Genomic DNA, 461,373 nt, shown 5'->3' on the forward strand with positions numbered 1-461,373 from the left:
TTTATAGAAATAAAAAACTCTGAGCTATTATTACTTTAAAGATATAATAGACAACAGAAAGTATTTTCTTTTATATTTTAAATTGATTAATTAGTATTTAAACTCTGCAACCTTAAGAGTGTTTGTAAGAAGTAATAATCACCGTATACGATAGGCTCATCCATTTCATCGCGCTTGGACCAATCGCCAAAACTATGGTTCAAAACAAAAGGTGCTTCTATACTTTCTGGTAATATATAGTTTTTATTTTTTATACTATACACTACTTTTTTACTGTAATTTATATATGCTTCATTTTTTGTATACTTATATAACTCAACTAAACCAGAAGCTACAATTGCTCCGGCTGATACATCTCGAGAAATGTTGGGAATATCTGGATGACTAAAATCCCAATAAGGGATACCATCTTCAGGTAAATTTTTATGATTAATAAAGTAATTGGCTGTTGCTATTGCTCTATCTAAATATGCTTTATCTTTTGTATACCTATACACCATGGTGTAACCGTTTATTGCCCAACCTTGTCCTCTTGCCCAAGCTGAATCATCACTTATGCCCTGATGTGTTACACGGCCTCTAACCTGTCCTGAAATAGTATCATAATCCAATACGTGCCAAGTGCTGCCATCTGGTCTAAAATGATTTTTCAAAGTAGTATTAGCATGATTCACTGCTATGTTATGATAGGTACTATCTCCAGAAATTTTAGTAGCCTCAAACAGTAACTCCAAATTCATCATATTATCAATAATGACTGGAAACTGCCATTTATCCTTATTAAAATCCCAAGAACGAATACTTTTAATATGAGGATTATACCTTGTAATTAATGTATTAGCACTTGTTATAATAATATCTTTGTATGTTTGGTTATCTCCCTCTATATCAAGTCCATTACCAAAACTACAAAAGACCTTGAAGCCCATATCATGAGTTTTTCCATTAAACTTTTCTTTTTCTATAAAAGCAGTCCATTGTTTAGCGCGTTGCTTAAAAGCTTTATTCCCTGTTAGCTTATAGATTTGCCATAGGTTACCAGCAAAAAAACCACTTGTCCAATCTTTAGAAGGGACTTTTTTTATTTGTTTCTTTTCTAGGGAATAACTTCTTGGGAAGGCTGTAGAATCTATGTTATAGCTTAGGAGCTTATTGTATCTCTCGTTCAATAAAGTTTCAATATTTTTTTCACTATCTACTACTTTATTTTTATCCTCAGATTTACATGAAATACACGTAAATCCAAGGATAATAAATAAAAAACTAACTCTAAACATAAAAAACAATGCTTATTATATTAGTATCCAGGGTTTTGCGGCTCTAAGTTAGGGTTTCTTGCAAGCTCATCTGCAGGTAGAGGAAATAAATAATCTTGATTAGGATCAAAATTTGGCTTTTCTCCTTCTAAACCAGATGCATTAAATACTTCAGCTCCCATTCTTCTTCTAGCTATGTCATACCATCTTTTGAATTCAAAAGCAAGTTCCCATTTACGTTCTTCTAAAACCATATCTCTAAAATCATCTTGTGATAATCCTGAAACATCTTCAGGAAAAAGTCCAGAAGTAACACCATTACTATTTCTTGCTCTTGCTCTTACTCTATTTACATACCCTTCTGCTTCTGATGAACCAGGAGATGTCTCATTTAAAGCTTCTGCTGCAATTAGTAATACTTCGGCATAACGCATCATCATGTAGTTGGTTTCTGAACCTCTACCATTCCCTGTAGCGAAATTCCCAATAGATCTTGTGTATTTTGCAATATGAGGTCTATTTACTCCTCTTCCTCTTCCACTTTCTTTGAAGACAGTAAAATCTCTTAATTCCTCTGTTACCACTTCAGTTACTGGATCTGTAATTCTAAAAACACCTGTAGTATCTAAACTAACAGCTTTTCTATAATCACGTCCATCCCATCTGTTATATACTTCTAAAGAAGGAACACCTACAGACCATCCACCTCCAAGACCATACTGTTGATCATCTCTAAGACCTGTTAAAGCTGCTTGGTAGTCTCTACCATCATCTCCATTACTGGCTCCTATAAAATCTAAAACAAATATTGGTTCTTGTGAACTATCGCTTTTCGTAGCATCAAATAAATCTTGAAAATCTGCCTCTAATCCTAACTCATAAACACCTTCGTTATCAATAACACCTTTAGCCTCTGCATAAGCATTTGGATAATCTCCTAAGGTTAAATGAACTAAAGCTAAATAAGAATGAGCAGCAGATTTTGCGGGAATAGATCTTGCAGCTTGTGTATCTGGTAACCAAGTTTTTGCAAACTCTAAATCAGCAATAATATTGGCATACACCTCTGATGCAGGAGTTTTACTTATAGAACCTGCAACATCTACATCTGTAACCACATCGCTTATATAAGGAATATCTCCAAATTGTCTTACCAAATGAAAATACGCAAATGCTCTTGCAAAATAAGCCTGAGCTACAATAGGGTTTTTAATACTTTCATTAGCGTCTACCAATTCAGCCCCTGCAATGGCTTGATTAGCTGCAGCAATCATTTGGTAAACTCTTAGCCAATATCCATCAATCATCCCATTATCATTTGGCACATTGAAAATATCATGTTCAATTCTTCTAGTTGATGTTGTAGGATCACCTATAGCAACCATATCGCCTCTTAACAATAAAGTTAGTGACATCTTTCTGCCCCAAAAATCTTCATGTGTCATGTGGCCAAATGCGGCATTTGCAGCTGTCTGAATATCTTTTGGGGTATTAAAGAATCCGTCGGGAGATAATAATCCTATTGGTTCTTCCTCTAAATCTGAGCACCCTACTATTATTGACATACTAGCCAATAAGAATAAAAATTTATACAATGTTTTCATAATCTTTTTTTTTATTTAGAAACTTAAATTTACACTAAAATTAACAGATTTTAAAGTTGGGTAATTACCAAAATCAAATCCATTCGTTGTATTACTAGCAGAACTATCTTGACCTACTACACCAAAGCTCACTTCAGGATCTAAACCAGAATAGCTAGTAAAGGTTAATAAGTTTTGAGCACTAATAGCAAACCTCATACTACTTATCCCTAATTTATCAATTACCTCAGAAGGAAAATTATAACCTAATGCTATATTTTTTAATCTTAAGTAACTACCATCTTCAACAAAACGAGATGAAATTTGTTTCCCTCTAAGTGTTGCACGAGGTATATTAGTATCCGTATTAGTAGGTGTCCAAGCATTTAACACATCTGTAGTGGCGTTTGAATCTCCATTAAACAATTGTACAGCTGTTAAATTCATGATATCCCCTCCTTGAGAACCTTGAAAAAAGATATTTAAATCAAAATTTTTGTACGTAAAGTTATTTGTGATACCATAAGTAAAATCTGGATTAGGATCACCTATAATTTGTTGATCATCAGTGGTAATATCTCCACTATTATCAAGATCAGCAAACAATTGATCTCCTGCTTGCGCGTTTGGAAGTAAAGCTGTTCCTGCTGGTAAATCTCCTCCTTGATATACTCCTTTATAGTCATATCCCCAAAAAACACCTACTGCTTCGCCTTCTCTTAAGATATGTGTACGAGGTATGTTAAAATAGCCCGGAGAAGCATCTTGGAAAATATCATTACCATTAAGTAAAGTTATAAATTCATTTTTATTAGTTGCCCAATTAAAATCTGTTGTCCAAGTGAAGTTTTCGTTACTTATATTCCTAGTATTCAAGTTAATCTCAAAACCTTTATTATTTACTTCACCAACATTTCTTAAACTAGCTGCGGTTAAAAAACCTAAAAATTGTGGCTGACTAGTATCTTCAATAATTAAATCTTTAGTATCAATATTATAATAATCTAATGATAGTGATACTTTGTTATTGAACAAACCTAAATCTAAACCTATGTTTGTTTGATAAGATGATTCCCATTTCAAATTAGGATTTGCAACTTGACCTGGAGAAACATTTATTACAGTACTTCCATTTATTGGAGTGAAAACTGAGCCAAAACGTGCTAATGATTGGTAAGCCGCAATAGCCTGATTACCTGTAACACCATAACTAGCTCTCAACTTTAAGTTTGAAATTTTGTCATGATCTTTTAAGAAATTTTCATTTGATAATTTCCACCCAATTGCTCCTGATGGGAAAATTGCATATTTTTCATTTTCAGCAAAATTTGATGCTCCGTCACGTCTCACTGTAGCTGTTAATAAGAATCTATCGTCAAAATCATAATTTAATCTTCCAAATTGAGACTGAATCTCAGTTTCTGAAAAAGACGATGTAGGTATTAATTGTACCGCACCAGACTGTAAATTAAAAAATGAGAAAGAATCTGAAGTAAAGCCTGTTGCTCCAGCTGAAAATCTTTCAGTAGCTGTTTTTTGATATGAGTACCCTGCTAATGCTGTAAGCTTGCCTTTACCAATTTCTTTGGTATATGTTAAATAGTTCTCACTTAAAATTGTTGTTCTCTTATAGTTTTCTATTGTTGCTCTTCCTCCCGTACCATCTCCAGCTGTAATTACTAACGTAGATGGCCTAAACACACCAGCTGTACCGTTTTCAGTACTATAACCAAAGGTTGTTTTAAAATCTAAACCATCTATTATATCATAATTAGCGTATAAATTAGCTCTATAATTATCAACTTTAGTTTCATTTACACCTTCTGTAGCTACTGCAAAAGGATTATCAACATTATCCCCTACAGAGTTAATTGTATTTATTTCATTTGCGTCTTGTATAGGTTGATCTGGTGCAAATCTGAAAGTTAGAGAAACAACATCATCTCCACCTCCATTGGCCGTTTCACCTGTTGATTGTGTTGGCACACCATCTTTATTACCTCGACTACCAAACAAATTAACACCCAATTTTAATTTATCAGTCACCTGAGCTTCAAGATTAGACAAAAAAGTTAATCGTTCAAATTCTGAATTAATAATTACACCATCTTGCTTAAAATAATTTGCTGAGGCATAAAAATTGACCTTATCCGTACCACCTGAGAATGAAAACTGATGGTTTTGAGTACTACCTGTTCTATATAAAAGATCTTGCCAATCAGTATTTGCAGATCCCTGAGGGTATGTAGCGTTAGGATTGAAAGGGTCAGAGGTATTTACCGCTATAGTAGTTTGATATGCAGCAAATTGATCTGCATTCAATAAGTCTAGTTCATTTGACGTATTTTGCACAGAATAGTTAGTATTAAGTTCAACTTTTAATGCACCACTTCTACCTTTTTTTGTAGTTACCAATACAACACCATTTGATCCTCTAGAACCATATATAGCAGTAGCAGAAGCATCTTTCAAAATTTCCATGGATTGTATATCATTTGGCTGCGGAAAAGTAGCTCCAACAAAACCATCAACAACTATTAAAGGAGCACTGCTAGCTTCGATAGACGTATTACCCCTAATTCGAATATTTATGGGAGCACCTGGCTCACCACCATTATTAGATTGAACAACAACACCTGCCGCTCGACCTTGAAGTGCTTGTGCTGCATCTAGCACAGGGAAAGCTGTAAGTTCATCAGACTTTACAGAAGACACAGCCCCTGTTAAATCACTTTTCTTTCTTGCACCATATCCTACAACAACAACTTCATCTAAAGCTGCCAAATCCTCCTCTAGAGTTATATCGAGCCTGTTAGAACTACCCACTTTGGCTTCTTTGCTAGTATAGCCTAAATAGCTAAATACTAGCACTACATCATCACCAGTAACGCTAAGAGAATAATTACCATCAAAATCTGTTGATGTACCTATTGAGGTTCCTTTAACTACAACATTAACCCCAGGTAGTGATGCACCATCTGCCTGTGAGGTTACAGTTCCTTGCACGGTTTTTTGTTGTGCACTAACATTTAGTACAAAACACAAACTTAATAACAGCAAGAATGTCTTTTTCAATTGCTTAGTTTTCTTCATTAGTTTAATTTTAAGTTAATCTTAGTTTAAATAGTTATAAGACCGAATACATCTATAGATTAAAGAGAAGGTATTCATGCCTGTATTATTGAATTTTGCTTATTCAGCATTATATTTTTTAAAAACTGGTTCACCAGTTTGGTTTACCAAATATACATAAATATTTAAAACATCAAAATGAAAGATGAATTTCTTCTAAATTTCTATGCTATAGATACTTGTTTTTATTATGCTTTTTTAAAAAGATTACTTATTATCATTTTTTTCAATTAGCGTTAACAAGTTAATGTCAAGTGAAATATATAATCATAAGGCTACATATAACAATTACTAACATTAGGATGATTTCTAAATATTTAGATTTTGATTTGATTTTTTTCATTATCTAAAACTAGAATAATTAGAACTTGTAGAAGTACAAAATGAGGAGTAAAAAAGTACAAGTAACTGAAAATCAATTGTTTATTTCGAATAAAACTTATTCAGTAAATTTAGAAGCATATTTAGAAGGTGTTTCCCCAAACTTTTTCTGAAAAGATTTACTGAAATATTTAGGGTCTTTATACCCTACTTTATAACTTATTTGAGATATATTAATTTTTCCCTGCTCTAACAGTTGAGCAGCCCGTTTCATTTTAAAATGTAAAATAAACTCATTTGGTGTAAAATTAGACCATGCTTTTATTTTGGTGAATAACATGGTTCTGCTAACACCTAACTCTGAACAAAAATAGGCAATATCAAAGTCTACATTATCTAAATTTTCATTAACAATTTTTAATGCTTTCTTATATAACTTTTCATCGTAAGAGGATACTAAAATATCCTCTGGTTTTAAACCATCATTAGACGTAAACTTTTCCCTTAACTTTTCTCTGGTTAGCAGCAAATTTTTCACCTTTAGTTTAAACTCATTTATATTAAAAGGTTTACTTATGTAATCATCAGCTCCTCGCTCTAAACCATCAATTTTATAAATTAAAGATGATCTTGATGTTAATAGTATAATTGGAATATGACTTGTTTTTAATTCTCCTTTAACTGCTGAACAAAGCTCAGTACCTGTCATCTCAGGCATAATAACATCACTAACTATTAAATCTGGATCTTCTTTCTTAGCCTTTTTTAATGCTACTTTTCCATTCTCTGCTTCAAGAACTTTATAATCGTTTTTTAAAAGATCCTTTATAAACTTTCTTAGGTCCTTGTTATCTTCAACCAATAAAACAGAAGCCTTTGTAGTTTTATTAACTAATTGAAGATCATCATCTATAATAGGAGTGTTTTCTTCTAATTGCTTTACATATTGAGAAAGATCATCACTAAACTTAAAATCTTTTAAAATTTCTGAATCATCCAAATGCCCATTACCCAACAATAATGTAACTGAAAAAATAGAACCTTGTTTATTATTATCTCTTACAGCTATTTCACCCTTATGTAATTCAACTATATTTTTTGCAATAGATAAACCAATACCTGTACCTTTATTATAACCCTTATCTGGCTTATTATTAGCAGCTACTTCAAAAAATCGGTCAAATATTTTTGTCTGATATTCCTTTGCTACACCTACACCAGAATCCTCTACATGAATTTTAATATCTTCTTGAGATTTTTCAACCCTAACGATAATATCACCTCCTTCTGGTGTATAACGAAATGCATTAGAAATTAGGTTATAAAATACTCGTTCAAGTTTATTACGATCGTAGTAGACTAAAATTTCATCTGCTTCAGATATGAACTCAAACTTATAATCTCCATTCTTGGCATATTCTGTAAAAGACAAGAAAATTTCTCTTAGGAATTTAATAATATTTCCTTCGGCTGCTTGGAGTTTATAGAGGTTACTTTCAAATTTCCTAAAATCCATCAATCGGTTTATCAAATGCAATAAATGACTTGCATTATTTTCGATCACCATAAGTTTTTTGTACATTTTACTACTACCTCTATAATCTTCTAGAATTTGATTTAGAGGTCCTAATATTAAGGCTAATGGTGTCCTAAATTCATGAGATATATTAGTAAAAAACTCTAGTTTGTTTTTATTAGCTTGCTTTGTCCTCTCTGTTTCAATATATTCTAATTGTAAGTCATGCTTTAGTTTTGTTCTTGACTTTAAAATCTTAAGAAGAAAATAGAGTGCTATCAAAATCAAAAGACCATAAAGTGTAAAAGCCCACCAAGTTCTCCATGGTGCAGGTGCCACATCTATAGATAATTTTGTAGCAGTAGTATTCCAAATGTTATCGTTATTGGCACCTTTTACCTCAAAAATATAATTACCAGGGTTTTGAATGGTATATGAAGCCAAATTATTAGTTGTTAAATTCCAATCTTTTTCTAAGCCTTTTAATCTGTACTTATATTTATTATTACTAGAATTTATAAAATTTGGGATAGAAAACGCAATACTAAAATTTCCTTGGGTATGTGATAAGCTAATAGATTCTGTATACGCTAGTTCTTCTTTAAAGCCGTCACTTTCCATGTCACTTTCACGAATAATAAAGTCAGTTAAAATAACCTGTGGTACATACTTATTTGTGGTTATTTTTTTTGGATTAAAATAAGTTACACCTTGTGGTCCTCCAAAATAGAACTGGTTTTGATGTGTTTTAAAACTAGCGTTGTTATTAAACTCATTACTTATTAAACCATCTGTTTGATTATATAGTTGTACTTTTTCATTCTTATAGTTATAATGTATTACTCCTTGATTTGTACTTATCCATAAATGATTTTTATATTCTTCAAGAACACTGTGAACAGCAGATATCTTCGTATTATTTAACTCTAAATTAATTGACTTAAATTTACTACCATCATACTTAAAGAGCCCTTTAGATTTAGTACCAACCCATAAATTTTTCAAGCTATCTTCATAAACACATAAAATATCATCACCATACTGAAGTTTTTCATCATAAAAAAAAGTAGATACTTTTTCGTCTTTATTAATCTTATTTAAACCTTTTTCAGTACCAACCCAAACATTATGTTTTGAATCGATACATATTGATCTAATTAAATTACTTGATATGGCATTAGCGTCATCAAAATCATAAAATCTTTTAAACTCTTTATTTTTAATGTTATATCTAAATATACCTTGACCAAATGAGCCTATCCAAACATTATTGAATGTATCATTTTTTATCGCATATACACCCGTATCTTCTAAATATTCTTTTAACTTTATAGGTATGCTTTTAGACTTAAACTTATTAGCATTCAAGTCATATACATCAAAGCCATTTTTAAAAGTTCCTATCCAAAGTTCACTTCCAATAATTTTAAGGGATTTTATGTTATTATCAGATAAATTAGAGTTGTTTTTAGAAATATATTTATACTTGTTCGCTCTTTGGTTCCATACATTTACACCTCCACCTTCAGTGCCAAAAAACATATCATTTTTATACTTTTCAATTGAACTAACTACGGTATAATTTAAACCTTTTCCGATTTGGTTTTGAGTGATATTACTAAAATTAGCATTAGTTTCATCCCAAATATTAACACCTCCGTAATATGTTCCTACCCAAACAGATCCTTTTTTATCTTTAAAGAGACATTTTACTGAATTTTTACTAAGCGAATTCTGTCTATCAATATCTGAATTTAAAGTTGTTATAGTCTTATCAGTATTAATAATCTTTAAACCATTATATGAACCTACCCATAAATTTTCATTATCATCAAAAAGTAATTGTCTTACATTATTAGTATTGAACGTGTTTAAATCTAAAAAATTAGTAAAATCTTCTTGTTCAAGATTGTAACTCAACACACTTTTATTTCGTGTTGCAACCAATAAATTTTCACCTAGGCCTTTAACTAAATCTTGGACAAAAAAAGTTTCACTTCCTTCTAATAGTTCAAAATTTAGCGTCTCTCTTAACCTTCCAACCTTATAAATTCCTGCTCCTGTTCCTACAAATATTTCACTATCAGAAATCTTTAAAATGGACATAACCTGTTTAGCTATTGGCTTACCAACAGTATTCAAATAATTATTAAATTTATTAGTTGTTTTGTTAAAAATGGCCAAACCTCCAGAAGTGCCTGCCCATACCTCTCCATTTGAAAATGTCTTTACTGTCCAAATTGTATTATTTACTAATGAAGTGTTTTTTTGAGTGTGAAAATAGCGTGTAAATTTATCAGTTTTTGGATTATACTTATTTAATCCATTATAAGTACCTATCCACAAAAAACCTTCTTCATCTTCTTCAATAGATAAGATATCGTTATTACTTATTGATTTAGAATCATCTTCTTTATTTCTGTAAATGGTAAATTTTGTTCCATCATATTTATTTAATCCATCTCGTGTTCCTATCCAGATTTGACCTAACTTATCTTGATGAATAGCAATTACAGCACTTTGAGAAAGTCCATCTAATGTTGTTAAATGAGAAAAGTTATAAGATGGTGTTTGACTAAAACAAACAGCACACAAGGAAAGATAAAGCAAGAGGGAGAAGCACCTAGACATTGAACAAAAATATGTTTTACAATCTAGTAAATATAAATAACAATACTTAGTTTACTACTCTCTGCACTAAAAAGATCATAATATACTTTTATAAAACAAGTTTTCTTCTTCTATATCAAAAACCATAAAATCGTGCTGTTATGCCTTGAATTATTGACTCTTTAATCCTCTCTTGACCAGATTTAGTATTAAACCATTTAGTATTATAGAAAGTCTTCTCTTCCTAATACTTTAGATATACACCTCCAGATTCACTTGTTCTGGTGGCTATTTTTCCATTAAATTTATTCATAACCTATTATAAACAAAAGCACAGTTAACTACATTATCTACAGATATTTCTAAAATGCTTGATGCATTATTCTTAAATCTATAAATCAAAAAGTCTTGGTAACCACATAGATATCTCTGGAATGTAAGTAATTAGAAATAGAACAATAACCATAATAAGCAAAAACGGAAGTAAAGGTTTGACGACCTGAGATACAGAAACTTTGGCTATACCACTACCCACAAAAAGGATAGTCCCAACTGGTGGTGTACATAAACCAATACATAAATTAAGTACTAACACAATACCAAAATGCACTGGATCCATGCCTAAAGCCACCACTACTGGCAAGAAAATAGGTGTAAATATTAATACTGCCGGTGTCATATCCATAAACGTTCCTATAATTAGCAATGTTAAATTAATCACTAAGAAAATAGCGAACTTACTGCTGAATTGTTCTAATAAAAAGTTACTCATTAATTCAGGAATACTTTCAAAAGAAAACAGCCAACTCATAGCCATAGATGTACAAATTAAAAACATAACAACCGCAGTTGTTTTAGCACTATTAAGTAATATGTTAGGAAAATTTTTAATAGTAACATCTCTGTATATTAATGCAAGTATAGCAGCATACAATACTGCAATTACTGAGGCCTCTGTAGCTGTAAAAATACCAGCAACAATTCCACCTACAACAATAACAAGCATTAATAGACTAAAAAATGCTTTTCTAAAATGATTCCATACTTCTTTTAAAGTAGCACGTTGTCCTCTTACAAATCTTCTTCTGATGGCTACAAAAACAATGTATCCTATAAGAGCCAAACCTAACAATATTCCGGGTAAATACCCTGCAATAAACAAAGCAGCTACAGATGCTGTGCCTCCACTAGCCAATGCATATACTATTAAAATATTACTTGGAGGGATTAACAACCCTGTTGTCGAAGATGTAATATTTACAGAAGCACTAAATTCCCTTGGGTAACCTTCTTCTTCCATTCTATCAGTCATAATACTCCCAATAGCAGATGTTGCTGCAATAGCACTTCCTGATATTGCTCCAAATAACATAGACGCTAAAACATTTACATATGCTAAACCGCCAGGTAAACTAGCCACTAAAGATTTTGCAAAGTTTATGAGCCTATTTGCTATACCTCCTTGTTTCATAATTTCACCTGCTAAAACAAAAAACGGAATAGCTAAAAGAGCAAAACTATCAATACCAGTAGTCATACGTTGTGCTATTGTTGTTAGCCCTGGTAACCTATCAATATTTAACAACAAACTTAATGTTGTAGAAATACCAATACTGTATGCCACTGGCACTTTAAGTAACAATAAAACAAAAAAACTAGCGAATAAAACGATAATACTTATGACTTCTATACTCATAATTAATCTGTTATTTGATTTTTAGAAATTTGTGACATGTGAATAATTGAAAACCACATGATTAAAAGCCCACTTATTGGTAAAATAGCGTATATATAACCTAAAGGTATACGCAGCGTTCCTGATAGTTGCCCCAAGTGTAATGTTGTATATACTAAATTAAAACCTCCAACAACCATTACGATTAATGCAAATAGAAAAATAAATATTTCAATAAGAATAGATACTTTCTTTTTTGTTTTGTCAGAAAATTTTCTGTAGAGAAAATCCATAGAAAGATGCTCTCGCTTAGCATTTAAATAAGCAGCCCCAAGAATAGACATCCAGATTAGCGAAAACCTAGCTAACTCTTCCGTCCATGAAAATGACGCTTTCAATACGTATCTAGAAAATACTTGGAATAACACATCAAAAACCAGAAGTGTGAATATGATAATTAAGAATACCTCCATAAACTTAACTACTTTACTAAAAATAGAATTAGATGTACTCATAATATTAATTAGATTTTATGTCTTTAACTAATTGGATAAGCTCTGGGTGATCTTTCTTAAATTCCTCTAAAACTGATTTAGATTGATCTGCAAACAGTGATTTTTCAGGAATTATAATTTCTACACCAGCTTCTTTGGCAATTTTCATACTTTCATCAACAGAAGATTTCCAAAATTGTTTTTGTGCTTGCGCAGATTCATTGGCAGCTTCTTGCACCCAAGTCTTTTCTTGATCTGATAATTTTTCCCATTGTTTTGTACCAATAAGCAAAACGTCTGGTACAGAAGAGTGTTCATCTAAAGTGTAATACTTACTTATTTCGTAATGATTAGAAGACACAAACGATGGTGGGTTGTTTTCAGCCCCATCAACAACACCTTGTTGAATAGCTGTATATAATTCGCCATAAGCCATTGGTGTAGCTGCTCCTCCTAAAGAATTCACCATATTAATGGCCATTTGATTGTTCATTACTCTAATCTTCAAGCCTTTCAAATCTTCAGGTGTTCTTACTGCTTTATTAGAAGTATAAAAGCTTCTACTACCAGCATCATAATAACACAAACCGCGAAGCCAAAACTTTTCCCCTTTTTCTAATATAGATTTACCAACAGGTCCTTCTAAAATATCAAACATATGAGCCTTATCTCTAAATAAATAAGGAATTCCAAGTACGTGATATTCTGGCACAAAGTTAGACAAGGTGGCCGCACTTACTTTGGTTATTGCCACACTACCTATTTGTAATAGTTCAAGTACCTCTCGCTCTGAACCTAATTGGGCATCAGGAAATATTTTAATAGTTAAATCGCCATTAGATTTTTGGTTTAATATCTTTTGAAATTCTACTATCCCCTTGTGTACAGGGTGTGTTTGTGGTAAAGTATGGGCTAAGTACAATACTTTTTCATCAGCATTTTGTTTACATGCAAATAAACTTATGCATAACATTATCAACAATAGTTTATTCTTCATACTAATTTTAGTTTAAAATTTATTGGTTTTAACAGGTTCAAAACAAATATACCAAAATGGCATTGTCAGTTGTCTCACCTTAATTTTTACTTAAATTTAAAATAGTTTTTGGCATTATAATAACAAATATCCTGAACCATTTTACCTAATAATTTTATATCATTAGGCAACAATCCTTGTTTTACATCCTCTCCAATAATGTTGCACAAAATGCGTCTAAAATATTCATGTCTTGTAAATGATAAGAAACTTCTACTATCTGTTAACATACCCACAAAACGACTTAGAAGCCCCATGTTGGACAAACAGTTTATTTGTTTTTCCATACCATCTTTTTGATCTAAAAACCACCAACCAGAACCCCATTGCATTTTTCCTGGAACTCCTCCTTCACTATAATTTCCCATCATAGTTGCAAACACTTCGTTTTGCGATGGGTTTAAATTATAAGAAATTGTTTTTGCTAATTGATTTGTTCCATCTAGTCTGTTAAAGAGTTTAGACATAGCTTTAGCTGCTGGAAAATCTCCTATAGAATCTACTCCAGCATCTAAACCTACTTGGTTTAACAACCTATCATTGTTATTTCTTATAGCTCCTACATGAAACTGTTGCACCCATCCTTTATCGTGATACATTTTACATAATTTATCTAAGATACAAGATGCATAAATACTAACGTCTTTATTAGATATTTCATCACCTAACAAACGTTTCTTAAAAATAATATCAGCCGCCTCCTCTGTATAATCAGCAGCATATATTTCTTCCATTCCATAATCAGATAAACGACAACCTGCAGCATCAAAATAGTCAATTCTACTTTCTATAGCTTTTAATAAATCGCTGAGAGACTCAATAGAAAAACCAACACAACTAGATAATTTATTAATATATGTGTTAAAGTTTTCTTTTTTTATAAATAACAATGCATCTGGTCTAAACGTTGGAAAAACCTTAGTAAAGAACTCTTTCTCTGATATTTCTTTGTGATACTTTAAATCATCAATCGGATCATCTGTTGTACAGATGACTTCAACCTTCATATCTTCTAAAAGTTGAGCAGGTGTTTTATTTTCTAGAACTGTATTTGCCTTCTTGTAAATATCTTCTGCAGTATTAGGGCTAAGTAAATCATCTATCCCGAAATAGCGCTTTAATTCCAAATGTGTCCAATGATACAAAGGGTTTCTTAAAGTATATGGCACGGTTTCAGCCCACTTTAAAAACTTTTCTTTTTTTGCAGTTGCAGAGCCTGTAATAAAAATTTCCTCTATACCATTAGCCCGCATAGCTCTCCATTTGTAATGGTCTCCGTCTAACCAAGCATCTGTAATGTTTTTTATAGGTAAATTCTCAGCAATTTTTTGTGGTGATAAATGATTATGATAATCTAGAATGGGTAAATCCTTTGCAAAATTATGATATAACTTTTCAGCAATATCAGATTGTAAGATGAAGTTAGTTGTTATAAAATTGGCTGTTTCCATGTATTACTTTAATTGAAGATAACCTCTAATGGGTTATTTACTTTTTTGGTAAATGTTTCTAGATAATTATTCCACGACTCTTTAGATATAAATTCATTTGCTTTTTTCCATCCAAATCCCGCATAATATATCACTTTCCCCTCATTTACTTTAATATTAGCGTATAGATTACTCCAATCTTTGGCAGAAGTATCAAACAATTTACTAGATATCATGTTATTGTTTGGTACTACAATTGCTGTTCCCAATTCTGAATCATCATGTGGTTCCCAGTAAGATATATATCCAGCATCTTTATTTTGTGTATCAACACCATCTTTCTCATGCAATGTTAAACCAACTTGCACACGGTCAGTTCCTAATATTTCAACCTCAAATCTTGATAAATTACTACCATAATCTAAAGAAATATATTTTGTTTCGGAAATAGCATTACCATCAGCATCCCAATCGGCATATTCTAACATAAAACTCGTTCTTAAAGGGCCTGTAGTAATAGTTTTCCATTTTGTAAAATTCCTAGACACATAATATGTGGTGTCTATTTGTACAGCTATTCCTCCAACACCTCTACTAACACCTACGTGAAAATTATCTAATCCATCTCCAATGTCTTGATGATACGCTCCTTTTTTCTCATCATTCCTTTTGTACCATTTGTTTATAATTGGAGTTTCTACGCGTTTTAACCATGCATCAATACCACTTGATAATGTTCCGCCTTTCACATTATCTTCTACCATTTTTTGGGCTACAGGACCAAAAGTTCTGAATGCTACTTTATTATTTTCCCAAGCATAATCGTCAGTCCTTTCTGGAACAAACCTAGAATAACAGTATTCTATTAGCTCTGGCTTTTCATCAGCATTTACTTTAGAAAGTTTGTATTGCGCTTCAGAATTTGCTTCTATTTTAGGTTGAAACAATAACATATCAGCATTTCCATCTTGATTTGAATCTACTACTTGAGATACCAAAACTTTATTTGTCTTAATATCTATGACACCAATATCTTCAATACTCATTCCCTCTGATAAAAGGACATCAGTTACACTAATCTCAACAGTTTCAAAACTCCTTGGTATATCCAAAGTGTTTTTTACAGTAATAATTTGTTTTGCTTCGTTCTCACAATTAAAAAACACAAAAAGAAGAATAAATAAAGCAGGTATTGATATTGTTTTCATTTTATTCTTCGTTTGATGGTTTACCTATAGTGGCCAAAATACCGCCATCTACATAAAGTATATGACCGTTTACAAAATCACTAGCTTTTGATGATAAGAATATTGCAGCTCCTGCTAAATCATCAGGATCACCCCACTTAGCAGCAGGTGTTCTATTTACAATGAAATCATTAAATGGATGTCCTTCAACTCTGATTGGAGCTGTTTGTGAGGTAGCAAAATACCCTGGACCAATACCATTTATTTGAATATTGTGTTTTGCCCATTCAGTCGCCATGTTTTGGGTAAGCATTTTGAGCCCGCCTTTGGCTGCAGCATAAGCACCAACACTATTACGACCTAACTCACTCATCATAGAGCAAATGTTAATTACCTTTCCTTCTTTTCTATCAATCATACCCTTTACAACATGCTTAGATACGATAAAAGGGCTTACCAAATCTATGTCTATTACTTGTTTAAAGTCTTCAACCTCCATTTCAATAAGCGGAGTTCGTTTTATGATTCCTGCGTTATTAATCAAAATATCTATTTGCCCAATTTCTTGCTCAATTTTAGAAATAGCTGCAATAACCTGAGCTTCATCAGCTACATTAAACTTATAACCAACAGCATTTATACCTTCGCTTTTATATTCAGCTACGGCTTTATCTATTTTTTCTTGAGACGAGTTACCATTTACAATAATAGTAGCTCCAGCAAGACCTAAACCTCTAGCCATAGCCATACCTAAACCATGTGTACTACCAGTAACTAAAGCATTTTTACCTTTTATATCGAATAATGAAATACTCATAATTTATCTTAGTTCATTTATTTTAGCGACATCCATATCTCCATAATCTAAATTCTCACCTGCCATACCCCAGATAAAAGTATAATTAGATGTACCTGAACCAGAGTGAATAGACCATGGTGGAGAAATTACTGCTTGATGATTTTGCATCCAAATATGCCTTGTTTCTTGCGGTTCTCCCATAAAATGACAAACTGACTGTCCTTCCATAATATCAAGATAATAATACACCTCCATTCTACGATCGTGAACATGCGCTGGCATTGTATTCCATACACTACCTGTTTTAAGTTCCGTCATACCCATTTGAAGTTGACATGTATCCACAATACCTCCAATAATTTGTTGGTTTACCGTACGATGATTTGCCGTTTCTAAAGAGCCTAATTCAATTTTATTAGCATCTGCTTTACTTACTTTTTTCGTTGGAAATGTTTTATGTGCTGGTGCAGAATTTATATAAAACTTAGCTGGATTACTTTTATCTAAGCTTTTAAAAATAACATTTTCTATACCTCTTCCAATGTAGAGCGCATCTTTTAAGGTAAGTTCAAATATCTCCCCATCCACCTCAACTGTTCCATCTCCACCAACATTGATGATCCCCATTTCTCTTCTTTCCAAGAAATATGAAGCCTTTAATGGATCAATAGTTTCTAATGTAATTGGTGCATCAACAGGAACTGCAGATCCTGCAACATATCTATCATAATGCGTATATACCAAAACTAATTGATCCTCTGTCATTAAATTATCAATTAAAAATTCATCTCTTAATTCTTTTGTATCGTAAGCTTTAACTGCTTTAGGACTACTTGCGTAACGTGTTTCGTAATGTGTTTTCATTTGAAAAAATGTGTTTTGATATTATATAGTATGTTTTAAACCGTATTCTAGACCTCTCAATTCAGCTAAACCACGTAATCTTCCAATTCCTGAATACCCAGGGTTGGTTTTTTTATTCAAATCGTCAAGCATTTGGTGTCCATGATCGGGCCTAACTGGAATAGCAAAATCAGTATATCCTGCTTCTTGTCGTCTCTTTTCTTCAATTAGTATTTCTTTTACAACACTGTACATATCTACATCTCCGTCCAAGTGATTGGCTTCATAGAAATTGCCTACTTCATCCCGCTTTGTACTTCTTAAGTGTAAAAAGTGTGCTCTATCAGCAAATCGTTTGAAAATATTTACCAAATCATTATCTGCTCTTACACCTAATGAGCCAGTACAGAATGTAATACCATTAGCTCTATCTGGAACATTTTCAAATAGATAAGCATAATCTTCTTCTGTACTAACAACTCTTGGTAATCCTAAAATAGGGTAAGGTGGATCATCAGGGTGAATACACATTAATACTCCATTTTTAGATGCCACAGGAATAATTTCCTTTAAAAAAGACACTAAATTCTCTCTTAATGCTTGAGCATCTATATCTTTGTATGTATCTAGTATAGTTTGAAATTGCTCTAAAGTATATCCTTCTTCAGCCCCTGGTAAACCAGCAATGATATTGTTAACCAATTTTGTTTTACCATTATCTGATAAGCTGTCAACATAGGCTTTGGCAGCCTTTTGTTGTGCATCTGAATATGCATTTTCAGCTCCTGGACGTTTGAGCAAAAACAACTCAAAAGCAGCAAATGCAATTACATCAAAACGCAATGCTCTAGAACCATCTTCTACTTTAAAACCTAGATCAGTTCGTGTCCAATCTAGAACTGGCATAAAATTATAACAAACTATATTTATATCACATTTTGCTAAATTCTCGATGCTTTTTTTGTAGCGATCTACATAGATTTCAAATTGTCCTGAACGTGTTTTTATATTCTCATGAACTGGGATACTTTCAACTACATTCCAATTTAAACCTTCGCTTTCTATAGCAGACTTTCTCTTTTGAATTTCATCCACAGTCCATACCTCTCCATTTGGAATATGGTGCAATGCAGAAACAACACCTGTTGCACCTGCTTGTTTTATATCTGATAAAGATACGGGATCATTTGGTCCGTACCATCTCCATGTCTGTTCCATTTTATATTATTTCTTTTTTTGTGAATTCTTGCATTAATTTCGTAACCAATCTACCGTCTTCAACTGGACAAGGGTTACTTCGTTTTCCTAGAAAATAATTAACTGTTTCATGAATCATGGGGAACTGTATATTTTCTGGATTTTTAAATTCGAAAGTTTTATTTATTTTAGTTGAATTAAGTATGAGTTTTTCCTTGTAAAAGGAAATCTCAATCGTTCCATTTTCCCCATAAATAACACAACGATCTTCTTCTAAATCATAGGGAATAGCAAAAGACCACATACCGCGGAATTGAATATTATTTTTAAAGCTTATTATTCCATTAACCGTATCATCAACATTATTTATTTTTGACTGATTTACTGAAATGCCTTTTGCAATATCATAATCTCCAAAAAAATAATACATCAAATCTATTTGATGAGGAGCTATATCGTGAAAATACCCACCTCCAGATATTTCTTTATCCAATCTCCAAGTGGCTTTATCATTAAAATCATAAGGCTGCAAAAACCTCAAGTCTACAAATTTTATATCACCTATAGTATTGCTATTTATTAATTCTTTAACCTTAACATACATTGGCAAAAACCTACGATAATGTGCAACTACTAACTTTTGAGTACTCTTATGAACAGCATCCCGTAATATTACTGCCTCTTCATCATTAATAGCCATTGGCTTTTCAATGTATACATTTTTACCTGCATCTAAAGCTTTTAATGCATATTCTAAATGTGTAGATGGTGGTGTTGCTATATATATAGCATTAATATCTGGATTAGCTAGAAGTTCATCTGCATCATTATACCATAATGGTACATTATGACGTTTAGCAAAATCCTCAGCTAAGTCCCCATTACGCCGCATAACAGCAAGCAATTTAGAATTATCGCATTTTTGAAATGCAGGACCACTTTTAACCTCAACTACATCCCCACATCCAATAACTCCCCAAGTAACTGAATCGTTAATCACTATCTTTAAGATTTTAAATTAAACGCCACTGTATGCACTAAAACCTCCATCAATAGGAATAACAACACCTGTTACAAATGAAGCACCTTCACTACACAACCATAATGTTGTACCCACTAAATCTTCAGGCTCTCCAAATTTACCCATAGGTGTTTGGTCTATTATCTGGTTTCCTCGCTCTGTTAAGCTTCCATCTGCATTTGTTAACAAGGCTCTATTTTGCTCTGTTAAGAAAAAACCAGGAGCCAAAGCATTTACTCTAATATTAACTTTTGAAAAGTGTACAGAAAGCCATTGAGTAAAATTTGAAACAGCAGCTTTTGCACCACTGTAAGCTGGTATTTTAGTTAAAGGTGTAAAGGCATTCATAGAAGAAATATTCAAAATGCTACACCCTATTCTCCCCACCATATCTTCAGCAAAAATTTGAGTTGGCAAAAGTGTCCCTATAAAATTTAAATTAAATACAAATTGTATCCCTTTTGGATCTAAATCAAAAAAAGTTTTAAACCCTTCAGTGGTATTCTTTAAATCTTCTAATTGTAAAAAGGGATTCGTAGTTGTTCCCAGAGGGTGGTTTCCTCCAGCACCGTTAATTAAGATATCACATTTACCAAAAGACTTATTAACCTCCTCTTTTGCGGCAATTAATGAATCTTTTTCTAATACATTTGCTTCAACTCCTATGGCTGTCCCTCCTGCTTTGTTTATCTTTTCTGCAGCTTCCAAAGCCGCCTCTTTGTTTAAATCTAACAAAGCTATACGATTGCCTTGTTTTGATAGTGCCTCTGCCAGTGTACTACATAGCACACCTCCTGCACCAGTAACTACTATTGTTTTACTCATTTAAGTTTGTTTGTTGTTTGTTATTCAATTGACTAATCAATGCTAAATTAGACTTTTTTAAGCTACGATTCTAAATTCAAAAAAGTTATTATTTCATAAAAATAAGCTTGTAAATTGTTATTCCCATGAAGTAAACAACTAATTGTACTATATCACCCCTAAATTTGTACATTTTAAGGAATAGTAAAGAAATAAACATTCAAAAGTGCCTTAGAACAAATATAACCAACAAGGTAATTTGCGCCGTCCTGCTCCATCCTGCTCTATCCTGAAAAAGAATATGTTTTTAAAAAGTCAGTCTTTAGAGCGAATCTCTTAAGATTAAGTCAGTTATCAGATAAGACTTTACTGGATTTTTAGAAGTAATAAACTCCGCAACTTTAGCCCCAAACTCTTTAAAATCAATTGAAATTACTGAAATACCCTTATAAGTAAATCGCTTTAAAGGCGTATCATTATAAGACAATATTCCTACATCCCTACCTAACTCATAATCTATATCATTACATTGCCGCAAAAGCTCATAAAGTACACGGTCATTCACACAAATATAAGCTGTACTTTTCTTTACAATTAGCGATTTTGAATCATCACATATTGAATAGTCAAAATGATTTTTAACACAAAATCTTTTAAAATACTCAACGCTTTCATAAGGATGATGTGTAAACTCTGGATATACAAAACTTAATTCTTTATATTTTCTAAATAAGTGTGAAGCTTTTTCTAAACACGAATAAAAAGCTTTCCCAAAATCCTGAAAAACATAGTTACCCTTTTCACTTAAATTAGCTTTCCAATCTATCAACAAAAGTTTTTCTGAATCAATTTTTGACAAACTCTCAATAACTTCCTGATCATCAAAACCCATTACAATATACTTATAATACTTTCCGCTATCAACATTTAACATGGTCTTGAAGTTTTTTATGTTGTAATGATGAAATTGCAAGTCAACAATTACATCATCAGGCATATAACTCATAAAAGAATGATAAAAAACTTCCTTGTAGGCTTTAAAAGTACTTATTAGAAGCAAAACTTTTTTTCTACTTTCACTTATATAATACCCTTTATTCGGAGTTGCTTTTATATACCCTTGTTTTTTTAATAATGTATAGGCTTTAAAAACAGTATCTCTAGAAATATTATATTCTTTACTAAATTCATTTATGGAAGGGATACTATCTCCAGAACTAAAAGTATTTATCTCAATAGATTCTTTAAAGGCATTAACCACCTTCATGTATTTCGGAATGTTATTCCCGTTGATATTTTTTAGAACAATTCTCTGATCAACCATTTTGGAAAACTCAATATATTTATCATTAGAACCTAGATTATAGTCATAGAAAACAAACATCTAGTGCTTCAAAGAAATTATAAAAAATAGAATTGTCTATCCTGTACTTTCTGAACAATCAGAAAAACACTTGTTCATTAATAAACTTCAAGAAAGCTTAAGTAATTAGCTTACGCTGTTATTTCAGAATATAAAATCATTCTTTAAACCCCATCAAAAAAAGGAGAAATAAAAATAAGCTTAAAATTTTATTTTTTAATGTTAGTAGATATTATAAGTAGATTAGCAAACATCTTCTTCTGTTTAAATGAAGCCCTACATAATACTATTGAAAATAGAGCTTTGGTTTAAAAAAATCTTCAGATTTTCTTAACAAAAAAACTGAAGCTTAGATTTCGTCGGGATGACAGGATTTGAACCTGCGACCACACGGCCCCCAGCCGTGTACGCTAACCGGACTGCGCCACATCCCGTTTTTAAAACAGTTTCCAAAGAAAACATATTTTTAAATAATTACAAAACAAAAAAGCCAAAGCTGTTAGCTTTGGCTTTCAAATATTTAACCGTCCTCCTATTTAGTAAGACATGTTTTGTTTAATTATATGTTGATGTAGATACTTCAAACGTTGCATCTTTAGCTGCTAAATATCGCTCTGCATCAAGTGCTGCCATACAGCCTGTTCCTGCAGCAGTTACTGCTTGTCTGTATACATGATCTGCAGCATCACCGGACACAAAAACACCATCAATATTTGTTTTAGAACTCCCTGGAACATTGATAATGTAACCTGTTTCATCTAAATCTAAATAATCTTTAAAAATATCAGTATTTGGTTTATGACCGATAGCTACAAAAAAACCTGTGGCAGGAATATCGTGCTTTTCTTTAGTTTTATTATTAAACACACGAACGCCGTTTACCACTTGTCCATCACCTAAAACCTCATCAGTTTCAGTATTGAATAGTATCTCTATGTTTTCAGTATTTCTTACTCTGGCTTCCATAATTTTAGAAGCTCTAAACTCATCACGCCTTACCAACATAGTTACCTTTTTACATAACTTTGATAAATAGTGAGCCTCCTCACAAGCTGAATCGCCTGCTCCCACTATAACCACTTCTTGATTTCTATAAAAGAAACCATCACAAACAGCACAAGCTGAGACACCGCCTCCCAATTTTAAATATTTCTGTTCAGAATCTAAACCTAAATATTTTGCAGAAGCCCCTGTTGAAATAATTATAGTATCTGCATGAATTTCTTTTTCATCATTCACCCAAACTTTATGTACATCACCTGAGAAATCTACCTTGGTAATCCATCCATTACGCACGTCGGTATCAAAACGTTCCGCTTGCGCTTGTAGCTGCATCATCATTTCTGGACCTGTTACACCTTCTGGGTATCCAGGGAAATTTTCAACATCATTGGTAGTTGTCAATTGCCCACCTGGTTGCGACCCTTGATACAATACTGGGTTCATATTTGCCCTTGCCGCGTAAATTGCTGCCGTATAACCCGCGGGTCCAGAGCCTATTATTAAACATTTTAATCTTTCTATATCTTCTGCCATGATCTTATCAATTTAGTAGAACAAAAGTAGAATTTTTGGTGTAAACCTTACACATAAGTTATTAACAGTTGTCTATAACATAATATCTAAAAACTATACCTCATTAAAATCCTATTCAAACATTTATTGTTATTTCATAAGCACTATCTTTAGCCTAAATTTGAAACTTATGAAAATAGTAGTTTTAGACGGCCATACATTAAACCCAGGAGATTTAAACTGGGATATGTTAAAAACCTTTGGAGATGTTACCGTTTTTGATAGAACAGCTTACAAAGATGTTGACATTATTAAAAATATTGGTGATGCCGAAATTATTTTCACAAACAAAACACCCATCAATAAAAGTGTTTTACAAAGTGCAACTGCATTAAAATATATAGGCGTTTTAGCAACTGGCTATAATGTTGTAGATATAGAAACCGCTAAATTAAATGGCGTTACGGTAACTAATGTCCCAGACTATAGTTCGCAATCTGTTGCGCAATTCACAATGGCATTAATTTTAGAATTATGTCACCACATAGGCCATCATAATCTTTCTGTACAGCAAGGCGATTGGGTTAAAAGCAAAGACTTTTCATTTTGGAATTACCCATTAATTGAATTAGCTGGAAAAACGCTTGGTCTTATTGGATTTGGTAAAATTGGTAAAGCCACAGCAAAATTAGCCGAAGCCTTCGGTATGAAAATATTAGTATTTAATAGAACAAAGTATTCTGAATTTGAAAATGAAAATTTAAGATTCACAACGTTAGATGATGTTTTACAAAATTCAGATTTTATAAGCTTACATTGCCCTTTAACTTCAGAAACAAAAGGTATTATAAATGCAGATTCAATTAAAAAAATGAAAGATACTGCGTTTTTAATCAATACATCCAGAGGACCTTTAGTAAATGAGTTAGATTTGGCTAATGCACTAAATAATAATAAAATTTCTGGAGCTGCTATTGATGTAATTTCAGCAGAACCAATGCAAGCAGAAAACCCTTTATTGGGAGCAAAAAACTGCATAATAACACCGCATATTGCCTGGGCACCAAAAGAAGCACGCCAACGATTAATGGATACAACTATTGAAAATCTTAACGCATTTTTAAAAGGCAACCCACAAAATGTTGTAAACTAAAAAAGACTTTTCATAAAAATGAAAAGTCTTTTAGTCGGGGTGGCAGGATTCGAACCTGCGACCTCCGCGTCCCAAACGCGGCGCGATAACCGGGCTACGCTACACCCCGAAATAGTTATCTAAGCGGATGCAAATATACTCCTTTAAACCAGTTTTTAAAGTATTTTTCTAAGAAAAATTTAGTTTTTCAAATTTTTACATGTTTTAGTAAACTTCTAATTTCGGCTAGTGAAAAAAAACAATGTCTTTGCTTAGTATTTAGCAGCATTAGTCTAACCTTTTATTGATGATTTAAGTATTACAAACGATAGCATTAATTACTAAAACACTTCTAAAGCTCAAAAGCCTGCATTACTAAATAAAAAGTATAATTAATTCTATAAATGGCTTTATAACTACCAAAAAGTTGCTAATTCAAAAAAATAGTCTCAATCCACACCTTATCATTTTACATTTACTAAATTTGTTTTTAGGAGAAACAAACCCAAAACACTATGTTAGTAATCGGAATTGCAGGAGGCACAGGATGCGGTAAAACTACTGTGGTAAATCAGCTTTTAAAAGAGCTTCCCGAAGGTGAAGTAAGTGTTATATCTCAAGATTCATATTACAAGGACACCTCGCATTTAAGCTATGATGAACGAGTAAAAATTAATTTTGATCACCCAAGGAGTATCGATTTTGATTTACTGGCAGTACACCTTAAAGCATTAAAAAGTAACGAACCTATACACCAACCCGTATACTCCTTCGTTAAACATAATAGAACTGGTGATACCATTTTAACGCATCCTAGAAAGGTAATGATTGTAGAAGGTATTTTAATACTTACCAACCCTGAACTTCGGGATATGTTTGATATTAAAATTTTTGTACATGCGGATAGCGACGAGCGTTTGATTAGACGATTGAAGCGTGATATTTCAGAACGTGGTAGGGATTTAGATGAAGTATTAACGCGTTATAAAACCACCTTAAAACCAATGCATGATCAGTTTATAGAACCCATGAAAGAGTATGCAGATATTATTATACCAAACAACCATTATAACACGGTAGCCATTGATATTGTGCGCACCATCATTAATGAGAAATTATAATATGGCATTACCAAAAAACAAATACTTAAAACCCTTTAAAAATATTTTTATTCTAATTTTAGCTGTATTTGCTATTTGGATGTTGTTTTTTGATGCCAATTCTTGGTTAATTCATCATGAGCTTAATACTGAAATTGAAGATTTAGAAAATGAAAAAGAGTATTACAAGAAAGAAATTGAAAAAGACAAAAAAGATCTTAAAAAGCTAAGCACAAAGGAAGGTTTAGAAAAATTTGCTAGAGAAGAATATTACATGAAGCGCGAAAATGAAGAAATTTATATTATTGAATATGAAGATAGTTTAAAAACAAAAAACAATGAGTAACAAATTGTTTGAGGACTTTGATTCTGTATCTGCGAAACAATGGAAACAAAAAATACAGTTCGATTTAAAAGGTGCTAATTACAACGATACTTTAATTTGGAAAACCAATGAAGGTATTAATGTTAAACCCTTTTATCATGCAGATGATTTTGAATCACTAAATAATATTTCTAACACTAAATCAACGCAATGGAAAATCTGTCAAGATATTTTTGTTGCTGATGTTAAAAAATCTAACCTCAAGGCTATTGATATTGTTGAAAGAGGAGCTGAAAGTATCATTTTCATTATCCCTTCAGGTACTATTTCTATTAAAGATTTAACAAAAAATCTCAATATTGAAAACACGCTTTTTTATTTTGAATTACAATTTCTTTCAGAAGAATATATAAATAAAATTTTTACTGAAATCTCTAAAGCAATAGTATTTACGGATGTCATTAATCATCTTTCAAAATCAGGAAACTGGTTTAATAATTTCAATGATGATCTTACTTTATTTAGATCCATTGTTAAAAAAACCTCATCATTTAGCATAGACTCAAGCTTATATCAAAATGCTGGTGCTAATATGGTGCAACAATTGGCTTACACCTTAGCGCATGCTAACGAATACTTAAACACATTAGAACCAGAAGAAGTTAATTTACCAACTTTAAAAGTTACATTTAAAGTTTCAATAGGTACAAACTACTTTTTTGAAATTGCAAAATTACGCGCCTTACGATACTTATGGAAAACACTAGCTACAGAATACAAAATAAATCCAAATTGCCATATTATTGCAAAGCCCACTAAACGCAATAAAACTCTTTATGATTATAATACAAATATGCTCAGAACGACAAGTGAATGTATGAGTGCCGTATTGGGTGGCGCTAATACCATTTGCAATTTAGCTTATGATGCTGTATACCATAAAACTAATGAATTTGGAGAGCGTATTGCTAGAAACCAGTTGTTAATTTTGAAGCACGAAAGTTATTTCAACATGGTTAACAACCCAACTGATGGTTCTTATTACATAGAAAGCATTACAAATCAACTCTCTGAAAAAGCCTTAGAATTATTTAAAAACATTGAAAATAATGGCGGGTTTTTAAAGCAATTAAAAGCAGGTACTATCCAAAGAAAAATTAAAGAAAGTGCCTCAATTGAAAGAAGACAATTTGAAAATGGTGAAGAAATTTTATTAGGAACTAACAAATACCCAAACCCTAACGATAAAATGAAGCATGAATTAGAAATTTATCCATTCATAAAAACAAACCCTAGAAAAACATTAATTGAACCTATAATAGAACAAAGATTATCAGAACATTTAGAACAAAAACGATTAAAAAATGAAAATTAAAATGAATTTAAAACTTACCAGCATCGTATTTTTATTAATTTTTACTGTATTTAGTTGTAAAAAAGAGTCTCATTTTTCAGATTATAAATACACCGACAAACCAGTAGCCTTTACTTGTGAAGGTATAAATAGCAAATTACTCAACGAAGCGCTTTACAGTTTTGAGGATGATATCACTAAACATTACAAAGGAAAAAGTCAAAATTATCGATTAGACCAAGCTTACTCTCAAATTATAAGAAACTCAGTATTTGGAAGATTAAAATTAGAAGATATGGTTTCGAAACATACTGTAAGTATTTTTGAAGCTTTAAAAAATGAAAATGATTTATGGGATGCAAACAATACAAAAAGTCATTTAAACTACAACGGAACCGCAATGAACTGTATTTCAAATGGAATAAAAGATAAGTCCTTAAAAACCACACTTGGCGCCCTATTATCAACCAATAGTATGAGTCCAAAACTATTTGGAGCACCTTTAACTACAAAATACAGATATGCACTAAACGATAAAAATTTAGCCATGTACATTGCTTTAGATTTGTATTATGCCAAAATGTTTGATGTCGATTTTAGTAAAGTGAATTTTAACAAACCTGAGCAAAAAGTAGATTTTAATAAATTACCCCCTAAACAAATGGAAGATCCTCATGCTGGACACAACCACTAGAGCTTAATGATAAAAATCAAAATATATTTTTATACGAGTATCATACTACTGAGTTTAACTTCATGTTTAAACTCAGTAGCCTCTGAGGTTAAAAATTGGATTGAGATAAGTAACATTGAAGATATTAAGGGGCATTATCATTTTTTGAGCGATGATGGTATAAAAATTTTTTTACCACAAAGTTTTAAAAAATACTCTTCTGTCGGTTACCAACAATTATTAGATTCTTTGGCTACAAAAAAGAATTACGATTTAGAAATTAAACGCTTACATGTCCTCAGAGAAATGGAAGGGAATTTTTATATCTTTTTTGATGAAGAGACACGCTCAACTTATACTATAAACACATTACCTTACACACCCCTATACAGGGGAGATGCGCAATATATTTTAGGAATAATCTCCATGAATCATAAGAAAATTGCCAGTAAAACTGATTTGGAATTCACTAAAATAACTGCAAAATATAATTCTAATAAAACCACTCAAATCTTTAAAGCTATTCACAGAATTGATGACACTAAAAAGAGTCTTTCAACTTACAATTCTTCTTATATACTAACATCCAATAAAAAAACAGTTTTTTTACAATTGCACACTGGTTTTGATGTTGATTTTGATCCTTTTCTTCAAAAAATGATTTTATAATGAAAAGAAAAAATCTTCAACATATCAAACTCAAATCAGGAGGTAAAAACTCGAAACTAAAGACTTCGAATTTTAAAACTGCTGAAGGTATTGATATTAAGTCTACCTATTCAAAAGAGGATATTGAAGATTTAGAGCACCTTAATTTTGTTGCAGGCATTACACCTAATCTTCGCGGTCCATATAGCACCATGTATGTGCAAAGACCTTGGACTATTCGTCAGTACGCGGGTTTTTCTACTGCTGAAGAAAGTAATGCTTTTTACAGAAGAAACTTAGCCGCAGGACAAAAAGGATTATCTGTAGCTTTTGATTTAGCCACACATAGAGGTTATGATTCAGACCACGAACGGGTGGTTGGGGATGTTGGTAAAGCTGGTGTAGCTATTGATTCTGTTGAAGACATGAAAATACTCTTTGACCAGATTCCACTAGATAAAATGTCTGTTTCCATGACTATGAATGGTGCCGTTTTACCAATAATGGCTTTTTATATTGTAGCTGCTCAAGAACAAGACGTAAAACCTGAACAACTAGCTGGAACCATTCAAAATGATATATTAAAGGAATTTATGGTTAGAAACACATATATCTATCCGCCTAAACCTTCAATGAAAATCATTTCTGATATTTTTGAGTATACCAGTAAAAACATGCCAAAATTTAATAGCATAAGTATTTCAGGGTATCACATGCAAGAAGCAGGCGCAACTTGTGATATTGAACTTGCATACACCCTTGCAAATGGCTTAGAGTATATTAGAAAAGGTTTAGCTACTGGAATGGATATTGACACCTTTGCGCCTCGCTTATCTTTTTTCTGGGCTATTGGCATGAATCATTTTATGGAAATTGCTAAAATGCGAGCTGCAAGAATGCTCTGGGCAAAAATTGTTAAACAATTCAACCCGAAAAATAAAAAATCCTTATCATTAAGAACACATTGCCAAACATCTGGTTGGAGTTTAACAGAACAAGACCCTTTTAATAATGTAGCTAGAACAACTATTGAAGCCGCGGCAGCAGCATTTGGTGGCACTCAAAGCTTACACACTAACGCTTTAGATGAAGCCATAGCTTTACCTACTGATTTTTCAGCTAGAATTGCAAGAAATACTCAAATTTTTCTGCAAGAAGAAACTAAAATCACAAAAACGGTTGACCCTTGGGCTGGAAGTTTCTATGTTGAAAAGTTAACACATGACATCGCTGAAAAAGCATGGTCTTTAATTGAAGAAGTTGAAGACTTAGGAGGTATGACAAAAGCTATAGAAGCGGGTATCCCAAAGATAAGAATTGAAGAGGCAGCAGCTAGAAAACAAGCCCGAATCGATTCTGGTCAAGATATTATAGTTGGCGTAAATAAATATAGGCTTGAAGAAGAAGCCCCTATTACCACTTTAGAAGTTGATAACCAAACTGTTAAAAACGCTCAAATAGAACGATTAAAAAAAATAAAATCTGAAAGAAATCCCGAAAAAGTAAACTCAGCATTGTTAAAATTAACTAAGGCTGCCCGAACAGGACAAGAAAATTTATTAGCTTTAGCAGTTGAAGCTGCTCGCCAACGTGCTACACTCGGAGAAATAAGTGACGCATTGGAAGCAGAATTTGGAAGACATAAAGCACAAATTAAATCATTTTCGGGCGTGTACAGCAAAGAAATAAAAGACGATAAATCCTTTAAAAGAGCTCAAAAATTAGCTGATATTTTTGCAGATCAAGATGGTAGGCGCCCTCGTATTATGATTGCTAAAATGGGACAAGATGGCCATGACCGAGGAGCAAAAGTTGTTGCAACAGGTTATGCAGATGTTGGCTTTGATGTTGATATTGGTCCACTTTTTCAAACCCCACAAGAAGCCGCTAAACAAGCGGTTGAAAATGATGTTCATATTTTAGGCGTATCCTCTTTAGCTGCAGGTCATAAAACACTAGTCCCCCAAGTTATTGAAGCACTAAAATCTTATAGACGTGATGATATTATAGTTATTGTTGGTGGTGTAATCCCAAAACAAGACTACCAATATTTATTTGATGCTGGTGCCATAGCAGTTTTTGGACCTGGAACAAAAATAAGTGATGCAGCCATTAAAATTTTAGAAATTTTGATTGATGAGGAATAAAAATTTTAAGCCCTATAGTTAAATGGATAACACAACAATTATAGGTATAACTAGCTTTATAATAGTCGTACTATTTTCACTTTTCTCAGCATTTCTTTTAAGTGTTAAAACTACAAAAAAACTTAGTAATCAATTACTTGCAGGTTTCTTAATTATTACTACTGTAGACATTAGCGTATTCTTTTATCACAATTTTATTGAGTTACCTCCTATTCTTGAAATGTTTAGGATTCAGATTTCTTCATTCAAAGACCCTTTGCTATTTCTATACATATTATCTGTAATTTATTCAGATTTTAAATTAAAACCTAAACACGCTGTACATTTAATTCCTTGGATAATTAACATCATTATTTTACTTCCTAATTTTTTTCTTGCATCAAAAGAAACACAAATTGGATTTATATCCAACTTCCATCTAACCAAAGAATCCTATTATATTTCAATGATTGGAAGAATTATCGAAGTTATTTATATTGTAGCAGAACTCTATTACCTCTTAAGATATCGAAAACTATTGTTAGAAAATTACACAAGTAAAGATGCTTTTTATAATTACCATTGGGTAAAACAACTCATCATTTTTATTCTTATAGGACAATTATTAACGTTTATAAAAGCTATAGTTAGAGATTCAGGAGAATTTGATATGGCTTTTGTAAACATTTTCAGAATTATCTTGCTTTTATTTGGTTTATTCTTTAGTTTTTGGTTAGTATTCAAAGCACTTTTATCCCCCAAATTATTTAGAGGCATTGCTGTTAACCTTCGCCTCTCCAAAGAAATAGTAAAAGATGGTAATAAAGAAAATGATAATCTAATAAAAAATATAAAAACTTTTATGAATGAAAAGGAGCCTTTTTTAGATCCTTCATTAACTGTAAAAAGTCTTTCAGAGAAAATTAATATTCCTCATCGCGAATTATCTGTCTTGATTAATCAAGAACTCGGGCAACACTTTTTCGATTTTGTAAATGGATATCGCGTTGAAAAAGCCAAATCTATTTTTAAAAATAATACCGAAACTAAGCTAACAGTTCTTGAAGTATTATATGAAGTTGGTTTTAATTCAAAATCCTCATTCAATACTGCCTTTAAAAAACACACAGGACAAACACCTACCGCCTTCCGAAAATCCCAATAAACACAGGGCTTTGTAAAAAGTCGAACGTTTCATTAAACAAAGTCGAACGCATTTATATTTCAAAAATGCGTTCGACTTTTAACAATCGGTCGTGTACTACTCATTACTGGATGATATTTGCTTCAAATAAAACAAGTATCAATCTAAAAACAAAAACACACGATGAAACGTTTAACCATATTAACACTGTTACTACTTCCTACATTACTCATTTCTCAAATTAATATAAAAGGAAAAATAATTGATCATTCTCAATCCATAGCATGGGCCAATGTAGTTTTAACTAGATTAAACGGTGACATTGTTACTGGAGGTATTTCAGATGACGATGGGAATTTCAATTTACAAACTGATTCTGGAATTTATAATTTAACTATAAGCTTTATGGGGTATTCTAATTTTGTAAAAGAAATAAAGCTTACTGAAAACTTAGACTTAGGAACTATTGTTCTTAAAGCTGATAACACACTTGATGAAATTGTGATTACACAAAAAAAGAAACTCATCGAACAAAAACCAGATCGTTTAGTTTTTAATGTTGAAAATAGCGTAACAGCCATTGGAGGAGACGCTCTTGACGCTTTGAGTATTGCTCCTGGTTTGAGCGTACAAAACAACAGTATTAGTTTATTAGGACGAGGGGAGTCTAGAGTAATGATTAACGGACGTTTATTACAACTTTCGGCCGAGGATTTATCTAGCTATTTAAGTGCTATTGCAGCTAGCGATATTAAAAAAATTGAAGTTATCACTTCTCCTCCTGCAAAATATGAAGCTGCTGGTAATGGCGGGTTAATTAATATTATTTTAAAGAAAGGTAAACTAAACTCTTGGAAAAACTCATCATCAATTATAAGCAATATTAATACTTATAACTTTATTTCATTAAGAAATAGTTTTTTGTATAACAAAAATAAACTAAGCCTGTCTTTAAATTTAAATGGCACAAAAGGAAACTCAAGAAACACAGAAGATTTCCAAGTATTTTATCCAAGTAGCAACTGGGACATTGATATTGACAGTAAAGATGGTGAAGACAACCTTTCTGCTCAAATGTTGCTAGATTATAATATTAGTAAAAAAACAACAATTGGTATTCAATATTTGGGGAATTCTAAAAGCCCTAATATGATTGATAAAAGTACCTCACGAATAGTTAACACTTCAAATACTTTAGACTCGCTTCTGATTAATAATGGAAACAACCAATCTAAAGTTAATAGCCATTTGATTAATTTACACTCAAATAGTAAATTAGACTCTTTAGGAACAAATATTTCTTTTGATTTGGATTATTTTTCTTATGACTCAGATCAAGACAGAGGGTTTATAACAAATAGTTTTCTACCTAGTCGAGAATTTCAAGGAATCAATGCTGCTGCAAATACTTTTTCAAATCAAAAAATAGAAAACTATAGTATTAAAACAGATATAGAACAACCGTTAGAGTTTGTTAATTTATCCTATGGAATAAAATTAAGTACCATTAAAAACAATAGCGATATTAGGTTTTTTAACACTATTTCAGGGAATCCTGTTCTAGACACCAACATCTCTAATACATTTAAGTACGAAGAAAACATTCAGGCTTTTTACATAAATGGATCCAAAAAAATAAATGAAAAATGGGATATTCAATTAGGTTTACGATTTGAAAACACGAAAACAAAAGGGGTTTCTGTTCAGTTAAATGAAACGAATACCAACTCGTATTCCAAACTATTCCCTTCTTTTTATGCTAGTTATAACAAGGATGAAAACAATAGCTTTTCTTTAAGCTATGGCAAACGAGTTGAAAGACCTAGATTTAGAGACTTAAACCCTTTTAGATCTGTTATAAGCAGTAACACATTCAGCGTTGGAAATCCTTTTTTAAGACCCTCATTTATTGATAATTTTGATTTTAAATACACCTACAAGAACAATTTCACAACCAATGCTTTTTTAAACATAAGAGATGATGGCTCTAGTATAATTTTTACATCAGATGTTGAAACAAGCACACAAATTGCAACACGCGCAAACTTCTTTAAACAATATAACTTTGGGATAACACAAAGCTTATTATTTAATAAAATATCTTGGTTAGAAAGCCAGAATAGCGTTACGCTTTTGGGTTCTAAAACCAATTTTACCGAAAATATTGGAGCAACACCACAAAATGGATTTATGATTAATGCAAACTCTAGTAATAAGATTAATTTAAATAAAACAACTAAACTACAACTGGATGCCTATTACAGCTCACCGTTTAAAACTGGATTATTTAGTGTAGGTGAAATGCATAGTATTGATTTAGGGATTAGCAAACAATTCTTGAATAAACAACTACAAGTAGCCGTCTTGGTTAAAGATATTTTTAACAGGTCTAGCTTGAATAATTTTGAATCTACAGTAAACAGCGTAAAACAAGTTTATGCACAAAATGATAATAACAGATTTATAAGATTATCGGCAAGTTATAGCTTTGGAAATAAGAAAGTAAACGAAAAACTCAGAAACTTTGGAAACGAAGAAGAAATTAGAAGATCAAATTAATATATTAATTATAAAAAAATAGTCATGAAAAAAACACACCTAATAACCATTATCATGTTCTCTGCAACAACAATGTTTGCACAAAATATATCAAAAAAAATAGATTCAATCTTAAACAACCTTCATGAAGAACATCCTAACACAGGAATAAGCTTAGGCTTATACTATAAAGACCAAGTGATTTACAGTAATATAGGAACTATCAACAGAACTGATAACCAGAAAATTGACGAGAATACTGTTTTTGAAATTGCTTCAATAACAAAAGCAATTACAGGTAATTTAATTGCGCAAGCCATCAAAGACAAAAAATTTAATAGCAACAGTTATATTGACAATTATTTACCTCCCTTTTTTGAGTTAAACACAAATATCAAAAATAAAATCAAAATTTCAGACTTGGCATCGCATCAATCAGGTTTACCAGATATTGATTTTAGGAAATTAATAGCATTAAATCCTCAACAACCTGTTAGCGTTATAAACAAAGACTCTGTAGCAAATCTTATAAACAATTGTGACACATTAATAGACTATGGAAAATATCGTTATTCTACAATTGGTTTTATTCTACTAGGCCAAATATTAGAACAAGCTTACGGAGAAAGCTATGAATTTATTTTAACAGAAAAAATTATCAAACCCATCCAAATGAAACGCACCTTTACGAGAAATTTTGATGTAGAAAATGTGACCTCTGGATTTAATTTGGATGGTGGTGCTCAAGAGCTTTTTAAATGGAACATCACTGCTCCTGCTGGATTAATTAAATCAAGTTCTGCTGATATGATTAGCTATTTAAAACATCTTCTATACGATGATTCAAATAGGTCTGCTACTTCAATAACTGAACAACGTTTTTATAAAGATGATAAGATAGAAATTGGTTTGGGTTTAAATATTATCCAAATAGGAGATGAAACTATTTTTGCCAAAACAGGTGATACACTTGGGCAAACTTCAGTAATTGCATACAATCAAGCTAAAAAATGGGGATTAGTCATTCTTATTAATGAAAGTAATTCTAAATTAAGAAATAATATTTTCAATACTATTTATGAACAAATTTTGAATTAATACTAGCAAAACCCAAATATCTTATCTTGATTATTACTAATCATTTAAGATTCCAATCTTGTTAACAAGTTCCACTTTTATTCCACATAAATAATTGTATTTTTGTTACTCATTAAACCAAATCATCTAATGGGTAAAATCATTGCAATTGCTAATCAAAAAGGGGGTGTAGGTAAAACAACTACCTCAGTAAATTTAGCAGCTTCGCTGGGCGTTCTAGAAAAAAAAGTATTACTTATAGATGCTGACCCTCAAGCAAATGCAACTTCTGGAATTGGAATTGATGTAGAATCTGTTGACATAGGAACCTACCAACTTTTAGAACACTCGAACGAAGCTAAAGAAGCTATAATAAAAACAGAAACACCAAATCTGGATATTATACCAGCACATATTGATCTGGTAGCCATTGAAATAGAACTTGTTGATAAAGACGAACGAGAATACATGCTTAAAAAAGCACTCGCGGATATCAAAGACGATTATGACTATATTTTAATTGACTGCGCACCATCTCTAGGTCTACTCACGTTAAACGCTTTAACAGCTTCAGATGCCGTAATCATACCAATTCAATGTGAATACTTTGCCCTTGAAGGACTTGGAAAACTTTTAAACACCATAAAAAGTGTTCAAAAAATACACAATGCTGAATTGGATATTGAAGGCTTATTACTTACCATGTATGATTCGCGTTTACGCTTATCCAATCAAGTAGTTGAAGAAGTACAAAAACACTTCAACGATATGGTATTTAAAACTATCATTCAGCGTAATGTAAGACTCAGTGAAGCACCTAGTTACGGAGAAAGTATAATTAATTACGATGCTAGTAGTAAAGGTGCTAACAATTACTTAAGTTTGGCAAAAGAAATTATCAATAAAAACGCTTAAATTATGGCTAAGGCAACAAAAAAACAGGCTTTAGGTAGAGGTTTATCGGCACTTTTAAAAGATCCCAGTAACGATATCCAATCGGTTCAAGACAAAAATGCTGATAAAGTTATTGGTAATATTATTGAATTGGATATTGATTTTATTGAAGTTAACCCATTTCAACCCCGCACAAATTTTAGCGAAGAATCTTTACGAGAATTAGCCTCATCTATTAAAGAATTAGGCATCATACAGCCTATAACAGTTAGAAAATTAGGTTTAAATAAATATCAGTTAGTTTCTGGAGAACGTCGTTTTAGAGCTTCAAAATCTTTGAACTTAGAAACAATTCCAGCTTATGTTAGAATTGCTAACGATCAGGAATCTTTAGAAATGGCTTTGGTTGAAAATATTCAACGCCAAGATTTAGACCCAATTGAAATTGCATTATCATACCAGCGTTTAATTGACGAGATAAACTTAACGCAAGAGCAAATGAGTGAACGCGTAGGCAAAAAACGTTCTACCATCGCAAACTACTTGCGCTTATTGAAATTAGACCCTATCATCCAAACAGGTATGCGAGATGGTTTTATTTCTATGGGGCACGGTCGTGCTTTAATAGCTATTGAAAACCAAAGCGCACAGCTTGATATTTACGAAAAAATACTATCTGATAAGCTTTCTGTAAGAGAAACTGAAAATATTATTCGCGATTTCAACACAACCGGTAGCTCTGAATCAACTTCAAAAAAATCAGAAGACAACGAGATTCCAAAATTTGTTAAAAAGGGAATTACTGCGTTTTCTGAATACTTTGGACATAAAATTGACGTTAAAGTCTCTAAAAACGGGAAAGGTAAAATCACGATTCCTTTTCATTCAGAAGAAGACTTTAATCGTATTAAAAAATTAGTTCAAGGTGATTCCAAATAAACTCCTTTTTACAGGAATACTAACATGCTTACTTTGTTTCTCTTCATTTACACAAAACAAGAAGAAAAAACAAAAGAAAGAACTTCCTAAGGAAGTTGTTATAGATTCTATCGTTAAACCTAGCAAACCAATAAACCCGCTTTCACCAGCTAAAGCAGCATTTTATTCGGCTATCCTTCCAGGATTGGGGCAAGCATATAATAAAAAGTACTGGAAAATACCTATTGTATACGGAGCTATTGGTACTGGTGTTTACTTTTACATTAACAATAACAAAGAGTACAACAGATTCAGAGATGCATATAAACGTAGACTTGCTGGTTTTAACGACGATGAATTTTCTTTAGATTCTCAAGGCAATCCATTAACAACACCACGAGTATCCACCGAACGACTAGAAGATGCACAAAAATTCTATCGAAGAAACAAAGAAATTTCTTTATTAGTAACCATTGGTTTATATGCCCTAAATATTATTGATGCCAATGTTGATGCGCATTTATTACAATATAATGTTGATGAAAATCTATCTTTGTCTCCACATTACGAACTAAACCAGATAGACGCCTCAAGTAACTTGGGACTAACTTTAAATTTTAAATTTTAACCCAATTTAGGGTATAAACATACAATACTTTATATATGAATATAGCTTTACTCGGATATGGAAAAATGGGAAAAACCATAGAGCAAATTGCCATAAAACGTGGACATAATATTGTTTTAAAGGTTGATAAAGACGATAACGACTATGATATTACGAAAGCTGATGTAGCTATAGATTTTAGTATACCAAACGTTGCTTTTAATAACATTTCTAATTGTATTAACAACAATGTACCTGTAATATCTGGAACTACAGGTTGGTTGGATAAATATGATGATGCTGTTACTTTATGTAAAGAAAAAAAAGGAGCATTTATCTATGCTTCTAATTATAGTTTAGGTGTGAATATCTTTTTTGAGTTGAATAAAACTTTAGCTAAAATGATGAGTGCCTTAAAGCAATATAATGTTTCTATGGAAGAGATTCATCATACTCAAAAACTAGATGCTCCAAGCGGAACAGCGATTTCATTAGCAAATGGCGTTATTGAACAGCACGAAGGTTATGATAATTGGAAACTTGATGAAAATGGTGAAAGCACTATTCCAATAACCGCTAAACGTATTGAGGATGTACCTGGCACGCACACCGTTGCCTACGAAAGCGAGGTAGACACCATAAACATTGAGCATATTGCGCATACCAGACAAGGTTTTGCATTAGGTGCAGTTGTAGCGGCAGAATGGATTGCAGGAAAAACAGGTGTATTTACCATGAATGATGTGTTAAATATTGGTTAATTTACAATAAAAGTGTAACAACTAACAACGAGTTGTTACTAACATAAAATAAAAATTTTGAGATTATGACTTGGACACAATGGTTAATTTTCATTTTGATAATTCAAGTAATTCATGGTTTAGGAACCTGGAAATTATACATTAAAGCTGGCAAACAAGCTTGGGAAGCTTTTGTTCCTGTGTACAACGGCATTATTTTAATGAAAATTATAAACCGTCCTTGGTGGTGGATTATTTTATTATTCTTACCTATTGTAAACCTTATTATGTTTCCAGTGGTTTGGGTTGAAACTGCCAGAAGTTTTGGCAAAAACACATCCGTTGACACCTTTTTAGCTGTTATAACATTAGGTTTTTACAACTACTACCTCAATTATGTTGCCGATGTAAACTATATTGAAAATAGAAGTTTACAACCAAATTCATCTGGTGGCGATTGGTTAAGTTCTATTTTGTTTGCTATTGTTGCAGCAACTATAGTACACACCTACTTTATGCAACCGTTTACTATCCCATCCTCTTCGCTAGAAAAATCATTGCTAGTTGGAGATTTCCTGTTTGTTAGTAAATTTCATTATGGCGCGAGAGTTCCAATGACTACCGTAGGCGCACCTATGGTACATGACACTATCCCTGGATTAAATAAAAAGTCTTATTTATTTAATGATGATTTTGAAACACGAAAAACATCTTGGAAAAACAAACTACAACTGCCTTATTTACGTATTCCTGGGTTTGAAAAAATTGATAGAAATGAGATTGTCGTTTTCAATCAGCCTGCAGATACCCTAAGGGATATGAACGAGTTTAAACCCGACAGAAACTATTACAAGCCTATAGATAAGAAAACCAATCTTGTAAAACGTTGTGTTGGTGTTGCAGGAGATTCGCTTGAAGTTAGAAATGGTTATGTTTATATAAATGGAAAAAAGAACGAATTACCAGACAGAGCTCATTTACAGTTTAGTTATTTAGTACAACCAAAAACCAATCAATTCAATCCTAAATTCGTAAAAGATCGATATGATATTACTGATGGTTTTGGAATAATGAATGCTCAAAACACATATTATTTTTCAGCAATTTCAGATGAAGCTCTAGCAAAATTCAAAAATCATCCTAATGTTGCTAGCATTACACCCAACAAACGAGAAAAAGGACTAAGAGATCCAGATATATTTCCGCATGATCCAAATTACAATTGGAATGTTGATTTTTTCGGCCCCATTTATATTCCTGAAGAAGGAAAAACAATTGATATTAATTTAGACGTTTTACCACTTTATAAACGTGTAATTACTGAATACGAAGGCAACACATTACAAGTTAAGGGCAACCAAATCTTAATTAATGGAGAGCTAGCAAACACCTATACATTCAAGCAAAACTACTATTGGATGATGGGTGACAACCGCCACAACTCAATTGATGCCAGACGTTGGGGATTTGTGCCTTTTAATCATGTTATTGGAAAACCTGTATTTATTTGGATGAGTTGGGATGGCTTAAAAAACCCACGTTGGGAACGTTTCTTTACAACAGTAAGTGGCAAAGGAAAAGCCACCTCTTATCTTATACCATTTTTAGTATTGTTATTTGGATGGATAGGATTTAACAAATTTAGAAAACGTAAAAAAGCCAGTAACTAGACTTAATATTTTTTTGCTTAAATTTCTTTTTAAAGACTAAGCATATTTTATGGGCATTAAAGGGCTTTTATTTTTAGTATTTATACCATTATTTTCTTTCTCACAGAAAGAGAACACACTTAATAAAAACTTTGTTTTAGGCCGTATTAGCTATAAAGAGCATCCCGCTTTTATACAAGTAGCTTCAATTCATAGTAACAAATCCATTTATCTAGATAAGGAAGTATATCAAGCCTTTAAAAGAATGTATGAACAGGCAAAAATAGAGCACATTTCTCTTAAAATTATTTCTGGAACGCGGAATTTTGATGAACAAAAAGCCATATGGGAACGTAAATGGAAAACATACAAGCATCTAAAACCCATAGATAGAGCAAAAAAAATATTAGAGTACAGTTCGATGCCATCGTCTTCAAGACATCACTGGGGAACTGATATTGATATAAATAGTTTAAACAATACTTATTTTGAAAAAGGTACAGGTAAATTGGAATACAATTGGTTAGTTAACAATGCTCATAAGTTTGGTTTCTATCAAGTTTACACCAATAAGACTAATGGAAGAACCGGTTATAATTTAGAATGTTGGCATTGGTCTTATCTGCCTTTAGCAAATACATACCTTAATTTTTATAAACAACACATAACGTATTTAGATATAAAAGGTTTTAGTGGCTCCCATCTTGCTGAATCATTACATATTATCTCTGATTATGTTTGTGGTATTTCAAAACAAGCCAAAACATTCATTAACAATTAGCTTATGGGAATGGTAATTCATCCAACATATTTTCCAAATATTGCACATTATATTGCCATAGCAAATGCTAATGAAGTGGTTTTTGAAATGGAAGATAATTTCTTAAAACAAACCTACAGAAACCGAACCTACATTTTGGCAGCAAATGGAAAACTAAGTTTAAATATTCCAGTTATTCATTCGCAAAAAAATCGTCAGAAATATAAAGAAGTTAGAATCTTTAATGAAGAGAAATGGCAAAATCAGCATTGGAAATCTTTACTTTCAGCGTATAGAACCTCTCCTTTTTTTGAGTATTATCAAGATGAACTTCAACCTGTATTCCATCAAAAGGCAAATTTTTTGTTAGATTTTAATTTGAAATGTTTTGAAGTGCTTTGTGATTGTTTACAATTAGAATGCAATACTTCAAAAACGAAGACCTTTCAAAAAAATATTGAAAACAAAGTTGATTTACGGTATTTAGTCAATGCCAAAAAGGAAGCACCTTTTGCGTTTGAAAGTTATACACAAGTATTTAGTAATAAACATGGTTTTATTCCTAATTTAAGCATACTAGATTTACTTTTTAACGAAGGGCCTAATGCTTTAAATTATTTAGAATCTCATAGTATTAAATCGTAATAATGTTTCAATCATTCATCCATTATGGGAGTCATTTTTTATTACCTCTTCTAATTGCGTTATTGTTTTATAAATCGAATTGGAAATACGCTTATCTTATCATGATAGCTGGTATGCTAATTGATTTAGACCATCTACTAGCAACACCTGTTTTTGATCCTAGCAGATGCAGTATTGGTTTTCACCCGTTACACTCATCTTTCTTTATTTTGTTTTATTTCTTTTTGTGCTTTCCTAAAAAGTCGCGGTTGGTTGGATTAGGGTTAGTAATCCATATTATTTCAGATGCATTGGACTGTGCTCTGATGTAATCCCTAATATTAAACTCTTTTATTTCAATTTAAGCTAAGCGTAGTCATTATTGGATAATGGTCAGAATAATGCTGATTATAGGCCTTAAAACCATTCACATCAAAGCCTTTATCAGCCAATATAAAATCAATACGAACTGGGAAGAATTTAAAATCGTAAGTGCGCCCAAAACCATTACCAGCTTCCTTAAACGTATCATTTAAGTCACCTTTTATCTTCCTGTAAACATAAGAGAATGCTGTGTTGTTAAAATCGCCACAAATAACCATTTTATAATCACATTGGGTTTTATGCATTAAAAAAAGCTCTGTTTGAAATTGCTGCATTTTAAACGCTGTACCTATACGTTTAAATAAACGTTCTGACTCTTTGGTGTCAAGGTTTTCAACTTTTGGGTCAATACGCAAAGACTCCAAATGGATATTATAAAACCTAATCGTATCTTCACCCTTTACAACATCGGCATAAATAGCATTATTTCCAGTATCAGGAAACTCAACAGACCCAGAATTCACAATAGGATATTGAGAAAAAATAGCTTGCCCATATCGTGTTTTCGTTCCAGATAACTTTTCAAACTTATATTTAAAGAAAGACAAATCGATATTTTTATGCGGGTGATATTCTTGCAAACTCAACACGTCTGGTGATTCATTTTTAATAAAATCAACCATTTTTTTTTCTATCCCTTTTTCGGGAATCCATTCGTACAAATTAAATAACCTAACGTTATAATTCATTACCTTAAAGTTGCCGGAAGCATTAACATGCTTAGAAGATGAAAATTTATATAATGATCCGAATGAAAAATACCCAATAGCAAGAACCACAAGTGATAAAATAAATTGCTTTTTAAGCTTTACTAACCAGTATAAAAAGAAAAGTACATTAACTAAGATAAGTAATGCAACACCCAAACTTAAAACAGATAGTATTGCAAACGTTTTTGGAGGTAAAAAAGGAAGGATGAAAGATAATAATAAGAGAACAGCTAATATTCTATTGACTAACCATAATAATTTATCAATAAACTTTAGTTTCTTCATGGTATTACTTTCCAGCTCTAAATAAGAATTCTTTTTCTTCTGAAGTTAAACTATCATAACCACTTTTACTGATTTTATCTAGGATAACATCAATTTTCTTCTGGTTATTAAACTCATTAAAATCAGCTTTAGTATAGCCACCTACTTTACTTTTATTTTTATGTACCGTTTTTAAAGGTACTTTTTTTGATGCTTTAAATAAGCTCGCAATACTATCCATAAATTTTTCAAAACCTTTACCAATATCTTTTCCTTTGGTGAGTTGTTTTGCGTAAAAATAACCTAAGAAAGCGCCTCCTAAATGCGCTAGATTTCCACCCGCATTACCCGTTTCTTGGTTACTAATACCAGTAAAAACTCCTAAAACATCCAATACCACAATAGCAGCACCAATGTACCAGAGTTTGATGTTAAATGTAAAAAAACGCATCTCTTGATTTGGCATGTAAGCACAAAGAAAAATCAATAATGCTCTTACTGCTGCCGATGCACCAAGTAGCTTTGAATACCCACCAAAAACACTAGGAAACAGAGTATAGCATAACATAAATAGCAAACCGCCAGATATAGCTCCCAAAAAATAAACATTTAATGCCATTTTGGTACTAAATAAATTTAAAAACATACGCCCTAAAAAATAGAGCCATAGCATATTAAATAGAAGGTGAAAAAAGTCGTAATGTAGAAAAGCATAGGATATAATGGTCCACGGTTTTAAGATAAACTTAGAAAAATCACTAGGTAATTCAAACCAAGTAAAATTCATTCTTAAAATTAAAGCGAGCAAAAAAATCACTAAATTAATGGCTATTATCTTTTCAAGCACATTAAGGTTAGAGAGCTTCTTTTTTATATCCTGATTAAGCGTTGTCATTTAATACCAACGGTTTTGGTTAAACTGATTTTTCTTCCAGTACCACATGATTAAGAAACCTGTAACAGCACCACCTACGTGTGCCATGTATGCTGTATTACTTGGGCTAAAAAAGGATTGTCCTGTTAAACCCGAGATTAAATCTAAAATTATAATTCCTGGGATAAAATATTTGGCTTTGATAGGAATTGGCAAAAAAATCATCATCAATTCAGCATTTGGATTCATCATTCCAAAAGCTGCCATAACCCCCATAATACAACCTGAAGCTCCAACCATGGAAGCATTGTAAGCTGGAAATATGTCTTTTAACAGAGCTACCTGAGATTGGGTAACACCAGCACTTACTTCATTTGTAGTAAGCATTTGTTTAATACTCTGAGACGATAATCCTGACTCTAATAAGGTATTATAATCTGGAAGGTATTGAAAATAGTAAAATCCAACTTGAAGTAAAACAGCTCCCAAACCAGCAGAAATGTATAAAAACAAAAAGCGCTTTGAGCCAAGAACTTGCTCCACTGGTGTACCAAACATCCAGAGTGCAAACATATTAAAGAAAATATGCATTGCTCCACCATGCATAAACATGTGCGTAATAATTTGCCAAGGTTTAAAAGCATCATTTTGCGGAAAATACATAGCAAACCATTCGTAGAATAGATTTCCATTTCCAATATATAATGTACCAATAAACATAATCACGTTAATGATTAATAAATGTTTAACGGTTTCTGAAATTCGCATCATATCTTAAATAAATTTTTTATCTAACTCATCAACACTCATGGTAATAAATGTTGTACGGTTAGTAGGCGAAACATTGGGTTCTTTACAAGCAAATAACTTATTTACCAAATGTTCTTGCTCATCGCTTTGAAGAGATTGCCCTGTTTTGATAGCTAAACTTTTAGCCATAGATTTTGCCAACAAATCTGTTGCACTAAAGTGAGTATCTGGCACCTCGTTTTCAACATCACTAATTAATTGTTCTAAAATAATAGACACTTCACTTTCTGGAACCCCTATGGGCACACCCGTAATATCAACAGATTCATCTTTTACACTTGAGAACACAAAACCAGTGTGCTCTAAGTCATCTTTCAATTGATTTATAATAGCAATATCCTGAGGTGAAAAATGGAGTTGTAACGGAAATAACAATTGCTGGCTAGCAGCTTCCTTTATGGTTAGATTCTTTAAAAAGTCTTCATACAATATGCGTTGATGTGCGCGATGTTGATCGATAACCAACATACCAGATTTTATGGTGCTTACAATATATTTATTATGAAGTTGATACGTGGTATTGGTCTGGTCTATCTGGTCATCTTCAAAAAAAGTTCCTGTTTGTTCTTCACTTTCAAATTGAACTTCTGTAAAATCCCTTTCGGTTTGATTACCCTTTGATTCTAAACCAACATATAACCCTTCCCAACTTGATGCTGGTTCCCTTTTATAAGTTGATGTCCCTCCTCCTGAAGATTTTGATACTTTTTCTTCTTGAAATGGATTAAAACTTCTATCAACTTCCACCTTTGGCACATCTGTATCAGCTTGTTTATAGCTATAAGGTGTGTCTAGATTGGGGTCGCGCTCAAAATCTAATACTGGTGCAATATTAAACTGCCCCAAACTGTGTTTAACAGCAGAACGCAACAAAGCATAAAGCGTATGCTCATCATCAAACTTAATTTCAGTTTTTGTTGGGTGAATATTAATATCGATAGTTTGCGGGTCTACAGTTAAATTTAAAAAATAACTAGCATGTGTACCATTTTTTAGCAAACCTTCAAACGCTGAAGCTATTGCATGATTTAAATACGCACTTTTTATAAATCGATTATTTACGAAAAAGTATTGCTCGCCTCTTGTCTTTTTTGCAAATTCAGGTTTACCAACAAATCCTGATATTTTAAGCACTTCGGTATCCTCTTCAACAGGAACCAATTTCTCATTAGTCTTATTACCAAAGATATTTACAATACGTTGGCGGTAGTTACTAACTGGCAAATTAAAAGTTTCACTGCCGTTGTTATATAAAGCAAAACTAATGGAAGGGTGTGCTAGAGCCACACGATGAAACTCATCAATAACATGTCGTAGCTCAACCGTATCAGACTTTAAAAAATTACGTCGTGCTGGTATATTAAAAAAAAGATTTTTTACTGAGACTGAGGTTCCTGTTGGTGTAACTACAACTTCTTGAGAAACAACATTACTCCCTTCAATAATTAAACAAGTCCCAACATCTTCTTGGTCTTGTTTGGTTTTTAACTCTACATGTGCAATGGCTGCTATACTCGCCAATGCTTCTCCCCTAAAACCTTTGGTATGTAATTGAAATAAATCTTCGGCGTTTCTAATTTTTGATGTGGCATGACGCTCGAAACTCAATCTTGCATCAGTATTACTCATGCCTTTTCCATTGTCAATGACTTGAACAAGGGTTTTACCAGCGTCTTTAATAATTAATTTTATGGTATCAGAATTAGCATCAATAGCGTTTTCTAGAAGTTCTTTTACTACTGAGGCAGGACGCTGTACAACTTCTCCAGCGGCAATTTGATTTGCAACATGATCGGGTAAAAGCTGTATGATGTCTGCCATAAATTATTTAGGTAAGAATATAGATAAATCGAAGTCGATAACAAATAAAAATACTAAAACCAAGATAGCTATAATAATCAAAATACGACGATTTGCCTCTCTATCTGGGTTGTTTTTTAAATCATCTAAAGCATCATTAAATTTTCCTTTTATTCCTTTATTTGCACCAACTGTTTTTCTGTATTCATCAAATTTATGTTTGATTTCAAAAGGGTTACCTTCTCCTTTATCATCATAATAACGTGGTGTGTAATTAAATTTTTTGTTTTTACGCAATTTTAAAAGTCCCATGATTTCTTAGTTTTTTGATTACATGTATTTTTTTTCTAATACATACATACAAATCAATAATAATACCAAAATCATGATTAAGACCTTCATGGACATAGCACCTCTTGCCTTTACTTTGGTGCCCTTACTTTGTTTCCATTTTGAAACAAAATCTTTGGTATCAGCATTGTCGTTTAAACTAGAATCTGTTTGGTTTTCTTTAGAAAACCTTGACTGATAATTAAACGTTCTATGTTTGCGTTGTTTAAACAAAATCTAGTATTGCTCGTCTTTTCAAAAATACTTAAAAGTATGCAGAAATAGGCGATGAAATTCCCAAAAAATGTTAAGAAAAGTAAAAGTGATTTGTTATTCCAAAGGAGGCGAGACTAAAGCCATCTATAAAACAAACAGACTGCCGCGTTTTACAAAAAAGTAAAACTCGCAGTGACGTTATATATTAACTATTTTTCCTGAGTTCTGCCATTTTAATAGCAGCTATAGCAGCTTCGGTTCCTTTATTACCATGCTTTCCTCCAGAACGTTCGAGTCCTTGTTGCATCGTATTATCTGTAAGCACGCAGAAAATAACCGGTGTTTCGCGCGTTACATTTAAGTCTTTAATCCCTTGTGTAACACCCTCGCAAACAAAATCAAAATGTTTGGTTTCCCCTTGAATAACGCTTCCAATAGCAATAACAGCATTAACCATTTGTTCTTGCATTTTTTTACAACCGTAAATTAACTCAAAACTTCCAGGAACATTCCAACGGATAATATTATTTGGCAACACACCATTATCAATTAGCGCATCGTAAGCGCCTTTATACAAGCCTTCAGTGATATTATCATTCCATTCAGAAACAACAATCCCAAACCGAAATTTACTCGCGTCTGGGATTGTTGCTTTATCGTAATCTGATAAGTTTTTATTTGCCGTAGCCATAGTAATTAAGAATTACTTATTTGCCAACACCTGAGCTTTTCCAATAAACACATCTACTTTTGAAGCTTCAGTAGAATTGGCATAATCATCTTTTATTCTCTTAAAGTATGCCAGTGCTTTATCTGCTTTTCCTAAATCAAGTGCAATGGTACCCGCTTTAAACAAGTACATTGGTGTTGTAAATTCGTTATCTCGCATTTCTGCTGCTTGCTCATAAGCATCCAAAGCATCCTCTGGTTGATTTCCTTGAACATAAGCATCACCAATATTACCTTTTGCTAATGGTGCTAGTATTTCATCATCACTTTTAAAATTGCTTAAATATTCAATAGCCTCATTATATTTTTTTAATCTTAAGTAAGCTGTACCTGCGTAATAGTTAGCTAAATTAGCAGAAGGTGTACCACTGTATTCTTCAATAATATCCAACATACCAAATTTACCTTCACCGCCGTTTAAAGCTAAGTTGTACAATGAATCTTTTGCAGTTCCTGTAACGGCTTGGTCAAAATACTTTTGCGCTTGAAACATATCGTTCATAGCAGCTTCTTGCTTTGGTTTTGCAATAAATTCTTTATAACCTAAAGATGCCAAAACCACTAGCGCTACTAAGCCGATGACTATGAAAATATATTTTTGATTCTTTGCTACAAAGTCTTCTGTTTTAGAAGCCGTTTCATCAAGGGTATTAAAAACCTCAGCAGTTGTAGATCCCTCTTCTATATTCTGTTGCTTCTCAACTTTTGTTTTTGGTTTATGTCCTCTTTTCTTGTAAGTTGCCATTGTGTGCTTTCTAAAATTATTGTCGCGCAAAAATATAATTTTTCTTCATAACTAAAAGGGTATTTATTTGATATTTTTCAATAATTTGCACATCTTTTCAAGAGTTTAACCTCAAAATAGGCTATAAGTTGCTTTTTGTATGATTTTAAAATCGCTGTCTTTACTTAATTACAAAAATTTTGATAGTAAGTCGTTCATTTTCAATGATAAAATAAATTGTATTGTTGGTAATAACGGAATTGGAAAGACGAATGTATTGGATGCCATTTATCATTTATCTTTTGGGAAAAGTTATTTTAATCCTGTGGCAACACAGAATATTAAGCATGATGAAGATTTCTTTGTGATTAATGGTGATTATGATAAGAATGACAAAACTGAAAAAGTAGCAATAAGCTTAAAGCGTGGACAAAAAAAAGTTATTAAGCGCAATGGTAAAGCTTATGAGAAATTTAGTGAACATATTGGTTTTTTACCTTTAGTTATTATTTCTCCAGCAGATAGGGATTTGATTATTGAAGGTAGTAGCACACGAAGAAAATTTATAGATAGCGTAATTTCACAGAGCGATAAAAATTACTTAAGCTATATAATAAATTACAATAAAATATTGGCGCAACGTAATGCTTTACTAAAATATTTTGCGCTAAACCACACATTTAACAACGATACTTTAGAGGTTTACAATAATCAACTTACTGAATATGGCACACTAATTTTTGAAAAACGCAATGCGTTTTTAAAAGCCTTTATTCCTATTTTTAAATCGCGTTACGAAGCTATTAGTAATGGTAATGAGGTTGTAGATTTGGCATATAATAGCCATTTATTTGAAGATGATTTGAATACGCTTTTAAAAGCCTCAATAAATAAAGATAAGGCGTTACAATTTACTAGTGTAGGCATCCATAAAGATGATTTACACTTTAATATTGAAAGCCACCCAATTAAAAAATTTGGTAGTCAAGGCCAGCAAAAATCGTTTTTGATTGCTTTAAAACTGGCTCAGTTTGATTTTATTAAAGCGCAAAGTGGCGTGAACCCCATTTTACTTTTAGATGATATTTTTGATAAGTTGGATGAGCAACGCGTAGCACAGATTATTAAACTTGTTGACGATGAGAATTTTGGGCAATTGTTTATTAGTGATACACATGCTGAACGTACCGAACATGCTGTAAAACAAGTGCACCAGAGTTATGAGATTTTTAGACTTTGATGCTTAGTCACTCATTCACAAATTCTTTTGCTTAATAGTGTTTGATTTTGTAAAAAATTTCAGCTAACTTCGTTTAACGATGGATATAAGTCATTAAAGAACGACGTCATATCCATCGTTAAACGAACCTCTCCAAAAGTAAATACAGCTTTAATTAAAAAAATAAGATAGCAGATAATTGCGTTAGGGATTGTAAAGGAAATCCTTTTTTGAGACTATCGAAACCAAAATACTTTTTGGTTGAAGATACCGAAGCGAAGCTTAAAAAAAAGATTGTATTGGAAAGCCCGACCCTTGTGGTAACGCCCAAATAATTTTTATACTTTTACGAAACATAAATTTTGACTCTATTGTAATTAAACCATGGCAAAACGTAATAATGAAAACTTGAGTATTGGCGACGCTTTAAAGGAGTTTGTTTCTACAAATAAACTTGAAAAAGGCTTAAATAAGGTTAATGTGGCGGATGCTTGGGAGAAACTTATGGGGAATGGGGTTAACAATTATACCCTGTCTGTAAACTTAGAGCGTGAGACTTTATATGTGCAATTGAGTTCTAGTGTTTTACGTGAAGAATTAAGCTACGGTAAGGAAAAGATAATTAACATGCTTAATGAAGAATTGGGTAAAGTAATTATTAAAAAATTGATTTTAAGATAATTACACTTTGAGTTAATTATTAAATAAATGTATAATTTTTGATTTTGTACAATTATTTATACTACCTTTGGGCTTTAATTTTATAATACAAATACAATGAGTAAAGGTACCGTAAAATTCTTTAACGATTCAAAAGGTTTTGGATTCATTATTGAAGAGGACAACAACAAAGAACATTTCGTACACATTTCAGGATTAATCGATGAAATTCGTGAAGGCGACAATGTTGAGTTCGATCTACAAGAAGGTAGAAAAGGATTAAACGCCGTAAACGTAAAAGTAATCTAATATATACTTTAACAATTACAATTAAAAGCCTATCTATTTTGATAGGCTTTTTTGTTTATAGTGATTTATAAATTAATTGGAAGTATCTTTGCAAAACATATTAATTTAATAGTTACACAATGAATAAAGGTACAGTAAAATTTTTCAATGATTCTAAAGGTTTTGGATTCATAACTGAAGACGACAACAACAAAGAACATTTCGTACACATTTCTGGATTAATCGATGAAATTCGTGAAGGTGATGCCGTAGAATTTGATTTACAAGAAGGTAAAAAAGGATTAAACGCCGTAAACGTAAAAGTAATCTAATATATACTTTAACAATTACAATTAAAAGCCTATCAGTTTTGATAGGCTTTTTTTGTGGCATTAAGTTTGCTCTATATGAAACATAATAATTTAAATTTAATACAATGAGTAAAGGAACAGTAAAATTCTTCAACGATTCTAAAGGATTCGGATTTATAACTGAAGAAGGTTCAAACACAGAACATTTTGTTCACATTTCTGGATTAATCGATGAAATTCGCGAAGGCGATATTGTTGAGTTTGATTTACAGGAAGGTAGAAAAGGCTTAAATGCCGTAAACGTAAAAGTAGTTTAGTACCACATATACACGTTTTTAAACAAGAAAATCCAGCAACTATGTTGCTGGATTTTTTTATTTTTATGATAAACAGTTTTAAAACTGCTCTCTTCCAGAGAAGTGAAATGCACCTTCTATAGCTGCATTATCATCACTATCACTACCATGTACTGCGTTTTCACTTATTGAATCTGCATACATTTTTCTAATGGTACCTTCTGCGGCATCTGCAGGATTTGTAGCTCCAATTAATGTTCTAAAATCTTCTACAGCGTTTTCCTTTTCTAAGATAGCTGCAACTATGGGTCCGCGTGTCATATATTCCACTAACTCTGGAAAAAATGGACGCTCTTTATGTATTGCGTAAAATGTTTCTGCATCTGCAGTGGTCATTTGTGTTAATTTCATAGCTACAATTCTAAACCCTGAAGCTGAAATTTTTTCTAAGATTGCACCAATGTGTCCTTTTTCAACCGCATCTGGCTTAAGCATTGTAAATGTTCTATTTGTTGCCATTGTTATTATTTTATGTATTCAGATAATAAATATTTGTTAAATATGTCTTCATGAAATAACAAAACAAATTCTAGAAAACAATTTTACAAATCTGTTGTTATTTTGGGTGCAAAAGTAATCTATTTCTACGGATTTGCAATATTTCTAATTTTAAAAAAATTGTATCTTTGCAAACTATGAAAAAACAAGACATTGCAAGCATAAAGCAGCTTTTATCTACTAAAAAAAAGATTGTTATAGTACCTCATAAAAACCCTGATGGTGATGCTATTGGTTCTACTTTGGGCCTTTACCATTATTTAATTAAAAGCGGTCATAAAGTAAATGTTTTGGTTCCCAATGATTATCCTTCGTTCTTAAAATGGATTCCTGGAAATGAAACTATTTTAAAATACGATTACCAATCTGGTGTTTGCGATGCGCTTATAAAAGATGCTGATATTATCTTTACTTTAGATTTTAATGCATTTCATAGAACAGGAGATATGGAATCTGTTTTAACTGAAAGTAATGGATTAAAAATCATGATAGATCATCATCAAGCTCCCGATGATTATGCTACTTATATGTACAGTGACGTTAGTATGAGTTCTACTTGCGAAATGGTTTATCATTTTATCGATATGTTAGGAAATGCTGATGCTGTTGATAGTAATATTGCGACCTGTCTTTATGTTGGCATTATGACCGACACAGGCTCTTTTAGATTTCCTTCTACTACAAGCACTACACATAACATTGTAGCAAAACTGATTGAAAAAGGTGCAAATAATTCTGATATCCATAACAATGTTTATGACACAAACTCTTATGAACGTTTACAGCTATTAGGTTGTGCACTCAGCAATTTAAAAGTAATACCAGAGTTAAGAACAGCTTATATTACGCTGTCTCAAAACGAGCTACAAAAGTATAATTATAAAAAAGGAGACACTGAAGGTGTTGTAAATTATGGTCTGTCTCTAGACGGCATTGTACTTGCCGCTATTTTTATTGAGGATAGAAATGAAGGCATTATAAAAATATCGTTACGCTCCAAAGGAAGCTTTTCTGTTAACGAAATGTCTAGAGCTCATTTTGGTGGTGGCGGCCATACTAATGCCGCTGGAGGAAAGAGTTATTTATCTCTCGAAAAAACAGTTGAAAAATTTATTAGTATATTACCTACTTATAACAAAGCCCTAAATAATGAATAAATTACTTACCATAGCTTTGGTTTTACTAGCCTTTGGCTGTAAAACCCCTGAAGCTAGACGCCCTGTTTCCGCTACATCAGGATCCTTTATAGATGCCTCTGTAGAGCGTAATAAAAAGCTAAACGCTAAGGAAAAAGCGCTTATTGAGAACCTTATGAAGCAAGAAGAGCAAGATTATATCGCTTCTGAAAGTGGATTCTGGTATTACTACAATAATAAAATTGAAAACGACTCCTTAATAACACCTGCATTTGGTGATATTGTAAATTACAATTACAATGTTAAAGGCATTAATGGCAACACTATTTATTCTACTGAAGAGATTAAAACACGAACCTATGCCATGGATAAGGAGGAGTTATTTACTGGGTTGCGTGAAGGTTTAAAGCTAATGAAAAGTGGTGAAACGGCTACGTTTCTGTTTCCTTCTCAAAAAGCTTATGGTTACTACGGTGATGAAAATAAAATTGGCAGTAATGTGCCTTTGATTTGTGAAGTTACCATTAATTCTATTACCCAAAATCAAACGCCATAATATGCTTTTAAAAAGTGCTATTCGAGTTTTTATACTAGCACTTGTTCTAGCAAATTTCTCTTCATGTAGTGAGAAGTATGACAACCTAGATGATGGTATTTATGCAGAATTTGTAACCACAAAAGGTATTATGGTTGCTAAATTAACTTACAAAAAAACGCCAGTTACTGTTGCCAATTTTGTATCATTATCTGAAGGTTCTAATACACTAGCAAAAGCAGAATACAAAAACAAACCTTATTTTAACAACACACTTTTTCATCGGGTTATTGACAATTCAATAGTACAAGCTGGTACACCAAATGGCAAAAGCTCTGGAAACCCTGGTTATAAGTTTAAAGACGAATTCCATCCCAGTTTAAAGCATGATAAAGCAGGGGTTTTATCTATGGCCAATTTTGGTCCGAAAACTAACGGAAGCCAATTTTTTATTACTGAAATACCAAGACCAGGTCTAGATAATAAACATACTGTTTTTGGAGAACTTGTTATAGGACTTGATGTTTTAGACTCCATATCTCAAGTAAAAACCGATAAAGATTATAGACCCATAGAACCTGTTTTAATTAAAAAACTTAATATTATTCGAAAAGGTAGTGATGCTAAAAATTTTGATGCATCCGAGTTTTTTGAAAGTCATTTCATTGAAGAAGAACGTTTAGAGAAAGAAAGGAAAGCTAAAACGGAAGCTCTTGTAAAATCGACTTTAGAAAAATTTAAAAAACAAAAAGCCAAAGCTATTAAACTTGAATCTGGCTTACAATATTTCATTTCTGAAAAAGGAACAGGACTGCATCTGCATGAAGATGCTGAAGCTTTGGTGCATTATACAGTTTTTACTGAGGATGGCAAACTTATTAAAACTAGCAAGTTAGAAGTCGCAGAAAATCTTAATGCTGTTAATAACAAAAAGAAAGCAACTAACAAATACCAACCTATCCGAGCCGATATTGGACCTGATGCACAAATGATTCCAGGGTTTAAAGAAGGCCTACAACAGTTAAGCGTTGGAGACAAAGCTACTTTATTTATACCATACCATTTAGGCTTTGGGGAAGCTGGAGGTAATACCGTACCTGGTAAAACCAATATTATTTTTGAGGTTGAAGTCTTAAAACTTCTTAGATAAATTTTAACATAAATACCATATCAAACCTTTATATTTACGCTGAAAAACAAAACCTATGCAAGCATTAAAATTTGATTGGAATCCGATAACAGGAATTGATATTGTTGGAAACTTCAAACTACACTTTTATAGTGTGATGTGGATTGTTGCTTTTATTTTGGGTTGGTATATCATGAAACGTATTTTCACTAAAGAGAAAGTATCTCTTGATTATCTAGACCCCTTATTTATTTATACGGTTTTAGCTACTATGTTAGGTGCAAGGTTAGGGCATGTACTATTTTATCAATCGGAGTTAATTTCAGAAGACTTCTTTAGTATTTTCTTACCGTTTAAGTTTAAAGGCGGGTTTGAGTTTACAGGATTTCAAGGCTTAGCGAGTCATGGTGCTGCTATTGGTATTATTATTGGCATGTATTTGTACCGTAGAAAGTACACCTATAAATCAATACTTTGGATTTTAGATAGGATTGTTATTCCTGTATCTTCTGGTGCTATTTTTATTAGAATTGGAAACTTTATAAATTCTGAAATTATTGGAAAAGCTTCTGGAGACTTTCCGCTAGGTGTACGCTTCATTCAGGATCAATATTATAAAAGTGAAATTGTACAACGTACTGGTATTAAAGATGTTCAAAAAGCGTATAATGCAGTTACTGAGAATTCACAATATCAAAACTTACTTGAAGCTGTTCCATACAGACACCCATCACAACTTTACGAATCGTTTTGTTACATTTTTGTATTTCTAATCTTGTGGTATTTCTACTCCAAAACAACAAAAAAAGACCAACCTGGTTTCTTATTTGGCTTATTTTTAGTACTACTTTGGTCGATTAGATTCTTTATAGAATTCACCAAAGAACCCCAAGGGGACGAGTACATCAATTGGTTTAACTTAAATACTGGACAGTGGCTAAGTATTCCTTTTGTTCTTATTGGCCTATACTTTATGTTTGTTTACAAACCCAAAAATGCTAATAAGTAAATTATGTTTTTAAAACGTAACTTTTTACTCTTTACGACTCTATCGCTTTTGATATATATGTCTTGTAAAGACAATAAAAAAGTCATTACACAAACCGAAGTTACATTCACTAAAGAAGGAGAACTTACAATTTTTAAATCTGCTGATTCTTCAAAAATTAGTTTAGATATTGAAATTGCAGATACAGATTTTGACATTCAAACAGGTTTAATGTACCGAAATCAAATGGAAAAAAATCAAGGTATGTTATTTATTTTTGATGATGAACGTGAACGTTTCTTCTATATGAAAAACACTAAAATTCCTCTGGATTTAATATACATTGATGCAGACACTAATATTGTTAGCTTCCAAAAGAACGCAAAACCTTTTGATGAATCTTCACTTCCCTCAAATGGTCCAGCAAAATATGTATTAGAAATTAATGCTGGTTTAGTTGATACTTGGAACCTTACAGCAAAAGATTCTATTATTTTTACTAAACAGTAAAATTATTTAACGTCTTTTTCCCCCTAAATATTCCATAGCTTCACCTTTACCAAAGCCATAGCTAAACCCAATGGCTACAAATCGACCACGCTGACTAAAGCTGTAAGCTTTTGAGTTATCTTGCTCAATAAAGGTTTCAAAAAACCTTGAAGCAAACACATCCCTGATACTTAAATTAATAACACCTTTATCTTTCAATATCTTTTTACGTATACCAATATCAAGAAAGGTATTTGCGCTTCTTATACCCTGCACAGTTTTTACTTTTGATTGATGATTACCAACCGCTTCTAAATCAATTTTAGCTGGCAACTTGAATTTAGCCATGAGTTTTGATCCCCATTGGCTACCATTAAAATCAAAAACGGTTGATTCAAAAGTTCCTTTTCTATCAAATTGGTTATAGTTAAAATCAATATTACAGGTTAACCATTTAGCGAAACTATACTTAGTATTAAATTCAATACCAGAAGCACTATTCGTTCCGATGTTTTCTGGCATACTTGTGTTAACGTTATCTTGAAAAACCGAGATGCGTTCAATAACATCTGTTGTATACCTATGGAAAACTCCAAAATTTAAAGATGTTTTCCCTATATCAAAAATACTTGTTAATTCATAAGAATCTGTAAACTCTGGTGTAAGCCCTGGATTACCTTGTCTGATATTAAAGTTATTACGGATACTAAAAAACGGATTTAATGAACGCATTCCTGGTCTGTTTATTCTAGCGGAATACCCTGCTTGAAATGATACAGCATCTGATAATTTAAAAGATGTATGAATACTTGGAAACAAATTGGTATAGTTCTGTTTATTGGATTGATTTGTATTTACAAGGGTTGTAACTAAATCAGTTTGTTCTAATCGCAATCCTGCTTTTAATCCCCAATTCTCGTATTCGTACCCTCCAATTAAATATGCTCCCAGCACTTTTTGATCAAATTCAAAATTATTGGTTAAGTCGAAATCAGTTTCAAATACACCATTAACTAAATCCTGAACTTCAAAATCATTCCCAATATCATTAATAACATATTGCATCCCTGTTTCCATAGTCCAAATCTCAGAAAATGGTTTTGTGTAATCCAGTTTAAAGGTATATGTGTTATCAGAGTAATCTGTTCTAGTGTTTTGTATATTATCCCTATTGTCTCCAGATAGTGTTGTATCTTCAAATAATGAGGTTAAATCTTTCCCAAAAGAATTTCCTGTAGCACTTAAAAGTAAATCATGATCTTCATGATCCTCAAAATCTCGTTTATAGACTAATTCATATTGCCACTTTGGATTGGTTGCTTCTGTAGTTTCTCTACGATTCCATTCAGACGTTATGTTATTATCAGAACCAAGGGCTTTAAAATTAATATCTGATGGTTGATCTTCAATTTCATAAGCAAAATTCCCTGATAGCGTTATTACATTGTTGGAATTGATATAATAATCTGTTCCTAAAGTTATATTATAAAATTTTTCTACTCTTAAATTTCTACCTTCACTTAATATAGATGTACTATTTTCAAGATTCTCATTTATATTTTCAGAATCGCGAGGATAAACTCGTCTTCCTAAACCAAGTTGGGTGAATAAATTAAACCTTTCTGAACGTCTGTTTAAACTCAAACCAAAACTATTATTATCTGGCACTCCGGCATTTAAGCTAAAAGCACCATTTAGCCCCTTACGCTCGTCCTTTTTAATAACAATATTTATAATTCCTGATGTTCCTTCGGCATCGTATTTAGCTGAAGGGTTAGTTATAACCTCTACCCTATCAATCATGTCTGCAGTAATACTACCTAAAGCACCACCGTCCTCTGTTAAAATAGAAGGTTTCCCGTTTATTAAAACTTGTACTCCTGTACTACCACGTAAACTTATTGCGCCTTCAATATCTACATTTACAGATGGTACATTATTTAAAACTTCTAGAGCACTAGCCCCAGTGGTACTTAAATCTTTACCTACATTGAAAACACGTTTATCTAACTTGAATTGCGAAGATGAAACCTCAGCTTGCACTAAAACTTCCCCTAATTGTTCTGCATCTTCCTCCAGTAAAATAGTTCCTAGATTAATTTTACCATTATTAACATCAAAAGTTTTAATAGTTTTTGAGACAAAACCCATAAAACTAATTTGAACGTAAAAGTTATTAGCCTCTGTATTAATTCTAAAGGTACCATTTTCAGCAGTTATCACTCCCGTTATTGTTTTATTTGAGTCAGTATCTAATAAGGCTACAGTGCTGTAAGCTAGTGGTTGTTTACCAACCTTTTCAACAACTTTTCCTTTAATTTCAATATTTTGCGCTGATAGTGATTGATTTGATATGTGAATCGAAATAATTAAAAATAGACTACAGAGATACTTTAAATTCATTTGAAAAACTTATGCACGAACAATAATGACAATCTTAATTTTTATTAGCTAAGTTATTAAACTATTTCTTATGAATTTTGAAAATGGATTCATCAAATAAAAAAACACTTTATGGCAATGTAATAAACTTTGCTATTGATTGCGTTAGGGATTGAAACGGCATCCTTTTATGTGCCTACCTAACAGGTTTATTATAAAAAATAAATTAATAATAATCTACTAAAGCTTTAATAAGACACCAAAATAATTTAAGCACAAAAAAGATATAGTGTAAAGCCCGACCCTTGTGGTAACGCCCAAATAAAAAAAGCCTACTAACAAACGTTAATAGGCTTTCTTGTAAAGAAAAAAGTTTGAGTTAGTTTTTCTCTTTTTTCCCTTCTAATTTATTTACAGTATCATACATGATTGGTGTTGCAATAAATAATGACGAGTAGGTACCAACAATAACACCTATGATTAAGGCGAACATAAAACCACGGATAGAATCGCCACCAAAGATGAAGATTGCTAATAATACTACTAATGTAGTAAGTGAGGTATTTAAAGTTCTACTCAACGTACTGCTTAATGATGCGTTTACAACTTTATCGAACTTCCAAGAGGTATGCTCATTAAAGAACTCACGAATTCTATCGAATACTACCACGGTATCGTTTAATGAGTAACCAATAACCGTTAGGATAGCTGCGATAAACGCTTGGTTTATTTCCATATTAAATGGCATAAACTTGTACGTTAATGAGAATACTCCTAATACAATTAATACATCGTGGAATACTGCAGCTACTGCACCTAATGAATACTGCCATTTCTTAAAACGAATTAAGATATATAAGAATACAACGATTAACGACCCTAAAATTGCCCAGAATGAAGCTTGCTTAATATCATCAGCAATTGTTGGTGTTACTTTATAAGATTCTAATAAACCAACTTGTTTATTTTCATCATTTAAATCGATGAATTGCTCATAAGAGATTCCTTCTAAATGAGGCACTAAAGCTTCATATAATGATTTTCTGATTTCTTCATCTACCGCAGCTCCAGACTCGTTTACTTTATATTTAGTTGTAATTTTTAACTGGTTTGCATCTCCAAAAGTTTTGGCATCTGCACTTCCGAAAACATCTGGCTGTGACAAAAGGTTAGTGATTTCTGAAGCACTAATATCTTGCGCAAAACGCACTTGATAGGTCCTACCACCAACAAAATCGACACCTTCATTTAACCCATTAGTAAATAATGAGCCTAAACTTAAAAGAATTAAAGCACCAGATATAACAAAGGCTACTTTTCGTTTCTTCAAGAAATCAATATTAATATTTCTGAATAGGTTTTTAGTAATTGCCGTTGAAAAATCTAATTTTCCGCCACGGTTAGCATACCAATCTATTAACAATCTGGTAATAAAAATTGCTGTAAATAATGACGTAGCAATACCTATTAATAAGGTTGTTGCAAATCCTTTAATTGGCCCTGTACCAAATATAAATAAGATTAAAGCTGTTAAACCTGTAGTAATGTTGGCATCTAAAATAGATGATAACGCGTTACTAAACCCATCTTTAATAGACTCTAACTGCCCTTTACCTTTAGCCAATTCCTCTCGGATACGCTCGAAAATAAGTACGTTTGCATCCACAGACATACCAATAGTTAATACAATACCTGCTATTCCTGGAAGTGTTAATACTGCGCCTAATCCTGATAAAATACCGAAAATTAAAAGGATATTTAATAGCATCGCGATATCTGCAAATACTCCTGCTTTTCCGTAGTAGAAAATCATCCATACTAATACTAACACTAATGCTATTAAGAACGACATTGTACCGCTTTCAATAGCTTCTTTACCCAATGATGGCCCTACAACTTCACTTTGAATAATATCTGCAGAAGCTGGTAATTTACCTGCACGTAATACATTTGCTAAGTCAATTGCTTCATTTAACGTAAAATCACCTGATATAGAAGAGTTTCCTCCAGCAATTGGCCCAGTAGTAACACCAGGTGCTGAATACACTACATCATCTAAAACAATCGCAATTTGACTACCTTGAGAATAAGCCTTCCCCGTCATTTCTTCCCAAATCTTAGCACCTTTAGCATTCATTTGCATAGACACCTCAGACTTTCCTGTTGGACCAAATTGGTTTCTAGCATCAGTTACTACAGCACCACTTAATTGTGGTACATTCTCTCTGTTTCCAACTAAAGCATATAAATCAACCAGCTCACTATCTTTTTCTGGTTTACCAAAAACAAACTTAGCATAACGTTGTTCTGCTGGAAGTAAAGCTCTAACTTCTGATCTGTTTAAATAATCAAGAACCGTTTCTTTATCCTTAGTTTCAAATTTAGCAATAATAGGACCTCCCTGATAGCCAAGACCTCTTATTAACTTCCCTAATGGATTGTTTTCTTCAACTGCTGTAGAATCAGTTTCAGCATCGCCTAATAAATCATCTATTTGATCGCTTTGTGCATCTTCTTCATCTTGAGACTCAACTTCAGTAGTATCTTCTGTTTCAATAATATCTTTTAAAACAGCATTAGCTTGATCGATAAACCCGAAGAACTGTTCACCTTTGTAAGCATCCCAGAACTCTAACTGCGCTGTACTTTGTAATAAACTTGTAGCACGATCAACATCTTTAACTCCTGGTAATTCTACTAAAATACGTCCAGAATTTCCTAAACGTTGAATGTTAGGGGACGTTACACCAAACTCATCAATACGCTTACGTAATACTTCGAAAGCTGAAACAATTGACTCATCAATTTTAGTTTCAATAATAGACTTTACATCTTCATCACTCATACTACCATCAATCTCACCGTCAAGTTCTCTTGTATAAAAGATATCTGGCGATGCTAATTTTGTATCTCCTTTAATTTTATCAAAAGCGATAAAGAAATCCTCTAGATAGGTGTTTTGACTATTTTTTTGAAGCTCTGAGGCATCATCCAATGCTTTATTGAATACTGGTTCACTAGTATTATTCGCTAGCCCCTTTAAGATATCTTTTACAGATACCTGAAGAATAACGTTAATACCACCTTTTAAATCTAAACCAAGATTCATGGCTTTTTGCTTCACTTCATTATAAGTGAATTTTGCAATACCAATGTTATAAACCGTATCGGTTCCTTTTTCTTGAAGATAGTTAGCTTCTTCTTGACTACGAAGTGCTCTATAATTCTCTTCGGACTCAGAGATTTTACTAATCGCTATCTCCTCAGCTTCATTTTCAATTGAATTTGCTGTAAATGTGAATGATAATTGGTAAAGACTTACCAAACCAAACAAAATAGCAAATAATTTTACTAATCCTTTGTTTTGCATGTTATACTTTATTTAGGTCAAATTTTGAATCCCGAAAATTTCAGGCGAGCAAATATAGAATTTACTCCATGATTTGACAATTTTTTATTTTTTTGATTATGATTTTATAGAATCTGCATTATTAATGCATTCTACGTTTGGAATAAAGGTTTAGGAATCTTTCTTTTAAACTCCTTTTAAACTATAGGTCCAGCTCTAACTTCTGGTATTGTATGTAGTGCATCACTTATTTGTATCGTAATAGCTTTACGAATTTTATAAGTGATTTGTATTAGACTATCTGTATAATCGTAACCTGCACTTTCTTTGGCGAAATAATTAGGATCTAAGAATCGATCGCTTTTTACTTCAGTATCCGATGCAATTACACCATCAAAATCCCATCCAGAATGTTGGCTATTTTGTATTTCGTAAACATTAATATCATAATTAACGTTAGATTCTTGAGTTGGTAACTGTGACGGATTATTATCTTTTGATTGGGATGTTAACTGGAGCGTTAAGGTTTCTTGATCTAAAAACTGCTGTTTTACACTAGCAATATCTTCATCACTAAAATAGGTTATTTTTAGTTTACCCTCTTGTAGAGTTAGTACCTTAATATTTTTTGCTCCTAAACCTTGTAATTTTTGTTTTATGGCAGTTACTGCTTCCCCAGTTTGATTTGATGTTAAATTAACATCTTCAAACTGCAAAACAATTTCTTGATTAGGTAACGTTATTTGCTGTTGAGAAACCACACCAAATAAGGTTAAACCAAAAATTAAAATACAAATGCACCTTCTTGCAATCATACGCCAAATATAAAAAAATAAAGACTGTATTACTACAGTCTTTATTTAAATCTATGTTTTAAGAAATTAACGTGTTATACGTCTAACAATCCGTTAGTCTTTTTAACGCCTTCTGCACTTTCTTTCATATGCGCTTTTTCAGCATCACTTAAAGGAACATCGACAATACGTTCTATACCATTTCGACCTAGAATCACAGGAACACCTATACAAATATCACTTAAACCATATTCACCTTCTAAAAATGTAGAACATGGAAACATTTTCTTTTGATCACAAGCAATAGCTTGAACCAAACCACTTACAGCAGCTCCAGGAGCATACCAAGCAGAAGTTCCTAAAAGTCCAGTAAGTGTTGCACCACCAACTTTAGTATCGGCTGCTACTTGCTCTAAACGTTTTGCACTTAAAAACTCTGAAACTCTAATACTATTTCTTGTTGCATGACTTGTTAACGGTACCATACCTTTATCACTATGACCACCTATAACCATACCATCAATATCGCTAATAGGAGCATCCATAGCCTCAGCTAACCTGTATTTAAAACGTGCAGAATCTAAAGCACCACCCATACCAATAATTCTATTTTTAGGAATATCTAAAGATTTATGCGCCAAATAAGTCATGGTATCCATTGGATTACTCACAACAATAAGAATCATATTTGGAGAATGTTCTAGTAAACTTGTTGAAACAGATTTTACGATGCCTGCATTGATTCCGATTAACTCCTCACGAGTCATACCTGGCTTACGCGGAATACCAGATGTAATAACACAAATATCACTATTTGCTGTTTTACTGTAATCGTTTGTTACACCAGTTATTTTAGTATCAAAACCGTTTAATGATGCACATTGCATTAAATCCATGGCTTTTCCCTCAGCATACCCTTCTTTAATATCTAACAATACAACTTCTGATGCAAAATTCTTAATAGCAATATATTCTGCACAACTTGCGCCTACTGCACCCGCACCTACAACTGTTATTTTCATTTTTTTAAAATTTAAATAGTATTTAATTTGTTTTTAATTTCAATGCGAAATTCTGTATTAAATCAAACATACTAAATGATTTAAATCATGAACTTCAATTATTTCACTAAAAAAAATGTGAAATTTTAATACTCGCAAAATTACAAATTAATATGCTGTAAATAAAAAAGCGCAGGACAAAATCCTGCGCTTTTAAACAAAAATTAAATATAACTAACTAAAACTAAACAATTAACTTTTTATATGCTTTCTATTATCTAAATCCAAAATTAATACCTAATGAGTAAGCATTAAATTCTGACATGTGATATTCTCCATTGAGTCTAAAAAATCCTAATTTCAATTTAAAACCTAGTGTTGCTCTTACTGAAGACACTTCGCTTGAAACTGAGAATGGATCTCTATAAGATTCGGTAAAGAAAGGACCAGAAGTAACTGTGTAAGTACCTAGCACATCTGATTCTGATTTACCTTTGATATATCCAACACCACCATAAAAGTTTATTACTGGTAATTTTGTTGACACTATAGCTTGAAGCAACCAAGTGTTTGTATCGCTTTCTATACGCTGATCACTACCATCTATTCCTGACGAATCTGTTATATCATAAGCACCATTCAAATTTGTATACGCCACTAAACCTGAAATCGCTACCGGTAATAGTTTATCTGCTGGTAACCATTTGGTAACCTCGAATTGCAAACCTGCTCCGTACATGCTTAATGAAAAATCATCTGTATCAATTTTTGGCACAAATCGCGCTTTAAGTTCAATACCTTTACTTAAACCTAAAGCACCTTGAATAAAAGCTGTAGGTAATAAGTTAGCACTAGCATCTCCTATTCCAGAAGGCAAGGTTATTTCCTCACTAAGTGTCGTTGTATTATCAGTTACTCTAATTCTAATCTCAGGGTCATTTTCACCTAGAGCTGTAGCAACATCTCTGGATCTTGCGCTAGAATCTGTAAACTCAAACGACAAGTCATTCGTTTCATACGAATCTAAATTCATTGAAAATGATTTATGCTCATCTGCAACACTTGCGGCATTTACAATTACTGATATTTCAAAACCTCCAAGGGGTTTAGCATCTGCAGTATTAAACCAACCAGCATTCATACTGTGCATTAAACCATTTGTTGCAGGCTCTAAATAATCATTAGTAAAGCGTTCTGCACTTTCCTCACCGGCAGCAAATAAGCCACCAATATCTTGTGCTTTTGAAGTGATTGTTACAAAACCAAGTAATGTAAGTAAGGTTAACTTTTTCATTATTATAAATTTGGAATTACAAACATAAGAAAAAAATCACACAAAAACACTCTTTATCGAAAAAAATTGCTTTTTAACGATTAAAGACACGTTTTAGCGAAAAAAAATAGCCCTAGCAGTATAAGCTAGAGCTATTAAATTACTTGATTAAAAAAAGTCTATTTAAGCATCAATATTAGCATAAATAGCATTCTTTTCAATAAAGTCTCTACGAGGTGGTACTTCATCACCCATTAACATAGAGAAAATTCTATCTGCCTCAGTACCATTATCTATTTGTACTAAACGCATGGTTCTGAATTCAGGGTTCATTGTAGTATCCCAAAGTTGTTCAGCATTCATCTCCCCCAGACCTTTATAACGTTGGATTTTTGAACCATCACCAAATTCTTCAATGATTTTATCTCGTTCATCATCAGACCAAGCATATTGTTTTTTTGCACCACGTTTTACTAAATATAAAGGTGGTGTTGCAATATAAATATGTCCGTTTTCAATTAACTCCTTCATATATCTAAAGAAGAACGTTAAAATTAAAGTAGCAATGTGGCTACCATCTATATCGGCATCACACATAATCACTACTTTATGGTATCTTAATTTAGATAAGTTTAAAGCTTTACTATCCTCTTCCGTTCCTATAGTTACACCAAGTGCCGTAAATATGTTTTTAATCTCTTCGTTTTCAAAAACCTTATGTGTCATTGCTTTTTCAACATTCAAGATCTTACCTCTTAATGGTAAAATGGCTTGAAATGCTCTATCACGACCTTGTTTTGCAGTTCCACCTGCCGAATCTCCCTCAACAAGAAATACTTCACATTTTGCAGGATCTTGCTCAGAACAATCAGATAATTTCCCTGGTAAACCACCAATACTCATTACTGTTTTACGCTGTACCATTTCACGCGCCTTTTGGGCTGCATGACGCGCTTGAGCCGCTAAAATCACTTTTTGTACAATGGTTTTAGCATCATCAGGGTTTTCCTCTAAATAATCCGTTAACATTTCAGAAACTGCTTGACTTACAGATGCAGAAACTTCTCTATTACCTAATTTTGTTTTCGTTTGTCCTTCAAACTGAGGCTCTTGGACTTTTACAGAAACAATAGCCGTTAATCCCTCTCGGAAATCATCACCAGCAATATCAAACTTCAATTTATCTAACATGCCAGATTCATCCGCATATTTTTTCAACGTATGCGTCAACCCTCTACGGAAACCAGATAAATGTGTTCCTCCTTCATGCGTATTAATATTATTCACATAAGAATGTAAATTCTCTGCATAAGATGTATTGTAAATCATAGCAACCTCAACAGGCACACCATTCTTTTCACCTTCAAAAGCAATTACATTTTTCATTAAAGGTTCACGTGTCGCATCCAAATACTGGATAAACTCAGACAATCCATTTTCAGAATGAAATGTTTCGCCCTCAAACTCACCATCTTCCTTAACCGCTCGCTTATCAACTAAATGTACCGTAATTCCTTTATTCAAATACGCTAACTCACGTAATCTACTCGCTAAAGTATCATAACTATACTCTAAAGTTTGTGTAAAAATAGTTGGGTCTGGTTTAAAAGTAACCGTAGTTCCTCTTTTATCAGTCGCACCCGTTTTTTTAACAGGATATAATGCTTTTCCGCGCTCATACTCTTGTTCCCAAATCTCACCCTCTCTATAAACTGTAGCTTTTAAACTCTCAGATAAAGCATTAACACAACTTACACCAACACCGTGAAGTCCACCAGAAACCTTGTAAGAATCCTTATCAAACTTACCACCCGCACCAATTTTAGTCATTACAACCTCAAGTGCAGAAACACCTTCTTTTTTATGCAATCCTACTGGAATACCACGACCATCATCCTCGGTAGTAATCGAGTTATCCTCGTTAATAATCACCGTAATATTATTACAATGTCCAGCCAAAGCCTCATCAATCGAGTTATCCACCACCTCATAAACCAAATGATGCAAACCTCTTGTACCCACATCACCAATATACATGGATGGACGCATGCGCACATGCTCCATACCTTCCAAAGCCTGAATACTATCAGCCGAATAATTATGCTTGTTAAATTCTTCTTTTGCTTCGCTCATACTATCTATTTAGTTTGTTTTAATTTATTTTAAAAACACCACAAAACTATTTTGGGCGTTACCCTAAAGGGTCGGGCTTTACGTTTCAAGTCCTCGCACCTCCTTCGTCGGGCTGTGGGCTTTTCACTGCAATCCCTAACGCATTCATTTGCTAAATTCAAGCTCAAAACCAATCCTAATTTTCTGTTTGCCAGAGCTAATATTTAACTTTAAATGATCCCGATTTTCATCGGGATTAATTTAACTTACTGTTTTAATTTCGGTTTTTCAACCTCTTTAAAACAGAGTTTCATTAACATAAAAAAAGACGCTAAATAGCATCCTTCTGAATACAAACAAATATACGAAATTTTGCGCCCTTTAAAAAGCATTTTAACGAGGTAAAACAATAATTATCAACAATTGTTAATTACTCAAAAGTTGCTTAAATCGACTAAAAAGTGCTTTAAAATTGATTTTATGGTTTTCAATTTGCTTTACACAACTATCAAAACTCAAAACGCCTTAAATGGCATTTTTTAGCTTCTAGTTATACATCATTTCACTCATAAAAAGACAATCAAAATACATTAAACAGCTCTATTATTTTTAAAATACATTAAACATAAATAAGCAATTAACACAAATACACTAGCAACCTTTCAAATTAACTTTACCTTTTTTAATAATTTCATAATACAATACAGTATGTCTTTAAAAATAGTGTATACTCTATTTATTCTATATATATTTGAACTCATTAAAAAATCATGAGAAACAATAACAATAATAATAATTTCAATAATCCTAATGCTTAGGGTTCGGAAGGTTATTGTTTAAAATATATAAAGCCTTCCGATATCGGAAGGCTTTTTTTTGAGACCATTTTAAAAGCGTCTTTATAATAAAAAATCAAAAAAGATGAGCAAAATTATGACAGTCGACGTATTGTCGAGTATTAAAGGAGCACAGCCATCCGAGGCTGTAAACAAGTTATTTGAGGTTATTAAAAATGCCAACACAACAAATAATAATGCTTTCAATAATCACAATAACGCATTGTCTTTAAATGATTTAAGAGACGATCTGGTTATAGATAGTTCTGATACAGAAAAACAAATCATTATTGAAAACTTCCCAAAAGAAAAAAATGGCTATTTGGTAGTTTCTAAAGTTATAGAAGAATAATTATGAGCTCGCAGATATATAAAATTCATCAGCAATTGATGAACAAAGACATTACTTGTACCGCGCTGGTTCAAGAAAAATTAAACTTACTACAACAGAACACTCATAATACGGTTAATACCCTACTAGATACTTTAGCACTTGATTTGGCCGCCAAAGTAGATGCAAAAATAGCTAACGGAGAAACTATTGGTTTACTGGAAGGTATTCCTTTCGGGATTAAAGATGTGTACATGGTTCAGGGTACATATACTACAGCAAGTTCAGATTTGCTTAAAAACTACAAATCGGCTTACACCGCAACAGCAATTCAAAAATTATTGGATGCTGGCGCTATACCGTTAGTAAAAGAAAACTGTGATAGTTTTGGTCACGGTTCTTCTTCCGAAAACACCATTTTTGGTGCCGTTAAAAACGCTATTAACCCCGATTTAGTTGGTGGTGGTTCTAGTGGCGGTTCTGCGGTTAACGTTGCTAAAGATTATACCATTTTTTCTATTGGAGGAGATACTGGTGGTTCTGTTCGTCAACCAGCAGGTTACAATAATGTATATGGTTTAAAACCTACATACGGACGTATTTCGCGTTACGGATTAATGGCTTACGCATCATCAACAGATTGTGTGGGCCCTATTGCAAAATCAATCGAAGATATTCGCATTGTGCTAAATGTTATGAGTGGAAAAGATATTAAAGATCAAACGTCTTACGTTTCCGCGGAAATAACTCAAGAGGCTATTTCAACTACTGATAATATAAAAACAGTTGGGTACTTTAAGAACTTTATTGAAACAGATGCTATTGATGCAAAAATCAAATCTGATTTCTTAGAAACAATAGAAAAAATAAAAGCCAAAGGTATTCAAGTAAAAGCTTTAGATTTCTTTGAATCTGAAACTTTAGTATCTACCTATTATACATTGGCCATGGCTGAAACCGCGTCTAACCTTTCTAGATTAGATGGTACAAATTATGGTAACCGTATTGAATCTGATAATTTAAAAGAAACTTATGCAGTAACACGTTCTGAGAATTTCTCTGAAGAAACAAAACGCAGAATTGTTGGTGGAAACCAAGTATTATCTCAAGGATTTTCAGATGAAATCTACTTAAAAGGATTAGCACTTAGAGATAACATCGCTAACAATTTTGAAAATGATTTTCAAGAAGTAGATATTATCATTTCGCCTGTTACACCAAGTACACCACCAAAAATTGGAGATAGTTTAAAAAATCCGCACGCCATGTATTTATCTGATGCCTATACGGTTGGTTTTAGTTTAGGGCAACTACCTACACTAACAATTCCTCAAGGGACTACAACAGGCTTACAAATTACGGCTGCAAAACATAATGACGAACTCGTTTTGAAGTTTGCTAACTTCTTAAAAGACACGATATAATGGAACTAGAACAATTAAACGACTTGCTTAAAAAGCACGAATTAGAGTTAGTAATCGGTCTGGAAACACACGTTCGATTAAATACAAAAACAAAGTTATTTTGCTCTTGTGCTAATCAGGAAACAGAGCAACCAAATCAAAATATTTGTTCTGTTTGTACAGGGCAAATGGGGGTTTTACCAGCTATTAATAAAGAAGCTATTAATAAAGCGATTTACTTTGGAAAAGCAGTGAAATCAACTTTTGAAAACGAAGTAATTTCTTGGGATAGAAAACATTATGAATACCCAGATAATCCAAAAAATATTCAGATTACGCAGTTTCACAACCCTGTGATTCCTGATGGTTCGGTATCTTGTTTCCGAAATGATGGCTCCCAGTTTACGGTAAACTTAACTCAAGTGCATATAGAAGAAGATGCAGCAAAATTAATGCACGAAAAGAAGGTGTCTTTAGTTGATTTTAACAAAGCTGGTGTTCCACTTATCGAGATTGTTACCGAACCTTGTATTCGCCATATCGAAGATGCTTCAACCTATGCACAATACATTCAACGTATTGTTCAGAATTTAGGAATTTCTGAAGCTAACCTTGAAAAAGGCGAGTTCAAATCGGATGTTTCTGTGTCGCTCCGTAAAAAACACGATTATAATTTAAATCCACGTACCGAAATAAAAAACTTAAACTCGTTTAAGTTTATGGCTGAGGCTTTAAAAGAAGAAGTTGAAAAACAACTCAACTATTTCTTAGAAAACAAGACTTTTAGACCAGACCAAACTACGGTGTTATGGGATGCTGAATTAAAGCAAACCAAAACCATGCGTAAAAAAGAGTTTGAAGCCGATTATCGTTTTATTTCAGAGCCCGATTTACCTTTTGTGAGCATAAAAGAGGTGGTTGAATCTATTGATGTCGATTTAAGCACGCTTCCTTTTGCAGTAGAACGCATCTTAATTAAAGGTGGAGTTCTACCGCAAGACGCAAAGTTTTTTACAGCCGACTCATTACGCTCTGAAACGTTTGTAGCAATTAACAACGTTATTCAAGACCCATCGTTTGTTGCAAAAACATTAGTTAATAATATTGACGCTGAAGCTTATGGTGATATTCACAGAATTGAACATCTAATTGAAATTTTTCAGTTGTTCAAAGATGAAAAAATCACATCAGTTTTAGTTCAAAACGCCATAACATCCTATTTAAAAGATAGAGACTTTAACTACAACCAATATTTTGAAGATAATACGATTTCAGAATCTCAAATAAAAGATGCGATTGCAAAAGTTATTGCAGACAATGAAGCGGTTGCAAATGACATTATAGCTGGTAACCAAGGGAAAGCAGGAATTCTGGTTGGAAAAGTTATTGGTATTATCGGAAAAGGTGCTTCAGGAAAAGTTATTCGTGAAGGGATTTTAAATGCGCTTTCAGGAGAAGTTAAAAGTCAAGAGACAAAAGGCAAAAGTGACGCTCCAATAACAAATAACCAACAACCAGTAACCAAACAAGAAGAAGTTTTACCACAGATTCCTATTGTTATAAAAGACGAATACAGAACACACGTTATTTCTGAAATCTCAGATGATAATATTTCCGAAAACGTAACGCTTTCTGGATGGATTTCAAGCGTGCGTGACCACGGAGAACTGATATTTATTGATTTACGCGATTCAAGTACACAGATGTTTCAGGTACGTTTAAGCCGAGAATCGTTTGCTAATTTAGATGAGTTGGTAAAACTAAAACCAGAATCGGTTATTACGGTATCTGGAACTATTGTGCAACGTAAAGAAGATGATTATAACGCCGCTTTAAGAACAGGTAAAATTGAAATGGAAGCCAAAGATTTAGAGATTCTAAACCTTTCTAAAACCCTACCTTTTGAAATTAAGCGTGCAACAAAAACGAATGAAAATGTACGTTTTCAATATAAATATTTAGACCATAGAAATAATGATGTACGCAGAGTAATTGTTAACCGACATAAGGTTATCAAAATGATGCGTGATATTTTAGACGAGCAAGATTTCCTGGAAATTGAAACACCTATTTTAAGTGCAGGAACTGATGAAGGCGCTCGTGAATTTATTGTACCTACTCGTAAACAAGCAGGTTCGTTTTATACCTTACCACAGGCACCTCAGCAATTCAAGCAAATGTTGATGGTTAGTGGTTACGAGAAGTATTTCCAAATTGCCCGCTGTTTTAGAGATGAAGATTCTCGTGGCGATAGGCAACCAGAATTTACACAGTTGGATATTGAGATGGCATACGCTAGCATGCAACAAATCATTGATTTGAACACAAACATGTTTAATGGGATTGTTGAGAAAATATATGGTAAAAAATGGATTTTACGCCCGTTTGAAGTGCTAACCTATAAACAAGCCATGGACGATTATGGTTGTGATAGACCAGATTTACGTTTTGGTTTAAAGCTCCAAGACATTACCAACATTGTTAAAGATACCACCTTTCAAGTATTTAGTAAACCTATTGACGAAGGCGGTATTGTAAAGTGTATTAAAGTTTCTGCAGAAGAACAAGGCAACAAACGTTTATCAAAAGGGCAAATTGAAAAGTTAACCGCATTGGCACAAAGTCATGGTTTAGGAGGCTTAGCGTACATTATCGTAAATGAAAACGATTTGCAATCGCCAATCATTAAATTTTTAGGCGAAGACATTGCCGCAGGCATTATAAAAACAACAGATGCTAAAGTGGGTGATATTGTTTTCTTTTCTGCAGCCGATTACGCAACAGCCAATAAAGCTTTAGATGCGGTTCGTCAAGAATTAGGAAAGATGCTCCGTTTAATCAATCCTAAGGAATTAAGACCTGCTTGGGTTATTGATTTCCCGATGTTTGAAAAAACAGATGAAGGCCGTTGGACGTTTACTCACAATCCCTTCTCTATGCCAGCTATTTATGATATTGATAAGCATATGAATGGTAAGGAAGATGAAATTGGCAGTATCATTGCGCAACAATACGACCTTATTTTAAACGGTTACGAAATTGGTGGTGGTTCTGTGCGTGCTCATAAACCTGAAATTTTAGAAGCCACTTACAAAAACATGGGCTATAATAAAGACGAGATGATGAAGAGTGTTGGCACTATGTATAAAGCCTTTCATTATGGTGCACCACCACACGGTGGTATTGCTTGGGGCGTGGATAGATTAATGATGATTTTAGAGAAAAAAGCCTCTATTAGAGAAGTGATGGCTTTCCCGAAAACCGGGACCAGTGAAGATTTACTCTTTGGGGCACCTTCTCAATTATCTGATAAAAAGGTGGAAGAAATGAATGTAAAAGTGATGAGGAAATAGTAACTAAAAAAGCGAGATAATTAATTATCTCGCTTTTTTAAGGTATATTTAAATATTTATGTGTTTGAAGAGACACTTTCCATTTAGGATGTTTCATCACATAATCAACAATTTCAGGAACAACCTTATCCCGCTTACTCCACTCTGGTTGCAAATATAAAATGCAGTCTTTATTTACTTTAGAGGCTTGTTCTTCTGCAAATCGAAAATCATCTTTATTATATACAATTACTTTAAGTTCATCAGCTTTATCATAAACCTCTTTAGTAGGTAGTTTCATCTTTTTTGGAGATAAACAAATCCAATCCCAAACACCTGTTAGCTTATATGCTCCAGAAGTTTCAATATGCACTTGCATACCTTCAGCTTTTAATTGTTTAGTTAAAGCCGTCATATCCCAGGTAAGTGGTTCGCCTCCTGTAATTACTATTGTGTCACTATACTTTTTAGCATTTTCAACAATACTTTTTGTAGCAGTAGGCGGGTGTAAATCAGCATTCCAACTCTCTTTAACATCGCACCAATGACAACCTACATCACAACCTCCTATTCGAACAAAATATGCTGCTGTACCTTTGTGGTACCCTTCCCCTTGAATGGTATAAAACTCCTCCATAAGAGGTAGCATTTCACCTTTGTTAACTAAATCTAAAGTGTCTTTTTCCATAGAAATGCAAAGATATATATTCACAATTGATTTTGGTCCTATTTATTTAATTCAATAAACTATTAATTAATAAATTTAAAGTGAATTACATTCTCCATATGACAGAAAATTTTGTTCATAAAAATTTTAAAAAAATTAAACTATTTTACCATTTATCGTATTTTTTTGTTTTTAATCGGATTTTTAATTAGTTTTGCTGAAATTAATAGCTAAATAAAGTCTCTCGCGCTCTCAATGAAAAAGAAAATCTACACTGTTTTATTACTGTGCTTTTGTTATTATTATTATGGTTTTTCCCAAGTAGGAGTTGGTACCACCACACCTGATGCATCTTCAATCTTACACATAGAATCCACAAATAAAGGCATTTTAATACCCAGATTAACAACCTTACAAATAAGTTCTATTACTGACCCTGCAATGGGCTTAATGGTGTTTAACACAGATATTAATGAGTTTCAATTTAATAATGGCTCAATAGCTACTCCTGATTGGAGTAAGATATCACATTCTAGCTCTGTAAAATATAGTAATACAGACATAACAAGCAATTTAAACAATGATGGGGCTTATGCAAATATTCCTATTTTCGGGAACCTAGAGTGGAATGATGATGATACTTTATATACACAAGCAGGAAATACATTGACCATAAGCACGTCAGGAAGATACCGCATAACAGCCAACATTGCCTACAGAGTTCCCACGATTGCTGGCAATACTGATCTACGTGTATCAGTTGAAGCCCAAATAGCGATTAATGGCACTCCTACCGGCGCAATAGGCAACACAGGATATGTAAGACATAATAGTGGCCATTTAGAAGCTTCTCTGCATATTACAGAGGTTTTTAATATTACAGCTGGTCAAACAATAAGTATCCAAACCATAAGAGGTGGTAATTCTGCTCCAGCAGTTTTTAGAAGTGTAGGTACATCTAACATCTACATTGAAAAAATAAAATAGCCTTTTATATCAAATACATTCTTTCTTAATTTTTTCCTGTATTTTTATGCAAAATATTAAGTATGAGTACCAAGGAAAAATTTTTCAATTACATTACTGAAGGCAATAAAACAAAAGGAGATTATATTCCTGTAGGTGCCGCTATGTTAGATGGCGAAACCGTAACAGGAGCCCATGTAAAAATACCTTTAAAAACGATGAACCGACACGGTTTAATTGCAGGTGCAACGGGTACAGGAAAAACTAAATCTTTACAAGTACTTGCTGAAAACTTGAGTGATAAAGGCATACCTGTTTTATTGATGGATATTAAAGGTGATTTGAGTGGTTTGGCGCAACCAAGTCCAGGGCATCCAAAAATTGACGAACGTCATGAAAAAATAGGTTTACCATTTGACGCTAAAGCATTTCCTGTTGAAATCTTAACACTTTCTGAACAAGGTGGCGTAAGACTACGTGCAACCGTTAGCGAATTTGGGCCAGTTTTATTATCTAGAATTTTAGATTTAACTGAAACGCAATCTGGAATAGTAGCTGTTATTTTTCAATATTGCGACGATAACAAATTACCGCTACTAGATTTAAAAGATTTTAAGAAAATTTTACAATATGCCACTCAAGAAGGCAAAGCTGAATTTACGGAGTCTTATGGTAGAATTTCTACAGCTTCAACTGGTGCTATACTTAGAAAAATAGTAGAATTAGAACAACAAGGTGCTGATTTGTTTTTTGGAGAAACATCTTTTGACACACAAGATCTACTAAGAGTTGATAATGATGGTCGTGGCTATATAAATATCATGAGATTAACCGATATTCAAGACAGACCGAAACTTTTTTCAACATTTATGTTAAGCCTTTTAGCTGAAATCTATTCAACTTTTCCTGAACAAGGAGATAGTGATAGACCAGAACTTATTTTGTTTATTGATGAAGCCCATTTAATTTTTAACGAAGCCTCAAAAGCGCTTTTAAATCAAATTGAAAGTATCGTAAAACTTATTAGAAGTAAAGGCGTTGGATTATATTTTGTAACACAAAACCCAACAGACGTTCCTGAAGCTGTTTTAGGCCAACTCGGATTAAAGGTACAACATGCTTTAAGAGCTTTTACTGCAAAAGACAGAAAAGCCATCAAACTTACTGCTCAAAACTATCCTGATTCGGATTATTATAACACTACAGAAGTTTTAACATCACTAGGAATAGGAGAAGCCTTGGTTTCAGCATTAGATGAAAAAGGACGTCCTACACCTTTGGCAGCAACTATGATGCGTGCGCCAATGAGTAGAATGGATGTTTTAACTGAAGTTGAATTAAGTGCACTATTATCTAAATCAAAATTGGTTAAAAAGTATAATGAAAACATAGATAGAGAAAGTGCTTATGAGCTTTTAAATGAGAAAATAAAACAAGCTGAAGCTGAAGAGGCCAAAGAAAAAGCAAAAAAAGAAAAAGAAGCGCTTAAAAAAGCGGAGTCAAAAAGAAAAACTTCAACATCAAGACAAAGGAAAAGTTCACGAATAAATCCGATTGTTAAAGTACTAACCAGTGCCACTTTTATAAGAAGTGTTTTTGGTATTTTAACCAAAGTGATGAAAAAGTAGTCTTTAAACCCAAAAATTAAAAATATAAATGCGTCAATTTACCATAGGCTTATTAAGTTTAATTCTACTCTTTTGTATAAGCTGTAAAAAAGAACAAAACCCATTTGAAATAAACAAACAACACATCGGTTTGCTAACTGATTCTACACAAGTTAAAGACCTTAAAAGTATTTATGTAAACGATTCTATTGTAAAATTTATTAGTGGTGATGAATTTACCGGCAACATTAATAACATTGAGATTTTTGAAAAAGGCGGTAAAAAACTGCTTACACTAACACCAAAACAGGCCTTAGACTCAACCTCAACAATTAGCAGCGTGCGCATTCTTGATGATCGCTACAAAACAGACAAAAATATAAACACATCTAGTACATTTAAAGACATCCAAGATAATTACAAAATTTCTAGAATAAGTAATTTAATCAACTCTATTGTCATTATTGTAAATGACATTAATGGAAGTTTTACAATTGACAAAAACGAACTTCCTGCAAATCTCAGATTTGATATGGACTTAAAATTTGAACCAACTCATATTCCAGATAATGCTAAAGTGAAATACTTTTTCATCAATTGGAATCATTAAAAAATGAATCCATTTTTATCTAAAATACTAGTTGACGTTGCACGTAAAAAACTTGAAAAAACACAAGTTGAAAAACCTGTAACAAAAAAACAAATAGTACCTCTGGTTAGAAAACTAGAAGTTGAACTATCCCACGCAATAAGGGAATATATATTTATTATTCTTGGAGTATTTTCTGCAGGGTTTGGATTAAAAGGTTTCTTACTACCAAATAGTTTTATTGATGGAGGAGCAACTGGCATTTCTCTATTATTAGAAAACATAACATCCTTAAACCTTGGCATTCTATTAGTTATTGTAAACCTTCCATTTATTTATTTGGCATCCAAAACCATTGGAAAAAAGTTTGCTATAAAAAGTATTATTGCCATATCTCTTCTAGCAATTGTAGTTCATTTTGTAAACTACCCCACTATTACAGAAGACAAACTATTAATAGCTGTATTTGGCGGCTTCTTTTTAGGTTCAGGAATTGGCTTATCTATGAGAGGAGGCAGCGTTATAGATGGTACTGAAGTTTTAGCTATTTTTTTAAGCAGAAAATTATCACTTACCATTGGTGATGTATTATTCCTAATAAATATTTTAATCTTTTCTATTGGTGCTTATGTATTATCTATTGAAACGGCCTTATATGCAATGCTTACTTATTTATCTGCTGCAAAAACCGTTGATTTTGTTGTTGATGGTGTTGAAGAATATGTAGGTGTAACTATTATATCCAATAAACACGAAGAGTTACAAACTATGCTAATAAAAAAACTAAGAAGAGCTTGTACCATTTATGCTGGTAAAGGTGGTTATGGGTCAACTGGGTATAGCTATGAAAAAGATATTATTTACACCGTAGTAACACGTTTGGAATTAGCAAGGCTGCAAACAGAAATAGATAAAATTGATAAAGATGCCTTCATTATAATGGGTGTTGTTAAAGATTTAAAAGGCGGCATGATTAAAAAGAAACCATTAAAAGATAACCACTAATACCAGAACCTTTAGATTTACGCATGTCCAAAAAAAAATATACCATTCAAAATAATCCTTTTGTAGTTCCAACTGTTGATGGGAAAATAATTAAAGAGCATTTTGGAAACACCACAGATGGCAATTCCAAAATTAGTATTGCACATATGAAGGCACCAGCTGGTTGGAGTGAACCTTTCCAAACTCCAGAATTTGATGAATTCACATTTATTATAAGCGGTAAAAAACAGTTTATTATTGAAGGGGAAACTGTTATTTTAGAAGCTGGACAATCTATAAAAATTGAGCGTCATACCAGAGTACAATATTCTAACCCATTTACCGAGGTATGTGAATATATAGCTATTTGCACACCCGCATTTTCTATGGATTTGGTAAATAGAGAAAATTAAATGAATAATTATATTCCAAAAATTTTAGGATCATTAATAAACTTTATCGCATACTTTTCATCTAAACGAGCTGCCAAAATAGCTATTGATTTATTTTCAACCCCAAGAAAAGGCAGAATAACTCCTCAAGAATCTGATTATCTAAAATCGGCTATTCAAAGTGATGTCTCTTTTGAGGACACTCTTATTAAAACCTACCATTGGAGAGGGGAAAAAGAAACTGTGTTACTAGTTCATGGATGGGAAAGCAACTCATTTAGATGGAAAGATTTAATCACTTTGCTTCAAAAAGAAAACTACAACATCGTAGCATTAGATGCTCCGGCTCATGGTGCATCAGGAGGGAAATTTTTTAATGCATTACTCTTTGCTGAATGCATTAACCTTGTTGCTAAAAAATTTAAAGTTAATACCATAATTGGACACTCTGTAGGTGGAATGTCAACTGTTTTTTTTCAATATAAATATCAATTAAAACATATTGAAAGATTAATTTTATTGGGAGCTCCAGCAGATTTCTTAGGTGTTTTTAGTCGTTATGAATCTATGATGGGATTTAATAAACGCGTATCAAAAGCCCTAGAGGATTATGTTCTAAAAAAATACAACCATTTACCTGAATATTTCTCGCCTTTCATCTTCTCTAAAGAGATTACTGCAAAAGGGCTTATTATACATGATAAAAAAGACAGGATTATTCCATACAAAGACGGATTAAAATTTAAACAGAATTATAATAATGCGACTTTTATTGCAACTAAAGGCTATGGCCATGGACTTAAATCAGAGCGTGTTTATCAGCATATCTTGAATTTTTTAAACAACTAAGTTTTGTACTTTTGAATTATGAGTGAAGCACCATTAAAGCGTATAAATAAGTTTTTAAGCGAAGTTGGCTATTGTTCCAGAAGAGAAGCCGATAAACTTATAGATGCTGGCAGAGTAACCATAAATGGGATTATACCAGAAATGGGAACCAAAATAGCACCAAATGATGTAGTCGCTGTAGATGGAAAAGAAATTAAAAACACAAAAACATCTTTTGTTTATTTAGCTTTTAATAAACCTGTAGGTATAGTTTGTACCACAGACACTTCTGTTGAAAAAGACAATATTATTGACTTTATAAATTACCCAAAACGTATTTTCCCAATTGGTAGACTTGATAAACCAAGTGAAGGTTTGATTCTTTTAACAGATGATGGTGATATTGTAAACAAAATTCTGCGTGCTAGTAATAACCATGAGAAAGAATATATCGTAACAGTTGATAAGCCTATTTCTCAAACCTTTGTAGAACGAATGGCAGGCGGCATTTATTTAGAAGATTTAGGCAAACGCACAAAAAAGTGTAAAGTTGAAAAACTAAGCACTTATAAATTCAAAATTATTTTAACGCAGGGTTTAAATAGGCAAATTAGGCGAATGGCAGAGTATTTAAACTACGAAGTACAAACCTTAAAACGTGTTAGAATAATGAATATCAAATTAGATATGCCTATTGGAGCGTATCGAGAATTATCTAAAGATGAATTTATTGAGTTGAATAAATTGATTAGCAACTCTACTAAAGAATATATTGCCTCTACTACAAAAAGAAAAGAGTAATAAATTTATGGCTTCTTTTTTTTCTAAAATATCATCTCAAAAAAAGCATATTGCTATAATTACGGGGGTATTTATATTAGCCATATTTTTTGAAACACTTCAACAGTTTTACTACATAAAACGTTTCAACTTAAATCAAAACGTTCAATTTATTGAGCTTTTAAAAACACAATCTTACAAATGGTTTGTTTGGTTAGTACTTTCATTATTACTTATACGTTTTGTAAAAAAACAAGCCTCAAAAAAAGCAAACTACTTTAAGCATACCCTCTTTATTTTTGGACTCGTATTCTTGTGCGTCATTATTATTTCAATAATTCAACTTATTTTAAACAACGATACTTTTTCAATCTCTAACTTTATTAATCAGTATATTACTTTTTTCACCTTTCAGAAGGCCCCAATTTATACTTTAGGCTATATAGCTATTGCCATTATTACTCATTTTTATTTTACTAATGAACAATTACAGATTGAAGTAGAAGCGCTTTCAGAATTAAAAACAACAAACACTAAACTTTATCAAGAATTAAGTAAATATATAGAAGATAAAGCATCGGTACTTAATATTAAAATAGGTAACAAACGAAAAATAATTCCTGTAAAAGATATTACCTGGATAGAAGCTGACGATTATTGCGTGATTGTACACACAAAAAAAGACAGCGCTTACACCATGCGTAGCTCATTAAAAGCTCTAGAAAGCAAATTATCAAACAACTTTTTAAGAGTACACCGAAAGGCCATAGTAAATATGGATAAAGCAAAGGAACTAAACCTTTCAAACATCCCTAAATTAGTTCTTGAAAACAATTTTGAAGTTCCTGTTTCAAAAAGTAATCTTAAAATTGTTAAAGATTTTATTAATTGATTTTATAAAATTCTTAACTAAGCTTACTGCAAATAAACACTAGATCTCTGCATTTTTAATTTTTGTTTAATCTTTTTGTGTTGATTTGAATAACCAAAAACAATATCATCATGAAAAAAATGAACAGTTTTATTTTCACCTTACTCATATCATTTACTTCTTTTTCGCAATATGATTATGATACTTCTGAAAAATATCCTTTTGGAAGATCCAACCCCGAAGCTCCAGAACAAATTAAAGATTACGAAGCCATGATTGGTGAATGCTATTGTAAATCAAGCACTAGGAAACAAGACGGCACATGGAATGAAGAAATAGATTTAGTTTGGCGATGGAAATATATTATGAATGGCATGGCAGTACAAGATGAAACTTTAAAAGCAGATGGCGGACACTCTGGAAGTATTAGACAATTTGTGGCTGACAGTAGTCGATGGTATGTACACTGGTTTTCATCAAAAACACCATCAACTAAATTCCCTGTTTGGGAAGGCAACAAAATAGATGATAAAATTATTCTGTATAAAGAACAAAAAGCCCCAAATGGAACAGATGGTTTTTTTAGACTTACATTTTATAACATGTCTGAAACTGGATATGAATGGATTGGAGAATGGGTTGATAAAACGGAAAGTGTCGTATTTCCAACTTGGAAAATTAATTGTGTTAGAAAAAAAGAATAAATATGATAGTTTAAAATGTGGTTGGCTAGTTGCAAAATATTCTTATTTTTGAAAAAATCAACTTTATTATGATAAGAACATTAGCATTAGTTTTAACCTTAATTGGAATGGCTGGTTTAATTATGGGTGTATTAGGTATATTTGGAACTCCAATTATTGCATCTTTAAGCCCTTGGGCATTAGCCATATTAGGTATTATATTCTTTATTGCAGGTGTTTCCATGCTTAAATATGGCAAAAGTAAATCTGCTTAACAAATATGCAAACTGTATCGCCTTTTCATCTAGCTATTCCTGTTTATAATTTAGAGACTTGCAGATTATTTTATAAAAATATTTTAGGTTGTGATGAAGGCAGAAGTAGTGACCATTGGGTAGATTTCAACTTCTTCGGGCATCAATTAGTTATTCACTATAAACCCAAAGAAGAATCAGCTAATATACATACAAACGCAGTTGACGGAAAATCTGTTCCTGTTCCGCATTTTGGAGTGGTTTTATCTTGGGATGTGTTTCACGCTTTCGCAGAAGATTTAAAAAATAAAAATATTGAATTTGTTATTGAACCATACATAAGGTTTGAAGGTTTAGCCGGAGAACAAGCCACCATGTTTTTTTATGATCCTTCTGGCAATGCTCTAGAGTTTAAAGCTTTTAAGGATATGGATCAACTATTTGCTAAATAGTGTTGTTTTATTAATTTATTACTTTTTTCGGGTTAAATAAAATGGTAAATAAATAAGTAAAAACAATGGAATAATTATTATTTGAACTACAATAATATACCAAGGCCATTCGCCAAAATAATCTAAAATTGATGCCGATTGTGGTTTTTCATTCAAATAAAAATAATTGGCTTCTAAAAGCTTATTTATTATAACCATTAGCACAACATAAACTTGAAGGGCTAAAAATGATTTAAAAACGCTTTTAAATTTTGGACGCATATTAAAAACGAAGGTTGCGTAAAAAATAATTATTAAAAGCCCCAAATGCACTATCCAATACCTAAAATAATCAAAGCTAGGAAAGCCCAAAGCTATGTCTGGTGTGATTACGGCTTGTAACGTTCCGCCTATAATCCAGAATACCAAAATCTCATACATCCAAAATTTTCTGTAATATGTAAAAATGGGAATTAATAAGCCTAAAAGGCTACACAAATACAAAGGTAAATCTGTAGATACATTATAATAGCCTAAACAGATTTTATTTGCATGAAATACAATAACTATTACGCTTACAAAACAGGCGAAAATATGTAACGCATTTTTTTGTTGAATTGAGTTAGAGAGTCGCTTAGCATAGTTTATAAAAACCATGCTAAATAATATGGCAATTACAATTGGGAATATATGCTGTAGGCTACCAATAACCACTCTACTAAACAAAAAAAATGCATCATAAATTAAGAAACTCATGATGCAATTTAGTTAAATATTGTTTATTTACTATTGGCGTCTTTCTCTTGCTAGTAATGTGTTTTTTAGTAGCATTGCAATAGTCATTGGCCCTACCCCACCAGGAACTGGTGTGATATAACTTGCTTTTTTGCTTACACTTTCAAAATGCACATCACCAGCAAGTCGGTAACCATTCTTTTTTGTTTGGTCTGGCACTCGGGTAATCCCAACGTCTATAATCACCGCGTCTTCTTTAACCATATCACCAGTTAAAAATTCTGAAATACCGATGGCTGCAACAATAATATCTGCAGCTCTTGTAATGTCTTCCAAATTTTTAGAACGACTATGCACCACTGTAACAGTAGCATCACCAGCTTTACGTTTTTGGCTCATTAAAATACTCATGGGACGACCAACAATATGGCTTCTTCCCATAACTACAACATTTTTTCCTGAAGTCTCAACTTGATAACGCTCAAGAAGTTCCATAATCCCATAAGGTGTTGCCGGTAAAAAACTTGGTAAATCCAATGCCATTTTACCAACATTAGTTGGATGAAAACCATCTACATCCTTATCTGGATCTACAGCCATTAAAACTTTTTGCTCTTCAATTTGTTCTGGCAAAGGCAGTTGTACTATAAAACCATCTATAGCATCGTTGTTATTTAACTCGTGAATTTTTTCTAGTAACTCTTCCTCTGAGGTATACTCAGGCATTTCAATAAGTGTAGACTCAAATCCTATTTTTTCGCAGGCTTTTACTTTGGCGTTTACATAAGTCATACTAGCACCGTCTGATCCCACTAAAATAGCGGCTAAGTGAGGTACTTTCTCGCCTTTAGAAATCATTGACTTTACATGATCTGCGATTTCTTCTTTAATATCGTTACTTACTTTTTTACCATCAAGTATGGTCATATCTATATGTTTTTGTAATTATAAAGATGCTTCGACTGCGCTCAGCATGACAAACTTCAAACTTCTAGCAAAACTAGCGCATATTTTTCATCATCTGCATCATCTTTTTACCGCCACCACCTTGCATCATCTTCATCATTTTGCTCATTTGGTTAAATTGCTTTAAAAGCTGGTTGACTTCTTGAACTGATGTTCCTGAGCCTTTGGCTACACGTTTTTTTCTGCTAGCATTCAAAACAGATGGGTTTGTACGTTCTTTTGGTGTCATGGAATGAATAATAGCCTCAATACCTTTAAAAGCATCATCATCTATATCTACATCTTTTAGCATTTTTCCTGCTCCTGGAATCATACCCATAAGATCTTTCATGTTACCCATTTTCTTGATTTGCTGAATCTGTTTTAAGAAATCATCAAACCCAAATTGGTTTTTGGCTATTTTCTTTTGAAGCTTTCTAGCTTCTTCTTCATCAAATTGTTCTTGTGCACGTTCAACTAAAGACACTACATCTCCCATACCAAGGATACGATCTGCCATACGCGACGGATAGAACACATCTATAGCTTCCATTTTCTCACCTGTACCAATAAACTTAATAGGTTTATTAACTACAGATTTAATTGAAATGGCTGCCCCACCTCGTGTATCACCATCTAATTTGGTAAGGATAACACCATCAAAATTCAAGACATCGTTAAAGGCTTTTGCAGTATTTACTGCATCTTGCCCTGTCATAGAATCTACAACAAATAAAGTTTCTTGTGGTTGAATGGCTTTGTGGATGTTTGATATCTCGGTCATCATCGCCTCATCAACAGCTAAACGACCAGCGGTATCTATAATAACCACGTTATGCCCGTTGGCTTTAGCGTGTGCTAATGCCGCTTGGGAAATGGCAACTGGATCGTTATTTCCTTTATCACTAAAAACCTCAACACCAATTTGGTCTCCAACAACGTGTAATTGATCTATTGCAGCTGGACGATACACATCACAGGCTACTAGTAGTGGTTTTTTTGTTTTTTTGTTTTTAAGATAATTAGCAAGCTTCCCAGAAAAGGTTGTTTTACCAGAACCTTGTAAACCAGACATTAAAATAATGCTTGGTGTTCCAGATAGGTTAAGACCTTCTGCATCGCCTCCCATAAGTTCGGTTAACTCGTCTTTCACGATTTTAACCATGAGTTGCCCAGGTTGTAACGTTGTTAATACGTTTTGACCTAGTGCTTTCTCTTTTACTTTGTTAGTAAACTCTTTGGCTATTTTAAAGTTAACATCGGCATCTAGTAATGCGCGCCTAACTTCTTTTAGAGTTTCGGCTACGTTTACTTCTGTGATGCTTCCATGTCCTTTAAGAACGTGGAGTGCTTTATCTAGTTTATCGCTTAAATTATTAAACATAATTTTATGTTTTCTGAAAGCAGTTTATTGTAATGCTTACTGCTGTTTATGATTGCTTTTGAAGATGCAAAAATAACTAAATATTTTGTTTTTATGAGGTTGATTTTAGGTTTTACCAAAAACATATTTTGTTATGCAAAATATATTGATTTGACATATTACAATATAAAACATGCCTTGATTTTGTAAAATTTTTCCGCTACCTTCGTTTACTGGCGGATATAAAACCACCTGTGCTGAACTTGTTTCAGTATTAAAACGATTTCATATCCGCGAAACATTAGGTGCAAGTTGAAAAAAATATGAAGGAAATAAGACAAAGAAAAGGATTTGAAACCCGGTCTTATAAAATAGACTCGGATTCTGAATTTGTAGAAGTTGAATACAATTCAATTAAGGACAAATTAAAATATAAAATTCATCTGACCGAAGTCGGAAACGAAATTCAGTACGAAGCGGACAACATAATCGTGGGGAAAATATTTGTTGGAATTACAAGTATCATAACTTTAATCTGTGTCGGAATTTATTTTTTAGGAAATCCAGAAAAACCTGGAACATACGTTGCCAATGCAATAATTTGGGGAGCACTATCAATTTTTGGATTTTTAAAACCACACAAGGATGACATTTTAATTGCGAATGGGAATAAACTAATAAGACTATTTCGAACTAAACCAAACGAAGAAAAAGTTACAGAATTTGCTAAAAATTTAATCAAAATAGCAAATAATAAAAAGAAAGAAATGCTCATCAATTTTGACTTGGAGGAAGAACAATTTATGGGAAATATGCAATGGCTAATGAATATGAAAATGATTGGCAAATCGGAATTAGAAGAATTAAAATCGGAATACAAACTAAAAAAACTGATATAAAAACCTGCACCTAACATTGGCTATAAACAATTGCTATTACAGGCTTATCCTGAAAATTCCTGCGGAATTTTCAGCTTGCTGTATATTTGCAAAAGTCCGAACTAACCCACGCAACTATCCATAGCCGAGACCGGTAAACGAACCTCTTCAAAAACAAAAACCACACTCAATTAAAAACTAAGCTAGCAGACTTGCCCGCGTTAGGGATAGTAGTGGAAATCCTTTTTAAACCTGAATAACATTAATTTTAAGGCTAACTAAATTTTGACAGATAGTTACGTCGCTTGCTCCTCACTATGACGTTTTAAAAAGATTGTAACGAATAGCCCGACCCTTGTGGTAACGCCCAAATAATAAACATAAAAAAGGCTGCCATTTGGGGAATGACAGCCTTTGAAAAGGAAACTTAAAATTAATTAACCTAACCAACCAAAAAGTAAGTTTCGCTTCTACCAAACATGTGTTTTAGTTTTTTTCTAGCACTAGGATACGCTCTATTTCTCCGTTTGAGTTGTAGTCTTTTAACTCAATTCTATTAGGTGTAATTTCTACAATTTTCCATCTGTGCCTTAACTCGCTAAATGGTTCGTTTTGTGTTCTGAAATTTAAACCTAAGTATAAACCGTTGTTTCTGTACGCTAACCAAGAGCCTATGTAGTTGTTGCCATCGCCCTCGGCAAATAACCTACCGTTTTCATTAAATCCAACAACATAATCGTTATAGTTTTCAGTTTCATTTACACCTTGGTCTAGATAAGAAGCTACTACCCACTCGCCGTTTGACAATACATCGCTTATGTAGTCTATGTCTTCATCCTCATCTGGACAGTGTCTTCTTAAAATTAATTTACTATTTTCATTGGTTAACTTTATTAATCCTGGTTCTAAGAAATTGATTACCCATATTAACTTTAAATCTGGCCTACCTTCTAAATCTATTTTTAAGGTAATTTTATCGTCTCTTAAACCAATATCATAAGTCCCTTCAATTAACTCGCCTTCAACTCTTAGTTTTACAACATCATCATCATAGAATTTTAAAGGTGTACCTATGTAATCTATTCTTTTACTTATATTATTAATTCTTATGCTATCTACTCTCCATAAGCATTCTTTTAAGTAATTTTTTACTCTTTCTTTTGTAATGGTGTTTATGACAACATCACAATTTCTCTTCATGATGATTCTATTTCCTCCTGCTTCGTATAGTTTAATTTTACCTTCTTCAATATCATAAACAATCCATTCTAGAGTAAAATCTGCTAAGGTGTCAAATTCTAATTTTAAAAGTGCTCCTCTTTCTGTTACGCGAGTACTCCAAGTTCCTGTTAACACATCTCCTCCTCTTGCACGCATTGTTACAGTATCGTTTTCTTTAAAGTTTAATGCGTACTCTTTGTATTGTGCTGTGTTATCTTGATTGTTTCTTTTAAACTCATACACTACCCATGGGCATTTTTTTAAGTACTCGTCTAAACGTTCTTTTGTAAAATCGTCATCTCCATAATCGTTATCATCATCTTCATCACAAAGATCTCTAGCTTCTTTAATTGTTCTTGCTAATTCTTGATTGTTATTAACATCTACAGTTGTTCCGTCTGCATACTTTAAAGTAATTGGAAAATTAAGACTTGCTATAACTTCTTTGTTTTTAACACGCTTTAAAAAACGGTATAATTGTCTGTCGTTTTCAATAGTTACAACATCTATAATTTGAAAATCTGTATTGAATACTGAAAAAGAAATTGGGTATTGAAAATCGATACACTCAATATCGTCATCTTCTTCGTTTTCTTCTTGACATTCTTCTATAAGCTCTTCTAACTCATCACGATTATTAAGCACTATTTCTTCATGATCTGATAAAATAATAGTTATTGGAAAAATGATTTCTAGTTCATCTTCATCATCTTCAAACTGATCAAAAATGGCTTCAATAACATCGAAATCTTCTTCAGAATCAATAATAATTTCTAATCCATTAACTTTTACGGTAATTGGTAATTTTACTGATGTACAACTAGCGTTATCAATAATATTATCCGAAGATCCGTCCATAATAGATGTTGAGAACAGTAAGCCTGTAAGCTCAGACTCAGCTGCAAGCGCTTCACTTTCTTCTTGAGGAGTAATATCTGTTTCTTCATCTTGACAAGAAGAAAACAATAAAAGGGCAAAAAAAGGAATTAGTAATAATGTTTTTAAATTAGTTTTCATAGTATGTGATTTTGGGTTAAACATAGCGTTTTGATTATAAAACAGGATAACTTTAAAAATTCCTACCCTAGATTCTAAAAAAATTCAAAAAAAATTAAATACTGAGCTCCAAAAAGCTTTATTTTAGTGGCATAACTACTAATATTAATGGGAAAACAATTGCATGAAAATATTTGTGAAGAGCATTTATTTTCTACTATTTTTAACAAACACGCTAAAGATTTACACAACTTTTTATACTATAAGTTTGGAGATTTATTAAATCCGAAAGATAAAGTACAGGAAGCTTTTATTAAATTATGGGAGAATTGTGCTAAAGTTTCTCCTGATAAAGCAAAGAGTTTTGTGTTTACTACAGCCAATAATTTAATGTTGAATGAAGCAGCGCATCAAAAAGTGGTTTTAAAACATCAGCAAACTAAACCGAAAATGTCTACTAATGAAAGTCCTGAATTTTTAATGCAGGAGGCTGAGTACAATGATAAATTACAAAGAGCACTTTCTAATTTAACAGATGCGCAACGCGAAGCTTTTATGATGAACCGTGTTGAAGGTAAACGCTTTAAAGAAATTGCAGAAACTTTAGGAGTTTCAACTAAAGCGGTTGAGAAACGTATTTATGGAGCTTTGACAAAGTTGAGGAAGGATATTAAGGAGTTGTAAGTTGTTGGTTGTTGGTTGTTGGTTGTTGGTTGTTGGTTGTTGGTTGTTGGTTGTTGGTTGTTGGTTGTTGGTTGTTGGAAAACTATATTTTTAAACTGAATACTGAAAATTTAAGTTTTTGAAAAAAAAAAAAAAAAAATAAGGGTAGGAAAAAATAAAAGTTAACTGTTATATAGTTGTATAGAAATTATGAAACGAGAAGAACTCATATCGAAATGGTTAGATAACAACCTAAATAATCAAGAGTTTGAAGCTTTTAAAAAGCTTGAAGACTACGATGATTTGGCAAAGTTAAATACCAACTTGCAAGCTTTTAAAGCTGATGACTATAATACATCTTTTGAATTAGAAAATGTATTATCTGCTATTAAAAGTAAAAAGCAAGTACCAACTCATTGGTTAAAACCATTTATGCGTGTTGCTGCTATACTTGCAGTTTGTTTTAGCTTGTATTATTTTACCACTACTATAGACACGACTATTTCTACTGAGTATGCTCAAAAAACAACCATAGAATTACCAGATGCATCTAGTGTTTCCCTCAACGCAAAATCAAACTTAGTTTTCAATAAGAAAGACTGGAAGCAAGACCGCGAAGTTACACTTCAAGGAGAAGCCTTTTTTAAAGTAGCTAAAGGATCATCATTTAAAGTAAAAACAACATCAGGAACCGTTACGGTTTATGGTACTCAATTTAATGTAAAACAACGGGACAATTATTTTGAGGTTATTTGCTACGAAGGATTAGTTGGGGTGACTTATAACTCCCAAGAAACAAAATTAAAACCTGGAAACAGCTTTTTAATTATTGATGGGAAAACAATTGCTAAAGAAAAAGAAAACCGCACAATGCCTTCGTGGTTAAATAACGCTAGTACGTTTAGAAGCTTACCTTACAAAACTGTTATTGCAGAATTTGAGAGACAATACAATGTTCAGGTTACGTTATTAGGTATAGACTCAAATCAGCTTTTTAGCGGTAGTTTTGCTCATGACAATATAGAACTAGCTTTAAAATCAATTACCTTACCTTTACATGCAACGTATAGCAAATCAAACAATACGATTACATTAAGAGGTGAATAAAGGCTTTATTCTTTCTATTTTTTTATCTGTATTTTTTTTGAATGTTGCTTCCTTTAAAGCGCAAACCACTCAAAAAGAAAAGCAACCTCTTATTGCTATTTTAAAAATACTTTCTGAAAAATATGATGTTAGCTTTTCTTATGTTGATGCCATAATTAAGAATAAAGATGCTACGACTCCAGAGGTTAACTTATCATTAAATGAAGCTATAGAATTTCTTCGATTAGAAACACAATTAGATTTTGAACTTCTTGATAATGGTTTTATAGTTATAAAATTAAAGAAACAAGAGGCATCAAGTTTTAAAATACAAAACCTTGATGAAGTTGTTGTTACTAATTATTTAACCTCTGGTTTAACGAAACTCAATGACGGCTCTTTAACCATAAAACCTAAAACCTTTGGCATTTTACCTGGGCTTATTGAGCCTGATATTTTACAAACCATACAAGCAATTCCTGGAGTTTTAAGCACAGATGAAACCGTTTCAAACATTAATATTAGAGGTGGTACTCATGATCAAAATTTATTGCTTTGGGATGGTATTAAAATGTACCAGTCTGGTCATTTTTTTGGCTTAATTTCAGCGTTTAACCCGTATACTACAAAACATGTTAATGTATATAAAAATGGAACACGAGCTAAATATGGTGATGGTATTTCAAGTATTATTGATATGCATTTACCAGATGAAATAGATAATGAGTTTGAAGCAGGCTTAGGATTTAATTTAATTAATGCAGACGGTTATGTTAAAGTACCATTATCAAGAAATACCGAACTCCAATTATCTACACGTCGCTCTATAACAGACTTGATAAACACCTCAACCTACGACCAGTATTTTAAACGTGTTTTTCAAGATTCAGACTTTACTAAAGCCAAAGAAAACAACAATACAGTATCGCAAAACGAAACGTTTTATTTTTATGATATTGCTGCAAAATTTCTTTATGATATTTCTAAAAAAGATAAAGTAAGATTTCATTTTTTAAATGTGAACAACAATTTAAATTACGATGAGCAATCAACAATCAACAACAGAAATGAAGCTCTAAACAGTAAATTATTACAACAAAATCTAGCACTAGGAGTAACCTATACCAGAGATTGGAATAAACACCTCGCTACTACAGCACAGGTTTATGTTTCCCATTACGACTTAGATGCTACAAATTTTGATGTAATTAACGACCAGCGGTTAATTCAAGAAAACGAAGTTTATGATGGTTCTGCAAAATTTGATATTAATTACTTCAAAAACCAGTTAAAAATAAATAGCGGCTACCAGTTTACAGAGGTTGGTATTAGTAATTTAGAAGATGTTAACAACCCTAATTTTAGGAGTTTTATTAGAAACGTTTTAAGATCTCACGCTATTTATGGAGAAACAGGGTTTCTTTCTAAGAATGCAAAATCCAAATTAACTTTAGGGGGGCGGTTAAATTATATTGAAAAATTCAATATGTTATTTGCCGAACCTCGATTAAGCTTTTCTCAGCGGTTTCTAAACCATTTTAGGTTTGAGGTTTTGGGCGAGTTTAAAAGTCAAACCACATCTCAAATTATCGATTTACAAAACGATTTTTTAGGCATTGAAAAACGCCGTTGGGTTTTATCTAACAACAACAAGGAAGTTATAAGGAATGATATTCAAACCATATACCCTATTCCAGTATTAAAAAGCAAACAACTTTCAGCAGGTATACATTACAACAAAAACAAGTTATTGATTAGTGCTGAAACCTATATAAAAAAAGTTAATGGTATAACTACACGCAGTCAAGGATTTCAAAACCAATATCAATTTAGAAACGAGGTTGGCAGCTATGAAATTAAAGGTTTAGATGTTTTGCTTAATAAACAATTTAGCGATATTATTAGTAGCTGGATTTCATATTCGTACAGTAAAAATGAATATACATTCGATAATTTAAATGATGGTAATCCCTTCCCAAATAATACTGACATTACTCATGCCATAACCTTTGCAGGAACCTATACAAATAAAAATATCAAATTTGCTGCTGGTTTAAATTGGCATTCGGGACTACCAAATACTGAACCTGATATTAACCAAAACCCTTCAAACAGCGATATTGAATATCAAGCACCAAATAGTAGCCGATTAAAAGAGTATTTAAGAATAGATTGCTCTGCAACATATGCTTTTAACATCTCAGATTCAGCAAAAGCTAGTATTGGTGCATCAGTATGGAATGTGCTAAATAAAAACAACATAATCAACACCTATTATGCTTTAAATGAAGATGATGAGATTGTACCAATTGAAAACAGATCATTAGGTATAACTCCAAATGTAAGTTTTAGAGTTAGTTTTTAAAAAAACACCCTTTCAACCATTTAACTAACTGAATTTCAACGAATAATTAAAATTCCACATACAACTAATTAAAATTTTGAGTAATTTTCAAAAAATAATTAGTTAATGGCATCACTTAATCCACTTGGAGGTACTCTAGATTTGCGTAAAGCTAAACATCTACTTAGAAGATCTACCTTTAATTATAGCAAGGAGCAATTAGATATTTTTGTTGGTATTACAGCCACTGATGCTGTGAATAGTTTAACCACTGCATCAACCAATACGTTACCTGAACCCTATGACCCACTACCTAATGAGGCACCAGACGGTTACTGGACTTCATCAACAGAACTTCCAAATTCTTTTGATGGACAAACACGAAAGCGTGCTATAGTTACGGCTTGGTGGTGGCATAATGCTATGAGTCAGATAAGTTTAAAACACAAACTATCGTTTTTTCTTCATACTTGCTTTACCGTTGGAAAAGATTCAGGAGTTGGAGCTGCAACTTATTTTTATGACCACATTAGACTATTAGACTATTATGCTCTTGGCAACATAAAAACATTAGCAAAAAAAATTACTTTAGATAATGGGATGCTAGATTATCTGGACAATACCCAAAATAACGATAATAACCCTAATGAAAATTATGCACGAGAATACTTAGAATTATTTACAATACTTAAAGGTGAGCAAATTGGAGAAGGGAATTATACCAATTACACCGAATACGATATCCAACAAGCTGCAAAAGTGTTTTCTGGATTTAAAAAACGTGCAGATAGAAGTGATATCGATCCAGACACAAACATTCCTACTGGTTACAACAATTACAATAGACACGATAAAACAAATAAAACCTTTAGTCCTGCCTTTGGCAGCCAAGTAATAAACGCTGCTACTAATGCCGCTGATATGACTCGAGAACTTAACGATTTTGTAGATATGGTTTTTGCGCAGCAAGAAACTGCAAAAGCATATTGCAGAAAGTTATATCGCTATTTTGTAAAAAGTGAATGGAATGATGCTGTTGAAACGGATATTATTACACCTCTATCTCAAATTTTAATTGATAACGATTTTGAAATTCTACCCGTGGTAACTACGCTGCTGTCTAGCGAACATTTTTATGATGCAGATGATGCTGATGCTACTGATAATATAATCGGGAGTATTATAAAAAGTCCTCTGCAACAATTATCTGAAATATGCTCTATGTTTAGCGTAACATATCCAGATCCAACAACAGATGCATATAGATATTATAATAACTTCTTTTTAAGATTTATTCATAATACTTATACGAAAGCAGCTGGGATGGAATTATATAATCCTGATTCGGTTGCTGGTTATCCTGCTTATTACCAAGAACCCAATTTTGATAGAATTTGGTTTTCATCTAATACTTTAATAGGTCGTTATAAACTTATAGAGAGTCTTATAATAGGAAGGAACACTATAATACCAAATGCGCAAATTTATGCTAAATTAGATACTGTTGCCTTTACTAATAATAAAATATCCAACCCTTCTAATCCTGTAATGCTAATTACTGAAATTTCAGACTTACTATACCCTGAATCAATTGATAGTAATAGAATTAACTATTTCAAAACATTTTTAGTTGATGAAGGATTCCCTAATTATTATTGGACGGATTTATGGAATCAATATATAAATGATAATGATGACACCTCTGTAAAAGTTAGATTAAATGCGCTTATTACTGCCATGGTTAATGCTGCAGAATTTCAATTAATGTAAATTATGAAAAGAAGAAATTTTATAAAGCTTTCGGCATCAGCTTCTGTTATCGGTTTAACACCCTTTGAATTACAAGCGGCTATAAAATCGTTTATGCCATATGTATCTTGCCCCGATATTTCTAATAGAAAATTAGTTTTAATAAATCTAGCAGGTGCTAATGATGGTTTAAATACAATTATCCCATTAAATCAGTACGATACTTATAGCAATTTAAGACCTACAATTAAAGTACCTGAGTCTGGAGCTAATCAATATATTTCTTTAGACGCAACACTCCCAGACAACCAACAAGTGGGTCTAAATCCAGCTTTAACTGGTTTTAAATCACTTTATGACAAAGGTTGGTTACGTATACTTCAATCTGTTGGCTATCCTTCTCAAAACAAAAGTCATTTTAAATCTACCGATTTATATTTAACAGGGAATGATGGTAACAGTCTATTGAACGGACCCGACACGGGTTGGATAGGGCGTTTTATGGAATTATACTACGCAGATTTAGTTGTTGAAACTTTTCCTTTAGCAGTGGAAATAGGCTCTAATAAAACCTCGCTTGGTTTTCATGGTGAGGAAGCACATGGCTTATCGTTAAATATTACAGGTCAAGACCCTTCTGGCTTTTACTCTATATTAAATGGGCTAGGTGGCGCACCACCAACTAATATTCCAGATTCGGATTTTGGAAAACAATTAGAATATATAAACAATACAGATTCACTTTCAAACACCTATGCTGAATCTATCTCTAAAGCCTTTAATTCAGGTCAAAATGATGTGAGCTATCCAGATACTGATTTAGCAGACCAATTAAAAACAGTAGCGCGTTTAATTAGTGGCGATTTAGGGTCAAAAGTGTATATGGTTCGGATTTCTGGTTTTGATACACATAATTTGCAAGTACAAGGAGCAGGCGATCTTTTGGGAAGACATCACGAATTATTAGCCGAATTATCTGGAGCTTTGAAGGCTTTTATGAATGATATTGACAACCAAAATATAGCTGATGATATTGTTGGTATTACCTTTTCTGAATTTGGAAGAAAAGCTAGAGAAAACGGGAGTTTCGGAACAGATCATGGAGAAATAGCTCCTATGTTTGTTTTTGGAAAACCAATAGCAGGAGGTGTTTCTGGAATAAATCCAGATTTAACAGAAGCATCAGAGAGCAACAATTGGCAAATACAAACAGTACAATATGACTATAGACAAACCTTTGCAACATTGCTTCAAAACTTTTTAGGAGCAGACAATACGATTATAGATGCCACTTTTTTCAATCATACAATAAATGATAGTTTTTCAAACCTTAAATTAGATGATTTATTAAAAGCTGAATTTAAACTAGATAACGAGTGTTTTGGTTCTGCCTTATCCACTAATACCGCAGAGGATGTTAAAAATTGGTTAGTTTATCCAAATCCTTTTAGAAATACTATCAACATTTCTGGGATAGAAGATATAAGTTCTCTTAAATATAGAATTTATAATAGCTCTGGTGTTTTAATTATTAATAATAGTGGTGACATCTCTAATGGAAAATTAAGCTTAAATTTAAGACGTCTTCCAAACGGGATTTATTTAATTGAAATTTTAACTGGAGGTAAAAAAGAAATTCATAAAGTGATTAAAATTTAATATGAATAGAAATATTTACAGAAAGATCAAACAACTTTTTGCTTTCTTAATATTGATGCTTAGTCTAGCATCTGTTTCTGGATTTACAAGTATTTCAATTAACTTAGAAAAACCTAAAACAGAGCTTGTTTCCTCCCAAAGAAGAAATGTTTCTGATGTTACTAAATACAAAAATATCCCTAGTAATCATCTAGCTATAACTCATAGCAATTTTACTCATTTTAATTTCAAATTATTACTTAACACACATAAAATCAATACCTTAAATACTCTAAAATCTCAAAAAAGAGCTACAATACAATTTCTAAAACCCCAGTTTTTAGAGCAAAACCTAATTGCTAAAATAAATACTGGAAACTACAAAGTCTACTTCATAAAGCAATAGTAATTCCTATTTGCTAGAAACTAGCAAAACAAACTACATGTTTAATTTTTTAACATCAATGCTATTGATGTTATAACACTAGTTATATTTATGAAGACTCTTAAAAAAACATTAAGGCTTTTTGCTTTAGTAATAATGATAGCTTTAGCATCTATATTACCTGTACCCGTAACTTTTTACAGAAAAGATAATCTACCTAAGTTTAAAATTGAGCAAATTGATAAAAAGCGAGATGATAAAACTCAAGAAGACATAAAAGAGATTAATTAAAATTTAATAAAAACTCTATTAACTTACATACGATCGGGAACCTGAATACCTAATAACCCAAAACTATTTTTAATAGTATTTGCAACTACTTGAGATAATTGTACTCTAAATGCTTTTTCAGTATCGTTATCTGCTCCTAAAATAGACACATTCTGGTAAAATGAATTGAATTCTTTAACCAAATCGTAGGTGTAATTAGCAATTAAAGCTGGACTATGGTTTTCAGCGGCATTTTGAATGACTTCTGTGAATAACTGTATCTGTTTGATTAATTCGCGCTCTTTATCATGAAGCGATAATGTTTTAATACTAGTATTAAAATTAATATCAGCTTTACGTAAAATAGATTGAATTCTAGCATAAGTATACTGAATAAACGGCCCCGTATTTCCTTGAAAGTCTATAGACTCCTTTGGATCAAATAAAATACGTTTCTTAGGATCAACTTTTAATATATAATACTTTAAAGCACCTAAACCAATGGTTTTATAAAGTTCTTTTTTCTCTTCATTTGAATAACCATCGAGTTTACCTAACTCTTCTGAAATCTCTTCAGCAGTTTGTGCCATATCCAAAATCAAATCATCTGCATCAACAACAGTACCTTCTCTACTCTTCATCTTTCCGCTAGGTAAATCTACCATCCCGTAGCTTAAATGATATAGATTCTTAGCCCATTCAAAACCCAATTTTTTTAGAATCAAAAACAGGACTTGAAAATGATAATCTTGCTCATTTCCAACAGTATAAACCATACCTCCAACATCTGGAAAATCTTTTATACGTTGAATCGCTGTACCAATATCTTGAGTCATATAAACTGCAGTTCCATCGGCACGTTGTACTATTTTTTTATCAAGCCCCTCATCGGTTAAATCACACCAAACCGAGCCATCACTTTCTTTGTAGAACACACCATTTTTCAAACCTTCACTAACAAACTCTTTTCCTAATAGGTAGGTCTTACTTTCATAGTAAAGTGTATCAAAATCAACACCTAAATTTTTGTATGTAATATCGAATCCATTGTAAACCCAACCGTTCATTTTCTTCCACAATGCTACGGTTTCTTCATCTCCAGACTCCCATTTTCGCAACATATCCTGAGCCTCTAAAAGAATCGGAGCATTCTTTTTTGCTTCTTCTTCAGACTGACCAGAACCTATTAAATTTTGAATATCCTTTTTATACTCTTGATCAAACTTCACATAATAATTACCTACAAGTTTATCTCCTTTTAAACCTGTACTTTGTGGTGTTTCGTCATTCCCAAAGTGCTTCCAAGCTATCATACTTTTACAAATATGAATCCCTCTATCATTTATAATCTGAGTTTTATAAACTTTCTTTCCTGAAGCTTTCAAAATTTCAGCAACACTGTAGCCTAAAAGGTTGTTTCTAATATGCCCTAAATGCAATGGTTTATTAGTGTTAGGAGAGGAATACTCAACCATAATAGCCTTTTCATCTGGTTTTGGTGATACAAAACCATATGTTTCATTATTTTTAATACCATCAAAAAAATCAAGATAATATAAATCGTTAATTTCAATATTTAAAAACCCTTTTACAACATTAAATCCTTTAACATCCTCAGCATTTTCAACTAAATAATTCCCTATGCGTTCCCCTATTTGCACAGGATTACCTTTTACATAACGCAACATTGGAAAAACCACCACAGTTATATCTCCTGAAAACTCTTTCCTTGTGGCTTGGAATTCAACAGTTTCTAATTCAATATTAAAATCAGATTTTACGGCTTGTTTTACGTAATTCTCTAAGGTTTCTTGAAGGTTCATTTTACTGGTATTAAGGCTGCAAAGATAGAAAGTTTTTAATGTTATTTCTAGCAATAACAAAAAAGCTAAGACACATTGATTCTATCAGTTAAAAATTACCGAATACTATAAAAAAAAAGCGGATGCATTTCATCGGTAAAAGTGCTCTTTTTCTATGATTTTTACCGTTTGTCTATTCGTCGATTTTTAAGCTATTTTTCTGGTGTCCTTTCGTCTAATTTTTTGGTATTAAAACGCAGAAATTAGATTTTAAATATCCTTTTTTCAACTTTTGCGTGGTAATGCTATTAATTCGAACTTTTTCGGATAAAAATTTTAACGCTAACAAATAATTACAGCTAAAAAGGTAATCTTATTTTCCCTCAAAATTTAAGACCCCTTTACATTGCCTGATTCTAGATGTGATTTAAATGTTATAATGAGGAGAATAATTACTTTACTGATTATGTTGTCTACTTCTGTGGGTTTTTCGCAAACCTATGATATAGATAAACTTGCCTTAGAACTAGCATTCCAAGAACAAGACTCCTTAAAAGTTGAAACGTCTCTGAAACTCATCAAAGCGCTTTATGAGGCTGATGATTATGAAAGAGCCTTGGAGTACATTTTAAAAAGCGAAAAACTCTCCAACAATTTAAACTACAAAAAAGGCATTGCAGAAATAGCCTATTACAAATCTTTAATTTACGCTCAGAAAAACGACTATATTAATGCAATAAGTGGTTACAACAAATCAAAGGCCCTGTTTAATACTCTAAAAGACACATTAAGTGTTGCCAAAGTAAATAATAGCATTGGTTTGATAGAGATTAAACGCGGAAACTATAACAAAGGTTTAGACTTCTCTTTAGCTGCAATAAAGGAACTTGAAAAAAGAAACCTTGTTAAGGACCTTAACTTGGCCTATAGTAATTTAGCCAATGCTTATTATAATATAAACCTTTATGAAAAAGCCATTGAATTTTACTTAAAAGCACTTGATGTACAATTAAAACTTAATGACACTAAGGGCATAAACGAATCGCATAGTAAATTAGCTGAACTTTATTCTAATAAAAAAGAGCATCGAAGAGCTATTGAATATTATGAGAAATTATTAGAAAACACAGCACCAAATAACGATTCAATAAGAGGACAAATATTTCCTAAATTAGGTGGTGAGTACTTAAAGTTTAACGACTATAATAAGGCCACAAAATATCTTATTACTGGATACAATATAAATATCAGAACAAAAAATCAAGCTGGATTACTTCTTGCTTTAAATAATTTAGGAGATTTAAACTTAAAACAAGGCCGCTTACAAACCGCTGAAAAGCAACTTTTAGATGCTGGTACAATTGCTAAAAAACTTAATAACAAAACAGAATTACTAAGGCATTACAAACTCATGAAGTCTTTGGATTCTACAAGGCGTCGTTTTGATAGAGCTTTTGTATGGCAACGTGAGTATTACGAGCTCAACAATATACTTAAAAAGGAAACAAAGATAGTATCTCCTATCATTACCGAAACTCAAAAATCAGTTAAAGCAATAGATTCTGAGACGAATAACATTATTCAAGATGTTAATCCTACAAATAATCTTTCTTTAGAAGAAAAGGCACAAATTGATAAAAAACTAGATAAGTACAAACTTTTACTCTATGCATTGCTTGCAGCACTCATTGTAGTTTCAGCTTTACTAGTGTTAGTTTACTTAAAACGCAATAGTAATATCAAGTACATGCAAGAGCTTGAAGAAAAAAACATCAAAATTGAGCTTGAAAATGAAGCTTTTTCAGAACAAACCAAGCATCTTGAAAATGTCAACAATGTTAAAGACAAACTATTTTCAATTGTATCTCATGATTTAAAAGATTCCCTCTCTTCAATTAATGGTTTTATAGATTTACTCAAAGATGGTTCCTTATCGCGAGAAGAGTTTGATAATTTAATACCAGAGTTAAGCGAAAATGCTAACAATGCTTCGTTATTACTTTTCAATTTACTTAACTGGTCCAAATCTCAAATGCAATCTTTAGAGCCAAAACCAAGTTTATTTGATATTCAAGAGGTTTTTGAAAGTAAAGTAAAACTTATAGATCAGCGTGTGGAAAATAAAGGTATTAACCTAGTAGACCACTCTCTAAGAGATTTTGCTTACGCAGATAGAAGCATGTTCGAAATCGTTGTACAAAACTTATTAGCCAACGCTCTTAAATTTTGTAAAAGCGGTGATACTATTACAGTTTCCAATCACATTAGTAATGGTAGTTGTATCGTCAGTATTGCAGATACAGGTGTGGGTATTTCTGAAGCAAATCAAAAAAAGTTATTCAAAAGTAGTTCTTTCACCACTATGGGAACCGATAATGAAAAAGGCACTGGTCTTGGTCTATCAATCTGTAAAGAATTGGTTGAACTCAACAATGGTAAAATTTGGGTAGAAAGCACTCAAGGAGTAGGCAGCACATTCTATGTACAGTTGCCTAAATCCAGACCATCATAAAATTTAAGTAATCTAATTTATTTTTTTGAGCGTTCCTCCCGCTTAGGCGGAGTCGGGCTTTCACTACTCAATCCTTCACCCGATAGCTATCGGGATCAGGGATTTCAAACATACCGTTCAATCCCTAACGCACCTATCTGCCAAATTAATTTTTTGGTAAAAACACCTCTGCCATCATACAACGAGCACTTCCACCACCACAAGTTTCAATAGTCTCTAAAGAACTCGATACTATTTTGGTATGCGTTTCAAGTGTTTCTATTTGAGAAAGCGTTAAACAATCATAAGCCGCTTGACTCATAATTAAAAAGCGTTCATCATTAGCACCTTTAACCTGCAACATATTTCCAGCAAAATTAGTCACTTGCTTTTCAGATATATCTATGATAATTTTATCATCTTCCTTCAAGTGTTTAATCACATTTTTACGTTCTTTCTTGTCATCAATACTACTTAAACAAATTACAGCGAAGGTTTCCCCTATACACATCATTACATTAGTATGATAAATTGGTTTTCGCTCTTCATTAACGGTTTGATAAGATGTGAAAATTACAGGAGTAAACTCAAAATCTTCACAAAACTCTATAAACAAATCTTCATCAGCACGAGGTGACAAAGCACAATAAGCTTTCCTATTTACCCGATCAAGTATTACACTACCCGTACCTTCCAAAAACACGTGTTCTTCTTCAGCACTTGTATAATCAATAATATTGTTAATGTAAAACCCTTTTTCTTCTAGAGTTTCAAGAACATCTTCTCGTCGTTCTAAACGTCTATTTTTTGCAAACATTGGATACAATCCAACATCACCATTCTCATGAAAAGAGACCCAATTGTTAGGAAAGATTGAATCTGGTGTATCGTAGTCTAATCTATCATCTACCACTATCACATCAACACCTATATCTCTTAATTTTTCAACATAAGTATCAAACTCTTTTTGCGCTCTAACGTTAATAGTTTCAGGTAGAACACCATCAATAGACTCTTGATAATAATTATTTACAGCCGTTTGTTCATTCATCCTAAAGTTTACAGGACGAATCATCAAAATAGAGTTTGTTGTCTGTTCCATAATTAGTCTCGTATTAAAGGCATAGTTGTACATCTCAACAAACCTTCTTGTTTGCCAATTTCAGAAAAAGGCACTTCTTCAACAGTAAAATCTTGATTTCTTAACCAATTATTGAGTCTGGTAAAGTTTTGTTCAGAAATAATGACATCTTCAGAAATAGAAAATACATTACTACACATTTGATACATTTCTTCTTTTGTGATTTCAAAAACGTTTTCTTTTCCAAAAAAATCAACCAACCATTCATATTCCTTCTCAACTAAAAACCCATTTTTATGAATAATAGCTTTCCCTTTTCCTAATGGATTAAAGCAACAATCTAAATGTAATGCATTCTCTTTGGGGTTTGTATTAGACTTTCTTAGTTCGAATGATTTTACGGTTTTATTCGGAAACAACTCCTGTATTGCAATTACTGCATCTATATTTGTTCTGGCTGTAATTAAATCTGAATAGTCTTCACCAGAATAAGTACCGACAAAAATATAATCATTCCATGGCATTACATCCCCACCTTCTACATGGCATGCTTCCGGCAAAATGATACGTTTATCTTCAGCAACCTGATTCCATATATAATCTATAGCATGAACCTCATCTTCCCTGTGAGGTAAAATATTAGCTTCTATCATAATATCTTCAATTACAAAAGCAATATCGCGTGCAAATATTTGATTGCAATCTTTTATAACTTGAGGTCTGTAAACCTTAACATCATATTTTTCAAAAACTTTAGCAACGGCATTCAACTCCTTAATCATGTCTGATTCCGTTGGGTATGTTCCAGCTAGAATATGTTCAATACTCTTAGGATCGTAACAATCTTCAATTTTAGGTGTCCGCCCATTACTCTCTGCTGTTCCTAAAACCACCGATTTTAACCTTGAAGTTTCATTTTTTACATTTAATTTAAGCATACAATATTCAAAATATGTTAAGAAACGAAAGCATCAAAGCTAATAATTATTAAGGAGAAATTACGTAATTACTAAAATTTACTCTTAAAAAAAGAAAAAGCTTCATAGAAAAACTATGAAGCTTAAGAATTATTTAAAAAAACAATTATCTATCTTTTATTAATTGGAATAAAATCTCTGTTAGTTTCTCCAATATAGAGTTGTCTTGGTCTACCAATTGGTTCCTTACGCAAACGCATCTCTCTCCATTGTGCAATCCAACCTGGTAAACGACCTATTGCAAACATAACAGTAAACATTTCAATTGGAATACCCATAGCACGATAGATAATTCCAGAATAGAAGTCTACATTAGGATATAATTTTCTATCTACGAAATACGGATCTTCTAATGCTTCCTTTTCCAATCCTTTTGCTATTTCTAAAATAGGATCTTCAACACCTAAATCATGTAAAACTTGGTCCGCAGCCTTCTTTATAATTTTAGCTCGCGGATCAAAATTCTTATATACTCGATGACCAAAGCCCATTAACCTAAATGGATCGCTTTTATCCTTAGCTTTTGCCATATACTTCTTTGTATCTCCACCATCTTCTTGAATAGCCTCTAGCATTTCAAGTACAGCTTGGTTAGCCCCACCATGAAGCGGACCCCAAAGCGCTGATATTCCAGCAGAAAGAGATGCAAATAAGCCTGCATGGGATGAGCCAGTAATTCTTACTGTTGAAGTCGAACAGTTTTGCTCATGATCTGCATGTAATATCAATAACTTATCCAAAGCATCAACTAAAACTGGGTTTTGAACATAGCAGCTATTTGGTCTTGAAAACATCATTTTTAAAAGATTTTCAACATAGCCTAGTGAATTATCACCGTAATCTAATGGCTGACCTTGCTTTTTTCGCATCGTCCAAGCTACTAGAACAGGCATTTTTCCCAATATCCTTACGACAGACTTATACATATCCTCTTCAGAATCCACATTAACTGAAGAAGGGTTAAACGCAGTTAAAGCACTGGTTAAAGAAGAAATTACCCCCATTGGGTGTGCTGCTTTTGGAAAAGCATCTAATATTTTCTTTATATCCTCATCTACAGCTGACTCAGCCTTAATATCATCATGAAATTTATCATTCTGCTCTTTAGTTGGCAATTCTCCAAAAATCAATAAGTAGGCTACCTCTAAAAAATCCGCTTTTTCAGCTAATTCTTCAATTGAATATCCTCTATATCTTAAAATTCCTTTCTCTCCATCTAAAAAAGTAATTGCACTTTCACATGAACCTGTATTCTTATAACCAGAATCTAAAGTAATTACACCACCTGTACTTGCTCTTAATTTAGAAATATCAATTGCAACTTCATTTTCTGTCCCTTTAACCAAAGGGAATTCATACTTTTTATTATCAATCTCAATTGTAGCTTTATTTGACATATGTTTTTAGCGAGTTTTGTTTTGTTTTTTGCGGAGTGCTAAATTACGAAATCTAAGCCTATTTTTAAAGATTATTAAGAATGATTTAACCAATTAACATATTGTTAAAATTGATACCAAATAAAAAAGCGATTATCAAAAAATAATCGCTTTTTTTTTATATTATAAAATATATAGTTATTTCACTTTAAAAGCATTTTCTCCTGGAAAATAAGCTACTTCCCCAAGCTCTTCTTCTATTCGTAATAACTGATTGTATTTAGCCATACGATCAGAACGAGATGCAGAACCTGTTTTTATCTGACCTGTATTTAATGCAACTGCTAAATCAGCAATAGTGTTATCTTCTGTTTCACCAGAACGGTGAGACATTACAGATGTATAACCTGCATTATGCGCCATATTTACAGCTGAAATAGTTTCTGTTAAAGATCCTATTTGGTTTACTTTTATTAAAATAGAATTTGCAATACCTTCATTTATACCTCTTGATAAACGCTCAACATTAGTTACAAATAAGTCATCACCAACTAATTGTACTTTATCGCCAATTAATTCTGTTAAATAACTCCAACCTTCCCAATCGTTTTCATCCATACCATCTTCAATTGAAATAATTGGATATTTTGAAGCTAATTCAGCTAAGTATTCAGCTTGTTCTTTAGAGGTTCTTACAACTCCCGAATCACCTTCAAATTTCTTATAATCGTATTTACCATCAACAAAAAATTCTGCAGATGCACAATCTAAAGCAATCTTAATTTCATCACCAAACTTATAACCAGCATTACTTACAGCTTTTGCAATAGTATCTAAGGCGTCTTCTGTACCACCTGACAAGTTTGGCGCAAAACCACCTTCATCTCCAACAGCAGTGCTTAAATTTCTATCGTGTAAAACTTTTTTCAAATGATGAAAAATTTCAGTACCCATTTGCATAGCATGCGTGAAATTTTTAGCTTTAACAGGCATAATCATAAACTCTTGAAATGCAATTGGTGCATCACTATGCGAACCTCCATTAATGATATTCATCATTGGTAATGGTAATGTATTTGCTGAAACACCACCTACATAGCGATACAGTGGCATGTTTAACTCATTTGCCGCTGCTTTTGCAACTGCTAAAGAAACTCCTAATATAGCATTAGCGCCTAATTTTGATTTATTTGGAGTACCATCTAAATCAATCATTATCTTATCAATAAGGTTTTGCTCAAAAACAGAAACTCCTAATAGCTCCTCAGCAATTATAACATTTACATTCTCTACAGCTTTTAAAACACCCTTACCCATATAAGTATCTCCTCCATCACGCAATTCAACGGCTTCATGCTCTCCTGTTGATGCTCCAGAAGGTACAGCAGCTCTTCCTAAAATATTGTTTTCAGTTACTACATCCACTTCAACAGTTGGGTTACCTCTTGAATCTAGAATTTGTCTGGCGTGGATATTAATTATTATACTCATAATTAGTTTATTTTTAATCTGTTAATTGCTTCAAATTTACGGTTAAATCTTGTTTATTTTTAGATGTTTTTGAAGAATTTCAGAAATTAACATCTATAACGTTTTAGTAAAATCAAACCCCAAAAATAGATGTCTTTTTTTGAGGTTTTACAACTATTATTTCTTTAAATTTTCGATAAATTGATCAAAAAGATAAACCGAATCGTTTGGTCCAGGACTAGCTTCTGGATGATACTGCACAGAAAACACATTTTTGTTTTTCATCTTTAAACCTGCAACTGTATTATCATTTAAATGAACATGCGTAATCTCCAAATCGCTATTTGCTTCAGCTTCTTCTCTATTTACAGCAAAACCATGATTTTGTGAAGTAATTTCACCCTTTCCTGTAATTAAGTTTTTTACTGGATGATTTATTCCTCTGTGCCCATTATGCATTTTATAGGTAGAAACGCCATTTGCTTGCGCTATAACTTGATGTCCTAGACAAATCCCAAATAGGGGCAAATCTCTTTTGATAATCTCTTTAGCAACTTCTTGTGCTTCAACCAGAGGCTCAGGATCTCCTGGTCCGTTTGACAAGAAATATCCATCAGGTTTGAATGCTTCTAAATCTTCAAATTTAGCATTATATGGAAACACTTTTATATAAGCATCTCTACCCGCAATATTTCTTAAAATATTCTTTTTAATACCTATATCTAAAGCTGCAACTTTATAAGTAGCATTTTCATCACCAAAATAGTATGGTTCTTTGGTTGATACTTTTGAGGCTAACTCTAAACCTTCCATATTTGGTACTTTAGCCAACTGTTTTTTTAGGCCTTCTATATTATCTACTTCTGTTGAAATAACAGCATTCATCGCGCCATTATCTCTTATATAGCTTACAAGAGCTCTTGTATCAACATCTGAAATAGCTAGTAAGTTGTTTTTATCTAAAAAATCTTCTAAAGACTCATCTGCTGCATCTCTAGAATATTCATAACTAAAATTCTTTACTATCAAGCCAGAAATCTTTACAGACTCAGATTCGACTTCATCATTATTAGCACCATAATTGCCAATATGTGCATTAGTTGCTACCATGATTTGCCCATAATAAGAAGGGTCTGTAAAAATTTCTTGATAACCTGTCATACCTGTGTTAAAACAAACTTCACCAAACGAAGTACCTTGTTTACCACCTACTGCTTTACCGTGAAAAATAGTACCATCTGCTAGAAGTACGATGGCTTTTTGTCTTTTTTGATATTTCATATTTATTTTGAAAGTTTTGCAAAATTGCATAAAAAAAAGGATAAACTAAAATAGTTTATCCTTTATATATTAAATGCTTATTAACATTATTCTTCTTCGTTAGATGATTTAGTATCAACTGGAGGAATAGATGTAGTAGGCTTAGCACCTCCTCTTCTACTTCTTCTTGTTGTTTTCTTCTTAGCTTTATCAGCATTATAGATTTCGTTATAATCAACTAATTCTATCATAGCCATGTCTGCGTTATCACCCAAACGATTTCCTAATTTGATAATTCTTGTATAACCTCCTGGTCTATCACCAATTTTAGCAGCTACATCTCTAAACAATTCTGCAACGGCTTCTTTTTGTCTTAATTTTGCCATTACTAAACGTCTATTGTGCGTCGTATCTGATTTAGATTTTGTAATCATTGGCTCAACAAACTGTTTTAAAGCTTTAGCTTTAGCAACTGTTGTGTTAATTCGCTTGTGCTCTATTAAAGAACAAGCCATATTTGCTAACATAGCTTTTCTATGCGCTGTTTGTCTACCTAGGTGGTTTACTTTTTTTCCGTGTCTCATGACATTTGTTTTATCATCTTGCTACCAAACCACGTTATTCGTGGGAGCAAAATATGATTAATTAATCTTTATCTAATTTATATTTGCTTAAATCCATTCCGAAGTTTAAACCTTTAACATTAACTAGCTCTTCTAGCTCTGTTAAAGATTTTTTACCGAAGTTACGGAACTTCATTAAATCGTTTTTGTTAAATGATACTAAATCTCCTAAAGTATCAACTTCTGCAGCTTTTAAACAATTAAGCGCACGTACAGATAAATCCATATCGATAAGCTTTGTTTTAAGCAACTGACGCATATGAAGTGATTCTTCATCATAAGTTTCAGTTTGTGCAATTTCATCAGCTTCTAAAGTAATACGCTCATCAGAGAATAACATGAAGTGATGAATTAATGTTTTAGCAGCTTCGGTTAAAGCATCTTGTGGTGTTATTGAACCATCAGTAATGATTTCAAAAACTAATTTTTCGTAATCTGTTTTTTGTTCAACACGATAGTTTTCAATGCTGTACTTAACATTTTTGATTGGTGTATAAACCGAATCAGTAAAAATAGTTCCTATAGGTGCAGAAGCTTTTTTGTTTTCTTCAGCAGGTACGTAACCTCTTCCCTTTTCAATAGTAATTTCCATATTTAAATTCACTTTAGGATCTAAATTACAGATTACTAATTCTGTATTCAAAACTTGAAATCCTGAAATAAACTTTTGAAAATCACCAGCTGTTATTCTATCTTGTCCAGAAATTGATATTGATATTGATTCATTATCAATATCTTCAATTTGTCTTTTAAAACGAACTTGCTTTAAGTTTAAGATAATTTCTGTTACATCTTCTACAACACCTGCTATAGATGAAAATTCGTGATCTACACCTTCAATCCTAACTGATGTAATTGCAAAACCTTCTAAAGAAGATAATAAAACTCTTCTAAGTGCATTTCCAACTGTTAGTCCGTAACCTGGTTCTAGTGGTCTGAATTCGAATTTACCTTCGAAATCAGTAGAATCAATCATGATTACTTTATCGGGCTTTTGAAAATTAAATACTGCCATTTTTTTCTTCGTTTTAATTGTTATTTAGTTGCGCGGTTTTTAAGTTTGAAGAAGACAAATAAACCCTTTGGCTAAATACCAATATGATTAAATTATTATTTAGAATATAATTCGACTATGAATTGCTCGTTTATATTTTCTGGGATTTGAATTCTTTCAGGAACAGAAACGTAAGTACCAGACTTTGTATCGTTATTCCAAGTAATCCATTCATAAACATTACTTGAATTTGAAAGTGATCTATCAATAGCTTCAAGTGATTTTGATTTCTCTCTTACAGCTACAACATCCCCTGCTTTTAAAGAGTAAGAAGGTATATTTACTAATTCACCATTTACAGTGATGTGCCTGTGAGATACTAATTGTCTTGCTCCACTTCTAGTTGGTGCAATTCCCATTCTGAATACCACGTTATCCAATCTAGATTCACATAATTGTAGTAAAACCTCACCAGTAATTCCTTGTGCAGCTCTTGCTTTTTTAAATAATCCTCTAAATTGACGTTCTAAGATACCGTAAGTATACTTAGCTTTTTGTTTTTCTTGTAGTTGAATTGCGTACTCAGATTTTTTCCCACGTCTTCTGTTATTTCCATGTTGACCTGGAGGGTAATTTCTTTTTTCGAACGATTTATCATCTCCGAAGATAGCTTCGCCAAATTTACGAGCTATTTTAGTTTTAGGACCAGTATATCTTGCCATTTTAAATTTGTTTTGAGAGTGATTATGAATTAAGGTCTTAATCTTATCCTTCGATAATCGCCAATCTCTCGTTAATACTTGTTAATTATTTTTTCGGTCTGCAAATTTACACAAAAATTAATATCATCTGATATCAGATGATATTAATTTTCTATTTGCCTTAATTTAATTCTCGCTAGCTAGAACGAGATTAAACTCTTCTTCTTTTTGGTGGACGACATCCATTATGTGGTAATGGTGTAACATCAATAATTTCTGTTACTTCAATTCCAGCATTGTGGATAGAACGGATAGCAGATTCTCTTCCATTTCCTGGACCTTTAACATAAACCTTTACTTTTTTCAAACCAGCTTCTTGTGCTACAGCAGCAGCATCTTCAGCAGCTAATTGAGCAGCATAAGGTGTGTTTTTTTTAGACCCTCTAAATCCCATTTTACCAGCTGAAGACCATGAGATTACATCGCCTTTTTTGTTGGTAAGTGAAATAATGATGTTATTAAAAGAAGCTGTTACGTGAGCTTCTCCAACTGCATCCACTATTACTTTACGTTTTTTTGTGCTTGTTTTTGCCATATTCTTTTAGTTTTTAGTTGCTAGTTTTTAGTTATTGGAATCCTAAACTTTAACATTTCAAACAGATTCTTCTAACGTCCAAATACTAATGACTAATGACTATTTTTAATTATTAATTATGCTTTCTTCTTATTAGCAACAGTTTTTCTTCTACCTTTTCTGGTTCTAGAGTTGTTCTTAGTACGTTGTCCTCTTAATGGTAAACCAGCTCTGTGACGAATTCCTCTGAAACACCCAATATCCATTAAACGCTTAATATTTAATTGAGTTTCAGAACGTAATTCACCCTCTATAGTGTAAGTTCCAACTGCTTCACGAATTCCACTGATGTCATCATCAGTCCAATCCTGAACTTTTGTACTTTCATCAACCTTAGCAGTTGTTAAAATTTCTTTCGCTCTACTTCTACCTATTCCATAGATATAAGTTAAAGAGATAACTCCTCTCTTATTTTTTGGTATGTCTACACCTGCAATTCTTGCCATAGCTTATCCTTGTCTTTGTTTGAATCTAGGATTCTTTTTGTTAATGACGTAAAGTCTTCCTTTTCTACGCACAATTTTACAATCTGCGCTTCTTTTTTTAACTGATGCTCTTACTTTCATCTTGTTAGTATCTATAAGTTATACGAGCCTTAGTTAAATCATAAGGACTCATTTCTAATTTTACTTTATCTCCTGGTAACAACTTGATGTAATGCATACGCATCTTACCAGAAATATGTGCTGTCACAATGTGACCATTTTCTAATTCTACACGGAACATCGCATTAGATAATGCTTCTATAATTGTCCCATCCTGCTCTATTGCTGCTTGTTTTGCCATAGTATAATAATTAAGCTACTGCTTTTCTATTTTTACCTGTCTTCATCAAACCATCATAATGTCTATTCAACAAATACGAATTGATTTGTTGCATTGTATCAATGGCTACACCTACCATAATTAATAAAGAAGTGCCTCCGAAAAATAAAGCCCATCCTTGTTGTACTCCCATTAGTTTAACAACTACTGCTGGCAAAATAGCTATAAGCGCTAAAAAGATTGAACCAGGTAAGGTTATTTGAGACATTATTTTGTCTAAATACTCAGAGGTTTCTGAACCTGGACGAATACCAGGAATAAAACCACCACTGCGTTTTAAATCATCTGCCATTTTATTGGTAGGCACAGTAATTGCTGTATAAAAGTACGTAAATACTATGATTAATAAAGCAAATGTAATATTGTAAACTAACCCAAAAATATCAGAATAATTAGTTTGCAACCATGCTCCAAAAGCGGTTTCTTTTAAAAACGAAGACCCTCCAATTAAACTAGGAACAAACATAATAGCTTGTGCAAATATAATTGGCATCACACCAGATGCATTTAACTTTAATGGTATATACTGTCTTGATCCAGCCATGGCACTCTTCTCATAACCTCCAGAAGCAGTCCTTCTTGCATATTGCACGGCAATTTTTCTAACACCCATTACTAACATGATTGATGCCAAAATAATAACAAACCAAATTACCAACTCAATCAATACCATCATTAAACCTCCGTTTCCTCCACCCTCTAATCTGGTAGCTGAATTTTGTAAAAATGACTGTGGCAAAGTTGCTATAATACCCACCATAATCAATAATGAAATACCGTTACCAATACCTTTATCAGTGATTTTTTCTCCTAACCACATAGCAAAAATACAGCCTGTTACTAATATTGTAACCGAAGAGAAATAAAACAAAGGCCCTGTTCCTAGCAAGAAAGCTGTTGTTGGGATACCTAAAGCAGGTAAGCTTGCCAAATAACCCGGAGCTTGTAATAAACAGATAGCAATAGTTAACCAACGCGTGATTTGAGTAATTTTCTTTTGTCCACTAGCTCCTTCCTTTTGCAATTTTTGCAAGTAAGGAATAGCTATACCCATTAATTGTACAACAATAGAAGCAGAAATGTAAGGCATAATACCTAATGCAAATACAGAAGCTCTTGCTAAAGCCCCACCAGTAAACATATTAAGGATAGTTCCTAAACCACCTCCATCAAAATTACCTGCATAATCAGTGAGTTGAGCAGCATCAATACCTGGTAATGTTACTTGCGCACCAAAACGATAAACCAATAACAGTCCCAATGTAACTATGATTCTGTTTCTTAGTTCCTCTATTTTCCAAACATTTTTTATTGATTCTATAAATTTCATACTTATAATAAGTCTTAGATAGTTACGGCTTCTCCTCCAGCAGCTTCAATAGCAGCTTTTGCTGAAGCAGAAAACTTGTGAGCAGATACTTTTAATTTTGCTTTTAACTCACCTCTTCCTAAAATTTTAACTAGATCATTTTTTCCAGCTAATCTATTAGAAAACAGAGTTTCAAAATTCACAGTGTCTTTTACTTTTTTATCATCTACTAACGCTTGTAAAGTATCTAAGTTTATACCTTGATACTCGACACGATTAATATTTGTAAAACCAAACTTTGGCACACGTCTTTGTAATGGCATTTGCCCTCCTTCAAATCCTAATTTCTTAGAATATCCAGAACGAGACTTAGCTCCTTTGTGACCACGCGTAGCTGTACCACCTTTTCCTGAACCTTGTCCGCGACCTACTCGCTTGCCTTGTGTTTTTACCGATCCTTTTGCCGGTTGTAAGTTACTTAAATTCATTTTTTTAGTTATATATTTTAAGCTTCTTGTACAGAAACTAAATGTGAAACTTTAGCAACCATACCAAGAATGTTTGGTGTAGCCTCATGCTCTTTTACTTGACCAATCTTTTTAAGACCTAGAGCTTCTAAAGTTCTTTTTTGTCTTTGCGTACGATTGATTGCGCTTTTAACTTTTGTTACTTTAATCTTTGCCATCTCAGTATATATTAAGCGTTAAAAACTTTTTCAAGTGAAATACCTCTATCTCTTGCAATAGTATTTGCGTCTCTTAACTGTAATAAAGCATCAAAAGTTGCTTTCACTACGTTATGAGGATTTGAAGATCCTTGAGATTTTGATAATACATCGTGTACACCAACTGCTTCAAGCACTGTTCTAACAGCACCACCAGCAATAACACCTGTACCAGGAGCAGCTGGAATAATATTTACTCTTGCTCCACCGTATTTACCTTTTTGCTCATGTGGTAATGTTCCTTTGATAATTGGAATTCTAACTAAGTTTTTCTTAGCATCTTCAACAGCTTTTGCTATCGCACTAGCTACATCTTTAGATTTCCCTAAACCTTGTCCTACAACACCAGCTTCATCACCAACTACAACAATAGCCGAAAAACCAAATGCTCTACCACCCTTAGTTACTTTAGTTACCCTTTGTACACCAACTAAACGATCTTTAAGATCTAATCCACCTGGTTTTACTAATTCTGCACTTTTATATTTTTGAAACATAATAATATCTTAAAATTTTAGTCCTGCTTCTCTAGCTCCTTCAGCTAATTGTTTAACTCTACCGTGGTATAAATAACCACCTCTATCAAAAGAGACAGTTTCTACACCAGCTTTTAAAGCTTTTTCAGCAAGTGCTTTACCTACTAATTTAGCTACCTCAGATTTAGTTGCTTTTGCAGCACTAATATTTTTATCTCTTGAAGATGCTGCACTTATAGTTTTACCAGTAACATCATCTACTAATTGAGCATAAATTTCTTTATTACTTCTGTAAACAGCTAACCTAGGTCTTGCTTCTGTACCAGAAACAACCTTACGGATTCTGTTTTTTATCCTTAATCTTCTATCGTTCTTTGTCAATGCCATAACCTTAATTATTAAGCTGATTTACCTGCTTTTCTTCTTAATTCTTCACCAACAAACTTGATTCCTTTTCCTTTGTATGGTTCAGGCTTTCTAAATCCTCTAATTTTAGCAGCCACTTGACCAACAAGTTGTTTATCAAATGATGTTAGTTTAACTATTGGATTTTTTCCTTTTTCTGATATTGTTTCAACTTTTACTTCAGGAGCAATATTTAAAACAATATTATGAGAATATCCTAAGGCTAAATCTAATTTTTGTCCTTGGTTTGATGCTCTGTAACCTACACCTACCAATTCTAATTCTTTAGTCCACCCTTTAGATACTCCTTCAATCATATTATGCATTAATGATCTGTATAAACCATGTTTTGCTTTCTGATCTTTAGTATCAGAAGATCGTGTTACCATAACATTTCCTTCTTCTACTTTAATTTCAATAGAGTCGTAATTTTGTGTTAACTCTCCTAATTTTCCTTTTACAGTTACTACGTTATCTTTAACATCAACTGTTACACCTTCTGGAATGGCTACTGGATTATTTCCTATTCTTGACATTTCTTTCTGGCTTTAAAATTAGTAAACGTAACATAAAACTTCACCACCTACATTATCTCTTTTAGCTTGCTTGCCTGTCATAACTCCATGAGAAGTTGAAACAATAGCAATACCTAAACCGTTTAAGATACGTGGTAAATCATTAGCACCAGCATACTTACGTAAACCTGGTGTACTAATACGTTGAAGTTTCTTGATTACTGGTTCTTTTGTTTCTTTATTGTATTTAAGAGCTATTTTAATAGTCCCTTGTACAGAAGAATCATCAAACTTGTAACTTAAAATATATCCTTGTTCGAATAATATTTTAGTAATGTCTTTTTTAAGATTAGACGCAGGAATCTCTACCACTCTGTGGTTAGCACGCACTGCATTTCTAATTCTTGTCAAAAAATCCGCAATTGGATCTGAGTACATAATGAATTGATTTTGTGGTCTTGGTTTTCGAACTATTTCGAACCTTAAACCTGATTATTTAAATAATATTACCAACTAGCTTTTTTAACTCCGGGAATAAGACCTTGATTAGCCATTTCTCTAAAAGTTACACGAGAGATTCCGAAAGTTCTCATATACCCTTTTGGTCTCCCTGTTAATTTACATCTATTATGCTGACGTATAGGAGATGCGTTTTTTGGCAGCTTTTGTAATGCTTCATAATCTCCAGCTTCTTTTAAAGCTTTACGTTTGGCTGCATACTTAGCTACTGTTTTAGCTCTTTTTACCTCACGGGCTTTCATTGATTCTTTAGCCATATCTTAGTTCTTTTTAAAAGGTAACCCTAATTCAGTTAATAATGATTTTGCTTCTTTATCGGTGTCTGCGGTAGTTACAAAAGTAATATCCATACCAGAAATCTTATTCACTTTGTCAATATTTATTTCTGGAAAGATAATTTGCTCGGTAATACCTAAATTGTAATTACCTCTACCATCAAATCCTGTAGCTTTTATTCCATTAAAATCTCTAACACGTGGTAGTGCAGAAGTTACTAAACGATCTAAAAACTCATACATTCTTTCACCACGTAAAGTTACTTTTGCACCAATTGGCATACCCTTACGTAATTTAAAAGATGCAACATCTTTTTTAGATAATGTAGATATCGCTTTCTGTCCAGAAATAGTAGTTAATTCCTCAACAGCATAGTCAATTAACTTTTTGTCTGCAACTGCTGCTCCAACCCCTTTAGATATTACTATCTTAGAAAGCTTAGGAACTTGCATTACATTTTTATATCCAAATTCGTCTGTAAGAGCTGCAATTACTCTGCTTTTATACTCTTCTTTAAGTCTTGGTAAATATGCCATAACTATATTACTTCGTTAGATTTTGTTGAAAATCTTTCTTTTTTATCACCTTCTATTCTATAACCAACTCTAGTTGTTTCTCCTTTAGAAGTCAACAATGATAAGTTAGAAATATGAATAGCAGCTTCTTTCTCTACGATTCCGCCTTGTGGGTTTTGTGCACTTGGTTTAGTATGTTTCTTAACCATGTTAACACCCTCAACGATCGCTTTGTTCTTTGCTATTAATACTTTTTGTACTTTACCTTCGGAACCTTTATGGTCTCCAGCAATTACTTTTACAGTATCTCCAGTTTTTATTTTAAGCTTTGTCATCTTACAAATAATGTATTAAAGCACCTCTGGCGCTAATGATACAATCTTCATGAATTGTTTATCACGAAGTTCTCTAGCAACAGGACCAAAAACACGTGTTCCTCTCATTTCACCCGTTGGGTTTAATAAAACACAAGCATTATCATCAAATCTTATATAAGATCCGTCTGGTCTTCTTACTTCTTTCTTGGTACGAACAACTACTGCTGTAGAAACCGCTTTTTTCTTAATATTTCCATTAGGAGTTGCATCCTTTACAGAAACAACTATTTTGTCTCCAACAGAAGCATATCTTCTTTTAGTACCACCCAAAACACGGATAACTAAAACCTCTTTTGCTCCAGTATTGTCTGCTACTTTTATTCTTGATTCTTGCTGTAACATAATTATTTAGCTCTTTCTAGGATTTCTACTAATCTCCAACATTTAGATTTACTCATAGGTCTTGTTTCCATGATTCTAACAGTATCACCTTCGTTGCAGTCATTTGTTTCGTCGTGTGCTACGTACTTTTTTGTTTTTAGTACGAACTTACCATACATAGGATGCTTTACTTTTTTCACCTCAGAAACCACAATAGATTTCTGCATTTTGTTACTTGTAACAACTCCTATACGTTCTTTTCTTAAATTTCTTGTTTCCATCTTTAAGCAGAATTATTGTGAATCTCTTTTAGTTAATTCAGTCGCAATTCTAGCTACAGTTCTTCTAATTGAACGTAACTGAATTGGGTTTTCTAAAGGAGATATAGCATGAGCCAATTTTAGGTCTGAATAACTCTTTTTTGTTTCACTAAGTTTTTCTTGTAACTCAGCTACCGATAATTCTTTAATTTCTGATTGTTTCATCATCTTAAATTATTATGCTTCGTAATCTCGAGCAATTATAAACTTAGTTTTAACTGGTAGTTTTTGTGCTGCTAAACGCAATGCTTCACGAGCAACGTCTAATGGCACACCACCTACTTCAAATAAAACACGACCTGGTCTACATACAGCTACCCATAATTCAACAGCTCCTTTACCTTTACCCATACGTACTTCAAGAGGCTTTTTTGTGATAGGCTTGTCTGGAAATATTTTAATCCAAAGTTGACCTTCTCTTTTCATGTAACGTGTAGCGGCAATACGTGCTGCTTCAATTTGACGTGCAGTAATAAACGTAGCGTCTAATGCTTTTATTCCAAAAGTACCGCTTGAAAGTTGATGTCCTCTACCAGAGAGACCTTTCATACGTCCTTTTTGTTGTTTACGAAATTTTGTTCTTTTAGGCTGTAACATTTTTCTTTACTTTATAAAAAATTACTTTCTACGACGAGGTCCTTTGTTTCCTCTTCCTGCTCCACCTTTTCCACCTTTTTTGGATAAACCAACCAGCGGAGAAAGCTCTCTTTTACCATATACTTCACCTTTCATGATCCATACTTTAACACCTAATCTACCGTAAGTAGTATGTGCTTCTACTAAAGCATAATCAATATCGGCTCTAAAAGTTGATAAAGGAATACGTCCTTCTTTGTAGTGCTCAGAACGTGCCATTTCAGCTCCGTTTAAACGCCCACTAATCTGAATTTTAATTCCTTCTGCGTTCATACGCATAGTAGCAGCAATAGCCATTTTGATAGCACGACGGTAAGAGATACGATTCTCTATTTGACGTGCAATACTTGATCCTACTAAAAATGCGTCAAGTTCAGGTCTTTTAATTTCAAAGATGTTAATCTGAACTTCTTTTCCAGTAATTTTTTTAAGCTCTTCTTTTAACTTGTCTACCTCTTGACCACCTTTTCCGATAATAATACCAGGTCTAGCAGTAGTGATAGTAACGGTTACAAGTTTCAAAGTTCTTTCAATAATTACTCTACTTACACTAGCTTTAGATAAACGCGCGTGAACGTATTTTCTAATCTTATCGTCTTCGGCAAGTTTATCACCATAATCGTTTCCTCCGTACCAGTTTGATTCCCATCCTCTGATAATTCCTAAGCGATTTCCGATTGGATTTGTTTTTTGTCCCATACTCTTATTAAGCTTGTGTGTTATTGTTAGCTCCAACCACTAATGTTACATGGTTTGAACGTTTTCTAATTCTGTGTGCACGACCTTGTGGTGCTGGACGTAATCTTTTTAACATAGATCCGCTATCCACTTTAATCTCTTTTACAAATAATTCTGCAGTTTCAACATCAGCATCTTCATTTTTTGATTGCCAGTTAGCGATAGCTGATAATAACAACTTCTCTAAACGACCTGATGCTTCTTTATTATTGAACTTTAAGATATTTAGTGCATTTTCTACCTTTTCGCCTCTTACTAAATCAGCTACTAAGCGCATTTTTCTTGGTGATGTAGGACAATTATTAAGTTTTGCAAAAGCAATTTGTTTTTTTGCTTCCTTAATAGCGTCTGCCATTTGTTTTTTACGACTTCCCATAGCTTACTACTTTTTACCTTTATTTTTAGCACCGGCATGTCCACGGAATGAACGTGTTGGTGAAAATTCTCCTAATTTATGACCTACCATGTTTTCAGTTACATAAACTGGCACAAATTGACGGCCATTGTGTACTGCTATAGTTTGTCCAACAAAATCTGGAGTAATCATACTAGCACGAGACCAAGTCTTGATTACTGTTTTTTTGTTAGCCTCGACATTAGCCGCAACTTTTCTTTCTAATTTATAATGAACGTAAGGTCCTTTTTTTAATGATCTTGCCATGTCTTATTTCTTTCTACGTTCTACAATATATTTATTACTTGCTTTAGTCTTAGAACGGGTTCTGTAACCTTTAGCTGGAATACCGTTTCTAGAACGAGGATGTCCACCTGCAGATTTACCTTCACCACCACCCATTGGATGATCCACCGGATTCATTACAACTGGTCTTGTTCTTGGACGTCTTCCTAACCATCTTGTTCTACCTGCTTTTCCACCAACAAGTAACTGGTGATCTGAGTTAGAAATAACACCTATAGTAGCCATACAGTTAGCAAGAATTAATCTTGTTTCACCTGATGGTAATTTTATAGTTGCAAACTTACCATCTCTTGCCATTAACTGAGCAAATGCACCTGCACTACGTGCCATAACAGCACCTTGACCAGGGCGTAACTCAACACATGAAATGATAGTTCCTAATGGAATTTCACTTAATGGCATTGCATTTCCAATTTCTGGCGCAACACCTTCTTTACCTGATACTACATTTTGCCCAACCTGTAAACCATTTTGTGCAATAATGTATCTTTTTTCGCCATCTTGATAGTTCAATAGTGCAATAAAAGCAGTTCTGTTTGGATCATATTCTATCGATTTAACTTCACCAGGAATTCCAGCTTTGTCTCTTTTAAAATCGATAATACGATACTTTTTCTTATGACCTCCACCAATGTAGCGCATGGTCATTTTTCCTCGATTGTTTCTACCACCAGACCTTTTGTTCGGAACGAGTAAACTCTTTTCCGGCTTATCAGTAGTAATGGCATCGTAACCGTTTACTACTCTAAATCGCTGTCCTGGTGTGATTGGTTTTAATTTTCTTACTGACATTGTTGTCTAATTACATGTTACTGTATAAATCAATCATTTCACCTTCCGCCAGTTGTACAACTGCCTTTTTAACAGCATTTGTTTTACCATGTTGAATACCAGTTTTTGTATACTTGGTACTTCTATCTGGACGGACATTTATAGTACGAACTTTTTCAACAGAAACTCCGTAAGTGGCTTCTACCGCTTTCTTGATTTCTACCTTGTTCGCCTTTGTATTCACTGAGAACCAATAGCAGTTTTTTAACTCACTATCAGCTGTCGCTTTTTCTGTGATTATAGGTTTAATTAAGATACTCATCTGTTTCTTATTTACTTAAGTTTGTTTTTATTCCTTCTAAGGCACCTTCCAAAAGCACTACTTGATTAGCATTTAGTATCTTGTAAGTGCTTAATTCTGAAGAAGTTATAACCTCAGAACCTTTTAAATTGCGCGATGACAAATATACGTTATTATTTGACCCACCCAACACAAACAGCGTTTTTTTGTTTTCTAGCTCTAAAGCCTTTAAAACCGCTGTAAAGTTTTTAGTTTTTGGAGCATCAAAATTAAAGTCCTCTAGAACTGTAATTGACTTCTCTCCTGCTTTGATACTTAATGCAGATTTACGTGCTAAACGCTTTAAGTTTTTATTAAGTTTAAAACTGTAATTTCTTGGTCTTGGACCGAACATACGACCTCCACCTTTAAATACACCAGACTTAATACTACCTGCTCTTGCAGTACCTGTTCCTTTTTGTTTTTTAATCTTACGTGTTGATCCAGCAATCTCTCCTCTTTCTTTAGATTTGTGAGTACCTTGTCTTTGGTTGGCTAAATATTGCTTAACATCCAAATACACTGCATGATTATTAGGTTCAATAGCAAACACATCTTTAGAAAGGTCTGCCTTTCTACCTGTGTCTTTTCCGTTTATATCTAAAACTGCTACTTTCATTACTTCTGAATTGTTACATAAGCGTTTTTGTGTCCTGGTACGCAACCTTTAACAACAAGTATATTCTTTTCAGAAACTACTTTTAAAACTCTTAAATTTTGAACTTTCACTTTTTCTCCTCCCATTCTTCCGGCCATTTTCATGCCTTTGAATACTCTTGCAGGATAAGATGCAGCTCCAATAGAACCTGGTGCTCTTAAACGGTTATGTTGACCGTGAGTAGCTTGACCTACACCACCAAAACCATGACGTTTTACAACACCTTGAAACCCCTTACCTTTTGATGTACCTGCTATATCAACAAACTCACCTTCAGCGAAATGTTCTACAGTGATAGCATCCCCTAATTTGTACTCCGCATCAAAACCTTTGAATTCAACAACTTTGCGTTTTACAGAAGTACCCGCTTTTTTAGCATGACCTAAGTCTGCTTTAGTAGCGCTTTTTTCTGTCGCGTCATCGAAACCTAATTGAATAGCTTTATAACCATCAACTTCTTCAGTTCTGACTTGGGTAACGATACATGGTCCAGCTTCGATTACTGTGCAAGGAATGTTCTTCCCATTTTCATCAAAGATGCTGGTCATACCGATTTTTTTTCCAATTAACCCAGACATATTTATTAAATTTAATTTATTATTATTTGTTATTTAAAACTCAAGGCTGAAAATACACTTCAGCCTTGAATTGTATTTTGCCGTTTTTCCCGCGACCGCATCGGTGGGACATGTGTTACGGTATTTACTACCGAAAATATACTTATACTTTAATCTCTACTTCAACACCACTAGGTAACTCGAGTTTCATCAATGCATCAATAGTTTTTGACGAAGAAGAGTAGATATCTAATAATCTTTTATAAGAAGATAATTGAAACTGTTCTCTTGATTTCTTGTTTACGTGTGGAGAACGTAATACAGTGAAAATTTTCTTGTGCGTTGGTAATGGAATTGGTCCCGTTACTACAGCTCCAGTACTTTTTACTGTTTTTACAATCTTATCAGCAGATTTGTCTACTAAATTATGATCGTAAGACTTAAGTTTTATTCTGATTTTTTGACTCATTTTCTTAAATTTTAAGCTTCAACGCCTTTAGCTGCTTTAATTACTTCTTCAGATATGTTAGAAGGAGTTTCAGCATAATGTGAAAATTCCATTGTTGATGTCGCACGACCTGATGACAATGTTCTTAATGTAGTTACATATCCAAACATTTCAGATAATGGTACAGTAGCTTTAACAGTTTTTGCACCAGCTCTGTCACCCATGTCGCTTACTTGACCTCTTCTTCTATTTAAATCACCTACAATATCACCCATATTTTCTTCAGGAGTAATTACCTCAAGCTTCATGATAGGCTCCATTATTACAGCTTTTGCAGCTTTAGCTGAGTTTTTAAATCCAAGTTTTGCAGCCAATTCGAATGATAATTGATCGGAATCCACATCATGGTAAGACCCATCCTTCAATGTTACTTTCATAGAATCAACTTCATATCCAGCTAATGGTCCATTAACCATCGCCATTTTGAATCCTTTCTCAATAGAAGGTATAAATTCTTTAGGAACGTTACCACCTTTTATTATAGATTCAAATTGAAGACCTACTACACCTTCGTCTGCTGGTTCAATTGTAAATACAATATCAGCAAACTTACCACGACCACCAGATTGCTTCTTGTAAACTTCTCTATGATCTGCAGATTGAGTTATAGCTTCTTTATACTCTACTTGTGGCTGACCTTGATTTACTTCAACCTTAAACTCACGTTTTAAACGGTCAACAATAATATCTAAGTGAAGCTCACCCATTCCAGAAATAATTGTCTGTCCTGAAGCTTCATCAGTTCTTGCTGTAAATGTTGGATCTTCCTCAGATAACTTAGATAAAGCCATACCTAATTTATCAACATCTGCTTTAGTCTTAGGCTCAACCGCAATACCAATTACTGGATCTGGGAAGTCCATAGATTCTAAAACAATTGGATTTTTTTCATCAGACATAGTATCACCAGTCTTGATATCCTTAAATCCTACCGCTGCTCCAATATCTCCTGCTTCAATAAAATCGATAGCATTTTGTTTATTAGAGTGCATTTGGTAAATACGAGAGATACGTTCTTTTTTACCTGAACGATTGTTCAAAATATAAGAACCCGCATCTAAACGACCAGAATACGCTCTAAAAAATGCTAAACGCCCTACGAAAGGATCTGTAGCAATTTTAAATGCTAAAGCTGAAAATGGCTCACTAGCACTAGGCTTACGTATAGCTTCTTCACCAGTATCTGGATTTGTACCAATAATATTATCTCTATCAGTTGGAGATGGTAAGTAACGGCAAACAGCATCTAATAAAAACTGTACACCTTTATTTTTGAAAGCAGAACCACATATCATTGGAATGATAGCCATATCCATTACAGCAGCTCTAAGTGCAGCATGCACCTCTTCTTCAGTAATAGAATCTTCATCTTCCATGAACTTTTCTAGTAAGTTCTCATCGTAAGTTGCCACCTCTTCAATTAAAAGTGCTCTATACTTACGCGCTTCTTCTTTTAAATCTTCTGGAATATCAATAACATCAAAAGTTGCCCCTTGAGTTTCATCATGCCAAACAATAGCACGATTTTTTACTAAATCGATAATTCCTTTAAAGTCTGCTTCATCACCAATGTTTAAAACGATTGGCACTGCGTTAGACTTTAACATGTCTTTCACCTGTTGACAAACACCTAAAAAGTTAGATCCTTGACGGTCCATTTTATTAACGAAACCAATACGAGGTACCTTGTAGTTATCAGCAAGTCTCCAGTTAGTTTCAGATTGAGGCTCAACACCATCAACGGCACTAAACAAGAATACTAAACCATCAAGTACACGTAATGAACGATTTACTTCAACTGTAAAATCTACGTGACCTGGTGTATCAATTATATTAAAGTGATACCCTTTAGTTTCCGAAGTTGGTTGCCCGTTCTCAATAGGGAACTTCCATTCACAAGTTGTAGCTGCAGAAGTAATTGTAATACCTCTTTCTTGCTCTTGTTCCATCCAGTCCATTGTTGCAGCACCATCATGTACTTCACCAATTTTATGAGAAACGCCTGTGTAATAAAGAATACGCTCTGTAGTAGTAGTTTTTCCTGCATCAATGTGAGCAGCAATACCTATATTTCTAGTATATTTTAAATCTCTTGCCATGTCTTAAAATCTAAAGTGAGAGAATGCTTTGTTTGCTTCTGCCATTTTATGCGTATCAACTCTTTTCTTAACCGCTGCACCCTCTTCTTTAGCTGCTGCTAAAATTTCAGACGCTAAACGCAAAGCCATAGACTTTTCATTACGTTTTCTAGCATAACCAATCAACCATTTCATAGCTGTTGACACTTTTCTATCTGGACGAATTTGCATTGGAATTTGGAATGTTGCACCACCAACACGACGACTACGCACTTCTACGTGAGGCATCACATTTGACAAGGCATCTTTCCAGATTTCTAAAGCTGTTTTTTCTTCATCTGTTTTCTTTGAATCTACAATATCTATAGCATCGTAGAATACTTTAAAAGCCACGGACTTCTTACCATCCCACATCATCATGTTAACAAAACGTGTTACTAACTGATCATTAAAACGCGGATCTGGTAAAAGCGGTCTCTTTTTTGCTGCTCTTTTTCTCATGTCTTCTTCTTAAAGTTTTAATTACTTTTTAGGGCGTTTAGCACCATACTTAGATCTACGTTGCGTTCTACCTGAAACACCTGCTGTATCCAAAGCACCACGAACAATGTGATATCTAACTCCTGGCAAATCTTTTACCCTTCCACCTCTAACCAATACTATCGAGTGCTCTTGTAGATTATGTCCTTCACCACCGATGTATGCATTAACCTCGTTTCCGTTTGTTAAACGCACCCTTGCAACCTTACGCATCGCTGAGTTTGGTTTTTTAGGCGTTGTTGTATAAACACGAGTACACACACCACGTCTTTGCGGACAAGAATCTAAAGCAGCCGATTTACTCTTCTTGGTTATTTTGGCTCTTCCTTTTCTTACTAATTGCGAAATTGTTGGCATATATATTAATATAAAATTTATTATCCTCTTTTTAAGAGGGGTGCAAATGTAGAAATTAAAATTTGAAATTCAAATCCTAAATGATTAATTTTTAAGAGTTTTCAAAAATAATATACCTAACCATATTAAATACTTAGATTTTGCGTTAGATTTACATCAAAATTAGCCGACTAAGCGTGCAAAGAACACTTCTATTACTCTTTATTATCTATACACTTTTTTCTTTTGAAGGATTTTGCCAAAATTTAAACTTAATTATTAATGGTAAAACGAATGAAGAAACGAAAATAATTGATTCTTTACAGTACAATAAAATTCATACTGATTTTAATTCGATAAAAAATGAAGTTAATACGATACAAAACCAACTTTTTAAACTTGGTTATATCGAAAATGAAATAAAACAGACAAAAAAAATTAATGACTCTTCTTTTCTATCTAAAGTATTACTCAAGAAGAAATTCAACACTATTACCATTTCTTACAACAAAAATGATATTGATTTATCGACTTTAGAATTAGTATCTAAAGATGTTTTTGAGAACAACTTCAAATTAGATTTTTCAAAAACAGAAAATGCCCTGAACATTATTAATTCTGAAATTTCAAAAAAAGGGTTTCCATTTTCAAAGCTTAAATTATCAAATATTACAATTGAAGGCTCAAACTTGAGGGCTTCACTAATAATTGATTCTTACAAAGAGAAGAGAAAAATAAATGATATCATAATAAAAGGTTATGAAAAATTTCCTCGATCCTACTTGAAACACTTTTTAAAAATTAAAACTAATCAAGTTTTTGATCTAGATGTTATAAAAAGCAAGACCGAAGCGTTAAATAATTTGAATTTTACAAATCAAATAAAATCCCCAGAGGTTTTATTTACCAAAGACTCCACTACTCTTTATTTATACCTTAACAAAGCAAATAGTAATACATTTGACGGTTTTTTGGGTTTTGGAACTAATGAAGACACCAATAAAATAGAGCTTGATGGATACCTAAACTTAAATTTAACCAATAATTTAAACTTTGGTGAATCATTTAGGCTATTATATAAGAGTGATGAAATTGATCAGCAAACTTTTGAAGTAGACGTCTCACTACCATACTTATTTAATACACCTATTGGAGCAGATTTACTATTAAGAATTTTCAAAAAAGACACAACTTTTACTACAGTTAACCAATCTGCTAGGTTACATTATCAAATCAATTCAAACCATAAAGTTTATGGTGGCATCATATCAACTGAATCGAATAACCTCCTTTCTGAAGCTAATATTACTTCGATAATCTCAGACTATAAAACACAATACTTAACATTAGCTTATCAATTTTTAAAGCCGCAATCAAATAATTTTCTATTCCCAATAAAATCTAAATTGTATTTTGAAACTGGTTTTGGAACAAGAGAATCAGCTTCTAGTAATGAAAAACAATCTCAATATACAATTGATGCCCTAAAAATCTTCACTTTAAACAAGAAAAACAGTTTATATATTAGAATGAACGGTTCTAGTTTAATTTCTGACACTTATTTTGAAAATGAACTTGTAAGATTTGGCGGAATAAACTCCATTAGAGGATTTGAAGAAAATAGTTTATTCGCATCCCTTTTTGGTACTATTAATACAGAATATAGATTTCAAGTTAATAACAGCATATACATACATTCTATTTTTGACGCAGGCTATTTTGAAAACAAAATAATAAGCACCAAAGAAAAATTGTTTGGTTATGGTTTTGGTTTCGGAATATTAACTAAATCGGGGTTACTAAGATTTAACTATGCTAACGGTAAAAATGAGAATACCAAATTTAAACTCTCAAATTCTAAAATACACCTCAGTTTGGTAGCTAATTTTTAGTATAGAATTATCATTTTCTTAAAAATTTGGGCTTTTTGCCAAATTTTAACCATTATTTATTGTTTTATTAACTTTATTTTATGATTTTTGGCATTGACTAATTCAAATAATTATAAAATGAAAACAAAGTTTAGTGGAATTCTAACGCTATTACTAGCGTTTGTTGTGCAACTAACGTTTGCACAAGAAAAGACAATTTCAGGTACAGTATCAGATGGTTCTGGTCTGCCTTTACCTGGAGCAACTGTCTTAGTTAAAGGTACTTCTTCTGGTACATCTTCAGATTTTGATGGTAATTATTCTATAAAAGCTAATCAGGGTTCAACCCTTGTATTTAGTTTTGTAGGATACACCACAAAAGAAGTTTCAGTTGGTGCCTCAAACACAATTAATGTTACATTACAAGAAGATGCTCAAGCTCTTGAGGAGGTAATCGTTACTGCATTTGGTATTGAGCGAAAGCCAAAAGAGTTAGCTTACTCTACAGTTGAACTTGATGAAGAAATTTTAGTTCAAGCAGCTCCTGTTTCAATTGAATCTGCCCTTATAGGTAAATCAACAGGTTTAAATATCAACTTCAACAATAATGGTGTTAACCCTACAACTACTGTTAGACTTAGAGCTAACAACTCTTTGAGTCAAAATAACAATGCTTTAATTGTTGTTGATGGTGTACCGCAATCTGATAGTTCTCTTGGAGATTTAAACCCTCAGGACATCGCTAATGTAACGATACTAAAGGGTGCCACTTCTGTAACACTTTATGGATCTAAAGGTGCTAATGGTGCAATTATCGTAACAACTAAAAGAGGTAAGAATAGTGAAAAAATTAATGTTAGCATTAACTCTGCTGTAACTTTCACAGAGGTTAAGTTTTTTCCTGAAACGCAATCAGAGTTTGGTAGTGGCTCTTCTAATGTTTTTGATTACAACCCTATTGAAAACGAAAGCTGGGGTCCTAGATATGATGGGACTTTAAGACAAGTAGGACCTACTCTTCCAGACGGAACATTTCAAGTCTTACCTTATGCTCCCGTTAAAGAAGGCAGACAAAGTTTTTTTGAAACTGGTATAACCACGCAAAATGGAATATCTTTAAGTGGAGGGAATGAAAATGCTACGTATTTCTTTTCAGCGCAAAGAGTTGACACTAAAGGTGTTACGCCAGGGGACAAATATACCAAAGACAATTTTAGGTTTAACGGTAGTATGAAGTCTGGTAAACTAGAAACATCAACTAACATTTCCTTTTTTCAAGACAAAACTAATGTAGCTGGGGCAAGTCCAAGTGATGGTAGTTTTTACAGAATACTTCTTAATACACCTGCACATTATAGATTGAGTGATTATAGAAACTGGAGAACTGATCTTTACTCTACTCCAGAGACATATTTTAATGCATTCTTCAAAAATCCTTATCAAATAGTTGATCAAAATAGAGACAACTCTAGAACAAATCGATTACAAGGTGTTGTTAATTTGAAATACAATTTCAACGATTGGTTATCCGCTAGTTACACTTTGGGTGGTACTTGGTTCAATAGTGAATTCAAAAACACTAATGAAGCATATACTTATGCTCCTACTACTTACACTAGACCTGATGATGAGGTTAATGCCGTAAGAGACGGTATGCGAAATGATTTTAGATTAAATTCAGATTTATTTCTAACTCTAGAGAAGGATTTAAATGAAGATTTCAGTTTGAGATTTTTGGTTGGTACTCACGTGGAGAGCAGAAGAAATAACCAAATTAACATATCTTCTAATAACTTATTCACCAATGTTATCTACAATGCTAATGTAAGAACAGGTAACCTTGACTTTGATAATGTTAATTTCAATTCTCCTCAAGGTGTCTTTATGAAAAGGCTTTATTCATACATGGCAGATACAACAGTAGGATTCAGAGATTTCCTTTTTTTAAGCGGTTCTTGGAGACAAGATACATCATCAACATTACCAGTTGAAAACAACACTTATTCTTATTTTAGTGGAGGTTTATCATTTGTTGCTACAGATGCTTTTCCTTCAATTAAAAGCGACGTATTAAGTTTTTTAAAATTCAATGCAAGTTATGCTAAAGTAGGTAATGATGCAGGTATCGGTCTAACAAATGAAAACTTTATAACACCAACTGGCTTTCCATTTGGTACAACTCCAGGTTTGAGAAATACAACAAGAGCTGTAGATCCGAACTTAAGTCCTGAATTTTCTTATTCTACAGAATTCGGGTTAAGAGCTGAATTTTTTAAAAGCAGAGTGAGATTAGAGGCTAACTATTATGATGTAGAGTCTGAAGATCAAATTAACAATTCAACAATTTCTGCAACTTCTGGGGCTTTAACTTTCCTCACGAATTTAGGTGTGATATCTAATAAAGGTATAGAAATAGATTTTGGTTTTACTCCAATACAGACAGAAGATTTTGAATGGGATGTTAACTTCAATTACAGTTTTAATGATTCTAATGTTGAATCATTGGCTGATGGAACATTAGCGCAAGGAGTACAGACTTCTTTCCAAAATACTGCAGCTCTTGAAGCTCAAGTTGGAAATCCATTCCCTCAACTAACTGCGCCAGGTTATACCAGAGATGCTCAAGGAAGAATTGTTGTAAATGAAAATGGAGATCCATTTGCTACAAATGAATTTGTTAATCTTGGGTCTACTGTTCCCGACGTAATAATGGGTTTAAATACTAAGATTCGATATAAAAATTTATCTTTGAGGGCTGTTGCTGATTATAAAACTGGTCATGTTTTCTACAGTACTTTAGTAGAAGCTCTAGAATTTGCTGGATTAACAACTCAGAGTGCTTCTACAAACAGACAACCATTTATTTTCCCAAATTCTGTTTATGAAACCGCTCCTGGTTCAGGTGTGTTTGTTGAAAACACCGACAGACCTACATCTGGTGGTACCAGACAGTTTTGGCAGAATGCATACAATAACATAAAAGAAAATTATGTTGTTGATGCTACAGCTTTAAAAATTAGAGAAATTGCTTTAGATTACAACTTTCCTAGTAAACTTTTGAAAAACACTTCTATCGAAGCTATTACAGTAGGGCTTATAGCAAATAACCTGTTTATGTTCAGACCAGATGAAAACAGGTATACTGACCCTGAATTTTCAATCAATACTACTGGATCTGGTACTACTGGTATTGGTTCTTCTGCTCAAGCTCCACCAACAGGATCATACGGTATGAAAGTAAACATTAAATTTTAAACGAATGAAAATGAAAAATTTTAAATATTACTCAATTTTACTACTATTTATGACAATGATAATGTCATACTCTTGTAGTGACAGTTATATAGATGTAAATGATAGTACAACTAATCCTCCATCATCTACACCTGACCTTACTCTAGTTGTTGCTCAAAAGCAAACAGCAGATATGTTTTACAATGCTAATAATGCTGGTAATGCCTTTCACCTTTTAGGAGGTATATATGCTGGTGTAATTTCAGATTCTGGAGACAGAGTATGGTATGACACTGAACAACAATATTTTATTAATACAGACACTTACCAATCATTATGGAATAACACTTACACTCTACCTTTATCTAACTATGATTATGTAGAAAATTTTGAAGGTATTGAGTTCGATAATTACAAGGCTGTTGCTAAAATCATGAAAGCATATCACTTTGCAACATTAGTTGATCAATATGGAGATATACCTTATTCTGAAGCTTTTGCTAGAGGTCTTAATCCAAGGCCTACCTATGACGATGATGAGGCTATTTATGATGATTTATACAATGAACTTAATATAGCCATAGCAATGATCAATAATGCTCCACCTGAGACCACAGCCATAGCAAACGATGCCATAATGGGGGGCAACATGCAAAGGTGGCAGCAGTTTGCAAATACTCTAAAATTAAGAATATTAATTAAGCAAGCTAATCTAAGTAAAGACCTTAGTGCTGAATATTCGGAAATAATGAATAATGGTATCGGATTCATAACTAGCACTGTTGCTGTAAATCCGGGTTATGCAGACCAAGTTAATCAACAAAATCCATTTTGGTCTTTGCATGGTTTCACTCCAGGAAGCACAACTGCACCTCAAAGAAATGGTGGTGCTACAAGAGGAAGCGAAACATACATTAACTTTATGACAGACAACTTAGACCCTAGAGTATCTAGATTATTTTTACCTGCTTCTTCGGATGGAGAGTTACGTGGTGTTCCTCAAAACGTATACGAAACACAATTTGACACATCAAATACGTCTGAACTAGGTCCTGCTTTACTTAATTCACCAGATCAAGATGCTCAATTGATGTTAGGTTCTGAGGCTTTATTTTTACAAGCTGAAGCTGTTCACAGAGGTTTGATGCCAGGTAATGCTGGTGATTTGTACAGATCTGGAATCGAAGCTTCATTTACAGAAATGGGAGTAGCAGCTCCTGCCACAGCCGCCGCTGCTTATGAACTAAACTCTAATAATATTATAAATTGGGATCTCGCTGTAGCCAATGGAAATGAGTTAGAAGCAATAATAACTCAAAAATGGGTAGCTGGAGGATTTATAACTGGTTTTGAAGTATGGATGGATCGAGTTAGAACTAATTTCCCTTCTTTTATACCATTACCTGTGGATGCAGTTTCTCCAATATTTCCATCGAACTTGTTGTATCCTACTAGAGAATTCTCAACAAATTCTGATAATGTACCTGAACAAGGAACAAATGCCGCATTTGATAGACGAACGTTCTGGATGCAATAATAATTTAAAATAAAAAAAATGAAAAAAATAATAAAAAATCCAGTTATATTGTTATCTATGGTGATGTTAACAATTACATCTTGTCTTTTAGATGATGATAGTTTAACAAAAACTTTTGATGATGGTCCAAATTTTACTAGTTTTTCAACTTTAAACCAAACAGTAAGTGCAGTAGCTGATGGTGAAGAAAAAACAGCAAATGTAACTGTAGAGCTTCAAGGTCCAAATCTTGTAGGCTATACTGAAGATGTGGCAGTATCAATATCGGTTGACGCTGATAATACAACAGCCATTGAAAATGTTCATTATAGAATTAATTCTAGCACTGTAATGTTGTTAGCGAGTCAAAACTACATAGCTACATTACCAATAACTATTATAACAGATGGTATAGAACCTCCGTTGGATGTAGCTCCAATATTGACTTTAACATTAACTGATCCTTCAGGTAATAATGTCATAGCTAGTAGTAAGCAAACTACTTTATCATTGATTTATCAATGTTTTGCTGACTTGTCAGGAACTTATACTGTAACTAATGACTGGTGTCCAGGAAGTTTACGTCAAAATACTACTACAATTACGAAAAACGCAGATGGTTCTTGGAGATTTGGAACTGCCGATGGATATTGGTTAGATTCTTGTACAGGTAATGCAGGCCTATTTAATGGAGGTAATGTCGTTGAGCTTTGTGGGGAAATTCTACCAACAGGTGATTTAGACTATGGAACTGGTGGTGGATTTGGTATTGGTGATATTTTAGGAGGCACTTGGGATGCCGAAAATGGTATTATTACAATGCAGCATAGAGAGACGTTCTTTAATGGTGGGCCAAGGGAATGGACAACAACTTATACCAGACAATAATTTTAATTAAATAATTGAAAAAATGAAAAAAATAAAATATATAATTTTCTTAATTGCTATTGTCGGAACAGTTATTAGTTGTGACGATACTGATGTATCTTCTGTGATTAGTGAAGATGCTAAACCAGTCGTTTCGGCTACCATATCATCATCATCATTGAGTGAATCTGATTCACCAACTGTGAACATTATGATTACCATGGATAAGCCAATTAAAACTACTACAACTTTTATTGCAAACCAAGTAGGTGGAAATGCTTCTGAAGCTGACTTTGTTGTTGGCTCTGCTGTTGTTCCTGCTTTTCAAACATCAACCATTTTAGAAGTTGCAATTAATGATGACATATTACCTGAGGGAACTGAAACTTTGGAATTACAAATAACACCTGCTGGTGTACCAGATATTTATGAGGTTTTAGAAACTCCTGTTGTTAGTCTCAGTATAACAAATTCAACCTCAGATGACTTTGTTTTCAATATGGACTGGGATGCTTTGTATTTAGATGCTGATGGTGGTGAACATCATCTATGTGATTATGATTTTGATATAGAAATTTATAATGCAGATTTTTCTGGTCCTATAGCTGCTAGTTACAGTGATTGTCCTGAGGAAATAAGATTATCTCCTGGAGATTTACCAGACGGAAACTATTGGTTAGCTCCTACTTTCTGGACTAACACTACTGCTGTTCCTCCAGCAGATCCAATTGATGTGCCTGTAATCTTAACATTTGCAAAACCTGGTTTATCTTTGGATACTGTTGATTTAACTGGACTATGGAATACCGAAGTTGGTGGAGTTGTTCAAGGCAATCCTGATTCAACTTTATTCAAGTATATATTAACAATATCTGGATCAACTTATACTGTAACCGATTCGGATACAGGCACTGTTGTTTTTCAAGGTTAAAAATTACTTACAAAAAAGGTATGATTTAAATAAAAAAACCACTTCTAAAGAAGTGGTTTTTTTATTTCTTTTAAATTAAAAGAAATAAAAAATTAAACTTCAATTCTTAATCTCATATGGTTTCCTTTAAAGCCTTATATGACTAATCTAATAGTAAAATTATATCATATGAAATACTTTAGCCTACTGCTTTTTTTTAGTTTGTACCTAAACTCACAAAATACCGTAGGTGTAATTACTAATGAAAGTGGTGTTTTTAATGGATATACTTTGTTTACACCCAATACATCAAAAAAAACTTATTTAATTAATAATTGTGGTGAAATTGTACATCAATGGAATAGTACTAGTAATCCTGGTAATTCTGTTTATTTACTAGAATCTGGTAACTTATTGAGGGCAGGCAAAGTGAGTAATCCAGATATTTCATTTGGTGGTGTTGGTGGCAAAGTTGAAATTTTAGACTGGAATAGTAATGTTATTTGGGAATACATTTATTCTACACCTCAAGTTTCTCAACATCACGATATATTTCCACTACCTAATGGTAACGTTTTAATGCTTGCTGTATCAACATTAAATGAAGCTGAAGCTATTCAAGCTGGTAGAAACCCTTCTTTAATTAATCAGGGAAAATTGTTTAATGAACAAATCCTAGAACTTAAACCTAATTTGACCAGCGGAAGTACAGAAATAGTTTGGGAATGGCACATAAAAGATCATTTAGTTCAAGACTTTGATAGTACTAAAAGTAATTTTGGAGTTATAGCTGATAATGAGCAGCTTTTAGACATTAACTATTTAAATAACAACCCAAATGGAGGTAGTGCTAATTGGTTACACTTCAATTCCATTCAATATAATTCTAATCTGGACCAAATTATAATTAGCTCCAGACTAATGAACGAAATATATATTATAGATCATTCTACTACAACAAATGAAGCATCTTCAAATTCTGGAGGAACTTATGGTAAAGGGGGAGATTTTCTTTATCGTTGGGGAAATCCTGAAGCTTATGATCATGGAGATATTGATGACACAAAACTATTCGGTCAGCATTTCGCACATTGGATACCTGATGGGTTCTCTGATGCTGGTAAGGTTATCATTTTCAATAATGGTGGTGCCAGAAATATAGACATGAATAATCTACCAATAAATTATTCTTCCATAGATATTATAGATCCTCCTCAATCTTCAAATGGGGTTTATATATATGATGAGAATAATATTAATGGTTATGGACCAATTGATAGTGAGTGGAATTACGTAAATCCAGTAGACCCTAAAAACTTCTATTCACCTATATTATCAGGCGCTCAAAGATTATCTAATGGAAACACTTTAATATGTTCTGGTTCTTTAGGTTATTTTTTTGAAATCGATTCAAACAACGATATAGTATGGGAATATATCAATCCTGATTCTAGCAACGGAATTATAGCTCAAGGAGATATACCATCAGCAAACCCTGTTTTTAGAGCAACAAAATTACCTTTTGATTATCCAGCTTTTACAGGTAAAGATCTAACTCCTCGTAAAACAATAGAATCAGGTACTAGTTCTCAACCATGTTCTCTTTTAACTAATAATTCCTTAACATTTAATAAATCCCATATATTTCCCAACCCTACTTCTAACATATTAAATATCCAAATAAATAAAAAAATAAAAAAATTAGAAGTATATAGTACATTAGGTGAAATCCTTATAAAAAATTACAATGAAAACAGAATCAATTTAAGTCAATTACCTAATGGGTTATATATTATTAAAATATTTACTGACAATAGTTCTTTCAGTCAAAAAATCTTAAAACACTAAATTAAAAGGTATTAAAAACTACTCTTTAAAAAAGAGTAGTTTTTAATACCTTTACCCCAATGGAAAACCAAACTCAGATATTCGGAATACGAGCTATTATAGAAGCTATAAATGCTGGGGAAACTATTGATAAAGTATTTCTACAGAAAGGAGAACGAGGCGAGCTATTCAGTGAGCTAGAATCGCTTTTAAACAAAAAGTCTATAAATAGATCATACGTACCAGTTGAAAAACTTAATAGACTCACTAAAAAGAATCATCAAGGTGCTGTAGCTCAAATTTCACCCATAGAATTTCATGACATTGAAAACCTTGTTATGAATGTAATGGAGTCTGGTAAAACACCTCTTTTTCTTTTACTAGACCAACTAAGTGATGTTAGAAATTTTGGTGCTATTATTAGAACTGCTGAATGTACTGGTGTTGATGGAATAATCATCCAGAAAAAAGGTGGTGCACCAGTTAATGGAGACACCATAAAAACAAGTGCTGGTGCTGTTTTTAAAATTCCTATTTGTAAAGTAGACCATATTAAAGATGCTGTGTTTTATATGCAAGCTTCTGGTATAAAAGTTATTGCTGCTACTGAAAAAACAAATGATACCTTATACGATGTTTCGTTTATAGAACCTTGCGCCATCATTATGGGATCAGAAGGCAGAGGTATTAACCCCTCTACTTTAAAAGTTGTTGATGCTAAAGCCAAACTCCCTTTATTTGGCGAGATAGAATCTTTAAATGTATCTGTAGCCTGTGGTGCTTTTTTATATGAAGTTATAAGACAACGTCGTTAATCCAATTTGTTATCCTTAAAAGTATAGTTAACAGTAGGTAGCTTCTCCTCCATTTCTGGCTCTAGGGTTTCTATAAAATTTCCATCTTCATCAAAATGCTTAAGGAACGGATCATCATCTTCATTAAAATGTTCTTCTTCCCAAACATATTTTTTGGGTTTTGCTATTTCTTTTCTAAAAAATAGTGCAAATAATAACCCAGTAATTAAACCTGCTAAATGTCCTTCCCAAGAAACACCCTTTTCTATGGGTAACGTATACCAAATCATACTTCCATAAAGAAATATTACCATTAAAGATAAAGCTATAAGCCTGTAATGCTTTGCAATGACACCTTTAAAAAACGTAAAGCTTACCAATACATATATAAGCCCACTTGCTCCTATGTGGTATGATGGTCTGCCAATACACCAAGTTAAGAGACCAGACAATAGAATACCAAATAAAATAACTCTCCATGCTATGTGCCTGTAAAAATAAAATAATGCTGTTGAAAGCACGAATAATGGTACTGTATTATGGTATATATGCTTAATATCTCCATGTAGAAACGGACTTAGCAAAACACCTCGCAATCCTTTTAATGTTTGTGGGTAAACACCATATTTACTAAAGTTGTAACCAAAACGTACCTCAAACCAAAACACTAACCAAATAGTTAATACAAAAAATATAGGGTATGCAATTACACCTGTGGAAAATTTAAAATGTTCTTTTTTACTCATTGAAATAAAGGTAGCAAATAGTTATCCAACTTCATATTATGTGCTAAATTGGCAGATAAACCCAGCGAGAGAGATTTTCGTGAATAGTTCACAACCAAGCATTAAATATGAAAAGTTACTACAAAATATTCATGTTTACGAATTTAAAAATAAAAGCACGACTCCCAATTTTTCTTAGGGAGACACTCCCAAAAAATTAATAAATTACTGTAATTTTACAATTATGAATGCAAATGTGCCACTAGCAGAACGATTACGCCCTAAAACCTTGACAGACTACGTTAGCCAAACGCACTTGGTAGGCGAAGGCGGTACATTAACTCAACACATAAAACAAGGCTTAATACCTTCTATGATTTTTTGGGGCCCTCCAGGAACAGGAAAAACCACACTTGCAAATATAATTGCTACAGAATCTGGCAGACCTTTTTACACTTTAAGTGCCATAAATTCTGGAGTTAAAGACATTAGGGAAGTCATTGACAAGGCAAAACAAAGTGGCGGCTTGTTTACCACTAAAAACCCAATTTTATTTATTGATGAAATTCATAGATTTAGTAAGTCTCAACAAGACTCCTTACTTCAGGCTGTTGAAAAAGGGTGGATAACACTTATTGGTGCCACTACCGAAAATCCAAGTTTTGAAGTAATTTCAGCACTTTTATCACGTTGTCAAGTTTATATTTTAAATGCTTTTGACAAAACCGATTTGGAAACCCTTTTAAACCGTGCTATTCAATCGGATGAGCATATTTCAAAAAAAAGTATAACCTTAAAAGAGACCAATGCACTCCTCAGGTTATCTGGAGGGGATGCAAGAAAATTGCTTAATATTTTTGAACTTTTAGTGAATTCTTACGATACCGAAGAGATAGTAATTAGTGATGAGGAAGTGCTAGAACGGATTCAAAATAATACGGTTCGATACGATAAAACAGGTGAGCAACATTATGATATTATTTCAGCATTTATTAAGTCTATAAGAGGTAGCGATCCTAATGGAGCTGTATATTGGTTGGCTCGCATGATTGAAGGTGGCGAAGACGTAAAATTTATTGCGCGTCGTTTACTAATTTCAGCAAGTGAGGACATAGGAAACGCCAACCCAACTGCACTAGTAATTGCAAACAACACCTTTCAAGCAGTATCTACTATTGGTTATCCTGAATCTCGTATTATTTTAAGCCAGTGCGCCACATATTTAGCATGCTCGCCCAAAAGTAATGCTGCGTATATGGCTATTGGCAAAGCGCAACAACTAGTTAAGCAAACTGGAGATTTAAGTGTGCCTTTAGCTATTAGAAATGCACCTACAAAACTCATGAAAGAATTAGGCTATGGTGATAATTACAAGTACGCACATAATTACAACAATAACTTTACAGAACAAGAATTTTTACCAGACGAGATTAAAAACGAAACCTTGTATGAACCTGGAAATAATGCCCGTGAAAATGTACAACGCGAGTTTTTAAAACAACGTTGGAAAGATAAATACAAGTATTAGTTTTTTGGCGTTACCCAAGAGGTCGGGCTTTCCACTATATCTTTTTAAAATACTATTCTAAAGTTACAATAACCTCAACAATTTGTAAAAAACGGGTTCAAATAAAAACACAGTTTATAAACTTTAAAAAGGATGCCGTTACAATCCCTAACGCAGTTCTCGTTTCAATTTAAAAGCCTTAAAATTTTATATTAAGTGTATCTTGCATCAAAGTACTTCCAGTGTAATACTCAATAACCCACACATCGCCTTTTTTATAAACCAAAGCACTACTACCCTCAACTAAAAAAGCATCTTTTAAATTAGTGTTCTTTATTCTATACACTACTTTTGGTGAGCTGTCCACTAACTGAAACCCATTTTCAATAGCTTGAGCATACAAAACATCAGATACAGCTTTTTCAATATCTTTGGCTTCAACAACTTGCTTAGGCTCTTGTTTTGCCATTTTAGGCAAACCTACTTTAGGTCTATCTGTAGTAACAGGTTCTGCCTTTTTCTCCTGTTTTAAATTAGCAATCTCTTGCTTTAATTCTTGAATTTCTTTTGAAACTTCAGTTTTAGCAGCTGTAGATGTATTAGTAATAACAGAGGTTATTCTATCACTAGGCTCATATTTATAGTTTAGAGCTTCTATAAATTTAAAAGCATCACGCAAAGCAAAATTATAAGCTGTTTTAAATTCTTTCTCTCTAGACTCTCCCATCTTTGAAGTAAAAACCACCTTATCATCACAGTCTTTTAATTCTATTTTTAGCTTTGTTTTAAACATCCCAGAATCCTTTAAAACATCAGATTTCAAGGCTAAACACCTATTAGCTGTTAAATCTTCTGGGTAATCTGAACCTTCCATAAGAGCCTCAAAACCATACTTTTCAAATAAAAATTCTGCTAAAGCATTTAATTGATATTGATTTTTTTCCTTTAAAAAATCAAATTTATTAGGCACAATAACATATTTATAATTATTGATGCTTTTCTGAGAAAATACAGATGTAATTAAAAAACAGGTAAGAACAATGGAAAAAATATTTGCTTTCATATTCAATTAATTTATTCTATTTGTAAATATACACTTTGCTAACTTAGATTAATAATAAAATTAAAGGTACTGTTTTATATGTATCAAGTTATCAATTTGTATAACGTCTCGATTTATTGATGTTTGGTTTACATCAAAATGTATAACATCCATACCAATATTTATAGCTCCTATAATATCTGCTTCATAGCTATCCCCTATCATAACACTTGTATTTGCTCTAGTATTTGCAAGATTTAAAGCATAATTAAATATAATAGGATTTGGTTTTTTCACACCAGCATTTTCAGAATTAGTAACAGTTTCAAAATAATGAACAATATTAGAATTAGTCATTTTCTTATGCTGCACTTCATTAAATCCATTGGTTATAATATGTAATCTATAGTTTTCACTTAAATAATCTAATATTTCAAAAGTGTTTTCAAACAAATTATTAAATGAACTTAAATGCGTGATATAATCATCAGCTAATTTGTAAACTAAATCATCTTTAACCTTAACATTAATCGCTTTAAAAGTTTCATTTAGTCTAGCATAACGCAAATCTTCCTTGGCTATTTTATCTTCCCTATACAACCTCCAATATTTTAAATTTATTGGCACATAATGCTCTAAAAAATTATCAACATTAGCTGCTACACTATTAGCTTCAAAAATCTTTCTGAATGTTAATGCAGAGTTTTTTTCAAAATCCCATAGCGTATGGTCTAAATCAAAAAATATATCTGTGATTCCTTTAAACTTCATTTGGCGATTCTAAAATTAAATTAAATAAGTCTTTGTAGCCCTCCCACCTCTTGGCATCACCAAATGTATAATTATGAAATACTGGAACAAATTCACCATCAACCTGTTTCACCGCATCAATTATCCCATTTAAGACCTTCTTCTTATCCAGCAAAGATCTTTGCTTTAGTAAGGCATAATCCATCAAATGATAAGGTACAATCTTTAATGGTGTTTGCACTTCATAATCCAAATCGTAAAATAAAAAAGGAGTACAAGAACCTGCTCTAAAACCAATGTGGTTAACATATCCCATGGTATAATCTTCTTTAATCTCTAATGCAATTAAATTTCTGTAAGTCTCAGGTAAATTTAGCTTAGAAAAAGACTGTCTAGATGCTATTAAATTCGTATTTAAAATTTCTTCCATACGTTGCTTTTCTTTTTTTAGAAGAACATCATCTTCAAGAGCGAAATACGATATTTTAAGTCCTATTCTACAATAATCGCCAACATGTTTTATAAGCGACACAAATTTCTTTTTGTTTGGATTAATACCTTTATCATAGGTTGAGTAATCTCCTATCAAGAAAAAGAATAGAAACTTAAACTCTGAAGTTTTTTGTCTATTTATTAAATATTTAAACGTGTCATATGGGTCGTGTCTAAATCCAAGTAGCACCATAAATCTGGTATACAAACTTTTAAGTCTTAATCTCACAAAGTCTTTAAGAGACCCTCCCATGGTTCGCATAATGCCTTTTAGCTTATAGTTATATGCGCTGGGTACATCTATTAAAGGTTTAATTTTATAAGTTCTCTCTGGAAACTTAAACTCTGGAAATTGTTTTTGTAAGGCTTCTCTAAACTTATACGCCCAAATATCAACTACCGGTTGATGTAAAAAACCTGCTTTAAACGCTAAACTTTCAGTAGCTGTAAAACGTCCATACTCGTCTTTAACGTGTGGCAAATACTCTTCATATCTTGATAGTAAATAGAAGGATGCTGAAAAGATATCAAAAGGCATAGAGCTTTTCTCTCCAAGATAGAAAAAGCATTTTGTGTTTTCCCAATCTTGGATATGGATATCAATATCATTTAAACCTTGCTCAAATAAAATCTCATGGCTTTTTATAAAAAACTCATTACCTAATTGTTGCTTGGTATAAGACATTTTTAAATCACCATGTGCTATAAACACTTCTATTTTAGTAGTAAAATCAACCTTTACACCTAGAATTCTGGTGCAAATATGCTTAAAAATATAGTTTAGTCTTGGTGATATTTTATGTGTATAAACTAAAAGCATTATAAGAGGGTTTCATCAGCAAAACTAAAGTATGCTTTTTCGGTTATAATAAGATGATCTAATACTTTTATATCCAAACTTTGCGCAGCGATTTTTAATTTCTGCGTTATCTGTTTATCAGCTTCACTTGGCTTTAAGGTTCCAGATGGATGATTATGGGCAAGAATTAATCCTGTAGCACCAACCTCTAGAGCATTTTTGAGTACTAACCGCACATCTACTAAAGTACCAGTAATACCACCTTTATTCAACTGATTTTTTTGAATCACTTTATTGGAGTTATTTAAATAAATAATCCAAAACTCTTCATGCTGTAGCTCGCCAATAATAGGCTGCATCAATTCAAAAACCGATTTACTGGACGTTATTTTTTTCTTATCTAAAGCTTCTTCTCCTCTACGGCGGCGTCCTAATTCTAAGGCAGCTACTATGGTTATGGCTTTCGCTTCTCCAATACCTTTAAATTCCATGAGTTGCTTTATAGAACGCTTTCCTAAATCGCTTAAATTATTATCAGTGCTTGCCAAAATACGTTTGCTTAAAGCTACGGCACTTTCATCACGATTACCAGAACCAATTAGTATTGCTACCAGTTCAGCATCGCTTAAAACGGCTTTACCTTTATAAAGTAATTTTTCACGGGGTTGATCGTCTTGACTCCAGTTCTTTATTGAAAATGACGATGGTTTTTCTTGCATTGGTTAAAGATAAATATTGTAAATTTCAGAAGCAATAGAATTAATAACTAAAATAGACTCACGCTTTCGCGGAAAGAACCAATAATTTGAAATACCCTCCAAAACACCATCAAGACAACGATATTAATCACATGATTGAAGTGATTAAAACCTATCCCTTGGCTACATTAATTTCTGTAAAAAATAACACACCCCTGATAACTCACTTGCCTTTAATTTATAATGAAACTGGTAAGCTTATTGGGCATATTGATATTTACAACCCGCAAGCAGAACTTATGAAAGATGATAATGATATCACCATCATTTTTTCTGGTCCGCAATGTTATATTTCTCCAAGCATTTATGCTTCAAGACAGCTACCAACTTGGAATTATATTAAGGTGCACTTAAAAGGAAAAGTAAAAGCTATTGAAAGTAAAGAAGCTTTAAAACAATCGTTAATTACCATGACAGAGTTTTTGGAAGCTCCAGACCATAAGTATGTGTTAGAACCCGATAATCGTGCAATGAATGGTTATTTGGAATATATAAACATGTTTGAAATTACTATAGATAGTTGGGAAGGTAAATTTAAACTCTCTCAGGATAAAAACCTTAAAGATACTGAGTTTGCAAGAGCAGAATTGATTCGTGCTAATCAGGCTAGTGTTGAGGCATTTTTAGAAAAGTGTTTTAAAATTTAGATATGTAAGAATAATATGTTATATTTATGTTTAAATTCTTATAATATATTAATCATATTTACAATTGATTGAATACATAAAAAGACCGAAAAACATTATCTATTTTATATTTCTATTTAGTGGGTTTATAGGTGGAGTATATACATATGGGTTTTCTTCAACCTTTTTAGCTTTTCGGGATTATCATATTATTCACTTCTATCACAAGTTTATTAATACGCCTTATTAAAAATATTAAGCAAAACTGAATAAAATTGAAAACTTTAGATTTAGGATTGACTATTACTAATTAGGTTATTATTGAGGCTTTTTTGGAGAAGTGTTTTATGATTTAAAAATACATTAATGAAAATATTTTTTGCTTATTTACTAGTTGCAATATTTATTTCAAGTTGTTCTAAAAACGATTTTAGTGACACAAAAAGAGTATTAGAAACAGATAAAAAGTATTATTTAATTAACGATGATTTCGAAATAACAGTTTTAATATATCCTAAAAAAGAAGATAAAACAATACGCTTTTTTAAGGATTATAGTAATCTAAATATTTGTTTTTCAATTAAACAAGGGGAGAATGTCTTTCATCAAGAATTAAAAAAACGATTCATAGAAGGTCCAAGTTTATTTGGAAATAGCAATGATAACATTAATGAGTATTCAATTACAAATACGCATCCATTTGAAAAAAAATTTAAAGGACAAATTTCTGAACTGAATGGAAAAATTATTTTTGTTATTCCTAAATTAAATTTGATTGATAGTTTAGACAAAACTTTAATTAACAAAAATTCGATAATTAGAATTAACGCTTATTGTGAAACTATTTACAGTGCATATCAAGAATATTTTATTCCAAAAGACATCAAAATTAAAATTAAATAATACTACCCAATCAACCCCTTAACCTCATCAAAATCCAAACCGCCATAATTCCCAGAACTCATTAATAAGAGTGCTTTATCATCAAAATTTTGTGAGAAGAGAAAGTCTTTAAAATCATCTGGATTGGTATAAATAATTAAATCATCGCGCTGAAACGCATTAGCGATTTGCTCATGTGTAATTTCTTCTAGTTTTTTAATTTCTACAGCATGTGGCGAATAAAATACCACAGCAACATCAGCAGTATCTAATGCACCTTTATATTCTTTTAAAAATTCTGCATTTAAACTGCTGTAAGTATGTAATTCTAAACAGGCTACTAAAGTTCTATTTTCGTACTGCTCTTTAACAGCGTTTGTAGTAGCCTCTACTTTACTTGGCGAGTGTGCAAAATCTTTATATGCTACACTGTTTTTACTTTCAGCTATTTTTTCTAGACGTTTGCTAGCGCCTTTAAAGGTAGAGATGGCTTCGTAGAAATCGTCTTCATCAATGCCCATATGTTGGCAGATCCATTTGGCACCTGCTAAATTGTTTAAGTTGTGTTTACCGAAAACCTCGATTGGTAATTCGCCTTCTGGAGTTTCTAAAAGCGTTTGCCCATTTTCAACACTGTATTCTGGTGTTTTGTAGGCTATTTTTCTAATGGTATTTTCGCTAGCTTCTACTACACGTTTTACTTCTGGGTCTTCTTCGTTGTAATTGATGCTTCCGCCTTTTACAATTGAATCTACGAAAATACTAAACTGCTCTACATAATTTTCGTAGGTTGGAAAAACGTTAATATGATCCCATGCTATACCACTCAATAGCGCAATGTTGGGTTTATATAAATGAAATTTTGGTCGTCTATCAATTGGAGAACTTAAATACTCGTCGCCTTCCAAAACAATAAAATCGTTGGTTTCGGTGAGTTTTACCATCACATCAAAACCTTCTAATTGTGCGCCAACCATATAATCTACTTCTCTATCATGATAATGCATCACGTGGAGAATCATGGATGTTATAGTTGTTTTCCCGTGGCTTCCACCAATAACTACTCGTGTTTTATGTTTGGACTGTTCGTACAAAAACTCTGGATAGCTATATATTTTAAGCCCTAGCTCTTGAGCTTTTAAAAGCTCTGGATTATCTGCTTTGGCGTGCATACCTAGAACAATAGCATCTAAATTAGATGTTATTTTTTCTGGATACCAGCCAAATGCATCTGGCAGTAAACCTTTAGCTTCTAATCTAGATTTTGAGGGTTCAAAAATAGTATCGTCGCTCCCAGTAACTTGATACCCTTTATTGTGTAATGCTAACGCTAAATTGTGCATTGCGGCTCCACCGATGGCTATAAAATGTACGTTCATATTTAATTTTTGACTGTATTGAGCAATTCAACTAATACTACAGCGCATATTGTATTGCGAAGTAAATATATGAATTGAAGTTGGAAGGATAAAGACGGAATACGGAAGTTTTTTTGCGTTAGGGATTGGAATGGAAATCCTTTTTTGAGGCACGAGAAAAAGATTGTATTGAAAAGCCCGACCCTTGTGGTAACGCCCATATGTTAAAGATTTAAAATTTCTTCCTTTTGCTTTTTAAAAGGTCTAATTTTAGGGAGTTCTGCAATGGCTAAATCTATATATTTTAAGGCTTGAACTTTGTTGTTTTTGTGTGTATGAATTTGCGCCAAACGGTAATGCGCCCAAGCTTTGGGGACACCATCTTTGGGTGAGTGATTTTTAAGATAGACTTGTAAACATGCTTCACCTTTTTCTAGTTGTGTGTTATACTCTGCTGCCACCTTACCTATTTGATAATGCAATGCATTACGTTTGTGTTTTTTTTGAGCTTGCTCTATTGTTAAAATAGCTTTCTCGGGTTGTTTCTTATTTTCGTAAAAGTTGGTAAGTTTACTAAAGCAGGTTAATGAACCTCCAATTTCTATAGCCATCTTATAATGTTTTTCTGCTAATTCTGGCTCATCGTCATACTCATAAATATAACCCTTTGCTAAGTGGCCGTCTACCTTAGACAGATTTGCTAATTCGTTGGCATATTTTAAAGATTTAGATTTACTACCACCAAAAATTCCAGGTAATTGCATATACAATTCTACCAAGGCCCAACGTGTATCTATATGGTTTTTATCTAACTCTGCAGCTTTAGTAAATGCATTTTTAATATCGCCAATTAAACCGAGTGCTTTTAGTTTGTTTTGTAGTGCTTTCATACCTAAAACACCTCCGTATTTGTAATGATAATTGGCTACATTTGGTTTAGCATCAAGTAGTTTTTTGTATTCTGTGACTGCTAAATCCCACTTTTTTTGATACCCATAAGCATCACCTAAAAGCTCAATGGCTTTTAAATGATTTGGATGTTTATTAAGAAAATCTTCAATTTGAGTTTCTGCTTTCTCAAATTGTCTTTTTTTAAGAAGCTTCTCAACCTCATCAAGACTCGCTTGCGAGAAACATAGGATAGGAACAAAAATTAGGAGCCACTTTTTCATTATAACAATTAAATGGAAAACACAAAAATAAGCTTTCTGCAAGTACTTTGTTTTTCGATTAAGATAATCTTAAGATTTTATGCTTTGATACTATTTGTAAAGTTATTTTTACCATGAAAATGCTTAACTTCACTCATCCAACGCCACCATTTGCGAATTTATTGTTTTTTGGAACGGCTTTTGAACTTAGATTTATAGATAAAATGAAACCTATGAAACGTTCTCTATTCTTATATATGATTATATTATTTTCAACCTTTTCTGCAGCACAAAATCTGAATTATCAAGATTTATGGACAAAAGTTGAGACATTTGAGATTGATGGATTGCCTAAATCTGCACTTAAACTTGTAAATACTATTGAGAAACAAGCTTTAAAAGATGGTAACCATCCGCAACTCATAAAAACCATGCTTTTTAAAAGTAAGTATGCTTTGGTTTTAGAAGAAGATGCGCAACTGAGCATTATAAATGATTTTAAAACTAAAATTGAAGCTAGCCCGTTTCCTGTTAAAAACATTCTAGAAAACATATTGGCTAATTTGTATTGGCAATATTTTAATCAACATAGATGGCAATTTTATAACCGAACTAAAACATCTGAAAAAGTAGACACTGAAGACTTTAGAACTTGGGATTTACAAACGCTTTTTGATGAAATTCATGTACACTATCAAAAATCTTTAGAAAATGGTTTGATGTTACAGCAGGAACCTTTAAAGACCTATAATGTTTTATTGAATGAACAGAAAGGGTCTAAAATTTATCGTCCCTCGTTGTTTGATTTTTTAAGCCATAATGCGTTAGTATTTTATAAGACGAACGAAACACAAATTACCAAACCTGCTTATAAGTTTGAGATTGATAATGTTGATTTTTTAGCTGATGCTGAAACGTTTTCGGTTTTAAAAATTGAATCTAAGGATAACACATCATTACAATTAAATGCTTTAAAGATTTACAAAGATTTGATTCGTTTTCATTTAAAAGATGAATCGCCTTTTGCTTTAGCTGATGTTAATATTGAACGTTTAAAATTTGTTAATCAATATGCTACGTTTTCTAACAAACAGAATATTCTTTTAACAGCTTTAACTGCTGAAAGCAAAAAGAATAAAGCACATGAAGTTTCTGGTTTATATGATTTTGAAATAGCTTCTATTTACAATCAAAAGAGTCAATCTTATCAACCAAAAACTAATGAAGAACAGCGATGGAAAGCTAAAGAAGCTATAGACATCTGCAATCAAGTTATTTCTAAATTTCCAAAAAGTAAAGCTGCTGAAAAGTGCACCATATTAAAGTCTCAAATTGAACAATTAACGCTACAAATAATTACTGAACAGTTTTTACCAGTACAAAAAGATGCTCGATTATTAGTTAGACATAAAAATTTAGATAATTTAAAACTCAATGTTTATAAAATTTCTAGAAATCAACATGAAAAATTCATAAAGACATACAGAAAAGATGAACAACTAAAGTTTATTAAAAATTTAGACACTTATGAAACTTGGAATTCCAGTATAAAAAACGAAAAAGACTACCAAATACATAGTACTGAAGTTCTATTACCAAAACTTAACAATGGCAGGTATTTGGTAGTGGCTTTTGTAGAAAATGAACAAGACACTTTTGCTTTTTCTCACCTACAAGTTACTAATATGGCTTTGGTTGAAACTGATGATCCCAAACATAAAATTTTCCAAATTATAGATAGAAATAATGGTAACCCTATTACTAGTGCAAAAATTGAAGTCTCTTATAATTCTAGAAATGTAAAAAAGAGATTTTCTAAAAGTTATACCACTAATCAGTTAGGTGAAATAAAAATTGAAAAAGACAAGAATTGGTATAACGACATAAACCTTAAAGTAGAACACAATAATGAAATAGCATACTTTGGCGACTTCTACATCAATCAAAAACGCAATCAACCTGAAGAAAGTGTTAGTTATAAATCCTTTTTATTTACTGACAGAAGTATTTACAGACCAGGACAAACTGTTTATTTCAAAGCGATTGCCATGAAAACTCAAGATGCAAAATCAGAAGTTTTAGCAAACGAAAATGTATATGCTGTTTTATATAATGTGAATGGTGAAGAAATAAAAGAATTAAATTTTAAAACTAATGATTTTGGTTCTATTGCAGGAGATTTTATTTTACCAAATAATGGGTTAAATGGCCAATATCATATTGAATTTGATACTGAATCTGGTTTTAATATGGAGAGCAACACCTATTTCTCGGTTGAAGAATACAAACATCCAAAGTTTGAAACCAAATTCAAACCTGTAACAGAAACCTTTAAAATTAATGACTCTGTAACTGTAAAAGGAAACGCATTAGCTTATGCAGGTAGCAATATTACAGACGCCAAAGTAGTTTATCGTGTAAAAAGAAACGTGCAATATCCGCGTTGGTATTTTTGGTATAGGCCTTGGGTAAATAGTGAACCTCAAGAAATCTCTCATGGTGACACTACAACCAATAATAAAGGCGAATTTGAAATTACATTTAAAGCTATTCCTGACCAAAGTGTAGACAAAAGCAGCTTACCTATTTTTAATTACGAAGTTACAGCAGATGTTACCGATTTAAATGGTGAAACCAGAAGCGCTACAACTATTGTAAATGTGGGTTATCATGCATTAACAGCTAATATGAGTATTGATAGTGCTTTGGATAAAACCAAAAAAAATCATAGTATTTCTATTGACACCAAAAATCTTAATGGCGAATTTGTTGCAGCAAAAGGAACCGTGAAAATATACAAACTTAAAGCACCAAATGCTGTTTTAAGGCCACGACCATGGGCAGCTCCAGATTATAAAGGTTTTTATGAAGAAGATTTCAAAAAGCTATTTCCGCATGAAGCTTATGATAACGAACAGCATTCTGAAAATTGGGAAAAGGGTAAACTCGTTTTTGTTTCCTCTTTTAACACAGGAAATGAAACAAAACTTAATCTTGGCAAGATTAAAAAATGGCAACCCGGTGCATATGTTATTATTCTAGAAAGTAAAGATAAATTTGGGCAGTTAGTAAAAGATGAAATTAAGACGACGCTTTTTAGTGATGATGATAAAACGCCTGCGGATAGACAACTGTTTACAATTTCGAATGATAAATCATCTTATAACATTGGAGATACTGCAAATATTGCTTTGGGTTCTGCGGCTAATAATGTATCGGTTACGGTTACTATTGAAAAAGATAAAAACATCATCAAAACAGAGATTATCAAGCTAAATGCTAATAAAAAAACAATCTCTATTCCTGTTAATAAAAATGATTTAGGTGGTTTTGTGGTACATTATAGTTTTGCTGCTTTTAACAGTTTTAAATCTGGTTCACTAGCTATTTCAGTGCCATATCCTAAAACCAACTTAGAAATTGAAACGCTTACGTTTAGAGATAAATTACAACCAGGAACTGACGAAACTTGGCAATTTAAAATTAAAGGCCCTTATGGCGACAAAGTAAGTGCAGAATTGTTAGCAAGTATGTATGATGCTTCTTTAGATCAGTTTAAACCACACGCTTGGAATTTTAACCCTATCAATAATCCTGTTTATTATTCTAGAAGCAACAGAAACGCTAATCGTAGTTTTGGAACACAAAGTTTTAGAGTGTATAATAATAAGTCGCGAATAAGTTACCCTCAACAATATTATGACCAAATGAATTGGTTTGGTTTTAGTTTTGGAAATAATTATAATTTAAAAATTAGAGGTAATGCTAGTGTTTCAAAAGCGCTTAGCGGTCGAGTTGCTGGTGTTCAAGTTGTAGCTAATGAACTGGAAGTTGAAGAATCTATTGCTTTTATCAAATCTGAAAATGATTTAAATTTAGATGAAGTCGTTGTAACGGGTTCGGCTCTTGAGACAGATGTGGATTCTAAAAATAACGAAGAAACAAATTACGACAACATCCAAATCCGTAGAAACCTTCAAGAAACAGCCTTTTTCTTTCCGCGGTTAAAAACAGATGAAGCAGGAAATATAAGTTTCAGTTTTACAACACCAGAAACTTTAACGCAATGGAAGTTGCAATTATTAGCACACACTAAAACTATGGAGAGTGCTACTAAAACATTAACCACAGCCACTCAAAAAGAGTTGATGGTGATTCCAAATGCACCACGTTTTTTACGTGAAGGTGATGACATTACAATAAGTACCAAAATTGCTAATCTTACAGAAAAAATACTTTCAGGTGAAGCCAAATTAATTTTAACGGATGCCATTACAGGGAAAGATATAACCTCAAACTTGCTCAGTCCTTCCCCTTTTGGGAAGTTAGATGGGGCTTCGTCCTTTACTGTTGATGCTAAAGGTAACACCCAAGTATCTTGGAACTTAAGTATTCCTGAAGATGTTCAAGCAGTACAATACAAAATTGTTGCTAAATCTGAAGATTTTAGCGATGGGGAGCAAAATGCATTACCAGTACTTTCTAACAGAACGTTGGTTACCGAAACATTACCAATGTGGGTAAGAAGTAACCAAAGCAAAACATTCTCTTTAGATAAATTAAAAACTAACACGTCTTCAACTTTAAAGCATCATAAGTTGACTTTGGAGATGACCTCTAACCCAGCGTGGTATGCAGTTCAAGCGCTTCCGTACTTAATGGAGTATCCGTATGATTGTAATGAGCAAACATTTTCGAGATATTATGCTAATGCGTTAGCAAGTCATATAGCAAATTCTAATCCTAGAATTCAAGAGGTATTCAACCAATGGAGAAATACAGATGCACTACTTTCAAATCTAGAAAAAAATGAAGATCTTAAATCTATTTTAATTCAAGAAACACCTTGGTTACGTGATGCGCAAAGTGAAACTGAGCAGAAAAAACGTATTGCTTTATTATTCGATTTGAATAAAATGAATAACGAATTACAATCTGCTTTAAATAAACTGAAAGCAAACCAAATGTCTTCTGGTGCTTGGGCTTGGTTTAAAGGTGGTAGAGCAAACCGGTACATTACACAGCATATTATTACAGGTTTTGGACACCTAAAACAATTAAATGTCATTTCGACAGAACGAGGAACGAGTGACGAGAAATCTCATCAACAAATGCTTCAAAAAGCCATTAATTATCTTGATACCGAATTTGTAAAAGAATATAACGATATTAAAAAATACAATGCAAAAGTAGATTTAGACAAAGACCACTTAAGTTATACGCAATTGCATTATTTATATATGCGAAGCTTCTTTCCAGACATCAAAAAATCAAAAGAAGTTGAAAATATATCCGAGTATTACCAAACGCAAATTCAAAAGTATTGGTTATCCCGTTCTTTGTACTCAAAAGGGTTAATGGCTTTAGTCTCTCATAGAAATAAAGATTCTAAAACCACTTCGAAGATTTTAAAATCTTTAAAAGAAACAAGTATTACTTCTGAAGAGTTAGGTATGTATTGGAAAGCAAATACTAATTCGTGGTATTGGTATCAAGCGCCTATTGAAACGCAAGCTTTATTAATTGAAACTTTTGGTGAGATTGAAAACGATACCGAAACTATTGATAATCTAAAAATATGGTTGCTTAAAAACAAGCAAAACAATCGATGGAAAACAACCAAAGCAACTACAGATGCGGTTTATGCTTTATTGCTTCAAGGCAGCGATTGGCTATCTGTTACTGAAATGGTTGAAGTGGTTATTGGCGGACAACAAATAGAACCTTCAAAATTGGAAGCTGTTAAAGTTGAAGCTGGAACTGGGTATTACAAAACATCTTGGAGTACTTCTGAAATTAAACCAGAAATGGCAGATGTAACCTTATCTAAAAAAGGAAATGGTGTTGCTTGGGGTGGTTTATATTGGCAATATTTTGAAGATCTAGACAAAATAACTTCTGCTGAAACACCACTTAAATTAAAGAAAAAGTTATTCTTAAAAACCAATACGAATACTGGTGAAGAAATCTCAGAAATTACTTCTGAAACCGATTTAAATGTTGGTGATTTAGTTAGAATTAGGATAGAATTACGATGTGACAGAAATATGGAATTTGTTCACATGAAAGATATGCGTGCTTCTGGATTAGAACCTGTAAATGTATTAAGCCAATACAAATGGCAAGATGGATTGGGTTATTATGAGAGTACTAAAGATGCCTCAACAAATTTCTTTTTTGATTATTTACCAAAAGGTGTTTATGTATTTGAATATGATTTGAGAGTTAATAATGCTGGAAATATGAGTAATGGCATTTCTACGATTCAAAGTATGTATGCGCCAGAATTTATTAGCCATAGTGAAGGTGCTAGAATTCAAGTAAACTAAAAGCTTAACTGCTCTTTAAAAATATAGGACTGTCTTCTGGAGATTTCAATTTCTTCTCCAGAGTTCATTTCTATTTTAAGTTTTCCATTAAACCAAGACACTACTTTTTTTACATGATTTATATTTATAATCTGTTGCCTGTTAGCTCTAAAAAACACATCTTCAGGTAATTTTTCTTCAATTTGAGCAAGCGACTTATAAATTAATGCCTTATTGTGTTCAAAGAATACACGCGTATAATTTCCAACAATTTCAAACATAGAAATATCTTTAATTTTTACAAGCCAACACTTTTCTCCTTCTTTAATAAAAATCTGCTTATCTAAACTTAAAGCATGTTCATTTTTTATTTCAGGTGATAAATTATTAGTTTCCTTTTCAATTACTTTTTTAATACTTTGAGAAAACCGTTTTTGATTGATCGGTTTCATTAAATAATCAAAAGCATTGTACTCAAAAGATTTAATCGCATACTCATCAAAAGCTGTTGTAAATATTACAATTGGCACCTCATCTAGCATTTCTAAGAGCTCAAAACCATCTTTCTCGGGCATGTTTATATCTAAAAATAGTACATCTGGTTTTGTTTCTATAATTAACGCATAACCATCATCTACATTTGCAGCCTCGCCCAATAACTGGATCTCTTTGTGTTCTTTAATAAGCTCTTTTAGCTCATTTCGAGCTAAACGCGAATCTTCAACTATAACGGCCTTTAGCTGTATCATTTTAATGGTATTTTAATAGTTGCAATTACCTTATTATCTAATTCTCTTAAATTAAAGGTAGAGTTTTCTCCATACAATAGTTCAAGACGTTTTTTAATATTTTGTAAACCTAACTGCGTTCCATTTTTATTTTGATTTAAGCCTCCTGTATTAGAAACTTCTATTTGTAATTGGTAATCTTCAATGGTTGTACTTAATTTAACTTTACCCCCTTTTTTTAAATTAGAAATCCCATGTTTAATAGCATTCTCCACCAGCATTTGGATAATCATAGGCGGAATTTTAATATTCAATGATGCCTTATCAATATCTGTTTCAAATGTAAGTCTATCTTCAAATTGGATTTTAGAAATGGCAACATAGTTTTCAATCATTTCTAATTCATCCTCTAAAGCTATAGAATTTGAATCACTTTTAGTTAATGAGTATCGTAATGTTTCAGATAAACTAGTAAGCATTACCCGAGCTTTATTAACATCCTCTAATATTAAACCACGAATATTATTTAAACTGTTAAACATAAAATGTGGATTAATTTGACCTTTTAGAGTATTAAGCTGAGATTCTCTCAAATTGCTCTCTAGTAGTACTTGCTTTAACTGAACTGATTTTAATTGATGATAGATTTTAATTGTTAAAAAAACAAAAAACCAAACAAAAAATAGAGTCATAAAATAAAATACATTATACATCTTACCTTTAAATGTAATTGTACTGTAAGCACCTTTAATTTGAAGAGAGGCGACATCTAAAATTGGCCAAATTATTAGGGTATATAAGATTTGAACTAAAACAAAAACAACAATAAGCTTCCAAATATTTTGTTTTAAATTAGAAATATGAAGCTTATAATCAATGAATAATGAGATAATGTAACTACATAAAAAAGCAAAAATTCCACATAAAATACTTTCTGCCCAGAAATACAATTTTAGTTTATATGCCAAATCCTCAGATCTTATAAATATTTTGGGTATGGCTAGTGTAGTTGTAAATAACAAAACCCAACCAATGAAACCGAATATGATGTAGTATTTGTTTAATGATAATTTCATATGTTTTCTTTATCTCAAAAAAAGTATTTGTAATGTTTTCTAAATAATTCAATATACATATTTACAGCCTTATATACTATTCAAATAATCTTCTGGCACATACTTTATTCTTTATTTTTAATGTAATAACCATTAGCTTTTTATTTTTTAAGAGCGTCCCATATCTCCCACATAGTTCCCATAGAGTTTTCTTTTTTAGAATCTGTATTGGTAATAAGGATTCTTCCTTTTTTATCTTCAATATTAAAAAACATCATAGTATTTGTTCCTGGATCTCCACCAGTATGCCCAATCACGTTATATGCTAATTCTTTGTCTATAAATAATCCTACGTTGAAGTTTTCTTTACCTCCTAATGCACTTTCTTCTAATTGTGATTTAAAAAACTCTTTGTAGCTATCAGCATCTAAAATACTCCCATGTCCAGAGTAGCCATTAATTAATTCAATTAGAAATTTACTTAAATCTGTGCTAGATGTAATAAGCCCTCCATCAGGATAAGAAAGAATTTTGTAATACGGCAAAACCTCACCATCGTAATATAATTTTGAGTAATTTGTGCTATCAGCTTCTTCAAAAAACCAAGTTGTTGAAGCCATATTTAAAGGTTCAAATATATATGTTTTTGTAAATTCACTAAACGGTTTATCAGTTGCATATTCTATAACTAAGGCGCATAATGCTGCTCCAATATTACTGTATTCTCTTAATGCTCCGGGCTTTCTTTTTGCAAAAGTAGAATCCTCATAGAATACCTCATCTTTTTGTAAAATTTTCTTTAAATATTCCGCTAAAGGCATCCAGTTTTTTGATGAATTTTGATAATATAACTCATAACGTTTAAGACTTTCTCCAATTGGTATATCATCTTTATTTACATAACATGTTTGCATGTAAATATCTGTATCCACTATGGAACTTGTATGGGTAGCTAACTGCCTAACAGTAATTAAATCATTGGGGTAATTAGGGTTTTTAACTTCAAAAGGCAAATATTTATTTATTGATTCATCCAAATCAACCAAAGCCATTTCTTCCGCTTTTAAAAGTGCCGCAGCAATAAACACTTTAGATATAGAAGCTATATTAATCAGAGTATGCTCGGTATACTTTTTCTTTTTCTCAACATCGGCATACCCAAAACCTCTGTTATAGATAATTCCTTTAGAATCTACTATAGATACCGCAAATCCATTAAAAACCTCTTTATCATATAAACTTTCTATTTCACTAGTAATACTGTCTGTAGCTATATGAGTTTCTGTTTTAACACTACTGTTATCTCGCTTTACATTCTCCTTGCAAGAATTAGCAGTTAATAGTAACACTAGAAATACGATATTGTTTACTATACTTTTTATTGTTCTCATAATAACTTAAAATATTAAATGTATTAGTATATCTAAGACTTTAACTATAAAACTTATTAGGACTTTAACTAAATTGATCATAACATTGTTCGTTTTTTGATTGATGATTGATTGATGATGTAAAGTTACTTTAGAAGTAAACTAAAAAAAGTAAAATTATGATAAGTGGTAAAATGCATCACTTAAACGGTATAATAAAAATGTTTCAGCAACTTATTTGTCTGTTCTCAAATTATTTACAAATGAAAACTTGAACTTTTTATGCTTAACTTTACCAAACACAATCCCAAATTGGTTTTTTTGAAATATTATCACCTACATAAAATAACTTTACTAATTGTACTACTCATTTTTTCAGGGTGTAAAAGTGCAAAAAACGTATCTAATCAGTCATCACAGATTGAAAACGAACCAAAGGTTTTATTTTTAAACTATAACATTAAAAAAACAGCAGAAGGTAAACGTCAGATTACTTACATTAATAAAAAAATTACCAATGGAAAAATAAAACAAAACCCATTCGAACCAATTGAAAATGGGATACAAGGTGATTTAATTTTTACTGAACTAAACAAGAAACAAAAGGTCATAAACCAGCTGTTAATTAAAAACCCTTTAATCAAAAAAATAGAATATGTTGATGAATCAAAACACTTTAAAACCAAAGTTATTGATTTCGATGAAATGCAGTTCTCAATCAGGTTACAATTGAAAAATGATACTAAATACATAACAATTAGTAACTTTGCTAAAAGCGAGCCCCTCATTAAAACCCAAATTAGGCAACTATGAAATCTGTTTTATGCTTTCTCATAATCCTTTTTAATATCTCAAGTTTAGCTGGACAAATCTTTGATGTAGAAGCTATAAAAGTTTCAGGAGATAATGATAAACGTATTAACCTTGTTTTTATGGGAGATGGCTACACCTTATTTGAATTAGATAAGTTTGTGACTGATGCTACCAATTTTTCTAATAGTTTGTTTAGCCAAAGCCCATTTTCCGAATATGCAGATTATTTTAATGTTTATGCCATAAAAGTACCATCAAATGATAGTGGAACGGACCACCCAGGAATTGCTACGGATGTTACAGAGCCTGTTTTTAGTGTTGCTTCAAAAAACACTTACTTTAATACCTCTTTTGATACAGCCAATATTCACAGGTTACTTTACACATATAGCTCATCAATAGTTTATAATGTATTGGCTGATAATTTTCCACAATACGATCAACCCATTATTATTGTTAACACTTCAGAATATGGAGGTGCTGGTGGCCCCTACGCTACTTCCTCTACAGGTAACAATGCCGATGAAATTGTTATACATGAAATAGGGCATTCGCTTTTTGATTTAAAGGATGAATATTATCCAGGAGATGCACTTGCTTCTGAAGCTATAAATATGACTCAAGAAACTAACCCTGCTATAGTAGGCTGGAAAAATTGGGTAGGCACAGATGGAGTTGGTATTTATCAGCATAGTGGATCTGGTAATGCTACTAGTTGGTATAGGCCACATCAAAATTGTAAAATGCGATATTTAGGTGTTCCATTTTGCTCTGTTTGTAAAGAAGGTATTATTGAAAAAATACATAGTTTAATTTCTCCTATTGATAGTTATATTCCCAATAGCTCAACAGTTGACAACCCAACATTACCTCTAGACTTTCAATTAAAATTGATTAAACCAAATCCCAATACCTTGGAAAGCGAATGGACTTTAAACGGCTCAAGCTTTGCCACTAATGTGGATGACATTTCTATTGAAGAAACTGATTTAGTTGAAGGAGCTAACTTACTAACAACTGTTGTACATGATAACAGTACTTTTTTAAGGGTAGATAATCATGATAGCTTTCATATTTACACTGTAAATTGGAATATTAATTACACTTCTCTAGGGATTGAAGAAGTTGAAAGCAATACAGACACTTTTAATATTTCCTTATATCCTAACCCAACAGAAAATTTGTTAAACTTAAAGTTTGAAAGCTCAAACACCTCCAATTTAAAAGTAGTAATTCTGACAGTGGATGGCAAAAAAGTAAAATCTGTAAAACTTAATAATTACGAAAACAAACAAGTTAGATTAAACCATTTAGATACAGGTATTTATATTGTAAATTTCTACAATAACAACACACTATTAACTACTAAAAAATTAGTTAAAAAATAAATACTCGATTTATTTCTTAGGAGGATATCCAGATAATACTTTTTCTACAATAGCTTGCATGCGTGCTTCTCTTTTTTCGGGCGTTGCTCTTGGGTTAAAACTAGATTCACTTATGGCCTGCCAAAAGAGTTGTTTTTTATTTTCATCTACGAAATCGATAGTAATTTGACGGTTTATATTACCTTGACCGATAGGTAAACCTATGGAAATTCCACCACCCACATTTCGTCCACCACCACCTACCCCAACACCAACACTTTGACTTTGAGGTTCTTGATATTCAGCACTTTTAATATCTATGAAAAAATCTGGAGTTTCTGAGATACTGAATCCTTTTACTTTCATTTTGGCATCAATGGCATCTAAGAGACGCTTAGTATCTAACTCGCTTAAGCCAGTTTCCATATCTGCATAGTATTGATAGGTTTTATAATTATTAAAATTTACAGCTTTATCATAATCGTAATTCACATGAATTGGAGCACAGGATACTATAATTAAGGCTAGAATACTAATTTTTAGAAATCGCATAGGTTTAATTTTATCTAAATTTAATCAAAAATTATTCCAATGTTTCTTTTTAGTTCAGAAGTTGCGTTAGGGATAGCAGTGAAAAGCCCAAAGCCTGACGAAGGAAGTGCGAGGACTTGTAACGAATAGCCCGACCCTTGTGGAAACGCCCAAAGAGCAAATCATTTTAACTAAAATATTTGCTAAATTAAAATAGTATTTAGATATTTGTCTAAATACCTAATTAATGAATTACTTATTTAAGGCATTAAATGATGAAACGAGGCGCGAAATTCTGGAATTGCTTAAGGATAAGGACATGACTGCGGGTGATATTGCTGATGCATTTAATATTTCGAAACCTAGTATCTCACATCATTTGGATATTTTGAAGCGTGCTGATTTGGTGACGAGTGAAAAGAACGGACAGTTTATTACATACTCTATAAACACAACGATTCTGGAAGATGTATTGCAATGGATTTTAACTTTAAAAAAATAAAATAATGAATTTGAAAAGAGAAATACCATTGATAATTATTGTTTTAATTCCGTTTATTTATTTGGCCTATATCTGGAGTTTGCTACCAGAGACGGTGCCAACACACTGGAATTACAAAGGTGAGATTGATGATTGGGGTAGTAAAAATTCGCTGATACTTATTACTTTTTTACTATCGGGAGTTACTTATATTTTATTTACAATTATTCCATTAATAGACCCGAAAAAACGCATACAAACCATGGGCAACAAATACCATAACTTAAAGTTTTTGATGGTGTTATTTATGTCTGCTTTAGCTGTATTTATAATTTACAGTGTTAAAGAACAATCTATAACCAACCCATCACTTGTAATTTTTGCTATTGGTATTTTATTTATGCTTTTAGGGAATTACATGAAAACCATAAAGGCGAATTATTTTATTGGGATAAGAACACCTTGGACTTTAGAAAACGAAAGTGTTTGGAAAAGTACTCATAAACTAGCTGGCAAATTGTGGTTTGTTGGTGGATTAGCTATTGCAATATCTAGCCTTACAGCTAGTAAGAAGTTTAATAGTATATTCTTTATTAGTGTTACACTATTAATTACTTTAATACCTTTTGTGTATTCGTATTTAGAGTATAAAAAAATTAGGAAGTAATTATTTTGTTTAAAACAGACAAGATATATCTTAATTGTTTAGCATCTTCCAAAGCATATCTTTTAACTCAGTAATACCTTTTTGAGCAACAGATGAGATGAATATATATGGAATTGGTAGCTCATTATCAAGCTCAGTCTTTAATTCTGCTTTTAGTTCATTATCCAACATATCACTTTTTGAAATAGCAATAATACGCTCTTTATCAAGCATTTCTGGATTGTACCTTCTAAGTTCATCTAACAAAATATCATATTGTTTTTTGATATCGTTAGCATCAGCTGGAATTAAAAAAAGAAGAATAGAATTTCGTTCTATGTGTCGCAAAAAATAATGTCCAAGCCCCTTACCTTCTGCAGCCCCCTCTATAATTCCAGGGATATCTGCCATAACAAAGGTTTGAAAATCTCTGTATTTAACGATACCTAAATTGGGTTTTAGTGTAGTAAATTCGTAATCTGCAATTTTTGGTTTTGCAGATGTAACAACTGATAAAAGCGTAGACTTACCTGCATTGGGGAAACCAACCAAACCAACATCAGCGAGCACTTTAAGCTCCATGGTAACATACTTTTCCTCAAGAGGCATACCAGGTTGCGCATAACGCGGTGTTTGATTAGTTGAACTTTTAAAATGCCAGTTCCCTAAACCTCCTTTACCACCTTCAGCTAGAATTCTTTCCTCGCCTTCATCGGTAATTTCAAAAAGTATAGTGTTGGTTTCTGTATCTCTTATTACTGTACCTAAAGGCACATCGACATATACATCCTCTCCATCGGCACCTGTGCTTCTACTTTTGCTACCATGCTCACCATGACCTGCTCTTATATGCTTTTTGAATTTTAGATGAAGTAGTGTCCAAAGATTAGAATTTCCGCGAACAATAATATGACCTCCACGGCCACCATCCCCACCATCAGGACCACCTTTTTCTATATATTTTTCGCGATGTAAATGCGCAGATCCCTGTCCGCCCTTTCCAGAACTGACATACATTTTTACATAATCTACAAAATTCCCCTCTGTCATCTCTGTTGTTTATTTGTTTTCAGTGAATTTGTTGTTTAGTCTTGTTTAACTTCTAAACAACTAAACGAATAAACGTTAGCACTATAGTTTGTCTATTACGCTACTCAATCGCTCTGTAATATCTTTGATACTACCAACACCATCAACACCATGATATTTATCTTGCGCCGTGTAGTAATCTTTTAAAATAGCAGTTTCATCGTAATACACTTTAATTCTGTTTCTAATTACAGCCTCATCTGCATCATCTTTACGACCACTTGTTTTTCCTCTTTCCAGTAAACGTGTTACTAAAACCTCATCATCAACCTCTAAAGCAATCATTGCATTAATTTGAGAATCTTTGCTATCCATTAACTGATCTAAAGCTTCAGCCTGTGCATTAGTTCTTGGAAATCCATCAAAAATAAATCCATTGGCACCGGCATTTTTTTCAACCTCTGCCTTTAACATGTCTATAGTTACTTGGTCTGGAACCAAACCGCCTTTTTCGATGTATGATTTAGCTAACATTCCTAAAGCTGTATCATTTTTCATGTTGTAACGAAAAACATCTCCTGTAGAAATATGTACTAGGTTATATTTCTCCTTTAAAAATTCTGCTTGCGTTCCTTTACCTGCTCCCGGAGGGCCAAATAGCACTAAGTTTGTCATGTGTTGCGTTTCTTTTATTTGATAGACTTCTGGTAAATTTCGTCCCAAACCATCATAATCTAAGCCATAACCTACTATGAATTTATTTGGAATTTCTATACCAACATAATGTAATTTAAAATCTTTTTTATACGCTTCTGGTTTGTAAAAAAGTGTCGCAATTTTTAACGATTTAACCTTTTCATTTTTAAAAATTCTATGAACTTCATGAAGCGTATTCCCTGTATCTATAATGTCTTCTAAAATTATAACTGTTCTGCCTGTTAGATCTTGTGTTATACCAATTAATCTTTGAATATCTTCAGTAGACTTTACGCCTTCATAAGATGCTAGCTTTATAAAAGTAACCTCGCATGTTTTTGGGTACTTCTTTACAAAATCGCTGGTTAGCATAAACGATCCGTTTAAAATACCAACAAAAACTGGAATTTCATCACCTACATCTTCAGCTATTTTATCAGCTAATCGCTGTAATGCAGCATCAATTTCTTTAGCAGAAACGAAGGGTTTGAAGTATTTGTCGTGTAGCTTTATCACGGGTGTTATATTTTGAAAGCGCAAAGATAATCAATAGATTAAGTAATAACGATTTTTTGATTTAGGATTTCAATAGTAATTTAAGATTTAAATGTATTTTTGCTTATCATTATTTTGATTTCGAAAAAACGTTTAGATGAATTATTTCTCTTCAAATTTTAAACTTGGTATTCTTGGTGGTGGCCAATTAGGTAAAATGTTATTGTACAACACTAGAAAATTTGATATCCAAACTGTTGTCTTAGATGCCAGTAAAGAAGCACCGTGTAAAATAGCTTGTGATGAATTTCATTTGGGTAATTTAATGGATTATGATGCTGTTTACAATTTTGGAAAATTAGTTGATGTATTGACTATTGAAATTGAAAACGTTAATGTTGATGCTTTAGAAACTCTAGAAAATGAAGGGATTAAAGTGTTTCCTGCATCTAAAACATTAAGAACCATACAAAATAAAGCGAAACAGAAACTTTTTTACAGAGACAACAATATACCAACATCTAGTTTTAATCGATTTGCTTATTTATCTGAAATTGAAGATGCTATAGCCAATGGAGGCATAGAACTTCCCTTTGTTTGGAAAGCGGCTCAATTTGGTTATGATGGTAATGGCGTAAAAGTAGTGAGAAAACTTTCAGATTTAAAAGGCTTACCAGCTGGTGAATGTATTGCTGAAGATTTAATTCCTTTTAAAAACGAATTAGCAGTTATTGTTGCGCGGAGCCCTTCTGGAGAAACTAAGACATATCCAGTTGTTGAAATGGAATTTCACCCTGAAGCAAACCAAGTTGAATATGTGATTTGTCCAGCAAGAATTCCTGAAGATACCGCAAAAAAAGCAGAGACTGTGGCGTTAAAAACTTCAGAAGCATTTAATCATGTAGGATTATTAGCTGTTGAAATGTTTCAGACGCAAGATGATGATATTTTAGTAAACGAAGTTGCACCAAGACCACACAATTCGGGGCATCAAACAATTGAAGCGAGTTATACTTCTCAGTTTGAACAACATATTAGAGCCATTTTAGATTTACCCTTAGGAAGAACTTCCAGTAAAGTTGGAGGTGTAATGGTTAATCTTGTAGGTGCTGAAGGACACACAGGAAATGTAGTTTATAAAAACATTGAAAACATCATGAATATGGATGGTGTAACACCCCATATTTACGGTAAAAAGCAAACACGACCATTCAGAAAAATGGGACATGTTACTATTGTGAATGAAGATTTAAACGAAGCAAGACGTATTGCTGAATCAGTTAAGAAAAGTATAAAAGTTATAAGTGAATAATAATTGGTCAAACTTAGTCTAGGCCTCATTAAAATTCAAAATATTATAAACCCCTCGACTGCACTCGGGGAAACATAAATTATTTTTTTATGAGTAAAGTAGGAGTAATTATGGGAAGCAAAAGTGATCTTCCTGTTATGCAAGATGCCATTGACATCTTAAAAGGTTTTGATATTGAAGTTGACGTTGATATTGTATCAGCACATCGTACACCAGAAAAACTTTTCGATTATGGTAAGCATGCGCACACCAGAGGGTTTTCTGTAGTTATTGCTGGTGCTGGAGGTGCTGCCCATTTACCAGGAATGATAGCGTCTTTATCGCCTCTACCAGTTATTGGTGTGCCAGTAAAGAGTAGTAATTCTATTGATGGTTGGGATTCTGTACTTTCAATTTTACAAATGCCTGGAGGCGTACCTGTAGCAACCGTTGCACTTAATGGAGCCAAAAATGCTGGAATTCTAGCTGCTCAAATTATTGGTTCTAACGATGTAAGCGTTTTAGACAAAATTATTGCTTATAAAGAAGATCTTAAAATAAAAGTAAACGAATCTGCTAAAGATTTATAATAAAAAAAAGCCCCGAAGTTATTCAGGGCTTTCAGCTATTAACAAATAATTCTCATGAGTTAGTCACTCTGTGTATTATTGATTACAAAAATAAAATAAATTTACTATGCATACATAGTAAATTTATTTTTTAACACATTTTTTGAATAAATGATAGAAAAAACACCATTTTACCCATTTAAAAGCAAACACAACACCGCTCCTTTCAGAATAATTAAAAATGAAGATTATTTACCTACCATTAAAGAATCTATCATATTAGCTAAAAAAGAGGTTGAAAGTATAATTAATAACCCTAATAAACCTTCTTTTAAGAACACTATTGAAGCTCTAGATTTTTCTGGAGAACAACTTGATAGAATCACAAGTATATTCTTTAATTTAAATTCTGCTGAAACAAATGAAGAAATTCAAAAAATAGCACAAGAAGTTTCACCTTTATTATCTGAATTTAGTAATGATATCACTTTAAATGTTGAATTATTTAAACGTGTTAAAGACGTTTATGATTCTAAAAAAGAACTAAACCTAACTAAAGAGCAAGAAACACTACTTGATAAAAAATATAAAAGTTTTTCTAGAAATGGCGCAAACCTTCCTGAAGACAAAAAAGACAAACTCAGAGCCATTGATAAAAAATTAAGTCAATTAAAATTAAAATTTGGGGAAAACATTTTAGCAGAAACAAATAAATTTGAGATGCTAATTACCATTGAGTCTGATTTAGCTGGATTACCAGATGGCGCAAAAGAAGCCGCTAAACAGTTAGCAGAATCAAAAGATAAAAATGGCTGGTTATTTACTCTGGATTACCCTAGTTACATTCCTTTTGTTACTTATGCAGATAATAGAGCTCTAAGAAAAAAAATGTCTTTAGCCGCTGGCGCCAAAGGTTTTAAAGATGATGAGCTCGATAATCAAAAACATGTTTTAGATATAGCAAGTCTCAGGCATGAACGCGCTAATTTATTAGGCTACAAAACCCATGCAGACTTTGTTTTAGAAGAACGTATGGCAGAAAGCCCTAAAAATGTTCAGAAATTTTTAAACGAATTGCTAGAAAAAGCTAAACCTGCAGCAAAACGAGAATTTGAAAACCTAGAGCAATTTGCCAAAGATTTAGATGGTATAGATCAATTACAAAAATGGGATGGTGCTTACTATTCTGAAAAGCTAAAACAGAAATTATTTAGTTTGGATGATGAATTGCTAAAGCCATATTTTAAGCTTGAGAATGTTATTAATGGAGCTTTTACAATAGCTAACAAATTATTCGATTTAAAGTTCGAAGAAATTGATACTATTGATAAATACCATGACGATGTTTTAACCTATAAGGTAACCGACTCTAAAGGTGATTTTATAGCTATTTTTTATGCTGATTATTTTCCAAGATCAGGAAAACGCAATGGCGCTTGGATGACTGTATATAAGCCACAATACATTAAAAATGGTAAAAATAGCAGACCACATATTTCCATTGTTTGCAATTTTACAAAACCCACTAAAACCAAACCTTCGCTATTAACATTTAATGAAGTTACCACATTATTTCATGAATTTGGGCATGCGCTACATGGTATGCTGGCCAATACCACTTACCCAAGTTTATCAGGAACCAGTGTGTTTTGGGATTTTGTAGAATTACCAAGTCAGGTTATGGAAAACTGGTGCTACGAAAAAGAAGCATTGGAATTGTTCGCTACACATTATGAAACAGGTGAAGTAATTCCAATGGATTTAGTCGAAAAAATTAAGGAATCTGCTACCTTCCATGAAGGGATGCAAACCTTACGACAATTAAGTTTTGGATTATTAGATATGAGTTGGCATGGTACAGACCCAAGCGATATAACCAATGTAAAAGCTTACGAATCTAAAGCTTTTAAAAACACAAAATTATATCCTGATATTGCTGAGAACTGTATGAGTACAGCATTTTCACATATTTTTCAAGGTGGTTATTCTTCTGGTTATTACAGCTACAAATGGGCAGAGGTTTTAGATGCTGACGCTTTTGAGTTTTTCAAAGAAAAAGGCATTTTTAATAAAACTGTTGCTGATAAATTTAAGGATCATGTGTTAAGCAAAGGTGGCACAGAAAACCCAATGACGCTTTATAAACGTTTTAGAGGGCAAGCACCTAAACCTGAAGCTTTATTGAAACGTGCGGGATTGTTAAAATAAGTTTTATTTATAAGGTTGAATGCAAAAGATCAACCTTTTCTTTTAAAATAAACTTTCAATAATTATTGAAAGTTTAGAAATTGTTTATATCTTTGTGGTATGGAATATCAAGAAGCAAAAGAAAAATTTATAAGTACTTGGGGAAGTTTGGGAACCTTATGGGGTATTAATAAAGCGATGGCACAGATACAGGCGCTCCTTTTTATTTCAACAAAACCATTATCTATGGAAGAGGTTATGGAGGAATTAAAGATTTCTAGAGGTAATACAAGTATGAATTTACGTCAGTTAATGGATTGGGGTATTGTAACTAAAGAAATCGTTCGTGGAGAGCGCAAAGAGTTTTTTACTACTGAAAAAGATGTACAAGAACTGGCAAGAATAGTTGCCAAAGAACGAAGCCGAAGAGAAATAAAACCTGTTATTAAAGTTCTGGAAGAAGTTAGCTCTATTAAAGATGACGGCACAGAAAAAACTAAAGAATTGATAAAACAAACCAAAGCATTAAAAGACCTAACTGACGATTTAGATACTTTAATGAATAAACTTGTAAACCAAAAACAAAATTGGCTAACAAAGTCTGTTTTTAAATTGATGAAGTAAATAAATTTTTTTTAATTACAACTTTCAATATTTTCTGAAAGTTTAAAATAAAAATACATGAAAAACATAATAAATATTATCATTGCTCTTATTTGGTTTATTAATGGATTACTATGCAAAGTTTTAAATCTGGTTCCTAGACATCAAAAGATAGTTTCAGAAATCACTAATTCTAAATATTCTAGAGAACTAACAATTGCAATTGGAATTCTAGAGATACTTATGTGTTTTTGGATTTTAAGTAAAAATCAACCAAGACTTAATGCCATTATTCAAATAATAATTATTGCATCAATGAACATTTTAGAATTCATTATGACTCCACACTTATTAATGTGGGGAAGGCTCAATAGTGTCTTTGCACTTCTATTAATTCTATTTATTTACTTAACTAGTTTTCATTTTAATAACATCTTCAAAACTAACGATTATGCTTTCAAATCTTAAAAAACATCCGTTTACGGTAGAGGCATTCTTTAAAAGCTCTATCGTTTTAACCTTTGCAGTACCAAAACAAGAACTGGAGGCTTTAATTCCTGAATGTTTAGAACTAGATACATTCAATAATAAATGGTCTTTCATTGCTGTTGCTATGGTTCAAACTAAAAACATTAGACCTAAAGGATTTCCTGCCTGTTTTGGAAATGACTTATTCTTAATTGGGTATCGCATTTTTGTTCGCTATAAGACAGAAAAAGGAAAACGTTTGAGAGGTTTATATATTTTAAAGTCGGAGACAGATAAAAAAAGGATGGCTTTTGCTGGAAACCTGTTTACGCATTACAACTATACATCTACAGATATAAGTTGTAAGGATGAAGAGATAAATTCAATAAAATCAAATTTCAAAATCAAACTAAATTCTAAAAGACGCAACATTACATTGCCAAATCAATCTCCTTTTTCAAATTTGAAAGAAGCTAGAAGGTTTGCAGGACCTTTGCCATTTACATTCACTTACAATGAAGGCAAAAAAGAAGTTTTAATTATTGAGGGTGTGAGACAAAACTGGAAACCCAATCCTGTACATGTTGAATATTACAATATCGCATTCTTAGACGAATTAAAGTTAAAAGATATTGTTCTGGCAAATGCATTCAAAATTAATAACATTCCGTATTACTGGAAAAAAGGTAGAATAGACTTATGGAACTAAAAAGAAAACCATTTCAGGGTGTGCTAAACATCCTGAGTTTTAACCGTCATTTTTATGTGATAGGATTAAGTATAATTGCATTACTTTTATTAAGCAAGCTTTTATTTGATTGGAATAATATATTGTTTTGGGTAATCATTATTTCATTCTTATACGGTTTAATTATGCCTTTGATTGTATCGGCTTATGTTTATGATTTTTCTGGGTATTATGATTTTAAATGGCTTGAGCATTTGAATATTACAAATTCGAACCACCACATTGTTAATATCAATGCAGGATTTGATGAAACAAGCTTTATTTTAAAAAGTAATTTTCCAAATGCTAATTTGCAAGTTTTTGACTTTTATAATTCTGAAAAGCACACAGAAGCAGCCATAGTTAGAGCAAGAAAAGTTAGTTTAGTTTATCCTAAGACTAAACAGATTAGCACTAATACTATTCCTTTAGAAAATAAATCTGTTGATATGGTTTTTCTTTTATCTGCCGCTCATGAAATCAGGTCCTTTGAGGAGAAAGTCTTATTTTTAAAAGAATGTAAACGCATCTGCAAACCTGATGCACATGTAATTTTAGTTGAACATTTAAGAGATATTCCAAACTTCTTAGCTTTCTCCATTGGCTTTACACACTTTTTCTCAAAACAAACATGGATAAACGCATTTAAAAGTGCTGGTTTTAAATCGTTTACTGAAACTAAATTCACTCATTTTATGTCTATATTAAAATTTAACTAGAAACGATGACTTTACATATACAAATAATTGGCTATATACTAATTGCACTAGCATTAATTCATACTACATTCCCTAAATATTTTAATTGGAAAATGGAGCTAAAATCGCTGAGTTTAATAAACAAACAAATGTTTAAGGTTCATACTTTTTTTATAGCACTCACAGTTTTACTAATGGGTATACTTTGTGTCATTTCATATGAATCATTAGTAACAACAAATCTTGGTAAAACCTTGTGTTTAGGATTTGGTCTATTTTGGTTAATACGCTTAATATTCCAGCTTTTTGTTTACTCTTCAAAATTATGGAAAGGAAAAAAATTTGAAACTATTGTACACATCTTCTTCATCTTACTTTGGGTATACCTATTTGTTATATTTACTGTCATTTATATAAACTAGTTTGCTATGAAAACAACTGTTTTAAATATCAAAAATAATCGCATAGAAATGATTGATTTCTATAACGAAGCTACTGAAGATTATAAATTCTGGAGTAAAGACTTCAACATGCATTTTGGATATTTTGTGCCATTTAGAACAAATCCTTTTAAACGTGATTCTATGCTAAACCAAATGAATGCTCAGATGATTAAGCGTTTGAATATTGGAACATCAAAACACAGATTGGTAGATTTAGGTTGCGGCATGGGTGGAACCATGAGGCATGTTTTAAAAACATATAAGAATGTAATTGCTTATGGTGTTACACTTTCCGATTTTCAAGTAAAACACGGCAACATGTTATTAAAAGGAGAAAACGGAATTATTCTTAAAGAAAACTACAACAAAACATCATTTACATACAACTCTTTCAACTCTGCTGTAGCCATAGAAAGTTTTTGTCATTCTGGTCATAATGACAATTCAATTAAAGAAGCACACAGAATATTAAAACCTGGAGGTATACTGATTATTGCAGATGCTTTTCTTAAGAAGAACGTACCAGAACTCTGTAAAGGCAGCAAATATGCCTACAATAAACTATGCAACCACTGGAGCTTAGAGAAATTAGAGACTATTGATAACATGATTGAAAAAATAAAAAGTTTCGGGTTCAAAAATGTAAAAATTGAAAATGCTTCATTTAAAGTTGCCCCTTCTGTTCTTCACGTTCCATTTGCAATTACAGGATTTATATTAAAAAAGATTTTGAGCTTTAAACCCATAAAACAGGAAAGTTTTCACAATCTAAAAGGGTCTTTTTACGCCTTATTATCTGGATTGCATTTCAAAAGTTTTGGGTACTACATTATTTCAGCCACAAAATAGATGTAACTGATTCATAAACAATTCAAAAAATTCATTTTTTTACCTTATTTTTGGAATTCAAAAAAAAGAGATTAGCTAATGCCCGACCACAAAATTGATCCAAACAAATGGATAGACTTATATTCTGACTACCTCTTTAATTATACCATTACGCGTGTAAGTGACCGAGAGATTGCTCAGGACTTAGTTCAAGAAACTTTTTTAGCTGGTTTAAAGTCAATGAAAAATTTTAAAGGAGAAGCCAGTGAGCGCACATGGCTTATTTCTATTTTAAAGCGAAAAATAATTGACCATTACCGTAAAATTAATTCTAATAAAGGAAAAGCTGAAGTAAGAATAAATTATAATGATGCTGAAAGCGAAGGTGATTGGCTTGAAGAGCGTGTTGCAGACCCTTTTGATAAAACAGCAGAAGATACTCTGCAAAATAACGAATTGGGAGATGCTATACATAACTGTTTAAGTAAATTACCACAAAAACAAGCTGACGTTTTTAAAATGAAGACCATTTTAAATCATGAAACTGAAGCAATTTGTAATGAATTAAATATTACAGCGTCTAATCTATGGGTAATTATCCATAGAGCAAGAACAGCTATGGCAGATTGCCTTAAAGCAAATTGGTTTTAAGCTATGAATAAAAAAAATAAAATATTTATACCGTGTGATGAAGCAAATCATGTATGTGATAAAAATCAATACAAAGAAGCATCATTGTGGGAATTGATTAAATTAAATGTACATTTAATTTATTGCAAAGCCTGTAGAAAATATACAGTAAATAACACAAAACTCACCAAAGCAATTAAAAAAGGGGAGGTTGAATATCTTGATACTTCAACAAAAAGTGATATGAAAAAAGAGTTTGAAAAAGCTCTAAATGACGTTTCTAATTAAAATATAACATAAAAATCAGCCAAAGAATCGGCAAACTTTCTACCCAAAACGCACTATAATATTTGTTTTGTTCAATCTTACAAAAACAAACAAACAGTGCTGCAATAACGCATATCGTAAATAAAATTACAATAGAGATTAAAACAGTTTCATCTTTTAAAAATTCTAACAAAAAAAATACAATAAGAATTGTAATACCTAATAATTTAGTATTTCTTAAACCTAACTTTTGAGGAAGCGTTGATAATGCTACACTATCAAATTTCAAGTCTCTTATTTCAAAAGGTAACATTAGTACAACTACAAATAAAAAACGCTGAATTGCTAATAACACAACATCCGTATTGATCTTATAATCCAAGGCAATCAAAGGCAAAAAAACTGTTACTCCTGTCCATACCAAAGCAATAATATAAACTTTTAGTCCACCAATAGTTCTTAGCGTACTTTTTTTTGATAATAGTGGTATAGCATAAAAGAAAGTAATTACTGCTAAGCATAAATTAAAAACATGAGCTTTTAAAGGTAATTGTGTGGCATAAAAACACATCAAAACAAAACAAACAAAAGACAGTATTTGAATTAATTTAAGCCAATTAGCAAGTTGTCTATGATGAAATTTTGCAATAGCAAAATACTTTACAAAATTGTAACCTGTAATTGAGGCATAAAACACAAAATATAACACCGACTCCATGTAACTTAAATCTAAACTTAAAAGCGTAATCCATGTTAATGAAAATACAGACAAAGCCACATGAATACTACTATTTATGTAAAAATTAAAAAGGCGTCTCAAAAATGTCATGGCGCAAAAGTAATCAAAGTGTTGATAACGTTTGTGATTAGTTAAAAACTTTCAAAACAACTCAATAAAACACACTAAATATTGCTTATTTTTGCGAATTATATAAAAAAAGATTTGCTAAATGAATACCAATGCTTTTGCTCTTCGTCATATTGGTCCTCGAGAAAAAGACCAAAAATTAATGTTAGACACATTAGGATTAGACACATTAGACCAACTAATTTACGAAACTATCCCAGATGATATTCGCTTAAAAAACGGTTTAAATTTGGATGCCCCTATGACGGAACATGAGTATTTATTACATATTCATGAATTATCAAAAAAGAACAAAGCACGTAAAACCTATATTGGTTTGGGTTATCACCCAACTATCATGCCTGCTGTGATTCAAAGAAATATTCTTGAAAATCCGGGTTGGTATACAGCCTACACCCCTTACCAAGCTGAAATTGCTCAAGGCAGGTTAGAAGCTCTGTTAAATTTCCAAACCATGGTTATTGATTTAACTGGAATGGAAATAGCAAACGCATCTCTATTGGATGAAAGTACTGCTGCTGCTGAGGCTATGAGTTTATTATTTGCTGTAAGAGAACGAGATCAGAAAAAATCTGGAGTCAATAAATTTTTTGTTTCTAAATATATTTTACCTCAAACTCTATCATTACTACAAACTAGGGCAACTCCAATTGGCATTGAACTTGTTGTTGGTGAAGAAGAAGCATTTGATTTTTCTGAAGATTTCTTTGGAGCTATACTTCAATACCCTGGTAAAGATGGACAGATTACCGATATAAAATCATTTATAAATCAAGCAAATAATTCTAGAATTAAAGTAGCTGTTGCTGCAGATATTTTGAGTTTAGTTAAACTAGAAGCTCCAGGTAAATTTGGAGCTGATGTTGTTGTTGGGACCACACAACGTTTCGGAATTCCTATGGGGTACGGTGGTCCACATGCTGCATATTTTGCAACGAAAACAGCTTATAAAAGAGATATCCCTGGGCGTATTATAGGCGTAACAAAAGATGCTAACGGAAATCGTGCATTACGTATGGCGCTTCAAACAAGAGAGCAACATATAAAACGAGATAAAGCCACATCAAATATTTGTACTGCTCAGGTTTTACTTGCAGTTATGGCGAGTATGTATAGTGTTTATCATGGACCGCAAGGCTTAAAATTTATAGCTAGCAAAGTCCATAATAAAACAGCAACACTCGCCAATATATTAGAAAAATTGGGTTACGATCAAGTAAACACATCTTATTTTGATACGCTTCAAATAAAAACCAAGGCTAAAACAATAAAGAAAGTTGCTACCGAAAAGAAGGTAAACTTACACTATCCCAATAAAAACACGGTTACAATTTCAATTAATGAAACTACCTCTATTAGAGATATTAATTATTTAATTTCCATTTTTGCAGAGGCTGCTAAAAAAGAAACAATCGTCATTTCTTCAGTTGAAGATACAAATCAAATTTCCGAACCATTACAAAGACAATCAGATTTTTTAACTGAAGCCGTTTTTAATACCTACCATTCTGAAACAGAATTGATGCGTTACATAAAAAACTTAGAGCGTAAAGATTTAGCCTTAAATCATTCCATGATTTCGTTAGGATCTTGTACTATGAAGTTAAATGCAGCTTCAGAGATGCTACCTTTAAGTTGGTTTAAATGGGGGAATATTCATCCTTTTGCACCCCTAAAACAAGCTAAAGGTTATTTAACAGTTTTAAAAGAATTAGAAGATCAATTAACAGAGATTACAGGTTTTTCTGCAACCTCGTTACAACCAAACTCTGGTGCTCAAGGTGAATTTGCTGGACTCATGGTTATTAAAGCATATCATGAATCTCGTAATGACCATCATAGGAATATTTGTTTAATCCCATCTTCTGCTCATGGCACTAATCCAGCAAGTGCAGTTATGGCTGGTATGAAAGTAGTTGTTACAAAATCAACCGAAGAAGGTAATATAGATATAGACGATTTACGTGAAAAAGCAGAGCTACATAAAGACAACCTTTCCGCATTAATGGTAACCTATCCATCTACTCATGGTGTATACGAATCTGCTATTAAAGAAATAACGCAAATTATTCACGATAATGGAGGACAAGTTTATATGGACGGTGCCAACATGAATGCTCAAGTAGGTTTAACTAACCCCGGAAATATTGGTGCAGATGTTTGTCATCTTAATCTCCATAAAACTTTTGCAATTCCGCATGGTGGTGGCGGACCTGGTGTTGGTCCAATTTGTGTTGCAAAACAATTAGTACCATTCTTACCCGGAAATCCTCTTGTAAAAACGGGAGGCGACAAAGCTATTACTGCTATTTCTGCAGCACCATTTGGTTCATCTTTAGCTTGTTTAATTTCTTACGGCTATATTAAAATGCTAGGTGCACAAGGCTTAACTGAGTCTACCAAAATAGCTATTTTAAATGCAAACTATATTAAACATCGTCTTCAAGGAAGTTATGAAACGTTGTATTCTGGTGAACGTGGACGTGCTGCGCATGAAATGATTATAGATTGTCGTCCATTTAAAGTCCATGGAATAGAGGTTACTGATATTGCTAAACGCCTTATGGATTATGGTTTTCATGCACCAACTGTTTCTTTTCCTGTAGCTGGAACCATGATGATTGAGCCCACAGAAAGCGAAAGTAAAGCAGAAATGGATCGTTTTTGTGATGCCATGATTTCTATCAAAAAAGAAATAGATAGTGTATCCAAGGAAGATGATAATAATGTTTTAAAAAATGCACCGCATACATTATCTATGATTACGACAGATGAATGGCAATTTCCTTACTCTAGAAAAGAAGCTGCTTTCCCATTAGATTATGTTAAAGACAACAAATTCTGGCCAAGTGTAAGACGTGTTGATGATGCTTATGGTGATAGAAATTTAATTTGCTCTTGCACGCCTATAGAAGCTTATGCAGAGGCCTAAAATAGCTTTTGAACATCGTAAAACATCTTAAAACTAGATTTTTATTTTTGCAAATGATTTTATATTGCTTTTGTTGAATCATATTAAAGGAATTGTTCTCATATGAATATTAAAATTACTGGCACTGGAAGCTACATACCTGCGGAAATTGAAAAAAATGAAGACTTCCATAATCATGAATTTTTAAATAGTGACGGCTCTAGTATAAATGCTCCTAGCGAGATTATAGTTAAAAAATTTAAAGCCATAACAGGTATTGAAGAACGTCGTTACGCAAAAAAACATTTAAACACTTCTGATATCGCTTCATTTGCTGCTGAAAAAGCTCTTGAAAACGCTAAAATTAATCGAGAAGATTTAGATTATATTATAGTTGCTCACAATTATGGAGATGTTAGACATAACAGCCAACAAAGCGATACCGTACCAAGTATAGCTTCAAGAGTTAAGCATTTATTACAAATTAAAAACCCTAAATGCGTTGGTTACGATTTACTTTTTGGTTGCCCAGGTTGGGTTGAAGGCGTTATACAAGCCCATGCCTTTATAAAATCTGGAATCGCACAAAAATGCTTAGTCATTGGAGCTGAAACGTTATCTCGTGTTATCGACCCACACGATAGAGATTCTATGATTTATAGTGATGGGGCTGGTGCTGTTATAGTTGAAGCTTCAGAAGACAAATCAGGTATATTAGCCCATGAATCTGCTACTTTTGCTTTAGACGAAGCTCATTTTATATTCTTCGGAGAAACAAATAATCAAGAGTCTGATGATACACGTCGCTACATAAAAATGTATGGTCGTAAAATATATGAATTTGCATTAACCAATGTTCCACTAGCTATGAAATCTTGCTTGGACAAAAGTGGAATTAATATTTCTCAGGTTAAAAAAATTTTAATACACCAAGCCAATGAAAAAATGGATGAAGCTATTGTAAAACGTTTTTATGAGCTTCATAATATGGATATGCCTGAAGGCATTATGCCTATGAGTATAGGAAAACTTGGAAACTCAAGTGTTGCAACAGTTCCTACCTTATACAACATGATTTTGAATGGCGACCTTGAAAACCAAGAAATAAACAAAGGTGATGTTATTATTTTTGCTAGTGTTGGTGCTGGTATGAATATTAATGCTATCGTTTATAAACAATAAGCATGTACGAGAAAACCTTTCCCAATAAACGTTTTAAACACACCATCGATTTTCTAGAAAAACATGTTACAAACGCAGAATCTATTTTAGATTTAGGTGTTGCAAATCCTTTTACCAAAATTATGCAGGAGCATGGATATTCTGTAGAAAACACCAAAGGCGAAGATTTAGATATCGACACCTCTAATATTGAAATTTCAGGTGCAGACGTAGTAACCGCTTTTGAAATTTTTGAACATTTACTTTCTCCTTTTACTGTTTTAAAATCGATTAAATCTAATAAACTTGTTGCTAGTATACCTCTTAAACTATGGTTTTCTTCAGCATATAGAAGTAAAACTGATATGCTTGACAGACACTATCATGAGTTTGAAGATTGGCAATTCGATTGGCTTTTAGAAAAAGCTGGATGGAAAATTATTGATAGCCAAAAATGGACAAATCCAACAAAAAAAATTGGTATCCGCCCTATTCTAAGATGGTTTACTCCCAGATACTACATTGTTTATGCTGAAAAAGTTTAATTTAGTTTTTTAAACTCAAAAAGCTTTTGAATTTTTACATTATCATTCCTGCACATAACGAAGCGGATTCTATCGGATTAACGCTTAATTCCTTGGTAAAGCAAACTTTAATACCAAAAAAAATTATTGTAGTAAATGATAATTCAACAGATAACACACAAGCTGTAGTTGATGGATACGCCGAAGTTCATCCTAATATATCTCTAATACATAATACATCTTCTAACGAGCACTTACCTGGTTCAAAAATCATTAATGCATTTTACAAAGGTTACAATACTCTAGATGAAAATTACGATGTAATTTGCAAATTTGATGCTGATTTAATCTTTCCTGAAAATTATTTAGAGCAATTAGCGTCTCATTTTAAAAAAAAAGAATCACTAGGGATGGCAGCAGGGTTTTGTTATATTGAAAAAAATGGTGATTGGGTTTTAGAAAATTTAACTCGAAAAGATCATATTCGTGGTGCTTTAAAAGCCTACAGAAAAACATGTTTTCATCAAATTGGAAAACTAAAACCGTCTATGGGTTGGGATACCGTAGATGAACTTTTAGCTCAATACTACAAGTGGGAAATTTTAACTGATGAAAAGCTGCATGTAAAACATCTTAAGCCTACAGGAATTAGTTATAATAAAGCCTCAAAATATTTACAAGGTGAAGCGATGTACAAAATGCGTTATGGCTTTTTTATCACTTTAATTTCTGCGTTGAAACTAGCCTACAAAAAACAAAGTGCTTCACTTTTTAAGAATTATATGGTTGGATACTTTAAAGCTAAAAAACAAAAAACAGACTTTTTAGTTTCTGAAAAAGAGGGTGAATTTATTAGAGACTTACGTTGGAAGGGCATGTTGAGTAAATTGAAAATTTAAAACCCTAAAAACAAGTTTTTGACAAAGAATACTTATTCTACTAGAAGCTCCAATCTTTATAACTACCAGAAGCTTCCAACTTATTCTCAACAGAATCTTCTAATTCTGGAAAAAAATCAATTCCTGTCAATTTTTCAATAGTATCAACAGGTACAACAAATTCATACAATGGTTTTCTAGAATCTTTATGCCTCATCAAAAAACCAATCATCTTAGTTTCACCTGTATTGTTATCAATTAAAACTTTATAAAATTGATTAGGAACTGAGACCTCTTCTTTTCCTATAGTTTTCATACGCCCTTTTAATACACCTCCTGTTACCACAAACACCCCATCATACTTTCTTGCCCAATACCGTACTTTTTGTTCTAGCCTGTTCCAGATTCCTGAATTAAATCGATGTTCTTGCGGTGAAATATTACTGGTTAAAAAAGTTTCATCATGTGCTTTTTTAGTATACCGTCTGTCTCCTGCAGGACATAAATGTCCGCGATCATAACCAGAATTTTTATAGTTGCGCCAACTAGCTGCTCCTGTTTTTATAGTATGATCTATTTCAAAATAAGGGCGTTTGTGATTTGTATTTGAAAGGTGTGATTTTTTTAACTCATAGGCAACCCATTCAGCTTGCTCATGAGGTTCACTATAAGATAGCGAGTAACCGTTATGATGTACAATTTGACCTGTTGTGCTTGATGGCAAAAAAAACTCATTAGTATCATACTTGGGTATTTTACCCTCATTAACAACTTCTGCTTTTATTTCTTCATCTAAAAAATAATCGTAAATATAAAGTCCTACCATAATAGTTATGGCCACAATTGAGTATACTGCTCGTTTATTCATTATTTCAAAACAAACTCTAATGGTTGACCCGTGGCAAAATTTGGAAAACTGATACCTAAAAGCGCCGACATGGTTGGGGCAATATCTGTAATCTCTGTTTTCTTATACGTATATCCAGATTTTACACCTTTTCCGAAGAACAATAACGGTACATGGGTATCATAATTTAAACCACTACCATGTGTAGAACCAGTTTTCCCATAACTGATATAAGATGGGTCATTAACTATAATAACGTCGCCAGAACGCTTTTGATTGTAACCCATTTGCAACAACGCCTCTATACCAGTTGTAAAATTTACAGAACTCATTGTTGTAGCAGTATAAGCTTTTGAAACATGTGAATATGTAATTTGCTCATCAACAATTGCGCGTTGAACATCTTTTAATTTTAGACCTAAAGCCTTTACTTTATCTCGATTTAAAAAAATCTGATTATTACTTATATTGTCAACAATTTCTGTAGTACCAAACGTCTCTGTTAAAAATGTATTGAAGCGCTTTTTTCGCTCAGAAAGTTTTAAATAACCTGCAGGTATTTTAACAGACTGCAAATATGCAGGAACTTCAATAGCTCCATGATCAGCAGTTAAAAAAACGGTGTACTCACCTTCACCAACTTCAATATCTAACACATTAAAAAAACGTTCTAAATCCTTATCTAGTCTCAAATAAGTATCTTGAATTTCTTTAGAATTTACTCCAAAATTATGTCCTATATAATCTGTACTAGAAAAACTCACTGTTAGAACATCTGTGATATCGTCTTTTCCAAGACTTTCTGCTTTTACAGCTTGAATAGCAAAATCTGTAACAATACTATTACCATAAGGGCTTTGTTTTAAAATATCAAACCCCATATTCGTCTTTGCTAACTTTTTTAAATCATATGGAAAAGTAGCTGTTTTTTTTCCAGTATACCCCCTTTCAAAATCATTCAAATCTTCACCACTTTCGGTATAATCTTCAATATTATAAAGGGTATTCCATTCTTTTAAATAAGACGTAACAACCTTAGATCCATTAAACTTTTTCACCCATTCTGGCAAGGTTACCATATAATAAGTACTGGACACAAAATTACCCTCGTCTTTACCCCTGAACCAATAAGCGGCATTTGCCGAATGACCTGCAGGTAAAATTGCCCCACGATCCTTTATTGAGATACCAATACTTTTTCCTCGCATTTGTGTAAACAATCTATTTTCATCAGCAAAGGTTGTAGTTTTCATCCTATGAGGAGACATACGCTCTAATTCCGAATCAGTCCCTACTGCCTTAACAGAATCATCTCCAGCACAATACACCATTTCCTTTACTTCCTTATCGTACCAATTGTTTCCTATTACACCATGATATTTAGGTGTTGTACCTGTATATATTGATGTATGCCCCGGCCCTGTATAAGTTGGCACGTAATTAAAATGATTGTTCTTGCAGTTAAACCCCTCACGCATCATACGTTTAAAACCGCCTTTTCCATATTTACCATTAAAACGTGTGAGATAATCATAACGCATTTGGTCCACCACAATACCAACGACTAGTTTTGGTTTTTGATTTTGCGCCACAGTGGACAATGACATAAAAAACCCGAAAAGTAATGATAGAAAAAATCTCATTTTATTATAATATTTATTGTATCCAAAAATACACTTTTTAAAACATCATAATTTAAATTTAAGCTTAAATTGGTATAAGTTTTTTTTACTTTAGCATTAACAAAAAAGTATATGACATACCTACACAACATAGGCGCTTATTTTTTAATGATTGTTGAAATGTTTCGAAAACCAACCAAATGGAGCGTTATGAAACAACTCATCCTTAAAGATGTTGATGACCTAATTATTGGCTCTTTGGGTATTGTAGCATTTATATCCTTTTTTGTAGGTGGTGTAGTAACCATACAAACAGCACTTAATATTGATAACCCCTTAATTCCTAAATACCTTGTTGGGTTTGCTACAAGACAATCTATAATTCTTGAGTTTGCCCCCACTTTTATGTCTATTATTATGGCAGGAAAAGTAGGATCGTTCATTACATCCAGTATAGGAACTATGCGTGTTACAGAGCAAATTGATGCTCTTGAAGTTATGGGAATTAATTCACTTAACTACTTGGTTTTTCCTAAGTTTGTTTCCATGATGCTCTACCCTTTTGTTATATCAATAGCCATGTTTTTAGGAATTCTTGGAGGTATGGCTGCTTGTGTATATGGGGGCTTTAGCACGCTTGAAGACTACATAACTGGAATTCAAACAGATTTTGAGACCTTCCATGTAACTTACGCTTTCATTAAAACAATTGTTTTTGCTTTTGTCCTAGCAACAATTCCTTCTTTTCATGGGTTTTACATGAAAGGTGGTGCCTTAGAGGTTGGTAAAGCAAGTACCACATCTTTTGTTTGGACTAGTGTTGTTATTATCATTTTAAACTATTTTCTAACCCAAATGTTGTTAAGCTAATGATAGAAGTTAATAATTTACATAAATCATTTGGAGACGTAGAAGTTTTAAAAGGAATAAGCACCTCTTTTGAAAAAGGAAAAACAAACCTCATAATTGGACAGAGTGGCTCTGGTAAAACAGTATTTCTAAAATGTTTATTAGGTCTTTTTGAATATGAAGAAGGTGCTATAGCTTATGATGGGAAGATATTTTCTCAACTTTCTGAAGATGAAAAGCGAAATATAAGAGCACAGATTGGTATGGTATTTCAAGGTAGTGCACTTTTTGATTCGATGACCATAGCTGAAAATGTGATGTTTCCATTACAAATGTTTACTAAACAAAGTAAAAGCGAAATGGAAGACCGTGTTGATTTTGTTTTAAAACGTGTTAACTTACCTGACGCTCATTCAAAAATGCCAAGTGAAGCTTCTGGAGGTATGCAAAAGCGTGTTGCTATAGCCCGTGCTATTGTAAATAATCCAAAGTATTTATTTTGTGATGAACCTAATTCTGGTTTAGATCCAAAAACAGCCATTGTAATTGATAACTTAATACAAGAAATTACGGATGAATATCAAATAACAACCGTCATTAATTCTCATGACATGAACTCTGTAATGGAAATTGGAGAAAAAATTGTTTTTCTAAGGCATGGATTGAAAGCTTGGGAAGGCTCTAATAAAACTATCTTTAAGACAGATAATGAGGTGGTAACAGACTTTGTTTACTCTTCAAACTTGTTCAAAAAAGTACGTAAAATGTATCTAAAAGAGCATGACTAATTAACTCTATTAACTACCAAAGTATCTAACTCTAATTTATATTTTAACCATTTTTCTAATCTTACTTTATCTTTCTTTCTAATCTCTTCATTTGCCAAAGAATCTACCCATTTAACTGAAAAAACCGATAGTGTATCCATTTTAGAAAAATTTGAGTTAATAACATTAGCGTATGAAAACTGTTCTACAGTTTCAAATTGAATTTTGATTTCTTCTAAGATTTCATCTAGTGCTATATAATTTTTTTCAAGCTTAGATAGTTGCAAAACACGCCCTTCCAAATAGGCGATTTTTTGAGTTTGTGATAGCAAATCTAAAGAGTCTCTCGACCTAAGCTGCTCCATATATTTGAAGTTATCTAAATTTTTTGAGCGATTTTGATTAACAACTAGTTTACTATTTATCAATGCACCATAATCTGCCATTCGACTCTGCAAGACAGCAATTGTAGATTCTGGAATTTCATCTAAACCAAAAGTATTTAACTCAATTTTGCTATCATCATTTCCACCATACTTATAAATAGCGTTATTCTTAATGAATGCCGCATGCGGTAATGCACTTAATTCATTATCAACAAATAATCCAGCATCACGTTTAAAATTACTCTCTCTATAAACATCTACAAATGTAAAACCTGCAGGAATCATAACTACAATAGCTAAAAGTGTTGCCATTCTTGATATGAATAATCGTTTTTTTGAATTGGCATACTTCAACATAGGGAATCTTAAAAGTTTAAGAACCAAAAATGTTGCTAAAGCTATAAAAATAGTATTAATTGTAAATAAATACATGGCACCTCCAAAGTATACAAAGTTACCTTTAGCCAAACCATAACCCGCTGTACAAAGTGGTGGCATTAAAGCTGTAGCAATGGCAACTCCAAAAATAACGGAAGCTATTGTACCTTTTTTAGTTCTAGCAATAATTAAAGCTAAACCACCAAAAAAGGCAATTAAAACATCTCGAATATCAGGCTTTACTCTACCCAAAAGTTCGTTTGTATCTTCACTTAGAGGAAAGAATTTGAAGAATAAAAAGGCTGTTAATAAACTTAGCACAATCATGGTTGCTAAATTGATTAAAGATCGCTTAAGGGTATCAATATCATTTATTGCAATGGACAAACCAACACCTAAAATTGGCCCCATAAGCGGAGAAATTAACATCGCACCAATAACAACCGCTGTAGAGTTGGCATTTAACCCAACAGATGCCACAAATATAGAACATACTAAAATCCATGCTGTAGCACCTTTAAAAGGAATATCTCCTTTTATAGCTTGCACCGTTGCCTCTCTATCGGTATCATCCCTAAAATCTAAGAGTTCTCTTAAAAACTTTCTTATGCTAGCTAAAAGTCCTTGAGCACCTTTTCTAACCTCCTCTTTGGATTGCTCAACGTTTTGTTCTTTTTTTAATGCTTCAGCTTTTGATTCTTCCTCTTCGGAAAAATTAAACTTACTTTCTTCACTCATAATTAGCCATATTGTTCTCCATACTTATCTTTAACTTGCTGGAGTGTTTTCTTTATATCTTGTTCCTTTGACTTAGGAAAGATAAGCAAAACTTCGTCTTTATCAACAATAATATAATCACTCAAGCCATCAACTACTACAATTTTGTCGGTTTTAGTTCTTATCATATTACCTGATGCATCTTCAGCTAAAGTTCTAGCATGCACAACAGCATTATTAGATTCATCTTTATCCAATTTATCATATAAACTGCCCCAGGTTCCTAAATCGTTCCAATCAAATTCTGCAGCAATTACATAAACATTCTTTGACCGTTCCATAATTGCATAATCTACTGAAATGTTTTCTGCTTTTGGGTAATTATCTCTTATAAAATCATCTTCAAACTCAGTGTTATAAACGGAAATTCCGTTTTCAAACAAGGTATATAACTCGGGTTGATTATTCTTAAAAGCTTCAACCACGCTTTTTACACTCCACATAAAAATACCTGCGTTCCACAAAAAGTTTCCTTGCTCAATAAATGCTTTTGCCGTTTCGTAATCTGGTTTTTCTCTAAATTGGTTAACAAACTTGATGCTTGAAGAATTTGATTTATCAAATTCGATATAGCCATAACCTGTATTTGGAAATGTTGGCTGGATTCCTAATGTCATTAAAGCATTGTTGTTTTCACAATAATCAAACGCTTGCTGAACATTTTTTGAAAATGTTTTCTCATCCTCAATCCAATGATCACTTGGCGCTACTATCATAACTGCATCAGGGTTCTCCTTTTGGATTTTTAATGAAGCGTATAATATACAAGGAGCTGTATTGCGCATTGCAGGTTCCAAAACAACCTGTCGTTGCTCAACTTCAGGCAGTTGTTCTAAAACTAAATCATTGTATCGCTCATTAGTTAATATAAAAATATTCTCTTTAGGAATTAAATCTGCTAAGCGATGGAATGTTTTTTGTATTAGTGTGTCTCCCGTTCCTAACATATCATGAAACTGTTTCGGAAAATCTTGAGTACTAACTGGCCAAAATCTAGAACCTACTCCTCCTGCCATTAATATGGCGTAATAATTTTTATTCATTTTTTTAATTTATCAATTCTACTTCTGCGTTTGGGTTAAACAAATATAACTTTCCTGTTTTCACTTCTACACACTCATAACGCTTAACTCGTTTTTTGCCCATTTTAAAAACTTTGTTGTTGTGTAACCTAAATGCTTGCCCCAAAGGTATTTGAAAAATGAACGTTTTATTATTTGGTTCGTCGAAATGCTTTAAGGCTAAGGCTAATGGTACATCTGTATCGCTAGATGCCTTTGGGTTTATAAAATGTTTAGCTAATAAAGGTAATAACTCATTTGGGAAAATTTCTGGATTTATAAAAGGCAACATCAAATGCTGGAAGGTTCGCTTCCATTCTAAACCATGTGGTTTAATAAATCTTCCATAGTTTTTATAAGCCTCAAAATGTGCAATTTCGTGAATTAATGTAATTAAAAAACGGTACTGATTCAAGTTTGAATTTATCGTAATTTGATGTTTACCATTTGGTAACGGTTTATAATCGCCATGGCGCGTTTTACGCTCCTTTTTTATTTTAACAATAAGATTATCATGCTCTAAAAGCGAAATAACTTTTGGAATGGCTTTTTCTGGGATATACGCTTTAAGTTGATCTTGCATTACAACGAAAATAATAGTTTTATTAAAATAGGTAATTCATTTTATTAGAAATTTTTAAGCTCTATAACATTCCTAAAAGGACATTCATACTATCAAAAGTTTTAGTAGCTAAGGCTTCAAGTTCATTATTATAGTCATGCTCTGTATAACCATAAACATCAAAACCTCCAAATTTGGCAGCTTTCACTCCAGAGACACTATCTTCTATAACTAAACATTCGTTTGGTTTAAACCCCATACTTTTGGCTGCCCAAAGAAAAATATCTGGTTCTGGTTTCCATTTTTGTATAGCATAGCAACTAAAAATATTACCCTCAAAAAAAGGCAACAAGCCAGTAATTTCTAAATTAAGACGAATTTTATTTTCCGGTCCACTAGATGCTACACAAAAAGGTATATTCAGATTCTCTACAATATCTTTAATGCCATTTATTGGCTGAATACCTTTACGGAACGCTTCAAATGTATTAATACGATAATCTTGTTCAAAATGAACAGGTAAAAGATTATTAATACGTTTGGAAATAACATTCATACATAAATTAAGCGATTTCCCTTTTAAATTAATAAGTGACTCTTGAAAATCCATATTTGCACCCAAATCATTAGCCATATCTACTAAAACTTTTATAGCTATAGATTCACTATCAATTAAAACACCATCACAATCAAATATGATGCATTTGTATTTACTCATAAATTAAGGTGTGGAATTTGAAACCTGAAGCAATTTTCCGTTGTAATATTTATTTCCATTTAACGAAAAATCAAAAATATATTGTGCCATTTCTAATGCAGTTGTTGGAGCTTTGTAACCAGGAAACGCTTCTTCTAGCATTTCAGTTTGTACGGCACCTAAAGCTAATACATTAAATGAAATACCAAAATCTTTATATTCCTCGGCCAATAACTCTGTTAAGGTAATTACCGCCGCTTTACTAGAACTATATGCTGCTAACCCAGGAAATTTCATACTCCCTTGAACACCTCCCATTGAGCTAATAGTTAGTACATGACTTTCATTTTTCATAAAAGGCAATACAATTCTAGTAAGTTCTGCAACACCATAAACATTTGTTTTATAAACGCTTTCAAAATCTTTCATGCTTGTTTCAGCAAATGGTTTATTCAAAAGCGCCCCGGCATTATTGATTAATATATCTACATGTTTCCATTCAGCTTTTACAAAAGCTTCAACTTTTTTGTAAGAACCATTATCATTTAAATCAAAAGGAAAATAAGTCACATTTTTTAAATTCAAATTTCGAATAGGGGTTTCATTCCTGGAAAGCGCTAATACTTTATGCCCTGCTTTAGCAAAAATTTGTACTAGCTCGAAGCCAATACCTCTACTCGTTCCTGTAATTATGACGTGTTTACTCATTATTCATTTTAATTTCTTTTGAAACTGAATTTACCATGCCTTCAATAGCTGGAATCATTGCATTGATAAAATTGGTCATGTGATTAAAATCCATTTTATCAGCTTCATCATCTACATGATGATAATAATCAAAATTAGTAAAATCGAAGGTGGAAATAGCATGTGCTGGCACTTTAAATTCTTGATAAAACGGATAATTATCAGAGCGCATAAATAAATTAAATTCCTTTGCTTTTGGGAAGAAGCCAATCATTTCACTACCTCCGTAAACATTTAGTTGCTTAGCTAAATTAGATTTTTCGTATCCAGACATATAAGCCATAATTTCGTTTTCGGCTCTAGGCACACCAATCATTTCAAAATTAATCATGGTATATAAGTCTAGATTTTCTTTTTTAAGACGTTTTGCTAGATGTTCCGAACCTTTTAACCCCATTTCCTCTGCAGAGTATAACGTAAACAACATACTTCTTTTGTTGCTTTTAGTTTTAGAAAAATATTTAGCCCACTCCATTACCGCTACTGTTCCTGAGGCATCATCATTAGCACCGTTAGCGATGGTATCACCATTAACTTCTTTTGCTGTCCCTATATGATCATAATGGGCACCAAGAATAACAAATTCATCTTTAAACTTAGGATCATTACCCTCTAGATAACCAACTACATTATAACCAATTATTTTCTTGATATTAAAGCTATCTCTATACGTTTTAAAATAAGGTCTAATGTTATGCTTTTTAAAAAATGTTTCAATATAAACGGCAGCTTTTTCGATGCCTTCCGATCCTGTGTTTCTACCTTTTAATTCATCAGAAGCTAAATATTCTAAACTACTTTTTACATCTTTCTGATTAATATAATTTACGATTTCAATTATTTTTTTTGAATCTGTTTCCGTTTTAGTGTTAGAAGTGTTTTTAACTGTTTCGGGATTAGTTTCAATGATTTGCTTTTGTCCTCCGCAGCTAAAAATAAAAACTAAAACAAGTAAACTAAATATTTTTTTCATAAAGCATATGTATTAATTTTTAAAGATAAAAAAAACCTGCTTCAATCCCGATAGCTACCGGAAGAAACAGGTTTGATTGTATATTTCCCTTCTACTCTGTTGAAGGTAACTTTTTAAGTCTATTAAACTAACATCGTCACAGGGTTTTCAATATAACCTTTCAATGTTTGAAGAAATTGTGCTCCAGTAGCTCCGTCAACTGTTCTGTGATCACAGGCTAATGATAATTTCATAGTATGACCAACTACAATTTGACCATTTTTAACCACTGGTTTTTCAACAATATTTCCAACTGAAAGTATTGCAGAGTTTGGTTGATTAATAATAGATGTAAATGTATCAATACCAAACATACCCAAGTTAGATACCGTAAAAGTACTACCTTGCATCTCGTCTGGAGTTAATTTTTTGTTTCTTGCTTTTCCAGCTAATTCTTTAACTGCTGCACCTATTTGAGGTAAGCTTTGCTCATTAGCAAATCGTACAACGGGTACAACCAGTCCATCAGGAACCGCTACTGCTACTCCAATATGCACATGATTATTTAAACGCATTTTATCTGCAAACCATTGCGAATTTACTTGCGGGTGCTGTTTTAAAGCTAAAGCACAAGCTTTAACAATAATATCATTATAAGAAATTTTAGTATCTGGAATGGAATTAAACTGCGCACGAAATGCCATCGCGTTTTCCATATCAAACTCGACACTTAAGTAATAGTGTGGCGCAGAAAATTTAGAATTTGTTAATGCTTTTGCAATAGCTTTACGCATTTGCGAGTTATCAACATCATCAAAATCTTCTTGTCCTGAAGGCACAAATTTACCAACTGATGCTGCTCCTGCTGCAGGTTCATAATTTTCTATATCACGTTTAACTATTCGTCCGTTCTCTCCAGAACCTTGTACTTTAGTTAAATTAATACCTTTTTCCTCTGCTAACTTTTTAGCTAAAGGAGAAACGTATACTCTTCCATTTTCAGTAACAGGTGTTGGTATAGGCGCCTTAGTTTTGTTCTCAGTTTTAGCTGGCGTAGATGTCTTTACTTCGGTCTTAGTTTCTGCTTTAGGAGCATCCTCAGTTTTAGTTGGTGCTGAACTTGCACTAAAATTAGCTGCTACTCCTGAAACATCAGTTCCTGCAGGTCCTATTATTGCTAAGAGCTCATCTACCTTCGCAGATTCACCTTCCTTTAAACCTATTTCTAACAAAGTCCCAGACTGGAATGATTCAAATTCCATAGTCGCTTTATCAGTTTCTATTTCGGCTAAAATATCACCTTCTTCAACTGCATCTCCTACTTGTTTTAACCAAGTGGCTACAGTACCTTCTTCCATCGTATCACTCAACCTTGGCATCGTAACCACAATAACGCCTTCTGGTAAATCGGCAGATCCATTTGGTACATCAATATTATTCGAAGAAGTTTCTTCTGAACTTGATTCTGATTCAACAACTTCATCTTTAGATTCTGAAGAAGTATTTCCTCCTCCATTTAAAATACCAGAAATATCTTCGCCATCATCACCTATAATAGCTAAAAGTTCGTCTACTTTTGTGGTCTCGCCTTCTTGAACACCAATATGAAGTAATGTTCCTTCGTTAAAAGATTCAAACTCCATTGTGGCTTTATCCGTTTCTATTTCAGCTAAAATATCACCTTCTTCAATCTTATCTCCTACTTTTTTCAACCAAGTAGCAACGGTTCCTTCTTCCATCGTGTCGCTTAAACGCGGCATATTTACAACTATTGCCATATCTTATAATTTGTGTTTTATAAATGGATAATCTTCTTGCTCATACACCATATCGTAAAGTTGTTGAGCCTCTGGATATGGAGATTCCTCAGCAAATTTTTCACATTCCAGAACTTTTGATTTAACACGTTTATCAATTTCTTTTATTTCTTCTTCTGAAGCATACTTCTTTTCAAGAATAATATCTTTTACTTGCGTAATAGGATCTATTTTTTTGTATTCTTCAACTTCATCTTTTGTTCTGTAATGTTGAGCATCAGACATTGAGTGCCCTCTGTAACGATACGTTTTTAATTCTAAAAACGTTGGCCCGCCTCCTTTTCTAGCTCGTTGAATAGCTTCATCGAAGGCTTCAGCTACTTTCACAGGATTCATACCATCAACTGGTCCAGAAGGCATTTCGTAACCTAAACCTAGTTTCCAAATATCATCATGATTTGCAGTACGCTCTACCGAAGTACCCATAGCATAACCATTATTTTCACAAACAAAGACAACTGGTAAATTCCAAAGCATTGCTAAATTAAAAGTTTCATGTAATGATCCTTGTCTTGCTGCACCATCACCAAAACAACATATAGTTACACCATCTACTCCATGGTATTTATCTCCAAATGCAATACCAGCTCCTAATGGAATTTGGCCTCCAACAATACCATGACCACCATAAAAACGATGTTCCTTTGAAAAGATATGCATAGACCCTCCCATACCACGAGATGTTCCTGTTACTTTTCCATATAATTCCGCCATAACACGTTTAGGATCTACTCCCATGCCAATTGGCTGAACGTGATTACGATATGCTGTAATCATTTTATCTTTCGTCAAGTCCATTGCATGTAAAGCTCCTGCTAATACAGCTTCTTGACCATTGTATAAATGAAGAAATCCTCTTACTTTTTGTTGAATGTATACTGCAGCTAGTTTATCTTCAAACTTTCTCCAAAATAACATGTCTTCGTACCATTTAAGATACACCTCTTTTGTGATTTTTTGCATCTGCTACTATTAAGTTTTTAATGTCGCGAAATACAAAAGTAACACATTGCGATGTATTGCAAAAACACAACATCATTAAAGTAAAAAAAATATGAAAAAAAACGCTCTAAACCTGTTCGATTAACTAATTAATAATTTTTGTATTAAATATTTGAAAATTGAAAAGAGTAGCTTATTAAAGCACAGACTTATCAAACCCAAGTGGCAGTAAATCTGAAAGCGAATTTGACTTTATTACCGACCCAATTTCGCCCATAAAATATATTTCTATTGGGGCATCTTGCTTTATTTCATATTCTGCGATAGACTGCCTACAAGCCCCACAGGGAGGAATTGGCTTTATTGTTTGATTTATTTTTGAACCTGCAGAAATAGCCATTCGCAATATTTTAGCATTAGGAAATTGAGAACCAGCATAGTAAATAGCTGTTCGTTCTGCACACAAACCAGATGGATACGATGCATTTTCTTGATTATTACCTGTAACAATCTCACCATTATCCAATAAAATTGCAGCACCAACATTAAAATTAGAATATGGGGCATAAGCCTTTTCTCTTGTTTTTATGGCTTCTTGCATAAGAGAAAAAGCATTTTTTGGAAGCGCCTCTATATTTTCATAGAGATATAGCGTAGACTCAATTTTTATTTCTTTCATAATCAAAATGTTATAAATATAAGAAACCCTTACAAACAAAAAAACTATTGCGTATGCAATAGTTTTTTTACTTCTATCTTTTGATGATTTTAGTACTCTATGTACTCTCCCGCTCCGATATTGAAGGTTAAAGAAAAACGTAGTGTATTTTCCAGAGGACTTTGTACTTTGGATGCTGAGAATAAATATGATAAATCAATATTTACCACATTAGCTTTGAATCCAGCTCCTAGGGCTAAAAACTTTCTAGCACCTTTATCTTCACTTTCGTTAAAATAACCAGCTCTGAACGCAAAAGAATCCTGATATAAATATTCTGCACCCAAAGCCCAAGTGAACTCTTTAAGTTCTTCACTAAATCCATCTGGCGCATCTCCAAACGACTGAAACATACCTGATAAAAAACTTACATCTGGGTCTTTACCTTCTACAATAATTGTTGGTTCATCACTATCTTGATTTTCATCACCGTTAGTATCAACATAACCTAAAACTGGTGGTGTTGGCACTAACAATTTTGACACCTCAGCGGTAACTGCTATTTTATTATAGTCATCAAATATAAAATCGAATCCTGCACCTAATCTTAGGTTAGTTGGTTGAAAATTTTCTTGTCCACCTTCATCATATTTAAACTTAGGCCCTATATTTTGAATTGCAAAACCTGCTCTCCAACGTCCATTAAAATCGGCATACGCCTCTTCTTCACTCTGGTAATAACCTGAAATATCCACTCCAAAAGTACTAGCTGGTGTTGCATCGCCATCTACACCATCTAATCTTAAATCTGAACGTAAAAAACGCATAGCAACAGACATAGCAAATTGATCTGATAATCGAAGTGCATAGGATGCATCAATAGTTAATTCATTTGGACGTTGAATTAATGCCTCTGAAAATTCATCATTAACAAACTCAATATCTCCTAACGAAAAATATTTTAGACTAGCCGCAAACGCGCTTCTATCATCAATTCTGTTAAAATAAGTTACATTTCCTAAAAATATATCATTTACTAATTTACTGAGGTATGGTGTATAACTAACTCCTATACCTGACTTGGTTTCAGAAAATGCGTATTTAGATGAGTTCCATTGTTGCGAAAAAGCATCAACAGAAGTAGCAACACCCATATCTCCCATTGCTGCTGCACGAGCATCAGGAGCGATTAATAAAAAAGGGACTCCTGTTGTTATAACTCTTCTATCTTGATTAGGAAAAATAATAGTTTCTTGTGCATTTATTTTAAAAATAAATGCAAAGGCTATTAGTAGCAATATTCGATTCTTCATGAATTCAATTTTAATTAGCAAATATAAATTTTATTTTTAGAATTGTTTTTTAATTCTTAAACATGTTATTTTTTTCGATTAGAAACATTTAGACTCTTAAAGTATGACAAGTTTTTCTATTTTCTCTACAGTTTTATTTAATAAATTTGAATGTACTTTTAACTTATAAACATAGACACCTTTACCTATTTTATCTCCAAAATCATCTCGTCCATCCCAAACTATGTCTCTAGATAATGAACTTGTTGATTTTACACCTCCAGAAGTTTGTCCATTCAAGGTTCTAACCAGTTTCCCAGAAACCGTGAATATCTGTATTGAAACGTCTAAAGGTTCCGAACTATTGTGATTAAACCAAAATTCTGTATAATTTACAAATGGATTTGGATAATTAAGAACATTATTAACTACCAAAGTTTGATCTTTATCGAAAACAACAAATTGTATTTCTGAAATAGATGAATTATTATAAACATCCCAAGCTTTGACTGTTAAAGTATGTAAACCAGAATCCAAGTCTCTAAAAGGAAAACTCACTGTACCTTTTGTATAATCATCAACTTCAGTTTGGTAGTAATCATTTAAAACAATTGGGTTAGTTTCATCACCATCAATAATAGCAACAATATCATGCCCTATGCCACTTGCTGTGTTTATACCATTGACATCTTCCATTTTTGCTAGTAGAGTGGGAGATTCATTGGTAATACCTCCTGTAACAAAATTTTCATCGTTCATAAATAATGAAATAATAGGGCCTGTATTATCTTCTGGGGCATTTTCATTTAAACCTCCTATTCTTACTGAACTAATGTTTGCACCAGCCTGATTTTCTGTTAAATCTTGATTTTTTGAATAGAAACTAACTTTGCCCAACCCAACTGGAATTCCAATATCTTTTGGCACAACAAAATCAAACTCAAAACGTCCATTTACAACTGAGGCTTGTCCCCTAAAAATAATTTCACCAAGGGTTGTGAAATCCAATTTAATAACTTGTCCACTTTGACTTATACCATCGTTAGCTAAAGTTTGTCTGTTTATCGCTTTATCATAAATGGTAGCAGATAAAGTTCCTGTATAATTATTTAAAAGATTACCTGATAAATCTGTTACCTCTCCCGCCATTTTAATATAACTCAAAGCCTTCAAAGTATCTGTGGCCTGAGAAATAGGCACATCATTTATCTCTGTCAATCTAACACTAGGTTTTGAAAATGCTAGTTTCATAGCAGGATCCCCAATAAAAAACACTAGGTTTTTTTGACTACTTCCTGAAATAGAAGGATCATTCTTAGCTAGTCTTAATGCTTCAGAGACAGTTGGATATTCATTATCTGCAAAGTCATCATTATCACTGTATGAAAATAAATATTGTCCTAATTCTTTATTAAAAATAATTCCAAAATTCACAAAAACCTGTCTAGTAGTCGTTATTAAACCAACCGCACCTGTATCTTTATTCCAAAAGGTAAACTCTCCTGCTGTTTCTCTGAAGGGATTATCAAACCTTGTAAACTCACACGTAACGGTAACAAAACAGTTTAATCTACAAAAATTACGAAATCCAGTAATATCTGGTTTTAGCAAAATACGTTCTTCTGCTAAACCTTCCTCTCCACCGTGTCCAAAATAGTTAACCACCAAAGCCCCATTATCTATAGCATTAGCAATTTCTATATTAACTTCTGGATACCTATCTCCTCCAGCAGAAGACTCTTGTTGAAATGCATCTGAATGAATTTTTATAACATTAAGAAAAGGTTTTTCTTGAGACACAACATCACCTATTTGATCAGTAGTAGATTGCAAAAGATCTTTAATACCGTCATCATTATCATCTGAGACAAAAACAACACTATTTCTCCAACTACCAAACGCTTCTTTTACATAGTAAGATTCTATTTTATCTACCATTTCTTTGGCTCTTTGAGGCGTATCTGCTAAAATTCTACCTACAGCAATGTCTAATTTATCACTTGTATTCATTCTACCTTCATTTTCATCCATCATACCGTAAAAATCATCAGACACAAATGATACTGCCAAACTAAAACTATTATATGAATACCAAGAAGGAACTATATTCGTATTATTTGGCGTCCTGTTTTTATAATCAAAAGAACCATCACCAAATAAGCACAAGTACTTTAATCTTCTATCTGGCACACTAGCATTATCATAAATGTATTTTACTAAATTTCTAATTGCCCCAATATCTTGATTTCCTGAACTAAACTCATTATAAATCTCATCCAAACCTACAACCTTAACATTCAATCCGTATTGATTTCTATTAAGTTGGGCTAAACGTTCTGCATCCGAAAACATATTATTTGGGGTTACAATAAGGTAATCAATATCTTGAAACGCACCTTGACTGTTTTGAAAAATAGACCCTTTAATATTTTGATTGTTTACTTGTGTTTTTGAGTCAAACTTCGGGCTAAAATAATCGGATGGAGAAACTGCCACATAGCTTTTTTGAACACCCAATAAGGATGTAAAACTTAAATTTGAAGATGCATCTGTATTAGTATAATTTGACACATTATATATATCAGTAACATCCCATATTTCTGAAAGTCCTGATGCATTTTCGATATTATATTGACCTATCCCAGAAACTGAAACAACATCTCTATTCTTAAAAAGAAACTGTTTATTATTAAAAATTAATTCACGTCTTGCTTCAATAGCTATATAATCCAGATAACCTGCGGTACTTGGGTTTCCATTATTATCAAAATCTAAACCTATTTTTATATTTGAAGAAGTAACATTAACTGCTCCATTATAATCCCTCCCATTTGCTAAAGTAGGACGTGTAACCCCCGTTATAAATAATGATGATACCTCAGCTCCATTAACTTTTATACTCATACTACTATCATTTTGAGAGGCCGTAGCTACTAAAACTGAAAGTTGAATTGGCACTGTTGTTACCAAGTTTGGAAAATCAAACTCAAATTCCTTAGAACTTTCTATGTCAAACTTATTTCCAAACCAACGCCGTCCCAAAGAAATAAGGTTATAAATATCTTTTTCATAAAACTTATAATCATCAAAAGTATTAATTACCATATCAACTGTTCCTGTAGGCTGATTAAATTCTTGTATGCGTTTACCATTTCCAGGACTAACGTTTATATAGTAGTATGTTTTATCTGTGTAGCAATTAATATGGGTTCTACTCTCTACATTAAACTCTTTTGGACCTTGGGCGTAAAACAAAATATAGTCGTTATTATCAAATGAACCATCTTCTTCACCAATAAATTTTATAGCATTTTCTGGTACATCTAAAGGATAGGGTTCTGAATTTAAATAAGGAATCATTCTACCTCCATGTCCAAACAACTTAATAGTTCTTGGGTCCACACTATTTACTTTCACTCCTAAACGTTGCAGAAAACTCTTGGACAGTTTAAAAACACCTGTTGTATCCACATAAAACCTATACCATTCACCAGAACTTAAAACGGAGTTAGAAATAACCCTAGTTCCTCTATTTTTATTAAGCAATGTGGATTTACTAATTACACTATTATTATAATTAATTTGGAATGAAGTTACTTTTTTGTAGTTACCACTCTCATCCTTTATAATAGGAGAGCACTTAAAAAAAGCATATATTTTATTTCTATCTATTGAATTTTCTAGACTATATACTAATTTACTTGGAATTAAGCTAAGATCTAAATCTCTTAAATCCGACTTAGAAATGGATTGAAATGAAACATTACTTACTGTAATTGAGGATTCATCAACTAAAGTTTGGGTTTTCCACTGATCAACGAATAAAATACCTTCTGTACCATCATAGCTAAAATATTCCTTATTAAATGATGGTACTTCATAAGAAAAACCAGCTCCAGATAATGTTTGTGGTTTATCCCAAGTTATGCTATATCGCTTTTGTTGCGCAAACAATCCTGTTGAAAACATCAACAGTAATAATAAAATCTTCTTTTTCATTGCTTAAATAACGTTGTTAATGCATTGTTATTATTAAAAAAACAACAATTTTAAAAACAGTTTCAAAAATACAATAATAAATTAGTAAAACACACGTTAATACAACACAAAACTATGGTTTAAATCATCAAAATCATCGTTGAAATACACAAAATATAGGTTGAAATACACTATTTTTTGGTTAAAATGTAAAAAACAGCTTGCGTTATTGGGTTTAATTCTTATATTGCAGCTCCAAAATTAATTAGCTTACTTAAAAGTATGGATATGAAAAAAGTAGTAGCATTCAAGGTTTTATTAGTTTTAGCACTTATCGTGTCTTCTACTAGTTGTAAAAAATCTTCGAGTTCAAAAAATAGCTCCAGAGCTACTGGATGGAACATCAACGATAGAAATGGCGGTTTCCAGTATAATAGTGATTTTAAAGAACAAGAAACAGCTCCAGGATTAGTTTTCATAGAAGGTGGTACATTTACTAAAGGACGTGTACAAGATGATGTGATGCACGATTGGAATAATAGTCCAAATCAACAACATGTGCAATCTTTTTACATGGATGAAACTGAGGTTACCAATGCTATGTATATGGAGTACCTAGATTGGATCAAACGTGTTTACCCACCATCTGACGAAAGTTTCAGAGCTATATATCATGGTGCTTTACCAGATACATTAGTATGGAGAAATCGTTTAGGTTTTAACGAAGTAATGACTGAAAACTACCTACGTCATCCAGCCTATGGAGAATATCCTGTTGTAGGTGTAAGTTGGATTCAAGCCGTTGAATTTGCCAATTGGCGTTCAGATCGTGTTAATGAATTTAATTTAGAAAAAGCTGGTTACTTAAAACGTGATGCAAAAGTTCTTGATGTAAACGCTGACCAAACTTTCAACACCGACACTTATATAAATGCTCCTACACTAACCTACGGTGGAAATGAAGAAATTATAAACGGAGATGGACGTAGAAAAAGAAGTACACAAGTAGATGCTGACGGAAATGAAACAGGGATTTATGCAACTAGAGCGACTGGTATTATCTCACCAAAATACAGACTACCAACCGAAACTGAGTGGGAATATGCTGCTTTAGGCTTAAGTGAATTGAGAAGTTTTAATTTATATCGTGGCAGAAAAAAATACCCATGGGATGGACAATATACGCGTTCTGGAAAACGTAAAATACGTGGTGATCAATTAGCTAACTTCAAGCAAGGTAAAGGTGATTACGGTGGTATTGCTGGCTGGTCTGATGACGGAGCAGATATTACCAACGCTGTAAAATCTTATGACCCAAATGACTTTGGATTATATGATATGGCAGGAAATGTTGCTGAATGGGTAGCTGATGTTTACCGACCTATAGTTGATGATGAGTTCAACGATTTCAATTATTACCGCGGTAACGTCTACACTAAAAATGCGTTAAATGAAGATGGTACTGTTAAAGTTGTAACATCTGATGATATTGTATATGACACCTTATCAAATGGAAAAGTAGTTGCTAGAAATTTACCTGGTGAAATTTTACAAGTTCCTGTTGATGAAAACGAGACCTATTTACGTACAAACTTTGATAGAAGTAATCAAATAAACTTTAGAGATGGAGACAAACGTTCTTCTCGTTACTTTGAGAGCTTTAATGATGATGAAGAAGAAGTTTCTGGTGAATCTTCAGAAACAAGAAAAATGTATAACTCGCCTAAGCACAATATTACAAGAGACTCATTAGGAAATATTATTAGAGAGTACGACAAAGGTAACAACAGAACCTCTTTAATAAACGATGAAGTAAGGGTTTATAAAGGTGGATCTTGGAAAGATCGAGAATACTGGTTAGACCCAGCACAAAGACGTTACTTCCCGCAAGATATGGCTACAGACTATATTGGGTTTAGATGCGCAATGTCCAGAGTAGGTTCTAAAAGTAAAGGGAAACAGAAAAAGAAAAACTAATATAATTTCTTAAAATATATAAAAGGTTCTAATAATTATTAGGACCTTTTTTTATACATTTAATTTTATTAAAAAATTTAATTTTTGAAAACAGAAGCACTCCATAAACTCTTTTTAGAATGTCATTCAGTATCCACAGATACACGAAAAATAAAAAAAGGCGACATATTTTTCGCTTTGAAGGGAGATAACTTTAATGGTAATGAATATGCTGAAACCGCACTACAAAATGGTGCAAAATTCGCCGTAATAGATGAAGCTGAATTTCTCACCTCCTCGAAAACAATATTAGTAGACAATGTCTTAGAAACACTTCAAAAACTCGCCACTTTCCATAGGAATCACATTAACAAACCAATAATAGCCTTAACAGGTAGTAATGGAAAAACAACAACTAAGGAATTAATAAACGCTGTTCTTTCTAAAAAATATATTACAACTGCTACAAAAGGCAACTTAAATAATCACATTGGAGTTCCGCTAACACTGTTATGCCTAACAGAAGAAACCGAAATTGGTATTGTAGAAATGGGAGCAAATCATCAAAAGGAAATTGAGTTTCTTTGTGAAATTGCTCAACCTGATTATGGCTACATTACAAACTTTGGAAAAGCACATTTAGAGGGTTTTGGCGGTGTTGAAGGCGTAATTAAGGGCAAAAGCGAAATGTATGATTACCTAATTTTGACTAACAAACACATTTTTGTAAACGCTAATGATCCTATTCAAGTAGAAAAAACCAAAAACACGAATACATTTACTTTCGGAAATCAAATAGAAGAGACGAATGTTTCGATTAGTTTTATTGAAGCACAACCTTTTGTTAAGTGTAATTATCAAAACATAGAAATACAAAGTCAACTAATAGGTGATTATAACTTTAATAATATTGCAATAGCTATAACCATAGGAAACTATTTTAAGGTTGATGATTCTAAAATAAAAAATGCCATTGAGAGTTACGTACCAACCAATAATCGCTCTCAAATTATAAAACAGGGTTCTAATAAAATAATTCTTGATGCATATAACGCAAACCCAACTAGCATGCGAGCTGCTTTGTTGAATTTTGAAAAGCAGGATGGTTATAAAGTAGCTATTTTAGGCGACATGTTTGAACTAGGTGAAGACTCTAAATTTGAACATCAAAATATTACTAATTTGACTCTATCTCTTAATATCGATGAAATCATTCTAATTGGAGAAAATTTTTTTGAATCTGAAATAAATTCCAAACAAAAAAATCAATACAAATCTTTTGAAGCGCTTAAGAATAGTTTCGACTTTTCGAAAATAAAAAGCAGTACTCTATTAATTAAGGGATCCAGAGGAATGGCACTTGAACGCATTTTAGATTTTATCTAAAATACACTCATAAAAAAAGTGCCAGCTTAAACAAACCGACACTTCATTTTAATATAATTCTCCCTAAGAACTAATTAATAGCACTGTAAAGGTGCGTAATTAATTCCATATACACAATACTCAAATTGAGTATTAAACACTCTTAAATGAGATTTTTATTCATTTTAAGCATTCCAATAAGCTCCCCTGTTGAAGATATGCTTAATTTTTTAAGAATATTCCTTCTATGCGTATCTACTGTATTTGTTGATATACCAAGCCTTTCCGCAATCTCTTTACTAGAATGATTCAACACTAAAAGCCTAATTACATCACGCTCTCTATTACTTATACCACTTGAAAGTAATTTTTGCGAAAAATTATTAAAATAAACGGTTTCATATTCATTTTTAGCGTTTAGTAATTTTGCAGAGGCACAAATTTGCATTTCTATATTAGCAGACATTACCGTATAATGTGCTAAACCTATAATAGGTTTATCTTCACTATCAAACTCCAAAGGTGTGGTATTCTGAACGACATTAACATATTCATCCTTTCCGTTTTTCAATCGATAATTCCAAGTATAACTCATTCTATCTCTATCTTTTATAGAAATTTCTCTTAAAGTAAAATCCATGAGTTCATTCAACGCTTTTAACCATATGTCCAAATCATCTGGGTGCATTCTACTCCACAGAAAACGCATGCCTTTATTTTCAAATTCTTGTTTGTCTAGACTGAGGCAAGCAGTCATATTTTTACTTACATGTTCAAAAGACAGTTCTTGTGTATTTGTAATACAAAAAAATGTAGAACTGTAAGGTAAATAACTGTCTAGCTCTATTATTTTTTCAATGTGCTTTTCTAAGGAAGGATTGTCGTGAGATTTAAATATTTCTTTGTAAGCTTCTTTAATGGAGCTATTGGTCATAGATGAGAGATTTTATTAAAAATAGCAAAAAAAGTTGAAAAGAAGTCATTAAACTACTTGCATAAAAAAATCCTGATAATACTATCAGGATTTTTTGTGGGCGCGAAGGGATTCGAACCCCTGACCCCTTGGGTGTAAACCAAGTGCTCTGAACCAACTGAGCTACGCGCCCTCTAAATTGGACTGCAAATATAACCTAGTTTTTAATATTGCAAAAACTTTTTCAATAAAAATTTAAATTATTTCAGCCACGACAAATGTACTACCTCCAATAAAAATAAAATCATCTTTTCCAGCGTTTTTAAAAGCCTTTTCATAAGCTTCATTAACAGAATTATAAGCTTCACCATTCAAATTATATTTGGTAAAACTTTGTTTCAATTTATTGGCATTTAATCCTCTTGGAATATTTGGTTTACAGAAATAATAAATGGCTTCTTCAGGTAATAAATCTACAATAGATTCTAAATCTTTATCACTAACAACACCAAAAACAATATGCAAAACTTTGAAAGTTTCATTTAAAAGTTGTTGCATCACATAGGTTAAGCCTTCCCTATTATGTCCTGTATCACAAACTACTTTTGGGGATTGATTTAAAACTTGCCAACGTCCTAACAATCCAGTATTTTTTATAACGTTAAGCAATCCAAATTTTAAATGTTGCTCTGTAATCTTATAACCAGATGCTTGAAGTGTTTTTATTGTTTGGACCGTTGTTTTTATATTTTTTGATTGATAAGTTCCTACCAAATCAGATTCATAATCCTCCTTAACAATTTTATCAGCAAATACAATTTTAGAATCTTTCTTTTTTGCTAAATTTCTAAAAACATAAGCAGTTTCTTCTTGTGTTTCACCAACAACAACTGGAATATTTGGTTTTATGATACCGCCCTTTTCATAAGCAATTAATTCTAAAGTATCACCTAAAAACTGTGTATGATCTAGACCTATATTGGTAATAACCGAAACTTCAGGATTGATAATATTTGTTGAATCTAATCGACCTCCTAAACCAACTTCTACAACAGCGATATCAACCTTTTGTTTTGCAAAATAATCAAAAGCCATACCCACAGTCATTTCAAAAAACGATAGTTTACTAGTTTCAAAAAAAGCTCTGTTACGTTTTATAAAACCAATCACAAACTGCTTACTTACTTCTTGCCCGTTTATTTTAATACGTTCTCTAAAATCTTTTAAATGCGGAGACGTATACAATCCTACTTTATAGCCTGCTTCTTGCAAAACAGATGCTACCATGTGGCTCGTAGAACCTTTACCGTTGGTTCCTGCTACATGTATTGAATTAAACTTGTTTTCTGGATTATTTAAATGATGGGCTAACTTTATAGTGTTTGATAAATCCTTTTTGAAAGCCGTTTTTCCTTGCCTTTGATACATTGGGAGTTGAGAAAACATCCAATTGAGTGTATCTTGATATGTCATTTTAACTATTGACTTAATTTGAAGTTAACACTAACAAAACCTATTTGTCTTGTGGGTGCTTTAGAATCTGATGGCCATTTATGAGATAATGCTATCTTTTTTGCAGGCTCCAATAAACACTGTGCTGTATTTGTTGTTCCACGAACTCCTGGAGTAGCTTCTACTACATTACCACTTTGGTTAACAACAATTTTAACGATAACCATTCCTGATTCGTTACAATCTTGTTTCAATCTTTTAAAAGATGCTTTTCCTCTTCCATTAAGTCCATAACCAACACCACCGCTACCAGTGCCTTGACCACCAAAATAACTAGGAGCATAAGGGTTGCCATCTAATTGCCCTTTATCACCTGCTTTATTGTCATTGCCCTGACTACCTGTTTCGGTTCCATCAGATTTACTTACGCCACCAATTAAAGCATCTAATTTTCTTCTCTTTTCTTCTTGTTCTCGTTTTTCCTTAGCAATTCTATCTGCCTCAGCCTTAGCTTTAGCTTCTTCAATAGCTTTAGCTCTTGCTTCTGCTTCTTTTTGCTTTTTAATAGCTATTTCTTCTGCGTTATCTTGAGTTAAGACTTCTTCTTTTACTTCAGAGGTTTTTGCGGGTTCGGGTTCAGATTTAGAAACATCAGGTTTAGGTAATTCTTCAATTTCTCTAGGCTCTGATTTTACAGGTTTTAATGGTTGCACATTACCTTTTCCAAAATCTGAATTACCAAAATTTACTGCAACACCATATTCTTCTGGCGGATCCATATACGTAGTACCTACTACAAACAATAAAAGCAGCAAAATAATAGCGATTAATGCCGTTAGTTTCGCAGAGTTCCTTTCATGTTTTGTTTTAAAGTACTTCTTCATTTTACTCTTTACTTTGGTTTTACCGCTAAAATAACTTTGAATTTATTTCTATTAGCAATATCCATAACCTTTACAACATTTTCAACAGGAACCGATTTCTCAGCCCTTAAAACGATAGTTGGTTTTTCTTTAGACGATAATGCTGCTAGCAACTCGTTTTCTAAAACACTAATACCAACTCGTTTCTGATCTATGTAATAGGTTAAATCTTTTTTTATGCTTACCGCAACGGACTTTTTGTTTTCTGTTTTCCCACTAGCTTTTGGTAATAAAATATCAATTGCGTTAGTGGTTACCAAAGTAGACGCTATCATAAAAAAGATAAGCAACAAGAATACAATATCCGTCATAGACGACATATTGAATTCTGGTGTAACTTTATTTCTTCCTCTAAAGTTCATACTATGTAGGCTCGTTTAAGTGATCTAAAAACTCTAATGAATTGGCTTCCATTTGATAAACCACTTTATCGGTTTTAACTACCAAATGATTGTATGCCATATAAGCCACAATACCTACAATTAAACCGGCTACTGTGGTTGTCATAGCTGTATATAATCCACTTGCTAAAACATCCATTTGGATGGTGCCTCCTGCGTTTGCTAGTTCAAATATTGCTAATATCATTCCAATTACCGTACCAAGGAATCCTATCATTGGAGCTGCACCTGAAATAGTTGCTAAAATACTTACGTTTTTTTCTAATCCGTAAATTTCTAAACGTCCCGCATTTTCTATAGCTGTATTAATATCTGCAAGAGGTTTTCCTATTCTAGAGATCCCTTTACCGATAAGCCTAGATACAGGTGAATTTTGTTGCGCACACAACATTTGAGCTGAATCTATCTTACCATTACTAACATGGTCTTTAATTTGATTCATGAAGTTTGCGTCTACTTTTGATGCAGCTTTGATAGCAAAAATACGCTCGAAATAGATATAAATAGCACCTACCAATAATAAGAAAAGCACAGCGATAATGAGCTGTCCTGCAAGACCTCCGCTACTTATTAACTCTATAATTGACAGTGTTTTTTCTACAGATTCGCCATCTGTAAGCACTTCTGCTCCATCTTGTGTGTTTTGTATTAATGTACTTAGCATATAATATTAATTTATTGCAAATGTATAACGTTTCGTTTTTTATTAAAGTATAATAGGTAATTTAATATGTGTGAGAACATGATACTTTGTTAAAACTTTAGATAGAAACTGCAACTGTATTAGTCCCGATAGCTATCGGGACTAATACAGTTAAAAGCTCACAACTTTTACTTCATAGCGCAGAAGCAAGGACTTGCAACAAAAAGCCCAATGCCTGGGTAACGCAAAAACTTTTATATATTTTAAAACATAGTTCTTGTAACCATAAATGCGGCTGAGCCTACTAGGAAACCAACAAGTGCTAACCAAGCGATTTTTTTTAAGTACCAGAAAAAATCTATTTTTTCCATACCCATAGCTACAACTCCGGCAGCTGAACCAATGATTAACATACTACCACCTGTTCCTGCAGAAAAGGCTATAAAATGCCATAATTCATGATCGGTTGGCTCTGAAAACATACCCAAACTAGCAGCAACTAGCGGTACGTTATCAATTACAGCAGAACCTACCCCAAGTAATAGAACTACTAAATCTGAAACCCCTCCAGAGTGCATTTCAGTACCTAGTTGAGGCATTGAATCTTGTAAAGATGTGGCAAAATTGAATAAAATCCCTAACGACTCTAAAGCTGCTACTGCCATTAAAATCCCTAAGAAAAACAGTATACTAGGCAATTCTATTTTAGCCAAAGCGCTATGTACTGGACTGTGGTGTGCATGCGCATCGCTTTCTTCTGAATCGTGACTAGACATACTGAATTTAGAACTACTATATATCTCTGCAAATGTTGCTACGATACCTAGAGACAGCATCATACCAACATAGGGCGGCAAATGTGTAACCATTTTAAAAATAGGCACAAAAACAATTGCACCCAAACCTAAATATAACATTGTACCACTGAATCGCGACTTGGATTTACCACCTGTCTCTTCCATTTCTAAATCTCCCTTAAACGCAGGTAAAAACGATGCGATAAGCGTAGGTACTGCCATACATAAAAACGAAGGGAGTAATAAGTAACCTATTAAATGACCTGTTGTAACTTTTTTACCAATCCATAACATAGTTGTTGTTACATCCCCAATAGGAGACCAAGCACCACCAGCATTAGCAGCTATGATGATTAAACCCGCAAACCAAATTCGAACACTTCTATCTTTTACAATTTTCTGAAGAATAGAAATCAAAACAATTGTAGCAGTTAAGTTGTCTATGATTGCAGATAAAACAAAAGCTAGAATAGCAAATATCCATAGGATTTTTGTTTTCTTTTTTGTCTTGATAAAGTTTTTAATTGTTGAAAATCCATCAAAATAATCAATAATTTCAACGATAGTCATTGCACCCAATAAAAACACTAGTATCTCTGAGGTCTTACCTAGATGATGTAAGAGTGTTTCTTCCATCATATGCATTTTTTCTTCATGACCCAAAAGCCCAAAGTTTTCCAATAAAGCATGCTTTCCTGAATCAAACCACTGCGGGAAAGTTTCTAAACCCAAAGCTATTAAAGCCCAACAAATGGCCATCATAACCAATGCTGGTATAAGTTTATCAATTTTTATACTATGCTCTAAGGTAATGGCTAAATAGCCCATTACAAATACTAAAATAATTACTGTTTCCATATTATGGTTTAAATTAGTTGTTTGAGAGCTAGCTCAAAAGCTGTAGCGCTCATCTCGGTTTTTGACTTATTTTTATTATAAATTTTTTGTATTGCGTCTCTTATTATATTTGATGTGTCATTAAAAATAGCTTCGTCAGTCATTTGCACCTTTCGTTCCATAAAATAAGCAAAAACTCTAGCCATCCCACAGTTTGAGATAAAATCTGGTATCAGACTTACTTTATAATCGGTATGTTCCATGATTGGACCAAAGAAAATTTCTTTATCAGCAAATGGTACATTCGCGCCACAAGATATAACTTCTAATCCACTTTCAATCATTTCATCAATTTGATGGATTGTAATTAAACGTGAGGCTGCACAGGGTGCAAAAATTTCTGTTTTTAATGCCCAAATCTTTTTATTAATTTCCTCAAAAGGGATTAAATTTTCTGCTACTAAAGTATTACCCTTTTTGGTAACGAAAAAATGACAAATATCATCAAATGAGAATCCATCTTCATTTATTAAACCTCCTGCAATATCGATAATTCCAACAATTTTCGCCCCCATTTGAGACAAATAAAATGCTGCCGCTGCACCAACATTTCCAAAACCCTGAACTACAGCACGTTTCCCTTTAATAGATCCTCCATAAATATCATAAAAATGTTTAGCAGCTTCAGCTACTCCAAAACCAGTAATCATATCTGCTACAGTATATTTTTTTGTAACATCTGGAGAATAATCGGGATTTTCTATAACCTTGATTACACCTTGACGTAACTGCCCTATTCTATTTATTTTATCAGCTTCAGTGGGTTTAAAATGCCCATTAAAGACTCCTTCTTGCGGGTGCCAAACGCCACTTTGTTCCGTTATTGGAATAACCTCATGGATTTCGTCTACATTCATATCTCCTCCTGTTCCATAATAACTTTTCAACAAAGGTGAAACAGCTCCATACCAACGTTCTAATACACCTTTTTTTCTAGGGTCTTTGGGGTCAAAATTAATACCCGATTTAGCGCCACCAATAGCAGGACCAGAAACCGTAAACTTGATTTCCATGGTTTTTGCTAATGATAAAACTTCATTCATATCAAGTCCCTTACGCATTCTTGTTCCTCCACCAGCAGCACCTCCGCGCAATGAGTTTATAACAACCCAACCTTCAGCTTCTGTTTGAGAATCTTTCCAATTGAATACAATTTCTGGTGCTTTATTTTCGTATTTCTTTAATAATTCTTTCATTTTTTTCTAATAGATTCGTTTTTATAGCTTTCTTATAATTTATCCAGAGGTAAGTCTAAGCGAAGTTATAATTGAGTCATCGAAAAAAAATTAATATTATTAATGTAACAAATATAAAAAACTAAAAATCCTTTAAGATTAATTTTATGTGATTTTTAAGGAAGAAACATTATACCTGAACTGTGGTCTCTTGATGCGCCGGTAACACTTTTCAAGCAATTAACTTCATTTCTAAGCCTTAACACCCCTAAAAATCCAAAAATGAGTGCTTCTTTAAACTCTATAATATTGTTTGAAGGCAATAGAATAGCAGTTTTAGAATGATGTTTTATTCTTTCTATTAAATATGTATTGTAAACACCTCCGCCTGTTGCAAGAACAGTGGCATCTGCTTTTTTGTTAGTCTCTGAAGCAATTTGAATAGCGATATGCTCAATAAAAGTTCTTAAAAGATCTTTTAAATCAAGTTGAAAACTATCCATAATTGGAAAAATATTATGGTTTACCCACTCTAAACCTAAAGATTTTGGATGTTCTTCATTATAAAACTCTAGATTATTCAATTTATCTAACAATTTAAAATTCAAACTACCACTTTTCGCAATCCTACCCTCATCATCATAAGGCAACCCAAGTTGATTTACATATTTGTTTAAAACAATATTAACCGGACATATATCGTAAGCAATACGCTCACCATCAAAATTCATTGAAATATTGGCAAATCCTCCTAAATTCAGACAAAAATCATATTCTGAAAACAATAACTCATCTCCAATAGGAACTAGGGGCGCACCTTGACCACCTAATTTAACATCTTGTACCCTAAAATTGCAAACCACATTTTGATTTAACAAATCTGCCAAAGTTGGCAAGTTACCAATTTGATATGTTAAACGCTTGTATGGTTGATGCAAAGCGGTATGTCCATGAGAACAAATTGCATCAATATTTTTTATTTGATTTTTATTGATGAAATCTTTTATTACTCCAGCAAGATATTCTGTGTAATCATCATCAATTCTTTGTAATTCTTCAATTGGAAAGGACACTAAACGTTTTAAAATATCAAACCATTTTTTACTGTATTTTATGGTTTCAGTACAACCAACCTTAAAACTCCAATTTATTTCTTTTTGAAAATTTATATACACCAAATCTATACCATCCAAAGAGGTTCCAGACATTACGCCAATTACATTATACTCAGATTTCATCATAAGAAAGTAAAAGTAATCATCTTAGTTAAAATTATAAAAAAATTTAACCAGTGATATCAAACTTTTAGTTTTTAAGAATTCACAATTAAAAGCTATATTTGTAAACATTTTTTATTAAAAACACTATTTAATTACGAAATATGAATTTTAATCTTTCAGAAGAACATATCATGATACGTGATGCTGCACGCGATTTTGCCAGAACAGAATTACTTCCTGGAGTAATTGAGCGTGATAATAAACAAGAATTCCCCCAAGAACTTGTTAAAAAAATGGGAGATTTAGGTTTTATGGGAATTATGGTAGATCCTAAATATGGTGGAAGTGGTATGGATGCGATTTCATATGTTCTGATTATGGAAGAATTATCAAAAATTGACGCATCTGCCTCAGTAATTGTTTCCGTTAATAATTCCTTAGTTTGCTATGGTTTAGAAGCCTATGGAACTGAAGAACAGAAACAAAAATACCTAACAAAACTTGCCACTGGAGAATTTGTTGGTGCTTTCTGTTTAAGCGAACCAGAAGCTGGAAGCGATGCTACATCACAACGTACAACTGCTATAGATAAAGGCGACCATTACATAATTAACGGTACAAAAAACTGGATTACAAGCGGTGGACGTGCCGATGTTTATTTGGTTATAGCACAAACAGATAGAGACAAAGGGTCTCACGGAATTAATGCTTTTATTGTTGAAAAAGGCACTAAAGGTTTCGACATTGGACCAAAAGAAGATAAATTAGGAATACGCGGAAGCGACACACACACCCTACAATTTAACGATGTAATAGTGCCTAAAGAAAATAGAATTGGGGTTAACGGTTCTGGATTTCGCTTTGCTATGAAAACACTTTCCGGTGGGCGAATAGGTATTGCAGCTCAGGCTCTAGGAATTGCCTCTGGAGCTTATGAATTAGCTTTAAAATATTCTAAAGAACGAAAAGCATTTGGTACTGAAATTTGTAACCACCAAGCCATCGCTTTCAAGTTAGCTGATATGTATACAGATATTGAAGCTGCAAGAATGTTAGTAATGAAAGCCGCTTGGGATAAAGACCAAGGCAATAATTACGATAAATCTAGCGCCATGGCAAAATTATATGCATCCAAAGTAGCTATGGAACACACTGTTGAAGCTGTTCAAATACATGGTGGTAACGGCTTTGTTAAAGAATATCATGTAGAACGTTTAATGCGTGATGCAAAAATTACGCAGATTTACGAAGGCACTTCTGAAATACAAAAGATTGTAATTTCAAGGAGTTTAATTAAAGAGTAACATAATAACTAAACATACTTTTAAAAATCGCCATGCAATATTTTAAATATTAATTGGCGATTTTTGTTAAGTTCAGTTAAACCTATCGACTAAATCATTTAGATTTCTATCTTTAGCCAAAAAATATTTTATGAGTAAAACATATTACGATCCTGCAGACTTAAGAAAATTTGGAAAAATCACTGAATGGAGTGAGGAATTAGGTAACAAATTTTTTGAGTACTATGGTAAAGTTTTTGAAGAAGGTGCACTTTCAGCTCGCGAAAAATCTTTAATAGCCTTAGCAGTAGCACATACTGAACAATGCCCATATTGTATTGACGCTTACACCAAAGACGGTTTGCAACGTGGCGTAACAAAAGAAGAAATGATGGAAGCTATTCACGTTGGTGCAGCTATAAAAAGCGGCGCAACGTTAGTGCATGGTGTTCAAATGATGAATAAAGTAAACAAGTTAGACGGGTAAAATAAGGTACAGTTTTTGAATTACGGTTTTTTGATTTTTTATCACGAATTTGTAGTTCATAATTCTCAAATCAAAATATGGCAATAAAGTCACTACACAAACGCGAGAGCGATTTAGCAAACAGCAACAGGCAATTAGAAATTCTGTCTAATGGTATTTTTAAAAATGGAGAATTACCAACATTTAAAGATAAAATATCAGAAACAGATCAGTTTCCTTTAAAAGCAAAAAAGCTAGAAATATTACAAATTAATGTAGGTTACATGTGTAATCAAGTTTGCGAACATTGTCATGTTGATGCTGGTCCAGACCGTAAAGAAATCATGACCAGAGAAACCATGCAGCAATGTTTGGACGTTATAAAAAATACAGGTGCACATACTTTAGATCTAACGGGAGGCGCACCAGAAATGAATCCTGATTTCCGTTGGTTTGTTGAAGAAGCTGCAAAAGTTGGTATTAAAGATTTTATTGTGCGATCTAATCTAACCATCATCAGAGCCAATAAAAAATATTACGACTTACCCGAATTCTTTAAAAAACACAATGTGCACGTAGTAAGTTCTATGCCACATTGGACACGTGGCAAAACTGATAAACAGCGTGGTGATGGTGTTTTTGATAAATCCATAAAAGCGCTTCAAGAATTAAATGCTGTTGGTTATGGTATGCCCGGAAGTAGCCTAAAATTAGATTTGGTTTATAATCCATCAGGTGCTTTTTTACCAGGTGACCAAATGGCTATGGAAAAAGATTTCAAAAAAGCATTACTCGAAGATTTTGGCATTCAGTTTCATAATTTATTTGCCATTACTAATTTACCAATCTCACGTTTTTTGGATTACTTAATTGCTTCAGAAAACTATGAAGATTATATGTATTCTCTAGTTGAAGCCTATAATCCTGCTGCTGTTGAAAATGTAATGTGTACCAATACACTCTCTGTAAGTTGGGATGGTTATTTATTTGATTGCGATTTTAATCAAATGCTAGAACTTCCAGTAAATAGTAAAGCAAAACACATATCAGAGTATAACCAAGACTTGTTAGAAGGAAGAAATATTGTTATTTCTCAGCATTGTTATGGTTGTACAGCTGGCGCAGGAAGTAGTTGTCAAGGAAGCGTTGCTTAAAAGCATGACATGAAAAACATATTTTTATTCATATTAATTGGTGTTTCTATTTCTGGATTTTCACAGAAAAAATTATCTAAACTCTTAAAACAACAGAATCAAGAGACGATTCCATACATATCTGTTGAAGCTCTAAGTAATGAAAAAGAAAATGTTATTTTATTAGATTCTAGAGAAGAAAAAGAATTTAAAACCAGTCATTTACAAGATGCTATTTGTGTGGGTTACGACTCATTTAACTTGGCTTCTATTCAACCTAAGCTACCAAATAAAGATTCAAAAATAGTAGTGTATTGTTCTTTAGGTATTCGCTCTGAAGATGTAGCAGAAAAACTTAAAAAAGCAGGATATACCAATGTTTACAATTTATATGGTGGTATTTTTGAATGGAAAAACAACGATTTAGAAGTTCTAAATTCACAAGAAAAAACAACAGATTCCATCCACACATTTTCAAAGGAATGGAGCAGATGGCTAAAAAAAGGTATAAAAGTATATGAATAAAGCACTGGTAATTGTTTTTGTGAAAAACATAAAACTTGGAAAAGTAAAAACTCGACTTGCAAAAACCATAGGTAACCAAGGAGCTTTCGAAGTTTACAGCGAGCTGGTAAAGGTTACTGAAAAAGCCACAAAAAATTTAACTGCCGATAAACGTATTTATTTTTCTGATGCTGTTGTTGACTCAAAATGGTCATCAGATTTTAAAGCCGTTCAAGAAGGTATCGACTTAGGTGAACGCATGAAGAACGCTTTTAAGAAAGGTTTTGAAGATGGTTACAACCGTATCGTTTTAATAGGCTCAGACTTACCAGATATTACAGCAAATCATATCAACAAAGGGTTAGAGGCTTTGAAAGAAAATAATATGGTTTTTGGACCCGCTGAAGATGGTGGTTATTATTTAATTGGACTTTCAAAAATGAACAACTTAGCTTTTGAAAATAAACCTTGGAGTCAAACGCACTTATTAGAGGAAACACTTCAAGAATTAAATGAAAAACACATCACATTTACTACCTTAGAGACTTTAAATGATATTGATACCTATGAGGATTTAATAGCTTCAAAGTTTTATCAATCAAATATAGAGTTACAGAAAAAAATCAAGCAACTACATGAGTAATCTTTTTAATACTGATGAAATTTTTTCATAATCAATACGACTATCTAGAAATAATTATTCAAAATAGAATTATGAAAAAAATTACACTTACCTTTATTTTATTTTTCATTTACCAACTTACTCCATCTCAATGTACTGTTAACGCTACAAGTTTCAACAACAACACTGTTGCATCATATGATGTTAATGGAGATATAACAGTAACTTTAAATAGCAATAATACAATTTCATTAGATTTAGGTTCAAATTTCATGACTGCGGATGGACCAGATATCAGAGCATACCTAGTAAATTCTAATGGAATACCTGATGAAGACTTAAAAATGACGCCAATAGGTGATTTAGATTTCATTGAGTTTGGTCTAGTTGGATGTGATGGATGCAATCCTCAAATTCCTGCTAATGGTGCCAAATCTTTTAACGTAGCTATTCCTAATGGTGAAGATATTAGAGATTACGACAAGGTGTTTTTTTATTGTTTACAGTTTGATGCTTTTTGGGATTTTGGCAGCATTGTGCCTTTTTCAAATTCTAATTGTAATATTTTAAGTGTAGATGAAAATGATTTTAATTCATCATTTAAAATTTATCCAAACCCAACTTACAATGATATAACAATAGAAAACGACAAACATCTAAATATATCAATTAGTATTTTTAATGTTTTGGGTAAAGAAATTTTAAATACAAAAAATTCTAAATCATCAAACATTAAATTAAACTTATCTTCTTTAAAAGCTGGCGTATATTTGTTAAGAACTACATCTAATGGTTTATCACATACAACTCGATTAATAAAACAATAAAATATGATAAAATTTATTGAAGAGACTACATCATATCTTAAAGACAAAGGTTTTGATAATCCAGAAGTGGGTATTATACTAGGCACAGGGTTAGGGCAATTAATAAACGAAATAGAAATACTAAAAGAAGTTAGTTATAATCATATTCCTAACTTTCCAACAGCTACTGTTGAGTTTCATAAAGGAAAACTCATTTACGGAAATATGGCTGGTAAAAAAGTTATTGTCATGCAAGGGCGTTTTCATTTATACGAAGGTTATTCGTTGCAAGACGTTACTTATCCAGTTCGTATTATGGAAAAATTAGGCATAAAGACCTTATTAGTCTCTAATGCTTCCGGAGCTATTAACCTCAACTTTAAAAAAGGTGAACTCATGCTAATTGAAGACCATATTAATCTTCAAGGTAGTTCTCCAATTGCATTTAAAGGTGTTGAACTTCTAGGTGAGCGTTTTACTGATATGAGTGCTCCTTATGATTCTAATATCAATTCAGAATTTAAAAAAATCGCGAAAAACAATAATATAAAGCTTCATGAAGGTGTTTATGTAAGTGTTGTTGGACCGCAATTAGAAACCAGAGCAGAATATCGCATGCTTAAAATAATGGGTGCTGATGCTGTAGGAATGAGTACCGTTCCGGAAGTTATTGTTGCCAAACATTTAAATTTAAAAGTAGCTGCTGTGTCTGTTTTAACAGATGAATGCGACCCAGACAATCTAAAACCTGTAGACATTAGTGAAATTATAGCAATGGCAGGAAAAGCAGAACCCAATATGGTAAGCCTTTTTAAGGAATTAATTAAAACACTTTAATTATGTAATATGGGTTACATACAACCTATATAAAATAACTATTTTTATACAGATAAATATTTACTGAAAATATACCATGAGCACATACTTAGAAACAACCCACGACGTATACAAAGAAGCGGCACTAACTCCAGACGTTGGACTATGCTGTACTACAAACCCAATTTGGGAATTACCGGGTTTAAAAATCCCTAAAATAATGCAAGAAATGAACTATGGTTGTGGTTCAACAGTTCATGCTCGTGATTTAACAAATAATCCAAAGATGCTTTATGTTGGTGTTGGTGGAGGTATGGAGTTGCTTCAATTCTCATATTTCAATCGTCAAAAAGGTGGTGTTGTAGGTATTGATGTGGTTGATGAAATGTTAGAAGCTTCTAGAAAAAACTTTATAGAAGCTGAAGCTCAAAACGATTGGTTTAAAAGTGAATTTGTAGACCTAAAAAAAGGAGATGCAATGCATTTACCTGTTGAAGATAACAGTATTGATGTTGCGGCTCAAAATTGTTTATTCAATATTTTTAAAGCTGATGATTTAAAGAAAGCTATAGAAGAAATGTACCGTGTTTTAAAACCACATGGACGTTTAGTAATGAGCGATCCTACTTGCGAACAGCCTATGAATGATACGCTCCGTAACGATGAACGTTTACGAGCTCTATGTTTAAGCGGAAGTTTACCAATTGCTGAATATGTTAAAGCATTAACAGATGCTGGTTTTGGAACTATAGAAATTAGAGCTAGAAAACCATACCGTATTTTAGATCCTAAAAATTATCCAACAGACGAATTAATCTATATAGAATCTATTGAAGTAGCAGCTATCAAAGATCCTATGCCAGAAGATGGTCCATGTATTTTTACTGGTAAAGCTGCTATTTACTATGGTTCTGAAGATTATTTTGATGATAAAAAAGGGCATGTTTTATTAAAAAATCAGCCTTTAGCTATTTGTGATAAAACAGCTGGAGCAATAGCTGCACTTAATAGGGATGATATTTATATTAGCGAATCTACTTATCATTATGATGGTGGTGGATGTTGTTAATATTTTCTGCTAAAGTCAGTAATTAAATCGAATTGTAACAGATTCCCTCCTTCAAGGAAACGAAGATGGAGAAATATATAGACATCATAAAAAACTCCTATTCTGGTTACTGGAATTATCTTAAAAATGAGATATTCTTCCAAAACCAATGGGACAACTATTTTTATGGTTTAATCATTATTTCACTTTTGGTTTGGGGTCTAGAAATTTTATTTCCATGGCGTAAAAATCAATCTATTTTCAGAAAAGATTTTTGGTTGGACACGTTTTATATGTTCTTCAATTTTTTTCTATTGAATCTTATTATCTTAATTGCGCTTTCAAACACTGCTGCTCAATTTTTAAATGATATTTTATCAAGTGTTGGGTTATCATTACAAAGTTTTCAACTTTTTGATGTAGATAATCTACCAAACTGGCTGGGACTATTTGTGTTCTTTATAGTGTCAGACTTTGTACAATGGAACACACACCGTTTATTACACCGCGTACCCTTCTTATGGAATTTTCACAAAGTACACCACTCTGTAAAAGAAATGGGATTTGCAGCACATTTACGTTACCATTGGATGGAGCCTGTTGTTTATAAATCGTTACTTTATCTTCCTATTGCTATTATTGGAAATTATGATGCTAAAGACGTTGCTATAGTTTATTTTTTTACAATTACCATCGGTCATTTAAACCATGCTAACTTAGGTTGGGACTACGGGTTATTCAAATATATCTTCAATAATCCCAAGATGCATATTTGGCATCATGCCAAAGCTTTACCAAAACATGTTAGGTTTGGCGTTAATTACGGACTAACATTAAGTATTTGGGATTATATTTTTAAAACAAACTATATTCCACATAATGGAAAAGACATTGAATTGGGTTTTTCTGGTGATGAGACTTTCCCTAAAGATTTTATAAAACAAGAACTCTACCCTGTCTTTTCGAAAGATAAAGATTAATTTGAAAACAAAAGTCTTAAATGAAATACCTGCAAATATTAATTATTATTCTTTTAATTATATCATGTAAAAGCACAAAACGAGTTACAGTTACTTCTTCAAATACCCATAAAACTGAAACACAAGAGATAGTAAAAGACACTATCAAGGTTTCAGTAAACTCTGAAGTAGAAAATACAGTATCTAAAACTGAAGCTCCTGAAAGTATTCAAATAAATCCAGTTATAAAAGAGGAAGAAGAAGAGTTGTCTACGCTTAATCATAGAGACTGGACTGTATTACTTCAAAAACATGTCTCTGACCAAGGAAATGTTAATTATTTAGGTTTCAAAAATGATAGAAAAGCATTATTAGCATACATAAGAGACCTTGGAAAAAACATACCAGTTTCAACCTGGAGTAAGCAAGAAAAACTTGCCTATTGGATCAACGCTTACAATGCTATGACAATAGATTTAATTCTTAGACATTATCCAGTAGAAAGTATTAAGGATATTAAAAAACCATGGGATCAACGCTTCTGGAAACTTGGAGAAAAATGGTATAATTTAAATGAGATTGAACACGATATCCTCAGAAAAATGGATGAACCTAGAATTCATTTTGCTATTGTATGCGCCTCTTTTTCTTGTCCTAAATTAGAAAACAACGCATTTATTTCTAACACTTTAGAAGCACAATTAACCAATGTAACAAAAGAGTTTCTAAGTGACGAAAAAAGAAATGAAATCTCTGAAAATAGCATCAAAATTTCAAAAATATTTCAGTGGTTTTCAAAAGATTTTAAGCAAAACGGGAGTTTAATTGATTTCTTAAACCAATACTCAGATATTAAAATTTCTAATAACACAAAAAAGGATTTTAAAGATTACGATTGGTCTTTAAATAAATAAAACCAAGATCATAATTTTTTCGTAAACATTTATATGATAAGCATCGTAATCCCTACTCTAAACGAACAAGCCAACATTGGCAAACTCTTGGAATATCTTATTGCGAATACCTCAATTAAAAACATAAGTGATATTATTGTAGTTGATGGCGGAAGTATAGATAACACAAAACAAATTGTTAAAAATTTCATTACTATACATAACAATTCTAAAAAAGAAGCCTACCTATATACCGAAAAAGAAACCATTAATACTATACCCGATTTTATTGAAACCAAAAAAGCGACTATAAACCTTTTACAATCTAAAAAAGGACGAGCAAAACAAATGAATTTAGGAGCTAAACTTGCAACTGGACATATCCTATATTTTCTACATGCAGATTCATTACCACCAAAAGATTTTGATAAATTAATTTTGAACCAAATTAAAAAAGGTAATCAAGCGGGATGTTTTAGAATGCAATTTGACAGCAACCATTGGTGGTTGCGTTTAGCAAGTTGGTTAACCCAATTTAGATGGCGTGCTTGCCGTGGAGGAGATCAAAGTCAATTCATTACCAAATCGCTATTTGATGACATAGGAGGCTATGATGAACGCTTTATTATTTATGAAGACAATATTTTAATAAACGAGTTATATGCCAGAAATGAATTTGTGGTTATTAACAAAAAACTAAAGTCTTCTGCGAGAATGTACAGAAAACATGGGGTTTGGAAACTACAATATGTCTACTGGTCTATTTATGTAAAAAAGTGGTTTGGAGCAGATAATAATACTTTATATAATTTTTACAAAAAGCAATTAAGCTAAGATTTACTTATTCCTCCCCTTTTCATTTGGATATAAACCTGGTAAATTATCACTCTGAAAGACTTCTTTAGTATCAATATTTACACCTGAAATTTTCCCTGTAAATGCTGCCCCTGTATCAATATTCCAAACATTAATAGCTTGCATAGGCACATCAGAATTAAAATTGATAGTTGGTGTGTGTCCAATGTAAATTTCTTTGTAGTGTTTTAATCTGTTTGGATAAATAGCTGAATCCTTTTCAATTCGTTTATCCATGGTTAGAGCCATTTCCCATAGTGTTCTATCAAAATACAGTGTAGTCTCAAAAACTTCCTTTTTTACTCCGTGCATCGATGTAAAACCTGCATGAAGAAATAATCTGTTTTCATCATCTATATGATATAGTGGCATATTCTCGAAAAACTCTAAATGTGTGTTTTTATCTTCTTTTGAAAAACCTTGATAGCTTTCCATGGTTTCTTTACCTCCGTGCATGTACCATGTTGGGTTAACCTCTCCGCTTCGTAACCATTCCTCGCACCAAACATCATGATTACCTTTAATAAACACAGTGCTTATTTTTCCTGAAAGCTCTAATAAAAATTGAATTACCTGTGCAGATTCGCTCCAACCATCTACGTAGTCACCAACAAATATTAGTTTGTCTTCATCTTTAACTTTTATTTTATTTAGTACTTGTATTAAGGCTTTTAATCCGCCGTGAATATCTCCAATAGCAAAAGTGCGCATATCTATTAGTTTTTGGCAAAACTAATAGATTACAGTATAAATTCGTGCTTTGAATATTAAATTTAGTTTAACAAAAACAACCTATTGCATGATTTAATGACTTATGTATCTTTATAGAAATGAAACCACTAGAAGTTCTGCTTACTGTTTTATTAGGTATTGGAGCCATCCAAGGCTTAGTGTACGGCATCATTTTATGGAATAACAATAGACAAAACAGAACAGCCAACAAATTTCTAGCTGCTATTTTATTTTTCTTTTCCTATCGCTTAATTGTTGAAATACTGAAACTTTTTAATATTGGCTTTTATGATTTTTGGTACCATTTTCTTCTAGAGTATAATTGGATTTATGGAGCGTTAATCTACTTTTTTGTCAAGGCTTATATTACTCCAAAATTCAAATTGAATTTAAAAAATGATTGGATTCATTTTCTACCCGTTGGCATTGAGTTTCTTTGGAGCAATTTTATAAAATCTCAAAATTTTTATTGGGATGGTACTCGAGAAAGCTTATCATGGCTAGGTTATTATGGTTATATTATTTGGATGCATTACCCTACTATGTATATTATTTCAGGATTACTAATCATATATTATTCCTTTAGATCTGAGAAACTTTTAAACATAAGAAATAATCCTGTTTTCGAAATAATTTCTGAAAATACAATTTGGATTAAACGTCTATTGAAGGTTTTAAGGTTCTTTTCAATTTTGATTATTCTTATTGTACTCATTGACTTAATTTTCTTTAACTACGCCTTCAATAGATGGTATCATTACCCTTTATTTATAGGCATGACTTTAATAACTTACTGGCTGGGAATTGAAGGTTTTGGCAAACGAAACCAATTAGCTTCAAAACTTAAAATCGTTCTCTCTTCTAAAGAGAAAAGTCAACTTGATGAATTATCTAAAAAGATATCCCATTTGATGATTGAGAAAAAAATATTCAAAAATCCAAACTTAACTTTAAATTCACTTTCTGAAGCATTAAACGTAAAACCATATTTAACTACCAAGTGTTTAAATTTAATCTTCAATAAAAAATTCAATGATTTCATTAATGAATACAGAATAGAAGAAGTGAAAAAATTAATAAACAATCCTGATAACAATCAATATACGCTATTAGCTTTAGCTTACGACTCTGGGTTCAACTCTAAAGCATCATTCAATCGAGCAGTAAAAAAATTAACTGGAAAACCTCCTAGTGCGCTAAAACATATTTAATAATGCATCAATTATTTAATTGACACATTTCCAAACACTTAAAAAGGTCTCATTTAACTAATTGAGACGATTAGTATTACTTTTAATCTCACTTTTGTTTCATCAAAAATATAAAATGATGAAAACAATAATCTTATTCCTAATCGTATCATTTCAGTTTGGTTTCGGACAATCAAATTACGGAACTCCAACTAACAATACACCGTTACCAAAAAAATTTAAAGACCTTAGAGTCGCTATTGACGTTAAACATTTCCCGAAAGAGAATGACCCAGTAAAAATTAAAAACGCTTATTACTGGAAACATGCAACAGCCATTCTTTGTAAAGAAGCTGAAATTACTATTACTGAATACGGAGCTTTCCTTTTTTACAATGAAAAATGGAATTTAAGAAAAACATATGCACTAAAGGAATTAGATAAAACATTTGGAACAAAAAAACAACTTATGCTCCAAGGCCAACCTTATGTTTGGGCTAACAACTGGCGCATTGATAATAAACTTTTTGGAGGTTGGGCAATGTGGTATTTTATTGGCACAACCAAAAAAGGTGAAAATGTTTGCGGATATGAAACTATAAACACAACCTCTAATCTTTTAAATTAAATAACATGAAACTTTCTAAATCTCTAGCGATACTTTTATTTACATCACTCACTTTTCAATCTTTTGGACAAATCAAAAAAATAAATATTGAAAAAAGCCTTTTGAATTGGACTGGAAAAGCCGCTTTTAGTTCTTATACATTAACAGGACATATTAAACCTAAAAGAGGTAAAATTGAAATTAAAAGCGACAGCATAATTGCTTTAACCATAGTTATTGATATGAAAAACATTAGTCATGAATATAAAGACTTAGTAAAACACTTAAAAAGCAAAGATTTTTTTGAGGTCAAAAAATTTGAAGAAGCTTATTTCGAATTAACTAAACCGTCAGTAATAAAAGATAATATAGCAGTTTTAACAGGAAACATGACCATTAAAAATGTAACGCATCAAGAAAGCATCACAATCAATCTTCAAGATAATTACAATTCTATTTCTTTTAATGTATTACTTGATCGAACTAAATATGGGATAAAATTTAATTCGCCAAACTTTTTCAAAAAACTAAAAGAAAATGCTATTGCTGATGAATTTAAATTAGAAGGCACACTAAAATTGGAGGCAAATTAAAAATATTGGCCTATACCAAACACAAAACCTTGTGTAGAATTATCTGTGACTCCATGACCATAATCTATTCTAAAAATAGCATTGAAGATTTTTTTATGAATAAAACGCAACCCTATACCTGGATATACTCTGATATTTTGAGAGTCACCAAAATCGCCAAAATCACCCCCTGGGTTTCGCCAAGAACCAGCATCAACGAATGCATTACCTTGTAAAACAAACCAGTTTTTTTCATAAAGCGTATATCTATACTCAGTATTTAAAACAACAACTCCCGTACCTCTGTCTATGATGTTACCTACACCTCTTATATTTAAATTATTATCTACTGAAAAAGGAGCAAAAGGCGTGTTATCATTAGTTGACAAACCTAAACGCAATCTATTAGCCCAATTTCCTTTTTTACCTATTCGTTTGAATAGAAAAAAGTCATTCCATCCTATGAAAAAATCGGGTAAAATATCATTAGTTGACGTTACATATTGAAAATTAAACTGACTCCTAAATCCTGAAACAAATTGATAATAGTAGTCTAACTTATTGTACTCAAATATCCCTTTTAGCAGCCATTTATGTACGTTTAATTCTTGTGGAACGTTAGGATTTGTAGCTCCAGACTTATATTGATAATCTTCAACAAAATAGTTAATCCCTAATTCTAATCTATTTTTAAAATTGAACTCATATAACCCGAGAACTTCAAAAGATTTATTATTGTATTTATAATTCGAATCTTCAGACTCACCTTCAATAAATACGGGCTCTAATGTTGTTAAGTCCTGAAAATTAACAGCTAAACCTAATTTATTTGAAAACAGATAAGGTGCTCTAAAATTAATAGCATAACTGCTATAAATATCATGTTGATAAAATCCTCCTAAACTTATATTCCTTCCAAATAAATTAAATTCATTTAAACCTAGTCGATATGCAAATTCATCATCGTTGGTTGTAAAAACATTCGCAAACGGAATAAGTGTTATATTTTCTTCTATATTATAAAAGACGTTATATTGGTTATCATCAGACTGAAATACTTGATAATACGCGTGTGAAACTGATGGTAATCTCTTTAAACGTAAAATATCTTGCTCTATAACAGTAGAATCTAAAATGCTTCCCGATTTAATAGAAGATATACTTTTTACAAATGCGGGCTTAAGCTTTTTATTCCCTTGTATCTTTAAATCGTGAACTATTTTATTTTGGCTATTTACAGCTGAAATAAAAAACACAAATAATGATAAAAAAAGTACTATTGACTTCATTCTGCAATAAATGATTTTTGAATGACCAAATTTACCCAATTATCCAGACTTACATCCATTAACGTGAAATTATATTTTTCAAACAATACTAAATCTGAAGGCGTATTTACTGTTACATTCAATACAACATTACTCGTGTTATAATATTGAAACATGTTTTCATAAGTATATGTTCCAGATAATAAGTTATTATTTTTATCAGAAATCACTTGAAAATATATAGCATTCTCACCTACTAGATTATCTTCCCAAGTAAAATTTGGCATTCCAGACTGTGATTGATTTATAGTAGTTAAATCATTCCAAACGGTTGGTTTAGAGACTTGTTTTGTTAGAATTGGATTTGAGATTTTAATATCACCATCTAATTCAAAGGTTATAATAATCCATTTTTCATTTGATGCTTTTTGAGTAAACTTCCCTAAATGCCCACCAAAAACTGGCTCAGGAACTGGAAAATTTCTTATATAATTTTTAAAATCAGCCTCATCTACTTCTGTATTAGTAGTCTCATAAAACCTGATATCTGTGGCTCCCAACTCAGGATAATAAAACGTAAGGATGTCACCAGTATCATTATCGCTTGCAGCACAGGCAATAACCGCACCCATTTCAAAAGCTTTATTTTGTGTATAAGTCTCCAAAGACTGGGAAATCTCTTCATCGCCTTTGGAACAAGACAATAATATGGCAAAACATAATATGATATATTTTATTTTATTCATTTCTAGATTTATACTGCATACGCAATAAGTCTTCCACTGGTTTGTTTTGGGGTGTAAACATAAAATTATCCTTTCCTCCTACTTTATCATGTTTATGAAACCACTTCCATATAAAACCTCCTGCAAACCAATCTTCGCTCCAAAAGGTTTCAAATAAGGCCTGCGTTGTATTTGTTTGTGCTTCAAGGTTTACTTGATTTAAACTTCTATCACTTACCCAAGGTGCTTTGCCTGCATAATCAACACTTCGATAACCGTATTCTGTAAATAGAACAGATTTATCGTGTTTTTGAGACATATTGTATATAATTTGTTTATGCTTTTTCCAACCTATCAAACACTCTTCAACAGTAGGCGTTTTACTATTACTAACTGGGAAGTAAGCATCTATTCCAATAAAATCTAATTTACTCCAAAATGGCGTACGCTTAAATTCATCCCAATTGGCTGCATAAGTTAGTTTTCCTTTATATTTAGCCTTTATTGTTTCAATTAAACTATTCCAATATTCAGGTCTATTTTCTATAAATTTTTCTAATTCTGTGCCAATACAGAATATTTCTGCATTCACCTCATTTGCGAGTTCTGCATATTCTAAAATAAAACTTGAATATGATTCCTCTAAAACCTTCCAGTCTGATTCATTTTTCATTTCAATAAATCCTGTAAACTCACCATGCCAAACCCATATTTGAGGCTTTATCATGACTTTTACACCCTTTTTTCTAAGCTCTCCTATATATTGCTTTGCCCCTGCTCTAGTTTCTCCAAACCATTGTTTATCCGTATTGTAAACCAGCTGAGGGTTATTTAAGTTTCTTATAAATCCAAATGGCATAATAGCAGCAAAATTAGCATTCACTTTTATAACGGGAGAAATATGTGTTTCATTTACCGGCTCAGGAGAAGCAACAAAACTCACACCATTTATCTTTTTGGTTTGAGTTTCACAAGACTGAGTAAATACTATAAAAGAAAAAATTAGGAGCTTAAATAATCTCATAGAAAGAAGTTTAAGCCCCTAATTTACTATTTATCATTAAAATAATGCTCTTAAGCCAATGTTAAAAGATTCTCCGATACCAGTATTAGAACCTCTAACAAAGCTACTATAAAGCGCTTCTAAATTTAAAGTTTTTGTTAATTGGTATTTCCCTCCAAAACCTACTGCTGTAAAATCTTGTTCAAAATCTCCAAGTCTTTGAAAATGCTGAACAAATCCTAGGATTGTAGATTTATCACTTGGAAAATAACTCATAAATACACCAGGAGCAAGCACAAAAGTACCATTAGCAAAACTTTCATCATCACCAAAATTATATTCTGTATTTAACTCAGTAAATAATTGCCAATTACCACTTGGCAGAGTATAGTCATAGAAAAAACGATTTTGGAACGTATACGCCGTTTGGTCTAGAAACACGCCTTGAGCATCAGATTCCTCACTAATGAGCGGAATATGAAATGCCGACTGAATTGTAAAATTACTAACGTCTTTTAATGGGTTAAATTTAATTACTGGTGCAATTGAAGTTAACCCAGAACGGGCTGTCCCTCTTTCTCCATCAAATGAAAATATATCTAAGGCACTTCTATCTCCTATAACATTAGATCTTAATTCAGCTAATAAACCAACATTGATTTTACTGTTTTCTGAAACTCCAGTGAATATATCTATACTAGATGTAAAAAATGTTTCTCTATCTAAATTTTTAGTTATGTCTCCATTACTATTTGCAACTTTTGTTTGGGTATATAAATTATTAAACCATTTAATATCCCACTGTCCTTTTTTCAATAATTTTGAAGGTGTATATGTTTGAATAACACTTCCTTCGTTTTCTTGATCTTCTTGTGAATATCCTGTATATGATATTACTGTTAGTACTAATATTGCGATTATTTTTTTCATTATTTCTATTTTGGTTTGTTGTTTGTTATTTATTCTTTTTTGGTTATTTCTGTTATTGTTTATTTACTTTCCAATTGTAAGGAAAGTAACTTAATTTGTATTTACCTTCTAATTTTTCTGTTCTGTATTTATTTATAAAATCGATTTCAGTCATTCCATTCATTTTGAAATCTCCTTTATACCATTCCATAATTTGTGATACCTCTACACGTTTCTTTTTTGTATTTACTCGAATAAAATCTCCATTAATTGCTTTTTTAGTTTGTGCTTCTAATTGCGCATTTAATGTATTAGGCAAATATGCCTTATTAATTAATGGCGGACAACCAACAGCACCACATACTAATACAAAGTGAAAGCGCGCATCGTTAAACTGACCTCTTAAAAGTTTGTGCTCAATATCATTTAAAGTGATGTTTTTTCCTCCTAAACTATGCTTAGTTTTATCAAAAAAACCTGCATTATCAAGTGGCGAATTTGTTGGGTAGTTATCAATAATCCCTTTGATTACAGATAAATTATAAGCGTTAATCCAAAAGGCTTGATAATTGTTGGCATCACTTTTTGAAACCGAAATCCCTTCAGCTAAACCTAAAAGATCGTTTAATTGTGACGGAGCTGCATGTATTTTAGAATATGCCACTCTTCCGTTTGAGACATTAGCTTTAAAAAAAGCATCTGCTTTACTAAAAAAAGTATTTAAATCTTGAGAAATCCCTTCAAAAGATATTAGTGATATTAGTATTACTATAAATTGTTTTTTCATTTTTATGTTATTGTTTTGCCTTATTTTTGTTTAAGACTGTTTTTAAAATTTTTAAGCTCTGCAAAGTAACTGCCTTTAGGTCGAACTAAAATTCAGGTAATTACACATTAAACAAACTTTTTTTCGGGTCTTATTGCTTTTCCAATCCTTACAAAAAAAATCTATTTAAACCCATTCTAAATTACCAGTTATCTTTAAGTTCTTATCTTTAGCTACGACCTAAACCTTTATAACAATCAAATTATGAAAGAACACATCGTCATTATTGGAAACGGAATTTCTGGTGTAACAGCAGCAAGACATATTAGAAAATTGTCTGACAAAAAAATTACCATTGTATCTGCTGAAACTGAATATTTCTTCTCAAGGACAGCACTCATGTACATATATATGGGACACATGAAATTTGAACACACACAACCTTATGAGAATTGGTTCTGGAAAAAAAACCGAATCGATCTTAAAAAAGGATATGTTAGTAATATTGATACTGACGCTAAAACACTTCATTTTGCTGAAGGCGACTCCTTAAAATATGATAAACTTATTATCGCAACTGGTAGCAAACCCAATAAATTTGGATGGCCAGGTCAGGATTTAGAAGGTGTTATGGGCATGTATCATAAACAGGATTTAGAAAATCTTGAAAAACATGCGCCTAATAAGGAGGTTTGTAAACGCGCTGTAATAGTTGGCGGAGGGTTAATTGGTATTGAATTAGCTGAAATGCTAAATTCAAGAAGTATTCCTGTTACATTTTTAGTAAGAGAAGATAGTTTCTGGAATGGTGTTTTACCTTCTGGTGAAAGCGAAATGATTAATCGTCATATAAAAAATCATCATATCGATTTACGTTTGGGCATGAATCTGAAGGAAATAAAATCCGATGAAAACGGAAAAGTAAAATCCATCATTATTCAAGAAACCGGAGAGGAAATTGAATGTAATGTGGTTGGTTTAACCGCTGGTGTATCTCCTAATATTGATTTTATAAAAGATTCTAATATTGAAACTGGTAGAGGTGTAAAAGTGAATCGTTATTTAGAAACTAATATCCCTGATGTTTATGCTATTGGAGATTGTGCAGAACAACACGAAGGTATAAATGGTCGCAGACCTATTGAAGCCGTTTGGTACACAGGACGAATGATGGGAGAAACTTTAGCACAAACTATCTGTGGAAATAAAATACAATATAATCCTGGGCATTGGTTTAACTCTGCTAAGTTTATGGATATTGAATATCAAACCTATGGATGGGTATTTGCAAATCCAAGAGAAAACGAAGCACATTTTCATTGGAAACATGAAGACGATACGAAATGCATAACCATTTGTTATGATACCACCACGAATGCCTTTTTAGGTATTAATACTTTTGGAATTAGAATGCGTCATGAAACTTTTGACACATGGCTTACAGAGAAACGAGATGTTGATTATGTAATAAATCATCTTTCTGAAGCCAATTTTGATCCTGAATTTTACAGCCATTACGAAGCCGATATTCTTTTAGCTTATAACAAACAATTACAAACAGCATAACCATGAGTAATAAAATAAACCACAGCATGTCTTTAGCTAAACCAGACGCTTTAGACATTACAAACAAACAAAAAATAGCTCTTGCAATAGGCATTATTGGGTTATTAATTTTAACACTAGCTCTTTTTAATACAGACTTTCCAAACAAAGGATTATTCTTAACACTTGCCTTAGGGTTAATATCTGGCGGCATTATAATCTATTCGAGAGAGGCGTATTTATCTAAGCTAGAGGGTATAAAAAATGATGGAGTTTGGTTTAAATCCATTTCCTCTCGAGGTACTTGGGGTTGGATTGTTGGTGTTATACTCACTGCATTTTACATCATATTATATTTCTTTCCTAAATATTTAGGATTAGGAACAGACGGTGCAGAAAACACGGGATTAATTAGCTTGTTCGATCCTTTAAGCAAATTATTAAGTGGCAGACCTGCAAGCCAGTGGTTTGTTTACGGTACACTTTACACGGTTGCTATTTTAGCCTTTGGATATAAATTTATTTTAAAATACAGGCACAATCGTTACCAACAATTACGTACAGGTTCTGTAATGTTTTTTCAATTAGGTTTTGCTTTTTTAATTCCAGAGTTCATGTATGTTATGAACAACGATTTGCCATATTACGATTTAAAAAGTGTATGGCCACTTAACTATTATATTTTTGATGAATGGTCTGTAAACGGCTTTCTTTCAAACGGAAATATTGGTTTAGCTTTAATATTGTTTGGTATCATTTCCATTTTTGTAATCACACCCATTTTAACTTATAAATACGGAAAACGTTGGTATTGCTCATGGGTTTGTGGTTGTGGCGGTTTAGCCGAAACTGCTGGAGATTCTTTTAGACAATTATCTTCTAAAAAAATGTCTGCTTGGAAACTAGAACGCTGGTTAATACATACTGTTTTAGTATTTTCTGTAGTGATGACAGTAGCTATGATTTACACCTATTTAGGTTATGATAAAAATGATTTCTGGTTAACACGAGGTGTTTTTATTTCTTTAGTTATCGGGTTCCTAACATTAGTTTTTGCAGGTGTTATGTATTTTAAAAGACAAGAATTAGGTAAAGATGCTAAATATGGTGCTATTGGTTTCTTTGTTGTCATTGCATTATTACTTATCATGCATTTTACAGGAACAACAAATCAAATATTTTATATTAAATCGGGTGCGCTAAGATCTGCATATGGTTTATACATAGGTTCTATATTTTCAGGTGTTATTGGCACAGGCTTTTATCCTATCTTAGGAAGTCGTTCTTGGTGCAGATTTGGTTGCCCTATGGCTGCTATTCTAGGATTTCAACAACGTTTATTCTCTAAATTTAGAATTACAACTAATGGCGGACAATGTATTTCTTGCGGAAACTGCTCAAATAGTTGTGAAATGGGAATTGATGTTCGTGCCTATGCACAAAAAGGAGAAAATATAGTACGCTCAAGTTGTGTTGGCTGTGGTATTTGTTCTGCAGTTTGCCCAAGAGGTGTTTTGAAATTAGAAAATGATAGCATGGAAGGACGTATAAACCCAACCGAAGTACTATTAGGAAATGATGTTGATTTAATGGATTTGGTAAACAAAAAGTAATCGATTTGAAATATTTCAATTTAATATTTAGCCTTTCTTTATTAATTTCAATCAACTGTTTTTCTCAAAAAATTTATAAGAGAAATTATGACGAAAACAATAAGATAACATCAGAAGGTTGGTTAGAAAACAATAAAAAAATCAAGTTCTGGACCTTCTATTATAAAAACGGTAATATCAAAAAAGAAGGGCATTTTAGTGAAAACAAAGAAACTAAATACTGGAAATTTTATAACATCTCTGGACGTTTGGAGAAAGAAGGCCATTATAAAAACGGTAAGAAAGATGATTGGTGGTTATTTTATGATGCAAACGAAAAAATAAACCATAAATGCCAACTCGAGAATAATCAAAAAAATGGCTATTGCCTCATGTATAGAAATGAAAAGTTAATAGCGGCTTCAAAGTATCAAGCTGGAAAAAAGTTAAAAGAATGGACTACATTTGCAGGTTTTAAAAAAGAAAACAAACTTAGCGATCTCAAATGACCAAAATAAAAGTCATCATTCCAGCCTTTAACGAAGCAGACTCTATAGCGCATGTCATTAATGATATTCCCAAGATAGTTGATGAGATTATTGTGGTTAGCAACAATTCAACAGATGCAACAGAATCTAATGCTAAAAAAGCTGGCGCTACCGTTCTGGTAGAAACAAAAAAAGGATACGGCTATGCGTGTTTAAAAGGTGTCGAATACATAGCTAATCAAAATAAAAAACCCGAGATTATCGTTTTTCTAGATGGAGATTATAGTGATTACCCTGAAGAGTTAACCAAAATTGTAAGTCCAATAATAAATAGCAATATCGATTTTGTGATTGGAGCCCGCACAAAAAAACTCAGAGAACAAGGTTCCATGACAATACCGCAAATCTTTGGAAATTGGCTTGCAACAACTTTAATGTCGCTTTTTTTTGGAGCAAAGTTCACAGATTTAGGTCCTTTTAGAGCCATTAAATACCAAAAACTGTTAGCGCTTAATATGGAAGACAAAACTTATGGCTGGACTGTAGAAATGCAACTCAAGGCACTTAAGCAAAAACTTACATATACAGAGATACCCGTAAACTACAGAAATAGAATTGGTGTTTCAAAAGTTTCAGGTACGGTAAAAGGTGCTATATTTGCTGGCGTTAAAATCTTAGGATGGATTTTTAAATACAGTTTTAAAAAATGATTTTAGAAACAATAACCATAATCATTTACAGCGTTTCGCTTTTGCTCATATTTATGTATGCATTAGCGCAACTTAATCTGTTATTTAATTATTTATCTTCCAAAAAACAAAAGGATAATTGCCCAAAATTCGATTTATCCAATCCCACAGAAATCCCTTATGTTACTATTCAGCTACCCGTCTTTAACGAGATGTATGTTATGGAACGTTTGCTAAATAACATAGCCAAGATTGACTACCCTAAGGATAAATTAGAAATTCAGGTTCTAGATGATTCAACAGATGAAACTGTAGAAAGCACACGAAAACAAATAGAAAAAATTCAAACTACTGGCTTAGACATAAAACACATTACCAGAACAGACCGCCAAGGCTTTAAAGCAGGTGCGTTAAAAGAAGGATTAGAAATTGCAAAAGGCGACATTATTGCCATTTTCGATTCAGATTTCCTTCCAAAACCCGATTGGCTAAAACACACGGTACCTTATTTTAAAGACGAAGCTATAGGGGTTGTACAAACCCGCTGGGGGCATATCAATCGTAATTATTCTATACTCACAAAAATTCAAGCCTTTGCTTTAGATGCACATTTTACCTTAGAGCAAGTAGGCAGAAACAGTAAAGGACATTTTATAAACTTTAATGGTACAGCAGGCCTATGGCGTAAAACATGTATTATTGATGCAGGAAATTGGGAAGGAGACACCTTAACAGAAGATTTAGACCTCAGCTACAGAGCACAACTAAAAAACTGGAAATTTAAATACCTAGAAAACGTAGAAACACCTGCAGAACTCCCAATAGTTATAAGCGCTGCACGCTCTCAACAATTTAGATGGAATAAAGGTGGTGCAGAAAACTTTCGCAAAATGTTAAAACGCGTTGTAACCAGTGGTAATATATCTGCTAAAACCAAAATACACGGCTTGTTACACTTATTAAACAGCACCATGTTTTTAAACGTTTTAATCGTTGGCATTTTAAGCATCCCCATGCTATACATTAAAAATGAATACGCCCATTTACGACCCTATTTTTACATCATGAGCTTCTTCGTCATGAGTACTATTATATTTTTTATATGCTACTGGTTTATGTACAAAAACATTTATGGAGGCGGGTTTAAAAACTTCATAAAATATATAGGGATGTTTTTTGTCTTTTTCTCTATTGCCATGGGTTTTTCGCTACATAATTCTATTGCAGTTTTAGAAGGGCATTGGGGTAAAAAATCAGAATTCGTGCGCACACCAAAATTTAATCTTAGCAAGTATAAAGACAACTGGAAGAATAACAAATACATCAAGCCTACAATATCTGCACATGTTATTTTCGAGGGGCTACTCATGCTCTACTTCGGTTTTGGTATGTACAGCGCCTTTATTGTAGGAAACCAAGGAGGTGATTTCGGACTCTTCCCGTTCCATCTTATGCTATTTGCAGGCTTTGGCTATGTGTTTTTTAAGTCTTTAGCCTCAAAGGTGTAACAAGGTTTTTCTAGTTAAATACATTCCGTATTTATTTTTTGGGCGTTACCACAAGGGTCGGGCTATTCGTTACAATCTTTTTAAAAACGTCATTGTGAGGGAGGAACAACCGTAACAACCTGTTAAATTATAGTTTCCTAAGCAAATTGTTTTTTCTAAGGTTTTAAAAAGGATTTCCACTGCTATCCCTAACGCGGGTATATTTACTAACTAGGTTTTAAATCGGAAAATAAAAGGCTTTTTTTGAGAAGTTCGTTTAACGGTCTCGGCTATGAGTAGTTGCATGGGTTAGCACTCAACTTTGCAAGTACAGACCAGACTGAAAATCCGAGAGGAGTTTCAGAAGTAGGCGAGAACAAGCAATTACTTATAGCCATTGTTGTGTGTAGTGCTTTAATTTTCATTTAATTTTTTTATTTCTCTAAACCAACCACTTATTTCTTCGTAAGATTTCATTTCAATTAATTGTTCTTTTGTAATAAGTTTAGTCAATTTACCATTAGTTATTTGTTTAACTATCTTCTCATCATCAAATTTCTTTGTTTTATCTTTTACAATATTTGGAATATCAGAATTATTCCAGTCTCTTATTGATGAACAATCAATTTCAAATTCACTTTCATAAAGACTTGGATGAATGTAATTTTCCATTTCTCTCCTCAGAGTTAAGATTCCTTTAGAGTTGTCTTTCCTTTTATTGACTTTTTCAATCGAAGATTTGTATTGTTCGTTAGAGTCTTTATCATATAGATGAAATTCAATGATATTTGAACCTTCCAAATAATTCCTGTCAACCCAGTTTTTTAGAGATGAGCCACCCATTGGAATAATTTTAATTTTTTCTTTTTTTAAATCAATTATGTTTTTAAAATCTGAAATACTTTGATTTAAATTAAGTAAAAAGTTTATATCGTTTTCTCCTTCAACGCAGATTACTAATTTACCTAAGTATGAAGTAATACCTAAAGTCTCAGCTATCGCTTTTAGTTTGTTTTCATCTTGAATTACTTTATTAACACCATTAATTCTGTCAATTAAAATTAAATTCTCGTCTTTTGTTTGTTTTGCAATTTCAGGTGAGTGTGTTGTTAGAATTACTTGACTTTTTTCTTTTAAAGCGATTTCATTCAATGCATCTATGAGTAATTTCTGATGATTAGGATGTTGTGATGTTTCAGGTTCTTCAATTGCAAAAATTACGTTTTTATTTGACGTATTTTGTCTTTCTGCTTCGGCTCTAAAGTAATTTAGTAAAATAAGTCTTCTTACTCCACTACCTCTTTTGTTCATTGGTATATTATCGTCTCCAATAAATGAAAAAGCAAATAGGCTATCCCAAGCTTTATTTGTTACTTCAGGTTTTAAAACCTTAGCAAGTTCAGGGTTCATTTCCCCTAATTTTTTTATGGTTTCTTTTCCAATTAATTCTGCATTATCCTTTATCAACTTTTTGATTTCTTCCAGTTTGTCTATAACATTATCAATAGCAGTTTTTGTAATGACTTTTAAAGGGTCTTGCACATCTTTATCAGTGTCTTTGTTTGCTCTATCAGACTGAAATAGAAAAAAGAGAGGCAAATCAGTGCTAATACTATTCCAGATGTTTTTACTATCTTCTTTGTCTATTGGAAGTTCAATTGTTTTGAGTTCTAAATTATCAATGACAGAATAAATAGCTTTTCTTATATCGGCTCTTTTTCGTTTATCAATTGAAACAGGTACTACTTTATCAGTGTCTGGGTCATAAGGTCCAATTGACAATCCTTCATCTAAATTTTCTAGTTGATTATTATTCTGTTTTTCAGAAAGAGCAAATGCTATTTCGTCATTTTCAAGAACTTTTCTTAAGTCCTCAATTTTCAAAGTTGGTAAAGGTTTTTTAGAGTATTGTATTGGGTAATTACAAATTATGAATGTTTTTAAACTTGTAGCTGTTAGTTTGTTTTTACTACAATCCCATACTTTTTTTATTTCTAAATCTCCGTCTGAATTTAATAAATATTCATCTGAAAGTTTTGTTTTAACATCAGTGTCTATTAAATATTCCTTATTCTTATCTATTTTAAAAGAACAAGCAATTTCCATTTTAGATCCATTAAATACATTTTTATCATTTATATCAATTTTTGTTCTTCCTTGTCCAAAAAATATATCTAAAGCTTCTAATATTGTTGATTTTCCAATGTCATTTCTACCAATAATAACATTTAAATTTTCATCAAATTCAATTTCTATTGTTTGATAGCTTCTAAAGTTTAATAGTTTTAATTTTTTTAAATACATTCATTTTGCATTTTTTTCGCATTACACACAATGTGTTTACGGATATGCGTCGTTTTAATGACTTATATCCGACGTTAAACGAAGTTATCGTTTTTTTCTGACAAAATCAAGTAAGCTTCTTTTATAAAAAGCAACAAACAAATAGTATTATATTTGGTTCATGCTTTTAAACCCAACGTTTTTAAAACTTAATAGATTGCCATTACTCATGGTATTATCTAGCGTATTATTCTATTGGGCATTTGCTTACAATTTAGTTCGGACAGATTATATAAAACTCATAACGCTATACTGCGCCTTGTTTTTTTTATTCTACAAATTAGTGCATCGTTTTAAAAGTAATATCCCTTTTTTAACCTATTTAGCTTTTGGTTTTCGAGCCATTTTTATCTTGGCTATCCCAAATCTTTCTCAAGATTTTTATCGTTTTATTTGGGACGGACGCATTATTTTAGAAGGCATAAATCCCTATTTATTTACAGTAGAGCATTTTATAAGTCAAGATCAATTCCCAGTAGCCGAAGCTCTAGAATTACGCGCAGGTATGGGCGATTTAAATGCAAGCCATTACACCAACTATCCGCCTATAAATCAACTTTGTTTTATCATTGCTGGACTATTTTCTAACAAAAGCATTTTTGGTTCTGTAGTTGTTTTGCGATTACTCATTATTACAGCTGATTTTGGAACACTCCATTTCGGAAAAAAGCTTTTAGAAAAATTAAAACTTCCAGCTTATAATATATTCTGGTACATCCTAAACCCATTTATCATTATAGAACTTACAGGAAATTTACATTTTGAAGGTGTTATGATTTTCTTTTTAGTTTGGAGTTTATATTTATTACATAAAGGAGTATGGCAATGGGCAGCTGTTGTATTAGCTCTATCCATTTCAGTAAAACTAATGCCATTAATATTTTTGCCTTTGTTTTTTCAATGGTTTTTAAAGCATGATAAAAACAAAAAACAGGTTTCAACTATACAAAATCTAACAAAACTCGCTGGATTTTATTTAATAGTTATCATAACAACCATATTACTTTTTCTTCCATTTTACTCCTCAGAATTCATCCACAATTACTCGCAAACCGTAGCTCTTTGGTTTCAAAATTTTGAGTTTAATGCCAGTATATATTACATTGCCAGAGAAATAGGGTACCTTTTTAGAGGTTATAACGAAATTGCCACCATCGGAAAAATCATTCCAATAATAGTTGTACTAGTCACACTAATTATTACCTTTTTCAGAAAAAACAAAACCACTGTAGAACTTGTAACAGCCATGTTATTTGTGCTTTCATTCTATTACTTTACAACAACAACAGTTCATCCATGGTATGTTACTACACTATTAATACTTTCGGTATTTACCAAGTATAAATTCCCTTTGGTTTGGAGCTTTGTAATTATTTTAAGCTATCTCGCTTATGTGAATATTAACAAAGCAGATAAATCTGAGAACCTATGGATAATAGCAATAGAATACATCATAGTATATGGTGTATTCATCTGGGAAGTTTTCTTGAAAAAACCTAAATTGAGCTAAAGCAATTTTAAACTCTGCACACGATAAATTTCGTCCTCTCCATCTAAATCTTCAACAAAGGTTATCCTAAAGTCTTTATCAATTAAGTCTTTGTCATTCTTTAAATCAAATTGTTTTAAAACGCGAGGATGTACTTCCTCGAAAGCCAATTCTTCACCGTTCTCAAACCAAAAGGTAAAGTAACCATTTTCATAAGACTTAAAAACAGCTGTTCTCATAATATATAAAGTAAAAAGTATTAATCATTAGTATTATCCATGGCTAATCCTCCATTTTTGGAGGCTGCACTGCATCAGGATTGTCATTATCAAAATCTTCGTAATCGTCTTCGTCATAATTTTGCATAGTAACCGAGAGTTTAGAACTCACTTTCACCAAATACTTAGTATCCTGAGTTGTTACTTCAACAGCTTCTATAATTTCATTATGCTGGTTTCTAAAAGAAATAATATGGTCATCATCGTATCCATCAGGATACTTTTCAACCAATAAAGAGAGAATTTCTGGGGTTAATTTTTTAAAATCTACAATAACCCGCTTTAAGTTATCATTTTTATTTTTCATTGTTGGTTAAACTTGGGTTTGGTTATTTTCAGCCTTCAATTTAATATTTTTTTTAAAAAATTAAAACTATCAAGTAGATGTTAACCCAATATTACCGTAATAATAAATAAATAATGTATGATTTTAGTGTTTCTTTTTAGCTTTAGAGCTAAAATTTACACGGTTGGCATTTATATGAACGAGAATTATTTATAGAGCGCCGTTAGCTGCATGCACTAAAATAAGAGAGAATAGTTTATGCAATAAATTTTATAAAACGTAATAAGCATCTATAACATCCTTAGGGTATTCAGTTCCTGTTCTGTTAAATGTTTCCAGTGCCCTCTAGGAATATCTTTTTTGGTTAAGTGCCCAATAGCTACACAATCTATACTTAAAATATCATAGCCAAAATGGTCAAAAATGGTTCGTATAACAGTGTTACCTGTATTTTTAATTTTTAAACCAACTTCTTTTTTACTCGCTCCATCTATATAACTAATTTCTTCAACTTCAATTAGTTTACCTTCAAACTTAAAACCATTTTGTATCTTTTTTAAGTCTTCTAACTTTAAATTTTTATCGAGTTCAATATGAAATAAACGTGCAACACCATTTTTAGAATTGGTAAACTTTTTAGTAATCGCATCATCATTAGTAAATAGCAATAAGCCTTTTGAGTTTCTTCCTAAACGGCCAATAGGCTTTATTCTAGAGTTGGTAGCATTTGATACTAAGTCCATAACCGTTTTTCCTTTACCTTCGCTAGTTGTAGTGGCAAAACCTTTAGGCTTATTCAACAAAACATAAGCTTTCTTCTCAGGGTTTATTCTTGATCCGTCGTAACGCACTTCATCTCCAGGTTTAACTTTATACCCCATTTCAGTAATCACCTTGCCATTAACAGAAACCAAACCAGTGGCTATATGTACATCTGCTTCACGTCGAGAACAAACGCCTGCATTTGCAACATATTTATTCAATCGGATTTCATCAGAATTTCCAGATTTTTTTTGCTGAGTATTTGATTTGTTTACGGAAACATTTCTTTTTGAATTCCCTGAAAAACGCTTGCTTTTATTATCTCTTTCGGATGATTTTCTTTTACCTTTACCACCTTGTTGTCTGTTCATCACTTATAATTTTGCACAAAGATATACCTAATAATTTACGATTGAAGATTTTTAATTAACGATTTACTTATTTATTAAATTTCACAGTAGTCTGACGCTCTCTATTCACATGCAACTGTGTTACATCTGGTCTTGAATAATGCCCTACTGCATCAAAATTTTGGCGCTCTTCATACACACTATTAAAATCAATAGTTTCTATAATCAATCCGTGTTTATGTAATACAGGCTCGACTATCCACTCGCCATCGGGTCCTGCAATACAACTACCACCATTTGCTAAAACATCTGGGGCTTTTACAAGTATTTCATCTAAATGCGGTGTGTCTTTTGGAAAATCATTTTTTGACATTAAACTACTTACCGAAATCACAAAAGAACGCGATTCTCTAGCAATAAATCGGGTAATATCCTTGGTATTATGATCACTCCCTGGCCAAACAGCAATATGCAGGTTTTCACCCAAGCCATAAAGCGCGGCTCTTGGTAAGGGCATCCAGTTTTCCCAACAATTTAAACCGCCAACCGTAAAATCTTTTAAAGGATGTACTTGTAAGCCATTGCCATCTCCAGGAGCCCATGTTAAACGTTCATCATAAGTTGGTTGTAATTTTCTGTGTACAGATTTAATTTCGCCTTTTTCATTGATATAAACTAATGATGCATAAACACTATGTCCTCCTCTATCAAGCGGTCGTTCTATAATCCCTAAATACACAGCAATTTTATTTGCCTTAGCAAGTTCACAAATGGCATGCAAATCACCATCTTCAACAGTCACGGAATTCCTCACATAATGTGCATGCAATGCTTTATTTACTTTTGTATTCCATTCTGCTCCTCCTGTTAATGCTAACCAAAAAGGATATCCAGGAACTAAGCCTTCTCCAAAAATGACAAGCTCACAGTTTTCTTTTGATGCATCAATTATAGATTGTTCTACTTTCTTTAACGTTTCAGCTTTGTTTAACCATACTGGTGAAATTTGTGCTAAAGCTACTCTTAATAAATTCTGCATTTAAATTCTATTTAAAATAACACTCACATCAATTAGTAAAATACTAAATACACCTGCAAGAATTATAAATTTTAAAATATTGTGTAATATTAAATATTGCACTTTAGTCGAAGATTTCCATAGTAATAACAAAAACACTACCAATAAGAACAGGCTTAGATAAAAGAATAAGTACATGTACCCCACTTCAAAATGGAATAAAAGGAGGTATATTGGAATTAGTGTTATACTGATTAAAATTGTCAACATAATTTTTGATACTTTTTCGCCATATGCGACTGGAATTGTCACATAATTTTGCGCAATATCGCCTTTAATATTTTCTAAATCTTTGGTAAGCTCACGCATAGAAATCATGATGAATAAGAATATAGCATGAACAAAAATTACAGTTTCAAAATTCTTATAATACATAAAAATAGCAAAGAATGGAGTTATCGTTAATATCGCAGAAGTGAGGTTTCCAATAAATGGTAAGCGCTTTAGTTTATGTGAATAAAACCAGATACCAAAAATGTAAATTGAAAAGAATAATACTGCTTTAAAAGACACATAGCTCGCCATAATTACAGCAAGAAAATTTAGTACGAAATAAAAAGACAGCTTTGTATTTTGACTAACCAACCGGTCTAATCGCGATTTAATTGGACGATTTATTAAATCTTTCTCTGAATCGTAAAAACTATTGATAATATAGCCACCCGCTATAGTTGCGGCTGATGCTAAAACTAGCATTAACAAGTTCAAATCGAATAAAACTTCTTTTAATGGTTTATTGTAAGCTAAAATATAAATAGCTGTAAGGTATTGGGCTATTACAATAACAAGAATATTATAACCACGCACCACAGAAAACATACTGAAAAATTTGAGTAAGATATGTTTCTGTCTTCTGGAAAGCATACAAATAAAGGATTAATGCCTTTCTAATAAGTCAAGGGCTACACTATTTTATGCAATAAAGATACTAAGAACTTAGAAGTTATAAACTACTTCTAATTTATAATCTGAAAGTGATTGTTTTGCTTTTTCAATATCCTCTGTAAATCCAAGGATATAGCCACCACCACCAGAACCACAGAGTTTTAGATAGTAGTCATTTGTTTCCAAACCTTTTTTCCAAAGTTCATGAAACTGTTGTGGTATCATTGGTTTAAAATGATTTAAAACAATTTTAGAAAGTTGCTTTGTATTTCTAAACAAAGACTTGATATCCCCTTTTAAGAAATCGTCAACACAGGCATCTGTATGCTTGATAAACTGATTTTTTAACATACTACGAAAACCCTCTTGCTTCATCTTTTCCATAAACAAGCCTACCATTGGTGCTGTTTCTCCAATAATACCACTGTCTAATAAAAACACACCACCTTTACCTTTGCTTTGTTGCGCTGGAATACCAGTAGCCTCAATATTATCTTTTGAATTGATAAGAATTGGAATACTTAAATAACTGTTTAATGGATCTAAACCTGAAGAACTTCCATGAAAAAAAGATTCCATGGCTGAAAATATAGATTTTAACTTTAGAAGCTTTTCTCTTGTTAAATTTTCAAGAACTGTTATTTTATCAAAAGCATATTTATCATAAATAGCTGCTACTAGAGCACCACTACTCCCCACGCCATAGCCTTGTGGAATAGATGAATCGAAATACATTCCAGAATTTACATCATCTATGAGTCTGCTAATATCAAACTTAACTATAGCATCATCAATACCTTGAATATATTCAGTAAACTTTCTTAAACTTTTATTAGACGTTATTGCTTCTTCCGAAGCCTTATCGTCTTTTTTCAAAGCACCGTTGTAAAAACTATAAGGAATAGATAAACCCTTAGAATCCTTTATGATTCCGTATTCTCCAAAGAGTAGAATTTTTGAGTAAAAGAGAGGTCCTTTCATAATAGCTATCTTGTTTGGGCACATTTGTCTAACAAATATAATATTTTTTTAAACAAAATTATTGTTATTCTTATAATTTATTAGCCCCCAAACCAATAACGTCGCAAATATACTGCCCATTTTGGCAATATGCAACTAATTCATTCTGAATGAATTCTAAAACTTGAGACGTCTCATACTCAGGATATAATACATGGACGTTTGCTCCTGCATCCAATGTGAAACAAATCTTAGAACCTGTTTCATTTCTAAATGCCCATATTTTATTAATAATCTCGAGTGTGTTTGGTTTCATTAAAATAAAATATGGCATACTAGTCATCATCATAGCATGCAACGTTAAAGCTTCACTTTCAACCAAGGCTATAAACGTATCTAAATTGCCATCTTTCAGTATAGAAACCATATCGGAAAGATTTTTATTTGCTTGCTTAAAGCGCTCTTGAGCAAACGGATGCCCAAACATTAAATTATGACCAACCGTACTACTCACCTGCTTTTCTCCCTTATCCACCAGCAAGATAGTATCTTGATAGTTTTTGAAGTTTTGATGCGCCTCAAAAGGATATTTTACGCCATATAAATCTGAACTTCCTTTAATGGCATCGTGCTTCCCCCATACTACTAAGTCTCCTTCTAAACTTCTACAAGCACTTCCTGAACCTAATCGTGCTAAGAATGATGCTTTTTTGATAAAATACTCTTGATTAAGAATCTCTTCGGTTGTTTTTAGAGTGACATCAGAATTAATTAACTCTTTTTCAACACTCATTAAGCATAATGCTAAGGCACTCATCCCAGATGCTGATGAGGCTATCCCAGAACTATGTGGAAATGTATTGGAAGTTTCTATTTTAAAATGATAGTCTTTTAAAAAGGGTAAATACAGCTCAACGCGTTTAAAAAATGTTTCAATTTTTGGCTTAAAATCATCTTTTTTTTCATCATCTAAAAATACATCAAATGAAAACGCTTCATTTGCATCTTTCTTCAAAAAACTAAGGGTTGTTGTTGTTTTACAATTATCTAGCGTAAAACTTATAGATGGGTTTTCTGGTATTTGGTATTCTCTTTTTCCCCAGTATTTTACCAACGCAATATTACTTGGTGATGACCATGTAAAGCTGCCACTTTCAATTGTATTTGAATATGTTTTAGGAATAAAATCTTTCTCTGTCATCTATCTTTTTTAACTGAACAAAGATAATTCAAAAAAGATATAAAATATAGATCCCACTTGTAAATAGCGGGAATAATTCAACTTATAGTTTATAATGCGCCTACAGGCTTTTATAAACTAAGCTTCATTAACATTAGCATTGTTTTGTAATTTCTAGCCGTTGCGGTAACTTTTAGTTTTCGCTCAAAAAAATTATTACCAAGTTTCGCCTTTCCATAGCCAACCGAACAATAAAAATAAATAGCATTATTAGTTATTTTAAATTCTTCATTTTTATAAGACAGTTGAGAAACAACATCAACTAAATCCTTATCAGCTCTGGAATAAAGCATCATAAAATAACTGTTTTGTTTCTTTTCTTGTTCAAAGGGACAGTCGTCAAAAATTTGTTTCAACTCTTTTGGTTGTAAAATTAAAATTGGCACTTCAAAACCAAAATGAGACTTAATAGCATTGTGTATTAATTGCTCTAATAGAGTTTTATCATTTTCTAAAGATTGAAAAATTACATTCCCACTTTGGATGTAAGTTTGTACATTTTCTAATCCTATTTTTGACAAAAGCTCCCGTAATTCAGCCATAGGGATTTTCTTTTGCCCACTTACATTTATACCTCTTAAAAGTGCAATATATTGAGCCATTCTTTTACTTTCTATTTCTTAATTCTTGTTGCCTCATAGGCATTTTGTCGATAAGATTAAAAAATACATTTACTTTTTGTACCGTATCAGAATTAAACTTTTCGCCACCATCCAGTCCTTTAAGCACCACATTAAATCCTGTTATTTCTTTATCAACTGAAACTACTTTTGCATCATTCTTAAAATCATAGTACATACATTTGTCTTCTACACATTTGTAAACTACCAACCTTCTATCTATTAGTTTATCTTTTTCTGTTTTTAGATTATTAAATTGATCTGTAGCGCGTGTTTCGTTGTATTTATCTGCTGATATTACAATAACACGGTTTTCCCATAAGTGCTTATCTATATCTTGAGACCAAATGGTATGTGATAATAAAAATACTAAAACTAAATACTTCATAACACTATGAATTTACTATATTATTTGCAGCAATGTAGGCTCCAGTCCATGCATTTTGAAAATTAAATCCTCCCGTTACCGCATCAATATTTAGTACTTCGCCTGCAAAATAGAGGCCGTTTATATATTTACTTTCAAATGTTTTAAAATTGACTTCTTTAAGATTTACACCTCCTGCAGTAACAAACTCTTCTTTAAAAGTACTTTTACCATCTACATTAAAAACAGCTTGGGTTAATTGACTTGATAGAATTTCTAACTGTGCTCTATTTAAATCTGCCCAACGCGTATCTTCCATAATTTTTGAAGCTAAAACTAATTTGTGCCATAAGCGTTTTGGGAGATCAAATTGAGTAGATTTAAAAACCGTTTTTTTAGCCAAATTCTGTTTTAATTCTTTTAAGATATCTAAACACTCATCAAAAGGTTGCTTTATAAAATTCACTTCTATTTGAAACTTATAATCTTGTTTTGCTAATTCTAATGCTCCAAAAGCAGATAATTTTAAAATGGATGGGGCACTCATACCCCAGTGGGTTATTAATAGAGGCCCCTCGCTCCACAAATCTGTTTCTAAAACCTTTATTTCTGCATCTTTTGCAACTACTCCTGGAATGGCTTTGATACGTTCGTCTGAAATATTAAATGTAAATAACGATGGTACTGGCTGTGAAATAGTATGTCCTAAATTTTCAAGTAACGCCCATATTTTTGTGTTACTTCCTGTAGTAACTAAAACTTTTTTAGCAGAAAACAACCCTTGTATTGTTTCTATTTCGAACTCATCTCCTTTTTTGCCTATGGACTTCACTGAATGATTGTACAATACCTCAACACCGTATTTTTCAGCTTCATTCAAAAAACAATTGATAATAGTTTGTGATGAATTGGAAATAGGAAACATTCGCCCATCATCTTCAATTTTAAGTTCGACACCTCGTTTTTCAAACCATTCGATAGTATCGCCTGTCATGAATTGATGAAAAGGTCCTAATAATTCCTTTTCACCTCTAGGGTAATTCAAAACTAATTCTTGAGGAATAAATTCGGCATGTGTAACGTTGCAACGTCCGCCACCAGACACTTTTACTTTGGTTAAACCTTCTTTACCTCGCTCTAGTATGGCTATGTTTAAATCTGAACTTTGTTCACCAATGTTTATCGCAGCAAAAAAACCAGCAGCTCCTCCACCAACAATAATCACATCCTTTTTAATCATATTCGGTCAGGATAATCAGAAATGATGGCATCCACACCATAAGATTGAATTCTTGCCAATGGGTTTAAATTATTTACTGTAAAAGCAAATACTTTATAATTTTGTTTTAATTCTTCTACAATTTCCTCGGTAAGCATGGTATAATTTACATGAATGGAAACTGCATTTATACGTTTTGCCAAGGCTGTAGCTTTTTCTAGATTATTTTCAGTAAGTACTCCAAGCGGAATATCTTTATTAATGTTGAAAACTGTTTCCAATAGTTCTTCTTGAAAACTCGACACTATGATATTTTTATATTCCCAACCTTTTTTATCTACATAAAATTTGATAATTCTGGCAGCTTCTTTGGCGGTATCATGACCTTTTAATTCAATATTCAACAAGCACTTATTATCAACTAAAGTTAAAACTTGTGCCAAGGTTGGAATTTCAAAATTCCCTTTGGTCTTTAGCCTTTTTAATTCCCTGTAAGTGAATTTGGAAACTTCTCCGGTTCCATTTGTCATCCTATCTAAAGTGAAATCATGAAAAACTACCAACTCACCCGAAGCACAGCGGTGCACATCGATTTCAACACCATCAACACCAAGCTTTAAGGCTTTTTGAATAGATGGCAATGTGTTTTCTGCAACATGTCCTTTCACTCCTCGATGACCAATTTTTAATACAGATGAATTCATATACAAATTTATATTACGCTAAATTTATTCTGCGTAAATTTAACCTTATAATTTCTGATTACCTAAAATGAACAAATTTCTAATCATATTTTTTTTTATTTCCTTAGGATGCAGCACAGGAAAATTAACCATCATAGCTGATTTACCTAAAAATTTAAAAGAAGCCTCTGCCATTGAAAAGGCAGCAAATTCTGATTTATTATGGACGATTGAGGATTCTGGAAATAAAAATAATATTTATGGGTTGAATCTAAAAGGAGAAATCGTTAAAGATATAGATATAAAAAATGCCAGTAATATAGATTGGGAAGATTTAACATCAGACAAAGCAGGTAACTTATATATTGGCGATTTTGGTAACAATAGTAAAAACAGAGATGATTTTACCATTTATAAAATTTCTGATTTAAACAAAGACAAAACCGAAGCCGAACGCATAAATTTTATATTACCAAAAAAAGTTAAACCTAAAGATTTTGAAGCTTTTTTTATTTGGAATAATCATTTCTACATTTTTAGTAAAGAAAACAAATCAAGTATGCTTTTTAAAGTGCCTAATAAGGTTGGACTCCATACTGCTGAACTTATCAAAACATTCAACTTAGAAGGAAAACATCATAGAATAACCTCTGCTGCCATAAGTAATGATGAAAAAACCATTGCACTACTAAATCATGATAAACTTTGGAAGATTACTAATTTTAATAATGATGATTTCTTTGAAGGGCATGTACAAGAATTAAAGTTTGATCACGATTCCCAAAAGGAGGGTGTTTGCTTTAAAAATAATAAATCTGTATATATAACTGACGAAAGAACAAAGGGAGAAGGTGGAAACCTCTACGAATTCAAAATTAACTAAACAGTAACACCAGAATGTGTTTGTATTACATTTAGAATATCTTTCTTTTGAAGTACACCCGATTGTCTCCATTTAGGTTCTCCATCAACAAATAATATCATTGTAGGTACGCTTCTTACTTGATATTTCATTGCCAAAGGGTTGTTTTTATCAATATCAATTTTCACCACTTTTACAGCATCTTCCACCTCATCTTTTACATCTTTAAGAATAGGTAATAATGCTTGACATGGACCACACCAAGTTGCAAAAAAATCTACTAAAACTACTTTTTCAGAATTTATAATATCGTTGAAACTGCTTTTCATGATTATTCATTTTTTATATCTTTTTAGACGTAAAAATCAGGATAACATTACAGTATAAAAATGAGAGCCTGAAACAAGTTAATGGTAACATATTCTGCCAAAAATCCAAACCCTAGTTAAATGCCAACAGTAAACCATAGTGGTAACAATTTCTTAAATGGAAAAATTGAAGTATTAAAATTTAATCATCACTCCGCAAAAGAAGGTATACGTTTTAAAAACAAGCTAAAAGTTTTTATCATTGACGAAAGAACTAAGTGAGAAAGTAACAATCTATATTGGTTTGATTAAAACTAATCAAGAAGCTTAATCATCTTAATATAACTGTAGTTAATTTTACCTAAATGTCTGTAAACTTCCACATCATCTTGCAATTCTCCCCAATCAAAATTACGCTCAATAGTTTTATCTTTGTATTGATTTAATAAGTTTTCCGAAATTAATAAATACTCATCTTCTTTTATATCATTTTTCAATAAACGATGTGCAATTATAACATCTTCTCCCATAAGCTTTATGCGGTTTCCTATTTGAACAGATTCTACATTTTCCCCATAATGCAATATGATTTTTAATCCCAATTTAGGGATATTGTCAATACCTATTTCTTCACTATACTTTTTTGTTAAAACATCTAGTTGATCATAGAATTGTGAAAAAAAAGTTTTGCACTGGTCAATTAAATCTACAAAAGGGGGCAACTGTCCTTTTCTAAAAAACAAAATTGCGTCCCCTTCTATTTCAGATACTTTTAAATTTATTTCGTTAGCATAAATAATTTCATTTAATAATGAGGGAATAACTTTTGCACTTAGTTCTATATTAGTATCACTCATAAAACGAGTAAATCCACTAATATCGGGTATGCATATTAAAGTTGAATTTGACACCACGTAATAATTATAATATATTAAAAACCAAAACCTAATCTAAATGCTAAACGTAAACCGTCATCACTATTAAAAGCCGAAATATTTCCAGTAAGCATATTAGCCATGTTAATAAACACACCTCCTCCAAAGGAATTGTTCCATTTTTTTGAGCTATCATTATCTAGCCAAACTCTACCATAATCAACTCCCCCATATAAACCAAGGTATAATGGAAACCAACCTGTTTTAACTTGAGTTAAATTTAGTCGTAAATCTGTACTTTGCGCAAAAGCTCGTTTCCCTGTAAAACGTTGGTTTCTATAACCTCTTAAACCATTATTAGCACCTAAAGTTGCTCCTTGATAAAACTCAAATTCATTACTAAAATTAATATGACCAATAAAGTTTGTAGCTAAAACTAAATTACCACTCGGAATTAATTTATAATCAAATCCCATTTTTGGAATGATATAAGAAAACCCTTTTTCAGTGGATACATTGTTTTTGTAACCTGCTTGTAAACTCAATTGAAACCCTAAAGTTGGAAATGCCTCTCTATCTTCGTTTTCGTAACTATATTTAGCATCAAAACCCCAAAAATCTTGTTTATCAAATAAAGGATTGTCCTCAGGTAACGTCTCTATAAACCTATTTTCAGTTCGAGCTACCTCATTAGATTCGTATAATAAACTTAATCTTACTTCTGAACCAGAGTAACCACGCCAAACCATGGCTGGCATAGCTTTAAATGTTCTAATTTTTACACGATTATAATCTAAATCAACATCTAAACCATCATTCTCTTCTGCCTCTGGGTTTAATGTTTCATTTCCAAAGCCAAAAAAGTTTGTAGCATAATTTGGACTGTTATATTGAATATCTATACCAAAATTTACATTTTGAAAGAAAACATTGGCAAACTCTCCACCATAATTAAAATTAAACCCATTAGTTGCAAAAAAGTATTCAGCTTTTAAACTATGTCTTGATGAAAATGGATTACGCTCAAAATTAAAATTGGTTTTAGTAAATGCTGCACCAATTTTAAATCCATCATCAGGATTTGCTCCCAAACTAGGTAAAATCTGTGTGACACTGTTTTTTAGTTTTTTATAATTGTAAACATTTGTATAATAATTATCGGTTAATCTACGGCTACCTTTATTGGTTTTAAAGGTATTTGGTTTTGATTTATAATCATAGTACTTAATTTTATTACCATTTTTAATATCATAGGTATCATTGTTTTGTCCACCCAACAACAATACCTTTATATACTTGTTACTCTTACCATATACATGAAAAACATCATCATCATCCAAAGCATAAATCCAAATTTCTTTGGTTTCTAACATATTATAAGTACGCTCAATAAAAACATCAGCCTTTTTATCATCTTTAATACGATAACCCGTAACTCTGGTTTGCCCGTTTGGTAAGCGCTCAATATCAAACCAATCGTCTTTATTGGTTCCTTTTATCACAGCCAATTTATTAATGAGTTTAAAATAACGGTCTGATATTTTTTGTAGATTTTCTCTTCTAGCTTTCAATTTCCTTTTAATCTCTTCAACAGTTTCATCTCTTACCTCTTCTGGCATATTTAAAAAAGATTTTTCTATAACCTCGTCTGTTATACCCTCCTGAATCATTTTTACTTGTGCATCCCACACCTCTTTACCAGAACGCTGTATAAGCTCCATATCTAGAGGGTATGGTTCTACATTTACGCTCTTTACATCTTTAAGATCTTCACTGTAAGGCCTAAGTAAACGTGCAGCTGGTATTAAGGCAATGGCCGACTTTAATAATGCACCATCTCCCATAATAGAAAATGCCTGATCCCTATCTCTTGGAAGCGGTCTATAAACTTTCTTGCCATTTTCTTTAAATTCTATCCACCTCCATTGATCGTGATGACGATCCCAGTCTCCAATAAGCATATCGAATAAACGTGCACGTATATAAGATGCTTCATCGATGATAATATCTTCATCTTTATGGAGCCGTTTCATCATATCATCAGTACCTTCTATTTTATTTTGAAATCCAAAACTTGCTAAATCGCCATGTCCTTCAGAAGTATGCTCTTCAATCATATAGAGTTCACCACCAAAATCTTTATTATAATCCCCTAAAGCCTTTTGTTTAGGCACATAATATAACACTGGATTTGTGTGATAGATACCCACTGCATCAGATAAATCTCCAATAACAAAAGGTGCATATGGATGAGAACCAGTAAAAACATCAAGTAATAGCTTTTCAATAGCCGTATCTTCAAATTGCCCTTCTATGTATTGATCTTTAAAAACAACAGCTTGTAAATACTGCAATGCTTGTTTACGTAAAGCACGCATTACATATTGCGCACCATTTTTATCCTCCAATCGCAAAGACTTAGATTGATTTCCTCCTCCTTTACGTATAGGTTTTAAACCTCCAAAAAGTGTATCTAAATCTACGGTTGGCGCTTTAACTTTAGAACTAAAATATTTGCGATAGCGCTCTCCCCAGAAAAACTCTTGAGATTTTGATGTGGAGGTTTCTTCAGGTGTATATACGGATGCCAAAACTGTTTCTGGAAAATCGTTTTTATATGACGTTAAAGGGTTTAAATCTTTTCTAAAAACTTGACTTTCAAAAACTATTTTTTCATCTGTCACAGAATAGAACCGAACATGAGAAGAACCATCCTCAAAAACATCAAGTCTGGCATATCCTGGTGTCCCGTAAGAAAAGAGACCTGCCCCAACATTTCGTGTTGGAGTTTTTTTAGACCCTGAACCACTTACTATTTGCTTTAAATTATCTTTTTCTAAATACTGTAAGCTATGTTCATGACCTGACACAAAAACTACTTTTTTATTTTCTTGTGCTAGGGTAACTAAACGCTGCTTTAACTCGTTATAATGCTTACTTTGCAAGTCTACATTAGATATACCATTAGTTTTTCTAAACACATTAATTAAAGTTCCAATAACTGGAAGTGGTTTCATATGATTTTTAAAACTAAACTGACCACCATGTGGCCCATTAACAAACATTGGATGATGAATAGCCACAATAGTCGTTTTGTTTCTTGCTTTTTTTATAAGACTGCTAAACTCAGCTAAAAAAGCATCTCTAGTTTTTATTTCACATTCATCATTTATTGTAGGCTTGTTATTCCAATTAGTGATATACCATTGACTATCTACTAAAATCAGGTCAATCTCTTCAGTAACATGAATTTTCTCAATGGGACAACCATTTTCGGGTAAAAATGTATTCTTACCCAATACATCTTCAACAAATTTTTCTTGACGTTTTAAACCCTTTACACCTGAATACCAATCATGATTACCTGGAATAAAAACAGTTCGCCCTTTAAAATTTTCGGTTACATCTGTCTGCGCTTTTATATATCTTTCAGCAGACGCTCTATGTTTATTATTCTTATCTGGAAACCCAATAGGGTAAATATTATCTCCTAAAAATATGGCTGTACTATTTTGAGTAGCTTCACTTAATTCTTTTTTAAACGTATTTAAAACTTTAGTAGATTCTCCTAACTCGTAATTGCCGGCGTCACCTATTAAGTAAAATGAATGCGCTATTTTTTTGTCTGGGAATTTATCTTGAACTACCTCACTTTTATACTGCGGCTTAAAAGTAGCACAGGCACTTATACTGAAAACAAAAGCTAAAATTATTAATTTCTGAAACTTCATTGATTGATGGATTATTCTCTAAAGATAATAATTAGAATTTTATTTAATTCCAATGTAATTTACTGCGTTCTTCCCAATATGTTTGTGGCAAAATGCATATCGTTTTTAATACATTAATTTCTTCTTCCGAAAGCTTAAATTTAAACGCTTTCATATTAGATTTAAGCTGATTATTATCAGATGCACCACTAAGCACATAAGTGGGTTGTAAACCATCTATAACAAAACGTAATGCGATAGCATCAATACCAACTTGGTATTTTTTTGCTAAACCTTCTAAAACTTGATAGGTTTTGGAGTAATGTTTGAAACTTTTGTTTGGAAAAACCCTGCCATTTGCTAAAGCTTCTTTTATTATAACGTGTTTACCATTTTGTAAAGCGGTGGTCAAAACTTCAAAAGTATTCTGCTCTAGTATATTGTAAGTTACTTGAAAACTATCAAATAAAGCGTCGCCTTTTGTATTGATATTTAATGCGGAAGCGATAACATCTTTTTGGTTAGCACCACTGGTTGTAATACCAATTTTTAAACCAGTTTCTTTTTTAATTTGATGTAGCTTATTTAGAACCGCTTCATTTTCTAGAATACCACTTTCAAAAGTTGCAGAATGTACTTGATAGTATTTTAAATTTGGCAACAATGCTTTTGATACTTGCCACTGCTCAATTAACTTTTCTATAGAGTGTTCTTTAATTTCATGTTTTCCAGCATAACCCAATTCCCAATTTGCTACATAAGTATAGCCCCATTTTGTTCCTAAAATTGTATCATCATGTAATTTAGAGTCTTGCCATTCTTGTAAAAAAGCCTCGCCTTTACCGTAAGATGGGGCTGTATCAAAATAGCGAACACCTAATTTATAAGCTTCATCTAAAACTGAAAAGGTATTTTGTTTAAAGGCACTTTTAGATTTATCAATGGCATCATTAGCTCTAATATTAATGTATTCTGGTCGCCCTAAGGCTGCTAAACCTAGTCCAATTTTTGTATTGCTTTGATGCATTAATTTATAACTTCTGTTTCAATAATTGTTTCGGAGAGCAAGGTACGATGTACAGGGCATTTAGATGCTATTTCTTTTAACTTTGCTTTCTGCACATCATCTAAATTACCAATAAATTTTAAACGCTTTTGCAAATGATCTATTCGTTTTGGTTCATCTACATCTAGCATTAAATCATCACTATGCTTTTTGGAATACGTAACATAAGCATATACTTCTTGCAAATCCCATTTCTTGCGTTGCGCATACATTTTTAAAGTCATTACCGTACATGCTGCTAATCCAGCACTTAAAAAATCGTAAGGTGAAGGTCCAAAATCATCGCCACCTATACTTTCAGGTTCATCAGCTATAATGTGATGTTTTTTGGTTTGAATTGCGGTTGTAAAATTATCATCAACTATATTTAAGTGTGCTACTAATTGTTCGCCTTTAGTCTCCAATATAGCATTGTCTTTAGACTCAAAATAACGGTCTGCCCAAGCACCAATCATGTTGCCAACATATTTACTATCTTTTGAGTTTGATAACAAATGGTCTGCATCATCTAAACTCACAAAACTTTTAGGATGGTGTGCAGTATGGTATAACTCGTGTGCATTATTTATACCCACAATTCCATCAAAAGGCGCATGCATAATTAGTAATGGTTTGCGTAAGTTTTTTGTGATCTCTGGCAAATCTATTTTATCAAAATCCTCAATAAAATCTTTATCAATTTTAAACGGGCGTCCACCAATATGTATTTCAACTTCTCCTTTTTGTTTTACCGCTTCAATACCATGAGAAAACAAATGCTTTACATGGCTTACAGTAGATGGTGCACCAATTGTTGCTACCGCTTTTATATTGCCTAGCTTTGATGCCGCTACAATAACTGCAGCACCACCAAGCGAATGCCCTATTAATAACCCTGGAGCCTTGTATCGCTCTGTAACATAGGCGTTCACAGCTATTAAATCATCTACATTTGCTGAAAAATAACTCTCGGCAAAATCGCCTTCACTTCGTCCTAAACCCGTAAAATCAAAACGTACCACACCAAAACCATGCGCCGTTAATGCTCTACTAATATTTTTTACCGCCGTTAAGTTGCTGTTACAAGTAAAACAATGCGCGAAAATGGCAAAGTAATGTGGTTTTTGGTCTGCGGGTAATTCTAAATAAGCTTGTAATTTATGACCCTTGGTGTTCTGTATGCTTAATCTTTCGCGATTCATCTTTTAAATGCTTTAGTTTATTTTTATCTGTATATTTTGAAAACTTACTTAGTAGTATTTGTAGTTTTGGATTGATAAAACTTTCACAGAATGGCTTTTCTGGGTTGCTGTAATAGTAATTTTGAATTTGCTCTCGTGAGGTTTTAAAGCTTTCAAAAGGCAATATTTGAGTAATAAGTTTATTTTGAAATTGAAACTGTAATAATTCTAGTTGAGATGTAACCACATCTTTCTGTTTATCTGAAAAGATATAAACCGCTGAACGATATTTTGCCCTCATAGAGTGATTTGAGGTACTCTTATGAGTATGTAAATGAATTTCGACAAGTACAGATAATGGGATTTTTGCTTCATTGTAGTGTACAATCACCGCTTCTGAAAAACTAGCATTAGCATTAACAGATGCCACAAAACCTTGTTCTACATTTTCAACACCCAATAAAGATTGAAATACAGCTTCTGTACACCAGTGGCAACCACCGCCAAATGCTATTTTAGTTAACGTATTCAAAACAATGTTTATATTACTCGCCATTATTAACAAACGGCTCTTCAAACCTTAAAAAATGGCAAGTATAGCCGTTAGGGTTTTTAACTAAATAATCTTGATGGTAGTCTTCGGCTTTCCAAAACGTAGACCACGGCTCTAAAGTAGTTACAACCTTACCTTCCCATTTTCCAGAGGCATCTACAACAGCTATCATGTCTTCAGCAATTTGTTTTTCTTCTTCATTTTGATAAAATATTGCAGAACGATAACTAGAGCCTCTATCATTTCCCTGTCTGTCTACAGTAGTGGGATTATGTATTCTAAAAAAATAATCTAGTAACTCCTCAAAAGATGTTTGGTTTGGGTTGTATGTAATTTCTATACCTTCGGCATGTCCTGGATGATTTTTATAGGTTGGGTTATCGTTTTGCCCACCTTGATACCCTACTTCGGTATCTACTACGCCTGGGCGTGTTCTAAACAAATCTTCCATTCCCCAAAAACATCCGCCTGCTATATATGCTTTTTTATATGTTGCCATTATTTTATAATTATAGTTTTAATTGTTTTTATTTAAGAGTTACATGTTGTAAAAAATGAATCACTTTTTGCTCTGGCATTTCACAAGGTTTTAATAATTTTTTAGTTGATGTAATGTAATAATTCAAACTTATAAAATTAGTACCCTGAAGCTCCTTTGCATAAACTTTAAATGATTTGTTGTTGTTGAAAGCTGACTTTGTAATGCCATACTTCGCATTCATGTATATACCTTCAGAATAGCCTTCAGGTATTTTATTGATATAGTTTAACACATTCATTATACATTTTAAGAACTGCACGATAACATAGAGCAGCCAACTTTATGGCGCGCCCAGTCTGGTCGTTTTGCAAACCACTTTTCGTATTGTGGTTGTTCATCATAAGGTTTTTTTAGCATTTTAAACAACTCGTCTATCAAGTTATAGTCACCCTCATCAGCAGCATCAATAGCTAATTGCGCCATATAATTGCGAAGTACATATTTTGGATTTACAGTATTCATTTTTTCTTTTCTTTCCGTTGTAATACTATACTCATGTTGTATTCGCGCCTCATAATTTAAAAACCACATCTTCCACTTTTCCTTAACCGCATTTGGCATATTATCAAAGTCATAAAACGCATCTTTTAGCACATCAAACCCTGTGGCTTCATCTTTAAAATCACTCAAGTTTCTAAAGAACAGCGTCATATCAGTTTCAACTAACTGTAAATTTTCTTCTAAATCTTTTATAAAATGCTCATCATTATCTACCGTTTCGTAAAGCCCTAATTTGGCTTTCATCATTTGCAGATGTTTTGCTTCAAAATCTGTTTTATAAGTTTCTAAAATAGCTTCTAAAGGTGCTGCGTCTTCAATTAAAGGATATAATGCATTGGCTAATTGTAATAAATTCCAAAGCCCAATATTGGGCTGATTACCATAACGGTAGCGTTTGTGCTGCCTATCGGTTGTATTTGGCGTCCAACCAAAATCAAAACCTTCTAGCCACCCGTAAGGCCCATAATCTATAGTTAAACCCAAGATTGACATATTATCGGTATTCATTACACCGTGTACAAAACCCACACGTTGCCACTCTATAATCATGGTTAATGTGCGTTGGGTAACTTCATTAAAAAATGCAATATAAGTATCTTTTGAAGGTGCACCCAAATGCGAAAAATAATGTGTAATAGTATAATCTACCAAGGTCTTTAAATTAACATCATCTTGTCTGGCAGCAAAAATTTGATAGTTGCCAAAACGCAAAAACGATGCGGCTGCTCTACATACAATGGCACCTTTTTCGTAGGCCGCATTACCATCGTACATAACGTCTCGCATAACTTGATCTCCAGACAAAGCTAAAGATAAAGCTCTGGTTGTAGGCACACCTAAATGAAACATGGCTTCGCTACACAAGTACTCGCGAATTGAAGAGCGTAATACTGCTAAACCATCTGCAGTTCTAGAGTATGGTGTTTCTCCTGCGCCTTTTAATTGTAATGCCCAATTTTTATGTTTATGTTTTACTTCGCATAAGTTAATGGCGCGCCCATCGCCCAATTGTCCTGCCCAATTACCAAATTGATGTCCGCCATAACACATCGCATAAGGTTTGGTATTTGGTAATATTTTATTACCAGTAAACACCTTTAAAAAATCATCACTTTGCGCATCAGTTTGTGATAAGTCCAAATTTTTTAACATTTCTGGTGATACATGAAGCAACTCTGGGTTTGAAGTTTTCTTAGGTGTTACATAAGAGAAACAAGCCTGAGTAACCTGCCTTCTAGAAGGCTGCAAAATAGGGTCTGAAGGTAATGTTGTATTGAATTTATCTTTTATATTGAGTTTCATAATAGCGTTTCAATCCACTTTTTTAAATCTTTATCTGAAGGGTTTCTAAGTTTTTTTTCTCCAATGGTAATTGTTGGAAAATTTAGCTTTTTAGTGTCGTATAAGTTACGCAATGCCTCTGCATTTTCGTCACACTCCTCAACATCCAAAAACTCATACTTCAAATTTAAGTCTTCTAAAAAATTTTTATAGTATGTGCTTTTATGGCACCTATTGGTGCCATAAAGCTTGATTTTTTGTAACATAAATATAGTGCTAAACTTCTGTTTCTAACTGCATAGATTCAGAATTAATACAATAACGTAATCCGCTAGGTTCTGGCCCATCAGGAAACACGTGCCCTAAATGTGCATCGCAGGTATTACACATCACCTCAACACGCACCATTCCAAAAGCCGTATCTCTTTCGTATTTTATAGCGTTTTCTTTGATAGGTTGTGTAAAACTAGGCCACCCTGTACCAGATTCAAACTTAATTGTAGAATCAAAAAGCGGCGTATTACAACACACACAGTTGTATTTACCAGATTCATAAATACTACATAACGCACCGCTATGAGGTCTTTCAGTACCTTTAAGTCTGGTAATTCTAAATTGTTCTGGAGTTAATTGGGCTTGCCATTCGGCTTCTATTTTTTCAACTCGCTTATCTGGAGTTGGGTTTCCGTTTACAGAAAAACCTATGACTTCTTTCCACGTTAGCATATCTTTTTGTCCTTTCTTTGTTAAATTAAATATATGCTTTCAAATTGATTTTTAGTCGATAATACACCCGAAAACTTACAATTTTGATTCTTTGAAGCACAATTGAAAGCACTAGTGAAATTTACGACAAATTAACATGTTATCACAGGTAATTTTAATGTTACTAAAGTTTAGTATTTTTACTCAAAATCACACTTAAGCATGAACGCTCTTATTAATGAAACCGAAAATTTCGTAACTAAATATATAAATGATCATTTAGACACATCGTTTGTGTATCATAACATTGCGCATACACAACGCGTAGTTAGAAAAGTATACGAGCTTATTGAAGACAAATCGATTACGATTAATGATAATGAAAAGCAACAACTTGTTATTGCAGCTTGGTTTCATGATACTGGATTTGCGAAGACTATTAAAAACCATGAAGAAGAAAGTATTCTAATTGCAAAAAGTTTTTTAAAATCTAAAAATGTTCCTGAAACAGATATTAACGCTATTTCTAAAATTATTGCTGCAACTAAAATGGGCTATAAACCCAAAAATGCCGTGGAAGGCTTAATTAGAGATGCAGATTGCGCACATGTTTCAAGTAAAAAGTATGAAGATTACACTTCACTACTTCGTAAAGAATGGGAACTAACATTAAACAAAAAAGTGTCGAAAACAGAGTGGCTAGAAGAAAACATCAATTTCTTAACCAATCATACATTTTATTCGCCATTAGCAGCAAGTAAATGGGAGAAACGAAAGGGTAAAAACTTAGCTAATCTTATTCAAAATCAAAATAAAATAAAAGCTTCTACTGAAAAACTAAAACAGAAAAAGGCTGAGTTAAAATTTAAAAAAGAAAAACTAGATTTACCAGACAGAGGTATAGAAACGATGTTTCGTGTAGCTTTGAGAAACCATATTACTTTAAGTGATATTGCAGATACTAAAGCCAATATTTTACTTTCTGTAAATGCTATTATTATTTCGGTGGCCTTATCTAATTTATTACCTAAACTTGACAATCCTTCAAACGCTCACTTAATATACCCAACACTTATTTTTCTAGCTTTTACCGTGGCCTCAATTGTATTATCAGTACTAGCTACTAGACCAAATGTTACTAAAGGGCAGTTTACAAAAGAAGATGTAGCGAATAAAAAGGTAAACTTACTTTTCTTTGGTAATTTCCACCAAATGAGTTTAAAAGATTTTGAATGGGCTATGGGAGAGATGATGCAAGACAAAGATTATTTGTACGGTTCCTTAACCAAGGATTTGTACTTTTTAGGACTAGTACTTAATAGAAAATACAACCTTTTAAGAACAACTTACACGGTTTTTATGATAGGAATTATAGTTAGTGTTATTGCTTTTGCAGTAGCATTTACAACTACTGGTGCAGCAGCATAAAATAAAAAACTAAGCTTTTAATTCTTTCATTAAATCATCGTACGTGTAAAACGCTTTGTCATTTTCATCTTTATGATATAACACACTTACTCTTATGGCTTTTAATCCAGTAACAGCTTGTAAGTCTTGCAATTCCACAATTTCCACATCGGTATCTAAGTAATTTTTAGACTGTAAAAACTTTACATAGCTTAAATACTCTTGTTCATCTTGTTTTTGAGAATATACAATACTTATTTTTCCTTTTTGAGTAATGCGTTGTCTTGTACCTTTTATATAGGCTTTATCTACACGTTTTTTTACAATTTCATAACGTGCATTGTATGTACCATCAACATCAAAGTGCTTTTCATCCATTCTAAAACTTATAGTTAACGGTTGATTAAACACTAAAATCATAGATGCAACATCTAAAGCAACAGGGAAATCTGGTTGCATTTGGTAATATGCATTTTCCATCTCACACATAACTTGCAATTGCCATAAACGTAAATTATAGAGGTAAATCTGATTAAAACTTGCCTCTTTTGTAATAGACTCACCTACATACATATTGTGCTCTACACCATCTGTTTTAAAACGCTCAAAGAAGTGAGGGTACATTTGTTGCGCTTCTACTTGTTTTTTATCAAGTAGTGAAGCCATTTCACGATTTATTTTTGCTATGGTTTCATCATAATCTTTCCTGTGTTTGTATAGCACATTTACCTTGCCATCTATTTTATTATAATAGGTCTTTACATCTTCCTTCAGCAGCCCATTTTGTTTTAAATGATTTAATAAAGGCTCAACATCTTGTTTAAAAAACGTAGAAATTTGTTGTTCACTATCAACCTGGAAATTATCGTCTAAACCATTTTGAAAATCATTTATCTGATATATAAACTGCTCATATATAGGCAAACCTTCTAATTCGAAAGCTTTTGTTAAAATACGTTTAGCAGCTTTAAGTTGAAGTGATAAATCTTCTCGAGTAGCATTATTTCTAGCTTCAGAAGACCCTTTTATATCTATTTGTCCATAAAGCGGATAAACATTCTCAAAAGCTATCTTTTTAAAAGATGTTTCTTGTCCTTCTAACTCAGACTTAATATAGTTTTTTGCTTCTTTTGCGAAACGCCAATGCACACTTGGATGAATTGAAGTACATTCTTTTTGAATAATAGCCTCAATTAAGTTTTCTTCTTCCTTTTTAGAACGTTCTACTGCCGAAACAATAAATGGCATAATATCTATAAGCTTATTTGCATTGATACTATTTAACGCATGAGGCGTATTAGAAACAATTTCCATAACTCCCATTAAGCCTTCATCATTAGCTATAGGGGCGAATATTGCACTTTTAAAACCCTGTTTATAAAGCACTTCCACTTGAGGTGCACAAGTCTCGTTTCCTTTTTCATAAACATCATAAACCTCATCAACATCAGAAATGGAAAAATATTTGTTCTCTTTAATCAATCGATTATAAGACCATTTACATAGTGAACTACTACATTCTATACGCTCTTGATCTCCAAGCAAATAGCTATTAATACCTACACCGTAAACACGCTCAAAAACATTTTCTTCTTCATTGTAAATAGAAAAACCAACTTGCAAATCGTTGATACCCAATAACGATCTGAAAACATCATGAAATTCATGTATAAAATTTTCATCCTTTCGCTTATCTTCTCCTATTAAATTAGATTTTATGTTGGATATAGATTGATCTTCAGTAACATCAAAAATATTAGAGATAACAAAGCCTTTGAAAATATAGCTATTGGGTGGAAATTTTTCTTTCCACAACTCAAAATTCTCAAAATTATCTAAAAGTAATTTATAATCTTCCTTAGTTATTTTTTTAGCTTTATCAGTAGCTACTATTTCGCAAAAATCGGCATTATATAGTATTTTATAAAATCTTAAAATTCCGTTTGCATCAGGAATCTCGTAATAAAATGGGCGTTTAAAATTTAAGTTATATCCATAACAAAAATTCAAAATCACTGTACACGCAATAATATAACGATGGTCGTCTGGCATGTTTTTGATATTCAATTCAAAATCATCTCCAGCTATTTCTATAATCTGTTTAAATCTTTCAGATGAATTAAAAATTAAATCATGAAACGGCACTGAAGCTGTTTTAATTTCATTTTTAGTTAAAACAGGTGCAAACGAATCTTGAAGAATAATACTAATTTCTTTTTCCCTATCGTTTAGAATTTGCGTATCACTAAACCCCGTTCTTAATTCTGGATATGGCTCTGCTGATTTTAGAACACGTTTAGCTTTAGCTGACATAAATTCATCGTCACTTTTAGCTAAATTTTCATAATGCTCAAGTAGTTTGTTAAAACCAACTTTCAGCACCATAGGTGATTCTATATTGTCATTAATATCCATGTTAAGAAAGTTTTGATATAACAAAATTACGAAATATTGATTTAGTAGTTATTTACAAGACTTCCTAACAGTATTTTTGTTACAAGAAAAAAAGCATTTTTTTGTCTTAGAGAGTATCTCTCAAAAAAACAAAGTATTAATAATTTGCTGGTTTTAATGGAACTACAAAAAGTTATAAAACTAAATATCCAAAACAGATTTAATGAATCAAATAGTTATTATTAAAGCTAAGTAGCGTCTATAATATTAAAAAGCTTCCCTTTTTTTAAGAAAGGGAAGCTTTTTTTATTTGAAAAAAAACTATTTTAATTAATTAACTGTTTCCTTTTTTGTAATCTGCCAAAAATTTAGCTAAACCAATATCAGTTAAAGGATGTTTTAACAAACCTTTGATAGATGCTAAACCTCCAGTCATAACATCACTACCTAACTTAGCACAATCGATAACGTGCATAGTATGACGTACAGACGCAGCTAAAATTTGTGTTTCAAAACCGTAGTTATCATAAATTTGTCTGATTTCAGCAATAAGGTTTAAACCATCTGTTGAAATGTCATCTAACCTACCAATAAAAGGAGACACATAAGTTGCTCCTGCTTTGGCAGCTAAAAGCGCTTGACCTGCAGAAAAAACTAAAGTTACGTTTGTTTTAATACCTTTATCTGAAAAGTATTTACAAGCTTTGATACCGTCTGCTATTAAAGGTAATTTAACAACAATTTGTGGATTTAAAGCTGCCAAAGCTTCACCTTCTTTTACCATACCATCGAAATCTGTAGAAATAACCTCTGCACTTACATCGCCTTCTACTAAATCACAAATCTTTTTGTAATGGTTAATAATATTCTCTTCACCAGTAATACCCTCTTTTGCCATTAAAGACGGATTAGTTGTTACACCATCTAAAACTCCTAAAGCTTGAGCTTCTGCAATATCATCAAGGTTTGCTGTATCTATAAAAAATTTCATAAGTTTGGTTTTATACTGTTTTTAAATATTCTAATACTTCTTTACTTACTTTTTCGCCTGTAAAACCAAATTTATCATCTAGTACAGTGGCAGGAGCTGAATAACCAAAATGCTCTAAACCAAACACTTTTCCGTTATCGCCTACTAAAGCTTCTAAATTTACTGGCAAGCCAGCTGTTAGTCCAAATAATGGTTTGTTTTTAGGAATGACGCTATTTTGATAATCTTTAGATTGTAATCTGAATAGCCCTTCAGAAATCACTGAAGCTATATTCACTTTTAATCCATTTTCTTTTTCTAAAATCTCAGAAGCTGCAACTAACGTAGAAACTTCAGAACCGTTTGCAATCAGAACAATATCTGGATTTTCAACTTCTTTTACTAAATACCCACCTTTTTCTGCAGCTAAAGCCTCTTCATACCTTGATTCTCCTTGAGCAGGAACATCTTTTATACCTTGTCTAGATAATATTAAACCTGATGGTGTATCAGTATTTTCCAAAGCCATTTTCCAAGCTACACTAGTTTCAGCTGAATCGGCAGGACGTAATGCTAAGAAACTATTTTTTCCACTGTGATTTTTAAGCTTTTCTAATAAACGAATTTGAGCTTCTTGTTCAACAGGTTGGTGTGTTGGCCCATCCTCACCTACTCTAAAAGCATCATGAGTCCATACATATTTCACACCTAACTCCTGAATACCACTTAAACGAATAGCTGGTTTCATGTAATCTGAAAACACAAAGAATGTCGCTACTACAGGAATACAACCGCCATGTAATGCTATACCATTAGCTATACAAGACATGGTTAATTCTGCTACACCTGCTTGTAAAAATGATCCGCTAAAATCACCTTTTTGTAATGCTGAAGATTTCTTTAAGAATCCATCAGTTTTATCACTGTTTGATAAATCTGCTGAAGACACAATCATGTTCTCAACATTATCAGCTAAATAACCTAAAACATTAGAAGATGCTGCACGGGTAGCTAAACCTGCTTTATGCGCTATAGATTCAAAATCTAATTTAGGAAGTTCTCCAGATAAGAAGAAATCTAATTTACTGGCTAAAGCACTATTATCTTTTCTCCAAGCATTAATTACAGCTTTCTTCTTTGCTGCTTGTTCCGTTTTTTTAGAAATTATGTTTTTATAAAAATCACTTACATCACTGTAAATATCAAAAGGGTTTTCAACACTTGCTCCTAAATTTAGCAATGTTTTTTCATAATCTGCCCCTGTTGCTCCAATAGGTTGTCCGTGAAGTTCACAATGCCCTTCAAACATACTTCCATCAGCAGTTACACAACCTTTACCCATTATTGTTTTACCAATAATTAAGGTTGGCTTTTCAGTTTCGTTATTAGCATCTTTTAAAGCTTTTCTTATTTCATCATGATTATGGCCATCAATGGTTACAACTTTCCATCCCCAAGCTTCATATTTTGCTGCTGTATCCTCACTTGTTACCTCATCTGTAGATGTTGATAATTGTATATCGTTAGAATCAAAGAACATGATAAAATTACTCAGTCCTAAATGACCTGCTATTCTACCAGCACCTTGAGAAATCTCTTCTTGGATACCACCATCAGAAATAAAACCATATACCTTGTGATTCATCCAATCTCCAAAACGTGCCTGCAAAAATTTAGCTGCAATTGCCGCTCCTACACCCATAGTATGTCCTTGTCCTAATGGTCCAGATGTGTTTTCAATACCTCTAGCTACATCAACTTCTGGGTGCCCTGGTGTTATTGAGCCCCATTGCCTGAAGTTAGCAACATCATCCTTAGAATAATTCCCTAGCAGGTAATATTGCGCATACATTAAAGTTGATAAATGACCTGCATCCATAAAGAAACGATCTCTAAATGGCCATGACATATCAGATGGATCATAATTAAAAAATTCTGAATAAAGAATATGCATAAAATCTGCACCTCCCATTGGACCACCTGGGTGACCTGATTTTGCTTTTTCCACCATAGCGACAGCTAATGCTCTGATATTATCTGCTGCCTGTAAATTAATGTCTTTGTTCATTTTTTTAATTACGATTTATATTAACTACTTTAAAAAATTAGTGATTTAAAAACTCTAACTAACTTTTTAAATCATTCAAATTTTTGCAAATATATAATCTTTAGATTGCTTAAGTATCCTGTACTTAAAAATAATTTAATAACAGGGATAACATCTAAAAAAAGAGGCTACTTATTGATAATTTTATAAGAAAATTGATTAAACTTAATCTAATTCGAAATCAGCTTCTAAAGTTTGTGCAGAACTTCCGCCTACAAACACTTTAAATTCTCCAGGTTCTATGATATATTCACCTTGATTATTATAGAATCCAAGGGTTGTTTTATCTAAAGTAAATGTTATGGTTTTTGTATCACCTGCTTTAATTTCAACCAGATCAAACCCTTTTAATTCTTTAACCGGTCTTGTAACGCTACCTACCAAATCTCTTATATACAACTGGACTACCTCTTTACCGTCTCGATCTCCTGAATTTTTAACATCAACAGAAACTGTTATGTCGTTTCCAATATTGAATATTGAACCATTCAATTTAAGATTACTATACTCAAAAGTGGTGTAGCTTAATCCATGACCAAATGGGTATAAAGGCGTGTTTTCAGAATCTATATAATGTGACCAAAACACGTTGCCTTCAACATTTTTAGGCCTCCCTGTATTTTTATAATTGTAATATATTGGCACTTGCCCCACACCTCTTGGAAATGTCATTGGTAATTTTCCACTAGGGTTATAATCGCCATACAACACTTGAGCCACAGCATTACCGGTTTGTGTACCTAACTGCCACGCTTCTACTATGGCAGGAATATGTGCATCTGCCCAAGAAACTGCTAAAGGGCGCCCATTATTTAAAACCAAAACAATATTAGAATTTACTTTGTATACCGCTTCTAATAGTTCTTGCTGTACACCTGGTAGTTGTAAATTAGTTCTACTTCTAGCTTCACCAGATTGAAAACCATGCTCACCCAACACCATAACTACCACATCAGCACTTTTTGCAGCAGTAATAGCACTCTGAAACTCGCTCTTATCGGTAGTATTAATCCTTACTTCTTCAACAAATGCTGTTTTACCTACTGAAACATCTGCTCCTTTTTTATAAACTAATGAATTTCCTTTGTAGGCTTGCATACCTTCTAAAACTGAAACTGCTGTATTATCATCTGAAGCCAAGCGCCAACTTCCTAAAGGGCTATTTTTATCTGATGCTAAAGCGCCTATTAAGGCTATCTTTTGTCCTTCCTTTTTAAGTGGTAATAGATTGTTTTCATTTTTAAGAAGTACAATAGATTTTTTTGCCATATCCAAAACAGCCTCGTGATGTTTAGGATGACCAATCATTTCTTTTTCTCTAACTTCATCACAATATCTGTATGGATCATCAAAAAGTCCAAGCTCAAATTTCACTCTTAAAATACGACGTACAGCATCATCAAGTAAGTCTTCCTTAATAACGTCATCTTTTACTAATTGCGCTAATTCTTCGATATAAACATAGCCTTCCATATCCATATCAGAACCAGCAGTCACAGCTATTTTCGCTGCTTCACTTTTATTTTTAGCATGACCCCAAGATATCATCTCTCTTATTGAAGCCCAATCTGAAATCACAAAACCATTAAAATTCCATTCACCTTTTAATATATCACGTTGCAAATACGGACTTCCAGTGACTGGCACACCATTAATTTCATTAAACGAATTCATTACCGTTTTAACATCAGCATCTACGGCGGCTTTGAAAGGTGGTAAAACAACATTGTGTAGCGTAGATGTACCAATATCTACCGTATTATATTCTCTGCCAGCTTCAGAAAAGCCATATCCCGCAAAATGTTTAGCAGTAGCAGCTATGGTGTTTACACTAGACAGATCATCACCTTGAAACCCTTTAATTCTTGCTTTAGCTATAAGACTGCCCAAATAAGGATCTTCTCCTGCACCTTCCATAACTCTACCCCAACGCGCATCTCTTCCTATGTCTATCATTGGCGCAAACGTCCAATTAATGCCCACTGAAGAAGCCTCTATTGCTGCAATTCTTGACGACTGCTCAATAGCTTCTAAATCCCAACTTGCTGATTCTGCTAAAGGAATCGGACTAAGTGTTTTATAGCCATGTATAACATCAAACCCTATGATAAGCGGAATACCTAATCGAGATTCTTCAACTGCAATTTTTTGTACGGCGCGCACCTGTTCCACACCACGCACATTCAACATAGAGCCTACCCATCCTTTTCGTAAATGCTCGTACTTTTTAGCAGCAGTTCCTCCTTTAGGAGAAGGCCCTGTAAGATCCCAGAACCCGTTATACTGATTCATTTGCCCTACTTTTTCTTCAATAGTCATTAACTTTAATAATGAATCTATTTTTGATGTTATATTATCATCTTTATAATTTTCTGCACTTATTTCATTATTATTTTTACAAGCCATTGCTACAATAGTCATTATAAAAAGAGGGATTATTTTTTTCATTCAACCAATATTAATTATGGTCTAAAATACAATTTTTAATAACAACTAAAGCCTTAAAACCCCTTTACATCATACAAAATCTAAACACTTTAGCTATTGCATAGCCTCTTGCTGTATTTATACTAAAAAATGCTTAATCTGTAATAAATACAGGCAATACCCTTCTTTAGTTTTATAAAAAATTAGGAATTAAAATTTCCATACTATAATAACATACTAATCCTCAATAAAACATTATGATCAAGTATTCATATTTACTATTATTAACATTTTTCTCATTTACTTTAGCAACTGCTCAAAACGATATTCAAGACAATGAAATAAATAAAAAAATTGACAGTATAGTATCACTTTTAACACTTGAAGAAAAAGTAGCGATGTGTCATGCACAATCTAAATTTAGCACTAAAGGTGTTGAACGTTTGGGGATCCCTGAAATATGGATGTCTGACGGCCCCCATGGTGTTAGAGCAGAAATCAGTTGGGATTCATGGGACTATGCGGGTTGGACTAACGATTCAATAACTGCATTTCCTGCGCTTACTTGTTTAGCAGCTAGTTTTAACCCAAACTTATCTGCCCAATTTGGAAAAAGCATAGGCGAAGAAGCTCTTTACAGGGAAAAAGATGTGCTTTTGGGACCTGGGGTTAATATTTACAGAACACCTTTGAATGGAAGAAATTTCGAATATCTAGGTGAAGACCCGTATCTAGCCTCAAAAATGGTTGTACCATACATTAAAAATGTGCAAAAAAACAATGTTGCTGCATGTGTAAAACATTTTGCATTAAACAACCAAGAACATTGGAGAAGCACTATTAATGTTGAAGTTAGTGATAGAGCATTACACGAGATTTATTTACCTGCATTTAAAGCTGCAGTTCAAGATGCAAATGTCTGGGCTATTATGGGGGCCTACAATAAATTTAGAGGACAATATACAACACATCATGAATTACTCACCAAAACCATTTTAAAGGGCGATTGGAATTTTGATGGTGTAGTTATTAGCGATTGGAGTTCTGCTCACAACACCATGGAAGCTGCAGTTAATGGCTTAGACATGGAGATGGGAACAGGTACAGACGGTTTAGGTACAACTACCTCTAATCATTATGATTATTACTATTTAGCTTCCCCCTTTTTGAAAGCAATACAAAATGGTGATATAGAAGAATCTGTAGTTGATGATAAAGTAAGACGTATTCTAAGATTGATGTTCCGCACTACATTGAAACCCAATAGAGGTTTTGGAAGCGTAAATACTGAAGCGCATCATGATGTAGCCAGAAAAGTAGCTCAGGAAGGTATTGTTTTATTAAAAAACGAAAATAATTTTTTCCCTATTGAAGACAAAGAAGGCATAACCATTGCTGTTATCGGAGAAAATGCAACACGCTCTATGACAGCTGGTGGAGGTTCTTCAGAATTAAAACCTCAGTTTGAAATTTCGCCGCTTGAAGGTATAAAACAACGCTATAAAAAAGCTAAAATTATTCATGCAATGGGTTATCATACGGGGCCTTCGGTTTATGATAACATTATCCCTTCAACATTAAATCAAGATTCATTAAGAGTACAAGCCATAGAAACTGCTAAAAAAGCAGATATTGTTCTATACGTAGGCGGATTAAATAAGAGCCATTTACAAGATTGTGAAGGTGATGATAGACAATCTTATGAATTATCATATAACCAAGAAGAATTTATAAGCGAATTAAAGGCGGTTAATCAAAATTTAGGGATGCTATTAGTAACTGGAAATGCGGTAGAAACACCATGGTTATCAAACGTTAATGGTTTAATTCAAACCTGGTATCTGGGTAGTATGGCTGGTCATGCTATTGCTGATGTGGTAAGTGGTGATGTTAATCCTTCAGGTAAGCTTCCGTTTTCATTTCCTAAGAAATTAAAAGACAACGGAGCTCATTTTTACGGTGAGTTATCTTATCCAGGTGATGGAACTAATCAATACTACAAAGAAGACATCTTAGTTGGATACAGATGGCATGATACCAAAAAAATAGAACCCGAATTTGCTTTTGGTTATGGTTTATCTTACACAAACTTTAGTATATCTGATATTAGTACTGACAAGAAAAAATATTCTTTAGAAGACACTATTAAAGTATCATGCAGTGTTAATAATCTAGGAAACACAGATGGATCTGAAGTTGCACAAGTTTACATTGGAAAACAAAAATCTAAAGTTAAACGTGCTTTAAAAGAATTAAAAGGGTTTAAAAAAGTGACACTTAAAAAGGGGGATTCTAAAACTATTAATATTAATATCCCTATTAACACATTAGCTTATTATAATGAATCTATTTCAGACTGGGAGGTTGAAAAAGGTGAATACACTCTATATATTGGAAATGCATCAAATAGTATTACAAAAAAGATTAAGGTTAGAATCCAATAACAATCCCTTTACTAGTTAAAGCCAAAGATTATTTTTTAGTTTAAAATACAATTTAACTCTTAAGTAAAAACAGTTGTAATTTTACTAATTTTAAAAAGAAGACACTTGAAATTTAAAAGGCAAGTGTCTTTTTTCATCTTCTTCAATTCATTATTTATTTCTTAATGAAGTGTTTTATCCTAAAATAATATTCTAAATAATCTATAATCATCAATATGATTCAACACCTACCTTACCTTCTCATTTCAATCAGTTAATAACTTAACATAAGGTTTATATAATATCACTAATAAGCTTCAATAGAATCATTCATCAAGTATTGTTTTCTAAGTACTACTAAAAACAAAAAAAGAGACTGTTTTTAAACAGTCTCTTTTCTTTTTAAGAATAATTCTTTACTACTACCTAAAGCCTTCTATAAGACCTGTATGCGCTTTTTTAGGGGTGAAATCGTCATTATAAAACAAACCCCAATCTGGTTGACCCCAAAATGCAGGAAGCCATGATTCGCTATCTCTCATTCCCCAAAGCGTTAAAGCAAACTTATTTTCATCAGGAATTGCATTATAGATTTCTGCAACCTCTTTAGCTTTATTTTGTTGTGCTATTGCTCTTTGCTCAGTTAATGACGTAATATCATTATTAGGATTTACTCTAATATCTAATTCAGCAAAATGCATTTTTAATCCCCTAGACACGGTTCCGTCTACCACACTTTGTATTTGTGCTCTTCTGGGGAAATTGTAGGATATATGCATCTGAGCACCTACTCCATCAATTAAGTTTTTAGATTTTAAATCATCCACAATAGCAAACATAGCAGCTTGTTTACCACTATCAAAAGTAACATTGTAATCGTTGTAAAATAATATAGCATTTGGATCTGCGTCTCTGGCATATTGGTAACACTTCTCAATATAATTAGCTCCCATTCTAATTCTAAAAATTGAGTTCCTTAGATTGTTAGTACCGTCTTCAATTGCCTCATTAACAACATCCCAAGATCTTACTTTACCAGCGTATCTTTGCATTACTGTGGTAATATAATCTTTTACCAGAGTCTCAAACTCTTCATCAGTTCCAGAAAAATTATTCATCCAAACAGGTATGGAATTATGCCACACTAAAGTATGCCCATGAATATCCATGTTATTAGCAACACCATAGTCTACAATAGCATCTGATGCTGTAAAATCCAAACTGCCTTCAGTTTTATAAATCTGATCCATCTTCATTTCAAACTCTGCCGTAAGGCTATTAAACTCTCGGACTAAAACGGCATTATGACTTCCAGTTAAACGATCTGAGCGTACTGCCATACCCACAGAAAAACCCTTTGCTGCATTTTTTAGAGCTGGAGAGTCATCATCCCCAACAATAATTACTGTTTTACTAACTGCAATATCTCCATCTGGAGCTTCAACAGTTAATGTAACTAAATAATCTCCAGACACCGAGTAAACATGTCGTTCTGGGCCAGCACCATCAGGAACAGACTCACCATTTTCGGTAAACTGCCAATAACTATTTAAACCTGTAATTCCTGTAGATGTATTGTTAACTGAAATTTCAAACGTATTTGTTTCAGATACTGTGATATCAAAATCAACAGAAATAGGTATTTCACCTTCATCATCAACAATAACAACATTAATATCATCATCACCTCCACAAGAGAGCATGAAACTAAATAGTAATAAAAGTATTAATCTAAAATATTTAATTAGACTTTTTATTTTCATTGAAACAATTTTCTTTAGTAATTATATAAAAACTTTTGTTTGCCGTTTTATTATAAAACACAACTAATTTAATAATATTATGGTTTAATAATATCATCCATATAAAAAGTTCCTGTATCTGCAGATGGACCATTCACTATAAAAACAATTTGCGTATACGCCCCTATTTCATCAGGAGTCATTGCTTGAAAATTTGTATCGTCACCTGGCTCAAAAGCTCTTATAGCATTAGTAGCATAATTAAACGTTAATTCTTCCCATCCAGAACCAGTATGATTTGCTTGAACTTGTGCAGATCTTGCACCTGTTGGTGATACTTTTAAATCTACTGCAAGTGGCACAGGCACTTCAGAATACAACTTAATAGTAATAATCTTTTCATCAGTAGTTAAATCCAATAATGGAATATTAAATCCAGATCCTTGGAATTGCCCAGCGCCTCTTTGTATTTCTAAAACTTTTGCAGAGGTGTTTATTCCACTTGGAAAAGGATTATCTATAATTTGTATTGGTGCTCCAAAATCAAAAGACCCTTCTAATGGATCATTTTCAAAATTAAATTCATATGCAGGACCAACTGGAACTTCTCCTTGAGTTTGTATAAAATCATCTAAGAAAAATGTTCCTTGAGTGCTTCCGGGACCATCAATAAACATGGCTATTTGCCCATATTGACCAACAGGTATTAAGGGTTGTGAGTTTTCAGGATCGTTAGGCAAGAACACTTTTACAGCAGTAAAAAAATCAAATTCTAAAGTTTCCCAACCAGAACCTGTATGATTAGCAATAACTTCAACGCCCCTTTCTCCATTAACCCCACTTACAAACTGCAATGTAACTGGAATTGTGTTACCTGTGTCATTATAAACTTTTACAGATACTAATTTTTTATCACTACTAAAGTCAATAGGCGTAGGAAGACTGTATGTAAACCCTTCAAATGCATTGCCTGAATTCGTAATAGCTGCTACATTACTTTCTTCTTCATTTGTTTCAGATAGGTCTGGATTTATTACAATCTCTGTAGATACACCTCCAAAAGGATTAAGCGTATAATCCGTTAAAGGATCATCAAACGTTAATAATAAATCCAATGGTCCAGTTTGTATAGAAACTAATTCAATTATCTCATTCATTTTACCATTTTGAGAATTGCTTGCTTCCACAGTTACTTGAAAATCTCCACCATCAACATATGTATGCGTAGCAGTTTCATCATTGCTTAATGTTTCTGTAGTTCCATCTCCAAAATCAATAACAAATGTGTCTGCATTATCTGCTGAAGGACTTACACTTATTTCTTTAGCTGTTTCAGAAACCAACAAACCACTCTCTACATTTAAAATTGCTGTTGTTTCTACAAAAATATCTTGCGTAATTTCAGTTATTTTATCATTTGGTGATATGGCAAGGATTCTAATTGTGTAATTACCCTCAGGATATACATTAGTTGCCATTAAGTTTCTCCCAATAAGAGTTTCTGTATTGTTTGGGTCTCCAAAAAATATTCGAAAAGACGAAACACCTTTAGCTATTGGTGCTACAGTTACAAGTCCAGAATTATCAATTGCTATATCAACACTTACTTCCACCTCAGTAGGGGCTTCGTCTGCAAATAACACATAATTAAAATCATTCTCTTTCTCACATGACGTAGTTGCCAATATAAGAACGAAAGCGGTTAAAAGTTTTAAGAAATTTTTCATTATTAAATTAGTTTAAGTTTAATTTTAGTTATTAATTTTGATAAACTGTAAAAAATCGTTATTCTTTACAGAAATAGCATATTCAATGCTGTTTATTTTTATAAGTTTCATGTCTTTCACATCTCCTGTTGTGTAAAAACCACTTGATTTCGCAGTTATTGGTTTTAAATTACCTTTACCATCCCCTTTTAAAAACATTCCATATCCAGCATCTGCTCTTGGTGTTTCAACTTCTGATGCATACAAATTCCCTGCAGTTATTGCATCCAAATTACCATCTTTATCAAAATCTTTAACGAGGATTTGATTTATTGGACTTATTTGTACTTCATTGGGTAAAATGTGTTGTTTAAAAGAATTATTAGTGTTTTCCAAATACATACTTGCAAATGATTTCACTTGATAATGTATACCTTTTTCTAACTTATCTTCATCATAAACATCTGTTAATGTTGCTGTGGAATATTCGTTATAGGTTTCGTATTTCTTTTTGATGTGCGGCATTTGCTGCGAAGAGCATTCTCTTCCTCTCACCGGATACTTTTCACCATCATTGTAATAACTGAGTACAATATCATTAATATTATTACCATCAAAGTCGTTTAAATAAATATCGAAGGTTTCATCTTTTTTAGCTTTATACTTGTAGTTTAAACCTAAGTTACCGCAGAGTATATCCAAATCTCCATCTTCATCAAAATCACCTGATGATAAACTAAACCACCAACCTACTGTATCAGCTAGTCCTAACTCTTTTGTTACATCTTTAAAAACACCTTTAACGTTTTTAAAAACTGTTATAGGCATCCATTCTCCAGAAACAAAAAGGTCTTCCCATCCATCATTATCATAATCCAACCAAAGTGATGTAGTAACTAAACCTAATTTTGAAAAGATCGAGGCATTTTTATTGTTTATTTTAAACTGAGGTCTACCTGGTTTACTTACATTTTCTAACAAATAACTGTTTGCAGGGTAAGGATAATTTGCAGGAATTAATCTTCCACCAACAAACAAATCTAAATCACCGTCTTTATCAAAATCTTCAGCTGTTACTCTACTTCCACTTGTTGGTAACAATGGTAACGCAAATTTACTTTTCACGAAGTTTCCATTACCTCTGTTAATATATAGACGATCTTGAAGCATCTCAGAATTTGGTTTAAATTCGTTGCCTCCACTAACAATGTATAAATCGTTATCACCATCGTTATCGGCATCAAAAATTAAAGCACCTATATCTTCATAAAGTCTATCTTGAATAAGTATTTTTGTTTTTTGTTGTTTAAAACTGCCATCAGGTTCCTGAAAAAACATACCTCCTGGATATTTTGATGCAGCTCCAACATAGAAATCATCTAAACCATCATTATTTAAATCTCCAACAGCTATTCCTGGACCAAATTGCGATGTTTTATGAGGCAATAAAAGTTCATATTTAAAGTCATCATAAATATTTTCTTTATGCTTATAAATTGCTAGAGTATCTACAAAACTGTTAAAAACTATTGGATTTGAAGATGGTGTTGATTTAGTTATTTCTTTAGCATTTTCATAATTTATAGTAATAAATTGATTCGCTTTTACATCTTTTAAAATTTGTTTTTTACCATCTGGCCAGGTTATTTCAGCCCCATCAACATATTCTGCGTCTCCCAATCCAAAGTGTAAACTAGGTGCTACTGAGGACTGAAAACCTCTACTCAATGTTAATTCTTGGGTTTGCTTATAATCCTTTAAACTTAAATCTACACGACAACCTAGACCAAATTTATTGTCTTTTTTGTTTGAAAATTTAAAAACGATATAATTGTTACTTTCTGAGCTTTTATTTTCAAAAATAGTTGCATAATCATCTATATTATTTGTGATTATTTCTAAATCTCCATCGTTATCTAAATCTGCATACACAGCTCCGTTAGAAAACCCCTCATACTCTAAACCCCATAACTTATTAGCTTTTTCAAAGGTTAAATCTCTATTGTTTTTAAATACATAATTATCTATTTTTTCAGATGGTATTTCTAAACTTTTGGACAACAAACTATCTTTATGCTTTTTTCGTCCCTTTAAACCTGCAAAATAATCCTTATTATTAATTTCTCTTCGAGTTCCGTTGGATATAAATACGTCCTTCCATCCATCATTATCTAAATCAACAAATAAAGGTGCCCAACTCCAATCTGTAGATGAAAGACCCGCCAATCTTGAAATATCGCTAAATTTAGGAAGCGTACCGCCTTGGTTACCCAAACCAAGCTGCAATGTGTTTTGCATATATTGATATTGAAATCCAACATCTTCTATGTTCTTAAACATCAATGGATTCATACTAGCCATATTTGCTTTAGAACGCCTATTGGATTCAGCATCCATATCCATTTGTAAAATATCTAAAAGACCATCGTTATTAAAATCTGCAATATCTACTCCCATACCATAAAATGAAGTATGATTTGTTGTCTCTTTTATTTGATCTGTAAACGTGCCATCTTGATTATTTATATACATGCAATCTGGACTTCCAAAATCGTTAGACAAATAAATATCTTTATACCCATCTTCATTTAAGTCTGAGATAGTAACACTAAGAGATAAACTATAGCTTTTAACATTAGCTACTTCAGTCACTTTTGTAAATTTCCCTCCATCATTTTGGTACAAGTTATCTGTTTCATCATCAGTAACATGATCCATTCTCATTTTATAGTTATAGCTATTATAGTTAAATGGAGTAATTGGATAATTTGCTACAAAGACATCGAGATCTCCATCATTATCATAATCAAAAAACGAGGCATCAACACTATTCCCTATATCATCAAGCCCATATTCTTTAGCTTTTTCAGAAAACGTATTATCTCCATTGTTTATGAATAATTGATTTTCTTTTGGGGTAGATTGCCCACCAACCAAACAATAAATATCCAAAAAGCCATCGTTATTTACATCGGCCATTGTAGTACCTGTATACCAACTATTATCTCCTTTTAAATTTGCTGTTTCAGTAACATCTATAAATTTTAAATCTCCTTGATTTAAAAACAATTTATTTTCTACCATATTACCAGAAAAAAATAAATCTGTAAGACCATCGTTATTTATATCTCCAGCAGACACACCACCTCCCATGTATATGTATGGATAAGTGAAATAGTTAAGCGTATCATTTTCAGTAAGAGTATTTGAAAATACAATTCCCGTAGAATCTTTATTCAGTTTATTAAAAATAATTTTCTGTTCAGTTTTCAATTTATCATCAACCACAGCATCCTTTTTACAGGCTTGCAAAAAGCTTACAAAAAAAATCAAAAAGAGAAGAGACTGCTTTATTTTCATTATGATAAAGTAAAACACTTAAGTTTGTTTAGATTCATTTGTTAAGATAGGAGAGCAAAGTCAATACTTTACTCTCAACTCTCTTAACTGAAACTAAAACTATAATAATTAATTCTTAACTAGTAACCAGGGTTTTGATCACCTGGTCCTATTGCATCATTTGTATCAATTTCTAACTGAGGTATAGGCATCAGCCTATGAACATTAGGGTTATAACCTCTAGATTGCCCTGCATTATTGGTGGTTATTTCTTGAGCATCAAGATTCCACCTAACAAGATCATCAAACCTGACTTGCTCTCCACATAATTCAATCATACGTTCGTGTACAATAGCATCAAAAACACCTGAAGGGGTATCAACAGGGTAGCCTGCTGCGTCCATTTCAGGAGTACCATAAAGTGGCATTTCTACTCGTTCACGAATTTCATTTAAAAAATCGATAGCACCAGGATCATTATTTAATTTGTGCTCAACTTCTGCTTGCATTAAAACAACATCTGCATAACGTAGTACTCTTGCATTTGTTGAACCATTTTGCATGATAGTGGCATTATCATAAAGTTGCGAAAATTTAAACCATCTAATATTACCAGCATTCCAAATTAAATCGTTATTTGGACCATAAGGAACACCATTTTGAAGAATGGCTAAATTTAAACGAGGGTCATCATCTTCAAATTCAGCTAATAATTTATTTGAAGGATTTAGGTTACCCCAAGCCGTATACTCTTGAGCATGCCATGTCACTTCAGAAACACCAATACCAGTTTGAGACCATAAATCTTGCTCAGTGGCATCACCATTAAATGAAACTTCAAACATGGACTCGTCATTATATTCTCCAGATTCGTTGAAATTATCTGTATAATCTTCCAATGGTAATAATGAATAGTCTGTAATTTGCGAAAAGGCTGCTTGAGCTTCTTCATACATTTCTCTGTGTAAGTAGACTTTACCTAGCATACCTAAAGCTGCACCACGAGTAGCTCTACCATTTTCTGTAGCACCTTTTGGAAACAATAGTTCTGAAGCCATTTTAAATTCATTAATAATCACCTCATATACTTGATCTACACTACTTCTAGGTTCAGGGGTAATAGTAGCCTCAGATTCAAGTAATAATGGTACGCCTCCATAACGTTTTACTAAAAAGAAATAATACAAGCCTCTTAAAAAATGTGCTTGTCCTAATGCGTCTTCAATATCTGATTCAGTGAAATTAGATGTAGCCAATCTTCCTCTCATGGTTTCCTCTCCTTCAAGCACAAAATTACAAGCACCAATACCATTGTAACAATTGTTCCAATATTGAGTTGTTTGCGGTAAAGAAGGTGTCAAGGAAAAATTAAATGATGTTACAAAATTAGGATCTCCACCAGATTCAGATTCATCTGAGAATGTATCTGGTAAAATATACCCATACCTTTGGTATAAGCCTGCGTTCTGTAATTGTGCATAAGCGGCGTTTGCAGAAGCTTCAATTTGTGCAAGTGATTCAAAAAAGCTATCAGCAGAAAGTTCATTTGTGTTTTTTACAGCAACATCATCATCACAAGAAATCACCAATAATGAGGAGATCATGATAATTATTGTGCTAAGTCTAAATATGTTTTTCATCTTTTTTTTTTTAAAATTCTAATTGTAGTCCTAATATAAAAGTCTGAGGTCTTGGTGCCTCACCACGATCAATGCTGGTTCCTTGCAAGAGTCCATTAGAACCATAAAACGGTGCTATTTCAGGGTCTAACCCCTCATAACGTGTTAAAGTTACTAAATTTTGCCCTTGTACGTATAGCCTTGCTTTTGAAAGTACACCCTTGAAAGTATTGTTCAATATATCAGTAGGGAAAGTATACCCAATTGTAAAATTTCTTAATCTTGCATATGATGCATCTTGTATATAACGTGTAGATATAAAGTTATTTTCATTATTTCCTTCAAATCTGAATCGAGGTATATCTGTAATATCCCCCGGGTTTTGCCAGCGTCGTAGTACATCTGTACTGTGATTAGTTACATTCTCCTGTCCCTGCAAAAACCATATATTTGAATTTAATGCATCTACTCCAGAAACACCTGTTATCAGCATACTTAAATCAAAGTTTTTATATTCAGCTTTTATATTAGCGGAAAATGTAAAATCTGGATTTGGATCACCAATTACTAGCCTATCTTTATCATCAATATCACCATCGCCGTCTACATCTCTATATCTCACATCCCCAGGTCTTGGTTTAAATACAGCGTCAGAGTTTGGATCTAAATTATCTGCTCCTAAATGATCTATAATTTCTTGTTCTGTAGAATATACACCTTCAAACTCTAAACCATAGAAATGGAATATTGGTTCGCCAGGAGCCAATCTACTTAATTGTTCTGAGAATGGTGGATTAAAAGATGCTTGTCTTAATTGTTGGGTAACGGATCCTAAAGTAATTACATTACTTTCAGATATAGACACATTACCCCAAAAACTCCATTTAAAATCTCCTTCGTAATCGTTATACCCTAAAGTAAATTCCATCCCTTCAACTTCAACATCACCAACATTCTTTGGTAATACAACACCACTTTGTGAATCACCAGGAATACCAGCAGAAGGTCTTTGCGCTTCTCCAACAATTAATCCATCACTACGATTCTTAAAATAATCTGCAGCAAATGTTACTTTATTATTCCATAACCCTAAGTCAAATCCATAATTCTGGTTTATACCTTCTTCCCAAACCAAATCACGATTGTTAGCTCCTACTACAGTAAAACCTGGTTGTCTTACGCCATCAATAGGATAATTAAATCCTGGAGCTACTGATGGGTCGAATTGATTTACTCGACTACCTGAGTTAGGTAATCTGTTGTTACCAGTAACACCATAACTTGCTTTTAATTTTAAGTTATTAATTATACTATTCTCTAGAAATTTCTCTTTTGAAACTATCCATCCTACTGAAGCTCCTGGGAACCAACCTATGCTATTTTCAGGCGCAAAATATGAAGACTTATCTCTACGTATAGACGCTTGTAAAAGATACTTACCGTTATAGTTATAACTAAAACGTCCTAAATAAGACAGTAATTTAACAGGTATGGTAAAACTATTAGAAATACCATCTTTAACTTCTGGAATCTCTGATGTTACGTTATTATTTAAATCCCCTGTTAAAACTTCAGTTTTATCATTTTGTTGTTCTGCAACAAGTGTAGCATCAATATTATGATTTCCAAAAGACTTACTGTAATTCAAAGTATTCGTTAAAATTGTTGATGTTGAATTCGTTCTTCTTTTAGAAATAACTGTGTTTAATTGTCCAAACTGACCAGTAGTAGTAAATGCTCTACTGATATTATCTTGAAAATCATATCTACTATTTAAACCAAATTGAGACCTAAATGTTAATCCTTCTGCTAATTTAAATTCCGCATACAAACTTCCAATTAAAGATGTTGCTCTATTTAGATTATCTTCAGTCTCTTGAACTCTAACTTGATTTCTAGAGTTGTTAACATCACCAGCATTAGGTCCTGCAAAACTACCATCAGGATTCCTAACTGGAATATATGGCGCAGCAGCAATAACATTATAAAGTGGTACACGACCTCCACTTGTTTGAGGCGCTATAGTCTCTGTGTAACCGTAAGCAAAAGTTTCTCCAATTTTAAAGTTATCACTTATTTTAGCTTCACTGTTTGCGTTAAAAGTGTAACGTTTAAAATTTGTATCTATATATATACCATCTTGATCAAATGCTGAAAATGAAAAGTTATATTTAGCTTTTTCTGTACCACCATTAGCTCCAAAATTATAACTTTTCAATAGTGCAGTTCTAAATAAAGCCTCTTGCCAATCGTTATCAATACCATTTCCATCAAACTCAGGGTTATTATTTATAACACTTACTAATGTTCCCCCTTCATCTTGCGCATTTATTTCCTTAATATATTGCACATACTGTTCTGTGTTTAACAAATCATACCTTTTGTTAGATTGCTGAAAACCTGTATATGTACTAAAAGTAAATGATGTTTTTCCTACTATACCTTTTTTCGTAGTAACTATAATCACACCATTAGAACCTCTAGAACCATAAATAGCTGCTGCCGCCGCATCCTTTAAAATATCAATTTTTTCTATACTACCTGGGTCAATATTATTAATACTTGTAGTAAAGACACCATCTACAACATACAAAGGCTCGCCATCACCAAACGTATTTAACCCCCTTATACTTACTAGAGTTCTAGAACCTGGGGCACCTCCAGCTGAAATATTAACACCAGCTGCCCTACCTTGCAAAGTTTGTGATATATCCGCTACTGGAATTTCACTTAGCTCTTCTGATTTTACTGAAGATATCGAAGTTGTTAGTGTGGACCTTTTTTGGGTTCCATAACCAACAACTACAACCTCATCCAAAGATTGAATATCCTCTTCTAATACAATTTTAAAAACCGATTTACTATCAACCCTAATCTCTTTAGTGATGTACCCAAGAAATCCCACAGAAATAACTGGATTATTAGAATTTAAAGTAATAGAAAAGTTTCCATCAAAATCTGTAGTTGTTCCATTGTTTGTACCTTTTTCTATTACAGTAGCTCCAGGTAAAGGAACAGATGACCCATCTGTAACTACACCAGTAATTGTTTGTGCTACTAGAAAATTTGTAAACATTAAAACAACTAGAAATAGTAGTTTTTTTGAATAATACATTGTCATAATTTAGTTTAGTTTAATTTAGTTTAATTTAGTTAGTCTTATATTTTTTATGGTTGAAATACAAAAAACATAACACTCGAATTATCAAATTTAATTTTAATCTTAATTTTTTGTTAAGACAATTGAAGCAACATTTAGTACTTTTTACGCAATACCTTGTTTTTATTGACTTTAAGCTTTGTTATTAACGCTTATAAACTTTCACCCAGTCTACTTGCATGCTAGAAGTATTAACGAAACCATCTGAATTCACACCTTCAAAAAAACCACCTCCTACAGCAAGATTCAATACAATTTGCTGTTTGTTTCCAAACAACTCTGCTACAAAATTTTTAGAATCTGCATTATAGGTATGTAAAAGTAGCCCGTCAAATAAAATCTCTAAACTATTCGCTTTCCATATAAGTTCATACACATGGAAGTTTGATGTTAAGTTAACTCCTAATTCATGAGATTTTGATGTATCTTCATTCTTAGTTATAGGCATATTAGCCTCTGTTCCGTAAAATATGTTTGATTGAAATCCGGTAACTTGATTACCTCTAGCCTCTAATATATCTATTTCGCCTTTTGTAGGCCAAGGATCGGCATAGGTCCAAAAAGCTGGCCACATACCATTACCATTAGGTAATTTTATTCGAGATATTATCCTGTACTCGCGTTCACTTTCAGCATCTGATGGTCCAAATTGCGTTTTAGATTCTATTCTTCCTGAAATATATTCAAAATTTTTAGGTGTTGCATCAAACGGACTTGTTGCGCCACTTACCATAGCTTTTTGGGCATTTATGGTTAGTAGGCCATTTTGTAAACTAAGCTGCTCGCTTCTATATAATTGAATTTCATTATTAAAAGCCCCACCGGACCAAATATTCCATTTATCTAGATTTGTATCAAATTCTTCTTCAAATACTAAATTCCATTCTGTAGCATTCATATCGCCGTCATCATTTGGAGTATCAGGCTCATCATCTGGTGCTTCTTGTTCAACTTTAACAACTTCATTATTATCGCTAGAATTAGAACACGTATAAAAGCATAAGATAACTACAACACCTATTAATGACATTAATTTTATTGTATTTCTATTCATGACATTCTAAACTTGTAATTGAAAAATAAATAGTCATTTAATTGCCTCTATTATTCTAGTATTACTTTTCCTTTTAAAACACTCGTGGTATGTGTATCAGCAACACCACTAAAACCTGGTTGCTTACCACCAACACAAATTTCTAGAGTTCCCGCTTTGGCTTTAGAAGTGCCATCATTAGCAATTACCGCATATTGTTTTGGCGTAATCGTAAAACTTACTGCTTTAGTTTCGTTTGGTTTTAAATTAATACGCTGAAACCCTACTAAAGATCTTGTTGGACTTGTTTCACCAAGCTGCTGAGATATGTATAATTGTACGACTTCATCGCCTGCCATTTTACCAGAGTTAGTTACATCAACCTTTACGTTGATATCGTCATTTAAATTTGAACGCTGTGGCACATTAATATTTGAATATGAAAAGTTGGTATAACTCAAACCATGACCAAAAGGGAATAATGGATTGCCTTTAAAGTACCTATAAGTTCTATTTTCCATGTTGTAATTTTTAAAATCTGGCAAGTCGTTTACCGATTTGTAAAATGTAACTGGTAATCTTCCTGCTGGATTATAATCACCAAACAACACATCTGCTATTGCATTACCGCCAAATTCTCCAGGATACCATGCTTCTAAAATTGCAGACACATTATCTGCAGCCCAATTTACTGCCAATGCACTACCATTCATTAAAACTAAAACGGTTGGTTTTCCTAGAGCTTGTATTTTTTTCATCAGCTCTATTTGCGTTTTAGGTAATGTAATTTCAGAACGATCACCTTTATCAAAACCTTCAAGTAATACTGGCATTTCTTCTCCTTCAATTGATGGAGACAATCCTAAACACAATACAACAACCTCAGATTTTTTTGCAGCTTCTAATGCAGGAGTTATCAAATCTGCATCTGTTTTAGCCCATACTAATTGTGCTTGTGGATCTGCATGATAATTATAATATTCTATTTTTATAGTGTTTGATTCGCCTTTCTTTAATTTTACATCAAAATAGCGTGTTTTAGGCTCATGATCGTCACTAAATTTAAAGCGTAATTCCTCGTTAAAATATAGTTTACCACCACTACTAGCTCTTAAACCAATACGGTACGTACCTGATGCTTTTGGCACTAAAGTTCCAGTCCATTTTACCGAAAACACATCTTTTTTAAGATTATCTACAGGTAAATTAGATACCCAATTAAAATCTACTGTTTTATCGTTTCTAGTAAATTCTGGCTCACCTTTCCAATCTATAGTTTTAAAATATTCGCCTTTTAAGCCAGTATCATCTCCGTTTTTAAGCACATCTTCAGGAATAGGATTTAATGCAGGCCAACCCACAGCAATATCACTTCCTAAAGCGTAATGTACTTTAGCATTAGGCAGTTTATTTTGAATTGCTAATAAAGGTGTAAAATGATTTTTTGGCGTACCATGATAATTACCTAATAATACTTGTTTAGAATTTGCATTAGGACCAATAACAGCAATAGACTTGATATTTTTATCTAACGGTAATACATTATTCTCATTTTTCAATAAAACCATTGATTCTCTTGAGATTCTTTCAGATAAGTCGTAATGTGTTTTACTTACTACTACATCATACGGTATTTTTGACCATTTTACGTTTTCATCATCATCAAACATACCCAATTTAAAGCGCGCAATAAATAAACGAGATAGTGCTAAATCTACTTTACTCTCGTCTATAAGTTCTTTTAAAACAGCTTCTGATAAGTTAGGGTCGTAAACACTACCACAGTTTAAATCTGTACCTCTATCTACGGCTAAAGCTGCAGCTTCTTCGGGTGTTTCAACCAAATTATGTTTATTAGGTTCCCAAAAATCATTTATCGCCCAACAATCAGATACTACATAACCGCCAAATCCCCAATCATCTCTTAAAATTCTATTTAATAATAAATTGCTACCACAACACGCTTCATCTCTATACCTGTTATAAGCGCACATTACAGAATGTACTTTTGCTTCTTTTACAGCTGCTTCAAAAGCAGGCAAATAAGTTTCATATAAATCTTTATTTGAAGTATGGTAATTATCTTCATGTCTAGATTTTTCAGGACCGCTATGTACAGCATAATGCTTTGCCGTAGCCACAACTTTTAAATGCGTTTCATCATCACCTTGTAAGCCTTTAATATAATTAACACCTATTCTGCTAGTTAAATAAGGGTCTTCTCCATAAGTTTCTTGTCCTCTTCCCCAACGCGGATCTCTAAAAATATTAATATTAGGTGTCCAAAATGTCAACCCTTGGTAAATACCTCTTTTTCCTTCAGATATGGCTTTATGATGTTTTGCACGTGCTTCATCTGAAACGACTTCACCCATTTTAAAAATTAGTGGTGCATTCCATGTAGCTCCCATACCTATACCTTGAGGAAAAACGGTAGCTTCTCCTGCTCTTGCTACACCATGCAAACACTCATTCCACCAGTTATATTCTGGCACGCCCAAACGCTCAATTGCTGGCGCATCATAACGCATTTGAGACACTTTTTCCTGAAGTGTCATTTCTCCGATTAAGTTTGCTACCCTATCTTCTAAAGCGTGTTCTGGATTTTGGAATTTGAATTTGTATTCTTTTTGTTCTGTTTTACAAGACATAACAGATAATGCTATGATTAAAACACTAACATAAAACTTATACGTTTTTAGTCGATTCATTTGAAATTTTGATTATAAATTGAGATTTGAATTTAAGATTACATTAAAAAAACAAAAAAGGCCAAAATCAATGCTATCAAGGTTACTATTAGCAAAAATTCCAAAAACATTCTTTTCTTTAAAGACTTGAAATCCACGATAACAAATCTAGATAAGGGTGTCAAAATTTATTGGTAAATCTTAAGCATTTGCTAAAACATTTGAAGCATAATACGTGAAATATGAATGTGTGCCTTGATTATATTTAAAAATATACGAACATCTTTATTACTTAGAAATTTCTTTAACTAGTTGAACGAACAAAGAAACAATCACTGGTTACTAACCTCTATAGAAGTAGGCAAAACACCATAATAATTTTTAAAACATTTTGTAAAATAAGAATGTGAAGAAAAACCAACTTTAAAAGATACTTCACCAACTGTAGCGCTTCCCAGTTCTAAGATTTGTTTTGCTTTTTGAAGCCTAATATTTCTTAAAAACTCGTTTGCAGTTTGATTAGTTAAAGCTTTTATTTTGCGGTAGAATTGACTTTTACTTAAGTTTAATTCAGATGCCAACACCTCAACATTTAGGTTCGGATCACTTATGTTTTCATTAATATAATTAAGTACTTTTTCAATAAACTCTTTATCAATAGATGTTGTTTTAGTATTTTCAGGCAGCTCACTAATAACACTAAAGTATTTATTAAAGATTAATTTTCTACTTGTAATTAACTGTGCTAACCTAAGTTTTAGTAATCTTAAATTAAAGGGCTTTACCATATATGCATCTGCACCAAGTTCGATACCTTCCATTCTATTATCTATCCTTGCTTTTGCGGTAAGCATGAGCAATGGTATGTGACTGGTTTTAATATCACTTTTTATGTTTTTACAAAATTCAAAGCCATCCATTTTTGGCATTATAACATCTGTTATTATAACATCTGGTAAAATCTTGGTTGCTATCTCTAATCCTTCAAATCCATTTGCAGCTGTGTGAATTATATATTCACTTTTTAACTCTTCTTTTAAATAACTTTGAAGCTCTAAATTATCTTCCACTATTAAAAGGGTATGATTTGTTTCTGTTTTCTCTGTTTGCTGTATACCTATATCTTGTTTTACATTTTTATCATCAACTTGTTCTTGGATATAGGCTTCTTGTCTTTCTTTAATTTCTTGAACATCAGTAGTTAATTGATTTTCATTGAAATGAGATTTTCCTATTGGTAAGTGAATTTTAAAACTTGTTCCAGACCCTAATTTGCTATTAACATTTATAGTCCCTTTATGGAGTTCAACAAAACTTTTTACAACCTCTAATCCTATTCCAGTTCCTCCGTAGTATGTATTATTTAAATTCCCTACTTGATAAAATCTATTAAAAATCTTATCAACTTCTTCTTCATCTATACCTGGACCCGAATCTGAAATAATAATTTCAGTGACATCAATAAGGTTAAATTCATCAACTAAAGGCATAATGATTTTTTCTTCCTTTAGTTTAATCTCTACATTTATTAAACCTCCATTAGGCGTTATTTTCATAGCATTTGACAGTAAATTAAAAATAATCTTTTCTAACATGCTACGGTCTGCCCATATGGTGATCTCTGGAGAGTCTGTATCTACCGATAATGATATATTTTTTGCTAATGCTTCCTCTTTAAAGTGAGACACTACGTTTTTCGTAAAATCTACTAAGTTAAATTTACTAGCTTTTATTCTAACTTTATTTAATTCAAGCTTTCTAAAATCTAAAAGTTCTGTAATTAACCTATGGAGCCTATCGGTGTTTTTATGAACCGTTTTAAGTTTAGTTTTTACAATATCAGGCACATTTAACTTTTTATTATTCAAAATATCCTCAAGAGGATTTATTATTAAAGTTAAAGGTGTTCTAAATTCATGAGAAATATTAGTGAAGAATTGAAACTTTTTCTCGTTTAATACTTCCTTTTGTTTTCTTGTTTCTCTTTCATAACTAATTAATTGTTTTTCTCTAATGCGTTCTTGAATTGTCTTATTCAAAAAATAAAGTATTAATAAAAACAATGTTATATATGCAAATAAAGCTAAGTTTGTTTTCCACCAAGGTGGCAGAATTGTAATTGTTAAACTATTTGGGGTTTCATTCCAAACGCCATCATTATTAGCTGCTTTTAGTTTAAAGGTATATGTACCATAATCTAAATTTGTATAAGTGGCATTTCTTGTATTTCCTACATAATTCCAATCATCTTCTAAACCCTCTAGGTAGTATGCAAATTGGTTCTTTTCTGGTCTTGTGTAATTTATGGCTGTAAATTCAATTGTAAAAACCGATTGTTTGTGAGTTAAAGTAATTTCTTTAGTTTCAGATATTACTCTATTTAAAGGTCCATTTTCTTTATCTGGGAACACTTTTTTATTAAACAGCTTAAAATCAGTTAAATAAACAGAAGGTAAATTTGTATTAGTTATTATGTTTTTAGGATTAAAATAGTCTACACCTTGATAATTACCAAAGTATAAGTTCCCTGTTTTATCCTTGTAAACCGAATTAATATTGTAATCGTTTGATAACAAACCATCATTGTAGGTGAAATTTTTAAATTTCAAAGTTTCTGCATCATATTTATATAACCCAGAGTTACTACTTAACCATAAATCGCCATCATTACTTTCTATTATACCAGGAATATTTTCTCCAGAAAAACCATTTTGACTATCATACCAAGAAAAAGTTTCTTCATTAATATTAAATTCACAGAGCCCTGCTCCTCTTGTACCAATCCAAATCTTTTGATTATCCAAAGATTCGTAAAGTGTTAAAATATGACTTGATGTTAGGTAATTATTATACTTTTCAGCCATCTTATCAACATAAGATACCACGTGAAACTCATTATTAGCATCTTTTATTAATTTAAACAAGCCTTTAGTTGTGCCTACCCAAATGTTTTGTCTGGAATCTATTAAAACTTTTCTAACATCTACTTCAGTTAAATCGCTTTCTACAAAGGGTTTTGAATCACATCTTTTAAATGTTTTATCATTATAACTAAAGGTATGGAGCCCTTTAAAAAATGTTCCAATCCATATGGTGCCTTCTTCATCTTCATCAATACTTAAAATAGTATTAGAAGCTAGAGCTCCGTTGGTATTATTAGTGTTGTAATTAATAAACTGTTTTGACCCACTAGGCAAAAAGAATATACCATCATTCCAGCTACCGAGCCAGATATTATTTTTACTATCTATAAAAGCACATTCAAGATAATCGTTAGTCAAACCTGAATATATGCTTTCATTTGTACTACTTACATGAATAAAACTTGATTTTTTTTCGTTGTACACATCAATACCACCTCCATCCATACTAATCCACAAATCACCTTTACCATCTTTAATGAGCCCTGTAACTGAAGGACTTGACAACGAGTTTTTATTATTTTTTACACTTTTAATGTGGTTAAATTTATCATACAAGTCATCATATATTCCAACACCACTATTGTAATATCCTATCCATACACGATTATCTTTATCTAAAAATAAAGACCATATAGAATTCGATAACAAACTATTTTCTTTGTCTTTGTTGTACAAATATTTATTAAGTAATTTTCCATCAGAATCTAACTGTATAAGTCCATCATTCTCGCTTCCACATAGTATGGTACCATCTAGAAGTTTAATCAACGCAAATATTCTTTTATTGGTGATTTTAGAATTGATTACTCTATAACCAACCAAATCAGAATCTCTATTTTTTAGGCATATTAATCCGTTAGACTCTGTACCAATCCAAATGTCTTTATAATCAATTAAAATAGAATGTATAGGTTCAGTTATAGAAGAAATCTTACTGTTTATTTTAGAAAATACTAGTTCTTCTTTAGATGCATTATATTCTAATAAACCTAGGTTTGTTCCTGCAAATACTTTGCCTTCTGCATTGCATTCAAGTGCATAAATAATTAAATCAGAATTATTAATATCTGGAGTGCTAGGAGTTTTAGTAACCTGTAATGTTTTAAGATTTAATTTATAGAGTCCTGAATTATAAGTGCCAATAAATAAATTATCTTCATAATCACTACAAATACTTCTAACAGATAAGTTTTCTTCTTGTCCAGTATCTGCATTGTATATTGGAATTCTTGTAAATTGATCTAAATCCCTGTTATATAAATTGAGTCCTTCCTCGGTACCAAACCATAATTTATTCTCCTGATCCAAATATGAGCAATAAACAAGACTACTACTTATAGAAGTAGAATCTTTTAATGAGAGTTTATACTTAACATAATCCATCCCATCAAACCTGCTAACACCAGCCCCTGCAGTACCAAACCATATAAAACCATAATGATCTTGAATAATAGTTGTTACCGCTAAATTTGACTCTCCTTTTTTTACATTGACAAAATCGAGTTTCTTTATTTGACCCTGAGAGTATCCACTAAACCATAATAAAAAAAGACAAACACAAGTATTTAAAAACTTCATATTATTTTTAATCAATTGATTTTAATGAATTTAATAGTGACTAGAAAAATTGGGGTTTGAATTTGCAAAAATAAATATACGATAATTTTACTTTCAAATTTTCATTACCCTATACCAAACCCTATTATAGTTATAGAAAATGTAAAAAAAGACATCACTTTTCAATGATATATACTTTTCATCATTTTATTTAAACTCGTTTAATTTCAGTATCTATTTTAATAAAAAAAACCAACAATATATCTTTAGTATCTCGAATACATCTTTGTACAATATTTCCTGAAAAACAATAATTGGGAGTATTTATTGACTGCAAAAGGAAAAATCTACAATTCCTTAGGAATCATATCTATTTCAAGAGGCGCTTCTCTAGCCCATCTTTGCAGTGTAATTAAAACACACTATTAAGATGACAACATTTTTCAACATAATAAAATCACTTTTAAGTGCTTCACCTAAAAGTATTTCAAATAATATACAACAACAAATTATTAAGGGAAATTGTGATGACTCTCACGCATCTGGTGCGTATTGCTATTCAGAAAAACCCTTTATTTCAAATTTTTAATAAACCATTTATAAAACAATTATTATGATAACATTTAATGTTCCAACAAGAGAAGAAGTAAATACTACAAATCAAGCAATTTTTGACAGCTTAAAAAAAGCTGTAGGTTTTGTTCCTAACCTTTATGCAACTTACGCATATTCAGACAATGCACTTAAAAACTATCTTGACTTTGCTAATGCAAAAACATCTCTTAAAGCAAAAGAGAAAGAAGTTGTAAACTTAGCTGTAAGTGAAGTAAACCAATGTGAATACTGTTTATCTGCTCACACAGCTATTGGTAAAATGAACGGGTTTACTGAAGACCAAATTTTAGATTTACGTACAGGTCAAGCACCATTTGACACAAAGTTAGATGCACTAGCAAAACTTGCAAAGAACATCACAGAAAACCGTGGTAATACAGATGCTGCTATTCTAGAAAACTTTTTTGATGCGGGATGGACTAAAGAAAACCTAATAGACACAATAGCCTTAGTAGGAGATAAAACCATCTCAAACTACATAAATAACACCACGAAAATCCCAGTTGATTTTCCCGTTGTGACACCTTTAGAAACTGCGCTTATTTAATCCCTATAATGATGATGTAGTTTTGTTCTGAACAGCCCACAAAAGTGGGCTGTTCTTTTTTAGTATCAAATTAAATGGGAGAGATGTAAGATTTATTTATATATAACCCTAATTATAAAACTACAACGACTCTTTAAACTCCTTTTTAAACGTAGCAGGTGGTGATCCCACTTGGTTTTTAAAAAACTTAGAGAAATGTGCTGGTTCTGAAAAACCAACTTCATAACCAATTTCTTCCGCAGTTTTATCAGAATAAAAAAGCAACCTTTTAGCTTCTAAAACAATACGTTCGTTTATAATTTTTAAAGGAGATTTATCACCAGATTTTTTAAATAAATTAGATAGTGTTTTTGGCGACTTAAACAGCATATCAGCATAATCGGCAACTTGATGTTTTTCTCTAAAATGTTGCTCTACCAACAGATGGTATTGTCGTACCATATCATACTGAGGTTTAGGTATATCTTCTTCAGAATTCTCAATCTTAATTAATCGCGTTGCTTTAATAAGCAAACGCTTTAAAACCGTACGAAGCATTTCCCCTTGAATATGATCTTTTGTTTCAAACTCTTCTTTCAAAATAAGAAACATGGCTTCAAAATTAGCAACCTCCTTTTCGTTTAGCGTAATTACAGGTGGAAGTGAAGAACCAAAGAATAAAAATCCTTGACAGGATACTTCTGCATCGTGGTCGCGTATACAATAAAATTCACGATTAAAAATAAAAGCAGTAAGTCCTGCATCTTTTTCCATCTCCACAATATTAAGCGGCGTACAAAATGCAACTTGGTTCTTTTTAATTTGCAACCTATATCCATCTACAATTATGGTTGTATCACTGTCTCTTGCCCAAAGTATTTTATATAATCCTTTTTTATCTAGTAGATTCATTGCTGGTCCACAGGTAAAATTGGTGAGGGTAAACAAACTCTCATCTTTTATACTTGAGTATTCTAATTTCATTATAATAGGCTGTTATAGTTAGGTCATAAATATAAAAAAAATTAAATCGCTTTACACTAATATATATTTATGCTAAACCTCATAGATACCACCACTATTTTTTAACATTTCACCATTAAAAAAACACCGTTTATATATTTTACTAGTGCTAATACATACTTTTTTACGTTGAAGTGAAAAATGTACAATTTTACAGGAACAACCTATATTTCAAACCCTTTATAACGAGGCTATATTTGTACTATCAATAATTAATAACCATAAAAAAATAAAAATTATGCAATTTATCACAAAAAAAATCCACTCGTATTTAGATTACCCAGTAGCAATCTCTTTAATGGTATTACCATTTGTATTAGGCTTAGGCGAAACCAATCCTATTGCGTTTTACCTTTCGCTAATAGTAGGTATAGCTGCTCTAGGTTTAACTATTTTAACAGATCATCAAACTGGATTACTACCTGTTATCTCGTACCGTTTACACTTATTAGTAGATAGTGCTGTAGCTGTATTGTTTGTAGTAGCGCCATTTATCTTTTCTTTTGAAGGACTTGATGCTTATTTCTATTGGATTAACGGTGCTGCTGTACTATTGGTAGTGTCTTTACATAAAAACGAAGCGCAAAAGCCAGTTGCCTTAGTGTAGTAAACCACAATATAAATAAAGCCTGTCCTCTTTAATCAATTAGTGATTTTAGAGGACAGGCTTTTTTAATTTGATTCGTTTTATGAATGCTGTAGATACTTTAAAGCATTTAGATAGTCAATTTAGATTATAGCATTCTTCAAAACGCCTTTTAATCAAGACATGTAAAAGGATTTTATTCTTAAAATTTATTTGTAATAAATCAAATGAATAACAACTTGTATTCTAAGCCCATATTACATCAAAAAAAGTAGAAATCAATACCATACAACTTTGCTCTTACACACTATTCTACTTAAAAATGAAAAATGTATAATTAAACAGGAACAAACTGTATTTCAAATACTTAAGTGTTAATTTATCTTTGGACTATCAATAATCATAAAAAATAAAATTATGCGATTTATCACAAAAAAAATCCACTCGTACTTAGATTACCCAGTTGCAATTTCGTTAATAGTCTTACCCTTTTTATTAGGCCTAGGCGAAACCAATCCACTTGCGTTTTACCTATCAATAATAGTTGGTATAGCGGCCTTTGGACTAACCATTGTAACAGATCATCAAACAGGATTCCTCCCAATTATTTCGTACCGCTCGCACTTATTAGTAGATGGTGCAGTAGCCGTATTATTTTTAGTAGCGCCATTTATCTTTTCTTTTGAAGGACTTGATGCTTACTTCTATTGGATTAATGGTGTGGCTGTACTTATAGTAGTTGCGCTTCACAAAGCTGAAGCTTAAGTACAACAAACCTTCAGTAAAATATAGCCTATTGTTTAGAATCGCTAATGATTTTAAACAATAGGCTTTTTAAATTTTAATTTCTAGATATAACGCTTCTTTTTCTAAGAAACAGTTAATATGTTTATTCTTTAACGCATAATATAATGGTTTTATGTAGTCGTTAAACTAACAATTATGACGCCTTAAAAAAGCATAAAGCAGTTTATAAAACTCTAAAAACAACTTCAGACATAGGCTTCTATATCATTCAAAATTTTGTGAATATATTTAAAGTTCTAAAAACAATTTTAAGTGCATCAAACCCAAAGCTTGAAGATGGATAATACGTTTTAAACTTAAAACATTTCTCCATTTCACTTTTTTATCAATTTAAATACATAATACCAAGTATATATTCCTTTTTATGAAGGCTTAAAATATGTTGACTTATTATCAAAACACAGAGAGTCTCAATTAATTACTAGAAATTAAATGACGATATAAATCGCTTGGTTTCAAAATGATGTTTATTTAAATAGCTTATGTTATAAACGCAAAAGAGGGACGAATTAAAATATTCGTCCCTTTAATATTATAAACTACACCTTCAGCTTACGAACCCTTGAAAAGACTTACTAATAGGCTAGTATTTAGAAGCTAAGGCTATATACTTTTTTTAGTAAAACTTATATTTCATATCAAGTTTCTCAAGATTAAAAAGATGCTTCTTTCTTTTAAAACTATAGAGGTATTTAACACGTTTTATGGTACTGGTCTTGTCTTAATTTTACAGCTCTAAAAGAATATAACATCAAGCTTAAAAGTGCTAGAATTGCTACTAATATTCCCAAAAAGAGCACATAAATATCTCCTTTAAAATTCCAACCTACGTTTTCCTTTAGTCCAGAAAAGAGTGCTGAAAGCACAAAATTTACCACCGATAAATACAATAGTGCCATGGCACTGTTAATGAGTTTAAGTTGATTTAGTTTGCGCTCAATTAAGGTGGAAGCATTCCCTTCATTTTCATTGATAAGCACTTTAATCTCCCTGCTCAAGTCTATCATAATATTTGAAGTTGATAGAATGAGTAAACAAATACCTGGTAAAATGGTTATGGGTACGTACCACTCTTGCATTGCTTAGTGCTTTAAGTAATCTTTAAGTCCATAGCTGGCAAGTACGCCTTCACCAGTAGCTGCTGCCACTTGAGCTATAGCGCCCTCGCGACAATCGCCTGCTGCAAAAATGCCTTCAACAGATGTTTTAGCCAAGCCTGATGAGGTGATAAACCCTTGCTTATTTAGGTCTATTACGTTTTCAAAAACCTTTGTATTTGGAATTAATCCGATGAAAATAAACGTACCATCTCCCTCTATGAGTTCTTCTTCTCCTGTAGCGTTGTCTTTAACTTTTAACCCCACAAACTGGCCTTTATCATCAGAAATAAATTCTAAGGAAGTTTTATTCATATACGTTTGTACATTATCCATTTTGGGTAGTTTCTCGGTATATGTAGGTGATGCCGTAAATGCTTCGGATCGGTGTACAATTTTCACTTTTTTAGCAAAGCTAGACAAGAAGATGCCCTCTTCTAGGGCGCTATTTCCTCCACCTACAACTACAACGGTTCTATCACGATAAAACGCACCATCACAGGTAGCACAAAAATGCACCCCAGAACCTATTAATTCTTCCTCTCCAGGAATATGCAAACGTCTATAGGTTGAACCCGTAGCCGCCACAACACTGCGACCAATATAGGTCTCAGTAGCAGATTTCACATAGAATTTATTATCCTTCTTTTCAATAGACTCCACATCAACTCCTGTGGCAATGGTTGCGCCGTAGGTACGTGCCTGTTCTTCCATTTTATCCATTAAATCAGGACCAGAAATATTTGTAAATCCAGGGTAATTCTCAATAGTTTCCGTTAAAAAGGCATTACCTCCTATGGTTTTCTTTTCTAAAATGATGGTATCAAAACGATCGCGTTGCGCATAAATAGCAGTCGTTAATCCTGCGGCACCACCACCTATTATAATGGTATCATATACTTTGTGTTCTTTCTTCACATCAATGTTCAACAATGCTTTCAAGGTAGCATTATCAGGGTTAGTATGTGGTTTACCATCAATTAAAATAGTAGGTATAATACGTTTTCCGTTATTGATTGTTTCAACTGCGTTAGTTGCCCACTCGTGTTCATCTACATCTATAAATTGAAAATTAACACCATTATCTGCGAGGTAACTCTTTGCCCTGCGACAATCTGGACACCAGTCTGCCCCAAATAATTGTACCACGCCAGCATCATTAATACCTAAGGCATCTGCTAACTCTGCATTGTTTGGGTTGGTATATGTTGTTCCGTTTAAATCTATGGTTGGGATAATACGCTTTCCGTTATTGATTGTTTCAACCAAACGTGTGGCACTTTTATCTAAATCTACATCAACAAAATCAAAGGGAACGTTGTTTTCTTTTAAGTATGCTTTTGCTCTTCGGCAATCTGGACACCAATCGGCGCCGTATAATTTTAATGTGTTCATTTTTTTTGGTTTTTGTAGTTATGTTTTATTTATAGTGCAAATATCGTAGTGTTGCACAGTTCTTGAAATATTGATATTTCCGAAGTGATTGTATATTTTTCCTTTTTTCAAAAAAGTATACATTATGATAACTTTAGAAAGTCCGTTAGTTAGTTAACGGACTTTTTACAATATTTCTACAAAACCTAGTTATTCCTTACTTATTATTTTTAATATCGATAATTTGTCTAACCATTTGGTTTGTAAAGCCCCATTCGTTATCGTACCAGGTCATTACCTTTAATAAATCGCCATCTACCACACGCGTCATACTTAAATCAACTGTTGAAGCAAAAGGACTTTTTACAATATCAGATGATACTATGGGGTCGTATGTTGTATCGATAATGTCTTTATAGCGGTCTGTTTTTGCTTCTTCTTGTAAAATATTGTTTACTTCATCTACGGTAACATTTTTATCCATTACAAAAGTCATATCAGATAAAGAACCTACTGGTATAGGTACGCGAATGGCGATACCGTCAAATTTCCCTTCGTATTCAGGTAATGCTTTTGTGGTTGCAATAGCTGCTCCTGTACTGGTTGGAATAATATTTGCCGCCCCTGCACGCCCCATTCTAAAGTTCTTTTTACTAGGGCCATCAACCGCAGCTTGCGAAGCAGTGTAAGCGTGCACCGTTGTCATAATAGCTTTTTTAACACCGAGTCTTCTTCCTAAAATCTCTACAATAGGGCTAATATTATTGGTAGTACAACTAGCGCAAGAAAATACTGAAGTATGTCCGGCTTCTGTATTTACACCATGAACAACAGTAGGCGCTTCTGCGCTTTTTGTAGGCGCTGAAATAATTACTGTTTTTGCTCCTGCCTTAATGTGTCGTTCTGCATCTTCATAACCTGTAAAAACACCCGTACTTTCTATAACTAGATCTACTTGATGTTCTTTCCAAGGCAGTTCTTCTGGGTTTCGTTCACTGTAAAATGGTATGGTTTTTCCATTTATTTCTAATGCCTTATTGGTGTGTGCTACTCTATGCTCATACCTACCATATACGGTATCGTAATTTAACAAATAGGCAACATTTTCAATATCTACGATATCATTTACAGCAACTATGTCTAGTTCTGGGTTTTCTAATATTACTTTGAGCGCAGCTCTCCCGATACGCCCCATTCCGTTAATTGCAATTTTCATTATGCTTGTATTTTTGATGGTTTATTAATTTTATTTATAGTATGCCTTGTCGTTTCTAAAAAACTAGCTATTCTAAATTTATCAGATAATAGCATATCATCTCCTGAAAGATTGAAAAGTACATTTTCCATTATATTTGATGTGTCATTTGTGTAGTTCATAAGTATCGTTTTTAATTATGGTGTAAAATTACTGCAGTTATAAAGACTCTGAAATAGCAGTACTTCCGATATACTTATACATTTTTCCCTTAGAGCAAAAATATGTTGTAAAACAACTTTATTCCTTAACTCAAAACCATTAATCACCTACTATCTGGCAAACATATTATTATGAATTATTTATTTAATAACCATGAATAAACTGTTATGATAACGGACTCTCAAACTAAGAACCATTGTTGAGAAAACTCAAAATTTATTCATCCTAATGAAAACAAGGATTGATTTCAAATGAAGGTAAATAACATCAATCAATTATTCATCTTAAAAAATGGAAATATTGTACCCAAACAAAAAAACCTCTCATTTCTGAGAGGTTTTACATTTACAATTTTATAATTGAAAAAGTGCGGGCGGGGAGACTCGAACTCCCACACCTCGCGGCACTAGATCCTAAGTCTAGCGTGTCTACCAATTCCACCACGCCCGCAAAAGGATTGCAAATATAAACAACATTTTTAAATTGCAAACCCCTAAACCTTAAAAAACGTTCTTTTTTCATACTTTTGAATACTTACTTACAAATTCAAGATGAATCAGATTCAGCCTTATATTTCGCAACATAAAGACCGCTTTCTAAACGAGCTTATCGAACTGCTTAAAATACCTTCTATCAGTGCCGATTCTGCATATAAAAACGATGTTTTAAAAACTGCCGATGCTATCAAAATTAGTCTAGAAAAAGCAGGGTGTATCACTGTAGAAATATGTAAAACTGATGGTTACCCTATTGTATATGGTGAAAAAATAATAGATAAAAGCCTACCAACAGTATTGGTTTACGGGCATTATGATGTACAACCACCAGACCCTATAGATTTATGGGATTCTCCACCATTTAAGCCAGTTATAAAAAGTACAGAAAAGCATCCAGAAGGTGCCATTTTTGCTCGTGGAGCATGTGATGATAAAGGACAAATGTACATGCATGTGAAGGCTATGGAATTTATGACTGCCACCAATCAATTACCTTGTAACGTTAAGTTTATGATTGAAGGCGAAGAAGAAGTAGGTAGCGCAAATCTTGCAACCTTTGTTAAAAACAATCAAGAAAAGTTAAAGAACGACGTTATTTTAATTTCTGATACCGGAATGATTGCTAACGATGTTCCATCCATTACAACAGGGCTTAGAGGTTTAAGTTATGTAGAAGTGGAAGTCACTGGTCCCAATCGCGACTTACACTCAGGACTTTATGGTGGTGCTGTAGCAAACCCAATTAATGTACTTACAAAAATGATTGCATCGCTTCACGATGATAACAATCATATTACTATTCCTGGATTTTACAACAACGTTGAAGAACTCTCCAAAGAAGAACGTGCAGAAATGGCAAAAGCACCTTTCAGTCTAGAAAACTATAAAAAAGCTTTAGATATTGATGCGGTTTACGGAGAAGCTGGCTATACAACAAACGAACGAAACTCTATAAGACCTACGCTTGATGTTAACGGCATTTGGGGTGGCTACACGGGCGAAGGTGCAAAAACAGTTATTGCTAGTAAAGCCTATGCTAAAATATCTATGCGTTTAGTACCACATCAAAATTGGCATGAAATAACACAACTATTTAAAACTCACTTCGAGAATATTGCACCCCAAGGTGTTAAAGTTAAAGTAACACCTCACCACGGTGGGCAAGGTTATGTAACCCCAATAGATAGTATTGGCTATAAAGCAGCAAGTAAAGCTTATCAAGATACTTTTGGAAAAACCCCAATTCCCCAACGTAGTGGTGGCAGCATCCCTATTGTATCTTTATTTGAACAAGAATTAAAAAGTAAAACCATTTTAATGGGCTTTGGTTTAGATAGCGACGCCATACATTCACCAAATGAGCATTTTGGGATTTGGAACTACCTTAAAGGCATCGAAACTATTCCATTATTTTACAAATATTTCACAGAGCTTTCAACATAATATTTTGGGCGTTACCCACAAGAGGTCGGGCTTTCCGCTATATCTTTTTTGAGAAAAACAAAAAAGGATGCCGCTTCAATCCCTAACGCAGTCCCAACTTTAATTGATATTACATGAAAAACCAACATACCAATCACCTTTTACTATTAGGTCTTGCCACATTATTTATAAGTACATCAGGTGTATTAGGAAAATATATAGATCTCCCAACACCTTTAATTATATGGTTTAGGAGTGCTTTAGCAGCCATTTTCTTGTTTTTATTCTGTAAATTCAAAAAGTTAAATATTAAATTAAAATCTAAAAAAGATTTACCTACCATTATCTTAGGTGGTGTATTGCTTGGTATACATTGGGTAACCTACTTTTTAGCTCTAAAATTAAGTAACGTAGCAGTTGGTATGCTTTCTATGTTTACGTTTCCAGTAATAACAGCTTTATTAGAACCCTTCTTTACAAAATCTAAATTAAACCCGATACATGTAGTATTAGGCCTCATGGTGCTATTAGGCATTTATATTCTTGCTCCTGAAATAAATTTTGAAAGCACTTATTTAAGAGGTATTCTCTTAGGTGTATTTTCCGCTTTTAGTTATGCCTTACGAAATCTTATTTTAAAAAGACATGTTTCACGTTACGATGGCACCGTATTAATGATGCAACAATGCGCAATAGTGGCTCTATTATTAATACCTGTTTTATTCAATATAAATATTGAACAAATACAAACCCAACTCCCCTTTCTTTTAATCCTAGGCTTGGTCACTACAGCTTTAGGACATTCTTTATTCATAAGTAGTTTAAAGCATTTCTCGGTAAGCACTGCAAGTATTATTGGTAGTGCCCAACCTATTTTTGGTATTATTATGGCTTATTTTTTCTTAAACGAAATTCCAACTCTTAACACCTTTTTTGGAGGCGCTCTAATTTTAGCAACTGTTATTATTGAGAGTGTAAGATCAAGAAAGTGATATTATAATGTAACAAAACACACGCTTTAACGTTCTAATAGTCAATCAATCAAAAAACAATCACATTATGTTAAAGCGCTTTTTCATCATCTGCTCTGGGGCAGACACCGATATTTTAGAAGATTGTTCTATTGGAGAACAAAACAAATATGCAGGTATTGGGGCTACCGTTTTCTTTACAGCAGTTATGGCTTTTATAGCTGCCAGTTATGCCCTATATACTGTTTTTGACAATTTATATACCTCCATTTTCTTTGGTCTTATTTGGGGATTACTCATTTTTAATTTAGACCGTTATATTGTTTCAACCATTAAAAAAACAGGGCATGTTATTGACGAAATAATTCAGGCTTCTCCCAGAATTATTTTAGCTATTATCATAGCAGTTGTCATATCAAAACCTTTAGAATTAAAGATTTTTGAAAAAGAAATTAATCAAGTTTTATTGGAACAAAAAAATGAGATGACCCTAGCTAATAAAACGCAAATAGCTGAACAGTTTACACCTAGTATAGAAGGATTAAACAATGATATTTTGATCTTGCAACAAGAAATAGATACTAAAGAAGCTGAAGTTAATCAACTATATGACACTTATATCGCAGAAGCGGAAGGTACAGCAGGAACAAAACTATTAGGCAAAGGACCTGTATACAAGGAAAAACGAGAAAAGCACGACGCCCTTCTTGCCGAATTACAACAATTAAAAGCAGATAATAAAGCAAAAATTGCTTCTATTGAAAGCGAGATTGTAAAACTTAAAGGCGATTATGATACTCAAGTTGCAACAACACAACCCATAATCAATAATTTTGATGGTTTAATGGCAAGAGTTGATGCTTTAGGGAAACTACCATGGCTACCATCATTCTTTATTTTTATGTTGTTTTTGGCTATTGAGACCTCGCCTATTTTTGCAAAATTACTATCACCTAAAGGGGCTTACGATTTTAAGTTGGATGACCAAGAAACAGCATTAAAAACCAATGTGCTTCAAAATAAAAACCAACGTGAGACCATGCTAAAAACGGATTACGCCATTAACGATCGTATATATGGTGATATTGAAAAAGAGGACGAACTATATAACTACAAGCGCAAAAAAGCGAGGGAACTTATGCAATTGCAGGCAGATGCCTTTTACAAGCAACAAAAAAACATTCTGTGATTATGCTGCTGCTGATTCTGTTTTAAAATGATCGTATAATTCTTTACAACCTAAACCAACTATAGATAATCTTTTATTTTTTGCTAAAGCTTCTTCATGAAGTTTTGCTATAGCGTCTACGCCATATTTATCCATACTGATGATATCTTGAATACTGATGGTAAGGTTATTTACTCTTTCAAAAATATTGTTGAATTCGTTGTTAAACATAGCAACATTTTTTTTGTTAAGTATACCTTTTACTTTGAAGAAATTGTTACAATTGGTAATTTGAAAATCCATAATTTAAGTGTTTTTAATGCGTTATACTATAAACTTGAGGGAGTGTAACCGGTTGATTACGAGATAAAAATATAAAGTATAAAAACTAATACACTATTTTATCGATAAATAGATTTTAACTTTAGATAAAAAAATACTTTCTGTAAATTTCATCGATGAGTAACCTTTTTTAGTGATGAGATTTTGTTACTTTTACTTTGGCTTATTCATTCTTAATAAAAAGATTTGGTATAAGTTTTGCACTCAAATAAAAGGATTTAATAAAACATTTAAAAAAATGAAAAAACTACTTGTATTACTTTTTATGGTAAGTTTCTTTAATGGCTTTTCACAATCAAATGAAGAGGCCGATGTAAAAGCTATCAATAAAGTTTTAAAAAAACAACGCATAGCTTGGTCTAACAACGATATAGAAGGTTACATGGAAGGCTACTGGAAAAGTGATTCGCTTAAGTTTTATGGAACAAATGGTGTAACCTATGGTTGGGAAAATACTTTGGATCGCTACTTAAAAGCATATCCAACAAAACAACATACAGGAAAATTAAGCTTTAGAATTAACGATGTTTCAAAAATAAGCGAAGGTGCTTATTTTGTTTTAGGAGAGTACCATATTAAGCGAGATGTGGGAAATGCTGATGGTATTTTTATGCTTGTTTTTAAGAAAATTAATGGGGAATGGAAAATTATAGCCGACACCTCAACTTGATAAAAACTACTTTTACTGTTTTAATTTCTTCATGGTCTCTTGATGCTTTTGTAAATCTACGGGGTTATAAATAACCTGTTTTGATACTGGATATTTTTCTAGAAGATGTTTTGGGCGTATTGGTCTGTTATGAAAATTACCGCCACAGTTTGGACAGACTTGTTGAAGTAAATTTTCCACACAATCTTTACAAAAGGTACATTCAAAAGTACAGATCATAGCTTCTTTTGAATCGTAGGGCAAAAATTTATTACAGTTCTCGCAAGTTGGTCTTATTTCTAACATTTATTTTATATTGTTATAATTTTAGCAAAACATCTAAGACAATAGGCAATAGCTATTTTTGGCAGATACACCCGCGTTAGGGATTGCAGCGGCATCCTTTTGTTTTTATATAAAAAACCAAAATTTTAAATAGGCCGCAAGTTATATTAGTAAACTCCTAACCTCTGCTGGCATCACAAAACAAAAGATATAGCGAAAAGCCCGACCCGACCTTAGGAGGGAAACGCCCATAACCTACAACTTTTTAACGTAATCCGTTATAATTACAATTTGTTGCGTATCTACTTTACCTTCTATATACTTATCATTTTCTCGATCTAATCTTATATTCCTAACTGCTGTACCTTGTTTAGCCACCATACTTGAGCCTTTTACCTTTAAGTCTTTTATCAAAACTACGGAGTCGCCATTTTGGAGTATTACCCCATTGCTATCTCTATGGATGATTTTCTCGCTTTCATCTTTATCTTCTCCTGTTGCTCTGGCGAGTTCCAAAGCATCGTCATCCAAATACATCATGTCTAGTAAATCTCTAGGCCAACCTTCGTTACGAAGGCGTTGCAACATTCTCCAAGCCATTATTTGAACCGCTACGTGCTCGCTCCACATACTATCGTTTAAACATCGCCAATGGTTTGGATTCATATCTTCTTCGCCATTTATTTGGTTTAAACATGTTTTACAAACTAGAACATCATTGGCTACATTTTCGTTTAATGATGGTGGGATGGTATATTGGTTTAAATTTTCAGTAGAAGCACATAATTCGCAAGAGTTGTTGCTACGGTCTTGTAATGTTTGTAATACGCTCATTAAATATTTGTTTAATGCAATATTACATCTAAATTTAAGTGTGAACAAGTTTATATAATAAACAACAAAGGCTGCATAATGCAGCCTTTTATTATACTATTTTCTAAATTTTTACTTTCGTAATTCTGGAACTACCGAGTATATGGCATCACTATGGAAACCTGTAAAGTATTTTCCTCCTAGTTCGTCCATTTTCTTTTTAGCTGCGTCATCACTCCAATGTGCATTAAACAATTCACCGTCTTTATCAAACATGTCGTTTAAATCATCTATTGAACTTAAAAATGTTGCTTCAACAAACTGTCTTTTGTCCGATCCATATGCATGTGCCATTGGATAATAGGCTTTTATGTAATCGTTCTTTTTGGTAACATGCTCATGATACTCTGTGAATGTTTTCATAAACTCTTCTTCTGATCCATTTTCGGGATATGCAAAATGGCTTACTCGTAAATGCACTATCATATCTTTAGCAGCAGGTATAGCAAGCGGTTTAGCAAAGGGCATGGTAGCATAAATCTCATCGGAATGTCTTACCTCATAAAAGTTTGTTTGTTTCTTAAAAAAGGCATCGCGTTTTTCTTCATCTGGCCAGCCAGCTTTAATTAACTCTTCTGCTTTCTTCGCAGCTAAATCAATAGCATTCCAATTTGGATAAGCTTGAACATAGATTAGTTCTGAATTATCAGCAGAAATATTATGCAAATAGAAACCTGCAGCCATAACATACTCATTCTTCTTGGTTACTTTGTCCATAAACTCCTTTTCAACGGCTTTCCAATCGTCCATTGTAAAGTCATCGTTATCCATATTCCAATGCATGGTGGTCATGGTAACGTACTCTGGTGCTTGAGATTCATCTTGAGCTGAAATAAATTGTACTGGAAAAAGCAATAGCATCATAGCAATTGCCAAAAATAATTGGTTGGTTGTTTTCATAATCTGTTAAAAATTAAAGTTAATATATGGGTTAATTAAATACTACTTTAAGATTTAAGGGCTTTTGATTATGCTATAAAATGTATTAGGAAAATAGAGAGATTATAAATATAGGTAAAAACTATTGATTATCAGGATTTTGCTCAATCAAAGTAGCTCGCATCTTTTTAGTCATCCCTTTTACTACCATATCGTAAGAATGGTCTATCAATTCTGTTATCAATTTTGGTTTCAATTCACCTTCAAAAATATTTATGGTATTCCAGTGTTTGTTGCTTACGTAAGGTCCTGCATAAATGCTATTATATTGCTCGCGTAGTTCTTCGGTGTATTCTGGATTGCATTTTAAAGTTATTGTTCCTTCGCCTTTATCCCACAATCGTAATGGCGCTAATAAAAACATTTTGGTAAGCACTTTAAAAACAAGTGTATGATCATCAAAAGGAAAACTTTCAGAAGTTCCTTTTTTACTTAAACAATATCTTCTAATTTGCTCAATATCCACTGTAGTTTATTAAATTATAATCAATAATTTGGGCGTTACCCACAAGGGGTCGCGCTTTCGGCAGTCGCTACCTCCTAACGTCGGTGAGCTTCAACAAATGCCTCAATCCCTAACGCGGGTCTATCAGCCAAAGCTAGTATTCTATTCTAGTAATTTTTTATCCGCACCATCAATCTCTAGTGCCGAATAGTCTAACTTCCAACCAATAGTTTCAACAATGGTTTCAATAAGCAAAATAGTTTCTAAAGCTTCTTTTTGAGCCACTTCTATCAATCCACTCTCGGGTATTTTATCTTGAATATGTTGTTTTGCTTCGTTATGCAAACCGGTTAAATCGTTAGCTTCAAATTTATTAAAATAGCCATCAGACTTATCATAATAATTCAAGTTAGTCTCTATCGAAAGTACTTCTGGCTGCGGAAAATTTTTTAAAACAATCTTCTTTTTATCAGTATCTGCCTGTAAATCAATTTTAGCCAAATCATAACCCACATGTGCTTTTGCGTTAATTACAACAAGCGCTTTCTTTTTACTTGTTAAGAGTTTTAAAAACCTCTGTTTTACATCTTCGTAATGATAAATTTCAGCAAAATCACCTTCTACTGTAATAAACTTACATACCTTTTTAATCTTATCTAAAAGTATGGTAGATTGCGAATTTACAAGCTGTTTCTTCTTTATAGATTTTAAAACAGTTACAACGCCTAACGTAACTAAAATGGCAATAATGGCGACTAAAAAAACTTCCATTTAACTTATAACTTTATATAAAATAGGTTTACTTGGTGAGGCATCATTCTCAAACGGTGCTATTTGTAAATTTAAAAAATACTCACCATCTTCAATTTTATTAGATACATAAATAAACTCGGTAATTGTAGCATCTAATCGTAACTTTCCCTCTGTATTCCAAAAGGCATTATGCCCCAATAATTCTCCTCCGTCTTTTTCTCTGTCTATACTTGGTAAATCAATTAACAAATGTTTTATGCCCTTATCAACTAAAAATTTAACAGCATCTGCTTTTAAATAAGGCCAGTTAGTATTAGAATATTGCCTTGAAAATTTATCTCTAGTATTAGGTATTGTTCTAATAACCACGGCATCCCTTTTTTTATTTCCTAAGACAAATTGCAATTGTTTTTTTGAAATAACTTTATCTTTCATAAAATTTTCTGGTGCAACAGTAATAACTTCTGCTAAAAAAAAGAAGGTTTTTAAGTGCTTATTTATAGAATATACTTTTTCTGTAATATGACCAACACATTCAGTATGTGTACCATGTGCATGTGGATTAAATTGAATATTATTAAAATTAACACTTGCGCCTTCACTTACAGCCGCAGTCCACTCACCATCTTTTACAGGTTCAATTTTAGGTTCATCAACATACCATGCATTTACATTATTTTTTGATGATACAAGTGGCATGGAAATGTCTAGAGGTTCTGATAAATCTATTTGAAGTTTTCTAGAGTTGTATTGTATGGTTGCAATCAAGATAAATTAATTTTAAAAAGGTCTGAGGCTATTCCATCACTTAAAAATTTTCCTTTTTTTGTGGTTCGTAATTTGTCATCATCAAGATACAATAAATGTTTCTTAATATAAATATCTGACTGTTGTAAAAGGTACTTTTTATAATTTTTACCAAAATCACTTTCTACTTTTTCTAAAGACACGCCCCAAATAGTTCTTAAACCCGTCATAACATATTCATTGAACTTATCTGTTACAGAAAGTGTTTCTATTTCTAATGGTAATTTATTTTGCTGAATACTTTTAATGTACTTTGTATTGTTAGACACGTTCCAACTCCGTTGGTCACCATTAAACGAATGTGCCGAAGGTCCGATACCTAAATAGGACTTCCCTAACCAATAGGAAGAATTATTTTTACTAAAATAGTTGGGCTTACCAAAATTTGAAAGTTCGTAATTAATAAAACCTGAGTTTTCTAATTTATCTACAAGAATATCAAATTGCTCTTGCGCCAAATCATCATCAACATTATCAATAACACCTTTTTTTATAAATGTTTCTAAGGCTGTTTTGGGTTCAACCGTTAAGGCATAACAAGACATATGCGGTACGTTATATGATAAAGCGGTTTCTATATTTTTAATCCACTCTTCATTACTCAACCCCGGAATTCCGTAAATTAAATCAATTGAAATATTATCAAAATAACGCGTAGCTTCTGATAAACATGATTTTGCTTCTATTTCATTATGTGCGCGATTCATTAACTTTAAGTCTCGCTCAAAAAACGATTGAATTCCAATGCTTAATCGATTTATCGGACTTTCAGTTAATCCTTTTATTATATAGTTGGATAAATCGTCTGGGTTAGCTTCTAGAGTGATTTCTGGGTTTTTAATAACAGGATAGTTTTTATAAACCGTATTTACGAGTAATTCTAATTCATTTCTATTTAATAAACTTGGAGTACCACCACCAAAATAAATAGTTTCTACGGTCTCATTTTGAAGTTCATCCTTTCTTAATTGCAATTCTTTAATCAAACATTGAATGAGATCATCTTTCTTTTTTAAAGATGTCGAAAAATGAAAATCGCAATAATAACATGCTTGTTTGCAAAATGGTATGTGAATGTAGATGCCGGCCATTATTTTTTAACCCGTCCTTCATTCTGCTTAACAAAAGCACTCCATCCAGAATAACTTTTACCTACTTCAATCCTTCCAGAATTATAAAAATGACAAACCGCAGCAGCTAAACCATCAGTAGCATCTAAATTTTTGGGTAATGTTTTTAATCCCAATAAACTTTGCAGCATTTTAGCAACTTGCTCTTTACTGGCATTTCCATTACCCGTAATAGCCATCTTTATTTTTTTAGGCAGATATTCTGTTATGGGGATCTCTCGACTCAAACCTGCAGCCATAGCTACACCTTGTGCTCTACCTAGCTTCAACATACTTTGTACGTTTTTACCAAAAAAGGGAGCTTCAATAGCAATTTCATCAGGATTGTGAGTATCTATTAATTCAATTGTACGCTCAAAAATGAGTTTTAATTTCAAATAATGGTCGCTGTACTTTTTTAAATCGAGTTCATTAAGTTGAACAAACTCCATCTTTTTACCAACCACTTTTATAAGTCCAAAACCCATAATGGTTGTCCCAGGGTCTATCCCTAAAATAATTCTTTCCTTTTGCATTAATCTCCACAATAATAACAACCACTCAGCGAAATAGATGCGCCAAAAGTTAGGGTTAATAAATCGCCATTAAAAGACCCGATACCACTAGAAACAGGATTAAAATCCTTACCAAATCCCAAAACATAAGAGGTATCAAGGTAAATGGTAAGCTTATCTGAAATACCATAATGAAATTCAATACCACCCATAGCATTCAAATACGAGGCTTTATTATCTCCAAAATTCCCCAATGGCTTAATTATAGAATATCCAGGACCAGCATGAATAAAAGTTCCCATTTTATCAGAAAAACTTATCAAACTAGAGGCATCAAAAACCAATTGTACATTTATACGAGAGTAATTTAGCTTAAATTCTGGTGAATTGTCTGCGTTTGAAAACCGATTATAACCAAAATCTAATTTCGCTCCCAATTTGGGTTTAAACATATATTGCAACCCTAAGTTTATTGTTGGAAAGTTTATAGAATTTGCTTCAAAATTATTTACAAATCCATTTGAAGATGGACTATTTACCCCCAAAGCAAATTGGGCTTTTACCGTGCTTGTATCACCTTGCGAAAAACAGAAAACACTGTAAAAACATGTGCTAAATAAAAACCAAAAAAACGTATTCAATTTAAAATTTGAGACCATATGGTTATATTGGTTTAATTTGCATCACGAAACATGTACGCGCTACCATACAAAACTAAACAATTCTTTTTTGTGTTTATTAAGTTAAGCATTGTTGTTGGCGCATGCTATTTCATCTATGAAAAATTAACAAACAATGACGCATTAAGTTTTTCTAACTTTACGCAAATTTTGATAAAAAACAACGTTTTTTCATCAAAAAACATCATTTTTTTACTCATTTTAAGCTTTTTTAACTGGTTTTTAGAAATTGCAAAATGGAAAAAACTCGTTAGCAACGTAAAAAAAATCACTTTAAAAGGTGCCTTAGAACAAAGTTTAGGAGCTTTAACCGCATCTTTATTTACACCTAATCGAATTGGCGAATACGGAGCCAAGGCCGTTTATTACACAACAAAATTTAGAAAACGCATAATGCTTGTTAACCTCATAAGTAATGTTTTGCAAATGAGTATTACAACCATTTTGGGAATTATCGGGTTTGGTATTTATGTTACTAAATACAATCTCGAAATAGATTATTTTAAAATCGCTCGCTTTTTTGTTTTTGTAGTTATTGCTATTATTTTATTAGGGTTTGGAATCACTAAAAGCACATTTACTATCAAAGGGTTTTCAATTGATAAACTTAAAACCTTCATTATTAAATACCCAAAAGGCAAGCTGCTTGCGGGATTTATATTATCATTTTTTAGATATATCATTTTTTCTTTTCAGTTTTATGTATTACTCTACATATTCAAAATAAATTTAGGATACTTAGATGCTATGGTCATTATAACCTCCATGTATTTATTAGCTTCGATAGTGCCCTCTATTTTTATTTTTGATGTAGTTATAAAAGGCAGTATCGCAGTATACTTATTCTCTCTAGCTGGTGTAAACGAATTAATTATATTATCCATTATCACAATAATGTGGCTACTAAATGTTGTAATTCCTAGTATATTTGGCAGCTATTATGTACTTAATTTCAACTTTCCAAAAAGTGACGATGACTTATGATATTAACTAGCCTTATCATCACAATTATTTACTTGTTCTTAATCGGAAAATTTATAATAGGCTTTAATAAAGTCTCCATTTTTAAGTTAACAAATACTCCTGCAAAAACTCAATTTTCAATACTCATTCCTTTTAGAAATGAAGCTGAAAATTTACCTGCTTTATTAGAATCTATCAACGCATTAAACTACCCTAACCAGTTTTTTGAAATTATTTTTATTGATGACAATTCTGAAGATAATTCCGCTGAAATAGTACAAAAAACTTCAGCAGAATTCAAACTCATTTTAAATAATAGACAAACAAAATCTCCAAAAAAAGATGCCATTACCTCTGCTATAAAAAAGGCTAAATACGAATGGATTATAACCACAGATGCCGATTGTATAATACCAAAATATTGGCTTGATAGTTTTAACGAGTATATTCAAAAAAACGATGTTGTTTCTATTGCTGCACCAGTAGCTTATATTGAAGAACAATCCTTTTTAGACCAATTCCAAATCTTGGATATATTGAGTTTACAAGGTGCTACCATTGGTGGTTTTGGCATTAACAAACCATTTTTGTGTAACGGTGCAAATTTTGCTTACAAGAAATCTATTTTTAAAAAACTAAACGGTTTTAAAGGCAATACTAACGTTGCCAGTGGAGACGATATTTTCCTGCTCGAAAAAATTGCTAAAGCATATCCCAAGCAACTTCATTATTTAAAATGCCAACACGCTATTATTAAAACAAAATCGCAACCCTATTGGAATGCTTTATTCTCACAAAGAGTACGTTGGAGTGCTAAAACTAGCCAATATAATAACTGGTTTGGAAAAGTTACTGGACTTGTTGTTTTACTTATAAATTTGCTTATCATTACAAACTTAATACTCACCTGTTTTGGTGTTATAAATATTAAAATTCTATTTTATATACTGGTTATAAAATTTAGTATAGATTTCTTTTTAGTTTATAAATCTGCTTCATTTTTTAATCAAAAACACATCCTAAAAAGTTATGCACTAGGTTTTATTGTGTACCCATTTTTTAGTGTTTATATTGCCATTGCTTCTCTGTTTTTGGGTTACAAATGGAAAGACAGGTACTTTAAAAAATAATTTTAGTAGTTTTATCACTCATGGACTTATTCAAAAAAACGTCAAACCCAGCATTTAACAATTACTTCTTTGGTGAAAGAAATACTTCACCTAAAACAATGTCTGTGACGGGTATTTTTATAAAATCAATGTTATCCATTGCCATAATTGTTATTATATCCATAGGCATGTGGCGACTTCACGAACAAGGAGTAAAAATTAAATGGTATTCATTGGGTGGCATGCTAGCCGCAATAATTATCAGTATTGTTATTTCTGTTCGTCAACATTGGGCACACATTTTAGTACCGCTTTATGCTATAGCCAAAGGATTTTTCCTGGGTGCTATGACGGTTTATGCACACGCCCAATTTCCTAATTTACCCTACCAAGCCATTGGCATAACCATCGTTACATTTGTCGTTATGTTGTTACTCTATCAAACACGACTTATTGTAGTTACCAAAAAACTTCGCAGCGTTATCATAACTGCAGCAGCAAGTATTTTCGTTATCTATCTTATCTCATGGATTTTAAGCTTTTTCGGAATACAAGTATTTATATGGGGCACCTCATGGCCAGCCATTATATTTAATATTCTGGCAGCCATTTTCGCCTCATTATCCCTACTTCTCGATTTTGATTACATTGAGCGTCACAAAAACAAATCACCAAAATATAAAGAGTGGCTCGCTACTTGGGGGCTTTTAGTAACCCTAGTTTGGTTATACATGGAAGTGTTAAGGCTTATGCGAAAACTAGCCATAAGATTTTAATAATTATGGCGTTACCCTCTCCTAAGGTCGGGGTCGGGCTTTCCGTTACAATCTTTTTGTAAGCTTCGCTTCGATATCTTCAACCAAAAAATATTTTGGTCTCGATAATCTCACAAAAAGGATTTCCACTACAATCCCTAACGCAACCTATCCGCCATAGTAGTTTCACTAATGCAAACTAATTCTAATCAAAAAATTAATTTACACTTATAATTATTGGTAAATCAAACTCTGTAGTTACTTGTTGCCCACGTTTTATAGCAGGATAAATTTTAGGTAAAGTCTTTAAACTCTTATCAAGTAAAGCTCTAATATTAGGAATTTCTCTAACCGTCAGGGAATCAATTTCAGATCTATTTAACAACAAATCACCAACTTCAGAAACTTGGAAACCTAATCGAATAGTATCATTAACATCTTGGGTTACCACAATCTTTTCATCTTGTAAAAAACTAATAATATTATTAGTTATAGTTTCTTGAAAGCACTGCGTTTTTTCATCTTTACTAAGCACCGAATCACAAACAGAAAAACTTGGATATTCATCTACATCATTCCAGTTAAAGGTTTCTAACTCTTCTTTTAAAATAGCTTCAGAAGATGTTTTTTTAACATTAAAATAATCACAAGATGTGAGTAATAAAATAAGTAAAAAAACAAAAGAATACCTCATGAAATACAACTGAAACCGAAAAGTACAATTTTTTTATGTCCTATAAAATCTAAAAAAACAAAAACCGAAGTTTTAGCTTCGGTTTTAATTTAAATTAACAAGAATAGTTAAAACTAATCCTTAGCTTTTTCCTCAGCTATGGCAAAAATAATTGGTAACGAATAAGGTACATTAACTTTTTTGCCTTTATGCTCACCAGGAGTAAACTTTGGTAATGTTTTTATAACACGTATGGCTTCTTTTTCTAGTTCTGAATGTTCAGCTCTTGAGCGCACATCTATTACGTCTCCTTCCGTATTTATCTTAAAAACCACCCATATACGTTGTCTACCAGTTAGCTTCAATTCATTAGCAAGTTTTACATTAAAATTAGAATTAACGTGTTTTGAAACATTCATAGCCATACATCGCTTTTGCTCTTCTTTAGGGATGCTTTCACAACCAGGAAATAAAGGCACTTGATCTATAATAGCAAAGGGTATATCAACATATTTTATAATATCAGCAAAAAACGGGTCATCAAAACCGTTATCACTAGTTAAAACAAGCAGTTTTTTTAATTCTTTCTCTTCTTCATTACTTATATTCCCTTGAATTTGAATTTGCTCAAAAACAATACATATTTTTTTCACTAATTTAGAATTGGTTTTTTGAGACGTATAAGCAACAACTTCTTTTACTAAGTCAGAATTAAAACTTTCTCCTCTAACTGTTTCAAATAGTAACTTTAACCCTTTTTCTTCATTTTCATTTAAATTGCCTTGAATTTCTATCTGCTTTTTTACAGCTTTAATCTTTTCTATTAAGGGGCTTTCTTTTTCTATATCCTTCGCAATATTATAACTTGTGTCTTTGTCATTTTTAGCCTCAATACAAGATGTATAAATCAGCATACCAAATACCATTGGAAATAATAAGGTATATTTTAATAACTTAATTTGTTTTGATTTTGTTTTTTGTAACATAATAATTCGTTTTTTGATTAATGATTTTTTGTAAAATGGATTGATGAATGAAATACGATTAGTCTCGAAAACCCGAGCTAATAAATTTTGATAATATTGATTCTTATTTTGGTGTTTTGAGGCCTGATCATCTGCTATAAATTCATGAATTGATATGATTCTATTCTGATACACATAAATTAATGGATTAAACCAAAACACAATTCTTAAGCACTCAAAATATAATAAATCTAGAGTATGCCTTTGCTTTACATGTACGGTTTCATGTTTTAAAACTGATGATTTTTCTTCAGGCACTAAATTTGTTCCAAGAAAAATAAAATTAAGAAATGAAAATGCCGCAGTACTCTCTTTTAAATCTACAATGTATAATTTTCCAACTCTATGCTTTGTGTTTTTTAGAAGTAAGCCCATAATTTTTGTGAGCTTAAATAAGAAAAACAACAGTGCTAATCCGGTACCTAGATAAATAATAAATTCCCATGACCATATAGAATTTTGATTAGCAATAACCGCATTTTGCACATTAAACCCATCTGCAATTGTTGGTTCTTGCCCAATAAATACTTCAGGTAAATTGATGATATATTCTTTAGAAATAACGTCTTTAAAACGTTCTATTTTAATAAATGGTAATACTAAAGATAGTATAGAAGTTGCTAACAAATAGGTTCTATTCCAATTGAAAAATGTTTCTTTTTTTAGAAATACATCAAACACAATTAAAAAAAATAATTGGAATCCAATAGTTTGTATAATATAATGTAGCATGACTATGACTCTTTTTTATTAATTTCTTTCAATACAGATTCTAAATCTTTAATATCCATATCATTTTTCTTTACAAAAAAAGACACCATACTTTTAAACGATCCTTGAAAATAATTATCAACCAATTTATTTATGGATTGATTGCTGTAATCCTGTTTTTTCATCAACGGGAAATACACATGCCCTTTTCCTGCTTTTTCGTAATCAACAAATCCTTTGTTTTCTAAAATTCTAACAATCGTAGATACGGTATTGTATGCAGGTTTTGGTTCTGGAAGTTGCTTTATTATAGCTTTTACATTCGCTTTTTCTAAGCGCCATAATATTTGCATAATATCCTCTTCTGCCTTTGTAAGTTGCTTCATAATTATTGTAAATCTATCATTCAACTAAATATTTAGTTGAACAAATATAACTAAAAAATTAGTTTAAACTAATTTTTTAGTTTAAAAATGTAACATTTGGCATGATTTTTAGTCTAAACTAGTATATAACTTAAACATTTTTATGGATATTATTTTAATCATCATTGCTGCTTTTATCATGTTTTTAGGCATTATTGGCAGCTTTTTACCTGTTTTGCCTGGGCCACTTACAAGTTGGATTGGTCTTTTAGTGGTACATTTTACAGATGCTATCCCCATGGACAAAACTTTTTTAATTATAACTTTTGCAGTCGCCATATGTATTTGGATACTCGATTATATTATCCCCGCAATTGGAACTAAACGTTTTGGAGGATCAAAATATGGTATGGTAGGAACCACAATTGGGCTTATTGTTGGATTATTAGCTCCAATTCCTGGAGGAATTATTATTGGACCTTTTATTGGAGCTTTACTTGGAGAACTTATTAATAAGAACGATACTAAAGCTGCCACAAAAGCTGCTTTTGGTTCTTTCATAGGGTTTTTAACCTCTACATTTATCAAATTTGTAGTGGCTATAATATATCTGGGATTATTTATCGGGATTCTATGGGATTATAAGGATACTTTATTTCAATTTTAAACAAAAGAAGAACCCTGTGGGTCTCTCACCTCCACAGGGTTTGTAAATTGCTATTATCAACAAAAAAATTGAGGGATTAATTAATTTTTGAAGTGTTGATGCAGTAAAGATAGCTATAAGGATTCTTTTCAAACTGCGGGAAACCCGTAACAAGTTTACGGGGTAATTGTAGTCTTCAAGTATAACAAGGGTTTTAAGAGATAAAAAAAAGGTGATTTTTTTAAAAAAATCACCTTTTTTTATTTAAAGTATATCATGTCTTAGATAAAGCCTTCTTTTCTGGCTTCATTAAGCAAGGTCTCATCTTGTCCGTCAGTAACATCAAAAATCTCCCTGAGTTGCTTTTTTCGCTTTTCAACGGCGCTCAAAGAAATATCCAAGTGAGACGCTAAATTCTTTGTTTTCACTCCTTGAGATAGTAAATGTAAAATTTTTCTATTCTTATCATCTATCACAATATCGCTTGTAATAGCTTTTCGAATATGACTATTTACGGTTCCACTATAAAAAGGAGGGTTATTTAGTACCGCTTGAAAAGCACTAGCCAGTTCACTCGATGTTAAATCGCTCTTAATCATAAATCCTTCTGGATTTATATTTTTTATAATATTATGAATCCTGAAGGACTCATTAAACATGGTTAAAATAACAATTTTAGCTTCTGGTAGAACCTTTCTAGCATATTCAGCTAAATCTTCTCCAGAGGTCATTGAGCCATCTGTTGATGGTGGCAAACTAATATCAACAAACAACACATTATACGGACTTTCTGCCTGAACAGAATTATTCATATAAACCACAGCTTCATCACAGTTATTTGCAATATCAATTTCTAACTCTTGATTATCCTTTTTTGTGAATAGCAATGTATTTTGATAACCCTCAATAATCATTGGGTGGTCATCAATCATCAGTATTTTTATTTTTTCAGTCATAATTTGACGTTAGGGAATTGGAGCCTCTATAGTCACTTTAGTTCCTATATCTTTTTCTGAATTTATTAGCAACGTGCCATTAATCTCTTTAATTCTAGAATTCATGTTTTTTAAGCCTATACCAGACTTAGCTTTATTAACATCAAAACCAGAACCATCATCCTCAATCTTTAAGCAAATTACATTATTTTTTAATTTAAAACTAATCTTTACATGACTAGCACCAGCATGTTTATAAATATTATGCAGATTTTCTTGAATAATTCTGTAAATATGGATTTTCTTTTTGTTGGATACTGAATCCCAATTTATATCGTCATGATGATCTAACTCGTGACTTAAACCGTAAGCTAAAGTTTGAGTTTCTACTAGGGTTTTTATAATATCAACAAACCCAGAGCCTGAAACAAAATCTGTATTAAGTTCATGCGATACTTTCCTAATATCTTCCTCTATAGTTTTGAGTTCCTCAATATATTGACTTCTAGTTTTTATAGCATCTACACTATTATTCATATTTAAACTATCTAAACTCAAACGTGTGCCAAAAAGTCGCCCTAGAACACCATCATGTAATTCTTCTGAAATTCTTTTCTTTTCTAAGGTTCTAGCCTCTTCAATACTTTCGTTTTGAGATAACATCAGGTTATAAATCTCTTCATTAGTTTCTTGTTGCTTTTGAATAAATTGTAACTCCTTATTTTTATTTCTTTGAGAAATTACTAAATACAAAAGGAAAGATGCCAAAACAATCACCACAGAAATTATTAAAAGCCACATACGTTCTTTAGCTATCCGTATATTTTCTTGTTCAATTTGTTTAGTTTCAAATCGGATTCTAGCAAATTTATTTCTTATGGACCTTTCAGCTTTTTGTAAGCTATCGCTAAGTTTAACATAAGTCTTTAAATGTTCAGCTGCTTTCTCTCCCTGTTCTATTTTTGAAAGTAGAAGTAACGATTTTAATAAGTCATCATTATGGTATTTTTCGGAGATATCTTTAGCCTTGTAAGCATAATATTTAGCTAAATCTTTATTATTAATCGTATTATAATATTCTGCTAAATGCTGATTGATAATAATAGAATTATACCCATTAGGATTAACACTATCAGTTACTTTTAGAGCATCAAAATAAAGTTTAGGAAGATTTTTAAAATCATTTGACAAAAACAAAGTATGTGCATAATTATCTAGAACTAAGGCATATATATCTGGAAATCTTTTGGCAAAATCTTCAGTATTTAATATTTGACTGTAGTACTTCAAAGCCAAATCAAAAATACCCGCATTTTTATAAGATAATGCTAAATTATTCTTAGACTTAATAACAGTTAATTCATTATCTCCTGATAATTTCTGTTTTAAATTTAAAGATTTTTTGTAATAAGAAATCGACTCATCATACTGTTCTAGCTGCCCAAATACTAAGCCCAGATTATTATATACATATGACTTATATTTTCTAATTTCATTAGTTTCATCTAAACCCTCTAAAATAGAAATAGCAGCAACTGAAGTTAGTTCACTACCTGTCATGTCTTTTTCGTTCTTTTGAATAACAGCTATACCATAAAGGACTCTAGCTAATTGAAAATCAGCTTCTAATTTCTTATAATATTTTTCTGCTTTGTGATAATGATAATATGCGCTATCAGCTTTAAAAGCATAACGATATAACTCCCCTACTCTATAGTGAGAATTTGCAATAAGTAACGAATCATTACTTTTGGGTGAATTAAGAATGTTTTTTTGAATGGAATCAATTAAATATTCACTACCTCTATCTTGAGCATTCAATTCTATACAAAACAAAAAAAATAACAGACTAGTTGTAAAAAATCTCAAATGATACAAATTGAAGTTTTTCAAATGTATCTATTATTTTTTTAAAAAAATAAAAAGCCCTTTGATAAATTCAAAGGGCTATGTATTTTGAACTTAAAGTAATTTAGTCGTCAAGACCTCCACCTGTAGAAGGCACTGGAATTTCAGTGTTATCTGGTGCTTTCTGAATATCCCCTTCATTTAAATCTTGTTTGGTACAAGACGTTAAAGCAGCTAAAAACAATGTAGCAATTAGAGTAATTTTTAAGGTTTTCATATTAATCGAATTTTAAGGTTTAAACATATTTTCTCTATTCTAGGAATAGAATTGTTGACTAAAACTTTTAAAAACAAAATTCTAGTAAGGGAAAAAATGGATAATTAACTTAAAACCGAACACACGAAACCATGTAGCACGATTGTATAATTTTATTTTTGAGGGATGCGACCTATATAGGTCAAAATGGATTAATTTTCTTAAATTGAACTTAGGGAATAATTTGAGTCGCTCAACTAAGGAGTGCTAAAATATAGGCCTGAGTTGATTTGAGTATATTTTTTTCGACAAAACGTAAAATATTCGACGAAATGCATGTTTTTTTATCGACGAAATGCAAAACAATACCTTTTTGTATGTGTTAGATTACAAGGTGGATTTGTTTCTTATAACACTCGTTTTAACTATTTTAGTTTTTACATCTCCAACAGATGGGTTTTGAATCCTATCAATAAGTAATTTTGCAGCATTTGCCCCTATAACTTTAGCATGCTGCCTGATGGTTGTTAATTTTGGTAAAGTATGATTAGAATCAGATTTACTGGCAAAGGCTATTACAGAAATATCTTTAGGTACTTTTAATCCAAAATTAACAGCTGTGTTAAGCGAAATAATTCCCGAAGAACTATCTGCTGCTACAACAGCATCAATTGATTTATTTTTTTTAAAAAGCGATTTTATCTTTTTTTGATGATCATCTCTTTTCTTGATTTTTAAAACCGTTGGTTCTAAAGTTCCTGCTTCTAATATTGCTTTGTTATAGCCTCGTTCCCTTAGTTTACCGACGCTTAAATCATTAATATTACTGATAAATACAATATGCTTTCTACCTTCGGCTAGTAAAGCTTTTGTGGCATTATAAGTGGCATCAAAATCATCAACAATCACTTTATCACACATAACGTCATGCGCTACCCTATCAAACATAACAATGGGTAAACCTTGTTGAATAGTTCGCTTAAAATGTTCTACTTCATTATTTATTTGAGATTCTTCTGCAACAGATAGAATAAAACCATCAACACTTCCACTGGCTAGTAATTGCAAACTTTCCTTCTCCTTTTTAAGAGATTCATTAGATATGCATGTTATAATATTATAACCTTGCTTTGTAGCCTCTCTTTCAATACCAAAAAGCACTTTAGCTAAAAACCTATTAAGTATATTGGGAATAATAACACCAATCGTCTTTGTCTTATTATTTTTTAAACTAAGGGCAACTTTATTAGGTTTGTAATTATACAATTCAGCCAGCTCTTTTACGCGTCTAACCGTATCTTCACCAATTTCCTCACTATTATTTAAAGCCTTTGAAACTGTTGATATTGATACGTTCAACTCCTTTGCTAACTGTTTTAATGTAACCATTCTCTAACACATAAATTTTATGACTACGCAATTTACAAAAATACTATCATCCATTAAGGATTATTTAATAAATACAATTGTTTTGTAATTTAACTTTAATCCATAAAATTTATCTTGTAGAAAGAAAAAATAAATACTTTTTATAAATAACTTTGACCTTTATTTATATGACTAGCGTTCAAACATGAAATACATTAAATCAACTATTTTTTTTCTTCTAATAGGAACACAATTAATATATAGTCAGATTTCTGGAAAAATAATTGATGCTAACTCTAATACGCCTTTAGAGTACGCCACAGCCGCATTATATTCTGAACTCAATAAAGAGTTAGTTTCAGGAGTAATTACAGATGAAAATGGTACTTTTTCTATTGAAAATATAAAAAAAGGAACTTACTATTTAGAAGCTTCTTTTATTGGCTATGAAGTAAAAACTATTGATAATATAGTAGTAACAAATAAAAACAGTCCTGTTTCTCTAGGTACAATTAGTTTAATTATTGGTGAAAACCAATTAGATGCTGTCGTGATAAAAGGCGAAAACGCAACTGTAATTAATAAGATTGACAGACAGGTATTTAACACCAAAATCTTTCAAAACACTAAAGGCGGTTCTGCTACAGATGTTATTAAAAATTTACCATCAGTAAGTGTTAATGGTTTAGGAGAAATTAGTGTACGTGGTAGTAGTGGTTTTGTTGTTTTACTTGATGGCAAACCCATTCAAGGAAATGCCTCAACACTATTAAATCAATTGCCTGCAAATGCTCTCGAGCGCGTTGAAGTCATTACCGCACCTTCTGCTAAATACGACCCTGAAGGAAAAGCAGGCATTTTAAATATTATCACAAAAAAAGGTGGTGATATAAGCGGAAACTTTGCTCAAATAAATGTGAGTACTGGTTTGCCTTCTGTTGAAGATTATGACAATAAAGAAAACACACAACGTTACGGTATTGATGGTACTTATAACATAAGAAGAGAGCAATGGAATATCTCCATTGGCGCTAACTACCAACGCAAGGACATTAGCGGAAGACGTGAAGGTGATGTATGGACTATTGTAGATGATGTATTTACTAGTTTTCCATCTGATGGAGAACGTAGTTTTGATGAAGAAAACTTTTCAGGTAGGTTTACTGTAGATTTTACACCTGATTCTAAAAATGAATTTTCTTTAGGTTTTTATGCTGGAAAGCGAGAAAAAGCAAGAACTGCAGATATTCTTTATAATAATGAAGCTCACCCCGTTGGAGACGAAAACAACAAGATTTTTGAACTCTCTTATTTTAACGAAAACCTAAGAATTAGAAAAGGAGATTTTGTTTTAGGAAGTATTGATTACGCTCATACTTTTACAAACAAATCAAAATTATCTTCTTCATTTTTATACGAATACACCTTATTAGGAGGTCCAACAACAAATAGAAATTTAAATTTCCCTAATACTGAAAGTTTAATTCAAGATGAATTCAATACTAACGATAACCCACTAAATGGTTTTAGAGGGCAAGTAGATTACTCTTGGAAACCACTTTCATTTGGAACTTTGGAAACTGGATATCAATTTAGAACTTTAGATAATAGAGGAGATTTCTTCTACGGAAGACGAACCAATTTTAATGATGATTTTACAAGAGTTGATTTATTTTCTAGTGATATTGATTTAATAAGAACCATACATTCTACTTACGCGCAATTAAGCGGCAAGAAGAATAAATGGGAATATGCTGCAGGTTTACGGTTAGAGATTCTTGATAGAGGATTAATCTTAGCTGATAAAGCTGGTACTTTTCAAGAAAATTTAGATTACAACTACGAAAAACTATTTCCTTCTGCTTCTGTTCAATATAGTATTAGCGATAAAACAAACGTAAAAGTAGCTTATAGCAAGCGCGTTGACAGACCATCTGCGTTTAAATTAAATCCGTTTAGAGAACGTGAACATTCTGAAACTTTAGAGCAAGGTGATAAAAATTTACTTCCAGAATTTATTGATTTGGTTGAATTAGGTATCACGAAAAAATTCAACAAAGGCAACTCCATTTTTGCAACAGCCTATTTTAGAAATGTTGAAAATTTAGTAAACAGAGTGAATCAAATTTACAGTGGTCCTCCAATTGATCCAGACGATGCTCGTTTTGATAATGTAGTTTTAGACCGTATTTATTCAAATATAGGCACAGGGCGTTCACTTGGTTTAGAACTAGGCGCACAACTAAAACCAACTAGTAAATGGAGTAATTTCATAGGATTTAATATTTATAATTTCGAAATTGATGGTGCTTACAATGGTGAAAAAATAGATAGTAACGCCACTCAATATTCTATAAATGCAAATAGCACTTATAACTTCTCTGATACGGCAACACTCCAATTCACTTTAAATTATTTATCTGAAAGACAAACAGCTCAGGGAAAAGACTCAAGATTCTACTCACCTAACTTAAGTTTCAAAAAGAGTTTCTTGAACAATCAATTAGTAGCTACTTTACAATGGCAAAATATTGATATGGGTTTACTTGACACAAACGAGCAACGCATAACAACATCTAGACCTGGTGAATTTTTCACTACAACAAACTATGTTTACGAAGTTGATGTTATTATGTTAAACCTATCTTATTCGTTTAACAAAACTAAAAGTAAAGCGAAGTTTATTGATAGTGAGTTTGGAAAGCGGGAGTTTTAAATAAAATAAATTTATAGATCCAGGTAAAATCTCTGAAAAAACAAAAGGTTTATAAGTAATATATAAACCTTTTTCGCTATTAATTAAATCAATTCTTAGTAAGAATTTATAATGCAATTTAACAGCAAAAAAATAACATTATGTAACATGTGTTACGTTTATCATTTTAATAAAAACAAAAAAGCTTCACAATTTCGATAACTCGAAAAAGGAAAGCTTTCCATTGGATTACCAAATTGCTTTGGCAAACTACATCCTAGACACCTCTAGGACAACACAACATCTTAATACTAAAAAAGCTCTAATTTCTCAGAGCTTCTTTTGCTCCCGATTGCTATCGGGATTGCGGTCTGGACGGGACTCTAAAACCTATTTTTAAATATCTGATTTTCTATCATTTATAATAAAATCAAATTTAAAATAGGCAGAAAACACCTTTTTATCTCACCAAAGCAAAGTGCCCAGTGAAGGTTCTACCATCTTCTAATTTCACACTAAACCAATAATCCTCTGAAGGCATCATAGTACCATTAAATGTACCATCCCATCCCTTTGAGTTAGGATTTAGCTGTTTTAGTAATTTACCATAGCGATCATAAATATAAATGTTGCTATTTGCTTGAAACTGACTATTAACACCATCTATTTGCCAATAATCATGAGTTCCATCTCCATTTGGGGTGAAATATTTTGGAAACCCTATTACAGAAATATCGATAGAACTTGTACCACAGCCTTTTTTATCTCTAACATAGAGTGTATGAATTCCTGAACTCACATTACTAAATGATGGTTCAACTTGATATAATGAAAACTCATCATCTAAAGCAAATTCGTAATCACCTTGTCCTAAGTTACTTGTATCAACAGTTATAGTGTTATCATCAGAGACATCAATAATTGTAATATCATCTAAAGTAATATTTGCCAATTCTGATGCATTAACAAAAACATCTCTAGTTCTTGAACAACCTGTGCCATCCGTTTTAGTTAAGGTAACTGAATAAGTTCCAGGAATAGATACAGTCAATGTTGATCCATTTGATAATACTGTACCATCTTCATAAACCCATTTATAATTAAAAGTTTCAGTTGAAACCGCCTCTATTGGGTCTAAAACAACTGTAAATGTAGGGTCTGAAGAACATACAATCTGAGGGGTTTCTATTGTAAATTCTGATAATGGATTTACAACAAACTCTATTTCAGTAGAAGCTATACATGAAGTATTTATTGGGTTTACAACCTCAACTTTAATTATTTGTGATGAGATGTTAAAAGGATTTGGTAATGGACTTGGTAGTTCTTCACTTGATTCATTATAATAATGAACTTCCATCCCAGTTTGTCCGTTTAATATTGTGGATTCAATCATAGAAGTATCAAATTCATGTAAACCATCTTTATCATCAATTCCATCATCACAAGATATTTGGTTAGGAACTGGGTTAGCTATTGGTTGTTTATCTACTATAAATTCTAAAAAAGTTTCATCATAACAACTCCCATCTATAACATTATTATTAATCACTCTAGCTGTGACTAACTGGCTACTCGTAACAAAGGGGTTAGGTAATGGACTTGGTAATGGGTTATTATTTTCATCAAAATAAGTAACTGTAACATCTATTAAAGATTGGCCTTGCAACAAATTAGTCTGTAGTAATAACGTATCAAAAGGAAATTCTTCATCTTGGTCATCATCACATTGCCTTTCTATAGTTACCGGATTAGCTATAGGAATAGGTTCAACGTACAAATTAATATGAGCTCCTAAACCCAAACAATCATTATCTAACTGTCCATCTACTCTAACATAGATTTGTTGCATGTTGGGGTAGCCAATATTATTATAATTAAAAATATCAGTAATAGGGTTTTCCTCTGCCAGTGCATCTGCTTCATTTCTATAATAGGCTATTATTAATTGTTGTCCAGCAGGAAACATAGCTTCTATTTCAGAATGTACACTAGTAAAATCAAATTGAGATATGCCATCAGTATCATCATCACAGACGTAAAAATCCTTAACAAACGTGTTAGGTATTTGAGTGGTAGTGACTATTAAATTCACTTGACTTGTTCTGTAACATCCATTCACATTCTCTATTCTTGCCCAAATAATATCATTACTTACCATATTATTAATATATGTGGTAGGGTTTATTATAGCATCATTGTTGTTCTCAGCATCTGTTTCAGATTCATGAAAGGTTATAGTTTCATTAACAACATTTGTTGTTATTTTAGAAATGATTTCATTTAGATTAAACGGACTAAAACCATCAACATCATCATCACATTGTTTAAGTTCAACAATTGGTATAAGCGATGGCAATTCAAAGACCTCAATAGTAAAAGAAGTTGTTGCTTTACACTCATTATTAATATTGTTAACGCATTCAACATATATAGTCTGTGGGTTATCTGTATTGCTAAAAGCATTTGGGGATACTATATGGTGACTTAATCCTGAATCTATAAAATAATTATAGTGCACTTCTGAAGCCGAACCATTTAATAGCAAATTAGGTTCTTGCTCAGTAAGGTCAAATTCAGCAAAACCATCTTGGTCTGAGCCTGAATTGGTGTCATCACATTTTGTTAAGCTTGAAAGATTGACTGATTTTTCTATTTGTGGGGTTTTGTATATTCCAATATTAAAGGTTGTAATATCTGTACATTCTGAGTTTTGCTTGTTATATAACTCTGCAATAATTTCCTGTGTAAAAAAAACAGATGAATTGGAGTACGCTTCTGGCAGATCTATTTTTATCCCGTTTGTATAATTTGACATTCCTTCATAGTAATTTACATCAAAAATGTTAGGGTCTAGACCATCTAATATATGAACGTCATGACTTTCAAGGTCAAAAGAAATACCTCCTAATAAATCACATATCAAAATATCATTAGGTTTGGTAGCTGTTGGTTGTTCATAAATAGTTACTGTTGTAATTTCAGTTACTGTTTCTGTTCCAACAGTTACTGTAACACTAACTTCATAATCTCCTGGGGCTGTATAAACATGTATTGGTTCTACATCTGTTGACGTATTATTAGCTCCAGAAGTAGAGTCACCAAAATCCCAAATTACAAAATCTACAGTGTTTTCTAACATGAACTTTGTATTCTCTCCAAAACAAACATTTTCTAAACTAAAAGGGAAGTCCTTTAAAGACCTTGATTTTCCTTCAACTGTTATGTATAAATGAGATGGTGGTCTCCCTCCTAACCAGTCTTTTGCCTTAACATATGAAGTAGTACCAACACAACCTTTATACCATGAAAAATCATTACTCTCTTCAGTACTAGCCAATTGAACTGCAGGGATGCCAACCCCATGTGGAGTAGCTTTCTTCTCAACTTCTACTAAAATTCTTTCAACACCTACAGGTATAACAATTGGTGTATCAAAATTGATTGTAAATAACACTTCATCACCAGGCCAAGCATATGGCGCATATTCTACCTGACTACTTCCAATCAATTTAGATTTATCAAAACTATCAGGGAACATAAAATCTATTTCATATATATTAAAACTCAAAAATGAATTTTGTTGCCCTACTGAATTATATAGGCCTATATCTCCTTTATTAATTACAAATTCATGGTCTGTTGGAATTCCAAATTCTGAAAGAGTAAATGTCCTCCCCAAATATTCTGGTTCAGAACAAGACCCTACCCAACTTCTAATAAGTTCATTACCTATATTATGATTAAGTTCAATTTGGCTGTGAACCTTTAAGCCCACAACTAATATTAAAGTCAAAAAAAACCTCATTTTCATTTGAAGCAACTAAATGAATTAATTTTACAGCAATATAGAAATTAAAAAAAGATGTATTTACTACATAATGGTTTTTTAGATAAAATTCACCTTTTACACTTTATAAGTACCTTTTTTACGCCTTTTTAATGAAATTGAGAAAAATTAAATCTCGTTTCAGAAAGGAGTTTGGGAATAGCAATTCTTAAATTATTTTATATTGTTAAGAAGCTTAATGCTAAGTGGGATAAAGAACGATATTATACTCTGGCAGTAACCTTGACTCTTTTGTTGGCACCCTTCTTTTTAATGCTCTTTACTAATGAAAGATATCACAATCCACAAATAGAAAAAATTAAAAACCACCAAACTTCAATTTATGAAATAGAAGAGGAAGTAGATAAAATCATATTATCAGACAATACTAACAAAACAAGTCAAACTAATATTCCTAATCTAAACAATGAAGAATATTTAAAACTAAAAAAGCAAATATCAACTACCCTTAACTCACTAGAAACTGAATTAGAAGAAAAACCTAATTCTTCAGGTTGCCCTTTGACATTTTTAGTTTCTTTTTTAAGCTTAGTTGATATTTGCTTTTTTAGTTTTAAATAAATTATATAAAGATAGGGTTACGTTAAAATAGGTACACCTTCTTAGGTTTTAAAACACCTAATAGAATACCTTTTCATAAGAATAAAACCTCCCTAAAACAAAAAAGCTTCACAATTCCGATAACTCGAAAAAGGAAAGCTTTCCATTGGTTACCAAATTTCTTTGGCAAACTACATCCCAGACACCTCTGGGACAACACAACATCTTAATACTAAAAAAGCTCTAATTTCTCAGAGCTTTTTTTGCAATTTTTGCGGTCTGGACGGGACTCGAACCCGCGACCTTCGCCGTGACAGGGCGACATTCTAACCAACTGAACTACCAGACCGTTGCATTATTGCGGTTGCAAATATACACGCCTTTTTTTATATCTCAAATCTTTTTTCTCTTTTTTATAGAAAAAAATTATCAAGAGAACTTTTGACGTTCTATCATGTAGGTTGTGAGTATGTTATTAAAATTTTTATTAATATCAGCCTCAACATACTTTATTTTGTATTGCGCACATTTTAATCGCAAAGCTTCAAAATAAGTATCTACGGTTTTATTGTAACTCTCTTTTATAGAATCCGCATACAAATTAATATACTCTCCTGTTTCAACATCAATAAAACGCTTTGGTTTATTATCAAAATCGAAATTTAATTCTTTGGCTTTATCAAACACATGAAACAAAACCACTTCATGCTTATTATACTTTAAATGTTGTAAAGCCTCAAACAACTTCACCTCATCTTCCGAAGTCTGAAACATATCCGTAAATAAAAATATCATAGAACGCCTATGAATTTTTTCAGCTATTTCATGCAAGTATTTATACGTTTCTGTTTGTTTATTCTGCGGTTTAGAAACTACAGCTTCACTTAAATGATTCAACAACATTTGATGATGACGCTCACTACCCTTTTCAGGTGCGTAATAATCATAATTATCACTATAAATACTTAACCCAACAGCATCACGTTGCTTTTTTAAAATCTGCATTAACGAAACTGCTGCTAATGCAGAAAATCCAACTTTATTTAAACTATCAATCGAAAACGAATCCAATTTCGGATAATGCATTGAGCTACTATTATCTAATATAAGATGACACCGTAAATTGGTTTCATCATCATAGCGCTTCGTGTAAAGTTTATCTGTTTTAGCAAACAGTTTCCAATCTATATGTCGTGTACTTTCGCCTTGATTATAAATTTTATGTTCCGCAAATTCTGCCGAAAACCCATGAAACGGACTCTTGTGCATACCAGCAATAAACCCTTCAACCACCTGTTTTGCAAGTAACTCAAGATTTTTAAAACCTTCTGCTTTATTAAGTTCGTTTTGTAAGTTCATAGAAAAGCCCCACCTAACCTCCCCAAACGGGAAGGAAATATTCATGAGGTAAAAAATATACGTTAAATATTAATCAATTTAATTAAATTTAAACTTTCCATTTTATTGGAAAGAGTAAGAGTTCCCCCATCTGGGGACGAGGGGGCCTATATCACTGCATCAACAATACCATAAGCCACAGACTCCTCTGCACCCATCCAATGGTCTCTATTAAAATCCTTCATAACCTTTTCAAAAGTCTGCCCACAATTATCAGCCAAAATTTTAGCACTCAACTCTTTCGTTTTCAAAATCTCTTGTGCCGTAATTTGAATATCGCTTGCTTGTCCGCGTGCACCACCACTTGGTTGATGAATCATCACACGCGCATGAGGCTGAATAAAACGCTTACCTTTTGCCCCAACCGATAACAAAATTGACCCCATTGACGCCGCCAACCCTGTACAAATAGTCGACACATCACTATTTAAAGACTTTATACAATCATACATGGCAAAACCAGAAGTTACATAACCACCTGGACTATTAATGTATAATTGAATGTCGGCAGTTTCCAACGCATCTAAATATAGTAACCTATCAATTACATGTTTAGCAGACTCATCATCTACCTGACCCCACAAAAACACTTTGCGTTGCTCTAATAATTTATTATCTATCGCGTCTTGAACTTTATTTTTACTCATCTCAATATTTTATTTAGTAAGCATCTAAAATAAAAAAAGGTTCACCATAAGGCAAACCTTTTTAACTTTCTTTTCTCATTCTGTTATAGAAGCGCATCTATAGCCTCGGTGTATGCATTTTTAGGAGCAACACCAACTTGTCTTCCAACAACTTCTCCATTTTGAAATACCAAAACAGTTGGAATGTTACGTACTCCGTATTTACCTGCAAATTCTTGATTAGCATCAACATCTACCTTACCAACAACAGCTTTCCCCTCATATTCATCGCTAATTTGCTCAATTACCGGTCCAACCATTCTACATGGTCCACACCAAGCAGCCCAAAAATCAACCAATACAGGTTTATCACTATTCAATACTGTTTCTTCAAAATTTGCATCTGTTATCTCTAATGCCATAATATTTATATTTTAATAAGTTCTTAAATCATTTTAATTACACAAAATTAGTCAAAAAAAAACCCAAAGCTTACAAACTGGCAATTTGTTTTCCCTATAATAGCATCAATTGGTTTTATTTAAAATTTTAATTTGGGCGCAACCACAAGGGTCGGGCTATCCGTTACAAGTCCTCGCACCTCCTTCGTCGGGCTGTGGGCTTTCCTCTACTATCCCTTGCGCAGATGCAGAACACCAATTGAAATTCTAGTTAAGCAACTAAAAAGTTGCGTATTAAATTTATTTAGCTTAATTTAGCAACCGTAAAGTTGCATAATAATCAAAAATCGAACTATAATGAAAGATTCAATCAAAAAAGAAGTCGTGTTTAACCAGTCCATCAATCAGGTTTGGAACGCCATTACAAAAGCCGAAGAAATCTCAACATGGTTTATCCCAGCCGATTTTAAAGCCGAAAAAGGCTACAAATACCTGTTCACTTCCCCACCAAACGAAAAAGGTTGTACCACCATTGGTGGAGAAATATTAGAAGCAAATCCTTATGTTTTAGTTTACACATGGATTGTTGGCGGTACAGAAACAGAAACCACCGTAAAATGGGAACTAGAATCCACCGCCGAAGGCACAAAACTAACCCTAGAACACACCGGTATTTCAAACTACGCAGGCGAAACGGCTATTGAAATGTTCGAAAGCTTTAATGGCGGGTGGGACAATTGCATAAACGGTTTAACTAGCTATTTAAAAGAAACAATAAATGCAGGATAAAATCACCAGACTTTTTAAAGCCATAGCAGACCCAACAAGGCGTGATATTTTTCATGCCTTGGTTATTGCAACCTCAGCATTATCCATTACACAAATCTCAAATCAGTTTGATATGACGCGCCAAGGCGTTACCAAACACATTAAAACTTTAGAAGAAGCGGGATTAGTTTACATTAACTCACAAGGAAGAGAACGCTTTTGTAATGCCAACCCCAAAGAACTACAAGAAGTTAACAAATGGATAAAGTTCTATGAGCAATTCTGGGATGATAAATTGAGTAGTTTGGGGGATTATTTGGATTCAAAAACATAACCCACTACGTCATTGTGAGGGAGAAACGACCGTAACAATCTTTTGATTATTAGCCCGAAATTCTCAACAAACAGATTCTCACGCTTTTTTTCTGATGAAAAAGCTCAGAATGACGTAAACATCAAACACGTCGTCATTGTGAGGAAGCACGATGTAACAATCTGCTTATCGTTAACTCAATCAAAATAAAATAGCCAACCATCAGATAAATCATTCCAATCTGAGTTTTCATTATCAATTAAAGCTAGCTTTTTTACTCTTTTATATTTCTTAATCTGTTTTTCTCTTAAAATAGCTTCATCAATAGAATCAAAACCTTCAAAATAAACTAACTTTTCACAATTATATTTTGAGGCAAAGCCTTTGTAAGTTTTAGATTTATGCTGATACATTCGCTTAACCAAATCACTAGTAACTCCTGTATATAAAACTGTATTGTTTTTATTGGTTATAATGTAAACATGTGACTGTTTCATAGATTGACTAAACCTGCATTAATACGTCATTGTGAGGAGGCACGACGTAACAATCTGTTTATTAAAAACTAAAAACCTAAGTTACCAACAAACAGATTCTCACGCTTTTTTTCTCATAAAAAAGCTCAGAATGACGTAAACATCAAACACGTCGTCATTGTGAGGAGGCACTACGTGACAAGCTCTTAAATTAAAACTAGACTTTCAGTAAACAGATTCTTACGCTACGATCAGAATGACAATTCAATCAAAAAAATCAATTCAACTTAAACCTCACATCCTGCGCTTCCAACTCACTCAACAATTCCTGAGACACCTTAACTTTTTGTCTTCTACTAGGCATGGTTAATTTCATCTTTTCTTTAGTATCATACACCAAAAAATTTAATGCTTGGTTTCCAGGATGCATGTGTAGCAACTCTTTTAAGGCTATAATTTTTTGTTCGGTTAAATCTTTTATATCAACTTGTATGGACAGTTTTTTAGCATATTGTTCCATCACATCATGCAACAGTTGGAAACTATTAAACTGCAATCTCGGGTCGCTCTTTTTACCAGTATCTTTATTTGTCCAACCTTCTCGTACAAAACTTTTTACAAACACAAAATTGTTTTGCAATAAAAAATGCCTGTATTTTAAATACTCTTCACCAAAAATTCTAAACTCAAAACTATCAGTATAATCTTCAATAGTAAACAACGCCCAACCTTTACCTTGTTTGCTTACACGGTGTTGCACATCGGTAACTACACCGCCAAACACCAATTCCCGGTTTACATAAGGCTCTAAATTATTAAACATTCCAACCGTAGCATTACAAAAGGTCTTCATTTCGGTTTTAAAATCATCCAACGGATGTCCAGAAATATAAACCCCAACAACTTCGCGTTCTTTACTCAAGGTTTTCATGGTGCCCCACTCTTCACATGGTGGCACTTCGGGTTCAGAAAATTGCACACTACTCTGCTCTCCAAACATATCTATTTGTGCAGAATTTTTATTCTCTTTATACTTTTGCGCAAACTTTATGGCCTTTTCTAAAAAGGTAATCCCATCACCATCATCATGAAAATACTGCGCGCGATGTATATCGCCAAAACCATCAAAACCACCAGCATAGGCTAAATTTTCAAAAGCTTTTTTATTGGCCGCACGTAAATCAATACGTTTTGCAAAATCGAAAATAGAACTGTAATGTCCGTCTTCCTTTCGGTTATCTACAATTGTCATTACTGCACCGTGCCCCACACCCTTTATGGCGCCCATCCCAAAACGCACCGCACCGTCTTTATTTACCGAGAACTTATAATAACTCTCATTCACATCAGGCCCTAAAACGTCTAACTTCATACGTTTACATTCTTCCATAAAGAAGGTTACCTGCTTGATATCATTCATGTTATTGGAAAGCACCGCAGCCATATATTCCGCAGGATAATGCGCTTTTAAATACGCTGTTTGGTAGGCAATCCACGCATAACATGTGGAGTGCGATTTGTTGAAGGCGTAACTCGCAAAAGCTTCCCAATCTTTCCAAACTTTTTCAAGAATTTTAGCATCATGTCCGTTTGCACTGGCTTGCTCAATAAACTTTGGTTTCATTTTATCCAAAACCGCAATTTGCTTTTTACCCATCGCTTTACGAAGTACATCGGCTTCACCTTTGGTAAAATCTGCTAAACTCTGCGACAGTAACATTACCTGCTCTTGGTACACCGTAATACCATAAGTTTCCTTTAGGTATTCTTCCATGGCGGGCAAATCGTACTCGATTTCCTCATCGCCATGTTTTCTACGAACAAAACTCGGAATATATTCCATCGGTCCTGGACGATACAAGGCATTCATGGCAATTAAATCTTCAAAAACCGTAGGTTTTAAATCCCGAAGGTGTTTTTGCATCCCAGGCGATTCGTATTGAAACACACCCACCGTTTCACCGCGTTGAAACAAGGCATAGGTTGCTTCATCATCTAAAGGAAAACTTTCTGGATCTAATTGAATATCATGTTTTGCTTTTACAATTTTAACGGTGTCTTTAATTAAAGTTAGTGTTTTTAAACCCAAGAAATCCATCTTCAATAATCCTGCATCTTCTACAACAGAGTTATCAAACTGCGTGACGTACAAATCAGAATCTTTTGCCACAGAAACAGGCACAAACTTGGTAATATCATCTGGTGTAATAATTACACCGCAGGCATGTATTCCAGTATTTCTAACTGAGCCTTCAAGCGTTCTGGCAAGGTTTACGGTTTCTGCCTGTAAATCGCTACCATCGGCAATATTTAAAAGTTCGTTTACTTTCTCTAAATCTTCTGCCCTAAACTTCTTTCCGAGTTCTTTTTCATCTAAACCAAAAATCTTTCCTAGCTTAGACATGGTTGGGATTAACTTCGCAATCCTATCGGCATCAAACAAGGGTAAATCTAAAACACGCGCCGTATCCCGAATAGAGGATTTTGCAGCCATCGTACCATAAGTGATGATTTGCGCTACTTGGTTAGATCCGTATTTTTCAATCACGTAATCCATGACACGACTTCTACCTTCATCATCAAAATCGATATCAATATCGGGCATACTAATACGATCTGGATTTAAGAAACGCTCAAAAAGTAAATCGTATTTTAACGGGTCAATATTTGTAATCCACAAGCAATATGCCGCCACAGAACCTGCTGCGGAACCACGCCCAGGACCTACCGATACATCCATATTTCTGGCTTCGCGAATAAAATCTTCAACAATTAAAAAATATCCCGGATATCCTGTATTTTCAATAACGCTCAACTCAAAATCAAGGCGTTCTGTAACTTCTTCAGTAAGTGGTTCGCCATAACGCTTTTTGGCGCCTTCGTATACCAAATGTTTTAAGTACGCATTTTCGCCACGTTTACCACCGTCAACTTCATCTTCTTTATGCTTAAACTCCTCAGGAATATCAAAGGCAGGTAATAATACATCGCGCGCTAGCTGAAATGCCTCAACTTTATCAACCACTTCTTGAACATTTACAATGGCTTCGGGCACGTCGCGAAATAAAGTCTTCATATCTTCTGAAGACTTAAAATAATACTCTTGGTTTGGTAATCCGTAGCGATATCCACGGCCACGACCAATAGGTGTGGCTTGTTTTTCACCATCTTTTACACACAATAAAATATCGTGCGCATTGGCATCTTCTTGGTTTCTATAATAAGTATTATTTGTGGCAACTAACTTTACATCGTGCTTTTTAGCAAGTTGTATCAACGTAGGGTTTACACGATTTTCATCCTCTTGATTATGGCGCATTAGCTCCACATACAAATCGTCTCCAAATTCATTTTTCCACCAAAGCAGCGCTTCTTCGGCTTGGTTCTCACCAATATTCAACACTTTACTTGGTACTTCGCCATATAAGTTTCCTGTAAGTACAATGATGTCTTCTTTATACTGCTGAATCAATTTTTTATCAATTCTTGGCAAATAGTAAAACCCATCTACAAAAGCATGAGACGATAATTTTGCCAAATTATGATAGCCATTTTTGTTTTTTGCGAGCAGTACAATTTGGTAGCCATTATCTTTTCTGGTTTTATCTGCATGATCTTCGCACACAAAAAACTCACAGCCCACAATAGGTTTTATAAGTTTCGCATCTGTAGGTTCACCACTTTCTTCGGCTGCTGCTATTTTTTCCTTAATGCTTTTATTTGCTTTATTTACAGCATTCACAAAGTGAAAGGCACCCATCATATTTGCATGATCGGTTAATGCTACAGCTGGCATATTGTGTTCTGCGGCAGCGGCTACAACATCTGATACACTCATGGTAGATTGTAATACCGAAAATTGCGAATGGTTGTGCAAATGCACAAATTCTACATTTGCTAAATCGGATGCATTTTGATTGATATCTTGAGTAGAAATTCCAGCTTTTGCTTTTTCTAAACGAGCTCGAATTTTAGCACTTTCCTTTTTGAGATTAATGTGCTTTAATCCGATAGTTTGAATGGTATCTGGATTCTCTTTTTTGAAGTTTTCAAAATAATCGGGCTGAACATCTAACTGTTCTTTCGTGTACTCTCCTAAACGCACCAACTCGAAAAAACAACGCGTTGTTGCCTCTACATCGGCAGTCGCATTATGCGCTTCAGAAAAAGGTACACTAAATAAAAATTCATGCAATTCTGTAAGTGTTGGCAATTTAAATTTACCATAACGCCCACCCGGAATTTGGCACAAACTTGCCGTATGTTCTGTACAGGTATCTAATACTGGGAGTTCTTGTAATGGGTTTGCAACAGCGCCACGCACAAACTCCGCACCCATTATGTTTAAATCGAACTTTACATTTTGCCCAACAACAAATTTGGTTTTACCTAAAGCTTCATTAAACTTATCTAAAACCTCAGCCAAGGGTACACCTTGTTCTTCAGCTAATTCTGTAGAAATACCGTGAATTTTTTCGGCATCATACGGAATATTAAAGCCTTCAGGTTTTACCAAATAATCTTGACTCTCGATACAGTTACCCATATCGTCGTGGAGCTGCCACGCGATTTGAATACACCTTGGCCAATTATCAGTATCTGTAATTGGTGCATCCCAACGTTTTGGCAATCCTGTAGTTTCAGTATCGAAAATTAAGTACATATGATATGTTTATACATTGTTTTGTGTAATTGTTGCGTCAGAAATGACGAGCATATAAAAATACATAGAAAACTCACTTTTTTAAAATGAAGTTATAAACAGTTGTAAACAAAAAACGCAACCCTTTGAGGTTGCGTTTTCTTAACCGAATATTAATATCTTATGATACTAACTCTTCCTGTACTTTTTCGGTATTAATAGCCGATTGTATAGCGTTTCGATGCCTAAACAACATGGCATCAATTGTTGGCGGCAATGTTCTATCTTTTAAAATAGCATCGTATTCTTCTAAACTTGCTTTTTCGCCTCTGATAGCTTCTTCTAAAATGGCTTCTTCATCATTTGATGAAAATAGCGATTTTAAACTCATCCAGTTTCTATGCACCGTGCCTTTAAAACTTCCAGATTCTTCAGGAATTTCACCGTATTGTAAAATTTCTGTTCGTAACTCTTTTGCAAATTCACTTCGTTCTGTCGCTCTTCGCTTAAAGAATATTTTTAGCGTAGCACTATCTACATTTTCGGAAGCATTCAAATACCCTTTTTCGGCATCATAATTCTTTACTAATAATTCATTTAACTTGTTTGAAATTTCTTCTGTGTACTTCATGTTTTCATTTTCATTTTAAATTCCAATATATTTTTTTAAGATGCGTATTGTTTCACATCGTAATACTTAATATAGACTCAAACTTCAGTTTGTCAAGGGTTTTAACAGGGTTTATGATAGTATTAAGAGACATTAACATTTAAAGTCAATATTTAAGATAATTTATCATAAATTAGTTTTTTCATAATTAACACTTACAATGAAACTATTTTTTTATTTAACCACACTTTTATTGTGTTTAACTTGCTATTCTCAAAACGCCCAGTTGTACATTGGCACATATACTAAAGGTAATAGTAAAGGGATTTATAAAGTAAATTTTAATACTGAAACAGGACAGTTAAGCGACTTACAACTTGCCATCCCTATTGACAACCCTTCGTTTTTAACGTATTCTCCTGATAGAAAATTTTTATATTCTACAAATGGTAGCGAAAGCGGATTTATTTCTTCCTACAAGATAAAAGATGATGGGAGTTTGGTTTTATTAACGCGAATAAGCAGTATGGGAAAAGGACCTTGTCATATTTCAATTAACAAATTAGGAACAACCATATGCGTATCAAACTATGTTGCTGGTACTATCGCTTTGTACCCAATTAACAAAGATGGAAGTTTAGCAGAGGCAACTCAAGTATTTAACCATAACAGTAAAGAAAGAGAATCTCATGCACATTCTGCTTTATTTTTTAATGATGAATTATTTGTTGCCGATTTAGGTAGAAATGCAATGTACCAATACATATTAGAAAATGGCTCATACAAACTAAAATCTGAAGCCATTGTAAAAACCGAAGGAAACCCTGGCCCGCGACATTTTAAACTAACTAAAGACGGAAAGTTTATTTACCTTATTAACGAATATGGCGCTACTATAACAACAATTAAAAGAACAAAAAAAGGATTTAAACAAATTGATGAAGACAACACTTTAGAGCCTGGGTTTACTGAATTTAATAAGTGTGCAGATATTCATTTAACTAAAGATGAACGTTTTGTTTATGGATCTAATCGCGGCGAGAATACTATTGCAGTTTTTGAACGTAATATCAAAAACGGAAAACTAGACAAAATTCAAAGCATGTCTGTTCATGGTGATTGGCCACGGAACTTTAGTTTAGACCCAACAGGAAAATTTCTATTGGTTGCTAATATGAGAACCGAAAATATAGCAGTATTTAGTATTGATAAAAACGCAGGCACACTTAAATATTTACACGACTTTAAGGTGCCAGAACCTGTGTGCTTAATATTTTAAATAAAGTATTGGTTTTTAAAAAAATATGGTATATTTGCGCCCTTATTAATAACCGAGGTCGAGAACCTCAAATAATTAATTATTATGCCAGTAAAAATAAGATTACAAAGACACGGTAAAAAAGGAAAACCTTTTTATTGGATTGTAGCAGCTGATGCACGATCAAAAAGAGATGGTAAATACTTAGAGAAATTAGGTATCTACAATCCAAATACAAACCCAGCAACTGTTGAATTAAACGTTGATGGTGCTGTAACATGGTTACAGAATGGTGCACAACCAACTGATACTGCCAAAACATTATTGTCTTACAAAGGTGCTTTATTAAAAAATCATCTTGCAGGTGGTGTTAGAAAAGGCGCTTTAACTGAAGAACAAGCAGAAGCAAAGTTTACTGCTTGGTTAGAAGAAAAAGAAGCTAAAATTCAAGCTAAAGCTGATGGTTTATCTGATGCTGAAGCTAAAGCTAAAGCTGAAGCATTAGCTGCTGAAAAAGCTGTAAATGAAGCTAGAATAGCTGCAGCGGCTCCTGTTGTTGAAGAAGCTGAGGAAGCAACTGAAGAGGCTGCTCAAGTAGAAGCTTCTAACGAAGAAGAATAAAAAAATAATTTTTATACTTTTAAACTCCGATAGCAATATCGGAGTTTTTTTTGTGAAATAGTATTTAGGTTCACAAAATACGTAATTGAACAAATCCCGATGAAGATGGGAATCTTAATTAACTAATTAATGAGTAGCCCTTGAAACTCGCGAATTTTCGGGATAGGGTGACAAACTTAAAAATAGATTCACGCCTTCGCGGGAATGACAAAAATGAATCCTCAATGACAAAAGAAGATTGTTTTTACTTAGGAAAAATTGTAAAAAAATATAGTTTTAAAGGTGAAGTTTTAGCAAAACTAGATACTGATCAACCAGAACTTTATGAAAATCTTGACGCTATTTTTTTAGAACTGCGCAACAATCTAGTGCCGTTTTTTGTTGAACGTTCGCAATTACACAAATCTGAATTACTTCGTATAAAATTTGAAGATGTAGATGCCGAAGCCGATGCTGATACCATCATGAAAAGCGGTCTATATTTACCTTTGGATTTATTACCAAAACTAAAAGGTAACAAATTTTACTTTCATGAAGTTATAGGCTTTACTATTAAAGACAAAAACTTTGGAAACGTTGGGATTATTAAAGCAATTAACGATACCACAGCCCAATCGCTTTTTGAAATAGATAGAGATGGAACAGAAATCCTAATACCAATGAATGATGAATTTATTATCAATGTTGACAGAAAGCAGAAAACTATTATGGTTGAAACGCCAGAAGGCTTAATTGATCTATATATAGACTAAACAACAAAAGCTTCTCCTCTTTCAATTAAACGCGAGGTATACTGAATAATATCTCTTTGCCTAATCAATAATTTACAAAGCTTTAAAGGCAAATTCATTTCCATCAGTAATTCATTGTATTTCTCAACACTAAATTGCTCAATTCTATAAACTTCATTTTGCAAGTTAAGCTCATCATTAATTTGCAATGATTTTTTAAAACTTGATCTAATAAGCTTATTTCTTCTATTTAACATAATAGATTCTTGCTCTTTATCACCAAGCTTATTGACTTCTTTTAACAACAATTGACCAAACTGATTTCTAACTTCAATTTTATCTTTAAAAAAAGGTATAAACTCCTCGTTAGAAGTGTTTTTTTGAATTTTTTTATAGGTTTTTTCAACCTCTTCATTCATTATAATCAATTCATTCAGCTTACTTAAGAAATTATTTGAGCCTTTCATTTACAATGTGAAATTTACTTTTATTATTATTACATGATAAATTTAATTTTAAATAGTTTTTTTTGGCACTTTATTCAACATAGTTTTACACTATTTATTAACTACTTTTTTATAATTACTTAATTTACTCTAAAACAACACTATGTCTTCTAAACCATTTGCTTTTAAATATTTCAAAGTAACTCAAGATAAATGCGCCATGAAAATTGGAACAGATGGAGTGCTTTTAGGCGCATGGTCATCATTAGAAAAGAAACCATTATCCATTTTAGATATTGGCGCTGGTACAGGTATACTATCATTAATGTTAGCTCAAAGAAGTCGAGCCCAACTTATTGATGCTATTGAAATTGATGACCAAGCTTATGAGCAGTGTGTAGAGAATTTTGAGCAATCACCCTGGGGAGATAGATTATTTTGCTATCATGCTTCTTTAGAAGAATTTGCAGAAGACATTGAAGATAAATATGATTTAATCATTTGCAATCCTCCATTTTATTCCGAAGATTTTAAAACTGATAACAAACAACGAGATTTAGCAAGATTTCAAGACGCAATGCCGTTTGAGCATTTATTAGAATGTGTTTCAAAATTACTATCAGAACAAGGCACTTTTAACGTTGTTATTCCTTTTAAAGAGGAGGACAATTTTATAGAGTTAGCATCCCAACTTAATTTATTCCCCAATACAATACTTCAAATTAAAGGCAATCCTAATACTTTAATAAAAAGAAGTTTAATAGAATTCTCATTTCAAAATACAGATACCAAAACTGTTGGATTGATTATTGAAAAAGAAAGACATAAATACACAGAAGATTATATTAATTTGACTAAAGATTTCTATTTAAAAATGTGATTTAATTAATAAAGATTATTTAAATTTGATGAATAATATTGATAATTTGACAACAAAAACATCATTTTACTAATTATCTTTCTTTAATTCATTTTTAAATTCAGTCTTTATGCGACCAGATCTATTTGAAGCACCAGATTATTACAACCTTGATGAATTACTTACTGATGAACACAAACTAGTTAGAGATGCTGCTAGAGAATGGGTAAAACGTGATGTTTCTCCTATAATTGAGGAATATGCTCAAAAAGCAGAGTTCCCAAAACAAATTATTGGTGGTTTAGCAGAAATTGGTGCTTTTGGTCCTTACATTCCCATGGAATATGGTGGTGCTGGACTTGACCAAATAAGTTATGGTTTGATTATGCAAGAAATTGAACGTGGCGATTCTGGGGTACGTTCTACAGCTTCAGTACAATCATCATTAGTCATGTATCCTATTTGGAAATACGGTAATGAAGAGCAACGGAATAAATACCTACCAAAACTAGCAAGTGGTGAATGGATTGGATCCTTTGGTTTAACCGAACCAGACCATGGGAGTAACCCTGGCGGTATGACTACCAATTTTAAAGACAAAGGCGACCACTATTTATTAAATGGTGCTAAAATGTGGATTAGTAATGCGCCTTTTGCAGAAATTGCTGTGGTTTGGGCTAAGGACGAAAGTGGACGCATTCATGGATTAATAGTAGAGCGCGGTATGGAAGGTTTTACTACGCCAGAAACACATAACAAATGGTCACTTCGCGCATCCGCAACTGGTGAATTAATCTTTGATAATGTAAAAGTACCTAAAGAGAACCTGCTACCAAATAAATCTGGACTTGGAGCTCCTCTTGGATGCCTAGATTCAGCACGTTATGGCATTGCCTGGGGTGCTATTGGTGCCGCAATGGATTGTTATGATACCGCATTAAGATATAGTAAAGAGCGTATGCAATTCGGTAAACCTATTGGGCAGTTTCAACTGCAACAAAAAAAACTTGCCGAAATGATTACAGAAATAACAAAAGCGCAACTTTTAGCATGGAGACTTGGCGTTATGCGTGAAAATGGCACAGCTACTTCAGCACAAATCTCTATGGCAAAACGTAACAATGTAGATATGGCTATTAACATTGCTCGAGAAGCTCGACAAATGTTAGGTGGAATGGGTATTACTGGAGAATATAGTATTATGCGTCATTCTATGAATCTTGAAAGCGTAATTACTTATGAAGGGACGCACGACATTCATTTGTTAATTACAGGATTAGATATTACTGGACTCAATGCCTTTAAATAGATACTATAATTCATCTATTTAAAACTGATTATTTTACTACATCGTTATCGTATAAATATACTGATAACATGACTTTTGACATGTTTTTTACAAAGTTCTTATTATAGTTTTGTTTAAGAAATTTAAGTGAAACGTCATGAAAGAATCAAGAAGAGACATTATTCAGTTTATTAACTTGCAATTAGCATCCATTGGTCAACCTACTTTTAAGGACAAAGCAGATAGCAAGGAAAAGTTTTGCGATCCTGAATTCGAAAAAACAACACGTCCATTAATAATGAGTCTTAGAGAAAAATCAAGGCTTTTAGCAGACCACTTATCTCCTGCCGATTTAAGAATTCAAAATTTTATAGACGACTATTTAAAAAATGCATCTGTTAACATATCATACAAATTACCTAATAACACACTAATACTATCCAAAAAAGGACAAGCAAGAGAAGCTAGTTTACCACCTGATGGCAATTCTTTTGAAAGTGATTTAGTAAATTCAAAACGGCTTAAACAAGGGATTTTAAACAATCCGTTACATGATAAAAGAACAACCAAAGGCACTTTTCATATTGTTGAAGGCCCACTTCCTGTCCCTTTAGACAAAAAAGAAGTTCCTAGAGTGGTTTTAGCTCACTTTTTAAATGAAGCTTTTAAACCTTCTGATGAATTGAACACACTTCCTTTTACATCAAATCAAAAGGATAAAGCCAAAACCATGGTTTCTATGCTTTTAAGACCAGTAGTATGCCCTGAGGTTAAAGGTATTATTTCAGAAAAAAGACTAGAAGTCCGATTTTTTGCACCTGGTTCTTTAGTTAGTAATTTAGATTTTGTTGAAAATATTTTTGGTAATGCTGGTAATCCTAATTTAGCACATAATGATGCTGCCTTAGACCCGGAACATTGGACAGGACATACAGGATGTATCATTCTTGCTCCACAGCTACTAAAACTAAAAAAGAAAGACGTAGGGCTCCCACATTTTGATGATGCCACAGACCGTCAGAAAAAAGATGGCATGTGTTGGATCGAGGAAAACGAACTTTATAATGATGGTGGCGCTTTTAAGATTACTTGTAGAGACGAAAGTGGCGTTGTAGTTACTTTGATTGCTGATAACTATTACGGTTACTCAAAAAAAGAAATTAAAACTCAGATTAGTTATTCTGCTAACTTATATGGCGTTTTAGAAGAGGAACATGCAGGAGGTGCTATAGCATACGCTAGACGTGTTATGGGCGATACTGTAAATTGCAATGATTACAATCAATATTATGGGCTAGACCATACGTTTGAAGATATAAAAACATTATTAGGAGACAGAATTGAGGTTAAACCCGAAAACTATGCAGTAGACAAAACATATCCTAACATTATTTACATCCCAGAATCATCTTATTTCAACACCAATACAAACAACATCAGTTGGAGCTATAAAGGCAAAGAACAAAAATTAAAATTATCGCCTTTTAAGACCTACATTCACCCTTCAGGAAACAAATTAAGGTTAGAAAAACACAAATCTATTGATTTATGGCGCATTGTAGAAACCTATCCTGAAGGTGTATTTTGCCATAAACCTTGTACAGTATCTGGTGGAGGTAAATCTGAAATTTCTAAATCTATGCAGAACGCCATTACTTACGCAAGATTTAACATTCACAATATAGAGGAAGATTTTAAAAAAGCAGATGAAATTATTGAGTTTGATTACTCAACAAGATGGAAAATAAAAGATCCAAACAGACCAAAATCAAGATCATTATTGAGTGAAAAAAGGACCTTGGGCTCTGTTGTAAAACTTCTAACGCCTTCAGAAGAAAACTCAGATGAGTTCAATGAGTGGTTAGAAAATATTCCCGTTCATATACGTTCTTTAGTTTTATTTGTTAAAAGGTTATTTAGACAAGCCCATGGTGGCAACCTTAACTGGAAAGACTTAATGTCTGTAGATATTATTAACGGCGTTAGAGGCACTTCTTTAATCTATAATAACAACCCTGTGGTTGGTAGCTATGTGCGTATTGGTTTTAATCAACAAGGCAACTGGATGTTGAATAAATTACGTTCAGACTTTGCTGCAAGTGAAAAAATTCAAACGGAAGATGATATTTCTGCATCTATAACTATCCCTAGAAATCAGTTTAAAGATTTAAATCCTGAATATACAAATGAAAGTGTAAAAGTGTTAACAAACTGTGAGGCGCATTTATTCCAAAGACCAGATGAGGCCATTGTAAGAGGGTATGATAAAGGTGCTGAATTAGATATTATATCAAATGGCAGATTCTTAACCAATTATGAAATGTTAACAAAAAAGGATGCTATTGAAATTTATGAAGACACTATAAATTATGACAAGTATACACAACCTGTTCAAGATTTTCTAAAAGAAGTTATTGACAGTGATGATGAAGATATTCAGTTTGTACTACCATCTCACCCAAGAATTATTGAAGATGGTTTACCAACAAAAAACCCACGTTATTTAGAGCCAAATAGGTTTTATAATGAAACAGAAGCATCTTACATCTCAGACATGGGAGTTCGTTTAAGAAGAAAAATTAAACTAGATGATCCCGTAATTCATGTTGTAAATGCTGTTTTACCTGGCAGAAGAAATAACCCAGTTGATAGAGAGGCAGGCATTAGACCATTGGCAGTATACAACCCAATACATTATCAGGAAACTCCAGAGTTATTTATGGATTTTATTTGTAGTTTAACAGGTAAATCACCATCAACTACAGGAGCAGGATCTGAAGGGGCTTTAACTAAAGCACCGTTTAATATGCTAACACCAACAACAGATTTAAACAATGCATTATTATCCCATATTTTAACAGAATCTAACGGATTTAGTACAGCCGCTGGTTACGTTGGAGCCGAAAATAAAATAGACCATGATGTAAGTTTATTAATACCAGAAATATGGGCTAGAATGGCTCCAGAAGATAGAGATCCAAACAACCTCATCGAAAATGGCTCTCTAGAAAAACTTGAAGATTTTGAATATGAAGGCAAAAAAGTTTTAGCAAGTAGGTTGGGTTATAGAATTACTAAAACTTTTGCTCTACTTTGTTTGAACAGAATTTTTGATGAGCCTACAGCGGTATTTAATAAAAGAATGTTAAAACCAGAACTTCAAGGTATGGAAGATTATGTTGATGGCATCAATAATATAGTTGAAGCACAACAAAAAGTAGCTCTTAATTATTTTGAAGATGGCAGTGTAGAAGCAGCTATTCCACCATTAAAAATCTTATTACACATCATGGCCTATGGTAAATATGAAGGTAAGGATATCAGTGATCCAGAGTTACGTAAGTATTTTGATAGAGATTATGTTTTAAATAGTGAATGGTATAAAGAACGATTGAAGCTAAAACAACAAAAAGATATTAGTTTCTATGAATCCCAAGTAAACTATTTGGAAGATTTCATTAACAATCCAGACAACATAACGCTTGTTGCTGAAATGCATATTAAAGACCGATTAAAATCTGTAAAAGCATTACATGAAAAAGTAAAATCTGACAACTATCTAGATAGTATAGTTGGAACAATTGGGGCAGATCCATTGTACAAAAAACCTTATTAAGCTTAGTTATATTTAATTATTAATTAGTAAAAAAACCGAGTTAATTAACTCGGTTTTCTTTGTTGTGGCAAACTCAAACTATATATTTGCCCAAAATTGAGCTTTTGCGAAAATTAACTGCAACATTTTTTATTTTCTTATACATGATTGCCATGTTAAGACCTGTACAACCTTATGTTGAGTATGTGCTTAATCAAGACTACATCGCAGAATTTTTGTGTATTAATAAAGATAAGCCAAAGTTACAATGTAACGGAAAGTGTCATTTGGTAAAAGAATTAGAAAAACAACAAAAAAATGAGCCAAAAGGCTTGCGAGTTCTCTTAGAAAACTACCCAATAGGCTTTGTTATAATCTATCAAATTCAAGCCTTAAATAGCTTTACAACTTTAAAAAGACTTACATCTATCCCATATAAAAAATTATATCATTTTGATTATAATGATAGTGCGTATCAACCACCCGATGTTGTGTAATACTTACTTCAAAAAAACAACTTCCTAAAAATTATTTTTCAGGAATAAACTTTTTACATCATATTTTTAAAATTACACAATGAAGAATTTACTCATTGCAATACTTTGTGTTGCAACAACAATAGCTTTTGCTCAAGAAAAAGAAGAAAACAACAAATGGACATCAAGCAGGCCTGATGGGCATGCGCCAATATCTGTAATGGCAGATCACACACACCATAAAGGTGAATTTATGTTCTCCTACAGGTATATGACCATGGATATGCGCCAATTAAGACAGGGCACAAATGATGCTTCAACAGCAGATGGTCATACGAATTATATGGTTGCACCTCTAGACATGGTTATGAATATGCACATGTTGGGTGTAATGTACGCACCTTCGGATAAAATAACCATAATGGCTATGGCAAACTATCTTGAAAACGATATGAACTTGCAAATGCGAAACGGCAATCTATTTTCAACCAATACATCTGGTTTAGGCGATGTATCTGTAAGTGCATTATATAGTATTTTTAATAAAAACAGACATGCCATGCATGCACAAGTTGGAGTTAATATCCCAACGGGAAGTATAGAAGAAAAAAACATACTACCTGTCTCAATGGGTAATGCTGTTCAGCTTCCTTATCCAATGCAAACAGGAACGGGGTCTTTTGGTGCTAATTTAGGCTTAACCTATTTAGGGCAATGTGATAAATTTTCTTGGGGACATCAATTATCTGGAATGATAAATATTAATGATAATGACCAAGATTATAAATTCGGAAACCGTTATAAATTAAATAACTGGATTGCTGCCAAGGCTGGAGAAAACTTAAGTGTTTCTCTAAGGCTAGAAGGTGTATTAGTTGACGAAATTGATGGCTCAAGTGAGTTATTAAACCCAATGATGGTAACTACTGCAGATACGGTTAACTCTGGAGGTACATTTATAAACTCTGGTTTTGGATTAAACTACATGATTGTAAATGGAAGTTTAAAAGGTTTACGATTTGCTACCGAGATAAGCACACCACTTTATCAAGATTTAAATGGAATTCAACTTAAACAGAATTACAATTTAACATTTGGATTACAGTATGCATTTCATTAGAAAGCCCTTTTTGTTTCAAATCATAAAAAAGCATCTCGAATGAGATGCTTTTTTATACATTTTAGTTTTCCTCAATTAAGTCGTATCTTTAAAATAAAAAAATGAAATTTAAACTAACATTGCTATGTTTTAGTTTGAGTATTCTTTTGTCTTTTGGATGCTCTGAAAATTCTGAGTATGACATTCAAGATGAAGAAACTGAAATTGTTAATGAGAGCGAAGAAACTGAAAAAGAAGAAACAGGAGAAGGAACCAATAACGAAACTTCTAATGGGAATACCCTTAAAATTCTTTCTTTAGGAGACAGTTATACCATAGGACAAAGTGTTTGTGAAACTTGTAGGTTTCCAGAACAACTAAAGGAGAGTTTAAAACGAAGAGTAGAATCTACTTCCAACATTCAACTTAATATTATCGCGCGAACTGGATGGACTACTTCTAATCTAAAAAATGCTATTGTTACTCAAAACCCTGCAAATGACCAAGATTTAGTTACATTGTTAATAGGTGTAAATAATGAATATCAAAATCGACCATTTTCAATTTACGAAACAGAGTTCCCTCAGCTAGTCAATACTGCAATTCAAAAAGCTAAAGGTGATAAAAACAAAGTTATTGTTATTTCTATTCCCGATTATGCATATACACCCTTTGGAAAAGGCAACAGTGCTATCTCGCAACGGCTAGATCGCTATAATGATTTTGCAAGAGATTACTGCTCGAATAATAATATAAGCTATGTATTTATTACTGATATTACAAGACAAGGCTTAAACAGACCCGAACTTGTAGCCTCAGATGGTTTACACCCGTCTGCTTTGGCATATACTAAGTTTGTAGAACGTATTCTTCCTGTAGCTCTAGGAAAACTTTAAACACCCATAAAAATAAAAAAAGCGTTTCCATTAGAAACGCTTTTTTGTTTACATTTACTATATGTTTTCATCCAAGAAAAGATTAGATAACGCTTACAAAAATGCTAAAGTCATTGATTTTGATGATGATAGTAAATTTATTTTATTTAGCGATTGCCATAGAGGTGATAATAGTTTTGCAGATGATTTTGCAAACAACCGAAACATATACTTTCATGCGCTTAAACATTATTATGCAGAAGGCTTTCAGTATTGTGAACTTGGTGATGGTGACGAACTCTGGGAAAACTTATCTTTCGACTCCATATTAAATGCACATAAAAATGTGTACATGCTCATGAAACTTTTTCATAAAGATAATCGACTACATATGATTTGGGGCAACCACGATATGGTGTATCGCAATCCAGAATATGTAAAAAAACATTTATCAACTTATTTCGACCCGAAAATAGGTGAAGACGTTGAGCTTTTTGGAGATATTACTTATCATGAAGGAATTGTTTTAAAACACTGTATGACAGGACAAGAAATATTTTTAGCTCATGGTCATCAAGCAGATTGGTGGAATTTCTTGTTTTGGAAATGGAGCCGTTTTATGGTTAGAGTTTTATGGAAACCTCTTAACGTTATGGGAATTGCAGACCCCACAAGTCCTGCAAAAAACTACAAAGAGCTTATTAAAGTAGAACGTAGAACTAAAAAATGGATTACCGAAAACAACAATTTAATGACCATTTTTGGGCACACGCATAGACCTCGTTTTCCTGAACCTAGCGATATTGCGTTTTTTAATGACGGTAGCTGTGTACACCCTAGAAGTATTACAGGCATTGAAATTGAAAACGGAACTATTTCATTAATTAAATGGCAAATAGCAACCCGAGATGATGGAACATTACAAATTGTTAGAGTACTGTTGGAAGGCCCTGTAAAACTTTCGAATTATAAAACCGATTAATTGGTTTTTGAAATGATAAACGTTCTCCAAAAACAATATGAAGGCTTTTTAAAAACACCGTGTTTATGGAAAAGTAACTCCGTTTTTGATTTACAACAATTTGAAATTACTTCTGCTTTAAAAAAAATAGATATTGTTTTAAATGACAATTTACGCTTAGGAAAATATGTTGAGCGCTTGGTGTCTTTTGAATTAGAACAGCTAAATGATATTTCTATTTTAGCTGAAAATATTCAAATTCAAGATGAGAAGATTACTTTAGGCGAGATAGATTGTTTACTTCTAAGAAATGACAAACCTATTCATCTTGAGGTTATTTATAAATTCTACCTGTATGATGAATCAGTTGGAAATTCTGAAATCGACCATTTTATTGGTCCGAATAGGAAAGACTCTTTAATTGAAAAGCTTACTAAATTAAAAGAAAAACAATTACCGCTTCTTTATTCTGATGCGTGTAAACCGTATTTAGAAGCACTTGATTTAAAACCAGAAAAAATAATTCAGCAAGTCTATTTTAAAGCACAACTATTTATGCCTTTTTCAAAGTCGAATATTGAACTTAAAACTTTGAATACTGCGTGTATCTCTGGGTTTTATATTAACCAAAATGAATTACACCTTTTTGAGAATTGTAAATTTTACATACCTAATAAAAAAGATTGGCTACTGTTACCACATACACACGTAGAATGGACAAATCTTGAGGCTTTTAAAACAACAACTCAAGATTTTTTTGAGCAAAAATTTTCTACTTTGTGCTGGATAAAATTTAAAAACGGGGCATTAAAAAAACTATTCTTGGTTTGGTGGTAGGCGCTTAGGTTAATTCAAAGATATGACTTTAGCAAGCATGTCTGCGTTAGGGATTGCAGTGGAAATCCTTTTTGTGAGGCACGAATAAAAAGATTGTAACGAAAAGCCCGACCCGATAGGGTAACGCCAAAAATTAAATTATATGGAATAGGTTATGCTATCGATTTTCGCTTCGTTTGCATTGGTTTTAATCATTGCTATAATATTTTCCATAACATTTTTACTAATAAACTTTTCACTAATACCAATTACTTTGTTTTTGGATACTTTAAATTCAAAATAAGGGCTTTCATTAAGAGAAATATGTCGCTCATACTTCTCATCTTTTAATGCGAATTTTTTAATTAGTTGAATGTAGTTAAAACAGATTAATCTTGAAGAATATCCGCGACTTGTAAATATAATTTGGTTGTGATTAGATTTTAAGAAAAATCTATATTTACCTGTTTCGTCTTTGAATATTTTAAATAGTGCCATTTATTAATCTCTTTATTATTGAGACCCGTTTTTTGGTGAAATGTCACTTTTATATTTTAACTTTCTGGAGCTAGTTCTACTTCTAAACCTTCCATTTCAGGAGTGATTTGAATTTGGCAACCTAAACGGCTATTATCTTGCACATCGAACGCTTCAGATAGCATTGCTTCCTCATCATCGCTCATTTCTGGTAGTTCTGTATCACTTTTAACATAACACTGACATGATGCACACATAGCCATTCCACCACAAACGCCAATAGTACCCTCTGGAGCAAGCTCGTAAGACCTTACCACCTCCATGAGATTCATAGCCATATCTGTAGGGGCAACAATATCGTGTGTTACACCGTCTCTATCTGTGATTTTTATGTTTACGTCTTCCATTACTTTTGTTATTACTTCTGTTAAAAGCATTTCATAATTCGTGCCACAAATTTAGCACAAGCGCTTCTATTTTCTATTTTTTTATTTATGAATTTACAATGTGGAATAAAAAAATGCAGCATCCTTAAAATTCTAAGTATTTAAGAACCCCTTTTGCAGTGGTATGTTGTTTTAATTGAAACTTTTGCAGCTTTATTAAATTGACTAATACTTAAGCGTCAATATTTACAACTTGTTCGATTTGTGGTGCATGCTTTTTGATGGTCATTTCTACACCGGATTTAAGTGTCATTTGATTGACACTACAACCCACACAAGCACCTTTCAATTGTACTTTAACTAGCTTATCATCTTCAATAGATAACAGAGAAATATCACCGCCATCACTCTGTAAAAACGGTCGAATCTCTTCTAATGCAATTTCAACTTTTTCTTTTAGTTCTTCTGAAGTCATATTTTACTTTTTAACTGCCGAACAACCTGCCATGGTTGTAATTTTAATGGCCTCGGTTGGTGGTAAACTATCATTTCGCCTCACTACTTCTTGAACTACATTTTGAGTTAATTTCTCAAAAGCTTGTTCTAGTGGTGTTGCGGTTTGCAATGCAGCTGGCCTACCAATATCTCCAGCTTCTCTGATACTTTTCACCAATGGCAATTCTCCTAAAAATGGCACATCCAAATCTTCGGCTAAATGTTTTGCACCTTCTTGTCCGAAGATAAAATATTTATTGTCTGGCAATTCCGCAGGAGTAAAGTACGCCATATTTTCAATAATTCCTAAAACAGGTACACTAATACTATCTTGTTGGAACATGGCTACTCCTTTCTTGGCGTCAGCTAAAGCCACATTTTGTGGTGTGCTCACTACAACAGCTCCTGTAATAGGAAGCGATTGCATAATACTTAAGTGGATATCTCCCGTTCCAGGAGGTAAATCTAACAACAAGAAATCTAACTCGCCCCAATGTGCATCAAAAATCATTTGATTTAGAGCTTTTGCTGCCATGGGTCCTCGCCATACTACTGCTTGATTAGGCTGTGTAAAGAAACCAATGGACAATACTTTTACCCCATAATTTTCAATGGGTTTCATTTTTGATTTTCCATCAATATTTACCGCTAAAGGCTTTTCAGCTTCTACATCAAACATAATTGGGATAGATGGCCCATAAATATCTGCATCTAAAACACCTACTTTAAAGCCCATTTTTGCTAAAGTCACAGCTAAATTTGCTGTTACTGTAGATTTCCCAACACCACCTTTACCCGATGCTACAGCAACAATATTTTGAATTCCAGGAATAGGTTTTCCCTTTATAACATTTGCTTTAGGTTTTTCTGGCGCTTCAACTTTTACATTTACTGTGATTTTTGCTTTTTCGTAAACCTTTTCATGGATGGTTTTAAGAATGTCAACCTCAGTACGCTTTTTAGCTTGCAAACTCGGGTTTTTAATAGTAATATCAACAATAACCTCGTCTCCAAATGTGATGACATTTTTTACAGCGCCACTCTCTATCATATTCTGCCCTTCACCAGGAACGGTAATATTTTCAAGAGCTTTTAATATATCTTGCTTATTTAATTTCATTTATTAAGAATCATTCTAAAGGCAAAGATAGAGAATAAAGCTTGAAGATAGAAGCCAGAAGTTAGAAGTTTTATTGATGTGATTATTGGAGATTTTTATGAATGATGGGTTTGTGATTATTTATAAATTAAAAGAAGCTAAATAAACTTCTAGCATAACAAATTATAGTTCCTCTGACGGGTCCCAATAAACACTTTCAAGGTTTTGTATTTGGTTTTCAACCACTTCAACCCCTTCACTTTCTAGTAATTGTTGCATTAAATTAGTACCTTCAAAATGATGTTTACCGGTTAATAATCCTTTTCGATTTACCACACGATGCGCAGGAACATCTTTACCACCAGAACCATTCATGGCATAACCCACCATTCTCGCACTTCTAGCTGCACCTAAATATTTTGCAATAGCACCGTAGCTAGTTACTCTTCCATAAGGGATTAATTTGGCAACTTCGTAAACCTTATCAAAAAAATTAAGCGTTTCAGGTTTCATCTTATAAATCTTGAATTATGTTGATTAGTGTAACAATGGATATTACTCCTGTAACACCACCAATAATACGATTCATGTTTTTTTGAGAAGTAAGTGTTTTTCCTTTGATTTTATCGAAGAAGAAAATATACATGTAAAGTGTTACAAAGGTTCCTGTGGCTGCTCCAATTACGTAAGCCATAATACTGGTTTTCTCAAAACTCATCCAGCCAAAAGATGCCAAAGTAATGGTCATATACGCTTGATATGGTATAGGAAACACATTGATAGCAGACATAAAAACTCCCTGAAAAAATCGACTATGCTTACTTCTTATCTTGGGTTCTATTTGTTGTTTAGGGGCTGATTTGGCTACAAATAAAAAATAAATAGTTATCAATATAAATATAACCAAAGCCACACTTCGCAGAACACCAACAACCTCTGGATGCATACTCAAATAACGTGCAAAAATACTTGCCAGATAGGTTTGTGCCAAAACAATAACACATACGCCTATTGAAAAAACAATACCCCTAACATGGCCTTCTTTTAAGCTTATTTTGGCTGCTGTCATATTTAATAATCCTGGTGGAATTACCCCAATCATGGCGAAAAACAAACCCAAAAAGAAGATAAAAGTTATATTCACTATTATTTGATTTTGAACCTAATATACGTAATTGGTTTGTTTTGTTCTAAATACTGAGATTCATAGAAAGTTTGGATGCTTGTTACTTCTTCTGGACTACCTTCTTGTTTATAAACATTATGATTTGCATATAACACTTCATGTCCAGCTCCATGCAACAACCCTAATGTATAACCATGCATAAACTCACTATCTGTTTTCAGGTTTACAACACCATCTGAAGTTAGTATCTTTTTATAACGCTCTAGAAATGTAGCATTCGTCATACGATGTTTTGTTCGTTTATATTTTATTTGTGGGTCTGGGAAAGTAATCCAAATCTCATCAACTTCGTTTTCAGCGAATGCATGATCAATCAATTCTATTTGCGTTCTAAGAAATCCTACATTTGATATATTTTCTTCTACAGCAGTTTTGGCACCTCTCCAAAAGCGTGCGCCTTTAATATCTATTCCAATAAAATTTTTGTTTGGGTATTTTTTGGCGAGTGCAACTGAGTATTCTCCTTTCCCACAACCTAATTCTAAAACTAATGGATTATCATTTTTAAAAAAACCAGTTCTCCAATTGCCTTTTAAATTGAAGTTTGACTGAACTAATTCATCTCTAGAAGGCTGAATAACATTACTAAATGTTTCGTTTTCTTTAAATCTTCTGAGTTTATTTTTGCTTCCCAAAACCTTAACTATTTCTTATTATTATTTTTGAATTGGTAAAATTAAGGAAATATACGAGAGCCTTAATGGCTTATCTTTGAAATTAGCAAAAAAGTGCGTGAGGGATTGAGGCCTTGTTGAAGCTCTTTTTGTGTTGTTGCACCTATGCAACACAAAAAAGCGACTGCCGAAAGCCCGACCCTTGGGCACGCCCAAATTAAAAATGAAAAAACGAATTTTAGTTGCTCCTTTAAATTGGGGGTTAGGACATGCAACGCGTTGTATTCCTATTATTAACGCATTGATTAGCGAAGGGTTTGTACCTGTAATTGCTAGCGATGGCGTTGCTTTAACTTTGCTAAGGAAGGAATTCCCCAACTTACCTACAATTGAATTACCATCGTACAACGTTACTTACTCTAAGAATGGCAAACTTTTTAAATTAAAGCTGCTTAAGGATTCGCCTAAACTCTTGAAGGCTATTAAGGATGAAAAAAAAACAATTTCAAAGATTTTAGAGTATATTGATATTGCTGGTATTATTTCGGATAATCGCTTGGGGGTAAGACATAAAAAAGTACCATCTGTTTTTATTACGCACCAACTAAATGTTTTAAGTGGCAATACAACATGGTTGAGTACTAAAATGCACCAAAAAATTATAACGAAGTTTGATGAATGTTGGGTTCCTGATACTAAAGGTGATATGAATTTAAGCGGAAGACTCGGACACACCAAAAACTTTGATATTCCTACAAAATATATTGGTCCGCTAAGTAGATTTACTAAAAAAGCCACAGCGATTAAAAATGATTTATTTGTTTTAATTTCTGGTCCAGAGCCGCAGCGAACCTTCCTTCAAAACAAATTATTGAGCGAACTTAAAAACTATACTGGAAAGATTGTATTTGTTAAAGGCATTATGGAAAAAGACCAAACCATACAGGTTTTAGGAAACATGACCATTTATAATTTTATGACTTCTGGTCTTTTAGAAAAAACCATAAATGAAAGCGCCTTAATACTATCCCGTTCTGGATACACTACAATTATGGACTTGGCTAAACTTAACAAAAAAGCTTTTTTTATACCAACACCAGGACAGTTTGAACAGGAATATTTAGCTAAACGACTTACTGAAATGAGTCTAGTACCTAGTTGCAAGCAAAACGATTTTACACTTATGAAGTTGAAGGAATCTAATGCTTATGAAGGTTTAAATTCCTTTGGTTTTAAACCAGATTATAAAGATTTATTCAACCTTTTCTAGAGTGAAAGAAAACTCACTACCTACACCATATTCACTCTCTACATATATTTTTTCATTGTGTGCTTCTATAATATGTTTAACTATAGAAAGTCCAAGACCTGAACCTCCTTCTTTTCTTGAGCCACTTTTATCTACTCGATAAAAACGCTCAAAAAGTCTTGGCATGTGTATTTTATCTATACCTTCTCCATTATCAGTTACTCGAACAATTACTTTATTTTTAATTAAGTTTTCGATACTAACCTCTGTAGTTCCTTTTTCACTACCATATTTTATGGAGTTTACTATTAAATTTGCTAACACCTGTTGAATGCGCTCTTTGTCTGCTTTAACCATAACTGGATTAGCATAATCTCTATCAAACATCAAAGAAATTTTTTTCTTGCTAGCTTTCATTTCTAACATTTCAAAAACATTTTCTACAAGCTCAACAATATCAAAAACTTCCACATTTAAACTTAAATCACCAACTTCTAACTTGGTAATCATATCCAAATCTTTAATAATATACCCCAATCGGTCAATCCCCTTACTAGCTCTTCGTAGGTACTTCTCTCTAATATTTCCATCATCCATGGCACCATCAAGAAGGGTTAAAATATAACCTTGTACTGTAAACAGTGGTGTTTTTAACTCGTGTGATACATTTCCTAAAAACTCTTTCCTATATTCTTCTCTAACTTTTAATGTTTCAATTTCAATCTTTTTATCTCTCGCAAACCTATCTATCTCTTCAGTTAAAGTCTGCATATTTGTTGTAATAGCACCTTTCGCCAAATTAGCTGATTCAAGAAGTGTTAAATCATCATAGATTTTTTTCACTCTCTTATAAATAAAACGCTCTACATTATATTGTATAATAAGAAATGAGAATATAAAAATACATACTGAAAACATTAACGGGTAATACCACTCAAGGCTATGATAGTAATACAAAAAAACACTCATTAAGAGTGTTGAGTATAGAGTGATATAAATTGCTGTACGCACAGCAAATCGATAAGATTTTTTAAATTTTGCTTGCATTAGTCTACAAACTTATAGCCTACACCTTTTATAGTTTTAAAGCTTTTATCGCCTAATTTTTCACGAAGTTTTCTAATATGAACATCAATAGTTCTTCCTCCAACAACAACCTCGTTACCCCAAACAGCATCAAGAATTTCATCTCTTTTAAAAACTTTTCCTGGTTTGGATGCTAGTAAAGATAATAATTCAAATTCTTTTCGAGGTAAAATTATCTCTTTTCCTTTAGAAACAATTTTATACTCATCCCTATTAATCTCTAAACTCCCTACCTTAACAGTATCAACAACATCTTCTTCCTTGAAACGCCTTAATAGCGCTTTTACTTTACTCACTAAAACTTTTGGTTTTATGGGTTTTGTAATATAATCATCTGCTCCTGCATCAAAACCCGCTACTTGAGAATAATCTTCACCTCTAGCCGTTAAAAAGGTTATAATTGTGTTTTTTAAATCTGGATTTTTTCTAATAATCTCACATGCTTCAATACCATCCATCTCTGGCATCATAACATCCAATATAATTAAATGAGGAAGCTCTTTTTTGGCTTTCTTCACACCCTCTTGCCCATTTTCAGCAGTAATAACTTGGTAGCCCTCACTGGATAAATTATATCCAACTATTTCTAAGATATCTGGCTCATCATCAACGAGTAATATCTTAACATCCTTTTTTTTCATCTATTGACATCATGTTTATTGAAGTAAAGATAAAACATCTAACATAATTTTTTCAAATTATCAAAATTAATAACATTAAGGTAACAAACACCTTACCTGCATTTAAGATTTCGACCAATTACTGGAATCTTTAACAGTATTTTGGCATCACTTTTGATGTAATACCTTACCTTTGTTAAACCAAATCGTAGTGTATGAAAAAAATTTACTTTTTATTTTTATTCGCCGCTCTAACATGTTTTACGCACCAAAATATGGTTGCCCAAAACCATGCTAAGAATCCCTCTACGCAGCCTAATATTGAAGGATTATCCATTTACCCTAATCCTGTCAATCGAGAACAATCTTTTATAAACATTGCTTCTAAGCATAGTTTAGTAAAAACCATCGAGATTTTTGATGTTTTAGGAAAACAAGTATATGCCAACATTTTAACTGGAAAACAACTTAATATTTCTAGTTTAAGAAAAGGGGTTTATATTTTAAAAATCACTGAGAATAACATAAGCGAATCAAGGAAACTTGTTATAAGATAGCTTTGAAGGAATACAAATTAGAAAGCGTTGTTTTTAACAGCGCTTTTTTTATTTTACATACTTTTGTGTCTTTGCTGAAGTATGACTGATATAGATTCCATTTTTAACATAAAAAATCAAGCTGAATTTGAAGCTTTAAGTATAGCTACCTTTAAATTTCAGTTTGAAAATAATCGCATCTATCGTTCTTTTTGCGACTTGCTTTATAAACACCCTAGCGAAGTAAAAACCTCAAAAGATATTCCTTTTTTACCTATCCAGTTTTTCAAAACAAAAAATATACTTAGCTCAAAAGAGGAAATTCAAAAAACATTTACCAGTTCTGGCACTACCGGAAGTTTAACCAGTAAGCACCTTGTAACAGATTTAAACATTTACAAACAAAGTTTTATTAAAGGGTTTGAAGCATTTTATGGCCCCATCGAAGATTATGTTGTTTTAGGACTATTACCTTCTTATTTAGAGCGAGAAGGTTCATCTTTAATATACATGGTAGACTGCATGGTTAAAACCTCTAAATATGAAGAAAGCGGATTCTATTTAAACAATCTAAATGATTTAAAGAAATCATTAATTAAATTAGATTCTGAGGGTAAAAACATATTACTTATTGGAGTTTCTTTTGCGCTTTTAGATTTAGTTGAAGCACATCAATTTAATCTAAAAAACACCATTATTATGGAAACAGGTGGCATGAAAGGTAGAAGAAAAGAGTTAATTAGAACTGAACTCCACAATAGACTAAAAAAAGGGTTTGGTGTTAAACATATACATAGTGAATATGGGATGACTGAACTTTTGAGTCAAGCCTACTCCAAACAACATGGTATATTTAATTGCCCACCATGGATGCAAGTTTTAACAAGAGATACTGAAGATGCCTTAACCATTCAAAAAACAGGAAAAACAGGCGGTTTAAATATTATTGATTTAGCTAATATTAATTCTTGTGCTTTTATTGCAACACAAGATTTAGGACGCGTTAGTGATGATGGTTCTTTTGAAATTATTGGGCGTTTTGATGATTCAGACATTCGCGGTTGTAACCTTATGGTACTTTAAATTGTAAGGTCTTCGTAATTTTTAGACTTAACATAAAACATATATTTATGCGAAGCTTAATCATAATATTTACAATAACTATTTCTTCATTATCAGCGCAAACCATTGATTATAATTTAAAAAAAGGATATGCAGCAAATGGCTATGATGTTGTTTCTTATTTTAATAATAAAGCCATTGAAGGCAATAGAAATTTCACTGCCACATACGACAATACAAAATATAAATTTTCATCTGAAAACAATCTCAATACTTTTAAAAAAGACCCTAAAATGTATATCCCGCAATATGGTGGCTATTGCGCTTATGCTGTTGCTATAAAAAGCAACAAAGTTTCTATAAATCCCAAAACATTTAAAATTAATGAAGGGAAACTCTATTTATTTTATAATGCTTGGGGAACCAATACGTTAGAGTTATGGCAAAAACAAAACGAAAGCGAATTACAAAAAAAAGCTGATGTTAATTGGGAAAATATAAAATTCAAAAAATAATATTTTCTTTTGTAAGCTATTAAAAAAGTACACGACAAAACCAATAACTAAGAAAAAGAAAAATTAGTTTTTAATTGGTTGGTTAGTCACAAAGCCTGAGCTCTCACTCAGGCTTTTTTTATTACTAAACTATTTGAAGCACAAAATAGTTCTTTTTTCCTCGTTGTAAAAGCACAAATTTATTGTTAATTAAGTCTTTTGAAGTGATACGGTAATCATCTTTTACTTTTTCTTTATTTACAGAAATTGAATTTTCTTTAAGTGCTCTTCGCGCCTCTCCATTAGACTTTAAAAACCCACCTTTTTCAGCCAAAGCTCCTATCATATCTAAACCATTATCAATTTCAGATTTCGATATTTGTGTTTGTGGAACCCCATCAAAAACATCTAAAAACGTTTTCTCATCAAGTGCTTTTAAATCTTCACTTGTTGATTTTCCAAAAAGAATATTACTTGCTTTTACAGCATTCTCTAAATCCTGTTTAGAGTGAACCATAACTGTAATTTCTTCGGCTAAACGTTTTTGAAGCACTCTTACATGAGGTGCTTCTTTATGTTCTGCTATTAAATTATTTATTTCCTCTTCGTTAAGAAATGTAAAAATCTTGATATATTTTTCTGCATCCTCATCACTAGAATTTAACCAGTATTGGTAGAACTTATAAGGTGAAGTTCTATTGGCATCCAACCAAACATTCCCGCCTTCTGATTTACCAAATTTAGAACCATCAGACTTTGTAATTAAAGGGCATGTAATAGCAAAACCTTTTCCGCTAGCAATTCTTCTAATTAATTCTGTCCCTGTTGTAATGTTGCCCCATTGGTCGCTTCCTCCCATTTGTATCGAGCAATTACTCTCTTTATAAAGATGAAGAAAATCGTAACCTTGTACAAGCTGATACGTAAACTCAGTAAAACTCATACCTTCTGAAGACTCTGAAGAAATTCTGTTTTTTACAGAATCTTTGGCCATCATATAATTAACAGTAATATGCTTACCAACATCACGAATAAACTCAAGAAAAGAGAAATCTTTCATCCAATCGTAATTATTCACTAATTCTGCAGCATTTTCAGCATCACTTTCAAAATCTAAGAAATGTGCTAATTGTCCTTTTATAGCTTCTTGATTGTGTCTTAATGTTTTTTCATCTAATAAATTACGCTCATTTGATTTCCCAGAAGGATCACCAATCATTCCTGTGGCACCACCAACTAATGCTACAGGTTTATGCCCACAACGTTGGTAATGTGCTAAAAGCATAATAGGCACTAAATTACCTATATGTAAAGAATCTGCTGTTGGATCAAAACCCACATAAGCACTACGCATGCTCTCCATTAAATGGTCTTCAGCTCCGGGCATAACCGTATGTATCATACCTCTCCAAGTTAATTCTTCAACAAAATTCTTTATCATTTTTAATGCTTTAAGTTCAAATTTATAACATATCCATACTCGGATTTTCACAAAACTATGCAAAGATAAAAATACACGCATAATTACTTATGGATTCTGAATAATTCTTTAATTTAGTTGCATGATTTTAGTAACAGGAGGAACGGGTTTAGTTGGTGGACATTTACTCTATAGACTTATTTCTGACCAAAAGAGAGTAAAAGCTATTTACAGAAACAAACGTAAACTTGAAAACACCAAAAACATATTTTCTTGTTATTCTGATGATTCTGAAATACTATTTAATAAGATTGAATGGATTGAGGCTGACCTATTAGATATTCCAACTTTAACTAAAGCTTTTATAGACATAAAAACAGTTTATCACGCTGCTGCATTTGTCTCTTTTGAACCAGATAAATATCAGCTTCTAAGAAAAACAAATATTGAAGGCACTGCCAATATTGTAAACCTTTGTATTGCTAATAACATAGAAAAACTTTGTTATGTAAGCTCTATTGCCACTCTGGGAAGCACATTAAATAATGCTCCTATATCCGAAGACACCAATTGGAATCCTGAAGATGACAATAGTGTTTATGCTATAACTAAATACGGTGCTGAAATGGAGGTTTGGAGAGGCACACAAGAGGGTGTTGACGCCGTTGTTGTTAATCCCGGTGTCATTTTGGGTGCAGGTATTTGGAGATATGGTACAGGAAGCTTATTTAAAAAAGTACATAAAGGTTTAAAATACTATACTTCTGGAACTGTTGGATTGATAGCTGTTGAAGATGTGGTTAACATTATGATTGCATTAGTGCATAGCCAAATAAAAAATGAACGATTTGTTTTAGTGACTGAAAATTGGAGTTACAAAGATTTTCTTGAAGCCGTAGCAGAATCTGTTAGCGTTAAACCTCCTAAAAAATTAGCGAGTAAACGCTTATTACGCATGGCTTGGAAATTGGATTGGTTGAAACATAAATTAACTGGAAAACGAAGACAGTTAACAAAACATATTGCCAAATCTTTAATAACAGAAACCCATTACAGTAGCAAGAAGATAAAAATAGCTTTAAATTATAAGTTTACAGCTATTGGTAAAGCAATTAGTTCTATTGGAACTAGTTATCTGAAATAGGCTCAACGATACTCTCCAATTCCTCAATACTTTCTTCTAAAAACACTTCATCGATCTTTATAGAATCCTTTAAAATATTCAAACCAAGGGAATCTTTACCAAGAGATTTTAACCGTTGTTTTTCCTTAAGAACTTTTTCTAAAGAATCTGCCTCTCTTTTGGTTTGCTCTTTCCACTCTTTTGCTTCCTGCTCTTTTAACACAGCTTTAAGTTTTTCTAAACTATCCGTAGTTTTTGTATAAATCTCTTCATAATCCTCAATATGATACGCATAATAATTATTACTCAAAGCGAATTGCAAGCTATCTATATTATATTTTTCATAGATATAGGTATTTAAATTGAGACTACTATCTCGCATAATAAGTTTGTTTTTTGAACTTGACGATGTAATAAGTTTTGCATCAATTAAAATATTAACCATTTTATTCTTAGAAATTAAATTCTTCGGTTTTTCTGGCCCTTTTAATTTATTGCAAGCTGTGGCAACAAAAACTATTCCTATTAATACTATAACTCGATTTAAAATCATCTATTAAATGTTAAGCGTTTTGCTGATTTAACGGAGCTAAACTTAGTATTTTCATAAACTAAGTTGCCATTTAAAAACGTATGTGTAATTCTAGATTTAAATGTTGTCCCTTCAAAAGGCGACCATCCACATTTGTATAAAATATTATCTTTTGTAACTGTCCATGGATTATTCAAGTCTACCATCACCAAATCTGCATAATAACCTTCTTTTATATAACCACGTCTTTCAACATCAAATAAAATAGCTGGATTGTGGCACATTTTCTCTACAATTTTTTCTAAAGAAATTTTTTCTTTATGATACATTTCTAACATTGCTGGTAAAGCATGTTGCACTAACGGGCCTCCTGAAGGTGCACTAGTGTAAACGTTTTTTTTCTCATCTATAGTATGAGGTGCATGGTCTGTTGCAATAACATCTATTCTATCATCTAGCAAAGCTTCCCATAATTGATCTCTATCGGTTTTTGCTTTTACAGCTGGATTCCATTTTAATAAAGTGCCTTTTTTATCATAATCTTCATCAGAAAACCACAAATGATGTATACAAACCTCTGCTGTTATTTTTTTATCTTTCAACGGAATATCATTGGTAAATAAATTAGTTTCTTTTCCTGTAGACAAATGAAAAACATGTAATCTGGCACCCGTTTTTTTTGCAAGCTCAATAGCTTTAGATGATGATAAATAGCAAGCTTCTTCGCTTCTGATTACTGGGTGGTATTTAATAGGAATATCATCTCCAAATTCATCAATATGCGCTTCAAGATTTTTACGAACTGTGGTTTCATCTTCGCAATGTACAGAAATAACCATATCCGTACTTTTGAATATTTTTTCTAAAACTTCAGGATCGTCCACCAACATATTCCCTGTTGAAGAACCTAAAAACAGTTTCAATCCAGCAACTTGGTTTGCTTCAAGTTTTAAAATTTCATCTAAATTATCATTAGTTCCTCCAAACATAAACGAATAATTTGCCCAAGATGATTTTGCAGCAATATCAAACTTTTCTTCGAGCTTTTCAATAGTTGTAGTTTGTGGGTTTGTATTGGGCATCTCAACAAAAGATGTAATACCTCCAGCTATAGCAGCTTTTGATTCTGTTTCAATATTTGCCTTGTGCGTTAATCCGGGTTCTCTAAAATGCACCTGATCATCAATAGCTCCTGGCAGGATATACTTACCTTCGGCATCAATTACCAAAACGTCTGCAGATTTGGCACTAATAGATTCTGAAATTTGTTTTATATATTGACCTTCAATTAAAATATCACCACTAAAAATAGCACCTTCGTTAACTATATTAGCATTTTTTATAAGTGTAGTTTTTTTTTGCATACTTTTTTATTTTTTAGAATCCCTCTAAAACAAACTTTTCAACTTCATAGAAATAACCCCAAAAATAGCTTCAGAAATAATACCCGAACTCAATTTAGATTCACCTCGTGTTCTATCTGTAAAAATAACAGGGACTTCAACAATTTTAAACTTTTTTAAGTAGGCCTTAAATTTCATTTCAATTTGAAACGCATACCCAATAAATTTAACAGCATCTAAATCAATAGCTTCTAACACATGTCTTTTATAACATACAAAACCTGCTGTTGTATCATGAATCTTCATCCCCGTAATTAATCGCACATATTTTGAGGCTAAATAAGACATTAAAACTCTTGCCATAGGCCAGTTAACAACGTTAACCCCTGTTTTATATCTAGAACCTATCGATATATCTGCACCTTCAAGATGGCAAGCATCGTAAAGTTTCAAAATATCGTTGGGATTATGAGAAAAATCGGCATCCATCTCAAAAACATAGTCATAGCCTTTTTGCAGACTCCATTTAAATCCATGAATGTAAGCCGTACCCAAGCCAGACTTTGTTTTTCTTACTTCTAAGAATAGTCTTTCAGGGAATTTTTTTTGTAATTCTTTAACTTTTAACGCTGTTAAATCTGGTGAATTATCATCAACAATAAGAATGTGAATATGGTCTGACTGTGATAACACCGCCTCAATTATAGCCTCAATGTTTTCAATCTCGTTATATGTTGGAATAATTACTATTGTATCTGCCATATTACTCTCAGTACAGAAATCCTTTTATCTTTTTAGCAAATGTACATTAATCAACGTTTATTTATTTTAAATATTTGCTAATAATACATGTTAATTTTAAAAATTATAATAATTTTAACCCATGCTTCGTCACATCGTTTCAAACGAAATATTTACCATACTATTGGTTTTAGGCTTAATTATTGTTGCCATTGCAAAATTAATTTCTCCTAAACGATTTGACGATTTTATATTAGTCTTAGGTAACGACAAGTACCTTAAAATATATTCTAGAGATCAGAAGTTTTTCGATAATTTTGATGCTTTGTTATTTGCAAATTTAGTACTATCTCTTTCTGTTTTTTGCTTTATTATTTACAAAAAAATCACAGAAACATCTGATATTTCTGGAAATACCATGTTTAAACTAACCTTTAGCATTGGAGTTTTTATTTTAATTAAAATACTTATTGAACGTTTGATTGGGAGTCTTTTTGAAATTGATAAACTTGTAGATCAATATTTATTTCAAAAAACAAGTTTTAAAAATTATTTAGGATTGTTATTGCTACCTATTAATGCCTTACTTCTTTATAGTTTTCAGCCAACATTACCGCTTATCTATGGTGTTATTTCGTTACTACTAATTGTTAATATCTTGGGTCTAATTAGTTCATTTAAAACGCATCAAAGTCTAATAAAGAACAACATATTCTATTTTATTTTGTATCTTTGCGCTCTTGAAATTACACCCTATGTCATTTTGTATAAGGTGTTTATTGCAAATTAAAAGAAAAACGACTTGCGCTTATGAAAGTGAAAACCATTTTAGTATCTCAACCAGAACCTAAAATAGAGAACTCGCCCTACTTCGATTTACAAGAAAAGCAACGCGTAAAAATAGATTTCAGACCGTTTATTCATGTAGAGGGTGTATCTGCTAAAGAGATTAGGCATCAGAAGATTGATTTAAGCAACTACACAGCTATTATTTTAACAAGTAGAAATGCTGTAGATCACTTTTTTAGAATTGCAGAAGAAATGCGATTTAAAGTTCCAGACACAATGAAATATTTTTGTCAGTCTGAAGCTGTTGCATATTACCTACAGAAATACGTAGTTTATAGAAAACGTAAAATTTATGTTGGTAAGCGAACGTTTGCTGAACTTTCGCCTCTTATTAAAAAGTACAAAGACGAAAAATTCTTACTACCAAATACTGATAAAGTAAAACCTGCTGTTCCGCAGATTCTTAATGATTTAGGAGTAGACTGGAAACAGGCAACGTTTTACAAAACAGTAGTTAGCGATTTATCTGATTTAGCTGATGTCTACTACGATGTTTTAGTATTCTTTAGCCCCTCTGGAATTGAATCTTTATTCCAAAACTTTCCAGATTTTAAACAGAACGATACCCGTATAGCTGTTTTTGGTAATACAACAATCAAAGCGGTTGAGGAAAAAGGATTACGTGTAGATATAGCTGCACCAACTCCTGAGACGCCTTCAATGACTATGGCTTTACAGAAATATATTGAAAAGGCTAATAAAGGGAAATAAAACTTTATTTAATGACATAAAAAAAGCTATTCTAACAATTTAGAATAGCTTTTTTTGGTTGAACAAATTTTTATTTTCTTTTTGATATAGAATTAGTTGTAGAACTATACCTCTATAAATTGCCACAACATAAAACCATATTCAAGATTATAGATATAATTTAAAGATATAATAAGTATAGAAAAAAGATTTTAAACAAATTGTTTTTGAAGTTTAACCTTTTTTAATAATGAATTGATTTAATTGCATACTATCATTAAATTATTATTACATGAAACCTACCATAAATCACTAACTTCTGAATACTCAATTTGCCATTTACTATTTTCCTTTTTTAATATATAAAGAACACCGTTACTATCTAATTTACTTCTGCTAATACCTAAACCAAAAAAGACTTTTTCTTTATCTTTAGAGTAATAGAAATTTGAAAACCAAAATAAAAGGTCGAAATTTTCAAAATCTCTAGATTTTTTTATTTGGGTAGTATCTGCTAACATTATTTCATGCCCTTTTTCAGTAAATAATAATTTATCTAATTTATTTTTCTCAGAATTAATCCCTTGCATCTCTATAATACCTTTATATTGTTTGGGAATGATTGCTTTTATTTCATCACTTGAAAAATCATATAAAGTGGGATATAAAGCTACTTTAAGTTTTACTTGTAGCAAAGAATCTCTAACTCGTTTGCTAATAACTGTTGTTATAGTATCATTTATAGCTGGTGGTGGAGGTAATGGAAATGCTTTCTTGTCTATCATTAATGATATGATGTCGTTAACGTTTTCTTCATTAGCTTTATTTTTGCAACTAAAAATTAATAAAACAAAAAATACTATAATTAAATTTTTCATACTTACTTTATTTACAAACTTGACTGTTTTGATTAGCTATAGCACGTAAATTTTGGTTAATTGTATTTTCAGCAGATGTCAATCTTTTTGAAGTATAACCATATTTAGTTAACCCATCCCACCCATATGCCATATAGTGGCTTAACGGGTAATTAAAGTTATCTAATTCTCGAACTGCGTTAGCTATTTGGGTTACATAGTTTTCTACCATATAATTATGATGAGCAACTTGCACCCAATTATAGTTATCATCTTGAGTATTTTCAGCCCATCCTTTATAATGAGCATATAGTTGAAATAATCTAGGTCTATTATTTGGATTAACTCCAGATTCATACCTACTAACAAACCTGTGTATTTCCGCGTGTATTGACTCATGTAATATTAAAGCAGCAATACCTAATCCACTCTGATTTATATCTTCTATAGTGACAACTATCTCACCTGTACTACCGATATTATCAGCATTTGTGCACGCATCATCAGTTTGTGTACAATTTCCAATTTGAAATATTAGATTGTAATTAACATCATTTATAAATTTACTTATTGTTTTTTTAAACAAATTTCCATTAGTTTGTTCCAGCTTATCATAAATACACTTAGCCTTACCTGTTAACTTATTAATTATTTTATCATCAAAATCTATATCATCAATATTTGATCCATTTAAAAAAGACTCAAAAGCAAGTTTAGTAAAATCCACAGCATCTTGAGGGTACTGTGTTAATAACAAGTCTAAATCACCAGAATTCATTTGATTTTCAAGAAACTCAAAAATAGTATTTTGTGTTTCCTGACTTAAACCTAAAAATAAGGTTTTCTCTATATCTGATAACTGAATATTAATAAAAGTCTTTTTCCTTTGTTCTTCTATAGATATTACATAAGGAGTACTAATAGGAGGATTATTAATTATTGAGCCTCCACCACGTCCACCAGAACCAGGTAAATTATTTGTGGAAGATGGTGTTGTATTGCTTGTGTCATTATCATAACTTTGACTACTCCCTTCATTTCCTGTATTGCTTGTTCCACTTCCATTGCTTTCGCTTCCTCCGCCTCCAGCGCAATCAAACTGTGTCCAAGTTACATATGTATCATCCCACCCAGTCGAAGGACTATCTTCATAGGAACCAGCCCAACATGTTTCTGTTTCTATATCTATGTAAACTAAAGAATTGAGAACAACGTCTGCATCAAATTTTTCAAGATATGTCATCGAGGTCTTATCTTCAAGTTCTATAAAACTCAAATTGTTAATATTTTCTCTTTCTGAAGATGTCAAACTATAGCTGATAATAAATGTATCATAATCATTCTTTGAGTTATTGAAAGAAAAAAACAGATTTTGAAATAAATCACTTATTTCACTATTCATTTTATAAATAGGAAATGTATAAGAATGATAGGTTCCATTGGATTTTTCTAAATATTTTGCTTCATCTGTATCTATGTAAAAATCATATTCAGCAATATAAATTGGTTTCTTTTGACTCGCTTTTGATACTCTGATATTATCTTGATCTCTGTCCTTTTTTATTGCTTTTATTTTATTTAATAAATTTGAGTTATTTGACAGTTCGCTAAACTTAACTTTGGATATAGAATAAGGATTTGAATTGATTTCTTGTTGACTCTCTTTTTCGCAACTAAAAAAGTATAGAGCTATTAGAAATAAAAAAAGTAACGATTTGAAGTTTGAGGTCATTTTAAAATAAATTTTCATAAACATATACAGTTAAGTTTAATAAATTAATTGTTTTATGCTATTAAACTTTTTTAAGAGAGAGATTTTGCTATGAAGTAAATCTAATAAATATATTGCAAATTCCTACTTATAGTATGTGAAAAATCATATTTTTATATAGGAAAAAGTGTATTTATAATATAAAAGCCCCGTGTAAAAAGCTTCATAGAAGACACATCTTTGTTTTAAAATTCAATTTATGAGATTCCCGGTTTTGCAGAAATGACAAATACTACAAATTAAAACGCATAACGCTGCGGACCACCACGCCTAATCTCTTCAGTACAATGCATTTCAAACTTTTTAAAATTTTCCCTAAACGCATTGGTTAATTTAAAAGCCATTTTATAATAAGCTTCATCATCATTCCAAGTGGCTCTCGGACTTAATACACTTGTTGGCACGCCAGGACAAGTTCTTGGTTGCGCTACACCAAACACAGAATGAATATGGTAATCATCATAATTATACAACCCCAGTTTGCCTTCCAGAACCGCATTTATCATAGCTCGTGTGTATTTTAATTTCATTCGCGTTCCTACTCCATAAGGGCCTCCTGTCCAACCTGTATTTACCAACCATACATTCACACCAGCATCTATCATTTTTTTACTTAGCATTTCAGCATATTTAGCAGGATGCAATGGCATAAATGGCGCTCCAAAACATGCTGAAAACGAAGGTTGTGGTTCTTTAACGCCTGCTTCAGTTCCAGCAACTTTAGCGGTATAACCCGATATAAAATGATACGCTGCTTGACTTGGCGTTAGTTTTGATATTGGAGGAATAACCCCAAAAGCATCAGCAGTTAAAAAGAAAATATTTTTTGGGTTTTTGCCAATTGATGGCACTTTTATATTTTCAATATGATTAATTGGGTAACTAACTCTAGTATTTTGAGTAATGGAAGTATCTTGAAAATCAACCTCTGCTTGATTATTCAAAATAACATTTTCTAAAATCGCGCCTTTTTTTATCGCATCATAGATTTCAGGTTCATTTTCTCTAGATAAATTAATCACTTTTGCATAACAGCCACCTTCAAAATTAAATACGCTGTTTTCGTTTGTCCAACCATGTTCATCATCACCAATTAAACTTCTATTTGGATCAGTAGATAAAGTTGTTTTACCTGTCCCAGACAACCCGAAAAAAATTGCAGTATCCTCATCTTTTCCAACATTAGCACTACAATGCATAGGCAATGTATTTTTAAATACAGGAAGTATAAAATTTAATGCAGAAAAAATACCTTTTTTTATTTCTCCCGTATAACCTGTACCACCAATTAAAGCAATTTTTCTTGAAAAATTAAGAATCGCAAAATTGTGCTGGCGCGTTCCATCTATTTTAGCATCAGCCATAAAACCCGGAGCATTAACTATAGTCCACTCAGGATTAAAATTTTCCAATTCAGTTTCATCGGGACGCAAAAACATATTATATGCAAACTGATTACTCCAAGGATACTCGTTAATAACACGAATACTCAATTTATAATTTTTATCTGCGCAAGCGTAACTATCTCTAACAAACAGTTCTTTTTCGGATAAATAATCTACAACCTTTGCGTACAACTCATCAAATTTTTTGGGTCCAAAAGGAATATTAATATCACCCCACCAAATACGGTCTTTGGTTATATCATCTTTAACAATAAATCTATCCTTTGGAGAGCGCCCAGTAAACTCCCCTGTATTAACGGCTAAAGCACCAGAAGATGCTTCTACCCCAAACCCTTTTTCAATTGATGTAGCATGAAGTTCATCAGGAGATAATTGGTACTTTACTTTTGCATTTTTTATACCATATTGCTCTAACGATATCGTTTTCGTTACCTGATCATAATTTCCCATAAATTCACATAAAATTATTTATTCAACAAAATTAAAACAATTATTTTAAGTATATATCAATTATGTTGCCTTTTTAGACGAAATATTTATGAAATCAACAAACATAAAACCCCACGCCAAAATCAACAATAAACCCCCAATTGGTGTAATAAAACCAATAGACTTAAAGTTAAGTGAGGTTAACTCGTTGGTTGCTAACCCATAAATAGATCCTGAAAAAAACAAGACCCCAATAACCACTAAATAATAAATTGTTTTTTTAGTTTTAAGCTTTACTAAAGAGGTACTACCAAGAAATAACAACAATAACGCATGATACATTTGATATCTAACTCCCGTCTCAAAAGTTTGTTGAAACTCAATTGAGATAAGTTCTTTTAAAGCATGAGCACCAAAAGCACCAAAAATAATACTCAAAGCACCTAATACAGTGCCAGTAATTAATATCGTTCTATTCATTTTTATAAATTATTCGCAATAAATACATTTAATATTTATTAATTTCGTAAAATTGAAAGCTTTTTAAGCTATTCACTAATTAAAAACAAAGTTACTTAACAAAAGGTTCTATGCGAAAGATTTTAGTTATTGGTTCTGGTAAATCTACATCATATTTATTAAAATATCTGTTAGATAAATCTTTTGAAGAACAATTATTCATTACTGTTGGAGATTTATATATTAAACAGGCAAAAAAACTAATTGCTAACCATAAAAATGCAGAAGCCATAACGCTAGATGTATTTGATGAAATATCAAGAACTAACGCTATAAAAGAAGCAGATATTGTAGTTTCTATGCTACCAGCACGTTTCCATATTGAAGTTGCAAAAGATTGCGTTACCTATAAAAAAAATATGGTTACAGCATCTTATGTTAGTGAAGATATGCAAGCTCTAGATGAGCAAGCCAAAACCAACAACATCATCCTACTAAACGAAATTGGTGTAGATCCTGGAGTAGACCACATGAGTGCTATGCAAGCACTAGACCGTATTAGAGACAAAGGCGGCAAAATAATATTGTTTGAGTCTTTTACCGGTGGGTTAATTGCTCCAGAAAGCGATGATAATTTATGGAACTATAAATTCACCTGGAATCCCAGAAATGTGGTAACTGCAGGACAAGGCGGTGCCGCTAAATTTCTACAAGAGGGCACTTACAAGTACATTCCCTATAACCGATTATTTAGGCGCACCGAGTTTTTAGAAATTGATGATTTTGGACGTTTTGAAGTCTATGCCAATAGAGATTCTTTAAAATACCAAAACGCTTATGGTTTAGAAAACATTAAAACTCTATACCGCGGCACTATGCGTCGCGTTGGCTTTAGTCGCGCATGGAATATTTTTGTAATTCTGGGTATGACAGATGATAGTTATACCATAAACGACAGTGAAAACATGAGCTACCGCGATTTCACAAATTCGTTTTTACCCTATAGCCCCACAGACTCTGTCGAGTTAAAGCTTCGCCATGAATTAAAAATCGATCAAGACGATATCGTTTGGGACAAACTCGTGGAACTTGATATTTTTAACCCAAACAAACCTGTAGAACTCAAAAAGGCAACACCTGCTCAAATTCTTCAAAAAATACTAATGGATAGCTGGACCCTTTCAGATAAAGATAAAGACATGATTGTTATGTACCACAAATTTGGCTATGTTATAAACGACAAAAAACATCAAATAGACACCAGTATGGTTGTTCTAGGCGAAGACCAAACTTACACCGCCATGGCTAAAACCGTTGGCTTACCCGTTGCCATGGGCACACTCGCTATATTAAATGGCAAAATCACCACACCAGGAGTTCAAATTCCAATTACCAAGGAAATTTACCAGCCCATTTTAAAAGAGCTAGAAACTTTTGGTATCACATTTCATGAAAAAGAAGTCCCTTATCTAGGTTATAACCCTTTAAATAATTAATTTTTGGGCGTTACCACAAGGGTCGGGCTTTCCACTATATCTTTTCTGCGAAGCAGTCCCGAACTAGTTTCGGGATCTCATGATTTAAGCCTATTTATTTTTTTTAATTAACATCAGTAATTCCAACGCTCCGCAAAAAAGGATGCCGTTTCAATCCCTAACGTATTTTATAGTTTCAATTTAAAATCAAATATTTACATTTATGTTTTAAATTAAAACTCATGAAACAAAAAAACAAAACCATCACCATTGATGGTATCGATAAAAAAATATTACGAGCCCTAACCAATGATGCCAGAACCCCTATTTTAGAAATTGCCAGAAGTATAGGTATTTCTGGCGCAGCGATTCATCAACGCTTACGAAAATTAGAAAAATCTAAACTCATTTCAGGTTCAAAATTCATTATAAATCATGAAGCTCTAGGCTTTACAACATTGGCCTTTGTTGGTATCTATCTTGATAAAGCAGCAAACACAGATGAGGTGGTTAGAGCCTTAAAGCGTATTCCAGAAGTTTTAGAATGCCACTATACCACAGGCAATTACAGCCTGTTTATAAAACTATTAAGTAAAGATAATTCACATTTAATGCGGTTACTCCACGAAAAAATTCAAACCATTACTGGAGTACAACGCACAGAATCACTTATTTCATTAGACCAACAAATTGATAGACAAGTACATATATAAAACATAAAATCCAAGAGTTGCTTGGATTTTATGTTTTATCTGAAATTACTACTTCCTTAATTTCATAGGTAATTCTTATTTCATCTTCATTAACCAATTACGCACATCAATATCCTTTTTAATAATCATGCGTAAATCTTCAATTTTAACACGTTGCTGTTCCATAGAATCTCTATGGCGAATAGTAACTGTATTGTCTTCTTTAGTATCATGATCTACAGTAATACAAAATGGTGTTCCGTTAGCATCTTGTCTTCTGTAACGTCTTCCAACCGCATCTTTCTCATCATAAATTACATTAAAATCCCATTTTAACGACTCCACTATTTCTTTTGCAATTTCTGGCAAACCATCTTTTTTAACCAATGGTAAAATTGCTGCTTTAGTAGGCGCTAAAACGCTTGGTAATTTTAAAACAGTACGTGATTTTCCGTCTCCTAAATCTTCTTCTTGTAAAGCGTTAGAGAAAACCGCAAGAAACATTCTATCTAAACCAATAGAAGTTTCCAATACATATGGTGTGTAACTCGCATTATCCTCATGATCAAAATATTGCAATTTCTTCCCAGAGTACTCCTCATGTGCTTTTAAATCAAAATCCGTTCTTGAATGGATACCCTCTAGTTCTTTAAACCCAAATGGGAATTTAAATTCAATATCTGCAGCGGCATCAGCATAATGTGCTAATTTCTCGTGGTCATGAAAACGGTAGTTCTCTTTCCCCATTCCTAAAGATAAATGCCATTTCATCCTAGTCTTTTTCCAATGCTCATACCATTCTCCTTGGGTGCCTGGTTTTATAAAAAACTGCATTTCCATTTGCTCAAACTCACGCATTCTAAATATAAACTGTCTTGCAACAATTTCATTCCTAAATGCCTTACCAGTTTGTGCTATACCAAAAGGGATTTTTTGTCTACTTGTTTTCTGTACATTCAAAAAGTTAACAAAAATACCTTGAGCTGTTTCTGGACGTAAATATAAATCCATAGCTGTATCAGCCGAAGCTCCAAGCTTAGTTCCAAACATTAAATTAAATTGCTTAACGTCTGTCCAGTTTTTACTACCCGTTAAAGGATCAGCAATTTCTAATTCTTCAATTAAAGCTTTTACATCAGCTAAATCTTCATTTTCTAAAGATTTAGCCATTCTTGATAGTATTATGTTTATCTTTTCTTGATAACCTAAAACACGTCCGTTGGTAGTAATAAACTCTTCTTTATTAAAAGCTTCTCCAAAACGTTTTGCAGCCTTTTTTACTTCTTTATCAATTTTAGTCTCAATTTTAGCACAATAATCCTCAATTAAAACATCAGCTCTGTAACGCTTTTTAGAATCTTTATTATCTATTAATGGGTCGTTAAATGCATCAACGTGCCCTGAAGCTTTCCAAGTAGTTGGATGCATAAAAATAGCTGCGTCAATCCCTACTATATTTTCATTCATTTGCACCATGGCCTTCCACCAATAGTCGCGAATGTTTTTCTTTAACTCAGCCCCGTTTTGTGCATAATCATAAACTGCACTTAAACCATCATAAATTTCGCTACTTTGAAATACATATCCATACTCCTTTGCATGCGAAATTACCTTCTTAAATTGATCATCTTGATTTGCCATAGGTGCAAAAATAAAAAACCCTCTCAAACTAAATAGTATTCTTTAAAAAAAATATAATACCGTAAATTCAGTACATATAACAGTACGAATAATTGAACTCTAAACAAGACAATACTTCTAATTTCATCATTATTAAACTAAAACTCATATTTTTTGTATTTTTGCAAAACTCAAACGCTATGAAAAATTTAAACCATGAAAACATTCTCCCTACACCTTGTGGTGCTTATACTTTGTGTTTGTACGACAAATTATGCTCAAATTACGTATGAACCTGCTTTTCCTAACATTAATTTTCAATTCCCTGTAGAAATTCAAAATGCTAACGATAACTCAGACAGATTTTTTGTTTTAGAGCAACCGGGAAGGATAAAAGTGTTTCCTAATCAAAGTGATGTTACTACTACATCATTGGGCACTTTCCTTGATATTACGGACCGAGTTCGTTTCATTAGTGGACAAGAAATAGGATTACTGGGTTTAGCTTTTCATCCTCAATATATAACTAATGGCTTTTTCTATGTCTACTACATCGCAGATAGTCCAGTTACTGGAATTTCTGAAAGAATAGTTTTATCTAGATTTTCTAGAAGTAGCTCAGATTCCAACTTAGCGGATGCAGCAAGTGAATTGGTTATTTTTCAATTTGATAAAAACCAAGACAATAGTAACCATAACGGCGGTAAAATAGCTTTTGGACCTGATGGATATCTTTACATTTCTGTCGGTGACGGTGGCGGTGGAAATGACCCCCAAGGGAATGCGCAAAACACCAATAATATTTTTGGCAGTATATTAAGAATTGATGTAGACTTGGATTCAAGTAATCCTGTAGAAACAAATCCAGTTTTACCTGATGGGAACTATGAAATTCCTAGTGACAATCCATTTCTAGGAGCTAGTGGTTTAGATGAAATTTATGCTTATGGTATTAGAAATACATGGAAAATGTCTTTCGATGAAGTTACAGGTAGATTGTGGGGCGGTGATGTAGGACAGAATGCTTTTGAAGAAATTAATATTTATGAAAATGGTAAAAACTACGGATGGAGTCGTTTTGAAGCCAACACTATTGCAAATAGTGGAGTTACCATAACAGGACCAACAGAATCTCCAGTATTTTTCGCTAACCACAATCAAGGAGACCAATCCATTACGGGTGGTTATGTATATAGAGGGTCTGAAATTACTAGTCTAAGTCCAGATATTAATTCTAAGTATATCTACGGAGATTACATTAGCGGAAGGGTTTGGTCTTTAGATTATAATGCTTCTACTGGAAACTCAAATAGAACAGAACTGTTCAAAACCTCAGGCGAATTTATATCTTCTTTTGGAGTTGATGAAAGTGGTGAATTATATTTTAGTGATTATGGCACTAATGCGCAACTTTACAAATTAATAGACGGTACTTCTCCACCTTCTGGAACCCCAGTAGATGGAATTGGAGAATGGGCAAGTTTAAATGAAGGTATTAGTAACGGAATTATAAATACAATAGTTACTGCTCCAAATGGAAATATATATCACGGCGGAAGCTTTAATACTGCTGGTAATGTAACCGCTAATAATATTGCCATGTGGAACGAAACTTTGGGTTGGCAGGCACTAGGCAGTGGATCTAATGGAACAATAAGCAGCTTATCAATCGCGCCAAATGGCGATGTATTTGCAGGAGGTTCTTTTACTGAAATTGGAGGCATAAGTGCTCAAAACATTGCTAAATGGGATGGAACTTCCTGGTCTGCTTTAGGCACAGGAGTTGATGGTAGTGTTGCTGCTCTTGCATTACGGCCTAACGGAAATTTATACGCCGGAGGTGTTTTTGAAACCGCTAATGGAAGTACTGTTAGAAATATAGCGGAATGGAATGGTAGTCAATGGAATGCGCTTACTGATGCTACCACTACTATTGCTGGAACAAATAATGAAATTAGATCTTTAGCGTTAGATAATGACGGAACATTATATGTGGGTGGGAATTTTGATGAAGCAGGTAATATAACTGCCAATAGAATTGCTACTTGGAATGGTATTAATTGGGGAACACTTGGCACGGGCACAAGTGGATTCGTTCAAGCGATAGCCGTAACACCAACAGATGTATATATTGGTGGAAACTTTGCTATTGCTGGCGGGCAAACTGTAAATCGTGTTGCTCAATGGAACAAAAGCACATTGTCTTGGTCTCCTTTAGATAACGGCGTAAATAATATTATAAACACCTTAATTCATGATGGCACTTACTTGTATGCAGGAGGTGCTTTTGATTTAGCAAATATTGATACAAACAATAGTAATATTGTTAACAATATTGCACGTTGGAGTACAACGGAAGGCTGGGAAGCTTTAGGGACTAATACTAGTGTTGGAGTTAATATAAAAATCAACACATTACAATTTGCAACAGATACTGATGGAACAGACAAACTATTTGCTGGTGGAAATTTTTCTACTGCAGGAGCAACCAACGCTAATAATACAGCTAGATGGGTATCTGAAAACCTTTTAAGTATTACTTCAACTAAAGACAAGTCAATTTTCGCTTATCCTAACCCAACTAGCGGAAAGATATTTTTATCTGAAGAAAAGGCTTGGAAATTTTTAGATCTCACTGGTAAGGTTATTAATGAAGGTTTAAGCAAAACGTTGAATATTTCAAAATACGCAGAAGGTCTTTACTTTTTGAAATTTGAAAATGGCAAAGTACTAAAAATTATAAAAAAATCTAATTGATAAAAAATCTAGTAAATTTATTCTTCCCGAAAGTATGTTATGCTTGCCATAACCAACTAAGCGATAATGAAGAATCTATTTGTTTAGATTGCCGCCATGATTTACCAGTAACTAATTTTCATTTTGATAATAACGAAAGTGTAAACAAAGTGCTATACGGTAGAGCAAAAATTGAAAACGGCACTGCTTTATTTAGATTTGAAAAAAAAGGTAACGTTCAGCGACTCATCCATAACCTTAAGTACAAAGGTCATGAACATATTGGTTTTGTTTTAGGAAATTGGTTAGGTGGAGAATTAAAATCTATTAAAGCCTATCAAAATATTGATGCCGTTATTCCTGTTCCACTTCATAAAAACAAATTAAAAAAAAGAGGTTATAATCAGGTGACAAAATTTGGACAACAAATAGCCGAAGCTTTAAACGCCAAATATCTAGACAATGTATTGATTAAAATTTCAAACACTAAATCTCAAACTAATAAAAGGAGATTTGCAAGATGGAATAGTGGGGATGAGCTTTTTGCATTAAAAAATATTTCAGAAATTGAAAATAAGCATATTCTAGTTGTGGATGACATTATAACAACTGGAGCGACACTAGAAGCTTGTATATCTGTTTTAAATGCAACAGAGCATATAAAAATAAGTGTTGCAACAATGGCAATAGCTTAAGTAAATAACCGTTATATTTTTTAGCATAATTCATGTACTTTTGCTAAAATTTAAAATTGTTGATGAACAAGACCCTTTCAAATTTTATTTTCACTTTAATCATTGGATTCTTTTTTATAAACTGTGCAAATCGTGGAACGCCTGACGGAGGGCCTAAAGATGAAACACCTCCAAGCATTATTAAATCAGAACCAGAAAATTATTCTACAAACTTCAAAAGCAATGAAATTCGAGTTTATTTTGATGAATATATAAAAATTAAAGACCTACAAAAGCAGCTTATTATTTCACCTCCTATGAAAACACAGCCTGATGTTACACCATTGGGTAATGCCAGCAAATACATAACTATTAAAATTTACGACACCCTCCAACCTAATACCACTTATGCATTTAATTTTGGTAATAGTATAACAGATAATAATGAAGGCAACCCATATCCTTATTATCGATATGTATTTTCAACAGGAGATCATATTGATTCTCTATCTGTAAACGGAAATATTGTTGACGCTTTAAAAAGAGAACCCGAAACCTTTGTAAATGTGGCTTTATACGAAGTTGATTCTACATTCACTGACTCTATAATCTATAAAGAAACTCCTAAATACATTACCAATACACTGGATAGCGTTACAACATTTTCTATTGAAAATTTAAAATCAGGCAAGTATTTGCTTATGGCTCTTAAAGATGGTAATGGCGATAACAAATTTCAGCAAAAAACAGATCAAATAGCTTTTCATAAAAGTTTTATTGAAGTACCAACAGACTCTTCGTATACATTAAGACTTTTCAATGAAGATATAGATTTTAAAGGCACAAGACCTCGTTTAATTTCTGGCGAAAAAATTGCTTTTGGCTACGAAGGCGATTACAAAGGCATGAAAATCGATATCATTTCTGAAACCCCTTCAGAATTTGAATATCGCGTTACAAAAGACCCTAAAACAGATACTTTAAATTATTGGTACAAACCGAGGTTAGAAGTAGACTCTTTGGTTTTTAAAGTGTCTAAAAAAGAATTTGAAAAAGAATTTACAGCTAGAATCAGCGAACAAAAACGAGATACTTTAATAATTAGTACCTACCCTTCTGGAAATATTGGTTATGACGAAGATTTTAAAATTTCTGGAACAACGCCTTTATTAAATTTTGATGATTCTAAAATATCTATGATGGATAAGGATTCAATTCAGGTAGAATTCACCACAGATTTTAACACCCTTTTAAACACATATTCTATAAAATTTGACAAATCTGAAGATGATAATTACCGTATTCGAATACTTCCCGAGGCTTTTGAAGATTTCTTTGGAGATAAAAACAAAGACACAATAAACTATGCCATCAAAACACGAAAAGCTTCGGATTACGGATATGTACGTTTCACTTTAATAAATGCCTCATACCCAGTAATTATTCAGCTTACCGATAAAAGTGGCAGCGTCAAACATGAAAAATCCGTAAACAAAACTGGACCTGTTGACTTCCTAAATTTAGATGCAGGCATGTATTCAATCAGAATTATACATGACGTGAACGGAAACAAAAAGTTTGACACAGGAAACTATCTAAAAAATCTTCAACCTGAAAAAGTAAGTCATTTTCAGGAGATTGAAATTCGAGCAGATTGGGGAATTGAAGAAACACTTTCTTTTAATTAATATTAAAAGTGTCCCTATCATCTAAAAACTTAAGTTTATTTCTGTAAGCCTCAATATGACGTTTCTCAAGATTTACAACTTGTACATCTTCTTCATTAGGCTCAAATCCAGTCATAAGATTTCCTAAAACATCATAAACTCCAGAGTGTCCAGAATACTTACTATTTACACCATCAACACCAACCCTATTCACACCAACACAATAACACATATTCTCGATAGCTCTAGCTTTCAATAATGCATCCCAGGCAGAAACTCTGGGCTCTGGCCAATTAGCTACATACAATAAAACATCATAATCTTCGGTATTTCTTGACCAAACAGGAAAACGTAAATCATAACAAATTAAAGGTCTAATTTTCCAACCTTTGTAATGTACTATTACTTTTTCTTTCCCTGAACTGTATACTTTATCCTCACCAACTAAAGTAAAAGTATGCCTTTTATCATAAAATGTTACATGTCCTGAAGGCTCAATAAAAAGTAATCGATTGTAAAAGTTATTCTTTTCTGAAATAACAACACTACCTACAATGGCAGCATTTGCTTTTAAAGCCATCTCTTTCATCCATAAAACGGTATTGCCGCCCATGGTTTCAGCAACAAATTTAGCATTCATTGTGAATCCGGTTGTAAACATTTCTGGAAGCATAATAATATCTATGGCTTCAGAAATACCCTCAATCTTTTTAGTGAAATTTTGACGGTTTTTTGTTGGGCTTTCCCAAGTTAAATCAGACTGAATTAAAGCAATTTTAAGTTCGTTTTGCATTGACACAACAATTTAATTAACGACACTTAAATTAGTATTTTACCTCTCTTTTACCAAAAGAAAAATGTTAATTCCTTATTATATTTATATGAACTAAAATTCTTTTTAAGAACGCTTTAATTTCTTTTTTGCTTTTTCTGAAGCTACTTTATACTTATCAATCTTCTCTAACCATTTTGCTTCATCTTGTGGAGATAGTTTGCCCCTCTTTTTTAACTTTTCGTATTTACTAATAGCAGCCTTGTGCTTTTTAGTAGTTTTATCGAAATTAGACTGTACTTTTTTTCTTTTCTTTAATTCTTTTTCTGCCCTTTTTTGCTTCTTTTCTGCTTTTTTCTGGTCTTTTTCAGCCTTTTCTTGCTCTTTTTCTGCTTTTTCTATACGTTTTTTGGTTGCTTCGGATGCTTCAATTTGAGTCATTTTTTTATCAAAAGCTTGAAGAATATCTTGTTTTTCATCGACAGACAAAGTATCTGTTATATCCACACCAGCTTTAAAAACTCTATCATTTTTTATTTCATAATTAACCCCATTCAAATTAATATCTTGAGCATTTAGCACGTTTCCTAATCCAATAAATAAAAGTAATAACAAAAATCTCATAATTTCTTTTTTAAATTCTATGTTTTAGACACAGGCTTTTAAAAAAAGTTACCTAAATCCTATTTAAGATTTTTGCTGCTTGTTTTAGTGTATCATCTTTTTTTGCAAAACAGAACCGTAAGACTTTATCATCTATATTATTATGATTAAAAACAGATAACGGAATCGAAGCTAAGCCATACTCAACAGTTAGTCTTTTTGCGAAATCCACATCATATTCTTGAGTGATCTCTGAGTAGTCTAGCACTTGAAAATAAGTTCCTTTTGATGGTTTAAATTTAAATTTAGTGTCCTTAATTAAATTTAAAAACAAATCACGCTTTCTCTGGTAAAATGTAGACAATCTCAAATAATGCTCTGGTTCTTGCATATAATCCGCAATACCTTTTTGGGTAGGGTGGTGCACACAAAACACACTAAATTGATGCACTTGTATAAATAGTTTCATAAGTTCTTTAGGGGCGCAACAATAACCAATACGCCAACCTGTATTATGAAAGGTTTTACAAAAAGATGCTACGATAAAACTTCTTGATTTTAAATCTGGAAACAAGCAGGCGCTTTGATGTTTTTCCTCATCGTAAATCATGTGTTCGTATACCTCATCACTTAAAACAATAACATTCGTGTTTTTAGTGATTCGTTCTAACTCTAACATATCTTCTTTTGAAAATACTGTACCACTTGGATTATGAGGCGTATTGACAATAATCATTTTAGTACGATTATTAACCTTTTCTTTTACTAATTCCCAATCTACGTTAAAACCAGGTGCTTCAAGCTGAATAGGGATTACTTTCCCCCCATTAAGCTTTATTCCAGGTTCGTAACTATCGTAAGCAGGTTTAAAAATAATGACTTCATCATCTTTACTAATAAAGGTTGAAAGTATTGTTGAAATAGCCTGAGTTACACCTGCAGTAATTGTAATTTCGGTTTCTGGATGATATGTTGTACCATAAAGTTCATGCATTTTTTTGGCAATAGCCTCTCGTAACTCTAAATTGCCAGCCATTGGTGCGTATTGATTATAACCAGAATTCATTGCTTCACTAACTAAATCTATAAGCTTTTGGTCGCTACCAAAATCTGGAAACCCTTGAGACAAGTTTATAGCGTCGTGTACTTTGGCTAATTTGCTCATTACAGAAAAAATGGTAGTTCCTACCTCGGGTAATTTTGAATCATGTTGCATAGAAGTAAATATAGCAACTTCTAATAAAAGTTTAAATACCTAATTTGGAAAGCAATTCTTGCTTATAAGTCCGCCCAATAGGGATTTTATTGTCTTTAACATAAATAGTATTCCCTGAAATTTTGCTTACAAACGTGGTGTTCACAATAAAAGATTTATGCACTTGAATGAATACGTTTTTAGGTAGTTTTTCATTCCAGTTTTTTAAAGAATCAATATAAGAAAGCTTTTTGTTTCCTGTTACTACCGTGATATAATTACGTTCAGACTCTATGTACAATATATTATTTAATACAATTTTATGGAGGGTTTTATCTACATTTAAAAAGATAGAGTTTTCATTTTCATTCGAAACAGGTTTAGGAATTTCAACCCTATCTTTAGCCTTGTTTATAGCTCTTAAAAATCGATCAAAAGAAAACGGTTTAACTAAATAGTCTACAATAGTAGCCAACTCAAAACTACCAACTGCATATTCTGAGTAAGCTGTGGTCATGATAATTGCAGGTGGGTTTTTAACCGTTTTTATAAAATCCAAACCAGACATATCTGGCAAATTAATATCAAGAAAAACCAAATCAACTGATTCTTGGTTTAAAAACGAATTAGCCTCAATAGCTGCCTGAAACGTTTTGACTAATTCTAGATTTGGTATTTTAGAAATAAAACGCTTCAAAATCTTTTGCGCAGGAATTTCATCTTCTATTATTACACAAGTCATTTTAAATTTAGTTTAAGAGAAACATTAAACGTTTTATCTTTGTTAATATTAAACTCGTAATTGTCCTTATATATGAGTTCCAAACGTTTTTCTAAGTTTTGTAAGCCAATTTTCAAATCATTTGTTGTTAATTTTTCACTGTTATAATCATTTTCACAAACAAAGTTTAAAACGCCAGCTTCAACAACAATATCTACTTTAATTTCACTATTCAAAATACTGTGTTTAAAAGCATTTTCAATAATTGTTATTAAAAGCAAAGGTGCTATTTGATATTGATAAGCGTTTATGGTTTTAGTATAAATAATCTGCTTAACCCCTTCGGTTCTTATTTTCTGAAACTTTATATAGTTATCAATAAAATGAATTTCTTTTTCAAGTGAAATAGTCTTCTCATTACTTTCATACAACACATGCTTCAAATTATCAGAAAGCATTAAAATTAATTCTGGTGTATCGTGAGGTTTTTCAATAGAATAGGAATAAATCGTATTCAAATTATTGAATAATACATGCGGATTGATTTGCGATTTTAAAAACTTTAATTCCATTTCTGCACGTTCCTTTTTTACAGCTTCAACTTCTTCTTGCTCATCTATAAATCGATACAAAACCCACACAAATGAGAAAAAAATAAGCGGCACTAAAGTTTGCCATAAATAATCGCTTAAGCATTTAGGAATACTACAACCACATTGTGCAAAGGCATAACAATATAATTGGGTTGCAAAAAATGAAATACCTGCAAATACAAAAACGTATAATATGTAAAGCTTTTTTCTAACAAAAAAAGGAAGCAAAAAAAAGTGGTTTACATAAACAATGGCTATCAAAAGCGACACATATTGTAAAAACGGATTTTCTTTCCAATAATAATCAGAAAACAAAAACAAAGACACGAATACAAACAACATCCAAAATAAAATATGGACGAGAACTTGAGAGGTATTCTTATTTATAAAAGTCATTTTTTAAAAGTAATCAGAAAAGTCAAAACCATCAAAGAATCTGTACAAATGTAAGTTTTGTAGTTATCAACGTAGAATTTGCAGTTTGCAAACGCTAAACCCTTATACGTATGGCTATTCATGTAGAACATACAAGCTATTAGAAAGTTTCGTTTCTGAAAATTATGTTTGGGAATATCAATTAAAACATCAATTCATGAAACGAGCAATTTTTACACTCTCTATTTTACTTAGCCTACAGTTAGGTTTTTCCCAAACCTTAAATCATATCGAACTTGATAAAAAGGGCAACCAAATGCTTTTAGGAGAAATAAACAAGAGTGGTTTAACGGGAAATTCTTTTAACAGTTGGTTCTCAAAAAATCATGAAGATTATTTAGTAAACAAATCGATTGTAAAGCAGCTAAAAGACTCCTTAAAACGTTATGAAGTCAAGATATTTTTAGGAACATGGTGTGGCGACAGCAAAAAAGAAGTCCCAAGATTTTACAAGGTTTTAGAGGCCGCTAAGTTTCCTAAAAATAAGCTACAAGTTATAGCTGTAAACAGAACAGAAGACGCTTATAAACAAAGCCCAAACCATGAAGAAAAAGGATTAAACATTCATCGTGTTCCTACCTTTATTTTCTACAAAGATGGAAAAGAAATGAATAGAATTGTAGAACATCCCAAAGAAACATTTGAGCGCGATATCTTGAGTATTGTAACGGATAATAAATACAGGTCAAATTATTTGATTGCAAACTACATGGATCATTTACTAAAAACCAAATCGTTAGATAGTCTTAGAATCGATGAATCTAATTTAGTCGCTAGGTTTGCTGAATTCACAAAAGGCAGCAGAGAGTTAAACACGTATGGCTATTCGTTACTTCGCTCTAATCGTATAGAAAAAGCTTTATATGTTTTTGATTTTAACGCAAAAATGTTCCCCTACAGACACAATGTTTATGACAGTTTAGGCGAAGCCTATTTTAAAGCAGATAATCACTCTGAAGCTCTAAAAAACTATTATAAAGTGTTAAGTTTAAAACCTGATGATAAAAATGCAATTGAAATGATTGAAAAAATTAAGTTAAAAACTGATGCTGAAAAATAATTACTATACTTTCTTTATAGTTATCCTTTTTGTTTTTGGATGTCAAAACTCAAAAAAGGTTCAGAAATATTATGAAAATCAAATTGGAGACACGCCTTTTGACAAAACTAAAGACAAGCCTAATTTCAAATTCTGCGATTCTACCAAAGTACTACACAAACGGGCATATATTAGATACTCTGGCGGTGAAAAAGCTTTAGAAGAAGCGCTTATAAAAAAGTATATATTTCAGCCAAACTATAAAACATTTAGTGGTTATTTTATTATCCGTTTTGCCGTGAATTGCAATAATGAAACGGGACGATTTAGAATGGAAATTTTGGATACCAATTTCATGGAAACTAATTGTCCGAAAGATTTACAAAACCATATACTTTCAATAGCAAAATCCTTAAAAAATTGGCATCATCCTTTTTACAAAGGTAAAGATTATGATGGTTACCGATTTATAAATATAAAAATGAAAAACGGTAAAATTGTAAAGTCATGAAAACAACAACTTCTATTATTTTGTTTATGGCAAGTAGTTTTTGTTTCAGTCAAGTAAATTGCTTTATTTTCCTGGAAGGAAGTCCTGAAAGACAAGCTTGCGAACTTTGTGACGAAGCCATAAAGCACCCTCAGGGAAGCAAAGCATCTCAATTATTATTTGATAAAGCTATAGCAGTAGGACCAAAATTTGCCTGGGCTTATTACGAGAAGTCTGTACCTTATTTTAAACGTGGTTTTTTACTTGAAGGTTTAGAAATTCTAAACGAAGCGATACGATTAAAACCTCTGGAGTATCTCTGCTACAGAGCCTATTGGTATTGGCAATATCGAAATTACAAACTCTGCATACAAGATTTAGAAACTTATTATAGTATGCCTAAAGCATTTATTCAATTTACACCAGGAGGTGAAAAAGATATGCGAATTATTTTAGGTTTAGCATATGCTAAAACTGGGAATTATAAAAAAGGGATAGAAACTATTAAAACATGCATAAACAGTTATGATTCTGAAGATGACTTTGGTTTTGCAGATTATCATTCGCTTGCCATATTATATGTTAAAAATAAGCAATATGGTGAAGCCATCGATGCCATACAAAAACAATTACTTATAAATAAAGACATTGCAGATTCTTACTATTACTTGGGGCTTGCTTACTTAGGCATACAGAATAAAACCGAAGCAAGAAAACAATTTGAAAATGCTATTTTAAAACTAAATGATACCAACAGATACTTTAATACCAATGCAGGCTTTATGGTACATGAATCAGATGTGGTGGAAGCTTTGAATAATCTGAAAAATTAAAATTTATACAATATTCATTTTCTTTAATAAAAAAGACGCATTCATATTTTGACAAATTCCTTCTTTAAGTTTGTAATCAAAATGAAGTTCATCATTAATAATCTGTGCATCGAAAAAATAGTTCTTTACATCATCTAATTCATCCTCAATATTACATAAACTTAAATCATGCGTAGCAATAATACCTGTTGCATTAGAAGCCACCAATTTTTCAACAAATTTTTTAGAACCAATCGCTTTATCAGTACTATTTGTACCTTTTAAAATCTCATCTAAAACAATAAAATAAGGTTCTTTTTGAATAGCATCTACAATAAATTTGAGCCGTGTTAATTCTGAGAAAAAGTACGAACTATCATCCGTTAAAGAATCAGACGTACGCATACTAGTGATTAATTTTACAGGAACGTAGTTACTTGATTTAGCACATATTGGCAAACCCACATTAGCCATAACAATATGCAAAGACACCGTTCTTAAAAACGTACTTTTTCCCGCCATATTTGCTCCTGTAACAATAAAAAATTGCTCATTATCAATAGTTAGATCACTATCCACCCGCTTTTCTTTGTTTAATAAAGGGTGCGCTAATTGTTGTGCTTTAATAATTTCACCTTGATTCTTAACTTCAGGATAGACAAAATCAGGATGGTTATAAGCGTAATTCCCCAACGAATTATAGGCATCAAAAAAGGAAACCACTTCAAACCAATCAGATACTTTATCTGCATATTTAAAAATCCATTGTTGGATTTTATAACTATTGCTTATATCTGTTAGAAAGTAGCCATTACCAAAAATTGCGCCTATGATATTGTTTCGATTATCTAATGCATCCAATGCTTTAGATAAATCTTTAAAAATAGCTGAAGCTTTCTTATCTACTGATTGAATTTGTTTTTGTTTAGCTTGCAATAATTCTGAAGAAAACGTTTCATTTTCAATTAAATCGAGTAAAAAAGCATACTGACGAAAAGTATCACGAACTTTATCTGTATTAGACGCTAAACTATTTATTTTTTTTAGATGGCTTCCAGTTATGGCAAACCCAACAAGCAGCCAATACCCTATTAAGGTTTGATTAGTAATAACACCCAAAACAGTGAGTAAAAAAATAGCAACCGAACTTAACCCAAAAGCAATGGGTAACCAAGACATTATCTTAGGTAAAAATGGTTTGTAATTTTGCAACCATGAAATAATATGTTTTGCAGGAGTTTCAATATGAACCAAATTAGAAGTAGCTGAATAATATTGCCGCCACTTGGGTTTTGAATCCAGTTCCTTAATAGCTTCTTGTCTGAGATTTATGTCTTCAATATTATTAGCTTTTAAAACATCAGCTAATTTTTGGGTACCTTCTTTTATGGTTGTTCTATTAATACATTGAAAGAAAGATCCGCGTCCAAATAAATCGATATCTAAACTATAGAAATGTGTTGCATCTTGAAATTCCATGCCATCAGCTCTCGAATGGAAATCTCCTGAAGTGATTTCAATTTCTTCTTCATTAATAACTACCAAGGCTTTCTTAAAAGCACGTAGTCGTTTAATATCTGTATATTTTGAGAGCAAATAAATAAAAACTACAATTCCAAAAACTGCAATGGGAGCTGCTATTTGCCATGTATTAAAAAAGAAATAAACTCCAAAAACTGTAATTAAAAAAGTTAACACACGTAATGTGCTTAAACCTGCCATTTGCTTATACAAGCTTTTAGCCTCGGCTTGATACTTCTTTTTATGTTTTTTGTAATATTTTAATGGGGTTTTCATTATAAGTAAATCTGCAATAAAGAAACAAAAAAAGCCCCGAAATCCTCAGAGCTTTCATAATATTATATTGTTTAAATTTTAATCCCTAGACATAAATATTCTTAATATATACCAAAATAGTAACATCAAGGATGCAAATAATCCTAAAGCAGCAGGAATATACTCTTCCTCACTATATTTATGTACTAAATTTGAAGTTTGATATAATATGCTTCCGCCAGCCAATAAACACATCCCCACAGAAAACCATAGCCCCATATTAAAGCCAAAAATGGTTCCCGCGATAATTAATCCAAGTGCAATAAAAAAACCAATAGTCAAACCTGTTTTTAAAAAAGAAAAATCCTTTTTTGTTACAAATACAACCGCAGATAAACCTGCAAATAATGCCAAAGTTACTATAGCAGCCTGTTGCAATATTTCATTCCCTGCATCCATATAAGATGCAGCGATGTATATCATAGGAACAAAAATAAAGGCTTCAGCTAAAATGTATATACCATAAGCAATATACTGTTTGTTTTTATCTGTAGTTCGTAAAGCCATACTTTCGGCATAATTTGTTATTAGCATAAAGCCTCCTAACATAACTAACCAAAGATATCCTTCAGTCATTGATAATGCAAAATTCACAATAGTTTCACTTTGCAATAAAAGGTATTCAAAAAAAATAAATGCTAAAACACCACCAGCAACATGGGTGTAGGTTTTTTTATAAAAAGCTACACGCTCTTCATTTGCTAGATGACTCACCAAGGTTCTAGCTGGCATTGGGTTTTCGAATTGATTATTCATATTATCTAATCTTTTGTATTAACTTCTTCTGTTTAAAAATATACTTACAAAATACAATAGTGTAGCCAAAGAACCTATTGCAGCTACTAAATATGTTCTTGCTGCCCATTTTAAAGCATCCTTTGCACCAGCATGCTCTTCTCTTGTAACCATGTTCTTATTTTCTAACCACGCTAAAGCTCTGTTACTTGCATCATATTCTACAGGAAGCGTAATAAAAGTAAAAAGTGTTGTTACGGCAAAAAGCGCAATCCCAAGTAAAAATATTCCATTTCCCAAAGCTGTTCCAGCGGCAGACATTCCAAGACCAACCATAATAACTATATTTGATAACTTACTACTTATACCAACTGCAGGTACAATAGCTGAACGCATTTTTAACCAACTGTAAGCCTGTGCATGTTGAACCGCATGACCTACCTCGTGTGCCGCAACTGCTGCCGCTGCTGCATTGCGTTGAGCATAAACAGATTCACTTAGATTTACCGTCTTATTTTGAGGGTTGTAATGATCTGTTAAACTTCCACTTGTGGAGACAACTGACACATTAGTAATACCATGATCTGCTAACATTTTTTCAGCAATTTCTGCTCCACTCATTCCGTTTTGTAAAGTAATTTTGGAATAGTGTCCAAACTTGCTTTTTAGCTTGTTACTAACATAAGAACTAATCAAAAAAAGCAATCCTCCTAATATATAATATCCTATCATAATTTCTTGTAATTATTGTAAATTTACTAAATCATTGTCAAAAATAACGCCAATTTTATAAACTGCACGTTTGTCAGACTTCATTCCTACCTTTATTTAAAACAAAAACGCCTAACTCTTAACAAGAATTAGACGTTTCTACTAACTAAATTAAGTTCTTAAACCATTTCCATATCAAAGGCTTCAGCAATTTCTTTATAAACTATTTCTCCTTTTACAATATTTAATCCTTTTGCCAAAGATTTATTGTTTTCACAAGCTTTTTCCCATCCTTCACTTGCCAATTTAATAACATATGGCAAAGTTACATTAGTAAGTCCCATGGTAGATGTATAAGGTACCGCCCCAGGCATATTAGCAACCGAGTAATGTACAACCTCATCAATTATGTATGTTGGATCTTGATGTGTAGTAGGTTTAGTCGTTTCAAAACACCCGCCTTGATCTACAGCTACATCAACCATAACCGTTCCAGGCCGCATTTCTTTCAACATATCTTTAGTAATTAATTTAGGCGCTTTAGCACCTTTTATAAGTACGCCACCAATAATTAAATCAGAATCAACAATATGTTTTCTAATATTATACTCACTCGAATATTCGCTCACTACATTATTAGGCATTACATCACTAACATGTCGTAACGCTTTCATATTTATGTCTAAAATATGAACCGAAGCACCCAAACCAGACGCCATACGTGCCGCTTGTAGTCCAACTACACCAGCACCAAGAATCAATACTTTAGCAGGCGGAACTCCAGGAATACCTCCCAATAAAATACCACGACCCATTATCGGTTTCTCAAGATATTTAGCTCCTTGCTGGATGGACATCCTACCTGCCACCTCAGACATTGGTATTAACAATGGCAGCGACCCATCTGCATCCTCAACCGTTTCATAAGCAATACAAACCGCTTTACTGTCAATCATAGCATTTGTTAACACCTCACTAGAAGCAAAATGAAAATACGTAAACACCACCTGATTTGGCTTAATTAACTTGTATTCTGGCTCTATAGGTTCTTTAACCTTAACAATCATTTCTGCAGCAGCATAGACCTCCTCAATACTATCAAGAATAGTTGCCCCAGCTCCAATATAATCTTCATCTAAAAAACCACTATTAAAACCTGCATTTTGTTGCACGTAAACCGCATGGTCTCTTTTTGTTAATTCAAAAACTCCAGAGGGTGTCATCCCCACTCTGTTTTCATTATTTTTAATCTCAATAGGAACTCCAATTTTCATAAATACGATATTTTATTTGTAAAAACCAGTGTAAAATTATAATAAAAATTTTAATATTATAACTAAAATCAAATTTTTGTTAAATTTTTTTCATAAAAAAACTCAAATAGCTAACTAAACCATAATTCACATCAGTTTAATAGGAATTTAAATAAAATCACGAAAAGTTTACTTTCTTGTATATTTTACTTTAAAATACATCAATAAAAACGAAGATAAAACGGTAATACTATTTGCAAAAATCATCGATGGGCTATTTTTCAAAATACCGTACCACAACCACATCACAATACCAATAAAAAAAATCACTAACATTGGGAGCGACAAACTAGACACATCCTTAGTACGCCACGTTTTATAAACCTGAGGAAGAAACGCAGCCGTAGTCAAAATAGCAGCTGCAAAACCAATAATTTCAGTATCATTCATAGGCTTTAAATTTAATACTTGGGCGTTACCCAAAGGGTCGGGCTATTCGTTACAAGTCCTCGCACTTCCTTCGTCAGGCTGTGGGCAATCCACTTCAAATGCAAAGCATTCATGATTTCATTAATTTAAAATATTAACCAATGAATAATCCCTAACGCGGAACAAACCGTAATTTATTAATAACCCGTCATAACGAGGAGGCACGACGTGGTTATCTTTGTAAATTAAAACTTAATAGAGTAAAGCTTCAACAGATTGCCACATTACGCCCAAAAGCGTAATTCGCAATGACATTACCCAACAATGTTCACAATCTTCCCAGGAACCACAATCACCTTTTTAGGAGTACGTCCTGCTAATTGCTCTTGTGTTTTTTCGTTTGCTAAAACGGCTTCTTCAATAGCATCTTTACTCATATCCAAGGGCAATTCCATAGTAAAACGCATTTTCCCATTAAACGAAATCGGGTAATTCTTGCTACTTTCCACTAAATGACTTGCATCAAATACTGGGAAAGGCGCTGTAGAAATCGAACCACTATTTCCTAATTTGCTCCATAATTCCTCAGCAATATGCGGTGCATAAGGCGAAATTAAAACCAACAGAGGTTCTAAAATACTCTTGCTAGTACATTTTTGGGCTGTTAACTCATTAGCAGCAATCATAAAGGTAGATACCGATGTATTAAACGAGAAATTCTCAATATCTTCTTGAACTTTTTTAATGGTTTTATGTAGCGTTTTTAAATTGTCTTTTGTTGGTGTTGCGTCTGTAACTTTCAAGCCGTTATCATCAGCATATAATTTCCAAAGTTTTTTAAGAAACGAATGTACACCTGAAATACCAGCAGTATTCCAAGGTTTGTATTGCTCTAAAGGCCCTAAAAACATTTCGTAAAGACGAAGACTATCTGCGCCATAATCTGAAACAATGTTATCTGGATTAACAACGTTATATTTAGATTTGGACATTTTTTCGACGTCGCGTCCTACTTTATAAACTCCATCTTCTAAAACAAATTCGGCATCTTTAAATTCTGGTCTCCACTTTCTAAAAGCTTCAATATCTAAATGGTCTGAAGAATTGACAAACGAAACATCAACATGAATAGGATTTATTGTAACTAATATATCGTTTATATCAATATTATTAAAATACCCTTTTGATAATAGATAATCTTTTATAAAATTTCTTTGATCTCTAAGATAAATTTCCTCATTAACTTTTAAGTCTTGAATTAATCCACCTGACAAAATGAAGATTGGTAGGTTGCTTATTAATTTAGATAAATATTCAATAACATTTGAAGTTTCAGACCACACTTTAGCTCCAAATTGCAGACGATAAACAAAAGCACTAGTCCCCAAAATCATCCCTTGATTAATCAGCTTTTTAGCATATTCATCTTTAGGTACAACACCTTTATCAAACAAGAATTTTTGCCAAAAACGTGAGTATAATAAATGTCCTGTGGCATGCTCGCTTCCACCTATATACAAATCAACATCTTGCCAATAGTCCATCGCTTCTTTTGATGCTATTTCATTTTGGTTATCAGGATCCATATAACGCATAAAATAGAATGAGCTTCCTGCCCACCCTGGCATGGTATTCAACTCAAGAGGATGAATGGTTTTATTATCAATCAAATCATTAGAAACCACTTCATTCTTCTCGGTATCCCAAGCCCAAACGGTAGCGTTTCCTAGTGGTGGTTCGCCCGTTTCGGTTGGTAAATACTTTTCAACTTCTGGTAATTTAATTGGCAAATGCGCAGCATCAATCATTTGTGGCAACCCATTTACATAATACACAGGAAATGGCTCTCCCCAATAACGCTGACGACTAAACACCGCATCGCGCAAACGGTAATTGGTTTTACCTTCGCCTTGTCCTATTTGTTCTAATTCATAAATAGCACGTTTGGTGGCTTTTTTATAATTCATCCCGTTTAGGAAATCACTATTTCCTATCACAGTTTTTGCTTTGTCTGAAAACGCTTCTTCAGAAATGTCAACCCCTTCAAATATATTAGGAATAGGGATATTAAAATGTTTTGCAAAAGCGTAATCACGCTCATCACCACATGGTACAGACATTACTGCTCCTGTGCCGTAACCAGCCAAAACATAATCGCCAATCCAAATCGGAATTAATTTTTCTGTAAACGGGTGAATCGCATAAGCTCCTGTAAACACTCCTGAAATGGTTTTTACATCGGCCATTCTATCGCGCTCGCTCCGTTTTGCAGTGGCTTCAATGTAGGCGTTAACTTCTTGTTTTTGTTCTGGAGTGGTTATTTGCTTTACCAAATCGTGTTCAGGAGCCAAGGTCATAAAACTTACTCCAAAAATAGTATCAGGTCTGGTAGTAAATACTTCAATCTCTGGAGCTTCTTTAACCTCATTAGAAACCACTTTGAATTTCACTTGGGCTCCAACCGATTTTCCAATCCAATTACGCTGGCTTTCTTTTAAGGAATCTGTCCAATCTATAGTTTCAAGACCTTGAAGCAAACGTTCTGCATAAGCAGAAATACGCATACTCCATTGAGTCATTTTTTTTCTAACTACAGGATGACCACCTCGCTCTGAAACACCATTTACAATTTCATCATTAGCCAAAACCGTTCCCAATGCAGGACACCAGTTTACCTCGGTTTCAGCCAAATAGGTTAACCTGTATTGTAATACTATTTTTTGTTGTTCTTCAGCAGTAAATCCATTCCATTCTTCTGATGTAAAAGGTTCAGCATCATAATCACAAACGGCATTTATATTTGCGTTTCCAGACTCTTTAAACACATCAATCAAATCGGAAATAGCAAAAGCTTTTTCATGATCTTTACAATACCAAGACTCAAATAGTTGAATAAAAATCCATTGTGTCCATTTGTAATAACTTGGGTCTGAAGTACGAACCTCTCGAGACCAATCAAACGAAAACCCTATTTGATCCAATTGACGACGATAGGTTTTAATATTTTCAGCCGTAGTAATTGCTGGATGCTGCCCCGTTTGAATTGCATACTGCTCTGCAGGCAAACCAAAAGAATCATAGCCTTGAGGATGCAATACATTAAACCCTTGATGACGCTTATAACGCGCATAAATATCAGAAGCAATATATCCTAACGGATGTCCTACATGTAATCCTGCTCCACTTGGATAAGGAAACATATCCAAAACGTAATACTTTGGTTTGTCACTATTATTTTCGGCTTTAAACGTTTGGTTATCTGCCCAATACTTTTGCCACTTTTCTTCAATTTTATTGAAATCGTACTTCATATAATTTCTGCTAACGTGTTCTTAAAACGTTATTGCGAAGGAAGCACGATTATGGCAATCTCTATAATTGAAACTAAAAATTAAAAGATTCCCACGCTTCGCTCGGAATGACGAATTTGATGGCAAATTTACGTTTTATAAATAAACTTAAAAACCTTTTATTTTTAATAGTTTAATAAGTAAAATAGTATGCTGTTTTAATAATATACATTTACTTTTGATGCTTTAACAACAACCTATTGAATTCAAATATTTACAAAGCGCATTTTGCTCTTCTTGGAGCCAATTTAATTTACGGTGCTAATTATATTATTGCCAAAGGCATTATGCCTGAAAAAATAAATCCTAATGCCTTTGTATTTATTCGATTAGCTTGTTGTGTAATTTTATTCTGGACTATTAAATTTTTCTTTGTTAAGGAAAACGTTGAACGCAAAGACTTTTTAAGATTGATACTTTGTGGTTTACTTGGTGCTGCAGCTAATATGCTATTTTTCTTTCATGGCATTAACTTAACATCACCAGTTGATGCATCAATAATCATGACCGTTACTCCTGTTATTGTATTAATTTTTAGCTTTTTTATTTTAAAAGAACGCATAACTAAAAATAAATTAATTGGTATTACAATTGCTGGTATTGGCGCAGTATTTCTTATCATTTATGGGAGTAAAGCTACTGGAACGAGTTCGTTTATTGGTAATTTGTTTGTGTTTTTAAATGCTACTAGCTATGGTCTTTATCTGGTTATTGCAAAAACACTAATGAAGAAATATAATGCCATAACAGTTATTAGTTGGATGTTTTTATTTGGGCTAATTTTTGTTGCTCCGCTTACTATAACTGATTTTATAAATACAAATTTTGAAGCTTTTACTGTAAACACCTATTTAGTAATTGGCTATGTTGTTTTGTTTACTACATTTTTAGCCTACTTATTTAATGTTTATGCCCTTAACCACGTTATGCCTTCTGTGACTAGTAGTTATATTTATTTACAACCTGTAATCAGTTTTATTATGGTAAGTATTTATGCCTATGTACTTATGCAAGATGCATACGCACAAGATATTGATCTCGTGAAAATTTTAAGTTGCATAATGGTTATTATTGGGGTGTACATTATAAGTAAACCTACAAAGAAGTTGACATAGACACAACAATGTTGATATGTTTTAGTTTAAATAAATACATATTGTATATACTTTATTATTTTTACATGATTAATCCATTTTCTTTATGAGTTCATCTTTTGAAAAACACCAAAAACGTAGACTGATCTCTTCCTATTTTTCTGTAGTGTTAAGTATTGCCCTTGTTCTGTTTTTACTGGGACTTTTAGGGATGCTAATCTTAAATGCTAAAAAGGTGTCTGACCATTTTAAAGAGCAAGTTGTAGTGACTATTTTTTTAAAAGATACCGCTAAAGAAGTGGAAACCAAACAGCTTGAAAAAAGTTTAGCTATGGCAGATTATGTAAAATCTACCGAGTATGTGTCTAAAGAACAAGCTGCCGAATTCATGAAAGCTGAAAACGGTGAAGACTTTATGGATTTTGTAGGCTACAATCCACTTCAAAATTCTATTGATGTACATTTAAAAGCCGATTTTGTAACCTCCGAACATCTTGAGAAAATTTCCGCGGAAGCGACAAGTAAAAACTTTGTTGAAGAAGTAACTTATGATAATGACCTTGTTAACCTCATGAACGACAATGTTAAAAAAATTAGTTTCTGGGTTCTTATCATTAGTGGCATTTTTACTTTAATTGCTGTATTATTAATTAATAGCTCTATACGTCTAGCAGTGTATTCCAAACGGTTTACTATAAAAACCATGCAAATGGTCGGTGCTACAAAACAGTTTATTAGAAGACCTTTTGTATGGAAAAGTGTTCGTTTGGGTATGATTGGTGCTATTTTGGCGTTGGTAGGTATGGCTATTGTTCTATACTATTTAAATAAAACATTTACTGAGTTAGAATTACTTAGTAATCCCATTTTAGTTACTTTGTTGTTTGTTTTAATTTTTGCTCTTGGCATTGTTATTACATGGATAAGTACACATTTTGCTACGCAACGCTTCTTGAACCTAAGAACTAATGAACTATATTATTAGTGTTAAAAACTGCAATTTTAGAATTAGATTAACATCCTTTTTAAATAAAAGCTTTAATTTGCAACAATACTTTTAAACGATGGGAGAAAAAAAACGTAAAGAAAATTCAAAACCAGTTTTTGTATTCGGTAAAAAGAATTACAAATTTATGTTTATTGGTTTAGCTATTATAGCATTAGGTTTTATTTTAATGGCCGGTGGTGGTAGTGATGACCCTAACGTTTTTAATCCTGAAATTTTTAACTGGAGACGTATTCGCTTATCTCCAACACTTATTCTTATTGGGTTTGGCATTCAGATTTATGCTATTTTACTAAATCCTGAAAAGTAATCGTTAGTCATTTGGTTTATCAAGCCTAATAAACCAAAGATTACTTGTTAAAACTACAGTTGTTTTTTTGCAAATTTTTCAGCCATATTTTTAACATACAAAAAAGCATTAGCCTTGGCATCATCTAAATCTTGTGCATAATTAATAACTGCATCGGCATATTGTATACCACTATCTCTAAGTGCATTTTCATCTAAATCAATAATACCACAAAACACTGCTACCTTTATTTTTTTTGCTTGAGATGAAATCAATACACCCTGAATTGTTTTACCAGACTGTGTTTGCACATCGAGCTTACCTTCACCTGTAATTAACCAATTGGCATTTTCAATTTTGGTATCGAAATCTATCAAATCCTTTATCAGTTCAATACCAGAAAACAAATTACCACCTAAAAATAGTTTTGAGGCTATACCCATACCTCCAGCTGCCCCTGCTCCCTTGACTAATTGCGGATTTACCTTAAAAACCTTTTCTAATAATTTTGATATATGTTGGAGTCCATTATCCAACATGACAATATCATCAGTATTCGCTCCTTTTTGAGTTCCATAGGTATAAGCTGCACCATTTTTTCCATACAGCGGGTTTGTAACATCACATGCTATTTTAAAACTAACTTTATCAAGTTTTGGGTGTATTTGTGAAATATCTATGGTTTCAATATTTAGTAAATTGGCTCCAACAGGATGCACTTGATTATTTTGTTTGTCTAAAAAATGATATCCCAAAGCAGTTGCCATACCTACACCACAGTCGTTAGTTGCGCTACCACCAAGTCCTAAAACAATCGTTTCCGCTCCTTTTTCAATAGCGTGCACAATCATTTCACCAGTACCTATAGTTGTGGCATTTTTGCAATCAAACTCTTTGTCTTTCAGAAGTTTTAACCCTGATGCTTCAGCCATTTCAATAAAAGCCGTTTTTAAAACCTCATCAAATACATATGAAGCTTTAACTGGTCTAAAAAACGGATCGTTCACATGAACTTCAACAACTTCACCTTGCAAATAGTAATTTATTACATCATAGGTACCATCACCACCATCCGCTAATGGAAGTTTTAAAATATCAATATTAGGCTTTACGGCCTTAATACCAGCCTCAACAGCGTTACAAAATTGTAATCCTGTAAGTGAATTTTTAAATTTATCTGGTGCAATAATTAGTTTCATTCATCTAAAATACAATTCATTTATCTAAAGTTTAAAGCCTAAATAGGCTTTTGTATTGCTATTTTGATATTTTTGCGCCATGGATATTATTGACGCAATTATTTTAGGTATCATTCAAGGACTTACAGAATTTCTCCCTGTTTCATCTAGTGGCCATTTAGAATTAGGTAAAGCTATTCTTGGAGATAATTCTGTTCCAGAAGAAAGTTTATTATTTACCGTAGTACTTCACTTTGCAACAGCACTTAGTACTATCGTTGTTTTTAGAAAAGATATATTAAATCTTATAAAAGGAGCTTTAAAGTTTAAATGGAATGACGATTTACAGTTCATTTCTAAAATTGCACTTTCCATGGTTCCTGCTGTGATTGTTGGTTTATTTTTTGAAGAACAATTAGAAGCGCTATTTGGAGGAAATATTTTACTTGTTGGATGTATGCTTATTGTTACAGCTTTACTACTATTTTTAGCAGATAAAGCCAAAGACACCAATAAAAAAGTATCTTTTAAAAATGCTTTTGTTATTGGTATCTCTCAAGCTATAGCCATGTTACCAGGAATTTCACGTTCTGGAGCTACTATTTCAACATCCGTTTTATTAGGAAATGATAAAACTAAAGCTGCTCGTTTTTCTTTCTTAATGGTTGTACCTTTAATTTTCGGTAAAATTGCAAAAGATGTATTGAGTGGTGATTTAACTTATGACTCTGGAAATTTCACAGCTTTATCTATTGGTTTTGTTGCAGCTTTTGTAGCAGGATTATTTGCTTGCACTTGGATGATTGCTTTAGTTAAAAAAAGCAAGTTGACTTATTTTGCTATTTATTGTGTTATTGTTGGATTGATTGCTATTGGGTTCGCACTATTAAACAACTAATATGCTTACCAAAGACGATTATCTTTCCGGACAAGTTTTACTTATTGATAAGCCTTTAAATTGGACCTCTTTTCAAGTGGTAAATAAACTGCGTTGGGAAATCCGTCAAGCTTTTAACATAAAAAAAATAAAAGTTGGGCATGCAGGCACATTAGACCCTTTAGCTACTGGCTTATTAGTTATTTGTACAGGAAAAATGACTAAGCAAATAGATACCTTTCAAGGTCAGATAAAAGAATATACAGGAACTCTGGTTTTAGGAAGCACAACACCTTCATTTGATTTAGAAACCGAAATTGACAAAACATTTCCAACGGATCATATTTCAGAAGAATTAATCCATCAAACTACCAAACAATTTATTGGAGAGATTCAACAATATCCACCAGTGTTTTCTGCATTAAAAAAAGACGGGAAACGATTATACGAATTTGCCAGAGCTGGCGAAACTGTAGAAATAAAACCTAGAACGGTATCTGTTTCTGAATTTGAAATCACTAAAGTTGATGAATTAAACATAGCGTTTAGAGTAGTTTGCAGTAAAGGTACATATATCCGCTCTTTAACTAACGATTTTGGAAAAGCACTTAATTCTGGAGCACATTTATCAAAACTAAGACGAACAAAAATTGGAGATTTTGATGTTAAAGAAGCCTTATCTATAGAAAAATTTATAGATAACTTATCTTCGGAATAATTGTTGATACTTTACTTGCTTCTAAAACCAGATGTAACATGAAGCAAGTATACACATTGATTAGCTTTCTGCTTTTTTCTTCACAAATGATGTTTTCACAAGTTGAATCTGAAAACATCAACGGTTTGTTTTACAAAATCTCGCTGGCAACCACATTAACAATCAATGAAGAATATCAAGCTTTTGATGATAGCGATGAATCACTAATCAATCCGAGTGCACTATATATAAACAATACATTTGGCTATCAATTTGATATGCGCACTTCTATTGGCTTAAACCTTGGTTACAATTGGCACTCACAACAAGGCTTACACTTTGCTCCTGCATATTTAAGCCTTCGCCATAATTTTGTGGTAGATGACAGCAATATATTTGCGAGAGCTGGCTACGGAACACTTTTAGGCGTAAGTAAAGATTTTCAAAAAGGCAATATGTATAAACTAGGTTTGGGTGTGCAGATGTATGGAGACAACTATAATAAATCTGTACTTTTGGGTGTAGATTTTACAAGAAAACGATTCGGTTACAGAGCATTAGAAGGCTTATCTAGTATCTCTATTTTCCTAGAATTTATGCTTTTTTAAACTTTTTAGCGTATTTTGCCGTATATATTAATACGATTTAGCATTAAAAAACCGTATTGAGCCTCAATAATCAACATAAAGCCCTACTTATTACACTTCTAATTACTGGAACTGTAGTACTCTCTGTTTTTAACTTAAGTCTTAAAAAACAGCGTGAGTTTATATCTGAAAGTTATTATGAAATTGAGCCTGAAAAAGAGCTTACCGAAGAAGAAATAAAGATTCTTGAAACTTTAGATAAATTAAACAATACTAAAGCTGAAACAAATAAAGCTTTTAATGAAGCAAACCAAAACAAACATTTTGCCCAAGCATATAAAACGATTGCACCGCCAGAAGATTATGTACCTAGATCTACAAATGCTTCAGAAAGTCAAATAGCAAAAAAAGTTTATGATATTCCTGATGATTCAAAACTAAATAGAGAGGAACTTTCAAAATTTAGTAAAGTGAATGATGTATTGAAAAAGCAGCAGTCTGATGGCGTTAATTCTAAAAGTTCAATTCGATTTTCTCTAACAAACAGGTCAAAAATCCATATCCCTATTCCTGTTTATTTATGCGAAATTGATGGTAAAATAGTTGTAAATATTACTGTGAATTCTAAGGGTAATGTTATTGATGCATACGTAAATACATCTTCTACATCAAGAAATGAATGTTTAATTGAACATGCTTTAGATTATGCTAAACAATCTCAGTTTAGCAGTGATGCTTCAAAAGAGACTCAAATAGGCTCTATTACTTTTTATTTTATTGGTAAGCGATAGATGGCTGTAATTTATTCAGTATTTCTAAAATATCACCCATTATGTTTTGCCCTTTATTACTATTGTACCAATGTTGCAAATCTTCTTTAAAATCTATTGTTAAAGCACCATACTTCACTTTAAACCTATTCACGTAACTTGAAGCTTCACTGGGTCTTGGCCCGTAAGTTGTTAAAACTTTATTAGTATCTGAATCTATAATAATTAATTTAGGTATTGCCTTATTTCCATTGGTTAAAAAGGCACTCATTAATTCATCATTTTCATCTCTTAACACAACCCTAAAGTTTATGTTTGGGTTTAATTCTGAAATTTTATTAAAAACAGGAAGGATATGAGCCGCATCACCACACCAGCTTTCAGTAATAACTAACCAAGTTAATTTAGAATCAAAAGCTTCAACAGCCTTTCTAATAACATTTGATATTTTAAGCGTTTTATCCCAACGCTTCATGCGCCTATTATTAAGTTTCGTATAACTAATAAAAGCTTGAGATTTATTGCTACCAGTTGTAGAACTATTTTTTACAAGCTCATTAACCAAAGCTCTGTATGCCTCATAAGACATACTATTGTGTAAACCCGATTCAATAATAGTTTCCATGACAATATTTTTATACCATGCACAAAGTTAGAGGGTTAGACCTCTATTTATGCTGACATTTGTCATGTTTACCAAAAACTTAAAGATTAAAAATATTTAAACGCAAATTGCTGGTTGAAAATCACATAACAACTTCACAGCATCATGAATGATATTTTGACCTTTATTTTTATTATACCACACTTGTAAATCTTCCTTAAACTCAGGTGTTAATTTACCATGCTCAGCTTTGTAATTATTTACCAAAGTCGTTGCTTCTGATGGTCTTGGTCCGAAAGTATTGAGAACCTCACCACTCTCATTATCAATCATAATTAATTTTGCAATAGCTCTTCCTCCATTAGTCAAAAACATGTCCATTAACTCTAAATTTTCATCTCTGAGTACAATTTTTAAGTCGATATTATCATTCAATTCAGCTAATTTATTTAAAACAGGTATAACATGAGCAGCATCTCCACACCAACTCTCTGTAATAATTAACCACGTAATTGAATGATTAAATTCCAAGACCTTTTTTTTATTATCATCTGAAATTTTTAACGTTTTATCCCAACGCTTCATACGGCGAGCGTTTAACTTTGTATAATTTATTAAAGCTTCTGTCTGCTCCAAACCAGTAGTTCCTTCAGTATCTGCTAATTCATTAACTAAATTTTTGTAAGTATCATAACTAATACTTTTAGCTAAACTCTCTTTTATTGTTGGGTGTATCATATTGTTTTTATTATTGACTTCTAATTGGTCTTATTTCACAATTAATCCTTACTATTAAATAACAAAATAACAATTATTCTTACTTATGGAAGGTAACCTTTGTTGCATTGATGATTCTATAGTTTACTGAATTTTCAACAATCACATTTTTTTAATGTTGGTAAAAAGCCTAATTTTAAATCTTTTCAAATCAAATTTATTTTATGTCAAAAAAACTCAGATGTGGCTGGTGTGAAGGTGATGATTTATATGAAGCTTATCACGATAATGAATGGGGCGTCCCTGTTTATGATGATGACACCCTTTTTGAATTTTTAATTTTAGAAACTTTCCAAGCTGGATTGAGTTGGATTACAGTTTTACGTAAACGTGAAAACTTCAGAAACGCTTTTGATAATTTCGACTATAAAAAAATAGCCAATTACCAACAAAATAAAATTGATGCTTTATTACAAGATGCTGGAATTATAAGAAATAAATTGAAAGTTAATGCAACAGTTACTAATGCTCAAGCTTTCATGAAAGTCCAAGAAGAGTTTGATAGTTTTAGTAAGTATATTTGGAATTTTGTTGATGGAAAACCTATTAAAAACACGCTTAAAGACTATCGAAATGCCCCAGCGAATACATCTATAAGTGATACCATAAGTAAAGATTTAAAAAAGCGAGGTTTTAAATTTGTAGGCTCAACGGTTGTATATGCGCACATGCAAGCAACAGGTATGGTAAATGACCATGAGGTTAATTGTTTTAGATATGAGGAAGTATAGCTTTTTATTATTCTTTTTATGCGTCTCTTTCTCATATTCTCAAGTAAAAAAAGAAAAGGAAGAACGTATTCCTGCATCTGAATTTCCTGAAAAAACCAGAACTTATTTTAATACGATTTCTCAAGATGTGAAATATTTAAAATTTTACCGTGAAATTGATGGAAACAAAAAAAGTTATGAAGTAAAGTTTAAATACAAACGAGAACATTACAGTGTTGAGTTTGATACTCTAGGAAACCTTGAAGATATTGAGGTAGTTATCAAAAAAAAATACATTCCTAAAAAAGCAAAAACGATTATTTGGGACTATTTTCAGGATAATTTTAAAAAAACAATTCTAGTAAAAATTCAAAAGCAGTATGTTAACACTACTACAAATACTGATAAACAATTTATACAGCATATTCTTGAAAAGCCTTATAATAAGCACACCCATTTTGAAATTATTGCTGAAATAAAAACTAAAAAAGCACATGAATTAAGAGAATTTACATTTGACAGACACGGTAAATTTGAAAAATCAAGACAAGTAATGACATCTTCCTATGAACATGCCTTATATTAAAAACTTATGCTTCATAGTATTATTATTATTTCAAGGTTTTGCCATAAAAGCGCAGAATAATTTCTCTTCTCTAGGCGAATCTGCATTATCCTTAAACCATAAAGTATCTAATACGTATAGCATGAATTTTGCCTTTAGAAGTCGTTACGTGCTATATAATGATGATGGTTTACAATACCAACAACAGCAGGTTGATGTTTATCACTTTTCAACGTTTAAATTAAATTACTACCATAAGCTTAGTTTTGGAATTTATTATAGAAACAGAGATTGGTTTGAAACAGGTAGTAACGAAACACGATTTACCCAGCAATACAACTATATTAAACAAACTCTGGGGGTGCGTTACGGTCATCGTTTTCGAACAGAGCAACGTATTCTAGATACTAAAACCATATATAGACAACGTTATCGTTTTGCTGTTGATTTTCCTTTAAATGGCGAAAAACTTGATATTGGTGAAACGTATTTAGTTAGTACTCTTGAAGGTTTGTTAAGTTTAAGTAAACCTGATAACCCAGAAACAGATATTAGGTTATCCTCTCAAATAGGTTGGCAAATCAATGAGAAACTAAAACTTCAAACAGGTATAGAACACCGCTTAGAAGCTTTTAATTTAGTAGCTAAAAACTCTTTATTTGTTTTAACTTCAGCTATTTTAAAGATTTAAAAGATTTTGTAGGGTCAAAATACACCTCATAAATACTTTAAGAAATCTTCTCTAGATATGTCTTCAGCCCCTAAACTAGCTAAATGATTCGTGTAGACTTGACAATCTATAAGTTTATAATTTGTGTTTTTAATAAATGTAATAAATCCAACCTTGCTGGCATTATTTTCTTTTGTAAACATACTTTCGCCACAAAACACACCATTACCCAAGTCAACTCCATATAATCCTGCAACTAGATTATCTTTATTCCAAACTTCTACAGATTTCGCATAACCTAATTCGTAAAGGTTAATATAAGCTTCAATCATGCTATTTGTAATCCATGTGCTTTCTTGTCCGCTTCTCTTTAACAAAGCACATTCTGTAATTACTGCTCTAAAGTTTTTATTTATCGTTACTTCATAATTCTTGTTTCGTAAAACCTGCCTCATACTTTTCGATACTTTCAATTTATTAGGAAATAATACAAAGCGCGGATCTGGAGACCACCACAAAATAGGCTCATCAGTTTCAAACCAAGGAAAAATACCCGTTTTATAAGCTAAGAATAAACGTTCAACGGATAAATCTCCCCCAATAGCTAATACGCCCTCAGGACTAGCTCTATTAACATTAGGAAACCAAATATCTTCGTTTAAGTATTGCATGTTTAATTTTTCAAAAAAATATAAAACAAAAATACCTTAACATTATTGAAATGCTAAGGTATTATTTGTAAGATTCCTGCTTTTCCAGGAATGACAAAATTATTTAGAACGGTAAATCGTCGTGATCTTCTTCTTTTAAATCTCCTGCAGGCTCAAAAGCGTCTGCTGGTGGCACTGGAGGTACATTTCCTGCAGCTGACTCAGATTGTAATGCCTCAATTCTCCAACCTTGAATAGAATTGAAATATTTAGTTTCTCCCTGTGGGTTAACCCATTCTCTACCACGTAAGTTGATGTTAATTTTAACTTGTTGCCCTGCTTGGTAATTGTTTAATAAATCCGTTTTATCTTGTACAAACTCCACCATAATATGCTGAGGATATTGCTCTTCTGTAGTAACTACAATTTCTCTTTTTCTAAACCCATTACTTCCAAAAGTTTGAGTTTCTCCAATCATTTTAATTCTTCCTTGAACTTCCATTTTTATATATAATTATTAAATATTCGTCTAATTTATAATAACACTGTTATGATAACAATATTTTCCAAGCACTTTCAACATCTCCAAAACTAAGATAATTTCGTGCTAATTTATGTTTCTCTCTATGCGTTGCTGCTTTTATATTTGGATAACGTGCACCAACTTCTTTTATAAAAGCGTTTACACTTTCATCTGTTGGAAGTGCTTCTACATTGCCTAACATTCCTAAATTATTTCCTGTTAAAATCATACTATTTTTAACATGGTCTGGAAAACTATCAACACCAATACCCTGCACTGAAAGCGGTTTTGGTATTTCAAAAAAACCGTCTTTAGCGCGACTATAATAGCTTCCGCCAGCTCTAGCAACTAAATCCAATTTTTTCTGATTAATAGATTCATCTTCATCGAGCACCTCCTCATCAATATGCAGCTTAACTACCTCACATATAATCAAATTTCCTGCACCTCCTTCGGTTCCTAAACTTATAATTTCACTTATCTTACATTCAAATTGAACTGGGGCTTCTCCAATTCTAAAAGGTTTTACAAGATCAGATTTAACCATTGTTAAACCTGCTTTTTCAAATTCATTTACACCTTCAGGGTACTCCGTACTACTTAGAGACATTTGATGAACCATATCATAAGTCACAACATTAATAACCACTTCTTTGGTTGCTTGGGCATTTTCCAAAGTATGTTTTGTTGTATTATCCCTCACACGTCTAGCAGGAGAGAAAATCATGATTGGTGGGTTAGCACTAAACACATTGAAAAAACTAAATGGTGATAAATTCGGTTTTCCATCGGCATCAACAGTGCTTGCAAAAGCTATTGGTCTTGGTGCCACAGCACTCAACAAATAACCATGCAATTGGCTGGTTGATAAGCTTTTTGGATCTATTGAACGCATCTACCTTTTATAAGTTTCAACAAAGCTAATCAAAAAAAAACTTAAAACTTAAACTAGTTTTCAACATTAGCTTACCTCTGTCAACAATTTAATAATATTAACCATAATAGGAAATGTAACTAATCTGATGTTCAACTAAAAAATGATTTACTAACAACTTGAACAATAATATTAACAGATTTGCATTATATTACAAATCAAATTTTATTGTTAATGATTTTCACAAAACATAGCAATGCATTTCGTTGGATTATTATAATAGCATCTTTTGCTATTGTCTCTCTCATTTTATGGAAAACTTTCGAATTTTTTCAGCATTTTAAAGATGAGGAACGTAATAAGATGGAAAATTGGTCTTTTGCACAAACAGAATTTGTGAATTCTGATACAAATACCAACTTAAATCTTACACTGCAAATTTTAAATAGCAATACAACAACTCCTATGATTGTTATTGATAAAGAGGGTAACCTTAGTAGCTCCAATAATATCGACACAACCAAAATAGGAAACCCAAAATACTTAAAAAGGCTTATTGATAAATTTAAAAGTGAAAATTCTCCAATTGATATAAAATACCAAGGAAAAACTTACTCAACCATCTACTACGGCAACTCACCATTACTTAACAAACTAAAATATTACCCTTTAGCTTTAATACTTATAGTTGTGCTTTTTGGTGCCGTAATTTTCTTCTTCTATAGTAGTAATAAAAATGCGACTCAAAATAAACTATGGTCTGGTATGGCCAAAGAAACTGCGCATCAAATCGGGACGCCATTATCTTCATTAATTGGTTGGACCGAACTGTTAAAAACTGAGAATGTTAATCCTGATTACATTTCTGAAATGGAAAAAGATGTTAGTCGTTTAAGTACTATTGCTGAACGATTTAGTAAAATAGGTTCTTTACCAACTCTTGAGAAAACGGATATTATAAAAGAAACTATTGAATCTTATGATTATTTAAAATCAAGATCATCAAAACTTATTGATTTTGATATAAAAACACCGAAAGGTGAAATCCCTGTAAATCTTAATAAACAACTCTATAGTTGGACTATTGAAAATTTAGTAAAAAATGCTATTGATGCCATGAAAGGGAGAGGTAAACTTACCGTTGAAATATCTCAGCTTGAAAATGATGTTAAAGTAAGTATTACAGATACTGGAAAAGGCATTTCTAAAAAGAATTTTAATAAAATTTTTGAGCCTGGTTTCACCACAAAAAAGCGTGGTTGGGGCTTAGGTTTGTCACTAACCAAGCGCATTATAGAAGATTTTCATGACGGAAAAATTAAAGTTTTACAATCTGAAAAAGGAAAAGGAAGCACTATACAAGTAAGTTTAAAACGAGCGAATTAAACTCTCATACCTATGGCTGAAAAACTCATTGATGCTAAAGAAGTAGCTTTAAAAAATAACTGCCCTGAATGCTATGATAATAGTGGTTTACGCTTAACTTTTAGACAAAAAATAAAAGACACTAAGTTTTATAAGTCAATTACTTCGGAAATTAGTCATGAAATTATTTGTTTAAAATGTAACTCTATAATTTACCCTGTGCAGTGGACTGATGATATTGATCGTGTTTTTGAATACCAAAAGAAGGCATTCACTCCCAAAAAAGCATCAACGTATATTAAAAAAGCATCTTGGGTTGCTATAATATCCGCTTTTGTTCTGTTAACCTTGATATTAACTTTAATTTACTTTGTAGAATTATAGCTGAGCTTTGATATCCTCTGCTAGTTCTTGAAATTCTTCAGTACTCAATTTGGTTTTTTTTATAAATCGTGCATCGTCCATAGAGTGCAAAGGAATTAAATGTACGTGCGCATGAGGCACCTCTAAACCAATAACACTTATTCCAATACGTTCACATGGCACTGCTTTTTTTAAAGCTATTGCAACAGTTCTAGAAAACTGCATTAATCCATTATAAGTGGCTTCATCTAAATCAAAAATTTTATCAACTTCCTTTTTCGGAATACAGAGTGTATGCCCTTTAGTATTGGGGTTAACATCAAGAAAAGCTAGAAACTGATCAGTCTCTGCTATCTTGTAGCAGGGTAATTTTCCGTTGACTATTTTTGTAAAAATAGATGCCATATTTATCTTGAAATTTCAATAACATCAAACTTCATAACACCATTCGGTACTTGTATTTCTGCAACGTCGCCTACAGACTTTCCTAGTAAGCCTTTACCTATTGGAGAGTTAACCGATATTTTTCCCGATGCTAAATCTGCTTCGCCATCGGCAACCAAAGTGTATGTCATTTCCATACCATTGGTTTGATTTTTTATTTTCACTTTAGAAAGCACCAAAGCTTTAGATGTATCTAACTGAGATTCATCTATAATTCTAGCCCCTGCTAATGCTTCTTCTAATTTAGAAATACGCATCTCTAGCATCCCTTGTGCTTCTTTAGCTGCATCATACTCTGCATTTTCACTTAGGTCGCCTTTATCTCTGGCTTCAGCTATCGCCTTTGAAGCTTTTACACGTTCAACATCTTTAAGCTGTTGTAATTCGTCTCTTAACTTTTTTAGTCCTTCAGGTGTATAGTATGATACTTTACTCATATCTTCATCATTTAGTTAATTAAAAGATGCTGATAACTCCAAAACAAACCTCTTAAAGTATTCAGCAAATAAAAAAATCCCGTTTGCACGAGATTGTACAACAAAAATACAAAATTTTAGTTACATATATAATCAAATTTTTAAGCTGATTTACTTTTTATCGTAAATTGCGTTTCAATTTTTTTGCTTATGAAATCGTTATTTAGTTTCCTATTATTTTTGTTTTTAATTTCTTGTAGTGGTAATTCCAATGATGATAGAAACTGTAGGTTTTTACTTGATATTGGGGTAAACTTAACTATCGATTTAAACTTACCACAGTACAGTCAATTAGCTTTTGCAGGCAACTCCGTTTATATACCTAACCAAGGTAATGCTGGTATTATTATAGCAAGTACTGGTGTTGATTTTTTTGCTTGGGATGCCAGCGACCCAAACCATACCCCTAATGAATGTTCTGCACTTATTCCATCTGGACTTAATGGAACTTGTGGTTGTAATGATGGTAACACTTATAATTTTGTTACTGGAACAATTGAAGGTAATGATGGTTTAAGATGTTCTTTAAGAAATTATCGTGTAGAAAAAAATGGTAGTTTATTAACTATTTTTAATTAAAAAAGTGTAACTAAGTATTCTAGCCACACTTTTTTAATTATAATTTTTATAACTTCTTTAGAATTTCAATGTTGCTCCTACTAAAAAATTAGTAGTTGCTTGTGGATAAAAACCAGATCCTTCAATAGTTGTTACAGTTCCAGGGTTAGAAAAATCATCATCAAACGTAAAAAAGAAACCATTTGAAATATATCTTTCTCCAAAAATATTATTTACCAATCCTGTTAATACTATAGATTTGAATATGGATTTTGGCTTAATCTCATACACCAAATTTAAGTCGTTAACAAAATAACTATCTAACTTAGAAGACTCAGCATCAATATTCCCCATATACTGCTCACCTACATATTTACTTAAAAATGCTACCGCAAAGTTAGGCGCAACATTATACGTTAGGGCGTTTGCAGCAACAAGATTTGGTGAAAATGCTATATTGGTCTCTCCTAAATTTTGTAACACACCATCTCGTTTAAAAAATGTTTCTCTGTTTTTATTAGAACTAAGTGTAAAATTAGGTTGCAATGTTACATCGCCAAGTACAATATTAGCCTCTACTTCTAAACCCAAACGGTAACTTTCTCCAGTATTGTCTCTAATTTGTGCTCCAGAATTATCTAAAGCACCTGTGGCTACTAACTGCTCGTTATACGCCATATAATACGCATTGGCATTAATACCAACGTTATTATTTTGATACCTCCAACCTAACTCAAAATCATTAAGTTCTTCTGGCTTTATATCTGCGTTGTTTTCAAAATCGCCTCTACTTGGCTCTCTGTTAGCTCTAGCAAAAGAGAAATATACATCACTAGTTGTATTAAGGCTATAGTTAAATCCAATTTTTGGATTAAAAAACCCATACGCTTTATCAATTTCAAACACATCTAAATCAGAGTTAACACCACTTGTATCATAATTTACAGCTCTATACTGCAAATCACCATACAAACTTAAATCATCATTTAAACGGTAAGTAACTTTAGCAAACGTACTAAAATCGTACTTATCGCCATCACCATCATAATACCTATCGCCAAAATTGTTGTCGTTTGCATATTGCTCCCATATTAGTTCTCCAAAATGATCACCATGATACGAACTGTACGATACACCAGAAATAAAGTTTACACGCTCATTCTTATAATTAACACTTGCGTTTAGCACGTAAAAATTATTATCTAACCAACGTCTTCTAATATAATCTTGAGAATCTATAGTTTCTCCGTTAACCGTTATTGGTGTTTTTCCTAAAAAATCAAAAGTAGCATCTGATGCAAAAAACACGTTAGAGTAATAGTAATTATCTACATATTCTTCAAAAAACCCACGGCCGTTGGTATAGTTTAAGCCCAGGTTTGTAGACCAACTATTGTCCCATCTTTGGTTCCAATGCAATTGGTAATGGTCTTGCTTATAGTTATCTACTTGGTTTTCATAAAACCCTTCAAAGTTACCATCATCATCCAGTTGAATACCACTAATATTGTATCTTCTATTTTTATCAATATTTGGATTTGCGTCAACGGCAGCTACATCTACTGCATTAAAACCATACCAAGATTGGTATGTAATTTCTTGTCCTCCAAAGGCAATGGCTTTAATAAGTGTACCATTGTTTACATAACTTCCTTGTACAAAATAACTTTTTAAATCTGAAGTTGCTCTGTCTATATACCCATCAGATTTAATTTGAGACAAGCGTCCAGATATCTCAACAGCATTATTTAATAGTCCTGTACTAAATTTAACATTGTGGCGTCTTGTATTAAAACTACCAAAACTATGTGACGTTTCTCCAGAACTTTCTTTTGATACTGCATCGGTAAGAATATTTACACTTGCACCAAAAGCTCCTGCACCATTTGTAGAGGACCCAACTCCACGTTGCACTTGTAAGTTTTCTACTGATGATGAAAAGTCTTGTAAGTTTACCCAAAACGTACCTAAACTTTCAGCATCATTATACGGTATCCCATTTATGGTAACATTGGTAGAACCACCACTAATACCACGCACACGAATACCTGTGTAACCAATACCAGCACCAGCATCACTAGTAGTTACTATAGAAGGCAAATAATTTAAAAGGATAGGAATATCCTGCCCTAAATTTCGTTTTGCAAGTTCCTCTTTAGAAACGTTTGAATGCGTAATTGGAGAATCAGCATCTACTCTAACTGCTTTTACTAAAACTTCGTCTAGTTTTTCTGTTTTAGTTGAATCTTGTACTTTTTGATTTTGTTGTGCATTAGCACTGACTGATAACACTAAGAGTGTTAAAAAAAGAAAAATGTTTTTCATGTCGATTATGAATTTATAATCGAATAAAAAGAGGTAATTATTCTTTATTATTAATAAATTAAATTTTTGTCATTACGAGGAGTTTTTACGACATGGTAATCTTTTTATTTTTTACAGATTTCCACAGTAATTAAAAATTACTTCGCAATGACGTCTTAAATTCGATTTCCTAAACAGCATTACCTGTTCTAGGTTCAATGGGTATGATCTCAGCCGATAATAGGCACCCCTTTTTTGAGAACGCTGCAAATGTAAGAACGAATTACGAAACACGAATTATAAATCTTATATTTTTTTAATCTATATCTGGTTTTTTTCTGTTTGCCTTTTTATCAGAATGTATACGTTTGTTTTTTAGCCGTTTTCTAATAACAGCTTTTGGGACTTTAGTTGGCTTTCTCTTTTTTGGAACTTTCAAAGCTTCTGTAAGCAAACTCAAAAAACGTTTAACAATAAGCACTTTATTTTTATGCTGACTTCTAGTTTCATCACACTGTAAAATCAATATACTTTCTTTTGTTAATCTACTTTGAAGCTTATCAAAAACTCGCACTTTTTGTTCGTCATCAAGTATTAGCGATTCTGAAATATTAAATAATAATTCAACTTTAGATGATACTTTATTAACATGCTGCCCACCACTTCCGGAGCTTCTAACAGCTTTAAAAGTTAACTCCTGTAATATGGCTTCTTCATCAAACATTAAGAAGAAGCTTGATGTACAGGTTTTAATAAGTCGTTTACTGTTTTTACAGGATTAAAAGTTTCTAAAGGCACTTCTACAAAAATAGAATTCCAGTATGCCATACTACCGTTCCACAACCCCGGAAGTTCAAGGGCTTGAATATCTACTCCATTTTGAGTTTTAGTAGTAATAAATGCAGCCTCAGGATCTACAAAATTTGTTAAATCAAACTTCTCTCCTTTATAGTTTTTTACACCACAAACTAAATCTGTAGGATTAAAATGTGTAGCCTTATAAACTATACCCTGTTGATTCTTTTTACCAAAATTAATTTGTGCAAATTCCACTATTTGCAACGATATTTTACCCTCATCATCTTTTACCCAAAATGGACCTCCACCAGGCTCACCTTGGTTTTTCACCATACCACAAACTCGAATTGGTCTATCAAATTTTTCTCTTAAATAACTTACTTTCCCTTCTAAGGTAAGACTTTCAAAATCCGCTACAATAGGTACATTCAATCTATATCGTAAAAACAAAGCCATCACTTTAAAATCAGCATCTTCCAAATCACCTTTATCTAATCTATTCAAGTATGAGAATACTTTTTCTTGAGCCTCTAACAAAGCACCTGCTAATAATTTCTTATAGTTAGAAACCTCAATATTTCTATTTGCAACAACAATATTATCTATATTTTTTATAAAGATTAAGTCGTTATCTAAATCGTTTAAATTCTCTAATAGCGCTCCATGTCCAGCTGGTCTGAATAAAATTGAATCATCATCATTTCTAAACACCTTATCATATTGTGTTAAAGCTACAGTTTCTGTCGCCTCCTTTTGATAAGAATAAGACACATTAAATTTTGTATTTGTTTTATTTTCTATATCTTCTACCACAGCACTAAACTGTTTTTTAAAATAGAGGTGGTGTTTTTCTGAAACTGTAAAATGCAGATTTGATTTACCATTAGAAGATGCATATAAAGTAGATTCGAATAAATGCTCTTCAAAGGCTGTTTTTACTTGCGTTTCACACTTATGAAAAGGCAATAATCCTTTTGGTAAAAAACTATAATTTAGTCCATCAGCATCAAGCATGGTTTTTACAAACAACATTTGCTTATCCTCATTGGACAAAGCTTCATAATTTGGACTTACCTTTTGAAGCATTAATTCTACTTCATTATAAAACGGAAACTGTTCTAATTTTTTAAAAAAGGTTTCTATTAAAGAGTCATTTTTGCGTTCTGCGTATTTTTTTACATTTTCTTTTGAAGGATTAAAGTTTTGTAAAAACTGAAACAAAAACTTAAACATACGTGTTGCTGCCCCAGAAGCAGGAACAAACTTGACGATTGATAAATTGTTCTTTTTATTATCATATAGATTTATCAACTCTTGAGTTTCATCTTTATCATAGCTTTCTATACCTTTTCCTATGGTAGCAGCTGCTACAAGATCAGAAAATGACATACCGTTTTTTAATCTAGACACTTGGGTATTAACCTGCTCAAGAGTCATCCCTTTACTTTTTATTTGCTTAATGTCTTTTTCTGTAAACATTTTATTCTTTGGGGTTTAATAAGTTATTAATATGTTTTATTGCTGTTTCTAATCGTGCTCTCTTATCACCTTTTAAAAGCACAAAAGGTTTTTTATATTTTAGTAGTGTATCATGGAAAGCATCAAACATTTCTTTTCTATGCTCAGGCTTATCTCTTAAATCATCTGCTTCCCAAGGCGTATCAATATAGGTTAAAAAATACAAATCGTAAGAATTCTCTAAAGCATACTTCTCTAGTGTTGGGTCACAACTTCCTAAATAGTAAGCTTCGGAATAAACCTTGGTTTCTAACAAATCTGTATCACAAATTAGCACAGAATCTGTTTTTTGTGCCAATTTATTTTCCAATTTTATTTGTCCTTCTGCTATCGGCAACAAATCTTCTGGCTCACAAGTTTTTCGCTCATTATTCCATTTGTTTTGTAGATATTCACGGGCGTATTCTGGCACCCAAACAGAATTATAATACCTAGCCAATTGTCTTGACAAGGTTGTTTTTCCTGTAGATTCTGGACCAAACAAAACCACTTTTACACAGTTCGCAGGTTGTTGCTTATATTTTTCTTCCATGCTAAATAGCCAAAAATGGCAATAAATGTGAATCCTAAATATTGTAAACTTGTAAACGTAAAGCCTTTATAAAAATATAAGGGTACAGAAATAATGTCTCCAATAATCCAAAAAATCCAATTTTCGAGTTTACGTCTTGCCATAAGCCACATTCCAACAAAAAATATTGCTGTAGTTATCGTATCTACATAGGCTACCCAACTCGTCCATTTATCAAAACTTTGGTAAACTAAATAAACAAATAAGAGTGTTGCTAAAAATATAGCTATACTTATCTTTTTTTCGTTGAATGTTGTTCTGGATATTGGAGTAACATGCTCATCATCAATTTTCTTCGTCCAAATGTACCATCCGTAAACACTCATCACAAAGTAGTATGCGTTTATCATCATATCGCCTAACAACTCCCATTTAAGCAGTAAATACACAAAAATAACAGTACTTATTATCCCTGTTGGAAAAACCAAAATATTATTCTGTTTGGAAAAGAAAACAGATAAAAAACCAAAAAAAACGGCTACTATTTCTAGAATAATATCTATGGTTTGATATTCGGAATATTGCCCGAAGAAAAACTCAAAAATGGGGCTCATAATCGTGTCTGTCTGATTTTACAATTTTCATGTAGAGCAAACCGCGTTCAATAAGCTCAAAAGCATCTTTTATTTCTGATGTTAATACTTGCATTACCTCATCATAATCACCATAAACTTGTGTACTTAATGGGTTTTCAAGCACTTTTAATTTAGATGCTCTTAACTTTTTTATAAAATTAATAATGGCCGGTTCAAAATCATCATGCAATGGCGTTAGTGTTAATTCTACTGATATTTTCATTAATTTATCTTTTTATCATTCCCACGAAGGTGGGAAGCTTTTTTATTTTATACGACATACTGAAATAAGTTCAGTATGACAATTTACTTTAGTAATTCATCAAAAAACGATTCATCATCCTCAAAAGCAGTACCAATAACCACTATATCTGCTCCAGCTTCATAAGCGTTTTCAATTTGTAATTTAGTTCTTAAACCACCACCTACAATTAACGGAACCTGCAACTCATTTTTTACAGCTTTAATAATTTCTTTAGTTAAACCGTATTTTGCTCCGCTTCCTGCTTCCAAATATATTAGCTTCATACCTAAAAGCTGTCCTGCTATAGCCGTATCTATTATATTGTGAAGGTTGTTTCTCATAATAGGCTTAGTTCCTGTAACTTTCTCTACCGCTGTAACTTTACCACTTTCAATTAAAATATATCCTGTTGGAATTACCTCTAGAGACGAACCTTTTAATTTAGAAACTGCTCTTATATGTTTACCTATTAAATACTCAGGATTTCTTCCCGAAAGCAAAGACAAAAATAATAAAGCATCAGCCTTATTAGTAATTTGTGTAACATCGCCAGGAAATAAAACCACAGGTAAATTAGTATATTTCTTAAGTTCTAAAACCAACTCTTCTGTTACACCCTCTTCCACCAAACTCCCGCCAACAAATATATGTGTTGCAATGGATTTGTTTACTTTATCAATAAAATTAAATGTTTTTTCAAGTAAAAACTTATCGGGATCAATTAAAACGGCAAGTAATTTTTCACCTTCACTAATAGAGTCTTGTATGTTTTTATAAATAGCATCCATTTAGGCGATGGCATAAGCACATGTAAATCCTTCAAACTCAAAAAAATGAATATTATAGCGGTATTTTTTATTTTCATAATCTATCCATGCTATAGTTTCATCATCAATAATTGTAAACGGAATCACAAAACAGTGCTGCTTAAAACTCAACCCTGGTGTTGCAAAAAGTTTGTATAATGATTCTTTTACACACCAAATAACTGTTAGTTTTTTTACATAATCACTCGCTTCTTCTTTTAAATAATCAAACTCATAATCAATAAATTTATGCGCTATCACAGAAATTTTATCACGCTGTTTTTCTATGTCAATACCAACTACTAGATCACTAACAATAACTGCTGAAAAATTAAACGAATGCGTAATAGAAATTTGTTTACCATCTTTTAAATGAGGTTTTCCGTTTTCATCATAAAACAAATCAGAATCAGTGTAACCAAACTCGTGTAATAAATGGCGAACACTTAAAAATCCCCGTTGATGTAATTCACTTTTCATACCCAAAACCCGCTCTAAAGCAATAGATTTCAAATTAACCTTTGCCATCAAATCCTCGTAAGACTCAGTAATCTTCCAAACTTTAACAGTAGTTTGTGAATTTGGTGTAATGGTTTTATAAAGTGGCATTTAATATTCTGAATGTTATTGATTATCTTTGCACCGCCTAAAGTGGATTACATAAATTTGGTTAGCGAATTTAACTATTTTAAGTACTAATCCCAATCAAGATAGGTTTAAAAAACAAAAGAAAAATTACTATGAGTACAAAAACAATTCCTTACGTAGCTTACAAAGTAAAAGATATCTCTTTAGCAGACTGGGGACGAAAAGAAATTGAATTAGCTGAAGCTGAAATGCCAGGGCTTATGAGTCTTCGTGAAGAATATAAAAACGAGCAACCATTAAAAGGCGCTCGTATTGCTGGATGTTTGCACATGACAATTCAAACAGCTGTTCTAATCGAAACATTACAAGCCTTAGGAGCAGAAGTTACTTGGAGTTCTTGTAATATCTTCTCTACTCAAGACCAAGCTGCTGCTGCTATTGCCGCTGCTGGAACTGCAGTGTATGCATGGAAAGATATGACGGAAGAAGAATTTGACTGGTGTATTGAGCAAACACTTTTCTTTGGAGAAGACAGAAAACCGTTAAATATGATTTTGGATGATGGTGGCGATTTAACCAATATGGTTTTAGATCAATACCCAGAATTAGCATCAGGAATTAACGGACTTTCTGAAGAAACTACTACTGGAGTTCACAGACTTTACGAACGTGTAAAAAACGGAACGTTACCAATGCCTGCGATAAACGTAAACGACTCTGTAACAAAATCTAAATTTGATAACAAATACGGATGTAAAGAATCTGCAGTTGATGCCATTAGGAGAGCAACTGATATTATGTTAGCTGGAAAACGTGTAACAGTTTGTGGTTATGGCGACGTTGGAAAAGGAACAGCTGCCTCTTTTAAAGGTGCTGGAAGTATAGTAACTGTTACCGAGATTGATCCTATTTGTGCTCTTCAAGCTGCCATGGATGGCTTTGAAGTTAAAAAACTAGAAACTGTGGTTGAAAACTCAGATATAGTTATCACAACCACAGGAAATAAAGACATCGTTCGTGCCGAACATTTTAAATCAATGAAAGACAAAACCATCGTTTGTAACATCGGACATTTTGATAACGAAATACAAATGGCTTGGTTAAACGATAACTACGGAAATACAAAAAACACCATCAAACCTCAGGTTGACAAGTATACAGTTGATGGTAAAGACATCATCATACTTGCCGAGGGGCGTTTAGTAAACCTAGGTTGCGCCACAGGTCACCCAAGCTTTGTAATGAGTAACTCGTTTACAAACCAAACTTTAGCTCAAATCGAGCTTTGGAAAAACGCTGATGCCTATAAAAACGAAGTATATATGTTACCAAAACATTTAGATGAAAAAGTAGCAAAACTACACCTAGAAAAAATTGGTGTGGAGCTCACAGAACTTAAGCAAGACCAAGCTGAGTATATAGGCGTAACTGTTGAAGGCCCTTATAAGCCAGAGCATTACAGATATTAGTCTGTCATTCCTGCGAAAGCAGGAATCTCATTAATAGAACCTAAAAAATACAAATCCCAAGCAGCAACGTTTGGGATTTTTTTATTTAGGCGTTACCCAAAACAGGGTCGGACTTTCACTACTCAATCCCTCCTATGTCGGGGATTTCAAACATGCCGTTCAATCCCTAACGCAAAAAACAGTTAGCCTTAATCCACCAAATCCTCTTCAAAGTACCACCACAAACTAGAATCAATAGATGTTTTCATTTTATTAATATCTACATCCTCTTTTAAAAACACAGTAATACTTTCACAAGCTCTATTTCTAGCTATACCGTCACAAATCTCGATATCTTCTATTTCTTTAAAATGCTCTAAATGTTTTTTAATTCGTGCATCTAAAGACTCGTCACTTAAAAAAATCTTAATGGTAGGTTGCGTTGGGGAGTTTCTAATTTCAGATCTAAATGGCAGCATAATCATTTATTTTTAAGTAAAACAATACATCAATTGCGTAATGCAATAGCTTAAAGTTAAGAATTAAATTAATATCTTTTAAAATATTTTTTAAAAATGGAACAACGGCGTATCGAAATTGTAAACACCTTATTATCTGAAATAGAAGCTCATATACCTAATAAAGAAATAAGAAATAGAGCAGTTTCGAATTCAGATATTGGTTGGCAGCTAGACCACAGTTTAAAAGTTTTTAATGCTGTTAGCATATGGATTGCAGACTCCAAACCAGAAGATTACAAAAGAAATTTTAATGTTAGGAGGCTTATTCTATTTCCGTTATGCTACATACCAAGAGGAAAAGCAAAAGCTCCAAAAATAGTAAGACCTCCTGAAGTAATTAAGCAAGAAGATTTAATAAGTCAATTACAAACTGCAAGAACACATATTGTAAAGCTTAAAACACTCCCAAAAAAGGCCTATTTTAAACATTATATTTTTGGTATGCTTTCAAAAAAACAAACCCTTCGCTTTTTAGAAATGCACACTAAACACCATCTTAAAATTATAAATGATATTTTGAATCAATAAAAAACCCTTTCTGTTTCCAGAAAGGGTTTTTTTAATTCTTTTAAGAAAAAGTTTCTTAAGCCTCAAAAGGCTGGATAGAAACAAAAGACTTATTGTCTTTTTTCTTAGTGAACTTTACAATACCGTCAACTTGTGCATGTAAAGTATGGTCTTTCCCTTGGTATACATTTTCACCAGGGTGATGTGTATTACCACGTTGTCTTACGATAATGTTTCCAGCAATAGCAGCTTGTCCACCAAAAATCTTAACACCTAAGCGTTTCGATTCTGATTCTCTACCATTCTTAGAACTACCTACTCCTTTTTTGTGAGCCATTGTCTTAAGTTTTTATATTGTTAAACTAAGTGATTTAGCAATTAAGCTTTACCACCATCTAATTCGTCTTGCCATTTTTTAAGCTCATCCCATTTACCGTCAGCAGCTAATTTAGCTTGTGCTGGCCATGTATCTGTAACGTGATTTCCACGAACTCCTGCGATGATTTCTGATATTGCAGCTGGTTTAGCTTTAGCCAAATCTGCAAAAGTTGCGATTCCTGCTTCCACTAACGTAGATGCTATTTTTGGACCAATACCTTCGATTTTCTTTAAATCATCAGCTTTTCCCGTTGCTTTTTTAGCAGCTGGTTTAGCTTTTGGTGTAGCAGCTTTCGCCTCTACTTTTGGTTCTGCTTTTTTAGTTTCCTTTTTAGGAGCTGCTTTTTTAGCTCCAGAAGCTGCGATACTTTCTATCACAATCTCTGTTAAAGACTGACGGTGACCATTCTTAACACGGTAACCTTTACGTCTTTTCTTTTTGAAAACTATTACTTTATCACCTTTAAGGTGCTTTAAGACTTTTGCACTTACTTGTGCTCCGTCTATAGCTGGGGCGCCTACAGTTACTTTGTCACCATCACCTAAAAGAAGAACGTTATCGAAAGATACTTTCTTACCTTCTTCAGTTTGTAAACGGTTAACAAAAACTTTTTGGTCTTTTTCAACTTTAAATTGATGCCCTGCTATCTCTACAATTGCGTACATAGCGTAACGTTTTTATTAATTAATTTATTCAAAAATGAGTGCAAATATAGTTCTATTTCCTTAATCTACAAACGTTATCATTAATTTTACGCTATATTTCTGGACTTTTTAAAAAGTTGCATTACTGTTAAAGTAGAAACTACGGTTGTTGCTAGCCCCATCACAGCAACTACAAAGGTTACCATACCTATATCGACATTAAAACTACCTTGTATTTTTTCTAATAAATTAGTGAGAAAAGCACTATTAATCTCAGTTGCATAAAACAAAAAGAAAACAGTAAACAAAATGGTTGCCACAAAACCCGTAATTATACCTGTTTTAAAACCTTCACCATAAGTAAAACCCATTTGATCTTCCAATTTACTTAAACGAATTGCCTCGTATATTCCAAAACCAGTGATAAAAGCATTTACAAAACTAAAAGCAGGATTGGTGTGTTTATCAACCAAAGACAGAACTAAAAAATAGGCTATTAATACGGCACTGGTTACTATTCCAAAACGAATGGGGAGTGATAAATTTTTCATATTTGGCAGGGATTAATTCTCTTAAATTTCGTAAAAATTCCTGAATAAAAATAATTTTACACTATAAAATTTCGTTTTAACTCCTTGATTATAAATACAATTGATCGATTTTTAGTTACTCTTTTTATGAGACAAATAAACACCAAATAGAATGATAATACTAGCAAATCCTTGAATCCAACTAAATGTTTCCCCATCTAAAAAACCCCACATCAAGGCGACTATAGGCATTAAGTATGTCACAGATGAGGCGAATACTGGTGTAGAAATTTGAACTAGTCTATTAAATAATATTTTAGCCAAGGCGGTACCGAAAAACGACAGTATAATGACGTACAACATCGCCATTTTAAAATGAGGTTGGTTAAATGTTTCAACTGAAAAGAAATCTGTAAAAAACAATACAATTACTGCTGGCACAAAAATCCCTACAAAATTTCCCGTAGCAATAGCTAATGGTTTTACATTTTGCAAGTACTTTTTTATAATATTAACATTGGTAGCATACATTAATGTAGATAAAATCACGAAAATTGCATACCAGTAATTTTGACTAGGATTTAGGTTTGCTCCTTTTAAAATAAGTATAGCAGTTCCAATAAATCCGATAATTACTCCTATTATTTGCCGTTTTGTAGAAGTTATTTTAAAAACAGCAAACCCTAACAGTATAGCATTTAATGGAACCAACGAATTTAAAACCGAAACCACAGCACTATCAATTTCAGTTTCTGCAATAGCAAAGAAAAACGATGGTATAAAAGACCCTAAAATCCCTGAAATAATTAACCATTTCCAGTTTGAAGGCTTAATCGATTTAATCGACTTAAAACCCATTGCAAATAAAAACAAACCAGTAATTACAACTCTTAAAGCCCCGAGTTGATAAGGCGTTAACCCTAAAAGTGATTTCTTAATTAGTATAAATGAGCTTCCCCAAATTAATGAGAGCACAAAAAGATACAACCACTTAGAACTTATACCACTCATTGTCTTTATTTTGACCTCTACAAAATTCAGCTTTTTAACACAATAAACCGCATTATTTATTAATTTTGTTGTGTAACTCTTAAAAAGATTTTCCTGATGAAAACAATAAAACATATTTTAACGTTTGCAATAATTGCCTATTTTGCTTTTAGTTGTAAAAACGAAAAGAATCCAGAGGTTAAAACAGTAGAAGTTGAGGCTGAAACTGTAAAAAAAATAGATCCAAATGCAACTTATGCAAAAGCAGAATTCACCATTGACGGTATGACTTGTGCTATGGGTTGTGCTGCTCAAATTCAAAAGAAAATAGCAAAAATGGATGGCGTAAAATCTGCAACTGTAGATTTTGACAAAAAACTAGCTATGGTTGAATACAATGAAGCCAAGGTAACACCCATTAACTTAGAGGAAACTGTTGCGAAAGTATCTGATACTTATAAAGTAAGTGATATGAAAACAGTAGAGGATTTCTCAACTAAAAAAGTATGTTCTGCTGATTGTAAAAAAGATTGTTGCGCTAACAAGGACAAAAAAACCTGTAAACCTGGATGTGAAAAAACATGTTGTAAAGGTGAAGTTAAAGCAGATGAAAAAGTGGCTTGTAAAGCTGACTGCAAAAAAACATGTTGCACTATAAAAGACGCTTAATTGATTAGCTCTATATAAAAAACAAGAAGAGACTTCTCCTTAACTGGAAGTCTTTTTTATTCCCAAGTAATAGATTCCATAATACGCTTAATATCCTTTTGTAAATAATTAGTTGCTGGCAAAATAGAATCATAATTAGGCTTTGCATTGAAATACAAAGAACCTGTTAAGAAATGATTCAGACTATCAGTAACATAAAATTGAGCTGGAGACGCTACATTTCCTTTTACTTCTGAGAGTATTCCGTAAACTTTCCTAGCACTATCTTCAAAAGGATATGCAGGAATTTCATCTGCCTTTTTAGTATGTTCTAAAGTAAACTTTTGAGCGTCTCTTAAAAAAGCCGTTAAATTTTCATCCTTATTTTCAATAGCTTTATAGGTTAAAAAAATGGTTCCCTTTAATGCTGGATATTCTAAATTTACTCCGTAACTTTTCGTTGGAGCTTTAAGCTCTTTTGCAATTACTTTAGTAGCCAACAAGTTTTTTTTAAAAACAAAAGGTAACTCTAAATTCAAATCTACATATTTCGCTTTAGGATACTCTAACCTCAATGCAGCTTTGGGTTTTGGCACATAATCTTCACCACAAGAAAAACATAACAACACTAAAAAAAGAAAAAAACTATATTTTGCCATTTACAGTATCGTGAATTTAATAAGTTTAATACGTTTTTTGTCCATCGCTTCAATAGTAAAAACGTAATTTTCAAAATTTATTTTACTATTTAACTTCGGAAAGCTTTTAGAAATTTCTAAAACAAACCCAGCAATAGTTTCTGCTTCCCCCTTATTTTCCTCAAAAAGCGTATCATCTTCAAACCTTATAATTTTATAAAAATCCTTTAAAGCAGTTTTCCCCTCAAACACATAGTTATTCTCATCAAGTTTTGAATACATTAAATCTTCATCATCAAACTCATCACTAATATCACCAACAATTTCTTCAATAATATCTTCTAAAGAAATCAATCCTGATGTGCCTCCATATTCATCTACAACAACAGCTAAATGCACTTTCTTTTCTTGAAATTCTGCCATTAAATCATCCAACTTTTTATTCTCGGGAACAAAAAAAGGTTCGCGTAACAAAGTGGTCCAATCAAACTGTTTCCTATCAATATAAGGCAATAAATCTTTTACGTACAAGATGCCCTCAATAGTATCCATACTATCTTTGTAAACAGGAATTCTGGAGTATCCATGTTCAATAATATCTGGCATAATTTCAAGATATTTCTGCTCAATATTTAATGCAAAAATATCTATTCTTGGGCGCATAACTTGTTTTGTATCTGTATTACCAAAAGATACAATACCTTTTAAAATTTTATGCTCTTCTTTTGTGGTATCTTCTTCGCTTGTTAATTCTAAAGCTTGGGATAACTGATCGACACTCAAATTAGATTTTTGTCTTCCTAGTTTATTATGAATACCCAAGGTTACACTTCGCATTGGTAAACTTATTGGAGACAATACAACATCTAAAACCTTAAGTGGATAAGCCATAAATGCTGCAAATTTTAGATTGTTTCTACTTGCATAAATTTTGGGAAGAATTTCACCAAAAAGTAGAATTAAAAAAGTAACAACAATAACCTCAACAAAAAATTTAACTTTAATATTATCAATATTACTAAACATATAATCGCCTAGGTAGGCAAACAAAATAACAATGGCAATATTTATAAAGTTATTAGCTACCAAGATGGTTGCTAGTAATTTTTTTGGGCGTTCTAAAAGTTGTGATAGAATTTCTAAACGTTTAGATTTTTGCTCTAAACCATCTTCAATATCTCCTCTGTTTAATGAAAATAAAGCCACTTCGGCTCCAGAAATTAGAGCAGAACATAACAAAAGTAAAAACAACAATGCAAAACTAATAACAACTGAAACATCAATTGCACTAATTAGTAATATACAACTCGCAGGGTCAGGATCCAATTACAACTGGTTTGATTAAACTTAAAACGCTCGAAAAGTTATCGAGTGTGTTATTAAAATGGAAGATCATCATTATCTTCTGTAATAGGTTCATTACTTGTTTGCGGATTTACTGCAGACTTTGGAGCTGCAGGTGCCGCATTTGATGCGTTATTTTCGCTATCCTTTTTAGTTGAAAGAAACGTAAAATCGTTACATTGAATTTCAGTAGAATACCTGTCATTTCCTTTGTCGTCTGTCCATTTTCTGGTTTTCAATCTACCCTCAATATATACTTTATCACCTTTGCTTAAATACTTTTCACAAATTTCAGCACCTTTATTCCTAACTACTATATTATGCCATTCTGTGTTTGTAATACGCTCATTAGTTTGTTTACTAATATAGGTTTCACTGGTAGCTATTGGAAAACGTCCAACACAACCACCACCTTCAAAATAATGCATCTTAACATCATCACCTAAATTCCCAATCAACATCACTTTGTTTAACGTACCAGCCATATTTTATTATTTAAAAGACAAAAGTAAATAATTGCGCTTCATTTTTTTAAAATTAATAAAAAAATATGAGTGTTAACATTAAACACTTCAAAAATAAAGAATTAGCAAAATTTTATACAGCCAAATCAATCTAAAGTCCTAATACTTTAGGTATAAAAGTTTAAATAGTTTCACAAAGCAACCTTCTTAGAAGACAACTTTAAAAATTAAATGATTCGATAAAATTCCCTATCAGAATAGGAACTGCAAATGTTTTTATTTTATTAACTGAAATACCTTCAACAGGAAGTGCTTCCATATTTACAATCCAAAACTTTGTATATAAATGCTGATGCGACAATTTATGAATAATAGCGTCCTCATTATATAATGATAATTCAAAATGTAGACCTTTTGTAAGCTTATGGTTTTCAATTTCATTCTTAAAAACTTCAAGATTCATACTATTACCTGTTTCAATCAAAGGAAATTGATATAAGTTTTGCCAGATACCTTTCCCCTCTCTTTTCTCTAATATGGTTTTTCCATCTTCAGAGATAAACACCAAAAAATTAAAATACTTTTTTTTCGCTTTCGCTGATTTAATCTTTACAGGTAATTCGTCAATTCTATTTTTATTAAACGCTAAACAACTATCCTTAAACGGACAAATAGGGCAATATGGGTTTTTGGGTTTACATTGTATAGCTCCAAATTCCATAATAGCCTGGTTGTAGGTTGCAGGGTCTTTGGCGTCTATTAATTCTTGAGCTAATGCTTTAAATTCTTTAACGCCCTTTGATGAATTTATAGGTGTATCCATCCCAAAATAGCGCGATAAAACTCTATAGACATTCCCATCTACCACAGCAGAAGCTTCATTAAAACAAATAGAAGAAATAGCACTAGCCGTATAATCACCAATGCCTTTAAGTTTCAAAAGCGCTTTATAGTTACTAGGAAATTTACCCCCAAGTTCATCAGCCACATATTTAGCAGTTGCGTGTAAATTTCTAGCACGAGAATAATAGCCAAGTCCTTGCCACAGTTTTAACACCTCACTTTCTTCTGCTTTAGCCAAATCAAAAACAGTTGGATACGTATTTACAAAAGCATCATAATAAGGTAACCCTTGTTTTACTTGAGTTTGCTGTAAAATAATTTCGGACAACCAAATTCGATATGGCTCTTGAGTTTCTCTCCAAGGAAGATTCCGCTTATTATTTGAATACCAATGTGTTAAGGTTTTTGAAAATCTCATGAATTCATTTAATCGAGTAAACAAAAATAAACGTTTATAATATTAAATTTTAGTGAATTAGGTTTGAAATATTGAATATTAAATGCATATATTTGCATCCCTTTTATAATTTATAGTAATCTAAAAAATATATATTAAAAATGACGAAGGCTGATTTAGTAGCAAAAATTTCTGAGAAATTAGGAATTGAAAAAGGTGATGTTCAAGCAACTGTTGAAACATTTATGGAAGAAGTTAAAACTTCTTTAGAAAGTGGTGATAATGTTTATTTAAGAGGTTTTGGAAGCTTTATAATTAAAACTAGAGCTGAGAAAACTGGAAGAAACATTTCTAAGAACACTACTATAAAAATACCTGCTCATAATATCCCTGCATTTAAGCCTGCAAAAGTATTTGTAGAAAGCGTTAAAACAAATGTAGACGTTAAATAAAAACCAAGTATTGTTTCCTATAATATTTATAGGTTTTCAGTATTAAAACGAATTATTAATTTAAAAGACACTATTTATGCCAAGTGGTAAAAAACGTAAAAGACATAAGGTAGCGACGCACAAACGTAAAAAACGTAGACGCGCTAACCGTCACAAAAAGAAAAAATAAATCGAAAAAAGTAGTTAGATTAGCTACTTTTTTTGATTTAAAAAACAAACAAAGTTCTTTGAAATGAGTTCATAAATTTTTTAACACCTTTTAGGGTGTTGTTTGAACTCCACGGATTAAATCCTGTGAAAAAATAATGTATAATCCATCTGTCACTTTTTATATAGTGATGGATTAAAATTAACACAATGGATAAAGAATTGATCATTCGATCTAGTTCCGACAATGTTGATTTTGCCTTATTAAAAGATGGAAAACTTATTGAATTACAGAAAGACGAAGATGATAACGACTTTTCAGTTGGTGATGTGTTTATAGCCAAAATACGAAAAGCTGTTCCTGGTCTAAATGCTGCATTTGTTAATGTAGGTTATGAGAAAGATGCCTTTTTGCATTATCATGATTTAGGACCAAAATTACCTTCTCTTTTAAAATTCACAAAACGTGTAAGCACAGGTAAACTAAAAGATTTTTCTTTAAAAAATTTCCCATTTGAAAAAGATATTGAGAAAGACGGTAAAATTACCGACGCCTTAAAATCTAATCAATCGCTATTAGTACAAATCGTAAAAGAACCCATATCAACCAAAGGTCCAAGAATAACTTCAGAGTTATCCATCGCCGGAAGATATATCGTTTTAATGCCGTTTTCAAACCGTATTTCTATTTCACAAAAAATAGAATCTCGCGAAGAGAAAGACCGCTTAAAGCGTTTGGTAAAGAGCATAGCTCCCCAAGGTTTTGGCGTTATTGTACGTACGGTAGCACAAGGCAAAAAAGTAGCTGAACTAGATAAAGATTTGCAAAATTTGCTTAGTCGTTGGACGGCAATGTGCAAAAAGCTACACAAAGCACATCACCCAACCAAAGTATTAGGAGAAATGAATAAAGCCTCGTCAATTTTACGAGATATATTCAATGATACCTTTACTGGAATTACAGTGGACGATGAAACGCTTTATTATCAAATTAAAGATTATGTGCAAGAAATTGCACCCAACAAAGAATCAATAGTTAAATTGTATCAGTCTAAAAATCCAATTTTTGAAAAATTTGGAATTGAAAGACAGATAAAAACCTCGTTTGGCAAAACCGTTTCTATGGCAAAAGGTGCTTATTTGGTAATTGAACATACTGAAGCCCTACATGTTATAGATGTAAACAGCGGAAACCGATCTAACAAAGCCAATAACCAAGAGGATACAGCACTAGAAGTAAATCTTATAGCAGCTACAGAAATGGCTCGACAATTACGCTTGCGTGATATGGGCGGTATCATAGTAGTAGATTTTATAGATATGACAAATGCTGCAAATAGGCAAAAGCTTTTTAACCATCTTCGTGATGAAATGAAAGATGATAGAGCAAAACACAAAATTTTGCCACCCAGTAAATTTGGGTTGATACAAATAACAAGACAACGCACAAGACCAGAAATGAACATTAAAACCCGCGAGGAAAACCCTAACGGTATTAATGGCGCTGAGGTTGAAGCACCAATAGGATTGGTACAAAAAATCAATCATGATCTTGAAAAACTATTTAAAAAAGACTATAAAAAGGTGACCTTAAACACACATCCTTTTATAGCAGCCTTTTTAACAAAGGGCTTTCCATCTATACGTTCTAAATGGTTTTTAGAACACAAAAAATGGGTTAAAATTTTACCAAGAGATGCTTACACATACTTAGAATACCACTTTTTCGATAAAGATGGTAATCAAATTAAATAATTAAAAAACCCGCTACTTTTAAAGTTAGCGGGTTTTTTGTTTTTATAAAGTTTTGTTATTTCAAGTAATCTCTATTATACTTTAAAATTATGTTTGAATTCCGCAATTACTTATTTGCAATATAGCACCAGATGTACTTATCTTGTATGCCCGAGAACCTATTTTATACCATTTGTTATTTCCATTAAATATGGTTCCATATTCGTCTGTATAAAATATATCCCCTACTGCTAAAGCCCAGGTATTAGGTTTTTGAAAATAATAAGTCATAGATGTATTCTGAGAAGTACATGCTGATAATGCACTATTTCTCGGCCATCGTTCACCATTGTATGAGCTAACTTCTATTGGTTGTGGTGGGGCTGGATATAAGTAATATACCCCTTGGATATCACCAGACGATAAACCAATACGTTGCACGTCAAAAGTTGTACCATCTAATCTTGTAATTGTTGGTTGACCGTTACTTGAAAAAAAGTATGAGCCATACATCATTATTGACCCAAAATCAAAAAAACCAATATCAACACCCGTGCTTGTGCTTAAACTATACTCTTGAAAATTAGGAATACGATTATTAGGAGATGTGATGATATTATCCCAATGAATTTGCACATGATCATCTCTATCTTTTCTTGTGTGTTCATGAAATAGACCAATAGCATGCCCTATTTCGTGTATAGTATTACCAACCGAACACCCAGTAGCTAATCCTATTTCTTGTTTTCCTCCCTTTTTACCTATAGAATTAGACCAACATCCTGAATCAGGTATAAACTCAATATAATCTGACTGGAATGTACGCTGAATAAATGTAAGTTCAGTATTCGCTTCCCAATGAGAAATCGCATCTGTGACTCTGAACTGCAAAGGAAGACCACTATTAATTGTATAGTAAACAGTATTATTGGGCCACCTATAAACGCTTCCACTTTCAACTGCGGATTTACTATTTACAGATTTTTTTTCATAATTATCTAATTCTTCATGAGATATAATAATATCTCCTTGAAAAATATATTCGTTATCTTTTTTCATTACCTGAACATCTACCCCACGATAATTTATTGTGACTATTTCACCAACGAAACCTGGGTATGCTTGTTCTGGTTTTGAATAAACAAAATTTTCCGGTTTTTCAATTTCGGGTTCTTCAATGCTATCGGAACAATTTTGAAGCAATAAAATCCCAACAAATAGAATTACAAATTTTAAGTAATTTTTCATTTATTAATAATTTAATGGTTAATAAAAAAATTGTAATCTAAAATTAATATTTTGTGTTTTAATTTCTGATATTAAAATGGTAAAAAACTTTCGTTTTTTGAAAAAGTTAAAATTATTGATGTGGAAAACCCGTAAAAAATGGGTTAAAATTTTACCAAGAGATGCTTACACATACTTAGAATACCACTTTTTCGATAAAGATGGTAATCAAATTAAATAATTAAAAAACCCGCAACTTTTATAGTTAGCGGGTTTTTTGTTTTAAAAGGTTTCTCATAAACAAAGTATTTCTATATTTGATCAGAGTAAAATTCTAAGAAAAGTAAATATGATTATTACTAAATTATCAATTATCATTCCTGTTTATAATGAAGCAAAGACCATTCATAAAATATTAAATAAAATAAAAGATGTTATACTAATTAATAATATTGAAAAAGAACTTATTATTATTAATGACTGTTCTACAGATGATAGCGAAATTGCAATACAAAAATATGCAAAAAACAATCCTAATTTAAAGATTCAATACTTTAAACACCCTGTAAATATGGGCAAAGGAGCTGCATTACACACTGGCATTTCAATGGCTAAAGGTGAGTATACAGTAATTCAAGATGCAGATCTAGAATACGATCCAGAGGAATATAATGAATTATTAGTTCCAATAGTTAAAGGTGCTGCAGATGTTGTTTATGGCTCTCGATTTATGGGAAGTAAACCTCACAGAATTCTATTCTTTTGGCATACAATAGGGAATAAGTTTCTTACTTTTTTATCCAACATGTTTACCAATTTAAACCTAACAGACATGGAAACCTGCTATAAAATGTTTAATACTTCAATTCTTCAAAGCTTAAAATTAAAAGAAAAAAGATTTGGGTTTGAACCAGAAGTTACTGCAAAAATTGCTAAAATAAAGGAAATACGGATTTATGAAATAGGAATCAGTTATTATGGAAGAACTTACTTAGAAGGCAAAAAAATTAGCTGGAAGGATGGTTTTAGAGCTATTTACTGTATTTTAAAATATTAAAATGATTTTTCAATTATTATTCGGAAATCCAAATCATAAAAACCTATATTTCATTTTACCTATATTATTTTTTTGGTTGATTTTATTATCGTTTAACAAAAAGTCATTTTTATCTTTTTTTTCAAAAATCTTATTTTTTTTTAAAGATTGTTTTAAGTTCTATTGGTTATCAGCCATTTTTTTGATTGTATTGGTTTGTTATGGTTTGTATTTACCTCTATCTTATGATGAGTCATACACCTTTATTCAATTTGTAAATCGAAGTATTTTTTATGCTACCTGTACTTACCCAGTACCAAATAATCATGTATTACATTCTATCTTTAGTAATATTTCATGGCATATATTAGGCTGGACAAATTTGGCATTAATTGTACGGATACCCTCTATATTAGCTTCTTATTTATTAATGAATATTTTTATTACTAAAATATCAAAAAACAACTTATTTTATTCTGGGTTATTTTTAATATTACTTTTATTTAACTTCCCTTATTTAGCTTTTTCATTTCAAGCTAGAGGCTATTCATTTCAAATTTTAATTGCTGTTATTACATTAGTTATTATCTTTAAAAGTTCAAACATTAAGACCTTTAAAGACAAAAATAATTTAATTCTATTTTTTTCAACACTTGGTCTCTATACTAGTCCTGCATACCTTTATACTTTTCTACCTTTATATTCAATGTTTTTAATAATTAATAAGAATTTTTGTTTAGAGTCTGTAAAATATATTTTAAAATCGGGTGTGTTTTTTGCGCTTACAGTTATTCTCCTATATGCACCCATAATGATATTTAGAGGTTATGAATCTATTATTTATAATAGATATGTTGCACCGTTAGATCATTTAAGTATTCATGAAGCCTTTAATCATATTACCATATCTTTTACAGAAGTTTTAGGAGGAAAAATTATAAGTCTCTTAGTACTCTTATTAGTTGTATTTTATACTATAGTAAAAAGAAGATTTGTAATTTTAGTATTATTTTTGATTCCGATAATTTTAATGCTCGTGTTAAAACAAACCCCTTTTTCACGTGTATTCTTACCATTAGCTACAGTTGTTGTGGTTATAGCAATTGCAGACCTAAAGGATGGTTTTAAAAACACAAAACAACTTAATCCTATGATTTACATTCTTTTCATAGGTGTTTCGATTGCTACTTCAACATTTTTATTTTTTAAAAATCCAAACGGTGGATTAGAAACATCATATCGAGTAAAATATTTATCTAAACATTTTGATAATAGAGATGTTTATTTGACACCTAATACTCACGATTATTTAAAAACACCTATTGAAGCTTATTTACAAGTTAATGAGATAAATTATACTTTATTAAATAAGGATACTAAATTAAAAGAAGGGGCCATATTAATATATTCTGAAAAGAATATAGAAAACATTAAAATTTTAGATTCGGTACCCTCTCTAAACAAAAAGGTTTATGTAGGTAAAGTTGTTTTTTAAACATTACACATTAAATATTTATCAAGGTGCAGGATTAGGTATGACTTGGTGCACCTCATTAATTTGTTTTAAAGTTTCCTTATTTAAAGTAACATCAATACTTGCAATGTTTTCATTAAGTTGCTCTAAGCTTGTTGCTCCAATAATCGTACTAGTTACAAAAGGGCGCTGGTTTACAAAGGCTAAACTCATTTGCGCTAAAGTCATGTTATTATTTTCTGCAATGTTCAAGTAACGTTTTGCTGCTTCAGTAGCTTGTTTACTACTATACCTTGCAAATCTTGGAAATAGTTTTAATCTTGAATCATCCGCTGCCGTTTCTGTGATATACTTTCCAGAAAGTACGCCAAATGCCATTGGTGAATAGGCTAATAGACCAACGTTTTCTCTTAAAGACACTTCTGCTAAGTCAGTTTCAAAAGTTCGGGTTAGCATCGAGTATGCATTTTGTATAGTTGACAATCTTGGTAAATTATGATGTTTTGATTCTTCCAAATAACGCATGGTGCCCCAAGAGTTTTCGTTTGAGATGCCTATGTTTCTAATTCTGCCCGCTTTAATTTCATTGTCTAAACTAAGAAGCACCTCATTAAAGTTATCTTCCCATTTGGTATCCAATTTAAAATTTCTAACACCAAACCTATTGGTATCTCTCTCCGGCCAATGGAGTTGATATAAATCGATATAATCGGTTTGAAGTCTTTTTAATTCTAAATCTATTGCTTCTTTTATTGACGCTGGACTAAATCCTGTAGTTCGAATATGTGCGGTATAATCTCCCGTTCCAGCAATTTTTGATGCTATAACTACTTGATCTCGTTTACCTGTTTTTTTAAGCCATGTGCCAACAATTTCACTTGTTTTTCCTTGAGTTTCTGCAGTGGCTGGCACAGGATATAATTCGGCAGTATCAATAAAATTAACGCCTTGGTCTGTGGCGTAATCTATTTGTTGATGCCCTTCAGCTTCGGTATTTTGGTTTCCCCAAGTCATAGAACCTAGACATATTTTACTAACTTTTATATCGGTATTGGGAATGGTTGTGTATTTCATTTATAGCATTTTTTTTTAGAAACGTAAATATAAAAAACCTTAAAGCACTTTTGGAATCGAAAAACTTAAATCTGTGTTAAGACCAATAAAAAAACCATTAAAAGCCAATAAGGCTTTTAATGGTTTTTTGCGTTAGGGATTGAGGCATTTGTTGAAGCTCCCCGACGAAGGAGGGAGCGACTGCCGAAAGCCCGACCCTTGTGGTAACGCCCTACTTATTTTACTCGCTTAACAGTTTAGAAAGCTCATCTAATTTTGGTGTTAAAATAACTTCTATACGTCTGTTTTTAGCTTTTCCTTCTTTGGTACTATTTGTTGCAACTGGTGCGAATTCACCACGACCTGCTGCTGTTAAATTTTCGGGATTTATATTATTGTTTTGCCTTAAAATATTAACGATTGCTGTAGCACGTTTGGTTGATAGATCCCAATTGCTTGTTAATATACCATTACCTTTATATGGCACATTATCTGTATGACCTTCGATTAAAACAGCAATGTCTGGGTTGTCTCCAAGCACGTTACCAAGTTGTTTAACCGCTCTTGTACCCTCTGAACCTACGGCCCAACTTCCTGAGCTAAAAAGGAGTTTGTTTTCCATAGATACATACACTTTACCGTCGCGTTGTTCTACGGTTAAGCCTTTGCCTTCAAAATCTGTTAAGGCCTTAGAAATAGCGTTTTTAAGTGCTGTCATAGCTGCGTCTTTTGAGGCAATAACTTGCTCTAGTTCTGCCACACGGTTGGAACGATCTTGCAGTTCTTTTTTAAGTTTTTCAAGTCTTGCATTTTCAGCTGCTAAAGCTTGTTCTTTAGCTTCTAACTGTGCTAATAGCTCTCGGTTTTTTTTAGAGTTGGCTGCAATGGCAGCAGAACTATTTTTCTCTAAAGCAGCATAAGAGGCTTTTAAATTATCTAAATTTGATTTTGCAGCATTATATTCTGCCTGTAATTTATCACGTTGCGCCACAGCTTCATCATAGGCAGATTGCAATTGTTTTAATTCGTTTTCGGCAGCTGTTTTGTCACTTAAAAGTGCTTCGTTATCTGTTGATAGTTTTTTGTTTTCTTGCTTTAAATCAGCATATTTTGCTTCTAAATCTTTATACACTTTTGGTGATACACAAGAAGCTAATAAGGCTAAAGTTAATACTGAGAATACGGTTTTTTTAATCATGTTGTTTGGGTTCATTGTTATCTCTTATTTTTCTATTTCAACCAGAATAGGACAATGGTCGCTATGCACGGCTTCGGATAGTATAACGGCTCTTTTTATATTTTCTTGTAAAGGCTGCGAAACCATAGCATAATCTAATCGCCAACCTTTGTTATTAGCACGTGCATTAGCACGGTAACTCCACCAACTATATTGCTGTAATTCGGGGTTAATAAACCTGAACGAATCAATAAAACCACTATTAATAAAACTTCCAATCCATTCCCGCTCTACTGGCAAAAATCCAGAAACACCTTTCATTTTTGGGTTATGGATATCCATTTCTTCATGACAAATATTATAATCGCCACAAATAACTAGATTTGGAATATCTTTTTTAAGGTTATTGATATAGTCTTGAAATAAATCCATGTATTCTAGCTTGTGGTTTAATCTGGCATCGTTTGTTCCTGATGGTAAATACAAACTCATTACAGAAATACCATCATAATCAGCACGAATATTTCGTCCTTCAAAATCCATTGATTCTATACCTGTACCAAACTCTACATGATTTGGCTTACTCTTACTTAAAATAGCAACACCACTATAGCCCTTCTTTTGAGCACTAAACCAATAGTTATATTTATACCCAGCTTCTTCAAAAAGACTTAAATCTAATTGCTCTTCCATGGCTTTTATTTCTTGCAAGCAAACCACATCTGGGTTTGCTGCTTTTAACCAATCTATAAAACCTTTATTAATGGCTGCTCTAATACCGTTTACGTTATAGGATATGATTTTCATTTGATTTAATAAGTATATCAGCTAAATTAAATAATGCATTACTTTTACACCATAAAAAATAGCAGGAGTTTTAACGAAGCTATTAACATTTAGGTTCAATTCCTGAGATCCCGACAAAAAAAGTCGGGATTAGTTCGACCATTCTATTTTAAGTACGCCTAAAGGACTTCTTAAAATAGGGTCTCACTAAAATATTTTAAACGATTTACAGTTTAAGTATCTGATGAAGTTTTTCACATGCATTCTTATGGTTTTAATTGGTTTTTGTGCGTTTTCACAGAATCCATCGTCGAACTATAAAACCAAAAAAGTTGCTGTTAAAGACACCATTTTAATTGATAGCGTAAGCATTAATTCAAGCTCATTCTCTATTAGAAAAAAGGATAACTCCATTATTGACTCTACGTATTATTCTGTTGATTTTCCAAAAGCTATTTTAAGATTTAAAAAACCTGTTGAAACCGACACTATTTTTATAAACTACCTGAAGTTTCCTGATTTTTTAACCAAAACCTACAAGCAATTAGATGACAATATTATTGTAGATGATAATAGCAATAACGAAACACTATACAAGCTTAAAGAGCCTAATAGCAGTAGAGACTTTGTACCTTTTGATGGATTAACAACTTCTGGAAGTATTTCTCGTGGTGTAACAGTTGGTAATAATCAAAATTCTGTTTTAAACAGCGAACTTGACCTTCAAATTACAGGAAAACTAAATGATAAAGTATCATTACGCGCCTCAATCCAAGATGCCAACATTCCTTTACAAGAAAGTGGCTACAGTCAACGTTTAGATGAGTTTGATCAAGTTTTCATTGAACTATTTAGTGAACGGTGGAATGTGCGTGCTGGTGATATTGATTTAGTAAATACAAACTCTTACTTTGCAAACTTTTCTAAGCGTGTTCAAGGTTTAAATTTTAATTTAAAATTGGGCGACGATGAGAATCGCACTAATTTATTCGCTGCTGGAGCTATTGTTAGAGGACAATTTACAACTAGCCAGTTTATTGCCCAAGAAGGCAATCAAGGCCCCTATAAATTACAAGGACCCAATGGCGAATTATTCGTACTTATTGTTTCTGGAAGTGAAACGGTTTACGTAAATGGGATTCCTGTAAAAAGAGGTGAAGATCAAGATTATATTATAGATTATAATGCAGGAGAAATTATATTTAACTCAACATTTCCAATTACTTCTGAAATGCGAATTACGGTTGATTACCAATTTAGCGATAGAAATTATTCCCGATTTGTAGCATACGGAGGCGGTAATTATATAAGTGAGAAACTAAAAATTGGGATTTCTGTTTACTCAGAAAATGATGCTAAAAACCAACCTTTACAGCAGAACCTTTCTGAAGAGCAAGTTAATATACTTGCTAATGCTGGAGATGATCGTACACAAATGGTTGCTCCCTCTGAAATTAGAGATGAGTTGAATGAAAATAGAATTTTATATAGAAAAGAACTTATTGGCGCTGTTGAAGCTTTTGTATTTTCGAATAATCCTGATGATGAACTTTTTAGAGTTACGTTTACCCTTGTTGGAGAAAATCAAGGTGATTATGCTTTAAGTAACATTAATGCCATTAATAATATATATGAATTTGTTGGCGTGAATCAAGGTAATTACGCTCCAGTGGTGCAACTTGTATCGCCTACTAAACTTCAAATTGCAGTTATAAATGGGAGCTATAAACCTTCAGAAAAAACCAATATTAGTTTTGAAGCTTCAGGTAGCAAGAACGATTTAAATCTGTTTTCAACTGCTGATGATGACAATAATGATGGGTTTGCTGGAAAAGTTAACATCAACCAAATACTGATAAACAGAGACAGTCTTTGGAATCTAGCTGCTTATTTTGATAGTGATTATATAAATGCCAATTACCGAAATATTGAAGGTCTATACAACCCAGAATTTAATAGAGATTGGAATTTAGACCCAACCAATATAAATGGTATTGGGCTTAATTTAGGAAACCAATGGCTCGTTAATTCTGGTTTTAATTTGTTTCATCCAGAAAAAGGCACAGTAAATTACCAATATGAGCATTTAAATTTTTCTGATGGGTTTAATGGAAACCGACATATAGCCAATGCAAATTTGTTTTTGAAAAACTGGAATATTGCATCGTCCTCTAGTTTTTTAAATGCGGACTCTAATATAAACACCTCTACCTTTTTAAGATCTTATAACCGGATTACTTATGCCATGAAGAAAAGTTGGGCAGGAACAAAAATAGCTATTGAAGATAATGAACAACGCAATACAGCAACACAAGAACTCACCCCGTTGAGTCAACGATTTAAATCTTATGAAGTGTTTTTAGGCGTTGGAGATAGCACTAAAATATTTACTGAAATAGGTTATAAAAACAGAGTAAATGATAGTATTAGAAATAACCAATTAGAAAAAGTAAACACATCGAATACATTCTATTTAGATTCTAGGTTTATTCAAAACAAAAACACAAACTTATCTTTATACGCTAACTACCGTACACTTAAAAATACAGATGATGCCATTGAAGATGAAAATTCGATAAACTCTAGACTACAGTTTAATCAAAAATTATTCAAGCAAATTATACAATGGAATACTATTTTTGAAACCAATTCTGGACGACTACCTCAACAAGATTTTACTTATGTAGAAGTTGAAGCTGGTCAAGGCACATACACATGGAATGACTATAATGAAAACGGTATTCAAGAGCTTGAAGAATTTGAAATTGCGCAGTTTCAAGATGAAGGCAGATTTATTCGGGTACTTCTACCAAATCGTGTATTTATAAAAACGCATCAAAATAGATTGAGTCAAACGCTAACTTTTAATCCAGCACAGTGGTCGGTTTCTGAAAGTAAATCCAAAAAATTCTGGTCTCATTTTTATAACCAAACCAGCTATTTAATTGATAGAAAAATTAAACGCGAAGGCAGTAAATTCAATTTAAATCCTTTTAATAATAATGAAGAGGACCAATTGGGATTACAATTAAACTTTAGAAATGTTCTGTTTTTTAATAGAGGGAAACAGCGTTACACCACCTCTTACACATTTCTAGATAATACCACTAGAAATGTCTTATCTGTTGGGTTTATAGAAAACAGCCTAAAAAGTCATCAACTAAATTTTAACCATAAAATAGCTGATAATTGGCTAATTAATATGCTTTCTGCTTTTGATAACAATGAGAGTATTAGCGAGAATTTTGCTAGTAAAAATTTTAATTTTGATGAAGCTAGATTCAATCCAAAACTATCTTACCTTTTTAATGACAATTCTAGTTTTGATGTGTTTTACCAATATGCTAGTAAAAATAATACTGTTGGAGATATGGAAACCTTAAAGCAACAGAATTATGGCGTATCTTTTACTTTAGGAGGTAGTCAAAATAGTGCTATTAATGGAGAATTCAACTATTTTTCAAATGATTATACCGGGAACCCTAATACACCCGTAGCTTACCAAATACTTAAAGGTCTGCAACCTGGAAAAAACTTTACATGGACACTTTTAGCTCAAAAAAAACTGACTAAATTTTTAGATTTAAACCTTAGCTATTTTGGAAGAAAATCGGAAAGCAGCAGAACTATTCACTCTGGCTCGATTCAGCTTAAAGCATATTTTTAAAAGTTTAAAGAAGAATCAATTTTTTCAAATACTGAAATTATTGTTTTAACAGCTTCAGCATAAAACTCCGGATGAATATTTTCAAAATCATCGGTAGGTTCATGGTAATCTTTATGGTCTTCCACTCCAAAATACAGAAATGGAATACCTTTTTTATGAAAATTAGCATGATCTGACGAATAGGTCCAATTATCCAAATCATCATAGCCATCATGTCCTCTAACCAAATTGATTTTACAAGAATGTTTTGACTCAGTAATTAGCTTTTTTAATTTTTTGTTTTCCGAAGTACCAACTACAAAAAGTTCTTTCTTTTTACTTCGACTAATCATATCCATATTCAAATTAACTGTAATATGAGCACTAGAAACAACGCTGTTATTTACATAATATTTAGAACCTTGCAAACCTAATTCCTCGCCATCAAAAGCCGCTAAAATTACTGAATGCTTTGGCGGATTGCTTCTAAAATACTCTGCAAAAGCAAATAAGGCACTTACTCCAGATGCGTTGTCATCGGCACCATTATAAATTACATCATTCTTAACACCTTCATGATCATAATGAGCACTAATGATTATATATTTTTTTGGAAACTCTGAACCTTTAACTTGACCCAAAACATTTATACCTTCATAAAATTCTCCTTTATTAGTGAATGAAAATGGTTGATAAAAAGATTTTTCTAATGGTTTTACTTTTAAAGTGTGAAATTGATTAACTATATACTTTCTAGCTTTTTTGGCCCCATTAGTTCCTGTTCTCCTTCCTTCAAAGGCATCAGAAGATAAAGACTTAACGTGTTTTAAAAGTGTTGTTTCATCAAATAAAGAACATTCTACTTTAGATTGCGAAATTGCTGAAAAAGCAAAAAAAACAAAGAAGATAAAAAAATAAACCCTTTTCGGTGATATCATATAATTTTAATGAATTAGCTTTTAAATATACTTAAATTATTATACTTGTATTTAATAGAATACATAAAAACAAAACCCGTACCAAAAAGGCACGGGTTTACTTATAAATTTAAAAGGACTGTATTATTTTACAGCAGCTTTCATTAATTCTCTATTCATTCTTGCGATATTATCTAATGATATCCCTTTAGGACACTCTACCTCGCAAGCACCTGTATTGGTACAGTTACCAAAACCTTCCAAATCCATTTGTGCTACCATATTTTGCACACGGTCTGCCGCTTCAACTTGCCCTTGAGGTAGCAATGCATACTGAGATACTTTTGCTCCAACAAACAACATAGCAGAGGAGTTTTTACAAGTTGCTACACAAGCACCACAGCCTATACAAGTTGCTGCATCCATTGCTTCATCAGCCGCATGTTTGGAAATAGGAATTGCATTAGCATCTTGGGTATTCCCTGAAGTATTTACAGATATATATCCACCTGCGTGTTGTATTCTATCAAAAGCACCTCTATCAACTACTAAATCTTTTATTACCGGGAAAGCTGCTGCTCTAAATGGCTCTATTGTAATAGTATCACCATCTTTAAACATACGCATATGTAATTGACATGTAGTAATACCTCTATCTGGCCCATGGGCTTCACCATTTATATACATGGAACACATTCCACAAATTCCTTCACGACAATCGTGGTCGAAAGCTACAGGCTCTTCTCCTTTACCAACAAGTTGTTCATTCAAAACATCCATCATCTCTAAAAAAGACATGTGTTCTGAAATTTCAGTTACTTTATAATCGACCATCTGACCCTTCGCATTTGAGTCTTTTTGTCTCCAAATTTTAAGTGTTAAATTCATAGCGTCTTTTTTATTTGTAACTTCTTTCTTTTACTTCAATATTTTCATAAACCAATTCTTCTTTGTGCAAGACGGCATCTTTTGGTTCCCCTTTATACTCCCAAGCAGACACAAACTGGAATTCTTTCATTCGTTTTGCTTCTCCTTCAGGTGTTTGATGTTCTTCTCTAAAATGACCACCCGCAGATTCTTCTCTTACAAGTGCATCTTTGGCAAACAATTCTCCTAATTCTAAGAAATCTGCTACACGACCTGCTTTAGCTAATTCTTCATTATATTCTTCACTACCTCCTGGTACAGACACTTCTTTCCAGAATTCTTTTCTCAAATCAGAAATTTCTTGAATAGCCTCCTTTAATCCTTGTTCATTTCTAGACATACCACATTTATCCCACATGATTTTACCTAGTTTCTTATGAAAATGATCAACAGATTTTGATCCTTTATTGTTTACAAAAAAGTTTATGGTTTCTTTTACTGATTTTTCAGCTTCTTCAAATTCTTTAGTATCTGTTGAAATTTCACCTGTTCGAATATCATCTGATAAATAATCCCCAATAGTATAAGGCAATACAAAGTAACCATCTGCTAAACCTTGCATTAAAGCAGAAGCTCCAAGTCTATTAGCGCCATGATCAGAGAAATTAGCTTCACCAATACAGTATAATCCTGGAACGGTAGTCATTAAATTATAGTCAACCCATACACCTCCCATGGTGTAATGTACAGCTGGATAAATCATCATTGGAGTTTCGTATGGATTTTCATCTACGATTTTCTCGTACATTTGAAATAAGTTTCCATACTTTGCCTCAACTATTTTCTGACCTAATTCGTATATTTTTGCTTCAGAAGCATTTTCAATATTATTAATCTTAGCTTGTTCTTTTCCATATCGTTCAATAGCAGCTGCGAAATCTAAATATACGGCTTCACCTGTTGCATTAACACCATAACCTGCATCACAACGTTCCTTGGCAGCACGTGAAGCTACATCACGAGGCACTAAGTTACCAAAGGCAGGGTAACGACGTTCTAAGTAATAATCTCTATCCTCTTCAGATAAATCAGTAGGCTTTTTTTGCCCTTCACGAATTGCCTTAACATCATCTAAATGCTTTGGTACCCATATTCTACCATCGTTTCTCAAAGACTCAGACATCAATGTTAATTTAGACTGATAATCCCCAGAACGTGGAATACATGTTGGATGTATTTGTGTATAACAAGGATTCGCAAAATATGCGCCTTTTTTATGAATTTTCCATGCAGCAGTAACATTACTTCCCATGGCATTTGTAGATAAAAAGTATACATTACCATAACCTCCAGAACCTATTACAACTGCATGAGCAGAATGACGCTCAATTTCACCTGTAACTAAGTTTCTAGCTATGATACCTCTGGCTTTCCCGTCTACGATAACAACATCTAACATTTCATGACGATTGAACATTTCAATCTTACCACGGGCAATTTGACGGTTCATTGCGGAATATGCACCTAAAAGCAATTGTTGACCTGTTTGTCCTTTGGCGTAAAAAGTTCTAGATACCAAAACACCACCAAACGAACGGTTATCTAACAAACCACCATAGTCTCTTGCAAAAGGTACACCTTGAGCAACACATTGATCTATGATATTTGTAGACACCTCAGCTAAACGATACACATTCGCCTCACGAGAACGGTAATCACCACCTTTAACGGTATCATAGAACAATCTATATGTAGAATCCCCATCACCTTGATAGTTTTTTGCCGCATTAATACCACCTTGGGCAGCTATAGAGTGGGCACGACGTGGTGAGTCTTGATACGCAAACGCTTTTACGTTATATCCTAATTCTGCTAAAGTTGCCGCAGCAGAACCTCCCGCTAAACCAGTTCCAACAACAATAACGTCTATATGACGTTTGTTTGCTGGATTTACAAGATTAATTTTATTTTTGTAATCTGTCCATTTATCTTTAATTGGACCCTTTGGTACTTTTGAATCTAAAGCCATAGTATTTAAGATTAATGGTTATGTGTTAAATGATGAAAAAGCGCTATTACAATAAAACCCAATGGTATTAAAATTGAATATGCTTTACCTATATTTTGTAATACTTTTTTACGACCTGCACTAGAACCTACAGATTGAAATGCAGAAGTAAATCCATGTGCCAAGTGTAAACCTAAAAGCACAAAAGATATAACGTAAGCCCCAACTCTTAGTGGGCTATGAAATTTTTCAACAAGTTCGTGGTAATATCTAAATTCTCCGTTATGTAACCCAGTCATATCACCTACAATATATTTAGTGTTAATTTCTGGAATCCAAAAATCTATAAAGTGCAATACAATAAAAGCTAAAACTACCAATCCGCTGTAAATCATGTTTCTACTCATCCAAGTAGAATTAGCAGCACCATTGTTTTTGGCATAACTTACACCATTAGCTTTTTTGTTTTTTAGTTCTAAAATAAAACCCATTACAAAATGAAATACAACAGCAAAAATTAAAACAGGCTGTAAAGCAAATTGAACAAGCGGGTTTGTACCCATAAAATGTGATACTTCATTAAAAGCATCTGGACTAAACACAGAAAGCAAATTTATAACTAAATGTTGAAGCAAGAAAAACATCAGGAAGAATGCTGAAAGTGCCATGGCTACTTTCCTTCCGATCGAAGATTTAAAAAATCCACTCATTATTTTGAAGTTGTTATAGGTTTTTAACAAAGGTAGTTATGGACACATTCTTAGGCAAATAACATATGTCTTGTTTTCTCTATTTAGAATGATTTTAAAGACTAATCAAATTCTTATTTATTATTAAAAATTTTAAGAATTTATAAAAAAATTGAATTAATATTTAAGTAATTAACAAATATATTGTTAATTTACAAACATTAACTAATTAAAACACAATAAAATGGAAGAGTATTTACCTTTAATTATTCAACTAGTTAGCGGAGCAGTTGGTGGAAACATTGCTGGCTCGCTTATGAAAAATTCATCACTTGGTACACTATGGAATTCTGTAGCTGGAATATTAGGTGGTGGACTTGGTGGCAGCATTCTAAGCATGATAGGACTAGGAACAGATGGCGGTATGGATATATCAGGAATTTTAGGAAGTATTGCTGGAGGTGGCGTTGGTGGTGGCGTTGTTATGGCGATTATCGGACTAATCAAAAAAACCATGAACAAATAAATATTTCTTTATTCAATAAAAAAGGGAGTCATATTAAAATATGACTCCCTTTTTTATCTTTTGAATATTCTCTTTTTAAAACTAATCAAGAATAAGCTTTTTAGTAATAAACCTTCCTTCTGAATGTATATTAACAAAATATAAACCCTGAGATGCATTACGCATATTTATAGTTTTATTTTTAGTAGCATCAGAGATATCAATATTAGATACAAGTCTTCCTCTAACATCATATATTTCAACCTTATCAATATTTACATATGAAGATTTAATAAAGAATTCATTTTTAGTAGGGTTTGGAAATAACGTAATTCCACTTTCAAGTGTATTATCCTCAACACTCAAACCACATGTCCCCGCATAATCTGTCATTGGATTAATTGCTGGCGAACATGATTGACTTGAAGTACTTCTAGAATGCACATCATTACCAGCCGTTATACTATTTGCATCTAAAACAGCATTAACAGTCTCCGGAGCAAGATTAAAATGCATCACATTAGCAGTGTTAATAACATGACCTAGTTGGTGCGCATGTCCCAATTCATGCAATGCTACAGTTTCAAAATCAAATTTTCCTGTAATATTCCCTGTTCCAAAATACCAATTGGTTTCTCTGTCAAATATGATATCTAAATCTGTAGCAATCCATACTATGCCAGTAGTACAATTGCTTCCTGAAAAACCATAAGTACAGGTTCCTAAAGTACCACTAGGTAATTCATTACTAGTTCCATTGGTATCAAATGTTATTATTTTTTCAGCAGTATCAGTAGTATTCGTATTTGTAAATGAGCTACTTATCTCCCAATTAACATTAGTTTCACACCTCCAAGCTTCAAAGGCGCTTAAAAAAGCATCAGGAGCTCCAACATGAGTAGTTTCATTAAAAAAGTCATTTTCCATTATCCAAGTATATCCTCCAGATCCATTGCTATTATGGTGTTGTGTTTTGTATGATCTAAAACCAGCGCCAAAGTCACCTGAAACATTTATCTCTGCATAGCTTATATTTAAGACATCTCCAGAAATAATACTTGAACCACCTGCATCTGTAACCCGTATAGTACCTGTACCAGCAGTTCCGTCTACATTAACATCATTAGATGCAATAACAGGCACTTCTACTGTGATAGTAGTATCATTCCAACTTAAAACCTGAGAATCTAAAGCATCAAAAAAAGGAGCACCAGAAGCATCTGAATTTCTGAAACCAACTTTTCCTTGGGTTCCACCAAAACCTGAACCTGTGATGGTTAAAACTGATCCTGTTCCTGCAGTAATTGTAGTTGGACTAAACCCAACAATTGAAGGTGGCATTAAACTATTTTTACTTAATATTTTTTCATTGAGTTCCTCTTGTTCAAAAGGTGCAATGGTTTTATAGTTTGCTTTAGTTAACGCTAAAATGTCACTGTATAATGAAGATTTAATACCCTTTTTTTCAATAAAAGGGTTAGTGGCAGTATTATTCACTAGATCATAGTTATAAAACCCTTGAACACCACTATATGCTTTAAATTGCTTTTGCTTTAAACCTAAATCAACATTACTATCATGCAAAGTAAACATTCCAGTACTTCCTTTTCCTAATTTTAAAGAATGAGATACAAATATGGCTTTTAATCCAATTATACCTCCTTTGGTTAAAACTTGTATTGTTTCAACAGGTTCTCCTTTAAAAACCTTATAAACTTTTACTGTATGACTCGTATAAATCATTGTACGGTTGGCATTCCAAAAAGGATTACTTTCAATAACTTCACCCTCAACTACTAAACTAGAATTTTTAATTTGCTCTTTTAATGATATTTCTCTCAAAGAAACTTGTGCAAAAATTGTAGGTGCACTTATTAAAAAACCTAATAAAAAAAAGGTTAATTTTAATGGTAATTTTTTAATCATAATTTTGATTTTTTTAATAAAATTTGGCTGAGGGAATACCAAATATAGGAAAATATGAATTAAGATTTATTTAGTTTTGTTACATTTAAAAAAACTTAACATAGTTTATTAATGAAATATACACCAATAGACAATGCGCTTTTTATAAAAAACAGAGCAAAATTTATTGCTAAGATGCGCCCTAAAAGCTTAGCTATTTTTAACTCCAACGATGTCTACCCTATCAGTGCAGATAGTACGATGCCATTTGAACAACACCGAGATATTTTTTACCTAAGCGGTGTTGACCAAGAAGAGAGCATACTTGTTCTATTCCCAGATTCGCCTAAGGAAAAACATCGAGAAATCCTTTTCCTTAGAGAAACTAATGAACATATTGCGGTATGGGAAGGTGAAAAATTAACCAAAGAAAAAGCCTTTAAAACTAGCGGAATTAAAACGGTATACTGGTTGCAAGACTTAGAGAAAGTTATGTTTGAAATCATGACACAATGTGATACGGTTTACATAAATACCAATGAACATTATCGTGCTAATGTTGAGACTGAAACCAGAGAAGACAGGTTTACTAAATGGATAAAGGATAAATATCCAGCACATAGTGTTGCAAAAAGCAATCCTATTTTGCAACACTTACGCTCAGTAAAAGAATCTATTGAAATTGATTTAATTCAAAAAGCATGTGACATTACAAACAAAGGCTTTAGAAGGGTTTTGAATTTTGTTAAACCAGGAGTTTGGGAATTTGAAATTGAAGCAGAATTTATACATGAATTTTTAAGAAACCGTTCAAAAAAATTTGCCTACACACCTATAATTGCTTCTGGAAATAACGCTAATGTCCTTCATTATATAGAGAACAATCAACAATGTAAAGCTGGCGATTTAATATTGATGGATGTGGGTGCAGAATATGCTAATTATTCTAGTGATATGACAAGAACGATACCTGTTTCTGGTCGTTTTACTGATAGACAAAAAGCGGTATATAATTCGGTTCTCAAAGTAAAAGATGAAGCCACTAAAATGTTAGTTGCTGGTACAGATTGGACAAAGTATCATATAGAAGTTGGAAAACTAATGACCAGCGAACTCCTAGACTTAGGCTTATTAAATAAAGTCGATATCCAAAATGAAAATCCCGACTGGCCAGCCTATAAAAAATACTTTATGCACGGGACAAGTCATCACATGGGATTAGACACACATGATTATGGCCTACTAACCGAACCTATGATAGCCAATATGGTATTTACCGTTGAACCAGGTATTTACATACCCGATGAAGGTTTTGGAGTTAGACTTGAAGATGATGTGATTATTCAAAAAACGGGAGAACCCATTAATTTAATGAAAAACATACCCATAGAGGTTGGTGAAATTGAAGACATTATGAATTCATAAAAAAAGGGTCGTTATAAAACGACCCTTTCTGCTAGAAATACTAATATTATAATTTATAGAGTGACTAATTCAAATAAATAATCGTTTAGTTTTTGTAGCGTATTAATTTTATCTTTTGAATCAATTAAAAGAGAAATATTGTTTTTGCTTCCACCATAAGAAATCATTCTGATCTTCACATCTTGTAATATTTGAAATAACCTATAAGTATCTTGATGATTAACAACTGAATGCCCTACCAAACAAACAATACTTTGATTTTTATCGACTTCAATTGAAGCTATCTTTTCTAATTCTGCTAATATATATTCAAGATTTTTATTATCATCAATAGTTAATGATACGGCCACCTCTGATGTAGTAATCATATCAATTGATGTCTTATTAGTCTCAAAAATCTCAAAAACTTTCTTTAAAAATCCATGAGCTTGTAACATTCTAGCTGATTTTATTTTAATCGCCGTTATGTTATCCTTTGCAGCAATGGCTTTTATCCCATTCCCTGAGGTGTTTTTGGAAATAAGTGTTCCATGAGCTTCAGGCTTCATGGTATTCTTCAAACGTACAGGTATACTATCTTTTCTAACCGGTGTTACGGTTTGTGGGTGCAATATTTTAGCACCAAAATAAGCTAATTCCGCAGCTTCTTCAAACGAAAGATTAGAGATTGCTGACGTATTTTCAACATATCTAGGATCATTATTATGCATCCCATCAATATCTGTCCATATCTGAACTTCTTCAGCTTTTATGACTGCTCCAATAATAGTCGCTGTATAATCACTTCCACCACGTTGTAAGTTAGAGATTTGTCCTTCATTATTTAAACAAATAAATCCTTGAGTGATATATATTTCTGAATCTTCAGCATTATTCAAAACATTTTCAAAATGTCTTTTTATATGAGGTAAATCGGGCTCTTTAAAAGCATCAATTTTCATAAAATCTAGAGCAGAAAGTAATGAAGCACCTATCCCTTCTTGTTTTAAATAACTTGTAAACATATAAGTTGAAAGCAACTCGCCTTGAGCTAAAATTATATTCTCTACGGTTTCTGTAAACTCACGATTTGTTAGTTCAACAAGGCCTTCAAAAATACGAGACACATAGTTTTTAACATCACTATTCAAAGATGTGTTAGTTAACAAATCATCAATGACAATAAAATAGTTTTGGTGTAATACATTTACTTTATCAATAGCATCATTAGTTCTTCCTGCTTCAATATCTTGAGCTATAGAAACCAAACGATTTGTAGTACCAGACATAGCTGATAATACCACCACTTTTTTGTTCCCATCATTGATAATATGCTTAACATTACACATATTCTCAACAGACCCCACTGAAGTCCCTCCAAACTTTAATACTTTCATTCTTAACTTATTAATACTACAAAATTATAATTCATTTATTTAACTACTATGTTTTTATTAAAAATGAGTTATTTTTGCACAAATTGTTAAATAATTAACAAAAATTCATCTAGTACATGAAAACAGTATCAAATTGTGTTGAAGACATTTTAATTACACAACCTTACTTAGAGGAAGCTTTATCAAGAAACATTATAAATTTTAGCGCTTTAGCTCTTGAGCTTGTAGAGCCAATAAGTAAAATGTTAAAAAAAGAGGTTAAACCCGGTGCTATAATGATGGCTTTAAGACGTTACAACCCACCTGCAACCTTAGGTAATTCAATTAAAATGAAACGAGTTATACAAAATCTTGGAGATATTACTGTTCGCTCTAACCTTACAGACTTTACAGTTAGAAACTCTGAGACTTTGATTAACAATCATGCAAAAATACTGGAGCGCATAAACAAAGAAGACAAACTCTTTTATGCTTTTACTCGTGGTATTCATGAAAGCAACATTGTAGTATCAAGCAGTTTGAATGATTTTATTAATAAACATTTAGGCAACGAAAACTTTATCGCCACTCAAGAAAACTTATCAGCTATTAGCATAAACCTTCCTCAAGACAACTCAAAAATTGCTGGTTTATATTATCATTTCTTTAAAAGATTAGCCTGGGAAGGCATTGTTTTATATGAAGTTTTATCAACAACGAACGAGTTTACAATACTTGTTGAAGATGAGTTTGTTGATAAAGCTTTCACAGCAATTAAAAGAGTAAAGTCCTAATAACTTGATTTCATCTTTTCAAATAAATTAACCAATACAAAACTAACAATAACAGGTAAAACCCACCCTAAATTTTGATTTGCTAAAGGAATTATAGATATAATAAACTCTAATTTTTTAGAAGATATAACAAACACTAAAAAATCTGGAATACTAAAAACAAAAGCTACTAAAACTACCCATTTAAATACAATCGCAGAGGCAAATTTTTCAGGAACAAGGTTTAATAAAATAAGTACAATACACAGCGGATAAATAAACATTAGTGCTGGCAAAGCGATATCTATAATATACTTAACATCCATTTGCCCAATACCAATACCAACTATACAGCAAAAAGCAGTAGTTAATAAATAAGCGTTTTTAAAAGTCTTAAAATAGGCTTTAAAAAAATCTGCAAAACTAACAATTATAGCTATTGCTGTTGTAAAACATGCTAAAGCTATTAGAATACTTAAAAAAGTTGAACCTACCCCACCTAAAGTCTTTGCCGCAAGTCCCGATAGCAAATCAGTTCTGGATATATTTTGATCAAACTGTCCGTTGTAAAAAGCACCAATAGCAATTAAACCCGCATAAATAACAAACAATCCAAACATGGCAATAAAACCAGATTTGACAACCATTATTTTCTTCTCATTAAATGACATCTGGTTTTTTGAATTATTAATAGAAACTAACACAACACCACCCATAATAATACCCGCCATTGCATCATAAGTTTGATAGCCTTCCACCAATCCACTTATTATTGGTAATTCGAAACTTGATGGATTCATTACAGTTACAGGAGAAAAAACACCAATAGTAATTATAGTCAATACTATTAAGACAATGATTGGAGTTAAGTATTTACCAATTATACTTAAAACCCCATTTCTATTCATTACAAAGATAAATACCAATACGAAATATATTACACTAGTGAGTAAAGAGCTTGTACCAAAAAAAGGAGCAATTGCCATTTCATGAGTAACAGCCGCAGTGCGAGGACAAGGCAATGTCACGGAAATAGTAAACAAACAAAAACTAAAGATTAAACTAAAAATTGGTGATACTTTTTTCCCAAAGTCAAACAAAGTGCCTTGTAATTTAGCATGCGCAAAAATGGCTAGTAAGGGAATAACAATTGCAGATATTACAAACCCTAAGGTTACCAACCACCAATCCGATCCAGATTTAAAACCCAATAATGGCGGTAAAATTAAATTTCCTGCACCAAAAAAGCCAGCAAACAAGGCAAAGCCAAACACAAAGGTTTCTTTAGTTTTATTCATAGTATGATTTTATCTTTGCCTAAGATAAATTAAAAATGACTCTAGAATATAAAGGCACCAGTATTTTTTACACTGACGATGGTAATGGTGAGCCAATCGTTTTACTTCATGGTTTTTTAGAAAATATTGCCATGTGGAAACCTTTTTTACCAGAACTTTCAAAAAAAAACCGTGTGATTTGCATTGATTTACTAGGTCATGGAAAAACAGGATGCCTAGGTTACATCCACACTATGGAACTTATGGCAGAAACCATTGGAGCTGTCTTAAATCATTTGAATATAGAAAATCCAACACTTGTTGGCCATTCGATGGGTGGTTACGTTTCACTCGCTTTCGCTGAAAGAAATCAAGATACATTAAAAGGTTTGTGCCTGCTAAATTCAACTCCGCAAGAAGATAGTCAAGAAAAAAAACAAAATAGAGATCGGGCGATTATTGCCGTTAAGCAAAATCATAAAACATTTATTAGGATGGCTGTAGCTAATTTATTTAGTACAGAGAATAGAACTAATTTTAAAACTGAAATAAACGAAACAATTGAGCACGCCTTAAAAACACCACTTCAAGGTATAATTGCTGCTCTTGAAGGCATGAAAATCAGAAAAAATAGATTAAAATTTTTACAAAACTTATCTACCAAAAAGATGATTATTATTGGTCAAAAAGATCCTGTTTTAAGTTATGAAAATTTAATTTCTATAATTGAACCTACTAATATTAAAATTATCAAATTACCAGACGGCCACATGAGTCATATAGAAAATAAAGATGAAATCCTACATGAAATAATGTATTTCATCGAAAAATAATACTTTTTATCGATTTATTGAATTATTTTTTTACTTTTAAGTTCCCAATCGATTAAACCATGAAAAAACCTACTAACAAACCTACTCTTATTCCCAGAATGTATTGTAATCTTTTTGGACATGATTTCGAAGTTTCAAAAAAAGTAACATACCATGTTAAAGAATACACTTGCAGACATTGTAAAAAAGAATTAACTACTAACAGCAATGGTCAACTAATAGAGCTCACTCCTAAATTTAAAGAGATAAATGCAATATTAGAACGGATTCATGCCTCAAGAACTGAACGTTTAAAGAAAAAAAGCATCGCTTCATCGATTTATTAACTCCCTATTAACATTTATTACTTGGTTTTTAATATTTTTAGACGTCTCTCTAAAATTATTAATATGCAAACAATATGAAAAGCATACATTGTATGGTGTTTGGGCATGAATACAAAGTAACAAGACAAGTTACTTATCATGTTCAGGAGTACACTTGTAAAAACTGCAAAAAAGAGCTTACTACAAACAGTAACGGAAACCTGATAGAACTCACACCAAAATTTAAAGAGATTAATGATGTTCTTGAGCGAATTCATCATAAACGGCTGGTAAGAATGAATAAGAGAAAAAAGCTCCGTCAAACTCAAGAAAAAGCTAAATTGATGACTGCTTAATCATTGAAATTCTTCCATCCTTGTGCTTTTATCGGTATTCTTGTTTCTGCTCTAGTTACAAGATGCAACCCTTCTTTTTCCTCCTTAATAAAACCAATAACTGAAAGGTTTGGATTTGCTTTTATTTTTGGAAAATCTTCTTGAGAGACTGTAAATAGAAGTTCGTAATCTTCGCCACCATTTAAAGCAACTGTTGTACTATCTAAATTAAACTCTTCACAAGTAGAAATAACTTGTGGGTCTAATGGGATTTTATTTTCATATAAGTCACAACCAACTTTACTCTGGCTACACAAATGCATGATTTCCGAAGACAAACCATCGCTAACATCAATCATAGCTGTAGGTTTTACATCTAAATCAGCTAATAATTTCACAATATCCTTTCTAGCTTCTGGCTTAAGTTGCCTTTCAACAATATAAGTGTATGGCTCTAAATCTGGTTGGCTATTGGGGTTTACTTTGTAAACTTCTTTTTCACGCTCTAGAACTTGTAATCCCATGTAAGCAGCACCTAAATCTCCAGAAACTACTAGTAAATCATTTGGTTTTGCACCGTCTCGATACACTTCATTTCCAGGTTTTACCTCTCCAATAGCTGTTACAGAAATAAGCAATCCTTTATTTGAAGATGTCGTATCTCCACCAACCACATCAATACCATAAACATGAGCAGCAGTTTCTATTCCAGCATATAAATCTTCTAGAGCCTCTAAAGGAAATCTATTAGAGACCGCAATTGACACAGTTACTTGAGTAGCTTCAGCATTCATAGCATAAATATCAGACAAATTTACAATTATCGCTTTATACCCTAAATGCTTCAAAGGCATATAGCTCAAATCAAAATGAACACCTTCAACTAATAAATCAGTAGATACAACAATACGTTTATCTTCAAAATTTAAAACTGCTGCGTCATCTCCTATTCCCTTAATGGTTGACTTTTGTTTTATCTCAAAATTCTTAGTCAAATGTTCTATTAAACCAAATTCACCTAAATCACTTAATTGTGTTTTCTGTTGATTTTTATCTTCTATCATGCTACAAAAATAAGAAGCTAATTTTGTTTTTACTATCTTTATACTAAAACTAAATCTATTTAGTTATTACAATAAATCTTTCTATGAAAATTTCATTACACATTCGTGCCTTTTTTTTGGCATGCTCCATTATTTTTCTAGCACAATCCTGTGATGATGAACCTGTTGAAGTCATTCCAGTCATTGATTCCGATAATGACGGCATTGAAGAAAATATAGACAACTGTGCTTTTGTTGCTAACGCTGACCAAAACGATATTGATAATGATGGTATTGGAGATGTTTGTGACGATGATGATGATAACGATGGTATTCTAGATATAAATGACAATTGTCCTAATAACTCAAATCCAGACCAAGAAGATGAGGATGGTGATGGTATTGGAGATTCTTGTGATGATGACTCTATAGATCCAAACGCACCTTTGGCTATCTGTGAAAATGGATTTGCTGGAAATTATCCTTGTAACGATTATGATTTAATGGCACATATTCCATTAAATATTTTTGGTGCTACTGAAGGCAATGATTGTTGGGGATGGACCGATATCACTACAGGGAGAGAATATGCACTAATGGCAACAACTGACAATACAGCTTTTATTGACATTACAAAACCCAATGAGCCTATATACTTAGGGAAATTACCAACTGCTACTACAAGCAGCCCTTGGCGAGATGTTAAAGTATATAAAGACCATGCCTTTATTGTTGCCGATTGTAGTTTGGGAAGAGATCCTACTTGTAATGACGACCATGGGATGCAAGTTTTTGACTTAACACGTTTAAGGAATGTTGCAAACCCTCCAGAAACTTTTAATGCAGACACTCGTTTTACAGGGTTTGGGAAAGCACATAATATTGTGATTAATGAAGATAGTGGATATGCATACATTGTTGGAGCTAACAGAAGTTCTGCTTTTGGTGGAGGCCCAATATTTATAAATATTCAGGATCCAAAAAATCCAGTTGCTGAAGGAGGCTTTCTTGAAGGCGGATATTCACATGATGCACAAGTAGTAACTTATAATGGTCCAGATTCTGACTATACAGGTAGAGAAATTTTAATAGGAAGTAACGAAAACGAAGTAGTTATTGCTGATGTTACTAACAAAGCAAACCCAACAATAATCTCAACTATTAGTTATGATAATGTTTGGTATGCACACCAAGGCTGGTTTACTGACGATATGAAATACTTTATTTTGGGAGATGAAGTTGATGAAATAAGAGTAGGTGCTAACACCAGAACTCTTATTTTTGATTTTACCGATTTAGATAATCCGCTTTATCATTTTGACTATTTTGGGACAAGTACAGCAATAGATCACAATGGATATGTAAAAGGAAACACTTATTATTTTGCTAGTTATAGAGCTGGTGTGCGTATGCTAAATATATCGCAAATAGAATCAAAATCAGCAATAGAAATTGGATTTTTCGACACCTATCCAGCTAATAACGCTACAGAATTTAATGGAGCTTGGAATGTATATCCTTATTTTGAAAGTGGTAATATAATAGTTAGTGACATTGATAGAGGTTTATTTATCATCCGCAAAAGTGGCACTTAAATTTTAAAATATCAATCCATTTGAAAACCTTTAGAGCCTGCCCCTGTCTCGTATGTCTTTGCCTTATCTTTTTAAATTGTTCTAAAAAAGATGATGACAGGCCCAATACGGCAAAATCAATAAATGTTGTGTTCTCAAAAGTAATAGGTGGTTCTAAAAATGAAAGTGCAAAATCCATTGTAAATACAACAGATGGTGGTTATGCTATTTTAGGATACACCCAAAGTATGGATAATGATATTATTGGTAAATCTGATGAATCATTTGATTTTTGGTTGCTTAAATACGACTCAAATGATTTGTTACAATGGCAAAAAACCTATGGTGGATCTGATGATGACCGAGGAAATGACATTCAACAAACATCAGATGGCGGATATGTTATTACTGGCTATAGCAAAAGTAATAATGACGATGTTTCTAAAAATAATGGCGCTCAAGATTACTGGGTTTCTAAGTTAGATAATTCGGGAAATATTATTTGGGAGAAATCTTATGGATTCTTAGGAGCAGACATCTGTAATTCTATTATTCAAACAAACGATGGCGGTTTCTTATTAACTGGTGTTTTAGATGTTTCTGCCTCAAACGGAGAAGGCAATAGTAAAAACAGTAAATCAAAACTTTTTGCTCGACACGCAGGTGGTGATTACTGGGCAATAAAAATAGATGCATTGGGCGAAAAAGAGTGGAGTAAATTTTTTGGAGGCACTTTTACAGACACACCATACGATGCTATTCAAACTCAAGACAATGGTTATATATTAGTTGGCTCATCTGATAGTGAAGATGTAGATATTTCTAACAACAAAGGTTCTTACGACTTTTGGGTCGTAAAAATTTCTGAAACTGGAAAACTTGTTTGGGAAAAATCGTTTGGAGGCTCACAGTTAGATGAAGCTTGGGCCATTACTAAGACAAGTGAGGGTAATTATATTATAGTAGGAGATACTAGAAGTAATGACTTAGACGTTTCAACAAACCATGGTAATGCAGATTTATGGTGTATTAAAATATCGCCTTTAGGAGAACTCATTTGGGAAAAGTCTTTTGGAGGAAATAGTTTTGATGTAGCACGTTCTATATCTAAAACTCAAGATGGTGGTTTTATTATTTCTGGAAGTTCGAGAAGTGTAAATAATAATTTAACCAATAATAATGGACAGAACGACGCGTGGGTTTTAAAAATTAGCAACAATGGTAAACTACTCTGGCAAAATAGTATAGGAGGCTCAGAAGTTGATTTTGCCTATGATGCCGTAGAACTAAACAATAAAAGCATTATTGTAGTTGGAGATTCCAGCAGCCCAAACATAGATCTTTCAACTAATAAAGGATTTTCAGATTTACTGATTTTCAAAATAGAACCTTAAAATGAAAAATATATTCCCAATTTTATTAATTACTCTTTTTACATTAATCTCTTGTAGTGAAGACAGCGAAAAAAGCACATCGCAAACTAATATATCTTTTAATTTTAATCACACTTGGGATGGTGTATCAGTTACTAATGCAGACTTTAATGATATTAAATTCATTAACGAAAATGGCGAACAATTAAGTATAGAATGCCTTCGTTATCTTATTTCGAGAATTACTTTCACTACCAGTAACAATGAAAAATTAGTATTGAGCGGTTATAATTTAGTAGATGTAACAAACAACCAGAATTTATCCTTAATATCATCAACCTTTATTCCTCAAGGCACTTATAACGATTTGTCTTTTACATTTGGCTTTAATAACGAAGATAATAGCGGAAATTACGAAGACTTAAACTCTGCATCTTGGTTTGTTCCTGAAATGCTTGGTGGCGGATACCATTACATGCAAATGGATGGTAAATTTATTAATAATGCAGATGAAGAACAGGGTTATAATTATCATGCTATTAGAGCAGCTAACAACCCTGGAGAGAACCCAACATTTCCTCAAGACACCTTTTTTAATGTGAATCTTGGAGAAGTGACCGTTACAGATAATGCTACTTTTAATATTGAAATGAATATTGCTGAATGGTTTAAAAGCCCACATAGATGGGATTTGAATATTTTAAATCAAATGCTTATGCCAAATTCTGATGCGCAAATCAAAATGTATGAAAATGGGCAAAATGTATTCAGTTTAAAATCTGGCGATTAAAAGGTTGTTTTGAGACTTAGCAAACTATTATATATCACATTTCTTATCATCGTTTGTCTTTCTTGCGAAAGCGAAACTGTTAATACGTATAAGAACACTCCTAGCCCACTTGAAATTCCTATACTTTTTCAAGAAAATATACTTGCTCCTGTTGTTCCTATTGATAATCCGCAAACAGAAGAAGGTATTGCGCTTGGTAAAAAATTATTTTTCGATCCCATTTTATCTTCAAATAACACACAAGCATGTGCAAATTGTCATGCTCCCGAAAATGCGTTTACTGATAGCAGCAGATTTAGTGATGGTGTGGATGGCTTTTTTGGAAATAGGAACTCCATGCCCCTATTTAACTTAGCCTGGAATTACGATGAAAAATTCTTCTGGGACGGAAATACTTTTAGTTTAGAACATCAAGCACTCGTTCCTGTTACAGACCCTATTGAAATGAACAATACTTGGCGAGATGTTGAACAAAAACTCAAACAACATACAGAGTACCCAGAACTCTTTGAAAAAGCTTTTGGCACAACAACTATAGATTCGAGTTTAGTTACTAAAGCCATTGCACAATTTGAGCGGACTTTAATTTCTGCAAACTCTAAGTTTGACAAGTATTTATTAGGTGAAATTGAGCTAACACCTCAAGAACTAAATGGGTTCAATATATTTATGGATGAAGCTAGAGGCGATTGTTTTCATTGCCATGGAAGTGATAAGAATCCACTTTGGACAGATAATATTTTTCACAATAATGGTTTAGATGAAACTTTTACAGACTTAGGATTAGGTGCAATAACTGGTGATCCAGCTGATAATGGAAAGTTTAAATCACCTTCACTCAGAAATTTAGCATTTACAGCGCCATATATGCACGATGGTAGGTTTGCAACCCTAGAAGATGTTATTAATCATTACAGCGAAGGTTTAAAAAACTCAACTACTATTGACCCTTTGATGAAAAAGGTTTCTCAAGGAGGTGTTGGATTATCTGAAAATGACAAAGCCGACTTAAAGGCATTTCTATTATCACTATCTGATAGTGAATTTATCACCAATCCTAGTTTTAAAGATGAATAATACTACACTAAAAACGTATTTTGTCGAAAATATTATGTATGTTATCTAACATTTTATATTTTTAACCACATTCATTGTATTATCATTTCATTATAATGACAAAGAAAATAACATCTAACCTATTCTGTTCAACTTACGGACACAATTATTTTCGGTTGAGTAATGCAAACGACAATACTCCCGAATTAATTTGCAAATGTTGTAAGAGCTATTTCAAATTTGAAAAAGACGGTTCAATTTCTGCTGTTTCTCATAAAGAGAATGAAAGGTTCTCTTCTATACTCTACCGAAAGAGAACAGCTTAATTCCAACACCTCTGAGTTATCATCTTACTAGAAAATAATTGATTAGGTATTTAAAAATTAGTTGATAATCAATTAATAAGAAAAACCTATAAAACCATATATTAATATAATGTTAGGTTATTCGATATTAACTGACTTATATTGTATATTTGTCCTCTATTTAGAAACTGTCTTAATAAAACAACAAGGACAACACTAAATTTAACAGAAAAGTAATATGATAAAAGTCTCTGATACAGCTAAAAAGAAAGTCGTTGAGCTTATGACCGATGATGGTTATAATGCTACTACAGATTATGTTCGAGTAGGTGTAAAAAGTGGAGGCTGCTCTGGTTTGTCTTATGATTTAAAATTTGATAAAGAGCAGCAAGAAGAAGATAAGGTATTTGAAGACAATGGTGTAAAAATAATTGTTGACAAAAAAAGCTTTTTATACCTCATAGGTACCACTTTAGAATATTCTGGTGGATTAAACGGAACAGGTTTTGTTTTTAATAACCCTAATGCCAACCGAACTTGCGGTTGCGGTGAATCATTTTCACTTTAAAATAAGAAAAAAATATGTCGAAGTATACAGAAGATGATCTTCGGGAAGAGTTAAAAACCAAGGAATATGAATATGGTTTTTACACAGATATAGAATCTGAAACTTTTCCTAATGGTTTAAACGAAGACATTGTTCGTGCCATTTCCCAAAAAAAGGAAGAACCAAAATGGATGACTGAATGGCGTTTGGAAGCATTTCGTGTATGGCAAGAGATGGAAGAACCTGAATGGGCAAACGTACATTACGAAAAACCAGATTTTCAAGGTATTTCATACTATTCTGCACCAAACAGTAAACCAAAATATGATAGCATTGATGAAGTAGACCCAGAATTATTGGCCACTTTTGAAAAGTTAGGTATTTCGCTTGATGAACAGAAAAAACTTGCAGGCGTAGCCATGGATGTTGTGGTAGATTCAGTATCTGTTGCAACAACTTTTAAGAAAACACTTGCTGAACAAGGTATTATCTTTATGAGTATTTCTGAAGCTATTAAAGAGCATCCAGAACTTGTAAAAAAATATATTGGTACAGTTGTGCCTCAAAAAGATAATTTTTATGCAGCTTTAAATTCAGCTGTGTTTAGTGATGGTTCATTCTGTTACATTCCAAAAGGCGTAAGATGCCCTATGGAATTATCAACCTATTTTAGGATAAATCAAGCAGGAACTGGGCAATTTGAAAGAACATTAGTAATTGCAGACGAAGGGAGCTATGTAAGTTATCTTGAAGGATGTACAGCTCCAAGTCGTGATGAAAATCAATTACACGCCGCTGTAGTTGAATTGATTGCATTGGATGATGCCGAAATAAAATACTCAACCGTTCAAAACTGGTTTCCAGGAAATGCTGAAGGTAAAGGTGGTGTATACAATTTTGTAACCAAAAGAGGTCTATGTGAAACCAACGCTAAAATTTCTTGGACACAGGTTGAAACAGGTTCTGCAGTTACATGGAAATATCCATCTTGTGTATTAAAAGGAGACAATTCAGTTGGTGAATTTTATTCAATTGCTGTAACTAATAATTATCAACAAGCGGATACAGGAACAAAAATGATACACTTGGGTAAAAACACCAAATCAACTATCATTTCTAAAGGTATTTCAGCTGGAAAATCTCAAAACAGTTACAGAGGTTTAGTTCAAATAAACTCAAGAGCAGAAAACGCACGTAACTTTTCTCAGTGTGATAGTTTATTAATGGGTAATGCATGTGGAGCACATACTTTCCCATATATAGAAGCAAAAAACAAAACAGCTAAGATAGAACACGAAGCTACAACTAGTAAAATTGGTGAAGACCAAATTTTCTATTGTAACCAACGTGGTATTGATACAGAAAAAGCAATTGCCTTAATAGTAAATGGTTTTAGCAAAGAAGTTTTAAATAAACTACCTATGGAATTTGCTGTTGAAGCTCAAAAACTATTAGAAATAAGTTTAGAAGGTTCAGTAGGTTAATAATAATTAAAAATGAAAAAAATACTTTTTATCTCTTTATTCTTAACAGCTATCATAAGCTGTAAAAACGAGACTAAATCAGAACAAAAAGAAGTCGAAACCGAAGTTGAAAGTAACGAAAGAACTGCTAAGCAAAATGATGGCTTAACACTACTTAAGGGTCAATTTGTTTATTATGATGGTGCAGCTGTTTTACAAACTCATGCTGAAATCTATGGAGTTCTATTAACTGATAAACTAGAAGTACTAAACGAAAAGGCTCAAGTATTCAAAAAAGAACCAACGGATATGGTTGAAGTCGAAATTCGTGGAAAAATTACAAACGAAAAGCATGATGAAATCCTTTGGGAAAACAAAGTTGAAGTTGTTGAAATATTGAACGTACAACCAACTCCAAAAGAAGATAACAAAACTATAAAATTAGGAAGCTAAAAGCTATGTTAAAAATAAACAACTTACACGCAAACATTGAAGACAAGAGTATCTTGAAAGGTATAAACCTTGAAGTAAAACCAGGAGAAGTGCATGCTATTATGGGCCCTAATGGTTCTGGAAAAAGTACTTTAGCATCTGTTATTGCTGGAAAAGAAGAGTATGAAGTTACCGAAGGAAACATTGTTTTTGAAGGTGAAGACATTGAAGAATTAGCAGCAGAAGAACGTGCTCACAAAGGTGTGTTTTTATCATTTCAATATCCTGTTGAAATCCCGGGAGTTTCAGTAACTAACTTCATGAAAACGGCTATCAACGAATCTAGAAAAGCCAAAGGTTTAGAGGATATGCCCGCGAAAGATATGTTAAAATTAATTCGCGAGAAATCTGAATTACTAGAAATAGACCGAAAGTTTTTATCGCGTTCCCTAAATGAAGGGTTTTCTGGTGGTGAAAAGAAGCGTAATGAAATCTTTCAAATGGCTATGCTTGAGCCTAAATTAGCTATTCTGGATGAAACTGATTCTGGCTTAGATATCGACGCATTGCGCATTGTTGCAAATGGTGTTAATAAATTAAAAAGTAAAGACAATGCTGTTGTTGTAATTACGCATTACCAACGCTTGTTAGACCATATTGTTCCTGATTATGTTCACGTGCTTTACAACGGAAAAATTGTAAAATCAGGATCAAAAGAGCTTGCTCATGAGCTTGAAGAAAAAGGTTACGACTGGATTAAAGAAGAAGTGAACGCATAAAAATAGTCGCAGTACTCAGTCACAGTGGGCAGTTTACCTACCTTTATCTGATTACTCTAAAGTTTAAAAAAGTAAACAGTACCACTCTTAGTTTTCCATTTACTGAAAACTGAGACTGCCACTGAAAACTGAAAACAATGGATTTAAAAGAAAAATTAGTCTCATCATTTTTAGCATTTGAAAATAGTATCGATATCGATGCATATGCGCATGATGTTAGATCTGACGCTATCAAAATATTCGAAGAAAAAGGGTTTCCTTCAAAAAAAGAAGAAGCTTGGAAATATACATCTTTAAACAGTATTTTAAAAGAAGATTATAGTGTGTTTCCAAAGCAAGAAAATGCCCTAGAATACCCACAAGTAAAAAAGTATTTCATTCACGATATAGATACATACAAAATTATTTTTATCGATGGAAAATACTCCTCTCACCTGTCGCAAACCACACATGATGGTATTGATGTGTGCTTAATGTCAGCTGCATTAAGCAAACCAAAATATCAACTAATAATTGAAAATTATTTCAATAAAGCCGCTGAAAAAGATAGTTTATCATCTCTAAACACAGCGTTTTCTAGCGAAGGTGCTTACATACACATTCCCAAAAATAAGATTGTAGAAAAGCCTATTCAAATCATACATTTCTCAACAGGCAATGAGTCTGCAACCATGTTACAGCCACGTAATTTGATTGTGGTAGACGAGAATTCGCATGTACAAATTATCGAGCGTCATCAAAGCTTAACAAGCAATCCAGTATTAACCAATAGCGTTACTGAGGTTTTTGCAAACAAACGTGCCATCGTCGATTATTACAAAATCCAAAACGATAACGAAAACGCATCATTAATAGATCATACTTTTGTTAAACAAAGTAGAGAAAGTTTCGCTTCTGTGCACACCTTCTCTTTTGGTGGTAAGCTAATTCGTAATAACTTAAACTTTTACCAAAACGGTGAGCGTATCGATTCAACCTTAAAAGGTATAACCATTATTGGTGAAAAACAACACGTAGATCATAACACATTAGTGCATCACATAGAGCCTAATTGTGAAAGTCATCAAGATTACAAAGGTATTTTTGATGATAGATCAACTGGGGTTTTCAACGGTAAAGTTGTGGTTGAAAAAGAAGCCCAAAAAACCAATGCATTTCAAGCTAATAACAATATATTAATAAGTGACAAAGCATCGATAAACACCAAACCTCAATTAGAAATTTTTGCTGATGATGTAAAATGTTCACACGGTTGTACTATTGGTCAGTTAGATGAAAGTGCCATGTTTTATATGCGTTCTCGTGGTATTCCAGAAAAGGAAGCCAAAGCACTATTAATGTTTGCATTTAGCAATAATGTATTAGAATCTGTTAAAATTCCTGAATTAAAACAGCGCATCACCAAGATTATCGCAAATAAATTAGGGGTAAATATCGGGTTCGACCTTTAAAATTTTTATTTGAAGCTAATCCCGCTATCCGCTGTATCTTTTTGCAAAAAAACAAAAAGGATGCCGCTACTATCGGGGCTAAACTATCTGCCATGTTCAATGTAGAAAACATACGAAAAGACTTCCCGATACTTTCCCGACAAGTAAACGGAAAACCTTTAGTGTATTTTGATAATGCAGCAACATCGCAAACACCACAACAGGTTATTGATGTTATTGTAGATTATTATTCAAACTACAATGCCAACATACATCGTGGTGTACATACCTTAAGTCAAGAAGCTACAGACTTATATGAAGCTTCTCGACAAAAAATAAAAACACATTTTAATGCAAAACATGCGCACGAAATCATTTTTACCTCAGGTACTACGCATGGTATAAATCTTGTAGCAAATGGGTTCTCTTCGCTCTTAAAAAAAGGAAATGATATAATAGTTTCAGCTTTAGAACATCACAGTAATATAGTGCCTTGGCAAATGCTTTGTGAACGTACAGGTGCCACTTTAAAAGTTATCCCAATGAATGAAGATGGCGAACTTGTGATGTCAGAATTTGATAAACTGCTGTCAAAAAACACAAAACTCGTTTTTGTAAACCATATTTCAAACGCATTAGGCACCATAAATCCTATTGAGTATATTATAGAAAAAGCACACGATGTAGGAGCAGCCGTTTTAATTGATGGTGCACAATCTGCTCCACATATTAAACCAGATGTTCAAAAATTAGATGTTGATTTTTATGTTACCTCAGCTCACAAAATTTGTGGACCAACAGGCGTTGGTATGCTCTACGGTAAAGAAGCATGGTTAAAAAAACTACCACCCTATCAAGGCGGTGGTGAAATGATTGCCGAAGTAACCTTCGAAAAAACAACTTATGCTGATTTACCACATAAGTTTGAAGCCGGTACACCTAATATCTGTGGAGGCATTGCTTTTGGAGCAGCCATAGATTATATGAACGCTATTGGTTTTGATAGTATTGCAACCTACGAAAATGAGCTTCTAGAATATGGCACAAAAAAACTCCTAGAAATAGAAGGTTTAAAAATCTACGGGACTTCAAAACACAAAACATCTGTTATTTCATTTAATCTTGAAGGCATTCATCCTTATGATGTTGGGACCATTTTAGATAAGCTAGGAATCGCTGTAAGAACTGGACACCATTGTGCACAACCAATTATGGATTTTTATAAAATACCTGGAACTATCAGGGCTTCTTTTTCATTCTATAATACAAAAGTTGAGATTGACGCTTTAGTTGAAGGTGTAAAGAAAGCTAAAATGATGCTGTCTTAATTTCAGTATAACTTCAAAATTTTATTAAATTTATTGTTATATAATTAACAATACATGGTTGTTTGTCGAATAATTAACAAATATTTTATGAATTTATAAGATAATTCGTAAAATAATTTTATCTTCAGCATCGACTAATTCAAATTAATATTAAAAATGAAAAAAATTCTTTTCAGTATGGCTGCGATAGCCTTACTATTCACAGCATGTGATGATGACAAAAATGAAATTAACGAGGAACAATCTTTTAAAGTTGATATGAGCGACTTTTATGTTTATACAGATACATCCGAAGACTTACTTTCAAAGGCTACAAACAAAAAAGAAAAAACTAAGTCGTGTCATACGATGAATGTATTAAATAGACAGCTTGACCAAAACCCCGGACTTGCAAAAAAGATGTATGATATAGAATATCACACACGTGCATTTATTGCAGGTAAAAAAGGTGGAAATGGAAATGGAAACGGCGGTGGTAACAATGGCGGCGGAGACGGTGGTGGAGATCCAACTCCTGACAATTTGGGCGTAATAAATATACCTGTTTACGTTCACGTGGTTTACAGCAATTCAAATGAAAATATTAGTAATGCCCAAATTACTTCTCAAATAAACATTTTGAATGATGATTTTAGAAAAACTAATAACGATGCTAATCAAATTCCTTCAGAGTTTTCAGGTGTAGCTGCTGATTCTGAAATTACATTTACATTAGCAGGAACTTTCAGGCATCCAGATTCAAGAACCTCTTGGGGAACAAATAATGCTGTAAAAAGTGATTATCCTCCAATAACTCCTCAAACGCATTTAAATATTTGGGTGTGTAATATAGGTGGAGGCATTTTAGGCTATGCTCAATTCCCTGGTGGGAATTCTGCAACTGACGGTGTAGTGGTTTCTCCTCAATATTTTGGCTCAACAGGTTATGTTGCTGCTCCTTTTGATGGAGGAAGAACAACAACTCACGAAGTAGGACATTACTTAAATCTACGCCATATTTGGGGAGACGGGAGATGTCGTCAAGATGATTTTGTTGCTGACACACCTAGCTCTGACAGACCAAATTATGGCTGTCCATCTTACCCAACAGCGCATTGTAGAAGTAATGATATGACAATGAATTATATGGATTATGTTGATGATGCATGTATGTACATGTTCTCAGAAGGGCAAAAAGCTAGAATGCGTGCAATATTTGCATCTGGTGGTGCTAGAGAAAGTATGTTGCCATAAAGATTTCTTTTTCTCTTAAAGATAATTTAAAAAGACGCCAAATTTGGCGTCTTTTTTGTATCATTATTATCAATAAAAATAAAATATATGAAACTTTTGCTCATACTTTTATCAATTACATTAGCCAAAGGATGTTATCCACAAGCAGAACAAGATAATTTATCATTAGAATATACGGCAAGCACCAGAGGTTCTTACTTGCAAATTATTATTAAAGACAAAACAATTTACTATAGTAAAGAAAGAGGAGCAAATTCAATTACAAAATCATGCCCTGATGAATTATGGGAGAAAATATTAAAAGAGTGTTATAGAGTTGATTTAGAAAAACTTCCAACTTTTATAGTACCTTCGAAAAATCATCAATTTGATGGTGCTCAAATAGCTTATTTAAAGGTTGTTACTAACGGTGAAATTCATCAATCTCAAAGTTTCGATCATGGAAACCCACCCAAAGAAATAGCTTCTTTAGTTAAAGAAATCTTATCAGTGGTTAAAAACATTGAATAGCATCTTTTGTTGTTGTATTTTTGCATAAAATTTGTACTATGAGTATTGAAGACATTCAAAACGAAATTATAGACGAATTCTCAATGTTTGAAGACTGGGAAGAACGTTACCAATATATGATTGATTTAGGGAAAGATTTACCCTTAATTGACGACCAATATAAAACCGACACTAACATTATAAAAGGGTGCCAAAGTAAAGTATGGGTTCATGCTGAAATGAATGATGATAAAATTGAGTTTACGGCTGATAGTGATGCTATAATTACTAAAGGCATTATTGCCATTTTAATTAGAACATTCTCCAATCAACACCCAAAAGATATTATTGATGCTGATACTGATTTTATTGATAAAATTGGTTTAAAGGAACACCTATCCCCAACAAGAGCTAACGGCTTAGTAAGTATGGTGAAACAATTAAAAATGTATGCCATTGCATACCAAACACAACTAAATTAGTTGATGTGTTGAATCGTATAATCGTTGAACCGATTACACAGTTAAACAAATAAACGATTAAACATTTAAGAAATGAGTGAAACAACAATAGATACAGCCGAATTAGGCGAAAAAATAGTAAACGTTTTAAAAACGATTTACGACCCTGAAATTCCCGTAGATATTTACGAACTAGGTTTAATCTACGATGTATTTGTAAATGAAGATTACGATGTAAAAATCTTAATGACATTAACAACTCCCAACTGCCCTGTAGCAGAAACATTGCCTTTGGAAGTTGAAGAAAAAGTAAAATCATTAAACGATGTAAAAGACGCCGAGGTAGAAATAACTTTCGATCCGCCTTGGACACAAGATTTAATGAGCGAAGAAGCTAAATTAGAATTAGGGATGCTCTAAATAGTTCTCAGTCGCAGTCTCAGTTTACATTAGAATCCGACTAAACATCAAACAAATTAACAACTTACATTTTTGAAAGACGACATTATAAATCGCGTAGCGAATAGTAAACTGGCAACTATTGACCTTGAAGATTTTTATCCTGAAGGCAAACGCATTTTATTTGATATTAAAGATTGGTTATTTGAGGGTTTTGTACTCCGAGAAAAGGATTTCAGAAAACAGGTCTCAGAATTTGATTGGAGCCAACACAAAAACCAATATGTGGCTTTAACTTGCAGTACTGATGCTATTGTTCCAGGTTGGGCGTATATGCTATTAAGTCTCCATTTAGAACCTTTTACAAAAAAAGTAATTGTTGGAGA

Annotated in this window: 437 protein-coding genes and 5 tRNA genes (1 of these 442 running past the window's edge); 191 read left to right on the forward strand and 251 right to left on the reverse strand. The window is 32.5% G+C overall.

Annotated elements, in window-relative coordinates; translation table 11 throughout:
- Nucleotides 1–86: 86 nt before the first annotated feature.
- From Q0772_RS00975 to trxB, 17 genes are all read right to left on the reverse strand, one after another.
- Entirely contained in the window at nucleotides 87–1,277 is a 1,191-nt protein-coding gene (locus tag Q0772_RS00975) for a glycoside hydrolase family 88 protein (protein ID WP_298338948.1), read from the reverse strand.
- A 20-nt stretch (nucleotides 1,278–1,297) separates the two neighbouring features.
- Complete coding sequence (locus tag Q0772_RS00980) at nucleotides 1,298–2,860, reverse strand: RagB/SusD family nutrient uptake outer membrane protein (protein ID WP_298338951.1); 1,563 nt, start codon at nucleotides 2,858–2,860, stop codon at nucleotides 1,298–1,300.
- A gap of 15 nt (nucleotides 2,861–2,875) precedes the next feature.
- Complete coding sequence (locus tag Q0772_RS00985) at nucleotides 2,876–5,932, reverse strand: TonB-dependent receptor (RefSeq protein ID WP_298338955.1); 3,057 nt, start codon at nucleotides 5,930–5,932, stop codon at nucleotides 2,876–2,878.
- A 478-nt stretch (nucleotides 5,933–6,410) separates the two neighbouring features.
- A complete protein-coding gene (locus Q0772_RS00990; protein ID WP_298338958.1) occupies nucleotides 6,411–10,439 on the reverse strand; it encodes a two-component regulator propeller domain-containing protein in 4,029 nt (1,342 codons plus the stop codon).
- Nucleotides 10,440–10,809: 370 nt separating this feature from the next.
- The gene (locus Q0772_RS00995) at nucleotides 10,810–12,114 is read right to left on the reverse strand and encodes a TRAP transporter large permease (RefSeq protein ID WP_298338961.1); all 1,305 of its coding nucleotides are present in this window, start codon (nucleotides 12,112–12,114) and stop codon (nucleotides 10,810–10,812) included.
- A 2-nt stretch (nucleotides 12,115–12,116) separates the two neighbouring features.
- Entirely contained in the window at nucleotides 12,117–12,608 is a 492-nt protein-coding gene (locus Q0772_RS01000) for a TRAP transporter small permease (RefSeq protein WP_298338964.1), read from the reverse strand.
- Between the two features lie 4 nt (nucleotides 12,609–12,612).
- Nucleotides 12,613–13,584, reverse strand: coding sequence for a TRAP transporter substrate-binding protein (locus Q0772_RS01005; RefSeq protein ID WP_298338967.1), 972 nt, complete (start codon nucleotides 13,582–13,584; stop codon nucleotides 12,613–12,615).
- An 86-nt stretch (nucleotides 13,585–13,670) separates the two neighbouring features.
- Complete coding sequence (gene uxaC, locus Q0772_RS01010) at nucleotides 13,671–15,074, reverse strand: glucuronate isomerase (protein ID WP_298338970.1); 1,404 nt, start codon at nucleotides 15,072–15,074, stop codon at nucleotides 13,671–13,673.
- Nucleotides 15,075–15,082: 8 nt separating this feature from the next.
- Nucleotides 15,083–16,261: a DUF4861 family protein gene (locus Q0772_RS01015; RefSeq protein ID WP_298338973.1), complete on the reverse strand. Its 1,179-nt coding sequence runs from the start codon at nucleotides 16,259–16,261 to the stop codon at nucleotides 15,083–15,085.
- A 1-nt stretch (nucleotide 16,262) separates the two neighbouring features.
- Nucleotides 16,263–17,057, reverse strand: a complete 795-nt coding sequence (locus Q0772_RS01020) for a gluconate 5-dehydrogenase (protein WP_298338976.1) — start codon at nucleotides 17,055–17,057, stop codon at nucleotides 16,263–16,265.
- A gap of 3 nt (nucleotides 17,058–17,060) precedes the next feature.
- Nucleotides 17,061–17,903: a 5-dehydro-4-deoxy-D-glucuronate isomerase gene (kduI, locus tag Q0772_RS01025; protein WP_298338979.1), complete on the reverse strand. Its 843-nt coding sequence runs from the start codon at nucleotides 17,901–17,903 to the stop codon at nucleotides 17,061–17,063.
- Between the two features lie 21 nt (nucleotides 17,904–17,924).
- On the reverse strand, nucleotides 17,925–19,100 hold the full coding sequence (gene uxuA / locus Q0772_RS01030) for a mannonate dehydratase (RefSeq protein ID WP_298338981.1): 1,176 nt from the start codon (nucleotides 19,098–19,100) through the stop codon (nucleotides 17,925–17,927).
- Nucleotide 19,101: 1 nt separating this feature from the next.
- Nucleotides 19,102–20,079 (reverse strand): Gfo/Idh/MocA family oxidoreductase, encoded by a 978-nt coding sequence (locus Q0772_RS01035; RefSeq protein ID WP_298338984.1) that lies wholly within the window; start codon nucleotides 20,077–20,079, stop codon nucleotides 19,102–19,104.
- Between the two features lie 18 nt (nucleotides 20,080–20,097).
- The gene (locus Q0772_RS01040; protein WP_298338987.1) at nucleotides 20,098–20,925 is read right to left on the reverse strand and encodes an SDR family oxidoreductase; all 828 of its coding nucleotides are present in this window, start codon (nucleotides 20,923–20,925) and stop codon (nucleotides 20,098–20,100) included.
- A gap of 301 nt (nucleotides 20,926–21,226) precedes the next feature.
- Nucleotides 21,227–22,288 (reverse strand): GntR family transcriptional regulator, encoded by a 1,062-nt coding sequence (locus Q0772_RS01045; RefSeq protein ID WP_298338990.1) that lies wholly within the window; start codon nucleotides 22,286–22,288, stop codon nucleotides 21,227–21,229.
- Between the two features lie 338 nt (nucleotides 22,289–22,626).
- A tRNA-Pro gene (locus Q0772_RS01050) sits at nucleotides 22,627–22,701 on the reverse strand.
- 121 nt (nucleotides 22,702–22,822) lie between these two features.
- Nucleotides 22,823–23,803, reverse strand: a complete 981-nt coding sequence (gene trxB / locus Q0772_RS01055; protein ID WP_298338993.1) for a thioredoxin-disulfide reductase — start codon at nucleotides 23,801–23,803, stop codon at nucleotides 22,823–22,825.
- A gap of 169 nt (nucleotides 23,804–23,972) precedes the next feature.
- Here trxB and Q0772_RS01060 point away from each other — a divergent pair, with 169 nt between their 5' ends.
- Entirely contained in the window at nucleotides 23,973–24,935 is a 963-nt protein-coding gene (locus Q0772_RS01060) for a D-2-hydroxyacid dehydrogenase (RefSeq protein ID WP_298338996.1), read from the forward strand.
- 34 nt (nucleotides 24,936–24,969) lie between these two features.
- Here Q0772_RS01060 and Q0772_RS01065 read toward each other — a convergent pair.
- A tRNA-Pro gene (locus tag Q0772_RS01065) sits at nucleotides 24,970–25,044 on the reverse strand.
- Between the two features lie 385 nt (nucleotides 25,045–25,429).
- On the opposite strand from Q0772_RS01065, the gene udk reads away from it, so the two are divergent.
- The 17 genes from udk (at nucleotide 25,430) to Q0772_RS01150 (ending at nucleotide 42,423) form a co-directional block, all read left to right on the forward strand.
- Nucleotides 25,430–26,035: a uridine kinase gene (gene udk / locus Q0772_RS01070; protein ID WP_298338999.1), complete on the forward strand. Its 606-nt coding sequence runs from the start codon at nucleotides 25,430–25,432 to the stop codon at nucleotides 26,033–26,035.
- Between the two features lies 1 nt (nucleotide 26,036).
- Nucleotides 26,037–26,360: a septum formation initiator family protein gene (locus Q0772_RS01075; RefSeq protein WP_298339002.1), complete on the forward strand. Its 324-nt coding sequence runs from the start codon at nucleotides 26,037–26,039 to the stop codon at nucleotides 26,358–26,360.
- Nucleotides 26,353–27,714, forward strand: a complete 1,362-nt coding sequence (locus tag Q0772_RS01080; RefSeq protein WP_298339005.1) for a methylmalonyl-CoA mutase subunit beta — start codon at nucleotides 26,353–26,355, stop codon at nucleotides 27,712–27,714. The genes Q0772_RS01075 and Q0772_RS01080 overlap by 8 nt, the downstream gene beginning before the upstream one ends.
- On the forward strand, nucleotides 27,704–28,387 hold the full coding sequence (locus Q0772_RS01085; RefSeq protein ID WP_298339008.1) for a hypothetical protein: 684 nt from the start codon (nucleotides 27,704–27,706) through the stop codon (nucleotides 28,385–28,387). The genes Q0772_RS01080 and Q0772_RS01085 overlap by 11 nt, the downstream gene beginning before the upstream one ends.
- Before the next feature lie 6 nt (nucleotides 28,388–28,393).
- Nucleotides 28,394–29,035 carry a hypothetical protein gene (locus Q0772_RS01090; RefSeq protein ID WP_298339010.1) on the forward strand — a complete coding sequence of 214 codons (642 nt, stop codon included), beginning with the start codon at nucleotides 28,394–28,396 and terminating at the stop codon, nucleotides 29,033–29,035.
- The gene (gene scpA / locus Q0772_RS01095; RefSeq protein ID WP_298339013.1) at nucleotides 29,035–31,161 is read left to right on the forward strand and encodes a methylmalonyl-CoA mutase; all 2,127 of its coding nucleotides are present in this window, start codon (nucleotides 29,035–29,037) and stop codon (nucleotides 31,159–31,161) included. The genes Q0772_RS01090 and scpA overlap by 1 nt, the downstream gene beginning before the upstream one ends.
- A 22-nt stretch (nucleotides 31,162–31,183) precedes the next feature.
- A complete protein-coding gene (locus Q0772_RS01100; protein ID WP_298339016.1) occupies nucleotides 31,184–32,305 on the forward strand; it encodes a helix-turn-helix domain-containing protein in 1,122 nt (373 codons plus the stop codon).
- A gap of 162 nt (nucleotides 32,306–32,467) precedes the next feature.
- Nucleotides 32,468–34,843 (forward strand): outer membrane beta-barrel family protein, encoded by a 2,376-nt coding sequence (locus Q0772_RS01105; protein ID WP_298339019.1) that lies wholly within the window; start codon nucleotides 32,468–32,470, stop codon nucleotides 34,841–34,843.
- Nucleotides 34,844–34,867: 24 nt separating this feature from the next.
- On the forward strand, nucleotides 34,868–35,920 hold the full coding sequence (locus Q0772_RS01110; protein ID WP_298339021.1) for a serine hydrolase domain-containing protein: 1,053 nt from the start codon (nucleotides 34,868–34,870) through the stop codon (nucleotides 35,918–35,920).
- A gap of 129 nt (nucleotides 35,921–36,049) precedes the next feature.
- Nucleotides 36,050–36,814, forward strand: coding sequence for an AAA family ATPase (locus Q0772_RS01115; RefSeq protein ID WP_298339024.1), 765 nt, complete (start codon nucleotides 36,050–36,052; stop codon nucleotides 36,812–36,814).
- A gap of 3 nt (nucleotides 36,815–36,817) precedes the next feature.
- The gene (locus Q0772_RS01120; RefSeq protein ID WP_298339027.1) at nucleotides 36,818–37,732 is read left to right on the forward strand and encodes a ParB/RepB/Spo0J family partition protein; all 915 of its coding nucleotides are present in this window, start codon (nucleotides 36,818–36,820) and stop codon (nucleotides 37,730–37,732) included.
- The gene (locus Q0772_RS01125; RefSeq protein ID WP_298340589.1) at nucleotides 37,722–38,339 is read left to right on the forward strand and encodes a DUF5683 domain-containing protein; all 618 of its coding nucleotides are present in this window, start codon (nucleotides 37,722–37,724) and stop codon (nucleotides 38,337–38,339) included. Before Q0772_RS01120 ends, Q0772_RS01125 begins: the two co-directional genes overlap by 11 nt.
- Nucleotides 38,340–38,374: 35 nt before the next feature.
- Nucleotides 38,375–39,079 carry a 4-hydroxy-tetrahydrodipicolinate reductase gene (gene dapB / locus Q0772_RS01130; protein ID WP_298339030.1) on the forward strand — a complete coding sequence of 235 codons (705 nt, stop codon included), beginning with the start codon at nucleotides 38,375–38,377 and terminating at the stop codon, nucleotides 39,077–39,079.
- Between the two features lie 65 nt (nucleotides 39,080–39,144).
- Nucleotides 39,145–40,728, forward strand: coding sequence for a signal peptidase I (lepB, locus tag Q0772_RS01135; protein ID WP_298339034.1), 1,584 nt, complete (start codon nucleotides 39,145–39,147; stop codon nucleotides 40,726–40,728).
- 49 nt (nucleotides 40,729–40,777) lie between these two features.
- Entirely contained in the window at nucleotides 40,778–41,488 is a 711-nt protein-coding gene (locus tag Q0772_RS01140) for a M15 family metallopeptidase (protein ID WP_298339036.1), read from the forward strand.
- A 3-nt stretch (nucleotides 41,489–41,491) separates the two neighbouring features.
- Complete coding sequence (locus tag Q0772_RS01145; protein ID WP_298339039.1) at nucleotides 41,492–42,112, forward strand: WbqC family protein; 621 nt, start codon at nucleotides 41,492–41,494, stop codon at nucleotides 42,110–42,112.
- A gap of 2 nt (nucleotides 42,113–42,114) precedes the next feature.
- The gene (locus Q0772_RS01150; RefSeq protein WP_298339042.1) at nucleotides 42,115–42,423 is read left to right on the forward strand and encodes a DUF6122 family protein; all 309 of its coding nucleotides are present in this window, start codon (nucleotides 42,115–42,117) and stop codon (nucleotides 42,421–42,423) included.
- A 24-nt stretch (nucleotides 42,424–42,447) separates the two neighbouring features.
- Here the strand turns inward: Q0772_RS01150 and Q0772_RS01155 are convergent, their stop codons facing one another.
- From Q0772_RS01155 to Q0772_RS01190, 8 genes are all read right to left on the reverse strand, one after another.
- Nucleotides 42,448–43,470, reverse strand: coding sequence for an endonuclease/exonuclease/phosphatase family protein (locus Q0772_RS01155; RefSeq protein ID WP_298339046.1), 1,023 nt, complete (start codon nucleotides 43,468–43,470; stop codon nucleotides 42,448–42,450).
- A gap of 4 nt (nucleotides 43,471–43,474) precedes the next feature.
- Nucleotides 43,475–44,344 carry a rhomboid family intramembrane serine protease gene (locus tag Q0772_RS01160; RefSeq protein ID WP_298339049.1) on the reverse strand — a complete coding sequence of 290 codons (870 nt, stop codon included), beginning with the start codon at nucleotides 44,342–44,344 and terminating at the stop codon, nucleotides 43,475–43,477.
- Complete coding sequence (locus Q0772_RS01165; RefSeq protein WP_298339052.1) at nucleotides 44,345–45,094, reverse strand: rhomboid family intramembrane serine protease; 750 nt, start codon at nucleotides 45,092–45,094, stop codon at nucleotides 44,345–44,347.
- A 3-nt stretch (nucleotides 45,095–45,097) separates the two neighbouring features.
- Entirely contained in the window at nucleotides 45,098–46,954 is a 1,857-nt protein-coding gene (gene mutL, locus Q0772_RS01170; protein WP_298339055.1) for a DNA mismatch repair endonuclease MutL, read from the reverse strand.
- Nucleotides 46,955–46,957: 3 nt separating this feature from the next.
- Nucleotides 46,958–47,245, reverse strand: a complete 288-nt coding sequence (locus Q0772_RS01175) for a riboflavin synthase subunit beta (RefSeq protein WP_298339058.1) — start codon at nucleotides 47,243–47,245, stop codon at nucleotides 46,958–46,960.
- An 18-nt stretch (nucleotides 47,246–47,263) separates the two neighbouring features.
- On the reverse strand, nucleotides 47,264–47,497 hold the full coding sequence (locus tag Q0772_RS01180) for a hypothetical protein (RefSeq protein WP_298339061.1): 234 nt from the start codon (nucleotides 47,495–47,497) through the stop codon (nucleotides 47,264–47,266).
- Nucleotides 47,498–47,684: 187 nt separating this feature from the next.
- Nucleotides 47,685–48,170: a 6,7-dimethyl-8-ribityllumazine synthase gene (gene ribH / locus Q0772_RS01185; RefSeq protein WP_298339064.1), complete on the reverse strand. Its 486-nt coding sequence runs from the start codon at nucleotides 48,168–48,170 to the stop codon at nucleotides 47,685–47,687.
- 12 nt (nucleotides 48,171–48,182) lie between these two features.
- Nucleotides 48,183–48,953, reverse strand: a complete 771-nt coding sequence (locus tag Q0772_RS01190; protein ID WP_298339069.1) for a tetratricopeptide repeat protein — start codon at nucleotides 48,951–48,953, stop codon at nucleotides 48,183–48,185.
- Nucleotides 48,954–49,092: 139 nt separating this feature from the next.
- On the opposite strand from Q0772_RS01190, the gene Q0772_RS01195 reads away from it, so the two are divergent.
- The 5 genes from Q0772_RS01195 (at nucleotide 49,093) to Q0772_RS01215 (ending at nucleotide 51,727) form a co-directional block, all read left to right on the forward strand.
- The gene (locus Q0772_RS01195) at nucleotides 49,093–50,172 is read left to right on the forward strand and encodes a DNA replication/repair protein RecF (RefSeq protein ID WP_298339073.1); all 1,080 of its coding nucleotides are present in this window, start codon (nucleotides 49,093–49,095) and stop codon (nucleotides 50,170–50,172) included.
- Between the two features lie 363 nt (nucleotides 50,173–50,535).
- The gene (locus Q0772_RS01200; RefSeq protein WP_298339076.1) at nucleotides 50,536–50,832 is read left to right on the forward strand and encodes a DUF721 domain-containing protein; all 297 of its coding nucleotides are present in this window, start codon (nucleotides 50,536–50,538) and stop codon (nucleotides 50,830–50,832) included.
- A gap of 96 nt (nucleotides 50,833–50,928) precedes the next feature.
- Nucleotides 50,929–51,120: a cold-shock protein gene (locus tag Q0772_RS01205; protein ID WP_139002275.1), complete on the forward strand. Its 192-nt coding sequence runs from the start codon at nucleotides 50,929–50,931 to the stop codon at nucleotides 51,118–51,120.
- Nucleotides 51,121–51,239: 119 nt separating this feature from the next.
- The gene (locus Q0772_RS01210) at nucleotides 51,240–51,431 is read left to right on the forward strand and encodes a cold shock domain-containing protein (RefSeq protein WP_298339084.1); all 192 of its coding nucleotides are present in this window, start codon (nucleotides 51,240–51,242) and stop codon (nucleotides 51,429–51,431) included.
- A gap of 104 nt (nucleotides 51,432–51,535) precedes the next feature.
- Complete coding sequence (locus tag Q0772_RS01215; RefSeq protein WP_298339087.1) at nucleotides 51,536–51,727, forward strand: cold shock domain-containing protein; 192 nt, start codon at nucleotides 51,536–51,538, stop codon at nucleotides 51,725–51,727.
- A 78-nt stretch (nucleotides 51,728–51,805) separates the two neighbouring features.
- Here the strand turns inward: Q0772_RS01215 and Q0772_RS01220 are convergent, their stop codons facing one another.
- Nucleotides 51,806–52,225 carry a nucleoside-diphosphate kinase gene (locus Q0772_RS01220; RefSeq protein ID WP_298339089.1) on the reverse strand — a complete coding sequence of 140 codons (420 nt, stop codon included), beginning with the start codon at nucleotides 52,223–52,225 and terminating at the stop codon, nucleotides 51,806–51,808.
- A gap of 176 nt (nucleotides 52,226–52,401) precedes the next feature.
- On the opposite strand from Q0772_RS01220, the gene Q0772_RS01225 reads away from it, so the two are divergent.
- From Q0772_RS01225 to Q0772_RS01245, 5 genes are read left to right on the forward strand one after another with little or no spacing between them, the layout of a single operon-like run.
- On the forward strand, nucleotides 52,402–53,421 hold the full coding sequence (locus tag Q0772_RS01225) for a bifunctional oligoribonuclease/PAP phosphatase NrnA (RefSeq protein ID WP_298339092.1): 1,020 nt from the start codon (nucleotides 52,402–52,404) through the stop codon (nucleotides 53,419–53,421).
- On the forward strand, nucleotides 53,414–53,956 hold the full coding sequence (gene gldI, locus Q0772_RS01230; protein WP_298339095.1) for a gliding motility-associated peptidyl-prolyl isomerase GldI: 543 nt from the start codon (nucleotides 53,414–53,416) through the stop codon (nucleotides 53,954–53,956). Before Q0772_RS01225 ends, gldI begins: the two co-directional genes overlap by 8 nt.
- A 1-nt stretch (nucleotide 53,957) precedes the next feature.
- On the forward strand, nucleotides 53,958–55,085 hold the full coding sequence (locus Q0772_RS01235) for a peptidylprolyl isomerase (RefSeq protein WP_298339098.1): 1,128 nt from the start codon (nucleotides 53,958–53,960) through the stop codon (nucleotides 55,083–55,085).
- A 55-nt stretch (nucleotides 55,086–55,140) separates the two neighbouring features.
- Nucleotides 55,141–56,073 carry a prolipoprotein diacylglyceryl transferase gene (gene lgt, locus Q0772_RS01240; protein WP_298339101.1) on the forward strand — a complete coding sequence of 311 codons (933 nt, stop codon included), beginning with the start codon at nucleotides 55,141–55,143 and terminating at the stop codon, nucleotides 56,071–56,073.
- Between the two features lie 57 nt (nucleotides 56,074–56,130).
- A complete protein-coding gene (locus tag Q0772_RS01245; protein WP_298339104.1) occupies nucleotides 56,131–56,562 on the forward strand; it encodes a DUF192 domain-containing protein in 432 nt (143 codons plus the stop codon).
- A 6-nt stretch (nucleotides 56,563–56,568) separates the two neighbouring features.
- Here Q0772_RS01245 and Q0772_RS01250 read toward each other — a convergent pair whose 3' ends face one another.
- The 6 genes from Q0772_RS01250 to gyrB all read right to left on the reverse strand — a co-directional run bounded on the left by Q0772_RS01250 (nucleotide 56,569) and on the right by gyrB (nucleotide 67,473).
- Nucleotides 56,569–58,944 carry a TonB-dependent receptor gene (locus tag Q0772_RS01250; protein ID WP_298339107.1) on the reverse strand — a complete coding sequence of 792 codons (2,376 nt, stop codon included), beginning with the start codon at nucleotides 58,942–58,944 and terminating at the stop codon, nucleotides 56,569–56,571.
- Nucleotides 58,945–59,302: 358 nt separating this feature from the next.
- On the reverse strand, nucleotides 59,303–62,293 hold the full coding sequence (gene secDF / locus Q0772_RS01255) for a protein translocase subunit SecDF (protein WP_298339110.1): 2,991 nt from the start codon (nucleotides 62,291–62,293) through the stop codon (nucleotides 59,303–59,305).
- 176 nt (nucleotides 62,294–62,469) lie between these two features.
- The gene (locus Q0772_RS01260) at nucleotides 62,470–63,087 is read right to left on the reverse strand and encodes a hypothetical protein (protein ID WP_298339113.1); all 618 of its coding nucleotides are present in this window, start codon (nucleotides 63,085–63,087) and stop codon (nucleotides 62,470–62,472) included.
- 74 nt (nucleotides 63,088–63,161) lie between these two features.
- Nucleotides 63,162–64,088 (reverse strand): malate dehydrogenase, encoded by a 927-nt coding sequence (locus tag Q0772_RS01265; protein WP_298339117.1) that lies wholly within the window; start codon nucleotides 64,086–64,088, stop codon nucleotides 63,162–63,164.
- A gap of 253 nt (nucleotides 64,089–64,341) precedes the next feature.
- Nucleotides 64,342–65,361: a DUF6588 family protein gene (locus Q0772_RS01270; RefSeq protein ID WP_298339119.1), complete on the reverse strand. Its 1,020-nt coding sequence runs from the start codon at nucleotides 65,359–65,361 to the stop codon at nucleotides 64,342–64,344.
- Nucleotides 65,362–65,523: 162 nt separating this feature from the next.
- Nucleotides 65,524–67,473, reverse strand: coding sequence for a DNA topoisomerase (ATP-hydrolyzing) subunit B (gene gyrB / locus Q0772_RS01275; RefSeq protein WP_298339122.1), 1,950 nt, complete (start codon nucleotides 67,471–67,473; stop codon nucleotides 65,524–65,526).
- A gap of 900 nt (nucleotides 67,474–68,373) precedes the next feature.
- Between gyrB and Q0772_RS01280 the strand changes: the two genes are divergently transcribed.
- From Q0772_RS01280 to gatB/aspS, 3 genes are read left to right on the forward strand one after another with little or no spacing between them, the layout of a single operon-like run.
- Nucleotides 68,374–68,640, forward strand: coding sequence for a hypothetical protein (locus tag Q0772_RS01280; RefSeq protein WP_298339125.1), 267 nt, complete (start codon nucleotides 68,374–68,376; stop codon nucleotides 68,638–68,640).
- 2 nt (nucleotides 68,641–68,642) lie between these two features.
- Entirely contained in the window at nucleotides 68,643–70,043 is a 1,401-nt protein-coding gene (locus Q0772_RS01285; RefSeq protein ID WP_298339128.1) for an amidase family protein, read from the forward strand.
- A complete protein-coding gene (gene gatB/aspS, locus Q0772_RS01290; protein WP_298339130.1) occupies nucleotides 70,043–73,375 on the forward strand; it encodes a bifunctional amidotransferase subunit GatB/aspartate--tRNA ligase AspS in 3,333 nt (1,110 codons plus the stop codon). Before Q0772_RS01285 ends, gatB/aspS begins: the two co-directional genes overlap by 1 nt.
- Nucleotides 73,376–73,412: 37 nt before the next feature.
- Here gatB/aspS and Q0772_RS01295 read toward each other — a convergent pair whose 3' ends face one another.
- The gene (locus tag Q0772_RS01295; RefSeq protein WP_298339134.1) at nucleotides 73,413–74,042 is read right to left on the reverse strand and encodes a 7-carboxy-7-deazaguanine synthase QueE; all 630 of its coding nucleotides are present in this window, start codon (nucleotides 74,040–74,042) and stop codon (nucleotides 73,413–73,415) included.
- 234 nt (nucleotides 74,043–74,276) lie between these two features.
- Here Q0772_RS01295 and Q0772_RS01300 point away from each other — a divergent pair, with 234 nt between their 5' ends.
- From Q0772_RS01300 to Q0772_RS01350, 11 genes are all read left to right on the forward strand, one after another.
- Nucleotides 74,277–75,008, forward strand: coding sequence for a hypothetical protein (locus tag Q0772_RS01300; RefSeq protein WP_298339137.1), 732 nt, complete (start codon nucleotides 74,277–74,279; stop codon nucleotides 75,006–75,008).
- 62 nt (nucleotides 75,009–75,070) lie between these two features.
- Nucleotides 75,071–76,615, forward strand: a complete 1,545-nt coding sequence (locus Q0772_RS01305) for a helicase HerA-like domain-containing protein (protein WP_298339140.1) — start codon at nucleotides 75,071–75,073, stop codon at nucleotides 76,613–76,615.
- A gap of 28 nt (nucleotides 76,616–76,643) precedes the next feature.
- Nucleotides 76,644–77,204 carry a hypothetical protein gene (locus Q0772_RS01310; protein ID WP_298339144.1) on the forward strand — a complete coding sequence of 187 codons (561 nt, stop codon included), beginning with the start codon at nucleotides 76,644–76,646 and terminating at the stop codon, nucleotides 77,202–77,204.
- Nucleotides 77,205–77,207: 3 nt separating this feature from the next.
- Nucleotides 77,208–78,188, forward strand: a complete 981-nt coding sequence (locus tag Q0772_RS01315; RefSeq protein WP_298339147.1) for a YitT family protein — start codon at nucleotides 77,208–77,210, stop codon at nucleotides 78,186–78,188.
- 23 nt (nucleotides 78,189–78,211) lie between these two features.
- Nucleotides 78,212–78,580, forward strand: a complete 369-nt coding sequence (locus Q0772_RS01320) for a cupin domain-containing protein (protein WP_298339150.1) — start codon at nucleotides 78,212–78,214, stop codon at nucleotides 78,578–78,580.
- A complete protein-coding gene (locus tag Q0772_RS01325) occupies nucleotides 78,581–79,408 on the forward strand; it encodes an alpha/beta hydrolase (RefSeq protein WP_298339153.1) in 828 nt (275 codons plus the stop codon).
- Between the two features lie 18 nt (nucleotides 79,409–79,426).
- On the forward strand, nucleotides 79,427–80,188 hold the full coding sequence (gene rluF / locus Q0772_RS01330) for a 23S rRNA pseudouridine(2604) synthase RluF (protein WP_298339156.1): 762 nt from the start codon (nucleotides 79,427–79,429) through the stop codon (nucleotides 80,186–80,188).
- 7 nt (nucleotides 80,189–80,195) lie between these two features.
- Complete coding sequence (locus Q0772_RS01335) at nucleotides 80,196–81,059, forward strand: LytTR family DNA-binding domain-containing protein (RefSeq protein WP_298339159.1); 864 nt, start codon at nucleotides 80,196–80,198, stop codon at nucleotides 81,057–81,059.
- A gap of 110 nt (nucleotides 81,060–81,169) precedes the next feature.
- On the forward strand, nucleotides 81,170–81,742 hold the full coding sequence (locus tag Q0772_RS01340; RefSeq protein ID WP_298339162.1) for a hypothetical protein: 573 nt from the start codon (nucleotides 81,170–81,172) through the stop codon (nucleotides 81,740–81,742).
- 68 nt (nucleotides 81,743–81,810) lie between these two features.
- Nucleotides 81,811–81,996: a hypothetical protein gene (locus tag Q0772_RS01345; protein ID WP_298339164.1), complete on the forward strand. Its 186-nt coding sequence runs from the start codon at nucleotides 81,811–81,813 to the stop codon at nucleotides 81,994–81,996.
- 5 nt (nucleotides 81,997–82,001) lie between these two features.
- Nucleotides 82,002–82,427, forward strand: coding sequence for a VOC family protein (locus Q0772_RS01350; RefSeq protein WP_298339166.1), 426 nt, complete (start codon nucleotides 82,002–82,004; stop codon nucleotides 82,425–82,427).
- A gap of 18 nt (nucleotides 82,428–82,445) precedes the next feature.
- On the opposite strand, the gene Q0772_RS01355 is transcribed toward Q0772_RS01350, so the two are convergent.
- The 3 genes from Q0772_RS01355 to ffh all read right to left on the reverse strand — a co-directional run bounded on the left by Q0772_RS01355 (nucleotide 82,446) and on the right by ffh (nucleotide 85,470).
- On the reverse strand, nucleotides 82,446–83,162 hold the full coding sequence (locus Q0772_RS01355; protein ID WP_298339169.1) for a TIGR02206 family membrane protein: 717 nt from the start codon (nucleotides 83,160–83,162) through the stop codon (nucleotides 82,446–82,448).
- 30 nt (nucleotides 83,163–83,192) lie between these two features.
- Nucleotides 83,193–84,068 (reverse strand): bifunctional methylenetetrahydrofolate dehydrogenase/methenyltetrahydrofolate cyclohydrolase FolD, encoded by an 876-nt coding sequence (gene folD / locus Q0772_RS01360; RefSeq protein ID WP_298339172.1) that lies wholly within the window; start codon nucleotides 84,066–84,068, stop codon nucleotides 83,193–83,195.
- Nucleotides 84,069–84,141: 73 nt separating this feature from the next.
- Entirely contained in the window at nucleotides 84,142–85,470 is a 1,329-nt protein-coding gene (ffh, locus tag Q0772_RS01365) for a signal recognition particle protein (protein WP_298339175.1), read from the reverse strand.
- Between the two features lie 302 nt (nucleotides 85,471–85,772).
- Here ffh and Q0772_RS01370 point away from each other — a divergent pair, with 302 nt between their 5' ends.
- The gene (locus Q0772_RS01370; protein WP_298339178.1) at nucleotides 85,773–86,348 is read left to right on the forward strand and encodes a hypothetical protein; all 576 of its coding nucleotides are present in this window, start codon (nucleotides 85,773–85,775) and stop codon (nucleotides 86,346–86,348) included.
- Nucleotides 86,349–86,813: 465 nt separating this feature from the next.
- On the opposite strand, the gene Q0772_RS01375 is transcribed toward Q0772_RS01370, so the two are convergent.
- Nucleotides 86,814–88,565 carry a hypothetical protein gene (locus Q0772_RS01375; protein WP_298339181.1) on the reverse strand — a complete coding sequence of 584 codons (1,752 nt, stop codon included), beginning with the start codon at nucleotides 88,563–88,565 and terminating at the stop codon, nucleotides 86,814–86,816.
- A 147-nt stretch (nucleotides 88,566–88,712) separates the two neighbouring features.
- Between Q0772_RS01375 and Q0772_RS01380 the strand changes: the two genes are divergently transcribed.
- The 7 genes from Q0772_RS01380 to Q0772_RS01410 all read left to right on the forward strand — a co-directional run bounded on the left by Q0772_RS01380 (nucleotide 88,713) and on the right by Q0772_RS01410 (nucleotide 96,700).
- Nucleotides 88,713–89,228 carry a sigma-70 family RNA polymerase sigma factor gene (locus Q0772_RS01380; protein ID WP_298339184.1) on the forward strand — a complete coding sequence of 172 codons (516 nt, stop codon included), beginning with the start codon at nucleotides 88,713–88,715 and terminating at the stop codon, nucleotides 89,226–89,228.
- A gap of 189 nt (nucleotides 89,229–89,417) precedes the next feature.
- A complete protein-coding gene (locus tag Q0772_RS01385) occupies nucleotides 89,418–90,314 on the forward strand; it encodes a FecR family protein (RefSeq protein ID WP_298339187.1) in 897 nt (298 codons plus the stop codon).
- A complete protein-coding gene (locus Q0772_RS01390; RefSeq protein WP_298339190.1) occupies nucleotides 90,307–92,658 on the forward strand; it encodes a TonB-dependent receptor in 2,352 nt (783 codons plus the stop codon). The genes Q0772_RS01385 and Q0772_RS01390 overlap by 8 nt, the downstream gene beginning before the upstream one ends.
- Before the next feature lie 105 nt (nucleotides 92,659–92,763).
- Nucleotides 92,764–94,407 (forward strand): DUF1800 family protein, encoded by a 1,644-nt coding sequence (locus Q0772_RS01395; RefSeq protein WP_298339192.1) that lies wholly within the window; start codon nucleotides 92,764–92,766, stop codon nucleotides 94,405–94,407.
- 3 nt (nucleotides 94,408–94,410) lie between these two features.
- Nucleotides 94,411–96,045 (forward strand): DUF1501 domain-containing protein, encoded by a 1,635-nt coding sequence (locus Q0772_RS01400; RefSeq protein ID WP_298339197.1) that lies wholly within the window; start codon nucleotides 94,411–94,413, stop codon nucleotides 96,043–96,045.
- Between the two features lies 1 nt (nucleotide 96,046).
- Nucleotides 96,047–96,430, forward strand: coding sequence for a hypothetical protein (locus Q0772_RS01405; protein ID WP_298339200.1), 384 nt, complete (start codon nucleotides 96,047–96,049; stop codon nucleotides 96,428–96,430).
- A 90-nt stretch (nucleotides 96,431–96,520) separates the two neighbouring features.
- Nucleotides 96,521–96,700 (forward strand): hypothetical protein, encoded by a 180-nt coding sequence (locus Q0772_RS01410; protein ID WP_298339202.1) that lies wholly within the window; start codon nucleotides 96,521–96,523, stop codon nucleotides 96,698–96,700.
- 23 nt (nucleotides 96,701–96,723) lie between these two features.
- Here the strand turns inward: Q0772_RS01410 and argS are convergent, their stop codons facing one another.
- Nucleotides 96,724–98,502, reverse strand: a complete 1,779-nt coding sequence (argS, locus tag Q0772_RS01415) for an arginine--tRNA ligase (RefSeq protein WP_298339205.1) — start codon at nucleotides 98,500–98,502, stop codon at nucleotides 96,724–96,726.
- Between the two features lie 418 nt (nucleotides 98,503–98,920).
- On the opposite strand from argS, the gene Q0772_RS01420 reads away from it, so the two are divergent.
- Nucleotides 98,921–100,993, forward strand: a complete 2,073-nt coding sequence (locus Q0772_RS01420) for a tetratricopeptide repeat-containing sensor histidine kinase (protein WP_298339208.1) — start codon at nucleotides 98,921–98,923, stop codon at nucleotides 100,991–100,993.
- Nucleotides 100,994–101,138: 145 nt separating this feature from the next.
- Here Q0772_RS01420 and ctlX read toward each other — a convergent pair whose 3' ends face one another.
- The 37 genes from ctlX to rpsL all read right to left on the reverse strand — a co-directional run bounded on the left by ctlX (nucleotide 101,139) and on the right by rpsL (nucleotide 124,553).
- On the reverse strand, nucleotides 101,139–102,074 hold the full coding sequence (gene ctlX / locus Q0772_RS01425; protein ID WP_298339211.1) for a citrulline utilization hydrolase CtlX: 936 nt from the start codon (nucleotides 102,072–102,074) through the stop codon (nucleotides 101,139–101,141).
- 2 nt (nucleotides 102,075–102,076) lie between these two features.
- Nucleotides 102,077–102,991, reverse strand: coding sequence for an arginine deiminase family protein (locus Q0772_RS01430; protein WP_298339214.1), 915 nt, complete (start codon nucleotides 102,989–102,991; stop codon nucleotides 102,077–102,079).
- Nucleotides 102,992–103,140: 149 nt separating this feature from the next.
- Nucleotides 103,141–104,427, reverse strand: coding sequence for a citrate synthase (locus tag Q0772_RS01435; protein ID WP_298339217.1), 1,287 nt, complete (start codon nucleotides 104,425–104,427; stop codon nucleotides 103,141–103,143).
- A gap of 177 nt (nucleotides 104,428–104,604) precedes the next feature.
- Nucleotides 104,605–105,897, reverse strand: coding sequence for a phosphopyruvate hydratase (gene eno, locus Q0772_RS01440; RefSeq protein WP_298339222.1), 1,293 nt, complete (start codon nucleotides 105,895–105,897; stop codon nucleotides 104,605–104,607).
- A gap of 156 nt (nucleotides 105,898–106,053) precedes the next feature.
- Nucleotides 106,054–107,157, reverse strand: a complete 1,104-nt coding sequence (carA, locus tag Q0772_RS01445; RefSeq protein WP_298339226.1) for a glutamine-hydrolyzing carbamoyl-phosphate synthase small subunit — start codon at nucleotides 107,155–107,157, stop codon at nucleotides 106,054–106,056.
- An 86-nt stretch (nucleotides 107,158–107,243) separates the two neighbouring features.
- Entirely contained in the window at nucleotides 107,244–107,720 is a 477-nt protein-coding gene (gene rplQ / locus Q0772_RS01450) for a 50S ribosomal protein L17 (RefSeq protein WP_298339229.1), read from the reverse strand.
- Nucleotides 107,721–107,781: 61 nt separating this feature from the next.
- Nucleotides 107,782–108,774 (reverse strand): DNA-directed RNA polymerase subunit alpha, encoded by a 993-nt coding sequence (locus tag Q0772_RS01455; protein ID WP_298339231.1) that lies wholly within the window; start codon nucleotides 108,772–108,774, stop codon nucleotides 107,782–107,784.
- Nucleotides 108,775–108,869: 95 nt separating this feature from the next.
- Complete coding sequence (rpsD, locus tag Q0772_RS01460) at nucleotides 108,870–109,475, reverse strand: 30S ribosomal protein S4 (protein ID WP_298339235.1); 606 nt, start codon at nucleotides 109,473–109,475, stop codon at nucleotides 108,870–108,872.
- 190 nt (nucleotides 109,476–109,665) lie between these two features.
- Nucleotides 109,666–110,049 carry a 30S ribosomal protein S11 gene (gene rpsK, locus Q0772_RS01465; RefSeq protein WP_298339242.1) on the reverse strand — a complete coding sequence of 128 codons (384 nt, stop codon included), beginning with the start codon at nucleotides 110,047–110,049 and terminating at the stop codon, nucleotides 109,666–109,668.
- 116 nt (nucleotides 110,050–110,165) lie between these two features.
- Entirely contained in the window at nucleotides 110,166–110,534 is a 369-nt protein-coding gene (gene rpsM, locus Q0772_RS01470; RefSeq protein ID WP_298339246.1) for a 30S ribosomal protein S13, read from the reverse strand.
- A 3-nt stretch (nucleotides 110,535–110,537) separates the two neighbouring features.
- On the reverse strand, nucleotides 110,538–110,654 hold the full coding sequence (gene ykgO, locus Q0772_RS01475; protein ID WP_013305171.1) for a type B 50S ribosomal protein L36: 117 nt from the start codon (nucleotides 110,652–110,654) through the stop codon (nucleotides 110,538–110,540).
- 4 nt (nucleotides 110,655–110,658) lie between these two features.
- Nucleotides 110,659–110,874: a translation initiation factor IF-1 gene (gene infA / locus Q0772_RS01480; protein WP_007094967.1), complete on the reverse strand. Its 216-nt coding sequence runs from the start codon at nucleotides 110,872–110,874 to the stop codon at nucleotides 110,659–110,661.
- Between the two features lie 10 nt (nucleotides 110,875–110,884).
- Complete coding sequence (secY, locus tag Q0772_RS01485) at nucleotides 110,885–112,243, reverse strand: preprotein translocase subunit SecY (RefSeq protein WP_298339290.1); 1,359 nt, start codon at nucleotides 112,241–112,243, stop codon at nucleotides 110,885–110,887.
- A gap of 14 nt (nucleotides 112,244–112,257) precedes the next feature.
- Nucleotides 112,258–112,710 carry a 50S ribosomal protein L15 gene (gene rplO, locus Q0772_RS01490; RefSeq protein WP_298339298.1) on the reverse strand — a complete coding sequence of 151 codons (453 nt, stop codon included), beginning with the start codon at nucleotides 112,708–112,710 and terminating at the stop codon, nucleotides 112,258–112,260.
- Between the two features lie 17 nt (nucleotides 112,711–112,727).
- Nucleotides 112,728–112,907: a 50S ribosomal protein L30 gene (gene rpmD / locus Q0772_RS01495; RefSeq protein ID WP_298339301.1), complete on the reverse strand. Its 180-nt coding sequence runs from the start codon at nucleotides 112,905–112,907 to the stop codon at nucleotides 112,728–112,730.
- An 11-nt stretch (nucleotides 112,908–112,918) separates the two neighbouring features.
- Complete coding sequence (gene rpsE, locus Q0772_RS01500; protein WP_237231806.1) at nucleotides 112,919–113,443, reverse strand: 30S ribosomal protein S5; 525 nt, start codon at nucleotides 113,441–113,443, stop codon at nucleotides 112,919–112,921.
- Between the two features lie 9 nt (nucleotides 113,444–113,452).
- On the reverse strand, nucleotides 113,453–113,809 hold the full coding sequence (gene rplR, locus Q0772_RS01505) for a 50S ribosomal protein L18 (protein WP_298339306.1): 357 nt from the start codon (nucleotides 113,807–113,809) through the stop codon (nucleotides 113,453–113,455).
- Between the two features lie 11 nt (nucleotides 113,810–113,820).
- Entirely contained in the window at nucleotides 113,821–114,363 is a 543-nt protein-coding gene (gene rplF / locus Q0772_RS01510) for a 50S ribosomal protein L6 (RefSeq protein ID WP_298339310.1), read from the reverse strand.
- A gap of 18 nt (nucleotides 114,364–114,381) precedes the next feature.
- On the reverse strand, nucleotides 114,382–114,780 hold the full coding sequence (gene rpsH, locus Q0772_RS01515) for a 30S ribosomal protein S8 (protein ID WP_298339312.1): 399 nt from the start codon (nucleotides 114,778–114,780) through the stop codon (nucleotides 114,382–114,384).
- 68 nt (nucleotides 114,781–114,848) lie between these two features.
- Complete coding sequence (gene rpsN / locus Q0772_RS01520) at nucleotides 114,849–115,118, reverse strand: 30S ribosomal protein S14 (protein ID WP_136480159.1); 270 nt, start codon at nucleotides 115,116–115,118, stop codon at nucleotides 114,849–114,851.
- A 3-nt stretch (nucleotides 115,119–115,121) separates the two neighbouring features.
- Nucleotides 115,122–115,673, reverse strand: a complete 552-nt coding sequence (gene rplE / locus Q0772_RS01525; protein WP_298339321.1) for a 50S ribosomal protein L5 — start codon at nucleotides 115,671–115,673, stop codon at nucleotides 115,122–115,124.
- 2 nt (nucleotides 115,674–115,675) lie between these two features.
- Entirely contained in the window at nucleotides 115,676–115,987 is a 312-nt protein-coding gene (gene rplX / locus Q0772_RS01530; RefSeq protein WP_298339324.1) for a 50S ribosomal protein L24, read from the reverse strand.
- Between the two features lie 15 nt (nucleotides 115,988–116,002).
- Nucleotides 116,003–116,371, reverse strand: a complete 369-nt coding sequence (rplN, locus tag Q0772_RS01535) for a 50S ribosomal protein L14 (RefSeq protein ID WP_069831953.1) — start codon at nucleotides 116,369–116,371, stop codon at nucleotides 116,003–116,005.
- 2 nt (nucleotides 116,372–116,373) lie between these two features.
- Nucleotides 116,374–116,631 carry a 30S ribosomal protein S17 gene (rpsQ, locus tag Q0772_RS01540; protein ID WP_298339326.1) on the reverse strand — a complete coding sequence of 86 codons (258 nt, stop codon included), beginning with the start codon at nucleotides 116,629–116,631 and terminating at the stop codon, nucleotides 116,374–116,376.
- A gap of 12 nt (nucleotides 116,632–116,643) precedes the next feature.
- Complete coding sequence (gene rpmC, locus Q0772_RS01545; protein ID WP_298340591.1) at nucleotides 116,644–116,835, reverse strand: 50S ribosomal protein L29; 192 nt, start codon at nucleotides 116,833–116,835, stop codon at nucleotides 116,644–116,646.
- A gap of 12 nt (nucleotides 116,836–116,847) precedes the next feature.
- Complete coding sequence (gene rplP, locus Q0772_RS01550; protein WP_298339329.1) at nucleotides 116,848–117,267, reverse strand: 50S ribosomal protein L16; 420 nt, start codon at nucleotides 117,265–117,267, stop codon at nucleotides 116,848–116,850.
- 21 nt (nucleotides 117,268–117,288) lie between these two features.
- Nucleotides 117,289–118,005, reverse strand: coding sequence for a 30S ribosomal protein S3 (gene rpsC, locus Q0772_RS01555; RefSeq protein ID WP_298339332.1), 717 nt, complete (start codon nucleotides 118,003–118,005; stop codon nucleotides 117,289–117,291).
- Between the two features lie 7 nt (nucleotides 118,006–118,012).
- Complete coding sequence (gene rplV / locus Q0772_RS01560; RefSeq protein WP_298339335.1) at nucleotides 118,013–118,420, reverse strand: 50S ribosomal protein L22; 408 nt, start codon at nucleotides 118,418–118,420, stop codon at nucleotides 118,013–118,015.
- A 6-nt stretch (nucleotides 118,421–118,426) separates the two neighbouring features.
- Entirely contained in the window at nucleotides 118,427–118,705 is a 279-nt protein-coding gene (gene rpsS, locus Q0772_RS01565) for a 30S ribosomal protein S19 (protein ID WP_013869040.1), read from the reverse strand.
- A gap of 3 nt (nucleotides 118,706–118,708) precedes the next feature.
- Nucleotides 118,709–119,536 carry a 50S ribosomal protein L2 gene (gene rplB / locus Q0772_RS01570; RefSeq protein WP_298339338.1) on the reverse strand — a complete coding sequence of 276 codons (828 nt, stop codon included), beginning with the start codon at nucleotides 119,534–119,536 and terminating at the stop codon, nucleotides 118,709–118,711.
- Nucleotides 119,537–119,546: 10 nt separating this feature from the next.
- Nucleotides 119,547–119,837 (reverse strand): 50S ribosomal protein L23, encoded by a 291-nt coding sequence (gene rplW, locus Q0772_RS01575; RefSeq protein WP_298339341.1) that lies wholly within the window; start codon nucleotides 119,835–119,837, stop codon nucleotides 119,547–119,549.
- Between the two features lie 7 nt (nucleotides 119,838–119,844).
- Nucleotides 119,845–120,474, reverse strand: a complete 630-nt coding sequence (gene rplD, locus Q0772_RS01580; RefSeq protein WP_298339343.1) for a 50S ribosomal protein L4 — start codon at nucleotides 120,472–120,474, stop codon at nucleotides 119,845–119,847.
- Nucleotides 120,474–121,091, reverse strand: a complete 618-nt coding sequence (rplC, locus tag Q0772_RS01585) for a 50S ribosomal protein L3 (protein WP_298339346.1) — start codon at nucleotides 121,089–121,091, stop codon at nucleotides 120,474–120,476. Before rplC ends, rplD begins: the two co-directional genes overlap by 1 nt.
- A gap of 142 nt (nucleotides 121,092–121,233) precedes the next feature.
- Nucleotides 121,234–121,539, reverse strand: a complete 306-nt coding sequence (rpsJ, locus tag Q0772_RS01590) for a 30S ribosomal protein S10 (RefSeq protein WP_007650482.1) — start codon at nucleotides 121,537–121,539, stop codon at nucleotides 121,234–121,236.
- 11 nt (nucleotides 121,540–121,550) lie between these two features.
- On the reverse strand, nucleotides 121,551–123,677 hold the full coding sequence (gene fusA, locus Q0772_RS01595) for an elongation factor G (protein ID WP_298339350.1): 2,127 nt from the start codon (nucleotides 123,675–123,677) through the stop codon (nucleotides 121,551–121,553).
- 3 nt (nucleotides 123,678–123,680) lie between these two features.
- Entirely contained in the window at nucleotides 123,681–124,157 is a 477-nt protein-coding gene (gene rpsG, locus Q0772_RS01600) for a 30S ribosomal protein S7 (protein WP_298339353.1), read from the reverse strand.
- 21 nt (nucleotides 124,158–124,178) lie between these two features.
- A complete protein-coding gene (rpsL, locus tag Q0772_RS01605; RefSeq protein ID WP_019386263.1) occupies nucleotides 124,179–124,553 on the reverse strand; it encodes a 30S ribosomal protein S12 in 375 nt (124 codons plus the stop codon).
- 176 nt (nucleotides 124,554–124,729) lie between these two features.
- Between rpsL and Q0772_RS01610 the strand changes: the two genes are divergently transcribed.
- The 7 genes from Q0772_RS01610 to rlmB all read left to right on the forward strand — a co-directional run bounded on the left by Q0772_RS01610 (nucleotide 124,730) and on the right by rlmB (nucleotide 135,572).
- Complete coding sequence (locus Q0772_RS01610; RefSeq protein ID WP_298339356.1) at nucleotides 124,730–126,424, forward strand: POTRA domain-containing protein; 1,695 nt, start codon at nucleotides 124,730–124,732, stop codon at nucleotides 126,422–126,424.
- A gap of 117 nt (nucleotides 126,425–126,541) precedes the next feature.
- Nucleotides 126,542–129,658: a SusC/RagA family TonB-linked outer membrane protein gene (locus Q0772_RS01615; RefSeq protein WP_298339359.1), complete on the forward strand. Its 3,117-nt coding sequence runs from the start codon at nucleotides 126,542–126,544 to the stop codon at nucleotides 129,656–129,658.
- Nucleotides 129,659–129,668: 10 nt separating this feature from the next.
- Nucleotides 129,669–131,174 (forward strand): SusD/RagB family nutrient-binding outer membrane lipoprotein, encoded by a 1,506-nt coding sequence (locus tag Q0772_RS01620; RefSeq protein ID WP_298339362.1) that lies wholly within the window; start codon nucleotides 129,669–129,671, stop codon nucleotides 131,172–131,174.
- Nucleotides 131,175–131,192: 18 nt separating this feature from the next.
- Nucleotides 131,193–132,041 (forward strand): hypothetical protein, encoded by an 849-nt coding sequence (locus Q0772_RS01625; RefSeq protein WP_298339365.1) that lies wholly within the window; start codon nucleotides 131,193–131,195, stop codon nucleotides 132,039–132,041.
- Between the two features lie 22 nt (nucleotides 132,042–132,063).
- Nucleotides 132,064–132,951, forward strand: coding sequence for a hypothetical protein (locus Q0772_RS01630; RefSeq protein WP_298339368.1), 888 nt, complete (start codon nucleotides 132,064–132,066; stop codon nucleotides 132,949–132,951).
- Between the two features lie 168 nt (nucleotides 132,952–133,119).
- Nucleotides 133,120–134,778: an aryl-sulfate sulfotransferase gene (locus tag Q0772_RS01635; protein ID WP_298339371.1), complete on the forward strand. Its 1,659-nt coding sequence runs from the start codon at nucleotides 133,120–133,122 to the stop codon at nucleotides 134,776–134,778.
- Between the two features lie 59 nt (nucleotides 134,779–134,837).
- Nucleotides 134,838–135,572: a 23S rRNA (guanosine(2251)-2'-O)-methyltransferase RlmB gene (gene rlmB / locus Q0772_RS01640; protein ID WP_298339374.1), complete on the forward strand. Its 735-nt coding sequence runs from the start codon at nucleotides 134,838–134,840 to the stop codon at nucleotides 135,570–135,572.
- Here rlmB and Q0772_RS01645 read toward each other — a convergent pair.
- Entirely contained in the window at nucleotides 135,569–136,297 is a 729-nt protein-coding gene (locus Q0772_RS01645) for a rhomboid family intramembrane serine protease (protein ID WP_298339377.1), read from the reverse strand. The genes rlmB and Q0772_RS01645 overlap by 4 nt on opposite strands.
- A 223-nt stretch (nucleotides 136,298–136,520) precedes the next feature.
- On the opposite strand from Q0772_RS01645, the gene Q0772_RS01650 reads away from it, so the two are divergent.
- The gene (locus tag Q0772_RS01650; RefSeq protein ID WP_298339380.1) at nucleotides 136,521–137,804 is read left to right on the forward strand and encodes a replication-associated recombination protein A; all 1,284 of its coding nucleotides are present in this window, start codon (nucleotides 136,521–136,523) and stop codon (nucleotides 137,802–137,804) included.
- A gap of 178 nt (nucleotides 137,805–137,982) precedes the next feature.
- On the opposite strand, the gene Q0772_RS01655 is transcribed toward Q0772_RS01650, so the two are convergent.
- From Q0772_RS01655 to radC, 4 genes are read right to left on the reverse strand one after another with little or no spacing between them, the layout of a single operon-like run.
- On the reverse strand, nucleotides 137,983–138,846 hold the full coding sequence (locus Q0772_RS01655) for a hypothetical protein (RefSeq protein WP_298339384.1): 864 nt from the start codon (nucleotides 138,844–138,846) through the stop codon (nucleotides 137,983–137,985).
- Between the two features lie 60 nt (nucleotides 138,847–138,906).
- Nucleotides 138,907–139,596, reverse strand: coding sequence for a YjjG family noncanonical pyrimidine nucleotidase (locus tag Q0772_RS01660; protein ID WP_298339387.1), 690 nt, complete (start codon nucleotides 139,594–139,596; stop codon nucleotides 138,907–138,909).
- Nucleotides 139,586–140,887 carry a polysaccharide deacetylase family protein gene (locus tag Q0772_RS01665; RefSeq protein WP_298339389.1) on the reverse strand — a complete coding sequence of 434 codons (1,302 nt, stop codon included), beginning with the start codon at nucleotides 140,885–140,887 and terminating at the stop codon, nucleotides 139,586–139,588. The genes Q0772_RS01660 and Q0772_RS01665 overlap by 11 nt, the downstream gene beginning before the upstream one ends.
- Nucleotides 140,887–141,585 (reverse strand): DNA repair protein RadC, encoded by a 699-nt coding sequence (radC, locus tag Q0772_RS01670; protein WP_298339391.1) that lies wholly within the window; start codon nucleotides 141,583–141,585, stop codon nucleotides 140,887–140,889. The genes Q0772_RS01665 and radC overlap by 1 nt, the downstream gene beginning before the upstream one ends.
- A gap of 86 nt (nucleotides 141,586–141,671) precedes the next feature.
- On the opposite strand from radC, the gene Q0772_RS01675 reads away from it, so the two are divergent.
- Both Q0772_RS01675 and Q0772_RS01680 read left to right on the forward strand, forming a co-directional pair.
- The gene (locus tag Q0772_RS01675) at nucleotides 141,672–142,271 is read left to right on the forward strand and encodes an FMN-binding negative transcriptional regulator (RefSeq protein ID WP_298339394.1); all 600 of its coding nucleotides are present in this window, start codon (nucleotides 141,672–141,674) and stop codon (nucleotides 142,269–142,271) included.
- 345 nt (nucleotides 142,272–142,616) lie between these two features.
- Nucleotides 142,617–143,153, forward strand: coding sequence for a hypothetical protein (locus tag Q0772_RS01680; RefSeq protein WP_298339397.1), 537 nt, complete (start codon nucleotides 142,617–142,619; stop codon nucleotides 143,151–143,153).
- 2 nt (nucleotides 143,154–143,155) lie between these two features.
- On the opposite strand, the gene Q0772_RS01685 is transcribed toward Q0772_RS01680, so the two are convergent.
- Together Q0772_RS01685 and Q0772_RS01690 are read right to left on the reverse strand one after the other, a co-directional pair.
- A complete protein-coding gene (locus tag Q0772_RS01685; protein WP_298339400.1) occupies nucleotides 143,156–144,511 on the reverse strand; it encodes a Mur ligase family protein in 1,356 nt (451 codons plus the stop codon).
- Between the two features lie 203 nt (nucleotides 144,512–144,714).
- Nucleotides 144,715–145,662: a tetratricopeptide repeat protein gene (locus tag Q0772_RS01690; RefSeq protein WP_298339405.1), complete on the reverse strand. Its 948-nt coding sequence runs from the start codon at nucleotides 145,660–145,662 to the stop codon at nucleotides 144,715–144,717.
- A 212-nt stretch (nucleotides 145,663–145,874) separates the two neighbouring features.
- Between Q0772_RS01690 and Q0772_RS01695 the strand changes: the two genes are divergently transcribed.
- Nucleotides 145,875–151,970, forward strand: a complete 6,096-nt coding sequence (locus tag Q0772_RS01695; RefSeq protein ID WP_298340593.1) for an MG2 domain-containing protein — start codon at nucleotides 145,875–145,877, stop codon at nucleotides 151,968–151,970.
- On the opposite strand, the gene Q0772_RS01700 is transcribed toward Q0772_RS01695, so the two are convergent.
- The 3 genes from Q0772_RS01700 to Q0772_RS01710 all read right to left on the reverse strand — a co-directional run bounded on the left by Q0772_RS01700 (nucleotide 151,967) and on the right by Q0772_RS01710 (nucleotide 155,123).
- The gene (locus Q0772_RS01700) at nucleotides 151,967–152,698 is read right to left on the reverse strand and encodes a LytTR family DNA-binding domain-containing protein (RefSeq protein WP_298339408.1); all 732 of its coding nucleotides are present in this window, start codon (nucleotides 152,696–152,698) and stop codon (nucleotides 151,967–151,969) included. The genes Q0772_RS01695 and Q0772_RS01700 overlap by 4 nt on opposite strands.
- Nucleotides 152,695–153,753: a histidine kinase gene (locus tag Q0772_RS01705; protein WP_298339411.1), complete on the reverse strand. Its 1,059-nt coding sequence runs from the start codon at nucleotides 153,751–153,753 to the stop codon at nucleotides 152,695–152,697. Before Q0772_RS01705 ends, Q0772_RS01700 begins: the two co-directional genes overlap by 4 nt.
- A gap of 140 nt (nucleotides 153,754–153,893) precedes the next feature.
- Complete coding sequence (locus tag Q0772_RS01710; protein ID WP_298339413.1) at nucleotides 153,894–155,123, reverse strand: serine hydrolase domain-containing protein; 1,230 nt, start codon at nucleotides 155,121–155,123, stop codon at nucleotides 153,894–153,896.
- Nucleotides 155,124–155,423: 300 nt separating this feature from the next.
- Here Q0772_RS01710 and Q0772_RS01715 point away from each other — a divergent pair, with 300 nt between their 5' ends.
- Complete coding sequence (locus Q0772_RS01715; RefSeq protein ID WP_298339416.1) at nucleotides 155,424–155,915, forward strand: hypothetical protein; 492 nt, start codon at nucleotides 155,424–155,426, stop codon at nucleotides 155,913–155,915.
- Nucleotides 155,912–157,303 (forward strand): M64 family metallopeptidase, encoded by a 1,392-nt coding sequence (locus tag Q0772_RS01720; protein WP_298339419.1) that lies wholly within the window; start codon nucleotides 155,912–155,914, stop codon nucleotides 157,301–157,303. Before Q0772_RS01715 ends, Q0772_RS01720 begins: the two co-directional genes overlap by 4 nt.
- Before the next feature lie 9 nt (nucleotides 157,304–157,312).
- On the opposite strand, the gene Q0772_RS01725 is transcribed toward Q0772_RS01720, so the two are convergent.
- Nucleotides 157,313–157,834: a DUF4136 domain-containing protein gene (locus Q0772_RS01725; RefSeq protein ID WP_298339421.1), complete on the reverse strand. Its 522-nt coding sequence runs from the start codon at nucleotides 157,832–157,834 to the stop codon at nucleotides 157,313–157,315.
- 226 nt (nucleotides 157,835–158,060) lie between these two features.
- Between Q0772_RS01725 and Q0772_RS01730 the strand changes: the two genes are divergently transcribed.
- Both Q0772_RS01730 and Q0772_RS01735 read left to right on the forward strand, forming a co-directional pair.
- Nucleotides 158,061–158,315 (forward strand): autorepressor SdpR family transcription factor, encoded by a 255-nt coding sequence (locus Q0772_RS01730; protein WP_298339426.1) that lies wholly within the window; start codon nucleotides 158,061–158,063, stop codon nucleotides 158,313–158,315.
- Nucleotides 158,316–158,319: 4 nt separating this feature from the next.
- On the forward strand, nucleotides 158,320–158,961 hold the full coding sequence (locus Q0772_RS01735) for an SdpI family protein (RefSeq protein WP_298339429.1): 642 nt from the start codon (nucleotides 158,320–158,322) through the stop codon (nucleotides 158,959–158,961).
- A 30-nt stretch (nucleotides 158,962–158,991) separates the two neighbouring features.
- Here the strand turns inward: Q0772_RS01735 and obgE are convergent, their stop codons facing one another.
- Both obgE and Q0772_RS01745 read right to left on the reverse strand, forming a co-directional pair.
- Entirely contained in the window at nucleotides 158,992–159,990 is a 999-nt protein-coding gene (gene obgE, locus Q0772_RS01740; RefSeq protein ID WP_298339432.1) for a GTPase ObgE, read from the reverse strand.
- Between the two features lie 81 nt (nucleotides 159,991–160,071).
- Nucleotides 160,072–161,181 carry an adenylate kinase gene (locus Q0772_RS01745; RefSeq protein ID WP_298339435.1) on the reverse strand — a complete coding sequence of 370 codons (1,110 nt, stop codon included), beginning with the start codon at nucleotides 161,179–161,181 and terminating at the stop codon, nucleotides 160,072–160,074.
- Between the two features lie 136 nt (nucleotides 161,182–161,317).
- Between Q0772_RS01745 and Q0772_RS01750 the strand changes: the two genes are divergently transcribed.
- The 10 genes from Q0772_RS01750 to Q0772_RS01800 all read left to right on the forward strand — a co-directional run bounded on the left by Q0772_RS01750 (nucleotide 161,318) and on the right by Q0772_RS01800 (nucleotide 169,892).
- Nucleotides 161,318–162,472: a 5-(carboxyamino)imidazole ribonucleotide synthase gene (locus tag Q0772_RS01750; RefSeq protein WP_298339438.1), complete on the forward strand. Its 1,155-nt coding sequence runs from the start codon at nucleotides 161,318–161,320 to the stop codon at nucleotides 162,470–162,472.
- Between the two features lie 89 nt (nucleotides 162,473–162,561).
- Nucleotides 162,562–163,041, forward strand: coding sequence for a 5-(carboxyamino)imidazole ribonucleotide mutase (purE, locus tag Q0772_RS01755; protein WP_298339441.1), 480 nt, complete (start codon nucleotides 162,562–162,564; stop codon nucleotides 163,039–163,041).
- A 150-nt stretch (nucleotides 163,042–163,191) separates the two neighbouring features.
- Nucleotides 163,192–165,228 (forward strand): M3 family metallopeptidase, encoded by a 2,037-nt coding sequence (locus Q0772_RS01760; RefSeq protein ID WP_298339443.1) that lies wholly within the window; start codon nucleotides 163,192–163,194, stop codon nucleotides 165,226–165,228.
- A 99-nt stretch (nucleotides 165,229–165,327) separates the two neighbouring features.
- A complete protein-coding gene (locus Q0772_RS01765; RefSeq protein ID WP_298339447.1) occupies nucleotides 165,328–165,831 on the forward strand; it encodes a MarR family transcriptional regulator in 504 nt (167 codons plus the stop codon).
- Nucleotides 165,832–165,888: 57 nt separating this feature from the next.
- On the forward strand, nucleotides 165,889–166,278 hold the full coding sequence (locus Q0772_RS01770) for a DoxX-like family protein (RefSeq protein ID WP_298339450.1): 390 nt from the start codon (nucleotides 165,889–165,891) through the stop codon (nucleotides 166,276–166,278).
- Complete coding sequence (locus Q0772_RS01775; protein ID WP_298339453.1) at nucleotides 166,262–166,987, forward strand: DUF2071 domain-containing protein; 726 nt, start codon at nucleotides 166,262–166,264, stop codon at nucleotides 166,985–166,987. The genes Q0772_RS01770 and Q0772_RS01775 overlap by 17 nt, the downstream gene beginning before the upstream one ends.
- Nucleotides 166,978–167,724, forward strand: a complete 747-nt coding sequence (locus Q0772_RS01780) for a methyltransferase domain-containing protein (RefSeq protein WP_298339456.1) — start codon at nucleotides 166,978–166,980, stop codon at nucleotides 167,722–167,724. The genes Q0772_RS01775 and Q0772_RS01780 overlap by 10 nt, the downstream gene beginning before the upstream one ends.
- Before the next feature lie 407 nt (nucleotides 167,725–168,131).
- Nucleotides 168,132–168,995 (forward strand): class I SAM-dependent methyltransferase, encoded by an 864-nt coding sequence (locus tag Q0772_RS01790; protein ID WP_298339462.1) that lies wholly within the window; start codon nucleotides 168,132–168,134, stop codon nucleotides 168,993–168,995.
- Nucleotides 168,996–169,073: 78 nt separating this feature from the next.
- Nucleotides 169,074–169,625 (forward strand): sigma-70 family RNA polymerase sigma factor, encoded by a 552-nt coding sequence (locus tag Q0772_RS01795; RefSeq protein ID WP_298339465.1) that lies wholly within the window; start codon nucleotides 169,074–169,076, stop codon nucleotides 169,623–169,625.
- Nucleotides 169,626–169,628: 3 nt separating this feature from the next.
- Nucleotides 169,629–169,892 carry a hypothetical protein gene (locus Q0772_RS01800; protein ID WP_298339467.1) on the forward strand — a complete coding sequence of 88 codons (264 nt, stop codon included), beginning with the start codon at nucleotides 169,629–169,631 and terminating at the stop codon, nucleotides 169,890–169,892.
- Here the strand turns inward: Q0772_RS01800 and Q0772_RS01805 are convergent.
- Nucleotides 169,885–170,700 carry a hypothetical protein gene (locus tag Q0772_RS01805; RefSeq protein WP_298339470.1) on the reverse strand — a complete coding sequence of 272 codons (816 nt, stop codon included), beginning with the start codon at nucleotides 170,698–170,700 and terminating at the stop codon, nucleotides 169,885–169,887. The genes Q0772_RS01800 and Q0772_RS01805 overlap by 8 nt on opposite strands.
- A 121-nt stretch (nucleotides 170,701–170,821) precedes the next feature.
- Here Q0772_RS01805 and gcvP point away from each other — a divergent pair, with 121 nt between their 5' ends.
- The 4 genes from gcvP to Q0772_RS01825 all read left to right on the forward strand — a co-directional run bounded on the left by gcvP (nucleotide 170,822) and on the right by Q0772_RS01825 (nucleotide 176,234).
- Nucleotides 170,822–173,671 carry an aminomethyl-transferring glycine dehydrogenase gene (gcvP, locus tag Q0772_RS01810; protein ID WP_298339473.1) on the forward strand — a complete coding sequence of 950 codons (2,850 nt, stop codon included), beginning with the start codon at nucleotides 170,822–170,824 and terminating at the stop codon, nucleotides 173,669–173,671.
- A gap of 102 nt (nucleotides 173,672–173,773) precedes the next feature.
- On the forward strand, nucleotides 173,774–174,832 hold the full coding sequence (locus Q0772_RS01815; RefSeq protein ID WP_298339476.1) for a ketoacyl-ACP synthase III: 1,059 nt from the start codon (nucleotides 173,774–173,776) through the stop codon (nucleotides 174,830–174,832).
- A gap of 2 nt (nucleotides 174,833–174,834) precedes the next feature.
- Nucleotides 174,835–175,356: a methyltransferase gene (locus Q0772_RS01820; protein WP_298339479.1), complete on the forward strand. Its 522-nt coding sequence runs from the start codon at nucleotides 174,835–174,837 to the stop codon at nucleotides 175,354–175,356.
- Between the two features lie 26 nt (nucleotides 175,357–175,382).
- Nucleotides 175,383–176,234, forward strand: coding sequence for a glycosyltransferase family 2 protein (locus Q0772_RS01825; protein WP_298339481.1), 852 nt, complete (start codon nucleotides 175,383–175,385; stop codon nucleotides 176,232–176,234).
- Between the two features lie 40 nt (nucleotides 176,235–176,274).
- Here Q0772_RS01825 and Q0772_RS01830 read toward each other — a convergent pair whose 3' ends face one another.
- Nucleotides 176,275–177,081 (reverse strand): DNA/RNA non-specific endonuclease, encoded by an 807-nt coding sequence (locus tag Q0772_RS01830; RefSeq protein ID WP_298339484.1) that lies wholly within the window; start codon nucleotides 177,079–177,081, stop codon nucleotides 176,275–176,277.
- Nucleotides 177,081–178,703: an alkaline phosphatase PafA gene (pafA, locus tag Q0772_RS01835; RefSeq protein ID WP_298339488.1), complete on the reverse strand. Its 1,623-nt coding sequence runs from the start codon at nucleotides 178,701–178,703 to the stop codon at nucleotides 177,081–177,083. Before pafA ends, Q0772_RS01830 begins: the two co-directional genes overlap by 1 nt.
- A gap of 111 nt (nucleotides 178,704–178,814) precedes the next feature.
- Between pafA and Q0772_RS01840 the strand changes: the two genes are divergently transcribed.
- Entirely contained in the window at nucleotides 178,815–179,552 is a 738-nt protein-coding gene (locus tag Q0772_RS01840; protein ID WP_298339491.1) for an ABC transporter permease, read from the forward strand.
- On the forward strand, nucleotides 179,552–180,319 hold the full coding sequence (locus Q0772_RS01845) for an ATP-binding cassette domain-containing protein (RefSeq protein WP_298339494.1): 768 nt from the start codon (nucleotides 179,552–179,554) through the stop codon (nucleotides 180,317–180,319). Before Q0772_RS01840 ends, Q0772_RS01845 begins: the two co-directional genes overlap by 1 nt.
- Here the strand turns inward: Q0772_RS01845 and Q0772_RS01850 are convergent.
- The 11 genes from Q0772_RS01850 to porU form a co-directional block, all read right to left on the reverse strand.
- The gene (locus Q0772_RS01850; RefSeq protein ID WP_298339497.1) at nucleotides 180,316–181,800 is read right to left on the reverse strand and encodes a DUF389 domain-containing protein; all 1,485 of its coding nucleotides are present in this window, start codon (nucleotides 181,798–181,800) and stop codon (nucleotides 180,316–180,318) included. The genes Q0772_RS01845 and Q0772_RS01850 overlap by 4 nt on opposite strands.
- Nucleotides 181,801–181,802: 2 nt before the next feature.
- Nucleotides 181,803–182,882, reverse strand: coding sequence for a mannose-1-phosphate guanylyltransferase (locus tag Q0772_RS01855; protein WP_298339500.1), 1,080 nt, complete (start codon nucleotides 182,880–182,882; stop codon nucleotides 181,803–181,805).
- Between the two features lie 4 nt (nucleotides 182,883–182,886).
- On the reverse strand, nucleotides 182,887–183,483 hold the full coding sequence (locus tag Q0772_RS01860; protein ID WP_298339503.1) for a SprT-like domain-containing protein: 597 nt from the start codon (nucleotides 183,481–183,483) through the stop codon (nucleotides 182,887–182,889).
- Between the two features lie 61 nt (nucleotides 183,484–183,544).
- Nucleotides 183,545–184,180: an HAD family hydrolase gene (locus Q0772_RS01865; RefSeq protein WP_298339506.1), complete on the reverse strand. Its 636-nt coding sequence runs from the start codon at nucleotides 184,178–184,180 to the stop codon at nucleotides 183,545–183,547.
- A 3-nt stretch (nucleotides 184,181–184,183) separates the two neighbouring features.
- Entirely contained in the window at nucleotides 184,184–184,867 is a 684-nt protein-coding gene (locus Q0772_RS01870; protein WP_298339508.1) for an SDR family oxidoreductase, read from the reverse strand.
- A complete protein-coding gene (locus tag Q0772_RS01875) occupies nucleotides 184,860–185,879 on the reverse strand; it encodes a M20/M25/M40 family metallo-hydrolase (protein WP_298339512.1) in 1,020 nt (339 codons plus the stop codon). The genes Q0772_RS01870 and Q0772_RS01875 overlap by 8 nt, the downstream gene beginning before the upstream one ends.
- A gap of 122 nt (nucleotides 185,880–186,001) precedes the next feature.
- A complete protein-coding gene (locus tag Q0772_RS01880; RefSeq protein WP_298339515.1) occupies nucleotides 186,002–187,636 on the reverse strand; it encodes a pyruvate dehydrogenase complex dihydrolipoamide acetyltransferase in 1,635 nt (544 codons plus the stop codon).
- A gap of 3 nt (nucleotides 187,637–187,639) precedes the next feature.
- Nucleotides 187,640–188,638 (reverse strand): pyruvate dehydrogenase (acetyl-transferring) E1 component subunit alpha, encoded by a 999-nt coding sequence (pdhA, locus tag Q0772_RS01885; RefSeq protein ID WP_298339517.1) that lies wholly within the window; start codon nucleotides 188,636–188,638, stop codon nucleotides 187,640–187,642.
- Nucleotides 188,639–188,813: 175 nt separating this feature from the next.
- Complete coding sequence (cdd, locus tag Q0772_RS01890; RefSeq protein WP_298339520.1) at nucleotides 188,814–189,296, reverse strand: cytidine deaminase; 483 nt, start codon at nucleotides 189,294–189,296, stop codon at nucleotides 188,814–188,816.
- 89 nt (nucleotides 189,297–189,385) lie between these two features.
- Complete coding sequence (porV, locus tag Q0772_RS01895; protein WP_298339524.1) at nucleotides 189,386–190,588, reverse strand: type IX secretion system outer membrane channel protein PorV; 1,203 nt, start codon at nucleotides 190,586–190,588, stop codon at nucleotides 189,386–189,388.
- Nucleotides 190,589–190,684: 96 nt separating this feature from the next.
- Nucleotides 190,685–194,566, reverse strand: a complete 3,882-nt coding sequence (gene porU / locus Q0772_RS01900; RefSeq protein ID WP_298339527.1) for a type IX secretion system sortase PorU — start codon at nucleotides 194,564–194,566, stop codon at nucleotides 190,685–190,687.
- Between the two features lie 261 nt (nucleotides 194,567–194,827).
- Between porU and gldJ the strand changes: the two genes are divergently transcribed.
- The gene (gene gldJ / locus Q0772_RS01905) at nucleotides 194,828–196,522 is read left to right on the forward strand and encodes a gliding motility lipoprotein GldJ (RefSeq protein ID WP_298339531.1); all 1,695 of its coding nucleotides are present in this window, start codon (nucleotides 194,828–194,830) and stop codon (nucleotides 196,520–196,522) included.
- Nucleotides 196,523–196,606: 84 nt separating this feature from the next.
- Entirely contained in the window at nucleotides 196,607–197,887 is a 1,281-nt protein-coding gene (murF, locus tag Q0772_RS01910; RefSeq protein WP_298339534.1) for a UDP-N-acetylmuramoyl-tripeptide--D-alanyl-D-alanine ligase, read from the forward strand.
- 142 nt (nucleotides 197,888–198,029) lie between these two features.
- Here the strand turns inward: murF and Q0772_RS01915 are convergent, their stop codons facing one another.
- From Q0772_RS01915 to Q0772_RS01955, 9 genes are all read right to left on the reverse strand, one after another.
- The gene (locus Q0772_RS01915; protein ID WP_298339537.1) at nucleotides 198,030–198,800 is read right to left on the reverse strand and encodes a helix-turn-helix transcriptional regulator; all 771 of its coding nucleotides are present in this window, start codon (nucleotides 198,798–198,800) and stop codon (nucleotides 198,030–198,032) included.
- A 97-nt stretch (nucleotides 198,801–198,897) separates the two neighbouring features.
- Nucleotides 198,898–198,972, reverse strand: a tRNA-Val gene (locus Q0772_RS01920).
- Between the two features lie 62 nt (nucleotides 198,973–199,034).
- Nucleotides 199,035–200,252 (reverse strand): folylpolyglutamate synthase/dihydrofolate synthase family protein, encoded by a 1,218-nt coding sequence (locus tag Q0772_RS01925; protein ID WP_298339540.1) that lies wholly within the window; start codon nucleotides 200,250–200,252, stop codon nucleotides 199,035–199,037.
- 5 nt (nucleotides 200,253–200,257) lie between these two features.
- Nucleotides 200,258–201,115: a cell envelope integrity protein TolA gene (locus Q0772_RS01930; protein WP_298339543.1), complete on the reverse strand. Its 858-nt coding sequence runs from the start codon at nucleotides 201,113–201,115 to the stop codon at nucleotides 200,258–200,260.
- An 8-nt stretch (nucleotides 201,116–201,123) separates the two neighbouring features.
- The gene (locus Q0772_RS01935) at nucleotides 201,124–201,516 is read right to left on the reverse strand and encodes a biopolymer transporter ExbD (protein WP_298339547.1); all 393 of its coding nucleotides are present in this window, start codon (nucleotides 201,514–201,516) and stop codon (nucleotides 201,124–201,126) included.
- A 1-nt stretch (nucleotide 201,517) separates the two neighbouring features.
- The gene (locus Q0772_RS01940; RefSeq protein WP_298339552.1) at nucleotides 201,518–202,219 is read right to left on the reverse strand and encodes a MotA/TolQ/ExbB proton channel family protein; all 702 of its coding nucleotides are present in this window, start codon (nucleotides 202,217–202,219) and stop codon (nucleotides 201,518–201,520) included.
- Nucleotides 202,220–202,461: 242 nt separating this feature from the next.
- Nucleotides 202,462–203,853, reverse strand: a complete 1,392-nt coding sequence (nhaD, locus tag Q0772_RS01945) for a sodium:proton antiporter NhaD (RefSeq protein ID WP_298339555.1) — start codon at nucleotides 203,851–203,853, stop codon at nucleotides 202,462–202,464.
- A gap of 8 nt (nucleotides 203,854–203,861) precedes the next feature.
- Nucleotides 203,862–205,088: a Glu/Leu/Phe/Val dehydrogenase dimerization domain-containing protein gene (locus tag Q0772_RS01950; RefSeq protein WP_298339557.1), complete on the reverse strand. Its 1,227-nt coding sequence runs from the start codon at nucleotides 205,086–205,088 to the stop codon at nucleotides 203,862–203,864.
- Nucleotides 205,089–205,243: 155 nt separating this feature from the next.
- Nucleotides 205,244–206,308 carry an anhydro-N-acetylmuramic acid kinase gene (locus tag Q0772_RS01955; RefSeq protein ID WP_298339560.1) on the reverse strand — a complete coding sequence of 355 codons (1,065 nt, stop codon included), beginning with the start codon at nucleotides 206,306–206,308 and terminating at the stop codon, nucleotides 205,244–205,246.
- Between the two features lie 140 nt (nucleotides 206,309–206,448).
- Between Q0772_RS01955 and Q0772_RS01960 the strand changes: the two genes are divergently transcribed.
- The 11 genes from Q0772_RS01960 (at nucleotide 206,449) to Q0772_RS02010 (ending at nucleotide 215,651) form a co-directional block, all read left to right on the forward strand.
- A complete protein-coding gene (locus tag Q0772_RS01960; protein WP_298339563.1) occupies nucleotides 206,449–207,591 on the forward strand; it encodes an acyl-CoA dehydrogenase in 1,143 nt (380 codons plus the stop codon).
- 130 nt (nucleotides 207,592–207,721) lie between these two features.
- Nucleotides 207,722–208,057, forward strand: a complete 336-nt coding sequence (locus Q0772_RS01965; protein WP_008270413.1) for an arsenosugar biosynthesis-associated peroxidase-like protein — start codon at nucleotides 207,722–207,724, stop codon at nucleotides 208,055–208,057.
- Nucleotides 208,058–208,134: 77 nt separating this feature from the next.
- Nucleotides 208,135–209,190 (forward strand): arsenosugar biosynthesis radical SAM (seleno)protein ArsS, encoded by a 1,056-nt coding sequence (arsS, locus tag Q0772_RS01970; RefSeq protein WP_298339568.1) that lies wholly within the window; start codon nucleotides 208,135–208,137, stop codon nucleotides 209,188–209,190.
- 9 nt (nucleotides 209,191–209,199) lie between these two features.
- Nucleotides 209,200–209,694 (forward strand): rhodanese-like domain-containing protein, encoded by a 495-nt coding sequence (locus tag Q0772_RS01975; protein ID WP_298339571.1) that lies wholly within the window; start codon nucleotides 209,200–209,202, stop codon nucleotides 209,692–209,694.
- On the forward strand, nucleotides 209,687–210,316 hold the full coding sequence (locus Q0772_RS01980; protein ID WP_298339573.1) for a TIGR04282 family arsenosugar biosynthesis glycosyltransferase: 630 nt from the start codon (nucleotides 209,687–209,689) through the stop codon (nucleotides 210,314–210,316). The genes Q0772_RS01975 and Q0772_RS01980 overlap by 8 nt, the downstream gene beginning before the upstream one ends.
- Before the next feature lie 71 nt (nucleotides 210,317–210,387).
- Entirely contained in the window at nucleotides 210,388–211,122 is a 735-nt protein-coding gene (locus Q0772_RS01985; protein ID WP_298339576.1) for a T9SS type A sorting domain-containing protein, read from the forward strand.
- 3 nt (nucleotides 211,123–211,125) lie between these two features.
- The gene (locus tag Q0772_RS01990; RefSeq protein ID WP_298339578.1) at nucleotides 211,126–211,938 is read left to right on the forward strand and encodes a purine-nucleoside phosphorylase; all 813 of its coding nucleotides are present in this window, start codon (nucleotides 211,126–211,128) and stop codon (nucleotides 211,936–211,938) included.
- Between the two features lie 76 nt (nucleotides 211,939–212,014).
- Nucleotides 212,015–212,986 carry an arsenosugar biosynthesis arsenite methyltransferase ArsM gene (arsM, locus tag Q0772_RS01995; RefSeq protein WP_298339581.1) on the forward strand — a complete coding sequence of 324 codons (972 nt, stop codon included), beginning with the start codon at nucleotides 212,015–212,017 and terminating at the stop codon, nucleotides 212,984–212,986.
- Nucleotides 212,987–213,051: 65 nt separating this feature from the next.
- A complete protein-coding gene (locus tag Q0772_RS02000) occupies nucleotides 213,052–213,945 on the forward strand; it encodes a sterol desaturase family protein (protein WP_298339584.1) in 894 nt (297 codons plus the stop codon).
- A gap of 20 nt (nucleotides 213,946–213,965) precedes the next feature.
- Complete coding sequence (locus tag Q0772_RS02005) at nucleotides 213,966–214,838, forward strand: DUF547 domain-containing protein (RefSeq protein ID WP_298339587.1); 873 nt, start codon at nucleotides 213,966–213,968, stop codon at nucleotides 214,836–214,838.
- 33 nt (nucleotides 214,839–214,871) lie between these two features.
- Nucleotides 214,872–215,651, forward strand: coding sequence for a TIGR04283 family arsenosugar biosynthesis glycosyltransferase (locus Q0772_RS02010; RefSeq protein WP_298339590.1), 780 nt, complete (start codon nucleotides 214,872–214,874; stop codon nucleotides 215,649–215,651).
- 3 nt (nucleotides 215,652–215,654) lie between these two features.
- On the opposite strand, the gene Q0772_RS02015 is transcribed toward Q0772_RS02010, so the two are convergent.
- Nucleotides 215,655–216,383 (reverse strand): metallophosphoesterase family protein, encoded by a 729-nt coding sequence (locus tag Q0772_RS02015; protein ID WP_298339593.1) that lies wholly within the window; start codon nucleotides 216,381–216,383, stop codon nucleotides 215,655–215,657.
- A gap of 119 nt (nucleotides 216,384–216,502) precedes the next feature.
- On the opposite strand from Q0772_RS02015, the gene Q0772_RS02020 reads away from it, so the two are divergent.
- From Q0772_RS02020 to Q0772_RS02030, 3 genes are all read left to right on the forward strand, one after another.
- Nucleotides 216,503–217,615 carry a helix-turn-helix domain-containing protein gene (locus tag Q0772_RS02020; RefSeq protein ID WP_298339596.1) on the forward strand — a complete coding sequence of 371 codons (1,113 nt, stop codon included), beginning with the start codon at nucleotides 216,503–216,505 and terminating at the stop codon, nucleotides 217,613–217,615.
- 118 nt (nucleotides 217,616–217,733) lie between these two features.
- Nucleotides 217,734–218,222, forward strand: coding sequence for a hypothetical protein (locus tag Q0772_RS02025; RefSeq protein WP_298339599.1), 489 nt, complete (start codon nucleotides 217,734–217,736; stop codon nucleotides 218,220–218,222).
- A 5-nt stretch (nucleotides 218,223–218,227) separates the two neighbouring features.
- Complete coding sequence (locus Q0772_RS02030) at nucleotides 218,228–218,794, forward strand: YceI family protein (protein WP_298339603.1); 567 nt, start codon at nucleotides 218,228–218,230, stop codon at nucleotides 218,792–218,794.
- Here the strand turns inward: Q0772_RS02030 and Q0772_RS02035 are convergent.
- Genes Q0772_RS02035 through Q0772_RS02055 form a run of 5 tightly spaced genes read right to left on the reverse strand, consistent with a single transcriptional unit; the run spans nucleotide 218,791 to nucleotide 223,465 of the window.
- A complete protein-coding gene (locus Q0772_RS02035) occupies nucleotides 218,791–220,062 on the reverse strand; it encodes a POTRA domain-containing protein (RefSeq protein ID WP_298339606.1) in 1,272 nt (423 codons plus the stop codon). The two genes, Q0772_RS02030 and Q0772_RS02035, sit on opposite strands and share 4 nt — an antisense overlap.
- Nucleotides 220,059–220,787: a hypothetical protein gene (locus tag Q0772_RS02040; protein ID WP_298339608.1), complete on the reverse strand. Its 729-nt coding sequence runs from the start codon at nucleotides 220,785–220,787 to the stop codon at nucleotides 220,059–220,061. Before Q0772_RS02040 ends, Q0772_RS02035 begins: the two co-directional genes overlap by 4 nt.
- The gene (locus Q0772_RS02045) at nucleotides 220,780–221,790 is read right to left on the reverse strand and encodes a glycoside hydrolase (RefSeq protein ID WP_298339611.1); all 1,011 of its coding nucleotides are present in this window, start codon (nucleotides 221,788–221,790) and stop codon (nucleotides 220,780–220,782) included. The genes Q0772_RS02040 and Q0772_RS02045 overlap by 8 nt, the downstream gene beginning before the upstream one ends.
- A gap of 36 nt (nucleotides 221,791–221,826) precedes the next feature.
- Nucleotides 221,827–222,699: a hypothetical protein gene (locus Q0772_RS02050; RefSeq protein WP_298339614.1), complete on the reverse strand. Its 873-nt coding sequence runs from the start codon at nucleotides 222,697–222,699 to the stop codon at nucleotides 221,827–221,829.
- A gap of 52 nt (nucleotides 222,700–222,751) precedes the next feature.
- Entirely contained in the window at nucleotides 222,752–223,465 is a 714-nt protein-coding gene (locus tag Q0772_RS02055) for a DUF547 domain-containing protein (protein WP_298339617.1), read from the reverse strand.
- A 243-nt stretch (nucleotides 223,466–223,708) separates the two neighbouring features.
- Here Q0772_RS02055 and Q0772_RS02060 point away from each other — a divergent pair, with 243 nt between their 5' ends.
- From Q0772_RS02060 to Q0772_RS02080, 5 genes are read left to right on the forward strand one after another with little or no spacing between them, the layout of a single operon-like run.
- A complete protein-coding gene (locus tag Q0772_RS02060; protein ID WP_298339620.1) occupies nucleotides 223,709–225,010 on the forward strand; it encodes an FAD-dependent oxidoreductase in 1,302 nt (433 codons plus the stop codon).
- 2 nt (nucleotides 225,011–225,012) lie between these two features.
- The gene (locus Q0772_RS02065; protein ID WP_298339623.1) at nucleotides 225,013–226,602 is read left to right on the forward strand and encodes a 4Fe-4S dicluster domain-containing protein; all 1,590 of its coding nucleotides are present in this window, start codon (nucleotides 225,013–225,015) and stop codon (nucleotides 226,600–226,602) included.
- A gap of 5 nt (nucleotides 226,603–226,607) precedes the next feature.
- Nucleotides 226,608–227,090 carry a hypothetical protein gene (locus Q0772_RS02070; RefSeq protein ID WP_298339626.1) on the forward strand — a complete coding sequence of 161 codons (483 nt, stop codon included), beginning with the start codon at nucleotides 226,608–226,610 and terminating at the stop codon, nucleotides 227,088–227,090.
- Nucleotides 227,087–227,779 carry a glycosyltransferase family 2 protein gene (locus tag Q0772_RS02075; RefSeq protein ID WP_298339628.1) on the forward strand — a complete coding sequence of 231 codons (693 nt, stop codon included), beginning with the start codon at nucleotides 227,087–227,089 and terminating at the stop codon, nucleotides 227,777–227,779. Before Q0772_RS02070 ends, Q0772_RS02075 begins: the two co-directional genes overlap by 4 nt.
- Complete coding sequence (locus tag Q0772_RS02080; protein ID WP_298339630.1) at nucleotides 227,776–229,266, forward strand: glycosyltransferase; 1,491 nt, start codon at nucleotides 227,776–227,778, stop codon at nucleotides 229,264–229,266. Before Q0772_RS02075 ends, Q0772_RS02080 begins: the two co-directional genes overlap by 4 nt.
- 393 nt (nucleotides 229,267–229,659) lie before the next feature.
- On the opposite strand, the gene Q0772_RS02085 is transcribed toward Q0772_RS02080, so the two are convergent.
- Nucleotides 229,660–231,549: an ATP-binding protein gene (locus tag Q0772_RS02085; RefSeq protein ID WP_298339633.1), complete on the reverse strand. Its 1,890-nt coding sequence runs from the start codon at nucleotides 231,547–231,549 to the stop codon at nucleotides 229,660–229,662.
- A 160-nt stretch (nucleotides 231,550–231,709) separates the two neighbouring features.
- On the opposite strand from Q0772_RS02085, the gene Q0772_RS02090 reads away from it, so the two are divergent.
- Nucleotides 231,710–233,098 carry a mannosyltransferase gene (locus Q0772_RS02090; RefSeq protein WP_298339635.1) on the forward strand — a complete coding sequence of 463 codons (1,389 nt, stop codon included), beginning with the start codon at nucleotides 231,710–231,712 and terminating at the stop codon, nucleotides 233,096–233,098.
- Here Q0772_RS02090 and Q0772_RS02095 read toward each other — a convergent pair.
- From Q0772_RS02095 to Q0772_RS02145, 11 genes are all read right to left on the reverse strand, one after another.
- A complete protein-coding gene (locus tag Q0772_RS02095) occupies nucleotides 233,095–233,316 on the reverse strand; it encodes a hypothetical protein (protein ID WP_298339637.1) in 222 nt (73 codons plus the stop codon). The genes Q0772_RS02090 and Q0772_RS02095 overlap by 4 nt on opposite strands.
- Before the next feature lie 43 nt (nucleotides 233,317–233,359).
- Nucleotides 233,360–233,662 carry a hypothetical protein gene (locus Q0772_RS02100; protein ID WP_298339640.1) on the reverse strand — a complete coding sequence of 101 codons (303 nt, stop codon included), beginning with the start codon at nucleotides 233,660–233,662 and terminating at the stop codon, nucleotides 233,360–233,362.
- A 269-nt stretch (nucleotides 233,663–233,931) separates the two neighbouring features.
- Nucleotides 233,932–234,774: a pseudouridine synthase gene (locus Q0772_RS02105; protein ID WP_298339643.1), complete on the reverse strand. Its 843-nt coding sequence runs from the start codon at nucleotides 234,772–234,774 to the stop codon at nucleotides 233,932–233,934.
- A 67-nt stretch (nucleotides 234,775–234,841) separates the two neighbouring features.
- A complete protein-coding gene (locus tag Q0772_RS02110) occupies nucleotides 234,842–235,792 on the reverse strand; it encodes a carbon-nitrogen hydrolase family protein (RefSeq protein WP_298339646.1) in 951 nt (316 codons plus the stop codon).
- Nucleotides 235,793–236,695 (reverse strand): geranylgeranylglycerol-phosphate geranylgeranyltransferase, encoded by a 903-nt coding sequence (locus Q0772_RS02115; protein WP_298339649.1) that lies wholly within the window; start codon nucleotides 236,693–236,695, stop codon nucleotides 235,793–235,795.
- A gap of 72 nt (nucleotides 236,696–236,767) precedes the next feature.
- On the reverse strand, nucleotides 236,768–237,697 hold the full coding sequence (locus Q0772_RS02120) for a mevalonate kinase (protein WP_298339651.1): 930 nt from the start codon (nucleotides 237,695–237,697) through the stop codon (nucleotides 236,768–236,770).
- 70 nt (nucleotides 237,698–237,767) lie between these two features.
- On the reverse strand, nucleotides 237,768–238,877 hold the full coding sequence (locus Q0772_RS02125) for a diphosphomevalonate decarboxylase (RefSeq protein ID WP_298339654.1): 1,110 nt from the start codon (nucleotides 238,875–238,877) through the stop codon (nucleotides 237,768–237,770).
- Nucleotides 238,878–238,987: 110 nt separating this feature from the next.
- Nucleotides 238,988–239,518, reverse strand: a complete 531-nt coding sequence (locus Q0772_RS02130; protein WP_298339657.1) for a DUF1697 domain-containing protein — start codon at nucleotides 239,516–239,518, stop codon at nucleotides 238,988–238,990.
- A gap of 4 nt (nucleotides 239,519–239,522) precedes the next feature.
- A complete protein-coding gene (locus tag Q0772_RS02135; RefSeq protein ID WP_298339660.1) occupies nucleotides 239,523–239,924 on the reverse strand; it encodes a DUF4174 domain-containing protein in 402 nt (133 codons plus the stop codon).
- Between the two features lie 4 nt (nucleotides 239,925–239,928).
- Complete coding sequence (locus Q0772_RS02140; RefSeq protein WP_298339664.1) at nucleotides 239,929–241,143, reverse strand: NAD(P)/FAD-dependent oxidoreductase; 1,215 nt, start codon at nucleotides 241,141–241,143, stop codon at nucleotides 239,929–239,931.
- Nucleotides 241,140–241,826, reverse strand: coding sequence for a glycerophosphodiester phosphodiesterase family protein (locus Q0772_RS02145; protein ID WP_298339668.1), 687 nt, complete (start codon nucleotides 241,824–241,826; stop codon nucleotides 241,140–241,142). Before Q0772_RS02145 ends, Q0772_RS02140 begins: the two co-directional genes overlap by 4 nt.
- 67 nt (nucleotides 241,827–241,893) lie before the next feature.
- Between Q0772_RS02145 and Q0772_RS02150 the strand changes: the two genes are divergently transcribed.
- A complete protein-coding gene (locus Q0772_RS02150) occupies nucleotides 241,894–242,688 on the forward strand; it encodes a hypothetical protein (protein WP_298339671.1) in 795 nt (264 codons plus the stop codon).
- Here the strand turns inward: Q0772_RS02150 and trxA (Q0772_RS02155) are convergent.
- The 11 genes from trxA (Q0772_RS02155) to msrB form a co-directional block, all read right to left on the reverse strand.
- A complete protein-coding gene (gene trxA, locus Q0772_RS02155; RefSeq protein WP_298339674.1) occupies nucleotides 242,685–242,996 on the reverse strand; it encodes a thioredoxin in 312 nt (103 codons plus the stop codon). The two genes, Q0772_RS02150 and trxA (Q0772_RS02155), sit on opposite strands and share 4 nt — an antisense overlap.
- Before the next feature lie 293 nt (nucleotides 242,997–243,289).
- Nucleotides 243,290–243,886 (reverse strand): DUF2652 domain-containing protein, encoded by a 597-nt coding sequence (locus tag Q0772_RS02160; protein ID WP_298339676.1) that lies wholly within the window; start codon nucleotides 243,884–243,886, stop codon nucleotides 243,290–243,292.
- Nucleotides 243,887–243,906: 20 nt separating this feature from the next.
- Nucleotides 243,907–247,581, reverse strand: a complete 3,675-nt coding sequence (locus Q0772_RS02165; RefSeq protein WP_298339679.1) for a metallophosphoesterase — start codon at nucleotides 247,579–247,581, stop codon at nucleotides 243,907–243,909.
- 43 nt (nucleotides 247,582–247,624) lie between these two features.
- Nucleotides 247,625–248,587, reverse strand: coding sequence for an aldo/keto reductase (locus tag Q0772_RS02170; RefSeq protein WP_298339682.1), 963 nt, complete (start codon nucleotides 248,585–248,587; stop codon nucleotides 247,625–247,627).
- Nucleotides 248,587–249,807, reverse strand: coding sequence for a bifunctional alpha/beta hydrolase/OsmC family protein (locus Q0772_RS02175; RefSeq protein WP_298339685.1), 1,221 nt, complete (start codon nucleotides 249,805–249,807; stop codon nucleotides 248,587–248,589). Before Q0772_RS02175 ends, Q0772_RS02170 begins: the two co-directional genes overlap by 1 nt.
- Nucleotides 249,764–250,342 carry a peptide-methionine (S)-S-oxide reductase gene (locus Q0772_RS02180; RefSeq protein WP_298339688.1) on the reverse strand — a complete coding sequence of 193 codons (579 nt, stop codon included), beginning with the start codon at nucleotides 250,340–250,342 and terminating at the stop codon, nucleotides 249,764–249,766. Before Q0772_RS02180 ends, Q0772_RS02175 begins: the two co-directional genes overlap by 44 nt.
- The gene (msrA, locus tag Q0772_RS02185; RefSeq protein ID WP_298339691.1) at nucleotides 250,332–250,838 is read right to left on the reverse strand and encodes a peptide-methionine (S)-S-oxide reductase MsrA; all 507 of its coding nucleotides are present in this window, start codon (nucleotides 250,836–250,838) and stop codon (nucleotides 250,332–250,334) included. The genes Q0772_RS02180 and msrA overlap by 11 nt, the downstream gene beginning before the upstream one ends.
- A gap of 28 nt (nucleotides 250,839–250,866) precedes the next feature.
- Entirely contained in the window at nucleotides 250,867–251,118 is a 252-nt protein-coding gene (locus Q0772_RS02190; RefSeq protein WP_298339694.1) for a peptide methionine sulfoxide reductase, read from the reverse strand.
- Nucleotides 251,119–251,126: 8 nt separating this feature from the next.
- Nucleotides 251,127–252,683, reverse strand: a complete 1,557-nt coding sequence (locus Q0772_RS02195; protein ID WP_298339697.1) for a protein adenylyltransferase SelO — start codon at nucleotides 252,681–252,683, stop codon at nucleotides 251,127–251,129.
- Entirely contained in the window at nucleotides 252,680–252,928 is a 249-nt protein-coding gene (locus tag Q0772_RS02200) for a glutaredoxin domain-containing protein (RefSeq protein WP_298339700.1), read from the reverse strand. Before Q0772_RS02200 ends, Q0772_RS02195 begins: the two co-directional genes overlap by 4 nt.
- A gap of 10 nt (nucleotides 252,929–252,938) precedes the next feature.
- On the reverse strand, nucleotides 252,939–253,388 hold the full coding sequence (gene msrB / locus Q0772_RS02205; protein WP_298339703.1) for a peptide-methionine (R)-S-oxide reductase MsrB: 450 nt from the start codon (nucleotides 253,386–253,388) through the stop codon (nucleotides 252,939–252,941).
- A gap of 201 nt (nucleotides 253,389–253,589) precedes the next feature.
- On the opposite strand from msrB, the gene Q0772_RS02210 reads away from it, so the two are divergent.
- Entirely contained in the window at nucleotides 253,590–254,795 is a 1,206-nt protein-coding gene (locus Q0772_RS02210; RefSeq protein WP_298339708.1) for a Pycsar system effector family protein, read from the forward strand.
- 9 nt (nucleotides 254,796–254,804) lie between these two features.
- On the opposite strand, the gene Q0772_RS02215 is transcribed toward Q0772_RS02210, so the two are convergent.
- From Q0772_RS02215 to bglX, 4 genes are all read right to left on the reverse strand, one after another.
- Entirely contained in the window at nucleotides 254,805–257,189 is a 2,385-nt protein-coding gene (locus Q0772_RS02215) for a GAF domain-containing protein (RefSeq protein ID WP_298339711.1), read from the reverse strand.
- 313 nt (nucleotides 257,190–257,502) lie between these two features.
- The gene (fsa, locus tag Q0772_RS02220) at nucleotides 257,503–258,159 is read right to left on the reverse strand and encodes a fructose-6-phosphate aldolase (protein ID WP_298339714.1); all 657 of its coding nucleotides are present in this window, start codon (nucleotides 258,157–258,159) and stop codon (nucleotides 257,503–257,505) included.
- Between the two features lie 10 nt (nucleotides 258,160–258,169).
- Nucleotides 258,170–260,206, reverse strand: coding sequence for a transketolase (locus Q0772_RS02225; RefSeq protein WP_298339717.1), 2,037 nt, complete (start codon nucleotides 260,204–260,206; stop codon nucleotides 258,170–258,172).
- 204 nt (nucleotides 260,207–260,410) lie between these two features.
- The gene (gene bglX, locus Q0772_RS02230) at nucleotides 260,411–262,693 is read right to left on the reverse strand and encodes a beta-glucosidase BglX (RefSeq protein ID WP_298339720.1); all 2,283 of its coding nucleotides are present in this window, start codon (nucleotides 262,691–262,693) and stop codon (nucleotides 260,411–260,413) included.
- 236 nt (nucleotides 262,694–262,929) lie between these two features.
- Between bglX and Q0772_RS02235 the strand changes: the two genes are divergently transcribed.
- Complete coding sequence (locus tag Q0772_RS02235) at nucleotides 262,930–265,116, forward strand: glycoside hydrolase family 3 C-terminal domain-containing protein (RefSeq protein WP_298339723.1); 2,187 nt, start codon at nucleotides 262,930–262,932, stop codon at nucleotides 265,114–265,116.
- Nucleotides 265,117–265,517: 401 nt separating this feature from the next.
- Here Q0772_RS02235 and Q0772_RS02240 read toward each other — a convergent pair whose 3' ends face one another.
- The 8 genes from Q0772_RS02240 to Q0772_RS02275 form a co-directional block, all read right to left on the reverse strand.
- Nucleotides 265,518–266,858, reverse strand: a complete 1,341-nt coding sequence (locus Q0772_RS02240; RefSeq protein ID WP_298339726.1) for an endo-1,4-beta-xylanase — start codon at nucleotides 266,856–266,858, stop codon at nucleotides 265,518–265,520.
- A 77-nt stretch (nucleotides 266,859–266,935) separates the two neighbouring features.
- Entirely contained in the window at nucleotides 266,936–268,564 is a 1,629-nt protein-coding gene (locus tag Q0772_RS02245; protein WP_298339730.1) for a PKD domain-containing protein, read from the reverse strand.
- 24 nt (nucleotides 268,565–268,588) lie between these two features.
- Entirely contained in the window at nucleotides 268,589–271,903 is a 3,315-nt protein-coding gene (locus tag Q0772_RS02250) for an FG-GAP-like repeat-containing protein (RefSeq protein ID WP_298339733.1), read from the reverse strand.
- 119 nt (nucleotides 271,904–272,022) lie between these two features.
- Complete coding sequence (locus Q0772_RS02255) at nucleotides 272,023–273,522, reverse strand: RagB/SusD family nutrient uptake outer membrane protein (RefSeq protein WP_298339736.1); 1,500 nt, start codon at nucleotides 273,520–273,522, stop codon at nucleotides 272,023–272,025.
- Between the two features lie 10 nt (nucleotides 273,523–273,532).
- Nucleotides 273,533–276,622: a TonB-dependent receptor gene (locus tag Q0772_RS02260; RefSeq protein WP_298339739.1), complete on the reverse strand. Its 3,090-nt coding sequence runs from the start codon at nucleotides 276,620–276,622 to the stop codon at nucleotides 273,533–273,535.
- A 184-nt stretch (nucleotides 276,623–276,806) separates the two neighbouring features.
- Complete coding sequence (locus Q0772_RS02265) at nucleotides 276,807–277,715, reverse strand: glycoside hydrolase family 16 protein (RefSeq protein ID WP_298339742.1); 909 nt, start codon at nucleotides 277,713–277,715, stop codon at nucleotides 276,807–276,809.
- Nucleotides 277,716–277,765: 50 nt separating this feature from the next.
- On the reverse strand, nucleotides 277,766–280,405 hold the full coding sequence (locus tag Q0772_RS02270; protein WP_298339744.1) for a glycoside hydrolase family 3 C-terminal domain-containing protein: 2,640 nt from the start codon (nucleotides 280,403–280,405) through the stop codon (nucleotides 277,766–277,768).
- 311 nt (nucleotides 280,406–280,716) lie between these two features.
- A complete protein-coding gene (locus Q0772_RS02275) occupies nucleotides 280,717–284,886 on the reverse strand; it encodes a hybrid sensor histidine kinase/response regulator transcription factor (protein ID WP_298339747.1) in 4,170 nt (1,389 codons plus the stop codon).
- 592 nt (nucleotides 284,887–285,478) lie between these two features.
- On the opposite strand from Q0772_RS02275, the gene Q0772_RS02280 reads away from it, so the two are divergent.
- Nucleotides 285,479–286,027, forward strand: a complete 549-nt coding sequence (locus Q0772_RS02280; RefSeq protein WP_298339750.1) for a carboxymuconolactone decarboxylase family protein — start codon at nucleotides 285,479–285,481, stop codon at nucleotides 286,025–286,027.
- 120 nt (nucleotides 286,028–286,147) lie between these two features.
- Here Q0772_RS02280 and Q0772_RS02285 read toward each other — a convergent pair whose 3' ends face one another.
- A complete protein-coding gene (locus Q0772_RS02285) occupies nucleotides 286,148–286,990 on the reverse strand; it encodes an AraC family transcriptional regulator (protein WP_298339755.1) in 843 nt (280 codons plus the stop codon).
- A gap of 277 nt (nucleotides 286,991–287,267) precedes the next feature.
- Here Q0772_RS02285 and Q0772_RS02290 point away from each other — a divergent pair, with 277 nt between their 5' ends.
- Entirely contained in the window at nucleotides 287,268–287,636 is a 369-nt protein-coding gene (locus tag Q0772_RS02290) for a hypothetical protein (RefSeq protein WP_298339758.1), read from the forward strand.
- A gap of 396 nt (nucleotides 287,637–288,032) precedes the next feature.
- The gene (locus tag Q0772_RS02295; protein WP_298339761.1) at nucleotides 288,033–288,380 is read left to right on the forward strand and encodes a hypothetical protein; all 348 of its coding nucleotides are present in this window, start codon (nucleotides 288,033–288,035) and stop codon (nucleotides 288,378–288,380) included.
- A 734-nt stretch (nucleotides 288,381–289,114) separates the two neighbouring features.
- Here Q0772_RS02295 and Q0772_RS02300 read toward each other — a convergent pair.
- The 5 genes from Q0772_RS02300 to Q0772_RS02320 all read right to left on the reverse strand — a co-directional run bounded on the left by Q0772_RS02300 (nucleotide 289,115) and on the right by Q0772_RS02320 (nucleotide 292,760).
- Nucleotides 289,115–289,501 (reverse strand): DUF2721 domain-containing protein, encoded by a 387-nt coding sequence (locus Q0772_RS02300; protein ID WP_298339764.1) that lies wholly within the window; start codon nucleotides 289,499–289,501, stop codon nucleotides 289,115–289,117.
- 3 nt (nucleotides 289,502–289,504) lie between these two features.
- Complete coding sequence (locus Q0772_RS02305; protein WP_298339767.1) at nucleotides 289,505–290,914, reverse strand: FAD-dependent oxidoreductase; 1,410 nt, start codon at nucleotides 290,912–290,914, stop codon at nucleotides 289,505–289,507.
- Nucleotides 290,915–291,110: 196 nt separating this feature from the next.
- The gene (gene gap, locus Q0772_RS02310) at nucleotides 291,111–292,109 is read right to left on the reverse strand and encodes a type I glyceraldehyde-3-phosphate dehydrogenase (RefSeq protein ID WP_298339770.1); all 999 of its coding nucleotides are present in this window, start codon (nucleotides 292,107–292,109) and stop codon (nucleotides 291,111–291,113) included.
- Complete coding sequence (locus tag Q0772_RS02315) at nucleotides 292,109–292,270, reverse strand: hypothetical protein (RefSeq protein ID WP_298339773.1); 162 nt, start codon at nucleotides 292,268–292,270, stop codon at nucleotides 292,109–292,111. Before Q0772_RS02315 ends, gap begins: the two co-directional genes overlap by 1 nt.
- 408 nt (nucleotides 292,271–292,678) lie before the next feature.
- Nucleotides 292,679–292,760: transfer RNA gene (locus Q0772_RS02320), tRNA-Leu, on the reverse strand.
- Between the two features lie 101 nt (nucleotides 292,761–292,861).
- Between Q0772_RS02320 and Q0772_RS02325 the strand changes: the two genes are divergently transcribed.
- The 3 genes from Q0772_RS02325 to Q0772_RS02335 all read left to right on the forward strand — a co-directional run bounded on the left by Q0772_RS02325 (nucleotide 292,862) and on the right by Q0772_RS02335 (nucleotide 296,389).
- Complete coding sequence (locus tag Q0772_RS02325; protein ID WP_298339776.1) at nucleotides 292,862–294,250, forward strand: dipeptidase; 1,389 nt, start codon at nucleotides 292,862–292,864, stop codon at nucleotides 294,248–294,250.
- A 113-nt stretch (nucleotides 294,251–294,363) separates the two neighbouring features.
- Nucleotides 294,364–295,221, forward strand: coding sequence for a DMT family transporter (locus Q0772_RS02330; protein ID WP_298339779.1), 858 nt, complete (start codon nucleotides 294,364–294,366; stop codon nucleotides 295,219–295,221).
- Between the two features lie 67 nt (nucleotides 295,222–295,288).
- Complete coding sequence (locus Q0772_RS02335) at nucleotides 295,289–296,389, forward strand: DUF4407 domain-containing protein (protein WP_298339783.1); 1,101 nt, start codon at nucleotides 295,289–295,291, stop codon at nucleotides 296,387–296,389.
- Here the strand turns inward: Q0772_RS02335 and Q0772_RS02340 are convergent, their stop codons facing one another.
- Entirely contained in the window at nucleotides 296,390–296,671 is a 282-nt protein-coding gene (locus Q0772_RS02340) for a hypothetical protein (protein ID WP_298339786.1), read from the reverse strand. It lies immediately after the preceding gene.
- Between the two features lie 277 nt (nucleotides 296,672–296,948).
- Here Q0772_RS02340 and Q0772_RS02345 point away from each other — a divergent pair, with 277 nt between their 5' ends.
- Nucleotides 296,949–297,380 carry a nuclear transport factor 2 family protein gene (locus Q0772_RS02345; protein WP_298339789.1) on the forward strand — a complete coding sequence of 144 codons (432 nt, stop codon included), beginning with the start codon at nucleotides 296,949–296,951 and terminating at the stop codon, nucleotides 297,378–297,380.
- Nucleotides 297,381–297,392: 12 nt separating this feature from the next.
- Here Q0772_RS02345 and Q0772_RS02350 read toward each other — a convergent pair whose 3' ends face one another.
- The 9 genes from Q0772_RS02350 to Q0772_RS02390 all read right to left on the reverse strand — a co-directional run bounded on the left by Q0772_RS02350 (nucleotide 297,393) and on the right by Q0772_RS02390 (nucleotide 303,744).
- The gene (locus tag Q0772_RS02350; RefSeq protein ID WP_298339792.1) at nucleotides 297,393–297,665 is read right to left on the reverse strand and encodes a DUF1272 domain-containing protein; all 273 of its coding nucleotides are present in this window, start codon (nucleotides 297,663–297,665) and stop codon (nucleotides 297,393–297,395) included.
- A 234-nt stretch (nucleotides 297,666–297,899) separates the two neighbouring features.
- A complete protein-coding gene (locus Q0772_RS02355; protein WP_298339795.1) occupies nucleotides 297,900–298,478 on the reverse strand; it encodes an alkylphosphonate utilization protein in 579 nt (192 codons plus the stop codon).
- Nucleotides 298,479–298,589: 111 nt separating this feature from the next.
- The gene (locus Q0772_RS02360) at nucleotides 298,590–299,417 is read right to left on the reverse strand and encodes a hypothetical protein (RefSeq protein WP_298339798.1); all 828 of its coding nucleotides are present in this window, start codon (nucleotides 299,415–299,417) and stop codon (nucleotides 298,590–298,592) included.
- A 121-nt stretch (nucleotides 299,418–299,538) separates the two neighbouring features.
- Nucleotides 299,539–299,922: an MmcQ/YjbR family DNA-binding protein gene (locus Q0772_RS02365; RefSeq protein ID WP_298339801.1), complete on the reverse strand. Its 384-nt coding sequence runs from the start codon at nucleotides 299,920–299,922 to the stop codon at nucleotides 299,539–299,541.
- Between the two features lie 141 nt (nucleotides 299,923–300,063).
- Entirely contained in the window at nucleotides 300,064–300,672 is a 609-nt protein-coding gene (locus Q0772_RS02370) for a DUF4230 domain-containing protein (RefSeq protein WP_298339805.1), read from the reverse strand.
- Nucleotides 300,673–301,422, reverse strand: coding sequence for a cyclase family protein (locus Q0772_RS02375; RefSeq protein ID WP_298339808.1), 750 nt, complete (start codon nucleotides 301,420–301,422; stop codon nucleotides 300,673–300,675).
- A complete protein-coding gene (hemW, locus tag Q0772_RS02380) occupies nucleotides 301,419–302,552 on the reverse strand; it encodes a radical SAM family heme chaperone HemW (RefSeq protein WP_298339811.1) in 1,134 nt (377 codons plus the stop codon). Before hemW ends, Q0772_RS02375 begins: the two co-directional genes overlap by 4 nt.
- Nucleotides 302,552–303,106, reverse strand: a complete 555-nt coding sequence (ruvC, locus tag Q0772_RS02385) for a crossover junction endodeoxyribonuclease RuvC (protein WP_298339814.1) — start codon at nucleotides 303,104–303,106, stop codon at nucleotides 302,552–302,554. Before ruvC ends, hemW begins: the two co-directional genes overlap by 1 nt.
- A complete protein-coding gene (locus Q0772_RS02390) occupies nucleotides 303,106–303,744 on the reverse strand; it encodes a cell envelope biogenesis protein OmpA (protein ID WP_298339817.1) in 639 nt (212 codons plus the stop codon). Before Q0772_RS02390 ends, ruvC begins: the two co-directional genes overlap by 1 nt.
- Nucleotides 303,745–303,777: 33 nt before the next feature.
- Here Q0772_RS02390 and Q0772_RS02395 point away from each other — a divergent pair, with 33 nt between their 5' ends.
- The 3 genes from Q0772_RS02395 to Q0772_RS02405 are packed head-to-tail and all read left to right on the forward strand — an operon-like array spanning nucleotide 303,778 to nucleotide 306,613.
- Nucleotides 303,778–304,749, forward strand: coding sequence for a lysylphosphatidylglycerol synthase domain-containing protein (locus Q0772_RS02395; protein ID WP_298339819.1), 972 nt, complete (start codon nucleotides 303,778–303,780; stop codon nucleotides 304,747–304,749).
- Nucleotides 304,746–305,858 (forward strand): glycosyltransferase, encoded by a 1,113-nt coding sequence (locus Q0772_RS02400; RefSeq protein WP_298339822.1) that lies wholly within the window; start codon nucleotides 304,746–304,748, stop codon nucleotides 305,856–305,858. Before Q0772_RS02395 ends, Q0772_RS02400 begins: the two co-directional genes overlap by 4 nt.
- A 20-nt stretch (nucleotides 305,859–305,878) precedes the next feature.
- On the forward strand, nucleotides 305,879–306,613 hold the full coding sequence (locus Q0772_RS02405) for a Bax inhibitor-1/YccA family protein (RefSeq protein WP_298339825.1): 735 nt from the start codon (nucleotides 305,879–305,881) through the stop codon (nucleotides 306,611–306,613).
- A 196-nt stretch (nucleotides 306,614–306,809) separates the two neighbouring features.
- Here Q0772_RS02405 and Q0772_RS02410 read toward each other — a convergent pair whose 3' ends face one another.
- The 3 genes from Q0772_RS02410 to Q0772_RS02420 all read right to left on the reverse strand — a co-directional run bounded on the left by Q0772_RS02410 (nucleotide 306,810) and on the right by Q0772_RS02420 (nucleotide 309,387).
- On the reverse strand, nucleotides 306,810–307,286 hold the full coding sequence (locus tag Q0772_RS02410) for a hypothetical protein (protein WP_298339828.1): 477 nt from the start codon (nucleotides 307,284–307,286) through the stop codon (nucleotides 306,810–306,812).
- Nucleotides 307,287–307,399: 113 nt separating this feature from the next.
- On the reverse strand, nucleotides 307,400–309,022 hold the full coding sequence (locus tag Q0772_RS02415) for a M56 family metallopeptidase (RefSeq protein WP_298339831.1): 1,623 nt from the start codon (nucleotides 309,020–309,022) through the stop codon (nucleotides 307,400–307,402).
- A 2-nt stretch (nucleotides 309,023–309,024) separates the two neighbouring features.
- The gene (locus Q0772_RS02420; RefSeq protein WP_298339834.1) at nucleotides 309,025–309,387 is read right to left on the reverse strand and encodes a BlaI/MecI/CopY family transcriptional regulator; all 363 of its coding nucleotides are present in this window, start codon (nucleotides 309,385–309,387) and stop codon (nucleotides 309,025–309,027) included.
- 142 nt (nucleotides 309,388–309,529) lie between these two features.
- Between Q0772_RS02420 and Q0772_RS02425 the strand changes: the two genes are divergently transcribed.
- The gene (locus Q0772_RS02425) at nucleotides 309,530–310,033 is read left to right on the forward strand and encodes a DUF456 domain-containing protein (protein ID WP_298339836.1); all 504 of its coding nucleotides are present in this window, start codon (nucleotides 309,530–309,532) and stop codon (nucleotides 310,031–310,033) included.
- A gap of 260 nt (nucleotides 310,034–310,293) precedes the next feature.
- On the opposite strand, the gene Q0772_RS02430 is transcribed toward Q0772_RS02425, so the two are convergent.
- From Q0772_RS02430 to Q0772_RS02445, 4 genes are all read right to left on the reverse strand, one after another.
- Nucleotides 310,294–310,968: a DNA-binding response regulator gene (locus Q0772_RS02430; RefSeq protein ID WP_298339840.1), complete on the reverse strand. Its 675-nt coding sequence runs from the start codon at nucleotides 310,966–310,968 to the stop codon at nucleotides 310,294–310,296.
- Between the two features lie 9 nt (nucleotides 310,969–310,977).
- The gene (locus Q0772_RS02435; RefSeq protein WP_298339844.1) at nucleotides 310,978–312,816 is read right to left on the reverse strand and encodes a sensor histidine kinase; all 1,839 of its coding nucleotides are present in this window, start codon (nucleotides 312,814–312,816) and stop codon (nucleotides 310,978–310,980) included.
- A gap of 103 nt (nucleotides 312,817–312,919) precedes the next feature.
- Complete coding sequence (locus tag Q0772_RS02440) at nucleotides 312,920–313,072, reverse strand: hypothetical protein (RefSeq protein WP_298339847.1); 153 nt, start codon at nucleotides 313,070–313,072, stop codon at nucleotides 312,920–312,922.
- 366 nt (nucleotides 313,073–313,438) lie between these two features.
- Nucleotides 313,439–314,440, reverse strand: coding sequence for a LacI family DNA-binding transcriptional regulator (locus Q0772_RS02445; protein ID WP_298339851.1), 1,002 nt, complete (start codon nucleotides 314,438–314,440; stop codon nucleotides 313,439–313,441).
- 184 nt (nucleotides 314,441–314,624) lie between these two features.
- Between Q0772_RS02445 and Q0772_RS02450 the strand changes: the two genes are divergently transcribed.
- Nucleotides 314,625–317,135, forward strand: a complete 2,511-nt coding sequence (locus tag Q0772_RS02450; RefSeq protein ID WP_298339854.1) for an outer membrane beta-barrel protein — start codon at nucleotides 314,625–314,627, stop codon at nucleotides 317,133–317,135.
- Between the two features lie 439 nt (nucleotides 317,136–317,574).
- On the opposite strand, the gene Q0772_RS02455 is transcribed toward Q0772_RS02450, so the two are convergent.
- A complete protein-coding gene (locus Q0772_RS02455) occupies nucleotides 317,575–320,910 on the reverse strand; it encodes a T9SS type B sorting domain-containing protein (protein WP_298339856.1) in 3,336 nt (1,111 codons plus the stop codon).
- A 186-nt stretch (nucleotides 320,911–321,096) separates the two neighbouring features.
- On the opposite strand from Q0772_RS02455, the gene Q0772_RS02460 reads away from it, so the two are divergent.
- Nucleotides 321,097–321,525, forward strand: a complete 429-nt coding sequence (locus tag Q0772_RS02460) for a hypothetical protein (RefSeq protein ID WP_298339859.1) — start codon at nucleotides 321,097–321,099, stop codon at nucleotides 321,523–321,525.
- A gap of 254 nt (nucleotides 321,526–321,779) precedes the next feature.
- Here Q0772_RS02460 and Q0772_RS02465 read toward each other — a convergent pair.
- The 4 genes from Q0772_RS02465 to trxA (Q0772_RS02480) form a co-directional block, all read right to left on the reverse strand.
- Nucleotides 321,780–321,853: transfer RNA gene (locus tag Q0772_RS02465), tRNA-Asp, on the reverse strand.
- A gap of 80 nt (nucleotides 321,854–321,933) precedes the next feature.
- The gene (locus Q0772_RS02470) at nucleotides 321,934–322,863 is read right to left on the reverse strand and encodes a DUF58 domain-containing protein (protein ID WP_298340595.1); all 930 of its coding nucleotides are present in this window, start codon (nucleotides 322,861–322,863) and stop codon (nucleotides 321,934–321,936) included.
- Nucleotides 322,864–323,009: 146 nt separating this feature from the next.
- Nucleotides 323,010–323,555 (reverse strand): ATP-dependent Clp protease proteolytic subunit, encoded by a 546-nt coding sequence (locus Q0772_RS02475; RefSeq protein ID WP_298340597.1) that lies wholly within the window; start codon nucleotides 323,553–323,555, stop codon nucleotides 323,010–323,012.
- 77 nt (nucleotides 323,556–323,632) lie between these two features.
- A complete protein-coding gene (gene trxA / locus Q0772_RS02480; protein WP_298339862.1) occupies nucleotides 323,633–323,950 on the reverse strand; it encodes a thioredoxin in 318 nt (105 codons plus the stop codon).
- A 336-nt stretch (nucleotides 323,951–324,286) separates the two neighbouring features.
- Between trxA (Q0772_RS02480) and Q0772_RS02485 the strand changes: the two genes are divergently transcribed.
- Together Q0772_RS02485 and Q0772_RS02490 are read left to right on the forward strand one after the other, a co-directional pair.
- Entirely contained in the window at nucleotides 324,287–324,718 is a 432-nt protein-coding gene (locus tag Q0772_RS02485) for an SRPBCC domain-containing protein (protein ID WP_298339866.1), read from the forward strand.
- Nucleotides 324,708–325,031: a metalloregulator ArsR/SmtB family transcription factor gene (locus Q0772_RS02490; RefSeq protein ID WP_298339869.1), complete on the forward strand. Its 324-nt coding sequence runs from the start codon at nucleotides 324,708–324,710 to the stop codon at nucleotides 325,029–325,031. The genes Q0772_RS02485 and Q0772_RS02490 overlap by 11 nt, the downstream gene beginning before the upstream one ends.
- A 176-nt stretch (nucleotides 325,032–325,207) precedes the next feature.
- On the opposite strand, the gene Q0772_RS02495 is transcribed toward Q0772_RS02490, so the two are convergent.
- The 3 genes from Q0772_RS02495 to Q0772_RS02505 all read right to left on the reverse strand — a co-directional run bounded on the left by Q0772_RS02495 (nucleotide 325,208) and on the right by Q0772_RS02505 (nucleotide 330,759).
- Nucleotides 325,208–325,507: a GIY-YIG nuclease family protein gene (locus Q0772_RS02495; protein WP_298339872.1), complete on the reverse strand. Its 300-nt coding sequence runs from the start codon at nucleotides 325,505–325,507 to the stop codon at nucleotides 325,208–325,210.
- 256 nt (nucleotides 325,508–325,763) lie between these two features.
- Nucleotides 325,764–330,149, reverse strand: a complete 4,386-nt coding sequence (gene dnaE / locus Q0772_RS02500) for a DNA polymerase III subunit alpha (RefSeq protein ID WP_298339874.1) — start codon at nucleotides 330,147–330,149, stop codon at nucleotides 325,764–325,766.
- Nucleotides 330,150–330,309: 160 nt separating this feature from the next.
- Entirely contained in the window at nucleotides 330,310–330,759 is a 450-nt protein-coding gene (locus Q0772_RS02505; protein WP_298339877.1) for a PA2169 family four-helix-bundle protein, read from the reverse strand.
- 265 nt (nucleotides 330,760–331,024) lie between these two features.
- Here Q0772_RS02505 and Q0772_RS02510 point away from each other — a divergent pair, with 265 nt between their 5' ends.
- The 3 genes from Q0772_RS02510 (at nucleotide 331,025) to rimM (ending at nucleotide 333,369) form a co-directional block, all read left to right on the forward strand.
- The gene (locus Q0772_RS02510) at nucleotides 331,025–332,017 is read left to right on the forward strand and encodes a lactonase family protein (RefSeq protein ID WP_298339880.1); all 993 of its coding nucleotides are present in this window, start codon (nucleotides 331,025–331,027) and stop codon (nucleotides 332,015–332,017) included.
- Nucleotides 332,018–332,101: 84 nt separating this feature from the next.
- A complete protein-coding gene (locus tag Q0772_RS02515; RefSeq protein ID WP_298339883.1) occupies nucleotides 332,102–332,617 on the forward strand; it encodes a 30S ribosomal protein S16 in 516 nt (171 codons plus the stop codon).
- 224 nt (nucleotides 332,618–332,841) lie between these two features.
- Complete coding sequence (gene rimM, locus Q0772_RS02520) at nucleotides 332,842–333,369, forward strand: ribosome maturation factor RimM (RefSeq protein ID WP_298339887.1); 528 nt, start codon at nucleotides 332,842–332,844, stop codon at nucleotides 333,367–333,369.
- Here rimM and Q0772_RS02525 read toward each other — a convergent pair.
- The gene (locus Q0772_RS02525; RefSeq protein WP_298339889.1) at nucleotides 333,366–333,815 is read right to left on the reverse strand and encodes a DUF2383 domain-containing protein; all 450 of its coding nucleotides are present in this window, start codon (nucleotides 333,813–333,815) and stop codon (nucleotides 333,366–333,368) included. The two genes, rimM and Q0772_RS02525, sit on opposite strands and share 4 nt — an antisense overlap.
- Nucleotides 333,816–333,957: 142 nt before the next feature.
- On the opposite strand from Q0772_RS02525, the gene Q0772_RS02530 reads away from it, so the two are divergent.
- The 8 genes from Q0772_RS02530 (at nucleotide 333,958) to Q0772_RS02565 (ending at nucleotide 343,784) form a co-directional block, all read left to right on the forward strand.
- Nucleotides 333,958–334,674: a methyltransferase gene (locus Q0772_RS02530; RefSeq protein ID WP_298339892.1), complete on the forward strand. Its 717-nt coding sequence runs from the start codon at nucleotides 333,958–333,960 to the stop codon at nucleotides 334,672–334,674.
- A 109-nt stretch (nucleotides 334,675–334,783) separates the two neighbouring features.
- Nucleotides 334,784–335,962: an acyl-CoA dehydrogenase family protein gene (locus tag Q0772_RS02535; protein WP_298339895.1), complete on the forward strand. Its 1,179-nt coding sequence runs from the start codon at nucleotides 334,784–334,786 to the stop codon at nucleotides 335,960–335,962.
- Nucleotides 335,963–336,098: 136 nt separating this feature from the next.
- A complete protein-coding gene (locus tag Q0772_RS02540) occupies nucleotides 336,099–339,557 on the forward strand; it encodes a hypothetical protein (protein ID WP_298339898.1) in 3,459 nt (1,152 codons plus the stop codon).
- Nucleotides 339,558–339,661: 104 nt separating this feature from the next.
- Nucleotides 339,662–340,033 (forward strand): hypothetical protein, encoded by a 372-nt coding sequence (locus Q0772_RS02545; protein ID WP_298339901.1) that lies wholly within the window; start codon nucleotides 339,662–339,664, stop codon nucleotides 340,031–340,033.
- A 79-nt stretch (nucleotides 340,034–340,112) separates the two neighbouring features.
- Complete coding sequence (locus Q0772_RS02550; RefSeq protein ID WP_298339904.1) at nucleotides 340,113–341,132, forward strand: transporter; 1,020 nt, start codon at nucleotides 340,113–340,115, stop codon at nucleotides 341,130–341,132.
- Between the two features lie 101 nt (nucleotides 341,133–341,233).
- Nucleotides 341,234–342,007: an SGNH/GDSL hydrolase family protein gene (locus tag Q0772_RS02555; RefSeq protein WP_298339907.1), complete on the forward strand. Its 774-nt coding sequence runs from the start codon at nucleotides 341,234–341,236 to the stop codon at nucleotides 342,005–342,007.
- Nucleotides 342,008–342,068: 61 nt separating this feature from the next.
- Nucleotides 342,069–342,968: a metallophosphoesterase family protein gene (locus tag Q0772_RS02560; RefSeq protein ID WP_298339910.1), complete on the forward strand. Its 900-nt coding sequence runs from the start codon at nucleotides 342,069–342,071 to the stop codon at nucleotides 342,966–342,968.
- Between the two features lie 12 nt (nucleotides 342,969–342,980).
- The gene (locus tag Q0772_RS02565) at nucleotides 342,981–343,784 is read left to right on the forward strand and encodes a DUF1853 family protein (RefSeq protein ID WP_298339913.1); all 804 of its coding nucleotides are present in this window, start codon (nucleotides 342,981–342,983) and stop codon (nucleotides 343,782–343,784) included.
- Between the two features lie 138 nt (nucleotides 343,785–343,922).
- On the opposite strand, the gene Q0772_RS02570 is transcribed toward Q0772_RS02565, so the two are convergent.
- The 7 genes from Q0772_RS02570 to trmB all read right to left on the reverse strand — a co-directional run bounded on the left by Q0772_RS02570 (nucleotide 343,923) and on the right by trmB (nucleotide 348,041).
- On the reverse strand, nucleotides 343,923–344,261 hold the full coding sequence (locus Q0772_RS02570) for a DUF1508 domain-containing protein (RefSeq protein ID WP_298339916.1): 339 nt from the start codon (nucleotides 344,259–344,261) through the stop codon (nucleotides 343,923–343,925).
- Nucleotides 344,262–344,317: 56 nt separating this feature from the next.
- Entirely contained in the window at nucleotides 344,318–344,647 is a 330-nt protein-coding gene (locus Q0772_RS02575; RefSeq protein WP_109351592.1) for a 2Fe-2S iron-sulfur cluster-binding protein, read from the reverse strand.
- Between the two features lie 211 nt (nucleotides 344,648–344,858).
- Nucleotides 344,859–345,101 carry a NifU family protein gene (locus tag Q0772_RS02580; protein WP_298339924.1) on the reverse strand — a complete coding sequence of 81 codons (243 nt, stop codon included), beginning with the start codon at nucleotides 345,099–345,101 and terminating at the stop codon, nucleotides 344,859–344,861.
- Between the two features lie 3 nt (nucleotides 345,102–345,104).
- Nucleotides 345,105–346,241 carry an Mrp/NBP35 family ATP-binding protein gene (locus Q0772_RS02585; protein WP_298339927.1) on the reverse strand — a complete coding sequence of 379 codons (1,137 nt, stop codon included), beginning with the start codon at nucleotides 346,239–346,241 and terminating at the stop codon, nucleotides 345,105–345,107.
- A 162-nt stretch (nucleotides 346,242–346,403) separates the two neighbouring features.
- A complete protein-coding gene (locus Q0772_RS02590; RefSeq protein WP_298339930.1) occupies nucleotides 346,404–346,733 on the reverse strand; it encodes an MGMT family protein in 330 nt (109 codons plus the stop codon).
- Between the two features lies 1 nt (nucleotide 346,734).
- A complete protein-coding gene (locus Q0772_RS02595) occupies nucleotides 346,735–347,364 on the reverse strand; it encodes a lysine transporter LysE (protein WP_298339933.1) in 630 nt (209 codons plus the stop codon).
- Nucleotides 347,365–347,366: 2 nt separating this feature from the next.
- The gene (trmB, locus tag Q0772_RS02600; protein WP_298339938.1) at nucleotides 347,367–348,041 is read right to left on the reverse strand and encodes a tRNA (guanosine(46)-N7)-methyltransferase TrmB; all 675 of its coding nucleotides are present in this window, start codon (nucleotides 348,039–348,041) and stop codon (nucleotides 347,367–347,369) included.
- Between the two features lie 202 nt (nucleotides 348,042–348,243).
- On the opposite strand from trmB, the gene Q0772_RS02605 reads away from it, so the two are divergent.
- Nucleotides 348,244–349,290 (forward strand): glycosyltransferase, encoded by a 1,047-nt coding sequence (locus Q0772_RS02605; RefSeq protein WP_298339940.1) that lies wholly within the window; start codon nucleotides 348,244–348,246, stop codon nucleotides 349,288–349,290.
- Here the strand turns inward: Q0772_RS02605 and Q0772_RS02610 are convergent.
- Nucleotides 349,273–350,316 (reverse strand): ATP-binding protein, encoded by a 1,044-nt coding sequence (locus tag Q0772_RS02610; protein WP_298339945.1) that lies wholly within the window; start codon nucleotides 350,314–350,316, stop codon nucleotides 349,273–349,275. The two genes, Q0772_RS02605 and Q0772_RS02610, sit on opposite strands and share 18 nt — an antisense overlap.
- Nucleotides 350,316–350,996 (reverse strand): response regulator transcription factor, encoded by a 681-nt coding sequence (locus Q0772_RS02615; protein ID WP_298339948.1) that lies wholly within the window; start codon nucleotides 350,994–350,996, stop codon nucleotides 350,316–350,318. Before Q0772_RS02615 ends, Q0772_RS02610 begins: the two co-directional genes overlap by 1 nt.
- Nucleotides 350,997–351,190: 194 nt before the next feature.
- On the opposite strand from Q0772_RS02615, the gene Q0772_RS02620 reads away from it, so the two are divergent.
- From Q0772_RS02620 to Q0772_RS02630, 3 genes are all read left to right on the forward strand, one after another.
- The gene (locus Q0772_RS02620) at nucleotides 351,191–351,532 is read left to right on the forward strand and encodes a T9SS type A sorting domain-containing protein (RefSeq protein WP_298339951.1); all 342 of its coding nucleotides are present in this window, start codon (nucleotides 351,191–351,193) and stop codon (nucleotides 351,530–351,532) included.
- A gap of 81 nt (nucleotides 351,533–351,613) precedes the next feature.
- On the forward strand, nucleotides 351,614–352,594 hold the full coding sequence (locus Q0772_RS02625; protein ID WP_298339953.1) for an acyl transferase: 981 nt from the start codon (nucleotides 351,614–351,616) through the stop codon (nucleotides 352,592–352,594).
- Between the two features lie 47 nt (nucleotides 352,595–352,641).
- On the forward strand, nucleotides 352,642–353,088 hold the full coding sequence (locus Q0772_RS02630) for a YHS domain-containing (seleno)protein (RefSeq protein WP_298339956.1): 447 nt from the start codon (nucleotides 352,642–352,644) through the stop codon (nucleotides 353,086–353,088).
- Nucleotides 353,089–353,212: 124 nt separating this feature from the next.
- On the opposite strand, the gene tyrS is transcribed toward Q0772_RS02630, so the two are convergent.
- Entirely contained in the window at nucleotides 353,213–354,508 is a 1,296-nt protein-coding gene (tyrS, locus tag Q0772_RS02635) for a tyrosine--tRNA ligase (RefSeq protein ID WP_298339959.1), read from the reverse strand.
- A 121-nt stretch (nucleotides 354,509–354,629) separates the two neighbouring features.
- Between tyrS and Q0772_RS02640 the strand changes: the two genes are divergently transcribed.
- On the forward strand, nucleotides 354,630–355,631 hold the full coding sequence (locus Q0772_RS02640; protein WP_298339962.1) for an NAD-dependent epimerase/dehydratase family protein: 1,002 nt from the start codon (nucleotides 354,630–354,632) through the stop codon (nucleotides 355,629–355,631).
- On the opposite strand, the gene Q0772_RS02645 is transcribed toward Q0772_RS02640, so the two are convergent.
- The 3 genes from Q0772_RS02645 to Q0772_RS02655 are packed head-to-tail and all read right to left on the reverse strand — an operon-like array spanning nucleotide 355,615 to nucleotide 358,247.
- Nucleotides 355,615–356,163 (reverse strand): DUF4296 domain-containing protein, encoded by a 549-nt coding sequence (locus Q0772_RS02645; protein WP_298339965.1) that lies wholly within the window; start codon nucleotides 356,161–356,163, stop codon nucleotides 355,615–355,617. The two genes, Q0772_RS02640 and Q0772_RS02645, sit on opposite strands and share 17 nt — an antisense overlap.
- Nucleotides 356,160–357,506, reverse strand: coding sequence for a dihydroorotase (locus Q0772_RS02650; RefSeq protein ID WP_298339968.1), 1,347 nt, complete (start codon nucleotides 357,504–357,506; stop codon nucleotides 356,160–356,162). Before Q0772_RS02650 ends, Q0772_RS02645 begins: the two co-directional genes overlap by 4 nt.
- A gap of 24 nt (nucleotides 357,507–357,530) precedes the next feature.
- Nucleotides 357,531–358,247: a polyprenol monophosphomannose synthase gene (locus Q0772_RS02655; protein WP_298339971.1), complete on the reverse strand. Its 717-nt coding sequence runs from the start codon at nucleotides 358,245–358,247 to the stop codon at nucleotides 357,531–357,533.
- Nucleotides 358,248–358,368: 121 nt separating this feature from the next.
- Here Q0772_RS02655 and Q0772_RS02660 point away from each other — a divergent pair, with 121 nt between their 5' ends.
- Entirely contained in the window at nucleotides 358,369–359,016 is a 648-nt protein-coding gene (locus Q0772_RS02660) for a DUF4271 domain-containing protein (protein WP_298339974.1), read from the forward strand.
- 20 nt (nucleotides 359,017–359,036) lie between these two features.
- Nucleotides 359,037–359,786 (forward strand): uroporphyrinogen-III synthase, encoded by a 750-nt coding sequence (locus Q0772_RS02665; protein WP_298339977.1) that lies wholly within the window; start codon nucleotides 359,037–359,039, stop codon nucleotides 359,784–359,786.
- A gap of 278 nt (nucleotides 359,787–360,064) precedes the next feature.
- Here Q0772_RS02665 and Q0772_RS02670 read toward each other — a convergent pair whose 3' ends face one another.
- From Q0772_RS02670 to Q0772_RS02685, 4 genes are all read right to left on the reverse strand, one after another.
- Nucleotides 360,065–360,643: a hypothetical protein gene (locus tag Q0772_RS02670; protein ID WP_298339980.1), complete on the reverse strand. Its 579-nt coding sequence runs from the start codon at nucleotides 360,641–360,643 to the stop codon at nucleotides 360,065–360,067.
- 7 nt (nucleotides 360,644–360,650) lie between these two features.
- The gene (locus Q0772_RS02675; protein ID WP_298339983.1) at nucleotides 360,651–362,372 is read right to left on the reverse strand and encodes a hypothetical protein; all 1,722 of its coding nucleotides are present in this window, start codon (nucleotides 362,370–362,372) and stop codon (nucleotides 360,651–360,653) included.
- A 260-nt stretch (nucleotides 362,373–362,632) separates the two neighbouring features.
- Nucleotides 362,633–364,249: a phosphoenolpyruvate carboxykinase (ATP) gene (gene pckA / locus Q0772_RS02680; protein WP_298339986.1), complete on the reverse strand. Its 1,617-nt coding sequence runs from the start codon at nucleotides 364,247–364,249 to the stop codon at nucleotides 362,633–362,635.
- Nucleotides 364,250–364,309: 60 nt separating this feature from the next.
- Nucleotides 364,310–364,708, reverse strand: coding sequence for a DUF423 domain-containing protein (locus tag Q0772_RS02685; RefSeq protein ID WP_298339989.1), 399 nt, complete (start codon nucleotides 364,706–364,708; stop codon nucleotides 364,310–364,312).
- Nucleotides 364,709–364,818: 110 nt separating this feature from the next.
- On the opposite strand from Q0772_RS02685, the gene Q0772_RS02690 reads away from it, so the two are divergent.
- Entirely contained in the window at nucleotides 364,819–366,183 is a 1,365-nt protein-coding gene (locus Q0772_RS02690; protein WP_298339991.1) for a saccharopine dehydrogenase C-terminal domain-containing protein, read from the forward strand.
- Between the two features lie 221 nt (nucleotides 366,184–366,404).
- Nucleotides 366,405–366,875 (forward strand): Lrp/AsnC ligand binding domain-containing protein, encoded by a 471-nt coding sequence (locus tag Q0772_RS02695; protein WP_298339994.1) that lies wholly within the window; start codon nucleotides 366,405–366,407, stop codon nucleotides 366,873–366,875.
- A gap of 75 nt (nucleotides 366,876–366,950) precedes the next feature.
- Here Q0772_RS02695 and Q0772_RS02700 read toward each other — a convergent pair whose 3' ends face one another.
- The gene (locus tag Q0772_RS02700; protein WP_298339997.1) at nucleotides 366,951–368,495 is read right to left on the reverse strand and encodes a glycine--tRNA ligase; all 1,545 of its coding nucleotides are present in this window, start codon (nucleotides 368,493–368,495) and stop codon (nucleotides 366,951–366,953) included.
- Nucleotides 368,496–368,690: 195 nt separating this feature from the next.
- Between Q0772_RS02700 and Q0772_RS02705 the strand changes: the two genes are divergently transcribed.
- The 3 genes from Q0772_RS02705 (at nucleotide 368,691) to Q0772_RS02715 (ending at nucleotide 373,572) form a co-directional block, all read left to right on the forward strand.
- Nucleotides 368,691–371,231, forward strand: coding sequence for a PQQ-dependent sugar dehydrogenase (locus Q0772_RS02705; RefSeq protein WP_298339999.1), 2,541 nt, complete (start codon nucleotides 368,691–368,693; stop codon nucleotides 371,229–371,231).
- Nucleotides 371,228–371,905, forward strand: coding sequence for a phosphoribosyltransferase family protein (locus Q0772_RS02710; protein ID WP_298340002.1), 678 nt, complete (start codon nucleotides 371,228–371,230; stop codon nucleotides 371,903–371,905). The genes Q0772_RS02705 and Q0772_RS02710 overlap by 4 nt, the downstream gene beginning before the upstream one ends.
- 62 nt (nucleotides 371,906–371,967) lie before the next feature.
- Nucleotides 371,968–373,572 (forward strand): Ig-like domain-containing protein, encoded by a 1,605-nt coding sequence (locus Q0772_RS02715; protein ID WP_298340005.1) that lies wholly within the window; start codon nucleotides 371,968–371,970, stop codon nucleotides 373,570–373,572.
- On the opposite strand, the gene Q0772_RS02720 is transcribed toward Q0772_RS02715, so the two are convergent.
- The 5 genes from Q0772_RS02720 to Q0772_RS02740 all read right to left on the reverse strand — a co-directional run bounded on the left by Q0772_RS02720 (nucleotide 373,565) and on the right by Q0772_RS02740 (nucleotide 377,831).
- A complete protein-coding gene (locus Q0772_RS02720; RefSeq protein ID WP_298340008.1) occupies nucleotides 373,565–374,344 on the reverse strand; it encodes an amidohydrolase in 780 nt (259 codons plus the stop codon). The two genes, Q0772_RS02715 and Q0772_RS02720, sit on opposite strands and share 8 nt — an antisense overlap.
- A gap of 105 nt (nucleotides 374,345–374,449) precedes the next feature.
- Complete coding sequence (locus tag Q0772_RS02725) at nucleotides 374,450–374,947, reverse strand: hypothetical protein (protein WP_298340011.1); 498 nt, start codon at nucleotides 374,945–374,947, stop codon at nucleotides 374,450–374,452.
- A gap of 52 nt (nucleotides 374,948–374,999) precedes the next feature.
- Nucleotides 375,000–376,142 carry a methionine aminotransferase gene (locus Q0772_RS02730; protein WP_298340013.1) on the reverse strand — a complete coding sequence of 381 codons (1,143 nt, stop codon included), beginning with the start codon at nucleotides 376,140–376,142 and terminating at the stop codon, nucleotides 375,000–375,002.
- Between the two features lie 31 nt (nucleotides 376,143–376,173).
- Entirely contained in the window at nucleotides 376,174–376,863 is a 690-nt protein-coding gene (locus Q0772_RS02735) for a LytTR family DNA-binding domain-containing protein (RefSeq protein WP_298340016.1), read from the reverse strand.
- Entirely contained in the window at nucleotides 376,860–377,831 is a 972-nt protein-coding gene (locus tag Q0772_RS02740) for a histidine kinase (protein WP_298340018.1), read from the reverse strand. Before Q0772_RS02740 ends, Q0772_RS02735 begins: the two co-directional genes overlap by 4 nt.
- Before the next feature lie 196 nt (nucleotides 377,832–378,027).
- Here Q0772_RS02740 and Q0772_RS02745 point away from each other — a divergent pair, with 196 nt between their 5' ends.
- From Q0772_RS02745 to Q0772_RS02755, 3 genes are read left to right on the forward strand one after another with little or no spacing between them, the layout of a single operon-like run.
- Entirely contained in the window at nucleotides 378,028–378,930 is a 903-nt protein-coding gene (locus tag Q0772_RS02745; protein WP_298340020.1) for a thioredoxin domain-containing protein, read from the forward strand.
- Complete coding sequence (locus Q0772_RS02750; RefSeq protein ID WP_298340023.1) at nucleotides 378,917–379,420, forward strand: hypothetical protein; 504 nt, start codon at nucleotides 378,917–378,919, stop codon at nucleotides 379,418–379,420. The genes Q0772_RS02745 and Q0772_RS02750 overlap by 14 nt, the downstream gene beginning before the upstream one ends.
- Nucleotides 379,417–380,232, forward strand: a complete 816-nt coding sequence (locus tag Q0772_RS02755) for a tetratricopeptide repeat protein (protein ID WP_298340026.1) — start codon at nucleotides 379,417–379,419, stop codon at nucleotides 380,230–380,232. The genes Q0772_RS02750 and Q0772_RS02755 overlap by 4 nt, the downstream gene beginning before the upstream one ends.
- Nucleotides 380,233–380,235: 3 nt before the next feature.
- Here Q0772_RS02755 and Q0772_RS02760 read toward each other — a convergent pair whose 3' ends face one another.
- The 6 genes from Q0772_RS02760 to Q0772_RS02785 form a co-directional block, all read right to left on the reverse strand.
- On the reverse strand, nucleotides 380,236–382,008 hold the full coding sequence (locus Q0772_RS02760; RefSeq protein WP_298340029.1) for a DNA mismatch repair protein MutS: 1,773 nt from the start codon (nucleotides 382,006–382,008) through the stop codon (nucleotides 380,236–380,238).
- A gap of 78 nt (nucleotides 382,009–382,086) precedes the next feature.
- Nucleotides 382,087–382,803: a Bax inhibitor-1 family protein gene (locus Q0772_RS02765; protein WP_298340031.1), complete on the reverse strand. Its 717-nt coding sequence runs from the start codon at nucleotides 382,801–382,803 to the stop codon at nucleotides 382,087–382,089.
- Between the two features lie 18 nt (nucleotides 382,804–382,821).
- Entirely contained in the window at nucleotides 382,822–383,514 is a 693-nt protein-coding gene (locus tag Q0772_RS02770) for a zinc metallopeptidase (protein WP_298340034.1), read from the reverse strand.
- Nucleotides 383,515–383,672: 158 nt separating this feature from the next.
- Entirely contained in the window at nucleotides 383,673–384,767 is a 1,095-nt protein-coding gene (gene ald / locus Q0772_RS02775) for an alanine dehydrogenase (protein ID WP_298340037.1), read from the reverse strand.
- A 168-nt stretch (nucleotides 384,768–384,935) separates the two neighbouring features.
- On the reverse strand, nucleotides 384,936–385,196 hold the full coding sequence (locus Q0772_RS02780) for a SemiSWEET transporter (RefSeq protein ID WP_298340040.1): 261 nt from the start codon (nucleotides 385,194–385,196) through the stop codon (nucleotides 384,936–384,938).
- 293 nt (nucleotides 385,197–385,489) lie between these two features.
- Entirely contained in the window at nucleotides 385,490–388,486 is a 2,997-nt protein-coding gene (locus tag Q0772_RS02785) for a class I tRNA ligase family protein (RefSeq protein ID WP_298340043.1), read from the reverse strand.
- A 239-nt stretch (nucleotides 388,487–388,725) separates the two neighbouring features.
- Between Q0772_RS02785 and Q0772_RS02790 the strand changes: the two genes are divergently transcribed.
- The 3 genes from Q0772_RS02790 (at nucleotide 388,726) to Q0772_RS02800 (ending at nucleotide 390,935) form a co-directional block, all read left to right on the forward strand.
- Nucleotides 388,726–389,640, forward strand: a complete 915-nt coding sequence (locus tag Q0772_RS02790) for a DMT family transporter (protein WP_298340046.1) — start codon at nucleotides 388,726–388,728, stop codon at nucleotides 389,638–389,640.
- A gap of 85 nt (nucleotides 389,641–389,725) precedes the next feature.
- Nucleotides 389,726–390,604, forward strand: coding sequence for a permease-like cell division protein FtsX (locus Q0772_RS02795; RefSeq protein ID WP_298340049.1), 879 nt, complete (start codon nucleotides 389,726–389,728; stop codon nucleotides 390,602–390,604).
- Nucleotides 390,605–390,683: 79 nt separating this feature from the next.
- Entirely contained in the window at nucleotides 390,684–390,935 is a 252-nt protein-coding gene (locus tag Q0772_RS02800; RefSeq protein ID WP_298340053.1) for a DUF3098 domain-containing protein, read from the forward strand.
- A 53-nt stretch (nucleotides 390,936–390,988) separates the two neighbouring features.
- Here Q0772_RS02800 and Q0772_RS02805 read toward each other — a convergent pair whose 3' ends face one another.
- Nucleotides 390,989–392,113: a glycerate kinase gene (locus Q0772_RS02805; RefSeq protein ID WP_298340056.1), complete on the reverse strand. Its 1,125-nt coding sequence runs from the start codon at nucleotides 392,111–392,113 to the stop codon at nucleotides 390,989–390,991.
- A gap of 79 nt (nucleotides 392,114–392,192) precedes the next feature.
- Between Q0772_RS02805 and Q0772_RS02810 the strand changes: the two genes are divergently transcribed.
- From Q0772_RS02810 to Q0772_RS02825, 4 genes are read left to right on the forward strand one after another with little or no spacing between them, the layout of a single operon-like run.
- Nucleotides 392,193–392,990 carry an undecaprenyl-diphosphate phosphatase gene (locus Q0772_RS02810; protein ID WP_298340058.1) on the forward strand — a complete coding sequence of 266 codons (798 nt, stop codon included), beginning with the start codon at nucleotides 392,193–392,195 and terminating at the stop codon, nucleotides 392,988–392,990.
- Between the two features lies 1 nt (nucleotide 392,991).
- Nucleotides 392,992–393,687: a tRNA pseudouridine(55) synthase TruB gene (truB, locus tag Q0772_RS02815; protein WP_298340061.1), complete on the forward strand. Its 696-nt coding sequence runs from the start codon at nucleotides 392,992–392,994 to the stop codon at nucleotides 393,685–393,687.
- A 38-nt stretch (nucleotides 393,688–393,725) separates the two neighbouring features.
- Nucleotides 393,726–394,274 carry a hypothetical protein gene (locus Q0772_RS02820; RefSeq protein ID WP_298340063.1) on the forward strand — a complete coding sequence of 183 codons (549 nt, stop codon included), beginning with the start codon at nucleotides 393,726–393,728 and terminating at the stop codon, nucleotides 394,272–394,274.
- A 56-nt stretch (nucleotides 394,275–394,330) separates the two neighbouring features.
- Nucleotides 394,331–395,044 carry a hypothetical protein gene (locus Q0772_RS02825; RefSeq protein WP_298340069.1) on the forward strand — a complete coding sequence of 238 codons (714 nt, stop codon included), beginning with the start codon at nucleotides 394,331–394,333 and terminating at the stop codon, nucleotides 395,042–395,044.
- Here the strand turns inward: Q0772_RS02825 and Q0772_RS02830 are convergent.
- Nucleotides 395,028–395,648 carry a thioredoxin family protein gene (locus Q0772_RS02830; RefSeq protein ID WP_298340072.1) on the reverse strand — a complete coding sequence of 207 codons (621 nt, stop codon included), beginning with the start codon at nucleotides 395,646–395,648 and terminating at the stop codon, nucleotides 395,028–395,030. The two genes, Q0772_RS02825 and Q0772_RS02830, sit on opposite strands and share 17 nt — an antisense overlap.
- Nucleotides 395,649–395,744: 96 nt before the next feature.
- Nucleotides 395,745–396,365 carry a thioredoxin family protein gene (locus Q0772_RS02835; RefSeq protein ID WP_298340075.1) on the reverse strand — a complete coding sequence of 207 codons (621 nt, stop codon included), beginning with the start codon at nucleotides 396,363–396,365 and terminating at the stop codon, nucleotides 395,745–395,747.
- Nucleotides 396,366–396,568: 203 nt separating this feature from the next.
- Between Q0772_RS02835 and Q0772_RS02840 the strand changes: the two genes are divergently transcribed.
- From Q0772_RS02840 to Q0772_RS02850, 3 genes are read left to right on the forward strand one after another with little or no spacing between them, the layout of a single operon-like run.
- Complete coding sequence (locus tag Q0772_RS02840) at nucleotides 396,569–397,135, forward strand: DNA-3-methyladenine glycosylase I (protein WP_298340078.1); 567 nt, start codon at nucleotides 396,569–396,571, stop codon at nucleotides 397,133–397,135.
- Complete coding sequence (locus tag Q0772_RS02845; RefSeq protein ID WP_298340081.1) at nucleotides 397,101–397,700, forward strand: hypothetical protein; 600 nt, start codon at nucleotides 397,101–397,103, stop codon at nucleotides 397,698–397,700. The genes Q0772_RS02840 and Q0772_RS02845 overlap by 35 nt, the downstream gene beginning before the upstream one ends.
- Nucleotides 397,681–398,370, forward strand: a complete 690-nt coding sequence (locus tag Q0772_RS02850) for a DUF2490 domain-containing protein (protein ID WP_298340084.1) — start codon at nucleotides 397,681–397,683, stop codon at nucleotides 398,368–398,370. Before Q0772_RS02845 ends, Q0772_RS02850 begins: the two co-directional genes overlap by 20 nt.
- A 26-nt stretch (nucleotides 398,371–398,396) precedes the next feature.
- Here Q0772_RS02850 and aat read toward each other — a convergent pair whose 3' ends face one another.
- From aat to Q0772_RS02865, 3 genes are all read right to left on the reverse strand, one after another.
- Entirely contained in the window at nucleotides 398,397–399,020 is a 624-nt protein-coding gene (gene aat, locus Q0772_RS02855; RefSeq protein ID WP_298340087.1) for a leucyl/phenylalanyl-tRNA--protein transferase, read from the reverse strand.
- 103 nt (nucleotides 399,021–399,123) lie between these two features.
- Nucleotides 399,124–399,501: a DUF3127 domain-containing protein gene (locus tag Q0772_RS02860; protein WP_298340090.1), complete on the reverse strand. Its 378-nt coding sequence runs from the start codon at nucleotides 399,499–399,501 to the stop codon at nucleotides 399,124–399,126.
- A gap of 46 nt (nucleotides 399,502–399,547) precedes the next feature.
- On the reverse strand, nucleotides 399,548–400,417 hold the full coding sequence (locus Q0772_RS02865) for a flavin reductase family protein (RefSeq protein WP_298340093.1): 870 nt from the start codon (nucleotides 400,415–400,417) through the stop codon (nucleotides 399,548–399,550).
- Nucleotides 400,418–400,630: 213 nt separating this feature from the next.
- Between Q0772_RS02865 and Q0772_RS02870 the strand changes: the two genes are divergently transcribed.
- The gene (locus tag Q0772_RS02870) at nucleotides 400,631–401,782 is read left to right on the forward strand and encodes a HAMP domain-containing sensor histidine kinase (RefSeq protein WP_298340096.1); all 1,152 of its coding nucleotides are present in this window, start codon (nucleotides 400,631–400,633) and stop codon (nucleotides 401,780–401,782) included.
- A gap of 12 nt (nucleotides 401,783–401,794) precedes the next feature.
- Nucleotides 401,795–402,145 (forward strand): hypothetical protein, encoded by a 351-nt coding sequence (locus Q0772_RS02875; protein WP_298340099.1) that lies wholly within the window; start codon nucleotides 401,795–401,797, stop codon nucleotides 402,143–402,145.
- Here the strand turns inward: Q0772_RS02875 and Q0772_RS02880 are convergent.
- Nucleotides 402,140–402,529, reverse strand: a complete 390-nt coding sequence (locus Q0772_RS02880) for an HIT family protein (RefSeq protein WP_298340103.1) — start codon at nucleotides 402,527–402,529, stop codon at nucleotides 402,140–402,142. The two genes, Q0772_RS02875 and Q0772_RS02880, sit on opposite strands and share 6 nt — an antisense overlap.
- Before the next feature lie 2 nt (nucleotides 402,530–402,531).
- The gene (gene greA / locus Q0772_RS02885; protein WP_298340106.1) at nucleotides 402,532–403,005 is read right to left on the reverse strand and encodes a transcription elongation factor GreA; all 474 of its coding nucleotides are present in this window, start codon (nucleotides 403,003–403,005) and stop codon (nucleotides 402,532–402,534) included.
- 189 nt (nucleotides 403,006–403,194) lie between these two features.
- Here greA and Q0772_RS02890 point away from each other — a divergent pair, with 189 nt between their 5' ends.
- Nucleotides 403,195–403,623, forward strand: a complete 429-nt coding sequence (locus tag Q0772_RS02890) for a hypothetical protein (RefSeq protein ID WP_298340110.1) — start codon at nucleotides 403,195–403,197, stop codon at nucleotides 403,621–403,623.
- 57 nt (nucleotides 403,624–403,680) lie between these two features.
- On the opposite strand, the gene Q0772_RS02895 is transcribed toward Q0772_RS02890, so the two are convergent.
- The 8 genes from Q0772_RS02895 to Q0772_RS02930 all read right to left on the reverse strand — a co-directional run bounded on the left by Q0772_RS02895 (nucleotide 403,681) and on the right by Q0772_RS02930 (nucleotide 411,027).
- Nucleotides 403,681–405,927, reverse strand: coding sequence for a TonB-dependent receptor (locus Q0772_RS02895; protein WP_298340113.1), 2,247 nt, complete (start codon nucleotides 405,925–405,927; stop codon nucleotides 403,681–403,683).
- Nucleotides 405,928–406,222: 295 nt separating this feature from the next.
- Nucleotides 406,223–406,630 carry an alternative ribosome rescue aminoacyl-tRNA hydrolase ArfB gene (gene arfB / locus Q0772_RS02900; protein WP_298340116.1) on the reverse strand — a complete coding sequence of 136 codons (408 nt, stop codon included), beginning with the start codon at nucleotides 406,628–406,630 and terminating at the stop codon, nucleotides 406,223–406,225.
- Complete coding sequence (locus tag Q0772_RS02905; protein WP_298340118.1) at nucleotides 406,630–408,183, reverse strand: DUF4301 family protein; 1,554 nt, start codon at nucleotides 408,181–408,183, stop codon at nucleotides 406,630–406,632. Before Q0772_RS02905 ends, arfB begins: the two co-directional genes overlap by 1 nt.
- Before the next feature lies 1 nt (nucleotide 408,184).
- Nucleotides 408,185–408,754 carry an ATP-binding protein gene (locus Q0772_RS02910; RefSeq protein ID WP_298340121.1) on the reverse strand — a complete coding sequence of 190 codons (570 nt, stop codon included), beginning with the start codon at nucleotides 408,752–408,754 and terminating at the stop codon, nucleotides 408,185–408,187.
- Nucleotides 408,715–409,347: a nicotinamide riboside transporter PnuC gene (pnuC, locus tag Q0772_RS02915; RefSeq protein ID WP_298340125.1), complete on the reverse strand. Its 633-nt coding sequence runs from the start codon at nucleotides 409,345–409,347 to the stop codon at nucleotides 408,715–408,717. The genes Q0772_RS02910 and pnuC overlap by 40 nt, the downstream gene beginning before the upstream one ends.
- Nucleotides 409,331–409,591: a thiamine-binding protein gene (locus Q0772_RS02920; protein WP_298340128.1), complete on the reverse strand. Its 261-nt coding sequence runs from the start codon at nucleotides 409,589–409,591 to the stop codon at nucleotides 409,331–409,333. The genes pnuC and Q0772_RS02920 overlap by 17 nt, the downstream gene beginning before the upstream one ends.
- An 83-nt stretch (nucleotides 409,592–409,674) precedes the next feature.
- Complete coding sequence (locus tag Q0772_RS02925) at nucleotides 409,675–410,400, reverse strand: geranylgeranylglyceryl/heptaprenylglyceryl phosphate synthase (RefSeq protein WP_298340131.1); 726 nt, start codon at nucleotides 410,398–410,400, stop codon at nucleotides 409,675–409,677.
- A complete protein-coding gene (locus Q0772_RS02930; protein WP_298340134.1) occupies nucleotides 410,401–411,027 on the reverse strand; it encodes a 4'-phosphopantetheinyl transferase family protein in 627 nt (208 codons plus the stop codon).
- A 131-nt stretch (nucleotides 411,028–411,158) separates the two neighbouring features.
- On the opposite strand from Q0772_RS02930, the gene ahcY reads away from it, so the two are divergent.
- Nucleotides 411,159–412,475, forward strand: a complete 1,317-nt coding sequence (gene ahcY / locus Q0772_RS02935; protein WP_298340136.1) for an adenosylhomocysteinase — start codon at nucleotides 411,159–411,161, stop codon at nucleotides 412,473–412,475.
- A gap of 188 nt (nucleotides 412,476–412,663) precedes the next feature.
- Here ahcY and Q0772_RS02940 read toward each other — a convergent pair whose 3' ends face one another.
- Entirely contained in the window at nucleotides 412,664–412,933 is a 270-nt protein-coding gene (locus Q0772_RS02940) for a hypothetical protein (RefSeq protein ID WP_298340139.1), read from the reverse strand.
- Nucleotides 412,934–413,029: 96 nt separating this feature from the next.
- Here Q0772_RS02940 and Q0772_RS02945 point away from each other — a divergent pair, with 96 nt between their 5' ends.
- Nucleotides 413,030–413,503 carry a DUF1569 domain-containing protein gene (locus Q0772_RS02945; RefSeq protein WP_298340142.1) on the forward strand — a complete coding sequence of 158 codons (474 nt, stop codon included), beginning with the start codon at nucleotides 413,030–413,032 and terminating at the stop codon, nucleotides 413,501–413,503.
- A 55-nt stretch (nucleotides 413,504–413,558) separates the two neighbouring features.
- Here Q0772_RS02945 and rpmA read toward each other — a convergent pair whose 3' ends face one another.
- The 4 genes from rpmA to Q0772_RS02965 form a co-directional block, all read right to left on the reverse strand.
- The gene (rpmA, locus tag Q0772_RS02950; protein ID WP_298340145.1) at nucleotides 413,559–413,819 is read right to left on the reverse strand and encodes a 50S ribosomal protein L27; all 261 of its coding nucleotides are present in this window, start codon (nucleotides 413,817–413,819) and stop codon (nucleotides 413,559–413,561) included.
- A gap of 41 nt (nucleotides 413,820–413,860) precedes the next feature.
- Nucleotides 413,861–414,526: a 50S ribosomal protein L21 gene (rplU, locus tag Q0772_RS02955; RefSeq protein ID WP_298340148.1), complete on the reverse strand. Its 666-nt coding sequence runs from the start codon at nucleotides 414,524–414,526 to the stop codon at nucleotides 413,861–413,863.
- Nucleotides 414,527–414,612: 86 nt separating this feature from the next.
- Nucleotides 414,613–415,056 carry a DUF4199 domain-containing protein gene (locus tag Q0772_RS02960; protein ID WP_298340151.1) on the reverse strand — a complete coding sequence of 148 codons (444 nt, stop codon included), beginning with the start codon at nucleotides 415,054–415,056 and terminating at the stop codon, nucleotides 414,613–414,615.
- Between the two features lie 111 nt (nucleotides 415,057–415,167).
- Entirely contained in the window at nucleotides 415,168–416,046 is an 879-nt protein-coding gene (locus tag Q0772_RS02965; protein ID WP_298340154.1) for a DMT family transporter, read from the reverse strand.
- A gap of 96 nt (nucleotides 416,047–416,142) precedes the next feature.
- On the opposite strand from Q0772_RS02965, the gene Q0772_RS02970 reads away from it, so the two are divergent.
- Nucleotides 416,143–416,694: a heavy metal-associated domain-containing protein gene (locus Q0772_RS02970; protein WP_298340157.1), complete on the forward strand. Its 552-nt coding sequence runs from the start codon at nucleotides 416,143–416,145 to the stop codon at nucleotides 416,692–416,694.
- 56 nt (nucleotides 416,695–416,750) lie between these two features.
- Here the strand turns inward: Q0772_RS02970 and gldD are convergent, their stop codons facing one another.
- The 4 genes from gldD to mutY all read right to left on the reverse strand — a co-directional run bounded on the left by gldD (nucleotide 416,751) and on the right by mutY (nucleotide 420,380).
- Complete coding sequence (gene gldD / locus Q0772_RS02975) at nucleotides 416,751–417,332, reverse strand: gliding motility lipoprotein GldD (RefSeq protein ID WP_298340161.1); 582 nt, start codon at nucleotides 417,330–417,332, stop codon at nucleotides 416,751–416,753.
- A complete protein-coding gene (locus tag Q0772_RS02980) occupies nucleotides 417,333–418,637 on the reverse strand; it encodes a gliding motility-associated protein GldE (RefSeq protein ID WP_298340164.1) in 1,305 nt (434 codons plus the stop codon).
- A 53-nt stretch (nucleotides 418,638–418,690) separates the two neighbouring features.
- Nucleotides 418,691–419,140, reverse strand: a complete 450-nt coding sequence (gene ssb / locus Q0772_RS02985) for a single-stranded DNA-binding protein (protein WP_298340166.1) — start codon at nucleotides 419,138–419,140, stop codon at nucleotides 418,691–418,693.
- A gap of 199 nt (nucleotides 419,141–419,339) precedes the next feature.
- On the reverse strand, nucleotides 419,340–420,380 hold the full coding sequence (gene mutY / locus Q0772_RS02990) for an A/G-specific adenine glycosylase (RefSeq protein ID WP_298340170.1): 1,041 nt from the start codon (nucleotides 420,378–420,380) through the stop codon (nucleotides 419,340–419,342).
- A 140-nt stretch (nucleotides 420,381–420,520) separates the two neighbouring features.
- Here mutY and Q0772_RS02995 point away from each other — a divergent pair, with 140 nt between their 5' ends.
- Nucleotides 420,521–420,811 (forward strand): HU family DNA-binding protein, encoded by a 291-nt coding sequence (locus Q0772_RS02995; protein ID WP_298340173.1) that lies wholly within the window; start codon nucleotides 420,521–420,523, stop codon nucleotides 420,809–420,811.
- A 357-nt stretch (nucleotides 420,812–421,168) separates the two neighbouring features.
- Nucleotides 421,169–422,713, forward strand: a complete 1,545-nt coding sequence (locus Q0772_RS03000; RefSeq protein WP_298340176.1) for an Rne/Rng family ribonuclease — start codon at nucleotides 421,169–421,171, stop codon at nucleotides 422,711–422,713.
- Nucleotides 422,714–422,800: 87 nt separating this feature from the next.
- On the opposite strand, the gene Q0772_RS03005 is transcribed toward Q0772_RS03000, so the two are convergent.
- Complete coding sequence (locus Q0772_RS03005) at nucleotides 422,801–423,940, reverse strand: M12 family metallopeptidase (protein WP_298340179.1); 1,140 nt, start codon at nucleotides 423,938–423,940, stop codon at nucleotides 422,801–422,803.
- A 97-nt stretch (nucleotides 423,941–424,037) separates the two neighbouring features.
- Between Q0772_RS03005 and Q0772_RS03010 the strand changes: the two genes are divergently transcribed.
- The 3 genes from Q0772_RS03010 to Q0772_RS03020 all read left to right on the forward strand — a co-directional run bounded on the left by Q0772_RS03010 (nucleotide 424,038) and on the right by Q0772_RS03020 (nucleotide 426,450).
- The gene (locus Q0772_RS03010) at nucleotides 424,038–424,160 is read left to right on the forward strand and encodes a hypothetical protein (RefSeq protein WP_298340182.1); all 123 of its coding nucleotides are present in this window, start codon (nucleotides 424,038–424,040) and stop codon (nucleotides 424,158–424,160) included.
- Nucleotides 424,161–424,268: 108 nt separating this feature from the next.
- Complete coding sequence (locus Q0772_RS03015; RefSeq protein ID WP_298340184.1) at nucleotides 424,269–424,976, forward strand: glycosyltransferase family 2 protein; 708 nt, start codon at nucleotides 424,269–424,271, stop codon at nucleotides 424,974–424,976.
- Between the two features lie 685 nt (nucleotides 424,977–425,661).
- Complete coding sequence (locus Q0772_RS03020) at nucleotides 425,662–426,450, forward strand: hypothetical protein (protein ID WP_298340187.1); 789 nt, start codon at nucleotides 425,662–425,664, stop codon at nucleotides 426,448–426,450.
- A gap of 21 nt (nucleotides 426,451–426,471) precedes the next feature.
- Here the strand turns inward: Q0772_RS03020 and Q0772_RS03025 are convergent, their stop codons facing one another.
- From Q0772_RS03025 to Q0772_RS03035, 3 genes are all read right to left on the reverse strand, one after another.
- Nucleotides 426,472–427,503, reverse strand: coding sequence for an aldo/keto reductase (locus Q0772_RS03025; protein WP_298340190.1), 1,032 nt, complete (start codon nucleotides 427,501–427,503; stop codon nucleotides 426,472–426,474).
- Between the two features lie 220 nt (nucleotides 427,504–427,723).
- Nucleotides 427,724–428,680, reverse strand: a complete 957-nt coding sequence (locus tag Q0772_RS03030; protein ID WP_298340193.1) for an OmpA family protein — start codon at nucleotides 428,678–428,680, stop codon at nucleotides 427,724–427,726.
- 24 nt (nucleotides 428,681–428,704) lie between these two features.
- A complete protein-coding gene (locus Q0772_RS03035) occupies nucleotides 428,705–429,466 on the reverse strand; it encodes an exodeoxyribonuclease III (protein ID WP_298340196.1) in 762 nt (253 codons plus the stop codon).
- 223 nt (nucleotides 429,467–429,689) lie between these two features.
- Between Q0772_RS03035 and Q0772_RS03040 the strand changes: the two genes are divergently transcribed.
- Nucleotides 429,690–433,112 carry a hypothetical protein gene (locus Q0772_RS03040; protein WP_298340199.1) on the forward strand — a complete coding sequence of 1,141 codons (3,423 nt, stop codon included), beginning with the start codon at nucleotides 429,690–429,692 and terminating at the stop codon, nucleotides 433,110–433,112.
- Here Q0772_RS03040 and Q0772_RS03045 read toward each other — a convergent pair.
- The 4 genes from Q0772_RS03045 to Q0772_RS03060 all read right to left on the reverse strand — a co-directional run bounded on the left by Q0772_RS03045 (nucleotide 433,109) and on the right by Q0772_RS03060 (nucleotide 437,593).
- The gene (locus Q0772_RS03045; RefSeq protein WP_298340202.1) at nucleotides 433,109–434,029 is read right to left on the reverse strand and encodes a M28 family peptidase; all 921 of its coding nucleotides are present in this window, start codon (nucleotides 434,027–434,029) and stop codon (nucleotides 433,109–433,111) included. The genes Q0772_RS03040 and Q0772_RS03045 overlap by 4 nt on opposite strands.
- 123 nt (nucleotides 434,030–434,152) lie before the next feature.
- Nucleotides 434,153–434,896 carry a succinate dehydrogenase/fumarate reductase iron-sulfur subunit gene (locus Q0772_RS03050; protein WP_298340206.1) on the reverse strand — a complete coding sequence of 248 codons (744 nt, stop codon included), beginning with the start codon at nucleotides 434,894–434,896 and terminating at the stop codon, nucleotides 434,153–434,155.
- Between the two features lie 10 nt (nucleotides 434,897–434,906).
- Nucleotides 434,907–436,904, reverse strand: coding sequence for a fumarate reductase/succinate dehydrogenase flavoprotein subunit (locus Q0772_RS03055; RefSeq protein WP_298340208.1), 1,998 nt, complete (start codon nucleotides 436,902–436,904; stop codon nucleotides 434,907–434,909).
- An 11-nt stretch (nucleotides 436,905–436,915) separates the two neighbouring features.
- Nucleotides 436,916–437,593: a succinate dehydrogenase cytochrome b subunit gene (locus Q0772_RS03060; RefSeq protein WP_298340210.1), complete on the reverse strand. Its 678-nt coding sequence runs from the start codon at nucleotides 437,591–437,593 to the stop codon at nucleotides 436,916–436,918.
- 223 nt (nucleotides 437,594–437,816) lie between these two features.
- Between Q0772_RS03060 and Q0772_RS03065 the strand changes: the two genes are divergently transcribed.
- Nucleotides 437,817–438,098, forward strand: coding sequence for a hypothetical protein (locus Q0772_RS03065; protein ID WP_298340214.1), 282 nt, complete (start codon nucleotides 437,817–437,819; stop codon nucleotides 438,096–438,098).
- 81 nt (nucleotides 438,099–438,179) lie between these two features.
- Here Q0772_RS03065 and Q0772_RS03070 read toward each other — a convergent pair whose 3' ends face one another.
- The gene (locus tag Q0772_RS03070; protein WP_298340217.1) at nucleotides 438,180–440,003 is read right to left on the reverse strand and encodes a T9SS type A sorting domain-containing protein; all 1,824 of its coding nucleotides are present in this window, start codon (nucleotides 440,001–440,003) and stop codon (nucleotides 438,180–438,182) included.
- Between the two features lie 111 nt (nucleotides 440,004–440,114).
- On the opposite strand from Q0772_RS03070, the gene Q0772_RS03075 reads away from it, so the two are divergent.
- A complete protein-coding gene (locus tag Q0772_RS03075) occupies nucleotides 440,115–441,407 on the forward strand; it encodes an aminopeptidase P family protein (protein WP_298340222.1) in 1,293 nt (430 codons plus the stop codon).
- Nucleotides 441,408–441,460: 53 nt separating this feature from the next.
- Here Q0772_RS03075 and Q0772_RS03080 read toward each other — a convergent pair whose 3' ends face one another.
- The gene (locus Q0772_RS03080) at nucleotides 441,461–442,783 is read right to left on the reverse strand and encodes an aspartate kinase (RefSeq protein WP_298340225.1); all 1,323 of its coding nucleotides are present in this window, start codon (nucleotides 442,781–442,783) and stop codon (nucleotides 441,461–441,463) included.
- A 116-nt stretch (nucleotides 442,784–442,899) separates the two neighbouring features.
- On the opposite strand from Q0772_RS03080, the gene Q0772_RS03085 reads away from it, so the two are divergent.
- Nucleotides 442,900–443,556, forward strand: a complete 657-nt coding sequence (locus tag Q0772_RS03085) for a hypothetical protein (protein ID WP_298340227.1) — start codon at nucleotides 442,900–442,902, stop codon at nucleotides 443,554–443,556.
- On the opposite strand, the gene brnQ is transcribed toward Q0772_RS03085, so the two are convergent.
- Nucleotides 443,553–444,833, reverse strand: coding sequence for a branched-chain amino acid transport system II carrier protein (gene brnQ / locus Q0772_RS03090; protein WP_298340230.1), 1,281 nt, complete (start codon nucleotides 444,831–444,833; stop codon nucleotides 443,553–443,555). The genes Q0772_RS03085 and brnQ overlap by 4 nt on opposite strands.
- A 35-nt stretch (nucleotides 444,834–444,868) precedes the next feature.
- Between brnQ and Q0772_RS03095 the strand changes: the two genes are divergently transcribed.
- The 3 genes from Q0772_RS03095 to Q0772_RS03105 all read left to right on the forward strand — a co-directional run bounded on the left by Q0772_RS03095 (nucleotide 444,869) and on the right by Q0772_RS03105 (nucleotide 446,306).
- Complete coding sequence (locus Q0772_RS03095; protein ID WP_298340233.1) at nucleotides 444,869–445,645, forward strand: alpha/beta hydrolase; 777 nt, start codon at nucleotides 444,869–444,871, stop codon at nucleotides 445,643–445,645.
- Nucleotides 445,646–445,704: 59 nt separating this feature from the next.
- Entirely contained in the window at nucleotides 445,705–445,971 is a 267-nt protein-coding gene (locus tag Q0772_RS03100) for a hypothetical protein (protein ID WP_298340236.1), read from the forward strand.
- A 74-nt stretch (nucleotides 445,972–446,045) separates the two neighbouring features.
- On the forward strand, nucleotides 446,046–446,306 hold the full coding sequence (locus Q0772_RS03105) for a hypothetical protein (protein WP_298340238.1): 261 nt from the start codon (nucleotides 446,046–446,048) through the stop codon (nucleotides 446,304–446,306).
- Here Q0772_RS03105 and thiL read toward each other — a convergent pair.
- The gene (gene thiL, locus Q0772_RS03110; RefSeq protein ID WP_298340241.1) at nucleotides 446,303–447,349 is read right to left on the reverse strand and encodes a thiamine-phosphate kinase; all 1,047 of its coding nucleotides are present in this window, start codon (nucleotides 447,347–447,349) and stop codon (nucleotides 446,303–446,305) included. The two genes, Q0772_RS03105 and thiL, sit on opposite strands and share 4 nt — an antisense overlap.
- 83 nt (nucleotides 447,350–447,432) lie before the next feature.
- Here thiL and Q0772_RS03115 point away from each other — a divergent pair, with 83 nt between their 5' ends.
- The 15 genes from Q0772_RS03115 to Q0772_RS03185 all read left to right on the forward strand — a co-directional run.
- Complete coding sequence (locus Q0772_RS03115) at nucleotides 447,433–448,923, forward strand: choice-of-anchor B family protein (protein WP_298340244.1); 1,491 nt, start codon at nucleotides 447,433–447,435, stop codon at nucleotides 448,921–448,923.
- 128 nt (nucleotides 448,924–449,051) lie between these two features.
- Nucleotides 449,052–450,296 carry a hypothetical protein gene (locus tag Q0772_RS03120; protein WP_298340247.1) on the forward strand — a complete coding sequence of 415 codons (1,245 nt, stop codon included), beginning with the start codon at nucleotides 449,052–449,054 and terminating at the stop codon, nucleotides 450,294–450,296.
- Nucleotide 450,297: 1 nt separating this feature from the next.
- Nucleotides 450,298–451,065 (forward strand): MbnP family protein, encoded by a 768-nt coding sequence (locus tag Q0772_RS03125; RefSeq protein ID WP_298340250.1) that lies wholly within the window; start codon nucleotides 450,298–450,300, stop codon nucleotides 451,063–451,065.
- A 9-nt stretch (nucleotides 451,066–451,074) separates the two neighbouring features.
- On the forward strand, nucleotides 451,075–452,142 hold the full coding sequence (locus tag Q0772_RS03130) for a cytochrome c peroxidase (RefSeq protein ID WP_298340253.1): 1,068 nt from the start codon (nucleotides 451,075–451,077) through the stop codon (nucleotides 452,140–452,142).
- Between the two features lie 522 nt (nucleotides 452,143–452,664).
- Nucleotides 452,665–452,994 (forward strand): iron-sulfur cluster assembly accessory protein, encoded by a 330-nt coding sequence (locus Q0772_RS03135; RefSeq protein ID WP_298340255.1) that lies wholly within the window; start codon nucleotides 452,665–452,667, stop codon nucleotides 452,992–452,994.
- Nucleotides 452,995–453,008: 14 nt separating this feature from the next.
- Nucleotides 453,009–454,457, forward strand: coding sequence for a Fe-S cluster assembly protein SufB (gene sufB, locus Q0772_RS03140; protein WP_298340258.1), 1,449 nt, complete (start codon nucleotides 453,009–453,011; stop codon nucleotides 454,455–454,457).
- Between the two features lie 12 nt (nucleotides 454,458–454,469).
- Nucleotides 454,470–454,889 carry a hypothetical protein gene (locus tag Q0772_RS03145; RefSeq protein WP_298340261.1) on the forward strand — a complete coding sequence of 140 codons (420 nt, stop codon included), beginning with the start codon at nucleotides 454,470–454,472 and terminating at the stop codon, nucleotides 454,887–454,889.
- A gap of 5 nt (nucleotides 454,890–454,894) precedes the next feature.
- A complete protein-coding gene (sufC, locus tag Q0772_RS03150; RefSeq protein WP_298340264.1) occupies nucleotides 454,895–455,647 on the forward strand; it encodes a Fe-S cluster assembly ATPase SufC in 753 nt (250 codons plus the stop codon).
- 137 nt (nucleotides 455,648–455,784) lie between these two features.
- On the forward strand, nucleotides 455,785–457,098 hold the full coding sequence (gene sufD, locus Q0772_RS03155) for a Fe-S cluster assembly protein SufD (RefSeq protein ID WP_298340269.1): 1,314 nt from the start codon (nucleotides 455,785–455,787) through the stop codon (nucleotides 457,096–457,098).
- A 92-nt stretch (nucleotides 457,099–457,190) separates the two neighbouring features.
- Nucleotides 457,191–458,405: a cysteine desulfurase gene (locus Q0772_RS03160; RefSeq protein WP_298340271.1), complete on the forward strand. Its 1,215-nt coding sequence runs from the start codon at nucleotides 457,191–457,193 to the stop codon at nucleotides 458,403–458,405.
- A gap of 156 nt (nucleotides 458,406–458,561) precedes the next feature.
- On the forward strand, nucleotides 458,562–459,638 hold the full coding sequence (locus tag Q0772_RS03165) for a zinc metalloprotease (RefSeq protein ID WP_298340274.1): 1,077 nt from the start codon (nucleotides 458,562–458,564) through the stop codon (nucleotides 459,636–459,638).
- 87 nt (nucleotides 459,639–459,725) lie between these two features.
- Nucleotides 459,726–460,148, forward strand: a complete 423-nt coding sequence (locus Q0772_RS03170) for a hypothetical protein (protein WP_298340276.1) — start codon at nucleotides 459,726–459,728, stop codon at nucleotides 460,146–460,148.
- 38 nt (nucleotides 460,149–460,186) lie between these two features.
- Nucleotides 460,187–460,609: a SufE family protein gene (locus tag Q0772_RS03175; protein ID WP_298340279.1), complete on the forward strand. Its 423-nt coding sequence runs from the start codon at nucleotides 460,187–460,189 to the stop codon at nucleotides 460,607–460,609.
- Between the two features lie 72 nt (nucleotides 460,610–460,681).
- Nucleotides 460,682–461,008, forward strand: coding sequence for an SUF system Fe-S cluster assembly protein (locus Q0772_RS03180; RefSeq protein WP_298340282.1), 327 nt, complete (start codon nucleotides 460,682–460,684; stop codon nucleotides 461,006–461,008).
- A gap of 72 nt (nucleotides 461,009–461,080) precedes the next feature.
- Nucleotides 461,081–461,373, forward strand: partial view of a DUF2480 family protein gene (locus tag Q0772_RS03185; protein WP_298340285.1) — the 5' portion only. It continues 214 nt past the right edge of the window; only the first 293 of its 507 coding nucleotides appear in the window; the start codon lies at nucleotides 461,081–461,083; its stop codon lies beyond the right edge, outside the window.

Origin of the sequence: uncultured Algibacter sp. (assembly GCF_947490405.1) — a bacterium.
Lineage (GTDB): Bacteria > Bacteroidota > Bacteroidia > Flavobacteriales > Flavobacteriaceae > Algibacter_B.

Excerpts from the sequence above, each read along its gene's own strand:
- Q0772_RS00975 (WP_298338948.1), bottom strand. The coding sequence starts at position 1,277 with ATGTTTAGAGTTAGTTTTTTATTTATTATCCTTGGATTTACGTGTATT.
- Q0772_RS00980 (WP_298338951.1), bottom strand. The coding sequence starts at position 2,860 with ATGAAAACATTGTATAAATTTTTATTCTTATTGGCTAGTATGTCAATA.
- Q0772_RS00985 (WP_298338955.1), bottom strand. The coding sequence starts at position 5,932 with ATGAAGAAAACTAAGCAATTGAAAAAGACATTCTTGCTGTTATTAAGT.
- Q0772_RS00990 (WP_298338958.1), bottom strand. The coding sequence starts at position 10,439 with ATGTCTAGGTGCTTCTCCCTCTTGCTTTATCTTTCCTTGTGTGCTGTT.
- Q0772_RS00995 (WP_298338961.1), bottom strand. The coding sequence starts at position 12,114 with ATGAGTATAGAAGTCATAAGTATTATCGTTTTATTCGCTAGTTTTTTT.
- Q0772_RS01000 (WP_298338964.1), bottom strand. The coding sequence starts at position 12,608 with ATGAGTACATCTAATTCTATTTTTAGTAAAGTAGTTAAGTTTATGGAG.
- Q0772_RS01005 (WP_298338967.1), bottom strand. The coding sequence starts at position 13,584 with ATGAAGAATAAACTATTGTTGATAATGTTATGCATAAGTTTATTTGCA.
- uxaC (WP_298338970.1), bottom strand. The coding sequence starts at position 15,074 with ATGGAAACAGCCAATTTTATAACAACTAACTTCATCTTACAATCTGAT.
- Q0772_RS01015 (WP_298338973.1), bottom strand. The coding sequence starts at position 16,261 with ATGAAAACAATATCAATACCTGCTTTATTTATTCTTCTTTTTGTGTTT.
- Q0772_RS01020 (WP_298338976.1), bottom strand. The coding sequence starts at position 17,057 with ATGAGTATTTCATTATTCGATATAAAAGGTAAAAATGCTTTAGTTACT.
- kduI (WP_298338979.1), bottom strand. The coding sequence starts at position 17,903 with ATGAAAACACATTACGAAACACGTTACGCAAGTAGTCCTAAAGCAGTT.
- uxuA (WP_298338981.1), bottom strand. The coding sequence starts at position 19,100 with ATGGAACAGACATGGAGATGGTACGGACCAAATGATCCCGTATCTTTA.
- Q0772_RS01040 (WP_298338987.1), bottom strand. The coding sequence starts at position 20,925 with ATGAGTAAAACAATAGTAGTTACTGGTGCAGGAGGTGTGCTATGTAGT.
- Q0772_RS01045 (WP_298338990.1), bottom strand. The coding sequence starts at position 22,288 with ATGTTTGTTTTCTATGACTATAATCTAGGTTCTAATGATAAATATATT.
- trxB (WP_298338993.1), bottom strand. The coding sequence starts at position 23,803 with ATGGCAGAAGATATAGAAAGATTAAAATGTTTAATAATAGGCTCTGGA.
- Q0772_RS01060 (WP_298338996.1), top strand. The coding sequence starts at position 23,973 with ATGAAAATAGTAGTTTTAGACGGCCATACATTAAACCCAGGAGATTTA.
- udk (WP_298338999.1), top strand. The coding sequence starts at position 25,430 with ATGTTAGTAATCGGAATTGCAGGAGGCACAGGATGCGGTAAAACTACT.
- Q0772_RS01075 (WP_298339002.1), top strand. The coding sequence starts at position 26,037 with ATGGCATTACCAAAAAACAAATACTTAAAACCCTTTAAAAATATTTTT.
- Q0772_RS01080 (WP_298339005.1), top strand. The coding sequence starts at position 26,353 with ATGAGTAACAAATTGTTTGAGGACTTTGATTCTGTATCTGCGAAACAA.
- Q0772_RS01085 (WP_298339008.1), top strand. The coding sequence starts at position 27,704 with ATGAAAATTAAAATGAATTTAAAACTTACCAGCATCGTATTTTTATTA.
- Q0772_RS01090 (WP_298339010.1), top strand. The coding sequence starts at position 28,394 with ATGATAAAAATCAAAATATATTTTTATACGAGTATCATACTACTGAGT.
- scpA (WP_298339013.1), top strand. The coding sequence starts at position 29,035 with ATGAAAAGAAAAAATCTTCAACATATCAAACTCAAATCAGGAGGTAAA.
- Q0772_RS01100 (WP_298339016.1), top strand. The coding sequence starts at position 31,184 with ATGGATAACACAACAATTATAGGTATAACTAGCTTTATAATAGTCGTA.
- Q0772_RS01105 (WP_298339019.1), top strand. The coding sequence starts at position 32,468 with ATGAAACGTTTAACCATATTAACACTGTTACTACTTCCTACATTACTC.
- Q0772_RS01110 (WP_298339021.1), top strand. The coding sequence starts at position 34,868 with ATGAAAAAAACACACCTAATAACCATTATCATGTTCTCTGCAACAACA.
- Q0772_RS01115 (WP_298339024.1), top strand. The coding sequence starts at position 36,050 with ATGGGTAAAATCATTGCAATTGCTAATCAAAAAGGGGGTGTAGGTAAA.
- Q0772_RS01120 (WP_298339027.1), top strand. The coding sequence starts at position 36,818 with ATGGCTAAGGCAACAAAAAAACAGGCTTTAGGTAGAGGTTTATCGGCA.
- dapB (WP_298339030.1), top strand. The coding sequence starts at position 38,375 with ATGAATATAGCTTTACTCGGATATGGAAAAATGGGAAAAACCATAGAG.
- lepB (WP_298339034.1), top strand. The coding sequence starts at position 39,145 with ATGACTTGGACACAATGGTTAATTTTCATTTTGATAATTCAAGTAATT.
- Q0772_RS01140 (WP_298339036.1), top strand. The coding sequence starts at position 40,778 with ATGGGCATTAAAGGGCTTTTATTTTTAGTATTTATACCATTATTTTCT.
- Q0772_RS01145 (WP_298339039.1), top strand. The coding sequence starts at position 41,492 with ATGGGAATGGTAATTCATCCAACATATTTTCCAAATATTGCACATTAT.
- Q0772_RS01150 (WP_298339042.1), top strand. The coding sequence starts at position 42,115 with ATGTTTCAATCATTCATCCATTATGGGAGTCATTTTTTATTACCTCTT.
- Q0772_RS01155 (WP_298339046.1), bottom strand. The coding sequence starts at position 43,470 with ATGAAGAAACTAAAGTTTATTGATAAATTATTATGGTTAGTCAATAGA.
- Q0772_RS01160 (WP_298339049.1), bottom strand. The coding sequence starts at position 44,344 with ATGACAACGCTTAATCAGGATATAAAAAAGAAGCTCTCTAACCTTAAT.
- Q0772_RS01165 (WP_298339052.1), bottom strand. The coding sequence starts at position 45,094 with ATGATGCGAATTTCAGAAACCGTTAAACATTTATTAATCATTAACGTG.
- mutL (WP_298339055.1), bottom strand. The coding sequence starts at position 46,954 with ATGGCAGACATCATACAGCTTTTACCCGATCATGTTGCAAATCAAATT.
- Q0772_RS01175 (WP_298339058.1), bottom strand. The coding sequence starts at position 47,245 with ATGGGACTTTTAAAATTGCGTAAAAACAAAAAATTTAATTACACACCA.
- ribH (WP_298339064.1), bottom strand. The coding sequence starts at position 48,170 with ATGGCTACGGCAAATAAAAACTTATCAGATTACGATAAAGCAACAATC.
- Q0772_RS01190 (WP_298339069.1), bottom strand. The coding sequence starts at position 48,953 with ATGGCAACTTACAAGAAAAGAGGACATAAACCAAAAACAAAAGTTGAG.
- Q0772_RS01195 (WP_298339073.1), top strand. The coding sequence starts at position 49,093 with ATGATTTTAAAATCGCTGTCTTTACTTAATTACAAAAATTTTGATAGT.
- Q0772_RS01200 (WP_298339076.1), top strand. The coding sequence starts at position 50,536 with ATGGCAAAACGTAATAATGAAAACTTGAGTATTGGCGACGCTTTAAAG.
- Q0772_RS01205 (WP_139002275.1), top strand. The coding sequence starts at position 50,929 with ATGAGTAAAGGTACCGTAAAATTCTTTAACGATTCAAAAGGTTTTGGA.
- Q0772_RS01210 (WP_298339084.1), top strand. The coding sequence starts at position 51,240 with ATGAATAAAGGTACAGTAAAATTTTTCAATGATTCTAAAGGTTTTGGA.
- Q0772_RS01215 (WP_298339087.1), top strand. The coding sequence starts at position 51,536 with ATGAGTAAAGGAACAGTAAAATTCTTCAACGATTCTAAAGGATTCGGA.
- Q0772_RS01220 (WP_298339089.1), bottom strand. The coding sequence starts at position 52,225 with ATGGCAACAAATAGAACATTTACAATGCTTAAGCCAGATGCGGTTGAA.
- Q0772_RS01225 (WP_298339092.1), top strand. The coding sequence starts at position 52,402 with ATGAAAAAACAAGACATTGCAAGCATAAAGCAGCTTTTATCTACTAAA.
- gldI (WP_298339095.1), top strand. The coding sequence starts at position 53,414 with ATGAATAAATTACTTACCATAGCTTTGGTTTTACTAGCCTTTGGCTGT.
- Q0772_RS01235 (WP_298339098.1), top strand. The coding sequence starts at position 53,958 with ATGCTTTTAAAAAGTGCTATTCGAGTTTTTATACTAGCACTTGTTCTA.
- lgt (WP_298339101.1), top strand. The coding sequence starts at position 55,141 with ATGCAAGCATTAAAATTTGATTGGAATCCGATAACAGGAATTGATATT.
- Q0772_RS01245 (WP_298339104.1), top strand. The coding sequence starts at position 56,131 with ATGTCTTGTAAAGACAATAAAAAAGTCATTACACAAACCGAAGTTACA.
- Q0772_RS01250 (WP_298339107.1), bottom strand. The coding sequence starts at position 58,944 with ATGAATTTAAAGTATCTCTGTAGTCTATTTTTAATTATTTCGATTCAC.
- secDF (WP_298339110.1), bottom strand. The coding sequence starts at position 62,293 with ATGCAAAACAAAGGATTAGTAAAATTATTTGCTATTTTGTTTGGTTTG.
- Q0772_RS01260 (WP_298339113.1), bottom strand. The coding sequence starts at position 63,087 with ATGATTGCAAGAAGGTGCATTTGTATTTTAATTTTTGGTTTAACCTTA.
- Q0772_RS01265 (WP_298339117.1), bottom strand. The coding sequence starts at position 64,088 with ATGAAAATAACAGTTGTAGGTGCGGGTGCAGTAGGCGCAAGTTGTGCA.
- Q0772_RS01270 (WP_298339119.1), bottom strand. The coding sequence starts at position 65,361 with ATGAAAAAGTTAACCTTACTTACATTACTTGGTTTTGTAACAATCACT.
- gyrB (WP_298339122.1), bottom strand. The coding sequence starts at position 67,473 with ATGAGCGAAGCAAAAGAAGAATTTAACAAGCATAATTATTCGGCTGAT.
- Q0772_RS01280 (WP_298339125.1), top strand. The coding sequence starts at position 68,374 with ATGAGCAAAATTATGACAGTCGACGTATTGTCGAGTATTAAAGGAGCA.
- Q0772_RS01285 (WP_298339128.1), top strand. The coding sequence starts at position 68,643 with ATGAGCTCGCAGATATATAAAATTCATCAGCAATTGATGAACAAAGAC.
- gatB/aspS (WP_298339130.1), top strand. The coding sequence starts at position 70,043 with ATGGAACTAGAACAATTAAACGACTTGCTTAAAAAGCACGAATTAGAG.
- Q0772_RS01295 (WP_298339134.1), bottom strand. The coding sequence starts at position 74,042 with ATGGAAAAAGACACTTTAGATTTAGTTAACAAAGGTGAAATGCTACCT.
- Q0772_RS01300 (WP_298339137.1), top strand. The coding sequence starts at position 74,277 with ATGAAAAAGAAAATCTACACTGTTTTATTACTGTGCTTTTGTTATTAT.
- Q0772_RS01305 (WP_298339140.1), top strand. The coding sequence starts at position 75,071 with ATGAGTACCAAGGAAAAATTTTTCAATTACATTACTGAAGGCAATAAA.
- Q0772_RS01310 (WP_298339144.1), top strand. The coding sequence starts at position 76,644 with ATGCGTCAATTTACCATAGGCTTATTAAGTTTAATTCTACTCTTTTGT.
- Q0772_RS01315 (WP_298339147.1), top strand. The coding sequence starts at position 77,208 with ATGAATCCATTTTTATCTAAAATACTAGTTGACGTTGCACGTAAAAAA.
- Q0772_RS01320 (WP_298339150.1), top strand. The coding sequence starts at position 78,212 with ATGTCCAAAAAAAAATATACCATTCAAAATAATCCTTTTGTAGTTCCA.
- Q0772_RS01325 (WP_298339153.1), top strand. The coding sequence starts at position 78,581 with ATGAATAATTATATTCCAAAAATTTTAGGATCATTAATAAACTTTATC.
- rluF (WP_298339156.1), top strand. The coding sequence starts at position 79,427 with ATGAGTGAAGCACCATTAAAGCGTATAAATAAGTTTTTAAGCGAAGTT.
- Q0772_RS01335 (WP_298339159.1), top strand. The coding sequence starts at position 80,196 with ATGGCTTCTTTTTTTTCTAAAATATCATCTCAAAAAAAGCATATTGCT.
- Q0772_RS01340 (WP_298339162.1), top strand. The coding sequence starts at position 81,170 with ATGAAAAAAATGAACAGTTTTATTTTCACCTTACTCATATCATTTACT.
- Q0772_RS01345 (WP_298339164.1), top strand. The coding sequence starts at position 81,811 with ATGATAAGAACATTAGCATTAGTTTTAACCTTAATTGGAATGGCTGGT.
- Q0772_RS01350 (WP_298339166.1), top strand. The coding sequence starts at position 82,002 with ATGCAAACTGTATCGCCTTTTCATCTAGCTATTCCTGTTTATAATTTA.
- Q0772_RS01355 (WP_298339169.1), bottom strand. The coding sequence starts at position 83,162 with ATGAGTTTCTTAATTTATGATGCATTTTTTTTGTTTAGTAGAGTGGTT.
- folD (WP_298339172.1), bottom strand. The coding sequence starts at position 84,068 with ATGACCATACTTGATGGTAAAAAAGTAAGTAACGATATTAAAGAAGAA.
- ffh (WP_298339175.1), bottom strand. The coding sequence starts at position 85,470 with ATGTTTAATAATTTAAGCGATAAACTAGATAAAGCACTCCACGTTCTT.
- Q0772_RS01370 (WP_298339178.1), top strand. The coding sequence starts at position 85,773 with ATGAAGGAAATAAGACAAAGAAAAGGATTTGAAACCCGGTCTTATAAA.
- Q0772_RS01375 (WP_298339181.1), bottom strand. The coding sequence starts at position 88,565 with ATGAAAACTAATTTAAAAACATTATTACTAATTCCTTTTTTTGCCCTT.
- Q0772_RS01380 (WP_298339184.1), top strand. The coding sequence starts at position 88,713 with ATGGGAAAACAATTGCATGAAAATATTTGTGAAGAGCATTTATTTTCT.
- Q0772_RS01385 (WP_298339187.1), top strand. The coding sequence starts at position 89,418 with ATGAAACGAGAAGAACTCATATCGAAATGGTTAGATAACAACCTAAAT.
- Q0772_RS01395 (WP_298339192.1), top strand. The coding sequence starts at position 92,764 with ATGGCATCACTTAATCCACTTGGAGGTACTCTAGATTTGCGTAAAGCT.
- Q0772_RS01400 (WP_298339197.1), top strand. The coding sequence starts at position 94,411 with ATGAAAAGAAGAAATTTTATAAAGCTTTCGGCATCAGCTTCTGTTATC.
- Q0772_RS01405 (WP_298339200.1), top strand. The coding sequence starts at position 96,047 with ATGAATAGAAATATTTACAGAAAGATCAAACAACTTTTTGCTTTCTTA.
- Q0772_RS01410 (WP_298339202.1), top strand. The coding sequence starts at position 96,521 with ATGAAGACTCTTAAAAAAACATTAAGGCTTTTTGCTTTAGTAATAATG.
- argS (WP_298339205.1), bottom strand. The coding sequence starts at position 98,502 with ATGAACCTTCAAGAAACCTTAGAGAATTACGTAAAACAAGCCGTAAAA.
- Q0772_RS01420 (WP_298339208.1), top strand. The coding sequence starts at position 98,921 with ATGAGGAGAATAATTACTTTACTGATTATGTTGTCTACTTCTGTGGGT.
- ctlX (WP_298339211.1), bottom strand. The coding sequence starts at position 102,074 with ATGGAACAGACAACAAACTCTATTTTGATGATTCGTCCTGTAAACTTT.
- Q0772_RS01430 (WP_298339214.1), bottom strand. The coding sequence starts at position 102,991 with ATGCTTAAATTAAATGTAAAAAATGAAACTTCAAGGTTAAAATCGGTG.
- Q0772_RS01435 (WP_298339217.1), bottom strand. The coding sequence starts at position 104,427 with ATGTCAAATAAAGCTACAATTGAGATTGATAATAAAAAGTATGAATTC.
- eno (WP_298339222.1), bottom strand. The coding sequence starts at position 105,897 with ATGAGTATAATAATTAATATCCACGCCAGACAAATTCTAGATTCAAGA.
- carA (WP_298339226.1), bottom strand. The coding sequence starts at position 107,157 with ATGAAATATCAAAAAAGACAAAAAGCCATCGTACTTCTAGCAGATGGT.
- rplQ (WP_298339229.1), bottom strand. The coding sequence starts at position 107,720 with ATGAGACACGGAAAAAAAGTAAACCACCTAGGTAGACAAACAGCGCAT.
- Q0772_RS01455 (WP_298339231.1), bottom strand. The coding sequence starts at position 108,774 with ATGGCAGTATTTAATTTTCAAAAGCCCGATAAAGTAATCATGATTGAT.
- rpsD (WP_298339235.1), bottom strand. The coding sequence starts at position 109,475 with ATGGCAAGATATACTGGTCCTAAAACTAAAATAGCTCGTAAATTTGGC.
- rpsK (WP_298339242.1), bottom strand. The coding sequence starts at position 110,049 with ATGGCAAAAACAAGCACAAAAAAACGTAAAGTAATAGTGGATGCAGTT.
- rpsM (WP_298339246.1), bottom strand. The coding sequence starts at position 110,534 with ATGGCAAGAATTGCAGGTGTAGACATACCAAAAAATAAGAGAGGAGTT.
- ykgO (WP_013305171.1), bottom strand. The coding sequence starts at position 110,654 with ATGAAAGTAAGAGCATCAGTTAAAAAAAGAAGCGCAGATTGTAAAATT.
- infA (WP_007094967.1), bottom strand. The coding sequence starts at position 110,874 with ATGGCAAAACAAGCAGCAATAGAGCAGGATGGGACAATTATAGAAGCA.
- secY (WP_298339290.1), bottom strand. The coding sequence starts at position 112,243 with ATGAAATTTATAGAATCAATAAAAAATGTTTGGAAAATAGAGGAACTA.
- rplO (WP_298339298.1), bottom strand. The coding sequence starts at position 112,710 with ATGAATTTAAGTAACTTACAACCGGCAAAAGGATCGGTAAAAACACAA.
- rpmD (WP_298339301.1), bottom strand. The coding sequence starts at position 112,907 with ATGGCAAAGATTAAAGTAACAAAAGTTAAAAGCGCAATCAATCGTACG.
- rpsE (WP_237231806.1), bottom strand. The coding sequence starts at position 113,443 with ATGTTTCAAAAATATAAAAGTGCAGAATTAGTAAAACCAGGTGGATTA.
- rplR (WP_298339306.1), bottom strand. The coding sequence starts at position 113,809 with ATGGCATTGACAAAGAACGATAGAAGATTAAGGATAAAAAACAGAATC.
- rplF (WP_298339310.1), bottom strand. The coding sequence starts at position 114,363 with ATGTCAAGAATAGGAAATAATCCAGTAGCCATTCCAGAAGGTGTAACA.
- rpsH (WP_298339312.1), bottom strand. The coding sequence starts at position 114,780 with ATGTACTCAGATCCAATTGCGGATTTTTTGACAAGAATTAGAAATGCA.
- rpsN (WP_136480159.1), bottom strand. The coding sequence starts at position 115,118 with ATGGCTAAAGAATCAATGAAAGCCCGTGAGGTAAAAAGAGCTAAAACA.
- rplE (WP_298339321.1), bottom strand. The coding sequence starts at position 115,673 with ATGGCATATTTACCAAGACTTAAAGAAGAGTATAAAAGCAGAGTAATT.
- rplX (WP_298339324.1), bottom strand. The coding sequence starts at position 115,987 with ATGACAAAGCTTAAAATAAAAACTGGAGATACTGTAAAAGTAATTGCT.
- rplN (WP_069831953.1), bottom strand. The coding sequence starts at position 116,371 with ATGTTACAGCAAGAATCAAGAATAAAAGTAGCAGACAATACTGGAGCA.
- rpsQ (WP_298339326.1), bottom strand. The coding sequence starts at position 116,631 with ATGGAAACAAGAAATTTAAGAAAAGAACGTATAGGAGTTGTTACAAGT.
- rpmC (WP_298340591.1), bottom strand. The coding sequence starts at position 116,835 with ATGAAACAATCAGAAATTAAAGAATTATCGGTAGCTGAGTTACAAGAA.
- rplP (WP_298339329.1), bottom strand. The coding sequence starts at position 117,267 with ATGTTACAGCCTAAAAGAACAAAATTTCGTAAACAACAAAAAGGACGT.
- rpsC (WP_298339332.1), bottom strand. The coding sequence starts at position 118,005 with ATGGGACAAAAAACAAATCCAATCGGAAATCGCTTAGGAATTATCAGA.
- rplV (WP_298339335.1), bottom strand. The coding sequence starts at position 118,420 with ATGGGAAGTCGTAAAAAACAAATGGCAGACGCTATTAAGGAAGCAAAA.
- rpsS (WP_013869040.1), bottom strand. The coding sequence starts at position 118,705 with ATGGCAAGATCATTAAAAAAAGGACCTTACGTTCATTATAAATTAGAA.
- rplB (WP_298339338.1), bottom strand. The coding sequence starts at position 119,536 with ATGTCAGTAAGAAAATTAAAACCAATCACACCAGGACAGCGATTTAGA.
- rplW (WP_298339341.1), bottom strand. The coding sequence starts at position 119,837 with ATGAGTATCTTAATTAAACCTATAATCACAGAAAAAGCGACAGCTGAT.
- rplD (WP_298339343.1), bottom strand. The coding sequence starts at position 120,474 with ATGAAAGTAGCAGTTTTAGATATAAACGGAAAAGACACAGGTAGAAAG.
- rplC (WP_298339346.1), bottom strand. The coding sequence starts at position 121,091 with ATGTCTGGGTTAATTGGAAAAAAAATCGGTATGACCAGCATCTTTGAT.
- rpsJ (WP_007650482.1), bottom strand. The coding sequence starts at position 121,539 with ATGAGTCAAAAAATCAGAATAAAACTTAAGTCTTACGATCATAATTTA.
- fusA (WP_298339350.1), bottom strand. The coding sequence starts at position 123,677 with ATGGCAAGAGATTTAAAATATACTAGAAATATAGGTATTGCTGCTCAC.
- rpsG (WP_298339353.1), bottom strand. The coding sequence starts at position 124,157 with ATGAGAAAAAGAGCAGCAAAAAAGAGACCGCTTTTACCAGATCCGCGT.
- rpsL (WP_019386263.1), bottom strand. The coding sequence starts at position 124,553 with ATGCCAACAATTTCGCAATTAGTAAGAAAAGGAAGAGCCAAAATAACC.
- Q0772_RS01615 (WP_298339359.1), top strand. The coding sequence starts at position 126,542 with ATGAAAACAAAGTTTAGTGGAATTCTAACGCTATTACTAGCGTTTGTT.
- Q0772_RS01620 (WP_298339362.1), top strand. The coding sequence starts at position 129,669 with ATGAAAAATTTTAAATATTACTCAATTTTACTACTATTTATGACAATG.
- Q0772_RS01625 (WP_298339365.1), top strand. The coding sequence starts at position 131,193 with ATGAAAAAAATAATAAAAAATCCAGTTATATTGTTATCTATGGTGATG.
- Q0772_RS01630 (WP_298339368.1), top strand. The coding sequence starts at position 132,064 with ATGAAAAAAATAAAATATATAATTTTCTTAATTGCTATTGTCGGAACA.
- Q0772_RS01635 (WP_298339371.1), top strand. The coding sequence starts at position 133,120 with ATGAAATACTTTAGCCTACTGCTTTTTTTTAGTTTGTACCTAAACTCA.
- rlmB (WP_298339374.1), top strand. The coding sequence starts at position 134,838 with ATGGAAAACCAAACTCAGATATTCGGAATACGAGCTATTATAGAAGCT.
- Q0772_RS01645 (WP_298339377.1), bottom strand. The coding sequence starts at position 136,297 with ATGAGTAAAAAAGAACATTTTAAATTTTCCACAGGTGTAATTGCATAC.
- Q0772_RS01650 (WP_298339380.1), top strand. The coding sequence starts at position 136,521 with ATGAATGCAAATGTGCCACTAGCAGAACGATTACGCCCTAAAACCTTG.
- Q0772_RS01655 (WP_298339384.1), bottom strand. The coding sequence starts at position 138,846 with ATGAAAGCAAATATTTTTTCCATTGTTCTTACCTGTTTTTTAATTACA.
- Q0772_RS01660 (WP_298339387.1), bottom strand. The coding sequence starts at position 139,596 with ATGAAGTTTAAAGGAATCACAGATATATTTTTTGATTTAGACCATACG.
- Q0772_RS01665 (WP_298339389.1), bottom strand. The coding sequence starts at position 140,887 with ATGCTTTTAGTTTATACACATAAAATATCACCAAGACTAAACTATATT.
- radC (WP_298339391.1), bottom strand. The coding sequence starts at position 141,585 with ATGCAAGAAAAACCATCGTCATTTTCAATAAAGAACTGGAGTCAAGAC.
- Q0772_RS01680 (WP_298339397.1), top strand. The coding sequence starts at position 142,617 with ATGAAAATATTTTTTGCTTATTTACTAGTTGCAATATTTATTTCAAGT.
- Q0772_RS01685 (WP_298339400.1), bottom strand. The coding sequence starts at position 144,511 with ATGAACGTACATTTTATAGCCATCGGTGGAGCCGCAATGCACAATTTA.
- Q0772_RS01690 (WP_298339405.1), bottom strand. The coding sequence starts at position 145,662 with ATGAAAAAGTGGCTCCTAATTTTTGTTCCTATCCTATGTTTCTCGCAA.
- Q0772_RS01695 (WP_298340593.1), top strand. The coding sequence starts at position 145,875 with ATGAAACGTTCTCTATTCTTATATATGATTATATTATTTTCAACCTTT.
- Q0772_RS01700 (WP_298339408.1), bottom strand. The coding sequence starts at position 152,698 with ATGATACAGCTAAAGGCCGTTATAGTTGAAGATTCGCGTTTAGCTCGA.
- Q0772_RS01705 (WP_298339411.1), bottom strand. The coding sequence starts at position 153,753 with ATGAAATTATCATTAAACAAATACTACATCATATTCGGTTTCATTGGT.
- Q0772_RS01710 (WP_298339413.1), bottom strand. The coding sequence starts at position 155,123 with ATGAGAACAATAAAAAGTATAGTAAACAATATCGTATTTCTAGTGTTA.
- Q0772_RS01720 (WP_298339419.1), top strand. The coding sequence starts at position 155,912 with ATGAAATCTGTTTTATGCTTTCTCATAATCCTTTTTAATATCTCAAGT.
- Q0772_RS01725 (WP_298339421.1), bottom strand. The coding sequence starts at position 157,834 with ATGCGATTTCTAAAAATTAGTATTCTAGCCTTAATTATAGTATCCTGT.
- Q0772_RS01730 (WP_298339426.1), top strand. The coding sequence starts at position 158,061 with ATGAATTACTTATTTAAGGCATTAAATGATGAAACGAGGCGCGAAATT.
- Q0772_RS01735 (WP_298339429.1), top strand. The coding sequence starts at position 158,320 with ATGAATTTGAAAAGAGAAATACCATTGATAATTATTGTTTTAATTCCG.
- obgE (WP_298339432.1), bottom strand. The coding sequence starts at position 159,990 with ATGACAGAGGGGAATTTTGTAGATTATGTAAAAATGTATGTCAGTTCT.
- Q0772_RS01750 (WP_298339438.1), top strand. The coding sequence starts at position 161,318 with ATGAATTATTTCTCTTCAAATTTTAAACTTGGTATTCTTGGTGGTGGC.
- purE (WP_298339441.1), top strand. The coding sequence starts at position 162,562 with ATGAGTAAAGTAGGAGTAATTATGGGAAGCAAAAGTGATCTTCCTGTT.
- Q0772_RS01760 (WP_298339443.1), top strand. The coding sequence starts at position 163,192 with ATGATAGAAAAAACACCATTTTACCCATTTAAAAGCAAACACAACACC.
- Q0772_RS01765 (WP_298339447.1), top strand. The coding sequence starts at position 165,328 with ATGGAATATCAAGAAGCAAAAGAAAAATTTATAAGTACTTGGGGAAGT.
- Q0772_RS01770 (WP_298339450.1), top strand. The coding sequence starts at position 165,889 with ATGAAAAACATAATAAATATTATCATTGCTCTTATTTGGTTTATTAAT.
- Q0772_RS01775 (WP_298339453.1), top strand. The coding sequence starts at position 166,262 with ATGCTTTCAAATCTTAAAAAACATCCGTTTACGGTAGAGGCATTCTTT.
- Q0772_RS01780 (WP_298339456.1), top strand. The coding sequence starts at position 166,978 with ATGGAACTAAAAAGAAAACCATTTCAGGGTGTGCTAAACATCCTGAGT.
- Q0772_RS01790 (WP_298339462.1), top strand. The coding sequence starts at position 168,132 with ATGAAAACAACTGTTTTAAATATCAAAAATAATCGCATAGAAATGATT.
- Q0772_RS01795 (WP_298339465.1), top strand. The coding sequence starts at position 169,074 with ATGCCCGACCACAAAATTGATCCAAACAAATGGATAGACTTATATTCT.
- Q0772_RS01800 (WP_298339467.1), top strand. The coding sequence starts at position 169,629 with ATGAATAAAAAAAATAAAATATTTATACCGTGTGATGAAGCAAATCAT.
- Q0772_RS01805 (WP_298339470.1), bottom strand. The coding sequence starts at position 170,700 with ATGACATTTTTGAGACGCCTTTTTAATTTTTACATAAATAGTAGTATT.
- gcvP (WP_298339473.1), top strand. The coding sequence starts at position 170,822 with ATGAATACCAATGCTTTTGCTCTTCGTCATATTGGTCCTCGAGAAAAA.
- Q0772_RS01815 (WP_298339476.1), top strand. The coding sequence starts at position 173,774 with ATGAATATTAAAATTACTGGCACTGGAAGCTACATACCTGCGGAAATT.
- Q0772_RS01820 (WP_298339479.1), top strand. The coding sequence starts at position 174,835 with ATGTACGAGAAAACCTTTCCCAATAAACGTTTTAAACACACCATCGAT.
- Q0772_RS01830 (WP_298339484.1), bottom strand. The coding sequence starts at position 177,081 with ATGAATAAACGAGCAGTATACTCAATTGTGGCCATAACTATTATGGTA.
- pafA (WP_298339488.1), bottom strand. The coding sequence starts at position 178,703 with ATGAGATTTTTTCTATCATTACTTTTCGGGTTTTTTATGTCATTGTCC.
- Q0772_RS01840 (WP_298339491.1), top strand. The coding sequence starts at position 178,815 with ATGACATACCTACACAACATAGGCGCTTATTTTTTAATGATTGTTGAA.
- Q0772_RS01845 (WP_298339494.1), top strand. The coding sequence starts at position 179,552 with ATGATAGAAGTTAATAATTTACATAAATCATTTGGAGACGTAGAAGTT.
- Q0772_RS01850 (WP_298339497.1), bottom strand. The coding sequence starts at position 181,800 with ATGAGTGAAGAAAGTAAGTTTAATTTTTCCGAAGAGGAAGAATCAAAA.
- Q0772_RS01855 (WP_298339500.1), bottom strand. The coding sequence starts at position 182,882 with ATGAATAAAAATTATTACGCCATATTAATGGCAGGAGGAGTAGGTTCT.
- Q0772_RS01860 (WP_298339503.1), bottom strand. The coding sequence starts at position 183,483 with ATGCAAGATCAACTTAAAGCGTATATCCCAGAAAAAGCCATTCCAAAA.
- Q0772_RS01865 (WP_298339506.1), bottom strand. The coding sequence starts at position 184,180 with ATGAGTAAATACAAATGCATCATATTTGATTGTGATGGTGTTTTAATT.
- Q0772_RS01870 (WP_298339508.1), bottom strand. The coding sequence starts at position 184,867 with ATGAGTAAACACGTCATAATTACAGGAACGAGTAGAGGTATTGGCTTC.
- Q0772_RS01875 (WP_298339512.1), bottom strand. The coding sequence starts at position 185,879 with ATGAAAAAAATATTTAGTTTACTTGTTTTAGTTTTTATTTTTAGCTGC.
- Q0772_RS01880 (WP_298339515.1), bottom strand. The coding sequence starts at position 187,636 with ATGGCAATAGTTGTAAATATGCCGCGTTTAAGCGACACGATGGAAGAA.
- pdhA (WP_298339517.1), bottom strand. The coding sequence starts at position 188,638 with ATGCAAAAAATCACAAAAGAGGTGTATCTTAAATGGTACGAAGACATG.
- cdd (WP_298339520.1), bottom strand. The coding sequence starts at position 189,296 with ATGAAAGAAATAAAAATTGAGTCTACGCTATATCTCTATGAAAATATA.
- porV (WP_298339524.1), bottom strand. The coding sequence starts at position 190,588 with ATGAAGAATCGAATATTGCTACTAATAGCCTTTGCATTTATTTTTAAA.
- porU (WP_298339527.1), bottom strand. The coding sequence starts at position 194,566 with ATGAAAAAGAAGATTTTATTATTACTGTTGATGTTTTCAACAGGATTG.
- gldJ (WP_298339531.1), top strand. The coding sequence starts at position 194,828 with ATGGATATGAAAAAAGTAGTAGCATTCAAGGTTTTATTAGTTTTAGCA.
- Q0772_RS01915 (WP_298339537.1), bottom strand. The coding sequence starts at position 198,800 with ATGACCAATAGCTCCATTAAAGAAGCTTACAAAGAAATATTTAAATCT.
- Q0772_RS01925 (WP_298339540.1), bottom strand. The coding sequence starts at position 200,252 with ATGACATATCAAGATACACTCAATTGGATGTTTTCTCAACTCCCAATG.
- Q0772_RS01930 (WP_298339543.1), bottom strand. The coding sequence starts at position 201,115 with ATGAAGAAGTACTTTAAAACAAAACATGAAAGGAACTCTGCGAAACTA.
- Q0772_RS01935 (WP_298339547.1), bottom strand. The coding sequence starts at position 201,516 with ATGAACTTTAGAGGAAGAAATAAAGTTACACCAGAATTCAATATGTCG.
- Q0772_RS01940 (WP_298339552.1), bottom strand. The coding sequence starts at position 202,219 with ATGCTAAGTACATTAATACAAAACACACAAGATGGAGCAGAAGTGCTT.
- nhaD (WP_298339555.1), bottom strand. The coding sequence starts at position 203,853 with ATGGAAACAGTAATTATTTTAGTATTTGTAATGGGCTATTTAGCCATT.
- Q0772_RS01950 (WP_298339557.1), bottom strand. The coding sequence starts at position 205,088 with ATGAAAGAATTATTAAAGAAATACGAAAATAAAGCACCAGAAATTGTA.
- Q0772_RS01955 (WP_298339560.1), bottom strand. The coding sequence starts at position 206,308 with ATGATGAAATCTGAGTATAATGTAATTGGCGTAATGTCTGGAACCTCT.
- Q0772_RS01960 (WP_298339563.1), top strand. The coding sequence starts at position 206,449 with ATGAATTTTAATCTTTCAGAAGAACATATCATGATACGTGATGCTGCA.
- Q0772_RS01965 (WP_008270413.1), top strand. The coding sequence starts at position 207,722 with ATGAGTAAAACATATTACGATCCTGCAGACTTAAGAAAATTTGGAAAA.
- arsS (WP_298339568.1), top strand. The coding sequence starts at position 208,135 with ATGGCAATAAAGTCACTACACAAACGCGAGAGCGATTTAGCAAACAGC.
- Q0772_RS01975 (WP_298339571.1), top strand. The coding sequence starts at position 209,200 with ATGAAAAACATATTTTTATTCATATTAATTGGTGTTTCTATTTCTGGA.
- Q0772_RS01980 (WP_298339573.1), top strand. The coding sequence starts at position 209,687 with ATGAATAAAGCACTGGTAATTGTTTTTGTGAAAAACATAAAACTTGGA.
- Q0772_RS01985 (WP_298339576.1), top strand. The coding sequence starts at position 210,388 with ATGAAAAAAATTACACTTACCTTTATTTTATTTTTCATTTACCAACTT.
- Q0772_RS01990 (WP_298339578.1), top strand. The coding sequence starts at position 211,126 with ATGATAAAATTTATTGAAGAGACTACATCATATCTTAAAGACAAAGGT.
- arsM (WP_298339581.1), top strand. The coding sequence starts at position 212,015 with ATGAGCACATACTTAGAAACAACCCACGACGTATACAAAGAAGCGGCA.
- Q0772_RS02000 (WP_298339584.1), top strand. The coding sequence starts at position 213,052 with ATGGAGAAATATATAGACATCATAAAAAACTCCTATTCTGGTTACTGG.
- Q0772_RS02005 (WP_298339587.1), top strand. The coding sequence starts at position 213,966 with ATGAAATACCTGCAAATATTAATTATTATTCTTTTAATTATATCATGT.
- Q0772_RS02010 (WP_298339590.1), top strand. The coding sequence starts at position 214,872 with ATGATAAGCATCGTAATCCCTACTCTAAACGAACAAGCCAACATTGGC.
- Q0772_RS02015 (WP_298339593.1), bottom strand. The coding sequence starts at position 216,383 with ATGCGCACTTTTGCTATTGGAGATATTCACGGCGGATTAAAAGCCTTA.
- Q0772_RS02020 (WP_298339596.1), top strand. The coding sequence starts at position 216,503 with ATGAAACCACTAGAAGTTCTGCTTACTGTTTTATTAGGTATTGGAGCC.
- Q0772_RS02025 (WP_298339599.1), top strand. The coding sequence starts at position 217,734 with ATGAAAACAATAATCTTATTCCTAATCGTATCATTTCAGTTTGGTTTC.
- Q0772_RS02030 (WP_298339603.1), top strand. The coding sequence starts at position 218,228 with ATGAAACTTTCTAAATCTCTAGCGATACTTTTATTTACATCACTCACT.
- Q0772_RS02035 (WP_298339606.1), bottom strand. The coding sequence starts at position 220,062 with ATGAAGTCAATAGTACTTTTTTTATCATTATTTGTGTTTTTTATTTCA.
- Q0772_RS02040 (WP_298339608.1), bottom strand. The coding sequence starts at position 220,787 with ATGAATAAAATAAAATATATCATATTATGTTTTGCCATATTATTGTCT.
- Q0772_RS02045 (WP_298339611.1), bottom strand. The coding sequence starts at position 221,790 with ATGAGATTATTTAAGCTCCTAATTTTTTCTTTTATAGTATTTACTCAG.
- Q0772_RS02050 (WP_298339614.1), bottom strand. The coding sequence starts at position 222,699 with ATGAAAAAAATAATCGCAATATTAGTACTAACAGTAATATCATATACA.
- Q0772_RS02055 (WP_298339617.1), bottom strand. The coding sequence starts at position 223,465 with ATGAAAAAACAATTTATAGTAATACTAATATCACTAATATCTTTTGAA.
- Q0772_RS02060 (WP_298339620.1), top strand. The coding sequence starts at position 223,709 with ATGAAAGAACACATCGTCATTATTGGAAACGGAATTTCTGGTGTAACA.
- Q0772_RS02065 (WP_298339623.1), top strand. The coding sequence starts at position 225,013 with ATGAGTAATAAAATAAACCACAGCATGTCTTTAGCTAAACCAGACGCT.
- Q0772_RS02075 (WP_298339628.1), top strand. The coding sequence starts at position 227,087 with ATGACCAAAATAAAAGTCATCATTCCAGCCTTTAACGAAGCAGACTCT.
- Q0772_RS02080 (WP_298339630.1), top strand. The coding sequence starts at position 227,776 with ATGATTTTAGAAACAATAACCATAATCATTTACAGCGTTTCGCTTTTG.
- Q0772_RS02085 (WP_298339633.1), bottom strand. The coding sequence starts at position 231,549 with ATGTATTTAAAAAAATTAAAACTATTAAACTTTAGAAGCTATCAAACA.
- Q0772_RS02090 (WP_298339635.1), top strand. The coding sequence starts at position 231,710 with ATGCTTTTAAACCCAACGTTTTTAAAACTTAATAGATTGCCATTACTC.
- Q0772_RS02095 (WP_298339637.1), bottom strand. The coding sequence starts at position 233,316 with ATGAGAACAGCTGTTTTTAAGTCTTATGAAAATGGTTACTTTACCTTT.
- Q0772_RS02100 (WP_298339640.1), bottom strand. The coding sequence starts at position 233,662 with ATGAAAAATAAAAATGATAACTTAAAGCGGGTTATTGTAGATTTTAAA.
- Q0772_RS02105 (WP_298339643.1), bottom strand. The coding sequence starts at position 234,774 with ATGAACAGACAACAAGGTGGTAAAGGTAAAAGAAAATCATCCGAAAGA.
- Q0772_RS02110 (WP_298339646.1), bottom strand. The coding sequence starts at position 235,792 with ATGCAGAATTTATTAAGAGTAGCTTTAGCACAAATTTCACCAGTATGG.
- Q0772_RS02115 (WP_298339649.1), bottom strand. The coding sequence starts at position 236,695 with ATGCTTTCCAGAAGACAGAAACATATCTTACTCAAATTTTTCAGTATG.
- Q0772_RS02120 (WP_298339651.1), bottom strand. The coding sequence starts at position 237,697 with ATGAAAGGACCTCTCTTTTACTCAAAAATTCTACTCTTTGGAGAATAC.
- Q0772_RS02125 (WP_298339654.1), bottom strand. The coding sequence starts at position 238,877 with ATGACAGAGAAAGATTTTATTCCTAAAACATATTCAAATACAATTGAA.
- Q0772_RS02130 (WP_298339657.1), bottom strand. The coding sequence starts at position 239,518 with ATGGCTCAATATATTGCACTTTTAAGAGGTATAAATGTAAGTGGGCAA.
- Q0772_RS02135 (WP_298339660.1), bottom strand. The coding sequence starts at position 239,924 with ATGAAGTATTTAGTTTTAGTATTTTTATTATCACATACCATTTGGTCT.
- Q0772_RS02140 (WP_298339664.1), bottom strand. The coding sequence starts at position 241,143 with ATGATTAAAAAGGATGTGATTATTGTTGGTGGAGGAGCTGCTGGTTTT.
- Q0772_RS02145 (WP_298339668.1), bottom strand. The coding sequence starts at position 241,826 with ATGAATTCATCTGTATTAAAAATTGGTCATCGAGGAGTGAAAGGACAT.
- Q0772_RS02150 (WP_298339671.1), top strand. The coding sequence starts at position 241,894 with ATGAACAAATTTCTAATCATATTTTTTTTTATTTCCTTAGGATGCAGC.
- trxA (WP_298339674.1), bottom strand. The coding sequence starts at position 242,996 with ATGAAAAGCAGTTTCAACGATATTATAAATTCTGAAAAAGTAGTTTTA.
- Q0772_RS02165 (WP_298339679.1), bottom strand. The coding sequence starts at position 247,581 with ATGAAGTTTCAGAAATTAATAATTTTAGCTTTTGTTTTCAGTATAAGT.
- Q0772_RS02170 (WP_298339682.1), bottom strand. The coding sequence starts at position 248,587 with ATGCATCAAAGCAATACAAAAATTGGACTAGGTTTAGCAGCCTTAGGG.
- Q0772_RS02175 (WP_298339685.1), bottom strand. The coding sequence starts at position 249,807 with ATGAATCGCGAAAGATTAAGCATACAGAACACCAAGGGTCATAAATTA.
- Q0772_RS02180 (WP_298339688.1), bottom strand. The coding sequence starts at position 250,342 with ATGGCGAGTAATATAAACATTGTTTTGAATACGTTAACTAAAATAGCA.
- msrA (WP_298339691.1), bottom strand. The coding sequence starts at position 250,838 with ATGGCAACATATAAAAAAGCATATATAGCAGGCGGATGTTTTTGGGGA.
- Q0772_RS02190 (WP_298339694.1), bottom strand. The coding sequence starts at position 251,118 with ATGAATGTGTTAAACTATATCAATAAAATACCTGAAGGCTATTCTGAA.
- Q0772_RS02195 (WP_298339697.1), bottom strand. The coding sequence starts at position 252,683 with ATGAAACTCAATATAAAAGATAAATTCAATACAACATTACCTTCAGAC.
- Q0772_RS02200 (WP_298339700.1), bottom strand. The coding sequence starts at position 252,928 with ATGTTACAAAAAATCAAGCTTTATGGCACCAATAGGTGCCATAAAAGC.
- msrB (WP_298339703.1), bottom strand. The coding sequence starts at position 253,388 with ATGCTAACGTGGAAAGAAGTCATAGGTTTTTCTGTAAACGGAAACCCA.
- Q0772_RS02210 (WP_298339708.1), top strand. The coding sequence starts at position 253,590 with ATGAACGCTCTTATTAATGAAACCGAAAATTTCGTAACTAAATATATA.
- Q0772_RS02215 (WP_298339711.1), bottom strand. The coding sequence starts at position 257,189 with ATGGATATTAATGACAATATAGAATCACCTATGGTGCTGAAAGTTGGT.
- fsa (WP_298339714.1), bottom strand. The coding sequence starts at position 258,159 with ATGAAATTTTTTATAGATACAGCAAACCTTGATGATATTGCAGAAGCT.
- Q0772_RS02225 (WP_298339717.1), bottom strand. The coding sequence starts at position 260,206 with ATGAACAAAGACATTAATTTACAGGCAGCAGATAATATCAGAGCATTA.
- bglX (WP_298339720.1), bottom strand. The coding sequence starts at position 262,693 with ATGAAAAAAATAATCCCTCTTTTTATAATGACTATTGTAGCAATGGCT.
- Q0772_RS02235 (WP_298339723.1), top strand. The coding sequence starts at position 262,930 with ATGATCAAGTATTCATATTTACTATTATTAACATTTTTCTCATTTACT.
- Q0772_RS02240 (WP_298339726.1), bottom strand. The coding sequence starts at position 266,858 with ATGAAAATAAAAAGTCTAATTAAATATTTTAGATTAATACTTTTATTA.
- Q0772_RS02245 (WP_298339730.1), bottom strand. The coding sequence starts at position 268,564 with ATGAAAAATTTCTTAAAACTTTTAACCGCTTTCGTTCTTATATTGGCA.
- Q0772_RS02250 (WP_298339733.1), bottom strand. The coding sequence starts at position 271,903 with ATGAAAATAAAGCAGTCTCTTCTCTTTTTGATTTTTTTTGTAAGCTTT.
- Q0772_RS02255 (WP_298339736.1), bottom strand. The coding sequence starts at position 273,522 with ATGAAAAACATATTTAGACTTAGCACAATAATTATCATGATCTCCTCA.
- Q0772_RS02260 (WP_298339739.1), bottom strand. The coding sequence starts at position 276,622 with ATGACAATGTATTATTCAAAAAAACTACTATTTCTAGTTGTTTTAATG.
- Q0772_RS02265 (WP_298339742.1), bottom strand. The coding sequence starts at position 277,715 with ATGAATAGAAATACAATAAAATTAATGTCATTAATAGGTGTTGTAGTT.
- Q0772_RS02270 (WP_298339744.1), bottom strand. The coding sequence starts at position 280,405 with ATGAATCGACTAAAAACGTATAAGTTTTATGTTAGTGTTTTAATCATA.
- Q0772_RS02275 (WP_298339747.1), bottom strand. The coding sequence starts at position 284,886 with ATGAAGTTTTTAAATACTTGTGTTTGTCTTTTTTTATTATGGTTTAGT.
- Q0772_RS02280 (WP_298339750.1), top strand. The coding sequence starts at position 285,479 with ATGATAACATTTAATGTTCCAACAAGAGAAGAAGTAAATACTACAAAT.
- Q0772_RS02285 (WP_298339755.1), bottom strand. The coding sequence starts at position 286,990 with ATGAAATTAGAATACTCAAGTATAAAAGATGAGAGTTTGTTTACCCTC.
- Q0772_RS02290 (WP_298339758.1), top strand. The coding sequence starts at position 287,268 with ATGCAATTTATCACAAAAAAAATCCACTCGTATTTAGATTACCCAGTA.
- Q0772_RS02295 (WP_298339761.1), top strand. The coding sequence starts at position 288,033 with ATGCGATTTATCACAAAAAAAATCCACTCGTACTTAGATTACCCAGTT.
- Q0772_RS02300 (WP_298339764.1), bottom strand. The coding sequence starts at position 289,501 with ATGCAAGAGTGGTACGTACCCATAACCATTTTACCAGGTATTTGTTTA.
- Q0772_RS02305 (WP_298339767.1), bottom strand. The coding sequence starts at position 290,914 with ATGAACACATTAAAATTATACGGCGCCGATTGGTGTCCAGATTGCCGA.
- gap (WP_298339770.1), bottom strand. The coding sequence starts at position 292,109 with ATGAAAATTGCAATTAACGGAATGGGGCGTATCGGGAGAGCTGCGCTC.
- Q0772_RS02315 (WP_298339773.1), bottom strand. The coding sequence starts at position 292,270 with ATGAACTACACAAATGACACATCAAATATAATGGAAAATGTACTTTTC.
- Q0772_RS02325 (WP_298339776.1), top strand. The coding sequence starts at position 292,862 with ATGAATCAGATTCAGCCTTATATTTCGCAACATAAAGACCGCTTTCTA.
- Q0772_RS02330 (WP_298339779.1), top strand. The coding sequence starts at position 294,364 with ATGAAAAACCAACATACCAATCACCTTTTACTATTAGGTCTTGCCACA.
- Q0772_RS02335 (WP_298339783.1), top strand. The coding sequence starts at position 295,289 with ATGTTAAAGCGCTTTTTCATCATCTGCTCTGGGGCAGACACCGATATT.
- Q0772_RS02340 (WP_298339786.1), bottom strand. The coding sequence starts at position 296,671 with ATGGATTTTCAAATTACCAATTGTAACAATTTCTTCAAAGTAAAAGGT.
- Q0772_RS02345 (WP_298339789.1), top strand. The coding sequence starts at position 296,949 with ATGAAAAAACTACTTGTATTACTTTTTATGGTAAGTTTCTTTAATGGC.
- Q0772_RS02350 (WP_298339792.1), bottom strand. The coding sequence starts at position 297,665 with ATGTTAGAAATAAGACCAACTTGCGAGAACTGTAATAAATTTTTGCCC.
- Q0772_RS02355 (WP_298339795.1), bottom strand. The coding sequence starts at position 298,478 with ATGAGCGTATTACAAACATTACAAGACCGTAGCAACAACTCTTGCGAA.
- Q0772_RS02360 (WP_298339798.1), bottom strand. The coding sequence starts at position 299,417 with ATGAAAACAACCAACCAATTATTTTTGGCAATTGCTATGATGCTATTG.
- Q0772_RS02370 (WP_298339805.1), bottom strand. The coding sequence starts at position 300,672 with ATGGAAGTTTTTTTAGTCGCCATTATTGCCATTTTAGTTACGTTAGGC.
- hemW (WP_298339811.1), bottom strand. The coding sequence starts at position 302,552 with ATGGCCGGCATCTACATTCACATACCATTTTGCAAACAAGCATGTTAT.
- ruvC (WP_298339814.1), bottom strand. The coding sequence starts at position 303,106 with ATGCAAAAGGAAAGAATTATTTTAGGGATAGACCCTGGGACAACCATT.
- Q0772_RS02390 (WP_298339817.1), bottom strand. The coding sequence starts at position 303,744 with ATGGTCTCAAATTTTAAATTGAATACGTTTTTTTGGTTTTTATTTAGC.
- Q0772_RS02395 (WP_298339819.1), top strand. The coding sequence starts at position 303,778 with ATGTACGCGCTACCATACAAAACTAAACAATTCTTTTTTGTGTTTATT.
- Q0772_RS02400 (WP_298339822.1), top strand. The coding sequence starts at position 304,746 with ATGATATTAACTAGCCTTATCATCACAATTATTTACTTGTTCTTAATC.
- Q0772_RS02405 (WP_298339825.1), top strand. The coding sequence starts at position 305,879 with ATGGACTTATTCAAAAAAACGTCAAACCCAGCATTTAACAATTACTTC.
- Q0772_RS02410 (WP_298339828.1), bottom strand. The coding sequence starts at position 307,286 with ATGAGGTATTCTTTTGTTTTTTTACTTATTTTATTACTCACATCTTGT.
- Q0772_RS02415 (WP_298339831.1), bottom strand. The coding sequence starts at position 309,022 with ATGCTACATTATATTATACAAACTATTGGATTCCAATTATTTTTTTTA.
- Q0772_RS02420 (WP_298339834.1), bottom strand. The coding sequence starts at position 309,387 with ATGAAGCAACTTACAAAGGCAGAAGAGGATATTATGCAAATATTATGG.
- Q0772_RS02425 (WP_298339836.1), top strand. The coding sequence starts at position 309,530 with ATGGATATTATTTTAATCATCATTGCTGCTTTTATCATGTTTTTAGGC.
- Q0772_RS02430 (WP_298339840.1), bottom strand. The coding sequence starts at position 310,968 with ATGACTGAAAAAATAAAAATACTGATGATTGATGACCACCCAATGATT.
- Q0772_RS02440 (WP_298339847.1), bottom strand. The coding sequence starts at position 313,072 with ATGAAAACCTTAAAAATTACTCTAATTGCTACATTGTTTTTAGCTGCT.
- Q0772_RS02445 (WP_298339851.1), bottom strand. The coding sequence starts at position 314,440 with ATGGTTACATTAAAACAGTTAGCAAAGGAGTTGAACGTATCAATATCA.
- Q0772_RS02450 (WP_298339854.1), top strand. The coding sequence starts at position 314,625 with ATGAAATACATTAAATCAACTATTTTTTTTCTTCTAATAGGAACACAA.
- Q0772_RS02470 (WP_298340595.1), bottom strand. The coding sequence starts at position 322,863 with ATGAACTTACAAAACGAACTTAATAAAGCAGAAGGTTTTAAAAATCTT.
- trxA (WP_298339862.1), bottom strand. The coding sequence starts at position 323,950 with ATGGCATTAGAGATAACAGATGCAAATTTTGAAGAAACAGTATTGAAT.
- Q0772_RS02485 (WP_298339866.1), top strand. The coding sequence starts at position 324,287 with ATGAAAGATTCAATCAAAAAAGAAGTCGTGTTTAACCAGTCCATCAAT.
- Q0772_RS02490 (WP_298339869.1), top strand. The coding sequence starts at position 324,708 with ATGCAGGATAAAATCACCAGACTTTTTAAAGCCATAGCAGACCCAACA.
- Q0772_RS02495 (WP_298339872.1), bottom strand. The coding sequence starts at position 325,507 with ATGAAACAGTCACATGTTTACATTATAACCAATAAAAACAATACAGTT.
- dnaE (WP_298339874.1), bottom strand. The coding sequence starts at position 330,149 with ATGTACTTAATTTTCGATACTGAAACTACAGGATTGCCAAAACGTTGG.
- Q0772_RS02505 (WP_298339877.1), bottom strand. The coding sequence starts at position 330,759 with ATGAAGTACACAGAAGAAATTTCAAACAAGTTAAATGAATTATTAGTA.
- Q0772_RS02515 (WP_298339883.1), top strand. The coding sequence starts at position 332,102 with ATGCCAGTAAAAATAAGATTACAAAGACACGGTAAAAAAGGAAAACCT.
- rimM (WP_298339887.1), top strand. The coding sequence starts at position 332,842 with ATGACAAAAGAAGATTGTTTTTACTTAGGAAAAATTGTAAAAAAATAT.
- Q0772_RS02525 (WP_298339889.1), bottom strand. The coding sequence starts at position 333,815 with ATGAAAGGCTCAAATAATTTCTTAAGTAAGCTGAATGAATTGATTATA.
- Q0772_RS02530 (WP_298339892.1), top strand. The coding sequence starts at position 333,958 with ATGTCTTCTAAACCATTTGCTTTTAAATATTTCAAAGTAACTCAAGAT.
- Q0772_RS02535 (WP_298339895.1), top strand. The coding sequence starts at position 334,784 with ATGCGACCAGATCTATTTGAAGCACCAGATTATTACAACCTTGATGAA.
- Q0772_RS02540 (WP_298339898.1), top strand. The coding sequence starts at position 336,099 with ATGAAAGAATCAAGAAGAGACATTATTCAGTTTATTAACTTGCAATTA.
- Q0772_RS02550 (WP_298339904.1), top strand. The coding sequence starts at position 340,113 with ATGAAGAATTTACTCATTGCAATACTTTGTGTTGCAACAACAATAGCT.
- Q0772_RS02555 (WP_298339907.1), top strand. The coding sequence starts at position 341,234 with ATGAAATTTAAACTAACATTGCTATGTTTTAGTTTGAGTATTCTTTTG.
- Q0772_RS02560 (WP_298339910.1), top strand. The coding sequence starts at position 342,069 with ATGTTTTCATCCAAGAAAAGATTAGATAACGCTTACAAAAATGCTAAA.
- Q0772_RS02565 (WP_298339913.1), top strand. The coding sequence starts at position 342,981 with ATGATAAACGTTCTCCAAAAACAATATGAAGGCTTTTTAAAAACACCG.
- Q0772_RS02570 (WP_298339916.1), bottom strand. The coding sequence starts at position 344,261 with ATGGCACTATTTAAAATATTCAAAGACGAAACAGGTAAATATAGATTT.
- Q0772_RS02575 (WP_109351592.1), bottom strand. The coding sequence starts at position 344,647 with ATGGAAGACGTAAACATAAAAATCACAGATAGAGACGGTGTAACACAC.
- Q0772_RS02580 (WP_298339924.1), bottom strand. The coding sequence starts at position 345,101 with ATGACTTCAGAAGAACTAAAAGAAAAAGTTGAAATTGCATTAGAAGAG.
- Q0772_RS02585 (WP_298339927.1), bottom strand. The coding sequence starts at position 346,241 with ATGAAATTAAATAAGCAAGATATATTAAAAGCTCTTGAAAATATTACC.
- Q0772_RS02590 (WP_298339930.1), bottom strand. The coding sequence starts at position 346,733 with ATGAAACCTGAAACGCTTAATTTTTTTGATAAGGTTTACGAAGTTGCC.
- Q0772_RS02605 (WP_298339940.1), top strand. The coding sequence starts at position 348,244 with ATGAAAAAACGAATTTTAGTTGCTCCTTTAAATTGGGGGTTAGGACAT.
- Q0772_RS02610 (WP_298339945.1), bottom strand. The coding sequence starts at position 350,316 with ATGCAAGCAAAATTTAAAAAATCTTATCGATTTGCTGTGCGTACAGCA.
- Q0772_RS02615 (WP_298339948.1), bottom strand. The coding sequence starts at position 350,996 with ATGAAAAAAAAGGATGTTAAGATATTACTCGTTGATGATGAGCCAGAT.
- Q0772_RS02620 (WP_298339951.1), top strand. The coding sequence starts at position 351,191 with ATGAAAAAAATTTACTTTTTATTTTTATTCGCCGCTCTAACATGTTTT.
- Q0772_RS02625 (WP_298339953.1), top strand. The coding sequence starts at position 351,614 with ATGACTGATATAGATTCCATTTTTAACATAAAAAATCAAGCTGAATTT.
- Q0772_RS02630 (WP_298339956.1), top strand. The coding sequence starts at position 352,642 with ATGCGAAGCTTAATCATAATATTTACAATAACTATTTCTTCATTATCA.
- tyrS (WP_298339959.1), bottom strand. The coding sequence starts at position 354,508 with ATGATAAAGAATTTTGTTGAAGAATTAACTTGGAGAGGTATGATACAT.
- Q0772_RS02640 (WP_298339962.1), top strand. The coding sequence starts at position 354,630 with ATGATTTTAGTAACAGGAGGAACGGGTTTAGTTGGTGGACATTTACTC.
- Q0772_RS02645 (WP_298339965.1), bottom strand. The coding sequence starts at position 356,163 with ATGATTTTAAATCGAGTTATAGTATTAATAGGAATAGTTTTTGTTGCC.
- Q0772_RS02650 (WP_298339968.1), bottom strand. The coding sequence starts at position 357,506 with ATGCAAAAAAAAACTACACTTATAAAAAATGCTAATATAGTTAACGAA.
- Q0772_RS02655 (WP_298339971.1), bottom strand. The coding sequence starts at position 358,247 with ATGGCAGATACAATAGTAATTATTCCAACATATAACGAGATTGAAAAC.
- Q0772_RS02660 (WP_298339974.1), top strand. The coding sequence starts at position 358,369 with ATGCTTCGTCACATCGTTTCAAACGAAATATTTACCATACTATTGGTT.
- Q0772_RS02665 (WP_298339977.1), top strand. The coding sequence starts at position 359,037 with ATGAAAGTGAAAACCATTTTAGTATCTCAACCAGAACCTAAAATAGAG.
- Q0772_RS02670 (WP_298339980.1), bottom strand. The coding sequence starts at position 360,643 with ATGAAAAATTTAATTATAGTATTTTTTGTTTTATTAATTTTTAGTTGC.
- Q0772_RS02675 (WP_298339983.1), bottom strand. The coding sequence starts at position 362,372 with ATGAAAATTTATTTTAAAATGACCTCAAACTTCAAATCGTTACTTTTT.
- pckA (WP_298339986.1), bottom strand. The coding sequence starts at position 364,249 with ATGGGAAATTATGATCAGGTAACGAAAACGATATCGTTAGAGCAATAT.
- Q0772_RS02685 (WP_298339989.1), bottom strand. The coding sequence starts at position 364,708 with ATGAATAGAACGATATTAATTACTGGCACTGTATTAGGTGCTTTGAGT.
- Q0772_RS02690 (WP_298339991.1), top strand. The coding sequence starts at position 364,819 with ATGCGAAAGATTTTAGTTATTGGTTCTGGTAAATCTACATCATATTTA.
- Q0772_RS02695 (WP_298339994.1), top strand. The coding sequence starts at position 366,405 with ATGAAACAAAAAAACAAAACCATCACCATTGATGGTATCGATAAAAAA.
- Q0772_RS02700 (WP_298339997.1), bottom strand. The coding sequence starts at position 368,495 with ATGGCAAATCAAGATGATCAATTTAAGAAGGTAATTTCGCATGCAAAG.
- Q0772_RS02705 (WP_298339999.1), top strand. The coding sequence starts at position 368,691 with ATGAAAACATTCTCCCTACACCTTGTGGTGCTTATACTTTGTGTTTGT.
- Q0772_RS02715 (WP_298340005.1), top strand. The coding sequence starts at position 371,968 with ATGAACAAGACCCTTTCAAATTTTATTTTCACTTTAATCATTGGATTC.
- Q0772_RS02720 (WP_298340008.1), bottom strand. The coding sequence starts at position 374,344 with ATGCAAAACGAACTTAAAATTGCTTTAATTCAGTCTGATTTAACTTGG.
- Q0772_RS02725 (WP_298340011.1), bottom strand. The coding sequence starts at position 374,947 with ATGAGATTTTTGTTATTACTTTTATTTATTGGATTAGGAAACGTGCTA.
- Q0772_RS02730 (WP_298340013.1), bottom strand. The coding sequence starts at position 376,142 with ATGCAACATGATTCAAAATTACCCGAGGTAGGAACTACCATTTTTTCT.
- Q0772_RS02735 (WP_298340016.1), bottom strand. The coding sequence starts at position 376,863 with ATGACTTGTGTAATAATAGAAGATGAAATTCCTGCGCAAAAGATTTTG.
- Q0772_RS02740 (WP_298340018.1), bottom strand. The coding sequence starts at position 377,831 with ATGACTTTTATAAATAAGAATACCTCTCAAGTTCTCGTCCATATTTTA.
- Q0772_RS02745 (WP_298340020.1), top strand. The coding sequence starts at position 378,028 with ATGAAACGAGCAATTTTTACACTCTCTATTTTACTTAGCCTACAGTTA.
- Q0772_RS02750 (WP_298340023.1), top strand. The coding sequence starts at position 378,917 with ATGCTGAAAAATAATTACTATACTTTCTTTATAGTTATCCTTTTTGTT.
- Q0772_RS02755 (WP_298340026.1), top strand. The coding sequence starts at position 379,417 with ATGAAAACAACAACTTCTATTATTTTGTTTATGGCAAGTAGTTTTTGT.
- Q0772_RS02760 (WP_298340029.1), bottom strand. The coding sequence starts at position 382,008 with ATGAAAACCCCATTAAAATATTACAAAAAACATAAAAAGAAGTATCAA.
- Q0772_RS02765 (WP_298340031.1), bottom strand. The coding sequence starts at position 382,803 with ATGAATAATCAATTCGAAAACCCAATGCCAGCTAGAACCTTGGTGAGT.
- Q0772_RS02770 (WP_298340034.1), bottom strand. The coding sequence starts at position 383,514 with ATGATAGGATATTATATATTAGGAGGATTGCTTTTTTTGATTAGTTCT.
- ald (WP_298340037.1), bottom strand. The coding sequence starts at position 384,767 with ATGAAAATTGGAGTTCCTATTGAGATTAAAAATAATGAAAACAGAGTG.
- Q0772_RS02780 (WP_298340040.1), bottom strand. The coding sequence starts at position 385,196 with ATGAATGATACTGAAATTATTGGTTTTGCAGCTGCTATTTTGACTACG.
- Q0772_RS02785 (WP_298340043.1), bottom strand. The coding sequence starts at position 388,486 with ATGAAGTACGATTTCAATAAAATTGAAGAAAAGTGGCAAAAGTATTGG.
- Q0772_RS02795 (WP_298340049.1), top strand. The coding sequence starts at position 389,726 with ATGAGTTCATCTTTTGAAAAACACCAAAAACGTAGACTGATCTCTTCC.
- Q0772_RS02800 (WP_298340053.1), top strand. The coding sequence starts at position 390,684 with ATGGGAGAAAAAAAACGTAAAGAAAATTCAAAACCAGTTTTTGTATTC.
- Q0772_RS02805 (WP_298340056.1), bottom strand. The coding sequence starts at position 392,113 with ATGAAACTAATTATTGCACCAGATAAATTTAAAAATTCACTTACAGGA.
- Q0772_RS02810 (WP_298340058.1), top strand. The coding sequence starts at position 392,193 with ATGGATATTATTGACGCAATTATTTTAGGTATCATTCAAGGACTTACA.
- truB (WP_298340061.1), top strand. The coding sequence starts at position 392,992 with ATGCTTACCAAAGACGATTATCTTTCCGGACAAGTTTTACTTATTGAT.
- Q0772_RS02820 (WP_298340063.1), top strand. The coding sequence starts at position 393,726 with ATGAAGCAAGTATACACATTGATTAGCTTTCTGCTTTTTTCTTCACAA.
- Q0772_RS02830 (WP_298340072.1), bottom strand. The coding sequence starts at position 395,648 with ATGGAAACTATTATTGAATCGGGTTTACACAATAGTATGTCTTATGAG.
- Q0772_RS02835 (WP_298340075.1), bottom strand. The coding sequence starts at position 396,365 with ATGATACACCCAACAATAAAAGAGAGTTTAGCTAAAAGTATTAGTTAT.
- Q0772_RS02840 (WP_298340078.1), top strand. The coding sequence starts at position 396,569 with ATGTCAAAAAAACTCAGATGTGGCTGGTGTGAAGGTGATGATTTATAT.
- Q0772_RS02845 (WP_298340081.1), top strand. The coding sequence starts at position 397,101 with ATGAGGTTAATTGTTTTAGATATGAGGAAGTATAGCTTTTTATTATTC.
- Q0772_RS02850 (WP_298340084.1), top strand. The coding sequence starts at position 397,681 with ATGAACATGCCTTATATTAAAAACTTATGCTTCATAGTATTATTATTA.
- aat (WP_298340087.1), bottom strand. The coding sequence starts at position 399,020 with ATGCAATACTTAAACGAAGATATTTGGTTTCCTAATGTTAATAGAGCT.
- Q0772_RS02860 (WP_298340090.1), bottom strand. The coding sequence starts at position 399,501 with ATGGAAGTTCAAGGAAGAATTAAAATGATTGGAGAAACTCAAACTTTT.
- Q0772_RS02865 (WP_298340093.1), bottom strand. The coding sequence starts at position 400,417 with ATGCGTTCAATAGATCCAAAAAGCTTATCAACCAGCCAATTGCATGGT.
- Q0772_RS02870 (WP_298340096.1), top strand. The coding sequence starts at position 400,631 with ATGATTTTCACAAAACATAGCAATGCATTTCGTTGGATTATTATAATA.
- Q0772_RS02875 (WP_298340099.1), top strand. The coding sequence starts at position 401,795 with ATGGCTGAAAAACTCATTGATGCTAAAGAAGTAGCTTTAAAAAATAAC.
- Q0772_RS02880 (WP_298340103.1), bottom strand. The coding sequence starts at position 402,529 with ATGGCATCTATTTTTACAAAAATAGTCAACGGAAAATTACCCTGCTAC.
- greA (WP_298340106.1), bottom strand. The coding sequence starts at position 403,005 with ATGAGTAAAGTATCATACTATACACCTGAAGGACTAAAAAAGTTAAGA.
- Q0772_RS02890 (WP_298340110.1), top strand. The coding sequence starts at position 403,195 with ATGAAATCGTTATTTAGTTTCCTATTATTTTTGTTTTTAATTTCTTGT.
- Q0772_RS02895 (WP_298340113.1), bottom strand. The coding sequence starts at position 405,927 with ATGAAAAACATTTTTCTTTTTTTAACACTCTTAGTGTTATCAGTCAGT.
- arfB (WP_298340116.1), bottom strand. The coding sequence starts at position 406,630 with ATGTTTGATGAAGAAGCCATATTACAGGAGTTAACTTTTAAAGCTGTT.
- Q0772_RS02905 (WP_298340118.1), bottom strand. The coding sequence starts at position 408,183 with ATGTTTACAGAAAAAGACATTAAGCAAATAAAAAGTAAAGGGATGACT.
- Q0772_RS02910 (WP_298340121.1), bottom strand. The coding sequence starts at position 408,754 with ATGGAAGAAAAATATAAGCAACAACCTGCGAACTGTGTAAAAGTGGTT.
- pnuC (WP_298340125.1), bottom strand. The coding sequence starts at position 409,347 with ATGAGCCCCATTTTTGAGTTTTTCTTCGGGCAATATTCCGAATATCAA.
- Q0772_RS02920 (WP_298340128.1), bottom strand. The coding sequence starts at position 409,591 with ATGAAAATATCAGTAGAATTAACACTAACGCCATTGCATGATGATTTT.
- Q0772_RS02925 (WP_298340131.1), bottom strand. The coding sequence starts at position 410,400 with ATGGATGCTATTTATAAAAACATACAAGACTCTATTAGTGAAGGTGAA.
- Q0772_RS02930 (WP_298340134.1), bottom strand. The coding sequence starts at position 411,027 with ATGCCACTTTATAAAACCATTACACCAAATTCACAAACTACTGTTAAA.
- ahcY (WP_298340136.1), top strand. The coding sequence starts at position 411,159 with ATGAGTACAAAAACAATTCCTTACGTAGCTTACAAAGTAAAAGATATC.
- Q0772_RS02940 (WP_298340139.1), bottom strand. The coding sequence starts at position 412,933 with ATGCTGCCATTTAGATCTGAAATTAGAAACTCCCCAACGCAACCTACC.
- Q0772_RS02945 (WP_298340142.1), top strand. The coding sequence starts at position 413,030 with ATGGAACAACGGCGTATCGAAATTGTAAACACCTTATTATCTGAAATA.
- rpmA (WP_298340145.1), bottom strand. The coding sequence starts at position 413,819 with ATGGCTCACAAAAAAGGAGTAGGTAGTTCTAAGAATGGTAGAGAATCA.
- rplU (WP_298340148.1), bottom strand. The coding sequence starts at position 414,526 with ATGTACGCAATTGTAGAGATAGCAGGGCATCAATTTAAAGTTGAAAAA.
- Q0772_RS02960 (WP_298340151.1), bottom strand. The coding sequence starts at position 415,056 with ATGAAAAATTTATCACTCCCCATTCGTTTTGGAATAGTAACCAGTGCC.
- Q0772_RS02965 (WP_298340154.1), bottom strand. The coding sequence starts at position 416,046 with ATGAGTGGTATAAGTTCTAAGTGGTTGTATCTTTTTGTGCTCTCATTA.
- Q0772_RS02970 (WP_298340157.1), top strand. The coding sequence starts at position 416,143 with ATGAAAACAATAAAACATATTTTAACGTTTGCAATAATTGCCTATTTT.
- gldD (WP_298340161.1), bottom strand. The coding sequence starts at position 417,332 with ATGGCAAAATATAGTTTTTTTCTTTTTTTAGTGTTGTTATGTTTTTCT.
- ssb (WP_298340166.1), bottom strand. The coding sequence starts at position 419,140 with ATGGCTGGTACGTTAAACAAAGTGATGTTGATTGGGAATTTAGGTGAT.
- mutY (WP_298340170.1), bottom strand. The coding sequence starts at position 420,380 with ATGAGATTTTCAAAAACCTTAACACATTGGTATTCAAATAATAAGCGG.
- Q0772_RS02995 (WP_298340173.1), top strand. The coding sequence starts at position 420,521 with ATGACGAAGGCTGATTTAGTAGCAAAAATTTCTGAGAAATTAGGAATT.
- Q0772_RS03000 (WP_298340176.1), top strand. The coding sequence starts at position 421,169 with ATGGATAAAGAATTGATCATTCGATCTAGTTCCGACAATGTTGATTTT.
- Q0772_RS03005 (WP_298340179.1), bottom strand. The coding sequence starts at position 423,940 with ATGAAAAATTACTTAAAATTTGTAATTCTATTTGTTGGGATTTTATTG.
- Q0772_RS03015 (WP_298340184.1), top strand. The coding sequence starts at position 424,269 with ATGATTATTACTAAATTATCAATTATCATTCCTGTTTATAATGAAGCA.
- Q0772_RS03020 (WP_298340187.1), top strand. The coding sequence starts at position 425,662 with ATGTTTTTAATAATTAATAAGAATTTTTGTTTAGAGTCTGTAAAATAT.
- Q0772_RS03025 (WP_298340190.1), bottom strand. The coding sequence starts at position 427,503 with ATGAAATACACAACCATTCCCAATACCGATATAAAAGTTAGTAAAATA.
- Q0772_RS03030 (WP_298340193.1), bottom strand. The coding sequence starts at position 428,680 with ATGATTAAAAAAACCGTATTCTCAGTATTAACTTTAGCCTTATTAGCT.
- Q0772_RS03035 (WP_298340196.1), bottom strand. The coding sequence starts at position 429,466 with ATGAAAATCATATCCTATAACGTAAACGGTATTAGAGCAGCCATTAAT.
- Q0772_RS03040 (WP_298340199.1), top strand. The coding sequence starts at position 429,690 with ATGAAGTTTTTCACATGCATTCTTATGGTTTTAATTGGTTTTTGTGCG.
- Q0772_RS03045 (WP_298340202.1), bottom strand. The coding sequence starts at position 434,029 with ATGATATCACCGAAAAGGGTTTATTTTTTTATCTTCTTTGTTTTTTTT.
- Q0772_RS03050 (WP_298340206.1), bottom strand. The coding sequence starts at position 434,896 with ATGAATTTAACACTTAAAATTTGGAGACAAAAAGACTCAAATGCGAAG.
- Q0772_RS03055 (WP_298340208.1), bottom strand. The coding sequence starts at position 436,904 with ATGGCTTTAGATTCAAAAGTACCAAAGGGTCCAATTAAAGATAAATGG.
- Q0772_RS03060 (WP_298340210.1), bottom strand. The coding sequence starts at position 437,593 with ATGAGTGGATTTTTTAAATCTTCGATCGGAAGGAAAGTAGCCATGGCA.
- Q0772_RS03065 (WP_298340214.1), top strand. The coding sequence starts at position 437,817 with ATGGAAGAGTATTTACCTTTAATTATTCAACTAGTTAGCGGAGCAGTT.
- Q0772_RS03070 (WP_298340217.1), bottom strand. The coding sequence starts at position 440,003 with ATGATTAAAAAATTACCATTAAAATTAACCTTTTTTTTATTAGGTTTT.
- Q0772_RS03075 (WP_298340222.1), top strand. The coding sequence starts at position 440,115 with ATGAAATATACACCAATAGACAATGCGCTTTTTATAAAAAACAGAGCA.
- Q0772_RS03080 (WP_298340225.1), bottom strand. The coding sequence starts at position 442,783 with ATGAAAGTATTAAAGTTTGGAGGGACTTCAGTGGGGTCTGTTGAGAAT.
- Q0772_RS03085 (WP_298340227.1), top strand. The coding sequence starts at position 442,900 with ATGAAAACAGTATCAAATTGTGTTGAAGACATTTTAATTACACAACCT.
- brnQ (WP_298340230.1), bottom strand. The coding sequence starts at position 444,833 with ATGAATAAAACTAAAGAAACCTTTGTGTTTGGCTTTGCCTTGTTTGCT.
- Q0772_RS03095 (WP_298340233.1), top strand. The coding sequence starts at position 444,869 with ATGACTCTAGAATATAAAGGCACCAGTATTTTTTACACTGACGATGGT.
- Q0772_RS03100 (WP_298340236.1), top strand. The coding sequence starts at position 445,705 with ATGAAAAAACCTACTAACAAACCTACTCTTATTCCCAGAATGTATTGT.
- Q0772_RS03105 (WP_298340238.1), top strand. The coding sequence starts at position 446,046 with ATGAAAAGCATACATTGTATGGTGTTTGGGCATGAATACAAAGTAACA.
- thiL (WP_298340241.1), bottom strand. The coding sequence starts at position 447,349 with ATGATAGAAGATAAAAATCAACAGAAAACACAATTAAGTGATTTAGGT.
- Q0772_RS03115 (WP_298340244.1), top strand. The coding sequence starts at position 447,433 with ATGAAAATTTCATTACACATTCGTGCCTTTTTTTTGGCATGCTCCATT.
- Q0772_RS03125 (WP_298340250.1), top strand. The coding sequence starts at position 450,298 with ATGAAAAATATATTCCCAATTTTATTAATTACTCTTTTTACATTAATC.
- Q0772_RS03135 (WP_298340255.1), top strand. The coding sequence starts at position 452,665 with ATGATAAAAGTCTCTGATACAGCTAAAAAGAAAGTCGTTGAGCTTATG.
- sufB (WP_298340258.1), top strand. The coding sequence starts at position 453,009 with ATGTCGAAGTATACAGAAGATGATCTTCGGGAAGAGTTAAAAACCAAG.
- Q0772_RS03145 (WP_298340261.1), top strand. The coding sequence starts at position 454,470 with ATGAAAAAAATACTTTTTATCTCTTTATTCTTAACAGCTATCATAAGC.
- sufC (WP_298340264.1), top strand. The coding sequence starts at position 454,895 with ATGTTAAAAATAAACAACTTACACGCAAACATTGAAGACAAGAGTATC.
- sufD (WP_298340269.1), top strand. The coding sequence starts at position 455,785 with ATGGATTTAAAAGAAAAATTAGTCTCATCATTTTTAGCATTTGAAAAT.
- Q0772_RS03160 (WP_298340271.1), top strand. The coding sequence starts at position 457,191 with ATGTTCAATGTAGAAAACATACGAAAAGACTTCCCGATACTTTCCCGA.
- Q0772_RS03165 (WP_298340274.1), top strand. The coding sequence starts at position 458,562 with ATGAAAAAAATTCTTTTCAGTATGGCTGCGATAGCCTTACTATTCACA.
- Q0772_RS03170 (WP_298340276.1), top strand. The coding sequence starts at position 459,726 with ATGAAACTTTTGCTCATACTTTTATCAATTACATTAGCCAAAGGATGT.
- Q0772_RS03175 (WP_298340279.1), top strand. The coding sequence starts at position 460,187 with ATGAGTATTGAAGACATTCAAAACGAAATTATAGACGAATTCTCAATG.
- Q0772_RS03180 (WP_298340282.1), top strand. The coding sequence starts at position 460,682 with ATGAGTGAAACAACAATAGATACAGCCGAATTAGGCGAAAAAATAGTA.